Annotated in this window: 431 protein-coding genes, 2 tRNA genes, 2 pseudogenes and 1 riboswitch (2 of these 436 running past the window's edge); of the genes and pseudogenes, 196 read left to right on the top strand and 239 right to left on the bottom strand. The window is 68.4% G+C overall.

The window, feature by feature from the left end; all coding sequences use genetic code 11:
• Positions 1 to 2,978, bottom strand: the 5' portion of a protein-coding gene (locus tag Strain318_RS12675) for an Ig-like domain-containing protein (protein WP_367886062.1). It extends 2,368 nt beyond the left edge of the window; 2,978 of the gene's 5,346 nt are visible here — the first part of the coding sequence; the start codon lies at positions 2,976 to 2,978; its stop codon lies beyond the left edge, outside the window.
• Between the two features lie 149 nt (positions 2,979 to 3,127).
• On the opposite strand from Strain318_RS12675, the gene Strain318_RS12670 reads away from it, so the two are divergent.
• Both Strain318_RS12670 and Strain318_RS12665 read left to right on the top strand, forming a co-directional pair.
• Entirely contained in the window at positions 3,128 to 3,829 is a 702-nt protein-coding gene (locus Strain318_RS12670; protein ID WP_367886061.1) for an SURF1 family protein, read from the top strand.
• A gap of 63 nt (positions 3,830 to 3,892) precedes the next feature.
• Positions 3,893 to 5,824, top strand: coding sequence for an acyl-CoA dehydrogenase family protein (locus Strain318_RS12665; RefSeq protein WP_367886060.1), 1,932 nt, complete (start codon positions 3,893 to 3,895; stop codon positions 5,822 to 5,824).
• On the opposite strand, the gene Strain318_RS12660 is transcribed toward Strain318_RS12665, so the two are convergent.
• Genes Strain318_RS12660 through mgtE form a run of 6 tightly spaced genes read right to left on the bottom strand, consistent with a single transcriptional unit; the run spans position 5,788 to position 11,401 of the window.
• Positions 5,788 to 6,519, bottom strand: a complete 732-nt coding sequence (locus tag Strain318_RS12660) for a c-type cytochrome (RefSeq protein ID WP_367886059.1) — start codon at positions 6,517 to 6,519, stop codon at positions 5,788 to 5,790. The two genes, Strain318_RS12665 and Strain318_RS12660, sit on opposite strands and share 37 nt — an antisense overlap.
• A 20-nt stretch (positions 6,520 to 6,539) precedes the next feature.
• Entirely contained in the window at positions 6,540 to 7,559 is a 1,020-nt protein-coding gene (locus tag Strain318_RS12655) for a hypothetical protein (protein WP_367886058.1), read from the bottom strand.
• Positions 7,549 to 8,148 (bottom strand): RNA polymerase sigma factor, encoded by a 600-nt coding sequence (locus Strain318_RS12650; protein WP_367886057.1) that lies wholly within the window; start codon positions 8,146 to 8,148, stop codon positions 7,549 to 7,551. The genes Strain318_RS12655 and Strain318_RS12650 overlap by 11 nt, the downstream gene beginning before the upstream one ends.
• A gap of 55 nt (positions 8,149 to 8,203) precedes the next feature.
• Positions 8,204 to 9,115 (bottom strand): DMT family transporter, encoded by a 912-nt coding sequence (locus tag Strain318_RS12645; protein WP_367886056.1) that lies wholly within the window; start codon positions 9,113 to 9,115, stop codon positions 8,204 to 8,206.
• Positions 9,093 to 9,962 (bottom strand): DMT family transporter, encoded by an 870-nt coding sequence (locus tag Strain318_RS12640; protein ID WP_367887956.1) that lies wholly within the window; start codon positions 9,960 to 9,962, stop codon positions 9,093 to 9,095. The genes Strain318_RS12645 and Strain318_RS12640 overlap by 23 nt, the downstream gene beginning before the upstream one ends.
• A 23-nt stretch (positions 9,963 to 9,985) precedes the next feature.
• Complete coding sequence (gene mgtE / locus Strain318_RS12635; RefSeq protein ID WP_367886054.1) at positions 9,986 to 11,401, bottom strand: magnesium transporter; 1,416 nt, start codon at positions 11,399 to 11,401, stop codon at positions 9,986 to 9,988.
• Positions 11,402 to 11,654: 253 nt separating this feature from the next.
• Between mgtE and Strain318_RS12630 the strand changes: the two genes are divergently transcribed.
• On the top strand, positions 11,655 to 14,186 hold the full coding sequence (locus Strain318_RS12630) for a DUF5916 domain-containing protein (RefSeq protein ID WP_367886053.1): 2,532 nt from the start codon (positions 11,655 to 11,657) through the stop codon (positions 14,184 to 14,186).
• A gap of 212 nt (positions 14,187 to 14,398) precedes the next feature.
• Here Strain318_RS12630 and Strain318_RS12625 read toward each other — a convergent pair whose 3' ends face one another.
• Complete coding sequence (locus Strain318_RS12625; protein WP_367886052.1) at positions 14,399 to 14,644, bottom strand: heavy-metal-associated domain-containing protein; 246 nt, start codon at positions 14,642 to 14,644, stop codon at positions 14,399 to 14,401.
• Between the two features lie 23 nt (positions 14,645 to 14,667).
• Here Strain318_RS12625 and Strain318_RS12620 point away from each other — a divergent pair, with 23 nt between their 5' ends.
• From Strain318_RS12620 to Strain318_RS12610, 3 genes are all read left to right on the top strand, one after another.
• Complete coding sequence (locus Strain318_RS12620) at positions 14,668 to 15,540, top strand: NAD(P)-dependent oxidoreductase (protein ID WP_367886051.1); 873 nt, start codon at positions 14,668 to 14,670, stop codon at positions 15,538 to 15,540.
• 118 nt (positions 15,541 to 15,658) lie between these two features.
• On the top strand, positions 15,659 to 16,867 hold the full coding sequence (locus Strain318_RS12615; protein WP_367886050.1) for a cysteine desulfurase-like protein: 1,209 nt from the start codon (positions 15,659 to 15,661) through the stop codon (positions 16,865 to 16,867).
• Positions 16,868 to 17,713: 846 nt separating this feature from the next.
• The gene (locus tag Strain318_RS12610) at positions 17,714 to 18,442 is read left to right on the top strand and encodes a DUF2203 family protein (RefSeq protein ID WP_367887921.1); all 729 of its coding nucleotides are present in this window, start codon (positions 17,714 to 17,716) and stop codon (positions 18,440 to 18,442) included.
• 1 nt (position 18,443) lies between these two features.
• On the opposite strand, the gene Strain318_RS12605 is transcribed toward Strain318_RS12610, so the two are convergent.
• The 5 genes from Strain318_RS12605 to Strain318_RS12585 form a co-directional block, all read right to left on the bottom strand.
• Positions 18,444 to 19,976 (bottom strand): OmpA family protein, encoded by a 1,533-nt coding sequence (locus tag Strain318_RS12605; RefSeq protein WP_367886049.1) that lies wholly within the window; start codon positions 19,974 to 19,976, stop codon positions 18,444 to 18,446.
• 100 nt (positions 19,977 to 20,076) lie between these two features.
• Positions 20,077 to 21,003, bottom strand: a complete 927-nt coding sequence (gene rnz, locus Strain318_RS12600) for a ribonuclease Z (RefSeq protein ID WP_367886048.1) — start codon at positions 21,001 to 21,003, stop codon at positions 20,077 to 20,079.
• 45 nt (positions 21,004 to 21,048) lie between these two features.
• Positions 21,049 to 22,140: a serine hydrolase domain-containing protein gene (locus Strain318_RS12595; RefSeq protein ID WP_367886047.1), complete on the bottom strand. Its 1,092-nt coding sequence runs from the start codon at positions 22,138 to 22,140 to the stop codon at positions 21,049 to 21,051.
• Between the two features lie 7 nt (positions 22,141 to 22,147).
• Positions 22,148 to 23,113 (bottom strand): threonine ammonia-lyase, encoded by a 966-nt coding sequence (locus Strain318_RS12590; protein ID WP_367886046.1) that lies wholly within the window; start codon positions 23,111 to 23,113, stop codon positions 22,148 to 22,150.
• 166 nt (positions 23,114 to 23,279) lie between these two features.
• Positions 23,280 to 24,707, bottom strand: a complete 1,428-nt coding sequence (locus tag Strain318_RS12585) for a deoxyribodipyrimidine photo-lyase (protein WP_367886045.1) — start codon at positions 24,705 to 24,707, stop codon at positions 23,280 to 23,282.
• A gap of 165 nt (positions 24,708 to 24,872) precedes the next feature.
• On the opposite strand from Strain318_RS12585, the gene Strain318_RS12580 reads away from it, so the two are divergent.
• Together Strain318_RS12580 and Strain318_RS12575 are read left to right on the top strand one after the other, a co-directional pair.
• Positions 24,873 to 24,945 (top strand) — tRNA-Ala (locus tag Strain318_RS12580).
• Between the two features lie 232 nt (positions 24,946 to 25,177).
• Positions 25,178 to 25,936 carry a hypothetical protein gene (locus tag Strain318_RS12575; RefSeq protein ID WP_367886044.1) on the top strand — a complete coding sequence of 253 codons (759 nt, stop codon included), beginning with the start codon at positions 25,178 to 25,180 and terminating at the stop codon, positions 25,934 to 25,936.
• On the opposite strand, the gene Strain318_RS12570 is transcribed toward Strain318_RS12575, so the two are convergent.
• Positions 25,937 to 26,464 (bottom strand): YfiT family bacillithiol transferase, encoded by a 528-nt coding sequence (locus Strain318_RS12570; RefSeq protein ID WP_367886043.1) that lies wholly within the window; start codon positions 26,462 to 26,464, stop codon positions 25,937 to 25,939. It abuts the gene before it with no gap.
• 116 nt (positions 26,465 to 26,580) lie between these two features.
• Here Strain318_RS12570 and Strain318_RS12565 point away from each other — a divergent pair, with 116 nt between their 5' ends.
• Complete coding sequence (locus Strain318_RS12565) at positions 26,581 to 28,263, top strand: SMP-30/gluconolactonase/LRE family protein (RefSeq protein WP_367886042.1); 1,683 nt, start codon at positions 26,581 to 26,583, stop codon at positions 28,261 to 28,263.
• 6 nt (positions 28,264 to 28,269) lie between these two features.
• Here Strain318_RS12565 and Strain318_RS12560 read toward each other — a convergent pair whose 3' ends face one another.
• Complete coding sequence (locus Strain318_RS12560) at positions 28,270 to 29,343, bottom strand: sensor histidine kinase (protein WP_367886041.1); 1,074 nt, start codon at positions 29,341 to 29,343, stop codon at positions 28,270 to 28,272.
• A complete protein-coding gene (locus Strain318_RS12555; protein WP_367886040.1) occupies positions 29,340 to 30,158 on the bottom strand; it encodes a LytR/AlgR family response regulator transcription factor in 819 nt (272 codons plus the stop codon). Before Strain318_RS12555 ends, Strain318_RS12560 begins: the two co-directional genes overlap by 4 nt.
• 145 nt (positions 30,159 to 30,303) lie before the next feature.
• On the opposite strand from Strain318_RS12555, the gene Strain318_RS12550 reads away from it, so the two are divergent.
• On the top strand, positions 30,304 to 31,998 hold the full coding sequence (locus Strain318_RS12550) for a glutamine--tRNA ligase/YqeY domain fusion protein (protein ID WP_367886039.1): 1,695 nt from the start codon (positions 30,304 to 30,306) through the stop codon (positions 31,996 to 31,998).
• Positions 31,999 to 32,004: 6 nt separating this feature from the next.
• Here the strand turns inward: Strain318_RS12550 and Strain318_RS12545 are convergent, their stop codons facing one another.
• Complete coding sequence (locus tag Strain318_RS12545) at positions 32,005 to 32,265, bottom strand: hypothetical protein (RefSeq protein WP_367886038.1); 261 nt, start codon at positions 32,263 to 32,265, stop codon at positions 32,005 to 32,007.
• Between the two features lie 152 nt (positions 32,266 to 32,417).
• On the opposite strand from Strain318_RS12545, the gene Strain318_RS12540 reads away from it, so the two are divergent.
• Positions 32,418 to 32,490: transfer RNA gene (locus Strain318_RS12540), tRNA-Gln, on the top strand.
• A 72-nt stretch (positions 32,491 to 32,562) separates the two neighbouring features.
• Here the strand turns inward: Strain318_RS12540 and Strain318_RS12535 are convergent.
• Genes Strain318_RS12535 through Strain318_RS12520 form a run of 4 tightly spaced genes read right to left on the bottom strand, consistent with a single transcriptional unit; the run spans position 32,563 to position 35,458 of the window.
• Complete coding sequence (locus Strain318_RS12535) at positions 32,563 to 33,489, bottom strand: branched-chain amino acid transaminase (RefSeq protein ID WP_367886037.1); 927 nt, start codon at positions 33,487 to 33,489, stop codon at positions 32,563 to 32,565.
• Between the two features lie 22 nt (positions 33,490 to 33,511).
• Positions 33,512 to 34,300, bottom strand: coding sequence for an SDR family oxidoreductase (locus Strain318_RS12530; protein ID WP_367886036.1), 789 nt, complete (start codon positions 34,298 to 34,300; stop codon positions 33,512 to 33,514).
• A 2-nt stretch (positions 34,301 to 34,302) separates the two neighbouring features.
• Positions 34,303 to 34,695 (bottom strand): cupin domain-containing protein, encoded by a 393-nt coding sequence (locus Strain318_RS12525; RefSeq protein ID WP_367886035.1) that lies wholly within the window; start codon positions 34,693 to 34,695, stop codon positions 34,303 to 34,305.
• Between the two features lie 46 nt (positions 34,696 to 34,741).
• Positions 34,742 to 35,458: a hypothetical protein gene (locus tag Strain318_RS12520; protein WP_367886034.1), complete on the bottom strand. Its 717-nt coding sequence runs from the start codon at positions 35,456 to 35,458 to the stop codon at positions 34,742 to 34,744.
• Between the two features lie 111 nt (positions 35,459 to 35,569).
• On the opposite strand from Strain318_RS12520, the gene Strain318_RS12515 reads away from it, so the two are divergent.
• The 4 genes from Strain318_RS12515 (at position 35,570) to Strain318_RS12500 (ending at position 39,642) form a co-directional block, all read left to right on the top strand.
• Entirely contained in the window at positions 35,570 to 36,298 is a 729-nt protein-coding gene (locus Strain318_RS12515) for a 3-keto-disaccharide hydrolase (RefSeq protein ID WP_367886033.1), read from the top strand.
• Between the two features lie 82 nt (positions 36,299 to 36,380).
• Entirely contained in the window at positions 36,381 to 37,070 is a 690-nt protein-coding gene (locus Strain318_RS12510) for a 3-keto-disaccharide hydrolase (protein ID WP_367886032.1), read from the top strand.
• A complete protein-coding gene (locus tag Strain318_RS12505) occupies positions 37,067 to 38,278 on the top strand; it encodes a nucleoside permease (protein WP_367886031.1) in 1,212 nt (403 codons plus the stop codon). Before Strain318_RS12510 ends, Strain318_RS12505 begins: the two co-directional genes overlap by 4 nt.
• An 8-nt stretch (positions 38,279 to 38,286) precedes the next feature.
• Positions 38,287 to 39,642, top strand: a complete 1,356-nt coding sequence (locus Strain318_RS12500) for a Gfo/Idh/MocA family protein (RefSeq protein ID WP_367886030.1) — start codon at positions 38,287 to 38,289, stop codon at positions 39,640 to 39,642.
• A 142-nt stretch (positions 39,643 to 39,784) separates the two neighbouring features.
• On the opposite strand, the gene Strain318_RS12495 is transcribed toward Strain318_RS12500, so the two are convergent.
• Positions 39,785 to 40,354, bottom strand: coding sequence for a DUF4136 domain-containing protein (locus Strain318_RS12495; protein ID WP_367886029.1), 570 nt, complete (start codon positions 40,352 to 40,354; stop codon positions 39,785 to 39,787).
• Positions 40,355 to 40,399: 45 nt separating this feature from the next.
• On the opposite strand from Strain318_RS12495, the gene Strain318_RS12490 reads away from it, so the two are divergent.
• On the top strand, positions 40,400 to 41,068 hold the full coding sequence (locus Strain318_RS12490; RefSeq protein WP_367886028.1) for a copper homeostasis protein CutC: 669 nt from the start codon (positions 40,400 to 40,402) through the stop codon (positions 41,066 to 41,068).
• Between the two features lie 10 nt (positions 41,069 to 41,078).
• Here the strand turns inward: Strain318_RS12490 and Strain318_RS12485 are convergent, their stop codons facing one another.
• From Strain318_RS12485 to Strain318_RS12445, 9 genes are all read right to left on the bottom strand, one after another.
• Entirely contained in the window at positions 41,079 to 41,987 is a 909-nt protein-coding gene (locus Strain318_RS12485) for a DUF1259 domain-containing protein (protein WP_367886027.1), read from the bottom strand.
• 26 nt (positions 41,988 to 42,013) lie between these two features.
• Positions 42,014 to 42,658, bottom strand: a complete 645-nt coding sequence (locus tag Strain318_RS12480) for a transmembrane anchor protein (RefSeq protein ID WP_367887920.1) — start codon at positions 42,656 to 42,658, stop codon at positions 42,014 to 42,016.
• Positions 42,659 to 42,663: 5 nt separating this feature from the next.
• The gene (locus Strain318_RS12475; RefSeq protein ID WP_367886026.1) at positions 42,664 to 43,383 is read right to left on the bottom strand and encodes a HupE/UreJ family protein; all 720 of its coding nucleotides are present in this window, start codon (positions 43,381 to 43,383) and stop codon (positions 42,664 to 42,666) included.
• Entirely contained in the window at positions 43,383 to 46,496 is a 3,114-nt protein-coding gene (locus Strain318_RS12470) for an efflux RND transporter permease subunit (protein ID WP_367886025.1), read from the bottom strand. The genes Strain318_RS12475 and Strain318_RS12470 overlap by 1 nt, the downstream gene beginning before the upstream one ends.
• Positions 46,497 to 46,506: 10 nt before the next feature.
• Positions 46,507 to 47,991, bottom strand: a complete 1,485-nt coding sequence (locus tag Strain318_RS12465) for an efflux RND transporter periplasmic adaptor subunit (RefSeq protein ID WP_367886024.1) — start codon at positions 47,989 to 47,991, stop codon at positions 46,507 to 46,509.
• A gap of 26 nt (positions 47,992 to 48,017) precedes the next feature.
• Positions 48,018 to 49,283, bottom strand: coding sequence for a TolC family protein (locus Strain318_RS12460; RefSeq protein WP_367886023.1), 1,266 nt, complete (start codon positions 49,281 to 49,283; stop codon positions 48,018 to 48,020).
• A 93-nt stretch (positions 49,284 to 49,376) separates the two neighbouring features.
• A complete protein-coding gene (locus Strain318_RS12455) occupies positions 49,377 to 49,781 on the bottom strand; it encodes a hypothetical protein (protein WP_367886022.1) in 405 nt (134 codons plus the stop codon).
• Between the two features lie 48 nt (positions 49,782 to 49,829).
• Positions 49,830 to 51,080 carry an MFS transporter gene (locus tag Strain318_RS12450; RefSeq protein ID WP_437436327.1) on the bottom strand — a complete coding sequence of 417 codons (1,251 nt, stop codon included), beginning with the start codon at positions 51,078 to 51,080 and terminating at the stop codon, positions 49,830 to 49,832.
• Positions 51,068 to 52,306: a Gfo/Idh/MocA family protein gene (locus Strain318_RS12445; RefSeq protein ID WP_367886020.1), complete on the bottom strand. Its 1,239-nt coding sequence runs from the start codon at positions 52,304 to 52,306 to the stop codon at positions 51,068 to 51,070. The genes Strain318_RS12450 and Strain318_RS12445 overlap by 13 nt, the downstream gene beginning before the upstream one ends.
• A 75-nt stretch (positions 52,307 to 52,381) precedes the next feature.
• On the opposite strand from Strain318_RS12445, the gene Strain318_RS12440 reads away from it, so the two are divergent.
• Positions 52,382 to 53,425 carry a COX15/CtaA family protein gene (locus Strain318_RS12440; protein ID WP_367886019.1) on the top strand — a complete coding sequence of 348 codons (1,044 nt, stop codon included), beginning with the start codon at positions 52,382 to 52,384 and terminating at the stop codon, positions 53,423 to 53,425.
• Between the two features lie 36 nt (positions 53,426 to 53,461).
• Here Strain318_RS12440 and Strain318_RS12435 read toward each other — a convergent pair whose 3' ends face one another.
• Together Strain318_RS12435 and Strain318_RS12430 are read right to left on the bottom strand one after the other, a co-directional pair.
• Positions 53,462 to 53,692, bottom strand: a complete 231-nt coding sequence (locus Strain318_RS12435; RefSeq protein WP_367886018.1) for a DUF2249 domain-containing protein — start codon at positions 53,690 to 53,692, stop codon at positions 53,462 to 53,464.
• 54 nt (positions 53,693 to 53,746) lie between these two features.
• Positions 53,747 to 54,382 carry a helix-turn-helix transcriptional regulator gene (locus Strain318_RS12430; RefSeq protein ID WP_367886017.1) on the bottom strand — a complete coding sequence of 212 codons (636 nt, stop codon included), beginning with the start codon at positions 54,380 to 54,382 and terminating at the stop codon, positions 53,747 to 53,749.
• Between the two features lie 123 nt (positions 54,383 to 54,505).
• On the opposite strand from Strain318_RS12430, the gene Strain318_RS12425 reads away from it, so the two are divergent.
• Positions 54,506 to 54,715: a DUF542 domain-containing protein gene (locus Strain318_RS12425; protein WP_367886016.1), complete on the top strand. Its 210-nt coding sequence runs from the start codon at positions 54,506 to 54,508 to the stop codon at positions 54,713 to 54,715.
• Entirely contained in the window at positions 54,712 to 55,035 is a 324-nt protein-coding gene (locus Strain318_RS12420; RefSeq protein ID WP_367886015.1) for a cupin domain-containing protein, read from the top strand. The genes Strain318_RS12425 and Strain318_RS12420 overlap by 4 nt, the downstream gene beginning before the upstream one ends.
• Before the next feature lie 35 nt (positions 55,036 to 55,070).
• Here Strain318_RS12420 and Strain318_RS12415 read toward each other — a convergent pair whose 3' ends face one another.
• The 4 genes from Strain318_RS12415 to Strain318_RS12400 are packed head-to-tail and all read right to left on the bottom strand — an operon-like array spanning position 55,071 to position 58,516.
• Complete coding sequence (locus tag Strain318_RS12415; protein WP_367886014.1) at positions 55,071 to 55,982, bottom strand: SCO family protein; 912 nt, start codon at positions 55,980 to 55,982, stop codon at positions 55,071 to 55,073.
• On the bottom strand, positions 55,979 to 57,730 hold the full coding sequence (locus Strain318_RS12410) for a cbb3-type cytochrome c oxidase subunit I (protein WP_367886013.1): 1,752 nt from the start codon (positions 57,728 to 57,730) through the stop codon (positions 55,979 to 55,981). Before Strain318_RS12410 ends, Strain318_RS12415 begins: the two co-directional genes overlap by 4 nt.
• Positions 57,727 to 58,332 (bottom strand): cupredoxin domain-containing protein, encoded by a 606-nt coding sequence (locus Strain318_RS12405; protein WP_367886012.1) that lies wholly within the window; start codon positions 58,330 to 58,332, stop codon positions 57,727 to 57,729. The genes Strain318_RS12410 and Strain318_RS12405 overlap by 4 nt, the downstream gene beginning before the upstream one ends.
• Positions 58,333 to 58,348: 16 nt before the next feature.
• A complete protein-coding gene (locus tag Strain318_RS12400; RefSeq protein ID WP_367886011.1) occupies positions 58,349 to 58,516 on the bottom strand; it encodes a hypothetical protein in 168 nt (55 codons plus the stop codon).
• A gap of 128 nt (positions 58,517 to 58,644) precedes the next feature.
• On the opposite strand from Strain318_RS12400, the gene Strain318_RS12395 reads away from it, so the two are divergent.
• Genes Strain318_RS12395 through Strain318_RS12385 form a run of 3 tightly spaced genes read left to right on the top strand, consistent with a single transcriptional unit; the run spans position 58,645 to position 61,284 of the window.
• A complete protein-coding gene (locus Strain318_RS12395; protein WP_367886010.1) occupies positions 58,645 to 60,216 on the top strand; it encodes a hydrogenase iron-sulfur subunit in 1,572 nt (523 codons plus the stop codon).
• Positions 60,213 to 60,749, top strand: a complete 537-nt coding sequence (locus Strain318_RS12390; protein ID WP_367886009.1) for a hypothetical protein — start codon at positions 60,213 to 60,215, stop codon at positions 60,747 to 60,749. The genes Strain318_RS12395 and Strain318_RS12390 overlap by 4 nt, the downstream gene beginning before the upstream one ends.
• A gap of 49 nt (positions 60,750 to 60,798) precedes the next feature.
• On the top strand, positions 60,799 to 61,284 hold the full coding sequence (locus Strain318_RS12385) for an Rrf2 family transcriptional regulator (protein ID WP_367886008.1): 486 nt from the start codon (positions 60,799 to 60,801) through the stop codon (positions 61,282 to 61,284).
• Here Strain318_RS12385 and Strain318_RS12380 read toward each other — a convergent pair.
• From Strain318_RS12380 to Strain318_RS12370, 3 genes are read right to left on the bottom strand one after another with little or no spacing between them, the layout of a single operon-like run.
• Positions 61,227 to 62,636: a M20/M25/M40 family metallo-hydrolase gene (locus tag Strain318_RS12380; protein WP_367886007.1), complete on the bottom strand. Its 1,410-nt coding sequence runs from the start codon at positions 62,634 to 62,636 to the stop codon at positions 61,227 to 61,229. The two genes, Strain318_RS12385 and Strain318_RS12380, sit on opposite strands and share 58 nt — an antisense overlap.
• Entirely contained in the window at positions 62,633 to 63,256 is a 624-nt protein-coding gene (locus tag Strain318_RS12375; protein ID WP_367886006.1) for a gluconate 2-dehydrogenase subunit 3 family protein, read from the bottom strand. Before Strain318_RS12375 ends, Strain318_RS12380 begins: the two co-directional genes overlap by 4 nt.
• A 1-nt stretch (position 63,257) precedes the next feature.
• Positions 63,258 to 64,976: an FAD-dependent oxidoreductase gene (locus Strain318_RS12370; RefSeq protein WP_367886005.1), complete on the bottom strand. Its 1,719-nt coding sequence runs from the start codon at positions 64,974 to 64,976 to the stop codon at positions 63,258 to 63,260.
• 298 nt (positions 64,977 to 65,274) lie between these two features.
• Here Strain318_RS12370 and Strain318_RS12365 point away from each other — a divergent pair, with 298 nt between their 5' ends.
• The 3 genes from Strain318_RS12365 (at position 65,275) to Strain318_RS12355 (ending at position 66,355) form a co-directional block, all read left to right on the top strand.
• The gene (locus Strain318_RS12365) at positions 65,275 to 65,454 is read left to right on the top strand and encodes a hypothetical protein (protein WP_367886004.1); all 180 of its coding nucleotides are present in this window, start codon (positions 65,275 to 65,277) and stop codon (positions 65,452 to 65,454) included.
• The gene (locus Strain318_RS12360; protein ID WP_367886003.1) at positions 65,451 to 65,723 is read left to right on the top strand and encodes a TraR/DksA C4-type zinc finger protein; all 273 of its coding nucleotides are present in this window, start codon (positions 65,451 to 65,453) and stop codon (positions 65,721 to 65,723) included. The genes Strain318_RS12365 and Strain318_RS12360 overlap by 4 nt, the downstream gene beginning before the upstream one ends.
• 146 nt (positions 65,724 to 65,869) lie before the next feature.
• On the top strand, positions 65,870 to 66,355 hold the full coding sequence (locus Strain318_RS12355; protein ID WP_367886002.1) for an Hsp20/alpha crystallin family protein: 486 nt from the start codon (positions 65,870 to 65,872) through the stop codon (positions 66,353 to 66,355).
• Between the two features lie 81 nt (positions 66,356 to 66,436).
• Here the strand turns inward: Strain318_RS12355 and Strain318_RS12350 are convergent, their stop codons facing one another.
• On the bottom strand, positions 66,437 to 68,461 hold the full coding sequence (locus tag Strain318_RS12350) for an alpha/beta hydrolase family protein (RefSeq protein WP_367886001.1): 2,025 nt from the start codon (positions 68,459 to 68,461) through the stop codon (positions 66,437 to 66,439).
• Positions 68,462 to 68,625: 164 nt separating this feature from the next.
• On the opposite strand from Strain318_RS12350, the gene Strain318_RS12345 reads away from it, so the two are divergent.
• A complete protein-coding gene (locus tag Strain318_RS12345) occupies positions 68,626 to 69,189 on the top strand; it encodes a hypothetical protein (protein ID WP_367886000.1) in 564 nt (187 codons plus the stop codon).
• 12 nt (positions 69,190 to 69,201) lie between these two features.
• Here Strain318_RS12345 and Strain318_RS12340 read toward each other — a convergent pair whose 3' ends face one another.
• The 3 genes from Strain318_RS12340 to Strain318_RS12330 all read right to left on the bottom strand — a co-directional run bounded on the left by Strain318_RS12340 (position 69,202) and on the right by Strain318_RS12330 (position 75,061).
• The gene (locus Strain318_RS12340; protein WP_367885999.1) at positions 69,202 to 72,060 is read right to left on the bottom strand and encodes an Ig-like domain-containing protein; all 2,859 of its coding nucleotides are present in this window, start codon (positions 72,058 to 72,060) and stop codon (positions 69,202 to 69,204) included.
• A gap of 75 nt (positions 72,061 to 72,135) precedes the next feature.
• Complete coding sequence (locus tag Strain318_RS12335) at positions 72,136 to 74,418, bottom strand: PAS domain-containing hybrid sensor histidine kinase/response regulator (protein WP_367885998.1); 2,283 nt, start codon at positions 74,416 to 74,418, stop codon at positions 72,136 to 72,138.
• A 229-nt stretch (positions 74,419 to 74,647) separates the two neighbouring features.
• Positions 74,648 to 75,061: a hypothetical protein gene (locus Strain318_RS12330; protein ID WP_367885997.1), complete on the bottom strand. Its 414-nt coding sequence runs from the start codon at positions 75,059 to 75,061 to the stop codon at positions 74,648 to 74,650.
• 142 nt (positions 75,062 to 75,203) lie between these two features.
• On the opposite strand from Strain318_RS12330, the gene Strain318_RS12325 reads away from it, so the two are divergent.
• Positions 75,204 to 77,285: an ATP-binding protein gene (locus Strain318_RS12325; protein WP_367885996.1), complete on the top strand. Its 2,082-nt coding sequence runs from the start codon at positions 75,204 to 75,206 to the stop codon at positions 77,283 to 77,285.
• Between the two features lie 34 nt (positions 77,286 to 77,319).
• Here Strain318_RS12325 and Strain318_RS12320 read toward each other — a convergent pair whose 3' ends face one another.
• From Strain318_RS12320 to Strain318_RS12305, 4 genes are read right to left on the bottom strand one after another with little or no spacing between them, the layout of a single operon-like run.
• On the bottom strand, positions 77,320 to 78,162 hold the full coding sequence (locus Strain318_RS12320; RefSeq protein WP_367885995.1) for a sugar phosphate isomerase/epimerase family protein: 843 nt from the start codon (positions 78,160 to 78,162) through the stop codon (positions 77,320 to 77,322).
• Entirely contained in the window at positions 78,159 to 79,961 is a 1,803-nt protein-coding gene (locus Strain318_RS12315) for an MFS transporter (RefSeq protein ID WP_367885994.1), read from the bottom strand. Before Strain318_RS12315 ends, Strain318_RS12320 begins: the two co-directional genes overlap by 4 nt.
• 9 nt (positions 79,962 to 79,970) lie before the next feature.
• Positions 79,971 to 80,786 carry a type II secretion system F family protein gene (locus tag Strain318_RS12310; RefSeq protein ID WP_367885993.1) on the bottom strand — a complete coding sequence of 272 codons (816 nt, stop codon included), beginning with the start codon at positions 80,784 to 80,786 and terminating at the stop codon, positions 79,971 to 79,973.
• Positions 80,783 to 81,967 carry an MFS transporter gene (locus tag Strain318_RS12305; protein ID WP_367885992.1) on the bottom strand — a complete coding sequence of 395 codons (1,185 nt, stop codon included), beginning with the start codon at positions 81,965 to 81,967 and terminating at the stop codon, positions 80,783 to 80,785. Before Strain318_RS12305 ends, Strain318_RS12310 begins: the two co-directional genes overlap by 4 nt.
• 69 nt (positions 81,968 to 82,036) lie before the next feature.
• Between Strain318_RS12305 and Strain318_RS12300 the strand changes: the two genes are divergently transcribed.
• Both Strain318_RS12300 and Strain318_RS12295 read left to right on the top strand, forming a co-directional pair.
• Positions 82,037 to 83,524 (top strand): AAA family ATPase, encoded by a 1,488-nt coding sequence (locus Strain318_RS12300; RefSeq protein ID WP_367885991.1) that lies wholly within the window; start codon positions 82,037 to 82,039, stop codon positions 83,522 to 83,524.
• Between the two features lie 121 nt (positions 83,525 to 83,645).
• Positions 83,646 to 84,086 (top strand): hypothetical protein, encoded by a 441-nt coding sequence (locus tag Strain318_RS12295; protein ID WP_367885990.1) that lies wholly within the window; start codon positions 83,646 to 83,648, stop codon positions 84,084 to 84,086.
• 141 nt (positions 84,087 to 84,227) lie between these two features.
• Here Strain318_RS12295 and Strain318_RS12290 read toward each other — a convergent pair whose 3' ends face one another.
• From Strain318_RS12290 to Strain318_RS12235, 12 genes are all read right to left on the bottom strand, one after another.
• Positions 84,228 to 86,069 carry an ABC transporter ATP-binding protein gene (locus tag Strain318_RS12290; protein WP_367885989.1) on the bottom strand — a complete coding sequence of 614 codons (1,842 nt, stop codon included), beginning with the start codon at positions 86,067 to 86,069 and terminating at the stop codon, positions 84,228 to 84,230.
• Positions 86,066 to 86,842, bottom strand: a complete 777-nt coding sequence (locus Strain318_RS12285) for a glycerophosphodiester phosphodiesterase family protein (RefSeq protein WP_367885988.1) — start codon at positions 86,840 to 86,842, stop codon at positions 86,066 to 86,068. The genes Strain318_RS12290 and Strain318_RS12285 overlap by 4 nt, the downstream gene beginning before the upstream one ends.
• A 65-nt stretch (positions 86,843 to 86,907) precedes the next feature.
• Positions 86,908 to 89,736 carry a TonB-dependent receptor gene (locus Strain318_RS12280; protein ID WP_367885987.1) on the bottom strand — a complete coding sequence of 943 codons (2,829 nt, stop codon included), beginning with the start codon at positions 89,734 to 89,736 and terminating at the stop codon, positions 86,908 to 86,910.
• A gap of 236 nt (positions 89,737 to 89,972) precedes the next feature.
• Positions 89,973 to 90,605, bottom strand: coding sequence for a 7-carboxy-7-deazaguanine synthase (gene queE / locus Strain318_RS12275; protein WP_367887919.1), 633 nt, complete (start codon positions 90,603 to 90,605; stop codon positions 89,973 to 89,975).
• Complete coding sequence (queC, locus tag Strain318_RS12270) at positions 90,602 to 91,303, bottom strand: 7-cyano-7-deazaguanine synthase QueC (RefSeq protein ID WP_367885986.1); 702 nt, start codon at positions 91,301 to 91,303, stop codon at positions 90,602 to 90,604. Before queC ends, queE begins: the two co-directional genes overlap by 4 nt.
• A gap of 11 nt (positions 91,304 to 91,314) precedes the next feature.
• Positions 91,315 to 93,012 carry a methyl-accepting chemotaxis protein gene (locus Strain318_RS12265; protein ID WP_367885985.1) on the bottom strand — a complete coding sequence of 566 codons (1,698 nt, stop codon included), beginning with the start codon at positions 93,010 to 93,012 and terminating at the stop codon, positions 91,315 to 91,317.
• Complete coding sequence (locus tag Strain318_RS12260) at positions 93,009 to 94,100, bottom strand: ABC transporter substrate-binding protein (RefSeq protein ID WP_367885984.1); 1,092 nt, start codon at positions 94,098 to 94,100, stop codon at positions 93,009 to 93,011. The genes Strain318_RS12265 and Strain318_RS12260 overlap by 4 nt, the downstream gene beginning before the upstream one ends.
• A gap of 156 nt (positions 94,101 to 94,256) precedes the next feature.
• A complete protein-coding gene (locus tag Strain318_RS12255) occupies positions 94,257 to 97,442 on the bottom strand; it encodes a serine/threonine-protein kinase (RefSeq protein WP_367885983.1) in 3,186 nt (1,061 codons plus the stop codon).
• Positions 97,439 to 98,545: an agmatine deiminase family protein gene (locus Strain318_RS12250; RefSeq protein WP_367885982.1), complete on the bottom strand. Its 1,107-nt coding sequence runs from the start codon at positions 98,543 to 98,545 to the stop codon at positions 97,439 to 97,441. The genes Strain318_RS12255 and Strain318_RS12250 overlap by 4 nt, the downstream gene beginning before the upstream one ends.
• A complete protein-coding gene (locus Strain318_RS12245; RefSeq protein WP_367885981.1) occupies positions 98,545 to 99,483 on the bottom strand; it encodes a carbon-nitrogen hydrolase in 939 nt (312 codons plus the stop codon). The genes Strain318_RS12250 and Strain318_RS12245 overlap by 1 nt, the downstream gene beginning before the upstream one ends.
• Positions 99,484 to 99,499: 16 nt before the next feature.
• Positions 99,500 to 100,798, bottom strand: coding sequence for a glycerate kinase type-2 family protein (locus tag Strain318_RS12240; protein WP_367885980.1), 1,299 nt, complete (start codon positions 100,796 to 100,798; stop codon positions 99,500 to 99,502).
• Positions 100,799 to 100,860: 62 nt separating this feature from the next.
• The gene (locus tag Strain318_RS12235; protein ID WP_367885979.1) at positions 100,861 to 101,433 is read right to left on the bottom strand and encodes a peroxiredoxin family protein; all 573 of its coding nucleotides are present in this window, start codon (positions 101,431 to 101,433) and stop codon (positions 100,861 to 100,863) included.
• A gap of 123 nt (positions 101,434 to 101,556) precedes the next feature.
• On the opposite strand from Strain318_RS12235, the gene Strain318_RS12230 reads away from it, so the two are divergent.
• Positions 101,557 to 101,997 (top strand): response regulator transcription factor, encoded by a 441-nt coding sequence (locus tag Strain318_RS12230; RefSeq protein ID WP_367885978.1) that lies wholly within the window; start codon positions 101,557 to 101,559, stop codon positions 101,995 to 101,997.
• A gap of 55 nt (positions 101,998 to 102,052) precedes the next feature.
• Here the strand turns inward: Strain318_RS12230 and Strain318_RS12225 are convergent, their stop codons facing one another.
• The 3 genes from Strain318_RS12225 to Strain318_RS12215 form a co-directional block, all read right to left on the bottom strand.
• Complete coding sequence (locus Strain318_RS12225; RefSeq protein ID WP_367885977.1) at positions 102,053 to 102,946, bottom strand: diacylglycerol/lipid kinase family protein; 894 nt, start codon at positions 102,944 to 102,946, stop codon at positions 102,053 to 102,055.
• Positions 102,947 to 103,095: 149 nt separating this feature from the next.
• Entirely contained in the window at positions 103,096 to 105,855 is a 2,760-nt protein-coding gene (gene acnA, locus Strain318_RS12220) for an aconitate hydratase AcnA (RefSeq protein WP_367885976.1), read from the bottom strand.
• A 116-nt stretch (positions 105,856 to 105,971) separates the two neighbouring features.
• Complete coding sequence (locus Strain318_RS12215) at positions 105,972 to 107,093, bottom strand: patatin-like phospholipase family protein (protein ID WP_367885975.1); 1,122 nt, start codon at positions 107,091 to 107,093, stop codon at positions 105,972 to 105,974.
• A gap of 78 nt (positions 107,094 to 107,171) precedes the next feature.
• Here Strain318_RS12215 and Strain318_RS12210 point away from each other — a divergent pair, with 78 nt between their 5' ends.
• The 14 genes from Strain318_RS12210 to Strain318_RS12145 all read left to right on the top strand — a co-directional run bounded on the left by Strain318_RS12210 (position 107,172) and on the right by Strain318_RS12145 (position 123,703).
• Complete coding sequence (locus Strain318_RS12210) at positions 107,172 to 107,873, top strand: response regulator transcription factor (protein ID WP_367885974.1); 702 nt, start codon at positions 107,172 to 107,174, stop codon at positions 107,871 to 107,873.
• Positions 107,873 to 109,201: a sensor histidine kinase gene (locus Strain318_RS12205; RefSeq protein ID WP_367885973.1), complete on the top strand. Its 1,329-nt coding sequence runs from the start codon at positions 107,873 to 107,875 to the stop codon at positions 109,199 to 109,201. Before Strain318_RS12210 ends, Strain318_RS12205 begins: the two co-directional genes overlap by 1 nt.
• A 22-nt stretch (positions 109,202 to 109,223) precedes the next feature.
• The gene (locus tag Strain318_RS12200) at positions 109,224 to 109,721 is read left to right on the top strand and encodes an asparaginase domain-containing protein (RefSeq protein ID WP_367885972.1); all 498 of its coding nucleotides are present in this window, start codon (positions 109,224 to 109,226) and stop codon (positions 109,719 to 109,721) included.
• Positions 109,722 to 109,786: 65 nt separating this feature from the next.
• Positions 109,787 to 111,040: a TolC family protein gene (locus tag Strain318_RS12195; protein WP_367885971.1), complete on the top strand. Its 1,254-nt coding sequence runs from the start codon at positions 109,787 to 109,789 to the stop codon at positions 111,038 to 111,040.
• Positions 111,040 to 112,233: an efflux RND transporter periplasmic adaptor subunit gene (locus tag Strain318_RS12190; RefSeq protein ID WP_367885970.1), complete on the top strand. Its 1,194-nt coding sequence runs from the start codon at positions 111,040 to 111,042 to the stop codon at positions 112,231 to 112,233. Before Strain318_RS12195 ends, Strain318_RS12190 begins: the two co-directional genes overlap by 1 nt.
• Positions 112,230 to 115,298: an efflux RND transporter permease subunit gene (locus tag Strain318_RS12185; protein WP_367885969.1), complete on the top strand. Its 3,069-nt coding sequence runs from the start codon at positions 112,230 to 112,232 to the stop codon at positions 115,296 to 115,298. The genes Strain318_RS12190 and Strain318_RS12185 overlap by 4 nt, the downstream gene beginning before the upstream one ends.
• Positions 115,299 to 115,323: 25 nt before the next feature.
• The gene (locus Strain318_RS12180) at positions 115,324 to 116,514 is read left to right on the top strand and encodes an aminotransferase class V-fold PLP-dependent enzyme (protein WP_367885968.1); all 1,191 of its coding nucleotides are present in this window, start codon (positions 115,324 to 115,326) and stop codon (positions 116,512 to 116,514) included.
• A 75-nt stretch (positions 116,515 to 116,589) separates the two neighbouring features.
• A complete protein-coding gene (locus tag Strain318_RS12175; RefSeq protein WP_367885967.1) occupies positions 116,590 to 116,817 on the top strand; it encodes a hypothetical protein in 228 nt (75 codons plus the stop codon).
• 12 nt (positions 116,818 to 116,829) lie between these two features.
• Complete coding sequence (locus Strain318_RS12170) at positions 116,830 to 117,741, top strand: pseudouridine-5'-phosphate glycosidase (protein ID WP_367885966.1); 912 nt, start codon at positions 116,830 to 116,832, stop codon at positions 117,739 to 117,741.
• Positions 117,738 to 118,244, top strand: a complete 507-nt coding sequence (locus Strain318_RS12165) for a hypothetical protein (protein ID WP_367885965.1) — start codon at positions 117,738 to 117,740, stop codon at positions 118,242 to 118,244. The genes Strain318_RS12170 and Strain318_RS12165 overlap by 4 nt, the downstream gene beginning before the upstream one ends.
• A gap of 87 nt (positions 118,245 to 118,331) precedes the next feature.
• Positions 118,332 to 119,444, top strand: a complete 1,113-nt coding sequence (locus Strain318_RS12160; protein ID WP_367885964.1) for a tetratricopeptide repeat protein — start codon at positions 118,332 to 118,334, stop codon at positions 119,442 to 119,444.
• Complete coding sequence (locus Strain318_RS12155) at positions 119,441 to 120,343, top strand: ABC transporter ATP-binding protein (RefSeq protein WP_367885963.1); 903 nt, start codon at positions 119,441 to 119,443, stop codon at positions 120,341 to 120,343. The genes Strain318_RS12160 and Strain318_RS12155 overlap by 4 nt, the downstream gene beginning before the upstream one ends.
• Positions 120,340 to 121,083 carry a hypothetical protein gene (locus Strain318_RS12150; protein WP_367885962.1) on the top strand — a complete coding sequence of 248 codons (744 nt, stop codon included), beginning with the start codon at positions 120,340 to 120,342 and terminating at the stop codon, positions 121,081 to 121,083. The genes Strain318_RS12155 and Strain318_RS12150 overlap by 4 nt, the downstream gene beginning before the upstream one ends.
• A gap of 7 nt (positions 121,084 to 121,090) precedes the next feature.
• Positions 121,091 to 123,703, top strand: coding sequence for a M16 family metallopeptidase (locus tag Strain318_RS12145; RefSeq protein WP_367885961.1), 2,613 nt, complete (start codon positions 121,091 to 121,093; stop codon positions 123,701 to 123,703).
• 48 nt (positions 123,704 to 123,751) lie between these two features.
• Here the strand turns inward: Strain318_RS12145 and Strain318_RS12140 are convergent, their stop codons facing one another.
• The 4 genes from Strain318_RS12140 to Strain318_RS12125 all read right to left on the bottom strand — a co-directional run bounded on the left by Strain318_RS12140 (position 123,752) and on the right by Strain318_RS12125 (position 131,543).
• Entirely contained in the window at positions 123,752 to 128,791 is a 5,040-nt protein-coding gene (locus Strain318_RS12140; RefSeq protein WP_367887955.1) for a hypothetical protein, read from the bottom strand.
• Positions 128,792 to 128,863: 72 nt separating this feature from the next.
• Positions 128,864 to 129,598, bottom strand: coding sequence for a DUF2461 domain-containing protein (locus tag Strain318_RS12135; protein ID WP_367885959.1), 735 nt, complete (start codon positions 129,596 to 129,598; stop codon positions 128,864 to 128,866).
• A gap of 7 nt (positions 129,599 to 129,605) precedes the next feature.
• Positions 129,606 to 130,964 carry a M28 family peptidase gene (locus Strain318_RS12130; RefSeq protein ID WP_367885958.1) on the bottom strand — a complete coding sequence of 453 codons (1,359 nt, stop codon included), beginning with the start codon at positions 130,962 to 130,964 and terminating at the stop codon, positions 129,606 to 129,608.
• 114 nt (positions 130,965 to 131,078) lie between these two features.
• The gene (locus tag Strain318_RS12125) at positions 131,079 to 131,543 is read right to left on the bottom strand and encodes a cyclic nucleotide-binding domain-containing protein (protein ID WP_367885957.1); all 465 of its coding nucleotides are present in this window, start codon (positions 131,541 to 131,543) and stop codon (positions 131,079 to 131,081) included.
• A gap of 104 nt (positions 131,544 to 131,647) precedes the next feature.
• On the opposite strand from Strain318_RS12125, the gene Strain318_RS12120 reads away from it, so the two are divergent.
• A complete protein-coding gene (locus tag Strain318_RS12120; protein ID WP_367885956.1) occupies positions 131,648 to 132,148 on the top strand; it encodes a hypothetical protein in 501 nt (166 codons plus the stop codon).
• Between the two features lie 55 nt (positions 132,149 to 132,203).
• Here Strain318_RS12120 and Strain318_RS12115 read toward each other — a convergent pair whose 3' ends face one another.
• A complete protein-coding gene (locus Strain318_RS12115) occupies positions 132,204 to 132,482 on the bottom strand; it encodes a hypothetical protein (protein WP_367885955.1) in 279 nt (92 codons plus the stop codon).
• 141 nt (positions 132,483 to 132,623) lie between these two features.
• On the opposite strand from Strain318_RS12115, the gene Strain318_RS12110 reads away from it, so the two are divergent.
• Entirely contained in the window at positions 132,624 to 133,328 is a 705-nt protein-coding gene (locus Strain318_RS12110) for a DsbA family protein (RefSeq protein ID WP_367885954.1), read from the top strand.
• Between the two features lie 141 nt (positions 133,329 to 133,469).
• Here Strain318_RS12110 and acs read toward each other — a convergent pair whose 3' ends face one another.
• On the bottom strand, positions 133,470 to 135,434 hold the full coding sequence (gene acs, locus Strain318_RS12105; protein WP_367885953.1) for an acetate--CoA ligase: 1,965 nt from the start codon (positions 135,432 to 135,434) through the stop codon (positions 133,470 to 133,472).
• A gap of 368 nt (positions 135,435 to 135,802) precedes the next feature.
• A riboswitch (cyclic di-GMP riboswitch) is annotated at positions 135,803 to 135,882 on the top strand.
• Positions 135,883 to 135,970: 88 nt separating this feature from the next.
• Here acs and Strain318_RS12100 point away from each other — a divergent pair.
• The 6 genes from Strain318_RS12100 to Strain318_RS12075 all read left to right on the top strand — a co-directional run bounded on the left by Strain318_RS12100 (position 135,971) and on the right by Strain318_RS12075 (position 139,139).
• Positions 135,971 to 136,303, top strand: coding sequence for an STAS domain-containing protein (locus Strain318_RS12100; protein WP_367885952.1), 333 nt, complete (start codon positions 135,971 to 135,973; stop codon positions 136,301 to 136,303).
• A 75-nt stretch (positions 136,304 to 136,378) separates the two neighbouring features.
• The gene (ccmA, locus tag Strain318_RS12095; RefSeq protein ID WP_367885951.1) at positions 136,379 to 137,077 is read left to right on the top strand and encodes a heme ABC exporter ATP-binding protein CcmA; all 699 of its coding nucleotides are present in this window, start codon (positions 136,379 to 136,381) and stop codon (positions 137,075 to 137,077) included.
• Positions 137,074 to 137,763, top strand: a complete 690-nt coding sequence (locus Strain318_RS12090) for a heme exporter protein CcmB (RefSeq protein ID WP_367885950.1) — start codon at positions 137,074 to 137,076, stop codon at positions 137,761 to 137,763. The genes ccmA and Strain318_RS12090 overlap by 4 nt, the downstream gene beginning before the upstream one ends.
• A gap of 4 nt (positions 137,764 to 137,767) precedes the next feature.
• On the top strand, positions 137,768 to 138,466 hold the full coding sequence (gene ccsA, locus Strain318_RS12085) for a cytochrome c biogenesis protein CcsA (RefSeq protein ID WP_367885949.1): 699 nt from the start codon (positions 137,768 to 137,770) through the stop codon (positions 138,464 to 138,466).
• Complete coding sequence (locus tag Strain318_RS12080; RefSeq protein ID WP_367885948.1) at positions 138,466 to 138,600, top strand: hypothetical protein; 135 nt, start codon at positions 138,466 to 138,468, stop codon at positions 138,598 to 138,600. Before ccsA ends, Strain318_RS12080 begins: the two co-directional genes overlap by 1 nt.
• Positions 138,600 to 139,139: an inorganic diphosphatase gene (locus tag Strain318_RS12075; RefSeq protein ID WP_437436326.1), complete on the top strand. Its 540-nt coding sequence runs from the start codon at positions 138,600 to 138,602 to the stop codon at positions 139,137 to 139,139. Before Strain318_RS12080 ends, Strain318_RS12075 begins: the two co-directional genes overlap by 1 nt.
• 19 nt (positions 139,140 to 139,158) lie before the next feature.
• On the opposite strand, the gene Strain318_RS12070 is transcribed toward Strain318_RS12075, so the two are convergent.
• From Strain318_RS12070 to Strain318_RS12055, 4 genes are read right to left on the bottom strand one after another with little or no spacing between them, the layout of a single operon-like run.
• On the bottom strand, positions 139,159 to 139,848 hold the full coding sequence (locus Strain318_RS12070; RefSeq protein WP_367885946.1) for a DUF1707 SHOCT-like domain-containing protein: 690 nt from the start codon (positions 139,846 to 139,848) through the stop codon (positions 139,159 to 139,161).
• 49 nt (positions 139,849 to 139,897) lie between these two features.
• Positions 139,898 to 140,383 carry a flavin reductase family protein gene (locus Strain318_RS12065; RefSeq protein ID WP_367885945.1) on the bottom strand — a complete coding sequence of 162 codons (486 nt, stop codon included), beginning with the start codon at positions 140,381 to 140,383 and terminating at the stop codon, positions 139,898 to 139,900.
• A gap of 3 nt (positions 140,384 to 140,386) precedes the next feature.
• The gene (locus Strain318_RS12060; protein WP_367885944.1) at positions 140,387 to 141,133 is read right to left on the bottom strand and encodes a DUF92 domain-containing protein; all 747 of its coding nucleotides are present in this window, start codon (positions 141,131 to 141,133) and stop codon (positions 140,387 to 140,389) included.
• A gap of 38 nt (positions 141,134 to 141,171) precedes the next feature.
• Positions 141,172 to 141,453, bottom strand: a complete 282-nt coding sequence (locus tag Strain318_RS12055; protein ID WP_367885943.1) for a zf-HC2 domain-containing protein — start codon at positions 141,451 to 141,453, stop codon at positions 141,172 to 141,174.
• A gap of 85 nt (positions 141,454 to 141,538) precedes the next feature.
• On the opposite strand from Strain318_RS12055, the gene Strain318_RS12050 reads away from it, so the two are divergent.
• The 3 genes from Strain318_RS12050 to Strain318_RS12040 all read left to right on the top strand — a co-directional run bounded on the left by Strain318_RS12050 (position 141,539) and on the right by Strain318_RS12040 (position 144,619).
• Positions 141,539 to 142,159 (top strand): hypothetical protein, encoded by a 621-nt coding sequence (locus tag Strain318_RS12050; protein ID WP_367885942.1) that lies wholly within the window; start codon positions 141,539 to 141,541, stop codon positions 142,157 to 142,159.
• A gap of 1 nt (position 142,160) precedes the next feature.
• Positions 142,161 to 143,345, top strand: coding sequence for a M24 family metallopeptidase (locus tag Strain318_RS12045; RefSeq protein ID WP_367885941.1), 1,185 nt, complete (start codon positions 142,161 to 142,163; stop codon positions 143,343 to 143,345).
• A 326-nt stretch (positions 143,346 to 143,671) separates the two neighbouring features.
• Positions 143,672 to 144,619, top strand: coding sequence for an IS110 family RNA-guided transposase (locus tag Strain318_RS12040; RefSeq protein ID WP_367887918.1), 948 nt, complete (start codon positions 143,672 to 143,674; stop codon positions 144,617 to 144,619).
• A 41-nt stretch (positions 144,620 to 144,660) separates the two neighbouring features.
• Here the strand turns inward: Strain318_RS12040 and Strain318_RS12035 are convergent, their stop codons facing one another.
• Positions 144,661 to 145,539, bottom strand: a complete 879-nt coding sequence (locus Strain318_RS12035; RefSeq protein WP_367885940.1) for a heme o synthase — start codon at positions 145,537 to 145,539, stop codon at positions 144,661 to 144,663.
• 8 nt (positions 145,540 to 145,547) lie between these two features.
• Positions 145,548 to 145,802 (bottom strand): hypothetical protein, encoded by a 255-nt coding sequence (locus Strain318_RS12030; protein ID WP_367885939.1) that lies wholly within the window; start codon positions 145,800 to 145,802, stop codon positions 145,548 to 145,550.
• A gap of 64 nt (positions 145,803 to 145,866) precedes the next feature.
• Between Strain318_RS12030 and Strain318_RS12025 the strand changes: the two genes are divergently transcribed.
• Both Strain318_RS12025 and Strain318_RS12020 read left to right on the top strand, forming a co-directional pair.
• Positions 145,867 to 147,222 (top strand): APC family permease, encoded by a 1,356-nt coding sequence (locus tag Strain318_RS12025; RefSeq protein ID WP_367885938.1) that lies wholly within the window; start codon positions 145,867 to 145,869, stop codon positions 147,220 to 147,222.
• A gap of 154 nt (positions 147,223 to 147,376) precedes the next feature.
• Entirely contained in the window at positions 147,377 to 150,808 is a 3,432-nt protein-coding gene (locus Strain318_RS12020; RefSeq protein WP_367885937.1) for a TonB-dependent receptor, read from the top strand.
• 299 nt (positions 150,809 to 151,107) lie between these two features.
• Here Strain318_RS12020 and Strain318_RS12015 read toward each other — a convergent pair whose 3' ends face one another.
• Genes Strain318_RS12015 through Strain318_RS12000 form a run of 4 tightly spaced genes read right to left on the bottom strand, consistent with a single transcriptional unit; the run spans position 151,108 to position 155,439 of the window.
• Positions 151,108 to 151,989 carry an MlaD family protein gene (locus Strain318_RS12015; protein ID WP_367885936.1) on the bottom strand — a complete coding sequence of 294 codons (882 nt, stop codon included), beginning with the start codon at positions 151,987 to 151,989 and terminating at the stop codon, positions 151,108 to 151,110.
• Positions 151,986 to 152,816, bottom strand: coding sequence for an MlaE family ABC transporter permease (locus Strain318_RS12010; RefSeq protein WP_367885935.1), 831 nt, complete (start codon positions 152,814 to 152,816; stop codon positions 151,986 to 151,988). The genes Strain318_RS12015 and Strain318_RS12010 overlap by 4 nt, the downstream gene beginning before the upstream one ends.
• A gap of 26 nt (positions 152,817 to 152,842) precedes the next feature.
• On the bottom strand, positions 152,843 to 153,949 hold the full coding sequence (locus tag Strain318_RS12005; RefSeq protein WP_367885934.1) for an LptF/LptG family permease: 1,107 nt from the start codon (positions 153,947 to 153,949) through the stop codon (positions 152,843 to 152,845).
• Entirely contained in the window at positions 153,946 to 155,439 is a 1,494-nt protein-coding gene (locus Strain318_RS12000) for an LptF/LptG family permease (protein WP_367885933.1), read from the bottom strand. The genes Strain318_RS12005 and Strain318_RS12000 overlap by 4 nt, the downstream gene beginning before the upstream one ends.
• A 19-nt stretch (positions 155,440 to 155,458) precedes the next feature.
• Here Strain318_RS12000 and Strain318_RS11995 point away from each other — a divergent pair, with 19 nt between their 5' ends.
• The 9 genes from Strain318_RS11995 (at position 155,459) to Strain318_RS11955 (ending at position 165,518) form a co-directional block, all read left to right on the top strand.
• Entirely contained in the window at positions 155,459 to 156,412 is a 954-nt protein-coding gene (locus Strain318_RS11995) for a M28 family peptidase (protein ID WP_367885932.1), read from the top strand.
• A gap of 88 nt (positions 156,413 to 156,500) precedes the next feature.
• Positions 156,501 to 156,977, top strand: coding sequence for a ComEA family DNA-binding protein (locus Strain318_RS11990; protein ID WP_367885931.1), 477 nt, complete (start codon positions 156,501 to 156,503; stop codon positions 156,975 to 156,977).
• Between the two features lie 130 nt (positions 156,978 to 157,107).
• Positions 157,108 to 158,937: a GspE/PulE family protein gene (locus Strain318_RS11985; protein WP_367885930.1), complete on the top strand. Its 1,830-nt coding sequence runs from the start codon at positions 157,108 to 157,110 to the stop codon at positions 158,935 to 158,937.
• A gap of 99 nt (positions 158,938 to 159,036) precedes the next feature.
• Positions 159,037 to 160,191, top strand: a complete 1,155-nt coding sequence (locus Strain318_RS11980; RefSeq protein ID WP_367885929.1) for a type IV pilus twitching motility protein PilT — start codon at positions 159,037 to 159,039, stop codon at positions 160,189 to 160,191.
• Positions 160,192 to 160,217: 26 nt separating this feature from the next.
• Positions 160,218 to 161,414, top strand: a complete 1,197-nt coding sequence (locus tag Strain318_RS11975) for a type II secretion system F family protein (RefSeq protein WP_367885928.1) — start codon at positions 160,218 to 160,220, stop codon at positions 161,412 to 161,414.
• Positions 161,415 to 161,631: 217 nt separating this feature from the next.
• Positions 161,632 to 162,399, top strand: coding sequence for a DUF3108 domain-containing protein (locus Strain318_RS11970; protein WP_367885927.1), 768 nt, complete (start codon positions 161,632 to 161,634; stop codon positions 162,397 to 162,399).
• A 148-nt stretch (positions 162,400 to 162,547) separates the two neighbouring features.
• Positions 162,548 to 163,144 carry a YceI family protein gene (locus Strain318_RS11965; RefSeq protein ID WP_367885926.1) on the top strand — a complete coding sequence of 199 codons (597 nt, stop codon included), beginning with the start codon at positions 162,548 to 162,550 and terminating at the stop codon, positions 163,142 to 163,144.
• Between the two features lie 25 nt (positions 163,145 to 163,169).
• Entirely contained in the window at positions 163,170 to 164,486 is a 1,317-nt protein-coding gene (locus Strain318_RS11960) for a hypothetical protein (protein WP_367885925.1), read from the top strand.
• Between the two features lie 84 nt (positions 164,487 to 164,570).
• On the top strand, positions 164,571 to 165,518 hold the full coding sequence (locus Strain318_RS11955) for a M20/M25/M40 family metallo-hydrolase (protein ID WP_367885924.1): 948 nt from the start codon (positions 164,571 to 164,573) through the stop codon (positions 165,516 to 165,518).
• Here the strand turns inward: Strain318_RS11955 and Strain318_RS11950 are convergent.
• Positions 165,515 to 166,048: an AAA family ATPase gene (locus Strain318_RS11950; RefSeq protein ID WP_367885923.1), complete on the bottom strand. Its 534-nt coding sequence runs from the start codon at positions 166,046 to 166,048 to the stop codon at positions 165,515 to 165,517. The genes Strain318_RS11955 and Strain318_RS11950 overlap by 4 nt on opposite strands.
• Positions 166,048 to 166,623, bottom strand: coding sequence for a nicotinamide riboside transporter PnuC (gene pnuC, locus Strain318_RS11945; RefSeq protein WP_367885922.1), 576 nt, complete (start codon positions 166,621 to 166,623; stop codon positions 166,048 to 166,050). The genes Strain318_RS11950 and pnuC overlap by 1 nt, the downstream gene beginning before the upstream one ends.
• Before the next feature lie 88 nt (positions 166,624 to 166,711).
• Between pnuC and Strain318_RS11940 the strand changes: the two genes are divergently transcribed.
• Positions 166,712 to 167,383, top strand: a complete 672-nt coding sequence (locus tag Strain318_RS11940) for a thioredoxin family protein (protein ID WP_367885921.1) — start codon at positions 166,712 to 166,714, stop codon at positions 167,381 to 167,383.
• 71 nt (positions 167,384 to 167,454) lie between these two features.
• The gene (infA, locus tag Strain318_RS11935; protein WP_367885920.1) at positions 167,455 to 167,676 is read left to right on the top strand and encodes a translation initiation factor IF-1; all 222 of its coding nucleotides are present in this window, start codon (positions 167,455 to 167,457) and stop codon (positions 167,674 to 167,676) included.
• A 97-nt stretch (positions 167,677 to 167,773) separates the two neighbouring features.
• Here infA and Strain318_RS11930 read toward each other — a convergent pair whose 3' ends face one another.
• Both Strain318_RS11930 and Strain318_RS11925 read right to left on the bottom strand, forming a co-directional pair.
• The gene (locus Strain318_RS11930; RefSeq protein ID WP_367885919.1) at positions 167,774 to 167,935 is read right to left on the bottom strand and encodes a hypothetical protein; all 162 of its coding nucleotides are present in this window, start codon (positions 167,933 to 167,935) and stop codon (positions 167,774 to 167,776) included.
• 80 nt (positions 167,936 to 168,015) lie between these two features.
• Complete coding sequence (locus Strain318_RS11925; RefSeq protein ID WP_367885918.1) at positions 168,016 to 168,420, bottom strand: RNA-binding S4 domain-containing protein; 405 nt, start codon at positions 168,418 to 168,420, stop codon at positions 168,016 to 168,018.
• Positions 168,421 to 168,432: 12 nt separating this feature from the next.
• Here Strain318_RS11925 and Strain318_RS11920 point away from each other — a divergent pair, with 12 nt between their 5' ends.
• From Strain318_RS11920 to Strain318_RS11900, 5 genes are all read left to right on the top strand, one after another.
• A complete protein-coding gene (locus Strain318_RS11920) occupies positions 168,433 to 168,954 on the top strand; it encodes a hypothetical protein (RefSeq protein ID WP_367885917.1) in 522 nt (173 codons plus the stop codon).
• Positions 168,955 to 169,109: 155 nt separating this feature from the next.
• On the top strand, positions 169,110 to 171,302 hold the full coding sequence (locus Strain318_RS11915; RefSeq protein WP_367885916.1) for a peptidase domain-containing ABC transporter: 2,193 nt from the start codon (positions 169,110 to 169,112) through the stop codon (positions 171,300 to 171,302).
• Positions 171,302 to 172,654, top strand: coding sequence for an HlyD family secretion protein (locus tag Strain318_RS11910; RefSeq protein ID WP_367885915.1), 1,353 nt, complete (start codon positions 171,302 to 171,304; stop codon positions 172,652 to 172,654). Before Strain318_RS11915 ends, Strain318_RS11910 begins: the two co-directional genes overlap by 1 nt.
• A complete protein-coding gene (locus tag Strain318_RS11905; protein WP_367885914.1) occupies positions 172,651 to 174,111 on the top strand; it encodes a TolC family protein in 1,461 nt (486 codons plus the stop codon). The genes Strain318_RS11910 and Strain318_RS11905 overlap by 4 nt, the downstream gene beginning before the upstream one ends.
• Positions 174,112 to 174,141: 30 nt before the next feature.
• Positions 174,142 to 174,837, top strand: a complete 696-nt coding sequence (locus Strain318_RS11900) for a hypothetical protein (RefSeq protein ID WP_367885913.1) — start codon at positions 174,142 to 174,144, stop codon at positions 174,835 to 174,837.
• Positions 174,838 to 174,849: 12 nt separating this feature from the next.
• On the opposite strand, the gene arfB is transcribed toward Strain318_RS11900, so the two are convergent.
• Positions 174,850 to 175,302: an alternative ribosome rescue aminoacyl-tRNA hydrolase ArfB gene (gene arfB, locus Strain318_RS11895; RefSeq protein WP_367885912.1), complete on the bottom strand. Its 453-nt coding sequence runs from the start codon at positions 175,300 to 175,302 to the stop codon at positions 174,850 to 174,852.
• Between the two features lie 119 nt (positions 175,303 to 175,421).
• Between arfB and Strain318_RS11890 the strand changes: the two genes are divergently transcribed.
• The 29 genes from Strain318_RS11890 (at position 175,422) to Strain318_RS11750 (ending at position 204,996) form a co-directional block, all read left to right on the top strand.
• A complete protein-coding gene (locus tag Strain318_RS11890) occupies positions 175,422 to 177,059 on the top strand; it encodes a two-component system sensor histidine kinase NtrB (protein WP_367885911.1) in 1,638 nt (545 codons plus the stop codon).
• On the top strand, positions 177,056 to 178,432 hold the full coding sequence (locus Strain318_RS11885; protein ID WP_367885910.1) for a sigma-54-dependent transcriptional regulator: 1,377 nt from the start codon (positions 177,056 to 177,058) through the stop codon (positions 178,430 to 178,432). The genes Strain318_RS11890 and Strain318_RS11885 overlap by 4 nt, the downstream gene beginning before the upstream one ends.
• A complete protein-coding gene (locus Strain318_RS11880) occupies positions 178,429 to 180,024 on the top strand; it encodes a hypothetical protein (RefSeq protein ID WP_367885909.1) in 1,596 nt (531 codons plus the stop codon). The genes Strain318_RS11885 and Strain318_RS11880 overlap by 4 nt, the downstream gene beginning before the upstream one ends.
• The gene (locus tag Strain318_RS11875) at positions 180,021 to 180,773 is read left to right on the top strand and encodes a glycosyltransferase family 2 protein (protein ID WP_437436303.1); all 753 of its coding nucleotides are present in this window, start codon (positions 180,021 to 180,023) and stop codon (positions 180,771 to 180,773) included. Before Strain318_RS11880 ends, Strain318_RS11875 begins: the two co-directional genes overlap by 4 nt.
• Entirely contained in the window at positions 180,770 to 182,596 is a 1,827-nt protein-coding gene (locus Strain318_RS11870) for a tetratricopeptide repeat protein (RefSeq protein ID WP_367885908.1), read from the top strand. The genes Strain318_RS11875 and Strain318_RS11870 overlap by 4 nt, the downstream gene beginning before the upstream one ends.
• A gap of 128 nt (positions 182,597 to 182,724) precedes the next feature.
• A complete protein-coding gene (locus Strain318_RS11865) occupies positions 182,725 to 183,087 on the top strand; it encodes a type IV pilin protein (protein ID WP_367885907.1) in 363 nt (120 codons plus the stop codon).
• Between the two features lie 119 nt (positions 183,088 to 183,206).
• Positions 183,207 to 183,554: a type IV pilus modification PilV family protein gene (locus Strain318_RS11860; RefSeq protein ID WP_367885906.1), complete on the top strand. Its 348-nt coding sequence runs from the start codon at positions 183,207 to 183,209 to the stop codon at positions 183,552 to 183,554.
• Complete coding sequence (locus Strain318_RS11855; protein ID WP_367885905.1) at positions 183,545 to 184,333, top strand: hypothetical protein; 789 nt, start codon at positions 183,545 to 183,547, stop codon at positions 184,331 to 184,333. The genes Strain318_RS11860 and Strain318_RS11855 overlap by 10 nt, the downstream gene beginning before the upstream one ends.
• On the top strand, positions 184,330 to 184,800 hold the full coding sequence (locus tag Strain318_RS11850) for a hypothetical protein (protein ID WP_367885904.1): 471 nt from the start codon (positions 184,330 to 184,332) through the stop codon (positions 184,798 to 184,800). Before Strain318_RS11855 ends, Strain318_RS11850 begins: the two co-directional genes overlap by 4 nt.
• Before the next feature lie 166 nt (positions 184,801 to 184,966).
• Positions 184,967 to 186,010, top strand: coding sequence for a type IV pilus assembly protein PilM (pilM, locus tag Strain318_RS11845; protein ID WP_367885903.1), 1,044 nt, complete (start codon positions 184,967 to 184,969; stop codon positions 186,008 to 186,010).
• A 16-nt stretch (positions 186,011 to 186,026) separates the two neighbouring features.
• Positions 186,027 to 186,719 (top strand): PilN domain-containing protein, encoded by a 693-nt coding sequence (locus Strain318_RS11840; RefSeq protein ID WP_367885902.1) that lies wholly within the window; start codon positions 186,027 to 186,029, stop codon positions 186,717 to 186,719.
• Between the two features lie 3 nt (positions 186,720 to 186,722).
• On the top strand, positions 186,723 to 187,331 hold the full coding sequence (locus Strain318_RS11835) for a type IV pilus inner membrane component PilO (protein WP_367885901.1): 609 nt from the start codon (positions 186,723 to 186,725) through the stop codon (positions 187,329 to 187,331).
• Complete coding sequence (locus tag Strain318_RS11830) at positions 187,328 to 187,813, top strand: hypothetical protein (RefSeq protein ID WP_367885900.1); 486 nt, start codon at positions 187,328 to 187,330, stop codon at positions 187,811 to 187,813. Before Strain318_RS11835 ends, Strain318_RS11830 begins: the two co-directional genes overlap by 4 nt.
• Complete coding sequence (locus tag Strain318_RS11825) at positions 187,810 to 189,762, top strand: type IV pilus secretin family protein (protein WP_367885899.1); 1,953 nt, start codon at positions 187,810 to 187,812, stop codon at positions 189,760 to 189,762. Before Strain318_RS11830 ends, Strain318_RS11825 begins: the two co-directional genes overlap by 4 nt.
• Positions 189,763 to 189,831: 69 nt before the next feature.
• The gene (gene aroC, locus Strain318_RS11820) at positions 189,832 to 191,031 is read left to right on the top strand and encodes a chorismate synthase (RefSeq protein WP_367885898.1); all 1,200 of its coding nucleotides are present in this window, start codon (positions 189,832 to 189,834) and stop codon (positions 191,029 to 191,031) included.
• Positions 191,028 to 191,576: a shikimate kinase gene (locus Strain318_RS11815; protein WP_367885897.1), complete on the top strand. Its 549-nt coding sequence runs from the start codon at positions 191,028 to 191,030 to the stop codon at positions 191,574 to 191,576. Before aroC ends, Strain318_RS11815 begins: the two co-directional genes overlap by 4 nt.
• A gap of 35 nt (positions 191,577 to 191,611) precedes the next feature.
• Entirely contained in the window at positions 191,612 to 194,026 is a 2,415-nt protein-coding gene (gene topA / locus Strain318_RS11810; RefSeq protein ID WP_367885896.1) for a type I DNA topoisomerase, read from the top strand.
• Entirely contained in the window at positions 194,023 to 195,396 is a 1,374-nt protein-coding gene (gene trmFO / locus Strain318_RS11805) for a methylenetetrahydrofolate--tRNA-(uracil(54)-C(5))-methyltransferase (FADH(2)-oxidizing) TrmFO (RefSeq protein ID WP_367885895.1), read from the top strand. Before topA ends, trmFO begins: the two co-directional genes overlap by 4 nt.
• Complete coding sequence (locus Strain318_RS11800; protein ID WP_367885894.1) at positions 195,393 to 195,917, top strand: SRPBCC family protein; 525 nt, start codon at positions 195,393 to 195,395, stop codon at positions 195,915 to 195,917. Before trmFO ends, Strain318_RS11800 begins: the two co-directional genes overlap by 4 nt.
• Positions 195,910 to 196,830, top strand: a complete 921-nt coding sequence (locus Strain318_RS11795; RefSeq protein WP_367885893.1) for a tyrosine recombinase XerC — start codon at positions 195,910 to 195,912, stop codon at positions 196,828 to 196,830. The genes Strain318_RS11800 and Strain318_RS11795 overlap by 8 nt, the downstream gene beginning before the upstream one ends.
• 22 nt (positions 196,831 to 196,852) lie before the next feature.
• On the top strand, positions 196,853 to 197,398 hold the full coding sequence (hslV, locus tag Strain318_RS11790) for an ATP-dependent protease subunit HslV (protein ID WP_367885892.1): 546 nt from the start codon (positions 196,853 to 196,855) through the stop codon (positions 197,396 to 197,398).
• Complete coding sequence (gene hslU / locus Strain318_RS11785; protein WP_367885891.1) at positions 197,398 to 198,831, top strand: ATP-dependent protease ATPase subunit HslU; 1,434 nt, start codon at positions 197,398 to 197,400, stop codon at positions 198,829 to 198,831. The genes hslV and hslU overlap by 1 nt, the downstream gene beginning before the upstream one ends.
• Positions 198,828 to 199,487: a hypothetical protein gene (locus Strain318_RS11780; protein WP_367885890.1), complete on the top strand. Its 660-nt coding sequence runs from the start codon at positions 198,828 to 198,830 to the stop codon at positions 199,485 to 199,487. Before hslU ends, Strain318_RS11780 begins: the two co-directional genes overlap by 4 nt.
• Entirely contained in the window at positions 199,484 to 200,401 is a 918-nt protein-coding gene (gene argF, locus Strain318_RS11775) for an ornithine carbamoyltransferase (protein ID WP_367885889.1), read from the top strand. Before Strain318_RS11780 ends, argF begins: the two co-directional genes overlap by 4 nt.
• Positions 200,402 to 200,406: 5 nt before the next feature.
• Positions 200,407 to 201,699 carry a flavin-containing monooxygenase gene (locus Strain318_RS11770; RefSeq protein ID WP_367885888.1) on the top strand — a complete coding sequence of 431 codons (1,293 nt, stop codon included), beginning with the start codon at positions 200,407 to 200,409 and terminating at the stop codon, positions 201,697 to 201,699.
• Between the two features lie 6 nt (positions 201,700 to 201,705).
• The gene (locus Strain318_RS11765) at positions 201,706 to 202,602 is read left to right on the top strand and encodes a bile acid:sodium symporter family protein (protein WP_367885887.1); all 897 of its coding nucleotides are present in this window, start codon (positions 201,706 to 201,708) and stop codon (positions 202,600 to 202,602) included.
• Positions 202,595 to 203,551 (top strand): SDR family oxidoreductase, encoded by a 957-nt coding sequence (locus Strain318_RS11760; RefSeq protein WP_367885886.1) that lies wholly within the window; start codon positions 202,595 to 202,597, stop codon positions 203,549 to 203,551. The genes Strain318_RS11765 and Strain318_RS11760 overlap by 8 nt, the downstream gene beginning before the upstream one ends.
• Positions 203,551 to 204,090, top strand: a complete 540-nt coding sequence (gene bcp / locus Strain318_RS11755; RefSeq protein WP_367885885.1) for a thioredoxin-dependent thiol peroxidase — start codon at positions 203,551 to 203,553, stop codon at positions 204,088 to 204,090. Before Strain318_RS11760 ends, bcp begins: the two co-directional genes overlap by 1 nt.
• Before the next feature lie 15 nt (positions 204,091 to 204,105).
• Positions 204,106 to 204,996, top strand: a complete 891-nt coding sequence (locus Strain318_RS11750) for a serine/threonine-protein kinase (RefSeq protein ID WP_367885884.1) — start codon at positions 204,106 to 204,108, stop codon at positions 204,994 to 204,996.
• A 3-nt stretch (positions 204,997 to 204,999) separates the two neighbouring features.
• Here Strain318_RS11750 and Strain318_RS11745 read toward each other — a convergent pair whose 3' ends face one another.
• Positions 205,000 to 206,862 (bottom strand): putative bifunctional diguanylate cyclase/phosphodiesterase, encoded by a 1,863-nt coding sequence (locus Strain318_RS11745; RefSeq protein WP_367885883.1) that lies wholly within the window; start codon positions 206,860 to 206,862, stop codon positions 205,000 to 205,002.
• Positions 206,863 to 207,005: 143 nt separating this feature from the next.
• On the opposite strand from Strain318_RS11745, the gene Strain318_RS11740 reads away from it, so the two are divergent.
• Entirely contained in the window at positions 207,006 to 207,926 is a 921-nt protein-coding gene (locus Strain318_RS11740; RefSeq protein WP_367885752.1) for an IS481 family transposase, read from the top strand.
• A 125-nt stretch (positions 207,927 to 208,051) separates the two neighbouring features.
• Here Strain318_RS11740 and Strain318_RS11735 read toward each other — a convergent pair whose 3' ends face one another.
• Both Strain318_RS11735 and Strain318_RS11730 read right to left on the bottom strand, forming a co-directional pair.
• Positions 208,052 to 208,525 (bottom strand): QcrA and Rieske domain-containing protein, encoded by a 474-nt coding sequence (locus Strain318_RS11735; protein ID WP_367885882.1) that lies wholly within the window; start codon positions 208,523 to 208,525, stop codon positions 208,052 to 208,054.
• Complete coding sequence (locus Strain318_RS11730; protein WP_367885881.1) at positions 208,525 to 209,088, bottom strand: hypothetical protein; 564 nt, start codon at positions 209,086 to 209,088, stop codon at positions 208,525 to 208,527. Before Strain318_RS11730 ends, Strain318_RS11735 begins: the two co-directional genes overlap by 1 nt.
• Positions 209,089 to 209,211: 123 nt before the next feature.
• Here Strain318_RS11730 and gcvT point away from each other — a divergent pair, with 123 nt between their 5' ends.
• From gcvT to Strain318_RS11710, 4 genes are all read left to right on the top strand, one after another.
• The gene (gene gcvT, locus Strain318_RS11725) at positions 209,212 to 210,324 is read left to right on the top strand and encodes a glycine cleavage system aminomethyltransferase GcvT (RefSeq protein WP_367885880.1); all 1,113 of its coding nucleotides are present in this window, start codon (positions 209,212 to 209,214) and stop codon (positions 210,322 to 210,324) included.
• A 1-nt stretch (position 210,325) separates the two neighbouring features.
• Positions 210,326 to 211,888 (top strand): sigma-54 dependent transcriptional regulator, encoded by a 1,563-nt coding sequence (locus tag Strain318_RS11720; protein ID WP_367885879.1) that lies wholly within the window; start codon positions 210,326 to 210,328, stop codon positions 211,886 to 211,888.
• Between the two features lie 180 nt (positions 211,889 to 212,068).
• Positions 212,069 to 212,788, top strand: coding sequence for a hypothetical protein (locus Strain318_RS11715; RefSeq protein WP_367885878.1), 720 nt, complete (start codon positions 212,069 to 212,071; stop codon positions 212,786 to 212,788).
• Between the two features lie 326 nt (positions 212,789 to 213,114).
• Entirely contained in the window at positions 213,115 to 214,488 is a 1,374-nt protein-coding gene (locus Strain318_RS11710; protein WP_367885877.1) for an HD-GYP domain-containing protein, read from the top strand.
• On the opposite strand, the gene Strain318_RS11705 is transcribed toward Strain318_RS11710, so the two are convergent.
• The 3 genes from Strain318_RS11705 to Strain318_RS11695 form a co-directional block, all read right to left on the bottom strand.
• A complete protein-coding gene (locus tag Strain318_RS11705) occupies positions 214,463 to 215,404 on the bottom strand; it encodes an IS481 family transposase (RefSeq protein ID WP_367885876.1) in 942 nt (313 codons plus the stop codon). The genes Strain318_RS11710 and Strain318_RS11705 overlap by 26 nt on opposite strands.
• An 85-nt stretch (positions 215,405 to 215,489) precedes the next feature.
• A complete protein-coding gene (locus Strain318_RS11700) occupies positions 215,490 to 218,594 on the bottom strand; it encodes an AAA family ATPase (protein ID WP_367885875.1) in 3,105 nt (1,034 codons plus the stop codon).
• A 123-nt stretch (positions 218,595 to 218,717) separates the two neighbouring features.
• Positions 218,718 to 219,722: an AAA family ATPase gene (locus Strain318_RS11695; protein ID WP_437436302.1), complete on the bottom strand. Its 1,005-nt coding sequence runs from the start codon at positions 219,720 to 219,722 to the stop codon at positions 218,718 to 218,720.
• Between the two features lie 98 nt (positions 219,723 to 219,820).
• On the opposite strand from Strain318_RS11695, the gene hemH reads away from it, so the two are divergent.
• From hemH to Strain318_RS11675, 4 genes are read left to right on the top strand one after another with little or no spacing between them, the layout of a single operon-like run.
• Positions 219,821 to 220,780, top strand: coding sequence for a ferrochelatase (gene hemH / locus Strain318_RS11690; RefSeq protein ID WP_367885874.1), 960 nt, complete (start codon positions 219,821 to 219,823; stop codon positions 220,778 to 220,780).
• Between the two features lie 14 nt (positions 220,781 to 220,794).
• Positions 220,795 to 222,102 (top strand): glutamyl-tRNA reductase, encoded by a 1,308-nt coding sequence (locus Strain318_RS11685; RefSeq protein ID WP_367885873.1) that lies wholly within the window; start codon positions 220,795 to 220,797, stop codon positions 222,100 to 222,102.
• A complete protein-coding gene (locus Strain318_RS11680; RefSeq protein WP_367885872.1) occupies positions 222,099 to 223,100 on the top strand; it encodes a sensor histidine kinase in 1,002 nt (333 codons plus the stop codon). The genes Strain318_RS11685 and Strain318_RS11680 overlap by 4 nt, the downstream gene beginning before the upstream one ends.
• Complete coding sequence (locus tag Strain318_RS11675; RefSeq protein ID WP_367885871.1) at positions 223,097 to 223,822, top strand: response regulator transcription factor; 726 nt, start codon at positions 223,097 to 223,099, stop codon at positions 223,820 to 223,822. Before Strain318_RS11680 ends, Strain318_RS11675 begins: the two co-directional genes overlap by 4 nt.
• Positions 223,823 to 223,830: 8 nt before the next feature.
• Here Strain318_RS11675 and Strain318_RS11670 read toward each other — a convergent pair whose 3' ends face one another.
• Positions 223,831 to 224,196, bottom strand: coding sequence for a BsuPI-related putative proteinase inhibitor (locus tag Strain318_RS11670; protein ID WP_367885870.1), 366 nt, complete (start codon positions 224,194 to 224,196; stop codon positions 223,831 to 223,833).
• Positions 224,197 to 224,583: 387 nt separating this feature from the next.
• Here Strain318_RS11670 and Strain318_RS11665 point away from each other — a divergent pair, with 387 nt between their 5' ends.
• The 14 genes and pseudogenes from Strain318_RS11665 (at position 224,584) to Strain318_RS11600 (ending at position 236,479) form a co-directional block, all read left to right on the top strand.
• Entirely contained in the window at positions 224,584 to 224,937 is a 354-nt protein-coding gene (locus Strain318_RS11665; protein ID WP_367885869.1) for an AtpZ/AtpI family protein, read from the top strand.
• Entirely contained in the window at positions 224,934 to 225,281 is a 348-nt protein-coding gene (locus tag Strain318_RS11660) for a hypothetical protein (protein WP_367885868.1), read from the top strand. Before Strain318_RS11665 ends, Strain318_RS11660 begins: the two co-directional genes overlap by 4 nt.
• Positions 225,278 to 226,204, top strand: a complete 927-nt coding sequence (gene atpB / locus Strain318_RS11655; RefSeq protein ID WP_367885867.1) for a F0F1 ATP synthase subunit A — start codon at positions 225,278 to 225,280, stop codon at positions 226,202 to 226,204. Before Strain318_RS11660 ends, atpB begins: the two co-directional genes overlap by 4 nt.
• Before the next feature lie 218 nt (positions 226,205 to 226,422).
• Positions 226,423 to 226,683 (top strand): ATP synthase F0 subunit C, encoded by a 261-nt coding sequence (gene atpE / locus Strain318_RS11650; RefSeq protein WP_367887915.1) that lies wholly within the window; start codon positions 226,423 to 226,425, stop codon positions 226,681 to 226,683.
• A gap of 110 nt (positions 226,684 to 226,793) precedes the next feature.
• Complete coding sequence (gene atpF / locus Strain318_RS11645; RefSeq protein ID WP_367885866.1) at positions 226,794 to 227,363, top strand: F0F1 ATP synthase subunit B; 570 nt, start codon at positions 226,794 to 226,796, stop codon at positions 227,361 to 227,363.
• Positions 227,364 to 227,906 (top strand): F0F1 ATP synthase subunit delta, encoded by a 543-nt coding sequence (locus Strain318_RS11640; protein ID WP_367885865.1) that lies wholly within the window; start codon positions 227,364 to 227,366, stop codon positions 227,904 to 227,906. It begins immediately after the preceding gene.
• Between the two features lie 115 nt (positions 227,907 to 228,021).
• Positions 228,022 to 228,600: a 4Fe-4S dicluster domain-containing protein gene (locus Strain318_RS11635; protein ID WP_367885864.1), complete on the top strand. Its 579-nt coding sequence runs from the start codon at positions 228,022 to 228,024 to the stop codon at positions 228,598 to 228,600.
• Entirely contained in the window at positions 228,600 to 228,980 is a 381-nt protein-coding gene (locus tag Strain318_RS11630; RefSeq protein WP_367885863.1) for a cupin domain-containing protein, read from the top strand. The genes Strain318_RS11635 and Strain318_RS11630 overlap by 1 nt, the downstream gene beginning before the upstream one ends.
• A complete protein-coding gene (locus Strain318_RS11625) occupies positions 228,977 to 229,957 on the top strand; it encodes a sugar nucleotidyltransferase (protein ID WP_367885862.1) in 981 nt (326 codons plus the stop codon). Before Strain318_RS11630 ends, Strain318_RS11625 begins: the two co-directional genes overlap by 4 nt.
• Positions 229,958 to 230,087: 130 nt before the next feature.
• Entirely contained in the window at positions 230,088 to 231,452 is a 1,365-nt protein-coding gene (locus Strain318_RS11620) for a Gfo/Idh/MocA family protein (protein WP_367887914.1), read from the top strand.
• Positions 231,440 to 233,212: pseudogene (locus tag Strain318_RS11615) on the top strand (sodium:solute symporter family protein). The gene Strain318_RS11620 and the pseudogene Strain318_RS11615 overlap by 13 nt, the downstream one beginning before the upstream one ends.
• On the top strand, positions 233,212 to 234,057 hold the full coding sequence (locus tag Strain318_RS11610; protein ID WP_367885860.1) for a sugar phosphate nucleotidyltransferase: 846 nt from the start codon (positions 233,212 to 233,214) through the stop codon (positions 234,055 to 234,057). Before Strain318_RS11615 ends, Strain318_RS11610 begins: the two are co-directional and overlap by 1 nt.
• Positions 234,054 to 235,265, top strand: coding sequence for a GHMP family kinase ATP-binding protein (locus Strain318_RS11605; RefSeq protein ID WP_367885859.1), 1,212 nt, complete (start codon positions 234,054 to 234,056; stop codon positions 235,263 to 235,265). Before Strain318_RS11610 ends, Strain318_RS11605 begins: the two co-directional genes overlap by 4 nt.
• Positions 235,262 to 236,479: an MFS transporter gene (locus Strain318_RS11600; RefSeq protein ID WP_367885858.1), complete on the top strand. Its 1,218-nt coding sequence runs from the start codon at positions 235,262 to 235,264 to the stop codon at positions 236,477 to 236,479. The genes Strain318_RS11605 and Strain318_RS11600 overlap by 4 nt, the downstream gene beginning before the upstream one ends.
• Here the strand turns inward: Strain318_RS11600 and Strain318_RS11595 are convergent.
• From Strain318_RS11595 to Strain318_RS11575, 5 genes and pseudogenes are all read right to left on the bottom strand, one after another.
• Positions 236,476 to 236,649, bottom strand: coding sequence for a YbdD/YjiX family protein (locus tag Strain318_RS11595; protein WP_367885857.1), 174 nt, complete (start codon positions 236,647 to 236,649; stop codon positions 236,476 to 236,478). The genes Strain318_RS11600 and Strain318_RS11595 overlap by 4 nt on opposite strands.
• On the bottom strand, positions 236,646 to 237,431 hold the full coding sequence (locus Strain318_RS11590) for an alpha/beta hydrolase family protein (RefSeq protein WP_367887913.1): 786 nt from the start codon (positions 237,429 to 237,431) through the stop codon (positions 236,646 to 236,648). Before Strain318_RS11590 ends, Strain318_RS11595 begins: the two co-directional genes overlap by 4 nt.
• A gap of 111 nt (positions 237,432 to 237,542) precedes the next feature.
• A pseudogene (locus Strain318_RS11585) lies at positions 237,543 to 237,803 on the bottom strand (DPP IV N-terminal domain-containing protein); the annotation flags it as partial.
• A gap of 12 nt (positions 237,804 to 237,815) precedes the next feature.
• A complete protein-coding gene (locus Strain318_RS11580; RefSeq protein WP_367885856.1) occupies positions 237,816 to 238,982 on the bottom strand; it encodes a beta-propeller domain-containing protein in 1,167 nt (388 codons plus the stop codon).
• Positions 238,983 to 239,163: 181 nt separating this feature from the next.
• Positions 239,164 to 241,236 carry a carbon starvation CstA family protein gene (locus Strain318_RS11575; protein WP_367885855.1) on the bottom strand — a complete coding sequence of 691 codons (2,073 nt, stop codon included), beginning with the start codon at positions 241,234 to 241,236 and terminating at the stop codon, positions 239,164 to 239,166.
• 181 nt (positions 241,237 to 241,417) lie between these two features.
• Here Strain318_RS11575 and Strain318_RS11570 point away from each other — a divergent pair, with 181 nt between their 5' ends.
• From Strain318_RS11570 to Strain318_RS11555, 4 genes are read left to right on the top strand one after another with little or no spacing between them, the layout of a single operon-like run.
• The gene (locus Strain318_RS11570; protein ID WP_367885854.1) at positions 241,418 to 242,008 is read left to right on the top strand and encodes a hypothetical protein; all 591 of its coding nucleotides are present in this window, start codon (positions 241,418 to 241,420) and stop codon (positions 242,006 to 242,008) included.
• Positions 242,009 to 242,025: 17 nt separating this feature from the next.
• Entirely contained in the window at positions 242,026 to 243,054 is a 1,029-nt protein-coding gene (locus Strain318_RS11565) for an isocitrate/isopropylmalate dehydrogenase family protein (protein ID WP_367885853.1), read from the top strand.
• A gap of 7 nt (positions 243,055 to 243,061) precedes the next feature.
• Entirely contained in the window at positions 243,062 to 243,880 is an 819-nt protein-coding gene (locus Strain318_RS11560; RefSeq protein WP_367885852.1) for a metallophosphoesterase family protein, read from the top strand.
• Positions 243,877 to 244,665: a SprT-like domain-containing protein gene (locus Strain318_RS11555; RefSeq protein WP_367885851.1), complete on the top strand. Its 789-nt coding sequence runs from the start codon at positions 243,877 to 243,879 to the stop codon at positions 244,663 to 244,665. The genes Strain318_RS11560 and Strain318_RS11555 overlap by 4 nt, the downstream gene beginning before the upstream one ends.
• Positions 244,666 to 244,672: 7 nt before the next feature.
• Here the strand turns inward: Strain318_RS11555 and Strain318_RS11550 are convergent, their stop codons facing one another.
• Entirely contained in the window at positions 244,673 to 246,376 is a 1,704-nt protein-coding gene (locus Strain318_RS11550) for a cation:proton antiporter domain-containing protein (protein ID WP_367887912.1), read from the bottom strand.
• Between the two features lie 113 nt (positions 246,377 to 246,489).
• Between Strain318_RS11550 and Strain318_RS11545 the strand changes: the two genes are divergently transcribed.
• Positions 246,490 to 247,725, top strand: coding sequence for an acyl-CoA dehydrogenase family protein (locus Strain318_RS11545; protein WP_367885850.1), 1,236 nt, complete (start codon positions 246,490 to 246,492; stop codon positions 247,723 to 247,725).
• A 12-nt stretch (positions 247,726 to 247,737) separates the two neighbouring features.
• On the opposite strand, the gene Strain318_RS11540 is transcribed toward Strain318_RS11545, so the two are convergent.
• Entirely contained in the window at positions 247,738 to 249,435 is a 1,698-nt protein-coding gene (locus Strain318_RS11540) for a serine hydrolase domain-containing protein (protein ID WP_367885849.1), read from the bottom strand.
• Between the two features lie 35 nt (positions 249,436 to 249,470).
• A complete protein-coding gene (locus Strain318_RS11535) occupies positions 249,471 to 249,857 on the bottom strand; it encodes a hypothetical protein (RefSeq protein ID WP_367885848.1) in 387 nt (128 codons plus the stop codon).
• Positions 249,858 to 250,006: 149 nt separating this feature from the next.
• On the opposite strand from Strain318_RS11535, the gene Strain318_RS11530 reads away from it, so the two are divergent.
• Positions 250,007 to 251,083 (top strand): hypothetical protein, encoded by a 1,077-nt coding sequence (locus Strain318_RS11530; protein WP_367885847.1) that lies wholly within the window; start codon positions 250,007 to 250,009, stop codon positions 251,081 to 251,083.
• Between the two features lie 22 nt (positions 251,084 to 251,105).
• Here Strain318_RS11530 and Strain318_RS11525 read toward each other — a convergent pair whose 3' ends face one another.
• Positions 251,106 to 251,912: an SDR family NAD(P)-dependent oxidoreductase gene (locus Strain318_RS11525; RefSeq protein WP_367885846.1), complete on the bottom strand. Its 807-nt coding sequence runs from the start codon at positions 251,910 to 251,912 to the stop codon at positions 251,106 to 251,108.
• A gap of 25 nt (positions 251,913 to 251,937) precedes the next feature.
• On the opposite strand from Strain318_RS11525, the gene Strain318_RS11520 reads away from it, so the two are divergent.
• Genes Strain318_RS11520 through Strain318_RS11510 form a run of 3 tightly spaced genes read left to right on the top strand, consistent with a single transcriptional unit; the run spans position 251,938 to position 255,018 of the window.
• Complete coding sequence (locus Strain318_RS11520) at positions 251,938 to 253,248, top strand: sterol desaturase family protein (RefSeq protein ID WP_367885845.1); 1,311 nt, start codon at positions 251,938 to 251,940, stop codon at positions 253,246 to 253,248.
• Between the two features lie 40 nt (positions 253,249 to 253,288).
• The gene (locus tag Strain318_RS11515) at positions 253,289 to 254,041 is read left to right on the top strand and encodes an electron transfer flavoprotein subunit beta/FixA family protein (RefSeq protein ID WP_367885844.1); all 753 of its coding nucleotides are present in this window, start codon (positions 253,289 to 253,291) and stop codon (positions 254,039 to 254,041) included.
• Positions 254,041 to 255,018 carry an electron transfer flavoprotein subunit alpha/FixB family protein gene (locus tag Strain318_RS11510; protein ID WP_367885843.1) on the top strand — a complete coding sequence of 326 codons (978 nt, stop codon included), beginning with the start codon at positions 254,041 to 254,043 and terminating at the stop codon, positions 255,016 to 255,018. Before Strain318_RS11515 ends, Strain318_RS11510 begins: the two co-directional genes overlap by 1 nt.
• Here the strand turns inward: Strain318_RS11510 and Strain318_RS11505 are convergent, their stop codons facing one another.
• Entirely contained in the window at positions 255,019 to 256,902 is a 1,884-nt protein-coding gene (locus tag Strain318_RS11505; RefSeq protein ID WP_367885842.1) for a serine/threonine-protein kinase, read from the bottom strand. It lies immediately after the preceding gene.
• Positions 256,903 to 257,006: 104 nt separating this feature from the next.
• Between Strain318_RS11505 and Strain318_RS11500 the strand changes: the two genes are divergently transcribed.
• Both Strain318_RS11500 and Strain318_RS11495 read left to right on the top strand, forming a co-directional pair.
• A complete protein-coding gene (locus tag Strain318_RS11500) occupies positions 257,007 to 258,974 on the top strand; it encodes a (Fe-S)-binding protein (RefSeq protein ID WP_367885841.1) in 1,968 nt (655 codons plus the stop codon).
• Positions 258,974 to 259,465, top strand: a complete 492-nt coding sequence (locus Strain318_RS11495; protein ID WP_367885840.1) for a methyltransferase family protein — start codon at positions 258,974 to 258,976, stop codon at positions 259,463 to 259,465. Before Strain318_RS11500 ends, Strain318_RS11495 begins: the two co-directional genes overlap by 1 nt.
• Positions 259,466 to 259,499: 34 nt before the next feature.
• On the opposite strand, the gene Strain318_RS11490 is transcribed toward Strain318_RS11495, so the two are convergent.
• The 10 genes from Strain318_RS11490 to gpmI form a co-directional block, all read right to left on the bottom strand.
• Positions 259,500 to 259,985 (bottom strand): DUF6265 family protein, encoded by a 486-nt coding sequence (locus tag Strain318_RS11490; protein WP_367885839.1) that lies wholly within the window; start codon positions 259,983 to 259,985, stop codon positions 259,500 to 259,502.
• Positions 259,986 to 260,241: 256 nt separating this feature from the next.
• Positions 260,242 to 260,964, bottom strand: a complete 723-nt coding sequence (locus Strain318_RS11485; protein ID WP_367885838.1) for a class I SAM-dependent methyltransferase — start codon at positions 260,962 to 260,964, stop codon at positions 260,242 to 260,244.
• Positions 260,961 to 262,217: a molybdopterin molybdotransferase MoeA gene (locus Strain318_RS11480; RefSeq protein ID WP_367885837.1), complete on the bottom strand. Its 1,257-nt coding sequence runs from the start codon at positions 262,215 to 262,217 to the stop codon at positions 260,961 to 260,963. The genes Strain318_RS11485 and Strain318_RS11480 overlap by 4 nt, the downstream gene beginning before the upstream one ends.
• Entirely contained in the window at positions 262,217 to 263,704 is a 1,488-nt protein-coding gene (gene dacB, locus Strain318_RS11475) for a D-alanyl-D-alanine carboxypeptidase/D-alanyl-D-alanine endopeptidase (RefSeq protein ID WP_367885836.1), read from the bottom strand. Before dacB ends, Strain318_RS11480 begins: the two co-directional genes overlap by 1 nt.
• Positions 263,701 to 264,240 carry a molybdopterin-guanine dinucleotide biosynthesis protein B gene (gene mobB / locus Strain318_RS11470; RefSeq protein WP_367885835.1) on the bottom strand — a complete coding sequence of 180 codons (540 nt, stop codon included), beginning with the start codon at positions 264,238 to 264,240 and terminating at the stop codon, positions 263,701 to 263,703. Before mobB ends, dacB begins: the two co-directional genes overlap by 4 nt.
• On the bottom strand, positions 264,233 to 264,892 hold the full coding sequence (locus Strain318_RS11465; RefSeq protein WP_367885834.1) for a molybdenum cofactor guanylyltransferase: 660 nt from the start codon (positions 264,890 to 264,892) through the stop codon (positions 264,233 to 264,235). Before Strain318_RS11465 ends, mobB begins: the two co-directional genes overlap by 8 nt.
• Complete coding sequence (locus Strain318_RS11460; protein ID WP_367885833.1) at positions 264,889 to 265,629, bottom strand: formate dehydrogenase accessory sulfurtransferase FdhD; 741 nt, start codon at positions 265,627 to 265,629, stop codon at positions 264,889 to 264,891. The genes Strain318_RS11465 and Strain318_RS11460 overlap by 4 nt, the downstream gene beginning before the upstream one ends.
• Positions 265,626 to 266,045 (bottom strand): 6-pyruvoyl trahydropterin synthase family protein, encoded by a 420-nt coding sequence (locus tag Strain318_RS11455; RefSeq protein WP_367885832.1) that lies wholly within the window; start codon positions 266,043 to 266,045, stop codon positions 265,626 to 265,628. Before Strain318_RS11455 ends, Strain318_RS11460 begins: the two co-directional genes overlap by 4 nt.
• Before the next feature lie 4 nt (positions 266,046 to 266,049).
• The gene (locus tag Strain318_RS11450) at positions 266,050 to 266,751 is read right to left on the bottom strand and encodes a hypothetical protein (RefSeq protein WP_367885831.1); all 702 of its coding nucleotides are present in this window, start codon (positions 266,749 to 266,751) and stop codon (positions 266,050 to 266,052) included.
• Complete coding sequence (gene gpmI / locus Strain318_RS11445; protein WP_367885830.1) at positions 266,748 to 268,298, bottom strand: 2,3-bisphosphoglycerate-independent phosphoglycerate mutase; 1,551 nt, start codon at positions 268,296 to 268,298, stop codon at positions 266,748 to 266,750. The genes Strain318_RS11450 and gpmI overlap by 4 nt, the downstream gene beginning before the upstream one ends.
• A 148-nt stretch (positions 268,299 to 268,446) precedes the next feature.
• On the opposite strand from gpmI, the gene Strain318_RS11440 reads away from it, so the two are divergent.
• From Strain318_RS11440 to Strain318_RS11415, 6 genes are all read left to right on the top strand, one after another.
• The gene (locus tag Strain318_RS11440; protein WP_367885829.1) at positions 268,447 to 269,487 is read left to right on the top strand and encodes an SH3 domain-containing protein; all 1,041 of its coding nucleotides are present in this window, start codon (positions 268,447 to 268,449) and stop codon (positions 269,485 to 269,487) included.
• Between the two features lie 88 nt (positions 269,488 to 269,575).
• Positions 269,576 to 270,484, top strand: a complete 909-nt coding sequence (locus Strain318_RS11435; protein ID WP_367885828.1) for a hypothetical protein — start codon at positions 269,576 to 269,578, stop codon at positions 270,482 to 270,484.
• 32 nt (positions 270,485 to 270,516) lie between these two features.
• A complete protein-coding gene (locus tag Strain318_RS11430; RefSeq protein ID WP_367885827.1) occupies positions 270,517 to 270,876 on the top strand; it encodes a hypothetical protein in 360 nt (119 codons plus the stop codon).
• Positions 270,877 to 271,079: 203 nt separating this feature from the next.
• The gene (gene guaB, locus Strain318_RS11425; protein ID WP_367885826.1) at positions 271,080 to 272,543 is read left to right on the top strand and encodes an IMP dehydrogenase; all 1,464 of its coding nucleotides are present in this window, start codon (positions 271,080 to 271,082) and stop codon (positions 272,541 to 272,543) included.
• A gap of 2 nt (positions 272,544 to 272,545) precedes the next feature.
• Positions 272,546 to 274,018, top strand: coding sequence for an amino acid permease (locus tag Strain318_RS11420; RefSeq protein WP_367885825.1), 1,473 nt, complete (start codon positions 272,546 to 272,548; stop codon positions 274,016 to 274,018).
• A 32-nt stretch (positions 274,019 to 274,050) separates the two neighbouring features.
• Entirely contained in the window at positions 274,051 to 275,058 is a 1,008-nt protein-coding gene (locus Strain318_RS11415) for a DHH family phosphoesterase (RefSeq protein ID WP_367885824.1), read from the top strand.
• A 4-nt stretch (positions 275,059 to 275,062) separates the two neighbouring features.
• Here the strand turns inward: Strain318_RS11415 and Strain318_RS11410 are convergent, their stop codons facing one another.
• Genes Strain318_RS11410 through Strain318_RS11395 form a run of 4 tightly spaced genes read right to left on the bottom strand, consistent with a single transcriptional unit; the run spans position 275,063 to position 279,064 of the window.
• Complete coding sequence (locus tag Strain318_RS11410) at positions 275,063 to 276,952, bottom strand: hypothetical protein (RefSeq protein ID WP_367885823.1); 1,890 nt, start codon at positions 276,950 to 276,952, stop codon at positions 275,063 to 275,065.
• Positions 276,949 to 278,127, bottom strand: a complete 1,179-nt coding sequence (locus Strain318_RS11405; RefSeq protein ID WP_367885822.1) for a PilW family protein — start codon at positions 278,125 to 278,127, stop codon at positions 276,949 to 276,951. Before Strain318_RS11405 ends, Strain318_RS11410 begins: the two co-directional genes overlap by 4 nt.
• Positions 278,124 to 278,498, bottom strand: coding sequence for a type IV pilus modification PilV family protein (locus Strain318_RS11400; protein ID WP_367885821.1), 375 nt, complete (start codon positions 278,496 to 278,498; stop codon positions 278,124 to 278,126). The genes Strain318_RS11405 and Strain318_RS11400 overlap by 4 nt, the downstream gene beginning before the upstream one ends.
• Complete coding sequence (locus tag Strain318_RS11395) at positions 278,498 to 279,064, bottom strand: pilus assembly FimT family protein (RefSeq protein WP_367885820.1); 567 nt, start codon at positions 279,062 to 279,064, stop codon at positions 278,498 to 278,500. Before Strain318_RS11395 ends, Strain318_RS11400 begins: the two co-directional genes overlap by 1 nt.
• Before the next feature lie 235 nt (positions 279,065 to 279,299).
• Between Strain318_RS11395 and Strain318_RS11390 the strand changes: the two genes are divergently transcribed.
• The 3 genes from Strain318_RS11390 to Strain318_RS11380 are packed head-to-tail and all read left to right on the top strand — an operon-like array spanning position 279,300 to position 282,016.
• Positions 279,300 to 280,430, top strand: coding sequence for an Mrp/NBP35 family ATP-binding protein (locus Strain318_RS11390; protein ID WP_367885819.1), 1,131 nt, complete (start codon positions 279,300 to 279,302; stop codon positions 280,428 to 280,430).
• An 18-nt stretch (positions 280,431 to 280,448) separates the two neighbouring features.
• Positions 280,449 to 281,333, top strand: coding sequence for a carbon-nitrogen hydrolase family protein (locus tag Strain318_RS11385; protein WP_367885818.1), 885 nt, complete (start codon positions 280,449 to 280,451; stop codon positions 281,331 to 281,333).
• Positions 281,330 to 282,016, top strand: coding sequence for a GNAT family N-acetyltransferase (locus tag Strain318_RS11380; protein WP_367885817.1), 687 nt, complete (start codon positions 281,330 to 281,332; stop codon positions 282,014 to 282,016). The genes Strain318_RS11385 and Strain318_RS11380 overlap by 4 nt, the downstream gene beginning before the upstream one ends.
• A gap of 1 nt (position 282,017) precedes the next feature.
• Here the strand turns inward: Strain318_RS11380 and Strain318_RS11375 are convergent, their stop codons facing one another.
• From Strain318_RS11375 to Strain318_RS11365, 3 genes are all read right to left on the bottom strand, one after another.
• Positions 282,018 to 283,076 (bottom strand): bactofilin family protein, encoded by a 1,059-nt coding sequence (locus Strain318_RS11375; protein ID WP_367885816.1) that lies wholly within the window; start codon positions 283,074 to 283,076, stop codon positions 282,018 to 282,020.
• A gap of 4 nt (positions 283,077 to 283,080) precedes the next feature.
• A complete protein-coding gene (locus Strain318_RS11370; RefSeq protein WP_367885815.1) occupies positions 283,081 to 283,650 on the bottom strand; it encodes an anti-sigma factor in 570 nt (189 codons plus the stop codon).
• Positions 283,651 to 283,900: 250 nt separating this feature from the next.
• Positions 283,901 to 284,506, bottom strand: a complete 606-nt coding sequence (locus Strain318_RS11365; protein WP_367885814.1) for an RNA polymerase sigma factor — start codon at positions 284,504 to 284,506, stop codon at positions 283,901 to 283,903.
• 52 nt (positions 284,507 to 284,558) lie between these two features.
• Between Strain318_RS11365 and ubiE the strand changes: the two genes are divergently transcribed.
• Genes ubiE through Strain318_RS11340 form a run of 5 tightly spaced genes read left to right on the top strand, consistent with a single transcriptional unit; the run spans position 284,559 to position 288,864 of the window.
• On the top strand, positions 284,559 to 285,314 hold the full coding sequence (ubiE, locus tag Strain318_RS11360; protein WP_367885813.1) for a bifunctional demethylmenaquinone methyltransferase/2-methoxy-6-polyprenyl-1,4-benzoquinol methylase UbiE: 756 nt from the start codon (positions 284,559 to 284,561) through the stop codon (positions 285,312 to 285,314).
• Positions 285,315 to 285,332: 18 nt separating this feature from the next.
• Positions 285,333 to 286,820 carry a menaquinone biosynthesis decarboxylase gene (locus tag Strain318_RS11355; RefSeq protein ID WP_367885812.1) on the top strand — a complete coding sequence of 496 codons (1,488 nt, stop codon included), beginning with the start codon at positions 285,333 to 285,335 and terminating at the stop codon, positions 286,818 to 286,820.
• The gene (locus Strain318_RS11350) at positions 286,817 to 287,740 is read left to right on the top strand and encodes a UbiA-like polyprenyltransferase (protein WP_367885811.1); all 924 of its coding nucleotides are present in this window, start codon (positions 286,817 to 286,819) and stop codon (positions 287,738 to 287,740) included. The genes Strain318_RS11355 and Strain318_RS11350 overlap by 4 nt, the downstream gene beginning before the upstream one ends.
• Positions 287,737 to 288,354 carry a UbiX family flavin prenyltransferase gene (locus Strain318_RS11345; RefSeq protein WP_367885810.1) on the top strand — a complete coding sequence of 206 codons (618 nt, stop codon included), beginning with the start codon at positions 287,737 to 287,739 and terminating at the stop codon, positions 288,352 to 288,354. Before Strain318_RS11350 ends, Strain318_RS11345 begins: the two co-directional genes overlap by 4 nt.
• 27 nt (positions 288,355 to 288,381) lie before the next feature.
• Positions 288,382 to 288,864 (top strand): metallophosphoesterase family protein, encoded by a 483-nt coding sequence (locus Strain318_RS11340; RefSeq protein ID WP_367885809.1) that lies wholly within the window; start codon positions 288,382 to 288,384, stop codon positions 288,862 to 288,864.
• A 17-nt stretch (positions 288,865 to 288,881) separates the two neighbouring features.
• Here Strain318_RS11340 and Strain318_RS11335 read toward each other — a convergent pair whose 3' ends face one another.
• The 13 genes from Strain318_RS11335 to Strain318_RS11275 form a co-directional block, all read right to left on the bottom strand.
• Entirely contained in the window at positions 288,882 to 290,348 is a 1,467-nt protein-coding gene (locus Strain318_RS11335) for a PPC domain-containing protein (protein WP_367885808.1), read from the bottom strand.
• The gene (locus Strain318_RS11330) at positions 290,338 to 290,727 is read right to left on the bottom strand and encodes a response regulator (protein WP_367885807.1); all 390 of its coding nucleotides are present in this window, start codon (positions 290,725 to 290,727) and stop codon (positions 290,338 to 290,340) included. Before Strain318_RS11330 ends, Strain318_RS11335 begins: the two co-directional genes overlap by 11 nt.
• Positions 290,728 to 290,801: 74 nt before the next feature.
• Positions 290,802 to 291,341 carry a hypothetical protein gene (locus Strain318_RS11325; RefSeq protein ID WP_367885806.1) on the bottom strand — a complete coding sequence of 180 codons (540 nt, stop codon included), beginning with the start codon at positions 291,339 to 291,341 and terminating at the stop codon, positions 290,802 to 290,804.
• A 77-nt stretch (positions 291,342 to 291,418) separates the two neighbouring features.
• Positions 291,419 to 292,204 (bottom strand): AraC family transcriptional regulator, encoded by a 786-nt coding sequence (locus tag Strain318_RS11320; RefSeq protein ID WP_367885805.1) that lies wholly within the window; start codon positions 292,202 to 292,204, stop codon positions 291,419 to 291,421.
• Positions 292,204 to 293,346, bottom strand: a complete 1,143-nt coding sequence (locus Strain318_RS11315) for a UvrB/UvrC motif-containing protein (RefSeq protein ID WP_367885804.1) — start codon at positions 293,344 to 293,346, stop codon at positions 292,204 to 292,206. The genes Strain318_RS11320 and Strain318_RS11315 overlap by 1 nt, the downstream gene beginning before the upstream one ends.
• Positions 293,343 to 294,170 carry a bifunctional DNA-formamidopyrimidine glycosylase/DNA-(apurinic or apyrimidinic site) lyase gene (gene mutM / locus Strain318_RS11310; RefSeq protein ID WP_367885803.1) on the bottom strand — a complete coding sequence of 276 codons (828 nt, stop codon included), beginning with the start codon at positions 294,168 to 294,170 and terminating at the stop codon, positions 293,343 to 293,345. Before mutM ends, Strain318_RS11315 begins: the two co-directional genes overlap by 4 nt.
• 27 nt (positions 294,171 to 294,197) lie before the next feature.
• Entirely contained in the window at positions 294,198 to 295,475 is a 1,278-nt protein-coding gene (gene purD / locus Strain318_RS11305; protein ID WP_367885802.1) for a phosphoribosylamine--glycine ligase, read from the bottom strand.
• Entirely contained in the window at positions 295,472 to 296,449 is a 978-nt protein-coding gene (locus Strain318_RS11300; protein WP_367885801.1) for a M48 family metallopeptidase, read from the bottom strand. Before Strain318_RS11300 ends, purD begins: the two co-directional genes overlap by 4 nt.
• A gap of 17 nt (positions 296,450 to 296,466) precedes the next feature.
• Complete coding sequence (locus Strain318_RS11295) at positions 296,467 to 297,636, bottom strand: trans-sulfuration enzyme family protein (RefSeq protein ID WP_367885800.1); 1,170 nt, start codon at positions 297,634 to 297,636, stop codon at positions 296,467 to 296,469.
• 26 nt (positions 297,637 to 297,662) lie between these two features.
• The gene (locus tag Strain318_RS11290) at positions 297,663 to 297,788 is read right to left on the bottom strand and encodes a FeoB-associated Cys-rich membrane protein (protein ID WP_367885799.1); all 126 of its coding nucleotides are present in this window, start codon (positions 297,786 to 297,788) and stop codon (positions 297,663 to 297,665) included.
• Positions 297,785 to 299,926, bottom strand: coding sequence for a ferrous iron transport protein B (gene feoB / locus Strain318_RS11285; RefSeq protein WP_367885798.1), 2,142 nt, complete (start codon positions 299,924 to 299,926; stop codon positions 297,785 to 297,787). Before feoB ends, Strain318_RS11290 begins: the two co-directional genes overlap by 4 nt.
• A 1-nt stretch (position 299,927) precedes the next feature.
• Positions 299,928 to 300,194, bottom strand: a complete 267-nt coding sequence (locus Strain318_RS11280) for a FeoA family protein (RefSeq protein ID WP_367885797.1) — start codon at positions 300,192 to 300,194, stop codon at positions 299,928 to 299,930.
• A 106-nt stretch (positions 300,195 to 300,300) separates the two neighbouring features.
• Complete coding sequence (locus tag Strain318_RS11275) at positions 300,301 to 301,017, bottom strand: DUF429 domain-containing protein (protein ID WP_367885796.1); 717 nt, start codon at positions 301,015 to 301,017, stop codon at positions 300,301 to 300,303.
• A gap of 51 nt (positions 301,018 to 301,068) precedes the next feature.
• On the opposite strand from Strain318_RS11275, the gene Strain318_RS11270 reads away from it, so the two are divergent.
• Genes Strain318_RS11270 through Strain318_RS11260 form a run of 3 tightly spaced genes read left to right on the top strand, consistent with a single transcriptional unit; the run spans position 301,069 to position 304,740 of the window.
• The gene (locus Strain318_RS11270; protein WP_367885795.1) at positions 301,069 to 302,208 is read left to right on the top strand and encodes an alanine racemase; all 1,140 of its coding nucleotides are present in this window, start codon (positions 301,069 to 301,071) and stop codon (positions 302,206 to 302,208) included.
• Positions 302,209 to 302,244: 36 nt separating this feature from the next.
• Positions 302,245 to 303,129: a hypothetical protein gene (locus Strain318_RS11265; RefSeq protein ID WP_367885794.1), complete on the top strand. Its 885-nt coding sequence runs from the start codon at positions 302,245 to 302,247 to the stop codon at positions 303,127 to 303,129.
• A 54-nt stretch (positions 303,130 to 303,183) separates the two neighbouring features.
• On the top strand, positions 303,184 to 304,740 hold the full coding sequence (locus tag Strain318_RS11260) for a cryptochrome/photolyase family protein (RefSeq protein ID WP_367885793.1): 1,557 nt from the start codon (positions 303,184 to 303,186) through the stop codon (positions 304,738 to 304,740).
• On the opposite strand, the gene Strain318_RS11255 is transcribed toward Strain318_RS11260, so the two are convergent.
• Positions 304,724 to 307,891, bottom strand: coding sequence for an AarF/UbiB family protein (locus Strain318_RS11255; protein WP_367885792.1), 3,168 nt, complete (start codon positions 307,889 to 307,891; stop codon positions 304,724 to 304,726). The genes Strain318_RS11260 and Strain318_RS11255 overlap by 17 nt on opposite strands.
• Before the next feature lie 29 nt (positions 307,892 to 307,920).
• On the bottom strand, positions 307,921 to 310,362 hold the full coding sequence (locus Strain318_RS11250) for an ABC transporter permease (protein ID WP_367885791.1): 2,442 nt from the start codon (positions 310,360 to 310,362) through the stop codon (positions 307,921 to 307,923).
• Between the two features lie 126 nt (positions 310,363 to 310,488).
• On the opposite strand from Strain318_RS11250, the gene Strain318_RS11245 reads away from it, so the two are divergent.
• On the top strand, positions 310,489 to 311,268 hold the full coding sequence (locus Strain318_RS11245) for a ZIP family metal transporter (RefSeq protein WP_367885790.1): 780 nt from the start codon (positions 310,489 to 310,491) through the stop codon (positions 311,266 to 311,268).
• Between the two features lie 2 nt (positions 311,269 to 311,270).
• Positions 311,271 to 311,690, top strand: a complete 420-nt coding sequence (locus Strain318_RS11240; RefSeq protein WP_367885789.1) for a hypothetical protein — start codon at positions 311,271 to 311,273, stop codon at positions 311,688 to 311,690.
• Between the two features lie 16 nt (positions 311,691 to 311,706).
• On the opposite strand, the gene Strain318_RS11235 is transcribed toward Strain318_RS11240, so the two are convergent.
• From Strain318_RS11235 to Strain318_RS11220, 4 genes are all read right to left on the bottom strand, one after another.
• A complete protein-coding gene (locus Strain318_RS11235) occupies positions 311,707 to 312,558 on the bottom strand; it encodes a hypothetical protein (protein WP_367885788.1) in 852 nt (283 codons plus the stop codon).
• Between the two features lie 145 nt (positions 312,559 to 312,703).
• Positions 312,704 to 314,716, bottom strand: a complete 2,013-nt coding sequence (locus Strain318_RS11230; protein WP_367885787.1) for an LVIVD repeat-containing protein — start codon at positions 314,714 to 314,716, stop codon at positions 312,704 to 312,706.
• A gap of 44 nt (positions 314,717 to 314,760) precedes the next feature.
• Positions 314,761 to 315,444: a DUF305 domain-containing protein gene (locus tag Strain318_RS11225; RefSeq protein WP_367885786.1), complete on the bottom strand. Its 684-nt coding sequence runs from the start codon at positions 315,442 to 315,444 to the stop codon at positions 314,761 to 314,763.
• Positions 315,445 to 315,589: 145 nt separating this feature from the next.
• Positions 315,590 to 315,913: a heavy metal-binding domain-containing protein gene (locus Strain318_RS11220; protein ID WP_367885785.1), complete on the bottom strand. Its 324-nt coding sequence runs from the start codon at positions 315,911 to 315,913 to the stop codon at positions 315,590 to 315,592.
• A gap of 103 nt (positions 315,914 to 316,016) precedes the next feature.
• Between Strain318_RS11220 and Strain318_RS11215 the strand changes: the two genes are divergently transcribed.
• Positions 316,017 to 316,976 carry a DUF808 domain-containing protein gene (locus Strain318_RS11215; RefSeq protein ID WP_367885784.1) on the top strand — a complete coding sequence of 320 codons (960 nt, stop codon included), beginning with the start codon at positions 316,017 to 316,019 and terminating at the stop codon, positions 316,974 to 316,976.
• Here the strand turns inward: Strain318_RS11215 and Strain318_RS11210 are convergent.
• A complete protein-coding gene (locus tag Strain318_RS11210) occupies positions 316,952 to 318,265 on the bottom strand; it encodes an APC family permease (RefSeq protein ID WP_367885783.1) in 1,314 nt (437 codons plus the stop codon). The genes Strain318_RS11215 and Strain318_RS11210 overlap by 25 nt on opposite strands.
• A 24-nt stretch (positions 318,266 to 318,289) precedes the next feature.
• Positions 318,290 to 319,444, bottom strand: coding sequence for a selenium-binding protein SBP56-related protein (locus tag Strain318_RS11205; protein ID WP_367885782.1), 1,155 nt, complete (start codon positions 319,442 to 319,444; stop codon positions 318,290 to 318,292).
• A 120-nt stretch (positions 319,445 to 319,564) separates the two neighbouring features.
• Between Strain318_RS11205 and argG the strand changes: the two genes are divergently transcribed.
• Complete coding sequence (gene argG / locus Strain318_RS11200) at positions 319,565 to 320,899, top strand: argininosuccinate synthase (protein WP_367887954.1); 1,335 nt, start codon at positions 319,565 to 319,567, stop codon at positions 320,897 to 320,899.
• Between the two features lie 76 nt (positions 320,900 to 320,975).
• Positions 320,976 to 321,425: a hypothetical protein gene (locus Strain318_RS11195; protein ID WP_367885780.1), complete on the top strand. Its 450-nt coding sequence runs from the start codon at positions 320,976 to 320,978 to the stop codon at positions 321,423 to 321,425.
• A 2-nt stretch (positions 321,426 to 321,427) separates the two neighbouring features.
• On the opposite strand, the gene Strain318_RS11190 is transcribed toward Strain318_RS11195, so the two are convergent.
• Together Strain318_RS11190 and Strain318_RS11185 are read right to left on the bottom strand one after the other, a co-directional pair.
• Complete coding sequence (locus tag Strain318_RS11190; RefSeq protein ID WP_367885779.1) at positions 321,428 to 322,150, bottom strand: SIMPL domain-containing protein; 723 nt, start codon at positions 322,148 to 322,150, stop codon at positions 321,428 to 321,430.
• On the bottom strand, positions 322,147 to 323,109 hold the full coding sequence (locus Strain318_RS11185; protein WP_367885778.1) for a VOC family protein: 963 nt from the start codon (positions 323,107 to 323,109) through the stop codon (positions 322,147 to 322,149). The genes Strain318_RS11190 and Strain318_RS11185 overlap by 4 nt, the downstream gene beginning before the upstream one ends.
• 90 nt (positions 323,110 to 323,199) lie before the next feature.
• Here Strain318_RS11185 and Strain318_RS11180 point away from each other — a divergent pair, with 90 nt between their 5' ends.
• Positions 323,200 to 323,673 carry a RidA family protein gene (locus tag Strain318_RS11180; RefSeq protein WP_367885777.1) on the top strand — a complete coding sequence of 158 codons (474 nt, stop codon included), beginning with the start codon at positions 323,200 to 323,202 and terminating at the stop codon, positions 323,671 to 323,673.
• Here Strain318_RS11180 and Strain318_RS11175 read toward each other — a convergent pair whose 3' ends face one another.
• Genes Strain318_RS11175 through Strain318_RS11160 form a run of 4 tightly spaced genes read right to left on the bottom strand, consistent with a single transcriptional unit; the run spans position 323,674 to position 326,507 of the window.
• A complete protein-coding gene (locus Strain318_RS11175; RefSeq protein WP_367885776.1) occupies positions 323,674 to 324,210 on the bottom strand; it encodes a DinB family protein in 537 nt (178 codons plus the stop codon).
• Positions 324,207 to 325,388, bottom strand: a complete 1,182-nt coding sequence (locus Strain318_RS11170; protein ID WP_367885775.1) for an amidohydrolase family protein — start codon at positions 325,386 to 325,388, stop codon at positions 324,207 to 324,209. The genes Strain318_RS11175 and Strain318_RS11170 overlap by 4 nt, the downstream gene beginning before the upstream one ends.
• A 53-nt stretch (positions 325,389 to 325,441) precedes the next feature.
• Positions 325,442 to 325,657, bottom strand: coding sequence for a (4Fe-4S)-binding protein (locus Strain318_RS11165; protein ID WP_367885774.1), 216 nt, complete (start codon positions 325,655 to 325,657; stop codon positions 325,442 to 325,444).
• A 1-nt stretch (position 325,658) separates the two neighbouring features.
• Positions 325,659 to 326,507, bottom strand: coding sequence for a carboxypeptidase-like regulatory domain-containing protein (locus Strain318_RS11160; RefSeq protein ID WP_367885773.1), 849 nt, complete (start codon positions 326,505 to 326,507; stop codon positions 325,659 to 325,661).
• 180 nt (positions 326,508 to 326,687) lie between these two features.
• On the opposite strand from Strain318_RS11160, the gene Strain318_RS11155 reads away from it, so the two are divergent.
• Positions 326,688 to 327,257, top strand: coding sequence for an ATP-dependent Clp protease proteolytic subunit (locus tag Strain318_RS11155; RefSeq protein WP_367885772.1), 570 nt, complete (start codon positions 326,688 to 326,690; stop codon positions 327,255 to 327,257).
• 24 nt (positions 327,258 to 327,281) lie between these two features.
• Here the strand turns inward: Strain318_RS11155 and Strain318_RS11150 are convergent, their stop codons facing one another.
• From Strain318_RS11150 to Strain318_RS11140, 3 genes are all read right to left on the bottom strand, one after another.
• On the bottom strand, positions 327,282 to 328,190 hold the full coding sequence (locus tag Strain318_RS11150; RefSeq protein WP_367885771.1) for an ATP-grasp domain-containing protein: 909 nt from the start codon (positions 328,188 to 328,190) through the stop codon (positions 327,282 to 327,284).
• Positions 328,191 to 328,246: 56 nt separating this feature from the next.
• A complete protein-coding gene (locus tag Strain318_RS11145) occupies positions 328,247 to 329,203 on the bottom strand; it encodes an NAD(P)H-binding protein (protein WP_367885770.1) in 957 nt (318 codons plus the stop codon).
• A 92-nt stretch (positions 329,204 to 329,295) separates the two neighbouring features.
• Complete coding sequence (locus Strain318_RS11140; RefSeq protein WP_367885769.1) at positions 329,296 to 329,895, bottom strand: hypothetical protein; 600 nt, start codon at positions 329,893 to 329,895, stop codon at positions 329,296 to 329,298.
• A 167-nt stretch (positions 329,896 to 330,062) separates the two neighbouring features.
• On the opposite strand from Strain318_RS11140, the gene Strain318_RS11135 reads away from it, so the two are divergent.
• Positions 330,063 to 332,057 (top strand): alpha/beta hydrolase family protein, encoded by a 1,995-nt coding sequence (locus Strain318_RS11135; protein WP_367885768.1) that lies wholly within the window; start codon positions 330,063 to 330,065, stop codon positions 332,055 to 332,057.
• On the opposite strand, the gene Strain318_RS11130 is transcribed toward Strain318_RS11135, so the two are convergent.
• From Strain318_RS11130 to Strain318_RS11120, 3 genes are all read right to left on the bottom strand, one after another.
• Positions 332,054 to 332,566, bottom strand: a complete 513-nt coding sequence (locus tag Strain318_RS11130) for a cation transporter (protein ID WP_367887911.1) — start codon at positions 332,564 to 332,566, stop codon at positions 332,054 to 332,056. The two genes, Strain318_RS11135 and Strain318_RS11130, sit on opposite strands and share 4 nt — an antisense overlap.
• A gap of 156 nt (positions 332,567 to 332,722) precedes the next feature.
• Positions 332,723 to 332,929 (bottom strand): hypothetical protein, encoded by a 207-nt coding sequence (locus tag Strain318_RS11125; protein WP_367885767.1) that lies wholly within the window; start codon positions 332,927 to 332,929, stop codon positions 332,723 to 332,725.
• Between the two features lie 324 nt (positions 332,930 to 333,253).
• Positions 333,254 to 333,736 carry a DUF6985 domain-containing protein gene (locus Strain318_RS11120; protein ID WP_367885766.1) on the bottom strand — a complete coding sequence of 161 codons (483 nt, stop codon included), beginning with the start codon at positions 333,734 to 333,736 and terminating at the stop codon, positions 333,254 to 333,256.
• A gap of 563 nt (positions 333,737 to 334,299) precedes the next feature.
• Here Strain318_RS11120 and Strain318_RS11115 point away from each other — a divergent pair.
• Positions 334,300 to 334,569: a zinc ribbon domain-containing protein gene (locus Strain318_RS11115; RefSeq protein WP_367885765.1), complete on the top strand. Its 270-nt coding sequence runs from the start codon at positions 334,300 to 334,302 to the stop codon at positions 334,567 to 334,569.
• A 105-nt stretch (positions 334,570 to 334,674) separates the two neighbouring features.
• Here Strain318_RS11115 and Strain318_RS11110 read toward each other — a convergent pair whose 3' ends face one another.
• From Strain318_RS11110 to Strain318_RS11095, 4 genes are all read right to left on the bottom strand, one after another.
• Entirely contained in the window at positions 334,675 to 335,064 is a 390-nt protein-coding gene (locus tag Strain318_RS11110; RefSeq protein ID WP_367885764.1) for a hypothetical protein, read from the bottom strand.
• A gap of 118 nt (positions 335,065 to 335,182) precedes the next feature.
• On the bottom strand, positions 335,183 to 335,509 hold the full coding sequence (locus Strain318_RS11105) for a DMT family transporter (RefSeq protein WP_367885763.1): 327 nt from the start codon (positions 335,507 to 335,509) through the stop codon (positions 335,183 to 335,185).
• 886 nt (positions 335,510 to 336,395) lie between these two features.
• On the bottom strand, positions 336,396 to 336,710 hold the full coding sequence (locus tag Strain318_RS11100; protein WP_367885762.1) for a HigA family addiction module antitoxin: 315 nt from the start codon (positions 336,708 to 336,710) through the stop codon (positions 336,396 to 336,398).
• A 12-nt stretch (positions 336,711 to 336,722) separates the two neighbouring features.
• On the bottom strand, positions 336,723 to 337,004 hold the full coding sequence (locus tag Strain318_RS11095) for a type II toxin-antitoxin system RelE/ParE family toxin (RefSeq protein WP_367885761.1): 282 nt from the start codon (positions 337,002 to 337,004) through the stop codon (positions 336,723 to 336,725).
• Positions 337,005 to 337,207: 203 nt separating this feature from the next.
• Here Strain318_RS11095 and Strain318_RS11090 point away from each other — a divergent pair, with 203 nt between their 5' ends.
• Entirely contained in the window at positions 337,208 to 338,245 is a 1,038-nt protein-coding gene (locus Strain318_RS11090) for an IS110 family RNA-guided transposase (RefSeq protein ID WP_367885697.1), read from the top strand.
• A gap of 376 nt (positions 338,246 to 338,621) precedes the next feature.
• On the opposite strand, the gene Strain318_RS11085 is transcribed toward Strain318_RS11090, so the two are convergent.
• The 5 genes from Strain318_RS11085 to Strain318_RS11065 form a co-directional block, all read right to left on the bottom strand.
• Entirely contained in the window at positions 338,622 to 339,074 is a 453-nt protein-coding gene (locus tag Strain318_RS11085) for a hypothetical protein (protein ID WP_367885760.1), read from the bottom strand.
• Positions 339,075 to 339,226: 152 nt separating this feature from the next.
• Entirely contained in the window at positions 339,227 to 339,538 is a 312-nt protein-coding gene (locus Strain318_RS11080; RefSeq protein WP_367885759.1) for a BrnA antitoxin family protein, read from the bottom strand.
• A complete protein-coding gene (locus tag Strain318_RS11075) occupies positions 339,522 to 339,830 on the bottom strand; it encodes a BrnT family toxin (RefSeq protein ID WP_367885758.1) in 309 nt (102 codons plus the stop codon). The genes Strain318_RS11080 and Strain318_RS11075 overlap by 17 nt, the downstream gene beginning before the upstream one ends.
• 207 nt (positions 339,831 to 340,037) lie before the next feature.
• Positions 340,038 to 340,325 (bottom strand): hypothetical protein, encoded by a 288-nt coding sequence (locus tag Strain318_RS11070; protein ID WP_367885705.1) that lies wholly within the window; start codon positions 340,323 to 340,325, stop codon positions 340,038 to 340,040.
• A gap of 28 nt (positions 340,326 to 340,353) precedes the next feature.
• Positions 340,354 to 340,560: a hypothetical protein gene (locus Strain318_RS11065; protein WP_367885704.1), complete on the bottom strand. Its 207-nt coding sequence runs from the start codon at positions 340,558 to 340,560 to the stop codon at positions 340,354 to 340,356.
• Between the two features lie 194 nt (positions 340,561 to 340,754).
• On the opposite strand from Strain318_RS11065, the gene Strain318_RS11060 reads away from it, so the two are divergent.
• The 3 genes from Strain318_RS11060 to Strain318_RS11050 all read left to right on the top strand — a co-directional run bounded on the left by Strain318_RS11060 (position 340,755) and on the right by Strain318_RS11050 (position 342,585).
• On the top strand, positions 340,755 to 340,982 hold the full coding sequence (locus Strain318_RS11060; RefSeq protein ID WP_367885757.1) for an AbrB/MazE/SpoVT family DNA-binding domain-containing protein: 228 nt from the start codon (positions 340,755 to 340,757) through the stop codon (positions 340,980 to 340,982).
• Between the two features lie 3 nt (positions 340,983 to 340,985).
• Positions 340,986 to 341,381 carry a type II toxin-antitoxin system death-on-curing family toxin gene (locus tag Strain318_RS11055; protein WP_367885756.1) on the top strand — a complete coding sequence of 132 codons (396 nt, stop codon included), beginning with the start codon at positions 340,986 to 340,988 and terminating at the stop codon, positions 341,379 to 341,381.
• A 166-nt stretch (positions 341,382 to 341,547) separates the two neighbouring features.
• Complete coding sequence (locus Strain318_RS11050) at positions 341,548 to 342,585, top strand: IS110 family RNA-guided transposase (RefSeq protein ID WP_367885697.1); 1,038 nt, start codon at positions 341,548 to 341,550, stop codon at positions 342,583 to 342,585.
• A gap of 978 nt (positions 342,586 to 343,563) precedes the next feature.
• Here Strain318_RS11050 and Strain318_RS11045 read toward each other — a convergent pair.
• The 17 genes from Strain318_RS11045 to Strain318_RS10965 form a co-directional block, all read right to left on the bottom strand.
• Positions 343,564 to 344,724 carry an IS30 family transposase gene (locus Strain318_RS11045; protein WP_437436301.1) on the bottom strand — a complete coding sequence of 387 codons (1,161 nt, stop codon included), beginning with the start codon at positions 344,722 to 344,724 and terminating at the stop codon, positions 343,564 to 343,566.
• 193 nt (positions 344,725 to 344,917) lie between these two features.
• Complete coding sequence (locus Strain318_RS11040; protein WP_367885754.1) at positions 344,918 to 345,223, bottom strand: type II toxin-antitoxin system RelE/ParE family toxin; 306 nt, start codon at positions 345,221 to 345,223, stop codon at positions 344,918 to 344,920.
• The gene (locus tag Strain318_RS11035; protein WP_367885753.1) at positions 345,224 to 345,469 is read right to left on the bottom strand and encodes an addiction module protein; all 246 of its coding nucleotides are present in this window, start codon (positions 345,467 to 345,469) and stop codon (positions 345,224 to 345,226) included. It lies immediately after the preceding gene.
• 139 nt (positions 345,470 to 345,608) lie between these two features.
• Entirely contained in the window at positions 345,609 to 345,965 is a 357-nt protein-coding gene (locus Strain318_RS11030; protein WP_367887910.1) for an HNH endonuclease, read from the bottom strand.
• A 1,249-nt stretch (positions 345,966 to 347,214) separates the two neighbouring features.
• The gene (locus tag Strain318_RS11025) at positions 347,215 to 348,135 is read right to left on the bottom strand and encodes an IS481 family transposase (RefSeq protein WP_367885752.1); all 921 of its coding nucleotides are present in this window, start codon (positions 348,133 to 348,135) and stop codon (positions 347,215 to 347,217) included.
• A gap of 264 nt (positions 348,136 to 348,399) precedes the next feature.
• On the bottom strand, positions 348,400 to 348,861 hold the full coding sequence (locus Strain318_RS11020) for a hypothetical protein (protein ID WP_367885751.1): 462 nt from the start codon (positions 348,859 to 348,861) through the stop codon (positions 348,400 to 348,402).
• A 321-nt stretch (positions 348,862 to 349,182) separates the two neighbouring features.
• Positions 349,183 to 349,698, bottom strand: a complete 516-nt coding sequence (locus Strain318_RS11015; protein ID WP_367885750.1) for a hypothetical protein — start codon at positions 349,696 to 349,698, stop codon at positions 349,183 to 349,185.
• Between the two features lie 180 nt (positions 349,699 to 349,878).
• Entirely contained in the window at positions 349,879 to 350,424 is a 546-nt protein-coding gene (locus Strain318_RS11010) for a hypothetical protein (protein WP_367885749.1), read from the bottom strand.
• A gap of 226 nt (positions 350,425 to 350,650) precedes the next feature.
• Entirely contained in the window at positions 350,651 to 350,812 is a 162-nt protein-coding gene (locus tag Strain318_RS11005; protein WP_367885748.1) for a hypothetical protein, read from the bottom strand.
• Positions 350,813 to 350,978: 166 nt separating this feature from the next.
• On the bottom strand, positions 350,979 to 351,455 hold the full coding sequence (locus Strain318_RS11000; protein ID WP_367885747.1) for a hypothetical protein: 477 nt from the start codon (positions 351,453 to 351,455) through the stop codon (positions 350,979 to 350,981).
• 132 nt (positions 351,456 to 351,587) lie between these two features.
• Positions 351,588 to 352,001: a type II toxin-antitoxin system death-on-curing family toxin gene (locus Strain318_RS10995; RefSeq protein ID WP_367885746.1), complete on the bottom strand. Its 414-nt coding sequence runs from the start codon at positions 351,999 to 352,001 to the stop codon at positions 351,588 to 351,590.
• Positions 351,998 to 352,192 carry a DNA-binding protein gene (locus tag Strain318_RS10990; protein ID WP_367885745.1) on the bottom strand — a complete coding sequence of 65 codons (195 nt, stop codon included), beginning with the start codon at positions 352,190 to 352,192 and terminating at the stop codon, positions 351,998 to 352,000. Before Strain318_RS10990 ends, Strain318_RS10995 begins: the two co-directional genes overlap by 4 nt.
• A 147-nt stretch (positions 352,193 to 352,339) precedes the next feature.
• Positions 352,340 to 352,672 carry a type II toxin-antitoxin system PemK/MazF family toxin gene (locus Strain318_RS10985; RefSeq protein ID WP_367885744.1) on the bottom strand — a complete coding sequence of 111 codons (333 nt, stop codon included), beginning with the start codon at positions 352,670 to 352,672 and terminating at the stop codon, positions 352,340 to 352,342.
• Positions 352,666 to 352,905: an AbrB/MazE/SpoVT family DNA-binding domain-containing protein gene (locus Strain318_RS10980; RefSeq protein ID WP_367885743.1), complete on the bottom strand. Its 240-nt coding sequence runs from the start codon at positions 352,903 to 352,905 to the stop codon at positions 352,666 to 352,668. Before Strain318_RS10980 ends, Strain318_RS10985 begins: the two co-directional genes overlap by 7 nt.
• Before the next feature lie 530 nt (positions 352,906 to 353,435).
• Positions 353,436 to 356,657 (bottom strand): efflux RND transporter permease subunit, encoded by a 3,222-nt coding sequence (locus Strain318_RS10975; protein ID WP_367887953.1) that lies wholly within the window; start codon positions 356,655 to 356,657, stop codon positions 353,436 to 353,438.
• 8 nt (positions 356,658 to 356,665) lie between these two features.
• On the bottom strand, positions 356,666 to 357,895 hold the full coding sequence (locus Strain318_RS10970; protein WP_367885741.1) for an efflux RND transporter periplasmic adaptor subunit: 1,230 nt from the start codon (positions 357,893 to 357,895) through the stop codon (positions 356,666 to 356,668).
• A 13-nt stretch (positions 357,896 to 357,908) separates the two neighbouring features.
• Positions 357,909 to 359,360, bottom strand: a complete 1,452-nt coding sequence (locus tag Strain318_RS10965; protein ID WP_367885740.1) for a TolC family protein — start codon at positions 359,358 to 359,360, stop codon at positions 357,909 to 357,911.
• Between the two features lie 202 nt (positions 359,361 to 359,562).
• Here Strain318_RS10965 and Strain318_RS10960 point away from each other — a divergent pair, with 202 nt between their 5' ends.
• Positions 359,563 to 359,973 (top strand): ArsR/SmtB family transcription factor, encoded by a 411-nt coding sequence (locus tag Strain318_RS10960; protein WP_367885739.1) that lies wholly within the window; start codon positions 359,563 to 359,565, stop codon positions 359,971 to 359,973.
• A gap of 74 nt (positions 359,974 to 360,047) precedes the next feature.
• Positions 360,048 to 362,225, top strand: coding sequence for a heavy metal translocating P-type ATPase (locus Strain318_RS10955; protein ID WP_367887909.1), 2,178 nt, complete (start codon positions 360,048 to 360,050; stop codon positions 362,223 to 362,225).
• 21 nt (positions 362,226 to 362,246) lie between these two features.
• Here the strand turns inward: Strain318_RS10955 and Strain318_RS10950 are convergent, their stop codons facing one another.
• The 6 genes from Strain318_RS10950 to Strain318_RS10925 all read right to left on the bottom strand — a co-directional run bounded on the left by Strain318_RS10950 (position 362,247) and on the right by Strain318_RS10925 (position 369,987).
• Positions 362,247 to 363,167 carry an IS481 family transposase gene (locus Strain318_RS10950; protein WP_367885738.1) on the bottom strand — a complete coding sequence of 307 codons (921 nt, stop codon included), beginning with the start codon at positions 363,165 to 363,167 and terminating at the stop codon, positions 362,247 to 362,249.
• A gap of 785 nt (positions 363,168 to 363,952) precedes the next feature.
• The gene (locus tag Strain318_RS10945) at positions 363,953 to 365,056 is read right to left on the bottom strand and encodes an NHL repeat-containing protein (protein ID WP_367885737.1); all 1,104 of its coding nucleotides are present in this window, start codon (positions 365,054 to 365,056) and stop codon (positions 363,953 to 363,955) included.
• Positions 365,057 to 365,301: 245 nt separating this feature from the next.
• The gene (locus tag Strain318_RS10940) at positions 365,302 to 365,916 is read right to left on the bottom strand and encodes a plasmid pRiA4b ORF-3 family protein (RefSeq protein WP_367885736.1); all 615 of its coding nucleotides are present in this window, start codon (positions 365,914 to 365,916) and stop codon (positions 365,302 to 365,304) included.
• A gap of 527 nt (positions 365,917 to 366,443) precedes the next feature.
• Positions 366,444 to 366,959, bottom strand: a complete 516-nt coding sequence (locus Strain318_RS10935) for a hypothetical protein (protein WP_367885735.1) — start codon at positions 366,957 to 366,959, stop codon at positions 366,444 to 366,446.
• Between the two features lie 171 nt (positions 366,960 to 367,130).
• On the bottom strand, positions 367,131 to 369,023 hold the full coding sequence (locus tag Strain318_RS10930; RefSeq protein ID WP_367885734.1) for a hypothetical protein: 1,893 nt from the start codon (positions 369,021 to 369,023) through the stop codon (positions 367,131 to 367,133).
• A 649-nt stretch (positions 369,024 to 369,672) separates the two neighbouring features.
• Positions 369,673 to 369,987 carry a hypothetical protein gene (locus tag Strain318_RS10925; RefSeq protein WP_367885733.1) on the bottom strand — a complete coding sequence of 105 codons (315 nt, stop codon included), beginning with the start codon at positions 369,985 to 369,987 and terminating at the stop codon, positions 369,673 to 369,675.
• Here Strain318_RS10925 and Strain318_RS10920 point away from each other — a divergent pair.
• Positions 369,959 to 371,605: an ATP-binding protein gene (locus Strain318_RS10920; protein ID WP_367885732.1), complete on the top strand. Its 1,647-nt coding sequence runs from the start codon at positions 369,959 to 369,961 to the stop codon at positions 371,603 to 371,605. The genes Strain318_RS10925 and Strain318_RS10920 overlap by 29 nt on opposite strands.
• An 83-nt stretch (positions 371,606 to 371,688) precedes the next feature.
• Here the strand turns inward: Strain318_RS10920 and Strain318_RS10915 are convergent, their stop codons facing one another.
• The 13 genes from Strain318_RS10915 to merR form a co-directional block, all read right to left on the bottom strand.
• Positions 371,689 to 372,324, bottom strand: a complete 636-nt coding sequence (locus Strain318_RS10915; RefSeq protein WP_367887908.1) for a DUF2971 domain-containing protein — start codon at positions 372,322 to 372,324, stop codon at positions 371,689 to 371,691.
• A 247-nt stretch (positions 372,325 to 372,571) separates the two neighbouring features.
• Positions 372,572 to 373,692, bottom strand: a protein-coding gene (locus Strain318_RS10910) for an IS3 family transposase (protein WP_367885731.1) whose coding sequence is annotated in 2 segments (ribosomal slippage) — positions 372,572 to 373,431 and positions 373,431 to 373,692 — 1,122 coding nt in all. Because the reading frame shifts where the segments join, the coding sequence is not laid out codon by codon here.
• Between the two features lie 245 nt (positions 373,693 to 373,937).
• Entirely contained in the window at positions 373,938 to 374,384 is a 447-nt protein-coding gene (locus Strain318_RS10905; RefSeq protein WP_367885730.1) for an HNH endonuclease, read from the bottom strand.
• Between the two features lie 176 nt (positions 374,385 to 374,560).
• Positions 374,561 to 375,547 (bottom strand): DNA cytosine methyltransferase, encoded by a 987-nt coding sequence (locus Strain318_RS10900; RefSeq protein ID WP_367885729.1) that lies wholly within the window; start codon positions 375,545 to 375,547, stop codon positions 374,561 to 374,563.
• 178 nt (positions 375,548 to 375,725) lie between these two features.
• Complete coding sequence (locus Strain318_RS10895; RefSeq protein WP_367885719.1) at positions 375,726 to 376,046, bottom strand: type II toxin-antitoxin system RelE/ParE family toxin; 321 nt, start codon at positions 376,044 to 376,046, stop codon at positions 375,726 to 375,728.
• 8 nt (positions 376,047 to 376,054) lie between these two features.
• Positions 376,055 to 376,291 (bottom strand): addiction module protein, encoded by a 237-nt coding sequence (locus Strain318_RS10890; protein ID WP_367885718.1) that lies wholly within the window; start codon positions 376,289 to 376,291, stop codon positions 376,055 to 376,057.
• A 550-nt stretch (positions 376,292 to 376,841) separates the two neighbouring features.
• The gene (locus Strain318_RS10885; RefSeq protein ID WP_367885728.1) at positions 376,842 to 379,331 is read right to left on the bottom strand and encodes a heavy metal translocating P-type ATPase; all 2,490 of its coding nucleotides are present in this window, start codon (positions 379,329 to 379,331) and stop codon (positions 376,842 to 376,844) included.
• Between the two features lie 74 nt (positions 379,332 to 379,405).
• Entirely contained in the window at positions 379,406 to 379,741 is a 336-nt protein-coding gene (locus tag Strain318_RS10880) for a P-II family nitrogen regulator (protein ID WP_367885727.1), read from the bottom strand.
• Complete coding sequence (locus Strain318_RS10875; RefSeq protein WP_367885726.1) at positions 379,738 to 382,821, bottom strand: efflux RND transporter permease subunit; 3,084 nt, start codon at positions 382,819 to 382,821, stop codon at positions 379,738 to 379,740. Before Strain318_RS10875 ends, Strain318_RS10880 begins: the two co-directional genes overlap by 4 nt.
• 17 nt (positions 382,822 to 382,838) lie before the next feature.
• Positions 382,839 to 384,026, bottom strand: a complete 1,188-nt coding sequence (locus Strain318_RS10870; RefSeq protein WP_367885725.1) for an efflux RND transporter periplasmic adaptor subunit — start codon at positions 384,024 to 384,026, stop codon at positions 382,839 to 382,841.
• On the bottom strand, positions 384,023 to 385,405 hold the full coding sequence (locus Strain318_RS10865; protein ID WP_367885724.1) for a TolC family protein: 1,383 nt from the start codon (positions 385,403 to 385,405) through the stop codon (positions 384,023 to 384,025). The genes Strain318_RS10870 and Strain318_RS10865 overlap by 4 nt, the downstream gene beginning before the upstream one ends.
• Before the next feature lie 214 nt (positions 385,406 to 385,619).
• Entirely contained in the window at positions 385,620 to 386,036 is a 417-nt protein-coding gene (locus Strain318_RS10860) for a hypothetical protein (RefSeq protein WP_367885723.1), read from the bottom strand.
• Positions 386,037 to 386,309: 273 nt separating this feature from the next.
• Positions 386,310 to 386,768 carry an Hg(II)-responsive transcriptional regulator gene (merR, locus tag Strain318_RS10855; RefSeq protein WP_367885722.1) on the bottom strand — a complete coding sequence of 153 codons (459 nt, stop codon included), beginning with the start codon at positions 386,766 to 386,768 and terminating at the stop codon, positions 386,310 to 386,312.
• Positions 386,769 to 386,818: 50 nt separating this feature from the next.
• Between merR and merT the strand changes: the two genes are divergently transcribed.
• From merT to merA, 3 genes are all read left to right on the top strand, one after another.
• Positions 386,819 to 387,196: a mercuric ion transporter MerT gene (gene merT / locus Strain318_RS10850; RefSeq protein WP_367885721.1), complete on the top strand. Its 378-nt coding sequence runs from the start codon at positions 386,819 to 386,821 to the stop codon at positions 387,194 to 387,196.
• Between the two features lie 12 nt (positions 387,197 to 387,208).
• The gene (gene merP / locus Strain318_RS10845; protein WP_367885720.1) at positions 387,209 to 387,514 is read left to right on the top strand and encodes a mercury resistance system periplasmic binding protein MerP; all 306 of its coding nucleotides are present in this window, start codon (positions 387,209 to 387,211) and stop codon (positions 387,512 to 387,514) included.
• A 137-nt stretch (positions 387,515 to 387,651) separates the two neighbouring features.
• Positions 387,652 to 389,007 carry a mercury(II) reductase gene (merA, locus tag Strain318_RS10840; RefSeq protein ID WP_437436300.1) on the top strand — a complete coding sequence of 452 codons (1,356 nt, stop codon included), beginning with the start codon at positions 387,652 to 387,654 and terminating at the stop codon, positions 389,005 to 389,007.
• Positions 389,008 to 389,182: 175 nt separating this feature from the next.
• On the opposite strand, the gene Strain318_RS10835 is transcribed toward merA, so the two are convergent.
• From Strain318_RS10835 to Strain318_RS10810, 6 genes are all read right to left on the bottom strand, one after another.
• The gene (locus Strain318_RS10835; RefSeq protein ID WP_367885719.1) at positions 389,183 to 389,503 is read right to left on the bottom strand and encodes a type II toxin-antitoxin system RelE/ParE family toxin; all 321 of its coding nucleotides are present in this window, start codon (positions 389,501 to 389,503) and stop codon (positions 389,183 to 389,185) included.
• A gap of 8 nt (positions 389,504 to 389,511) precedes the next feature.
• Positions 389,512 to 389,748, bottom strand: coding sequence for an addiction module protein (locus Strain318_RS10830; protein WP_367885718.1), 237 nt, complete (start codon positions 389,746 to 389,748; stop codon positions 389,512 to 389,514).
• Between the two features lie 197 nt (positions 389,749 to 389,945).
• Positions 389,946 to 390,671 carry a hypothetical protein gene (locus tag Strain318_RS10825; protein WP_367885717.1) on the bottom strand — a complete coding sequence of 242 codons (726 nt, stop codon included), beginning with the start codon at positions 390,669 to 390,671 and terminating at the stop codon, positions 389,946 to 389,948.
• Positions 390,672 to 390,849: 178 nt separating this feature from the next.
• Entirely contained in the window at positions 390,850 to 392,079 is a 1,230-nt protein-coding gene (locus Strain318_RS10820) for a hypothetical protein (protein ID WP_367885716.1), read from the bottom strand.
• Positions 392,080 to 393,318: 1,239 nt separating this feature from the next.
• The gene (locus Strain318_RS10815) at positions 393,319 to 394,038 is read right to left on the bottom strand and encodes a hypothetical protein (RefSeq protein WP_367885715.1); all 720 of its coding nucleotides are present in this window, start codon (positions 394,036 to 394,038) and stop codon (positions 393,319 to 393,321) included.
• A 100-nt stretch (positions 394,039 to 394,138) separates the two neighbouring features.
• Positions 394,139 to 395,614 (bottom strand): hypothetical protein, encoded by a 1,476-nt coding sequence (locus Strain318_RS10810; protein ID WP_367885714.1) that lies wholly within the window; start codon positions 395,612 to 395,614, stop codon positions 394,139 to 394,141.
• A 182-nt stretch (positions 395,615 to 395,796) separates the two neighbouring features.
• Between Strain318_RS10810 and Strain318_RS10805 the strand changes: the two genes are divergently transcribed.
• Positions 395,797 to 396,129 (top strand): type II toxin-antitoxin system RelE/ParE family toxin, encoded by a 333-nt coding sequence (locus Strain318_RS10805; RefSeq protein WP_367885713.1) that lies wholly within the window; start codon positions 395,797 to 395,799, stop codon positions 396,127 to 396,129.
• Positions 396,130 to 396,146: 17 nt separating this feature from the next.
• Positions 396,147 to 396,491, top strand: coding sequence for a helix-turn-helix domain-containing protein (locus Strain318_RS10800; RefSeq protein WP_367885712.1), 345 nt, complete (start codon positions 396,147 to 396,149; stop codon positions 396,489 to 396,491).
• Between the two features lie 85 nt (positions 396,492 to 396,576).
• Here Strain318_RS10800 and Strain318_RS10795 read toward each other — a convergent pair whose 3' ends face one another.
• On the bottom strand, positions 396,577 to 396,882 hold the full coding sequence (locus Strain318_RS10795) for a type II toxin-antitoxin system RelE/ParE family toxin (RefSeq protein WP_367885711.1): 306 nt from the start codon (positions 396,880 to 396,882) through the stop codon (positions 396,577 to 396,579).
• Positions 396,883 to 396,908: 26 nt separating this feature from the next.
• Between Strain318_RS10795 and Strain318_RS10790 the strand changes: the two genes are divergently transcribed.
• Complete coding sequence (locus Strain318_RS10790) at positions 396,909 to 397,052, top strand: hypothetical protein (protein ID WP_367885710.1); 144 nt, start codon at positions 396,909 to 396,911, stop codon at positions 397,050 to 397,052.
• A 226-nt stretch (positions 397,053 to 397,278) separates the two neighbouring features.
• Here the strand turns inward: Strain318_RS10790 and Strain318_RS10785 are convergent, their stop codons facing one another.
• The 12 genes from Strain318_RS10785 to Strain318_RS10730 form a co-directional block, all read right to left on the bottom strand.
• Entirely contained in the window at positions 397,279 to 397,566 is a 288-nt protein-coding gene (locus tag Strain318_RS10785) for a hypothetical protein (RefSeq protein ID WP_367885709.1), read from the bottom strand.
• Between the two features lie 82 nt (positions 397,567 to 397,648).
• Positions 397,649 to 398,044: a hypothetical protein gene (locus tag Strain318_RS10780; protein WP_367885708.1), complete on the bottom strand. Its 396-nt coding sequence runs from the start codon at positions 398,042 to 398,044 to the stop codon at positions 397,649 to 397,651.
• A 168-nt stretch (positions 398,045 to 398,212) separates the two neighbouring features.
• Entirely contained in the window at positions 398,213 to 398,680 is a 468-nt protein-coding gene (locus tag Strain318_RS10775; protein ID WP_367885707.1) for a hypothetical protein, read from the bottom strand.
• Positions 398,681 to 398,846: 166 nt separating this feature from the next.
• Positions 398,847 to 399,341, bottom strand: a complete 495-nt coding sequence (locus Strain318_RS10770) for a hypothetical protein (protein WP_367885706.1) — start codon at positions 399,339 to 399,341, stop codon at positions 398,847 to 398,849.
• Positions 399,342 to 400,063: 722 nt separating this feature from the next.
• On the bottom strand, positions 400,064 to 400,351 hold the full coding sequence (locus Strain318_RS10765; RefSeq protein ID WP_367885705.1) for a hypothetical protein: 288 nt from the start codon (positions 400,349 to 400,351) through the stop codon (positions 400,064 to 400,066).
• A gap of 28 nt (positions 400,352 to 400,379) precedes the next feature.
• The gene (locus Strain318_RS10760; RefSeq protein WP_367885704.1) at positions 400,380 to 400,586 is read right to left on the bottom strand and encodes a hypothetical protein; all 207 of its coding nucleotides are present in this window, start codon (positions 400,584 to 400,586) and stop codon (positions 400,380 to 400,382) included.
• Between the two features lie 163 nt (positions 400,587 to 400,749).
• Positions 400,750 to 401,289, bottom strand: coding sequence for a hypothetical protein (locus tag Strain318_RS10755; RefSeq protein WP_367885703.1), 540 nt, complete (start codon positions 401,287 to 401,289; stop codon positions 400,750 to 400,752).
• Positions 401,290 to 401,416: 127 nt separating this feature from the next.
• Complete coding sequence (locus Strain318_RS10750; RefSeq protein WP_367885702.1) at positions 401,417 to 401,650, bottom strand: hypothetical protein; 234 nt, start codon at positions 401,648 to 401,650, stop codon at positions 401,417 to 401,419.
• A gap of 218 nt (positions 401,651 to 401,868) precedes the next feature.
• A complete protein-coding gene (locus tag Strain318_RS10745; RefSeq protein ID WP_367885701.1) occupies positions 401,869 to 402,537 on the bottom strand; it encodes a nuclease-related domain-containing protein in 669 nt (222 codons plus the stop codon).
• Between the two features lie 158 nt (positions 402,538 to 402,695).
• The gene (locus Strain318_RS10740; protein WP_367885700.1) at positions 402,696 to 403,085 is read right to left on the bottom strand and encodes a hypothetical protein; all 390 of its coding nucleotides are present in this window, start codon (positions 403,083 to 403,085) and stop codon (positions 402,696 to 402,698) included.
• Between the two features lie 99 nt (positions 403,086 to 403,184).
• Positions 403,185 to 403,538, bottom strand: a complete 354-nt coding sequence (locus tag Strain318_RS10735) for an HNH endonuclease (RefSeq protein WP_367885699.1) — start codon at positions 403,536 to 403,538, stop codon at positions 403,185 to 403,187.
• 547 nt (positions 403,539 to 404,085) lie between these two features.
• Entirely contained in the window at positions 404,086 to 404,727 is a 642-nt protein-coding gene (locus tag Strain318_RS10730) for a TonB family protein (protein ID WP_367885698.1), read from the bottom strand.
• Between the two features lie 164 nt (positions 404,728 to 404,891).
• Between Strain318_RS10730 and Strain318_RS10725 the strand changes: the two genes are divergently transcribed.
• Entirely contained in the window at positions 404,892 to 405,929 is a 1,038-nt protein-coding gene (locus Strain318_RS10725) for an IS110 family RNA-guided transposase (protein ID WP_367885697.1), read from the top strand.
• 460 nt (positions 405,930 to 406,389) lie between these two features.
• On the top strand, positions 406,390 to 406,920 hold the full coding sequence (locus tag Strain318_RS10720) for a hypothetical protein (protein ID WP_367885696.1): 531 nt from the start codon (positions 406,390 to 406,392) through the stop codon (positions 406,918 to 406,920).
• Between the two features lie 222 nt (positions 406,921 to 407,142).
• Here the strand turns inward: Strain318_RS10720 and Strain318_RS10715 are convergent, their stop codons facing one another.
• On the bottom strand, positions 407,143 to 407,418 hold the full coding sequence (locus Strain318_RS10715) for a hypothetical protein (RefSeq protein WP_367885695.1): 276 nt from the start codon (positions 407,416 to 407,418) through the stop codon (positions 407,143 to 407,145).
• A 287-nt stretch (positions 407,419 to 407,705) separates the two neighbouring features.
• Between Strain318_RS10715 and Strain318_RS10710 the strand changes: the two genes are divergently transcribed.
• Positions 407,706 to 408,713: an NHL repeat-containing protein gene (locus Strain318_RS10710; RefSeq protein WP_367885694.1), complete on the top strand. Its 1,008-nt coding sequence runs from the start codon at positions 407,706 to 407,708 to the stop codon at positions 408,711 to 408,713.
• 602 nt (positions 408,714 to 409,315) lie between these two features.
• Here the strand turns inward: Strain318_RS10710 and Strain318_RS10705 are convergent.
• From Strain318_RS10705 to Strain318_RS10675, 7 genes are all read right to left on the bottom strand, one after another.
• The gene (locus Strain318_RS10705) at positions 409,316 to 409,816 is read right to left on the bottom strand and encodes a hypothetical protein (protein WP_367885693.1); all 501 of its coding nucleotides are present in this window, start codon (positions 409,814 to 409,816) and stop codon (positions 409,316 to 409,318) included.
• Between the two features lie 252 nt (positions 409,817 to 410,068).
• A complete protein-coding gene (locus tag Strain318_RS10700) occupies positions 410,069 to 411,166 on the bottom strand; it encodes a DNA cytosine methyltransferase (RefSeq protein WP_367885692.1) in 1,098 nt (365 codons plus the stop codon).
• Between the two features lie 132 nt (positions 411,167 to 411,298).
• The gene (locus Strain318_RS10695; protein WP_367885691.1) at positions 411,299 to 412,258 is read right to left on the bottom strand and encodes a restriction endonuclease PLD domain-containing protein; all 960 of its coding nucleotides are present in this window, start codon (positions 412,256 to 412,258) and stop codon (positions 411,299 to 411,301) included.
• 200 nt (positions 412,259 to 412,458) lie between these two features.
• On the bottom strand, positions 412,459 to 412,797 hold the full coding sequence (locus tag Strain318_RS10690; protein ID WP_367885690.1) for a DUF4160 domain-containing protein: 339 nt from the start codon (positions 412,795 to 412,797) through the stop codon (positions 412,459 to 412,461).
• Between the two features lie 495 nt (positions 412,798 to 413,292).
• Positions 413,293 to 413,970, bottom strand: a complete 678-nt coding sequence (locus Strain318_RS10685) for a hypothetical protein (RefSeq protein ID WP_367885689.1) — start codon at positions 413,968 to 413,970, stop codon at positions 413,293 to 413,295.
• A gap of 173 nt (positions 413,971 to 414,143) precedes the next feature.
• Positions 414,144 to 414,833 carry a hypothetical protein gene (locus tag Strain318_RS10680; RefSeq protein ID WP_367885688.1) on the bottom strand — a complete coding sequence of 230 codons (690 nt, stop codon included), beginning with the start codon at positions 414,831 to 414,833 and terminating at the stop codon, positions 414,144 to 414,146.
• A gap of 146 nt (positions 414,834 to 414,979) precedes the next feature.
• Positions 414,980 to 416,023, bottom strand: a complete 1,044-nt coding sequence (locus tag Strain318_RS10675; RefSeq protein ID WP_367885687.1) for an integron integrase — start codon at positions 416,021 to 416,023, stop codon at positions 414,980 to 414,982.
• A gap of 180 nt (positions 416,024 to 416,203) precedes the next feature.
• Here Strain318_RS10675 and sqr point away from each other — a divergent pair, with 180 nt between their 5' ends.
• From sqr to Strain318_RS10655, 4 genes are read left to right on the top strand one after another with little or no spacing between them, the layout of a single operon-like run.
• The gene (gene sqr, locus Strain318_RS10670; protein WP_367885686.1) at positions 416,204 to 417,499 is read left to right on the top strand and encodes a type III sulfide quinone reductase, selenoprotein subtype; all 1,296 of its coding nucleotides are present in this window, start codon (positions 416,204 to 416,206) and stop codon (positions 417,497 to 417,499) included.
• A gap of 22 nt (positions 417,500 to 417,521) precedes the next feature.
• Positions 417,522 to 417,827 (top strand): TusE/DsrC/DsvC family sulfur relay protein, encoded by a 306-nt coding sequence (locus tag Strain318_RS10665; protein ID WP_367885685.1) that lies wholly within the window; start codon positions 417,522 to 417,524, stop codon positions 417,825 to 417,827.
• A 15-nt stretch (positions 417,828 to 417,842) separates the two neighbouring features.
• On the top strand, positions 417,843 to 418,355 hold the full coding sequence (locus Strain318_RS10660) for a DsrE/DsrF/DrsH-like family protein (RefSeq protein WP_437436299.1): 513 nt from the start codon (positions 417,843 to 417,845) through the stop codon (positions 418,353 to 418,355).
• A 25-nt stretch (positions 418,356 to 418,380) separates the two neighbouring features.
• The gene (locus tag Strain318_RS10655) at positions 418,381 to 418,992 is read left to right on the top strand and encodes an AAA family ATPase (protein WP_367885684.1); all 612 of its coding nucleotides are present in this window, start codon (positions 418,381 to 418,383) and stop codon (positions 418,990 to 418,992) included.
• Between the two features lie 22 nt (positions 418,993 to 419,014).
• Here Strain318_RS10655 and Strain318_RS10650 read toward each other — a convergent pair whose 3' ends face one another.
• A complete protein-coding gene (locus Strain318_RS10650) occupies positions 419,015 to 420,517 on the bottom strand; it encodes an AMP-binding protein (protein WP_367885683.1) in 1,503 nt (500 codons plus the stop codon).
• Positions 420,518 to 420,744: 227 nt separating this feature from the next.
• On the opposite strand from Strain318_RS10650, the gene glmM reads away from it, so the two are divergent.
• The 5 genes from glmM to Strain318_RS10625 all read left to right on the top strand — a co-directional run bounded on the left by glmM (position 420,745) and on the right by Strain318_RS10625 (position 427,854).
• Positions 420,745 to 422,124: a phosphoglucosamine mutase gene (glmM, locus tag Strain318_RS10645; protein ID WP_367885682.1), complete on the top strand. Its 1,380-nt coding sequence runs from the start codon at positions 420,745 to 420,747 to the stop codon at positions 422,122 to 422,124.
• Positions 422,125 to 422,269: 145 nt separating this feature from the next.
• Positions 422,270 to 424,096 carry a glutamine--fructose-6-phosphate transaminase (isomerizing) gene (gene glmS / locus Strain318_RS10640; RefSeq protein WP_367885681.1) on the top strand — a complete coding sequence of 609 codons (1,827 nt, stop codon included), beginning with the start codon at positions 422,270 to 422,272 and terminating at the stop codon, positions 424,094 to 424,096.
• Between the two features lie 205 nt (positions 424,097 to 424,301).
• On the top strand, positions 424,302 to 426,812 hold the full coding sequence (locus tag Strain318_RS10635) for a M20/M25/M40 family metallo-hydrolase (RefSeq protein WP_367885680.1): 2,511 nt from the start codon (positions 424,302 to 424,304) through the stop codon (positions 426,810 to 426,812).
• Positions 426,809 to 427,246 carry a D-aminoacyl-tRNA deacylase gene (dtd, locus tag Strain318_RS10630; RefSeq protein ID WP_367885679.1) on the top strand — a complete coding sequence of 146 codons (438 nt, stop codon included), beginning with the start codon at positions 426,809 to 426,811 and terminating at the stop codon, positions 427,244 to 427,246. The genes Strain318_RS10635 and dtd overlap by 4 nt, the downstream gene beginning before the upstream one ends.
• Positions 427,243 to 427,854 (top strand): Maf family protein, encoded by a 612-nt coding sequence (locus tag Strain318_RS10625; RefSeq protein WP_367885678.1) that lies wholly within the window; start codon positions 427,243 to 427,245, stop codon positions 427,852 to 427,854. Before dtd ends, Strain318_RS10625 begins: the two co-directional genes overlap by 4 nt.
• 130 nt (positions 427,855 to 427,984) lie before the next feature.
• Here Strain318_RS10625 and Strain318_RS10620 read toward each other — a convergent pair whose 3' ends face one another.
• Positions 427,985 to 428,446 (bottom strand): heme-copper oxidase family protein, encoded by a 462-nt coding sequence (locus Strain318_RS10620; protein WP_367885677.1) that lies wholly within the window; start codon positions 428,444 to 428,446, stop codon positions 427,985 to 427,987.
• Positions 428,447 to 428,471: 25 nt separating this feature from the next.
• Entirely contained in the window at positions 428,472 to 428,906 is a 435-nt protein-coding gene (locus tag Strain318_RS10615; protein ID WP_367885676.1) for an RrF2 family transcriptional regulator, read from the bottom strand.
• Between the two features lie 154 nt (positions 428,907 to 429,060).
• On the opposite strand from Strain318_RS10615, the gene nosZ reads away from it, so the two are divergent.
• The 6 genes from nosZ to Strain318_RS10585 are packed head-to-tail and all read left to right on the top strand — an operon-like array spanning position 429,061 to position 435,316.
• Positions 429,061 to 431,049, top strand: coding sequence for a Sec-dependent nitrous-oxide reductase (gene nosZ, locus Strain318_RS10610; RefSeq protein WP_367885675.1), 1,989 nt, complete (start codon positions 429,061 to 429,063; stop codon positions 431,047 to 431,049).
• Position 431,050: 1 nt separating this feature from the next.
• Complete coding sequence (locus tag Strain318_RS10605) at positions 431,051 to 432,058, top strand: nitrous oxide reductase accessory protein NosL (protein WP_367885674.1); 1,008 nt, start codon at positions 431,051 to 431,053, stop codon at positions 432,056 to 432,058.
• Between the two features lies 1 nt (position 432,059).
• Entirely contained in the window at positions 432,060 to 433,286 is a 1,227-nt protein-coding gene (locus tag Strain318_RS10600; protein ID WP_367885673.1) for a nitrous oxide reductase family maturation protein NosD, read from the top strand.
• Positions 433,283 to 434,008 carry an ABC transporter ATP-binding protein gene (locus tag Strain318_RS10595; RefSeq protein ID WP_367885672.1) on the top strand — a complete coding sequence of 242 codons (726 nt, stop codon included), beginning with the start codon at positions 433,283 to 433,285 and terminating at the stop codon, positions 434,006 to 434,008. Before Strain318_RS10600 ends, Strain318_RS10595 begins: the two co-directional genes overlap by 4 nt.
• On the top strand, positions 434,005 to 434,835 hold the full coding sequence (locus Strain318_RS10590; protein WP_367885671.1) for an ABC transporter permease subunit: 831 nt from the start codon (positions 434,005 to 434,007) through the stop codon (positions 434,833 to 434,835). The genes Strain318_RS10595 and Strain318_RS10590 overlap by 4 nt, the downstream gene beginning before the upstream one ends.
• A 31-nt stretch (positions 434,836 to 434,866) precedes the next feature.
• On the top strand, positions 434,867 to 435,316 hold the full coding sequence (locus tag Strain318_RS10585) for a c-type cytochrome (protein WP_367885670.1): 450 nt from the start codon (positions 434,867 to 434,869) through the stop codon (positions 435,314 to 435,316).
• An 82-nt stretch (positions 435,317 to 435,398) separates the two neighbouring features.
• On the opposite strand, the gene Strain318_RS10580 is transcribed toward Strain318_RS10585, so the two are convergent.
• Genes Strain318_RS10580 through Strain318_RS10560 form a run of 5 tightly spaced genes read right to left on the bottom strand, consistent with a single transcriptional unit; the run spans position 435,399 to position 441,323 of the window.
• Entirely contained in the window at positions 435,399 to 436,430 is a 1,032-nt protein-coding gene (locus Strain318_RS10580; protein ID WP_367885669.1) for a glycosyltransferase family 9 protein, read from the bottom strand.
• Positions 436,427 to 437,464: a glycosyltransferase family 9 protein gene (locus tag Strain318_RS10575; RefSeq protein WP_367885668.1), complete on the bottom strand. Its 1,038-nt coding sequence runs from the start codon at positions 437,462 to 437,464 to the stop codon at positions 436,427 to 436,429. Before Strain318_RS10575 ends, Strain318_RS10580 begins: the two co-directional genes overlap by 4 nt.
• Positions 437,461 to 438,246, bottom strand: coding sequence for a lipopolysaccharide kinase InaA family protein (locus Strain318_RS10570; RefSeq protein ID WP_367885667.1), 786 nt, complete (start codon positions 438,244 to 438,246; stop codon positions 437,461 to 437,463). Before Strain318_RS10570 ends, Strain318_RS10575 begins: the two co-directional genes overlap by 4 nt.
• Positions 438,243 to 439,829 (bottom strand): adenylate/guanylate cyclase domain-containing protein, encoded by a 1,587-nt coding sequence (locus Strain318_RS10565; RefSeq protein ID WP_367885666.1) that lies wholly within the window; start codon positions 439,827 to 439,829, stop codon positions 438,243 to 438,245. Before Strain318_RS10565 ends, Strain318_RS10570 begins: the two co-directional genes overlap by 4 nt.
• A gap of 3 nt (positions 439,830 to 439,832) precedes the next feature.
• Positions 439,833 to 441,323 carry an anthranilate synthase component I family protein gene (locus Strain318_RS10560; RefSeq protein WP_367885665.1) on the bottom strand — a complete coding sequence of 497 codons (1,491 nt, stop codon included), beginning with the start codon at positions 441,321 to 441,323 and terminating at the stop codon, positions 439,833 to 439,835.
• Between the two features lie 50 nt (positions 441,324 to 441,373).
• Between Strain318_RS10560 and Strain318_RS10555 the strand changes: the two genes are divergently transcribed.
• The 3 genes from Strain318_RS10555 (at position 441,374) to Strain318_RS10545 (ending at position 446,342) form a co-directional block, all read left to right on the top strand.
• Positions 441,374 to 443,461, top strand: a complete 2,088-nt coding sequence (locus tag Strain318_RS10555) for a hypothetical protein (RefSeq protein WP_367885664.1) — start codon at positions 441,374 to 441,376, stop codon at positions 443,459 to 443,461.
• 107 nt (positions 443,462 to 443,568) lie between these two features.
• The gene (locus tag Strain318_RS10550) at positions 443,569 to 445,887 is read left to right on the top strand and encodes an ATPase, T2SS/T4P/T4SS family (RefSeq protein ID WP_367885663.1); all 2,319 of its coding nucleotides are present in this window, start codon (positions 443,569 to 443,571) and stop codon (positions 445,885 to 445,887) included.
• The gene (locus Strain318_RS10545) at positions 445,884 to 446,342 is read left to right on the top strand and encodes an NUDIX domain-containing protein (protein WP_367885662.1); all 459 of its coding nucleotides are present in this window, start codon (positions 445,884 to 445,886) and stop codon (positions 446,340 to 446,342) included. Before Strain318_RS10550 ends, Strain318_RS10545 begins: the two co-directional genes overlap by 4 nt.
• A gap of 133 nt (positions 446,343 to 446,475) precedes the next feature.
• Here Strain318_RS10545 and Strain318_RS10540 read toward each other — a convergent pair whose 3' ends face one another.
• The 8 genes from Strain318_RS10540 to Strain318_RS10505 all read right to left on the bottom strand — a co-directional run.
• Positions 446,476 to 447,309: an acyltransferase gene (locus tag Strain318_RS10540; protein ID WP_367885661.1), complete on the bottom strand. Its 834-nt coding sequence runs from the start codon at positions 447,307 to 447,309 to the stop codon at positions 446,476 to 446,478.
• Between the two features lie 159 nt (positions 447,310 to 447,468).
• Positions 447,469 to 448,047, bottom strand: coding sequence for a ribosome biogenesis GTP-binding protein YihA/YsxC (gene yihA, locus Strain318_RS10535; RefSeq protein WP_367887906.1), 579 nt, complete (start codon positions 448,045 to 448,047; stop codon positions 447,469 to 447,471).
• 83 nt (positions 448,048 to 448,130) lie between these two features.
• Positions 448,131 to 449,375: an ATP-dependent Clp protease ATP-binding subunit ClpX gene (gene clpX / locus Strain318_RS10530; protein ID WP_367885660.1), complete on the bottom strand. Its 1,245-nt coding sequence runs from the start codon at positions 449,373 to 449,375 to the stop codon at positions 448,131 to 448,133.
• 187 nt (positions 449,376 to 449,562) lie between these two features.
• Complete coding sequence (gene clpP, locus Strain318_RS10525; protein WP_367885659.1) at positions 449,563 to 450,189, bottom strand: ATP-dependent Clp endopeptidase proteolytic subunit ClpP; 627 nt, start codon at positions 450,187 to 450,189, stop codon at positions 449,563 to 449,565.
• Between the two features lie 24 nt (positions 450,190 to 450,213).
• Complete coding sequence (gene tig, locus Strain318_RS10520; RefSeq protein ID WP_367885658.1) at positions 450,214 to 451,458, bottom strand: trigger factor; 1,245 nt, start codon at positions 451,456 to 451,458, stop codon at positions 450,214 to 450,216.
• 99 nt (positions 451,459 to 451,557) lie between these two features.
• Positions 451,558 to 452,481: a carotenoid biosynthesis protein gene (locus tag Strain318_RS10515; protein ID WP_367885657.1), complete on the bottom strand. Its 924-nt coding sequence runs from the start codon at positions 452,479 to 452,481 to the stop codon at positions 451,558 to 451,560.
• Positions 452,481 to 453,476 carry a phytoene/squalene synthase family protein gene (locus tag Strain318_RS10510; RefSeq protein ID WP_367885656.1) on the bottom strand — a complete coding sequence of 332 codons (996 nt, stop codon included), beginning with the start codon at positions 453,474 to 453,476 and terminating at the stop codon, positions 452,481 to 452,483. Before Strain318_RS10510 ends, Strain318_RS10515 begins: the two co-directional genes overlap by 1 nt.
• Positions 453,476 to 453,555, bottom strand: the 3' portion of a protein-coding gene (locus Strain318_RS10505) for a phytoene desaturase (protein ID WP_367885655.1). 1,519 nt of this gene lie beyond the right edge of the window; only the last 80 of its 1,599 coding nucleotides appear in the window; its start codon lies beyond the right edge, outside the window — the gene reads right to left on this strand; it ends in the stop codon at positions 453,476 to 453,478. The genes Strain318_RS10510 and Strain318_RS10505 overlap by 1 nt, the downstream gene beginning before the upstream one ends.

The following is a 453,555-nucleotide window of genomic DNA, read 5'->3' as shown; positions in this document are numbered from 1 at the left end:
GTCCACGGCAGCTGTGTGCCGACCGCGAGGGTGCCGCTCCCGGTGTTGACCGTGAAGCTCACGGCGGTGCTCGTCACGTCGAGCGTGTCCGGAATGAATCCCGGTGCCGACGCGACCACTTTGGTCGTGCCGACGCTCCCGTACCGCAACCGGAAAGTGGTTTCGAAGGTACCGCCCGGAATGGTCACGCTGCGCGTCTCGACTTTTGCTATCGCGGTGTCGAGACTCGTCACGGTGATGGGCACGTCGGCGAGCGGCGTGAGGTACGCCGTGTTGCCGGGCGCGTCGAGGTACACGTAGAGGTCGCGCGAGGCGGCGTCCGGCCCGGTCGTCGTCGCATTCAGGAGCGAGATCCGCGGCTGTACGACGCCCACGCTGATCGTGTCGTAGCCGATCTGGGCATTGCCCCACTCGAGCAGGCCCGCGCCGGCGGCAAGGCCGCGCACTTCAAAGATCGTCGAGTAGTACTCCAGACGCGGGATGGTCACGATCGAGTCGACCGTGAAGAGCGTTGGCGTCAGGCTGCGGAGACGGAACGTGCGGTCGCGCGCGCTGCTGATGTCGTTCCAGTAGAAGGAAGCCGCCGCGGCAAGACCGATGCCCACGGTGTCGATCTGGCCGCTGATGCTCGGCAGCGAACTCGTGGTATAGAACGCCGTGGCATCGCCGCGATGCTTGGCGGCCGACACGCTGAGCGGCACGGTCTGGCTGCCCGCGCCGGGTGGCGTCGTGATGATCACGGCGACGTGGGCGATGATCTCGCCCGTCGGGATGACGATGTCCACGGAGTCGTCCGGCGTGCCCTCGGCGACGATGACCGATGAGTAGTTGCAGTAGTCCGGGTTCAGGCAGCCCGCGGTCACCGGCCCGCCACCGGTGGCCTTGAGGACTTGCGCGGCGGTCGAGTCCAGCGCCTTCACGCGCACTGTGTAGCCGCCGGCCGGTGCAGGGTCGGAGAGGCGCAGGGCCAACGATACCGTGTCCCCACCGGTCACGCGGTCGTAGTAGAGGTCCGTGAACATCACGAACGCCGAGTCCACCGTGACCTCGATCGAATCGTTGCCGATCGCCGAGTTCACGTAGGCCCAGTAGGTGCCGGGCGCGAGCGCGTCGGCGGCGCTGAGCGTGACGTCGCTGCGCCGCGCCTGCGGCGCGAAGGTCGCCGTCGGCGCCGACCACGTCAGGCCCGCGTTGTTGGTGCTGAGGCTCGCCGTCACCGTCGTGTCGGCGCGGCTCGAGAGGTAGATCGGGACGCTGCGGCTGAAGCCGATGCGCACCAAGGTCGAGTCGTAGCCGGCGAACACCACCGGCGGCCCGTCGAGGTCATTGAGCTGCGCCGTGACGTCGAGCGCGGGGGCCGTGCCCGCCGTGATGCGGAGCAGCTGGCTGCCGGCGGCGCCGACCGTCCACTGCACGCTGGCCTGGCCGTTCGCATCGGTCGTCGCGCTGCTGGGCGTCACGCTGCCCTCGCCCGACTGTACCGCGAAGTTCACCGTGGCGCCGACCACCGGATACGAGAACACGTCGATCACGCGCACGACGATCGGCGCGGCCAACGCGGTCGACGGATCGGCGAACTGCCCGCCGCCACTGACGAGCTGGATCGCATGCGGCGGGGCCGGCGAGACTGGGAACGTCGAGGACAGCTGGTTCGGGACGCCCGCGAGGATGGCGACCAACCGATAGTCCGTGCCGGCCTTGGTCACCGTGAGGCCGCGGAAGGTCGCGACGCCAGCCACCGCGGCGACGGCGGTATCGCCGACGAGCAGGCCGGGCGCCGTGCCCACGCGGCTGATCGACACCACGCCCGTGAAGCTCGTGATCGTCTGCCCCAGCGCGTTGCGCACCGCAACGCGGATCGGCGGCAGCGTGTCACCGGCGAGGATCGCCGTCGGCTCCGTCTCGAACGCCAGCGACGTCGGGCCCGCGTTGACCTGCGTGCCCGTGAAGGTCGTCGTGATCGCCGGCGTCCCCACGCTCGCCGTGACGCTCGCGGCGCCAAGGGTGCTGCCGGCGGTCCAGATGACGCTGGCGTAGCCGTCAATGTCCGTCGTCGCCGTCGCCGCGGAGACGGCGCCGTCGCCGGACGCGACGGCGAAGCTCACCGTCGCACCGGCCACCGGCAGGTTGTCCGCTGCCAGTACGCGCACGCGCAACGGCTGGGCAAAGGCGACGTTCTGCAGCGCCGTCTGGGCGTCGCCGGAGATCTTGATCAGCTGGGTCGGCACGGGCAGCACGCGCACGTGCGCCGAGTCGCGCAGGCCGGTGAGCGACTGCGCGACGATCCACGTCTCGCCGCGCACCGCGACGAGGTTCACCGTGCCGGACCCGAGGTTCGGCACCGTCGCGATGGCCGGATTGCGCGAGACGAAGCCGATGATGGCGTTGCTCACGACGTTGTTCTGCGCGTCGTAGCCCGTCGCGGTGAAGCTCAGGCTCGTACCGGTGTTGCCGGCGGCGGAGTCCGGCGAGATGTCGATGCTCGCGAACACCGCGCCAGGGACCGTCGGCGCGATGGGGATCTGCACCGGCGGCGGAGGCTCCTCGTTGCGGCCTGCACGCGCGGTGACGGCCACCGGACCACCGGCAAAGACCGTGTCGCCTGCGGCATTGATGTAGCGCAGGAATGCCGTCAGCGGCTCCGCGCCGTCCCGGGCGGCGGCGCCCAGGCGCACGTCGATGCTGAGCGGCAGTTCCGTCGCGTCGGCAGGAAAGTCGATCACCGTCGATGCGGCGACCGAGTTGTCGACGCGCCGCAGTTCCACCCGCACCCGCGTGAACGGCACAAGCTCGGCGATGCTGTACGCGACGCCGTTCACGGTGTCGACCATCGAGGAGAAGTCCGGCGCGAGCTGCAGCGCCACCAACGACCCGCGGCCGCCGGGGCCGGTCAGGTCGCGACCGCAGCTCAGCAGGGACGCGAACAACGCGAGGGCGAGGACGGCCCCGCGGCGGATGGGATGAAGTCGGGTGGACATAGCCTGACGCAGGAGGGGCTTCGCTCTGGACAAGGATTAACTTACATAAGAAAACCGTCGCGTCGGGCCCGGCGCCGTGACCGACGACACAACCGCCGCGCTGGCGGCCCCCGCCGCCCGGCCAGCCCCCGTCCCAGCCGCCCGTACGCATGCGCGCCAAACGCCTCCTCGCCCTGCTCATCCCCCTCGCCTGCGCCGCGCTCTTCGTGCGCCTGGGCGTGTGGCAACTGGCGCGCCACCAGGAGCGGGTCGCCTTCAACGCGGGGCTCGCGGAACGCCTCGCCGCGGCGCCGGTTCCGCTCGAGGGGCAGGCCAGCGACACGGTCGGCGCCCGCTGGACGCAGGTCACCGTCAGCGGCTTCTTCCGCTACGACCTCGAGCAGATCCACGCCTCGCGGATCTCCAGTGGCTCGCCCGGCGTGCATCTCCTCACCCCGCTCGAGCGTCCGGGCCACGACACGCTTCTCGTCGTCACCCGCGGCTGGGTGTACTCGGCCGACGCGTCGAGCGCCGAGCTGCCGCGCTGGCGCGAGGGCGCGTTCGTCACGATCAGCGGGTACCTCGTCCCCATGCCGGACAGCGGACCGCCGCTGCCCGAGGATCGCCCGACGCTGATTCGCTCCCTGCATCGCAAGGCGCTCGAGACGCGGCTGGGGAAGCCGGTGTATCCCGTGCAGCTGGTCATGACCTCCGATTCCGCCGCGCGCGCCGACTCCGTGCCGCGGCGCCTGCCACTCCCAAGCATCGACATGGGGCCGCACCGCTCGTATGCGGCGCAGTGGTTCGCCTTCGCGATCATCGCCGTGGTCGGGGGCATCGTGCTGTTCCGCCGCACGCGGGGTAGTATTTAGGTACCCTCGCGGGAAGCCATGCGACCCGCATCGTTGGACCTACATCCCCTGGAGGTGGCCGACATGGCCAACCAGCCCCACGCCCTCGCCTCCGAGCAGGAGGCGCGCGACGTCGCCGAGGACGCGCGCGAGTCCGAGTGGCAGCATCCGAGCTTCGTGAAGGAGCTCTTTCTCGGCCGTTTCCGCCCCGAGCTCGTGCATCCATTTCCGGCGGACGATCCCGCCGCGATGCGCGACGCCGAGCCCTTCCTCAAGGCGCTCAAGCACTTCCTCGAGACCGAGTACGACGCCGATCTCGTCGACCGCACGGGCGAGATCCCCGAAGCCTACGTGCAGCGCCTCCGCGAACTCGGCGCCTTCGGCATCAAGATCCCCAAGGAGTACGGCGGCCTCGGCCTCTCGCAGATGGCCTATGTGAAGGCCATGGAACTCGTGACCAGCAAGTGCGGCTCGCTCTGCGCGCTGCTCTCGGCGTCGCAGTCCATCGGCGTGCCGCAGCCGCTCAAGCTGTTCGGGACGGAAGAGCAGAAGCGCGAGTTCTTCCCGCGCATCGCCAAGGGCGGCATCACGGCGTTTGCGCTCACGGAAGTGCACGCCGGCAGCGATCCCGCGAACATGACCACCACCGCGACGCCGTCGGAGGATGGCTCGCACTGGGTGATCAACGGCGAGAAGCTGTGGTGCACGAACGGCACCCGCGCGGATCTCTTCGTGGTGATGGCGCGCACGCCCGACCGCGAAGTGAACGGCAAGCTGCGCAAGAAGCAGATCACGGCGTTCATCGTCGACGCCAAGACGCCGGGCATCAGCATCAAGCACCGCAGCCGCTTCATGGGGCTCAACGCGATCGAGAACGGGTGGCTCTCCTTCCGCGACGTGAAGGTGCCCGCGAAGAACATCCTGTGGGGCGAGGGCAAGGGCCTCAAGCTGGCGCTGATCACGCTCAACACCGGGCGGTTGACGATTCCCGCGAGCGTGGCCGGCGCGACGAAGGGCCTCCTGCGCGGGGTGCGCCAATGGGCCAACGAGCGCGTGCAGTGGGGCCAGCCGGTGGGCAAGCACGAGGCCATCGCGCAGAAGCTCGCGCGCATGGGCGCCAGCGTGTTCGCCATGGAGTCCGTCGCGTATCTCTCGACGGCGTTGTACGAGCGCGGCGGCACGGACATCCGCCTCGAGGCGGCCATCGCCAAGATGTTCAACACTGAACTCGCTTGGCGCAGCGTCGACGACGCCCTGCAGATCCGCGGCGGTCGCGGCTACGAGACCGCGGACTCCCTGCGGGCGCGCGGGGAGACGCCGCTGCCCGTGGAGCGGGCGATGCGCGACTCGCGCATCAACCTGATCTTCGAAGGCTCCAGCGAGATCATGCGCCTGTTCATCGCCCGCGAGGCCGTGGACGCGCATTTCTCGCGGGCCTTCCCGATCGTCGACCCCAAGAGCACGCTCGGCACCCGCGTGAAGTACGCGACGGCCGCGGCGCCGTTCTATGCGAGCTGGTATCCCGCGCGCTGGCTGCCCGAGTTCCGCCGCTTCGGCGAGTTCGGCCGCAACGCGCATCACATGCGCTACGCGGCGCGCGCGACCAACCGACTCGGCCGCGCGCTGTTCCACGCGATGCTGCGCTTCGGGCCCAAGCTGGAGAAGCGCCAGATGGTGCTGTTCCGCGCCGTGGACATCGGGGCGGAGCTCTATGCGATGACCGCGACGCTCTCGCGCGCCCAGATGTTGGCGCGGCAGGGCAACCGCGAGGCCCTGCAACTCGCGGATGCGTTCTGCCGCGAGGCGCGTGAGCGCATCGAGGCGAGCTTCCGGGCGCTGTTCGGCAAGCACGATGTCGCGCTGTACAAGCTCGCGCAGGACGTGCTCAAGGGTGAGCATGCCTGGCTGGAGCAGGGCATCGTGGACGGCATGGGCGAGGCGGCGGCACCGAAGGTGGCCGCCTCACCCCAAGCCCCGACTCAGTCGCGCGACGCCACCGACCTCGCGTTGAGGTAACCGGCGATCGCGCGGGCCTCGTCCGCGCTAACTTCCAACTGCGGCATCACCGCGATCCGTGCCCCGAAGCGGGGCTGCTCCGGACGCAGTGATGCCGCATCGGTCATCTTCCGGACCAGGAAGTCGACCGGGAAGCTGCGACCCCCGAGTTCAGGACCGACCCGCATCTGCGGATAGTCCTCGAGCTGCGCGTCATCGCTCTTGGTGTGGCAGCCCACGCAGCCCTTCGCGATGAACAGCGCGCGGCCGCGTTCCTGAGCCGGAGCTTCGCTCGCATGCCCGCCGCTCGCGAGCGACACGTTGCTCGCGGCACTGCCGGCGCGCACCGCAATCGGCCAGAGATCGACGTTCCAGCCGTGGAAGTCCGTGTCCACCCGCACCATCAGCTTCTCCCCGTCCGGCACCGCGAAGGTCGCGCGGTACACGCCGGGCTGTCGTGTACGCTCCGCGGCGACACGCTGCCGACTGCCCAGCAGTGCACCGCTGCGGAGCTGCAGGGTCGGTTCGCGGCCGGCCAGCATCTCTTCGCCGTGCTGCCGCAGCGAGAACGTCAGGGTGACCCGCTCGCCCGCGACCACCGACTCCGGAAGCTCGTGTACCGTGAGCACTGCCCAGCCCCCGCGCATCGCCGGTGCCGCGGCCATCAACAGGACGGCTCCTGCACCACCGGCCAACATCGCCATCGCCTTCCGCATCGTCGCTCCCGCGCTCGAGGTCAGTCCATCACCCACAACCAGATGCGCTGTGCGGCCACCGCCCAGAGCGGGCCCGGCTCCTCGCCCCACATCGGATGCAGGGCGCGCCGCCAGCGATCGAGCATCTGACGGTTAAGCGCCAAGATTCCTTCCCTCGTCACCCCGGCCGGCCGCTCGGCGCGCTGCGCCAACGCCGCCGCGACGCGCGGGCGCTCCGCGGCATCCACGCGCTGCAGCAGGTGCCACAGGGTGATGCCGCTCGTCTGGTTCCGGATGTTCCACGGCGCGTGGACGTCGGCGCTATCGAGCGCGGCAATCACGAGGTCGAGGTCCACCCCGCGATCTGGCCGGCCCGACGCCAGCCGGCCGATTGCATCGCGTGCCTCGGCGGGCAGCGCCGCGTCATGCGGGATCCCGGGCGTCCCGTCCGCCGCAACGAGCGCCGTGAGTCCGGCGGGCACCACGCTGCGGACGCCGTCGTGCGCGAGCTCCACCCAGCCGACGCTCACCGACAACGCGGCGGCGCCGTCATCGCCGACCTCGAGTCGGTACGCGCAGCCGAGGTCCGTGGCCAAGACGGTCGGCGTCTCGACGAAGAAGAGCCGCGGCGGTGCGGCGATGACCGCTTCGATGGTGCCGCGCGCCAGCGCCAAGCGATGCTCGTTCCACGCGCCGCGCACGACACGCGCCTTCGCGCCGGGAGCAAGCGTGACGTGCCCGATGCGACCGACCGCCACGCGCATGGCCGCGCTGCCGGTCTCGACCCACGCGGTGTCCAGCGCCGCGGCGGGGGCCGGTCCCACGGCCATCCAGCGCTCCGGCGCGGCGAACTGACGGTAGACGCCAGCCACGATGCCCACCAACACGGCGGCGAGTGCCGCAGCCGCCGCAAACGGCAGCGGAACCCGCGCCGATCGAAGCGAGCCGCGATGCTGTCCGGCCCTCGCCTCGTCGAGCCGGGACCGAATGGCCGTCCACTGGCGCTCGGCGTCCGGCAGACGCGGTTCGCCCATGCCGCGACGGAACTCGTCAGGCCGCATCGTGCGACTCCTCTTCCCGAATGTCCCGACCCAAGCGCTGCGACAGCGCCGCGTGCGCGCGGCTCAGGCGCGAGGCCACGGTGCCCGCAGAGACGCCGAGCGCCGCAGCGATCTCGTCGTACGACAGGTCGTCGTAGTAGCGCATGAGCACGACCATGCGGAGCTTCGGCGAGAGCGCGTGCACGGCCTGCTGCAAGGCAGCGTCCTCACCGGCACTCCCCAGGGCCTCACGCTCCCATACGCCCACGTCAGTCTGCGGATGCAGCGGCTCCGGCATGTCGCCGACGAAGACGAAGCGGCGTCGCCGCCGCAGTTCGTCGATGCATGCGTTGGCCACGGATCGGTACAGATACGTCACGAGCCGCGCATCCTCGCGGAACCGCGTCGCCGACTGGAAGAACCGCACGAAGACCTCCTGGGTCGCATCCTGCGCGGCCGCCGCGTCCCCCCGCAGGTAGTGCAGGGCGACGCCGTACACCCGGTCCCGGTACCGATCGAAGACGACGCGTTGCGCCGAGGGCTCGCCACGGCGGCAGCCCTCGATCAGCGCCCGTTCATCCGGGGACGCAAGGGTGGGTGTTTCGGCCATCTGCGACACAGACGGAGCGACCGCAGGGATTCTTCCCTGCGCGGGACCGGACCCGCTACGCGACCCGGTCCCGCTTGACCTGCAGCAGCACCACCGCGGCGATGATCAGCGTGCCACCGAGCACGGTCGGCAGCGTCAACGCCTGCGAGAGCACCAGCACGCCGAGCAGCGCGGTGAGGAACGGCTCCACCGTCGAGACGATGGCCGTGCGCACCGGCCCCAACCGCACGAGCCCCATCAGGAAGAACACACCCGGCAGCACGGTGCTGAACAGCGTGAGCGCCGCGATCACCAGCCAGGTGCGCGGTTCCATCTGGTACGTGAACGACCGGTCGCTCACGGCGAGCACCAGGAAGCAGAGGGCAGAGCCGATCTTGCCGTAGGCGCTCACCGGCGCGACGGGATGGTCCTTCGCCAGTACGCGCATCATCGGGATGTAGGCACCGTAGATCGCCGCCGCGCCCAACGCCAAGGCCACGCCGCGCCAATCGAGTCCCGCCGACCCGGGGCTCGCGGCCGGAAGCCCGACCATCACGCCGATGCCCGCGAAGCTCAAGGCCAACGCCAGCGCGCGTCGTCCATCCAGACGCTCGGCGCCGCGCACGGCCTGCACCAGCGCCACCCACGCGGGATAGGTATAGAAGAGGAACGCGAGCGTCGCCGCCGGGATGTAGGCCAGCGCGCTCAGCGCCACGAACACCAACAGCGCCTGCCCGCCACCGCCGAGCGCGACGAGTCGAAGCATCTCGTTCGGCCGGATGCGCTTGTACTGCCGCGCGCCCACCCAGCCGACGAGCACCACGGCCGAAAGGGTATAGCGCCACGCGAGCACCGTCGCGAGCGAGAGACCCGTCGCCGTGGCCAGGGACGTGAGGATGCTCACCGCCGCAAAGCCAGCGGCCGCGAGCAGCGTGTAGAACGTGCCGGCGCCGAGGGCGCCGGCGTCAGGCCGCGTGGGGGAGTTCATCGGTCGGGGGCGAGGCGCGTTCGAGCACGAGGATGGCCGCGACGATGCAGGCGCCGCCGAGCAGCGTCGGCAGGCCGAGCGGCTGACGGAGGATCAGCAACGCGAGCACGGCAGTGAAGAGCGGTTCAGTGGTCGAGAGAATCGCGGCCCGCACGGCGCCCAACACCTCGAGCCCGCGCAGGAAGGTCAGGAAGGCAATCACCGTGCTGTACACCGCGAGCGTGCCGGCGGCGCTCCACGCGCCGATCGAGGTCATGGGCGCCAGCGCGCCACCCGTGCGCTCGGCGGCGACCAGGAAGATCGTCGCCGCACCGGCAATCAGGTACGCCGACGCGGCAGCGGGCGACAGCGGTCCGCGGAGGCGGTGCAGCAGCGGGATGTACAGCGCATAGATGATCGCCGAGAGCAGGGCGCGCCACACGCCTGGCCACGGGAGGGCGAGGTTCCACGGCGCCCCGACCATCAGCGTGATGCCGAACAGCGCGAAGCCCAGCGCCGCGATGCGGGTCGGCGTCAATCGCTCGGCGCCGGAGAGTGCCGCGAAGATCGCCACCCACGCCGGGTACGTATAGAACAGGAAGCCCAGCGACGCGGCCGGCATCCACGCGAGCGCGGAGAGCGAGAAGTACGTCACCAGCGACTGCCCGCCGCCGCCGATCACGAACAGCGCCACCGCGCGCCGCCAGGGCACGGCCGCCAGCTCCCGCCAACCGGCGATCGCCGCGAGGATCGGTGCCGCGAGCGCGTAGCGCCACGCCATCAACGGCAGCAGCCCGACGCCGATGCGCCCGCCCAGCGTCGTCACGATGCTCAACGAGACATACGCCGACGCCGCGATGATGACCAACAAGGCCGCCCGCCGGGGTGTTGTCAGAGCAGCGTCCCGCGCAGGAGGAGCAGCGCCATCGAGAAGTACAGCACCACGCCCGTCACGTCGACGAGCGTCGCGACCAGCGGCGCCGACGCGCTCGCGGGGTCGAAGCCCACCTTGCGCAGCACGAAGGGCAGCATCGCGCCGGTGAGCGTGCCGAAGAGCACGACGCCCAGCACTGTCGCGCCGATCGTCGTCGCGAGGACGCCATAGTGCTCGCCGAAGGGGTAGAACCCGGCCCATTGCCACACCACGATGCGCAGCGCGCCGACGATGCCCAGCAGCGCGCCGAGTACGAGGCCCATGCCGGCCTCGCGGAGCAGGACTCGCGTCCAGTCGCGCGCCCTGAGCTCCTGCAGGGCCATGGCCCGGATGATCAGCGACGTCGCCTGCGAGCCGGAGTTGCCGCCCGACGAGATGATCAGCGGCACGAACAGCGCGAGCACCGTGGCTGCGGAGATGGAATCCTCGAAGAAGCCCATCGCCGCCGCCGTGAACATCTGGCCCACGAAGAGCACGATGAGCCACGGCACGCGCTTCTTGAGCAGCTCGACGAAGCCCACCTGCAGGTATGGCTCTTCGAGCGCCTCGAGACCGCCGAACTTCTGCACGTCCTCCGTCTGCTCTTCCTGGATGACGTCGATGACGTCGTCCACGGTGATGACGCCGAGCAAGCGGCGGTCGGCATCCACCACCGGCACGGCGACGAGGTCGTAGTTGGACGTGAGCTGCACGACCGTCTCGCGGTGCGCGTCGGCGGGCACCGTGACGATCTCCGTCCACGCATTGTCGGCGACGCGCGTGCCTTCGGGCGCCGCCAGGAGTTCGCGGAGCGACATCACGCCCGTGAGCACGCCCTGTGCGTCCACCACGTAGATCGTCTGCATCGCCTCGCGTCGCCCCGCGCGGGCGATGGCCCGTACGGTGGCCAGCGCCTCGTCGACCGTCTGCGATTCCGGGACCGAAACGAACTCGGTGGTCATGAGACCGCCGGCCGTGTCGGCTTCGTACTGGAGCAGCCGCTCGGTCTCGGCGCGCTCGCGTTCGGGAATCGCCTCGAGGATCTCGTCGGCGACGTCCTCGTCCATTTCCTCGAGCGCGTCGGCGCGCTCGTCCGGCGTCATCGCGGCGATCAGCGCGGCCGCCTGCTCCGGCGCCATGGTCTCGAGCAGCTCGGTCCGCAGCTCCTCGCCGAGGTACTCGAGCACGGCAGCCGCGCGCGGGGCCGGGAGCGCGGCGAGCAGCTGCGGCACCAGCGCGCGATCGATCAGCTCGGCGACGTCGGCGAGGTCGGCAGCGTGCAGCTCCTCCGTCTCCGCGGCGATGCTGCGCGGATCCGTCTCGAGCAAGTCCAGGATATCGGGCGCCAGTAGCGCGGCCAGGGACCGCTCGGGCTCGTCGGGCGCTTGTTGCACGGAAGGACCTCGCCGGGGGCACGGCGGCTCGCGCGCGCTCGCGCGAACCTATTGAGGCGGAAGGGGATGCCCGAAGCTAAACCGCCCGCGCAGCGGGTGGAACCCGCGCCCTGACCAAGGCGCCAACGGAAGGACGCAACCCTTCTGCACGTCGGTTTGTCGAAACAGGCAACCGAAGCCGCGCGTAGGCTCGCCTACGTCGTCCCACGCAGGGCCCGACCCCCACCGGGTACCTCATACACCCGGATGCTCCATGTTCGTCGAACTCGCCCTGGCCTTCCAGACGGTGGTGGCCGCAGGCCCTGCCACCCCGCCGCGCGAAGGGATCTTCGTGCCGCCGGCACCGAAGACGGTTCCCGCTCCGACCGCGCGCGGCGCGACGGCGATGCGCGCGGCGACGCCCCCCGTCCTCGATGGCGTGGACTCCGATCCCATCTGGCGCGACGCGCCGGCGATCACGCAGTTCCGCCAGCACGATCCCGTGGAAGACGGCGATCCGCGCTATCGCACCGAGGCGCGCGTCGCCTATGACGACCGCTACCTGTACGTGTTCGTGCGCGCCTTCGATCCGTCGCCCGATTCGGTGATGGCCTTCCTCTCGCGGCGCGACGCGCGCACGCAGAGCGACTACCTGCACCTGATGGTCGACAGCTACCACGACAAGCGCACGGGCTTCCGGTTCACCGTGAACCCGCTGGGCGTGAAGCGCGACGTGTACATCTCCAACGACGGCAACGAGGATCTCTCGTGGGACGGCGTGTGGGACGCGGTCACGAAGGTCGACGAGCAGGGGTGGACGGCCGAGTATCGCATCCCGTTCAGCCAGCTCCGGTTCCCGGCGGCCGAGGCACACACCTTCGGCTTCGCCATCTGGCGCGACATCGCGCGGCACAACGAGCGCATCTCGTGGCCGCTCTACCGCCGCACGCAGATGGGCTTCGTCTCGCAGTGGGGCGAGGTGGATGGCTTCGAGGGCATCGCCAGCCCGCGCCGTCTCGAGGTGCTGCCGTACTCGGTGTCGACCGACGCGCCGCGTCCGACGGCGAACGGCTACGCGCGCCAGCAGACCATCACCTTCGGCGCGGACGTGAAGTACGGCATCACGTCGAATCTCACGCTGGACGCGACCGCGAATCCCGACTTCGGCCAAGTCGAGGCGGACCCCGCGGTGCTGAATCTCGGCGCGTTCGAGCAGTTCTTCGAGGAGCGTCGGCCGTTCTTCCTGGAAGGCGCGGGCATCTTCAACTTCGCCAACAACCTGTTCTACTCGCGCCGCGTGGGCCGCGCCCCGCAGCTGGGCGGCGTCTATGCCGCGCAGGACAATCCGCTGAACACGACGATCCTCGGCGCCGCCAAGATCACCGGCCGCACGGCGAGCGGGCTCAACGTGGGCTTCATTGACGCCGTGACGCAGCAGGAGCTCGGGGCCGACGCACGGACGATCGAGCCGCAGACCAACTACATGGTGCTACGGCTGCAGCAGGACCTGCGGCAGGGCAACTCGGGCTTCGGCGTGATGGCGACGGCCACCAACCGCTCGCTGGACGCCGACACGCGCCGCTTCCTGCGCGAGGGCGCCTATGCCTTCGGGCTCGACGCACGCCACCGCTTCGGCGAGAACAACAACTACCAGATCAGCGGCTCGGCCGTCGGTTCGCACGTGACCGGCAGCGAGGAAGCCATCTGGCGCACGCAGCGCAGCGCGGTGCAGCAGTTCCAACGGCCGGACTCGCCGCTGGAAGTGGACTCGACGCGCACGTCGCTGAGCGGTACGCGCTTCAACGCCAGCATCGGCAAGCAGGGCGGCGGCGTCACGCGCTTCAACACCGGCGTGACGCGCATCAGCGCCGGCTACGAGGTGAACGACGCCGGCTTCCAGCCCCGCGCCGACTTCACGGAGAACGGCAACTGGTTCGGGCTCAACTTCGTCGAGCCCACGAAGTTCTACCGCCGCCTGTTCGTGAATATCAACCAGTGGAACAACTGGACCACCGACGGCCTGCGCCTCAACAGCGGCGGAAACATCAACGTCAACGGTGAGCTGCCGAACCAGTGGTGGTTCTGGGCGGGCTACAACGTGAACGGCATCGGCGAGGTCTATGACGACCGCGTGACGCGCGGCGGCCCCGCGCTGCGCCGCAACTTGCGCCAGAACGCTTGGCTGGGCTTCGAGACCGACGGGCGCAAGCCGGTCACCGGCACGCTCCAGGGCTTCTTCGTCTTCAAGGACGCCTCTGGCTCGTCGGAGTGGGGCCTCGATCCCGAGGTGAATTTCCGCGCCGGTGGCAGCGTGCAGGGCAGTGTCGCGCTCAACTACTACGAAGGCGTGAACGACCAGCAGTGGTACAACAACTTCGCGACGCCGGGCGGCACGGCGTACACCTTCGCGCGGCTCGACCAGACGACCATGGGCGTGACGACGCGGTTGGACTACACGATGACCCCGACGCTGTCGCTGCAGCTGTATGCCCAGCCCTTCGTCACGGCCGGCGACTACTCGGAGCTCAAGCAGGTGGTCGACCCCGGCGCCGAACGCTACGAGGACCGGTTCGCGCCGTACACGGCGGCCACGCCGACCGACTTCAACTTCAAGCAGTTCCGCTCGAACACCGTGCTGCGCTGGGAGTACCGCCCGGGGTCCGTGCTGTTCTTCGTCTGGCAGCAGGGCCGCCAGGACGACCGGAACCCGGGGTCGTTCGAGTTCGGCCGCGACTACGGCGACCTGTTCCGCACCCGCTCGGATAACACCTTCCTGATCAAGGCGTCGTACTGGTTCAGCCTGTAGGCCCTGAAACCCGGTAAACCCTCCGCCCGTAGGCGGTGTCAGAAGAAGTGCAGGACCCGAGAGTGCGAGCGGCAGCGGGGTGGCGTCGGTGCTGGTGGGGGACCGGCCCACCCCCTGCCCGCTCAACTCGAAGGGGGTTCACTACGCAGGGTACATCCACGGGGCGTCACGCGATGTTGTGAAGGGCATCGCGCGGCGCCCCGTGGCGCGTCCTAGAGCGTTGGCAGCTGACGGGCCAGACGCCGCACGTCCGTCACCGCGAACCCCAGCGCCGCAATCGCCGCGCGGAGCTCCGCCACAACGGCGTCGATCTCAGCCTCCGAGCGCGACAACTCCAGCTCCGCACGCCCCAGCTCCACCTCCGCACGCGTCACGCCCTCCACGCCGGCCAACGCGGCGAACACCGCGTGCTTGGCGTGCACGGCCACCATGCCGGAGATCATGAGCTCGAGGCGCATCAGGGGAAGTTACATTCTTCCCCATGCAGACCGCCTTCCTCGGCCTCGGTGCCATCGGCACGCCCATGGCGCGCCACCTCGCCGCCAAGTTCGCCGGCACCCGCATCTGGAATCGCACGGCCGCGAAGGCCGCCGCCTTCGTCGCGCAGTACGGCGGCATGCACGCGGCCACGCCCGCCGCGGCGGCCCGCGACGCGGACGTCGTCATCACCTGCTTCCCCGTGTCGCGCGACGTAGAGTCGTTGCTCGACGGCCCGGACGGGCTGCTGGCCGGACTGAGGCCGGGCAGCACGCTCGTGGACTGCACCTCCGGGGACCCGGCGACGTCGAAGCGCATTGCCGCGCGACTGGCCGAGCGCGGCATCGGTTTCCTCGACGCACCGGTCTCCGGCGGTGTCGTGGGCGCCGAGGCGGCGGCCCTGACAGTGATGATCGGCGGCGACGCCGCGACGCTCGAGCGCGTGCGCCCCGCCCTCGAGGCCTTCGGCAAGCGCATCGTGCACTGCGGCCCTGTCGGTGCGGGCGATGCGGTGAAGGCCGTGAACAACGCGCTGCTCGCGCAGCACATCATCGGCACGGCCGAAGGCCTCATGGCGCTGGAGCGCGCCGGCGTGGATCCCGCGCTCGCGCTCGACGTCATCAACAACTCCAGTGGCCGCAGCAACGCGTCGATGAATCTCTTCCCGGAGCGCGTGCTGACGAAGGCGTATCCGCGCACCTTCCGCCTCGCGCTGCTCGACAAGGACGTGGGCATCGCGCTGCAAGTCGCGCGCGACGCGGGGGTGACGGCACCCATGCTTGAGCTCGCGAGCCAGCGCTACCGCGACGCGCATGCGGCGATGGGCGAAGAGGCCGATCACGTGGAGATCGTGAAGTGGCTGCGAGGGGAATCCTGACACACGTCGAGGTGAAGACCTCGACAGAGTTTGGACTAACGGGTCCGACGAGGCCCTGCGTACTATCTTCGGTCTAAGAGAGCAAAATCCCCCTCGTCGTCCCGGAATCTTCCCCCCGATGAATTCCGTCCGTCCGCATTTCCCCGCGCTCCAGCGCACGCATAACGGCCGCCCGGTCGCGTACTTCGATGGTCCCGGCGGCACGCAGGTCCCGCGGATGGTCGTGGATGCGATGACGCAGTACCTGCTGCACCACAATGCCAACACGCATTGGGTGTACCCAACCAGCCTCGAGACCGACGCCAAGCTGCTCGCGGCGCGCGAGACGATCGCCGACTTCCTCAACGCGTCGCCGCGCGAGGTGTCGTTCGCCAACAACATGACGACGGGGACCTTCCACCTCGCGCGCGCGCTGGGCCGCACCTGGGGCCCGGGCGACGAGATCGTCGTCACCGAACTCGACCACCACGCGAACATCGCGCCGTGGCGGGCGCTCGAGCGCGAGCGCGGGCTCACGATCCGCAAGGTGAAGGTGGATACGACGCGCGGTGAGCTCGATTGGTCGTCGCTCGAGGATACGCTGTCGCAGCGCACCAAGCTGCTGGCGATCGGTGCCGGCTCGAACGCGCTCGGCACGGTGACCGACGTCGCCGCCGCGGCGCGCCTCGCCCACGACGTCGGTGCGCTGGTCTACGTGGACGCCGTGCACTACGCGCCGCATCACCTCGTCGACGTGAAGGCCTTCGATTGCGACTTCCTCGGCTGCTCGGCCTACAAGTTCTACGGCCCGCACGTCGGCATCATCTTCGGTAAGGAAGCGCAGCTGGGGCGTCTGGATGTACCGAAGTTGGAGCCGGCGCCGGAGCAGGTGCCGGAGCGCATGGAGACGGGCACGCAGAACCACGAGGGCATCGTCGGCGCGGCCGCGGCCGTGGAGTTCCTCGCGTCGCTCGGGGAAGGCGCGACGCGCCGCGACCGCCTGGCCTCCGCCTTCCACACCCTGCACGAGGACGGGATGACGCTGGTGCGTCGCCTCTGGGACGGCCTCGGCACGATTCCCGGTGTCACGCGCTACGGGCCGGGTCCGGATCGTCCGCGCACGCCGACGGTGAGCTTTACGGTCGACGGCGTGAAGAGCGACGACGTGGCGAAGGCTCTCGTCAAGCACGCGGTCTTCGTCAGCAGCGGCGACTTCTATGCCACGACGCTCGTGCGCCTCCTCGGGCACGGCGACGACGGCCTCGTGCGCGTCGGCGCCGCCTGCTACACGACGATGGAGGAGATCGAGCGGCTGCTCGCTGCCGTATCCGAGGTCGCGAAGCGCTAGAGCGGACGGGCTATATTGCGGGCATGCCGTCCCGCGCCCTGCTGCTGACGATCGCCTGCCTCGGCGCGCTGGCCTGTGAGCGGGTCGACCCGCCGCCGCCGGCCCCGCCGGCCGAGTTTCTCGTGGCCGCCGGCGACTCCGTGTTCTGGATCCGCTCCGAGGCCGATGGCATTCGCGTGCGCGGCGCGCCCATGCTGCTCGCGATGGTCGGGGGGCGCCTCTCCGAGCTCTACGTCACGGACGAGGATCTCTCGTTCTACGACGCGATCTACGTCGGGCAACGCCTCTACAAGCGCGACCTCGTGAACGGCGACTCGGTGCAGCTCTTCGCCGACACGCTGATGCGCGCCCTCGCGCGGGGCTACGCCGCGGCGAATCCCGAGGAGCTCCCGCTCGGTGAAGAAGAAGCCGGCAGCGAAGATCCACGCATCGTCGCGAGCGCGGAGATCGTCGTGCTCGACATCATGGGTCCATGGGCCTCCTACGAGTACCGCACGGATGTGGACGTGATCGGGCGGCCATCGTCGTTCGGACTGCGGCGCGGCGTGCTCGACCTGCGCACGGGGGTGCCGAGCACGCTCGAGGCGCTGTTCGGTCGTCAGGAGGCGCGCCGACTGGCCGCGGAAGGCCAACGCCAATGGCGGGAGCTGCGCGACTCCACGCTCGCCGCCGCGGCGGGCGCGTCCGACGGCGAGTCGCTGCGCGCGGAGTACGAGCGTCTTGCCTTCGACGCACGAAGCTTCGGGTTGCAGGCGCAGGACCGGCGGCCGCTGGTGCAGTTCACGTTGGTGCAGCGTGGGGCGCTGCACGCGGCCGAGGCGACGCAACTGGGACCGATCGCCATCGATGAACCCGCGTGGTGGCCGACGCTGGCCGACGCGTATCCCGAGGTTGAGGGCGACGGCGAGCGGCGCTGGCCCCGCGGCGACTACACGGTGGTCGCGCGCCCGGCCCCCGGGCAGGTGCCGCGGGTGGCCTTCGCGCTGCGTGACGCCGGCGGGCAGGAGTGGCCCCTGGGCTTCGTGCCCGCGCCCGTGCAACGGCTCATGTGGCTCGAGGATTCCTTGGTCGTTCCCGGTACGCGCGAGGCGCTCGTGCGCGCCTTCGACGAGGCCGCCCTGTACGGCGACGAGACTCGCGTCGCGTCCGTCCCTTCCACGCGTAACTTCCGCAGCCATGAACGCCACCGCCCACGCCCTCTGGACCCCCGAACGCGCCAACAAGGCGTTGCCGCTCCTGCGGCGTATCACGGACGACCTGGTGCTGGGCTACCGCCGCTGGCAGGAGCTGGTGGAGCGCTACGAGCTGGCGTCGCTGCGCAGCACGCCGACCGCGCAGGATCCCGAGGCGGAGCGGCTCCAGCTCGAGGTGCAGCGCGCAGCCGCGGACGTGCAGGCCTGCCTCGCTGAGCTCGAGGCGCTGGGCGTCGAGTGCAAGAGCATGGAGCAGGGGCTCATCGACTTTCCCGGTGAGCGCGACGGCGAACCGGTGTACTGGTGCTGGATGCGCGGCGAAGCCCGCGTCGCGCACTGGCATGCGCGCGACGCGGGCTTCGCCGGCCGTCAGCCGCTGTAAGTCAGTTCGTCCGGCGTAGCTCCACGCGCCGGTTCTGCGCGCGGCCCTGCGGCGTGGTGTTCGAGGCCGCCGGTTGCGTCGGGCCGTAGCCACGCGCCGTCAGGCGGTTCGCCGCCACGCCCTTGCTGATGAGGTACTGCCGCACCGCATCGGCGCGGGCCTGCGAGATGCGCGTGTTGTTGGCCACCGAGCCGGTGTTGTCGGTGTGCCCTTGGACCTCGAGGTTCACCTCGGGTGCGGCGACGAGCGATTCGGCCACGCGATCGAGGATCGCCTGCGACTCCGCCGTCAGCACGGCGCGCCCCGTCTCGAAGTTCACGCCTTCGAGGACGATGTTGCGTTGGCCTTCCTCGAAGACGATCTGGCAGCCGCGGGCATCGACGCGCGTGCCGGGCGGCGTGTTCGGGCAGCGGTCATCGATGTCCCGGACGCCGTCGCCGTCCGCGTCGATCGGGACCGGACAGCCGTTGGCGTCCACGCGGACACCCGCGGGTGTCGCGGAGCAGCGGTCGGCGTTGTCGAGCACGCCATCGCCGTCTTCGTCGGCGGGGCACCCGTTGGCGTTCACCGGCGTACCGGCGGGCGTGTTGGGGCAGCGATCGAGGTTGTCCGGTACGTTGTCCCCGTCGGCGTCGCGCGGGCAGCCGTTGGCGTCGACGGGCGTGCCGGCGGGCGTGTTCGGGCAGCGGTCGGCGATGTCGATGACGGTGTCGCCGTCCGAATCGCGCGGGCAGCCGCTCGCATCGACCGGCTGTCCCGCCGGCGAGTTCGCGCAGCGGTCGGCGGTGTCGAGGACGCCGTCGCCGTCGCTGTCGAGCGGGCAGCCGCTGGCGTCGACCGGCGTGCCGGCCGGCGTGTTGGCGCAGCGATCCGCGACATCGGGCACGCGGTCGCCATCGGCGTCGGGCTGGCAGCCCTGTGCGTTGACCGTCGCGCCAACCGGGGTGTCTGCACAGAGGTCGACACGATCGAGCACGCCGTCGCGGTCCCGGTCCGGCGGCGGGAAGCGCAGCGAGAGGCCGGCCTGCAGGTGGAGATTTGCGGCCTCGGGGCCGGCGGCATCGTAGCGCGCGACCGGCAAGTGGTCGTACACGGCGTCCACGCGCAGCGCGAGGCGCCGCGTGAAGTTCATCTGCAGGCCGGCGATCGCGGACACGCCGTCGGCCTCGAGCGAGCCGTTGGGCTGGATGCCGTTGGTGCGATCGCGCACCCAGCCGGCACCGAGGATGAAGGCGACGCCGTCATTGAAGCGGAAGTGCCGCGCGAGATGCAGGTGCAGCGGCGACTGCCGCGCCTCCGGCGTGTCCGCAGTGGTCGTGAGCGCGTGGGTGACTTCGAGCGCCACGTTCGGGAACATGAAGATGCCGAGCCGTCCGCCGAACCCGACTCCCGGTTCCGCCGCAGCGCGTTCGTCGAGCTGCGAGTACCGGAAGAGACCGGCGAGGTCCACTGTCCCGGACGCTTGGGCGTCCAGCGATGTGCCAGCGGTCATCAGCGCCGCGAGAGCGGCGAGCATCCGAGTCGAGCGCGTCACGGGAATCTCCGGTCGTGGGGACGGACCATGGTATGCTGTCGTCGGGTACACGAGGGCGCAATACCGTTATATGACGGCGCGACCCGGCGCTCGCGTCACATCAGGGCGCTTGATCCGGAAACGGAACCTCGAGTTCCATGCCGTCCTTGGCGAGGATGACCTCACCCGTGAACACCTCGCGCGCCTCGCGGCCCAGGTCGCTCGGGTCGCGCGAATAGCGCGCCGAGAAGTGCGTGAGCGCCAGGCGCTTCACGCCGGCCATTTTGGCGACCGTCGCCGCCTCGCGCGCCGTCGAGTGCATCGTTTCCATGGCCCGCGCGGCCTCTTCGTCGCCGAAGGTGGCCTCGTGCACCAAGAGGTCCGCGCCCACCGCGTGCTCGATGGTCGCCGCGCAGGGCCGCGTGTCGCCGGTGATGACGACGCGGCGCCCCGGGCGCTCCGGCCCCACGAGCTCGCTGGGCGCGATGCGGCGGCCGTCGTCGAGCGTGATGGTCTCGCCCTTGTGGATGCGGCCCCAGAGCGGACCTTCGGGGATGCCCAACGCGCGGGCATGGTCGGGGTCGAAGCGCCCGCGGCGGATGTCTTCGACGAGCGCGAAGCCCAGCGCCGCGCCCTTGCGGTGCTCCACGTCGAAGGCGCGGATCTCGTAGTCCTTGCGGCGCACTACCGCGCCGTGCTCGAGATCGGTCACGGTCAGCGGAAACGTGAGCTTCTCGTTGCCCAAGCCTTCGGCGCGCTTGAACAGCGCCTGTGCGCCCTTCGGCCCCCAGATGCGCAGGGGCTGCTCGCGCAGCTGCAGCGCCAGCGTCTTCAGCAATCCCAGCGCCCCGAGAAAGTGATCGGTGTGGAAGTGCGTGAAGAAGATGTCCTCGAGCGTGAACCCGACGCCGTAGCGCATCATCTGCCGCTGCGTGCCTTCGCCGCAGTCGAACATGAGCGTCTCGCCGTCGCGTGCGAGCGCGATGGACGAGAGGCCGCGTTCGACCGTGGGGCGGGAGGCGGAGGTGCCGAGGAACGTCAGGTGCATCCCGGCAAATCTAAGGCCTGACGGTGACAACGCCCCGTGCAGAGCCTAGCGCAGCCCTGCGCCGGTACCAGGCCGCGCCAGCATCAGGCGCGTCCAGAACGCGTTGTCGAAGCTGGATACGGCCGCCGGGCTCACGGCGCCGGAGATGGGCGCTCGGTCTCCCAGCCGCACGACGACGAGGTCGAGCGAGGGGACGACGTAGAGTTTCTTGTCATCCAGCCCGAGCGCGGCGGCGAGATCCACGGGCGCGGCTGGGAACATCGGGCCGGCATTCGTGGGCAGGAGATACGAGCCCGGCGTCCGGTGTGACGCGCCGCCGTTCAGCCACCAGAGCCAGCCGTACGAGAGGTTGTCCGTACCGGATGGCTGCCGTGCGCGCGCGAGCAAGGCGCTGTCGGCCACGAGCTGCGCGCCGTTCCAGCGTCCGTGATTGAGCGTCAGGATGCCGAAGCGTGCGAAGTCGCGCGCCGAGCCCACGAAGACGAACCCCGGCTCACCCGTGTCCTCGTTGGCGATCAACAGCGTGCGCGACATGCCGATCGGCGTGAGGATGCGCTGCTGCACCAGCTGCGGGAACGTCGCGCTCCCCGCTGCCGCTGCGACGCCGAACATCTGATAGTACGCCGGATTGTTGTAGTAGAACCGGTTGGCCGACGGCGCGACGATGCGCCGCAAGGAGTCGTCGGTGCCCGAGGCCATCGCGAGGAGGTGTCGGACCGTGATGCTGTCCTCCGCGGTCCCGGCGCGCGACCAGCCGGCGCCGAGGTGCGTCGACACCGCGTCTGACAAAGCCAGCGCGCCGTCGCTGACGAGGTCCAGCGTCAGCGCGGCCGTGATGGTCTTTCCGGCCGAGAAGTAGGGGCCGCGGGTCTGGCTGGTCCAGCCGTTCCAGTAGCGCTCGGCGACGATGCGACCGCGCCAGGCCACGACGACCGCACTGCTGTTCTGCTCTCCCGCCCAGTCGAGCGCGGCGGCCAACGCGGTGGAGTCGAAGCCCGCCTCGACCGGGCGCACGGTGGCCCAACTGGCATCGCTGGATGGAAAATGCCACGCGGGACCAGGCGTCGCCGCGGTCGGCGTATCGTTCGAGCACGCCGCGGCTGCGGCCAGCGCCAGCAGACGGGACCACCGTCTCACGTGCACGTTAGCCCGCGAGCAGCGCTTCGAAGCGCCCACGTTCGATGTTCGCGCCGCTGACGGTCACCGCGACAGGGAATGCCGAGGGCTTCAGCGCGCCGCGGAGCAGCGCCGCGACGCCGACCGCACCCGACCCTTCGACCACGAGGCCGTGTTGCCGATGCAGGAATCGCATGGCCGCGGCCACGTCCGACTCCTCGACAGTGGCGATCTCGTCGATGGCCGCCTTGCCCTGCGCGTACATCTCGGCGTCCACGCGTCCGGCGAGTCCATCGCAGAGCGTCGGTTCGTCGGGAATGTCGACCGCATGGCCGGCGGCGAGCGCCAGTGCCATCGCGTTGGTCTTGATGGACTGCGCCGCCAGCACGCGCACCTGCGGCGCGGCGTCGCGCACGAAGCCACCCATGCCACCCACCAGTCCGCCGCCGCCCACGCACACGACGAGCGTGACGGTCTCCGGCCGCTCGTCAAAGATCTCCAGCGCGACGGTGCCGGCGCCGGCGAGCAGGTTGCGGCCGGTGCAGGGGCTCACGAAGGTCGCGCCGGTGCGAGCCGCAAACGCCTTCGCCGCATCCTCGGCGGCATCGTAGCTCGGCTGCGAGGCGTCGACGATCGCGCCGAGCGCCGCGATCTTGTCGCGCTTTACTGCTGGTGCGGTACTTGGCACGAACACGGTGGCCCGCACGCCGAGTCGCTGGGCGGCCATGGCGACGCCGATGCCGTGGTTGCCGGCGGATGATGCGACGATGCCATTGGCCCGCGCGGAGGGCTCGAGGCTCATCACCGCATTGAGCGCACCGCGCAGCTTGAACGAGCCGCCGTGCTGCAGGCATTCGAGCTTGAGCAGCACCGTGCCGCCGACGCGTGCCGAGAGCTCGGCGTCGTGCACCAGCGGCGTCCGCAGCACATGCGGCGCGATCCGCGCGTACGCGGCGCGGATCTCCTCGGCGCTCGGCAGGAGGTTTTCGTGCATTCGGAAAGCTAGTGACAACTGCTTTTCACCACGAAGGCACGAAGTCAAGAAGGAAATCGGCCGGCGCGCGTGTCGTGAGCACTGCCACAGCATGCGGCCGCGACTGACCCACGCCGAGACGCGCATTTGAGGCCTTCGTGTCTTCGTGCCTTCGTGGTGAATGCAGTTACCGCGGAAACATCCGGATATACGCCTCGGCGTCGAACTTCTCCCGCGCCCGGGCCAGGGACATCGGTCGGATCACGCCGAAGACGGGCTTGTCGAACCACGGCCGGTCGAACTTGCCGAAGCACCACTGGATGCCGCCGTAGCTCGAGGGGTCGCGTCCGTCGAGGCCGTACTTGTTGTTGAGCAGGATCAGATGCTCGAGCGCATGCTTGTAGCGCGCCGTCCAGAGCAGCACCGACTTGCCCCAAAGCATGCGCGTCACGTTGTGCATGTAGCCCGTGCTTACGATCTCGCGCTGGGCGGCGTTCCACAGCTCGTCGTGCGTTTCGGCCCGTTCCAGCTGCTCCAGGGAGTAGATGGCCTCGCGCGGATCGTCCTTGTGCTTCTCCATCGAGCGGTGCACCCAGTCGGGCAGGCCCTTGAGCTTGCCGTGATGGGGATTTCGGACGCAGAAATTGAACGCGAGCTCGCGCCAGGTGACCAACTCATCGGCGAACTTCTCGGCCGAGGCCTTGTGGCCCGCGGCGCGCACGGTGCGCAGTACCTCGGCGGCGGAGATCTGCCCGAAGTGCAGGTAGGGCGAGAGCCGCGAGCTGCCCTCGGTGTCGGAGGGCTCGTTGCGGCGCTCGGCGTAGTCGGCGAGTGCGCCGGCGCAGAAGGCCGCGAGCCGCGCGCGGGCACCGTCCAATCCGCTGGGGAAGGGCACGGGCGGAACCGCGTGGTCGATCTCACAGCTGGCCACAGCGGCGCGAACATCGAGCGCCTCGAGGTCGAGGCGCTCCACCTCGAGGGAATCCCACAGCGCCTGCGGAAACTTGGCGCGGGGCCCGCGGTCCTCGACGGGTTCGAGCGCGTGGTCGAGCACCTTGGCGATCTTCGGACGGATGGTACGCGCCGCGTACTCTTCCTTCACGAAGTTGCCGAACGGCACGATGCAGTGCGATTCGACCTCGACGACGCGCACCGGGCAGCGCTCCGCGAACCGCGCGGTACGCGCGGCGATCCCCGCCGTGGGAAAGAGATCCGTGACCACGAGGGTGGCCCGAGCGGCCAGGCGATCGACCACGCGACGGTCGTCGTCGCGGCGGCGGCGGAGCACGAACTGGTAGCGCAGTCCCAGCTTGGCCGCGCGACGATGCAGCGCCACGGCGTTCTCGAGGATGACCGTGTGGATGCGGTCGTTGGCGTGCTCGTAGGTCGGATCGAGGCCTTGGTGGATGAGCAGCGGTTTGCCCATCGCGTCGGCCTGCAGGACGGCGTAGCGCAGGGCCCAGTTGTCCTCGAAGCGATGCGTGGCCTGCATCCAGTACAGCACGTACTCGCCTGTCGGGCGGAGGTCGGCCTGGTTGGCGTCGCGGCGGCGCAGGGAGAGCTGGCCACGGACGTACTCGGACTCGAGGCGATGGAGCGGGATCTTGGCGGTCACGCTCAGAGGAAGGGCAGGGGGTGGCGCAGGGTTCCCGCTGCCGCTAGTTTACTGCGTTCGGCGGCCTCGCCCCAGCCACACCGGGCGGGGCCGTATGCGTGACGGGAACTTGCTCGGGTCGTCTAGGGTAGGTAGGACGACAGGGGCCTGACCCACACGCGCTTCGGGGCTGTAGCTCAGCTGGGAGAGCGCTGCAATCGCACTGCAGAGGTCAGGGGTTCGATCCCCCTCAGCTCCATAGGCAGGACCAAGGTTTCCCCCCTTGCAGGAAGTAAGCCCGCCGCCGATCGGTAGGACGTAGAGTTCCAATGACGGCGTGCGAGGCACCCTGCAGGGATTTCCTGAGACGGCGCGAACTTCGGTTCGCGCCGTTCGTGTTTCCGGGACCCGGCCCCCGCGGCCGCGCGCGCGGCCGGAAACCCTTTGCGGCCGGTGCCCGTCTCAACGGGTAACCCCGCCAGGAGACGCCCGTGCTTGCAGTCCTTGCCGCGCTCGCCGTTGTCGCGCCCCTGTCCGTTCCGCTGACGGCGCCGGACACCGTGTTCCTCACGATGGGCGCACCCCAGGTCGACGCGCGCATCTACGCGCCGCACCGCGCCAAGGTCACCGTACGCCTCGGCGCGCCGGACGGCCCGGTGGTGGCCGAATGGACCAACGAGCTCCTGCACGGCGACTCCGCGGGCCGCGCCGTGCACCGATGGGTGACGATCGGCACGCAGATGCCGGTGAACGGTCCGCGCAGCACCTGGGAGATCCGACAGACCTACGACGCGCGCACACTGCAGCCGTACGCGTATCACCGCTTCGGCAGCGACGGCATCGAGGTCCAGCTCCGGCTCGACGGCACACAGGTCACCGGGCGTCGGAAGGTGAACACGCCGGATTTCGTGCCTGTCGCGGTCGAGCTCGACCAGCCGGGCTACGTGGCCTCGGCCAGCGATCTGGTGCCGATGGCGATGCGCCTCCAGCCGGGCCTCGTGATCGTCGCGCCGATGTGGGGGCCGAACATGCAGCGCACCGAGCGGCGCGTCTTCACCGTGGTCGGGCGCGAACGCACGCCTGTAGAGGGCAAGGACTGGAACGCGTGGCGCATCGAGGAGCGGCGCTACGGCGACCCGACGCTGCTCGCCGTGTGGTTCATGGTCGATGAATCGCCGTACATGGTCGCCGGTGAGGTGCACCAACCGAACGGCGTGGTGCGCTACATGACGGAAGTGGCGCTGCCCTGACTACCAGCTCTGGCGCACTCGCAACGCCGTGATGTGCGCCACGTGGTGCCGCCCGTGCCAGCTGTAGTTCGACAGCGAGCTGTCGAGCGTCTGCGGCCCCGACTGCGGATGCTGGTACGGCGCGCTGAAGCGCTCGGGCCGTAGTGCCCGCAGCAGCGCGGCCCAACGCTCGTGGATCGCGTCGAGCATGCGCAGCGAGACATCGATCGGCAGCTGTGCATCCGGCAGCTCGGCCCACCGCTCCTCGTCGTACGGCTTCACGGTGGGGTTCGACTCCGTGAGCGCCAGCTTCTGGCGGATGAAGCCGTTGGCGTGCGAGTCGGCGACATGGTGCACCACTTGGCGCAGCGTCCAGCCGCCGGGCCGGTAGGGCGTGTCGAGCTGGCGGTCATCCAGGCCCGCGACGGCGGCCCGCATCTGCGCCGGCAGTTCGGCGATGTCGCGGATGTGGTTCGCACGCCACTCGGGCGTGACGGCGGACGTCGGCGGCCGCCACGGGCCGATGGGATAGCGCAGGTCGTCGGTCACGCGGACTCCGGTGGATGGCGTTCAGCGCCGCGGTGGCCGGTGCGGTCGGTCCCGCGGCGTGCGCGGTCCGTCCCTGCCGGAGCGCGCATCCGAAATCTGCGTCGCATGCTGTATGCATGCGACCCGCCCTCATGCTCCCGATCGCGCTCTGTGCGCCCCTGGCTGCCGGATGTCTCGAGCTGCTCGAGCCGCAGCGCGACCCGCCGCGCCTGCCGGGCACGCGCAACATCCTCTTCGTCGGCAACTCGCACACGTACACCAACGACCTGCCGCGCATGGTGCGCGACCTCGCCCGGAGCATGGGTGACACCGGCCTGCGCGTGGCCAGCGTCGCCGAGGCGAACTACGCGCTGTCCGATCACTACGCGACTGGCGTGGTGCACGAGGCGCTGGCGGGATCGGCGTGGCGCTGGGTCGTGCTGCAGCAGGGCACCTCGGCGCTGCCCGAATCGCAGGTTCACCTGCAGACCTGGGCGCGGGCCTGGGCGCCGCACATTCGCACGGCGGGCGCCGAGCCGGTGTTCTACCAGATCTGGCCGTCGAGCGGTCGCCGCTTCGACGCCGCGGCGGCGCTCCTGAGCTATGCCACGGCGGCGACCGTCACCGAGGGCATCCTCGCCCCCGCCGGTGACGCGTTCACGGCGGCGCTCGCCGCCACGCCGCCGCTCGATCCGTACAGCAGCGACGGCCTGCACGCGAATCGCGAGGGCACGTATCTCGCGGCCGTGGTGCTGATCGAACGTATGCTCGGCATCCCGCCGGAGTCGCTGCCGCCGCGTATCCCTGGCGGTGGGTCCGACAGCGTGCGGGTGCGTCGCTTGCAGGCGGCGGCCCGCGTGGCGCTCGACCGGACGCCGGCGCGGCCCGGCATCGACGCGGAGCTCCCGCTCGCGCAGTCCCCGGACGCGCGGGTCATCGATTCCGACACGTTGTTTTTCGCCGAGGGCCTCGCCGCGGATCCACGCGATGGCACGCTGCTCATCACGAGCCTGCGGCATCGCGATGTGCTCGTCGTATCGCCCACAGGGTCGCGGCGCTGGCTGCTCGGCGCAGACGCGAACGTGGGCGCCGTGATGGGCGCGGTGTTCGACTCGGCGCGCGCGGCCGTCTGGCTGACGACCGCGCGGCTGCCTCACATGGCGCCTCGGGCAGCCGATGAGGGCGTCGTCGCCGAGCTGCTCGAGGTCTCGTATCCCGATGGGGCGCTGCGCCGTCGGCTCCGCCTCGGCGCCGGCGACGGCATGCCCGGCGAGATCGCGCTCGCGCCGGACGGCAGCGTGCTCGTGAGTGACGGCTTGCGCGGCGTGCTGTATCGCCTGCGCCGTAATGCCGCGGAGCTTGAGACGGTGCGCAGCGCGCTGCTCCGCTCCCCGCAGGGCATCGCCGTGACGGCCACGGGTGATGTGGCGTACGTGGCCGACTGGTCGCGCGGTCTCTTTCGCTGGGATCTCGCGACGGACTCCCTCGCGCCGTTGACGGCGGCGGATGGCCGCACGTTGCGCGGGGTGGATGGCCTGCGGGTGCATGCCGGCGCGCTGATCGCGATCCACAACGGTTCGACGCCGAATCGCGTGATGCGGGTCCGGCTGGATGCGGCCGGGCGCGCGCTCACCGGCGCGGACGTCCTGGATGCGCCGAGCGATCTCGAGGGCGAGATGACGGTGGGCGTCGTGCTCGGGGACCGGTTCGTGTATGTGGCGTCGAGCGCGTGGCCGTTCTGGACCGAGACGGGAGAGCGCCGCGCGCACGAGCGCGCGCTGCCGCCCGTGGTCCTGCGCTCCGTGCCGTTGCCGCAGTAGCTCGCGTCAGCTCGAACGCGGCGGCAGCCGGAGAATCGCGTCCATGCCGCGGTCGGCGCGCGGCTGCAGCGCCAGCGAGGCGTCGGCGCCGTAGAGCCGCTCGCAGCGGGCGCGCAGGTTGCCGACCGCGATGCCCGCGCCGTCAGTCGCCGCCGCATCGACCGGCTCGTCGGGCCCGTCGTTGCCCACGCGGAGCTCGAGCACTGTGTCGTCACGCCGCGCGATGATCTGCACGGTCCCCGGCGCGCGCCGCCGGGCGAGGCCGTGGCGCAGGGCGTTCTCGACCAAGGGCTGCAGCGCGAAGGCGGGCACGCGCCAATGCCCGAGTCCGGGTTCGATGACCCACTCCACGCGGAGCCGATCGGCGAAGCGCAGTTGCTCGATCTCGAGATACCGGCGCGTGAGGTCGAGCTCCTGGTCGAGCGACGTCTCCTGCGCCTCGCCCGCCGTGAGCGTGGCCCGCAGCAGGTCGGCGAGCCGCACGACCATGTCGCGCGCAAGCGCGGGGTCACGGCCGATCAGCGTCACGACCGCATTCAACGCGTTGAACAGGAAGTGCGGATTGAGTTGCGCACGCAGCGCCTGCAGGCTCGCGCGGGCGACGTCCTCGCGAAGCTGCGCCGCCTGCAGCGCGGCGGCCTGCCATTGGCGCTGCCAGCGCAGGCCCGCGAAGGTCCCGACGACGGCGCAGTAGATGACGAGCAGCAAGTCGCCGTAGAGCCGGATGCCGATGACGAGGGTGGACTCGAGACTGCGCGGCTCGTTCATGCCGAAGGCCAGCGTGACGGCCCAGATGACCACGATCTGCGCGAGGACGACGAACACTCCCAGCACTGCATGCGCCGCCAGCGAGCGGAGCAGTCCGCCGCGTTCGAAGGGCAGGCGCTCGCCCAGCGCGGCGATCAATGACGACCAGACGCCCCACGGTAGCCAGATGAGCAGCTGCGACGCGAGGATCGGCAGTAGGCCGAGGTCGGGGTTGAGGCGTGAGGGAACGAGGCGCAGGCCGAGCGTCGCCACGAGGGCGGGGACGATCCAGACCGCGACGATGGCGATGCGCAGCCGGCGTGACGGGTTCACCCGCGGCCCTCGAGCCGCGACACGACCGCCTCGCGGCGTGTGCGCGAGACGCGCAGCTTGGTGCCGTCGCGGAGGATGAGCACTTGGTCGCCCGCGAACCACGGCTGCAGTTCCCTGATCTGGTCGATCGCGACGATGACGCGGCGGTGGATGCGCACGAAGCGGGCGGGGTCGAGCCGGCGCTCGAGTTCCTGCAGCGTTTCGCGCAGCGTGTGGCGGCCGGCGGGTGTGAAGAGATCGACGTAGTTGCCGTCGCTCTGGATCCAGCGGATGTCGCTGACCTGCACCGGATAGCTGCGGTCGCCGTCGCGAATGACCAAGCGCTCGGCGAAGCGCCCGGTGGCAGCGCTGGCGGGGTTCTCCGACTCTCCGCCGCCCGTCGTGGCGGCGGTACCCGCCACCGCCGCGAGCAGGGCACTGAAGCGACGCGCTTCGTCGACGAGGCTGCGCGCCGCGTGCACCTGTGCCAGCCGCGTCCAGGCGGCCTCGAAGCGCGCGTCGTCGAAGGGCTTGAGCACGTAGTCCACCGCGGCGACCTCGAAGGCCCGCAGCGCGTGGGCATCGTAGGCGGTGACGAAGCAGGTCGGCGGCATGGCTTGCGCACCGATCGCGCTGACGACGGCGAACCCGTCGCCGCCGGGCATCTGCACGTCGAGGAACACCGCGTCCGGCGCCCAATCGCGGATGGCCTCCACCGCGGCTCCGCCATCGCCGACCTCGCGCAGCGCTGCGCCGGGGGCGAGGCTGCGCAGCAGCTCGCGCAGCCGCTCGCGGGCCAGGGGCTCGTCGTCGGCGATGAGGACGCGGGTGATCACGTGGAGAACCTACGCGCGCGCGGCTCGGTTGGCTTCTCGTGGGGACGGACCGCTCCTGGGGCGGGACGAGCCGTGGCCTACGTCGAGCGACCATGGCCGCAGTCCGCATCGTTAGCTTTCAGGCCTGTCCTCAGTCCACCGCCCGATGTCCGATACCGCTCCCACCCGCTCCCTCGACTTCATCCGCGAAATGGTCGCGGAGGACGTCGCCACCGGCCGCTTCGGCCGCGCGCCCGCGACGCGTTTCCCGCCCGAGCCCAATGGCTTCCTGCACATGGGCCACGCGAAGTCGATCTGCCTGAACTTCGGCATCGCCAAGGAGTACGGCGGCACCTGCAACCTGCGCTTCGACGACACCAACCCGCTCACGGAAGACGTGCGCTACGTGGAGTCCATCAAGCGCGACGTGCAGTGGCTGGGCTTCCAGTGGACGAACGAGTACTACGCCTCGGACTACTTCGAGAAGCTCTACGAGATCGCCGAGCTCCTGGTGACCAAGGGCAAGGCGTATGTGGACGACCAGACCGAAGAGCAGATCCGCACGAACCGCGGGACGGTGACGTCGCCGGGTACGCCGTCGCCGTGGCGCGATCGCAGCGTGGAGGAGAACCTCGCGTTGCTGCGCGGCATGAAGGCCGGCGAGTTCCCCGATGGCTCGAAGGTGCTGCGCGCCAAGATCGACATGGCGCACCACAACATGATCATGCGCGATCCGCTGCTGCTGCGGATCCGTCGTGATGCGCATCATTACCGGCGCGGGACGGACTGGAAGATCTTCCCGTTCTACGATTTCGCGCACGGCCTCAGCGACGCCATCGAGGGCATCACGCGCTCGCTGTGCACGCTGGAGTTCAAGGACAATCGCGAGATCTACGATTGGCTGGTGCAGGAGGCGGGCTTCACGAATCCGCCGACGCAGATCGAGTTCGCGCGCCTGGAGCTGGACTACACGGTGCTCAGCAAGCGCAAGCTGCTGCGCCTGGTGAACGAAGGCCACGTGAAGGGCTGGGACGATCCGCGCATGCCGACCATCGCCGGCATGCGGCGCCGTGGCGTGCGGCCGGAGGCGATCCGCGACTTCGCCGAGACGATCGGCGTGGCGCGCAAGGACGCCCGCGTGGAGATCGCGATCTTTGAGCACGCCGTGCGCAACGACCTGAACATGGAAGTGCCGCGCGTGCTCGCCGTGCTCAAGCCGCTCAAGGTGGTCCTCACGAACTACCCCGAGGGCCAGACGGAGATGCTCGAGGCGCAGAACTATCCGCACGACGTGCCGAAGACGGGCTCGCGGCAGATTCCGTTCTCGCGCGAGCTGTTCATCGACGCGGACGACTTCATGGAAGATCCGCCGAAGAAGTTCTTCCGCCTCTCGCCGGGCAACGAAGTGCGTCTGCGCTTCGGCTACATCATCAAGTGCGAAGAGGTCGTGAAGGACGCGGCGGGCAACATCGTCGAGCTGCGCTGCACGTATGACCCCGAGACGAAGAGCGGCGGCGCGAACAGCGGCAAGAAGGTGAAGGGCACCATCCAGTGGGTGTCGGCGCCGCATGCGCTGTCCTGCGAGGTGCGCTTGTACGATCGCCTGTTCCGCTTGCCGGATCCCGATGACGTGCCCGAAGGCCAGGACTTCATCTCGGCGCTCAATCCTGATTCGCTGGTGATCATTCCGGACGCGAAGGTCGAGCCGACGGTCGCGAACGATCCGATCGGCAGCCGGTACCAGTTCGAGCGCGTGGGCTATTTCTATTCCGAGCCCGAGGATTCGGCGGCGGGGAAGCTGGTGTTCAACCGGATCGTCGGGCTGCGCGACAGTTGGGCGAAGGAAGTCGCGAAGGGCTGAGCGCGCTCAGCCCTGGGGTTTCGCCGGCTGTGGCGCAATCAGCGCGCGCACGCCGACCCAAAGGAAGATGAGGAGCCCCGCGGCCTCGACGCCGAGGGCGAGCGCCTCTGAGACCGGCTTGAGGAAGTCGGAGACGCCCATGAGGAGGAACCCAAGGCTGAGCAACCGCAGCTTCCCGCGAGATTCAGGCTCGATGCGGAAGGACTGCACGAACACGCCGGCCGCGCAGAGGATGATGACAATGTTGAGGCCGGTCGTGAACGACATAGCGGTGGTGGGTTGAGGTCGCGGACACGATGTCGGCCGTGCAGAGGGATCGCAAGTTGCTGTCTAACAGCGACTTGCGTGCATTTCTCAGGGGTTGCTCGGGGCGCCGATTCCGCTTAGGTTTCGTGTCTCTGCGGGAAACCGTAGAGTGATGCCCCTTAGCTCAACTGGCAGAGCGCCTGACTCTGGATCAGGAGGTTCCAGGTTCGAAACCTGGAGGGGCAACTCGGTAATAGCATATGAACGAACGAAGGGAGCTCCAACTGGGGCGCCCTTCGTTCGTTTATGCGTCCGCGGTCAGCGCACGAACGTGAGCCAGCCGTGCGTGTCCTCGGTGCGCCCATTCACGATGTCGAGGAACCGCGTCTGTAGCGCACGCGTCACGGGCCCGACCTTTCCATCGCCGACCGGGAGGCGGTCCACGCTCCTCACGGGCGTGATCTCGCTCGCCGTGCCGCAGACGAACAGTTCATCGCAGGTGTACAGCACTTCGCGCGCGAGCGGCTGGACCACGTGCTTGAGCCCCAGGTCCTCGGCGATCGCCAGGACCGAGCTGCGGGTGATGCCCGGCAACAACGTGCCGTCGATCGGCGGCGTGTAGAGCACGCCGCCATCCACCACGAACACATTCTGCCCCGAGCCCTCGCTCACCATGCCGTCCGGCCCGAGGGCGATGGCCTCGTCGAAGCCGTTCTGCAGCGCCTCCATCTTGATCAACTGGCCGCTGAGGTAGTTGCCGGCGATCTTCGCGATGGCGGGGATCGTGTTCGGGGCCACGCGATTCCAGCTGGCCACGCAGGCATCGACCCCTTTCTCGAGGGCATCGGCGCCGAGGTAGGCGCCCCAGGGCCAGCAGGGGAGATAGACCTCGACGGGGCTGTCGAACGGCACCATGCCGGCGGCGCCATAGCCGCGAATCACCATCGGGCGCAGGTAGCAGGCGTCAATCCCGTTCTTGCGGACGAGCGCGCGGTTGGCCTCGACCAGCTCGTCGAGGCTGTACGGCACCGGCATGCGGTAGATCTTGCACGAGTTGAGCATCCGCTTCAGATGCTCGCGCAGGCGGAAGATCGCCGGGCCCTTGGGCGTCGCGTAGCAGCGGATGCCCTCGAAGACCGCCGAGCCGAACTGGACGGAGTGCGCGAGCACATGGACGTTGGCGTCCTTCCAGTCGATGAAGGCGCCGTCCTTCCAGATGTATTGGGTCTCGCCGATCTTGGCCACGGTCGTTGTGTTGGATGTGCGACTAGAGCAGCGAGCGGATCCAGCCGCCATCGACGGCGATGTTCTGCGCGGTGATGTAACTGGCTCGCTCGCTCGCGAGGAAGGCGGCGAGGGCCGCGAACTCCCGCGGCTCGCCGACGCGGCCCATCGGGATCTGCTGCTCCCAGGTGGCGAACGCGGCTTCCTTGGCGACGCCCTTCGCCGCGGCGTTCGCCGCCGCCAGCTGGTCGAGCCGCTCGGTGCGCGTATAGCCGGGCAACAGGTTGTTCACGGTGATGTTGAACGCTGCGACTTCGTTGGCGAGCGTGCGCGCGAATCCGGTGACGGCGGCGCGCACGCTGTTCGAGAGGATGAGGTTGTCCACCGGCTGCTTGACCGCGATGGACGTCACGTTGAGGATGCGCCCCCAGCGGCGCGCCTTCATCCCCGGCAGCGCGGCGCGGACGAGATTCACCACGCTGTGCAAATTGAGCGCGACGGCCTTCTCCCAGGCGTCCGGCGTGTGACTCTCGAACGGGCCGGGCGGCGGGCCGCCGGCATTCGTGACGAGGACATCTACCTGACCGAACCTCGCGATTGCGGCGTCCACGGCGCGCGTGACGTCGGCGGGCTGCGACACATCGGCCTCGATGCCGATCGCGTCAACGCCGTAGCGAGAGGCCAGGGCCGCCGCCTTCGCGTGGATCTCCGCCGTGCGCGCGCAGCAGGCGATCCGTGCGCCTTCCGCCGCCAGCTCTTCCGCGATGGCTGCGCCGAGGCCGCGGCTCGAGGCCGCGACGAACGCGACCTTGCCCTTCAGTCCGAGATCCACCGCTACTTCGTGTTGTGGAAGTAGGCGTCCGTGCCGTCGAGCCAGTCCTGCCGCGGCGGATTGAACACATCCACGTCCAGCGTGTCCTCGAGCGCCTCGGCCTTGTGCCAGACGTTCGACGGAATGTGCAGCACCTCGCCCGCGCGGACGTCGATCACCTGCTCACCCGCGTCGCCGATCCAGAAGCGCAGCGCGCCCTCGAGGATGTAGGTGATCTGCTCGTTGTGGTGCTGGTGCTTGGGGACGATGGCGCCCTTGGCGAGATACACGTGGGCGAGCATCATGCCCTGGCCCGTGACGAGGCGGCGGGAGATCTGGTCCGTGACTGCTTCCTTGGGCATGTCGGACCAGCGGTGGAACGTCACGTCGGTCGCACTGGTGTTGATGGAGGGCATGAGGGGATTGCGAGGAGTGGGGACGCGGGGCCGGTCGTCGGGCGCCCTAGAACAGCGGCGTGATGTTCACGGTGCGGCTGAGCACGGTGCCATCCGGCTGCCGGTACCGTACGGTCACCGAGCCGGTATCGGGCACGTTGAGCAGGAGGTCCGTGGTCGGGGACGCTGCCCGCGTTATGGCGATGGCGCCGTACAGTCCGCGTCCTGCAAGGTCCTGCGGCGGCAGCGCCAGCGATGCAATCGAGTTGTAGCCTGCGCTCCGGATGCCCGCCATCGACGCGAGATTTGCGGTGGTCATCGGACGACGGTAGAAGTCATAGGCCACGGCGAACCGGTCGCTGCCGAGGCGGTTCAGCCCGTAGCCGGCGTCGGTGAGCCGTCGCTGCATCTCCGGAAACGCCACGACGGTGTCGAGCATCAACACGTACTCGTGGCATATCGAGAAATGGTTGGTGGCGACCTCGCAGTAGCGGCGGCCCAGTTCAAGCGCCACCGAATCACCGGTGGGTGAGACGACCACCATCTCGACGCGGTCGCCGGCCGCGAAGCGGAGCTCGGGGTCGCTGGGCTCGGCGTAGATGCCGAGGTAGCCTTCGGGGAACCCGGTCGAGCCGCCGATGGCGGCAATCTGCGGATTGCGGAGCGTGGGTTCACCGGGGCCGAAGAACTCCGTCGACTCGCTGCAGGCCGTGCCGACCACGAGCCAGGCCGCGAGCACCGCTGCGGCGACGGTCCGGTGAGGGAAGCCGAGTCTGGGTCGCATGCCGTAGCATACCACCGGGGACCGCCGTGTGTCACGCGGCTTCCCGTGCGGAGCCGGCACGGCCATCTTGCGACAGCAGCAGTCCTCGACTCTCCCCCTTGCTCCCCCGTGATGCGGCCGTTCACCTCTCATCCGCTCGCTGCCCTCCGGACGGCGATGCTGAGCGCGGTCGCCCTGGCGGCCTCCATGCTGCTCCCGGGCGTTCCCGCCGGCGCGCAGCAGGCTCCGATGGCGATGTCGCCCGATGGGTGGATCGATCTGCAGCGCCCGGAGGCGTGGCGTCGGTACCGTGCGGATTCCTTGCCGCGGAACTGGGTGTTCGACGCCGAGTCCGGCGTGTTGACGCGGGCAGGGCTCGCGGGCGACATCGTGACCCGCGTGGCGTTCTGCGACTTCGAACTGGCGCTCGAGTGGCGCCTGGAGCGCGGCGGCAACAGCGGCGTGTTCTACCGCGCGACGGAGAACCCGCGCATCATCTGGCACCATGCGCCTGAGATGCAGGTGCTCGACAACGCGGCACACAACGATGGCCGCAACACGCTGACGTCGGCGGGTGCGCTCTACGCGGTGTACGCGGCGGCACGCGACGCGACGCGACCGGTGGGGGAGTGGAACCGCGCCCGCATTATCGCACGCGGGGACTCGGTGGAGCACTGGCTCAACGATGTGCTTGTCGTCGCGTACCGCGTCGGAAGCGAGGACTACCGCGCGCGCGTGGCCGCCTCGAAGTTCCGTGAATGGCCGGAGTTCGGACTCGCGCCCTGCGGACTGCTCGGCCTGCAGGACCACGGCGATCGCGTACAGTATCGCGGACTCCGGGTCCGTCCGTTCGCGCGCTAGCCGGGACGGCGGCTTTCGCCGGTGAACGAACGCAGGCATCTTCTCGCTGGTACGCGCGGACCCCTCCCATTCCCCTCCTGCGATGAGCGCCCGACTTCTCCGCCATGCCGCCCTGGTGCCGGCTCTCCTGTCACTCTCGGCGTGTGTGTCCGTGGCACAGTCGCCGACCAACGCGGCGGCGGGACCGTGGATCGACTTGCAGCGCGCGGAGGCCTGGCGCGGCTACCGCATGGACAGCTTGCCGACGGGCTGGGACTTCGACGCCGCGTCCGGCGTACTGACGCGACGTGCGGGAGCCGACATCATCACGCGGCAGCAGTTCAATGACTTCGAGCTCGAGCTGGAATGGCGCGTCGCCGCGCGCGGGAACAGCGGCATCTTCTTCTGGGCCAACGAAGGGACGGATCGCATCTTCGAGAACGCGACGGAGATGCAGGTGCTCGACAATGCCGGACATCCCGACGGTCGCAGCGCACTGACCTCGGCGGGGGCCAACTTCGGGCTCTACGCCACGCAGCCGTCGGCGGCCAAGCCGGCAGGCGAATGGAACGCGGTGCGGTTGGTGGCCCGCGGAAACCGCGTTGAGCATTGGCTCAACGGCGTGAAGGTCGCCGAGTACGAGCTCGGTTCCAGCGAATGGCTCGGGCGCATCCGCGCCTCCAAGTTCGCCCAGTGGCCGTCGTATGGGCGCGCCCGTCGCGGCCATATCGGCCTGCAGGACCACGGCGACGTCGTGTCGTTCCGTGGCATGCGCATCCGGGAGCTGCCGTGATCAAGGCGCGACTCGGGGTGATGATGTTCCTCCAGTACTTCGTCTGGGGGAGCTGGTTCGTGACGATGGGTACATACCTCGGCCAGACGCTGCGCTTCGCCGACACGCAGATCGGCGCCGCCTACGGCGCGACGGCCATCGCCGCGCTGATCTCGCCGTTCTTCATGGGCATGGTCGCCGACCGCTTCGTGAACTCCGAGAAGCTGCTCGGCGTGCTGCACCTCGCCGGCGGCGGGCTCATGTGGTTCGTCGCCCAGCAGCGGGACTTCACCACGTTCTATCCGGTGCTGATCGTCTACGCGATCTGCTACATGCCGACGCTGTCGCTCACGAACGCCGTCGCCTTCCACCACATCAAGGATCCGGCCAAGGAGTTCCCGGCCATCCGCGTGCTGGGGACGATCGGGTGGATCGCGGCCGGCATCCTCATCGGCAAGGTCCTGCAGGCCGACGCGCTGAACCTGCCGATGCAGGTCGCCTCGGCGGCGAGCCTCGCGCTGGGCCTGTTCTCGTTCGCGCTGCCGGCCACGCCGCCGAAGGGCGCGGGGCGTCCGTTCAGCTTCGGCGACGCCATCGGCCTCGATGCCCTGAAGCTGCTGCGCCACCGTGACTTCCTGATCTTCACGCTGGGCAGCTTCCTGCTCTGCATCCCGCTGCAGTTCTACTACGCGTTCACGAATCCCTTCCTGAACGAGATCGGCGCGCCGAACCCGGCGTTCATCCAGACCTTCGGGCAGATGAGCGAGATCTTCTTCCTCATCGCGCTGCCGATCTTCCTGATGCGCTTCGGCATCAAGACGGTGCTGTTGGTCGGCATGCTCGCCTGGGGCGCGCGCTACTTCGCCTTCGCCGGCGGCGACGCCGGCCCGGGCATGTGGATGATCTACGTGGGCATCCTGCTGCACGGCGTCTGCTACGATTTCTTCTTCGTCGCGGGGCAGATCTACACGGACCAGCGGGCCGGCGAGAGCATCCGCGGGGCGGCGCAGGGCTTCGTGAACTTCGTGACCAACGGGCTCGGCTACTTCGTCGGTGCGTTCGTGTCGGGCTGGGTGGTCAACCGCTACGCCACCGTCGATGACGCGAGCGGCGTCACGCTGCACGATTGGTCGGCCATCTGGCCGATTCCCGCCTACATGGCCCTCGCGGTCTTTGTGCTCTTCCTCCTGCTGTTCCGCAGCGGTTCCAAGTCCCCTGCCAACCCCTGAGGTTCGCGATGTCCCGTGATCGTCAGCTGGACCGCCGTACCGTCGTCACCGGCCTCGCGGCCGCCGGCGCACTCGCCGCGATGCCGAAGCCGCTGCACGCCTTGGGCGAGTATGCCGCGCCGCAGGGACAGCCATCGCAGAAGCTGCGCATCGCCTGCATCGGCGTGGGTGGCATGGGGCACTCCGACGTCCGCGGCGTTTCCTCCGAGAACCTGGTCGCCTTCGCCGACGTGGATTGGCGCAGCGCCGAGCGCGCATTCCGCGAGTTCCCGAACGCGAAGCGTTACAGGGATTTCCGCGAGATGCTGGAGAAGGAGCGCAACAACATCGACGCCGTGACCGTCTCGACGCCCGACCACACGCACGCCGTGGCGGCGATGATGGCGCTCAAGATGGGCAAGCACGTGTACTGCCAGAAGCCGCTGGCGCGCACGATCGGCGAGGTGCGCGCGCTGCAGGCCGAGGCGGCACGCCGGCCGCGCCAGATCACGCAGATGGGCAACCAGGGGCACGCGCAGGAAGGCATCCGCCTCATCCGCGAGTGGGTGGAAGCCGGCGTGATCGGCGAGGTCTCGAAGATCGACTATTGGACCAACCGCCCGATCTGGCCGCAGGCGCGCAATCGCTCGAGCGAGATGCACAACGTGCCGCCGACCTTCGATTGGAATCTCTGGCTCGGGCCGGCGCAGGAGCGGCCGTGGCATCCGAGCTACGCGCCGTTCAACTGGCGCGGGTGGTGGGACTTCGGCACGGGTGCGATGGGCGACATGGCCTGCCACATCATGGACGCCGCGTATTGGGTGCTGGGACTCAAGTATCCGGCGCGCGTGATCCCAGAAAGCACGCAACTCTACGCCGAGATGGCGCCGGCGCAGGAGCGCATCACGTATGAGTTCCCGGCGATCGGCTCGCGCCGCGCGGTGGAACTGGTCTGGCGCGACGGCGGCTTGCTGCCGCCGAAGCCGACCGACTGGCCTGCCGACCTCGACTTCCCGCACTCGGCCACGGGCGGACAGATCTGGCACGGCACGAAGGGCATGATCCTCGCGGGCACGTATTCGGAGAACCCGCGCCTCGTGAACGACCAGCAGTGGAAGGACCTGCAGGCGAACCCGGTGCCGCAGAAGTACCCGCGCACGGGTGGCGTGTACCAGGAGTGGATCGAGGCCATCAAGGGCGGCACGCAGCCGGGCAGCAACTTCGCCAGCTACGCCGCGCCGATGACCGAGATGATCCTCCTCGGCTGCCTCGCGACGCGGATGGGGCAGACGCTCGAGCTCAACCCCGACACCGGCGCGATCACCAACGTGCAGGCGCCGAGCGAGTGGGTGATGCCGACGTATCGCGCCGGGTGGTCGCTGTAGCGATCAGCGGTAATCACCACGAAGGCACGAAGGGTCCCCTGCACACCCAAGGCCCCGCGACTCCAAGAGGCATTGCCTCCCGAGGGTTGCGGGGCCTCGAGTTCATCGCGACTCCCTTCGCGCCTTCGTGGTGAGAATCCGTTCAGGGAAACTCGGCCAGTAGCCGCTCGACGGCGCTGCGGATCGCGCTGGTGGGATCGCGCTCGGCCTGCGGCTTGATCTCTCCGTAGATGATGCCGCGCCAGGCCACCTTGCGGCCGTCGGCCGTGAGCGCGTCGACGACGAGCAAGCCTTCCTGCCAGGTCATCGTGCGCTCACGCATCTGCTCGGGGTCGCCGTAGCGTCCCCAGTCCTGCGGATCGCGGTCGCCGACGGCGCGGGGGGCGTCGGTCCGCGGGATGGTATCGACGACTTCGCGGCGCGCGAGATGGAAATGCACGAAGAACTCCGCCGCGTCCGGTGTGGTGAGGCGGAATCCGCGGGCCTCGAGGCCTTGGGCGATCGCGTCGCTGAGTCGGTCGTGGATGTCCGGCGGTGGCACGACTTCGCCCTGTGCGGCGCTCGGTCCGTCGCCGTCCGCCGTGCTCCACGACCAGCTGGCACCGGACGGGATGCGCACGGTCTCGTCGCGCTCGATGATGACGGTGGGCTCGCAGGCCGTGCTGGCGAGGGCGATGGCGGCGAGGATGGCGGGCCGGAGGCGTGAGCGCATACGTGAAGTGTCGCGTGTCGGGGCCTCCGACGCCAACTTTCTGCGATGCCCACGCTGCCGCGTCCATTCATCGAGGCCTACGTCGAGACCGTCGCGCAGGCTGCCGCCGCCGAGCGGGCGGGCGCGGATCGCCTCGAGCTCTGCGGGCCGGGGGAAGGCGGACTCACGCCCTCCGACGCCACGGTCGCCGCGGTGGTGCAGGGTACCGACGTGCCGGTGCACGCGATGCTCCGCCCCCGCGCGGGCGACTTCACCTACGATGCCGACGAGTTCGCGCAGATGCTGCGCGACATCCCGCGCCTGCGCGCCTGCGGCGCGACGGGCGTGGTCTTCGGCGTGCTGCAGTTGGATCGCCGTCTCGACGTTGAGCGGATGCGCGCGCTCGTGACGGCGGCGGAGGGCCTGCGCACGGTCTGTCACCGCGCGTTCGACCTGACGCCGGATCCCGATGAAGCGCTCGAGCAGCTGGTCACCCTCGGGATCCACGAGGTGCTCACCAGCGGCCAGGCAGCCGACGCGAGCGCCGGGGTTCCGGTGTTGCGTCGCTTGCACGCGCGTGCCGACGGGCGCATCGACGTGCTCATTGGCGGCGGTGTGCGGGCGCACAACGTCGCGCGCATCATCGCGCAGACCGGCGTGCCCCGCGTCCACGCCCGCGCGGTCGACGCGGGGGTAATCGCGGAGATGCGAGCGGCCGTGCAGCGCCTGCGCTGACGCCCCGCCTTCAGGGCGTCGCGGTCATCACATCGAGCGCGGCGCGCAACCCGCGGGCCAGCTTCACCGCATCGTCCTCGGCCCAGAAGTGCAGGAAGAACAGCCGCGGCTCGTCATCGAGGAGGTGGTTGTGCAGGCTGGTCGGGGTGATGCCCTGCGACTGCAGTGCGCGGATCACGGGGTTGACCTGCGCGCCGAGCAGCACGAAGTCGCCGGTGATCGCGGCTCGTCCAGGACCGGTGGGCTGGAAGTTCATCACGGTCGCGAGGCCCATCGAGGCGGGCACGGGGTGCCCGCCCGCGCGCAGTGTCTCCGGACGCGGCACGCTGAAGTTCATCACGCCGGCATTGATCGGCGCCGGGCGTCCGAGCGCGGCGGCGAGTGCGGCGCTGTCGAGCGTGGCCGGCAGCGGTACGGTCGCCGGTTCCCGCCCCGGCGCCGGCGTGCCGGTCTTCGCCACGGCGGCGCGCACGCCCTCGGCGATCTTGAGCGCATCGCCGTGCGCGTGGAGATGGACGTACAGCACACTCGGCGACTCACCGGCGAGATGGTGGTGAATCGCGGACTGCTCGATGCCGGCCCGCTGCAGCTCGAGCAGGACGTCGGCGAGCTCCGATTCGAGCACGACGAGGTCGCCCATCGCCATCGTCCCGTGGGGGGTCGGTAGGAACGCGACCCACGAGCCGAGCGCGAAGTTTGCGCGGATCGGCGTGCCGCCGACACGGACGCGGAGGTCGCTGCGCGGCATCCCGATGCGCACGACACCGCCGGGCAGCACCGCGCTCGGGCGGCCCAGTGCCCGTTCGATGCCTGCGCGGTCCACGGGCGCCGGACCTTGGCCTCGTGCGGCGGCGGGGGTGATGGTGGCCGTCGACAGGAGCGCGAGGGTCGCCACGGCGGTATGTCGGATGCTTCGCATTGTCAGCCTCCCTGAGGTGTCGTCGGCTAGAAGAATCGCTTCAGTTCGGAGTAATTGCCCGAGACGATCAATCGCACCACCACGTCGCGCCCGGAGCGGTTCCTCCAGAACCAGCCGTGGCCGCCGTCCATCGCGGCCGTGAGCACGCCGCTGTCGGCCTCGACGCGCGTGCCCTTGCCGTACGGGATGTAGCTGTTCGGCACGCCGGTCGAGTCGCCGTGCATATCGTAGTTCACGGCGCCGCCGGTGCTGGTCCAGGCATAGGTCGCGGACATACCCTTCGGCATCACGAGCTTCACTTCCTTCCCGGCATTCGGCGCGAGGGCGACGAGCACCGTATCCGTGCGGGACGCCGCCGTGGCGGTCGGCGCGGCTGGCGTTGCTTCAGCCGCGGGCGTCGCGTCGCTCGGCGCGGCCTCGCTCCCGCTGGCGGCGGCCGCACGCTCGGCGGCCTCCGCCGCGGCGGCCTCCCGTGCGAGCTGCTGCTTGATCTCGCCCATCTCGGTGAGGCCGAGCACGCGGCCGACGCCGGTCACGTCCACGCCGTACTCCGCCGGCATCACGACGGTGACGAGCAGCAACGCCGCCACGCCGAGGGCGGTGAGCGTCGCCCGCCGCAAGCGCTGCGGGCTGGGAAGGTCCTGCTGCGAAGGCTGCATCGAGGTGTTCATCGTGGTCACGAGGCGGGAGAGAGGAAGAAACCGGCGAGCTGGTAGCCCGCGAGCAGGAATCCGAGCGACATCATCGTGGCGTTCGCGGCGAAGCTGTGCCGTGCGAAGCTGGCGCTGCGGCGCCAGTAGCCCATCGCGATGAGGATGGCGGAGAGGCCCAGCAGCTGGCCCAGCTCGACGCCGAGGTTGAAGGCGATGAGGTTCGCGAGCAGGCCGTCGTGGCCCACGTCGTAGTCGAGCATCTTCGTGGCGAGGCCGAGGCCGTGGATGAGTCCGAACAGCAGCGTCGCGGCGCGGGCGTCCGGCTGCCAGCCGAACCACACGCGGTATGCGCCGAGGTTGTCGAGCGCCTTGTAGACGATCGACAGGCCGATCACCGCATCCACGAGATAGGCGTTGACCCGCACATCGAGCAGAACGCCGCCCATCAGCGTCACGGTGTGGCCGATGGCGAACAGGGTCACGTAGAGCGCGACGTCGCGCAGGCGATACACGAAGAAGATCACGCCGGCGAGGAACAGCAGGTGGTCGTAGCCGGTGACCATATGCTTGGCGCCGAGGTAGGCGAAGGGCGCGAGCAGCACGCCGGTCACCTGCTGCAAGTAGCCTTTGTCGCCGGCCGTCACGCCGTGCGCGAGCAGTTCGCTCGGCGCCAGCACGAGCGTGGCGATGGCGGTGAGTGCGAGTGCCGTCGCCAGGCGATTCGGCAAGGGGCGTGGACGCATCACGGGTGCTCCGGAGCGGGCGTGGAACGCTGTCCGTACGTCGCGTACAGCGCAGGGAGGACGATCATATTGAGTGCGGTCGCGGAGATGAGGCCTCCGAGAATGACGATGGCCATCGGGGTCTGGAGTTCGTTGCCGGGTTCGCCGCCGCCGAGCGCGAGCGGAATCAGCGCGAGACCGGCGGTGAGTGCGGTCATCAGGATGGGAGAGAGCCGCTCGAGCGAACCACGCAGCACGGCCTCGTGGTCGGACACCCCGTCGGACTCGAGCTGCCGGTAGTGCGTCACGAGGAGGATGCCGTTGCGCGTCGCGATGCCGAACAGCGTCACGAAGCCGACGAGCGAGGCCACGCTGACCACGCCGCCGCTCAACGCCACCGCCGCCACGCCACCGATCAGCGCCAGCGGCAGGTTGGCCATCACCAGGGTCGCGAGGCGCGCCGACTTGAATTCCCCGTAGAGAATCAGGAAGATCGCCGCGATGGCCAGCACCGACAGCGAGAGCAGCGTGCGCGTGGATTCCTCCTGCGCCTCGAACTGCCCGCCGTACTCCACGAAGTAGCCCGGCGGCATCGCGACGTCGCGGGTGATGCGCGCGCGGATCTCCTCCACGGCGGAGCCCAGGTCACGGCCCGCCACGTTGGCCTGCACGACGATCTTGCGCTGCACGTTCTCGCGCGAGATGGTGTTCGGCCCGCGCGTCATCGTGACGCGCGCGAGCCGGCCGATGGGCACGCGCTGGCCCGTGGGCGTGGCCACGGGCATCGCGGCGATGGCCTCCGTCGAGCGACGCTGCGACTCCTCGAGCCGCACCACGAGATCCACGCTGCGGCCCTCCTCCAGCAACTGCGAGACGACCTCACCGTTGAACGCCACGTCCACCGCCTCGGCGAAGTCGCCCGGCGTCAGGCCGTAGCGCGCCAGCGCGAGGCGGTCCACGTCCAGCCGCAGCTGCGGCACGTCCACCTGCTGTTCCAGCTGCAGGTCGGCGATGCCTTCGACGTCCTGGATGGCGTCGCGCACCGCGGTGCCGACGCCGCGCAGGCCCTGCAGGTCGGGCCCGAAGATCTTCACCGCGATGTTCGCGCGCGTGCCCGAGAGCATATGGTCGATGCGATGGCCGATCGGCTGGCCGATCGTGACGTTGGTGCCGGGGATCGAGGCGAACTGGGCGCGCAGTCGCGCGAAGAGCGCTTCCTTGTCCACGTCAGGCTTGAGCGTCACGTCCAGTTCGGCGGCGTTCACGCCCTGCGCGTGCTCGTCGAGCTCGGCGCGGCCCTGGCGGCGATCCGTGTTGAGCACGGCGGAGTCGGCCTTCAGGATGCGCTCGACGCGCAGGCCGATTGCGCTGGCCTCGGCCAACGAGGTGCCCGGCACCGTCACCACGCTCACCGTGAGCGCGCCTTCGTTGAACTCCGGCAGGAAGGCGGTGCCGAGCAGCGGTAGTGTGGCCATCGTGAGCGCGAAGGCGGCCAGCGCGCCGATCAGGGTACGTCGCGGGGCGTTGAGCACGCGCTCCAGCAAGGTGGCGTAGTGCCGCTTCAGCCACTGCACCACGCGGCTGTCGTGGGCACCCGCACCCTCGGCGCTTGCCGGCAGCAGCCAGGCGCAGAGCACCGGCGTGACCGTCACCGCCACGACCAGCGAAGCGAGGATGGACACCACGTAGGCGAAGCCCAGGGGCTGCAGCAGGCGCCCTTCCACGCCGCCGAGGAAGAACAGCGGCAGGAAGACCACGATGATGATGGCCGTCGCGTTGACGATCGAGCTGCGGATCTCGACGGAGGCATCGAAGACCACGTCGAATACGCTGCGGCGTGCTTCAGGGGCCAGCACCGCGTTCTCGCGCAAGCGGCGCAGCACGTTCTCGACGTCGATGATGGCGTCGTCCACCAACGCGCCGATGGCGATGGCCATCCCGCCGAGCGACATCGTGTTGATGCCGATGCCGAGCAGCTGCATCGCCAGCACGGCGACGGCCAGGGACAACGGGATGGCGAGCACCGAGATCGCCGTGGCCCGGCTGTTGGCCAGGAACAGGGCGAGGATGATCACGACGAGCAGGGCGCCGTCGCGCAGCGCGTGGACCACGTTGCGGATGGCGACGGTGATGAAGTCCGCCTGCCGGAACAGCTCGGTCTCGATGTGCATCCCCTCGGGCAGCGTCGGCTGGATGGCCGCCAGCTCCTCGGTGATCCGCTCCGTGAGGGCGAGGGTGTTGGCGCCGGGCTGCTTCTGCACGGCGAGCACGACGCCAGGCAGCGCGTTGACCGAAGCGTCGCCGTAACGCGGCGCTGGCCCCACGCGCACGGTCGCCACCTGGGCGAGGGTCACGGCGCCGCCGCCGCGTGCCGCGACGACGGTCGCGCCGATGTCTTCCACGCTGCGGGCGCGCCCGACGCTGCGGATGACAATCTCCTGCCCGCGATCCATATACACGCCGCCCGAGGCGTTCACGTTGGCACCCTCGGCGGCGCGCAGCAGGTCGCCGAGCGTGATGCCTGCCGCGCGCATCCGCTCGGCGTCAGGATGAATCTGGTACTGCTTCACCTCGCCGCCGATCGGGATGACCTGCGCGACGCCCGGCAGCGCGAGCAGGCGGCGGCGCAGTGTCCAGTCAGCGTGCGTGCGCAGCGCCATCGCGCGCTCGAGGGACGGTGTCGTATCGCCGCGCCACGAGAGCCCGATCATCATAATCTCGCCCATCACCGACGACACGGGGGCGAGCACCGGCGGTGGGAGGTCGTCCGGGAGGCTCGCGGCGGCCGCCTGCAGCTTCTCGGTGACGATCTGCCGGGCACGGAAGATCTCCATCTCCCAGTCGAACTCCACCCAGATCACGGCGATGCCCTGTGCGATCGACGAGCGCACGCGACGCACGCCGGTGGCGCCGTTCACGGCCGTCTCGATCGGGAAGGCGACGAGGGCCTCGACTTCCTCCGGCGCCATACCGTGCGCCTCGGCGAGGACGGTGACCGTCGGCGCCGTCAGGTCCGGAAACACGTCCACCGGCAACCGTGCGGCGGTCCACGCGCCGGTGGCGAGCAGCAAGGTCGCGGCCGCGAGGACCACGACGCGCCGCTGCAGCGCCCATTTGATCAATGCGTTCATCATCGGGCGGCGCTCAGTGTTCGTGGCCGTGCGCAGGCACGGCCGTGGAGAGCGAGGCGAGCTTCACGTGGTACGCCGCCCCGCTGACGACGCGCTCGCCGGCGTTGAGGCCGCTGCGGACGAGTACGGAGCGTCCGTCACCGCCATCCACCTGCACCACGCGGCGCTCATAGCGCTCGCCGGAGGTCTGCACGAACACGATCGCCGTGCCATCCTCGTCGAGCACCGCGCCGGCCGGCACGACGATGCCGGCCCCACGCGAGCGCGTGGGTACCGCCACGCGCGCCAATGCACCGACGGGCAGCGGCTCGCGCAGGCCCTCGAGCGCGTAGCTCACGCGCACGGCGCGGGTCAGCGAATCCACGGCGGCGCTCACACCGAGCGGGCGCGCGGCGAAGCGGTCGGAGAACCCTTCCGGCGTGACGACGGCCCGCGCGCCGCGGTCCACCCGGCCGACGACGTCCACCGGCACGAAGGCCGTGACCCACAGCCGCGACGGATCCACCAGCGAGTACAGCGGCGCGCCGGCTTCGACGCGCGCGCCCGCCGTCCCCCAGCGTTCGGTGACGATGCCGTCCATCGGGGCACGCAGTTCCACCAGACCGTCCGCCGTGATCGCACCACCGCCGATCGCCGCCAGCGCCTCACGCGCGGCGTCGAGCGCAACGGTCGCCTCGTGCATCCGGCGCTCGGGAATCGCCTCCGCGGCGAGCAGGCGCTCGGCGCGGGCGTGCTCCTCCTCGGCTTCGCGCAGCCGCGCGCGGGCGTCGGCGAAGCTCGCGCCGCCGTCACCGAGCGTAGGACGGACGCGGGCGAGCACGTCGCCGCGGCGCACGCGCATCCCGACGGCCGGCGCATCGGGCGAGAGCTCGAGCAGACCACTCGCCGGTGCCGGCGCGACCTGCGCAGCACCCGGCGCCGGCATCACCTCGCCCGGTACGTCCACGGCGATCGCCAGCGTGCCGGAAACCGCGAAGTCGGTGCGGAAGCCCGGCGTCTTCCATTGCTGCTCCTTCAGGAATGCGATACCGCCGTCCTCGCCGCCCTCGTCGAGGGGCGCGTCGTCCTCCGTGGCATACACGACGAGCCCCGGGACCTCGATGCGGTCGCGGGCCTGCGGGCTCTCGACGTCGATGACCAGGTCGTAGATGCCCGGCGCCGTGAACACGGGTGCCGGCCCATAGATGCCCGGCACGCGCGGCGCGTCCTGCGTGACGACGAGCGGCGCGCCACCGCTGCGCGGCGTGAATGTGAGCACGATGCGTCCTGAGCGCAGCGGCGCGAAGTCCGTGAGGTCGGTGAGATGGGCGGCGAACGTGCCGCCCACGCCGACGATCAGCGCCGGGTGCTCCATAAAGAGCTCGGTGGAGTCGGTGAAGAGCGTGATGACGCCGCCGGCACGCTCGGGTGCCGCGGACTCATCGCCGGGCGTATCGGCACAGGCCGCCATTGCGGAGAAGCCAAGGGCGAGCGCCAGCAGGGCGCGTCGCGAATGCACGAGAGTATGGAGAGAGGGCACGGGAGTCAGTCCAGGAAAGGTTGGCCGATGGCGCGCGCCAACTCGGCGCGGCGCACGAGGGCGTCCGCTCGCAGCGTCGCGAACGCTTCTTCGGCTTCGTCGTATGCGCGTAGGCCGTTCAGCCAGGCCTCGAGCGGGATGTCTCCCTCGGCGAAGGCCGCATTGACGGCGGCGAGGGCGCGTGCCGCATTCTCGCCGAGCGCCGGCTCGAGCAGGGCGAGCTGCGTGGCAGCGCTGCGCAGCGCGTCGCTGGCCGCGATGATCTCTTGCGTGGCTTGCCGCTGGAGCTCAACGAGCTCTTGCCGTACCTGCTCCGCATCGGCGGCGGCGGCATCACGGGCGCCGGTGCGGCGGTCGAACAGCGGCAGCGGGATGGTGACACCGGCGGCGATGCCGCGCAGTGCGCCCAGCCCAGCGGCGGTCTCGGTCTTGAGGCCGCCGACGAGCGTCGGGACGGGCAGGCGCTCCCATTGGGCGAGCCGCGCCGAGGCCACGCGGGCTTCGACGCGTGCGCGCGCGGCTTGGAGGTCGGGTCGCTGCGCCAGGCCCTGCGCGAGCAGGGAGTCGTCACTGAGTGTCGGTGCGCGCGTGGCGTCGAAGGTGAGCGCGAACGGGACGTCGTCGCCACGATGCGCGGGGTCGACGAGTGCGCGCAGGGCGCGCCGCGCACGACGGGCCTCGACGGCGCGTGCCTCGCGCACGGCCGTGTAGCGTGCAGCCTCGAGTTGCACGCGGCGTTGCTCGTAGCCCGACGCATCGCCGGCGGCGAGCCGGGCATCCACGATGCGCTGCGCCTCGGCGAAGGCCCGCGCCGACTGCGTCGCGATGCTGAGCCGTCGCTCGGCCTCGAGCACCGCCGCGTAGGCGGTCACCGTCATCACGGCGACGTCCAGCTCGGCGGCGCGGAGATCGGCGGCCGCGGCCTGCGCGTCGGCGGCCGCGGCGTCCCGGCGTGCCGCGCGCTGGCCCAAGGCCAGCGGCTGCGCCAGCGTCGTGATGTGCTGTGAGTTCTCGGCTCCGGCGCGTGAGGTGCGCTCGTACTGCCACGAGAGACTGGGATTGGCGAGCGCAGCGGCCTGCCGCGTCCGGGCGTCGGCGGCCAGGAGCGCGGCCCGGGCGGCGGCGACGCGCGGGTGCGCGCGCAGCGCCCGCTGCACGGCGGAATCGAGAGGAAGCGGGTCGGCGGCCTGCTGCGCGGCCGCTGGTGCCGCGAGGCAGGCCAGCAACACGAGCGCGCGCAGATGCGCGGTCCCGCGAGTGCGGAACGACATCGGGGTTCTATTGTAGGAGTCCCCGCTCGGCGCGGCGGTCGCCGGCGGGCGCGGGACTGTCAGGGCATCAGGCGCGTGCCGGGCACGCGAGGCTCAGCGCGCCGGCGGCGCGCGAGGGCTGACGCTGGAATGTCGTCGCGCGGCGGGCGGGTCCGACGCGAACGCCTCGCGAGGAGGCAAGACGTCACCGCGCGGCGGCAGGAGCCCGACCTCCGCCGCGACGGCGAGGTCGATGGGCGTCCAGTCCGTACGCGACTTCAGGCCCGCGCTGACGACCGCGTGAGGATGCTCGTGCTGATGGGCGTCCGGCGAGACGGCGAGCGCGTCGCTGACGTCGGCCGCTTCGTGATCGTGATCGTGTCCGTGCACTGCCACGGACTCGTGCGTCGCCTCGTGCGCGTGCGCCGTGCCGTGGGCGACCGCGCTCACCGACTGCCCCACTCCCATCAGGAGTGCGGCGCCGAAGAGCAGCGAGCGCGTCAGGCCGTGCGGGTGCATTCAGTGAACCTACACGGGCCGGTCATCCTCCGCCACAGACATCCTGGGTCAGGGACTCCGCGAGGCGCCCGAGCTTTCGCGCATCCGCAGCGCCGACACCGTCCCCGAGCCGAAGGTGATGGCCGCGGTCACCCAGATGGCGACGGCGATGCCGAAGCGATCGGCGAGCACGCCGGCGAGCACGGCCCCGAAGGCGTAGCCGAGGTCCCGCCACAGCCGGTACACCCCGACCGCCGAGGCGCGCCAGCGCGGATGCGCCACGTCGCCGATCGCGGCCAACAGCGTCGGATAGACCATCGCCGTGCCGACGCCGAGCAGGACGGCGCCGCCGGCGAATCCCGCAAAGCGATCCGACATCGCGATCACGGCAATGCCGATCGCCTGCGTCCACATCCCCCAGACGATGAGGCCTTTGCGCCCGATGCGGTCCGAGAGTCCGCCCGTCACCAGTTGGCCGAATCCCCACACCGCGGGATACAGCGCCGCCAGCGCCCCGATCTGCGCGAGCGACATTCCCGCCGCGGCGAAGGCGAGCGGGAAGAGGCCCCACGCGAGGCCGTCGTTGAGATTGTTGACGAGCCCCGCCTGCGAAATGCTCGAGAGCGTTGGCTCGCGGTACGTCGCGAGCCGGAAGATCTCCGCTTGGCTGGGAATCGGCGCGGCGTCGGCGTCGCCGCTGTGCGCCTGCGCTTCGAGATGCACGTGGTCGCGTGTGTCGCGCACGAGAAATGCCGACAGCAGCAGGCCGATGGCGACGAAGCCGATGCCCATCTGGAACGGCGCCGGGCGCAGGCCGTAGCGCGCGGCGACGTAGCCCGTGGCCAGCGTGCTCAATGCGAGCGCGACGTAGCCGGCGAACTCGTTGAACCCCATCGCGAGCCCGCGCTGCCGCGGCCCGACGAGGTCGATCTTCATAATCACGGTCGTGGACCACGTGAGGCCCTGACTCACGCCGAGCAACGCGTTCGCCGCGAGGATCCAGTTCCAGCTCGGTGCCCACATCAGCAGGAAGGGCACCGGTGCGGCGAGGATCCAGCCGGCGATGAGGACGTGCTTGCGGCCGAAGCGGTCCGACAGACGGCCGGCGAGATAGTTCGTGGCCGCCTTCGCGATGCCGAAGACGACGATGAACGAGAGGATCGCCGTGCGCGCGGCGAGCAGGAACTCCTGCTCGGCAATGGCCGGGAGGATGCTGCGCTCCAGCCCGACCATCGCCCCGACGAAGCCGTTGACCAGCACCAGCAGGGAGAACTGGGCCCAGTTCTCCCGCAGGCCGAGCCGCGGCGTCACGGCCGCCAGGTGCCCTTGGCCACCTTCGGCATATAGCGATCGATGCCGCGGTTGGGATACGCCAGCGTCTTGCCCTGCTCGGCCGAGCGGTACGCCGTCATCAGCATCTTCACCACCTCGACGCCGTCGGCGAAGTCGAGCATCGCCTTCTCCTTGCCCTGGAAGACGCGCACGAAGTGGCGGTCCTCGTTCGTGTAGCCGTAGGCCGCGTACTCCTCGGGAACGACCGGCATCACGCCCTGCTCGGCGTTCTGCTTCTCCACGAGATCTTCGCCGGCGCGGCCGGTGACTTCGCGCGAGAAGAACAGGTTGAGGCCGGAGTCCAGCGAGTTCCACTTCATCGAATACTCGGGGCCGAGCAACTCGGCCGAGAGGCGCAGGCCCGCGCCGACGAAGCTCCACGACGTGGAGGCCTCGCCGATGACCTTGTGGCCGTCGGCCGTCTTGAACTCGATGAGGATGCTGGCGTAGTCCTCGCTGGGCCGCTTGGTGTAGTCGATGGCGCGGCCGTAGGTCTTCTGGAGCTTCTTCGCGTAGCTCGGTCGCGACCACTTGAGCGAGGCGATGTGACCGGTGATGCGCACGGGCTTCACGGAGCTGAGCGGCTTGCCCGGTTCGGTGAGGAGGTGACGCACGACGAGCGCCGAGTGGCACATCATGTCGTTGAGCACGCCGCCACCCTGCAGTGCGCCGTTCCAGAACCACGGCGCGTGCGGGCCCGAGTGCTCCTCGGCGGCACGGGCGAGGTACGGCCGGCCGGTCGTGGCCGCACCGCGGGCCCAGATGAGCTTCTTGCCCGCCTCGACGTGCGGCGCGAAGAGCTGGTTCTCGAGGTAGCCCGTCTTGAGCCCCACGCTCTTCACGAGGCGCTGCACCTCCTCGGCCTCGGCCACGTTGCGGGCCAGCGGCTTCTCGCAGGCGATGCCCTTGAGCGTGCCCTTGCCGCTCTTGATGGCGTGGACGATCTCCTCGACGTTCTCGATGCGCGCCTGGTTGGGGCCGCAGAGCCAGAGGGCGTCGATGTTCGGATCGGCGACCATCGCCGTGATGGACTTGTAGGCCTTCGCCTGACCGACGTCGCAGTCGCGGGCGAGCCTGGCCGCGCTGGCGGCGTTCGCCGCGTTGGGTGACCAGACGCCGCGCACGTCCGCGTCGCGGACGCCGCGCCAGCCCTGGATGTGAAAGCGGGTGTTGAAGCCCGAACCGATGAAGCCGACGCCGAGGGGTGCGCTCATTACCGTGTCCAGATTCCGGGTGAAGGTGACGCTTTAGAGATAGCACTCGGGCGGCGTCCTGACTATCGTCCATGCATGCACGAGCACATCGCGGTCCGACGCTGGCTCATGGCCTGCATCGTGTCGGTGTTCTTCGCCGTCGTGATCGGCGGCATCACCCGCCTCACCGAGAGCGGGCTCTCCATCACCGAGTGGAAGCCGGTGGCCGGCGTGTTCCCGCCGATGAACGAGGCCGCCTGGGACGACGCGCTGCGGAAGTTCCAGCAGATCCCGCAGGCGCAGACCACGCACGCCGGCATCACGATGGCGCAGTTCAAGTGGATCTACTGGTGGGAATGGTTCCATCGCATCGCCGCGCGCGCCGTGGGATTGGTCTTCGCGATTCCCTTCCTGTACTTCGTCGCCAAGGGCACGATGCCGCAACGCTACGCGATGCGACTGGCGTGGCTGCCGCTCCTGACCTTGGCCCAAGGGGTGCTCGGTTGGTACATGGTGAGCAGTGGCCTCGAGGTGCGCACCGAGGTGAGCGCGTATCGGCTCGCCGCGCACCTCACGCTCGCGCTGACGATCCTCGTCATCGCCCTCTGGACCTGGGCGGACCTCGATCCCAGGCGTGAGGAAGTGCGCGCCGAGGCGCCGTGGCGCTGGGCGGTGCTCGGCGTCGTGAGCTTGCTGGCGATCACCGTGGTGTCCGGCGCGTTCGTCGCCGGCCTGCGCGGCGGCAAGGTGTTCAACGAGTTTCCGCTGATGGGCGGCCAGGTCGTGCCGCCGGGCTACCAGGCGCTGGTCGGCTGGTGGACGAACGCGTTCGAGAATCCCGTCGCGGCGCAGTTCCACCATCGCGTGTTGGCCACGCTCACGGGGATTCTCAGTCTCGTGCTCGCTTGGCGCGCGCGGCCGGAGATCCTCGGGGAGTACGGCGCGACCGCCGTGCGCTGGTTCGGCATGGCGATCGCCGTGCAGTTCGGGCTCGGCATCGTCACGCTGCTGATGGCGGTGCCCGTCGCGCTCGGCGTGCTGCACCAGTTCGTCGGCACGCTGGCCCTCACGCTGGGCGTGCTCGCGGTGCACGCGGTGTGGGTGCCGCTGCGGCACGAACCCGCCGCCGCGGCCGGCTGATACCCGCGCCGGGCGCCAGACGGGCGCCCCGTGCCTTCAGCGCCGCGAGATCTCCACGCGCCAGATGCTCGGACCGCGCTCGGTGTACTCCCAGCGGAACGCGCCCGTGCGCTGCGTCTGGAACTGATAGTGCAGCGGCACCGGGTCGTGGTCGTTCACCAGGGTGAAGTGCTCGCCCGGCGCGAGGGCGTCGAAGGTGCGGAAGATGGTCGCGTGCTTCTCACGCGGTGGGATCGTACGGACATCCAGCATGGTCGGCGTCGCCATCGGCGCTCGCTCCGGGGGTTGGGGGTGTAAACCGTCGCCTCGCGACGGGGGACTTCAGCCGCGGACGTCGAGCTGGTAGCTGCAGGACTCCGCGCCGTCGGGAATGAAGCTGACGCGCTTGGGATCCTCGCCGAGCAGGTCGCGCAGCAGCGAGATCTCGGCGCGGCAGGGCACGTGCGTCGCAGCGACCATATCGCGCACGGGGCAGTGACAGAGCCGCAGGCGCGGCGCGCCGTCGACTTCGTCCAGTTCCGGCATATAGCCCAACTCGGTGAAGATCTGCAGCACTTCCTGCAGGCGCTCCTCGCCCTCGAGTCCCTCCACGCGCGCCATCGCGGCACGGCGACGCTCGGCGAGCTGCCGGTCATAGAACTTGCGCAGCAGGGGCGTGTGGCCGGCCTCGACGAGAAACGCCGAGAGTCCGCGCAGCAGCTCGCCCTCGTTGCGCGGAAACAGCGCCTCGGCACTCTCCGTGAGCGCGTAGAGGATGCTCGGCCGTCCGGGTCCGCCCTTGGCGCTGCCGACGCGCGCGACGAGCTGGCGCGCCTCGAGCGTCTGGAGATGCTCGCGCAGCGTCTCGACGTTGAGCGAGAGTTCGCGGGCCAGCTCGGGGACGGTGCTGCGGCCGCGACGCTTGAGCGCGTCGAGGACGCCGCGATGGCTCGGGGTGAGCGGTGTCGGTTCGTACACGGCGGCCGGGAAGCGGAGGCGAGTGAGGCGGGCGGTCGGAGGGCAGCTGCGTTGGTGCAGTGAGAATGGCTTGCGCCGGGTCAATAGTCAAGGTATTTTCCTTGAAATCTTCCAGGAGCTCCCGTGACCGACCTGACGACGTCCGACCTGCGGTCTCGCACCGTGGATGACCTGATGGCTCAACATCCGGCCACGATGGCCGTGTTCAACGCATTCGGCGTGGACAGTTGCTGCGGGGCGCACCGCACGGTGCACGAGGCGGCGATCGCCGACCTCGTCGACGAGACGGCGCTGCTCGACGCGCTGGCACGGGCGATGGCGGAGGCGCGATGAACGTCCTCGATGTGCAGGCTGCGGCCGAGGCGGCGGTGCAAGCCCATCCCAGCCGGCCGGCGACGGCGGTGGTGCACGATGTGCCCGGCGTGCGGCTGGTGGTGTTTCGCATCGAGCCGGGGCAGCAAGTGGCGCCGCATACGTCCGAGGCGACGGTGCTGCTGACGGTGATCAGCGGGCGCGGGACGATCTCCGGCCCCGACGGCGAGACCTCGGCAGGCCCCGGCACGGTGGTGACCTACGCGCCCGGCGAGCTCCACGGGATGCGCGCCGACGCCGAGCGCTTCTGCATCCTCGCGTCAATCATCCGCAAGCACTGAGCGGTGGCGGGAGCGCCGCGCGATACGCGCGGCGCTCAGCGGGATTCGCTGGCCTTCGACTCCACGCGGGCGAGCGCGATGGCTTCGCGAATGCGCTGCGGCGAGCCTTCCACGCGCCAGGCCTCGCGACCCTGCGGGTCCACGAGCACGATGGTGCTGCCGTGGGCGATCATGCCGGTGTTCTCGTCGCGCTCGCGCGCGATGCGCCAGCGGTCCAGCGTGGCGTTGACGATCTCCACCGAGCCCGAGAGCACGCGGTCCTCGCCCTCGAGCTGCCAGGCGCCGGCGATGAACGCGAGGCGGTCCGGCGTGTCGCGCCAGGGATCCAGCGTGACGACGAAGATCGGGATGTCCGTGGCGCCTTCGTCCGCGCGCGCACGGCGTGCGTGTTCGACGATCACGGGGCAGATGTCCTCGCAGTGCCCGAAGGCGAAAGTGACTATCACCCAGCGTCCGGTGAACTGCGCGAGCGAGACCGCCTCGCCCGATTGGTCGATGAGCGAGAGCGCCGGGGCCAGCGCCGAACCGCGCGCCGGGAGGTCGGCGTTGAGCGCGAAGGGCTCGGCGTCGCCGCCCGAGGCCGCAGCGACGCGGCGCACCGAGGCGAAGAGCCCGGAGACGACGAGGATGGCCACCACGGCCATCGTGACGCCGCCGGCCGCGTGCGCACGGATGCGTCGCAGGTCGGCGCGGAGCTCCTCGCCCCAGACGATGGCGAGGAACCCGATGAGCCCGATGGGCTCGCCGATCAACAGCAGCCAGCCACCGGCGTGCGGCAGGCCGCTGTGCGTGGAGCCGAAGCAGACCTCACGCGTGCGAAGCAGCCACTCCGGCGCAGTGGGCTCCAAAGGCCAGAGGGCCAGGGCCCACCACGCCACGCTGATGGCGAGGATGGCCGCGAGGGCCACGGCCGCCAGCGGCGGCCGTGGCCTCGCGGGGGACGTCAACCGACCTTCCATAGGAACGACAGCAACTTCCAGTTGGTGAAGTAGTACGTCACGAACGCGATGAAGAACACCGCGACGAGGATGATCGTCCCCGGCGTCGGGCCCATCCAGCCGCGGGCCGGCGCGTGGAACTCCTCGTTCCTGGCGTCGGCATCGGCCGCGTGCACCGGGGGGTGCGTGAGGCCCTGCGGCACGCCGACCATCGCCGTGCCGCGGGTGATCGTCTCGATCTTCTCGCCGAAGAACACCGACTTCACCGCAATCGCGATGAAGATCAGCGCACCGGTCACGGCGAGGATGCCGCCGATGCCCATGATGGCGAGCATCAGGTCGACCGCCGGCGTGAACTCCACGCCGTAGGGCGCGTTGCTGAACGAGATGTCCCAGTGCCGACGGGGCACGCCGAAGCTGCCGGCGAAGGTCATGCCCATCGCGAGCAGCAGCACGCCGAGCGAGAAGAGGTACGGCTGGATCTTCGCCAGGCCCCAGAACGCCACCTTCCGCCGGAACACCAGCGGCAGCAGGTAGTAGGTGACGCCCATGAAGGCCATCGCCGTGCCGCTCACCACGGTGGAGTGGAAGTGGCCCGGCACGCGCAGCGTGTTGTGCACGACGATGTTGATCTGCTCCGTGCCGATCGTGACGCCGGTGATGCCACCGACGAAGCCGAAGATGATCACCGAGAGCACCAGCGCGCTGAATCCTGGGTCGCCCCAGGGTGCGCGGCGCAGCCATCCGAACAGGCCCTCGGTGTAGCCGCGCAAGCGCATCCCGAGTTCCATCCCAGCGGGGATCGTGAAGCCGTGGATCATCGAGGCCAGCACGGCCATATACATGAAGTACGAGGTGTTCGTGATCTTCCACGCCGGCCCGAAGCCCGGGTCCACCAGCAGGTGGTGCGCCGAGGCCATCGAGATGAACAGGATGTAGAGCACGAAGGCCGTGCGGCTCACCTTCTCGTTGAGCACGACGGCGCCGACGGTGAGCGCGCCGAGCATATACCAGATGGCCACCTGCGCGGCCATGTTGATCTGCTGCGACGAGTGGCCCAGCGCCCACCAGACCATCCGGTACACCTGCGGGTCGGGCATCTCCATCAGGTTCAGCGACCACAGGAAGGTCGGCACGTAGATCAGCGCGCCGTGCACCAGCGTGATCACCGCGATGATCGCCGCCGTCAGCGCGCCGTAGACGACCAGCGGCATCGAGCCTTCGTACGTGCGCTCCTTCTTGGCGATGCTCAGCGTCGCGAAGAACTGGAACGTGACCAGCAGCGCGCCCACGGCGAAGAGGATGATGCCGAGGTAGTAGACGGGATGCGCGCGCAGCGGCGTGTACGACGTGAACAGCACGTCGGCGCGGCCGGTCCACTGGGCCCACTCCACCATCAGCGTGCCGAGCAGCATCAGGCCGAAGTTGAACCAGCCGAAGCGCGGGGCCGCCGGCCGTGCGTTGAGCAGCACGGTGCCCGCGAACCACAGCACCGCCATCTCGAAATAGATGATGAAGAAGATCAGCATGTTCATGCCGTGCACGCCGAGCAGCCGGTAGTACCAGTCGGCGGGCAGCAGGTGCACGGCCTGCCAGCGCGTGAGCACGAGCAGGAGCGCGGCGATCGCGCCGATCAGAAGCGCGACCACGGCGACGACGGCGTTCGCCCGGACCAGCAGCTCGGCCTGCCGATGGATCTTGCGGCCGGTGACTTCGCAGGTGCGGAAGGACTCCGCGGTCATGGCGGGGGCGGTCATTTCCGGTCCTCCCCGTGCACGCTCGCCGACTCGTTGTCGGCGACGACGGCGCCCTGTTCGTCCACGACGATCATCCGGCCCACCATCGTGTGGTGCCCGATGCCGCAGAACTCGTTGCAGATGATGCGGAAGTCACCGCTCGCCGTCGGCGTCACGCGCAGGCCGTAATCGTAGCCCGGAATCACCTGGAAGTTCACGTTGAGCGGATACAGGCTGAAGCCGTGGTTCACGTCCAGCGCGGAGAGGTGCAGCGTGTACTCCTTGTCCTTCTCCAGCTGCAGGATCGGATACCACTGGTAGGCCATCGCCGTGAGGTAGATGTCGGAGCCCGGCGGCGGCGCGACGATCGGCACGCCGCGGTCATCGCCGATCTGGTGCTGCGCGGCGAAGGCGACGGTGCGCGCGTAGAACGCCTGCGGATCGACCTTGCGACGGATGCCCGACGGGTTCTGGCCGCCCTTCCAGTGCCAGAGCGGCATCATCGCGAAGAGGATCATGCACCACACGAAGGCGATGCCGACCCAGATCTTCTCGGACTTGTGGGCCGGCTTCCACCACACGCCGGGGACGGGATCGAGTCCCGTGTGCACTTTGGTGAGCATTGTGGGGGGGCTCGGCTCAGGGAAGGGTGGCTTCCGGCATCGTGAGGATCTCGAACATCCCCCAGCCGGTGTACACGACCAGCATCACGACCATACCGACGATCAGCAGCAACCACATGTTGTCGAAGAGCCGCTGCAGCCGCGGCACGGGCTCGTCGCCCTGTTCGTCCCGAGTGGGATCCATGCGCAGTCCTCCATTGGGGGGGGCATCCGGCTGGACGGGCGCCGGAATCGCAAATATCATACGCCTATGAGAGATTCGGCGCAAATGCGGTTTCGCGGGCTGTCGGGGAAGTCCCCGGGGCGCTGCCCGTGATTCTCCGACACCTCGAACGCGCCACGCGCCGAAGCCTGCGCGTTGCCGACGCCGCCATGCACCGCGTCGCCGTCTGGCGACTCAATCCGCTGCACCAGAGCGGCACGATCGCCGCATACCTGCTCGCGGTGCTCACGGTCACGGGACTCTATCTCATCCTGTTCTATCGCGTCGGTGCGCCCGCGGCCTCCGTGCAGCGCATCGCTGCCGACCCGTGGCTCGGCAGTTGGATGCGCAGCGTGCATCGCTACGCCACCGATCTCTTCCTCGTGGCCGCGGTCATTCACGGGCTGCGCGTGTTTGGCCAAGCGCGCAGCTGGGGCCCGCGGGCCCGCGCGTGGATCTCCGGCGTCGCGCTGGTCGGCATCGGGCTCGCCTGCGCGTGGACGGGCTTCGTGATGGCGTGGGATTCCTTCGGACAGCGCGTGGCGCTGGCGGGTGCGCGGCTCTTCGATGTGCTGCCGGTGCTCTCCGAGCCCGTGAGCCGCATCTTCGCCGGCGACCGTGCGATGCCGTCGGCGTTCTTCTTCCTCAATCTGTTCGTTCACATCGGCCTGCCGCTGGGCATGGGCATCGGTCTGTGGCTGCATGTCTCGAAGGTCGCGCGCCCGATGCTCGCACCGCCCCGCGCGCTGCGTTGGGGCCTCGCGCTCGGACTCATTGCGCTGGCAGTCGCCATGCCCGCGCCGCTTGGGCCCGCGGCCGATGCGCTGCGTGTGCCCGCCACCACGCCGCTCAACTTCAGCACGGCGTGGTGGATCCCACTCGCCGAGTCGCGACCCCCGTTGCTCGTCTGGGGCGCAACGGTACTGCTGCTCGCGGTCGCGGTATCCGTCCCGTGGCTCACGCGCCGCCCACGCGAGGGTTCGTTCGCGCCGAGCGTGGTGGATCCGCGCCTCTGCACGGGCTGTGACCAGTGCACACAGGATTGCCCGTGGGGCGCGATCACGATGGTGCCGCGCACGGACAACCGGCCGACCCTCGTCGCGCTGGTGGATCCCGCCCTCTGCGTCAGTTGTGGCATCTGCGCGGCGTCCTGCGCGCCCATGGGTGTGGGCCCCGAAGGACGCACGGGTCGGCACCAACTGGTGGACGTTCGCAGCGCGCTGCTACCACAGCTCCGTGCGCTCGGCAACGGTCCCCGGATCGTTGCGGTGTACTGCGGACAGACCGACATGGCGCTGCGCGCGCACCTGCGACACGCCGGTGCGACGCTGCACGAGGTGCCGTGCATCGGCACCCTGCACACCTCGGTGATCGAGCTGTTGCTCCGGCAGGGCGCGGCCGGGGTGTTCGTCGCCGGCTGCCCACCGCGTGATTGCGCGGCGCGCGAGGGTCCCAAGTGGACCGACTTGCGGATGTTCCACGACCGGGAAGCCGAGTTGCAGGCCCGTGTGGATCGTCGGCGCGTCTGCCTCACGACGGCACCCGCCGGCCTCTCGGATGCGACGCTCGCCGAGTATCGCGCGTTTGTGGCCGCCGTGACGGCGCTCGATGGCCCTGAGGTGGAGGAGGACGTGGATATTCGCTTGCTGTGCGAGCCATTGCCGGCCGAGGTCGAGGCATGACCTGGCGTCGTCGCATCGTGGCGCTCGTCGTGACCGTCGGCTTTGGCTGGCTCCTGGCGAAGAGCTCAGCCGCCGACGTGCGCTGGCATGGGGCCGACGCGGCCGTCGTGCGCCTCTCGTGGGTGGCGCGTCCGGAACGCATCGAGCAATGCCGCGACCTCACGCCCGAGGAACTCGCCACTCGGCCCGCCCACATGCGGCAAGCGCGCGAGTGCAGCGGCGCGTCGGCCACCTACCGGCTGTCGCTGGCGGTGGACGGTGCATCCCACGAAGACCGTGTGCTCCGGGGCGGTGGGCTGCGCAATGACCGTGCGATCTTCGTGCTCGATGAGTTCCCCGTCTCCCCCGGTCAGCGACGCGTCGTGATTCGGTTCGCCCGTGTGGAACCGGCGGAGGCCCCGATGGATTCAAGCAATGTCCGGCGCGGCGCCGTGCCGCGCGACCTGACGCTTGACACTACCGTGACGCTCTCCGCTTCCGCTGTCGCACTCGTCGCACTCGTCGACGGTCGGCTCCAGCTCCGCACCCCGTGACCGACGACGCATCGAGCCGCGCCTTCCTCGCGCAGCACGGGGGAGACCGATGCTGAACCAAAGCGCCGAGTACGCGGTGCGCGTCGCCGTGCGGCTCGCCAAGCTGGAGCCCGGCGTCTGGGCACAGGCCAACGACCTCGCAACCGACGTGGACGTGCCGGCCAACTACCTCTCGAAGCTCCTGCACCAGCTTGCGGCAGCCGGCGTGCTCGAGTCGCGTCGCGGGCGAGGCGGCGGGTTCCGGCTCGGCCGGGCCGCCGACGCACTCACGCTCGCGGAAGTCGTGAAGCCGTTCGATCCGCCTGCCCGGTACCGAGGCTGCTTGCTCGGCGGCGGGCGCTGCAACGCCGCGGCCGCCTGCGAAGCGCATGAGGCCTGGAAGCCCATCGCGGATCGCGTGCTCGCCTTCTTGCACGAGACGACCGTCGCGCGGATGGCGGGCCGTGAGGTGCCGCGGCCGCGCACGGGCTCGCGCGGTCAGCGCGTGCCGAGGGCCCGCACCAAACGCCGCATGAACTCTGCGGACCGCGCGTAAGCCTCAACGGGTACGCGTTCGTCATTGCCGTGCAGTGAGGCGAGAATGTCGTTGGGCGCGAAGAGCCCGATGATCCCGAATACCGGGATGCCCGCGTAGCGCAAATAGAGTCCGTCGGTAGCGCCCATCTCCATGTAGGTGATGACGGGCAGGCGGCCGTAGAGGTCGGTGATGGTGCTCTCGAGCACGGCGCGGAGTTCCGGACCCATGAGGCTCGGCTCGCTGGGCTTCATCGGTTCGCGCACGGCGATCTCGACGGTCGGATCGGCGATGGCTTGGCGGATGGCCTCGACGATGTGTTCCTGACGCTCTCCGGGAATGACGCGGCAGTTCACGTTCGCGGTTGCCGTCGCGGGGATGGCGTTCGGTGCGGTCCCGCCACTCATGAGCGTCGTGATGCAGGTCGTGCGGATCAGGGCGTTGGTCGTGGCCGTGGCGCTGAGCGTGCGCGCCGCCGTGAAGTCCTGCGGATTGCGTCCGAGGGCAGCCATTGCCCGCCCCAGCTCGCCGGGCGTCATCGGGGCGCGCTGCGCGAGGTAGCTGCGCACGACCGGCGTGATGTTCACCGGGAACTCGTGCCGCGCGAGGCGCGCGATGCCGTTGCTGAGGCGTTCGATCGGATTCGGGCCGTCGGGCATCGACGAGTGGCCGCCGGGCCCCTTCACCGTGAGCGTCAGGTCGAGGTAGACCTTTTCCGCCGCCTGCACGTTGAAGGCGATGCGGCGACCGTTCTCCATCTCGCCGCCCCCGCCGTCGGCGTTCACCACGTACTCGGCGCGCACGAGGTCCGGGCGATTCGCGACCAGCCATTGCACGCCGTTGTCGACGCCGCTCTCCTCGCCGGCGGTGAGGGCCATGACGAGGTCGCGCTGCGGTGTGAAGCCTGCGGCCTTCGCCTCGAGGAAGGCGGCGGCAATGGTCGCCGCCGGGCCCTTGTCGTCGAGGACGCCGCGGCCCCAGAGCATGCCGTCGCGCTCGGTGAGCGTCCACGGGTCGGTGCGCCAGCGCTGCGGCTCGGCGTCGACGACGTCGAGGTGCGCGAGGAAGAGGATGGGGGCGCGGGTGCTGTCGCGGCCGCGGAAGCGGACGACCAAGTTGCGGTTGCTGGGGCCGGCGCCGACGACCATGACGTCGGCCGTGGGGAAGCCGGCGCTGCGGAAGCGGCGGGCGAGGGACTCGGCGAGCGGCGTGGTGTTGCCGGTGTCAAGCGTACGTGCGGCGACCATCTCGGCGAGGAGTTCGCGGGCGAGCGCGGCCGACGGCGCCATCGGCGGCGATTGGCTCGGCAGGTGACTTGGGGCGACGAGCACCGCACCCAGGAGGACGGTGCCGCAGACGTGCCGCAAGCTCACGACGGCTTGCTCCGCTCGAGCCACGCGAGCACGTTCGGCGGTGTGCCCACCCATTCCATCACCGGTCGGTTGCCGATATACCCGAGGTCCGCAATGCCCATGCGGCTCGTCCAGAACCCGCTCGACGTGAGGTTGCGGAAGCGATTGAAGAACTCCACCACCGGCCGATCCTGCTCCCGCGCCCGTCGCGGATAGGCGATCGCGTCGAGCAGCTCTCGCCGCTGCGCATCGTTGCAGGAGATGAATCCCTGCCCGAAGCGCCGACGGCACTCGGCGTTCACCCACGCGATGCCGTCCTTCATCCACGTGCGGTTCCCGGGATACTCGCCCAGGATGAAATCCATGAACTGTGGCACGCCGGCCTGCGTGGCCGAGCCCGAGCGCGCGTCGCGGGGAATCACGTAGTCCACGAGCAGGCGCACGAGGCGGTACTCGTCCGCGGTGAACTGCTTCGGCACGTACGCCGCTGGCTGCTGCCCCTGCTGCTGCGCCTGCTCCTCGGCGGCCACGGCCTCGTGCGCGTGCGCGGCGGCGGCTTCGAGGCCTTCGCGGGGGATCGACAGCGCAGCCGCTCCGGCCGCGATGGACGCGAGCATGTCGCGACGGTTCATCTCGCTCATCTCAGAGTCTCCCCGCACGGCGCTGCTGCGTGATGTAGGCGCTGGTCCGCATCGACAGCGCCATGATGGTCCACGTGGGATTCTTGTCCGCCTGGCTCACGAATGGCGCGCCATCGGCGACGAACAGGTTCTCGCAGTCCCAGGCCTGGCAGTTGCTGTTGAGCGCCGAGTCGCGCTCGGAGGCGCCCATGCGCGCGCCGCCGAGTTCGTGGATGATCGCGCCGCCGTTGGCGATGCCGTAGCCCTGTTCGCGCGTCGGCATGTTGCTCCACACTTCGCCGCCCATCTCGGCGATGATTGCGCGGAACGTCTCCTGCATGTGCTTCACCTGGAGGTACTCGGTGTCGCGCCACTCCCAGTGGAAACGCAGCACCGGGATGCCCCACTTGTCGGTGACCGTGGGATCCAGCTCGCAGAACGACTTGTCGTTGGGGATCATCTCGCCGCGGCCGGAGAAGCCGACCGTCGCGCCCCAGTACTTGCGGTACTGCTGCTTGAGGTCGGTGCCGTAGCCGCCGCCCTCCGGATAGCGCTCGATGCCACCCATGAAGCCGTAGGTCGGCATGCCCAGCCCGCCCCAGACTTCGATGTGATAGCCGCGGGGGAAATCCAACTTCTTGTTGTCGAGCCACCACGGCATCATGATGTGATTGCCGCCCACGCCGTCGGCGTTGTGGCGCGGCACATCCACCAGCGAGGGGATGAAGCCGGCGACGTCCGTGCCCGTGGTGTCGGTGATGTACTTGCCGAGCACGCCGCTGGCGTTGGCCAAGCCCTGCGGATGCCGCGAGGACTTGGAGTTCATCAGGATGCGCGAGGTCTCGAGCGCGCTGGCCGCGAGCACGACGATCTTGCCTCGGATGTGCTTGTCTTCGCCCGTAGTCTTGTCGATGTAGTGCACGCCCGTCGCGCGGCCGTCCTCGCCGGTGCTGACCTCGCGGGCCATCGCGTTGGTGACCAGCGTGAGCCGCCCGGTACGCAGGGCGGGGAAGATCAGCACGTTGGGCGAACTGAAGTTCGAGTTCGTCATGCAGCCGCGGTTGCACTGGCCGCAGTAGTGGCAGGGCGCGCGTCCGTTGTGCGGCTTGGTGATGATCGAGAGTCGCGCGGGGATGCAAGTGATCTGCATCCGGTCGCAGGCTTCCTTGACGCGGCGCTCGTAGTAACGCGGGGCCGGCGGCGCGTGGAAGATGCCGTCGGGTTCGTTCGGCAGGCCCTCGACCGAACCGAAGATGCCGATCAGGCGATCCACCTCGTCGTACCAGGGCTTGAGGTCATCGTACGTGATGGGCCAGTCGTCGCCCATGCCGTCGAGCGACTTGCGGCGGAAGTCATCGGGCCCGAAGCGCAGCGAGATGCGGCCCCAGTGATTCGTGCGGCCGCCGAGCATGCGGGCACGCCACCAGTCGAACTTGGTGCCTTCGGCTTTGGTGTACGGCTCGCCGGGGATCTGCCAGCCACCGATGTTCGCGTCCCACTCACCGAAGGGGCGGTCCGGGGTGGAGGCCCCGCGGCGGGGCGAATCATAGGGCATCTTGAGCATGGCCGAGTACTGGCTGCTCGTGTTGTCCCAGTGGCCGCCGGCTTCGAGGAGCGCGACGCGCGCGCCGGCCTTGGTGAGTTCGTAGGCGGCCATGCCGCCGCCGGCGCCGGAGCCGACGATGACGACGTCGTAGGGCTCGCGCGACTGCTGGGGAGGGCGTGTCGGAGTCTGGACCATTCCGGAAAATGCAACTCCCTGGGTCATCGCGTCAGGGTGCGCGATGCGTTGACTTCCCCCACAAAAGGTCTAGGTTCCCGGTATGCAGCTTCTCGCCGCCCCGCTCACGCACAAGACCCGAGTGTCTGACTTGCGCATCCCTGCGCGGTCTCGTTCGGGCTGGGCGCGCATGTCTGTGACGCCTCACGGCGGATAGTCTGCCGCTGCTGCCCCGCTGACGCATCGCGTCGGCGCGAGACCGCCCCACCTGCCATCGCGCATGTGGGGCGGTCGCCGTTTTCCCCCAACACACCCTCCCATGCCCAGGCACCTGCGATTCGATCGGCAGGACCCGACGGGTTGGATCCTGGCCGAAGGTCCGTTGACTCTCGGCGAAATCCAGCCCGACCGGATGACATTCGTTGGATTCCCCGATGCGCCCGTCGTCGCCGTACTTGGCGACCCCTCGCTGCGCCACCTCGAACCGGAGCCGGTATGATGCCGACGAAACTCGCACGCCCGAAGCCTGCGGCACGACAGCCGATGGACATTGCCGAAGCGGCGCTGGAACTGCGCCGCGAGATTGCGCGCGTCGAACGCACGGTCGCCGCCGGAGAGACCAGCGACGAGCTCGAAGGGCTACGGCTTGCGCTGCAGCGCCTTGATGACGGTACGTACGGCATCTGCGAGGCCTGCGCCCGGCGCATTCCCGTCGAGCGGTTGCAGATCATGCCGGCGACACGCTGGTGTGTGCAGTGCGCGCGCTAGGGACGCGCGCGCGCCGCTGCGTCGCTGCAGGGAGAACCCGCACGGGATTCCCTTCAGCGGCGCGCGGACACGGGTTCCGCCAATCGCCCGACTGCGCGCGCGCTGCATAAATGCCAACGTGAGGGCACTCCAACGGAGGGAGTGCGATGTCACCACTCATGAAGGACGCGCCCGTGTCGCCGCCCCGGGAGTTTGCGACGATGCGGAACCGCCTCCGCCGGTTCTTCGAGGAGCCCTTCGGGCTCGAGTTCCCGGTCGGCCCGGCGTTCGAACGCCGGTTCAACGCGATGGCCTGGTCACCGGCCGTCGAGGCTTCGGAGACTCCGACGGAGTACGTGATCACCGCCGAGTTGCCCGGCATTTCGATGGAGAACATCGAGATCAACATGGCGGATGGCGTGCTCGCGCTGAAGGGCAAGAAGGAGGAGGAGCGCCGCTCCGAGGACAAGGAGCGCACCTACCACCTCTGGGAGCGTGAGTACGGGATGTTCGAGCGGACGTTCCGGTTCCCGCTCGAGGTCGCGGAGGAGAAGGTCTCCGCGGAGTTCGCGAATGGCGTGCTGACGGTTCGCGTGCCGAAACTGCAACAGCAGAAGGCCCCGCCACGCACGGTGCCGATCGCGAAGAAGTGAACCGGAAGGCTGGAGCAGCAAACCGCCGCCCGCGCACTGAGGTGCGGGCGGCGGCTTGCTGTTCGTGCGAGGCAGTCTGCGCTACATCCGCGGCGACTCCGGCCAGCGTTCGAACCAGCTGCGCAGGTACGCCTGCGTGCGCAGGAAGTTCGACGGCGTCGAGCTGGTGCCGTGCCACTCGTTGTTGAAGCGAATCATCGCCGTCGGCACGCGCAGCACCTTGAGCGCCTCGTAGTACTCCTCGGTCTGGCCCATCGGCGTGCGCAGGTCGTTCACGCCAGTCATCAGCATGGTCGGCGTCTTCACGTTGCCGACGTACATGATCGGCGAACGGCGCAGGTGCTCGCTGGGGTCTTCCCAGGGGAACTTCTCGAAGTTGCGGTACCAGCTCGCACCGTCGGTGGTGCCGACGAAGCTGAACCAGTTGGTCACGGGGCAGTTGGCGCTCGCCGCCGCGAAACGATCGGTGTGGCCGACGATCCAGCTCGTGAGCACGCCGCCGCCCGAGCAGCCGAACACGTACATGCGCCGCGTGTCGATGTAGCCGCGGCCGATCACCGAGTCCACGCCGGCCATCAGGTCATCGTAGTCCTTGCCGGGATACGCGTTCTTGATGGCGTTGCCGAACGCCGAGCCGTAGCCGGTGGAGCCGCGCGGGTTGGTGTAGAGCATCACGTAGCCGTGGGCCGCGTGATCCTGCCGCGCGAAGCTGAAGCCGACGTTGTACATCGCGTGCGGGCCGCCGTGGATCTCGAGCATCAGCGGGTACTTCTTGGTCGGGTCGAAGTCGGGCGGCTTCACGATCCAGCCCTGGATGCGCAGGCCGTCCGTGGAGGTGTACCAGATCTCCTCCGTGGTCGCGAGCTTCTTGCCGGCCAGCAACTGCGCGTTCACCTGCGTGAGCGTGGCCACCGTCTGCGGCGTGGTCACGTTGAGCTTCACGATGTTGTTCGGCTCGGCGGACGTCGTGCGCGTGCCGACCATGACGCCACCGCGGAAGTCCGTGATGTTCAGCATGTGCGCGCCCTGCGTCAGCTGCCGGCGCGCGCCCGTGAGCGGCACATAGTGCAGCTGCCGCGTGCCGCGGTCGTCGGCCTGGAAGTAGATGCCGCGCGACTGCGCGTCCCACATCAGTTCCGCAGGCGAGCGGTCGAGGTCCGCGGTGAGGGCGCGCGCGCCGCTGCCATCGGCGTTCATCACGTAGAGCGCGGCGTCCTGCCAGGTCGCATCGGTGGAGTCGTAGCCGGTGTATGCGATGTAGCGACCGTCCGGCGAGGGCACCGGATTACCGTCCGGGCCGTTACGCCGCGTCAGCTGCGTGATCGTACCGCTCGCCACGTCTACCTTATAGATGTCCGACTGCCGCCAGCTGTACTCGGCGTCCGGCACCCGGTTGCCGCTGAAGAGCAGCGACTTGCCGTCCGGCGTCCAGACGCCGTTCGTGTGGTTCCAGTCGCCGCTGGTGACCTGCCGCGGCGCGCCGCCGTTGGCCGAGACCACGAAGAGCTGCGTGCTGCCCTCGGGGATGAAACCCTGGCGGTCGCGGCGGTACTGCACCGACGTGACCACGCGCGGCGGTTCGGTCCAGCGCGCGCCGCGCGGCGCCGGCGGCAGGTCCAGCGCCCACTGCTCGCGCTTCGGGACCAGCGCGTGGAAGCTCAGCGACTGGCCGTCAGGCGACCACTGCACGCCGCTCGGGCTCTCCGTCAGGCGCGTCACCTGCGACGTCGCGCCCTCGGCGTCCATCCAGCGCACGTAGATCTGGCTGCCGCTCGGCTCGCCATCCGCGAGATAAGCGATGCGCGTGCCGTCGGGCGACCACACGGCACCGGAGCCCTCGACCAGGAAGCGCTGCCGCGCGCCGTCGGCGTCCATGATCCACAGCGCCGACTTGCGACGGTCGTTCACGCCGTCGATCCAGCTGCGCGTGTAGATGATCTGCCGACCGTCGGGGGAGAGCTGCGGGTTGCTGACGTCCTCCCATGCGAGATAGTCGGCGATGGTGAGGCGATCGGCGGGCGGGGCCTGGCGACGCTGCTGTGCCGCGAGGAGCGTCGGCACGAAGGCGATCGCGAGGGCGAGGCGGGACCAGCGGAGGCGTGGCATGACGTCCGAGGGTTGGGGTGGGGGTCTGCGACAGATGCTACGGGTCGACGGGCGGCTCCGCAATCGCGGCGGAACTTGTCAGGCGGAGTCGCGTATTCTACGGCAAGCGCCGGGGGACCGTTCGCCGGCGACATAACCGCAACGCGAAGCGCCACCACTCATCCATGCGCCTAGGTCCTTTCTTCCCGGTTTTCTCCCTGATGCTCGCGGGCTGCGCATCGCTCACGGAGCCGCGCGCCGAGCTGCCCGAGGTCACCCGCGTCCGCGTCAGTTTCACGCCGCAGGGCGGCGGCGACACGATCAGCGCGTACCTTGACGACCCCGATGGCGCGGGTCCGATGCCGGTGTCCGCGCAGGTCGGCAACCTCGTATTCCGCACCGGCACAACGTACGTCGGCAGCATCACCCTCGAACACCGCCTGTTGCCAACCGCCGTCGACCTGACGGACATCGTCGAAGACCGCGCGAGCGAGTACCGCGTCTACCATGCGGTGGCCGGCGGTCTCACCGGGGCGGGCTTCATCGTGACGCCGACCGACGTCGATGCGCGCAATCGTCCGCTCGGGCTCTCGTTCACGGCGGCGGTGCATCCGACCGTCGGGGGCGAGTCGGGGACGCTGATCGTGACGCTCTGCGAGTACCTGACCGTCTCGAAGAGCTCGACCGCGACGGAGTGCGTGGGCGAGGCGAAGGTGACGGCGCGGTTTGCGATGTCGGCGATCGACTGACGGACGGAGCCGTCAGGGGCTCATCAGCGAGGCGGGCGTTGTGGAGATCGTCAGCGTGTAGAGACCGGTGACGCCGCCGTTGCTCATTGCGTCCAGCGCGTACGAGCCGCCGCCTGCCGGCGCGGTGAAGGTGAGCCGCGCGTTGAGCGTACCCGCGGCTGCATTGTCGTTGGTGGCGACCGTCGTTGGAACGCCGAAGTCGGTACGGAGCCGCAGAAAAGAATCGAACCCACCGCCGGCCGTAGACGTCATATCGACGGTCACCGTCTGACCCTCGTTCAGCCAAATCCAATAGCGGTCGTATCGCTGGCCTGACGTCGCCTCAAGGCAAGAGCCCGCGCCGACAGTGCGCGAGAACGTTGCACCGCCGCCAATGGCCAAGATGTGTGGGGTGCCGCATGCGGAGCCCAGCGATCCAACAGACGTGACTACAGTGTAGCTCGCGCCAATGGACGTGGAGTCCACCATCTTCCACCAGTGCGTACCCGCGCCGTAGATGACGGTGTAGTCGAGCGCAGAGGCGGAGAATCCGTTCGCTGGACCGACTGCGGTGCTCTGGAGCATTTGGATCCACAGCCGCGCGCTTGCACTCGGTGTGGAGGTCTGATAGCGCACGATGCGAGTGTCGGTGCCGATGAACTGATACCGATCCTCCGCGAAGCTGCCAACGACGCAATCGCTGGCCAGCAGTCGACTGCTGACCGTGGTCCCGATGTTCAGATTCACCGCCGAGCATGCCGGAGAGACCACCTGTACGGGAATGCTGACCGACACGCCTTCCACCGTGGCGCGAACGGTCGTTGAGCCCGACGCGAGGCCCGTCACGGTACCCGACGCATCTACCGTTGCGGCCTGCGGAACGGTTGAGGTCCAGGTGACCGTCCGGCCGGTGAGCGCCGTACCCGAGGCGTTCCGTGGCGTCGCGACGAGAGTGTGGGTCCCGCCGACGCCGATGCCGATCACGCCTGCGGGTGCATACGTGACGCTTGCGACGTCGGTCGTCACGCTCAGCGCGAGGGTGCCGCTCACGCCCTCGCTCGTGGCGGTGATCACCGTGCTCCCCGGACCCACACCTGAGACGAGTCCCGACGCACTGACGGTCGCAGCGGCGGGATTCGACGACGACCACGTCACCGTGCGACCGGTGAGCGCCACGTTCGCCGCGTTTCGCGGAGTCGCCGTCAGTTGCAGCGTTCCGCTCGCGAGGAGCGACGTGCTTGGTGCCGTGACCGTGACGGATGCAACGGGAGTGGTTCCGATGGCCATGCTGAGCGTGTAGCTGCCGGTCATGCCGGCGGCCGCGGACGTCGACCGGAGCTCGACCCACCGCGCCGTCGAGTTCGAATACGTCAGCCGTGCGTCTTGGCCTCCGTTGGAGTTGTTGTCGGACATGAGCAGCGCGCCCGTCGTGCTGCCGTCTGTGCCCAAGGCGTAGAGCTCGAGGAATGCATCGAAGGCCGACGACGTATGCGCGGCGGTGAGGCTCTCTCCGGCGCCGAGGAAGATCGCCCACCGATGGTAGTAGCGGGTCGCGACGTCGCAGCCAGCGGCCAGCGTGCGCGTGGCGACGACGCCGCCGGCGACGATGACCGGAACGATCGTGCAGCCAGACGGATACCCGATGCCGCCGCTCGCGGCGGCGCTCGTCGTCGAGAAGGTGTAGCCCACCGGTAGAGCCGTGGATCCCGCAAGCGCGTTGGAAAGGTAGAACAGGTGCGTGCCGCTCCCGACGAGCGTGTGGCCCTGGGCACCCGCGACGACAAGGTCGCCGCGATCGCCGCTGCTGCTGACGCGCCTGAACAGCCCAAGGACGGCACCCGCCGGCGTCAATGGCTGGAAGGACCACCAGACCATGGTGGAGGTGTTGACGCTGAAACGGTACAGGTCGTAGCGCGTGTCCGACGCGCCGATGCAGTCGGTCGATGCGAGCGACTGGGCCCCACTCGACGTTCCGATGACATACGGCACCGACGTGCAATTGCTCACCGTGACGGATGCATTGCCCGTCACGCCCTCGACCGTGGCTTCGATGCCGACAGACCCGGGCCGCACCGCCGTCACGAGGCCACTCGCGTCAACGACCGCGATGGTGGTGTCGAGCGAACGCCACGTCGTGACGCGCCCGGACAGCGCCGTGCCTGCTGCACTCCGCGGTGTGGCCGTCAGCTGCTGAGTGCCGCCGGTCAACACCGCACCCACGGGGGCGATCGTCGGGCTCGAAGGGGTGACCGTGACCGTCGCGACGTCCGTGGAGACCGTCACCTGCAATGTCCCGCTGGCGCCCTCCGCAGTCGCGGTGATGGTGGCACTGCCCGTCCCGGTACCGGTCACCAGCCCGCTGGCAGAAACCGACGCAAATGCCGCATTGGAACTTGTCCACGTCACCGAGCGGCCGGTCAGGATCGCCCCGCCCGCGTCCCGTAGCGTGGCAGTCAGCTGCAGCGTGTTCCCGCGCTGTACCGTGCTCACGCCGCCCGCCCCGCTCACCTGCACCGAGGCGACGGGGGCGAGCACCGTCACGTCCACTGAACCCGTGCGCCCCATGACCGTACCGCGGATCGTCGCCGTACCCGGCGCGACGCCTGTCACCAGTCCGCTCCCGGACACCGAGGCGATGAGGGGCGCCGACGAGGTCCAAGTGCGCAGCTCGGACGAGAGCGAGAGCCCGCGAGTATCCATCGCGCTTGCCGTCGCCTGCGTGGTGGCTCCGACCATGATGGTCGTTGTCGCGAGTGAGACGGAGACGCTCGCGACCTGCGGCGGCTCGACGATGACTTCAGGGACACACGCAGCAAGCGCCGCGGACGCCGCGATTCCGGCGGCCCGGCGCAGGAGGGTCAATGACGCGGTGTAGGCCGTCACGGCGGTCACTCTCGGTGTGTAGGAAGCGGAAGCGGGTCGAAAGAGTATACGACGCCTGCGACCCGCCCGCGAGTCGCGACGTGGTCAGGTCGCGAGGCGCGGCAACACCCGATCCATCGCCGCCTGCAGCATCGCGATGGTGAACGGCTTGTTCAGCAAGTGGAAATCCGCGCGCGTGGACTCCGCATCCAGGATGTCGGCGTGGTAGCCTGACATATAGATGACGGGAATGTCCGGACGGCCGGAGCGGATGGCCGACACGAGGTCCGGGCCGGACATTCCGCCGGGCATGATGACATCGGTGAGCACGAGGTCGATGCGCGGCAGCGTGCTCGCCAGACGCAGCGCCGACGGACCGTCCTCGGCGTCGTGCACGGTGAAGCCCATGCGCTGCAACGCGCGGATGCAGGTGCGCCGCACGCTGTGGTCGTCCTCCACCAGCAGGACGGTCTCTTCTCGCGTGCGCGGCGGCGCGGGCTCGTCACGCGGTGGCGCCGCGGCGGACGTCGCGGACTTCGGCGCGACGGGGAGCAGCAAGGTCACCGTCGTGCCCGCGCCCGGCGACGACGCAATGGACATCTCGCCGCCGCTCTGCCGGGCGAAGCCATACACCATCGCGAGGCCGAGTCCCGTGCCCTGGCCGACGGGCTTCGTGGTGTAGAACGGCTCGGTCGCGTGCGCGAGCACTTCCTCGGGCATGCCCACGCCCGTGTCCCGCACGTTGATCTGCACGTAGGAACCGGTGAGCCCGCCGCTGTCGGTGCCCGGATCGTCGGACGTGGCCCGGAGCTCGACGGCGCGCGCGCTCAGCGTCAGCTGGCCTCCGTCAGGCATGGCATCGCGCGCATTGATGGCGAGGTTGAGCAACGCGTTTTCGAGCAGGCCGGGATCCACCAGCACCTGCGGCATCTCACTCGGGCAGTCCACATCCACCTTGATGGTGGCGCTGATCACGCGGCGCAGGATGGACGCCACGCCATGCAGCGTATCGACCACCGTGACGGCGGTTGGCTCCAAGCGCTCCTGCCGTGAGAACGCCAACAGCCGGCGCGTCAGCTTGGCTCCGCGGTCGGCGGCGGCCAATGCGTCGCGCACCAGCTCGGCGGCTTCCTCCGGACCGCCCACGCCCTGGCGCAGCAGCTCGAGGTTCCCGTTGATGACCGCGAGGAGGTTATTGAAGTCGTGTGCCACGCCGCCGGCCAGTTGCCCGATGGCTTCCATCTTCTGCGACTGCCGTAACCGCAGCTCCAGCGCACGGCGTTCCGTGATGTCGCTGTTGGTTCCGGCCACGCGTCGGGCGCGGCCCTCGGCGTCGCGCAGGATCACGGCGCGCGACAGGGCGTAGACGGCACGCCCCGTCTTGTGGACGAAGCGGAACTCGATCTCATACGCATCGACTGTGGGATCATCCAAGTAGCGCTGCAGCTCGGCGAGTACGCGCGGGCGGTCTTCCGGATGGATGACGTGACTCCAGGCGTCGGGATCGTCCTGCAACTCGCCGGGCACATACCCCAGCATCTCATACCAGCGCGGCGAGTAGTAGGCCTCGCCATGCTCGAAGTCGTTGTCCCACGGCGCATCCGACGAGCCGCGCAGGATGAGCTGCAGCCGCTCCTCCGAGCGCTGGAGCGCCTGCTCGGCCTGCTTGAGCTTGGTGACATCGTTGAAGCTGACCACCACCTCCGTGACTTCGCCGCTGGCATCGGTCACCGGGTAGGCGTTGCAGAGGATCCAGATCTCCTTGCCGTCGCTGTCGCGGCGCAGGCCGAGGAGTTGGTGGCGCACCACCTCGCGTGTACGCACCGCGCGGCCCACCGGATATTCGTCGATTGGCAGGGTCTGGCCGTGCTCGTCGACGAAGTTCCACCGGGGATCGGTGTTGACGGCGCCGAGCACGGTGTGATGCGTGACGCCAAGCAGCTCGGTGGCCTTGGCGTTGGCGTAGAGGATCTCCGTACTCGCTTTGTGGATGACGATCCCGGCCTGCACGCGCTCCATGAGGAGGCGGTCGTGCGAGGGAATCTTGCCGAGGGCCGTGTCGGCCGCGCGACGGGCCGTGACGTCGCGGATGATGACCAACCGTTCGTCGGCACCGCGCGGCGTCGCGGTGACATCGGCCCAGAAGCGCGTCTCGCCGGGCCCCTGGCAGAGGAACTCGGCGGCGTCGACGTGGCCGGACTGAAGCGCCGCGACGAAGGACTTGACCAGCAGCGGATCGTTATCGTCGGCGAAGAGCGATTGCAGCGTGCGGTTGGCCTGCTGCGCGCGCGAGAGGCCGGTCAGGCTGCCGAAGAGCGAGTTCGCGCTTCGAATGCTGCCGTCAGGCCCGGTCGACACCAAGGCCAAGCCCAAGCCGGCCAATGGCATCGGCGAGGGGACAGAATCTTGGTCCTGCGGACCGAGTGCCACGAAGGCTCCAGCAGCGGTGCGGGCGGCGGACGAATGCGGAAGGGGCCCGCAAACGTCGCCACGATGCCGTCGCGTGACTCAATGGTGGGGCGGCAGGGGCGGTCCGGCAAGTGGAGGAAAACCGGACTGCGGCCGACGGGGGACGTTCACCAATCGTCAGCGAGAACGCCTGCAGCAGCAGGCATGATCAGGGCGTGCCTGTGAGTGCCGGCGGTGTGCGAATCGTCCGGACGCTGTCGGCGCCCGTCGGCTGCTTGAACACGATGGTGAATGGCTGGGAGCGCTCGGGCGGCGTCAGGGTAACGGTGCGGTGGGCATAGGCCAAGAGGGCCGGGCACACTAGGCCGCCAGATGGGAACACGGCAAACACGGCGACCACCATGCTGTCGGCTCTGAGGCGAAGCGTGACTTCCCGTGCGCCACAGCTGGCCTCGTACCGGAAACCGACCACGACGGTGTCCGATGGTGCCGCGGTGTTCGGCACACTGATCGCGTCGATCGGAACGGCGAACCGCTCGGCGGGCGACGTGGTCTCTTTGCAGCCAGCGACGCAGAGCAGTGCTGCGACCACGAGTGCGTTGCGGCGGGAAGACGTCGTCATATGCGTACTACCTCGCGGGTGCAACTGGCGTCACGCCGGTGTGCTGCGAGGAGCCTCTGCCCTCGAGAAGCTCTGCGCGCCGATGGCCGATGCCCGTACTCGCTGCCATATTGCCGTGGAACGGTCCTTCCCCCCCCCCGCGATGAACGTTCTCGAGCAACTCCGGCGCCGCATCGCGCCGACCGCCGACGAAGAGGAGGCGGATCCGCTCAGTTGGCGCGAACGAGTCCTCTTCGCGCTGCTGGCGATGTCGCTGATTCTCGGGACGCTCAGCGGCGTGCCGAGCATGATGCTCGCGTATCGGGACGGGATGTGGCTGACCATCGGCGTCGATCTCACCGCGCTCATCGCGTGCTGGATCCTCACGCTGCATCCGCGCATTTCGTTTGCCTGGCGCGCCGGACTGTTCCTCGGCATCGCGTACGCCGTCGGTGTGTACTTCCTGCTGGCGGTCGGCCTAGTCAGCCAGATCTACCTGATGGCGGTGCCGATTCTCACCGCGTTGCTCATGGGATTGCGGCCGTCGATCCTGGCACTGCTGCTCGTGTCGGCGACACTCGGGTTCGTCGGCTACTTCTTCGCCGCGGACCTTCCCATGGGACGCTTGGCGGACGCGCCGCGCCTCAAGTTCACGCTTATCGCGCTCAACTTCCTCTTCGTCGACGCAACCCTCACGATCTCCGTGGCGGTGCTGATGCGGTGGCTGGAGCGCTCGCTCGAGCGCGAACGCAAGTCCGCGACGAGCCGCGACCGACTCGCCGGCGCGGTGGCGCAGGCACTCGAAGGCATCATTCTCTGCGATCGCGATGGTCGGGTGGACTACGCGAATGCGGCCGCCGCACGCTTGCTGGCTGGCGCCACGCAACTGCACTTCGAGGAGATTGAGTCGGAGAGCGGCGTCTCGTTGGCCGAGGCGATGCGGGTGGCTGGCGCCTGGCGCGGGACGGTGCGCATCCCGAACGACAGTGAGACGCCGCTCGAATGCGAGCTCACGGTCTCGCCGCTCGTGCTCCGCGACCCGTCCGCCGGCGAGTTCGTCGCCATCCTCCGCGACGTGACGCACGAACGCCGCCTCGAGGAACGGCTGCGCCGCGGCGAGAAGCTCGAGGCGCTCGGTACGCTCTCCGGGGGCATTGCGCACGACTTCAACAACATCATCGGCTCGATCCTTGCGGTCGCCGAGGTCGAGCGCCTCTCCGCGAGTGGTCCGCAGGCGGAGGCGCTGGAGCGCATCGCGATGGCCTGCCGACGCGCGCGCGACATCGTGCGTCAGATGATGGCGTTCAGCCGCCAGGAGGTCCGGAGCCGGCGTCCCCAGCGGCTCGCGGCCGTCGTCAGCGAGACATTGCCGTTGCTCCGGGCGTCGATTCCCGCGACGATCAGCTTCCAGACGGAGCTCGGCGCCAGGCACAAAGTCGCGGTCGACGCTGCCGAAGTGCATCAGGTGCTGCTTAACCTCGGCACCAACGCCGCACAGGCCATGGCCTCGCGCGAGTCCGGCACGCTGTTCGTCAGCGTGCGCGACGTCGTCGCTGACGACGCCACGCGGCGCATATGGCCCTCTGCGCATCCCGGCGAGACCTACGTCGAGCTGAGCGTGCGCGATACCGGCGTCGGCATCCCCCGGCGCCATCTCGACCGCATCTTCGATCCATTCTTCACCACCAAGCAGCCCAGCGAAGGTACCGGCCTTGGCCTCGCCAGTGTCCACGGCATCGTCCGGTCCCTCGGTGGCGAGATTCAGGTCGAGTCGGTGGAAGGGCAGGGGACCGAGTTCCGGATCCTGTTGCCGACCGTCGAGGAGGAGTCGGCGAGCGGCCCGCGGCCGGTCCGCGGCGAGTCGCCGACCCGGCAGCGCTGGCAGGGCGTGCGAGCGCTCGTCGTGGACGATGAGCCCGTGCTCCGGCATACGTTGCAACTCGTGCTGCAGCGGGCGGGATTCGACGTGCGCTCTGCCGAGGACGCGGGGACCGCGCTCGATCTCCTGCGGGCGGAGGGGCCGCCGATCCAGCTCTTGCTCACGGACCTCTCGTTGCCCGGCGGCAGTGGGCTGGCGATCATCCGCGCGGCTCGCGAGCGCTCGCCGGAGACGCGGAGCATCCTCATCTCAGGCTACAGCCACGAGGCGAGCGAGGCGGATGCGACGGTGAAGCCCGATGCGTTCCTGCAGAAGCCGTTCGAAATCAATGCGTTGCTGGCGACGGTGGAGCAGGTCATGGCGTAGCCGCTGCCGCGGCATCGATCTCGTCGAGGCGGGACTAGTACCCGAGACTCTGCAGGTGCCGCCGCCCCGCGGCCACCGTCGCCCACGCATCCGCGGGCTCATCGTGCTCGACGAACACGTGCCGCACGCGCCCTGCCGTGCCGACCTCAAGCACGCGCTTCCAGTCGATCACGCCCGCGCCCACATCCACCTGCCGATGTTCCGGCGCGCCGGCGGAATCCTTGATGTGCAGATGCGTGATGCGGTCGCGGTAGCGCTGCAGCATCGTGACGGGGTCATGCCCAGCCTTGAACGCCCAGTAGCAATCGAGCTCGAGATCCACGACGGACGCATCGGTGTTGGCCACGAGCACATCCCAGATGGTCTGGTCGCCGACGCGCGCGAACTCAAAGTCGTGGTTGTGATATCCGGTGCGGATCCCCTCGCTGGCCAAGCGACGTCCCGCGGTGCTCAACACCTCGCCGATGCGCTTGAAGCCATCCGACGTCCGCTGGGCGGGCGGCAACCAGGCGACGATGAGATGCTTGTGGCCCATCGTCGCGGCGGTACGCAGCGTCGCGTCGAGCCGCTCGGCGGCGAGCAGCTCAGGCGCGAGATGCCATGCGGGCGCTCTCAGGCTATGCCGGTCGAGCAGGGCCCGCAGTTGCGCAGGAGTCCGGCCATACTCGCCCCACCACTCGATCTCGCTGAACCCCAGTTCGGCGATGCGCGCCAGCGTACCCTCGGGATCGCGCCGCATCTCGTTGCGCAGCGTGTAGAGCTGCACGCCCACACCCTCGAGGCGATCTGCGGCATCCGCGCCGCGCAACGCGCGGGGCAGCGACATCGCGAGTCCGGCCGCACCCAACGCACGGAGAACCTCTCGGCGAGTGCTCATGCGACGTACTTCCTCGGGTCGAAGGCCATCTCCGGCGTAAACCGCGTCCGCAACTCGACGATGTCGCGGTCCGGATCGCCCGTCGTCTCGAACGGCGGGTAGATGCGAATCTCCCGCTTGGAGAAGTCGAACGCCACCGGCACGATCGGCACCTGGGCCTTGTGGGCGATCCACCAGAAGCCGCTGCGCCAGCGCTCCGTGCGCTTGCGGGTGCCCTCGGGACTCAGCGCAATGATCACGCGCTCGCGCGCGACGACGAGGTCGGCGGTCTGCGTGACGACGTCCTGCTTGCTGAACCGGTCCACCGGGATCCCGCCGAGCCAGCGCATGAGGATGCCGAGCGGGAAGCGGAACAGCGTGTCCTTTCCCAAGAAGGTGCCGCGGATGCCGATGGCGTACATGGCCATCACGCCGACGCAGAAGTCCCAGTTGCTCGTGTGCGGCGCGACGATGATCACGAACTTCTTGATGTCGGGCAGGCGCTCGCCGCTGAACTTCCAGCCGAAGATCCGCATCGCCCCGACGGCGAGGGCGCGCGTGAACGCGTTGCCGCGCGAGTCCACATCCGGCGAGATCAGCGGGGCGTTGACGGTACCGCCGTGACGGCCCGGTGGATCGGGCAGGCGATCGCTCTTGGCGACGGGGCCGAGCACGCGATAGCTGATGATCCCGCCCAGCGAGAGCAGGATGCCGACACCGGCGAAAATGGCCGCCCACGCGGGAGCGCCACTCGGCGCACGCAGCGTCTCGACGAGGATGCCGCCCACCAACGGCCCGGTCAGGAAGCCGAACGAGCCCGCGACCTGGAAGCTGCCGAACAATCCCTCGCCCGCGCCGCGCTTCGCGAAATCGCTCACCAGCACCAGGCTCGGTGCGAACATGCCCGCGCTGAGCACGCCGCTGGCAATCATCGCGACGGGCAACAGCGAGAGCGGGAGGACGCCGTATGTCGCGTAGACCAAGCCGAAGGCCACGTTCGCGACGACCAGCGGGCCGAACCACCCGACGCGATCGGCCAGCTTGCCGGCCGGCCAGCAGAGCACGGCGAACGGCAGCAGGAACAGCGACATCAACATGCCGCGCGTCGCGGCCCCCACGCCGTGCACCTCGGTGAGGAACAGCGTGAACGTCGAGACGAACACACCGATGAGGAAGCGATCGGCGAAGCCGTAGGCCAAGGGCATCCAGCTCACCAAGCGGCGGCGGTCCCAGCGATACCGCGCATTCGGATCGCGCGACGGCGAGGCGCTCGCCGTGACGAAGGCACCGGCCGCTGCCGCGGTCACGAGCAGCGTCGCGCCGACGGTGTACACGAGATCGCGATTCGCGTCGACAAGCACGCCGCCCAGCGGCGCGCCCACCGCCACACCGATCATCAGGGCGCCGGCTACGACGCCGAGCGAGGCGCCACGCCGCTCGCCACCGGAGCGATTCGCCGCGATCATGAGGAACGTCACCGCCGGCAGATGCGCAATGCCATCGAGCGCGCGCCAGGCGAAGAGCTGGCCCAGCGTGTTCGCCGCGCCCATGCCGAGGAAGGCCACGGCGTCGAGCAGCAGCAACCCGACCACCCAGCGCCGCGTGTGCGGCCAGCGCCGGTGCAGGGCCATCGCCACCGGCACGGCGATGATGCCGGCGAACTGGTTCAGGGACACGAACAGATGCGCCTGGAACCGCGTCCCGCCATGCGCGTCGACCACGAGCTCGGTGAGCCCGGGGACGAGCAGGGTAATGGGGACGAGCGTCAGGAAGGTCGCGAGCGCGATGGCGCCCAGCGCCGGGGATGCCGGACGGTACACGCCGGAAATCTACTTGAAGCCGTCCTCGTACAGGTCCGCCAGACGCCCCACGGGGCCGGCAAAATCTCCGGTCTTCTCGGCGACCAGCAAGGCCGCCTCGAGCTCGGGCGTCATAACGGGGGCGCCGCGCAGGGAGTCCAGCGCGGGCTGCGCCCCCAAGCGCCGCTCGCCGATGCGCCGCAGGTGCGCGGCCAGGGCCGGACTCCCCGAGGCATCGCCAGCGAGCAGCAAGGCGCGGGGCAGCGACAATCCGGCGCCAATGCAGAGCGCCAGGGTGCGTGCGAAGCGCGCCCGTACGAACTGCGGCCGCTGCTGGTACCGCTGCGCCAGTCGCGCGAACACGAGGCCGCCGGCCGCGAACCAGAGCACGAGCCCGGAGATCGTCGCCGTCCAGTACGCGCCGACGCGATTCTGGAACACCAGTGGCAGCGGCAGCGCCACCACGGCGAACAGCGAGACGAACATCGGATACGACATCCATTTACGCAGTGCCAGGATGACCTTGTACTGCCGCGTGTGGAAGTCGGCGAGATGCGTGAGCATCTGGTCGAGCTGGCCGCTCTCCTCGCCCATCGCCAGCAGCGCCGACTCGAAGGGCTCGAAGAGATGGGGCGCGCGCTTCACGAGCGTCGCGATGCCTTCGCCGCGCTCGGTGCCGGCGAGCAGATACTCGCGGATGCGGCCCGCGAGCCCGCCACGTGCCAGCGACTTCGACAAGATCATCGGGTGCGACAGCCCCGCCGTGAGCCCCATGCGCCAGCCGCGGTAGAACTCCGCGCGGTCGCGCCCGTCGTCGAAGGCGCGCATCACGGCGAGGACGCTCATGCGGGGGCCCTCGCGACGCGCTCCTCGCGTACCAAGCCGCGCAGCGCATATACGCCGAGCATGGGGCCGATGCCCAGCACGACGAACGCGCCTTGCCAGCCGACCCAGTCCACCAGCGGCGGAATCACCTGGATCGTGAGCGTCGTGAGCAGGAACCCGAGCGATGTCTGCAACGTGAGCGCAGTACCGACGGCGTGTGGCTCCACCGCTTCGGTGACCAGCGTGGAGAACTGCGCCGAGTCGGCGATGACGAAAAATCCCCACGCGAGAGCGAGCGCCCCCACCAACCAGGCACTGCGTCCGAAGGCGAGCCCGATCGTGAAGGCGATCGCTCCGCTGGCCAGCATCACGCGCGAGGCGATGCGCGCCCTGCCGATGCGGTCGCCCATCACGCCGCCCCAGAGGCAGCCGAGCGCACCGACGGCAATGGTCGCGAAGGCCAGCACACCGATCCATGGCGACTGCGCGGCGCTTGCGTCACCGCGCTGCGCGACGGCGCTCGCCGCCAGGAACGCGGGAATCCACGTCCAGTACGAGTACAGCTCGGCCATGTGTCCAAGATACCCGCCGGTGGCCTGGCGCCAGCGGCGCGTGCGCACGACGTCGCCGATGAGTCCCCATGAGAACGGGCGCGACGGAAAGGCGTGCGGGCCGTCCTGCCACCACAGTAGGACGAGTAACGCGGCCATCACCGCCGACGCCGAGGCCGCGAGGATCGGCGTTGCGAGCGAGAGCTCGGGCAGCGACTGCCAGAGGTACGGCGAGGCCTTGCCCACCGTCAGTGCGGCGACGATCGTCGCGATGGCGATGCCGCGTCGTGCGCGGAACCAGGTCGCCGCCATCTTCATCGCGGGCGGATACACGCCGGCCAAGCAGGCGCCGGTGATCACGCGGCTCAACAGGGCGCCACTGTAGGTCGGCAGGGCGAGCAGGAGCAAGTTCGCGCCCGCGCCGAGCACCGCGGACGCCGCAAACAGGCGCCGCGCCGGAACGAGGTCCGCGAGGTTCAACACGGCGCTCAGGGCGGTGCCGAGCACGAAGCCCAACTGCACAGCGGTGGCGAGGCCGCCGACTTGGGCCGGACTTAAGTCCCAGCGCGCCGTCAGCTGTGGCGCGGCCGCCGACGCCGCGAACCACAGCGCCATGCCGAGCATCTCGGCCAGTGCGAGCAAGCCCAGCATCCGCCACGCTCGCGGGCTGTCACCTCTCGGCGTATCTTCGCGCATGTCTCCGCCCATGGCCTGCATCGCGTGAAAGATACGGTCGCTGAACTCGAGCTGCTGATCCGCAGCAAGTACGCCCTGCTGGTGCTCGACACGGTCGAGTCCGAGCGGGCCGACGACCTGCTCGCGCTCATTGCCAGCCAACTCTCGCTGGGCTTCTTCTCGTGGAGCCGATCGCGCGGCATCCGCCGCGGCAACCAGCCCACCGACCCGTTCATCGAGAAGACCGCGGAGCCGCAGGCCGCCCTCGCCCGCGTCCTTCAGGAAGCCGTCGGCGTGTTCCACTTCAAGGGGCTCGGCGACTTTCTCCAAGACCCCGTCGTCGCCAGCCACGTGCTCGATTGCGTCAACCAGTTCGGCACGCGGCGCGGCGCCGTCGTGATCAGCGGCCATTGCGTGTCGCTGCCGGACTCACTGCGCCCGCACGCCGTGCACCTCGAGCTGCCGGTGCCGGGATTCGCCGAGCAGCGCCAGCTGCTCGAGCGCATCATCCGCGACCAATCGGCGCGCATGCCGGTGAAGGTGGACCTCACCAACGAGGACCGCACACGCCTCGTGAACAACCTCGTCGGCCTCACGCAGACGGAAGCCGAGAAGGTGATTACCAAGCTCATCATGGAGGACGGCGCGCTGCGCGCCGGCGACGTGAAGCGCGCGGCCGAAGCGAAGCGGCAGATCGTGGAACAGGACGGCCTGCTCGATTACTGGCCGTCCACCGAGACCCTGGGCGAAGTCGCGGGCCTCGCCGGCCTCAAGGCCTGGCTCACCAAGCGCCGCGCCGTCGTGCACGATCCGCAGCGCGCCGCGCAGTTCGGCCTGGGATTCCCCCGCGGCGTGCTGCTGCTCGGCGTGCCCGGCTGCGGCAAGTCGCTGTTCGCCAAGGCGGTCGCCAGCGAGTGGGGACTGCCGCTGCTCAAGCTCGACCCCGCGAACCTCTACGACAAGTACATCGGCGACAGCGAGAAGAACTTCAAGCGCGCGATGCGCACGGCCGAGCGCATGGCGCCGATCGTGCTGTGGATCGACGAGCTCGAGAAGGCCTTCGCCAGCGGCGGCGATGCCGACGGCGGCGTATCGAAGCGCGTGTTCGGCACCTTCCTGAGCTGGCTGCAGGACCGCCAAGGCGACGTGTTCGTGATCGCGACGTCGAACGACATCGCGCAGCTGCCGCCGGAGTTCATCCGTAAGGGTCGCTTCGACGAGGTGTTCTTCGTGGACCTGCCCAAGCCGGCGGCGCGCGAGGAGATCTTCCGCATCCACCTCCGCAAGCGGAACCAGGACCCGACGAAGTTCGACCTCAAACTGCTAGCCGAGGCCACGGACGGATTCAGCGGCGCCGAGATCGAGCAGGTGGTGGTGGGGGCGCTCTACGGCGCGTTCTCCAACGGCGCCGGCCCGACGACCACCCTGCTGCTCGGGGAGGCGGAATCGACGCGGCCGCTCTCGGGGACGATGTGGGAGAAGATCAGCCAGCTCCGGGAGTGGGCGGCCACGCGCACGGTGGCCGCCGACTGACCGGCGTCCCAACCCTTGGGCTGCCGTTCCTGTCGAATCCCCGGTTCTCGCGGTATCGTAGACCCAACACGGCGTCCATCGGGACGCCTCGACATCCCCCTCATCCCCACTGAGACCACCCATGCGCCTTCCTGCTGCACTCGCCCTGACGGGCATCCTCGTGCTGTCGGCCGCCTGCGCCTCGGCCCCGGCGAGCACCACGCCGCAACCGGCCGCTGCCCCCGCGACCCCGGCCGCGATGGCCGCACCCGCTCCCGCTGCCGTGAACCCGGTGGGTCGCTGGACCGTCGCGCTGACGGCCCAGGGGCAGGCCTTCGACTTCGTGATGGATCTCCGCCACGTCTCCGGCGACGACTACACGGGGTCGATCAACAGCCAGGCCTTCCCGCCGATGCCGATCAACTCGGCCAAGCGCTCGGGGAACGCGATGGTCATCAAGATCACCGCGCCGACGGGCGACGAGGCGACGATCAACATCGTGTTCGAGGGCGACGTGCTGTCCGGCGAGTGGTCGATGCCGGGGGACGGCTCGCGCGTGAGCGGGCGGCGCATCGTGCAGTAACTGCTTTCACCACGAAGGCACGAAGGGAGCCGCAACAGTCTTTCGGCCCCGCAACCCTGAAGAAGCAATGCTTCTTGGGATTGCGGGGCCGAAAGTTTATCGCGGAGCCCTTCGTGCCTTCGTGGTGAACGCCGTGGCCGTTCAGCCGTTGGCATCCAACGGCACGACTTCCTCACCGGGATTCACAAACAGGTCCTGCTCGACCGCATGCTGCGTGTCGTGCAGGACCTTGTAGCGCCCACCCAGCGCCATGAGCTCGCGGTGCGAGCCGCGCTCGACGATCTCTCCCTGCTCGAGCACGAGGATTTGGTCCGCCGAGCGGATGGTGGAGAGCCGGTGCGCGATCACAAAGGTCGTGCGGCCCGCGCGCAGCTTCTTCAAAGCCTCGCGGATCGTGCGCTCGCTCTCCGAGTCCAGCGAGCTCGTCGCCTCGTCGAGGATCAACACCTGCGGGTCGGCGAGGATCGCGCGGGCGATCGCCACGCGCTGCCGCTGGCCGCCGGAGAGCTTCACGCCACGCTCGCCGACGATCGTCTCGTAGCCGTCCGGGAACTGGCTGACGAACTCGTCGCAGTTGGCGACGCGTGCCGCCGCGATGATCTCCTCGCGTGTCGCGCCCGGCCGCGAGAACGCGATGTTCTCGGCCACCGTGCCGTCGAACAGGAAGTTGTCCTGCAGCACCACGCCCAGCGTACCGCGGTAGTCGCGGAGCCGCAGCGTGGTGAGGTCCTGTCCACCGATCGTGATGCGGCCCGTGAGCGGCCGGTTGAACGCGAGGATCAACGAGATCAGCGTGCTCTTGCCCGAGCCGCTCGAGCCGACGAGTGCCGTGGTCGTCCCGGCCTTCGCCGTGAAGGTGATGTCCTTCAGCACCGGGATGCCCGGGCGATACTCGAACCACACCTTGTCGAAGACCACGTCGCCGTTGGCGTGGGCCAGTACGTCGCGCTGGCGGTCGTCCTCGTCCTCGGTGGGCGTCTCGAAGATCTCGCGGATGCGGTCGAGACCGGCGAAGGCCTCGGTGATCTGCGTGCCGATGTTGGCCATCTGTACGACGGGAAAGCTCACCAGGCCGACGAAGAACACGTAGCTGATCAAGTCGCCGAGCGTCATCTCGCCGGCGGCGACGCTGCGGCCGCCGACGACGAGGATGAGCACGCCGACCGCCCCGATGATGACCGTGGCCAGCGCGCCGACAGCCGAGGTGCCGGTGATGGTGCTCGCGATGTTGCGGAAGAGGCGATGCGCGCCCTTGGTGAAGACTACCTCCTCGCGCTTCTCGGCCGTGTACACCTTCACGACGCGTGCGCCGCCCATGGCCTGGCCGAGTCGGCCGCTGACTTCGGCCTGGATCTTGGAGCGTTCGCGGAAGATCGGCCGCAGCTTCACGAAGGCGTAGGCCATGATGCCGCCGAACACGGCGAGGAACACCAGTGTGGCGACGGTGAGGAACCAGTTGAGATAGAACAGGTAGCCCAGTGCCAGCGCCGCCGTGAGCATGCCACCCACCAGCTGGATGATGCCCGTGCCGATGAGGTTGCGGATGCCCTCGGCGTCGTTCATCACGCGGTTGATGAGGATGCCGCTCTGCGTGGAATCGAAGAAGCTCACCGGCAGGCGCAGCACCCGGGCCTGCACGCGGCGGCGCAGCTCCGTGATGGCGCGCTGCGCCGCCACGGAGATCACCTGCGAGAGCGCGAAGGAGCTCGAGGCCTGCAGCAGCGTCGCCGCACCCGCGGCGATGGCGATCGGCGTGAGGAGCTCGAGGCGGCCCTTGGTGAGCACTTCGTCGACGATCCACTTCACGCTGCCCGGCAGGACGAGACCGGAGAGCCGGTTGACCAGCATGAGCACGAGGCCGATCGCCAGCGAGCCGCGATGCTGCCACATCAATCGGCGCGTCTCGGCCCAGGCGGCCTTGTAGTTCGTCGGCTTCTTCGCGGGCTTGTCGCCCGGGGTGGAACCAGTGGCGGGTGCGGTCACTGCAGGGTCTCGCGGGTGCGGAGCATCAGGGCGGGGTCGTCCGAGATGATGCCGTTGATGCCGTCACGCCACAACTGCGTGGCGCGGGCCGGGTCGTTGATGGTCCAGACGTGCGTCGGTCCGCCGGCGCTGCGCATCATGCGGGCGAAGCCGGTCACGGGGAGCGGGATCACGTAATGGAAGCGGGGAATGCAGAGGGCCTGAAAAGGGAGTGACGCGGGCCGGGCGCCCAACACGGCGGCGGCGTAGCGCGCCTTGAGGGTATCGGCGCCCGGGCTGACCGGCACGCCGGCCTCCCGAAAAGGAATCAGCGCCGCGTCCAGGAAGCTCCCGATGAGCACGCGGTGCAGGTTGCCGGTCTCCTGGAGCACGCGCAGCGCGGGCGCGGCGACCTCGACGGACTTCATCTCGAGGATCAGCGGGATGTCGCGGATGGCCTCGAGCACTTCCCAGAGCGTGGGCACCGCGAATCGCTGCTCGCGGAAGGGGAAGCTGCGGCCGCCGTCCAGCGTGAACCGATGGCTGGCGCTGACGCGGCCCAACTCGAGCGACGTCCGATCGCGCACCGGGCCGGTGGCGTCGGTGCAGCGGTCCAGCGTCGCGTCGTGGTGCACGACGGGCACGCCATCCTTGGCGAGGTGCAGGTCGAACTCCAGGGCGTCGACCCCGAGCGCGACGGCGTGCTGCAGCGACTGCAGGGTGTTCTCCGGCATCACGGCGCGCGCGCCGCGGTGTCCGATCACCAGCCGCCGGGAGGGGTCGAGGAGAATCACCCTGAAAAATACACGACGGGGGTGGGCCGGCTGGCCCACCCCCGTCGCGGTCCTGCAAGTCTGACTTAGAAGCTGTACGAGACGCGGGTCGTGGCGAACCGGCCCACCGGGGCGACGCCGATGAACGACGGCACCTGGTTGTCGAGCAGGTTCTGGATGTTGAGCGACCAGCGCACATTCTGCGCCACCGGGAGCTTCCACGAGAAGCCGGCGTCGACGAAGGCGTTGACCGGGACGCGCGTGTACGGCACCGGGGTGCCGACGTTGAAGCTGTTGAACACGCCCGAGTTCACGTCGAAGGCGTCGGCGTAGCGGCCGCGCAGTTCCATGTTCAGGCCCCGGACGTCATCCACGCGGCGGAACGTCAGCGACGCGCGGTGGCGCGGCGTGTTGGCGACGAGCGGGTTGGTCGGGGTCGCGCCGCGGGCGTCACGGAAGACGTTGCGGCTGATCGTCGAGTACGTGGCTTCGACGCTGTACATGTCGTTGAACAGGTAGTCCACCGCGGCGTCGATGCCGCGGACGTCCACGTGGCCTTCGGCGTTCTGGTAGGTGAAGACCAGGTAGCTGCGGTCGTAGAGGTCGTTGTCGAAGGCAAGCGTGCCCGTGGGCAGGCCGGCCAGCGAGGTTGTCCAGTTCGTGATGACCGTGCCGATGGCCGCCGCCGGCACGCCGTTGGCCGCGAGCGCGGCGGTCACGCCGGTCGCCGGGGCGCCGAGGTAGGCGCCGAGCGTCGCCGGGTTGAAGAACACGATGTCATCGGCATTGATGACCTGCGTCGTCGGCTCCGCCGGGCGGATCTGGTACCAGTAGTCCACCGAGAGGCGGAGGCGGTCGCCGATGATGCCCTTGTAGCCGAGCTCCCAGGTGTTGGAGAAGTTCGCGCCGAGCGGCGAGTAGTCCGACACCGAGCTGAACGGCGTGACGGCGTTGCCGGCCAGCACGTTGCGCAGGATGAGCGGCACCTGCGCGTTGGTCGGCGCGAGGCCGTTGAGGGCGTTGCGGATGTTCGTCTGCTGCGTCGGCGTGAGGCCGAACGTCGTCGCGATGCCGGCGACGAGCTGGGTCGAGAGGCCGGCGTTCATCGTGGCCGGGAGCAGCGTCGAGCCGGCGACCGCATTCGGCGTGGCGCCGTAGAAGTTCGAGCGCATGCAGAGGCCGGCCGCGTCAGTCTGCGACGCCGCGCAGCCGCGGTTGTAGCGCCAGCCGTCCTTCGCCGGGTTGCCGAAGATGCGGATCTCGGTGTTGCCCGTCGTCGGGTTGTTGATCGCGGGCCCGAGGTTCGCCGTCTGGCCCGACCACTGGTCGAGGAAGAACGAGAACGAGGCCGGCGAGTTGAACGCGCGGTTGAACGTGAAGCGGAAGTTCTGCGTCGGCGTCGCCTTATAGAGGAACGCGGCGCGCGGCGAGAACTGCGTGCCCTCGATGCGCGAGTTCATGTCGCCGCGGACGGCGCCCATGAGGTCGAGCTTGTCGGTGAGCGGCGTGGTGAACTGCAGGTAGCCGCCGGTCTCGAGGATGTTGTCGTCGCCCTCGTTGCGACCCATGATCGTGCCCTTGGTCTCGGGCGTGGTCGCGATGTAGTCGAGGCCGGCCGTCAGCTTCGTGTTGCCCAGCGTGTAGCCCTGCTGCAGCTGCGCGACGAGCACCGAGGACTGGTCCACCACCGGGATGCCGGAGCGGAGGTAGAACGTGCCCTTGTCATCGCCGGCGTCGGCGTTGCCCGAGTTCGACTGGTTGTAGAACACCTGGGCGAAGAACTGCTTGTGGCGGAAGCGCTGCTGGAAGTTCGTGTAGCTCCAGTTCTGCACCTGCGCCGCGCCGAAGGTCGTCGTGATCTCGAGGGCGGAACCGGCCATCGTGTAGCCGAAGGTCGTGATTGCTTCCGTGTCTTCGTTCGGCTTGTAGTCGAGGCGGGCTTCGCCCGAGTAGCGCTCGAGGCCGAAGTCACGCTGCACCGGCTGGCCCTGGCGCGACGCCGGGACGCGGGCATCCGTGCCCGACCAATTGGCCGGTTCGTTCGGGTCGTTGTACTCCCAGTCGTTGGCGCGGAAATACTCGCCGGAGAACTTGAACGCGAACTGGTCGTTGAGGCGCTGCGCGTGACGGCCCGCAAGGCGGAACATCGAACGCTCACCGCCATCGAGCGTCAGCGTCGTGCCCTGCGACTGGAACGGCGACTTCGTGATCACGTGCAGCACGCCGGAGCCGGAGTTCGGGCCGTAGAGCGCCGAGGCCGGACCCTGCAGGACTTCGATGCGGTCGATGTCCTCACCGGTGCCGGTGAAGAGGAAGGGCACGTTGACGCGGAGCGACGGGACGCCGGCGAAGCGGTAGTCCTGCAGCATCAGCATCGACGTCGAGAAGGCGTTGTTGAAGCCGCGCGAGACGATGTTCGCCTGCACGATGCCGCCGTTCGAGATCGACAGGCCGGGCTGGCCCTTGAGGTGGTCCGTGATCGTCGCCGCCGGACGCTCGGCGATCCGCTCGGAGCTGATCAGCGAGATGGAGTTCGGCGAGTCGAGGATCTTCTCGGGCTCGGCGCCGCGGGTCGTCGTCGTGACGACGGCGTCGAGGCGCGAGACCACCGCGTCCATCGCGATGTTGACCGTGGCCGTGCCACCGGCCGCCACGTTCACGTTCTCGACGCGCTTCATCACGTAGCCGCCCGCGCGGGCGACGACGGTGTACGTGCCGGCGGGAATGTTGCCGATCCGGTAGCTGCCATCCGCACCGGTGCGGATGCTGCCGATGGCGGTCGCGCCGGTGAGGACCTGGACCTGTGCGTCGGCGAGGGCGGCGCCGCCATCGGACTGCGTCACCCTACCGGCGACGGTTCCTGACTGAGCGTCGGCGGCGCCTGCGGCCGCCACAAAGCCGAGAACCGCAAGCATCCTGCTGACGAAACGGATTCGCATACGAGACACACCTCGAAGCGGTGGATTGATGGGACCCGACGGGCCCCGCCTTCTCGACGTGACGGAGGTCACGCCGACAGAGGACCCCCAAACTTCCGTCCTCAGGTCGCTGCCGTCAACTATGGAAGGGCGTATTCCGCCCGTGACCTGCTGGCGGCCGAGTCGTCCGGCGGCACGGGGCCGGGAGGCCGCGCGCCCTCCGGTGGGACCGCTCAGCGGATGCCGAGCGCCTTGTGGGTCTGCACCGAGAGGCGCCACTGCGGGTGCGCCATGCAGTAGGCGACGGCGGCCGCCGTCGTGGCCGCACGGTCGGGTCCGTCCATGGGCTGCAGGTAGAAGTGCGAGAAGGCGAGTCCGGCGAAACGCTCCGGCGGCGCCTTCTCCTGCGGATACACGAGCTTGAGCTCGTGCCCCGCGGTCAGCGCCAGCGCGGCATCCGCCTTCGGGCTCACGCAGATCCAGTCGAGGCCCGATGGTGCCGGCTGCGTCCCGTTGGTCTCCACCGCGACCTCGAAGCCGCGGGCATGCAGCGCGTCGATCGCCGCCTCGTCCAACTGCAGCAGGGGCTCGCCGCCGGTGCACACCACGAACGGCTGTCCGCCCGCGCCCGCGGGCCAGCGCGCCGCCACCGCGTCCGCCAGCGCCTCGGCCGTCGCGAACTTGCCGCCGTCCGGCCCCACCCCGACGAAATCCGTGTCGCAGAACGTGCACACGGCGGTCGCACGATCCTGCTCCCGACCCGTCCACAGGTTGCAGCCCGCGAAACGGCAGAACACCGCCGGACGCCCGGCATGGAAGCCCTCGCCCTGCAACGTGTAGAATATCTCCTTGACGGTGTACATCAGCGCGCGTCCGCCTCTGCGAAGCCCTTGGCGCGCAGCAAGCAGGCATCGCAGCGGGCGCAGGCCGTGCCGTCCGCGGCGGGATCGTAGCAGCTCACCGTCATCGCGTAGTCGACGCCCAGCGCCCGGCCGGCGCGGATGATGTCAGCCTTCGTCATCTGCATGAGCGGCGTGCGGATGCGCAGCTGCGTGCGCCCCTCGACGCCGGCCTTGGTCGCGAGATTGGCCATGCGCTCGAACGCGGCGATGTACTCGGGCCGGCAATCCGGATAGCCCGAGTAGTCCAGCGCGTTCACGCCGATGCAGATGTCCTGCGCGTCGAGGGTCTCCGCCCAGGCGAGCGCGAAGCTGAGGAAGATGGTATTCCGCGCCGGCACATACGTGACGGGGATGCCGGCGCCGATCGCCGACACGTCGTCGTGTTTCGGCACGGCGATGTCCGCCGTGAGCGCGCTCCCGCCGAACAGGCGCAGGTCGATGTCCGCCACCACGTGCCGCGCGACCTTCCAGTGCGCGGCGAGTGCCGTCGCGCGCGCGATCTCCACGCCGTGGCGCTGGCCGTAGCGGAAGGTCAGGGCGTTCACCGCGTAGCCGGCCTGCGTCGCCATCGCGAGCACGGTGGCGGAATCGAGACCGCCGCTGAGCAGGACCACGGCTGGTGTGCCACGCGGCACCGGTGCGAGCGGATTCATCGTCGACATCGGGCCCGGCGCTACGATGCGCGGAGGTTCGCGACGATCTCGCGCAGCCGCACGGAGCCGGCGAGCAAGGCGTTGGCCGCGCCGGACATCTCCTCGCAGGCGGCGCTCTGCTCCTCGGTGGACGCCGAGACCTGCTGTGCCGCCGCGGCATGTCCCTCGGCCGCGCGCGCCGCCGCCGAGATGTTCTCGGCAGCGGCGTTCACCGCCTCCACGTTGTGGTCCGCCGCCTGCCCGAGGCCCTCGGCGGCGCTGCGCGTGCGTTCGGCCGACGCCGAGATGTCCCCGAGCGCGGTATCGATGCCCGCCGACGCCTGCTCGATGTCCGCCACGCGCGCCGCGCCCGTCGCCATCGCCTGCGTCGTCGTGCCGACGCGGCGCGTCACGACCGCCGTCAGCTGGATGACGTCTTCGGCGGCCTGCTGTGCCTGGTCCGCCAGCTTGCGGACCTCATCGGCGACGACGGCGAAGCCACGGCCCGCCGCACCGGCGCGCGCCGCCTCGATGGCCGCATTCAGCGAGAGCAGGTTCGTCTGCTCGGCGATGCGGCTGACGATGCCGACGAACTGGTTGATGCTCTCCGCCGTCGCATTGAGCTCCTTCACCTCGAGCGCGGCGTGATCCACCGACTGGCGGATCTCCGCCAGCATGGTGCGCGCGCGCGCGATTTCCGTTCGCTTCTCCCGAGACAGCCGCTCGATCTCGCTCGCGAGGTCCACGACTTCTTCGGCGCCGGCGCGCACCTCGTGCGCGCGCACGCGCACGCCCTCGAGCGAGCCATCGGCATCCTTGAGTGCCGTCACCTGCACCTCGGCGCCTTCCGTGACCTCGGACATCGCCGTGGCCGTCTGTGTCGCGGCCAGCGAAACCTGCTCGGCCGCCGAGGTCAGCTGGTGCGCGGACGTGGCGACTTCCTCGGACGTCGAGGTCGCGACGCTGGCGATGCGCGCGAGGTTCGCCGCCGAGGAGTTCATGGCCTCGGCCAGTTCGCGGAACTCGCCCGGGAGCGAGGCGTCCGTCCGCACGTCGAGCTCGCCGCGGCTCAGCGCCCGCGCCTGCGCCACGAGCAGTTGCAGCGGGTCGCCGATGGCCCGCGCGACGATCGCGACGATCAACAGGCCGAGGACGATGGCGCCGACGATGGCGACGAGCAGGAAGCGCTGCCGCCGCGCCGCCTCCGCCTGTAGCGATTCGGTCGCGCGCTGCAGTTGCGCCGTGCGCAGTTCGCCGAGGCGCTCGATGTCTGTGGTGAGGGCGGTCTCGAGCTCGCGGGCGAGGGCGACGCGCGCATCGGCATCGGCGGCGCGCCCGAGGTCGCGCATGCGGTGCGCCGCGGTGAAGGCCGTCTCGAGGGCCGAGAGCCGCTCGTCGATCGTCGCGACCATCGCGACCTCGCGAGCGGTCAGTCCCGCACTCGCGTTGAGGGCGCGTTGCGCCTCGTGGGCGCGCCACCCGGAGGTGCGGAACGCTTCGAGATCCTCGGGTGCTCCGCGTTCGAGGTAGCGCCGCCCCGCGGCAATCTCCATCGCGATGTTCGTGGTCAGCGTCGCGCTGAGCGCGGTCTCGCGGCGCACGGTCTCGAGCGCCGCGCCCATCTCGGCGCTCAGGCTGACGATCGCCGCGCGTCCGACGGCGCCCGCGAGCACCGCCAAGGCGATGACCAGCGCGAGGCCCGCGGTGAGGCGGCTGCGGATGGTGTCGAGGCGAATCATCGCGACTCCTGCGTCGGGATGAGCTGTCCGCCGCGGACGCGCGTCATGACCAGCGACTTGCCCACCGGATCGCCACTCAGCTCGAACGCGATGTTGCCGGTGACGCCGGGCACGGGCGAGCGCATGGTCCGGCTGGCGAGCCAATCGCGGAGCTTGCCCCGGTCGGCGCCCGCGCTGCGCAGCGCGGCCGCCATCACCCACGTCGCGTCGTACGCCAGCGCCGCGTTACCGTCGGGTTCGACGCCGAACTTCGCTTCGAAGGCCTGCACGAAGCGCTGGGCGTCCGCGCGCGGGTCGCGAGCCGTGAACGGGGCGCCGACGAGTGCCCCCTCGGACACCGCCGGCTCAGCGGCGACGCCGGTCCACCCATCGCCACCGAGGAAGTCGGCACTCAGTCCCTGCGCGCGCGCCGCCCGGAGCAGCGCCAGGCCCGAGCGCTCCGTCCCCGCGACGAAGATGAGATCGGCGCGCTCCTTCGCCGCCCAAGCGACGAACACCTCGGCGTCCCGCCCCTCGGCGTCGATGGGATCGAAGCCGAGCACCGCGCCGCCGAAGGTGCGGCGGAACGCGTCCGCGAGGCCACGGCCGTACGCGTCGTTCTCATACAGCACATAGGCGCGGCGCTTGCCGAGGCGCTCGGCGAAGCGGGCGAGGTCCACGCCGTTGGCCGAGTCGCTGGAGATGACGCGGAACACCCAGCGCGAGATGCTCGTGAGCTCGGCAGACGACGCCGTGGTGGCGAGCGCGGCGAGTTGGCCGTCGTAGACCTTCGCCGCGGCGACCATCGCGCCGGAGGTCACGTGGCCGACCACGCCGCTGATGCGCACGTCGTCCACGAACTCCTGCGCGATGCTCGCCGCGCGCGAGCCGTCGCCGCCGTCATCGCGGAAGTCGATGCTGAGCGGCGTACCGTTGATGCCGCCGGCCGCGTTGATCTCGGCGAGCGCGAGCTCGGCGCCGCGACGGTTGGCGAGGCCGAATCCCTCCGTGAAGGGACCCGCCATCCCGAGGCGATACTCGGTCGCGTCGCGACCGCAGGCGGCGAACGCGAGGCTGGAGAACAACAAGAGCGCGACGGATCGAATCACGGGGGGAGACGTGAGGGGGCCTAGGCCGAGCCTGCGGGCGACACAAATGGTATCGGACTCCAACCAGACTGTCAGCAATCTAGACAGTCTGACGGGTTTGTGGACTGCCTCGAGCGCGTAGCCGGCACCACGGGAGGCCGTGCCGCGGCGCGGCGATCAGCGACGGCTGTCGCGCAGGCGGGTGAGCGACGCGCGAGCCTCGCGGCGCAGCGGCTCGACGATCGCGTCACCATCCGCGGTACGGCGCAGGTATTCCTCGTACGCGCCGATGGCCTTGTCCGGCTGGTTCGCGCGCTCGTACAGCGTGCCGCGCGTCAGGAAGGAGCGCGTGTAGACGGCGAAGCCCGGTTCCGCGAGGCCCATCGCGTTGAAGCGTGGCGGCGCGATGTTCTCGAGGTAGCGGATGGCCCAGTCGGTGTTGCCGACCGCGGCGAGGACTTCGGCGCGCGCGTAGGCGCGCAGGCCGGCGAAACCGAACCGGGCCGTCTTGAGGCTGTCGGGCGGCGTGTAGCGCGACGCGAGGTCGCGGGCGGTGGCCGTGTCACCGCGCGTCAGCGCCTCGAGGGCGTCGAGGTCGGTGTGCTGGATGTTTGCGCCGCCCGGCATGCGCCGGATGGTATTGGAGAACAGCGTATCCCGTGTGGCGAGATACGCCATGAAGGTCACGCCGCCGGAGGTCGCCGCGAGTTGCGCCATCAGTCCTTCGCTGCCGCTCGCGACACGCCGCGCGCCGGCGGCGAGCAAGCGGCGATCCGCACCGGTCACGCTCCCGGTCATGCCCACCCGCAGTCCCGCCGTGTACCACGTGAAGATCTCGCGCGTCGGCGACTGCGTGAAGGGGAAGACCGGGTCCACGCTCTCGACGAACGCGACGATACGCTCGATGGCCGCCGCGTTGCCCACCGCGGCCGAGGTGTTGAGGGCCATGGCCGCGGCGGTGATGCGCTCGTTGGCGGGAATGCGTCGGAACGTCGCTGGCGTGGTGCTCGCCAGGATCTCCTGCAACTCGGCGTAGGCTTCGACCGGCTGGTCGGCGAGCAAGCGGAAGGAGACGCGCTGCATGCGCATCCCCGGCGCGTCGAGCCCGGGTCGGCGCAGCGCGCGGTCGATCACCGCCAAGGCGGAGTCCACGAGCCCCGCGCCGAAGTATCCGTTGGCCAGCGCGAAATGCGACGTCGGCGCGTCGGGATCCGCGCGCACCCAGCCGCGCGCCATCTCGAGCCCGATGTCGCGGGCGCGCATGCGGCGGCGCTCGAACTCGGCGAGGCCGCCCATCGCCTCCAACTGCTCGCGGCTCTGCAGGATGATCACGCTGTCGCCGTCGAGAATCCCCTGCGTCTGTGGACTCGACAGCCCCTGGTACTGTTGCACCAAGTGGCTGTAGGCCAGGTGGAACGTGGAGTCGATCTCGATCGCGCGGCGGAAGCCGTAGATGGACCGGTTGAGCCGTCGCGAGTACTCCGGCAACGAGTCGCCCGGGGCGAGTTGGTCGTGGAAGTAGGCGTCGGCCAGTCCGTACCAGCCTTCGGCCACCAGCGAGTCGCGCGCGACGAGCTCCTCATAGATGCGCTGCGCCTCCCGCAGGCGGGCGCGCAAATCGGCGGCGCCGCTCGCCCCGAGCTGTCCCGATAAGCCTTCCGCCAGCGCGAGGTGTCCGCGTACCAGCGCCTGCTGGCGTGGTGGCAGGCGATCGGAGAGCTCGACGGCACGGCGGGCCGCGTCGAGATACGCCGGACCGCTGCCGTCGCCCCAGCCCAGGGCCAACGCCCGCTTGTGATGGGCGAGCGCGAAGGTCGAGTCGGCGGCGATGGCCACCTGCAGCGCCGAGTCGGCCTGTGCCAGCCGCCACGAGTTGAGATAGCGCACGCCGTCGAGATACGCGCGATACGCCGTCAGCGACGTCGTCGTCTGCCGCGCGACGTCGACGCTCGCGCTGGCGCTGCCGCCCGCGACGTCGAGCAGGTACCGCGCGAGGTCGTCGAACAAGCTGCGGGGGTCCGCCGCCAACGCCGCCGCCCGCGTCGCGGTGTTGATCGCCTTTCCGCTCTTCACGTCGTAGAGCCGCGCGGTGACGAGCAGCGAGTCGCTGGTCGTCGATACCGAGCCCATCACCAGCGTGCCGGCGCCGCCGCGCCGCGCGATCTCCTGCGCGCGCTCCAGGTCCACCCGCCGGTCTTCCACACCCGCGTCGGCCACGTACTTGAGCGTGCGCTCGTAGTCCATCACCTGCAGGTCCGTCCACTGCGACAGCGCGAGGGTAAGCATGTTCACGGCGCCGTCCCGCAGCCACTGCACGTCGGCATTGCCGCTCTGGATGTCGAAGGGCACCACCGCGTAGCTCTTGCGCGGATCGCCGCCGTCGTCGCGCGAGGTGATGAACACCGTGAGCAACGACATGAAGATCGCGACGAACGCGCCGCCGAGGGCCGCCTTGGGCGGCGCCTTCTTGGCCTTCATCGCCCCGATGGCGCGCGTCGCCCCCGAACCCGGCGTCGGCGTCCAGCTCGCGGCGATCACCTCGGCCATCTCGCGGCCGGTGGCCCAACGCTGGTCGCGGTCCTTGGCCAGCGCGCGGTCGATCGCCACCGCGGTGCCCTCCGGCACCTTCGGCACCGCCTCGCCCAAGGGCTTCGGCGTCTCGGTGAGATGCTTCACGAGCATGCCGGCCACGTTGCCGCTGTCCACCACCGGCTTGCCGGTGAACATCTCGTAGCCCACCAGCGCCAGCGCGTAGAGGTCGCTGCGGCCGTCGATCGTGCTCTCGCCCGTGGCCTGCTCGGGACTCATGTAGCGCGGGCTGCCGAGGATCATGCCCGTGCCCGTCATGTTGCCGCTGTTCTCGAGCGCGCGCGCCACGCCGAAGTCGGTGAGCATCGCACGGCCCGTGTCGCGGTCGAGCAGGATGTTCTCCGGCTTCACGTCGCGGTGCACGATGCCGTTGGCATGGGCGTAGTCGAGCGCCATCGCCAGCTCGTGCAGGATGCGCTCACCGCGCTCCGGCGCCACCGTGCCCTCGCGCGTGAGGAGGTCGCGCAGCGATTCACCCGGCACCAGCTCCATCACGAAGTACAGCAGGCCGTCGGCTTCGCCGGCGCTGTACACCGCCACGATGTTGGGATGCCGCAGCTTCGCGACCGTCCGGGCCTCGAGGAGGAAGCGCTCCTTGAGCTGCGGATTCAGCGCGACGTCGCCGCTGATGACCTTGATCGCCACCGGACGATGCAGCGTCCGGTCCATCGCCCGGAACACGCTCCCCATGCCGCCCTGGCCCAGCAGCGACTCGATCTCGTACTGCTCGCCGAGCCGGGCGTCGAGGGCGGAACGGAGCGCGTCGTGGGTCATCGCGTGGGTTTGGCGCGCGCGTGGCGCGCGGCGGGCTGCTGTTGCGTGAGGCAGTGCAAGGTGCCGAGGCCCCAGACAAGGTCGACGGCGTGGATGCCGACAATCTGGCGCGTGGGCATCAACTCGGCGAGGGTGTTCAGCGCGATGCGGTCGTTCGGGTCGTTGAACGTCGGAACGATGACTACCCCGTTCGCGATGTAGAAGTTCGCGTAGCTCGCGGGGAGCCGCGCGCCGTCCATGATCACCGGCCGCGGGTAGGGCAGTGTGACGACGCGAATCGGATTGCCCTCGGCATCCGTCGCGCCCTCAAGGCGCCGGACGTTGTCCAGTGACCGCGCGTGATTCTCGTCGTTCGGGTCTTCCTCGTGGGCCAACACCATCACGCCGGGGGCGACGAAGCGCGCGATGTCGTCCACGTGACCGTGCGTGTCGTCGCCGACGCAGCCTTCCCCGAGCCAGATGGTCTTGGTGATGCCCAGCGTCTCGGCGAACAGGCGCTCGTAGTCGGCGCGCGTGAATCCCGGATTGCGGACCTGCACGTCCGTGAGCAGCCACTCTTCGGTCACGAGCATCGTGCCGCGGCCGTCCGTCTCGATGCCGCCGCCCTCCAGCACGACGCGACCCTTGCCGTCGTGGCGCTGCGGTTGCGTGAGCGGCAGGCCCGTGTGGTCGGCGATGAATGCGCCGATCTTCTGGTCGCGCGCGAAGTTCTCGTACTTGGCCCAGGCGTTGAAGTCCCAGTTCACGGCCTGCACGTCGCCGTTGGCATCGTGCACGAAGGTCGGCGCGGAGTCGCGCAGCCACACGCGGTCGGTGGGGCACTGCATCAGGTGAATGCGGCCTTGCTTGACCTCGTGCATGCGCAGGCAGTGCCAGGCTTCCTCTTCGGTCTTCTCGTCGTGCACGAGGATATTCACGCGCTCGTGTTCGGCGAGCGCGCGGGCGATCTCCGCGTACACCCAGGGAATCGGCCCGAACTTGCCAGGCCAATCGGGCTCATGGTGCGGCCAGGAGATCCACGTCGCGTCGTGGCGCTCCCATTCGGCGGGCCACCGCAGGCCGCCGGGCGCCGCGTGCGGCGCGGCCTTCTTCGCTGCCGCCATCAGTGCCCGATCCAGCGCGCGAGGATCGGCTCGTAGGCATCCACGCGACGGTCGCGCAGGAAGGGCCAGTTGCGCCGCGTGTATTCGATGAGCGCCGGATCGCAGGTGGCGATCAGCGTGTCCTCGTCCGTGCCGGCCTGCGCGAGGTAGCGGCCGTAGGGATCCACGATGAAGCTGTGCCCGAAGAACTCGATGCCATCCGTGCCCGCCTCGGGTTCGAAGCCCACGCGATTCGGCGCCGCGACGAATACCCCGTTGGCGATCGCGTGCGCGCGCTGCGCCGTGCGCCAGGCATCGGCCTGCGCCGTGCCCCACTCGGCCTTCTCCGCCGGGTGCCAGCCGATCGCCGTCGGATAGAACAGGATGTCCGCGCCGAGCAGCGACGTGATGCGCGCACCTTCCGGATACCACTGGTCCCAGCAGATGAGCACGCCGATCGTCGCGTAGCGCGTCTTCCAGACCATGAAACCGCCGGCTTCGGCCGTCGGGCCGCGCAGGCCGGCGGGCTGCACCGGGTTGTCGCTCTCACCCGGCGCGAAGTAGTACTTCTCCTCGAACAGCGGGTCGTGCGGGATGTGCATCTTGCGATACACGCCCAGCGGCGTGCCGTCGGCGTCGATGACGACGGCGCTGTTGCGATACACGCCCGGACCCTGCTTCTCGTAGATCGGCACGACCAATACCACCTGCAGCTCCTTCGCGAGCTTGCTCAGCGTGGTGACCGTCTGGCCGTCCACCGGCTCCGCGAGATCGAAGCGCGAGCTGTCGAGCTTTTTGCAGAAGTACGGGGCGTTGAAGAGTTCCTTGAGGCAGATGACCTGCGCGCCCTTCTTGGCCGCATCGCGGATGCGGACGACGGTCGCGTCGAGGGTCTGCTGCGGGGTCGCGAGAACGCCGTCCTGGATGACGGCGACGGTAAACGGGGCGCGGGTGCTCATGGGGCGGAATTTCGCCCTATCGCTCCCGCACCGCTACCACGATATCCATGACGTTCGTGCCCGTGTCGCGCGCCGGAAGAATGGCGTCGGCGGCGAGCAGGGCGCCGTAGGCATCGCAGCGGCGTAGCGCGCGCCCGGGGTCTGCCCCTGCCGCACGACTCTTCCGCCACGACGCAGCATCGACCAGCGCTCCCATCGACGGCGCCGGTCCATCGTGCCCGTCGGTGCCAGCGGCGATCACCGAGGCGCGGACGCCCACGTCAGCGATCGTCTCCGCGGCGGACAGCGCCAACTGTTGGCAACGGCCTCCCAACCCGTGCTGCTCCGGCAGACGCACCGTCGTCTCGCCACCCCAGATCAGGCAGCTGCCCGGCCGCGCCCTCGCGATGGCGTGCGCGATGACGCGCCCCGCCGCGGTGGCGTCGCCGGTGAGGATCGTGTGCGAGAGCAACACAGGCGCGTAGCCCGCCCGCGACGCCTCGCCGGCGGCCGCGTCGAGGGCCGCGCTGTTGCCCACGATGAATGGCGGCTCGACCCGCGCGAAGACTTCGCTGCCCGGCTTGGGCGTCTCGGCCACCGCCTCGGCGCGCATCGCGCCGAGCGTCGAGGCAACCGAGAGCGGCACCTGGATCGCGAGGCCCGCGTCGCGCAGGATGCGCTCCACGTGCCAGGCCTCGAGCGGGTCCGGTGAGAACGGTCCGGAGCCGATCATGGAGGGGTCCTCGTTCGGCACGTCGGCGAGGAGGATCGGGATGACGCGCGCGCAGTCCAAAGCCGCCGCGAGGCGCCCGGCGCCCCAGCGAGAGAACCGCTTTCGCACCGCGTTGATGCGGCCGATCGGCACCCCGGCACCCAGGAGCAGGGCGTGCAGGCTGCTCAGGTCCTCGGCGCGCACGCCGGCGATCGGCGCGCCGATGAGGCTTGACGTGCCGCCCGAGATGCAGGCGAGGACGACGTCGTCCCGGCCGACCCGATCGGCAAACGCGGCCACGCGGTCCGCCGCGTCGCGGGAGCGCACGCCCGGGACCGGGTGATCGCCGGGGTGCTGGTCGAGCAGGGAAAGGACCGGCGCCTGCGACGTCCCCACCACCAGTCCTCCGGCGACGTGAAGCCCGCGCTGTGCACACGCTTCGAGGGCGGCGGCAGCCATGGCCGGGGCGGCCTTGCCCACGGCGAGGATCCAGTGCGGCCGGTCCCGGCCCAACTCCAGCGTGACCTCGCGCTCCTGAAAGGCGCGGCGCACGGCCTCCGTCGGTGATGCGGCGGCGAGCCCGGCCTCGAAGATGCGGAGCAGCGTCGGATGCGAAGGGGCCACGCCGAAGGATACTCGGCGTGGCCCCTAGGCCGCAGCGCGCGGCGGGTCGCTTGCGGTGCCGACTACCGCCCGCCCGCAGCCTTTACCGCGTTTCCGAGCTCTGTGTAGGAGTCCGCCGCCAGCTCGGCGAACGGACGCATCACGTGCGTGATCCGACCGTCCGGTCCGACCACGAACAGCACGCGGCGGAGGAGGTTCATGGCCGGGTACTTCACGTCATACAGCTGTCCGACGGTCGCCTCCCGGTCGGATAGGAAGGTCATGGGGAATTTCTCGTCCCGGGCCCAGGCCGCGATGGTGTCAACGGGGTCGGTGCTGACCGCGAGGACGGTCACGCCGCGGCCATTGTTGAACAGAGTCTGGAACTGATCGCGATAGGTCTGCATCTGGACCGTACAACCCCTGGTTCGCGCCCTAGGATAGAACGCGATGACGACCGTCTGACCCCTCAGATCGGACAGTTTGACGGGCGTTTGACTCACCCCATTCAACGTTGCGGCGGGCAGGGTGAAGTCCGGAGCGAGGTCCCCAACCTTGGGACCACCGGCCGGAGCAGCCTGCTGAGCTTCGACGGTGGCGGCTCCGATCAGGAACGCGACAGCCGCGACGGGAAGGCGAAAGGCAAGAGAGCGCATAGCAAGTCCGGGAGTGGGTTCGGCGCGAGGATGTCAGGAAGTGGCGGCAGCTTCGCGAGGCAAGGCCTTCTATAGGTACTTCGGCCTATGGAAGAAAACACTTTTCCAGGCGAATGGTGCACCATGCACACAGCGACTCTGTCCCACAATGCCGCGGCCTCGGGCATCGCGCACGAGGTGACCGTCCTGTTCTCGCGTCTCGGACTCGATGCCGTGATCCGCGACCCCGACAGCGCTCAGGTGATCGCCGCGACCCCCAATGCCGAATCCCGCATGCTAGCGGCCCAGCCAGGGGCCGTGAAGGTGGTGGCCACGCGGCTTGCCGGCAGCTCGCTCCGCGTGGAGCTCCTGCCGGACCAATCGCCCGACGACCTCACGGCCCGGCAGCAGCAGGTCGCCGAGTGTCTCGCGCAGGGCATGCGGAACCAGCAGATCGCCGAGACGCTGGGCATCAGCCTGCATACGGTACGCCGGCACTTGGAGCAGATCTTCCGCCGCCTCGGCGTGAACAACCGTCGCGACGCCGTGCGCGTGATGCGCACGGCCGCAGCCATCGCGCGGTAGCGGAGCGGGAGCAGTCCGCGGGCCTCGGCTCGCTGGCGTGTTTACTGAAGGGGTTTCACGTCGGCGAGTCGAGGACCCGCAACACCCCGGGCAGCGATGCCACGGTGACGACTCTGGACGGGGCCAAATGCAGGTCCCCGTCCAGTTCGTACGCTGGGGGGCTATCGAACTCGAGTTCGAACTCCGCCCCGGCCTTGTGAAAGACCTTGGGATGCCCGATGTGCGTCCCGCCGAGTGCGCGCGCGAGCAGCGCCACGCGCCCCAGCTTGATACCATCCTCGAAGACCACGGCGTCGAGCTTGCCATCGTCCACGCGGGCCATGGGCGCGATCTTGAACGCCCCGCCGAACTCTTTGCCGTTGGCGAAGACCAGCATGAGCCGATTGCGGCGTGGTGCGAAGAGTGACGCCACGCCGCCGATGCGCACGGGGATGCCGCCGAAACTGAACAGCTGGCCCAGCGCCGCCGCCACATAGACCGCCGGGCCGCGCAACAGGCGCGAGCCCTTGGTGGCCATGAGCACTTCGACGTCGAAGCCGAAGCCGGCGACGTTGGCGAACCAGTTGCCGTCCACGCGGCCCAGGTCCACGCGCCGCTCCACGCCGCCGCTGGCGATGAGGGCGGCCATCGCCTCCACGTCCGTCGCCGGCGCGCGGAGGTTCTTCGCGAAGTCGTTGCCCGTGCCTGCCGCGACGAAGGCCATGCGGGCGGGGGCGCCCGCCTGGGCCAAGGCGACCGCGCTCTTGCCCCAGGTCCCGTCGCCACCCGCGACGACCAGCGTCTGCACGCCGTCGGCGATGGCCTCGCGCACGAGCCGCGCCTCGTCGCCCTCGCGCTGGGACTGCACGAAGTCGCGGAGGCCGTGCGCTTCGAAGGCGGCGCGAAGACGAGGGAAGAGGAGGGCGCCGCGGCCACGGCCGGAGGCGGGGTTCCAGAGGACTCGGATCACTCTTTGGGGGAGAGGGGAGAAGGAGGAGATGTAAGCTGTAAGATGTAAGCTGTAAGAAACTGCAACTGCAGGGAGACGAAAAAGCGAAGGGGCTCCGATCCATCCGGAGCCCCCACTTACATCTCACATCTTACATCTCACATCTGCAGTTAGGCCAACTGCCGCAGCACGTAATGCAGAATTCCCCCATGCCGGTAGTAGTTCATCTCCTCCGGCGTATCGATCCTGCTCCGCACCTGGAAGGTCTTGTCTCCCGCCTTCACGGTCAGCGTCGCGCGGGGCGCCATCGTGTCGCTCATGCCTTCGATGGTGATCTCCTCGAAGCCGGTGAGCCCCAGCGACTGCCGCGTCTCGCCGTTCACGAACTCCAGCGGGATCACGCCCATGCCCACAAGGTTCGAGCGATGGATGCGCTCGAAGCTCTCGGCGATGACGGCGCGGACGCCGAGCAGCGCGGTGCCCTTTGCCGCCCAGTCGCGGCTTGACCCCGTGCCGTACTCCTTGCCGGCGATGATCACCAGCGGCGTGCCGGCCGCCTGGTAGGCCATCGACGCCTCATAGAAGCTGGTCGGCTCGTCGCCCGGCGCCGTGCGGGTCCACCAGCCTTCCATGCCCGGCGTGAGGTCGTTCTTGAGGCGGATGTTCGCGAAGGTGCCGCGCATCATCACCTCGTGGTTCCCGCGGCGCGCGCCGTACGAGTTGAAGTCCTTCTTCTCCACGCCCAGCGACTTGAGCCACACGCCCGCCGGCGACTTCTCGGCGATCGAGCCCGCGGGCGAGATGTGGTCCGTGGTGATGGAGTCGCCGAACATGCCGAGCACGCGGGCCTTGGCGATCGGCTTCACGCCCGGCGCGGTCTTCGACATGCCCTCGAAGTACGGCGGGTGCTTCACGTACGTGGACTTGTCGTCCCAGGCGTAGCGGTTGCCCGTCGGCGCGGCGATCGCCTTCCATTCGGCGTCGCCGCCGAACACGTCGCCGTACTCCTTCTCGAACTGCTCGCGCTTCACGCTCGCGAGCACCACGTCCTCGACCTCCTTCGGCGACGGCCAGATGTCGCGGAGGAACACCGGGCCGTTGCTGCCGATGCCCAACGGCTCGGTGTCGAGGTCGATGTCCACGCGGCCGGCCAGCGCATACGCCACCACGAGCGGCGGCGAGGCGAGGTAGTTGAAGCGCGTCTGCGGATTGACGCGGCCCTCGAAGTTGCGGTTGCCCGAGAGCACCGCCGCCACCGTGAGCTTGCCGTCGTCGATCGCCTTGGAGATGGTCTCCGGCAGCGGGCCCGAGTTGCCGATGCAGGTCGTGCAGCCGTAGCCGACGATCTGGAAGCCCAGCGTGTTGAGCGCCGGCTGCACGCCGGCCTTCTCGAAGTACTCGCGCACGACCTTCGAGCCCGGCGCCAGCGAGGTCTTCACCCAAGGCTTGGTCTTGAGGCCCTTGGCGACGGCCTTCTGCGCGAGCAGGCCGGCGGCGAGCATCACGCTGGGGTTGCTGGTGTTCGTGCAGCTCGTGATCGCCGCGATGACCACCGCGCCATCCTTGAGCTGGAAGTTCTCGCCGCGATGCGCGCAGTCGACGCTCGACGGCGTGAGGTCCACCGGTGCGCCTTCCGAGACCATCGCGGCCGCCGGCGAGCCGGGGAGCTTCGTCGCGCCGGCAGCGGCGCCGGCCTTCGAGGCCGCCTGCGCGAGACGCTCCCGCTCCGCCTTGTACGACTCGGCGTAGTTGGCCTTCATCTGCGTGAGCGCGATGCGGTCCTGCGGACGCTTCGGGCCGGCCAGCGACGGCACCACCGTCGAGAGATCGAGCTCGAGCGTGTCCGTGAACACCGGGTCCGGCGTCGCATCCGTGCGGAAGAGGCCCTGCGCCTTCGTGTACTCCTCCACCAGCTTCACCTGATGCTCGCTGCGGCCCGAGAGGCGCAGGTACTTGAGCGTCTCGGCGTCCACCGGGAAGAAGCCCATCGTCGCGCCGTACTCCGGCGCCATGTTGGCGATCGTCGCGCGGTCGGCGAGCGAGAGCGAGCTCAGGCCCGGGCCGTAGTACTCCACGAACTTGCCGACGACCTTCTTCTTGCGGAGCATCTCGGTGCAGGTGAGCACGAGGTCCGTGGCCGTCGCGCCCAGCGGCAGCTTGCCCGTGAGCTTGAAGCCGATCACTTCGGGAATGAGCATCGACACCGGCTGGCCGAGCATCGCGGCCTCGGCTTCGATGCCACCCACGCCCCAGCCGAGCACGCCAAGGCCGTTGATCATCGTCGTGTGCGAGTCCGTGCCGACCAGCGAGTCGCAGTACACGGCCTTCTGGCCGTTCTCTTCGCCCACGAACGCCACCTGCCCGAGGTACTCGAGGTTCACCTGGTGGCAGATGCCCGTGCCCGGCGGCACCACGCGGAAGTTGCGCAGCGCGTTCTGGCCCCAGCGCAGGAACTGATAGCGCTCGCCGTTGCGCTCGTACTCGAGCTTGGTGTTGATCAACTCGGCGGCATCCACGCCGTACTCGTCCACCTGCACCGAGTGGTCGATGACGAGGTCCACCGGCTGCAGCGGATTGATCTTCGCCGGATCGCCGCCGAGCTTCGCGATGGCGTCGCGCATCGCCGCGAGGTCCACCACGCAGGGCACGCCGGTGAAGTCCTGCAGCAGCACGCGCGCCGTGCGGAAGGCGATCTCCTTGTCGAGCGTGGCCTTCACGTTCCACGTCGCCATCGCCTCGACGTCGGCCTTCTTCACGAAGCCGCCGTCTTCGTTGCGCAGCAGGTTCTCGAGCAGCACGCGCAGCGAGAACGGCAGCGTGCTCACGGTGGCGCCCTTGAGGCCAGCCACGGCATCGAGCTTGTAATAGATGTACGACTGACCGTCGACGGTCAGCGTAGAGCGGCTGTTGAAGCTGTTCTGGGAGGACATTGCGAGTCCTAGGGGGAGTTCGACCGGAGCCACTGGGTGGGAGCGTCGCTCACCAGCCAGGCTACCGGGAAATCTAAGGCTGCGCGCGCGCCTGTGCAGGTCGCGCGGCGCGTGGTTCAGCCCTCGTCGGCCGCGTCGTCGAGGATCGGCATTTCCATCGTCGACCGGTGCTCGCCGTCTTCGATGGCGTGGACCTTGATGGCGTTCGTCGGGCAGTGGTGCACGAAGTCGCCCTCGGCGCGGCTCCATTCCACCGGACTCTGCAGCACCTGCGCCTTTCCGTCCTGGTCCATCGCCATGTAGCGGGGCGCCAGGGTCGCGCAGAGCGTGCAGCCCGTGCAGGCCCCGCGGTCGACGCGCACGTCCACCATGCGGCGTGGCCAGACGCCGCCCAGGAGCAGCGACGTGCCGACCCGGTCGAGGGCGTCGATCGCCGATTCGTAGCCCAGTTCGATGATCCGCTCCACGTGGCCGAAGCTGAACCAGTTGAAGTGCCACACGGCGGGCCGGACCAGCAGCAGCGGCGGGCCGCTCCAGTTCGCCAGCTGCTGGGACTGCAGCGACTTCATCATGATCTGTGCGCTGCGCACGTAGATGGCGGCGAATCCCTTCTGCCCGATGCGCCGCGCCCGCGCGATGTTCGAGCTGCCCACATCCACTGCGATGACCGCGTCCATGCCGTGCGATGAGGCGAGCGCCGGCACGTTGTCGGCGATGCCGCCGTCCGCGCAGGTCCGGCCGGCGATCATGCCGGGCGGGAAGAACCCCGGCAGCGCGCAGGAGGCATATACCGCCTCGCGGACGGACACGTCTTCGAGGCCGGGGAGCCCGAACAGCACCTGTGCCGCACTCTCGAGGTCCACCGTATTCACCAGCAATCGGCGCGGGAGCTCCCGGAAGGTCCCGGCGGGGACGATTTCCTCGATGAGCTTCTCCAGCGGCCGCGCGAGATACAGCGACGGCGAGAGCATCCGCTTCGTCACCATGCCCACGTGATTGATGCGGAACAGGTCCTGCTTGGTGAGCGCCTTGGCGCGCCGCACCATCTCGCGGATGGGCATGCCGCCCACGTAGGCCGCGGCGATCAGCGAGCCGATGCTCGTGCCCGCGACCACCGTCGGCTGGATGCCGCGCTCCTCGAAGGCCTTGAGCACGCCGATGTGCGCAAAGCCCTTGAGCCCGCCGCCGCCGAGGACGAGGGCGAGCTTGGGGGGGAGGCTGGCGGCGGGCGAGGACATGGTCACCGATGCTGAACTTGCGCGTTGCGCGCGCCCGCGCCAATCCCCGCGCGCGGTTCGGCGTAGATTCCGGGGACGATGCGCCTCCTCCTCGTCGAAGACGATGCCCGGATGGCCGCCACGGCCGGCCAGTTCCTGCGCAACCACGGCTTCGCCGTGGACCACGCCGCCAGCGGTCGCGCGGCGCTCGAGCTTGCGGCACTGAATCCCTACGATGCCCTGGTGCTCGACCTCGGACTCCCCGACCTCGACGGCCTCGAGGTCTGCCGGCGCCTGCGTCGCGCCCATCCCTCGCTGCGCATCCTGATGGCCACGGCGCGCGACGCGGTCGAGGCGCGCATCGCCGGGCTCGATATCGGGGCCGACGACTATCTCGTGAAGCCCTACGCGCTGGGCGAACTCGTGGCGCGGCTGCGGGCCCTGCTGCGCCGTCCCGCAGACGCTTTGCCGCCGGTGCTGCACGTCGGCGCCCTGGCGCTCGATACCGGCAATCGCAGTGCCCGCCGCGGCCCGCGTGCGATCGCCCTCACCGCCAAGGAGTACGCGGTGCTCGAGGTGCTCATGCGCCACCCGGGGCAGGTGCTCACCCGCGAGCACATCAGCCAGCATGCCTGGGACGACAACTACGATCCGTTCAGCAACGTCATCGACGTGTACATCGGCCGGCTGCGCAAGAAGATCGACATGCCGGGCGAACCCGCGATGCTCGAGACGATGCGCGGCGCCGGATACCGATTGGCGTCCCCCGCGCCTGCGCCGGAACGCGAGGCGTCGCGCTGATGCCGCAGTCCATCCGCGCCCGCCTCACGCTGTGGTACGCCGGGTCCGTGCTCCTCATCCTGCTTGCCGGCACGTGGACGGCGCGCAGCTACCTGCGGCAGTCGATCGAGGGCGAGTACGCCCGCTCGCAGGAGGCGGCCGCCGTACTCGTCCGCGGATTCTTCCGCGCCGAGGTGCTGGAGTACCGCGTCGTCGAGGGGACCATCGGGCACATCGTCGGCGAGCTGGCGATTCCCGATCGTCACATCCATTTCGTGCGACCCGACGGCAGCGACTACGCACCGCCGCCGGAGATCCACGTCATGCCGCTGCCGGTGCTCGAGCCGCCGCTGCGCGAGATCGTGCGTCCGCTGGACCCCGAGCTCGCGCCCGGCTGGGAGGTGCGCCTCACGTCGTCTGCCGCGCCGCTCACGCGCCAGCTCGCCGCCGTGGACCGCGGCGCGCTGCTTGCCATTCCACTGGCCGTGCTCTTCGCCGTCGTACTCGGCTGGGTGCTCACCGGCCGCACCCTGCGCCCCGTGGCGGCAATGGCCGAGGCGGCCGACCGCATCACGGCCGATACCTCGGGCCGCCTGCCGATCGCCGCGGCGGACGACGAGCTCGGCCGCCTCGGCCTGCGGTTCAATGCCCTGTTGGACCGCCTCGATCAGGCGATGGCGACGCAGCGCCGTTTCCTCGCCGACGCCGCGCACGAGCTGCGCACACCCATCGCGCGCGCGCGCGGCGCTGGCGATCTCGCGCTGTCGCTGCCCGAAGGCGCCGATGACCGCAGCGCGCTGCAGCGGACACAGCAGGAGCTGGAAGTGATGTCGCGCTTGGTTGACGAGCTGCTCGAACTCGCGCGCAGCGATGCGGGCCGCGAGGCGGCGGGCCTGCAGCCCGGCTTCCTCGATGATGTCGTCGCGGACGTCGCGGGCCGCTTCGACGCCGTGGCCAAGCGCCACGACCTGCGCTTGGAGATCGATGTAGCCGATGAGGCGCCGGTGCGCATGGACGCGGCGGCCCTCGCGCGCATGGTCGGCATCTTCGTCGACAACGCCATCCGCTACACGCCGGCCGGCGGCACGGTGCGCGTGGCGGTGCGGGCCGAACGCGCGGGCGCCCTCCTCGTCGTCGAAGACAGCGGCATCGGAATCCCAGACCACGAGCGGGCGCGGCTCTTCGAGCGGTTCTTCCGCGGTGCTGCCGCACGGCAGCGCGCACCCGACGGATCGGGGCTCGGCCTCCCCATTGCCCGCGCCATCGCCGACCGGCACGGCGCGCAAATCGCGTTCGACGCGAACATCCCGACCGGTACGCGAATCACCGTGCGCTTCCCGCGCGCATGACCGCACAGCCTACCTTTCAGCCATGACGCCCCCCACCATCCGCCTCCTCGTTACCGGCGGCACTTTCGACAAGCAGTACGACGAGATCCACGGCACCCTGTCGTTCGGGAGCTCGCACGTCGAGGACGTGCTGCGGCGCGGTCGCTGCCTCGTCCCGTTGGTGAGCGAGGTCCTGATGCTGAAGGATTCGCTCGATCTCACCGACGACGACCGGGCGCGCATCGTGGCGGCGGCGCGCGCCAGCGCCGAGCCGCGGCTCGTGGTCACGCACGGCACGGACACCATGGTCGACTCGGCCCGCGCGCTGGCCGCGGCCGACCTCGACAAGACGATCGTGCTCACCGGCGCGATGATTCCCTATGCCTTCGGCTCGTCGGACGGCCTCTTCAACCTCGGCTCCGCGCTGAGCTTCGCACAGGTGCTGCCGCCTGGCGTGTACGTGGCGATGAACGGGCGCGTGTTCCCGTGGGACAACGTGCGCAAGAACCGTGAGCGCGGGGTGTTCGAACCCGCGCGCTAGGGCGGTCGGGCGCTCCACCGCGGCGTTCATCGTGCGTTCATCCGGGCGCCCTAGCTTGTCCGGTGATGCCACGACTCTCCTTCGGCGCCGTGTGCGCCCTCATGCTCTTGGCCTCGGCCATGCCGGCCCAAGAGGCCGTGACGGCAGGAGCGCAGCCATCGCTCACGCTCGAGCAAGCGGTGGAACGTGCCATGCGGTCCGGGCCCGGCGCACAGGCCGCGTCGGCGGCGCGCCAGATCGTCGTCGGCCGCGCACGCGCCGACGCGCAATGGGCCAATCCCACGTTCGAACTGCGGCGCGAGAACGAAGGCGCGCCGCTGCCGTACGACGACTTTGCGACCTTCACGCTACCGGTCTCGGTCACGGGGCGTCGCTTCGCGCTGCGCAGCGCGCTCGGTGCGGCGCGGGAGCGGGGCATCGCCGATTCGCTCTTCGTGCAGCGCGAGGCCGGCTTCGACGCCGCGCGCGAGTGGTGGGCGCTGTGGACCGCCGCGTCCACCGCGACGTTCGCCACCGCGCAGGCTGCGCGCTTCGCCGAGCTCGCCCGTTTCGATTCGCTGCGAGCGGCCGAGGGCGTGATCGCCGAGGCCAGCGCCATGCGCACGCGCCTGGAGGCCGAGCGCGCCGGCTATCACGCGGTGCAAGCCATCGCCGCGGCGGGACGCGCGCGCGCCGCACTCGCGGCGCGACTCGGCGTCGAAGACCCGCGCCAACTCGCGCTGGCCGCGCCGCCCGCGCTCGAGGTCGCCGCGCTGACCTTCGACGCGGACGAAGCGATCGCGCAGGCACTCGCGCAGCGGCCCGATGTGCGGGCCGCGCAGGCCGCCGCCCGCGAAGCCGAGCGCCGCCGCGCGGCCGAGGCCCGCGGCAGCGTCGCTGACGTCGGGGTCACGGCGGGCTACAAAGGAACCGGTGGCTACGCCGCGGGCGTCGTCGGGCTCTTCGTCACGCCGCCGATTCTCAACGCCAACGGCGGCAACCGCGAGCGCGCGACCGGCGAATGGCTCCTCGCGGACGCCGAGCGCCGGGCCCTCGAGATTCGCGTGCGCGGCGAGGTGCAAGCGGCCTTCGACGCCGTGCGGGCCATGGACGCGATGGCTATCCGTGCCGATGCCACGAGCGCGCAGCGTGCCGACGAACTTGCGGCGGCCGCCGAGGCGGCGTACCGCGAAGGCCACGCCACACTCACCGAAACGCTGGAAGCGTTGCGCGCCGTCACCGATGTGCGGGCCGCCGCGCTGCAGGCCACGGCTGACCGCCACTTGATCCGACTCGAACTGCGGCGCGCGATGGGCGCGCCGGTCCTGGAGATGCCCTGATGCGCGCACTGTTCGCCCTCGCCCTCGTCTCGCTTGCGGCCTGCGGCACCGACCAGCCCGAGGCTGCGGCTGAGGCCGGCGCCGTCGCCGATACGGCGCTCATCGATGCCGCGGCGTTGCGCATCGGCGGCTTCACCCTCGCGGCGGCGAGCAACGAGGCCTGGCGCGAGGCCTGGCGGCTGCCGGCGCATGTGTCGTACGACCCCAACGACGCGCAGCCGCTCGGTTCACTCGTCGAGGGCCGCGTGCTCGAGGTGCGGGCCTACCCCGGCGACCGCGTGCGCGAGGGTGACGTGCTCGTCGTCGTGCATTCGCACGAGATGATGGATGCCCGCCAGCGCCTCGTCGCGGCCCGCGCGGCCAGCACCAGTGCCGATTCCAACCTCGCCGTGGCCCAGCAAGCGGTGGGACGGGGCGAGCGCCTGCTCGCCGCAAAGGCCATCGCGACGGCGGAGGTCGAACGGCTGCGCGCCGCACGCACCGCGGCCGTCGCCACGCGCGACGCCGCGCATGCGGAACTCGAACGCGCCGAGGGCTACGTGAAGCATCTCATCGGCGATGGCCCCACGGGGAACGCCGACGAACACGCGGCGCTGGTGCGAGCGCCCTTCGACGGTGTCGTCACCGGCCGCGCCGCCCTCCCCGGGCAGGTGGTCCTCGTCGGGCAGGAGTTGATCACCGTGGCCCGCGGCGCCGGCCTCGGCGTCGTGATGCGCCTACCCGAGGAGGCCATCGCCGGCGTGCGCACGGGCGAGGCCGTGCGCTTCCGCGTGCCGGCGTACCCCGGACGCACGTTCGATGCCCGCATCACGCGCATCGCACCGGTGGTGGACTCCACCAGTCGCGCCATCGAGGTCTGGGCCCGCGCCGCCGCCGACGCGCAGTCGCTGCTGCGCGCCGAGATGACTGCCGACGCCGAGCTGCTCGGCGCCGATGGCGCGCCGACGCTCTCGGTGCCGGCCGAGGCCGTGCAACTCTTCGAGGGCGATACCGTGGTCGTGCGCGGCACGCGACTCGGCGAGGGCATGTTGATCGAGGCCGTGCCCGTGCGCGTGGGGCGCCGCACCTCGCAGCGCGCTGAGATCCTCGCGGGCCTCGCCGTCGGCGATTCCGTGGTGACGCGCGGAGCCGCGCTCGCCAAGGCGGAGATCCTCAAGCGGCAGGGCGCGGGCGAAGGAGGCCACGACCATTGATCAAGCGCCTCGTCGACTTCGCGCTGCACCAGCGCTTCTTCGTCATCGGCGGCGTCCTCACGATCGTCGCCTTCGGTTTCTATGCGCTGACGCACATCCCCTTCGATGCCTACCCGGACCTCACCGGCACGCGCGTCGAGGTGATCACCAGCGCGCCCGGCATGCCGCCCGAGGACGTCGAGCGCTTGGTGACCTACCCGCTCGAATCCACGCTCATGGGCATCCAGGGCGCGGAGAACGTGCGCTCGGTGAGCAAGCAGGGGCTCTCGCTGATCACGGTGAGCTTCCCTGACAAGGTGGACGTGTACTTCGCGCGCACCTTGGTGCAGCAGCGCGTGGCCGACGCCGTGGGCGCGCTTCCGCCCGGCATAGAGCCGGGCCTCGGGCCCGTGAGCACGCCCATGGGCGAGCTCTTCCAGTACACGGTGACCAGCGACTCGATGTCGTTGGCCGAGCTGAAGACGCTGCATGACTACACGATCCGACCGCGCCTGCGCACGGTGCCCGGCGTCAGCGAGGTGAACTCCTGGGGCGGGTTCATCGAGCAGGTGCACGTCGTCGCGGATCCGGCACGCCTCGCGTCGCGTGACCTCACCCTGCAGGATCTCCACGACGCGCTGGACGCCAACAACCGGACCTTCGGCGGCGCATACGTGGAGACGGCGGGCGAGCGCTTCACGATCCGCGGCGTGGGTCGAGCCGAGTCGCTCGACGAGATCGGCCGCATGGTGGTGGCGACGCGCGGCGGGGCCCCGGTGCTCGTGCGCGACGTGGCCCGCGTGGAGATGGGCGCATTGCCGCGCCAAGGCGCGGTCACGAAGGACGGCGAGGGCGAGGTCGTCACCGGCATGGTGATGAAGCTCAAGGGCGCCGACTCCCGCCGCGTCATCCGCGACGTGCGCGCGCGCCTCGACGAGATCCGCGGCGGCCTGCCGACGCACGTCGCGGTCACGCCCTTCTACGACCAGACGCAGCTCATCGCGCGCACCACCAAGACGATCACGAAGAACCTCATCGAGGGCGGCCTGCTCGTCATTGCCGTCCTGTTCCTGTTCCTGCGGAACTGGCGCGCCTCGCTGATCGTCGCGTCGGTCATTCCGCTCTCGATGCTCTTCGCCTTCGGCGGCATGCACCTGTTCGGCTACGGCGCGAACCTCATGTCGCTCGGCGCCATGGACTTCGGCCTCATCGTCGACGCTTCCGTGGTGATGATCGAGAACTTCGTGCGCAAGCTCGAGGAAGGCACCAGCGAGGACCGACGGTCGATCTTCCTTGGGGCAGCCGTCGAGGTCGGTCGGCCCATCCTGTTCGGCATCGCGATCATCGTCGCCGTGTACATCCCGATCTTCACGCTGGACGGGATGGAGGGCCGCATGTTCAAGCCGATGGCCTTTACCGTCGTGACGGCGGTGCTCGGCTCGCTGCTGCTGGCGCTCACGTACGTGCCGAGCGTCGCGTCGATGGTGCTCAAGCACGACCATGAGGAGCGGCATCGCCTGCTCGACGAGCTGCGGGCGCGCTACGCCCGCGGCCTGACACGCGCGATGGCGCACGGAAAGCGCATCGTCGCCGTCTCGGCCGTGGCGGTGCTCGCGGCCGTGGTGTCGATCGCGTTCATCGGGACCGAGTTCATGCCCAAGCTCGACGAGGGCAACATCCTCATCACGTCGCGGCGCCTGCCGAGCATCTCACTGGGCGAGGGCACGCGGCTGTCGATGGAGGCCGAGCGCATCATCAAGCAGTTCCCCGAAGTCGTGACCGTCGTGACCAAGGAAGGCCGTCCGGACCTCGCGACGGAGGCGATGGGCCTCTACGAGGGCGACACGTACGTCATCCTGAAGCCGCACGACGAGTGGACCTCGGCGAAGACGAACGAGGGGTTGATCGCCCTGCTCGACTCGGCGCTCGCGGCGATTCCCGGGCTGGAGATCGCGTTCACGCAGCCCCTGGCGATGCGCCTCGATGAGGCGGAGAGCGGCATCCGCACGGACCTCGGCATCAAGATCGTCGGGCCCGACCGCATGGTGAACGAGGCGCTTGGCGCGCGCATCGAGCGGATCGTCGCGAGCGTCGAGGGCGCAGCAGACGTCTCGGTGGAGATCGCCGATGGCAGCGGCCAGTACCGCGTGCAGGTGGATCGCGCCGCGCTTGCCCGCTACGGCGTGCAGGTGGCCGACGTGCAGGCGGCGCTGGACCTCGGCACGGGCGTCGCGGTGGCGACCGAGCTGGTCGACGGCCCGCGCCGCATCGGCGTCGCCGTGCGGCTGCCCGACGACGCGCGACGCGACCTCGAGTCGCTCAAGCGCATCACGGTGCGCACGGGGACCGGCGCGCGCGTGTCACTGGGCTCGCTCGCGCGCATCGAGACCGTCATGGGCCCCGAGCTCATCGCGCACGAGGACGCGCAGCGCCGCACGCTGGTGATGAGCAACGTGCGCGGCCGCGACCTCGGCAGCTTCGTGCAGGAAGTGCGGGGCCGCGTGGCCGCCGAGGTCGAGCTGCCGTCGGGCGTGTTCCTGGAGTGGGGCGGGCAGTACGAGAACCAGACGCGCGCCCTCGGGCGGCTGGCGCTGGTCGTGCCGGCGGTGATCCTGATCATCTACCTGCTGCTGTTCCTCTCCTTCGGGTCAGTGGCGCAGGCGGGGCTCGTGCTCATGAACGTGCCCTTCGCGCTCGTCGGCGGCGTGGCGATGCTCTGGCTCCGCGGCATCAACCTCTCGCTCTCGGCGAGCATCGGCTTCATCGCGCTCTTCGGCATCGCCGTGCTCAACGGCGTGGTGATGGTGGAGCACATCAATCACCTGCGCGAGAAGGGCCGCAGCCTCGATGACGCGGTGCTGCATGGCGCGGTGGACCGCCTGCGGCCGGTGCTGATGACGGCGTTGGTCGCGAGCCTGGGCTTCGTGCCGATGGCCGTGACGACGAGCGCCGGCGCCGAGGTGCAGCGACCCCTGGCGAGCGTGGTGATCGGCGGGCTCGTGACGTCGACGTTCCTCACGCTGTTCGTGCTGCCGATCCTGTACCGCGCGGTGGCGATGTGGCAGGCGACGCATCCCGACGACTGACGGCCGATGCGGTAGATTGCAGCGCATGACTGATGCGTTGCTCGCGTTCCGGGAGGAGTTTCCCATCCTCTCGACCTGCACCTACCTCGTCTCCAATTCGCTCGGCGCGATGCCCCGGGGTGTGCCGGGGCGCCTGCAGGAGTACGCCGATGCCTGGCGCACGCACGGTGTCCGCGCCTGGGCCAAGGGCTGGTGGGAGATGCCCGTGACGGTGGGCGACGTGGTGGCGCCGCTCATCGGTGCCGCGCCGCATGAAGTGGGCATCGTCCCGACGGTGACCATCGCGCAGGCCACGGTGCTCTCGGCCGTGCCGATCACCGCGCAGCGCAACGAGATCGTGATGACGGCGCTGGACTTCCCGAGCGTTCGCTACGCCATCGAGCAGTTGGCGCCGAAGTTCGGCGCGCGGGTCATCGTGGTGCCCAGCGAGGACGGCATCTCGATCGACCAGCAGGCGTTGCATGCGGCGATCACCGAACGCACGGCGTTGGTCTGCGTGAGCCACGTGCTGTTCCGCTCGGCGTACATCATCGACGCCGACGCGCTGGTCGCGCACGCCCATGCGCAGGGCGCGCTGGTCTCGCTGGATGCCTACCACTCGGTCGGCGTGATTCCTGTAGATGTGAAGCGCAGCAAGGTCGACTTCCTCGCCGGCGGCGTGCTTAAGTGGCTCTGCGGCGGCCCCGGCGGCTGCTTCCTTTATGCGAGCCCGGCAATGAGCGAGCGCTTGGCGCCGGCGCTGACCGGCTGGCAAGCGCACAAGCGGCCGTTCGCGTTCGATACGACGATGGAGCCCGCCGACGGCATCTGGCGCTGGCTGGGCGGCACGCCGACCGTGCCGTCGCTCTATGCGGCCACGGAAGGCCCCCGCATCGTCCGTGCGGCGGGTATGGCGCAGGTCCGCGCCAAGAGCCTGCGGCAGACGGCCCTGCTCGTCGAGTTGGCCGACGCGCGCGGTTATCGCCTGACCGCGCCGCGTGATCCCTCGCGTCGCGGCGGCACCATCGCCTTCGACGTGCCGCATGCCGCCGCGGTGGCGCAGGCGCTCCTCGCGCGCGATGTCGTCATCGACTTCCGGCCCGGCGCGGGCATCCGCGTGGCGCCGCATTTCTACACGACCGACGACGAAGTGCGTCGCGTGGTCGGGGAAATCGATGATATCCTCGCGACCGACGCGTGGAAGGCTTTCGCTGACACGCGTCCCACCGTCACGTGACCCTTCCCCCCGCCGCGACGCGGGGGTAGCTTCGCTTAGGTTCGCGGTCCCCACCAGAACGCCAAGCCCACGACGATGCCGACGCCGCCGAAGAAGCTCCGCAAGCAGTACGTCAACAACGAGTTCCCCACGGCCATCCTGCGCTTCGAGGACGGACACGAGATCTCGATCAAGCGCGGCACGGGCAAGGCCTTCGACTGCTATGCGGGCGAGAACATCAAGATCCTCGCCGTCTTCGATCCCGACGCCCGCGAGCGCGACCTGATGGACACGCGCCGCGCCGACGACTTCGACGACGCCTGAGTCGCACGCCCGGTGAGCGCATCACGCGCGGTCCGGGTCAGTGAGGAGGTCGCTGCGTCGCGAACGGCGCGGCGAGGCATCGTGGCCCTGGAGAGCTCCGTGCTCGCCCAGGGCCTTCCCATTCCCCAGAACGCCGAAGCGGCGCGTCGCATGGACGCCGCCGTGCGCGCGGCCGGCGCGACGCCGGCGGTCACGGCCGTCGTGCGCGGCGAACTGACGCTCGGGCTCGCCGACAACGATCTCGCGCGGTTCTTGGCGCGCGAGGGCATCGAGAAGGTCTCGGCCCGCGACCTCGGCGTCGCCTGCGCCTTGGGGGCCGATGGCGCGACGACCGTGGCGGCATCGCTGGCCATCTGTCGCCTGACGGGCGTGCAGGTGTTCGCGACCGGCGGCATCGGCGGCGTCCACCGTGAACCTGCCTTCGACGAATCGGCCGATCTGCTCGAGCTCTCGCGCACGCCGGCGATCGTGGTCTGCGCCGGTGCGAAGTCCATCCTCGACCTGCCCGCGACGTTGGAGCGGCTCGAGTCCTACGGCGTGCCGGTGATTGGGTATCGCGGCCATGAGTTTCCAGGCTTCTTCACGGCGGAGACGGGCCTGCGCGTGCCGGCGGCGGCGCACACGCCGGAAGCCATCGCGAAGATGGCACAGGCCCATTGGCACACGGCCGGTCAGTCCTCGGCGCTCCTCGTGGTGCAGCCGCCGCCAGCCGAGTTCGCGCTCGCCAGCGCGGAGGTGGACGCGCTCGTCCTCGCCGCGGTGGAGGAGGCGCGCCAACGTGGCATCCGCGGCGCGGCACTGACCCCGCACCTGCTCGCCGCCATCGCCACCGCAACCGGAGGTCGCTCGATGACGGCAAACCTCGCACTGCTGGAAGCCAACGCCGCGCTCGCCGGTGCGATCGCGCAGGCGCTCGCCGCATGATGCGTTCCCTCGGGATGGCCCTCATCGTCGGGGCGGGCCTCGCCTTGCCGGATCGCCTCGAGGCCCAGGACCAGCGCAGCGCGGTCATGGCGGTCGTCGACTCGGCGATGCACTTCATCAACACGGGCGAGGTCGCCCGCCTCAGCGACCTGATGACGCCCGAGGCACAGGTGTATGCCGCCAGCACGCGCAGCGGCCAGCCGGGGTATCGCATGCGCACGGCCGAGTCGCAGCGGGCGGCGGGGCGCCGGGACCCCATCATCGAGCGCGGGTTCGCGCCGGACATCCGCATTGCCGGCACCATTGCCGTCGTCTGGCTGCCGTACGACCTGTACGTCGATCGCGCGTGGTCGCACTGCGGTGTGGATGTCTTCACGCTCGTGCTGGTCGGCGAGCATTGGCGCATCGCCAATCTCACCTACAGCATCGAGCAGCCGCCTGCCTGTCGCGTCCATCCCGATGGGCCCGCGCCCGGGACGCGCGGCACGCCACCGGAGCCCTAGCACACCACCCGTTTCGGTAGCTGTTGACTTCGCGTTCCCCGCTATAGGTTAGGTACAACCCCTTGCGAGCCGGAGGCCAGTGCCCCGATGCCCTCTCCGTTCCTGAGTTCCGAGGAGTACGACGAGCGCGCGCACCAGCTCTACAACGAAGGCAACTACGACGAGGCGCTCACGCTGCTGCGCGAGGGCCTCGGGCTTTATCCCAATGCCGTCGAGTTGCACGTCGGCGTCGGCTACGCCCGCCTGGCCCGTGATGAGTTCGCCTGGGCCCGGCGCTCCTTCGAAGAAGCGCTGATCCTCGATCCCGAGCACGAGGACGCCCTCGCCGGACTCGGCGAAGTGCTGCTCAAGCTCGGTCAGGCGGAGGCCGGCCTCAAGAGCTTCCGTCGCATCCTCGAACTCGGCTACAGCGACGACATCGAGCTCATGCTGCAGGTCGGGCGCGCGCTCTTCCGCGAAGGCTACATGGAAGACGCCAAGGACTTCTTCGAGATCGCCGTCCAGCAGACGCCCGAGAACGCCGAGGCCGTCGCGATGGTCGGCTACGCCCAGCATCGCCTCGCCGACGAAGCGGGGGCGGCGGAGACGCTGCGCAAGGCGCTGCAGCTCGATCCCGAGCACAGTGAGGCGCGCATCTACCTCGGCAACCTGCTCTACGACCAGGGCGAGTACGAGGCAGCGTTGTACCACCTCGACCGCACCAAGCCCGAAGACCACTGGGACGAGCTCGGCATCTGGCGCCTGCTCGAACTCAAGAAGTCGCACCTGCGCCTGCGGGACGACGATCCGTCGCTGAAGATCTGGGAGGAGCGGCTCGCCGAGCTGCAGCCGGCCCCCGATGCGCTCGACGAGATGCTCTCGGAGATCGAACAGCGCGCCGCCGAACAGGAGCAGGAAGCCGCGCGCTCGCAGCTGGAGCTGTTCGGCGCGCTGCTGAACGAGATGAGCGAGCAGAAGGGTGCCCCGGTGCGGCACCGCGTGGTCGGCCGCGATGGCCGGCCCTACGAAGGCAGCTGGGAGGAGATCGTCCGCGGCATGCGCGACGCGACGCCCGGGCAGGCGCAGCGCACGCTCGAGGACTTCATGCAGGCCGAGGCGCGGCGGGGATTCGCGCTGACGGGCATCCTCATCCCCACGCGCGATGCGGAGAGCTTCCTCCGCGCCAGCGCGGACGCCGGACTGCTGCGTATCGAACGGTGATTGTCCTCGACAACGTGAGCAAGACGTACCGGACCTGGCGCGGTCCGGGGGTTCGCGCCGTCTCCAACGTCACGCTGGAGATCGCGCGCGGCGAAGTCGTCGGCATCGCCGGCCCGAACGGGGCGGGGAAGAGCACGCTCATCGCGATGCTGCTCGGGATGCTCTCGCCCGACGAGGGCCGCCTGACCATCGACGGCGTCGCGCCCCGCGCGTACGTCGAGCGGAACGGCGTCGCGTACCTGCCGGAACTCATGACGTGGCCGCTCACCTGGCGCACGGACGAAGCCCTCCGCCGCATGGCCATCCTCGCGGGAATCCCCGCCGACCGGCGCCGTGCCGAGGTCGACCGCGTCATCGACGCCGTCGGCATCGGCGAGCACCGACGCAAGCGCCTGAAGGCGCTGAGCAAGGGCAATCTCCAGCGCGTCGGGCTTGCCCACGCGCTGCTGACGGACCGCGCGATGGTGATCTTCGACGAGCCCACGCACGGCCTCGATCCCGTGTGGACTGCACGGTTCCGCGACATCGTCGCGGGGATTCGCCGCGCCGACCGCGCGGTGCTGATCGCCTCGCACAACCTCGACGAACTCGAACGCCTCTGCGACCGCGTCGCGATCGTGGACCGCGGCGCCATCCAGCGCGTCGTCGAGGTGCGCGGCGGTGCGGGCATCACGGCCCCGCGACGCTGGCGCATCCGTGTCACGCAGGCGCCCGATGCCGTCGCGGCGGCCTTCCCCGGCGCCGTGATCAACGGGCCGGACATCGAGTGCACCGCGGACGTCGCCGGCCTGAACGCCGGCCTCGCCGCCGCCATCACCGCGGGGGCGCTGGTCACCGCCGTGGGGCCGTCCGAATCCTCGCTCGAAGAAGCCTTCCGCTCGGCGGTGACGGCGCGATGACGCTTCCTGCACTTCGTGACTACGTGCCCTGGCAGCTGCGCGACCTCGTCCCGCGCGCATTCGTGTCGTTGGCCATGTTCATCGTGTTCGGGGGCATCCCGGTCTTCGCCACCCTGCACTCCGCCCGGAACAACCCTGACTTCAATCCCGACGCCGTCGCCAACATCCTCAGAATGGTGTATGTCGGCGTCACGCCGCTCTGCCTCACGCTCGGGGCGTTCCTCTTCATGACGCGCAGCATCGCCGAAGACCGCGAACGGCAATACGTGCGCTTCCTGTTCTCGCATCCCGTGGCGCCGGCACCGTTCTACCTCAGCCGCTTCATCGCGGGCTTGGCGCTCTTCACGGTCTGCTTCCTGCCCGCGCCGCTGGCCGCCCGCTACTTGGGCGCTGACGTGCCGGTGCTCGGCACCATCGTCGCGATGCTGGCGACGCTGGTCCTGATCGGGGGCCTGACGACGCTCTGCGCGGCGTTCACCGAGAAGGACGGGCTCCTGGTCATCCTCGTGTACATGGGCACGCAGCTGCTCCAGCAACTGGGCGCACGGGAGGTCCTGTATGAATGGCTGCGGCCGCTCGTCCGGGGGCTGCCGCCCATCGAGACGCTGAAGCTCGTGCACAAGTCGCTCATCGAGGGCACCCCTTGGCCCGTCACCGATCTCGTGCTCGTGTTCGGCTACGGGATCGGCATGCTCGTCGCCGGACTCCTCGTCATCCGTCGCGCCCCGCTCGTCCGCTGACGCACTGATGCCGCCGCAGATCCTCACTCCGGACAGCGTGCATCGGGTCCGGCTCGCCAATGGGCTGACCATCCTCGCCCGCCGCGATCGCACCGCGCCGGTCGTCGCCATCGTCACCTGGGTGAAGGCCGGCTACTTCGACGAACCCGACGAGACCGTCGGCATCGCGCACGTCCTCGAGCACATGTACTTCAAGGGCACGCCGACGCGTGGCGTCGGCGAGATCGCCCGCGCGACCAAGCTCGCCGGCGGCTACCTGAACGCCGGTACCATCTACGATCACACGCACTACTACACGGTGCTGCCGGCCGACGGGCTCCGCGCCGGGCTCGATGTGCAGTTCGACGCCTACGCCAACTCGGTCATCGACGCCGACGAACTGCGCCGCGAACTCGAAGTCATCATCGAGGAGACCAAGCGCAAGGCCGACTCCGCGGGCCCGCTCGCGCTGGAGACGATGTTCGAGGTGCTGCACGACCGGCATCGCATCCGGCGCTGGCGCATGGGACGCGAGGACGAGCTCCGCGCGCTCACGCGCGACCAGCTCGTGGCATTCTACCGACGCTTCTACCGCCCCTCGAACACGGTGCTGGCCATTGTCGGGGACGTGGATCCCGCCGAGGCGATCCGTGAGGCCACGCAGCGCTACGCGGCGCTCGAGGACGCGCCGCTCACCCGCGATCGTGGACCGCTCGATATTCGGCCTGCGGGCTTCCGCCTGCGCGAGTGGGAGGGCGACATCGCGCAGACCGAGCTCGTCTTCGGCTGGCGCACGCCGAGCGCCGATCATCCCGACGCGCCGGCGCTCGATTGCCTGGCGACGGTGCTTGCCTCGGGCCGTGCCGCGCGGCTCGTGCGTGCGACGCGGGACCGACGCCTCGTCTCCAGCATCTCGGCCTACGACTACACGCCCACCGAGCTCGGCGTCTTCGTCGTGCATGCCACGGCGCCGCAGGAGCGCGCGCGCGAGGCCGCGCGCGCGATCGTCGACCAAGTCCGTCGCGTGCGCGAGGGCGACCTCACCGACGACGAACTCGCCCGGGCGCGGCAGCTCCTCGATGCCCAGTGGCTGCGGCGCCTCGAGAGCGCCGAGGGCCAGGCCAACTTCCTCGGCAGTTGGGAACTCGCCGGTGGCTGGGAACAGGGACTGGCCTATCAGGACGCGTTGCGGAACACGAGTGTCGCGCGCCTCACGGACGTCGCGCAGCGCTACCTGTCGCTCGACGGGGCCAGCCTCGTCGCGTATCGCCCGCGCGGCACCGAGGCGCTTGGCGCGAGCGCCACGGAGGTGCGCGCGCTTCTCGAAGCGCCGGGCGTCGCCCCGTTGGAGGTCACCGCGCCCGCGCCTGCGGTAAGCGCAGTCGCGCCGCGCCGGGCGCAGCTCGAACGCGTCGTCGATGGCGTGCACGTCTTCCGCACGGACGAGGATGTCCGCATCCTCGTCCGCCCGCGTCCAGGGGCCGCCCTCGCACACCTCGGCGCCTTCATCGCCGGCGGTGTCATTGACGAATCGCCGGACGTCTCGGGACTCTCGACGCTCATGGCGCGCACCATGCTGCGCGGCACCCAACGCCGTCACGCCACGCAGTTCGCCGAAGCCGCCGAACGGCTCGGCGGTTCGTTCAGCACGAGTGTCGGCTCGGAGGCGATGCAGTGGACGATCGGCGTCCCGACCGACCGCTATGCGGACGCCATGGCGCTGCTGGCCGAGCTGCTGACGGAGCCCGCGTTTCCCGAGGATGGACTCGAAGCCGAGCGGGCGATCGCCTTGGCGTCACTCGGGGCCCTGCGCGACGACATGTACCGCCAGCCGCTGCGGCTCGCCGCGGAACTCGCCTGGCCCAATCATCCCTACGGCCGCTCGACCCTCGGCACCGAGGACGCCGTGCGCCGCGTGACCGTCGCGCAGCTGCGCGACTGGCATGCACGCTCCGTGCTGCGCGCGCGCAGCGCCGTGGCCATCGTCGGGGACGTCGATCCGCAGCGCGCGGCCGATGAGATCGCCACGCGGCTTGTCGGGCTGCGTGGCGCCGACGCGCCGCGCATCGCGCGTCCGGCCTGGCCCAGCGCGTCCGCGGTCAACGTCGAGCCGCGCGACAAACGGCAGACGGCGCTGTCGATTCTGTTCGAAGGCCCGGCGCGCGACGAGGCGTCGCGCTTCGAGGCCGAGCTGTTAAGTGGCGTCGCCAGCGGGCTGGGCGGGCGATTCTTCGAGGAGCTCCGCGACCGGCAGTCACTGGCGTATACCGTGCTCGTGCGCCCGTACGTGCGCGCCGTCAGCGGCACCTTCGCCGCGTACATCGCGACCTCGCCGGACAAGGAAGAGATCGCGCGCGCCGGCCTGCTCAACGAGTTCGCCAAGCTGCGTGAAGACCTCGTCCATCCGCATGAGCTGGAGCGGGCGTTGCGCTACGCCATTGGTTCATGGAAGATCCGCCAGGCGAGCGGCGCGGCGGTGCTCGCCGACCTCGCGGACGCGTATCTGTGGGGCGAGCTGGAGGAGTTGGCGCGGTATCCCGCCGATCTCTCGCGCGTGACGCCTGAGAGCATGCGCACGTTGGCGCGGCGATGGTTCGATCCCGATCGACGCGTGGAAGGGGTGGTGCGCGGGCGGGCGTAGCCGCGCGTGACCACGCCCGGCGTCGGACCTCCCGCCGAGCACCGGCGCCTACGGCGCCGTTGTCCGGAAGGTGATGCCGCCTTGAGCGGCGGTGGGGCTATACACCACCGCGGGTTGTGCCCGCCCGCGCTGTCCAAAGACGTCACGACCCCAGCAATACGTCTGTCCGCCGGCCGTGAGTCCGCAGCCTATCCCGAAGCCCGTCGTGATGTCCACGAAGACCTGGCCTCCGGCGACCGGGGCGGGCGTGAGCTGGCGCGTCGTGTTGCCGTTACCTAGCTCGGCGTAGTAGTTCTCGCCCCAGCAGTAGGCAGCGCCCGATGTTGCTAGCCCACAGGTTTGGTTTGCACCGCTCCGCAGCTTGCTAAACGAAAGTCCGCCCGCAACGGGCGTCGGGGTCAGGGCATTGGTCGTTGAACCATATCCGACGAGCGTGCCATTGCCCCAGCAGTAGGCCTGGCCGGTCGATGCAAGCCCGCAGCTTGCTCCAATCACGGTTGAGACGTCAACGAAGGTAATCCCCGTGCTCGCCACGCGTGTTGGTATCGTCTGCGAGGTCGTTCCCCCGTATCCAAGTTGGCCACCTGCGCCGGCGCCCCAGCAGTAGATGTCACCATTCGCGACGACGCCGCAACTCTGCGACTGGTTCGTAGAGATGCGGGTGAACCGATGGCCGCCGTAAACTGGTCCGGGGGTCGCACGGGCGACCGTGCTGCTGTCACCGAGGACGCCAGTCGTGTTCTGCCCCCAGCAGTACGCCGTGCTGTCCGCGACAATGCCGCAGGCGTGGGAGAGACTCGCCGCAATGGCGATCCACTTATGCCCGCCCGGTATGATGGTGGGCGTTCCGGTGGTGTCTCCCCAGTGGGTCAGGCCCCAGCAGTAACCGGTACTGTCCGCGGTGATGCCGCAGGTGACTTGTCCCGTGCTGCGCTCGAGGCGCGCGAAGGTGACGCCCCCGACGACAGTGGTTGGAGCATTAAAAGACCCTTGGCCTGGAGACACGGTTCCGTTGCCAACCTGGCCGCTGCCATTGAGCCCCCAGCAGTACGCCGTCCCGCCGCCCGTCAGACCGCAGTGGTGGTTCCGGCCACCGCTGATGCTCGCAAAGTTGATTGCCCCCGACACGAGCGACGGCGTCAGCCCGTTCACACCGTCGGCCAGTCGACCATCGACGGAGAATCCCCAGCAGTGCACCGCACCACTCACGTCGACCGCGCAACGCGTCGCGTTTGCCACGCGCGCGAGCGCGGCGAATGAGTGCCCGCCTGCCACCAACTGCGGTGTGGTCGCTGCGACGTTAGAGCCACCGCCGGACAACGCACCGTTCCCCCAGCACCACACGGTGGCGTCGGCCTTTCGGCCGCAGCTTGCGTTGATGTTCGCCGAGATCTCGACGAAACGATATCCGAATGCCGCCGACACCGGCGTGCTGGAGCTCGCGGGTAGTCCCGAGGCGATACCGCGCGGGTACTGCCCCCAACACCACACATCTCCGCGCGCACTCAGACCGCACGCGGTGCCGTCGCCGAGGTCGAGATCGATGAAGCTCAGCCCGCCAACCACCGCTGTCGGGGTCAAGGACGGATTGACGCTGCCGTTGCCCAGTTGGCCTTCGGCTCCGGTACCCCAACAATATGCTGCGCCCTGGAGCGTGAGACCGCACGCGAAGCCTCGGTCTGCGCGAATGGTCGCGAACTTGAGGCCTCCAGATACAAGAGTCGGCACCGTCGCGATCGTTGTCGTGCCGTTGCCAAGCTGGCCGTTCTCGTTCGAACCCCAGCAGTAGCCGTCGTCCTGTAATGTCACACCGCAGGCGAACCCGCGCTGCGTGAAGCCAGTGCCGGTCCCCACAGAGATTGTCCGAAACACGAGTCCGCCCTGCACCGGGGCAGGAACGCTGCCGTCGCTCACGCCGCCGTCGCCCAGTTGACCGTTGGTCGTGGCGCCCCAGCAGTACGCGGCACCACCGGTGGTCAGGCCACACGATGTAGCAGTCGAAGTGGAAATCTCCTTCAACGAGAGGCCTCCCGAGACCGGCAATGGTAGGCCTTGGAACTCGGGTGTAGTGCCGTTCCCGAGGGTGGACGCGGTTCCAGCACTCAGGTAACCCCGACCCCAACAGTACGGCGCATCGGACGCCGCGATGCCGCAGACGGCATTTCCTACGCTCAGGATCGTCCGGCGCGGTGTTGGTGTCGGCGGGACGACATCGAATGGCAGGCTCTGGGCAGACGTCAATCCAGCGAGGGAGGCCTGGAGCACAAACCCGGTACCCGGCCGTCCCACGATCGTGCCTCCGCCGAACGTCGCAATTCCCGCGGAAGCAACGTTACCGATGAAGCCGTGGAGGCTTGCCCCCGATGGATTCGAGGACAGTGAGAGGACGATCACATCTGTACTGATCGGAACGACGTTCCCATACGCATCGTGTACCGCAACCGAGAAGCTGCCGAGCGTGTCCCCCGCCACGGCTCCGCTCGCTGGCTGCGTCACCCAAGCCAGAGTGGTCGCCGCCGCTGCCGTCACCGCAAACACTTGCGACGTATCCGCAGTCGTCACGCCACTCGACGCGACCAGCCGATACGCACTCCCGGCCCGCGTCAGCCGCAACCCACTGAAGGTCGCCCGCGCCGAGTCTCCGCTCAACGATGTTGTACCGAGTAGCGTCGCGCCCGCGTCACCGCCAATCAACGTGAGCGCAATCGGTGCGCCCGTAGACGCTCGATTTCCCAGCGCATCACGCGTCTCCACCGTCACGGAGACTATCGTGTCCCCCGCCACGATGGACGCCTGCGGCTCCGTCACGAACACCGTCGCCACCGCTGCCGTCGCGTACACACGGAACGCATCCGACGTGTCCGGCACCAGCCCCGGTGCCGACCCGATGAGCCGGAAGGCCGTGCCCGCCGCCGCGATCGATAGCCCCGTGAACGTCACCTTGCCCGTATCCGCCTTCACCTTCGTGGTCCCGCCCAGCGTCGCCACCAGCGGGCTCACGTTCAACGACGCCGTCACGGTATCGGCGAAGCCGCGCGCAACGTTGTCGTACGCGTCGTACGCCGTCAGCGAGAACGGTGCGAGGGTCGCACCGGCGGCCGTCGAATCGGTCGGCGCGGCCGTCACCGCAAGGCGCGCCGCCGCGGCCGGCGTCACCGCGAACGCCGCCGAGGTATCCGGCGTGAGGCCGTCCGCTGCAACGCGCAGGCGATACCCGGCCGCCGCCACGCGCACGCTCAGCCCCGTGAACGACGCGATGCCCGCACTCGCGGCCCGTGCCGTGTCGCCGAACAACGCGGCGGTACCGCCCAGCAGCGAGACCGTGACCGCGTTCGTCGCCGTCGGCACGAAGTTGTTGTAGGCGTCCTCGACGCCGACCCCCACACGCAGCGTCGTGTCGCCTGCGACGACGCTCGTGAGCGGGTCGCTGACGACCACTACGCGTGCCGGCGCCGCCGGCTTCACGCGAATCGCCGCCGTCGTATCCGGCGCCAACGCCGCGGCGGTGAGCGCCAGCCGCACGCCCGACTCAGCTTTCGTCAGCGCGAGACTGTCGAAGCGCGCGACGCCGGCCGTCGCCACCCGCGCGCGCCGGCCCAGCAGCGGGCCGGCACCGATCGGTGCGATGCGCACCGAGTCCGCGAACTGCGGTGCGCGGTTGCCGAAGGCGTCCACCGCCTCGACCTCGAGCGTCGGCAGCAGCGTGCCGGCCACGCTGCTGTCCGGCGTGGCGCCGATCGCACGCAGCGCCACCGGGCTCGCCGCAAGCACGGCGAAAGTGTCGCTCCGCACCGGTGGCAGTGCGCCCGCCCGTAGCTCGACGAGCGCGCGTGGCGCGGCCGTCAGCGGACGCAAGCCCACGAAGCTCGCGACGCCGCCCGCGGGCACGCGCGCGACGGCGCTGCCCAGCGGCTGGCCCGCGGTGTCGACCAGCGTCGCGCGCACTGTATCCGCGAACGTCGGCACCGCGTTGCCGAAGCGATCGACCGCGCCGACCGAGAGTTGGGGCAGGGAGTCGCCGGCCCGCACCGACGGAGGCGTCACGCCCGTCACACGCGCCGCGACGGCGCTGTCCGGCACCGCAATGACCGTCAGCGCCGCGCTGCCGCTCCCGCGCGCGGGCGCGGCCGTCACGCCGTAGGTCCCCACCAGGTTCGGTAGCCGGAACCGGACACTCGCCTCGCCCTGCGCATCCGAGCGCGCCGAGGTGCTGTCGAGGGTCACCCCTACCGCCGTGAAGCGGACCTCTGCATCGCGCAGCGGCAGGCCATCGCCGCCGAGCACGCGCACGCGGAACGAGGCGCCCGTCGTCGCCACCGTGTCAGTGAGCGTGGCGCTGCCGACCACCTGCAGCTGCGCGGGCAACGGCTGCACGGCGATCGTCACCGTGTCGCGCGCGCCGGTATACGTCGAACCCACGAGCCGCGCCGTTCCACGCTGCGGGCCGAGGACGAATCGTCCGTCGAGGGCCGACGACACCTGCGCGACGGTCGTATCCAATGACGCCCAGACCAACGGTACGCCCGCCACCACCGCCGACGTCTGGTCGCGCACCGTCGCGCTCAATCCAAGCGTATCGCCCGCGAAGCCGACCGCTGGCGCTTGGTCCACCTCGATCTGCAACGTGCGCCCGGAGCCGGGGCCCACGTACGTGAGCGGGACGCTCACCGGCGACGGAGGTGGTCCATCGCCCTGGTTCGCGAACAGGATGCGCACGGCCACGGGCTCCGAGCGGAACAGCGTGTTGCCCGCCCCGTCCCGGAACTCGGCGACCGTCCGTACCTCGCTGGTGCCCTCGCCGACCTGCACCGGCACCGACAGCGTGATGTCGCTGCCGTCCCCCGGGAACGTGAGCACCGTGTCCGCGAGTCGTGCGCCGACGATCGTCGTGATGAGCACGCGCACCGAGCCGACCGGCAGTGGGGCAGGCGCACCATCGAGCAGGAAGACCGGTCGCACCCCTTCCATGATGCGTACGTTGCCCGGTCCAGTGACGCGCTCGGCGCAGGCAAGCGAGACGACGAGTAGCGCGATGGCACTCGTGATGACAGCGCGCGACCAGCGCGCCAACGGGCGAGATTCGATCATCGGGGTCGGCATGCCGCCGCGGGCGGGGTCGTGCTGCTACGCTACCGCCCGCGACGAGTCGCTGCAACCACGCTAGCGCCGCTGCGCCGCAGAATGACCTAGGGCAGCGTTCAGCCAGCGCACCATCGGCAACAGCACCGCGTAGTCCTTCATCACCGTCGCCACCAGCTTCGGCGACAGCGCCTCCGCGTCCGTCAGCGCGCGCGATGCCGTGAACGAATTGAAGCGCAGCAACTCCGCGGCCGGATGCAGCGGGTCCACGCCCCGCGGCACGCGCGTCAGCTTCACCCCGGGTTCGTCGTCCGTCAGCCCGCCGAAGCGCTTCACGAACGCCGGCGCCTTGAGCAGCTTGGCGAACGGCCGGTGATCCTCCAGCAGGCGATCGCGGATGATGTTCAGCGCGGGCCGCGGCGGCATCCAATAGCCGGCCGCGATGATCGACGCGCTGGGCTCCAAGTGGAAATAGAACCCCGCGCCGCCGTGCGCCTCGCCCACACTCTTGCCCACGCCGCGGCCGGCGTCGCGATGGAAGACCCACAGCGCCGCATGCGTCTTGTACGGCGACTTGTCCTTCGAGAAGCGCACGTCGCGGTGGATGCGGAACAGCGCGCGCTTCGGCGGGGCCACGAACTCCGGCGCCAGCGTCGCGAACTGGATGTCGAGCTCCTCGGCCAAGCGCTGCAGCGGCTGCTTCACCGCGCGCTCGTAGACGGGGCGGTTCGCCTCGAACCACCCCTTCTCATTGTGCCGCTTGAGTCCCTTGAGGAACTTGAGCGACTCCACCGGGAAGCCCGCGAACGCGCTCACGACGCACTCACGGCTGCGGCGTGCGGGGCGGATTCGGGAGCCGCGGGCCGTTCGGCGCGCCGACGACCGTCGTCAGCGAGCGATGCCCGTTGGGGCCGACGGCTCGCACGCCCACCCACACGTCGTCGAGCTGCTCGTCCAGCAGGAACGTCGTCACGTTGCCCGTGGGCACGATACGCGTGTAGGTCGGGGCCGTCGTCCGGCGCACGAGCAGTTCGTACGCGATCACGCCGGGCACGGTATCCCAGCGGATGTTGAAGCTCTGGCCGCCCGATTCCCGGTCACGCCCGTAGGCCGTGCGCACCGGGCGCGACGGCGCCGCCGCCAACGACACCACGGTCGCGAGATTCAGCCGCGCCACCTTCGCGATGTAGCCGAAGTTCACATGCTCGAACGTGTCCGTCACCAGGTGCTGCCGCTTGTAGTTCTCCAGCCGCTCGGAGAAGCGCAGCGCGGGAATGCCGAAGCGATGGAAGGGCGCATGATCGCCGCCGCGACCGAGCCGGTCGAGGCGCAGCACCGGCAGCACCTCGAAGTCCGGTTGGTACACGGCCCCCACCGCCCACACGTAGCGCGCCAGCTCCCCGCCGCCCACGGCCAGCGAGTCCACCGCGAACACGCGCACCGACGTCGAGTCCACGCGGCCATCGTCGGCGACCACGTTGCCGATGATGTCGTCCGTGAACGCCGCCGTCACCGTCTTGCCCTCGCGCTGCAGCCGCTCGGCGAACTGCGTGGAGCCGAGCAGGCCCTGCTCCTCGCCGGTGTAGAGCACGAAGGCGATGGTCGCATCGAGCCCCTGCGGGAAATGCTTGCCGACTACCCGCGCCAGCTCCATCACCGCGACCGTGCCCGAGCCGTCGTCATCCGCGCCCGGCGCATCGCCGGTAGCGTCCATCGGGTTCGGCGACGAACACACGCAGGAATCGAAGTGCCCACCCATCACGATCACGCGGTTCGGATCCTTGCCCGGCAACCACGCCACGACGTTCACGATCGGCCAGCGCGGCCGTTCGATGTGCCGCGTGATCACCGCCGTGCCCGTGTCGTACTCGACCTTCAGGCAGCCGCCGCAGTCGCGCGAGTACTGCTGCAGCTGGCTGTAGATCCAGCGCCGTGCCGCACCCACGCCGCGCGTGCTGGAGACCGTGTCGCTCATCGTGTGCCGCGTCCCGAACGAGACCAGCACGGAATCCAGTGCCCGCAGCCGCGCCGGCGACACGTCGGCCAGCGCCGCCGCGATCCGCGGGTCGCGCTGCAGGCCCATGGTGGACGGCGCCTGCGCCGCCATCGGCAGCGCAACCAACGACAGGAGCCCGACAAACGAAAGGGAGCGCAGCCGCGCTCCCAGGGTGGAAATCGACATGAGCGTCAATGGTTCAGGGAAGACGAGAACTGCAGTTACGAGTTGGAAGTTGTGAGTTGGGAGAGCAGTTGCGCTTCACTTTCAACTCGCAACTCCCAACTCACTACTGCAGTATCAAAACATCGACATGGCAAGGAACGACCGCAGCGAGTCATTCGTCGCGCGCAGCCGCCCGGAGAGCAGCCGCACGCAGCTCCACAGCACCTTGTACGCCAACTCGCGGTTGAAATCGAGCAGCAGCTCGAAGTCGCTGCGCGAAATCGTCAGCACCTTGGTCCCGCCATTGGAGATCGCGTCCGTGGAGCGCTCGGACCGGTCGAACACCGACATCTCGCCGAACAGGGCGCCCGGCTTCAATACGGCCAGGGCCTCCTCACCGCTGCCGGGCACGACGCGCGAGATGCGCACCTCACCCTCGAAGATGAGGTAGAGCCGGTTTCCGGCCTCGCCTTCCTTGAAGATGTACTCGCCGCTCACGAATTCCTTCGTGCGGCAGACCTCGGCGACGCGCGCAAGTTCGCCGTCGTCGAGGTCCTGGAAGATGGCGACGCCGCGCAACAGCGCGACCGTATCCGGCATCGTGGCCTCTGGTGGTGCGGGGAGGGGACCCTGCGAAGCTACCCCGTGGAAACTAGGGGGGGCAAGCGGTGGTGTCATGTCGGCGCGCCGCGGTAGCTTGCAGAATGCGACGGCTGTTGCTGATTTTCACCTGCGCTGCGCCCCTCGGCGCGCAATCTGCGTCGTCCGACGACCCGCGGCGCGTCCCGCTGCGACCGCAGGGGGAACTGCGCGTCGAGGGCATCGCGGCGGAGGCGCCGGGGGCGGTGGTGGGGCTCGGCGTCAACGTGCGGGCCGGCTGGTATGTGCGCATCGGCGGGGCCATTGCCGGCGGCGCGCGCTGGAGCGATGCCTCCGCCCCGATCGGCCAGGTTCGCGCCGACGCCACCGTGCGCTTCCTGCTCGATCCCTTCGCCGAGCGCCGCCGTGGATTGTACGGGGGCGTCGGGCTGAGCACGACGCAGTTGGGCGGCGGCGTCGGCGCGCAGGCGCCCCAGCTGCTCGTGCTCGCCGGGGTCGAATCCCAGCCGCGCAACGGTCGCGCCTGGGCGCTCGAAGTGGGACTCGGCGGCGGTCTGCGCGTCGGCCTCGTGCGGCGCAGCGCACGCCGCGACGGCTATCGCTAGCCCGCGAAAGTCCCCAAACGCATGAAGCCCCGGCGCTCGGCCGGGGCTTCAGACATCACGCGGCGCTGACCGCGTCTGCCGTCGCGGACTTCCGCACCGGCGGAGCGGCGAAGCGCTCACCCAGGACGCGGAGGTCGGCAATCTGCTGCTTGCTGAGTTCGTGATACCGCTCCGAGAAGTACTGCATCGTCTCGTTGAACCACTCGGTCTGGTGCTCCGGAAGGGCACCGATCACGCCACAGCTCATGATGTGCTGGAACAACTCATTGCGCGCGTCGTCGAAGGGCGACGTCGCAGCGGTCCGTACCGGACCGCGATTCTTCTGTCGGCTCATCTCGTCCCGTGTAAGGTGAGAATGGACGGTTCGTTCCGCCCATCGTCGAAAGCTAATCGGTGCTCTGCCATTCTCCTACCCCACCAAACCGGATAGTTTGCGGGGGTTCCTGTCACAATGTGTCCCTCCCGGAGAGATCCAGTGGCCCGTAAGTCGTCCGGTTCCAAGAACTCATTTGGCGCGATCGTCGCCGTCGTCGCCGTGGTCGGTGTCGCCGCCATCGGGTACGTCGTGTCGCGCCCGCGCGCCGTCCAGCAGATCGACCCCGCCAGCCTGCCGCGGGTCGCGGCCGCCGGCATCCTCAAGGGCAATCCGAACGCGCCCGTGCAGGTGATCGAGTTCGCCGACTTCGAGTGCCCGGCCTGCGGCAACTTCGCCATGGTGACGGCGCCGGACGTCATGAAGCGCCTCGTCGAGACCGGGCAGGTCGCGTTCCGCTTCTATGACCTGCCGCTCGAGATGCACCGCAACGCCGTGCCCGCGCACAACGCGGCGCACTGCGCCAACGAGCAGGGTCGCTTCTGGGAGATGGCCGACCTGATCTTCGCCGGCCAGTTCGACTGGAACACACAGGCCTCGCGCAACCCGAAGCGCATCTTCCAGGGCTACGCCGACCGCCTCGGCCTCGATGTCGACAAGTGGAGCGAGTGCGTGGACTCCGGCCGCATGTTGCCGCAGATCTTCGCGAACCGCGAGGAAGCCGGCCGCTATCGCGTGCGCTCGACGCCGACCTTCGTGATCGGCGGGCAGGTCGTCGAGGGCTCGATTCCGTACGACGAGTTCAAGCGCTACGTGGACGCCGCGCTCGCGCAGGCGACCACCATGGCCCAGCCGCCGCGGAACTAACGGCAACAGCGGTCACCACGAAGTCACGAAGGGCCTCGCGACGATCGTTCGGGCCCGCGACCCCAAGAAGCATTGCTTCTTGGGCGTCGCGGGCCCGAAAGTCTATTGCGGCTCCCTTCGTACCTTCGTGGTGAACGCCGTTCAGCCTTCGTCCTTCTCGTACTGTTCCTTCAACGCCGCGACTACGTTCGGATCCGCGAGCGTCGTCGTGTCCCCCAGCGCCCGCCCCTCGGCGATGTCGCGCAGCAGGCGCCGCATGATCTTCCCCGAGCGGGTCTTGGGCAGGTCCGCCGAGAAGAGCACGTCATCCGGCCGCGCCAACGCGCCGATCTTCTTCGCCACGAACTCGCGGAGATCGTCGCGCAGCTCGGAGCTCTTGTGGAAGCCGTCGCGCAGCGTGACGAACGCGCAGACCGCCTGGCCCTTGAGCTCGTGGGCCTTGCCCACCACCGCCGCCTCGGCCACTGCGGGATGCTCGACCAGCGCCGATTCGACTTCCATGGTACCGATCCGGTGCCCCGCGACGTTCAGGACGTCGTCCACGCGGCCGAGCAGCCAGAAGAAACCATCGGCATCGAGCTTCGCGCCGTCGCCGGCAAAGTAGAGGTCGGGCCGCCCCGCCCACTTCGAGAAGTAGGTCTCCACGTAGCGCGCGTCATCGCCCCAGATCGTGCGCAGCATCGACGGCCAGGGCTTGGTCAATACGAGCAAGCCGCCGCCGCTGGTGAGCTCGTTCGCCTGCGCGTCCATCAGCTTTGCCGAATACCCGGGCAGCGGCTGCGTCGCCGAACCCGGCTTGGTGGCCGTGAGCCCGGGCAGCGGCGAGATGACGATCGAACCGGTCTCGGTCTGCCACCAGGTGTCCACCACCGGGCAACGGTTGCCGCCGATGTGCTCCTGGTACCACATCCAGGCTTCAGGGTTGATGGGCTCGCCGACGGAGCCGAGGAGGCGCAGCGTCGAGAGGTCGTGCCGCCGCGGATGCTCCACGCCCCACTTCATGAACGCTCGGATCGCGGTCGGCGCCGTGTAGAAGACCGTAACGCCGTGCCGTGCGATGATGCTCCAGAAGCGATCGCGCTCGGGCCAGTCGGGCGCGCCTTCGTACATCACGCAGGTCGCGCCGTTGGCGAGCGGGCCGTAGACGAGGTACGTGTGCCCCGTGATCCAGCCCACGTCGGCGGTGCACCAGAAGACGTCTTCTTCCTTGAGGTCGAAGACCATCTTGGTCGAGCTCGCCGCACCGGTGAGGTACCCCCCCGTCGTGTGCACGATGCCCTTCGGCTTCCCGGTCGTGCCCGACGTATAGAGGATGAAGAGCACGTCCTCGGCGTCCATCGGCTCCGGCGCGCACTGGTCGTTGGCATGCTGCATCAGCCGGTGATACCAGTGGTCGCGGCCTTCCTTCATGTCCACGTGCGCTTCCGTGATCGGCCCCGACGTGCGCCGCTGCACGACCACCACGTGCTTGACGGTCGGGCATTCCTCCAGCGCCTTGTCCGTGTTGCGCTTCAACGGCACGATCTGCCCGCGGCGGTAGCCGCCGTCGGCGGTGATGACGACCTTGGCCTGCGCGTCGTTCATGCGGTCGCGCAGCGACTCGGGCGAGAAGCCGCCGAAGACGACGGAATGGATGGCCCCGATGCGCGCACAGGCGAGCATCGCGATGGCTGCCTCGGGCACCAGCGGAAGATAGATCCCCACGCGGTCGCCCTTCTGCACGCCGAGTCCCTTGAGGACGTTGGCGAAGGTTCGCACCTCGCGCGCGAGCTCCCAGTACGTGAGCGTGCGGCGGTCGCCGGGTTCGCCTTCCCACACGATGGCGGCCTTGTTGCGGCGCGCCCCGTCGAGATGCCGGTCGAGGCAGTTCGCACTGACGTTGAGCTGCCCGCCGAGGAACCACTGCGCGTGCGGCGGCTGCCAGTCGAGCACGCGGTCCCAAGGCTTCGTCCATCGCAGCGTCGCCGCCTGCTCGGCCCAGTACTGGATGAAATCGGCGTCGGCGGCGTCGTGGAGGCGGCGGTCGTTGATGTGAGCCTGCGCAGCGAAGGCCGGCGGCGGCGGGAACGAGCGGGTCTCAACGAGGAGGTCGCGGATCTCGGTCATGGGTCAATCCTAACGCGACACGTCCGCCGGTACACCGGTTTCGTCGCGTTCCGTCTGTGCCCCGGAAGGGCGACAGCCACGAAGACACGGAGCCACGAAGGAAGTGGTCGGGTGCGCGGGTGCGGTCCCAGTCAAAGCCTGGTCGTGAGGATCTGCCAGCCTTCGTGTCTTCGTGCCTTCGTGGTGAAGGCAGTTCTGTCGTAAATATCGACACCGACGCGTATTTTGCCAGAAGTGCCGCGCCCTGCACGAAAAACCGAAGAAATCACGATGTGATACCACGATAAGTCGAGTAAGGACAGCAACTTACGAATCGCACAATCTGGCACGCATCTCGCCATTCCATGTCTGTGGCGTGCAGTTCGCCACACCGACAAGAGCAAACCCGTCGCGAGGCGGGGACGCAAAGCCAGGAGTCTCGGATTCTCGAGATCGTCCGGTTGCCGAAGTGACCGCATCGCAGGACCCAGACGCGGGGACAACGGGAGCAACGAAGGTCGGGTGGTGGGCACGCCTCTCACTTGGAGGACGCTGCAATGACCGCATCACCCACCTTGGCCACGGACGTGGACCGCATGGCTCCCCTCGCTTGTCCGCCCCATCTCACCACCGAGACTCGCGTTGAGTTCCGCACCGAAGCGCTGCAGGCGCTCGACGCGGCGTTCGCCGCCGGGGCCGCGAGCGTAGAGCTCGACTTCTCGGCCGTCGTCGACATCGACGCCAGCGGGCTGGGTGTCCTCGTGCTCCTTCAGAAGCGCGCGCGCGAGCGCGGCATGCGTGTGCGGCTCCATGCCGTGCCGAGCGCCGTCGAGCGCCTCTTCGATGAGACACGGATGGGACCGCTGTTCGACATCGAGCGCACGGGCTGATTGGGCGGCGCCGTCCCGTCGGGACGGCGCCGCGGGTAACTTTCCGAGGATGCCGCTCGCCTCGGACCGCAAGTCGTGACCCCGCTGCTCGAAGCCCGCCGCCTCGTGCGCGCCTTCGGGACGCGCCAGGCCGTCAACGACGTCTCCTTCGGCATCGCGGCCGGTGAGGCCCTCGCGCTCTTCGGTCCGAACGGGGCCGGCAAGACGACGCTCCTGCGGCTGCTCGCCGGCCTGCTCAAGCCCAACAGCGGGTCGGCGGCCATCGCCGGCGCCGCGCTCCCGGCCCCCCATGCCCGGGCCCGCGTCGGACTGATCTCGCACCGCACCATGCTCTACGACACGCTGACCGCGCGCGAGAACGTGCGCTTCGCGGCACAGCTGCACGGCGTGCCGGATGCCGAGTCGGTGACGCAGCACGCCCTCGAGCAGCTGCGCGTCGCGGACCGCGCCGACGTGCCCGTCCGGGCGCTCTCGCGCGGCCTGCAGCAGCGCGTCGCCATCGCCCGCGCCATCGTGCATGGGCCGGACGTGCTGCTCGCCGACGAGCCCTACACCGGCCTCGATGAACAGGGCGCGAGCGCCCTCACCGGATTGCTGCTCGAGCGCCGCAGCGCCGGTGCCGCGCTGGTCGTCGTCACCCATGCGCTCAGCGAGGGCCTTGCCGTCGCGTCGCACGCCGCCGTCATGCGGGCCGGCAGCTTTGTCCGCCACGAGCCCACGCAGGGGCTCGACGTCGCACGCTACGCCGCCGAATACCGGGAGCTCTTCGCATGAACCGACCCCCCGGCCTGCTCGGCGCCGCCTGGCTGATCGCCCGCAAGGACCTCGCCATCGAGTTCCGCTCGCGCTCGGCGTTCCTCTCGGCGTTGGTGCTCTCGCTGCTCTCGCTGGTGATCTTCTACTTCGCCTGGGATCCCACCGCCGTGGCCGCCGTGGACGTCGCGCCTGGCATCCTCTGGGTGACGTTTACGTTTTCCGGCCTCCTCGGCCTGCACCGCAGCTTCGGGGTCGAGGCGCAGGAACGCGCGATGGACGCGCTGCTCGTCGCGCCGGTCGCGCGCGAGTCCATCTTCCTCGGCAAGGCGCTGGCGAACTTCGCGTTCGTGCTGGGAGTTCAAGTGGTGGCGCTGCCTGCGCTGGCGCTGTTCTACAACCTGCCGCTCTCGGTGGTCGTCGGTCCGCTGGCGCTGGCGATGCTCCTCGCGGCCATCGGACTCACCTGCGTCGGGACGCTGTTCGCCGGCATTACGTCCAACACGCGCATGGCCGAGCTGCTGCTGCCGGTGCTCGCGCTGCCGTTCTTCGTCCCGATCGTGCTCCCGGCGGCGCAGGTCACCGCCAAGCTGCTCGCGGGACGCCCCGTGGACGAGTCGCTGGGCTGGTTCCGTATCCTGCTCGCCTTCGACCTCGTCTTCCTGTACGCCTGCATGCTGACGTTCCCGTTCACGCTCGAAGACTGACCTGATGACTGCTCCCGCTTCCGTACGCCCCCGCCGCGGCATCGACTGGCTGATGGTCGCCGCCGTCGCGCTCATGACCGCGGCCTTCGTGCGCGCCATCTACTTCACGCCGCCTGACCGCCTGCAGGGCATGGCGCAGAAGATCTTCTACGTGCACCTGCCGTCGGCGTGGGTGGCGTTCCTCGCCTTCGGCCTGACGGCGATCGCCGGCGGGGTGTGGCTCTTCATCAAGGACCCGCGCCTAGATCGCTTCGCGGAGTCCTCGGCCGAAGTCGGCGTGATCTTCACCACCGGCGTCCTCGTCTCCGGGCCGCTCTGGGGCAAGCCGATCTGGGGCGCCTGGTGGGTCTGGGACGCCCGCCTCACGCTGACGCTGTTTCTCTGGTTCCTCTACCTCGGCTACCTCGTGCTGCGCGGCGCCGTCGATGATCGCCAGGCCCGGGCGCGGTACAGCGCCGTCGTGGGCATCCTCGGCGCGCTGCTGATCCCGTTCATCCATCTCAGCGTCTACCTCTTCCGCACGCAGCACCCGACGCCGATCGTGGCCAATCCGACCGGCATCCAGATGCCGGCGGTGATGATCACGACGCTCTTCCTGGCGCTCGGGGCGTTCACGGTGCTCTACATGGCACTGGTGCGCCAGCGCATGGCGCTCGCCGCGGAACGCGACGCGCTGCTCGACGCTACCACCGCGGAGTCCTGATGCCAGAGAACGCGATCTATTACCAAGTGGCGTACGGCGCGCTCATCGCCATGTTCGTCGGCTACGCCCTCTCGATCCGCCTCCGTCGCGCCGCCGTCGCCCGCAAGCGCGAGGCGATGGAGCGCGCACGGTGATCCATCCCTGGAAGGACCTGCCGCCGGGCCGTCAGGCGCCGGAAGTCGTCACCGCGGTGATCGAGATCCCGCAGGGCGCGCGCAACAAGTACGAGCTCGACAAGGAGTCGGGACTCTTCCGGCTCGACCGCGTGCTCTACTCGGCGGTGCACTATCCTGGCGACTACGGGCTCATCCCGCGCACGCTGCACGAGGACAACGACCCGCTCGACGTGCTCGTGATGATCAAGGAGCCGACCTTCACGGGCTGCCTGATCGACGTGCGGCCGGTCGGCGTGCTCAAGATGCTCGACAAGGGCGAGCCGGACGACAAGATTCTCGCCGTGCCCGTCGACGACCCGATGCACGGTGAGTACTTCGACATCGCCGACCTCCCCGGGCACTATCTCCGCGAGATCGAGCACTTCTTCGCGATCTACAAGGACCTCGAGGGCAAGCGCGTCGAGGTCGTCGGCTGGGGCAAGAGCGATGAGGCCATGCGCATCATCGACGAGAGCATCGTCCGCTACGCCGACGCGTACCTCTCGCAGGGACCGTAGGACCGGCCCCCGCAGCGGCTCACTCGCCGCTGCCGAGCCACTGCCGCATCTGCGCGCGGAATGAACTCTCGCCCTCGCGGCGCGGTACCTTCGTCACCACGGTGATGCCCCCCATCATCGTGCTCCCCGTCACGCGGATGGTCGGCGCACCCGGCACGCCGGCCTTCGATTTGTCGGACACGGAGCCCATGAACGTCGAGCAGTCGACGTCCGCCGGGAGTCCGGGGGGCAGGATCACCTTCAGCTCGCCCATGATGACGTCGACGTAGATGTCGACGCCCTCGGCGGGGATCGGGGCTTCGCGGAAGTCGAGCACGAGGCTGCCCATGATCGTGTTCGCCACGATGACCGGCGTCGGCGACCACGCGCCCTCCTTGCGGATCTCGCTCATGAACGCCGCGTAGCGCTTCTCGCCGGGTCCGAGCCCGCCCTGATGGCGCCGGCCGCTGCGCAGCTGGCCGTCGCTCGGCGACATGGGCGCCGGACGCGGAGCCGGCGGCGCGACGTTCGGCACGGGCACCGGCACTTCGCCGAGTCGCGCGACCTGGATCGCCGGCAGGCCGTCGAGCACCGTGAGGAGTTGCGTACGATCGGCCGACTTGTACACGCGCTCGAGCCGCGCTTCCAGCTCGCCCGTCGTGAGTTGGTCGCGCGCGTACGCGGCGCAGAGCTTCTGGACGACGTCTTCGCGTTCGAGCTCGAGGGTCATGGCCGAAAACTACGCGGCGCGGCGGCCCTGCGTTACAGGCCGGCGGCGCTCAGGGCTCGAGCCGTCGATACGCCCCGCGATAGTAGAGCAGGGGATTCCCCTCGCGCAGCTCGGCCGCGCGCACTTCGGCGACGAGGATCGTGTGATCGCCGGCCGGATGCCGCGCCGTCACCGCGCACTCGAGCGAGGCCAGGGTGCCGCCGAGCAGCGCGACGCCGGTCTCGCCTCGCGTGAGGTCCACGCCCTCGAAGCGGTCGATCTCGCGCTCGGCGAAGCGCCGCGAGAGCGCCTCCTGCCCCTCGGCGAGGATGTTCACGGCAAACGTCTCGCAGTGCTCGAGCACCGGCGCGACCGACGCGCCGTTGTCGATGCAGACGAGGATCATCGGCGGGGTGAGCGAGAGCGACGAGAAGGCGCTCACGGTCATGCCGAAATCATGGCCGTCGCGGTCGCGCGCGGTCACGATGGTGACGCCGGAAGCAAAGCGCGCCAGCGAGGCGCGGAAGGTCGTGGGATCGAGGGTCACGTGCTGCATAGCTTAAGGAATCAAGAAGAAGATTGCCGCCGTTGCCCCGATGAACGTCGCGCAGAGGTTGACGGTGTCATTGGTCATCCAGCGCCAGCCGCGGCCGTGTTCGGTGGCGACGCCGCAGTCATGCGTGGCGCGTTCCGTCCATCGGGCACAGCGGGCGCAGCGGCGTTTCGCCTGGACGGTGGCGCCGAGCAGGCTATCGCCGAGGCCGCCGACGATGCCGGCCCCGGTGATGGCCATGAGCACCGCCGGCGTGGCGAGCTGCAAGGCGACCGCCGCACCCGCGACGGCCAACGCGCCCGCCGCGCCGCCGATGGTTCCCGGCCACGTCACGCCGCCGGACAGGCCCGGTTCCATCGGGCCGCCGCCGATGATGCTGCGCGGTGCTCGGCCCACGAGCAGGCCGATCTCCGTAGCCCACGTATCCGCGGCCGCTGCGGCGAGTGCCCCGAGCGCGGCGACGCTGCACCACGCGGTGCCACTCAGCGTCGCGGCGAGAGCGGCAATCGCGTACACGCCGCCGTTGGCTACGACCTGCGTCGCCGTGCGCGCGCTGGTCGCGGGTAACGTCGCCGCCGTGCGCGCGTGCTTGGCCGCCGCCCCGACTCGCGTGAGCGCGCTGGACGCCACGAACCAGCCGATGAGCAGCACGGCCCACGCCCAGCCGGCCGCAGCGCTTGTCGCGCCGACGAGCACGGCCGCGATCGCACCGCTCTTCGAGAGTGCGTGGGCGCGGCAGGCGAGGCTCGCCACCACCGCGGCGGCCAGGAGCCCGACCAGCCCGCGAAGGATCAGGGTCGCGGTCCGCGCGGGTCGCGCGTCTCGTGCATCAACGTGATGGCGCGCTCGCGCAGCGTGGCCGGCGCGCGTTCGGAGGCACCGACGCGGCGCATCGCGCGGCGGTACGCCCGCGCCGCCGCCATCACGTGCCGGCACGCCGCGCAGCGTGCCGCGTGCGCTTCCACCCGAGCCACCGTCACGGCGTCGGCCTCCTGCGCGACCACGTCATCGACATGGGCGCGGATCGCAGTGCAGTCTGCAGTAGGGTCGGTCGGGGGGAGCGTGTCTTGCATCGATCGTCGTGCTGGGAGTGCCACGGACACTCACTCAACCATTAAGTTCCGCCACGGTTCCCAGTAAGACTCCTACCCCCAGGCCGTGTCCGCAACCGTCGATCCCCTCGTTCCGCTGGCGCTCCTGGAAGCGGTCCGCACCGTCGACCTCCCCGATGAGGAACTCGAGACGGAGTTCGTCGAGGAGCTGCGCATCAAGCGCTTCGGCCTGAGCGATACCGTGCATGCGCAGATCCGGCGGTACCACGAGGCCGTGAAGCGCGGCCAGCGGCCAACCGAGGACGAGGCGGCGGGCATCGCGCGCCTCATTGGGCGCCGACCGGACGCCGAGGCGGTCTTCCGCGAGGCCGGTCGCAACGTCGCGCGCCGGACGTACCAGCGCGTGCCCGCCCTCACCAAGAAGCTCACGCACCTGCTGCCGTCATTGCTCGCGCGGCCGCTGGCGCTGGCGCAGATCCGCAAGATCGGCCAGCGCTACCTCGGCGGCGACGTGCGGCGCGTCGGGGCGTCCATCCACCTCGACGTGAAGTCCTCGGTCACCCTCGACGCGGCCGCAAAGCAGGTCGGCTGCACCTTCTACGAAGCGGCGCTGCGCGAACTCATGCAGCAGCTCGTCGATGGCGTCGGGGCCGTGGAGCATGTGCGCTGCGCCTCCCGCGGCGAGGGCACCTGCGAATGGCGCGCCCAATGGCGCGCGGTGCGCTGACATGCTGAGCACCTCGACGCTGCCCCAGCTGCAGGCTGCGCTGCGCGACGCCAAGCTCGACGGCTGGCTCGTCTACGACTTCCGCGGGCTGAATCCCGTCGCCGCCGGCGTGCTCGGCATCCGCGGCATGGTGACGCGCCGCATCTTCGCGTGGATTCCCGCCGAAGGCACGCCACAGGCCATCCAGCATGCCATCGAGCCCGGCCCGTGGGCGCAGTGGCCCGCCGCCTGGCCCGCGCACGTGTACTCGGCGTGGCGCGACCTCGAGGCGCTGCTGCCCACGCTGGTGAAGGGCAAGCGCATTGCGATGGAGTACGCCGCGGGCGATGCCGTGCCGGTGGTGGACCGCGTGCCGGCCGGCGTCATTGAACTCGTGCGCGCCGCCGGCGCGGAGATCGTCTCGAGCGGCGAGCTCGTCACGCAGTTCTTCGCTGTGTGGACCGAGGCCGAGACGCAGTCGCATCGGGAGCACGCGGAGTTGCTGCGGGGGTTCGCGCACGCGGCCTTTGCCCGCGTCGGCGCCGCGATCGCCGCCGGCACGCCCATCCACGAGCACGAGGTGATGGCCTGGCTGCAGCAGCAGTTCGCCGCGCATGGCCTGTTCACCGACCATGGTCCGAACGTCTCGGCCAGCGAGAACGCGGCGAACCCGCACTATGAGCCCAGCGCGCAGCACGCGCGGCGCATCGTGAAGGGTGATGTACTGCTGATCGACCTCTGGGCCACCAAGCAGCAGCCTGGCGGCATGTGGGCGGACCAGACCTACATGGCCGTGGTGGGCGAGCCGACGCCGAAGCAGCGCGAGGTGTGGGCGGCCATCCGCGATGCCCGCGATGCGGCGATTGCGCTGCTCTCCACGAAGCTCGCGGCCGGCGAGTCGGTGCAGGGTCGCGAGGCCGATGCGGCCGCGCGGGCGGTGATCGTCGAACGCGGCTATGGCCAGTACTTCACGCACCGCACCGGCCATTCCATAGATGCGCGCGGCTTGCACGGGATGGGGCCGAACCTCGACGACCTCGAGACCAGGGACGAGCGGCGGTTGATTCAGGGCGTCGGGTTTTCGATCGAGCCGGGCATCTACATCCCGGGCGAGTTCGGCATGCGCACCGAGGTCAACGCCTACGTGAGCCCCACGGGGCTCGTCGTGACGCCGGTCGAGTATCAGCGTGAGCTCGTCATCATCTAAGGACGTTCACCACGAAGGCACGAAGGGAGCCGCCGCGATCGTACGGCCCCGCAACCCCGAAGAAGCGTTGCTTCTTGGAGTCGCGGGGCCGTGAGTTTATCGCGGGACCCTTCGTGCCTTCTATGTCGATTCGACGGTATGTTCGTGGGACAAGGGTGCGGGGCGAGCCCGGTCGTGCCTCGGTTCGTGAAGACCGCCACGGAGCAGGGGCCGCGCCCACCCATCACGATTGCCGAGAGCCCGGACGGTTGGGTGGTGCCCACGCCCGACGTGGAGCCCGCATGCGGAAGGCCGGTGCCGGCGGCGATCCCCACGCGGAGGTCCGGATGTTTGTCGGCATCGATGTGGCGAAGGCGACCGTCGTGGTCGCGCTCCATCCGAGCGGCGAGACGTGGACGACGGGCACGAGCGCCAAGGAGTTGCGCGCGCTCGCGCGGCGCCTCGCGGCGCTGCGGCCTGCGCACGTCGTGCTCGAGCCCACCGGCGGCTACGAGCTCCCCGTGCTGATGGCCCTCGGCGCGCAGGCCCTGCCGGTGAGCCTCGTCGCGCCGGCGCGCGTGCGCGAGTACGCGCGCTCGCACGGGCAGTTCGCGAAGACCGACGTGCTCGACGCGCGGATGCTCGCGCGCTTCGCGGCCGAGCGGCCCGTGCAGGCCGTCACGCTCCCCGACGCCGCGCACCGCACCCTGATGCAGCTCGTCGCCCGCCGGCGCCAGCTCGACGAGATGCTCGTCGCCGAGCGGCTGCGCCTCGACCAGCAGCGGCTCTTCCCCGACTCGCCCGTCGTCGCCGACATCGAGGAGACGATCGCGTTCCTCGAGGCGAAGGGGCGCGACCTCGACCGGCAGCTCCAGGCCCACATCGCCGCGCACCCGCAGTGGCGCGAGACGGCCGCGCTGCTGCGCAGCGTCCCCGGGATCGGCCCCGTGACGGTCGCGACGCTGCTCGCGTTCCTGCCCGAGCTCGGGACGCTCTCGCGCCGCGAGATCGCCGCCCTGGTCGGCGTCGCGCCGCTCGCGCAGGACAGTGGCGCCTGGCACGGCCGGCGGCACATCCGCGGCGGTCGCGCCGACGTCCGCCGCGTGCTCTACATGGCCGCGCTCACGGCGGCGCACCACAATCCCGCGCTCAAGGCCTTCTACGCGCGGCTGCGCGCGCGCGGCAAGACGACGAAGCAGGCGCTCACCGCCTGCAGCCGCAAGCTCATCGTCGTCTGCAACACGATCCTCAAAACGAAGCAGCCGTGGCAGGCCCCGAGGCCCGCCACGGCATAACTCCTCACCTTCGAGACACGGTTGCTTCGTGGTGAACGCAGTTACGCGAACACCCGCCGATCGATCGCCATCGCGAGGAACAGCAACGCGAGATAGAGCAGGGAATAACCGTACACCCACCACGACGGCTTCACGCGGGCCTCGGGCGTCGCGGCGGCGCGCACCTTCCACACACCCCACAGCAGCAGCCCGCCGAGGACGAGGGCGCTCACGAGGTAGATGGGCCCGAAGGCACCGAACGCCACCGGCAGCACCGTGAGACCGACCAGCAGCACCGAGTACCACCACATCTGCGCGATGGTCTCCTCCTCGCCCCACACCAGCGGCGCCATCGGCACGCCGGCGTTGCCATAGTCGCGCTGCTTGTTGAGCGCCAAGGCCCAGAAGTGCGGGGGCGTCCAATAGAACACGATCAGGAACAGCAGCCAGGCCGTGAGGTCGAGCTGGCCCGCCACGGCCGCCCAGCCCACCAGTGGCGGGAAGGCGCCGGCCGCACCGCCGATCACGATGTTCTGCGGCGAGCTGCGCTTGAGCCAGCGCGTGTAGATGAAGACGTAGAAATAGAAGCCCGCCAAGGCCAGCGCCGCCGTGAGCACGTTCACGTACACGGCCAGCATCCACGTCGCGGCGGTCGCAATGCCCACGCCGAAGGCCAGCACCGCCGTGGCATGCATGCGCCCGCTCGGGATCGGCCGCAACTTCGTGCGGGCCATCACGTCATCGATGTCGCGGTCGATGTACATGTTGACCGCATTCGCGCCGCCGGCCATCAGGTAGCCGCCCAGCATCACCAACAGCACCGTCAGCACACTCGGGACGCCCGCGACGTACATCGGGGCCACCGTGGTCACGAGCAGCAGCGAGATGATGCGCGGCTTCGTGAGGGCGATCAGGTCCTTGGCGAGCGGCGCGTCGGCCATCACCGCGCTCACAGCCGGATCTCGCGCGACGTCGGATCGATCTGGATCTCGATCCTCGGCGGCCGCGTGGCCTCGGCCCACGCGAGGTACAGCACCGCGACCAGCGCCAGTGCGGGGGCCCAGGCGAACACCCGCTCCACGAGCGGGACGCCGGCGGCCGAGCGCCGCCAGGCCCGCTGCGTCGAGCGCAGGATGCCGACCTGCCCCGCCACGACGGCGAGGACGGCGGACCAGAAGAGGGCGGTGGCGAGGGCGCTGGGCATATTCCGACAAGAATTATCGCCTGTTCCACTCCCCGTTGGCAGTGGCCGCGCGTAGCTTCGCGGGATGGCAAACAGCACTGCGCCGCAGCAGACACCGTCGCCGACGCTGGCTCGCAGCATCGGGCTCTGGAGTGCGATGGCCGTCGTCATCGGGTCGACCATCGGCTCCGGCATCTTCCGCTCCCCGGCCGGCATCGCCGACAAACTGCCCGGTCCCCTGCCCATGCTCATGGCGTGGGTGGCCGGCGGTATCTTCGCCATCTGCGGCGCGCTCACCATCGCCGAGCTCGCCAGCGCGATCCCGAAAACCGGTGGCATCTACGTCTTCCTCAAGGAAGGCTGGAGCGACCGCACGGCGTTCACGTTCGGCTGGTCGCAGTTCGCGATGATCCGCGCCTCGTCGCTGGGCGGCATCTCGATTACCTGCGCCGAGTACTTCTTCCGCGTCATGGGCTGGGACTTGGGCGACCCGATGCCGGTGCGCTACACCGCGGCGGGGGCGATCCTGCTCACCGCCTTCTTCAATATCCGCGGTGCGAAGATCGGTGCGGCGTTCACCAACTTCACGGTGCTGGCCAAGTACGGCGGCCTGCTGTTCATCGTGATCGTGGCGTTCGCCTGGGGGGTGCCGAACAACGGCGTGGCGCACTACACGCCCATGCTGCCGCCCGGCAGCCTGAGCATCAGCGCCTTCGGGCTGGCGTTGGTGAGCACGCTGTGGGCCTTCGACGGCTGGGCCGACGTGTCGAACAACGCCGGCGAGATCCGGGACCCGCAGAAGAACCTGCCCAAGGCGCTGATCGGCGGCACCCTGCTCGTGATGGCCATCTACCTCGCGGCGAATCTCGCGTACCTGAGCGTCCTGACGATCGACGAGATGCGGGTCAGCCGGCTGGTCGCCGCCGACGTGGCGCAGCGGGTCATCGGTCCCGCCGGCGTGGTGTTCGTGTCCGTGACGGTCATGATCTCGACCTTCGGCACCCTGAACGCCGTGCTGTTCACCAGTCCGCGGATCTTCTTCGCCATGGCGGCGGACGGGCTGTTCTTCAAGCCCGTGGCCGCGGTGCACCCCACCTGGGGCACGCCGTGGGTGGCGATCGCGATGACCGCCACGCTGGGCGCGATCTTCGTCCTCACGCGCAGCTTCGAACAGCTCGCGGATGCGTTCGTGACGGCCTTCCTCCCGTTCTACTTCCTGGCCGTCGCCTCGATCTTCCGGCTCCGCAAGCGCGCGGATTACCAGCCGACCTTCCGGGTGCCGCTCTACCCCGTGGTGCCGCTGCTCTTCATGGCGGCGGTCCTCTACTTGCTGGCGAATGCGCTGATTGCCGAGTCCAGCCGCTGGCAGACCGCGGGCGTCCTGGGCGTCTGCCTCGTGGGCATTCCGATGTATCACCTGACAGTCGGGCGCAAGAGATAACGGTTCCGTAACCGTCCCGGACCGCCGTTGACCCAGGTGCGGCGGCCCGGCGAGGTTTTCGTTACATTTTCCCAGGTTGTACCGCCGCCCCCCACGGCTTGTCTCGGCCCGGCAAGGGCGCGTTGAAGGTTCCCACCCCACAGAGGAAATCCCGATGAAGCGTTGGATCCTCCGGTTGACGACTGCGCTGGCGGCAATCGCCGTCGCGGCGTCCGCCACGATCGCGTCGGCACAGGTGACCACGGGTTCGATCCGCGGTCTCGTGACCGACAGCGACAACCGGCCGCTCGAGGGCGCCCGGGTCACGGCCATCCACCTGCCGTCCGGCACCCAGTACATCGGTGCGACGCGCGCGGATGGCCGTTTCACGATCCCCGGCGTCCGCGTCGGCGGCCCCTACCAGGTGTCGGCCACGATGATCGGCTTCGCCCGCCAGAGCCGCGACGACATCCAGGTCGCGCTCGGTGCCGCCGCCGACCTCGTCTTCAAGATGGACGCGGTGGCGACGCAGCTCTCGGCCGTCACGGTGACTTCGGAAGGCGGCGAGCTCAGCTCGACCCGCACCGGCGCCGCGACGCAGGTCCGCCGCGAGGCGCTCGAGCAGCTGCCGACGATCTCGCGCCGCATCTCGGACTTCACGCGCCTCACGCCGCAGGCCTCCGGCAACAACTTCGCCGGCCAGGACAACCGTCTCAACAACATCACGATCGACGGTGCGGCCTTCAACAACTCGTTCGGCCTCGGCGGCCAGCCCGGTGACCGCACCGGCGTCGCCCCGATCTCGCTCGACGCCATCGAGGCGGTGCAGGTGAACATCGCGCCGTTCGACGTCCGCCAGGGCGGCTTCGTCGGCGCGGCGATCAACACCGTCACGCGCTCGGGCACCAACGAGTTCCAGGGCTCGCTCTACTACAATGTCCGCGACCAGGACTACGTCGGCCGCAACGCCGGCCGCCGCACGTTCAACCCCGGCACGTTCTCCTTCGACCAGATCGGCTTCCGCCTCGGCGGCCCGATCCTCAAGGACAAGCTGTTCTTCTTCGTGTCGTACGAGCAGGACGAGAACGAGCAGCCGGGTAACACCTTCCTGCCGCGCGACGCGACGCAGGCCGCCGGCGGCAACATCACGCCGGTGCTGCGCTCGGATCTCGTCGCCGTGCGCGACACGCTGCAGGCGCTGTTCGGCTACAACCCCGGCGAGTTCGAGGGGTACCCGGGCCTGACGCCGTCGAGCCGCCTCACGGCGCGCGTCGACTACGCGCTCAGCAACCGCAACAAGTTCTCGTTCCGCTACACCAACCTCGCGTCCGAGACGGACGTGCTGGTGTCGACCTCCAGCTCGCTGGGCTTCGGTCGCAACCGTGCGCAGTCGATGAGCTATACGGGGTCGAACTACACCATCCTCGAGAACATCGATTCGTACGCGGCGGAGTGGAACTCGCTGATCACCGACCGCATGTCGAATCAGCTGCTGTTCACGTACACCGCGCAGGACGAGTCGCGCGGCGCGATCAGCAACCTGTTCCCCTTCGTCGACATCCTGAACGGCGCCGGCCAGACCTACATCTCGTTCGGCTCCGAGCCGTTCACGCCGAACAACGAGCTGCGCTACAGCAACTGGCAGCTGCAGAACAACTTCACGATCTACGGCAACCGCCACGACCTCACCTTCGGCGTGAACATCGAGGGGTATGAGTCCGAGAACGTGTTCTTCCCGGGCAAGCAGTCGGCGTACGTGTACAACACGCTGGGTGACTTCTACGCCGACGCCCGCGGCTATGTGAACGCCTGCGGCACCGGCGTGCCGACGACGCCCTGCACCGCGTATGCGGCCTCGCCGGCCGGCATCGGCCCGCGCCGCTTCCAGGTCCGCTACACGAACATCCCGGGCCAGGTGAAGCCGGTGCAGCCGCTCGAAGTGAACTTCATGGGCGCCTACGTGCAGGATGAGTGGCGCGTCGGCCGTGGCCTCACGGTCACCGGCGGCGTGCGCGTCGATGTCGTGAGCTTCGGCAACACGGCAGCAGAGAATACCCAGGTCAACGGCCTGAACTTCCGCGACGAGGACGGCCGGACGGTGCAGTACAACACCGCGAAGCTGCCAGACGCCACACCGCTCATCTCGCCCCGCCTCGGCTTCAACTACGACGTGCGCGGCAACGGCCAGACCATCGTCCGCGGCGGTACCGGCATCTTCACTGGTCGCCCGGCCTACGTCTGGATCTCCAACCAGATCGGTAACAACGGCATCCTGACGGGCTTCACCTCGGAGGACGGTCCGGGCGGTACGGAGATGACCAATTTCCCGTTCAACCCGAACACCGAGCGGTACAAGCCGGCGACAGTCAATGGATCTCCCGCGCTGTCTTATGAACTCGCGCTCACGGACAAGAACTTCAAGTTTCCGCAGGTCTGGCGCTCCAACCTCGCCGTCGACCACCGCTTCGAGAGCGGCTGGCTCGTGACGACCGAGTTCCTCTGGGGCCGTGACGTGAACGGCGTGTACTACATCAACGCCAACCTGCCGGAGGCCGACGCGGCCTTTACCGGCCCGGGCGCCCGCCCGCGCTGGGTCAGCGACAAGTGCCCGACCGTCGATCCGGACGGGGCCGGTCCGATTCCCCCGCAGTTCACCGGCACGCAGACCAACCGCCTCAACTGCAACATCACGAGCGCCATCGTCCTCAAGAACCAGAACGTCGGCGAGACATACAACGCCTCGGTCTCGATCGAGCGCTCGTTCCGCAACGGCTTCTACACCAAGGGCGCCCTCGCCTACGGCACCGCCTCGAACACGGTGGACGCCGGCTCGATCGCCTTTGGCTCGTGGAACAACAACCAGCACCCGGGCGACCCGAACAACCCGGGCATCGGCAACGCGGCGGGCTACCAGGGCCGCCGTGCCTTCCTCGTCTCGAGCTACACGCGGGACTGGTTCGGCTGGGGCAACACGACGGTCTCGGCCTTCCTCGAGAACTTCACGACGGGCCAGACCAGCTACGTGTTCGGCGGCGACCTCAACGGCGACGGCGGCACCTCGAACGACCTCATCTACGTGCCGCGCGATGCGTCCGAAATGAACTTCGCGCCCATCACCGGCACGACGCCGTTCACCGTCGCGCAGCAGCAGGCCGCCTTCGAGGCCTACATCAACCAGGACCCGCATCTCCGCACGCGCCGCGGCCAGTTCGCGCTGCGTGGCGGCCTGATCCTGCCGCAGGTGACGCGCATGGACCTCAGCATCGCCCAGGACTTGAGCGCGATGTTCGCCGGGAAGAAGAACTCCCTGCAGGTCCGTCTCGACATCCTGAACTTCACCAACATGATCAACAGCGACTGGGGCCTTTCCCAGAGCGTGATCAACACGTCTCCGCTGATTCCGCGTCCGTTCCAGACCACGGGTACGGTCGGTGGCGTGCCGTGCTCGACGGCGGCGCCTTGCAACGGTCCGGCAGACGCCAGCGGCCGCGCGATCTACACCATGCGCGTCGTCAACGGCCAGCTCCTCAACCGCACGTTCCAGAAGAACGCCGGCACGGGTGACGTCTGGCGCATGCAGCTCGGCCTCCGCTACACGTTCAACTAAGGCCGATTGCAGGACCGTAACACAGACCGCCCCGGTAGCCGACGCTGGCTACCGGGGCGGTCTGTTTTGCTCCCCGACTGCAACGGCAATCACCACGAAGGCACGAAGCACACGAAGGACCGGCACGGATTTGCCGCAGAGGCACGGCGTTACGGAGGTCGCAGGGCGCACAGCAGCTGCCGCGTACACGACCACCACAAAGACTAGGGGGTCCGCACCGATACGTCGGTGCGGACCCCCAGTACATGCGGTTGCAGCTCTTCGTGTCGTTCGTGCCTTCGTGGTGAAAGCAGTTGCCGTTAGAAAATCGACAGCTTCACGTACTTCTTCGGATTCCGCTGGAAGTCCGCCGTCAGCGAGTCCAGCCGCGTGAGCAGCGCCCGCGTGTCGCGGTAAAGCCCCGGGTCGTTGAGCAGCAGGCCCGCCGAGCCCTCCGTACCCTCGAGCTTGGCCAGCACGCCGTTCAACTGCTGCGTCGTCGCCTGCAGGTCCGTCGCCAGCGCGCCCATGGCCGTGGCGGCGCCGGAAAGCGCCTTCACAGTGCTGTCCACGACCGCCGAGTCCACGGCGCTCACCACCTTGCGCACCGCCGCCTGCGTACGCGACAGCTCGGCGCTCTGCGCCTGCGCGATCCGCGTGAGTTCCGTGAGGAAGACATTCGCGTTGCGCACCGTCGCGCGCAGCTCGGCGAGGCCGCCGTTCTGCACGAGCTCCTGGTTCAGCCCGGTGGTCAGCGACTGCACGTCGCGGCCGATCGAGTCCACCCGGGCCAGCACGTCGCCGATGCCGAGGGCCGGCGGGCCTGCGGGGAGCGTGTCGCCGACGGCGAAATCGTCCTCCGTCATCCCGCCCACGGTCAGCGCCACCATCATGTCGCCGAACACCCCGTTGGGCACGATGCGGGCCGTCGTGGTCGTCGGCAGCTGGTACTCCTTGTCGATGCGCATCTCCACGACGAGGAAGCCGTCCCGGCGCATGCTGACGTCGCCGACGTAGCCCACCGTCACCCCGGAGAACAGCACGGGCTGGCCCGGCCGCAGGCCGCTGCCCCAGGCGAACACCGAATAGACCGGATACCCGGAGGTCAGCCCACCCCGGGCCAGCAGCAGGGACCCGATGACCCCGAGCACCAACGCCACGGTGGCCACGATTCCCACGAGGACTTCGTCGCGACGCTTCATGCCTGAAGATAGGGGGCGAGGAGGATCGCCGTGATGGCGTCCAGGATGAGGATGGCGATGGACGACACCACCACGGCCTTCGCCGTGCTCTGGCCGACGCCCTCGGCGCCGCCACGCGTGGTGTAGCCCTCGTAGGTGCACAGGTACGCGATCGCGCCGCCGAACAGCGTCGCCTTGATCAGCGAATAGGTCACCTGGAACTGCTCATAGCCGAGGCGCACGCCTTCCATGAACTGCGCGTACTTCACGTCCGTGATCGTCACCGCCGCCATGAGACCGCTCAGCACGCCGAAGACGTCGGCAAACACCGTGAGGATCGGCAGCATGATGATCGCCGCGATGAGCCGCGGGATGATCAGGTAGGCCACGGGGTCGAAGGCCAGCGTCTCCAGCGCGTCGATCTGCTCCGTGACGCGCATCGTGGCGATCTCGGCGGTCATTTTCGCACCGACGCGCCCGGCCAGCACCAAGCCGGTGAGCAGCGGACCCGTCTCGAGGATGACGATCTGCCGCGAGCTCAGGCCGACGATGCTCAGCTGGATGCCCGGGAACAGCTGGTAGCGGATCTGGATGGTGATGACGCCGCCGATGAACGCCGCGACCATGATGGCCAGCGGCAGCGAGTCCACGCCGATGGCGCGCATCTGGTGGATGACCTCGCGACTCCACGTGCGCCACTCCTTGAGCGCCCGCCACAGCTCGCGCGCGAACAGCACGCGCGCCCCGATGCCACCGAACAACGCCAGCGTCCCGCGGCCGACGCCACGGAACGCCCGCAGCCCGGAGCGCTGCACGATCGGAAACTGCTCGGTGGGACGACCAGCCACGCTATGGGACCACGCGAGAATGCACCTTAGGTGCGGACCTTGACCAGGAGAAAGGTGCCGATGGCCGTGAATAGCGCCCCCGGCATCCACGCGGCCAGCTCCGGCATCACCAAGCCTCCGGCGCCGATGGCCTGCGTCAACTGCAGCAACACCAGAAAGATAACCGTCGTCGCCAGCGAGATGGCCACGCCGTAGGCGGTCCCGCCGCGCTGCGTGCTCGTCGCCAGCGGTGCGCCGATGAGCATGATGATCACGCAGGTCACCGGGATGGCGATCTTCAGCATGCGCTCCACGCGCAGCTTCTTCACGTCGGCCCCGGAACGCTCCATCGCCACGATGAACTTGCCGAGGTCACGGAAGCCCATCTCGGCGGGGGCCTTCGGGTTCGCCATCAGCAGTTGCGGACGCTCGGTGAAATAGCGGTCCCGGAGCGAGTCGAACTGGATGCTCAGGTTCGAGAGCGAATCCGGGAGGATGTGCACGTAGCCGTTGGTGAGCGTCCAGCCCTCGCCCTCCCGGTACGTGCCGGCCTCGGCCTTGATGAGCACGGTCGGGAAGTCCGGCCCCGTGCCGCGACGCTCGACCTCCACGCCCTGCATGGACGCCGAGTTCACGTCGGCATAGGCAATCTTGTACACGCGCGCCTCTTCCGCCGCGTATGCGAAGTTCGAGCGCTGGTTCGCGGCGCGCACCGACTTCTCCTGCAAGAGCTCGAGGCGTCGCGCGTTGAACGGCGGGATGACCTCGGCGAGCCCGAGTCCGAGGATCGTCGAGACGACCGCGCCGCCGAAGATCGGCGCGATGAAGCGGTGGAAGGACACGCCGGAGGCCTTCGCCGCCGTGATCTCGCTGTGCCGCGTGAAGCCGCCGACCGTGAACACGGTCGCGAACAGCACCGCGGCCGGGAGGACGAGGAACATCGTCTCGGGGATGCCCAGCACGTAGGCGAAGGCGATGTCCCCGGCGGAGATCTCGCGCGCGAGGTAGTTGTCGAGCTTCTCCGAGAGGTCGACGATGATGACCAGCAGGGGGAAGCCCAGCGCCGTGGCGAACAGCACCTTCCAGAACTCGCTGAGGACGTAGCGGTCGAGCGGCCGCAGCCAGTGCCGCCGCCGGGTGTGGCCCGTGCTCATGCCGCCTTCCGCGCGAACTTCGTCTTCACGCCTTCGACCAGCCGTCCCCACCATTCACTCGACTCGCTGCCGCGATGCGTACTGCCTTCGCTGCCGAGCCGCGCGGTCAGGGTGATGCCGACCACGCCCAGCAGCGCGTTGGCGGCCCACATCGCGATGGCGGGGTCCACCAAGCCGCGGTCGGAGAGCGATTCGCCCACGAGCAGGCCGACGTAGTAGATGGCGAACACGCCGAGGCTGACGCCGATCGTGAGGCCCACGCCGCCCCGCGGGAACCGCAGCGCGATCGGCGCCCCGAGCAGGGCGAACACGACGCAGGACGCGGCGATCGAGAACTTCTTCTCGATCTCCACGCGATAGCGGTCGATCTGCGACTGCGCCGAGCTGTACTCGAAGCGCAGGCCCTCGAGGACCACGGAGTCGTAGTCGGGCGGCGGGGCATCGTTGCGGCTGGGCGGGTCCTGCACCGCGCGGAGGATGCCAAGCGAGGCCGCTGCGGCGGGGCCGGCGAGCGTCGCGGCCTGCGCCTCCTTCACCTCGCCGATCCCGCTCAGCCGCGTCTGCAGGGCGCAGTACCAATCCGCCAGCGGCCAGCGCTCACGCGGCGGCGTGGCGAGCGAGTCGCCGGGATTCCGCGCGAGGTGCAGCCGGCGCCACGCGATGTCGCGCGGCTCGCGCGCGGCGCGCACGCGGTCGTTGAGCTCGCAGATGGTGTACTCGCGGTCCGACTTGTAGCCGATGTTCGAGCTGCCGCGGTCCAGGCCGGCCGCGATGCCGCGCACGGCGATCCGGTCTTCCTCGAAGAAGCTCCGCTGCAGCCGTTGGGGCGAGTTGGCCTGGCTTTCCATCGAGTGGCCGTCGTACAGCGTGAGGATGAGGTCCGTGCCGCTGCGCGAGAACGCCAGCTGGCCGCTGTCGGCGAGGATGCTCCGCCGCGTGGTTGGGTCGCTGAGGTCGTAGATGGTCACGTCGTGCATGCGGTTCGAGCCGCTCTCGATGCGGGCCGCACGCAGGTACAACGAGCCGCGCACCACCTCGTTGATCACCTGCTCGTTGAGCGCCAGCGTCGGCTTCACGCGCGCGATGTCCTGCTGCAGCTGCGCGAGGCGATGGTTGGCCCGCGGCATGACTTGGTCGTTGAACCACACCATGCCCAGCGCCAGCACCACCGCCGAGAGGATCACCGGACGCACCAGCACCTGCATGCTCACGCCACTGGCCTTGAACGCCGTGATCTCGTTCTCCGACGCGAAGCGCGAGAACGCGTGCAGCGTGGCCACGAGCACGGCCATCGGCAGGGTCATCGCCAGCGTGAAGGGCAACGAGAGCATCAGGAACTCGCCGATGACCGTCCACGGCAGTCCCTTGCCGACGAGGTCGGGGAACTTCTTGGCGATGAAGTTGAGCATCATGAGCGAGGTCAACGCCGAGACGGCGAAGAGCAACGGTCCGAGATGCTCCTTCAGGACGTAACGATGCACGATCTTCACGAGGCGTATATTACCCCAGATGACGCCTGTTTCGCTCCCGTTCCGTCGCCTGGCCGCGATCGTGGCCGGTACCCTGACCATCGCCTGCGGCGGCACTGAGGCCGCAGACACGGCCGAGGCCACACCCCTGCCGCTCTCCGCGCGCGAGTTCGATGGGGCGGCGGCCATGGGCTACGTGCGGCGGCAGATGGCCTTCGGACCGCGGGTGCCGGGCACGGCGGCCCATCGCGCCACGGGCGACTGGCTCGTCGCCGAGCTCCGGAGCCGCGCCGATACGGTCATCGTCCAAGCGTGGACGCACACCACGGCGGACGGCCAGCGGCTGCCGATGCGGAACATCTTGGCCCGGATCAATCCGACGGCCACCAGGCGCGTGCTGTATCTCGCCCACTGGGACTCGCGCCCGATCGCCGAGAAGGCGGTGGACGCCGTGGCCCAGACGCAGCCGACGCCGGGCGCGAACGACGGCGCCTCGGGAGTCGCCATCCTCCTCGGCGTCGCCGATGCGCTGAAGCGGCAGCCGGCAACCGTGGGCGTCGACCTGCTCTTCGTGGATGGCGAAGACTGGGGCGACTTCGACACCCTCACGGACGTGCTGATCGGGTCGCGCTACTTCGTCGCGAACCTCCCGGCTGGCTTCGCGCCCGAGTTCGGCGTGCTCTTCGACATGGTCGGCAAGGCGGACGCGCAGTTCCTGTACGAGACGTACTCGATGCGCGCCGCCCCGGACGTGATCCAGCGCGTGTGGAGCACCGCGCAGCGGCTCGGCTACGGGGCGTACTTTCCGACGCGCGAGTACCAGCCCATCACGGACGATCACCTGCCGTTCATCGAGAAGGGCTTCAAGGTGATCGACGTCATCGACCTCAACTACGCCTATCACCACACGCCGCAGGACACGGAGGACAAGGTCTCGCAAGAGACGCTGCAGGCGGTGGGCGACGTTGCCGTCGCGGTGCTCCGCGGGCTCTGACGCCGCGGCGTGATGCCGCGGCGTGATGCCGCTGCGGGTCGCGATGCGGTGATGCGGGCCGGCGTGCCGCGCATCGAGAGTGTCAGGGGTGCCCACCCCTTCCGAGCGTCGCGCGCTGCTGTTCGTCGCGGCGGTCGCCGCCCTCGGGCTCGGCGTCCGCGGCCTGCGCGTTGTCGCGGCGGGGCAGGGACCCGCGACGCCCGCGGCGGCGCTCGCCGCGCAGATCGCGGCGGTGGACTCCGCCGTGTCGACTGGCGGACGGCCGCGGCGCGCGAAAGCCGCGCCACCGCGCACCGGCCCGCAGGCCCTCAAGGCCCCCCAGGCCCCGCTCTCGCGGGACAGCGCCGTCTTAGACGTCGACCAGGCCGACGTCGATGCCCTGGACCGCTTGCCCGGCATCGGGCCCGCGCTCGCGCGCCGGATTGTCGAGGATCGCGAGGCCAACGGCCCCTTTGGCTCCGTCGATGGCCTCCAGCGGGTGCGCGGCATCGGGCCTGCGTTGGCCGCGCGTTTGGCACCGCTCGTGACCTTCTCCGGCGTGCCGCGTCAGGCGCCGACGCGATGAGTCGGCAACGCGACGTCCCACATCCTTGACACTTGTACCTCCCGCCGTCCACCTTCACCCAGTCACGCGCCGTCGGGACCGCCTGGGGAGACGCCGGGGGGCCGGACGCGCCCCGTCCCGTGCCCAACGCATGACCGCAGCGGCGAATCCTGGTGGTGAACGGATCGGCGACCTCCTGGTCAAGGAGGGGCTGATCACGCGGGAGCAGCTCCAACAGGCGCTCGCCGAGCAACGCCAGAACGGCACACGCGTCGGCTACAACCTCGTGAAGCTCGGCTTCATCCAGGAGAACGAACTCACACGCACGCTGGCGCGGCAGTTCAAGATGCCGGCCGTGGACCTGTCGAAGTTCGAGGTCGACACCAAGATCATCAAGCTGGTCCCGACGGACCTCGCGACGAAGAACCTCGTGCTGCCGCTGAAGCGCGACGGCCGTACGCTCACCGTCGCGATGGCCGACCCGACCAACCTCGGCGTCATCGAGGACCTCAAGTTCATCACGCGCTACGACATCTTCCCGGTGATCGCCGGCGAGTTCACGCTGCGCAACGTCATCGAGAAGCACTACGAGTCGAACGAGCAGCAGATGTCGGCGCTGCTCAGCGAGATCGAGAGCCTCGAGGACGGCGAGGTCGAGATCGTCGAGGAGAAGGAAGAGGAGATGTCCGCCACGGCGCTGGCCGCCGCGGTGGACGATGCGCCCGTCGTGAAGCTCATCAACGCGATCCTCACGAACGCCGTGAAGATGGGCGCCTCGGACATCCACTTCGAGTGCTTCGAGAAGGAGCTCCGCGTGCGGTATCGCATCGACGGGCACCTCGAGGAAGTGATGAAGCCGCCCAAGAAGATGCAGCCGGCGCTGATCTCGCGCTTCAAGATCATGTCGGCGCTCAACATCGCCGAGCGCCGCGTCCCGCAGGACGGCCGCATCAAGCTCAAGCTCAGCGCCAGCAAGGTCGTGGACTTCCGCGTGTCCACGCTGCCCACGCTGTTCGGCGAGAAGGTGGTGCTCCGCATCCTGAGCCAGAGCAACCTGATGGACCTCGACAAGCTCGGCATCGAGCCGGCGGCCGAGCGCGACCTGATGGCGGCGGTGCGCAGCCCCTACGGCATGGTGCTCGTCACCGGGCCCACGGGCTCGGGCAAGACGACCACGTTGTACTCGAGCATCAAGCTCATCAACAAGGTCGAGACGAACATCATGACGGCCGAGGACCCCGTCGAGTACAACCTCTTCGGCGTCAACCAGGTGCTGGTGCGCAACGAGATCGGCATGACGTTCGCGGCCGCGCTGAAGGCCTTCCTCCGGCAGGACCCGAACATCATCATGGTCGGCGAGATCCGCGACCTCGAGACGGGCGGCATCGCCATCAAGGCCGCGCTCACCGGCCACCTCGTGCTCTCGACGCTGCACACGAACTCGACCGCCGAGACGGTGACGCGCCTGCTGGACATGGGCCTCGAGCCCTTCAACGTCAGCTCGGCGCTCAACCTCGTGCTCGCCCAGCGCCTGCTGCGCCGCGTCTGCGGCAACTGCAAGGAGCAGTACAAGCTGACGCCCGACGAAGTCGCCGGCGCCAAGTGGACGGAGACGACCACGCTGCGCGAACTGCGCTTCAAGCAGGATGCCATCGACGGCCTCAAGGCGCGTGCACCGGACGACGTGAAGCCCCTGCTCGCCAACATCACGCTCGACACCCGCTGCGTGGACATGCCGTTCTTCCGCGGCAAGGGCTGCGACCAGTGCAAGGGCTCCGGCTCGCGCGGCCGCCAGGGCGCCTATGAAGTCATGAACATGACGCCCGGCCTGCGCCGGCTCATCCTCAGCAACGTCGGCGCCGCCGAGATCAAGGACTTCGCGATCGAGGAAGGCATGCTCACGCTGCGCATGGACGGGTTGGTGAAGGTGTGGAAGGGCATCACGTCGCTGGAGCAGGTGATCACCGAGACCTCAGCCTGACAACTGCAGTTGGCAGTTGGTAGTTGGCAGTTGGTAGTTGGTAGTTGGTAGTTGGCAGTGACTCGTAACTCATAACTCACAACTCGCAACTGCCGTTAGATGACCTCCCCCACCCCCGCCGCCGCCCAGCAGGTCAACCTCCGCACCCTGCTCGAAGAAATGATCGAGCGCGGCGCCTCCGACCTGCACATCACTGCCGGCGCCCGGCCGATGATGCGCGTGGACGGCGACATCGTGCCCTCCAAGCAGGAGGTCGTCCTCCAGCCCAAGGACACCCTCCAACTGGCCTACTCGGTGCTCACCGAGAACCAGAAGAAGCGCTTCGAGATGGAGGACGAGCTCGACTTCTCGTTCGGCATCCAGAACCTCGCGCGCTTCCGCGGCAACTGCTTCAAGCAGCGCGGCTGCGTGTCGATCGTGCTCCGACAGATCCCGTTCTCCATCAAGACCTTCGCCGACCTGAACCTGCCGCCGGTGATCGCCAAGCTGGCCGAGAAGCCGCGCGGCCTGGTGCTCGTCACCGGCCCCACCGGCTCGGGTAAGTCCACGACGCTCGCCGCGATGATCGACAAGATCAACCGCGAACGCCGCGGCCACATCCTGACGGTGGAAGACCCGATCGAGTTCATCCACAAGCACCAGGGCTGCATCGTCAACCAGCGCGAGGTCGGCGCCGACACGAAGAGCTTCGGCTCGGCGCTCAAGTACGCGCTGCGTGAGGACCCGGACGTCGTGCTCGTCGGCGAAATGCGCGACCACGAGACCATCCACGCCGGGCTCACCATCGCCGAGACGGGTCACCTGGCCTTCGCCACGCTGCACACCAACTCGGCGGCCGAGGCGATCAACCGCATCATCGACGTCTTCCCCAGCCACCAGCAGGCGCAGGTCCGCGCCCAGCTGGCCTTCGTGCTGGAAGGCATCATCACGCAGACCCTGCTGCCCAAGCGGACGGGCAAGGGCCGCGTGATGGCCGCCGAGATCCTCGTCGTGACGCCGGCCATCCGCGCGCTGATCCGCGACGACAAGATCCACCAGGTGTACTCGATGATGCAGTCGGGCAAGAAGCACGGCATGCAGACGCTGAACGACGCCCTCTACTCGCTGTACCAGTCGCGCGAGGTGTCGGAGGAGGAGTGCCTGCGCGTCTCCGGCGACCCCAACGAGTTCCTGCGCATGATCGGCAAGTCGGTGGTCGAGGAAGGCCCCACGGGTGCGGCCAAGGCCGCGCCCGTGGCGGGAACGCGGCGTTGATCGTCAGGACCTGAGGAGGATACCAGATGCCAGCATTCGTCTACACCGCGCGCACCGCCACCGGCGAGCTCAAGTCCGCGACCATCGAGGCCGCGAACAAGGAAGACGTCGTCAACCAGCTCAAGCGGCTGCGCATGAACGTCGTCAAGGTCGAGGAACAGTCCAAGACGGCGCCCAAGACCAAGGGGTCGATCGCGATGCGCGACATCGTGATCTTCACCCGCCAGTTCTCGACCATGATCAACTCGGGCCTGCCGCTCGTGCAGGCCCTCGACATCCTGTCGAAGCAGTCGGAGAACCCCGTGCTGCAGGCGGTCACGCGACAGGTGGTGTTCGACGTCGAGTCGGGTCACACGGTGGCCGACGCGCTGGCCAAGCATCCCAACGCCTTCACCGAGCTCTACGTGAACATGGTGGCGGCGGGAGAGGCGGGCGGTATCCTCGACACCATCCTGCTGCGCCTCGCGACCTTCATGGAAAAGAACGACGCCCTCGTCCGCAAGGTGAAGGGCGCCATGATCTACCCGGGCGTCATCATGGGCGTGGCCGGCACGGCCATCACGGTGCTGTTGCTCTTCGTGATCCCGACCTTCCAACGCATGTTCGCGTCGGTGGGCCTCGCGCTCCCGCTGCCGACCCGCATCGTCATCAACCTCTCGGAGTTCCTGCAGTCGTACTGGTGGGCGCTCATCGCCGGCGGTGTCATCGCGTTCCGCTCGTTCAAGAGCTACTACGCCACCAGCAACGGCCAGCTCAACATCGACGCCCTGCTGCTCAAGGCCCCCGTGCTCGGCGACGTCATCAAGAAGTCGGCGGTGTCGCGGTTCACGCGGACGCTCGGCACGCTCATCAGCTCGGGCGTGAGCATCCTCGACGGCCTCGAGATCACGGCGAAGACGGCCGGCAACCGCGTGATTTCCGACGCCATCATGGCCTCGCGCGCCTCGATCGCCGGCGGTGACACGATCTCCGCCCCGCTGGCCAAGTCGGGCGTGTTCCCGCCCATGGTGATCTCGATGATCGCCGTCGGTGAGCAGACCGGCGGCCTCGACGAGATGCTCGGCAAGATCGCCGACTTCTATGACGAAGAAGTGGATGCCGCCGTCGGCGGCCTCCTCGCCCTCATGGAGCCGATGATGATCGTGTTCCTCGGCGTCGTCGTCGGCGGCATGGTCGTCGCCATGTACCTGCCGATCTTCGACATGATCAACGCCGTGCAGTAGCACGGAGAACAGCGAAGAGCGAAAGGGAAGAGCGAAGTCCGAAGCGCGAAGGGTGAAGGTCCGAAGGCAGGAGGGAGACCCCCTCAGACCTTCCGACCTTCACCCTTCGCTTTTCTTCCCTCGCGCGTCTCCTTCGCTCCTCGCTCCTCCATTTCCCTACGCGCCGTCAGGCGCCTGCCCGCTGGCAGAACCGTTGCCCGAACTCCAACCTTCGGCTGTGAGAGTCCTTTCCTGCGCGTTGTTGCTGCTCGCGCCGCTCGGTGCGGCGGCCCAGGTCGCGTCGACCCGTCCGCCGTTTCCCGTCGGCGAGGCGCTCGACTATAGCGTCCACGTGTCCGTGGGCGGCACGGTCGGCAGCGGGCAGATGCGCGTCGAGGGCCCCGTGGTCGAACGCGATGTCGTGACGTGGAAGCTCGTCTTCGACATGCAGGCCGGGCGCGGGCCGATCCGCGCGGTGGACCGCACCGTCTCGTGGCTGGAGCCGCAGCGCTTCCGCATCACGCGCTTCGAGAAGACCGAGCGGCACCCGCTGAGCCGCAGCGAGGAGCGGGTCTCGATCGAACAGGCCACCGGCACCTGGCGCGACGAGGTCGAGAACCAGCAGCATGAGCTCGGCTCCCGCGCGCCGCTCGACGAACTCTCGTTCATCTACTTCCTGCGCACGCTGCCGCTCGACCGCGATACGACCTTCGAGGTCTCGCGACACTTCGACGCGGCCCGGAATCCGACCGTCATCCGCGTCCGCGGTGAGGAGTTGGTCGAGACGCCCGTGGGGGTCTTCCGGACCCGAATCGTAGAAATGGATGTGCGGGACCCCAAGCGATTCCGCGGGGTAGGGACGATCCGGATGAACTTCGATACTGCGGACTGCCGGGTGCCGGTGCGCATCGTCAGCCGCATGCCCGTGCTCGGCACGACCACGCTACTGCTGAAGGGATGGGTGAGTCCGCCCCGGTACCCTGGCGCGATGCCATGCGACACATAGGGGATTGCCCTACTGTAAGGCAATCTCTGACCTCACCAAGGTTCCGGTAGCGCCTTACTGCCGGGGGTCGGTCCCGAGCGGATACTCCATCCACGAATCACGCAGCATCGGTGATTCGCCACGCAGTCCCCCGACTGGAGTCTTCCCAATGCGCGTCCCGACCCCTCGCTGGCCCCTCGCGATCGCCGCCCTCGTCCTCGTGGCGGCGGCGACGCCCATGCTCGATAGCCTCCGCCTCAAGCCCGAAAGCCGCCTGTGGTTCGACGGGACGTCAACCGTTCGCGACTGGAGCTGCAAGGCGACGCAGATGCAGGCGACCATCGATGGCGAGGCTGCGGCTCCCGCCGCCGTCCTCGACGGGCGCAAGGCGGTGCGCACGGTGGAGATGGTCTTCCCGGTGGCGTCGCTCGATTGCCAGGACGGCAACCGGACGATGAACAACCACATGCGGAACGCGCTGAACGCCACGCAGCACCAGACGATCCGCTTCCAGCTGACGGACTACACCCTCGCCCGCGCGGCGAACACGACGGGTGCACTCCAGGGCCAGTTGACGATCAACGGCCAGACGCGCGCCATCACCGTGCCGGTGCAGTTCGCCAACGCCGCCGGGGCGCTGCGCGTGACCGGCCGCTATCCGCTCGCGATGACGCAGTGGGGCGTGCAACCCCCGCGCCTCATGATGGGCACGCTGAAAGTCGGTGACACCATCACCGTGAACTTCGACCTCTTGCTCCAACCCTGATCGGCGGTCTGCCGATTTACATCCAGTGAGGACTCTCACAATGCTCTCGCGTCGCAACTTCCTCCCCGCCCTCGCCGCCCTCGCGTTTGCCGCGCCGCTCGCCGCGCAGCAGGCCCCGGCCACCGACGAAGCGCGGTTCCAGCCGCCGACCGTCGTCCAGTACCTGCGCCCCTACGACAAGCGCGGCATCAACATGTTCGAGACCCCGAAGGTCGAGAACGTGCCCTACACGGGCTTCGCGCTGCAGTGGGGCGCGGCCTTCACGCAGCAGTTCCAGGGCCTCAGCCACGAGACGGCCAGCTCGACGGCGCTCAAGCCGATTGGTAACGGCTTCAACAACGCCACGGCCAACCTGTACATGAACGCCCAGGTGGCCCCGGGCATCCGCGTGCAGCTGACGACCTACCTCTCGTCGCGCCGCCACCCGGAGACGTACGTCAAGGACGGCTTCCTGCAGGTGGACGCCTCGCCGCTCGACGTGCCGCTGTTCCATGAGATCATGAAGGTGACCACGCTCAAGATCGGTCACTTCCAGGTGAACTACGGCGACTTCCAGTTCCGCCGTACGGACAACGGCAACGCGATGTACAACCCGCTGGTCGGCAACGCCCTGATGGATGCCTTCACGACGGAAGTCGGCGTCGAGGCGATCGTGCAGAAGAACGGCCTCTTCGGCGTCGTCGCCGCGACGGGCGGTGAGATCAAGGGCCGCGTGGACCTGCCGGACAACCGTGCCCCCGCCTACATGGTGAAGGGTGGCTTCGATCGCCAGCTCAACGACGACCTGCGCGTCCGCCTCAGCGGCTCGTATCGCACGACCGCCTCGTCGATCAACAACTCGATCTACTCGGGCGACCGCGCCGGCTCGCGCTACTACTACGTCCTCGAGAACACCGCGGCCACCGAATCGGCCCAGGCCACGTCGGGCCGCGTCGACCCGGGGTTCACGGACAAGCAGAGCGGCTTCATGATCAACCCCTTCGTGAAGTTCCGCGGCGCCGAGTTCTTCGGCATGTACGAGCAGGCGCAGGGCCGCTCGGCGGCCGAGACCACGGAGCGTGAGGTGACGCAGCTGATGGCGGAAGGTGTGTACCGCTTCGGCCGCACCGAAAGCACGTACCTCGCCGCACGCTGGAACAACGTCTCGGGCGACCTCGGCGCGGCCGCGCCGGACGCCGACGTCACCCGCATCAACTTCGGCGGCGGCTGGTACGTCACCCCGAGCCTCCTCATGAAGGCCGAGTGGGTCAACCAGGAGTACAAGGGCTTCGTCGGCGCCGCGGACACCCGCAACGGCGGCAAGTTCAAGGGCTTCATGATCGAAGCGGTCCTCGCGTTCTGAGTGAAGACGGACGACGGAAGGCGGGGGGGAGCTTGGCTCCTCCCCGCCTTCCGCCTTTCGTCATCCGTCACTTAGCTTCCTCCAATGCGCCTCCCCTCGGTCCTCCTCGCCCTCGTCGTCGCCGGCTGCGCCGGTGCCCAGGCCTCGTCCACGCCGGCTGCCGCGCGCGATGCGATTCCCGCGCTCGATTCGGCCAAGCTGCTCGGCGACCTCTTCCGGCTTTCGCACGACTCGATGGCCGGGCGTGCGGCGATGACGCCGGAGAACGCGAAGGCGCGGGCCTACCTCGTCTCCGAGATGCGTCGGCTCGGGCTCGCGCCGGTGGGCGCGTCGTTCGAGCAGCCCTTCGCGATGCCGCGGCGCAACCGGCCCGATAGCGTGCGGGGCGTGAACGTCGTCGCGCAGGTGCGCGGCACGCGCTTCCCCGAGCGCGCCATCGTCGTGAGCGCGCACTTCGACCACGTCGCGCCGCGCAACGGCAACATCTACAACGGGGCGGACGACAACGCCTCCGGCACCGCCGCGCTGCTGCAACTCGCCGCGCACTTCCAGCGCCACAAGCCGGAGCACACGCTGATCTTCGCGTTCTTCGACGCCGAGGAGATGGGCCTGCTCGGGGCCCGCGCCTTCGTGGCGAACCCGCCCGTGCCGCTCGCGCAGATCGCCGCGAACGTCAACATGGACATGGTCGCCCGCGGCGATAACGGCACGCTCTGGGCGGTCGGGACCAATCCGCATCCGGTGATGAAGCCGATCGTCGAGGCCCTCGTCCCGGCGAGCGGCGTCACGGTGAAGATGGGCTACGACACCGGGACCGGCCGCGACAACTGGACCTCCCTCTCCGACCAGGGTGCGTTCCACGCGCAGGGCATTCCCTTCGTGTACTTCGGCGTCGAAGACCACGCCGACTATCACGAGCCGACGGACGATCCCGAGAAGGTCAATGCCGGCTGGTACTACAACGCCGCCCGCACGATCGCGGCGTTCGTGACGCGTCTCGACGTCGCGGTCGCCGGCTGGCCGCCGCGCTAGGCCGTCACCAGCCGACGCCGGACGGCGGCGGCCGCCGCCGCTTCACGCGCCGGTCCGCTGCCGCCGATCACCGTATACGCGGCCTCCATCGCGTCCAGTTGTTCGCGGAATGTCGCGAACAACTCCGCGCGGGCATGCGGCTGGTCGCGCACGCCGTCCGCCTCCCACGGGAGGTCCGGCAGGCAGAGCAGGTACAGCTGCGCACGCCGCCGCTGTGCTTCCGCGACGATCCACGGCGGACAACTCCCGTAGTAATGCCGCGCGTAGACGACCGTGCTCACCAGGTCGGTGTCATGGAAGAGCAGCGGCGGATCCGCCGCTCGCGCCGCGTCGTCGAGCGCCATCGCGAGGCGCGCGATCGGCTCGACCGTCGCGGCGGAGAGCGGCGTGGGGTCGGTCTCGACGAATCGGCGGGCCGCCTCGGGTACCCACGGCGCCCCGAACTGCGCGGCGAGCGCCGCGGCAAGCGTCGTCTTGCCACTGCTCTCCGGGCCGATGATCGTGACATGTTGCGTGCCGCCGTGTGCCATCAGGCCAGCGCCCCCTCGCGTGCCGCCAACGTCGCGCCCCAGCGCCGCCAGCCCTGCAGCGCGAGCCCGAAGAACGCGATGTACAGCAGCACGGTCGGCCACAAGCCTTGCGACGCGTACAAGCCGATGTACACGACGTTCACCACCGCCCACACGGCCCAGTTCTCGCGCAGCTTCCGCGTGAGCATCCACTGCGCCACGAGACTCACGGCCGTCGTGCCCGCGTCGAGCCACGGCGAGGCCGCATCCGTGAAGCGTGCGAGTCCCGCGCCCAGCGCCAGCGTCGCGATCACGGCGATGCCCACCAGCAACGCGCCGAGGCGCGCCGGGGTGCGCGTCACCTGCACGCCGGTGTGCGTGGCGCCGCCGAACTTCCACGCGTACCAGCCGTAGAGCGAGAGCGCGAAGTAGAACACCTGCAGTCCGGCGTTGGCGTAGAGCTGGGCCCGCCCCAGGACCACGAAGTACAGCGCCGTGTTGACCAGGGCCGTCGGCCAGCTCGCGATGTGCTCGCGGGTGCTGAGCCAGACGCTCACGACGCCGAAGCCGGCGGCGACCCACTCGAGGGGATCCATGCGCGGAGGCTAATCCCCGTCGGGCCCCGTTTACAAGGCGTCGCGGGAGGCGGCATCTTCCGCGCGTCCATTCCCGCCGAGGTCCTGCGTGCTGTCGCTGGCGTTGCTGCTCTCCCTCTCGATGGCGTCCCCCACCGTCGCGGTCCGCTGCGAGCCTGCGCCCGCGCCGTCGGCCGACGAGACCCGGGACTCCACGCTCGTCGCGCTCTACGACGCGGGTCAGCCGTGGACGGAGTTCCTCGGCGCGGCGCGAGCCCGGCGGGCGCAGTGGCTCGAGAATGCCGCGCGTCCGCTGGCGCCGGCCGATGCCGTGGCGCGGGCGCGCGCGCTGCCGGGCCGCTGGCGTCTGCTCGTGGTCGCCGTGGACTCCTGCAGCGACTCCGTCAACACGATCCCGTTCCTCGCGCAGTTGGTGGCGGCCGTCCCGCAACTCGACATGCGCGTGATCTCGCCTCGCGCCGGCCGCGCGCTGATGGAGGCACGGCGCACGCCCGATGGACGAGCCGCGACGCCCACGGTCATCGTCCTCGACGAGTCGGGGGCCGAGGCGGGATGCTGGATCGAACGGCCTGCGGCGTTGCAGGCCATCGCCATGGCCGCTGGCGCCGGGGGCGGCACCGCCGCCTTCGCCGCCCAGAAGGCGAGTTGGTACGCGTCGGATGCCGGTGCGAGCACGGTCGCGGAGGTCGTCGGCCTGCTCGAGCGGGCCGCCGCGGGCACCCGCGGATGTGACCTCGGGGCAGGGCAGACCCGTCAGTAAATCAAGCCGTGGCGTTGAATCCCCCCCGCGCCTCCGACTAGATTGAGGGGTTCCCACTCCAACCGGACCGTATGGCGAAAGAAGAAGCGATCGAACTCGAAGGGACCGTCAGCGAAGTGTTGCCCAGCGCGACCTTTCGCGTCCTGCTGTCGAACGGGCACGACGTGCTCGCGACGATGGCCGGCAAGATGCGGCGGTTCCGCATCCGGGTCCTCCAGGGCGATCGCGTCACGGTCGAGGTCTCACCGTACGATCTGAGCCGCGGCCGCATCACGTTCCGCCACAAGAACTGATCGACGCCACCGGGAACGCGAAAGGGGCGCGCATCCGCATGGATGCGCGCCCCTCATCGCTTACCGGCTATGACGACCGAACGCGCGGTCCAGCGGCTTAGTGCGCCGCGGCCTCGGCCTTCGGCTTGTCGGGCTTCTGGTAGGTGGCCTTGTGAATCGAGAACGCAGCCACGTTGGCGACGATCGCGAGCACGATGATGGCGGCGGCGAAGCCCCACCCGAGCTTGTTGGGATCGTGCGCAGTCCCGCTGTTCGACATTCGCAGCTCCACGTGAGGAGGTTCAGGAGCCGAATGCTAACGACTGACGGGGCGTTCCCGCCACTGGGGACGGCGGCATCTCAGCGGCCGCGGAAACGCTCGAGCGCGCGGCGGTCCTGCTTGGTCGGCCGGCCAGGCGCCGCTTCCATCGCGGGGGCCGCCTTCGTGAGCTGCCAATGCAGCTTCTCCCGGGCCTCGCGCGATGCGGCGGTCTCCTCATAGAGCCGCTGCGCCTCCGGCGCCGGCCCGCGGCGCTCCGACGTGCCCCGCACGACGACGATGTGTTCGTACGGCCCGAGGCGCAGCCGGAGCTCGTCGCCCGGCTTCACGGACTTCGCGGGCTTGGCACGGTCGCCGTTCACGTACACCTTGCCACCGTCCACCGCGTCGGCCGCCAGCGAGCGCGTCTTGAAGAAGCGCGCCGCCCACAGCCACTTGTCGAGCCGGACCGGGTCGGTCCGCAGGGGGGCGTTCTCGTCGTGCATGAATGCAAGCTAATGCTGACGGCCGCGGGCGTTCGCCGTGCCGTGCTCGTATCGGGTCTGTTCGGGTTGGGTGCCTGCGGCGATCCCGCCGCGGAACAGGCCGCGGCCGAGCGCGCCGTGCGCCAGGAGATGGCCGCCGCGGAGACCACGGCGCGGCAAGCGGCGGCGCTGCCGAGCGACGGGCTGTGGACGGAGGCGCACGTGATGGATCGCCTCCTGCGCGCCGGCGTCGCGCCACGCGCGAACCCCGACCCCGCGCCGGACGCCGCCTGGATGGGACAGCCGCCGATTCGGCTGCTGGCCGGGGGCGGGACGGTCTATGCGTGGATCTACCCGGACTCCGTGGCCCGCCGACGCATCACCGACCGGCTGGATTCGCTCACGGCCGCGCCTCCGGGGCAGACCACGCCGTTCGCGCCTCCGATGCTCATGGTGACGAACAACAACCTGGTCGTCGTCATTACGGGCGGCCGCCTCACGAATCACGAGCGCATCGCGCTCGCGATCCAGGCCGGCCTCCCCGTCATCCCGTAGCGCTGGGGGCGGTCCCGGGGGAACCCGGGCGGCCTCTGGGCGGTACAAGCGCAGATTTCTCCCCGACGGAACGGATTTTCCCCTCTTGGGAAAGCCGTGCCATGGGAACAAATTGCAAGACCGACATTTTTAGTCCCTGAAATGCCGACGACGTCATGAGGACCCTTCCGCGCGCTGTGCGCCTGACACAGCACATCGCCCAGCGTCTTGGGCTCGACGATCCCGGTGCCGCCTGGCGCGAGGATCTCCGTCGCCTGCACCTCCCGGAAGAGAGCGCCGCAGACCTCGCCGAGGCCATCGTGGAGAGTGGCCGGCGCTGCGGCGTCGCGTTCCTCCGCCAATCGTACGCGGCGGCGGAGTTCCGCTCCGCGATGCGTGACGTCACCGCGCCGCTGGCCATCGTGGCGCAGCAGCCGACGAGCGGCGTCTGCGGTGCCGTGGTCGATGCCGTCGACGGTGACGTCGCGATTGCCCGGATCCTCACGACCGATGGGATCGGTGAGCAGGAGCGCTTCGGCTGGGATGCCCTGTTCGAGCGGCTTGCCGGCAGCAGCGGCGTTGTCGGCGTGCTGTTCCCCGCCAAGGTGTTGCCGGAAGCGGTGCTGGGCCCCAGCGCCGATGCCGCGGACCGCACGCCGATGGAGCGCCTCTGGGAGCTGCTGGTCCTCGAGAAGGGGAACATCGGCCTGGTCTACGCCTACGCCACGCTGGTCGGCCTGTTCTCGCTCACGCTGCCGCTCGGCGTGCAGGCGATCATCGGGCTCGTGTCGGGCGGCCTGTTCCTGCAGCCGATCGTCATCCTCATCGCCTTCGTCATCCTCGGCACCGCGGCGACCGGCGTGCTGCAAGTGCTGCAGCTGAGCGCGGTCGAGCGCATCCAGCAGCGCATCTTCGCCCGCATCGCGCTGGAGTTCTCGCTGCGCGTGCCGCGCGTGAGTGTGGAGCAGTGGCTCAAGGACGACTTGCCGGAGCGCATGAACCGCTTCTTCGAAGTGGTGACCATCCAGAAGTCGTTGGGCAAGCTGCTCACCGGCGCGACGACGGCGCTGCTGCAGGTGCTCTTCGGCCTGCTGTTGCTCACGTTCTACCACTACTACTTCACGTTCTTCTGGATCGGCATGGTGGTGCTGCTCTGGGGCGTGCTGAAACTGACGTATCCCAAGGGGCTCGAGACGAGCCTCATGGAGAGCAAGTTCAAGTACCGCGCCGTGCACTGGCTCGAGGAGTTGGCGCGCACGGTGGCCTCGTTCAAGGCGGCCGGCCGCGCGACGCCGGCGCTGGCCCGCATGGACGAGCACGTGAGCGGCTACCTCAAGTACCGCCAGAAGCATTTCAAGGTGCTGGTGTGGCAGGCACTCTCGGCCGTGGGCCTCAAGGCGCTCATCACCGGCTCGCTGCTGATCATCGGCAGCGTGCTGGTGATCCAGGGCCAGATCACGCTGGGCCAGTTCGTGGCGGCCGAGTTGGTGGTGGTGACGGTGCTGGCGGGCGTCGAGAAGCTCGTCGACTCGCTCGACGAGGTCTACGACCTGCTCACCGCGGTCTACAAGCTCGGCGGCGTGACGGATCTGCCGCTGGAGCCGGTGGGCGGACTTACCCTGCCGGACGACGGCACGGGCATCGCCGTGAAGCTGCAGGATGTCTCGTACAGCTATCCCGCGGCCAACCGGCCGGCGCTGTCGGGCATCTCGCTCGACGTGCGCCCGGGTGGCAAGGTGGCGATCACCGGCTCGGACGGTGCGGGATCGTCCACGGTCCTCGGCATCGTGGCCGGCTTGCTGCCGCACTACGGCGGCGTCGTGCAGGTCGGTGGCATCACGCTCCGCGATGTCGATCCGGCGACGCTACGCGACCGCATCGGGCTCGTGCTCGGCCCGGGCGAGGTGTTCGAAGGTTCGGTCGAGGAGAACGTGTCGCTGGGGCGTGCGGGCATCAGCACGGCCGATGTGATGCGCGCGCTCGAAGCGGTCGGCGCGGCCGATGACGTCCAGGCCTTGGCGCTGGGGCTGCGCACGCCGTTGGCGAGCGGCGGGCGCGGGCTGCCGTCCACCCTGCGCGTGCGCCTGCTCATTGCGCGCGCCATCGTGGCGCGCCCGCGGCTCATCGTCCTCGACGAGGTGCTCGCGACGGTTGAGCCGGCGGCGCGCCACGAACTCATCCAGGTGCTGACGGGACCGAACGCCCCGTGGACGCTGTTCATCGTGTCGCACGATCCCGAGGTCTTCGCCTCGGTGGAAACGGTGTTGGTGCTTCGCGATGGCGTGACGCATGCGGCCAAGCCCTGGAAGGACCTCGCGAGCGACATCTTCGTGCGCGAGCTCGTGCCCAGCAGCCGGAGCGTCGCCTGATGGCCACCACCTCTGACCTCCTCGACCGCCGCGACGCCTCGCTCGAGAGCGTGCGCTTGCTCGCGCGCCAGCCCTCGCTGCGCACGCTGCTGATGTGGATCGGCGGCGTGCTCGGCATCATGCTCATCGTCGCGTTCCTGCCGTGGCAGCAGAACGTCGCGGGCGCGGGCGAGGTGACGGCACTGCAGCCGGCCGACCGTCCGCAGGAGGCCGTCGCGGCCATCGGTGGGCGCATCAGCGAGTGGTACGTGCAGGAAGGCGACTCGGTGAAGGTGGGCGATCCGATCGTCGCCCTCGCCGAGGTGAAGCAGGAGTATCTCGATCCGCTCACGCTCGACCGGCTCGGCGAGCAGGTGGCGGCCAAGCGGCGCTCCGTCGAGGAGAAGCGGGCCAAGGCCGCCGCCCTCGCCGACCAGGCCATCGCGCTGGACTCGTTGCGCACGCTGGCCCGCATCCGCGCGGACAACCGCATCCAGCAGATCACGGCGTCGCTGGCGGCGGCGCAGCTCGAGGACTCGATCGCGACCGTGCAGGCCGAGCGCATCCAGCAGCTGGAGCGCGAGGGCTTGCGGTCGCGCGCGGAGCTGGAGATGGCCCGTCAGCGGCAGCAGCGTGCGGCGGCGCTGGCCATCGAGCAGCGCGCCGCGTTGCTCACGGTGCGCGCCGAACGGTCGGCGGTCGATGCCGACTATGCCGAGAAGATCGCCAAGGTGGAGAGCGATCGCCGCGCGACGTTGGCCGAGGTGGCGGACGGCATCGCCGAGATCGCCAAGCTCGCGACGGGTGAGGCGAACATGTCCGAGCGCCAGGACCTCCTGATGGTGCGCGCCCCGCGCGACGGCATCGTCGTGCGGGCGTTGCGGGCGGGCATCGGCGAAGTCGTGAAGGACGGCGAAGCGGTCGCGACCGTGCAGGCCGCGAACCCCGAACTCGCGGTGGCGCTGCAGGTGAACGCGCGCGACGTGCCGCTGATTCGCGTCGGTGACGAGGTGCGGCTGGAGTTTGCGGGCTGGCCGGCGCTGCAGTTCAGCGGCTGGCCCAACGCCTCGCTCGGCACCTTTGGCGGCCGCGTCGCCGTCGTGGATCAGGTGGCGTTGCCCAACGGCTACTACCGCGTGCTCGTTGCGCCCGATTCCGCGCAGCCCGCGTGGCCGCGGGAGCTGCTCATGGGGTCGGGCGTGCGCGGCTGGGCGATGCTCCGCGAGGTGCGCGTGTGGTTCGAGGTCTGGCGCACGATCAACGGCTTTCCGCCGGCGGTGCCGCAGTCGGGGCTCACGCCGACCAGCGGCGGCAGCGGGTACTCGGGCACGCGCAACGCGGCGAGCCCGGCGCCAGCCAAGTCCGCCCCGTGAGACGCGCGGCGTTGGCCGCGGTGGTGGGCCTGCTGCTCGCGTCGGCGACGGCGCGGGCGCAGGCTGCGGCCTCCGCTGGTCCGGAGATCACGCTCGAAGCCTTCCTGGCCCGCGTCATCGCGCAGCATCCGCAGGTGCGGCAGGCCGAGGCCGCGCGCCGGCAGGCGGACGCGGATGCGCTCACCGCGCGCGGAGGGTTCGACCCCTACCTGAGCGCGATGTGGGACACCAAGCGTTTCAAGGGCATCGGCTATTACGATGAATTGGACGCGCGTCTGGTGCTGCCTACGCCCTGGGGCGTCGATTTCAAGCTCGGGTGGGAGCGCGCGGCGGGCCAGATCATCAACCCCGAGCGCGCCACGCCGACTGAAGGCTTGTTGTCGTTCGGCGTCTCGCTGCCGATCGGTCCGCGGATCCTGACCGACGAGCGTCGCACCGCCCTGCGTCAGGCGGAGATCGCCCAAGAGGCTGCGGACGCGGACCGCGACGCGGCGGTGGCGCGCGTGCTGCAGTCGGCCGCACGGGACTGGGGGCTGTGGTCCGAGATGGAACGCCGGGCCCGCATCACGGCCGAGGGCGTGTCGTTGGCGCGCTTCCGGCTGGAGGCGCTGCGGCGGCGCGTGGAGACCGGCGATGCCGCTGCCATCGACACGATCGAAGCGTTGGCCGAAGTGCGTTCGCGCGAAGTCCTGCGGCTCGATGCACAGGCCGCCGCGGCCGCGGCGCGGCTCGTCGCCGAGGGATGGCTGTGGCGGCCGGACGGTACGCCAGATCGGTTGCCGGACGGCGCGGTCGCGGCGCCGCGGGCGATGCTCGCGCAGGAAACGATGCTGCAGGACCGCGTCTCGGGCGATGGCCTGCGCTTCTTGGTCGCGCGGCATCCGTTCGTGCAACAGGCGACCGCGCGGTGGCGGCAGGCCGAGGCGGCGCGTCGTCTCGCGGCGGTGAGCATCCTGCCGAGCGCCAGCGTCGAGCTGAGCGGCCTGTCGGCCGGCGGCACGCTCGGGGACATCAATCCCCCGTCGCTGAGCGGCGAGGAGAGCAAGTTCAGCGGCAACGTGCGGCTTCCGCTGTTCCCGCGGCGCGAGGTCGGTCGCCTGCGGGCAGCGGAGGAGCGGACCCGCGTGCTGCAGCTCGAACGCGATCGCGTGCGACGCGACGTGGAGATCGAGGCGGGCCGCGCCCTGCTCGAGCTCACCACGGTGGATTCGCAGTTGGTGCGGCAGGAGAGCTTGGTCACGCTGCAGGAGCGGCTGCTCGCGGCGGAGCAGCAGCGCTTCGCCGCCGGCGAGAGCACGCTGCTCGTCGTGAACCTGCGCGAGCGCGCGCTGCTCGACGAGCGGTTGCGGCTTGCGGCGTTGGTGGCGCGGCGCGCCCGGGCGCTCGGCACGCTCGCGGTGGCGACGGGAACCCCGCAACTTTCGCTGGGTGAAACACCGGGTCGGACTCCACGGTAGGACGGATTCGACCGCCCCTCAACTCCGCCCATGCGCGCCCTGCGTCCCCTCGCGGCCCTCGCCGCCCTCGTCTGCTCGTCAGTTCCTGCCGCGGCCCAAGGCGGACTCCCGGTCAATCTCCAGGTCGGTCTCCCACAAGGGGAGTTTGCGAACAACGTCAGCATCGCCGGTGGCTTCGGCGTGGCCGGTCTCTTTCCGCTCGCGTCGGAGTTCGGCGTCCGGGCGGGCTTCGACCTCCAGATTTACGGCAGCGAGTCACGGCGCGTGCCGTTGGGCGGCGGTGTGCTCGGCTTGATCCTGGTGGACGTGACCACCACGAACGCGATCGTCGGCGGCAGCGTCGGCGCGCAAGTCGGCATGCCCAGCGGCCGCGCGAAGCCCTATCTGGCCGGGATGCTCGGGTTCTCGAACTTCAATACGGTGACGCGCGCCGAGGGCTCGAACTCGGAGGATGAGCCGTTCGCGTCGACGACGAACTCCTCGGACAACGCGTTCTCGAAGCATGTGCTCGCGGGCCTGTACCTGCCGCTGAAGGGCGGTGAAGTGCTCTTCGACATCGGCGGTCGCTACACGTGGAATGGCGAGTCGGTGCGTTACCTGACACCCGGCGGCATCTCCGAGGATGCGGGCGGCAACATCCTCATCAAGCCGAAGAACACGCGTGCCGACCTGCTCACGATCACGATCGGCGTCACCTTCCGCTTCGACGGGCAGCGACGTCGCTGAGGCTGTCCCGGATCAGTCGTCCGTTCGCCAGCGGCGCTCGCGCTTCACGCCCGAGCGCCGCTTCTTTTCGTCGAGCCGCTGCTCGCGCTGACCGCGGCTGGGTTTGGTGGCCCGCCGCGCCTTGGGCACCGTCAGGCCGTTGCGGACCAGGGCCGCCAGCCGACCGAGGGCGAGGGCCCGGTTCTGGGTCTGGCTCCGCGTATCGGACGCGACGACGCGCAGACCGCCCCGGGCATCGAGCTTGGTCGCGAGGCGGGCCTCGAGCCGCTGGCGCTGGTCGTCGTCGAGCGCCGTGGACTGGCGCAGGTTCCACTGGACTTCGACGCGCGTGGAGCTGGTGTTGACGTGCTGGCCTCCCGGCCCGCCGGACTTGGTGGCACGGACCACCAGTTCCTGTGCGGGTATCCGGACACGGGCGTTGACGAAGAGGCGTCCCTCCTCGTCCCAGAGATCAGGCGTCGCCACGAGGCCACCTGGTGTTGCAGAATGCGAGAGTAATCGTCACCTTAGAACTCTTGTGAAATGCAATACCGGAGCCCGACCTGACGCCTAACCGAGTCCGCACCCCGGAGCGCATACTCGCCGTGCTGGATCCGCGGCGTCTGCTGAACGGGATATACGTCGGTCGACTGCTCGTCGCGAGTGCCAACTTCGCGTGGGCGGTGATGTTCGCGCTGTTCGCGAACCCGATGAACACCGTCATCGCCGCTACGGCATTCGTCGCGGCGATGGCGCTCACGGCGACGTCCTATATCCGCACGGAAATCAACCGTCGGCACGCCGGGCCCGGCTTCCTGTACGCGCAGTTCGTCCACGACCTCCTGCTGGTGACCGTGGTCGTGCACCTCACCGGCGGCGGTGACTCGCAGTTCGCCGCGCTCTACATCCTGGTGAACGCCACCGCCGCGCTGCTGCTGCCGATCGGCAGCTCGTTGCTGCTCGCGCTGCTCGGCAGCGTGCTGTACGCGGGCGATGCCTTCTTGGTGAGCGGCGGGGAGATCTCGATCGCCCTGTTGCTGCAATTGGTGGTGTTCGTGCTCGTCGTGGTCGGGACGAGCTACATCGCCGGGCAGCTGCAGGAAGCGGGGCAGGGGCGCGAGCAACTCGAGGCGGAACTGGCCAGCGCGCAGGTGCGCGCCGCGGACATCCTCGCGAACATCCGCGCGGCCATCATCACGGTCGACGACCTCGGGCGCTTGCTCTACGCCAATCCGGCGGCGTCGCGGTTGCTCGGCGTGCCCTTCGAGGCGTTGGGGGGGCAGCCCGTGCTGCGGCAGCTGCAGACGGTCTCGCCCGCCGTCGCCGACGCGGTCGAGGCCACGATTGCCGGCCGGCACGGGGCCGCCCGCATCGAAGGGGCGCTCGCCCGTGAGGGCCGGACCATCCCCCTCGGCATCACCACGACGGCCGTCTCGGGCGACCTGCGTCCCGTCGGGGGTGCGACGACCGTGATCGTGCAGGACATCTCGGACGAGAAGCGCCTCGAGGCGCTGCGCCTGCGCGCCCAGCGCCTCGAAGCCGTCGCCGAACTCAGCGCCTCGCTGGCGCACGAGATCAAGAATCCGCTCGCGAGCATCCGCTCCTCGGTGGAGCAGCTCGCCCGCCGCGCCACGGCTACCGACGATGAGCGCACCCTCGGGGCCTTGATCACACGCGAGTCCGACCGCCTGTCGCGCCTGCTCTCGGAGTTCCTCGATTTCTCGCGCGTGCAGGCGGAACGGCGCGAAGAGCTGGACCTCCGCGACGTCGTGCGGTCGGCCGTCGCGCTGGCCGGAACGCATCCCGATCGCAGCGCGACCGTCGCCGTGGACGTGGACCTGCCGTCCGAGCCGACGCCGCTGGCTGGGGATGAAGACCTGTTGCATCGCGCGGTCTTCAACCTCGTGCTGAACGCGTGCCAAGCCGTGGGCGACCACGGCCATGTCGCGGTTTCATTGCGCGCCGTGCGCGAGGCCGATCGCTTGGCGGGGCTGCCCTTCGCCGGCGCCTCGTACGCCCTCGAGGTCCACGACGACGGACCGGGCATCCCGCCGGACATCCAGGACCGCCTCTTCGAACCGTTCGCGACGACCAAGTCCGGCGGCAGCGGCCTCGGCCTCGCCGTCGTGCATCGCGCCATCGAAGCGCATCGCGGTGTGATCCTCGTCGACAGCGATCGCGCCGGGACCCGCTTCACCGTGTATCTGCCCACCGACGACGACCCCTCGGGAGCGTCCCTATGACCGATCCATCCCGCCGCCCCACCGTGCTCGTCGTCGATGACGAGACAGGCATCCTGCAGACGCTCGAGATCCTGCTGCGCGCCGAGGGCTTCGACGTGCACACCGCCCACGGCGGCAAGGCCGCGCTCGAGCGCATCCCGCAGCTCACGCCGGACATCATCATCTCGGACGTGCGCATGCCCGGAGTCGGCGGCGTCGAGGTGCTGAACGCCGCGCGCGAGCACGACGCCGAGGTGCCCGTCATCCTCATGACCGCGCAGGCCACGCTGCAGACGGCGATGCAGGCGGTGAATGCCGGCGCGTTCTACTACATCCAGAAGCCGTTCCGCAACGACGAGCTGCTGGCCATCCTGCGGCGGGCGGCGGAGCATCGCGCGCTGCGCCTCGAGAACAAGTCGCTGAAGCGCGAGATGAAGCGGCGCGAGCGGAAGAACGCACCGGCCCCGGTCGGCGCGCACCCGGCGTGGATCGAGGCGCTGTCGCTCGCCGAGGCGGTGGCGCACACGGAGTCGACGGTACTGATCACCGGCGAGTCCGGCACGGGCAAGGAGGTCGTGGCGCGCTACATCCACGAGCTCTCGATGCGCGCCGAGGCGACGTTCGCGTCCATCAATTGCGGCGCGTTGCCCGAGGGCCTGCTCGAGAGCGAACTGTTCGGGCACGTGAAGGGCTCGTTCACCGGCGCCGTGAAGGACAAGGAGGGCCTGTTCACCGCGGCGGCCGGCGGCACGTTCTTCCTCGACGAGATCGGCGAGACCACGCCAGCCACCCAAGTGAAGCTGCTGCGCGTGCTGCAGCACCGCGAAGTGATTCCCGTCGGCGCCACCGAAGCGGTGCCCATCGACACGCGCATCATCGCCGCGACGAACCGCGACCTTGAGGAGGAGATCCGGCGCGGGGCGTTCCGCCGCGACCTGTTCTATCGCCTCAACGTCATCGCCATCCACCTGCCGCCGCTGCGCGAGCGCCGGGAGGACATCCCGCTGCTCGCCGAGGCCTTCCTCCGCCGCGGCGCCGCGCTGCGCGGGGGCGAGACGAAGCAGCTGAGCCAAGAGGCGGGTGACGCGCTGCGCGAGTACAACTGGCCGGGTAACGTGCGCGAGCTCGAGAACGCGCTGGAGCGCGCGCTCATCCTCACGCATGGGCCGACCATCCAACTCAGCGCCCTGCCGGAACGCATCACCGAACGCCGCAGCGAGCCGCTGATCGCCGACCGCATCGCGGCCAACCCGACGCTGGAGTTGATCGAGCGGGCGTACATCCAATGGGTGCTGCAGAGCGAGGGGGGCAACAAGACCCGCGCGGCCGAGGTGTTGGGCATCGATCCGTCCACGCTGCACCGCAAGCTGTCGCGGTACGGAGGCGAGGCGTGAGGATCGCCATGATGGCGGGGAGCATCCGCGCGCGTCTCGACCAGGTGACCCCGACGCGCGCCGCGCTGCTCACGGCGGTGATCACCCTGCTCGCGGGACTGCTGACCCTGACCACGGACCTGATCGGCGTCTTTCACGACGATGCCGTCTACGTGCTGATCGGCAAGGCCGTGGCCGAAGGGCAGGGTTTCGTGAACCCGCACCTCCCGGGCACGCCGGCGGCGATCCACTTCCCCCCGCTCTTCCCGTTGCTGCTCGCCGGCGTGCTCAAGCTCGCGCCGTCGTTCGCGGCGGGACTGGCCTGGATCAAGTTCGTGAATCCGGTGCTGCTCGCCATCGCGGCGTACGGCATGACGCTCGGGATCATCCGCTGGTTCGGTCTCGCGCCGTGGGTTGCCGCGGTGGTGATGCTCGCCTCGACCGTGAGCCTGCCGATGCTGGTGCTCACGAACGTCGTGATCTCCGAGCCGATGTTCGTGGCCCTCTTCGCGCCGACGGTCTTCGCCGCCGAGCGCCTGCGCCGCCGGGACGACCTGCCCGCCATCCTCCTCGCGGCCGCGCTCGCCGCCGCGTTGATCCTGACGCGCACCATCGGTGCGTCGGTGGTGATGGCGGCGTCGATGGTCTTCGTGCTCGAGCGCCGGTGGCGCGCGCTGTTCGGCTATGGGCTGCTCGTCGGCATCCTGCTCCTGCCGTGGCAGCTGTTCGTGGCGAAGCATGCGGGTGCGTACCCGCCCGAACTCGTCGGCGCCTACGGCAACTACCTGTCATGGGTCGGTGCCGGGTACCGCGAGAACGGGCTGCCGTTCGTCGCGGCCGTCTTCGAAAAGAACGTCGGCGACCTCTGGTGGTACGCCAAGGTGGTCCTGACCTCGACACTCGAGGCGAGCGCGCTCGGGACGGGTGCCGGCATCATCGCGTTCGCGCTGGCGCTCGGGGGGCTGGCGCTCGGACTTCGCCGTTCGCCGTCGCGCGTGGTCACGCTCGCGTTCGCCGGTTACATGGCCATCGTCCTCGTGTGGCCGTTCACCGTGCATCGCTTCGTCTGGACGTTGTGGCCGATCGTCGTCGCGCTGGCCTTCGTCGGGTTCCGCGAAGCCCTGCGGGAGTTGCGGGGCGCCGGGCGGCCGCGCGCCGCCGTCGGGCTCGTCGGCGTCGGCGCGCTCCTGTTGGTGGGATACGGCACCTACAACGGACGGGGGCTCGCGCTCGGCTGGGCGAGCAATGCGTCCCATGAAGTGTCGGCCTACGCCGAGATCCTCGTGCGCTACGTCAATGCCGACACGCGGCTGCAAGGCAGGCGCCTGGCGACGGAGTATGCCCCGATGGTCGCGCTCTACACCGGCCAGCAAGTGCTGCCGATCGACCGCCTCGACGTGCGCGATCACCTCCGGCAGAAGTCCGTCGAGGACCACGGCGCGATGCTGCAAGCCATCGATCGCCTCTACGCCCCCGATGCCTACGTGGTGATGGCCACGAGTCCGCAGATGCAGGCCTACGCCCAGACGTCGTTCGGCCCGTCCCGTAGGTTTCTCGAACTCACGCCCCGGGGCTTCCGGGTGCGTGCCTTCCTCCTGGTCAACGAACCATGATGATGTCACTCCCGCCCGTCCCGTCCCACATCCGGGGACGCACGCCGTTGCCGCTCGATGAGATCGTGCTGTCGGTGCTGATCCCCGTCTACAACGAGCGCTCCACGATCGAGACGATCCTCGACGCCGTGCGTGCGGTGCCGATCCGCACGCAGGTGATCTGCGTCGACGACTGCTCGACGGACGGCACGCGCGAGGAGCTCCAGCGCCTGTCTGCCGCCGGGAAGATCGATGTCCTGCGCCTGCACGAGGTGAATCGCGGCAAGGGCGCGGCCATACGCACCGCGCTCGCGGCGAGCACCGGCAACGTCGTCATCGTGCAGGACGCCGACCTCGAGTATGACCCGGCCGACTGGTCGGTGCTGCTGGCGCCCATCGTCGATGGCCGCGCCGACGCGGTGTTCGGCTCCCGGTTCCTCGGCGGGCAGCATCGCGTGCTGCACTTCTGGCACTCGGTGGGGAACCGCGTCCTCACGACGTTCAGCAACATGATGACGGACCTGAACCTCACGGACATGGAGACCTGCTACAAGGCCATCCGCGGGGACTTGGCTCGGAGCCTGACGCTCACGTCGGACCGCTTCGGATTCGAACCGGAGGTCACGGCACGCCTCGCGCAGGCGAAGGCGCGCATCTACGAAGTGCCGATCTCGTACGCGGGCCGTACCTACGCGGAAGGCAAGAAGATCGGGTGGCGCGACGGCGTGGCCGCCTTCTGGCACATCCTGCGAGCGTCCTTCACCCGATGAAGGCCTTCGTGGACGCCGCGGAGCACCGGCGCGTCGACAGCTGGCTCACGGCCGCCTGTCTCGCGCTCGGCGCGGGTCTCTACGCGACGAGCCTGCGGAACGGCTTCGCGTTCGACGACATCCCCATCATCGCGAACAACCCGATCGTGCGGGAGCTCGAGGGGCTGCTGCGCTACTTCAGCTCGAGCTACTGGGGGCCGAGCACCAGCGTCGAGTCGGCGTATCGCCCGATGACGCTGCGGGTCTTCGCGGTGCAATGGATGATCGGCTCGGGTTCTCCCTGGCCATTCCATTTCGTCGCGACCGTCCTGTACGGCATCTGCTGCGCGTTGGCCTACGGGATGGCGCGCAGCATGCTCGCCCCGGTGGGCGCGGCGGTCGCGGCACTCGCGTTCACCGTGACGCCGCTGCACGTCGAGGCGGTCGCGAACGTGGTCGGACAGGCCGAACTCTGGGTGTTCGCATGGACGGCGATTGCGTTCCTGCTCTACGTCGAGGCGCGCCGGGAACCGACGCTGCGGCCGATGCGCCTCGCGGCGATCGTCGGCGCGTACGCGGTGTCGCTCACGTTCAAGGAACACGCCATTGTCCTGCCCGCGCTGCTACTCGCGTACGAGTGCGGCTACGGCGTCGGCTGGCGGAGACTCCTGCGCCCGGAGGCGACGTCGGCGCGCGTCATCGTGCTGGCGTCGGGTATCGCGGCCGCCGTGTTCGTCGCCGTCCGCGCGGAGATCTCCACCGGCGACAGCTCGCAGTGGGACATCCGCGACTTCGGGGTCGTCGAGCGCAGCATCGTGATGCTGCGGCTCTTGCCGACGATCATGCGGCTGCTGCTCTGGCCGGCCCATCTCGCCGCGGACTATTCCCCGCAGTTCATCAGCGCCACGACGGACCTCGACGGGGCGTTCGCGGCCGGCGCGGCGATCCTCCTTGGGTTGGTCGTCGGCGCGTGGTATGCGGCCCGACGGGCGCCGGCGATCACGGTCGGCATCCTGTGGGCGGCGATTGCCTGGCTGCCCGTCTCCAACATCTTCTTCCGCAGCGGTGTGCTGATCGCGGAGCGCACGCTGTTCCTGCCGAGCTTCGGCATCGCGCTCGCGCTCGGGGCGCTCACGCCTGCGGTGTTGCGCCTCCTCGCCCCGCTCCGCGTGCTCCGCATGACGGTCGTCGCCGTCGCCGGCTGCGTCCTCGTGCTCGGCGGCGCCCGGACGTTGGAGCGCATTCCGGCGTGGGAGGACAACGCCGCCGTGTTCGCCCAGATGACCGTCGACACGCCGACCAATGCCCGCGCCTGGGCGGCACTTGCCGAGTACTACAACATGGTGGCTCGGGCCGAGCCTGCCGACTCGATGTATCGCAAGGCGATGGAACTCGACCCCGGGCATCGGCTCATCGAGCTGAACTACGGCCTGTTCCTCCAAGGGGTGGGCCGCTTCGACGAGGCGGCACCGATCTTCCGGCGCTTCCTGGAGGTGATGCCCGATGCGACGTCCGCGCACCTGGGCTTGGTCTCCTGTCTGTTGGCGACCCGGCAGTACAGCAGTGCGCGGCTGGCGATCCTCGACGCGCAGGCCCAGGACATCAATTACGGGCTCTTTCGGCGTCTCCGCCGGAGTACCGACTCGCTGCTCGTGGCGACCGACACGATCGATGCGCGCAACCGCTGGGCGCGCGAGGGCCGGCCCTTCGACCGCAGCGAGCGGCGGTTTCTCCTGACGATGGCCCGGGGTCGCGTCTGGTCAGCTTCCCTACGCCGCAGACTGCAAGAGATGCAGGCAACTGCGGTACCGGACAACCAGGCCAGCACAGGACGTGCTCCGTAAGTCGTTACTTTTGAACGGGTTGTGCGTTTTCTTTCTGTGGCCTGATATTTGCCTGTAGTAAGCTCGTCCCACACCGCGATGGCGGTTTGGTCGTCGTCCCTCACCTTCCCGTACCTGGAGTTCTCCACATGATGAAGTCTCGCAAGGGCTTTACCCTGATTGAGCTGTTGATCGTGGTCGTGATCATCGGCATTCTCGCCGCGATCGCGATCCCGAAGTTCTCGAACACGAAGGAGAAGGCCTACGTCGCCGCCATGAAGGCCGACCTGCGTAACCTCGTGACCGCTGAAGAGGCGTACTTCTCCGACAACGCCGTCTACACGACGACGCTGACGGCCGATCAGTACCGCACCTCGACGGGCGTGACCAACCTCACGATCGCCGTGGGCACGGGCTACTTCATCGCCACGGTCGACCACACGGCGACCGGCGTGTCCTGCACGATCGAAGTCGGCACGGGCACCCGTGACGGCGAGCCGGTCTGCAACTGATCTGACGATCCCGTCAGTTGGGCGGTGGGCCGGGGATTCCTCCCCGGCCCACCGTTTTTTCACGCCTAGCTGAACGGAAATGATGGCGGTGCTTCGCGGCGCAGGCCCGAGCTTGGGGCATGCAACGCCGCGGAGTCTCCCTGGTTGAAGTGCTCGTGGCCGCCACGCTCTTGGCGGTCGGCGTGGCGGGCACGCTGCACGCGCTCCTGGCGAGTGCGCGCCTCCGACTGGACGCGGACCGTCGCGAAGCCTTGGTGGGCATGTTGCTCGATCGGTTGGCCTGGTTCGAAGCTGCGGCCTGCGCCGGTGGCGACACCGCGGGTGTGACGCGCCTCGCCGACGGGCCCGAGGCCCGCTGGGGCGTGCAGGCGGTCGGCAACCTGCGCGTCCTGACGCTCGACGGCTCGCGCGGGAGCAGGGCGCGCACCGCGCGGACCCATATCGTGACGAGCCGCCCATGCGATTGAAGCACGGGCACACGCTCGTTGAGGCGCTCTGCGCCCTCACGCTCGGCGGCCTGCTTGCGGTGTCGTCCGCCCTCACGCTGGGGGCCACGCGATCGGCGCTGGAGCGTGCCGAAGCGCGTGACATCGGGGGCCGCGCCGAGCGCGAGGCGGTGGCCGTCGTGCGCCGCGCCCTCGCCACCGGGGCGGCGGTGCTCGCGCGCGGTGACACCGCCGTCGAGCTGGACTTGCTCCTTGGTGCCGGCGTCGCCTGCGCTGTCGGGGCGCGCGAGCTCCTGCTGCCGTGGCCAGCAGCGGCCGGCCTTACGACGCTGCCGACGATGCCCACCGCCGACGATCTCGTGGCCGTGCGGAACAGGCCTGTGGCGGCCGAGGACTGGCACTACGCCGTCGTGGACTCCAGCGGGCCGCGCGTGGTGAGCGGAAGCTGTCGCGCGGCCGACGGCTGGCGATCGCCGTTGGCAGAGGCGCAGCCCCTACTGCGCGTCGTGCTTGTCGATTCGGTGCCCGTGGATATCGAACCCGGCGCCGAGGTGCGCTTCTACCGCCGCGGTCGCTTCGCGCTGTACCACGCGGGCCGCGGCGAATGGATGCTCGGCTGGCGGCGCTGCCACCCGTGGTCCGGAGCCTGCGGGCCCATCCAGCCCGTGGCGGGTCCCCTCCGCTCGGCGGGTGCGGGCGGCTTCCGCGTCTCCGCAGCGCACGCACTCACTAATAATGGATGGGAGCTCCGGGCCATGGGTGTGGGCGGACGGGGTGCCGGCGCGCTGGTGTGGCCGTGAGTGTCCTGCGCCTGCGGCGGGGCATCGCGCTCCCGATGGCGCTGCTGGTGCTCGTGGCGCTCGCCCTGCTCAGCGCGCTCGCGCTGACCGACGCCCTGCAGGTCTCGCGCGCCGCGACGCTCGCCGAAGACGAAGCTCGCGCGCGCGCCGCCGTACTCCAGGGCATCGACGGGCTCGGCAATCCCCCAGATCTCGCTTGGCTGTGCCTGCAACCGCCGATGCACCCTGTGGAGGCGGTGGAGCGATTCGCCGACGGACGGCGGGTCGAGCGCCGCTGGTGGGCGGTTGCCCCTGGCGTCGTCCGGGTGGAACTCGTGGGCGTGGGAATGCACGGGGCCCGGCACCGTCGCCTCGGCTGGATGCGGCCAGATACCATAGATGCGGCCGAGCCGTGGGTGGGCTGCCCGCGCGCGACGCGCCTGCTGCCGGCCGGCACCGACTGGCTGGGCGGACATCCCGAAGGCTGACCGTCGGCCATCCCCCGACCACGAAGTCGCGGTCGGCCGTTACCTTGCGGCACGGCCACTCGTGTTATTCCGCAAGACGTATGGCCGTGTCGCATTGACCCTGACCGGGGACGTCCGCAACTTAGGCGACCCAAGTCTCTCTGCCCCTGTCGGTGACGGGAACACCATGGCGCTTTTCGGTCGCAAGAAGACAACCGTCGGTCTCGACATCGGTTCCGGCCTGATCAAGGTCGCGGTGATCGACCACTCCAAGGCGCAGCCGGAGCTCGTGCGGCTGGCCGTGGCGCCGCTGCTTGCCGACGCGATCGTCGAAGGCGAGATCATGGATCCCGGGATCGTGGCCGACGCCATCACGGCGGCCCTGGCCGAGGCCGGCGTGACCACCAAGGACGTGGTCACGGCCGTGGGTGGCCGCGACGTCATCATCAAGAAGATCCAGATTGAGCGCGTGAAGGAGTCCCAGGCGCGTGAGTTGATGCGCTGGGAGGCCGAGCAGCACGTGCCCTTCGACATGGAATCCGTGGAACTCGACTTCCAGATCCTCGATCCCGACGGGACGGATCCGGAAATGAGCGTGCTCCTCGTGGCCGCGAAGCGAGAACTGGTGGAAGGCAAGGTGCGCGTGCTGACGGACGCGGGGCTCACCCCCGTGGCCGTGGACGTGGATGCCTTCGCGCTGCACAACGCCTTCGAGATGAACCATCCCGATGCGATGACCGGGACGGTCGCACTCGTGAACATCGGGCACGAAGTCACCAACGTGAACATCGTCGAGGACGGCATCCCGATCCTCACGCGCGACATCTCCACCGGCACGCGGCGCATGCGCGAGGACCTGCAGCGCGACCGCGGCCTGGGGTCGGATGAAGCCGAGGCGCTGCTGCGCGGCTTCGACCGGTCGGAGCATCTGGATGCGGTGCTCGAGGCGCGCGGCGAAGAGATCGCCGTGGGCATCGAGCGCGCCGTCGCGTTCCTCGCGTCGTCGTCGCGGTCGGGTGGCCAGCTGGCGAGCGTTTTCGTCTGCGGTGGCGGCTCGCGCGCGCCGGGACTCGTGGATGCACTCGGCGACCGGCTGCGGCTGCCGGTGCAGCCGGCGAACCCTTTGGCCAACCTCGTGGTGCGTGACGGCGCTTTCGGATCGCTCGTCACGGACGAGGTAGCCCCCCTGCTGATGCTGCCGTTGGGCCTGGCCCTGCGGACGCCCGCATGATGGACTGGACGAGCCGATGATCGAGATCAATCTCCTCCCAGGCGCGCGCCGGAAGAAGGGCGCGTCGAAGGGTGCCTCCATCAACGTCGGGGCGCTCCTCGAGCAGCTGCGTGGACGCTTCAAGGATCCGTGGCTGATGGTCGCGGTCGGTGGGCTGCTTCTCGGTGTCGCCATCACCGGCTTCATGTGGTATTCACAGAACACCAAGACGGCCGATCTCGCCGAGCGCGAACGCATCGCCGTCCAGGACTCGACGCGCTACGCGGCGGTGCTGGCCCAGCGCAGTGCCGCAGAGGCGCAGCGCGACTCGCTGCTGCGTCAGATCGCCATCATCTCCGCGATCGATGGTGACCGCTTCGTCTGGCCGCACGTGCTGGACGAGGTGGCGCGCGCGCTTCCGACGTACACGTGGTTGCGTCAGCTGCAGCAGTCCAACCAGACGGCTGCCGCCTCGCCGGAAGACGTCGCGGCCAATGGGGGCGGGCGGGTCGCCATCCGCATCCTCGCGTACACCGTGGACCTGCAGGCCGTCACCATCTTCATGAAGAACCTCGAGGCCTCGCCGTTCCTCGAGAACGTGGTGATCTCGAGTTCGGAGTCGGCGACGGTGGATGGAAAGGATGTCCACCAGTTCCAGCTCGACCTGATGTACCAGAAGCCGGATTCGACCGCGATCCGCACGGTTCCCCTTTCGATCGCGGTGAGGTAAGCCATGGCCGGAATGCCGACCAATCAGCGCGACCAGGTGATGCTCGTCGTGGGCATCGTCGGGATCCTCGGCGCTGCCGCGTATTGGAACTTCGTCTACACGCCCAAGGCCGAGACCTTGGCGACCCAGGAAGCGCGCCTCGAGAAGCTCGACCAGACCAACAACCGTGCCAAGGCGATGCTGGCCCGCGGCACGGTGGAACAGATGCGCGAGGAGGCGAAGGTACTCAGCGACAACCTCGCGCTCATTCGCACACTGATCCCCGCGGGCAACGAAGTGCCGGCGTTGCTGGACCAGATCCTCGCGGCGGCTCGTCGCGTCGGGCTCGAGCAGGATAGCTTCGTGCCAGGCGCCGTCGTCCGCGGTGAGACCTTCGATACCTACCGCTACCGGTTCTCGTTCAACGGGACCTATCACCAGATCGCCGAGATGCTCACGGCGGTCGGGTCGCTGCGCCGCATCATGGCCCCGGTGGGCGTGAGTCTGACGCCGGCCCCGCAGGGCAGCTCGCGCCTGCGCGTCGCCAGCGGGCAGCAGGTCTTGAGTGCGAACTTCGACATCCAGACCTACGTCCTCCGTGCCGCAGACGCCGAAGACGGGGGGACCCCATGAACCGTCGCATTCTGGCGATCGCCGCCGTGCTCGTCGCCGTGGCCGTCCCCATGCTCGGCGGCGCCCAGGGTGGCCGTCGTCCGGCGGCTGCGGCGAGCGCGCGCGTGGAAGTGCCGACCGACGGCCTGAAGCGCGATTCGGCGGGCAACGTGATCTTCAACCGCGAAGTCTACAGCTACCCGCTGTCCGGACGCCGCGACCCGTTCTCGTCGCTGATCGAGAGCGGGGACATCCGCCCGATGCTGCAGGACCTCGAAGTCGTCGCCATCACGCTCGCGCCGACGGATCGCCAGTCGATCGCGACGCTCCGCGATGTGTCGAGCAGCGAGATCTACCGTGTGCGCGTCGGTTCGGTGTTCGGGCGCATGCGCGTGGTGGCGATCCGCCAGCGCGAGGTCGTGCTGGCGATCGATGAGTTTGGCAACACGCGGCAGGAGACCCTGTCGATCAACGTTTCCGCTGGGGGAGGTAGGACGCCATGAGGCGCAATCATTCGCTGTCCGCGCTTGCGGCCGGTGCACTCCTGTTCGGCGCGACCGCGCTGTCCGCGGCCCCGCCGGCGCGTTCGGACGCCGCCGCGCGGGTGACGGCCGTGACGGTCGTGCCCGGTGCCGGCAGCGCCGACGTGGTGCTGTCCTTCGCCGGCGAGCTCGACGTCGCCCACTTCACGCTCGAGGGCCCGCACCGCATCGTCGTCGATCTCCGCGGCGCCACGCTGCAGACGCGGGCGCCGGCCTACGACCGCGTCGATCGCGCGGGCATCCGCAACGTGCGCCTCGGCCAGTTCGATGCGAACGTCGTCCGCCTCGTGCTCGATGTCGACGGCCCGCGCGCCTACGAGGTGACACGGACCGACTCCGAAGTGCGTGTGAGCGTGCGGGGAGGCGACAGCTTCTCGCCGTGGTCCAGCGGCATCGAGGCCGCCCGTGCGGTCCCGCAGGTGCCGGTGGCGCCGTCGCCGGTGGCACCCGCGCCGGTGCGCGAGGTGGCCAGTGCACCGATGATCGAGCCGCTGCGCGCCGCCACCCCGGTGCAGCAGGCCACCGAGCAGCCGCGCATCACGGTGACGTTCAGCAACATGAGCATCTTCGACGTCCTCGCCCACTTCTCCGCGTTCTCGGGCCGGACGTTCATCACGGGGTCGGGCGTCACCGGCACCGTGCGCTTCACTGAGATCGTCAACCAGCCGTGGGACGTCGCGCTCAGCAAGGTCCTGCAGGCCAATGGGCTGCAGGCCGTGCAGGACTCGACGGGCATCATCACGGTCGATAGCTACCGCAACCTCGCACAGCGCGTCGCAGCCGAGCCGCTGGTCACCCAGATGGTGCCGGTGAACTACGCGCGCGCATCGGCCCTCGCCGCGACCATCCGTCAGCTCATCGCGGCCTGCTCGTCGGGTTCCGTCGGCGCCGAAAGCACGGTCGTCGACGTCGCGGCGACGCCCGATCCGGCAGCTGCTGCCGCCGGGGCGGCGCCCGCCGCGGCCGGCTCTGCCAACCCCGCCCAGCCGCAGACCTGCGGCCGCGGCGTCGTGACCTTCGACGAGAAGACCAACGTCCTCCTGATCACCGAGACGGTCTCGCGCCTCCCGGAGATCGTCAGCTACGTGCGTGACCTCGACTTCCGCACGCCGCAGGTCGCCATCAAGGCGAAGATCATCGCCGTGGACCGCACGGCGACGCAGGAACTCGGCATCAGCTACGATTTCGGCTCGCCGACGAACTTCAGCAACCAGGTGTTCACGCGGCCGGGGTCGACGGGCGAGTTCACTATCGGCCTGGGCGGCGATGCCTTCATCGGCGTGGCGAACGCCAACCGGTCGTTCTCCGGAACCAGCTCGCTGAACCTCATCTACAACGTCGTGATGGGCGGTAACAGCCTGACGACGTTCCTCGACGCCCTCAGTTCGCAGAATCTGTCGGACGTGCAGGCCGAGCCGAGCACGACGACCATCGATAACCGCAAGGCGACGCTGTTTGCCGGTACGGAAATCGCGTACCTGCTCACGCCGCCGGTGATTCCCGGCCAGATCGCGCCGGTAACGCCGACGATCAATCGCCAGAAGGTCGGCATCACGCTCGAAGTCACGCCGCGCGTGACGGCCAACCGTCAGATTACGATGGAGATCAAGGCCATCCAGCAGTCGGTGCTCGGCATCACCGTGGCCGGTCCGGAAATCTCGGAGCGCCAGTCGACGAACGAAGTGCTCGTCGGCGACGGTGAGACCGCGGTCATCGCCGGCCTTACGCAGACGCAGGTGTCGCGCTTCGAGAGCGGCATCCCGTACCTCATGAAGCTGCCGTGGATCGGTCGCCTCTTCCGCGAGGACCGCACCATCGAGCGCAAGCAGGACCTGTTGATCCTCGTCACGCCGCACATCGTCGACGAAGGCGAAGCGGTCCGCAACAATGCGATGACGCCGCGTCCCTGACGCAGTCCCGATGGCAGGACCGGGGGCCGCTCCGCGATATTGCGGGGCGGCCCCTTCCTCCTTTCTTCCATGCCCCACCTCCGTTTCTCCACCGCCGGCGAATCGCACGGCCCCGCCCTGGTCGCGCTGGTCGAAGGCGTGCCGGCCGGGCTGCCGCTGCTCGCCGCGCACATCGACCAAGAGCTCGCGCGGCGCCAGCAGGGCTACGGCCGCGGGCGGCGCATGGTGATCGAGACGGACCACGTCGAGTTCCTCGCGGGCGTCCGCGCCGGCGAGACGCTGGGCTCGCCCATCGCACTGCTGGTGCGCAACAAGGATTGGGCCAACTGGGAAGCCATCATGGATCCCGCGCCGCGGCCAGAGGACGACACGCCGGAGGGCCGGAAGCGCCAGGTGACGCGCGTGCGGCCCGGGCACGCGGACCTCACGGGCCTGCTCAAGTTCGACCGTGACGACGCCCGCGACATCCTCGAACGCGCCTCGGCTCGCGAGACCACCGCTCGGGTCGCCGCGGGCGCCGTTGCGCGACAGTTGCTGGCCGCGCTCGGCGTGCGCATCGGCAGCCATCTGGTGCACCTCGGCGGCGTAGACGCCGCCGTGCCCGCCGAACTCCCGGTGGACTTGAATGCCGCCGCGGACGCCTCGCCGCTGCGCTGCCTCGATACCATCGCCGAGCAGGAGATGATCGCGCGCATCGATGCGGCCAAGAAGGACGGCAATACGCTGGGCGGCATCTGCGAAGTCGTCGTCACTGGGTTGCCTGTCGGACTCGGCGCGCACGTGAGCTGGGACCGCAAGCTGGACGGTCGCCTCGCCGCCGCCATCTGCTCGATTCCGGCCGTGAAGGGCGTGGAGATGGGCATGGGCTTCGAGGCGGCGCGGCGCACGGGTGCGGAGGTGCACGACGAGATCGTTCCCGCACCGGGGAATCCCCGCACGGGCAACGTGCGGCGCGTGACGAATCGCGCCGGCGGGCTCGAAGGCGGCATGACCACTGGCGAGCCCTTGGTGCTGCGCGTGGCGATGAAGCCGATCTCGACTCTCATGCGTCCGCTGCAGACGGTGGACGTGAAGTCCGGCGAGACGGCGGCCGCTGCGGCGGAGCACAGTGACGTGACGGCGGTGCCGGCAATGGGCGTGATCGCCGAGGCGATGGCCGCGCTGGTGCTCGCCGACGCGGTGCTGGAGAAGTTCGGCGGTGACTCCCTCGGTGAGTTGCAGCGCAACCACGCGAGCTACTTGCAGCGCGTCGCCGAGCGGCTGGGATGATTCCTGCGCCGGAGCGCATCGTGCTCGTCGGGCTCTCGGGCGCGGGGAAGAGCACGGTGGGGCCGCTGGTCTGCGCACAGCTGGACGCGGCGGGCGAGCATGACTGGGGCTTCGTGGATCTCGACGCGGAGATCGAGGCGAAGGCTGGCCGAACGATCCCGGAGATCTTCGCGCGGCAGGGCGAGGCGGCGTTCCGGAAGCTGGAGCGGGCGGTGTCGCGGGAGGTCGCGGCGAGCGGCCGGATCGTGGTGGCGACTGGGGGCGGCTGGATCGAGTTGAAGGACGCGGTGGCGGAGATGCTTCACCGGTCAATCGCTGTGTATTTGCAGGTCTCGCCGGAGGTCGCAGCGGCGCGGATTTCGGCCCAGGGTGGGGGGCGGCCGCTGGTCGGGGGCCCGAATCCCCTCGAAAAGCTGCGCGAACTTCTGGCGCGGCGAGAGCGGCTGTATCTGCAATCGCAGCATACAGTTAGCGTAGATTCGATGTCGCCGGACGAGGTCGCCTCTTATATAGTTGCGCTTGCGACGGGGAGAACTCGGAACTAGGATGACCTCCCTGTTCCGTTCGACCCTCCGAGTTAATGGCAACGACCAAGAAAACCACCGCCAAGAAGGCGACCAAGACGAAGGCCGTCGCGAAGCGCGCCCCCACAAAGGCGCGGCGCCGCAGCGCGGAGCCCGAGCTTCCCCATGACGAGGAGGCCGCCCGCGCGGCGGCCGGCAAGTCGCTCGTCATCGTTGAGTCGCCGGCCAAGGCCAAGACGATCGGCAAGTACCTGGGCTCCGCCTACGCGGTGAAGGCCACGGTCGGCCACATCCGCGACCTGCCGGTGAAGAGCATCGGCATCGACCCCGAGAATGGGTTCGAGCCGGAATACGTGACGATCCCGGGCAAGGAGAAGACGGTCGCCGAGCTCAAGAGCGCGGCCAAGACGGCCAAGGCCGTGTTCATCGCGACCGACCCTGACCGCGAGGGTGAGGCGATTGCCTGGCACGTGGAGTCGCAGATCAAGAAGACCGGCGCGCCGATCAAGCGCGCGCTGTTCTATGAGATCACCAAGGACGCGGTGAGCAAGGCGCTGACCGAGGCCCGCGCGATCGACAGCAAGAAGGTGGACGCACAGCAGGCGCGGCGCGTGCTCGATCGCTTGGTGGGCTACAAGGCCTCGCCCGTGCTGTGGAAGACCGTGAAGAAGGGCCTCTCCGCCGGTCGCGTGCAGACCGTGGCGCTGCGCCTGCTCGTGGAGCGTGAGCGCGAGATCCGCGCGTTCAAGCCGAAGGAGTACTGGACGATCGCCGCGCGCCTCGAGCATGAGGGGCAGGAATTCGTCGCGAAGCTGCACCATCTCGACGGCGAGAAGCCCGAGATCCCGAACGAAGCCGCGGCCAACGCCATCCTCAAGGACCTCGCAGGTCGCAAGCACTTCGACGTCACGGACATCAAGCGGCGCGAGCGTCGCAAGAACCCCGAGGCGCCGTTCAAGACGTCCACGCTTCAGCAGGAAGCCGCCAAGAAGCTGGGCTTCGGCTCCAAGCGCACGATGCGTCTCGCGCAGAACCTCTACGAAGGCGTCGAACTCGGGAAGAGCGAAGGTGCGGTCGGTCTCATCACCTACATGCGCACGGACCACGTGCGCGTGGCGGAGACCGCCGCTGCGGCCGCGCGTGACTACCTTGGCAAGCATTATCCCAAGGAGTTCCTCGCCGACGCCCCGCGGCTCTTCCCCGCCGGCAAGGATGACGCCGCCCAGGGCGCGCACGAAGGCATCCGCCCCACGGATCCGGCCCGCACGCCGGAGAGCGTGGCCAAGTACCTCTCGCCCGAACAGCTCAAGCTCTACACGCTGATCTGGCAGCGCTTCATGGCTTCGCAGATGGCGCCGGCCGTGTTCGACACCACCACGGTGGACTTCGACCTCGGGCGCTACTTGTTCCGCGCCACGGGCTCGGTCATCAAGTTCCAGGGCTTCCTTGCGCTCTACAAGGAAGCGCGTGAAGAAGGCGACTCGAAGGCGCTCGAAGACGAGCAGGCGCTGCCGGCCATCGAACCGGGCGAGCACGCGCCGGTGCGCGGCATCGATCCCTCGCAGCACTTCACCGAGCCGCCGCCGCGCTACTCCGAAGCCTCGCTCGTGAAGGAGCTGGAAAAGCGCGGCATCGGGCGTCCGTCCACCTACGCGAGCATCATCTCGACGCTCACCGAGCGGCACTACGCCGAGCTGCAGCAGCGGCGCTTCTTCCCCACCGAACTCGGCGAGAGCGTCGAGAAGGTGATGGTGAAGCAGTTCCCGCGTGAGTTCGACGTGGGCTTCACCGCGCAGATGGAAGGCGAACTCGACAAGGTCGAGGAAGGCGAGATGGGCTGGAAGGACGTCCTCGAGGAGTTCTGGGGGCCCTTCGAGCACTCGCTGGAGAGCGTGGACGCCGAGGCGTTGATTCGCGAGGCGCACGATCTCTCGGCGCTCGACAACGAGAAGTGCCCGGAGTGCGGCGGACGCCTGCTGCCGAAGGGTGGCTTCTTCGGGCCGTTCGTGGCCTGCGAGAACCATCCCAAGACCTGCAAGTTCACGCGCCCGCTGAAGGGCAAGAAGGAACCGCCGGTGATGACCAAGTACGCCTGCCCGATCTGCGGCAAGCCGATGGTCATCCGTCGTTCGCGCTCGGGCGAGTTCCTCGGCTGCTCGACCTTCCCGAAGTGCAAGGGCACGAAGTCCATGCCGACGGGTGTCATGTGCCCGAAGGACGGCGGCGACATCGCGGCGCGGCGCTCGAAGAAGCGCGGCAAGGCCTTCTACGGCTGCGAGAACTATCCGAACTGCGATTTCGTCTGCTGGGACAAGCCGGTGGCCGAGAAGTGCGCGGAGTGCGGCAACGTGGGCGCGGAAGCGAAGAGCAACAAGACCCGCGGTCACTACCGAAAGTGCCTGAAGTGCGCGAACGAGTGGGATGTGGAAGCGCCGGAAGGCACTGAGGCCACGGAGGCGGCGACGGCGTGACGACGCGGACGGAGATCCACGTCATTGGAGGCGGCCTCGCAGGCAGCGAGGCCGCCTTTCAGTTGGCGGAGCGTGGGCACCGCGTGGTGCTGCACGAGATGCGCGGTGCGCCGGGCAACCAAGGCACGCCGGCGCATCGCACGGAGAGTTTGGCCGAGCTCGTGTGCTCGAACACCTTCAAGAGCACGGACGCGACGAACGCGCACGGCTTGCTCAAGGCGGAGATGCGCGCGCTGGGCTCGGTGATCCTCGAGTGCGCGGATGCGGCGCGCATTCCGGCCGGCACGGCGCTCGCAGTGGACCGCGACATCTTCTCGGCGGCCGTGCAGGCGCGGATCCTGGCGCATCCCAACATCACCGTCGTGCGCGACGAGATCACGGCGCTGCCGGAGGTTGGCATCATCGCGACGGGCCCGCTGACGAGCGATGGGTTGGCCGCAAGCATCGCGTCGCGCTTGGGTGCCAAGTCGCTGGCCTTCTACGATGCGATTGCGCCGGTGATATCGTCCGAGTCGATCGATACGAGCATCGCCTTCCGCGCCGCGCGCTGGGGCAAGGAGACGATGGCCGAGGCCGGTCCGGAGGGCGCGTATCTCAATTGCCCGATGACGAAGGAGGAGTACGACGCCTTCATCGCGGCGATGGTCGAGGCGGACCTGTATCACTCGCACGAGTTCGAGGACATCCCGTACTTCGAGGGCTGCATGCCCGTCGAGGAGATGGCGCGCCGCGGGGCCGAGACGCTGCGCCACGGCCCGATGCGGCCCGTGGGGCTGCGCGACCCGCGCAGCGGCAAGCGGCCGTGGGCGGTGCTGCAGCTGCGCCAGGAGGATCGGGCGGGGCGCATGTGGAACCTCGTGGGCTGCCAGACGCGCATGCGGTATCCGGAGCAGACGAAGGTGTTCCGCCTCGTGCCCGGCTTGGGCAACGCGGAGTTCCTGCGCTTCGGCAGCATCCATCGGAACTCGTACCTGAATGCGCCGCAGGCGCTCTCACCACATCTCTCGCTCAAGGACTCGGAGACGACGCTCTTCGCCGGGCAGATCACGGGTGTGGAGGGGTACACGGAGAGCACGGCCACCGGCATCATGGCGGGCATCAACCTCGACCGCCTGCTGCGGGGTGAGCGGCCCGTGCTGCCCCCGCCGACCACGATGCTGGGGGCGCTGTACCGACACCTGCGCGAGGCCGACCCGGCGCACTTCCAGCCGATGAACGCCAACTTCGGGCTGCTCGAGGAGCTCGCCGACCCGCCGCGCGACAAGGCCCTGAAGCGGGAGCGGTACGCCGAGCGGGCGTTACAGGAACTGGCCTCGTGGCGTCAGGAGTATGGCGTGGTCTCGCTCTCTCCCTCCGGAGCCTCGGTATGAAGTTCCTCATCAAGCTGGTGCTGGTCGTCGCCCTGGTGGTCGTCGGGGGCGCGTACCTCTACGGACGCCGCTTGCCGCGCGAACATGTGGTGACGAGCACCCTGGTGCTCGTCACGCCGGCGGATACGGTGTTCAAGGTGATCCGCAACATCGAGGCGTCGCCGACGTGGTGGAACGACGTCGTGTCGGTGGAGCGCATCAAGGGCGCGCCGCGGGAATCGTGGCGTGAGGACATGGGCGCCATGGGCAGCATCGAGATCGAGATCACCAGCGTGAATCCGCCGCGCGAGATGGTCGTGAACATCCTCAACGCCGAGGCGCAGGGGTGGGGCGGCACCTGGTACTACGAGGTGCGCGACACGCCCTCCGGCACGGAAGTGACGATCACCGAGGAAGGCTGGGTAGACTCGCCGATCTTCCGCACGGTGATGCAGCTGCGCGGCAAGCATCGCACGATCGACTCGTTCCTCTCGTCGCTCGGGGCGCACTTCGGCGAGTCGGCGACGCCGCGGCATGGCTGACGCACTCGTCGCCGAGTTCCTGACGCATCTCGAGAAGGAGCGCGACGTCTCGCCGCACACGGTGACGGCGTACGCGCGCGACCTCGACGAGCTGGCGTCCGTGCTGGCGCGGCACCTCGGCGTGGAGCGCGTGGACTGGGCGACGGTGGACCGGCTCGCCCTTCGCGCATGGCTGGCGCATCTCTCGCGCCGCGGACTCTCGAAGAGGTCCAGTGCGCGGGCGCTCTCGGCGGCGCGCTCGTTCTTCCGCTGGCTGCATCGCAACGATCTCGTCGAGGCGAACCCCGCGCGCGCGGTGAGTTCCCCCAAGCTCGAGAAGCATCTCCCGGGGCACCTGGACCGTGCGCAGGTCGAGACGCTACTCCAGGCGGCCGCGACGCGGGCGCAGGAGGGGCGCTTCAACGACGTGCGGGACCTGGCGATCCTCGAGCTGTTCTACTCCACGGGTCTCCGCCTCTCGGAGCTGCGCGGCATCGATCGGCGCGACCTCGACTTGCTTGCCGGCTCCGTGAAGGTGCGCGGCAAGGGACGCAAGGAGCGCATCGTGCCCGTGGGCGGACCGGCGCAGCGCGCGCTACGCGAGTACGAGCGCCTGCGTGACCAGCTCATCGCGCAGGTGGGCCCCAAGGCGGATCGCGTGGCGTTCTTCTTGAGCAGCCGCGGCAAGCGCATGAGCCAGAAGACGCTGCACAACGCCGTCACCGCCGCGCTCGGCGAGGTGGACGAGGGCGCGGGGCTCTCGGCCCACGCGCTGCGGCATACCTTCGCCACGCACCTTCTGGACGGCGGGGCGGACCTGCGGGCGGTCCAGGAGCTGCTCGGGCATGCCAGCGTGAGCACGACGCAGATCTACACGCATACCAGCGTGGAGCGGCTCAAGCAGGTGTACCGCGGGGCGCATCCGCGGGCGTAGGCGGGAGTATATTTCCCCTCTTATGCCGCTCCCCACGTTCCACGCCACGACCATCCTCGCCGTTCGCCGCGACGGCAAGGTCGCCATCGGCGGCGACGGCCAGGTCTCCGTCGGCGACACGGTCATGAAGGCCGGCGCCGTGAAGGTGCGCGCCCTGAAGGGCGGGCGCGTGCTGGCGGGCTTCGCCGGCGCCGCCGCCGATGCCTTTACTCTTTTCGAGAAGTTCGAGGAGAAGCTCGAGCGCCATCCGGGCAACCTGCCCAAGGCTGCCGTGGAGCTGGCCAAGGAATGGCGCTCCGACCGCGTGCTGCGCCGCCTCGAGGCCCTGCTCGTGGTGGTGGACGTGAACCACGGCTTCGTGATCTCCGGCAACGGCGAACTCATCGAGCCGGACGACGGCATCCTCGCCATCGGTTCCGGCGGCTCGTACGCGCTGGCCGCGGCCCGCGCGCTGGTGCGCGAGACGAATCTCCCGCCCACGGAGATCGTGAAGCGCGCGCTCACCATCGCCGGCGAGATCTGCGTCTACACCAACACGCACATCACCGTCGTGGAGCCCAGCGCCTGATGGCGGGTCCGCGGACGGAGCAGGCGCTGGCCCGCCTTGCCGATCTCACGCCGCGGCGCATCGTCGCCGAGCTGGACCGGTACATCGTGGGGCAGGCGGAGGCCAAGAAGGCCGTGGCGATCGCCCTGCGCAATCGCTGGCGCCGGCAGCGCGCGCCCGAGGGCATCCGCCAGGAGATCTCGCCCAACAACATCATCCTCATCGGCCCGACCGGCGTGGGCAAGACGGAGATCGCGCGGCGCTTGGCCAAGCTCTCCGGCGCGCCGTTCGTGAAGGTCGAGGCCTCGAAGTTCACGGAAGTGGGCTACGTGGGCCGCGACGTGGAAGGCATGGTGCGCGACCTCGTCGACAGCGCCATCGAGATGGTGCGCACGGAGCGCGAGCTGGAGGTCGAGGACCTCGCCAACGACCGCGTGGACGAGCGCCTGTTGGACCTGCTCCTCCCGCCGCCGCCCAAGTCGTCGGCGACCCCGTCCAGCGGCACGGACCGTGTGTTCGTCGCCGGCCCCGAAGGCAACGTGCAGCAGGAGCAGGCGCTGGCTGAGGAGCGGCATAAGCGCACGCGCGAGAAGCTCAAGCAGTTGCTGCGCGACGGCCAGCTCGAGCAGCGGGAAGTCGAGGTCGAAGTCGCCCAGCAGCCGCCGATGATGGATCAGCTCTCGCAGCCCGGCGCGCCGGAAGGCATGCAGAACTTCACCGACATGCTCGCCGACCTGCTACCGAAGCGCACGAAGAAGCGCACGGTGAAGGTCGCCGAGGCGCGGCGGATCCTGCTCGACCAGGAGTTCGACAAGCTCATCGACCTCGACGACGTGATCGGTGACGCCATCGAGCGCGTCGAGACGATGGGCATCATCTTCCTCGACGAGATCGACAAGATCGCCGGGCAGAAGGGCGACTTCGGCGGGCCGGACGTCTCGCGCGAGGGCGTGCAGCGCGACCTGCTGCCCATCGTCGAAGGCAGCAACGTGCAGACGCGGCACGGCATGGTGAAGACGGACCACGTGCTGTTCATCGCGGCCGGCGCGTTCCACGTGAGCAAGCCGAGCGACCTCATCCCCGAGCTGCAGGGCCGCTTCCCGATCCGCGTGGAGCTCAAGCCGCTCACCGAGGCGGACTTCGTGCGCATCATGACCGAGCCGGAGAACGCCCTCACCAAGCAGTACGCGGCGCTCGTCAAGGCGGACGGCTGCGACCTCACCTTCTCGGCCGATGGGATCGCCGAGATCGCGCGCATCGCCGCGCAGGTGAACGCGAAGATGGAGAACATCGGCGCGCGGCGCCTGCACACGGTGATGACCACGCTGCTCGAAGACCTGCTCTACGAGCTGCCTGACCGCGGCACGGCACCCGAAGTGGTGGATGCCAAGGTGGTGAAGCAGCGACTCGGTGCGATTGCCGAGGACGAAGACCTGCGGAAGTACATCCTGTGAGGACGACGATGCAGCGGCGAGCACTGGCCGGCCTGGCGCTGGCACTGGCGGCGGGCGCGGCGACGGGCTGCGGCGAGCGCCGCGACATCGCGGACCTGGCGGCGAACCTGGCCCCCTACGACCAGCTGCGCGGCATGAACATCGCCGAGCTGCGGGCCGGGCAGGTGCGGGCGATGCGGCGGGCCGTCGAGCGGTCGCCGCTCGAGGGATACCGCGAGCGTATCGGGGAGTGGGACGTGGTGTACTCGGTGCAGGGCTACGACGGCACCGGCGACGAGTCGTGGCCGCGTGAGGATGTGCAGGTGCTGGAGGTCGAAGCCACGCAGCAGTTGGCGTCCGACAGCGCCGCGATGGCCGCGTGGTTCGAGACCGCGACGAAGATGCGCAACGAGACGGGCGCGACGCCGCACTGCCTCTCCGTCCAAGGCTCCGGATTCGCACTGACCGTCGTGGAGTTCGACCGCGGCGGAAACTGGCGACTCGCCGTCACCTACGCGCCGTCGGTGCGCCTGCGCAATCGCCAGGTGCTCTCGGCGCGCACGGCCGTCGCGGTGCGCCGTTTCTCGTTGCGGGAGCGCTTCCCGCAGCAAGGCCAGCCCAACCCCGATTCGCTACCGACGTGGAAAGACGAACCCGAGGAGTGCAGGTTCCCGTGAAGCCGCATCGTGACTTCCTCGCGCTGACCGACTTCTCGGCGGCCGAGCTGCGCGCCCTGTTCCGGCTGTCCGACGCGATGCGCCGCGGCGAGTACCGCAAGCGTCCGCTCGAGGGCATGGCCTTCGCGATGCTGTTCATGAAGTCCAGCACGCGCACGCGCGTCTCGTTCGAAGTCGGCGCCTGGCAGCTCGGCGCCCACGCGCTGTTCCTCTCGCCGCGCGACGTGCAGCTCGGTCGCGGCGAGGCCGTGGCAGACACGGCCCGCGTGCTCGACCGCATGGTGCAGGGCATGATGATCCGCACCTTTGCGCACGCCGACGTGGAAGAGTACGCGCGCCACTCGCAGGTGCCGGTCATCAACGGGCTCACGGACCTGCAGCATCCCTGCCAGATCCTCGCGGACCTGCTGACGGTGCAGCAGCACCTCGGCAGCTTCGAAGGCAAGACCATCACGTGGATCGGCGACGGCAACAACATGGCCAACAGCTGGTGCGATGCCGCGTCCCTGCTGGGCTTCACCCTGCGCCTCGCCTGCCCGGAAGGGTATGACCCCGACCCCACGATTCTCGCCCGTGCGACGACAGGAGGCAACGTGCAGCTCCTGCGCGATCCGCATGCGGCCTGCGATGGTGCGCACGTCGTCACCACGGACGTGTGGGCGTCGATGGGCCAGGAGAAGGAGCAGGCGATCCGCGAGCGGGCCTTCGCGCCGTTCCAGGTGAACGGCCCGATGATGGCGCGCGCCCGGAAGGATGCGATCTTCCTGCATTGCTTGCCGGCGCATCGCGGCGAGGAAGTGAGCGCGGAGGTGATCGACGGTCCCCAGAGCCGCGTGTGGGACGAAGCCGAGAACCGCCTCCACGTGCAGAAGGCCGTGATGGCGGTGTTGATGGGCGGCGAGCCGCTGGGCTGACCGCCATGTACGCCGTGATCGGCGCGGGACCGATGGGGCTCGCGACGGCGCGCGTGCTGCAGAAGCACGGCCTGCCCTTCACGGGCTTCGAGCTGCACAGCGGCGTCGGCGGCCTCTGGGACATCGCGAATCCGCAGAGCACGGTGTACGAGAGTGCGCACCTGATCTCGTCGAAGCGGATGACGGAGTTCGCCGAGTTTCCGATGCGGCCCGAGGTGGCGCCGTACCCGCGGCACGATGAGCTCAAGCGTTACTTCGTCGAGTTCGCCGCGCACTTCGGCCTCACGCGGCACTACGAGTTCTCGACGCAGGTCCTGCGCGTCGCCCGGGCGGCCGAGGGCGGCTGGAACGTGACGACCGCGTGCGGTGGTACGGAGCGCACACGGCACTTCGCGGGCGTGCTCATCGCCACGGGTACGCTGCATCATCCGTTCCAGCCGGCGCTGCCCGGCGCATTCGCCGGCACCGTGATGCACTCGGCGCAGTACAAGTCGCCCGAGCAGCTGCGCGGCCAGCGCGTGTTGGTCGTCGGCTGCGGCAACTCCGGGGCCGACATCGCCGTGGACGCCGTGCGTGCCGCCGCGTCGGTGGACCTGAGCGTACGCCGCGGATACTGGTTCCTGCCCAAGTTCCTCAAGGGAAAGCCGATCGACACTTTCGGCGGCCTCATCCGGTTGCCACGTCCGCTGAAGCAGCGGCTCGACGGCCTGATGGTGCGGATGGTCGTCGGCAAGCCGTCGGATTACGGACTGCCGGATCCGGAGTATCGGCTGTACGAGTCGCATCCCGTGATGAACTCGCTGCTGCTGCATCATCTGGCGCACGGCGACATCACGCCGCGCGCAGACGTCGCGAGCGTCGAGGGCCATGGCGTCACCTTTGCCGACGGCAGGAGCGCGGACTACGACACGATCCTCCAAGCCACGGGCTATGCGTTGCACTATCCGTTCATCGCGCGCGAGGCATTGAACTGGCCAGCCGCGGCCGCCGCGCCATCGCTGTACCTGAACGTCATGCACCCGACGGACGACACGCTCTTCCTCATGGGCATGGTCGAAGCCAGTGGCTTGGGCTGGCAGGGGCGCTACGAGCAGGCGGAGCTGGTGGCGCTGTACCTTGCACGACTGGCCGAGCGGCATCCGGCGGCGCTGGCGCTGCAGGCGGAGAAGCGCGCGAAGTTCGGCGAGCGAGTGGACGGGGGCTTCAACTACCTGAAGCTCGACCGCATGGCGTACTACGTGCACAAGGACAGCTACCTGAAGCTGCTGCGGCGACACACGCGCGCGCTGCGCGGCTAGGCAAGCATGGACGACGCGCTGCCGCTGAAGTTCGACCCGTCGGGCCTGGTCGCATTGAACGCGATCGTTGCGCTCATGGTGTTCGGCGCATCGCTGGACTTACGGCTCGACGACCTGCGGCGCGTCGTGCGCCGGCCGGCGGGAATCTTCGCGGGGCTCTCGGCGCAGGCGGTACTCACGCCCGCTGCGACCTGCCTGCTGACCTGGGTGTTCAAGGTGGACCCCGCGCTCTCGCTGGGCATGATGCTTGTCGCGGCCTGCCCGAGCGGGGCGCTGAGCAACGTGCTGACCTGGCGGTCGCGCGGCAACGTGGCGCTCTCGGTGGGCATGACGACGGTGTCGAGTCTCGCGGCGACGGCGCTGACGCCGCTCAACTTCGCGTTGTACGGCTGGCTCAACCCGCGCACGCGCGAGCTGCTGCGCGATGTCGAGCTTCCGGTGGGCGGCATCCTGGCGCAGGTCGCGCTGGTGCTCGCGCTGCCCGTCATCGCGGGTGTCCTCGTGGGCACGCGGGCGCCGCGCGTGGCCCAGCGCCTCGAGCGGCCCCTGCGCCAACTCAGCTTCCTCATCCTCATCGCGTTCATCGCCGGCGCCTTCTGGGAGAACCGCGCGTTGTTCGTCGAGCGCTTCGGGAGCTTCTTCTGGCTCGTCGTGCTGCAGAACGCCATGGCGCTGGGCATCGGCCTTGGCGTCGCGCGCCTCGCCCGGCTCGACGACGCCGACACGCGCGCCGTGACCATCGAGGTCGGGATCCACAACTCCGGCCTCGGCTTGGCGATCCTCTTCACGTTCTTCCCGACCGCCGGCTCGATGATGCTCATCACCGCGTTCTGGGGCGTGTGGCACCTCGTGAGTGGGCTGCTGCTCAGTGCCTACTGGGGGGCGAGGCCGCCGCGTGCCTGAGAAGCGTATCCTCATCACCGGTGCCGGCGGCTACGTCGGGCGTATCGTCGGCGAACGCCTGGCGGCCGAGCACTTCGTCGTCGGTGCGGACCTCCGGGCGCGCAGTGACCTCGGATTCGAGATCGTCGCGCTCGACGTCCGCGACCCGCGCCTGCGCGACCTCATGGCGGACCTGCGCATCTCGCACGTCATCCATTTGGCGGCCGTGCTCGAAGGCGGTCGGGATCGCAAGACGGACTACGACATCGACGTCGGCGGCACGAACAACGTCGTCGCGTGCGCCGTCGATGCAGGGGTGCGGCATCTCACGGTGTCCAGTTCCGGCGCCGCGTACGGCTACCATGCCGACAACCCGGCGTGGATCACCGAGGATCATCCGCTGCGCGCCAGCGAGCGCTTCGCGTACGCCTATCACAAGCGCGTCGTCGAGCAGCTGCTTGCGCGGTATCGCCAGCTCGCGCCGCAGCTTGGCCAGCTCGTGCTGCGCATCTGCACCGTGCTCGGCGCGACGACCAAGAACCAGATCACCGCGCTGTTCCAGCAGCGCCGCATCCTCGGCGTGCGGGGCAGCGATTCGCGCTTCGTGTTCATCTGGGATGAGGACGTGGCGGGTGCGATCCTGCACGGGGTGCGGGGAGACCGCACCGGCGTCTACAACCTGGCCGGGGATGGGGCCATGACCATCCACGAGATCGCCGAGGCGCTTGGGAAACCGACGCGCATGCTGCCGGCGTTTGTCATCCGTCAGGCGCTGGGGATCGGGCGGTTCTTCCGACTCAGCCGATACGGGCCGGAGCAGCTGGACTTCCTGCGCTACCGGCCCGTGCTAGACAATCGCCGCCTCAAGGAGGTCTTCGGCTACACGCCGCAGAAGACGTCCGCCGAGGCCTTCCAGACCTTTGCCGAGGCCCAGCGGGGACGCGAACGCGCCCCTGCCGGCGCACCGTGATGCCGCTGCGCTATTCGAATGTCGGTCCGGGCGATCTCGCGCCGGACTTCACCTTGCCCACGCCCGACGGCTCGCCCGTCACGTTGTCGTCGTTTCGAGGCAAGCGCGTGGTCCTCTACTTCTATCCGAAGGACTCCACGCCCGGCTGTACCACGGAGGCCTGCGAGTTCCAGGAGCACCTGCCGCGCCTCAAGCGCCGGCGCACCGTGGTGCTCGGCGTCGCGCCCGGCACGCTGCGGTCAAAGGCGAAGTTCGCGGCGGCGCAGGGACTCACGTTTCCGTTGCTCAATGACGAGGATGCGGCGGTCTGCCAAGCCTACGGGGTCTGGCAGGAGAAGCAGCTCTACGGCACGAAGTACATGGGCGTGATGCGCACGACCTTCGCGATTGACGCCGAGGGCCGCGTCGAACGCGTCTGGGAAAAGGTGCAGGAGAAGGGCCACGCCGCGGCGGTGAATGCCTTTCTGCTGGGGAAGCCGGAACCTCCGCCGGCCCAGGCCGTGGTCCGCGCGGCGCCTCGTGCGGCTCGAAAGAAATAGTCGTAGAATCAAGGCATGACGGACGCGTTCCTCGCCACGCTGCAGGCAGCGCTGCACGGGAAGTACATCGTGGAGCGCGAGCTCACGGCGGGGGGGCAGAGTCGGTTGTTCCTCGCGTCCGACGCCGAACTGCCGCGGCAAGTCGTTATCAAGCTGCTGCCGCCGGAGCTCGCCGGCGACGTGGCGCTGACGCGCTTCAAGCGCGAGATCGCGGTGCTGGTGAAGCTGCAGCATCCGCACATCGTGCCGATCATCGGCATGGGCGCGACGGACCAGATGATGTGGTACGTGATGCCGTACATCGCGGGGGCCTCGCTCGAGGAGCGCTTGCGGGCGGGCGCGCTGCCGATCGAGCAAGGCCTCGAAGTGATCGACGAGCTCAGCGACGCGCTGGCGCACGCGCACGGCATCGGCGTCGTGCACCGCGACCTCAAGCCCGCCAACGTGTTGTTCCAGGGTCGGCACGCCGTGCTTGGCGACTTCGGCGTGGCGCATGCGCGTCTCGAGATGATGCGCTCGTCGAGTGGCGCGTCACTGAGCGAGATGCGGAAGAGTCTCGCGAGCGCGGCCGGTCGCCTCACCGACAAGGGCTTCGCCGTCGGCACGCCGGGCTACATGGCGCCGGAGCAGTTCCACGCGGACGATCCCGCCGATGCCCGCGCCGATGTCTACGCCTTAGCCATGGTGGGCTATGAGACCCTGACGGGCCGAGCGCCGTTCTCCGAGTACAAGGGCGCTCGGCTCATGGTCGCGCACTTCACGGAGATGCCGGCGCCGGCGCACGAGGTGCGGCCGGAGATTCCCGAAGCCGTCTCCCGCGTGCTCGAGAAAGGCATGGCGAAGGAACCGGCGGACCGCTATCCCGACGCCGGCGCCTTCCGCGACGCCCTCGTGCACAGCTGGTAGCGCTTAGCTCGCCGCGACCCGCAACGCCGGGGCCAGCATCGCCCGCGTTTCCTCCGGTCGCAGCGGGTGCGAAAGCAGGAACCCCTGCACGTGCTCGCAGCCCAAGGCCTTCAGCTGCGTGAGCTGCGCCTCCTGCTCGACGCCCTCGGCGACCACGTCCATCGACAGCGACTTCGCGAGGGTGATCACGGAGCGCACGATCTCCAGGCATTCCGCGCTCACGTCCATGCGGCCGACGAAGTAGCGGTCGATCTTGATGCTCCCGATCGGCAGGCGGTGCAGGTAGCTCAGCGAGGCGTGGCCGGTCCCGAAGTCATCCATGAGGATGCCGATGCCGCGCGCGCGCAGCGTCTCAAGCGCGCGCCGCGCGCCGTCTTCGTCGGACAGGATCACGTTCTCGGTGACTTCGAGGCGCAGGCGTCGCGGTTCGAGCCCTGAGACGTCCAGCGCGCGGTCCACGATCTCGATGAGGGCCGGATCCGCCAGCTGCTTGGCGGCGAGGTTCACGCTCACCCAGGGCGCATGCGGGCCGTTTGGCGCGAGCGCCATCAGGTGCCGGCAGGCCTCGCCCAGCGCCCAGGTCCCGAGCGGCACGATCATCCCGGTCTCCTCGGCGACCGGCACGAACTCGCCCGGCCCGAGCAATCCGCGGGACGGATGCGCCCATCGCAGCAGCGCCTCGAAGCCGGCGAGCGTCGTCGTCGCGCCATCGCGCGCGGAGAACACGGGTTGGTACCACACCATCATCTCGCCGCGCGCGATGGCCGTCCGCAGGTCGTGCTCGAGCGACGCCCGATGCCGCACGCCTTCGCGCATCTCGGCACGGTACACCACGTGCCGCGCACCGCCGAGCGCCTTGGCCTCGAGCATCGCGAGTTCACCGTTGCGGACGTAGTCGGCCGCGGTCTCCGTCGACGGGTCGTGCAGCGCGATGCCGATGCTAGCGGTGATGACGAGGTCATGCGAGAGCACGCGCAACGGCTCCTTCAGCAGCAGATGCACGCGGTCCGCCACGCGTTCGGCTTCGTCGGGCTCGTGCACGGCATCGAGCACGAGCACGAACACGTCGGCGCCGAGCCGCGCCACGACGTCGCCCGGACGGACGGCGGTGCCGAGTCGGCGGGCGAAAGCCTGGAGCAGGGCATCGCCCGCGCCGTGGCCGAGCGCATCGTTCTGGGCCTTGAAGCGATCGATGTCCACGACCAAGGCGGCGAAGCGCCGTTCACCCTGCCGCCGCGTGCGCGTGATGGCGCGACGCAGCAGGTCGAGTCCGAGCGCACGGTTCGGCAGGCCGGTAATGGTGTCGTAGAACGCATCCCGCCGCGCCTGTTCCTCCACGCTGCGCTGCGCCGTCGCGTCGCGCACCGAGCCGGCGACGCGGATCGCCTTGCCATCGTGATCGCGCACGATGAGGCCGGACCACTGCAGCGTGAGCCAGCGCCCGCTCTGGTGGCGCACGCGATGTTCGGAGCTGAAGCGGTCCCCGGTGCCCGCCGTCTGCGCGGCGATGTCGACCAGCACCTGGGCGCGATCGGCGGGGTGGACGCGGCTGCGCCACTCATCGGCCACGGTGAGGACTTCTTCGGGAGGGAGCCCAAGCATCTCGCGCCAACGCGCGGAGAAGCGGATGCGATCGTCGGCGAGGTCCCAGTCCCACAGGGCTTCCTGCGCGCTGCGCGCCGGCAGCAGCAACCACTCGCCGCTGGAGCGCTGCGCGATGCGGCGTCCCTCGGCTTGCACGAGGGCCGCGGCGGCACCGGCGGTCTGCGCGTCCAACTCGGATTGGAGGCGACGCAGGCGACGATAGAGCCACGCGCTGCACGCGGCGGCCGCGGCAAGCGCGAGTGAGAGGATCAGGACTGACATTGCCTCAGGCGATACTGGGTGGGAACAGCCCCGCCTCCCTACAACGGAAGCCTAGGTGTAGTGACTCAGGAGGTTGTTCACAGGGCGTAGCCTCACCAAGCTGGGGTTGTCGAGTCCACTCAACCGGCAACGCCAGAGGCCCCATGAACACCCACAAGAATGCACGCCTGACGCCCTATCTGCGACGGGAGGCCTGCCGCCGCGTCGCCGCCGGCGCGAAGGTGGCGCAGGTCGCCCGCGACCTCGCGGTCTCCCGCCAGACGATCTACGCGTGGCTCGAGCGCCCCCACGACGTCGAGACCCGGTCGTCGCGCCCGCACCGGTCGCCGACGCGGATCCCGCGCCGCTGGCGGCGGCAGATCCGCAAGCGCCGCGGCCAGCGCTGGTCCAGCCGCCGCATCGCCCAGCACTACGGCATCCCGCTCTCGACCGTCGGCCGCGAGCTGCGCCGCCTCGGCCTGGGCCGCCTGCCGCGCGTCGACGGGCCGCGGCGCATCGTCCGCTACGAGCGGGACCGGCCCGGCGAGCTCGTGCACCTCGACATCAAGAAGCTTGCCCGCATCTCGCGCGTGGGGCACCGCATCCACGGTGACTACACCCGGCGGACGCACGGCCGCGGCTGGGAGTTCGTGCACGTCGCGATCGACGACCACACGCGCCTCGCGTACGTCGAGGTGCTGCCGGAGGAGACCGCGGAAGCCGCGGCCGGCTTCCTCGCGCGGGCGGTCGCGTGGTACGCGGCGCTCGGCATCACGGTCGAGCGCGTGCTCACCGACAACGGCAGCTGCTACCGCGCGCTGCCCTTCGGCGAGCAGGCCCTGGCCCTCGGCATCGGCCAGCGCTTCACGCGGCCCTACCGGCCGCAGACGAACGGGAAGGCGGAGCGCTTCATCCGCACGCTGATCACTGAATGGGCCTACAACCGGGCGTATGCGCGCTCAGGCTGGCGGACCCGGGCGCTCGCGCACTATCTCTCCTTCTACAACACCGAGCGGCGGCACAGCGCCCTCGGCAACACGACCCCGGCGATGCGGCTCGCCCAGCACCTGTCAACAACGTGCTGAGCCACTACACCTAGGGCAGACTGTTCATAGACGCAGTATCGGCCGTCACGTTTCGGACCGTGTCCGCTGCTCCGATGTTAGACGCTGATGAAGAATCGCACAGCGACGCGCGTCGCCTGCGCGCGTCACCCGATCGTCACCGTCCCCGCCGTCGCGTCGTACGCGACGGGATACTGGAACAGGTCGCCCGTGGGTTGGCCTCCGACCCACGCGCCTTCGCGATCGAACTGTGCGCCGTGGTTCGGGCAACGAAAGCCGGTCGGCCGGATCTCGATCGGTTGGAATCCGGCGTGCGTGCAGACCATCGACACGGCGAGAAAGGTCTCGCTGGCGATGCGCACGGCGGCGATGGGCGCGGTGCCGCCGGCGTCGACGCGCGCGATGCCGCCGACGGTGGCCAGCGCCGGAAAGCTGGCGAGGCTGACGACGAGTCTGCCGCCGGCGATGGGCGGTGCGAAGTCCGGAGCGCCGGGGCCACCGATGTCGCCGTCGCCGCAGCCCTGCAGCACCCACGCACCGACCGCCGCAAGCAGCGTCTTGGTCACGAACGCGCGCCGACCCTCGGCGACCGCGCAGGTCTCACAGGCCTGCGTCACCATCAATCCCGGCGGAAGATGTCGAGCATCGACAGGTAGCCGACCGTCGCCACGCCCATGGAACCGATGGCGACATTGCGGTGCAGGCGGCGCCCCGAGGGTCCATCCTCCGCTTCATCCGCAATGATGCCCGTGGCGGTGAAGCCTGCAGCGGCAACGAGCATGGCCGATGCATGGAAGAGCCGGCGCTTGCGGTCGCGCGGCTCGTTCCAGATCTCGATGAGGTTCGGCACGCCCGTCACCACGTTGATGGCGAACACGCCGGCGATGGTCGCGGCGCCGACGCCGTGCCAATCCTCCGCCCAGTCGGCGGCGTCTTCTCCCTTGTCATAGAGTTGCGCGCCGGCGGCGTACTGCAGGGCGAACAGCGGCAGCATGGCGTAGCTCGACACGCGGTGCACCTTGAGCCGGCGATAGTACCAGTCCGACGGTTCGTCGTCTTGGGCCTTCGCGGTCCGCGCGAGTTCCAGTGGCGTCGGGATGCGCGGCTGCGCGGGTTCTACCGGCACGCCGGCGCCGGTGGTGTCGAGGAGCGCCGCGAACAGAAGGACGGCATAAGTCGGCATCTCGGAATGTACCCCCGCTTCCAGAGTGCCCGTCAATCGGGGAAGGCGCCGCTGGTTCGGGCCCTGCCGATTCGGCATATTGAGAGTCTGACGCAGTCCACTCATTCCCCTCAGGAACCTGCGATGTCTGATAGCTCTGCCACGCTCAAGCGCACGCCCTTCCACGCCATCCACGTCGCCGCTGGCGCCAAGATGGTGTCGTTTGCCGGCTTCGAGATGCCCATCCAGTATCCCACGGGCATCACGGCGGAGCACAACGCGGTGCGAAAGGCCTGCGGCGTCTTCGACGTGTCGCACATGGGCGAGTTCATCATCAAGGGCAAGCAGGCCATCGATTTCGTCACCTACGTCACGTCGAACGACGTCGCCGCGCTGCAGGACGGCCAGGTCCACTACTCGGGCATCCTGACCGAGCAGGGCACCTTCGTGGATGACTGCCTCGTGTACCGCTACGCCGCCGATCACCTGATGATGGTCGTGAACGGTTCGAACAAGGACAAGGACCTCGCGCACATCCAGCGGTACAAGGGCAAGTTCGATTGCACCCTCGAGGATGTGAGCGACGACATCGGCCTGCTCGCCGTGCAGGGCCCGCAGGCGCAGGAGATCCTCCAGGCGCTGACGCCGAAGGCCCTCGACGAGATCAAGTACTACTGGTTCACCGAGACCACGGTCGCGGGCATCCCGATGACGCTCTCGCGCACGGGCTACACCGGCGAGGACGGCTTCGAGCTGTACCACGACGCCAAGGACTCGGCGAAGCTCTGGGCCGCGCTGATGGCGACCGGTCGCATCGCGCCCGCCGGACTCGGCTGCCGCGACTCGCTGCGCCTGGAGATGGGCATGGCGCTCTACGGCAACGACATCGACGACACCATCACGCCGCTCGAGGCGGGCCTCGGCTGGTTGGTGAAGATGAAGAAGGGCGACTTCGTCGGCCGTGCAGCGCTCGAAGCGCAGAAGGCGGCGGGCGTCGCACGGAAGCTGGTCGGCTTCACGTTCGAGGAGAAGGCGATCCCGCGGCACGGCTATCCCGTGTTCGTGAACGGCCAGCCCAGCGGCGTGGTGATGAGCGGCATCATGAGCCCCAGCGTCGGATGCGGGCTCGGGACCGCCTACGTGCCGACCGCCCATGCGAAGGACGGCAACACCATCGAGGTGGAGATCCGCGGCAAGCGCGTGGTCGGCACGATCACCGCGTTCCCGTTCTGGAAGCACGGCACGGTCAAGCGCTGACATGAGCGTCCTGATCACCCTCGCCGACGTCGAGCCCGCCGTCCGCCTCAACGCACTGCTCGAGGCGGATGACGTCAAGACCTGGCTGGTCTCACCGCTGGATGACCTCCCCAGCGAGGTGCGGAAGGCGCGGCCCGAGGTGATCGTGTTCACCGGCAGCCTGCTCGACCCGCAGACGCTCGCGATCGCGCGCGAGCAGATGTGGGGTGGGGCGGCGGTGCTCGGGCTCGCGGACATCGGTGACCCGCAGCTCGACCAGAAACTCAAGACGGTCGGCTTCGCCGATGTCCTCACCAAGCCGGTGACGCCGGAGGCGCTGCGGCAGAGCGTCGAGGAGCTGCTCGAGCGCGCCCGCATCACGCGCGAGACGGGCCTCTGGGGCGAGAGCGATGCCGTGCGGCAGGTGCTCGAGGCGATCCGCCAGATGGCGCCCGTGTCGAGCACGGTGCTCATCGAAGGCGAGAGCGGCACGGGCAAGGAGTTGGTCGCGCGGGCCATCCATAAGATGTCGCCGCGGCGCAGCAAGCCGTTCATCGCGGTGAACGTCGGCGCGCTGCCCGAAACGCTGCTGGAGAGCGAGCTGTTCGGCCACGAGAAAGGCTCGTTCACGGGCGCGGCGGAGCGTCGCATCGGGCGCTTCGAGCTCGCCGACGGCGGCACGCTGTTCCTCGACGAGATCGGCGAGGTGCCGCAGAGCGTGCAGGTGAAGTTGCTGCGCGTCCTGGAGGAGCGAGAGGTCACGCGCGTCGGCGGCACGCAGGTGATCCCGGTGGATGTACGCGTCGTCGCGGCGACGAACCGTCCGCTGCGCGAGTCGGTGGCGATGGGCGGGTTCCGCTCCGACTTGTTCTATCGGCTCAACGTGCTGCGGATCTACCTGCCCCCGCTGCGGGAGCGGCGCGAGGACATTCCCTTGCTCGTGCGGCGCTTCGTGCAGGAGTTTGCGCAGCAGCACGGGCGAGAGTTCCACGGCATCTCCGCGGAGGCGATGCGGGCGCTGGCCAACTATGCGTGGCCCGGCAACGTCCGTGAGCTGCGGAACCTGATCGAATCGATGGTCGTGCTGGCCACGGGCCGCGAGATCGGCATCGCCGACATTCCGGCGGCGATCCGGGAGGGCGGAGCCGAGCGGCTGCTGCCCGTACCGGTCGGTGCCATCCTCCGCGAGGAGAGCCGGGCGGAGGGCCGGGAACTGGAGTTCATCGTCCGGAGCTTGGTTGAGGTGAAGCTGCAGCTCGAGGAGCTGCGGCGCCGGGTGGACGAGGTGCGGGCGGAGCGTGATGCCTGGGCGGCGCAGGCTGGTGCGGGTGGGGCGGTGGCTGGGCCGCCGACCGCAGTGGGTGCACTTGGCGCGGGTATCGAGCCACCGGGCGCCATGCCCACGGCGACCGTGACCATCACGCCCGGCATGACGATGGCAGAGATCGAAAAGGCGGCGATCCTCGCCGCGTTGCGTGAGACGAAGGGGAATCGTCGTAAGGCTGCTGAAATCCTCGAGATCGGTGAGCGCACGCTCTACCGAAAGCTCAAGGAGTATCAAGTTCCTGAACAGTTCGGGGAGTAATTCCGGGAATTCTGTCCCGGACCCCTTCCCAACTCACCAGATATTGCACAGAATGAGGCGTGCTAGGCGGACTTGTCCGCTTAGGTGCCTAGGCCGACTCCCACCGTCTCGCCCCAGGACATCGTGACTCCGTCGCATCAGCCCGCCTCGAGCGAGGCCAGTTCGTTGATAGCTGGGAGCGTGCTTCCGCTGCAGCGTGCCGAGGAGTTGATCGCGACGTTGAAGGACGTGGTGTCGGCCCGGATCACGGCGACTGAGAACGGGTCGGTGGATACGATCCACGTGCTGGTCACCGGCGACACGCCGGCGAAGGCGGTGGTGCGGAACATCGAGAGTGCGCTGATGGCGCAGCTCGGGCTCAAGGTGGATCATCGGAAGATTTCGGTCGCCGCGACCACGCGTCGGCCGGTGACGGGTGAGCAGCCGGTCGTCGAGCAGCCGTCGGCGCCGAAGCCTGGCAGCAGCGGTCGTCCCGTGTATTTCGAGGACGTGGAGGTGCGCGGCTCTCGGGTGCGTGGCGTCACCTGCAAGGTGACGCTCCGGATCGGCGGGGAGCAGTTCGCCGCCGAGGCGGAGGAGACGGTACAGAGCGACCGTAGCCGCGTGGATGTGAGTGCGCGGGCGGCGCTGATGGCGCTGAGCTTGGCCGGGCCGACCGGCGGCATCTTCTCGCTGGAGGGCGCGAAGGTCATCACCGCGTTCGAGCGCGAGTTCGTGTTTGCCGCCGTGATGGCGCGGAGCGGGCGCGAGCAGGTGTTGCTGACGGGAAGCGCCGAGATCCGGGACAGCGCCGAGACGGCGGCCGTGCTCGCCGTGTTGGATGCCACGAACCGTTGGATGGCGACGATTGCATCGGGCGAGGGACTGCCTGTGATGGAAGATCGGCGGAGTTCGCGCTGAGCCGCGGGTTCTGCAGGAGCAGGGCAGGACGGTAGGACGACAACTGAAGGACCAACGAGGTACCCCTCGTTCTCTCAGAGCGGAGAGGACACCAGTGGTGGCGTCGTAAGGACGTCGAGAGCGGAGCCGACCTGTAGATGATGGACACCCCAAAAGGGTGATCTCATTGAAGGGAGGTGAGTCTCGATGACGTATATCACCAGCCTGATTGCTGCTATGGCGGCGTTTGTGATGGGTGATTCTTCGAGCTGGGTCTAGTCGTCTAGGCCGGCTCGTTGGCGAGGGCGAGGGGTCCTCCGGTTCTTGCAGGTATCTCCAGAGAAAGCATGAGCCAGCAGCGCGTACTTCGAATCGTCGAAACTGTAGCCGCCGGTGCCCTCGTGGTGCTTGCGGCTTTCGCCGCTCTTGGCGAACCGCCTACCACCAGTGAGTGGCGAGCGGCTGCATTCTTCACGGTGTTCGGAGTCCTGGCTGCGGCGTTGACTTACAACACGTCGAAGTCGACTGCTGGAACTATCAGTTTTCTGCCGTTCTTGAGTGTCGCACTGGTTTCGCCGAATCTGGCAGCGTTGCTCGCAGTGTTGATGAGCACGCTCCTTGCCGAGATCGTACACAGACGACCGCCGCTCAAGCTTGTGTTCAACACAGCCCAGCACACGTTCTCCGTCGCGGTGGGCATTGCGCTATACCTCGCGGTCGGTGGCGAATCGGTGTTGACTGGGGCTCCACAGATTCTGCCGTTTGTGCTCCTCGTCGCGACGTACTTCATCGTTAACAAGCTTGCGGTGAGTACGGTTGTGGCGGCGTCCTCCGGATCCGGCACTCTGCAACTGTGGATCAAGAGCATCGGAGGTTCGGCGCTGTACGACGCGCTCTCGATGCCTCTGATCATCTTCTTCGCCATTGCTTATGCCCGGCTCGGCCCCGGCTGGACGGCGATTCTCGCATTGCCAATGCTTGGCATTCGGCAGCTATACCGGACTGTCTACGCTCTCGAGAAGGTGAACGAGGAGCTGCTTCAGCTCATGGTCGCGTCAATTGAAGCGCGTGACCCCTATACGTCGGGTCACTCTCAGCGAGTCGCGCGATACGCCCGTGTCATCGCAAAGGAGGTTGGCCTCCCGCCCCGCCAGATCGAGCGCGTGGAGATTGCTGCGCTATTGCACGATGTGGGCAAGATCCATGAGGAGTTTGCGCATATTCTTCGCAAGCCAGGAAGGCTGTCTGACGAAGAGTTCGCCATGATGAAGCTCCATCCAATTCGGAGTGCAGAGCTTGTCGCGAAGGTGTCCCACTTCGCTGACCTTGTGGCACCTGTGCGCGCCCATCATGAAGCATGGAACGGAGCGGGCTACCCGGATCAGCTTGCGGGCCAGAGTATTCCGCTGGCAGCGCGAGTCATAGCAATCGCCGACACGATTGACGCGATGACGACGTCACGCCCATATCGAGAAGGACTATCGCTCGAAAAGGTCCGAGCTGAGATTGCGGCAGAGAGTGGCCGCCAGTTCGATCCCGCGCTTGCTGATGCCATCACCACTCAGCGGGCATGGAGCGCAATCAGCGAGACCATTCTGCGCGCGCAGCTTGACTTGCCCGCTACTGAACTGCGCTTGACCTATGGCGGGTTGGTGCCGGGCAACACCGGTGAGTTTGTGGCGCTAGGTGTCGGTTCTAAGGACGTTGTTCACGCTGCATGAGGAAGTGGAGCAGCGGGGGGACGCGGCCGAGCGACCGGTGCGGCCGTTCGACGTTGTAGCAATCTAGGAAGTCGGGTAGCGCCGCGTTGCGGTGGCGGGAGCTGCGGTAGGGCTTCTTGTAGGCCCAGCGGCGGAGCGCGGTCTGGATGAAGCGCTCCGCCTTGCCGTTCGTCTGCGGGCGGTAGGGCTTGGTGCGCAGGTGCCGGATCCCGTGCGCGGCGAGCATCGCCTGCACAGCGTGGCTGGTGTAGGCCTTCGCGTTGTCGGTCATCACGCCGTGGACCGGTATGCCCAACTGTGCAAACCAGCGGTGCGCCGCGTCGAGGAAGCGCGCGCACGCCGCCGCGTCCTGCGTCGGCAGCAGCGCCGCGTACGCGAGGCGCGTCGCGTCGTCGACCGCGACGTGCAGGTGGTCCTGGCCGAGCCCCCGACGGCGGCCGACCTTCGAGCGGTTGCCGTGCGCGCGGTGGCCCGCCGCGACGAAGCGGTCGAGCGCCTTCGTGTCGACGTGCAGGAGCTCGCCCGGCGTCTCGCGCTCGTAGCGCGGCCCGCCGGTTGCGCCGGGCCCCTTCAGCCGGCCTTGGCCCGCGCGCGTCAGGATCCGGCCGACCGTCGAGACCGCGAGCCCGAGTCGCTCCGCGATCTCGGGACCCGTCAGGCGCTTCGCCCGGAGCCGGAGGATTCGCTCGATCTGCGCGGGCTGCGTCGCGCGCGGCGAGCGCCGCGGCCGCGACGAGCGATCGGCCAGCGCAGCCCAGCCGCCGGCCGCGAAGCGCCGCAGCCACTTGTACGCCGTGCTCGTGCTGATGTGGAGGGCGGCGGCGACGGCGCGCACCGGTTCGCCGTCGAGGACCACCCGGCGAACGAGCTCGGCTCGCCCCCAGGCGGTCAATCGCGCATTGTTGTGGATGTTCACTGAGGCCTCTGGCTGAAGGTTGGGTGGCTCGCACCTCCAGCTTCCTCAGTTATGCCTCAGTGAACAACCTCCTTAGAACCGACAGCTAGGCACGCGTTGAGGGATCTGCTAGGCTCCTTAGGTTCCTGAATGCCGGAGCGATTGGAATCTCGCCGCGTGAGGACCTGGCGGAGAGATGCTCTGCCGCGACCTCGTCCGCACGACTTTCCCGTCCGATGAGGCGCCCAGTCTCGAGACAAGTGTCGAGAATGAAGTCGGCGACCGGTCGACCGAGGAACGACACAGCACCGTCCAGCGCTTCCTTCATGAGTGCCGCGGCAGCCTCATTGTCTCCGCGGCCGGCTGCCGCAGCAGCAGCTAGTGCCAGTTCGCCGGCTCGGCCATGAGTCTTCCCGAATGTCTTGACGAGATCAAGGCGGCCCAGAGAGTCGCTGGTCGCTGCGCTCGTGAGTCCGCGCGAGAAATTCAGACGGTCACGAACATGCTCGAACGAGGTCTGCGTGTTGCCGTGCCCTCCGCTGGCTGTGAGTTCAGCGAGCAGTTCGAGCCACCGAGACGCCTCAACTGTGTTGGCGAAGTCTAGGTGCATGTTACAGAGAAGTTCGAGCGAAAGGCGCGCAGCGTGCTTCATGCCATGCTCTTGTGCGAGCCGGAATGACGCCTCTCCGGTGGCAGATGCTTCGTCGATGAACCCTCCGACTCGCAGCGCGTGAGCTGAGCACCTCAACAGGAGGCATTGGTCGCTTACGGAGAGGCCGGCCTTATCCATCGAGCGCACCTGGTCGTAGGCCGTCGCGATGTCGACCGCTGATCCCAGTTCAGCTGCAAAGATTAGCTCGCTCAAGGCAGATGCAGGAGACGGCCCTGCACTACGCGTCGTGTTCCTCACGACCTCGATGAACTTTCGTAACGCTGCGCTGTCAGCTGCGTTGCTCGCCAGGCGGAGGCCCCAAAGGCACGCCCTGGTCGTGTCCCCCGGAGAGAGCTTGCCGCTGTTGGCTAGTGCCAAGAGCTCGTCGAATGGCGCCTTGTCTGCGGCGTCGAGCTTGATGTGGCAATCAGCTGAGACACCGACAGCGAGCACATGCTCTGAGATCAATGCGCCAGCCTGAAGCACTCGCGATCGCCAAACGTCGTTCGCGAGCTCAAGGCTTCGAACCGGGTTCCCGGTTGCGAGTAGTACCACGGCCTCGCGAACCCGAAAGCGTGCTCGGACTGCAGGAGAGAAGCCGGCTGAAGATGACCCCTGAAGGCTGTTCAGGGCTGACTCGTAGAGCCCCGCGGAGATCAGTGAGTCAATGCTTCGGAGTCTGAAGTGGGTCGCGCGGTTGATGTCCCCAGCCACGCGATAGAGGTCCGCAAGGCATCCGTGAGTAGTAACTGCATCCGCGTCCTCCTCCGCCTCGAGGACGCCAGCACACTCCAAGGCCAGTGTGGCGGATACCGTCTCGGGGGTGCCGGATAGAATTGAGTCGCGCCAACTGTCGTGAAGCCGTAGTACGCGAGACGGGTCTAGGTGCAGAATTCCCTCTTGGGAAAGCGAATCAACTAGTGAAAGGAAGACGCGGCGATCCTGCCTGGACGCAGACTGCACGCGCCCGACGGTGGCGGCGCTCGATAGGAGGGCGACTACGCGGAGCACTCGAACTGCATCGGGAGACTGGGTGGACAGGTTTCTTGCCACTACATCCGCCAAAGTCGCCGGAAGCGAATCAAGAGGCTCACCACGTGCGAATGACAGCGCTAGTTCTCTTGCAAACAGTGGGTGTCCGCCAGATCTGCGAGCAAGGTGATCTAGGACCTTGTCGGATAGCGCATTGCCGTGCGCATTCGCGGTTGAAGCAGCGAGCTGCCGGGATGCCTGAGCCTTGAGTGGCGTCAATCGCACAATTTGGGAGCCGCGTCGGCCGTCAGATCGCTCCGTCAGATGGTGCGCGGCTGGATGCGTGGCTGCCAAGCAGCTGCACCGACCCGACTGAACATCAATGAGCAGCGAGTACATAGTGGCGACTGACCGCGGATCTGCGTTCTGTAGGTCATCGAGAGTGACCAGCAAGGGTGTCTCATGACTTATTGCGTTCGTCAGGGCCACTAGCGATGCTCGAATGTCCTCTGCGGTAGTCGCAGGCCCGAAGCTCATGTCACCTTCTTGGACTGCGTCTTCCCTGAGCATGGACCTCACAACGGACATCGCTCTAGGGTCAATCGCAGCGGCCCCTGGTAGTTCGACGAGAAGTCGGCAGAGATCTCGAACAGCCGCCCACGGATGCGAAGCCAAAGTCGCCTCCGCCCGCACCGCCACACACCGTACCCCCCGCAGCGCCGCATACTCCCGCGCCTCCGCCAGCAACCGCGACTTCCCGTACCCAGACGGCCCCACCAGCAGCACCGACCGACTCCGCCCCAGCAACGCGGACTCCACCGCCTGCGTCAGCGCCGACATCTCCTCCTCGCGGCCCACCAACGGCACCTCGCGCGGCCCGGTCGGAACCCAGCTCGCCCGTCGCTCGGCAATCCGCTTCCGCAGCTGGAGCGCGGGCTTCCCGACCGATCCGTCCCCGGTCCCGACCTCGGCGAGATAGCCGTCGAGGATCTCGAGCGCGAGCGTCTTCGCGCCTGACATCGACGCGGCCTCGGCGCGCGCGAGCGTGGCTTCCTCGTGCAGCGGATCGGTCTGCAACACGGCCTTGGCCCAACGGTCGAGATCCGCCCAGCGGCCCTGCGACCGGGCGCTCGCAATCAGCTGCATGGCGGCCTTGCGCGCCTGGTGGCTGACCTCGCTGCGGATGCCGTCGCACCAGTCGAGGAATGCGCGCGGCAGGCGCGAACTGAACGTCGGGCCGAATGTCAGCGCGCCCTCGACCTCCTGCGCGGTGGCGCTCTCGGGCCACCCGGCCGCGAGACAGTGGCGCAAGTCGCTGTCGACCTTGGCGGGATCGAGGGTGAGGATGTCGCCGTCCTCGAGGAAGGCCATCCCCTTCTGCCGCAGCCGATACAGCATCTGCCGCATGGCATGGCGCCGCGCATCCTCGTCGCCACCGGGCCAGAAGGTGTCGAGGACGTCCTCCCGGGACACACGGTCGCCGGCGCGGGTCGTGAGGTAGAGACCGAGCGCGAAGAGCGCCTCGGTGCCCATGCCGATCCGGCGCGTGCCCACGGTGAACTCGGTCGCCCCGAGGACGCGGACCACGACATGGTCGGACGGGACTGCAGCGCGCGCCATGGCTCCGAATGCAGGGGGCGGCCGTCACCAGGCCGTCACCGGACGGCCGGGCTCCTACAATGCCGCCCCCCGGCGGCGCTCGCTAGAGGCCTACTTCTTCAGGCCGAGGATCTGCTCGATCCCCACGCCTTCGGCTTCGGCCTGGAAGTTCAGCACCACGCGGTGCCGCAGCACGCTGAACGCCACGGCATCCACGTCCTCGAGGTCGGGCACCGCACGGCCATCCATCGCCGCACGCGCCTTCGCGCCGAGCACGAGGTTCTGGCCGGCGCGCGGGCCGGCGCCGACGCTCACGTACTTCCGCACCGCAGGCGACGCCCCGTCCTCACCCGGACGCGTCGAGCGCGCGAGGCCCACGGCGTAGCTCACCAGCGACGGCGGTGCCGGCAGGCGGCGCACCAGCCGCTGCATCTCCAGCACCTCGGCGGCGTTCAGCGAAGGCTTCACCACGCCCTTCTGCACGCCCGTCGTGCTGGACACGATCGCCTCTTCCTCGGCCACGCTGGGGTAGCCGATCCGCAACTCGTACATGAAGCGGTCGAGCTGCGCCTCGGGCAGGTGGTAGGTGCCCTCTTGCTCGATCGGGTTCTGCGTCGCGAGCACGAAGAATGGCTCGGGCAGCGCATACGTCTTGCCCGCCACCGTGACCGTGTGCTCCTGCATGGCCTGCAGCAGCGCCGCCTGCGTCTTTGGCGGCGCGCGGTTGATCTCGTCCGCGAGGACGATGTTGCCGAACACCGGACCGCGCGCGAAGGTGAAGGCGCGCTTGCCGGTGCCGTGGTCTTCCTCGAGCAGCTCGGTGCCCGTGATGTCGCTGGGCATGAGGTCCGGCGTGAACTGAATGCGGCTGAACTCGAGGTCCAGCGCCTGGCTCAGCGTCTGGATGAGCAGCGTCTTCGCGAGCCCCGGGACACCGACGAGCAGCACATGGCCGCCGGCGAGCACGGCCGACGTCAGCATGTCCACGATGTCCGTCTGGCCCACGATGCGCTGGGCGATCTGCCGCCCCATCTCGCGCCGCGCCTCGGCGAGGCGCGCCAACAGCTCCAGGTCTCGCGCGTCCGCCGCAGCGTCGCGCCCTCCAGTCTGGCTCACAGGCTCTCTCGGAATGGGGTCCGGCGGGGGTTCGGCAATCTAACGCGCGGTGACAGTTCTATGACACTCACCGCCGATGCCCTGCCGATCATATACGCATGGCCCTGCCCCATTTGTTGCTTGTGAACCTCGGAACCCCCGACGCCCCGACCCCGGAGTCGGTGCGCCGCTTCCTCGATGAGTTCCTGTCCGACCCGGATGTCATCGACTTTCCGAAGTGGTTCTGGCAGCCCATCCTGCAGGGCATCATCCTCCGCACCCGGCCCAAGAAGGTCGCGCACGCCTACGAGTCCATCTGGACGCCCGAGGGCTCGCCGCTGCGCGCCAGCACGGAGCGGATCGTCGCGCAGCTGCGCGCCGAATCCAATGGGCGCTTCACCGTGAGCGCGGCGTATCGCTACGGCGAGCCGAGCATCGGGTCGGAGAAGGCGCGGCTCAAGGCGGCGGGTGTCGAGCGCATTGTCGTGGTGCCGCTCTTCCCGCAGCGCACCTCGAGCACCACGGGCACGGCGTTCCGCCGCGCCTTCGAGTCAGCGGTCTCGCTCGAGCTCGGCGTCCCCGTGATCGACCGCGTGATTCCCGCGACCGACCCCGGCTACATCCAGGCACAGGCCGATCGCTTCTTCGAGGCCATTGCCGACGAACCCGCCCCGCCGGATCACATCGTCATTTCGTACCACGGGATTCCCGAGCGATACGACCGCAACGAACGCCGTGCGTATTCCTCGGACTGCTGCCACACGACGACGGCGCTGCTTGAAGCCATCAAGTGGCCGGTCGAACGATCCACGCTGACGTTCCAGAGCAAGTTCGGCCCCGAGAAGTGGCTCACGCCGGCCACCGACGCCGTGCTGGAGAACCTGCCGCGCCGCGGCATCAAGAGCGTCGCGGTGATCACGCCGGGCTTCGTGACGGATGGACTCGAGACCATCGAGGAGATCGGCGACCGCGGCCGCGAGAGCTTCATGGAGGCCGGCGGCGAGCGCTTCATCCGCGTGCCGGCCGTCGATACGCACCCGGCGTTCATTCGCTCGCTGGCGCAACTCGCCGTCGCCTGACCGGGTTGCACGGCATGGCTGCACCTGAGTCCGAACGGCTTTCGCTCGGTCTAGTCGGCATCTCCTGGCGCCACGCCAGCGCGGACCGGCTCGCCCAGTTCACGCTCGGCCGCGAGGATCGCGGCACGCGCCTGCGGGCCCTCGCCGCGGCGCTTGAGGTGGACGAGTTGTTCTACGTCGCGACCTGCAACCGCGTGGAGATCGCGTTCGCCGGCGGTGCGGCGCTCGGGGTCCCGGAGCGCCGGACGCGCTTGCTCGAGCATTTCGGCGCCGATGTCGAGCCGCGGGTGCTGCGCGCCTGGGCGGGTGAAGGGGCGATCGAACACCTGTATCTCGTGGCCAGCGGCCTCGACTCCGCACGCGCCGGCGAGAGCGAGATCATGGGGCAGCTCAAGGCCGCGGCCATCGAGTGCGATGCCGCGGGGCTGCTCGGACCGATGTTGCGCGCGCTCGTGGATGACGCGCTCCGCGTCGCGCGCCGCGTGCGTCCGGTGACGGACGGACACGTCGGGCGTGCCTCGCTGGCCGACATCGCGCTCTCCCATGTGCTCGCGCGCCTGGAGACGCAGCCGGGTGCCGTCGCCCTGGTGGGTGTCTCGCCGATGACGCTGCACTGCGCCAACGCGCTCGTCGAGCGGGGCATCCCCACGCTGCTGGTGAATCGCAGCGTGGAGCGGGCGATGGCCGTGGCGCCGGAAGGCGTGAAGGTGCGCTCCCTGGAGGCGTTCCGACTCTCACCCGACCTCGTGAGTGCGGTGTTGTTGGCCACGGGCGCGAGCGAGCCGCTGTTCTCCGACGCGGACTGCCAGCGGCTCGCCAAGCGCGGTACGCGCGGCTTGCCGCCGCTGGTCGTCGACCTCGGGGTGCCGCCGTCTTTGCGGCCCGAGGAGGCGGAACGGGCCGGAATGGCCCACATTGGTATGGACAACATCACCCGCGCCGCGGAGGCCGACCGCGAGGAGGCCTTGGCGGCGCTGGGGGAGGCCCGTGCACTCGTGGATGCCGCGCTCGACGAGCGGCGGTCGCGCGCGTGGACGGCGCTGGTGGACCCAACCATCGTGGAGCTGCGCCGACGTTATGCGGACCGCGCGCAGATCGAAGTGGAGCGCATCCTGACGCAGGAACTCAAGACGCTGGACGACACGGAGCGCCAGGCGCTGCGCCGCTGGGCGGCCAGCCTCTCGCACCAGTTGGCGCACATTCCGTCGCGAGGGCTGCGTGACTTGGCCGCCAGCGCCGGTCCCGAGGCCGCGGCGGAGTTCCTCGCCGTGGCCGAACCCGAGCTCGCGCAGGACCTGCGCCGCCGCTTGGTGCATCCGTGAGCCGCGCACGACCACACTCGCCCTCGACGCGCAGCGTGCAGGTCGGATTCTTCCTGCTCCTGCTCGTCTGTGCCGCGCAGCTCGCCTTCTGGATGTGGGACGAGTGGCGCTACACGGCGTTGATGACCGAACGCCTCTCGGCGGCGTTGACGGCGACCGGTGCGGGGAGCGAGCAGCTCGCGCAGCTGGCGCGGGAGCGGGCGCAGCGTCTCAATCGCTATGCCTGGGAGGGCGCGTTCTTCCTCTCCGTGCTGATCGCGGCGATGGCCGTCGTGCTGAAGGCGCTGCGGGAAGAAGCCGAGCTGCGCCGGCGGCAGGAGCAGTTCCTCGCGGCGGTGTCGCACGAGTTCAAGAGTCCGCTCGCGTCGCTGCGACTGTCCGTGGAGACCCTGTCGCTGCGCGATCCGGCACCGGCGGAACGCGCCGAGCTCGTGCGCCGCATCGTCGTCGAGCTCGGCCGCCTGGAGCGCATGGTCGCCAACACGCTCGACACGTCGCGACTCGCGAGCGGTGGCGAATCGTTCCCCGAGCGTGTCGCCCTCGATGAGATCGTGGCCGAGATGACAGAGGAACTGCGGGAGTTTGCCGCCGAGTGCGGCGTGCGCGTCGAGGCGCAGATGTCGCATGCGCTCACCGTGCACGCCGATCGCGAGGGCGTGCGCACCGTGGTGCGCAATCTCCTGCACAACGCCATCAAGGCCAGCCCGCGGGACGGCGTCGTGCAGGTGCGCGGCGAGGCCGACCTGCACGATGTGCTGCTCGAGGTCAGCGACGACGGCGTCGGCTTCGCGCCGAAGGAGGCGCCGCGGCTCTTCGAACAGTTCTACCGCGTGGAGGGCGACGGGCGCGGGCGCATGCAGGGCACTGGCCTCGGGCTCTACCTTGTGGAGCGACTCGTCACGCATGCGGGCGGTCGCGTACGCGCCCAGAGCGCCGGCCACGGGCTCGGCGCCGTCTTCACCGTACGCTGGCCGCGGCCGGCGGAGGATCGTTCGTGAGTGCATCGCCAGCCAAGGTCCTGCTCGTCGAGGACGAACCGAATCTCGCGCGGGGCATCCGCGAGAACCTCGTGCACGAGGGCTATGACGTCGAGCTGGTCAGCGACGGCGTCACGGCGCTCGCGCGCATGCGCGCCAACGATTACGCCGTCGTCGTGCTCGACGTGATGCTGCCGGGCATGGACGGATTCACCGTCTGCGAGACGGTGCGCCGCGAGGGCAACGACACCCCGGTGCTCTTCCTGACCGCCAAGGGCGGGCCGCACGACCGCATCCGCGGGCTGGAGGCGGGCGGCGACGATTATCTGCCGAAGCCCTTCCACCTGCGCGAGCTGCTGTTGCGCGTGGCGGCCATCGTGCGGCGGCGCACGCGCTTCGACACGCTGCTCGGCAGCCGCGAGACGCTGCAGTTCGGCGGCAACGAGTTCGACTTCACGAGCTTCCGCGGCCGGAGCTGGGACGGCCAGGACCAACAGCTCACGCCGAAGGAGGCCTTGATCCTCGCCGAGCTGGCCAAGCGCGACGGGCGCGTGGTGTGGCGCGAGGACCTGCTGGAGCGCGTGTGGGGCGGGGAAGTGCTGCCGAGCTCACGCACGATCGACAACTTCATCGTGAAGCTCCGCAAGCGCTTCGAGCGCGAGCCGGATCGGCCGCGGCACTTCCACACGGTGCGCGGCGTGGGCTATCGCTTCACCGCGGCGGGCGAGGATCCCACCGAATAGCGTCGCGCTCAGCGCACGACGAAGGCGACGCGGTGCTCGACGGGGTAGTTGCGCGACGGCAGCGTCGCGACCGCGACGTAGCTGCCCGGCTGCGGATCCGTCCACGACTCGGCGAACGTGAGCGACTCGCTGGCGCGCAGCACCTTGCTCTGCACGACCTGCGTGAACATGCGGTTCTCGCTCCAGCGCCAGACTTCGCGGCCGAGCGTGTCGAGCACGATGATGTCGTGCGTGCGTCCGTCATTGAACAGCACTTCGAGCTTGCGCGCGCTTGCGTTGACGACGTCGAAGCTGAAGTGCACGCCGTTGTTGACGTCGATGTCGAGCGTCGGGGCCAACGGTGCGCGCGCATCGACCGGCGCGCTGCGATTCACGGTGCTGCGTTCCGTTGCCGCTTCGCTTCGTGGACGCGGTCCGCACGCAAACGCGAGCACCGCGAAACACACGAGAGTGAAGGGCACCTTTTCACGCATCTGGACAGCACCGGTGGGGGTGGTGACTAACTTATCAACAGCTGGACGATTCGTCAAATGCTAGGTCACGGCTAACTGCCTGTCGGACGGATACTTGCCGTGGCATCACGAATGTTCGGTCCAGTTGGACAGGGCGTGGAAAACCCGAAGTACGGGGTTGGACAGCTGTCAGGACCGTAGGGTCTTGCCGCCAAGACGCGCCGCCGAGCGAGAGGTAACGGCGGCGCGATTCTGCCCCGGGTTTTTGCTTGCGAAAAATTTCACAAGCTCCTATTTTTCAAGGCTGAAATGGAGTCCGAACCGCCCTCTGGGGTACCGCGGGACCCCCGCCCATCGGGCGAGGATCCCCTGAGGAAGCTGGCGCAGCATTCGGGGGGCATCGGCTCCCTAGGCGCGGCAGGGAAGTACGCGGGGTTGGGTCTCCAGTTCGCGCTCTCGATCCTCCTCTTCCTGTATCTCGGGCAATGGGTGGATCGGCGCATCGGGACCAACGGCATCTTCGCGCTGGTCGGTGCGTTCCTGGGCTTTGGGGCGGCGTTCTACTCGATCTATCGGAGTCTGATGGCCGACCAGAAGCGGGCGGAGGAGGCGGAGGCGCGGGAGCGCGCCGAGGCCAAGCGGACGGGCGGGGCGGGGCAGTGAAGAAGGCGCTGGCCTTCTTCGCCATCGCGGCGCTGCTGACGCTCGGGGGTGCCTGGGGCATCACCGCGCTGCGGCCGGAGCCCGAGATCGCCCGGGCGGTCTGGACGTCGGCGGTGATTGCGTTGGGGGTGCAGCTGCTCTCGTTCGTGATCGCGAAGCCGTTCGTGGCGACCAACCCGATCGCCGGGTGGGGGTTGGGGTCGCTGCTGCGGATGCTGGTGCTGGTGCTCTACGCGGTGGTCGGCACGAAGGCCTTGGGCCTCGCCGCCGGTCCCGCATTGATGAGTCTGGTGGGATTTCTGTTCGTCACGATGCTGGTTGAGCCTCTCTTCCTGAAGCAATGAAGATCGCACGCATACTGACGGTGATGGCCGCTCTCGTCCTCTTCGCTGCGCCGCTGCGCGCCGAGGAGCCGCAGGCCGCGGAGAAGGTGGACATCATCACGCCGCACATCACCGACGGCGACCACATGGAGATCCCGTGGATCCTGCCGCCCTTCTTCAAGGAGATCCATCTCCCGAAGTATGAGGCGCTGCAGTTCCACGTCGGCGGCGTGATGATCGACCTCTCGCCGACCAAGCACGTGTACTTCCTGCTGATCGGCGCCACGCTGCTCGTGACCGTGATGACGCTGGTCGCGCGCTCGCACGCGAAGACGGCGGCGCAGGGCACCGCGCCGAAGGGCGCGGCGAACGGCTTCGAGGCGATGATCCTCTACATCCGCAACGAGGTCATCCTGCCGAACGTGGGCCATCACGGCGAGGGCTTCGTGCCCTACCTGCTGACGGTCTTCTTCTTCATCCTCACGCTGAACCTGCTCGGCCTCGTGCCCTACGGGTCCACGGCCACGGGCAACATCTCCGTGACGGCGACGCTGGCCTTCCTGACCTTCCTCACGGTCGAGATCGCCGGCATCCGGGCCAACGGCTGGGGCTACCTCAATACGATCTTCTATTGGAACAACGACCTGCCGATGGTCATGCGGCCGTTGATGTTCGCGATCCTCACGCCCGTCGAGCTGATCGGCAAGATCACGAAGCCGTTCGCGCTGGCCATCCGTCTCTTCGCCAACATGACGGCCGGCCACATCGTGCTGCTCGCGATGATGGGTCTGTTCTTCAGCTTCGGTCTCCCCATCGGCGTGGCGCCGCTGGGCATGGCCGTGGCGATCATGTTCCTCGAGTTGTTCGTGGCGTTCCTCCAGGCCTTCGTGTTCACGCTGCTGTCGAGCGTGTTCATCGGGCTGATCCGGGAGGCGCACCACTAGACGGCAGTCGGGAGTTGGCAGTTGGGAGTTGGGAGGGACTGCAACGACACCTCTCACTACTTCCAACTCACAACTTCCAACTGCCGTTACGTAGCCCGGCGAGCGCCGGGTGAATCTCGCTGAGTCGCAAGACTCGCCGGCGAGTAGCGTCGCAAGACGCGCAGGACCACGCTGGACCAATCACCTACAGGGTTCCTCCAATGATCACGCTCGTCCCGATGCTCCAGGAAGCCGCCACGGCGGTCGCCAACAACAACCAGGGCCTCGCCCTCATCGGTGCCGGCATCGGCGCCGGCCTCGCCGTCATCGGCGCGGGCATGGGCATCGGCCGCATCGGCGGCTCGGCCGTCGAAGGCATGGCCCGTCAGCCGGAAGCGGCTGGCAAGATCCAGACGGCCGCGCTGATTCTCGCCGCCTTCATCGAAGGCGCCGCGCTGTTCGGCATCGTCGTCGCCTTCTCGATCCAGGGCAAGTTCTAAGCTGGTCCGGTGGAGCGGGGCGCCGACCGGCGCTCCGCTTCGCCACCCCTTCCGACGCTGTACTCCGCGACTTCCCTCGGCCTCTCGCCGATTTCCACTCGGATACTCCGATGCGCACGCTTCTCACTGCCGTTGCCCTGCTCCTCCTCACTGCCTCGCCGGCGTTCGCCGCGGCCGAGGGCGGCAAGGTCAGCCTCCTCGACCCGCACTACGGCCTCATCACCTGGACGATCGTCGTCTTCTTTGCGACGTTCTTCCTCCTCCGCAAGTTCGCGTGGGGTCCGATCCTCGCGGCCGTGCAGGGTCGCGAGCAGGCGCTGCTCGACGCGATCGCGTCGGCCGAGCGTGACCGCAACGAGGCCGCCAAGCTCGTCGCCGAGCAGAAGGCCGCCATCGAAGCGGCGCGCAACGAGGCGCAGCGCTACATCGCCGACGGCCGCGCGACGGCCGAGTCGATGCGCTCGGAGATGCTCGAACAGACGCGACAGCAGCAGGCCGAACTGCTCGAGCGCGCGCGCAAGGAGATCGAGTCGGAGAAGGCCAAGGCCATCGACGAGCTCCGCCGCGAAGCCGTGGACCTCGCGCTGGCCGGCGCCGGCAAGCTCATCGGGCAGAAGCTCGACGGCGCGACGGACCGCCAGATGGTCGAGCAGTACCTCGCCTCGCTCGGGAAGAAGTAAATGCGCGAGACCTCGATCGCCCGCAACTACGCCGAGGCCCTGCTGGCGCTGGCCGGCAAGGCCAAGGAAACCGCGGGCTTTGGCGCCCTCATCAGCGCGCTGGGCGACGCGGTGAGCGGCGACGCGAACCTCCAGCACTTCCTCGAGGCGCCGCAGATCAGCGCGGCGCAGAAGAGCGCCGTGCTGGGCAAGGCGCTGGCCGACAAGGCGCCGCGTGCGTTCGTGCTGTTCGTGCAGAAGCTGGTGCACAACCGTCGCCAGATGCTGATTCCGGCGATTGCCACCGAGTACCACGACCTGCTCGACGCCGCGGAAGGCCGCGTGCATGCGCGCGTGACCGTGGCGCGGGCCTACGATGCCGCGGCGACGGAGTCGCTGACCAAGGCGCTCAGCGCGGCGATCGGCAAGACGGTGGTGCCGCACCTGACGGTGGACGAGCGCATCATCGGCGGCGTCGTCGTGCGGGTCGGGGACACCGTGATGGATGGCTCGGTGCGTCGCAAGCTCGGCAAGCTGCGTACGGCGTTGGTGGGCGCGCGCTGAGTCGCGTCGGCTCACGCGTCGCTGGGCCGCCTCAGGCGGCACGGGCAGGTTCAGAGGGCCGTTCCCGAGGAGCGGCCCTCTATTGCTTCCGGGGCATGATGGGCAGATTTCAGCCGTGACGGACTCTTCGGGACCGCTGGACCGCCGCTCGTTCTTCTCGCAGGGCCTGACACGCGCCTTGCGGGAGATCGTGGGTGCGGTGGAGCAGAAGGTGGTGCAGGCGCAGTACGTGCGGCCGCCGGGCGCGTTGCCGGAGGCGGCGTTCCTTGCGGCGTGTACGCGCTGCGGGGCCTGCGCCGATGTATGCCCGGTGCATGCCATCACGAAGCTGCCGCCGTCGGCGGGCTTGGCGGCCGGTACGCCGACGCTCGACGTGGCGGTGACGGCGTGCATCATGTGCGAGACGATGCCCTGCGCGGCGGCCTGCCCGACGCCGGCGCTGGACGTGCCGGCTTGGGGCTGGCGCGATGCGAAGATGGCGCAGGTCGAGATCGAGGTGTCGCGGTGCATCACGTATCGCGACGTGGAGTGCGGGATCTGCGCGCGGGTCTGCCCAGTGGGGGAGGACGCGCTGAAGATGGATGACCGTGGTCGCCCGGTGATCGGCGCGGCCTGTACTGGCTGTGGCCAATGCCTGAACGCGTGCGTGACGACGCCGACGAGCTTGGTGGCGCGGCCTCTGGAGATGCTCTGATGAAGCCCGGATCCGGACCACACCACGTGCGCATCGTGCCCAAGCCCTGGGGCCACGAAGTGATTTGGGCGCATACCGAGCAATACGTCGGCAAGCTGCTGCACGTGAAGGCGGGGCATGCGCTGTCCGTGCAGTACCACAACCTGAAGGACGAGACCCTGCACCTGCTGCGCGGCGAGATGATCTATCGGATCGACCGCGGCAACGGGCTGGAGGAGTTTCCGCTGAAGGCCGGCGAGAGCTTCCGCAACACGCCGGGGCAGATCCACCAGATGGAGGCCGTCACGGACTGTGACGTGCTCGAGGCTTCCACGCCGCACCTCGACGACGTGGTGCGGCTCACTGACCGCTACGGACGCGAGGGGACCAGCACGCCATGAAGGTGATCATTCCGTTGGCCGGCAAGGGCACGCGCCTCAGGCCGCACACGCACACCGTGCCGAAGCCGATGCTCAAGGTGGCCGGCAAGCCCGTCATGGACTACGTGATGGACGACGTCGCCAAGCTCAAGGGCGTCGAGCAGGTCGTCTACATCACGGGGCACCTCAAGGAGAAGGTCGAGGCGCACGCGAAATCGGCGTACGCCATTCCCGGCGTGTACGTCGAGCAGAAGGTGCAGGACGGCACGGCGGGCGCCGTCGACCTCGCGCGGCCGTACGTGGACCAGCCGGTGCTGATCATCTTCGTCGACACGATCTTCGACGCCGACCTCTCGGTGGTGGAGTCGAGTGACGACGACGGCATCATCTGGACGAAGGAAGTCGAGGACTACCAGCGCTTCGGCGTAGTGGTCACCGATGCCAACGGCCACATGACGAAGATCGTCGAGAAGCCGAGCACGCCGATCAGCAAGCGGGCGAACATCGGGCTCTACTATGTCAAGAACTGGAAGCTGCTCTACGAGGGCATCGCCCACGTGCTCAAGCAGCCGGCGAACAAGGGCGAGTACTATCTCACCGATGCGTTCCAGTACATGATCGACAAGGGCGCGAAGATCCGCGTGATCGACGTCGCCGGCTGGTACGACGCGGGCAAGCTCGACACGCTGCTGGAGACCAACCGCACGATGCTCGAGAAGGGCCGTGCGGCGCAGATGGGCACCGTGACGGACTCGAAGATCATCGAGCCGGTGCGCATCGAGGCAGGCGCGGTGGTGGAGGGGTCGACCGTGGGGCCGAACGTAGTGATCGGGGCGGGGACGTCGGTGAAGGGCTGCACCCTGCGGGATACCATTGTCGGTGACAAGGGCACGCTGGACGGCTGCTCGTTGCATGACTCCATGCTCGGCGATCGCGTCATGCTTGAGGGGGTGGCCGGCGCTGTGACGCTGGGCGACGACGCCGAGGTGCGGCGCTAGCGGCGGACTGTCGCGGCTCCGCTCGTGGCTTCGTGGTGAGTGCGGTTGGGTTCCGTTGCGACGCCGGGCGACGCAGATTCACGGGGTCAGCAATCCACAGTAAGCCCCCGGAGCGCACGTGACCGACGCGATGGATCGCCGCGACCTGCTCAAGCAGGCGCTGGCGGCAGGCGCAGGACTGGCCGCTGCTTCCGCCCTCACCCCGCTCCCGGGCATCGCCGAGTCGATCGACGCGATCCGCGCCCCGCAGGCGGCGCCCCCGCGGCCCGCCGGCGCCTCGACGATGAAGGGCGTACCGTTCGAGCGCCGCGATACGGTGCGCTTCGCGATCGTCGGCACGGGATTGCGCGGACGGTCGATTCTCTCGGAGTTGCTCGCCATCGACGGCGTGCAGATCGTCGCGGTCGCGGACATCGCGCCGGAGAAGGCCGCCCGCGCCGTGAAGATGTGTACCGATGCCGGGCGCGCCGAGCCGGCGGTGTACACCAACGGCCCGCGCGACTACGAACGCCTGGTGCAGCGCGACGACATCGACTTCGTCTATACCGCGACGCCGTGGGAATGGCACACGCCGGTGATGCTCGCGGCCATGCGCGCGGGCAAGCACGGTGGCACCGAGTGCAACACGGGCATCACGCTGCAGGATCTGTGGTCGCTGGTGGACGAGAGCGAACGCTCGCGCCGGCACTGCCTGCAGCTCGAGAACTGCAACTACGGCTACAACGAGATGCTGGTGAACCGCCTCGTGCACGATGGCGTGCTCGGCGAGATCCAGCACGGGGCCGCGGCCTACATCCACGACCTGCGCACGATCCTCTTCGAGAATCGCGACGAGGGCCTGTGGCGCCGCGATTGGCACACGAAGATCGACGGCAATCTCTACCCCACGCACGGGTTGGGGCCGGTGGCCTGGTACATGGACATCCATAAAGGTGATGCCTTCGACTACATGGTCTCGATGAGTACGGAGGAGCGCGGGCTGACGCTGCATCGCGAGGCGACGGTCAGCGACCGCAGCGATCCGAAGTGGCGCGAGCGCTACGTCACCGGTGACCTCAACACCTCGCTGATCCGGACCAAGCGCGGGCGCACCATCCTGCTGCAGCACGATGTCTCGAGCCCGCGGCCGTACTCGCGGCTCAATCACGTGAGCGGCACCAAGGGAACCTTCGAGGACTACCCGGCGCGCATCTATGTCGAGGGGCGCGGGGCGGGGCATCGCTGGGCGGCGATCGACGAGTACAAGGCCACGCACGAGCACCCGCTGTGGACCCGCATCGGTGAGCTGGCGCGCAACAAGGGCGGCCACGGCGGCATGGACTTCGTGATGATGTGGCGCCTGGTGCAGTGCATCCGCGAAGGGCTGCCGCCGGACTTCGACGTCTATGACGCCGCTGCGTGGAGCGCGCCGCTCGCCCTCTCGCAGATGAGCGTGGCGCAGGGCTCGCAGCCGATGAAGTTCCCGGACTTCACGCGCGGGGAATGGGCCAAGTGAGACTCACCGCACTGGATTGGACGATCGTCGTCCTGTCACTCACCGTCGCCTTCGTGCCCGCGTTGCTGCTCGCACGCCGCGCCGGCAGCAACACCACGGAGTTCTTCACGAGCGGTCGCGCCGCACCATGGTGGCTGATCGGCGTGTCGATGGTCGCGACCACGTTCTCCACCGACACGCCGAACCTCGTCACCGACCTCGTGCGCGGCGGCGGCGTGGCCGGCAACTGGGTGTGGTGGGCCTTCCTGCTCACCGGCATGGCGACGGTGTTCTTCTACGCGCGGATGTGGCGGCGCTCGGGCGTGCTGACCGATCTCGAGTTCTATGAGATCCGGTATTCGGGCCGTGCCGCGAGTCTCGTGCGCGGCTTCCGCGCCGTGTACCTCGGCCTCGTGTTCAACGTCGTCATCATGGCGACGGTGAACCTCGCCGCGGCGAAGATCGCGAGCATCCTGCTGGGCTGGCCGATGTGGCAGACGCTGGCCGTGTGCGCGGTGCTCAACGTGCTGTTCGCCGTGGTGAGCGGGCTCTGGGGCGTGCTCGTCGCGGACTTCATCCAGTTCGGCATCGCGATGGCCGGGTCGTTCGCCGCGGCGTACTTCGCGCTGCAGCGGCCGGAAGTCGGCGGGCTCATGGGCCTGTTCAGCCAGCTGCCGGCGCAGGCCTACACTTTCCTGCCGGACTTTTCCGACTGGACGGTGGCGCTCACGGTGTTCGTGCTGCCGTTGACGGTGCAGTGGTGGTCGGTGTGGTATCCGGGTGCGTAGCCCGGCGGCGGCAGCTACATCGCGCAGCGCATGCTCGCCTCGAAGAGCGAACAGGACGCGCTGTTCGGCACGCTGTTCTTCAACGTCGCGCACTACGGCCTGCGCACCTGGCCGTGGATCATCGTCGCGCTGAGTTCGATGCTCGTGTTCCCGTCGCTGGACGACATCGCGCGCGCCTTCCCCGACGTGCCGCGCACCCTGATCGGCAACGACATCGCGTACCCGGCCATGCTCACGTTCCTGCCGGTCGGCTGGCTGGGGCTCATGGTGGCGGGCCTGCTCTCGGCGTACGTGAGCACCATCGTCACGCATCTCAACTGGGGCACGAGCTACCTCGTGCACGATCTCTACCGGCGCTTCGTGAAGCCCGAGGCCAGCGAGGCGCACTACGTGCTCGTCGGCCGGCTCGTCACCGCCGGCCTGATGGTGGTCGCGGCGGCGCTGACGTTCTACCTGGAGACCGCGCGCGCCGGATTCACGTTGCTGCTCTCGATCGGCGCTGGCACCGGGTTGCTCTACTTGCTCCGCTGGTATTGGTGGCGCGTGAACGCCGCCGCAGAGATCGCGGCCATGCTCGGGTCGTTCGCGATCGCGCTGGGCTTCGAACTGGCGCGCCGCGCGGGCGTCGAGGTCGCGGCGCATCACGCGCTGCTCGTGACGGTGGGCGCGACGACCGTCATCTGGCTGTTGGCCGCGTTCCTCGGGCCGCGCACGGACGCGGCGGTGCTGCAGCGCTTCTATCAGCTGGTGCGCCCTGCGGGTCCTGGCTGGACGCAGGTGCGCGCGGCCGCGGGACTCACCGCCTCGCCCGACTCGTTCGCGCAGGCGCTCTTGGGCTGGGTGTGCGGCGTGCTCTTCGTGTACGCGGCGTTGTTTGGCGTGGGTGCATGGCTGATGGCGAACTCCGCGTTGGCGATGGTCTGGGCAGTGGTGTTCGTGGTGAGCGGCGCAGGCGCGTGGCGCATCGTGCAGGGATTCCGAGCGACCGCCTGATGCGTGCCACACTCGCCGTCATCCTGGCCCGTGGGCTCGGCACGCGCCTGCGTGCCGATGACGGCACCGCGCTCGATGCCGGGCAGGCCGCCGCGGCCTCGGCTGGCACCAAGGGGCTCGTGCCATTGGCCGGTCGCCCGCTCCTCGACTTCGTGCTGCACGAGCTGGCAGAGGGCGGCGTGCGCGATGTCGTGCTCGTGGTCCCGCCGGGAGACTCCCCGCTGCGCACGCGGTACGATGTCGAACACCCGCCAGCGCGCCTCCGGGTGCGCTTCGCGGTGCAAGAGGAGCCGCGCGGCACCGCACAGGCCCTGCTCTCGGCGCGTGAGGCCGTCTGCGCCGCGCTTGGTGCGCCCTCGGATACCGGCGGCCGTCGGCACTTCCTCATGTGCAACGCGGACAACCTGTATGCAGCGCCAGCGATCGAGGCGTTGGTGGACGCGCGCGGCCCCGGAGTGATCGCGTACGACGCGGACGCTCTCGTGCGTGACAGCGGCATCGAGGCGGAGCGCGTGTCGCGATTCGCGCTCCTCGACATCGGCGACGACGACATGCTACGTGACATCGTCGAGAAGCCCGAGCAGGGTCACCCGCTGCTCAAGGCCACGCCACGCTGGGTCTCGATGAACCTCTGGCGTTTCCGCGACACGATCTTCGACGCCTGCACGGCGATATCACCGTCGCCGCGCGGTGAGCTGGAGCTGGCCGACGCCGTGCGCGAGGCGATGCGGCGCGGCGAGCGCTTCGCCGTGCATCGCCGCGCCGAGGCGGTGTTCGACCTCACGCATCGTCGGGACATCGCGACGCTTGAGGCGCGGTTGGCCGGCCGCGTGCCGAAGCCGTGAATCGGCAGCTCTTCGTGCCGGGCCGCATCGAGCTCTTCGGCAAGCACGTGGACTACGGCGGCGGGATCTCGATGACCTGTGCCATCGAGGAAGGCATCACCGCCGACGTCGAGCGGATCGACGTGGCGGTGATCGACCTCGAGGACCGGCGTACGGGCCGTCGCGCGCGCGTGCCGCTGCGCCGCGACGCCCGCCCCGGCGGCGCGCACGGCGGCACGTACATCGCCGCCGTCGCCCGACGGCTGGCGCGGGACTTCGGGCCGCTGCGGCACGGCGTGCGCGTGGTCTCCGAGAGCACGCTACCGCGCTCGGCGGGGCTTTCGAGCTCGTCCGCCTTCGTGACGATGCTGACGCTCGCCGTGGCCGAGGCGAACGAGCTCACCTCGCGACCGGACTGGACGCGGTATCTCGGCGAGCCGCTGGCGCTGGCGGAGTATTGCGGTGCGGTGGAGACCGGCGGGGCGTTCGGTCCGTGGAGCGGTGAACGCGGCGTCGGCACGCGAGGCGGCGCGCAGGACCACGTGGCGATCCTCTGCAACGCGGACGGCCGCGTCGGCGTGTACGGCTACCTGCCGGCGCGGGCCGTGGGCGACGCGGCGTTCCCCAGGCACTGGGCGTTGCTCGTCGCGACCAGCGGGGTGCGCGCGACCAAGACGGGTGCGGCGCAGGCGGACTACAACCGCGCGGCGGATCTCGTGCATGGCCTCCTGACACGCTGGAATGCCGTAGAGCGCCGCCACGACCGGTCGCTGGCCGCCGCGCTGTCGTCAGCCCCCGATGCGCGGGCGCGGCTGGATCGCCTCGTGCAGGCCTCGAGCGATGCGCCGCTGCTTTCGGTGAGACTCACGCAGTTCCAGCGCGAGGTGGACGTCGTCGTGCCCGGAGCGCTCGCGGCCATGCGGAACGGCGATGCGAGCGCGTTGCGGCGCTGGGCCGTGGAGTCACAGCAGGGGGCGGAGCTGGCGCTCCGCAATCAGATTTCCGAGACCATGTTCCTCGCGCGGGCCGCGCTCAGCGCCGGCGCGCATGCGGCGTCCGCCTTCGGCGCAGGATTCGGCGGGGCAGTGTGGGCCATCTGCGACGCCGCCGACGCCGATGCGGTGCGGGACCGCTGGCGCGCGCTGTACGCGAGCAGCCATCCGGCGCGCGCGGCGAAGAGCGAATGGTTGCGGCTGCAGCCGTCGGCGGGCGTCCGATGGCTGACGTGAAGCTCCCCCGCAACGTCAAGATCCTGGCTGCGGTGAGCTTCCTCACCGATGTAGCCAGCGAGTTAGTGTATCCGCTGCTGCCGGTGTTCCTCACGACGACGCTGGGCGTCAGCGCCGCAGGACTTGGCGTGATCGAAGGGTTCGCCGAGAGCGTGTCGTCGTTGCTGCGGCTCCCGGCGGGATGGTGGAGTGACCGGACGCGGCGGCGGAAGCCGCTGGTGGTCATCGGCTACACGATCGCGGCACTCTCCCGTCCGCTCATCGGCTTCGCCCAAGGCGCGGGCCAAGTCTTGGCGATTCGCATGAGCGATCGGTTCGGCAAGGGCATCCGCACGGCGCCGCGGGATGCGCTGATCGCGGACTCGGTGGCGGTCGGGCAGCGCGGATACGCCTACGGGGTGCACCGCGGGTCGGACAACCTCGGCGCGGTGTTCGGCCCGTTGATCGCGTGGGCGGCGCTAACGTACCAGTGGGCGGACTTGCGCACGCTCTTCTTCTGGACGGCGGTGCCCGGATTGCTGTCGGTGCTATTCCTCGTGCTCTTCGTGCGAGAGGCGCCGCGAAGCCTGACGACGCCGCGCGTGGTGGCGGCCGCGAGCGTGAAACAAGGGACGGACGTGAATGGCCCGCCGGTGCCGGCCTTGCACCGCGAAAGCGACGAACCGCTGGGCGCCGCGTTCTGGAAGATGCTGGCCGTGATCTTCCTGTTCACGCTGAGCCTCTCCACGGATGCTTTCTTGCTGCTTCGTGCCTCGCAGCTCGGCGTGCCGCAGGCGATGATCCCCATTCTCTGGGCGGCGCTGCACGTGGTGAAGTCCTCGAGCTCGTTCGTCGGCGGCGCCCTGTCCGACCGATTCGGCCGACGTCCGCTCATCCTGAGCGGCTGGGGCATCTACGCGTTCGTGTACCTCGGCTTCGCGGTCGCCTCGGTGCAGTGGCACGCCTGGGCGCTGTTCGTGGTGTACGGTCTGTACTTCGGCTTGAGCGAAGGCACGGAGAAGGCGCTGGTGGCGGATCTCGCGCCCCCTGCGCGGCGCGGTGCGGCATTCGGATGGTTCAATGCAGCCGTGGGCATCGCCGCGCTGCCGGCCAGCATCATCTTCGGCATCGTCTGGGATGCGTACGGTGCCGAGTCGGCGTTCGTGATGGCCGCCGGCATCGCTGCGCTCTCGAGCCTGCTCTTCGCCGTCGTGGTGCCCCGGCAACGCGCCTAGCAGCAGCGCGCGCCGGGCTTCTCGTAGCGGGCGTTCAGCCGCTCGGCGAGGAACTCGCGCTCGCCGAGCGGTTCGCGCTCCGGATGGTGCGCGCGGACATGCGCGACGTAGGCCGCGTAGTCCGGCGCCCCGATGATGCGCCGCAGGATGGCCGCGAGGCGTGCGATCACGGCCGCGCCTTGCTCCCGTTGGGGCCGATCGTGCGGTCGAAGAGTTCGAGGATGCGGCGGTACTCGTCCGTCCACGAGCTGGGCCGGACGAATCCGTGGTCTTCGACCGGATACACGGCCATCTCCCAGCCTTCCTTGCCGAGCTCGATAAGCCGCTGGGCGAGTTGCACGACGTCCTGGAACTGCACGTTCGTGTCGATCATGCCGTGGGCGATGAGCAGCGGATCGTTCAGGCCCTCGGCGAAGAAGATCGGCGACGACCGACGGTACGAGAGCGTATCGTCCTGCGGCAGGTTCAGGATGCGTCCGGTGTAGCCGTGGTTGTAGTGCGCCCAGTCGGTGACGGAGCGCAGCGCGGCGCCGGCGCCGAAGTACTCGGCCTTGTTGAACAGAGCCATCAGCGTGATGAAGCCGCCGTAGGAGCCGCCGTAGATGCCGATGCGCTCGGGGTTGATGCCGAAGTTGGCGCTGAGGTACATCGAGCCGCTCACGTGGTCGTTGAGGTCCCAGCCGCCCATGTGCCGGTAGATCGCCGTACGCCAGTCGCGACCGTAGCCCGCCGAGCCCCGGTAGTCGATGTCGAGCACCGTGTAACCCTTCGCGGCGAGCAGGTGGTGGAACATGTACTCGCGCGAGTACGTGCTCCACCAATTGTGGACGTTGTGCAGGTAGCCCGCGCCGTGCACGAAGATGACGCCGGCGCCGTTCGGCTGCGCGCCGACATCCTGCGGGCGGTAGATGCGCGCCGGGACGGGCGTGCCATCCTCACCGGGGATCATCACGATGGCCGGCTTGATCCACGCATGGCGGCGGAACTCTTCGGTGGTCGACGTCGTGAGGCGTGTCGTCGCCGCTTGGCCGACGCGACCCAGGTAGAGCTCGGGCGGCGTGTTGGCCTCGGAGTACACGGACACATAGCGCTGTCCGTCGGGCGCGAACGTCACGCTGTGGCCGCCATCGCCCGCGGTGATGCGGCTGCGCGGTCCGCCGGTGAGCGGGACACGATAGGCCTGGCGCGTGAACGGCGAGGGTTCCGATGTGCTCAGCTCGAAGCTGCGCCCGTCCTCGCTGATGGCCACCTCGAGCACTTCCCAGCGGCCGCTGGTGATGGCGAGCTTGTCGGACCCGTCGGGGCGCACGGTGTAGAGGTGCGAGAACCCCGTGCGCTAAGAGACGAACCAGATGCGGCCATCGGGCGTGAAGCCGGTGCAGTTGAAGCACGGACCGTTCACCCACGCCTCGTCGCGGAGCGCGTCCACGAGCACGGTGGCCCCGGCCGCGGAGGCGACGCTCCAGATCCAGCGATGCTTGAAGTCCGCGCTCGTCACGGAGACGATGGCGAAGCGACCGTCGGCGCTCCAGTCCCCAACTTGCGCGCCTCCCGCGGCGCTCGTGGAGTCCGGCGAGAGCTTGAGCCAGGTCACCTTGCCCGACGCGAAGTCGAGATGGCCCACCTTCGCCGTGCCCTGCGCATCGCCGACCTTGGTGCGGCCGGGGATCATGCGCGGATAGCCATCCGTGGTGATGTAGTCCGGGACGTCGGAGCCCTTGGTGCCCTGTGCCGGCAGGAACGTCGAGATGAGCGCGCTCTGGCCGTCCGGCGAGACCGACAGCCCGGTCACGCGCTCAGCCTGCGGAATCCAGACCACGGGCAGCGCACGGGCTTCCGCCTCACGACGCTCGGCGCGCCGGATGGAATCGGCGCGGAGCTGTTCGCGCACGTACTCGAGCAGCAGCTTCTGTTGCTCGGCGACCGCGGCCCGCTGCCCCTTCGGGGCTTCGGGGTCACGCGGTGCGGTGCCAGAGCGGATGTCCGTGAGCTGGCGCGTGAGGCCCGATGCGAGGTCGAACGCGAAGGCGTTGTTGTCGCGCACGAAGTACAGCGTTCGACCATCCGGCGCGATGCGTGGGGCGTTCTCGCTGGCGGCCGTCTGCGTCACGCGACGCAGAGTGATGCGCTGCTGGGCATCGCGCTGCTGCAGCCAGATGTCGCCGTTGGCGGCGACGACGCGCAGGCGGCCGTCGCGCGAGCGCGGGCCGCTCGCGAGCCAGGGCGCGACGGAGTCCATGTGCGCGTCGCTGACCAGTTCCGGCTGCGCACCGGCACGCGGCGCGATGCGGTACGGCTTGAGTTGCGCGTCCCAGGCGCTGCCCGGCGGCAGCCAGCGGAAGTAGACCCACTGGCCATCGGCGGTCCAGCGCACCTGTGCAGGCTCGCGGCCATAGAGCTCCGGCCCGCGCATGATGTTGCGCACCGAGAGGTCGAACGTGGATTGCTGCTGCGCAGCCAACGGCGCGGCGGCAATCAGGGCGAGGGCGAGGAGACGACGCATGTCAGGCATCGGGTTCTGGGATGGGAACGACTTTGCCACAGAGACACAGAGGCACGGAGGGCTGCGTGCCGCGCACTGCGTTCAGCGAGACCGGACTCGTGGAACGCTTCCGCGTCGAACTCCGAGGCGCGTTGCGCAAGGCTCCGTGTCTCTGCGTCTCTGTGGCAAGTTCTTGAAAGCCTTACGCACGCGCCACAGCCCGCGCTGAGCGCTCGTACGGCGTTTCCGTCGACACGGCCGCCTGACGCCCGCTGAGCACGCCGTACCACGTGCGCGCCGAGTCGACGAGGATGATGAACGTCGCGATCAGGAAGAACGCGGCGACCGCCGTGTTCACTTGGTCGTTGAGGATGAGGCGCGCGGCGCCCGCGGCATCGCTCACGCCGGGAATCGGCTCGCCGGCCGCGAGCTTGTCACGCACCCACTGCGCGTGGCTCAGGAAGCCGATGCGCGGATTCGGGTCGAAGATCTTCGCAAGGCTGGCCGTCGACGTCACGATCACCAGCCACACCATCGGGATCACCGTGACGAAGGCGTACTTCGCCTTACCCATCTTGATGATGATGGTCGTGCCGACGCACAGCGCCACCGTGGCGAGCAACTGGTTGGAGATGCCGAACAGCGGCCACAGCGAGTTGATGCCGCCCAGCGGGTCAGTCACGCCCTGATAGAGGAACCACCCCCACATCGCGCAGACGATGAACGATGCGGCGACCACCGCCGGATACCAGCTCACCCTGCCGAAGGGCGCCCACACATGCTTGCCGAGGTCCTGCAGCATGAAGCGTCCGACGCGGGTGCCGGCGTCGACCGTAGTGAGGATGAACAGCGCCTCGAACATGAGGGCGAAGTGGTACCACAGGCCCATCGCGCCCTCGCCGCCGAGCACCGAGGCGAAGATGTTGGCCATGCCGACGGCCAGCGACGGCGCGCCGCCGGTGCGCGAGAGCAGCGAGCTCTCCTCGACCTGTGCGGCCAGTGCCGTGAGATCCGCCGGGTTGAGCGTGAAGCCCCAGGTGCGGATCACCTCCGCCGCGCTCTCTGCCGTGGTCCCGAGGATGCCCGCCGGTGCGTTGATGGCGAAGTAGATGCCCGGCGTCAGCACGCAGGCGGCGATGAGGGCCATCACCGCGACCAGGGACTCGGTAAGCATGGCGCCGTAGCCGACCATGCGCGCGTCGGCCTCGTTATCGAGCAGCTTCGGCGTCGTGCCGCTCGCGATCAGGGCGTGGAATCCCGAGATGGAGCCGCAGGCGATCGTGATGAACACGAACGGGAACAGCTTGCCCGCGAACACCGGACCCGTGCCATCCACGAACTGCGTCACGGCGGGCATCTGCAGCGGCGGCAGCACCAGCAGGATGCCGATCGCGAGGGCCAGCACGACACCGATCTTCACGAAGGCACTCAGGTAGTCGCGCGGGGCGAGCAGCAGCCACACAGGCATCACGGACGCCGCGAAGCCGTAGATCATCACCGCCCACGCCAGCGTCGGGCCGCTCAGGGTGAACATCGGCCCGAGCACCGCGTGCTCCGCGGCCCAGCGACCCACATACAGCGAGACGGCGAGCAGCACGAGGCCGATGAGCGACGTCTCGAGCACCGCGCCCGGCCGCAGGTAGCGCATGTACACGCCCATCAGCATCGCGATGGGGATCGTGAGTCCGACGGTCACGGTCGCCCACGCGGAGTCGCGCAGCGCGTTCACGACCACGAGCGCGAGCACCGAGATCAGGATGATCATGATGCCCATCACCGCGACCAGTGCGGTGTAGCCGGCGATGGGGCCGATCTCTTCCTTGGCCATCTGACCGAGCGACTTGCCGTCGCGACGCACCGAGGCGCAGAGGATGACGAAGTCCTGCACCGCGCCGCCGATCGCCACGCCGACGATGATCCACAGCGCGCCGGGCAGGAAGCCGAACTGCGCGGCCAGCGTCGGTCCGACGAGCGGGCCGGGGCCCGCGATGGCCGCGAAGTGGTGGCCGAACACCACCCACTTGTTCGTCGGCACGTAGTCGCGGCCGTCGGCCAGGCGCTCGGCGGGCGTCGCGCGCGTGGCATCGAGCGCGAAGATCTTGGCGGCAATGATCTTCGAGTAGAAGCGATATCCGACGGCGTACGTGCAGACGGCGGCCGTGATTAGCCAGGCGGCGGAGATGGTCTCGCCGCGGCGAAGGCCGAGGTAGGCGAACGCGGAAGCGCCGACGATCGAGACGGCGGCCCAGACGAGGGCGGAGAGCCAGCGGGGCATCGGGGAGGGGAAGAGGGGGAGGTCCCGAATGGCGGCCGCGTGGGGCACGGCGCCTGTCTGTCGCTGGCCAATCCTACGCGATTCCCTCGGTCTGGCGGAAGGGCGTCGCGCGATCGCGCCGCGACGGCCTCGTGCGGCCCAGCGGGTGGGAGCATCCGGGGTACGCGATTAGATTGCATGGATGCGTTTCCTCGCCTCTCTCGCGCTGCTCGCGACGCCGGTTCTGCTGGCTGCGCAGGGGGTCGCGCCCGGCGCCCGTCCCTTGGCGGCGTTCGCGTCGGAGCGGATGGCGGTCACGCCGGTGCAGTTCTGGCGATCCGACAGCACGGGATGGAGCCTGAGCGCTGACGGCGGGCAGCTGCGGGCGCAGCTCGACAGCGCCATCGCCCGCGAGTTCCGTTCGCGCGGAATGGCCACGCGCTGGGCCTTCGCCGGCGACGTCGTGCGCAGTGCCCGTCGCAATCCGACGCTCCGCGCCGATCCCACCGCGCTCGGCGCCGGGGCCTGGCGCCGTACGTTGCCGGAAGTCGGTGATGCGGTGCCAGCTCTCGTGGCGGACAACCTCCGCACGGTGACGGCGCTGGGCGACACGCGATTTGCGCTCATTCCCGTCGAGCTGCGTGGGCACGGCGACGAGGCCGTGCTGCGGCTCGTCATCACCGATACCCGTGCGCGCACGGTCGTTTGGGCTGCCGACCTCATCGCGGCGGGCCGCGAGGAAGCCGCCGCCGGGCTCGCCGCGCGGCTCGCCGATCTCGTTGTAGACCCGTAACACTCCCCCCGAGAACCATGTCCAAGAAGCTCGACGTCACGCTCATCCCCGGGGACGGCATCGGCCCCGCCATCACCGACGCCACCGTGCGGGTCCTCGAGGCCGCGGGCGCGTCGTTCACCTGGGACCGCCAGCTCGCCGGCATGGCCGCCGTGAAGGAACACGGCGACCCGATTCCCGAGGCCACGCTCGAGTCCATCAAGCGCACGAAGCTCGCCCTCAAGGGCCCGCTCGAGACGCCGGTCGGCAAGGGCTTCCGGTCGATCAACGTCGCGCTGCGCAAGGAGTTCGACCTCTACGCCAACCTGCGGCCGGCCAAGACCATCCTGCCGAAGAGCCGCTTCGAGAACGTCGACGTCGTGCTCGTGCGCGAGAACACGGAAGGCCTCTACGTGGGCGTCGAGAACTACGTGAAGATCGGCAGCGATCCGCACGCGGTGGCACAGTCGGTGGCGATCATCTCGCGCGTGGGCGCCGAGCGCATCGTGCGCTACGCCTTCGAGTACGCGCTCAAGCACGGGCGCAAGAAGGTCACCATCGTCCACAAGGCGAACATCCTCAAGTACTCGCAGGGCCTGTTCCTCGAGGTCGGGCGCCAGGTGGCCAAGGAGTACGAGGGCCGCGTGGCCAGCGACGACAAGATCGTCGACGCCTGCGCCATGGAGCTGGTGATGCGCCCGGACAAGTACGACGTGATCGTCACGACGAACCTCTTCGGGGACATCCTCTCGGATCTCACGAGCGGGCTCGTCGGCGGCCTCGGCCTCACCCCGGGCGCGAACATCGGCTACGACTGCGGCATCTTCGAGGCCGTGCATGGCACCGCGCCGGACATCGCGGGGCAGGGCATCGCGAATCCGACGGCGGTCATGCTCGCCGGTTGCCAGCTGCTCGATCACGTCGGTGACGATGCACGCGCGAATCGCATCCGCGCGGCCATCGAATCCGTGCTGCGCGAGGGCAAGACGGTCACGCGCGACGTCGGTGGCTCGGCGACCACCGAGCAGTACACCGATGCCGTGATTGCCCGCCTCGCGCGGGGCTGACGCTCGCATGCGGCTGCTGCAGGTCTCCGATGTGCACTTCGGCCGCCATGCGGTCGCCGAGTACACGGACGCGGTGGTCCGACGCGTCGCGGCGGGGCGCTATGCGGCCGTCGTCGTGGCCGGAGACCTGACGCAGCGCAATTTCCGCGAGCAGTTCCGCGCGGCGAAGCAGTGGCTGGATGCCATGCGTGCACACGCCCCTGTCCTCACCGTGCCGGGCAACCACGACGTGGCGTGGTGGTGGAAGCCGGTCGGTGTCGGCGTCGAGGCCCCGCTGCTTGCGGGATACCGCAAGTGGATCGACGCCGAGCTGGAGCCGACGCTGCAGCTGCCGGGCGTGACGATCGTCGGGCTCAACTCCTGCCACGGCGTGCGCACGTACACCATCACGACGCGGGCACGCGACCTCTCCGTGGTCGGCGCGATCCGCCCAGAGCAGTGGGCCAAGGCCAAGCGCGCGTTCGACGCGGCGCCCGCCGGTGACCTCAAGGTGTTGGTGTTCCACCACAACCTGCTGCGCGGGGACCTCTCGCGGCGCTGGGGGCTCGTGAACAAGGCCGACGGCATCGGCGAGGCGCTGCAGACCGGCGCCGACCTGGTGCTGAACGGGCACGATCACCAGACGCGCATCGAGGCCATCGAACTGACGGGGCGGCGCATGGTCGTGTCGCACAGCACGAGCTTCTGCGAGCGCACGCGCGGCGGGCTGCCGGCGGCGTTCCAGGAGATCGAGGTCGAACCGACGCGATTCGTCGTGCGGGCCTGCGTGTGGGACGCCGACGCGAAGGACTTTGCGCCGCGCAACGACCGGGTGTTCCCGCGATGACGCGCCGCGCGCAGGAGGATCAGCTCGGCCTGTTCTTCGCGCCGGAGCCCGCCATCGAGGGCAGTCGCGAGAGCGTGCTGGCGGTACAGCCGGCGCCGATCGACGAAGACCTCGATGCGGCGGCGATCGCCGAGCAGGAGGAAGAGGACGCGGAGGACGCCGCGCGCGCGGCGGACGTGCTGCTGGGCATCCTGCGCGGCATGGGACTGCAGCACATCCGCTCGCTGGTGTTGACGCGCAATCGCAGCGTGGTGGTGTCGCTGAAGGGCTATGAGCTGCGCGTGCACGAGGGTTTCTGCACGGCGCCGCGCGAGCTGCACGCGCAGATCGTGCGCTTCGTCATGGCCAAGAAGCCCTGGGAGCGGAATACGGCGCGACAGGCCATCCTCGCGTACCCGTTGCCCAAGCACACGAAGCCGCCCCGCGCGCCGGAGCGCACGCATCCCGAGGACGAGCCGCTGGCCGAGCGCTTGGCCGAGTGGCATACGCGCCTGAACGGCGAGCGCTTCGGGGCACAGCTCAAGCAGATCCCGATCCGCGTGTCGCGGCGGATGCTGCGGCGGCTCGGGCACTACGCGCCGGGCCTTGAGGGCGGCGGCGCCGAGATCGCGATCAGCGCCCGGCACATCCGGCGCGACGGCTTCGCGAGCGCCGTCGAGACGCTGCTGCACGAGATGGTGCACCAGTGGCAGCACGAGAACGGGCTGCCGATCGACCACGGCCTCGACTTCCGCCGGAAGTGCCGCGAGGTCGGGGCGGTGCCGCGGGCGAAGCGGCCAGCCTAAGCTGGCGCTACGACGCCTGCGCCGAGGGCCGCACCTCGCGCAGCAGCGCGGCGATCATGGCCTTGGCGAGCTCCTCTTCGCCCATGAACACCTCGACGCGCGGCTCGTGCCGCAGCTCCTCGGCTTCCTTGTCGCCGTGCGTGCGCACGATGACCGGTAGCTCGGGACGCAGGCGGTGCGCGATGTCCATGATGGCCTTCACGCCGACGGTGTCGGGCGTGGCGATCACGAGGGCGCGCGCGCGGGCGACGTGCGCCTGGATGAGGACCTCGGGCTCCGTCGCATCGCCCGCGACGGCGGCGATACCCTCCGAGCGCAGGCGCGCGACGATCTCGCGGTTCTGCTCGGCGACGACGAAGGTGAGGCCCTGCGCCGTGAGCGCCTCGCCGATGCGGCGGCCGACGCGGCCGTAGCCGACGATCAGCAGGTGGTTCGTCAGTTTGGCCGGCGTGTAGGAGTGCGGCAACTCGGCCAGCCGGTCGTTGGGACGCGCAAAATGCCGCGCCAGGCGGGATCGCTTCAGGATCCACTGCCGGGCCGGTTCGATCGCCGAGAAGATCACGGGGTTGAGCGCGATCGACACGACCGCCCCCGCGAGGATCAGGTTCTGCCCCTCGAGCGAGAGGAGGCCGAGCGACACGCCCATGCCCGCGAGGATGAACGAGAACTCGCCGATCTGCGCCAGCGCCGCCGAGACGGTGAGGGCCGTGTTGAGCGGGTAGCGGAACATCAGCACGAGCCCGAACGCCGCGATCGACTTGCCGATGATGATGATGAACAGCACCGTCAGGATCTTCAGCGGCTCCTGCCAGAGCAGGGCCGGATTGAAGAGCATGCCGACCGAGACGAAGAAGAGCACCGCGAAGGCATCGCGGAAGGGCAGCGACTCGTCGGCGGCGCGATGCGAGAACTCGGACTCGCGCATCACCATGCCGGCGAAGAAGGCGCCGAGCGCGTAACTCACGCCGAAGATCACGCCGGCCGCGTAGGCGATGCCGACGCCGGCGGCCATGACGGCGAGCGTGAAGAGTTCGCGCGAGCCCGTGCCGGCGATGCGCAGCAGGATCCATGGGAAGAGCCGGCGGCCGACCACGAACATGAGGACGACGAACAGCACCACGCTGCCCAGCGTCAGCGCGAGTTGCTTGCCCAGCGATTCGCCGGGCAGCGTGCCGTCGCCGGTGAGCGCGGCGGCGAGCGGCGGCAGCAGCACGAGGGCCACGACCATCGCGATGTCCTCGACCACCAGCCAGCCCACGGCGATGCGTCCCGTGAGCGTCTCGAGCGAGCCGCGGGCCTCGAGGGCACGGAGCAGCACGACGGTGGACGCGACGGACAGCGAGAGGCCGAACACCAGACCCGCGCCGACGTCCCAGCCCCACCAGTAGTGCGCCACCGCGTACCCCATCCCGGTCGCGACGGCGATCTGCAGGACCGCGCCGGGCACCGCGATGCGGCGTACCGAGAGCAGGTCCTCGAGCGAGAGGTGCATCCCCACGCCGAACATGAGGAGCATGACGCCGATCTCGGCGAGCTGCTGGATCAGCTCCAGGTCGCCCGTGAATCCGGGGGTGAACGGGCCCATCACGACACCCGCGACCAGATACCCGACGAGGGCCGGCATGCGCAGGCGCACGGCGATGTAGCCGAGGATCAGGGCCAGCACGAAGGCGCCGGCGATGGTCGAGATCAGGGAGACACTATGGGGCATCGGCACGCGGGCGTGAGGCGAGGTGTCGGACGCTGTACAGGCAAGCTACCGCGCCGCTGGGACGCGCGGCACCCGCTTTCGCTAGATTACAGGGTCTCTTTCCCCACGACCCGATGGCCTCCGATCTCGATACCCAGTCGTTTCTCGCCTCGCCGCAGCTCAAGCCGCGCGAGGGCGACCTCTTCAACATCGACGCCGCGCTGACCGAAGAGGAGCGCGCCGTCCGCGACTCCGTCCGCGCCTTCGTCGACGAGAAGGTCCTGCCGATCATCGGGCAGTGCTACGTGGACGGTCGCTTCCCGAAGGAGCTGATCGCCGAGATGGGCGCGAACGGCTACCTCGGCGCGAACCTGCCGGAGGAGTACGGCTGCGCGGGGCTGAGCAACGTCATGTACGGGCTCATCAACCAGGAGCTGGAGCGCGGCGACTCGGGCATCCGCTCGTTCGCCTCGGTGCAGGGCTCGCTGGTGATGTACCCGATCTATGCCTTCGGCAGCGAGGAGCAGAAGAAGCACTACCTGCCGAAGATGGCGAAGGGCGAGATCATCGGCTGCTTCGGCCTCACCGAGCCCGACTACGGCTCGAACCCCGCCGGCATGATCACGCGCGCCAAGGAGCAGAAGGACGGCTCGTGGATCCTGAACGGCGCGAAGATGTGGATCACGAACGGCTCGACCGCGCAGGTCGCGATCGTCTGGGCGAAGACCGAAGACAACGATGACTCGGGCAAGAGCATCCGCGGCTTCATCGTTCCGACCAGCACCAAGGGCTTCAAGGCCAACGGGCAGAAGGGCAAGCTCTCGCTGCGCGCGTCCGACACCAGCGAGCTCGTGTTCGACAACGTGCATCTGCCGGCCGATGCGATCCTGCCGAAGAGCGGCGGCCTCAAGAGCCCGCTGATGTGCCTCACCCAGGCGCGCTACGGCATCTCCTGGGGGGCGCTGGGTGCCGCCATCGCCTGCTACGAGGAGGCGCTGGCCTACTCGAAGGAGCGCGTGATGTTCGGGCGCCCGATCGGCGGCTTCCAGATCCAGCAGGTGCGTCTGGCGGACATGCTCACGGAAATCGTGAAGGGCCAGCTGGTGTCACTGCACCTCGGTCGCATGAAGGACGCGGGCACCTTCACGCCGCAGCAGGTGTCGTTCGCCAAGCGCAACAACGTGAACATCGCCACCGACATCGCGCGCGAAGCGCGGCGTCTGTTGGGCGGGAACGGCATCGTCGCCGAGTATGCGTCGATGCGGCACATGGCCAACCTCGAGAGCGTGTATACCTACGAGGGCACCCACGACATCCATTCGCTCATCCTCGGGCAGGCCGTGACGGGGATGAACGCGTTCGGGGGCTGAGCGGCCGCGGCGCTACGGGCTGCTGACGCGCCGGAGTCCGATGTTCTTCGCGCGACCCTGATCGAGGGCGGCACCGATGACGGTGCCGCCCTCGTTGCGTTGGAAGCGGATGGTGAGTCCGCCGCCCGAGAACTCGTCCTTGGTAAGGGCACGCATCCGCATCGCGGCGGCCCCGGGATGTTGGACGCGCAGCCCAGCGCTATCCGCCCATACCTGCCAGCGACCATCGAGTTCGTCGCTCTCGAAGGTGCCCGTGTAGGCCGCGAGTTCTGCCGCGCTTGGCGTGACGATGCTGATCCGCTGGATCGTCTGTTCGGGACTGTTTGGTTCCCGGAGCGTTGCGGCGTTGATGGGCCCCGAGCCGGGTGCCGCGTGGAATTCAAAGCTCACCTCGAACGGCAATCCCTCGACGCGAAACCGCGTGGTGCTCAGCGCCGTGAGGCCATAGCGACCCGGCGAGGTCAGTCGCAGGCCCGTGCTGTCCTGCACGAAGGTGAAGAGCATCGTGGCGCCCGGCGCGCGGAAGGTCCCGACGTAACGCTGTAGCGTGGCGCTCGGCACGCGCAGGCCGGGTGTGCTCGCGCGGCGCGCGGATGGGGCTGCCGCCGCCGCAGGTTCGGCGCGCAGCGCACTGCCCAGGTGCACGCCGGCGACGGCATCGGCCAGTGCGCTCGGATTGCTCCCGCCGTGATTGCAGAGGACGGCCACGGCGTAGTGCAGGCTCGGCAGGCGCAGCAACTCCGCACGGTATCCACCCCAGGAGCCACCGTGGCGTACGGTCGCCACGCCACGCAGTTCACCGTGCATCAGCCCCAACGCGTAGTTGATCCGCTCGCCGTTGGTGAGCACGCCGCGCGTCTGCAACGTGTCGAGCAGCGCCCGGCCGCCGACGGTGGGCGTGTAGAAGTTGCGGTCCCAGAGCAACAGGTCCTCGACCGTGGTGAACACGGCGCCGTCGCCGAGCTGCAGCCAGCGCGAGACGTCGAGCCGATAGCCATCGCCTCGCGGCTCGTAGGCCAGCGCCCGCTGCGCGATCACGTCGTCGTAGCTGCCAAGGTATTCGGTGTTGCGCATCCCGAGCGGCTCGAAGATGCGCGCCTGCGCCTCCTCGCGCAGCGACTTGCCGGTCACGCGCTGCACGATGATGGACAGGAGGAAGTAGCCGGAGTTGCTGTAGAGATGCTCGTCGCCCGGCAGGAAGTTCAGCGCGCGCTGGCGGCTGAGGATCCGCAGCGCGTCTTCGGGCGTGGTGACGTCGTCGATCTGATGACCGGAGAGGACCAGCAGGCCGATGTAGTCCCGGAGGCCGCTGGTGTGGTGCAGCATCTGGCGGATCGTGATCGGCCGCTCGTAGACCGGGAGCTCGGGGATGAAGCGACGCACGTCATCGTCGAGCGACAGCTTGCCCTCCTGCGCAAGCAGGACGATCGCCGTGGCGGCGAACTGCTTGCTGGTCGAGCCGATGTCGAACACGCTGCGACTCGTGATCGGCACGCTGCGCTCGAGGTCGGCGAGGCCGTAGCCCTGCGCGTAGATGAGGCGGTCGTCGCGATACGCCCCGACCGCGCATCCGGGGCTGCCCGGGGAGGTGAACTCCGCGAAGATCGAATCCACACGCGGGTCCGCCGCGAAGGTCGCCGGGGCGGCTGCCTGCGCCGCCAAGAGGGTGGGGGCGGCCGCAAGGACCAGCAGTGACGCGAGGCGGATCACGGAACAGTCTCCCGAAAAAGTCCCGAGAGTATCGCTCAGGACCGGCCCGGCCGCCAGAGAAAGGGCGTGAGCGCGAGCGCCGCGAGGACCAGCGGCCAGAGCCTACCCTTCCAGAGGGCGTAGTTCTCGAGCATCTCCGGCCACGACCGCCCACCGGCGATGCCGATGCCGAACTCGTACGCGACCGTGAGGGCGACGAGTATGACCGAGTAGAGCGCGAGCTGGCGCGTCGGCGTCGCCGCGGGAATGCGGAACATCAGGCGTGTGACGAGCAGGATGACGGCGATGCCCGACACGACGCTGAGCGTCTCCGCCGTCGCCTGCGACACGATACGCTTGAAGCCGAACTCGCGCAGCGCGCCGTTCAGCGGCATCGCGACGGCAAGGACCGCCCACGTGGCGATGAGGCGACGGTAGGTCACGGGCTCCTCCGAAGGGGACAGCCTCACGATGGCCTGCGCGGCCCGCTGCCGCCGTCAGGCGGATCGCCCGCGCTTCGTGCGGAGAGCCCTGAGTCTTGCGGGCTCGCCTGGTCAGGCATAGTGTATTGGATAACCCATACACTACGCCCATGCGCCAGCCCTCATCCGTTCGCTGCCTCCGGCTCGTCGGAACGCTTTTCCTCACACTGGCCTGCGCCTGCAGTCGCAGCGATCGGTCGGCGGCTGGTCCGGCGGATTGGCAGCTCGACCTCACGCCTGTGCTCGCCGTGGGAGACACCGAGGACAGCGACAGCGCGATGTTCGGCAGGGTCTCGGACGTACGCCTGCTGCCGAATGGGACGTTGGCCGTCGCCGACGCGGGCGCGTCGGCGGTGCTCCTGTTCGATTCGACCGGGGCGCCGCTCGGCAGGCGCGGGCGTAAGGGGCGCGGGCCCGGCGAGTTCGCCGGGCAGATCTCGCTCGCGCGGCTGGCCGACGACGCTGTGGCGGTCTGGGATCCGTCACAGTCCCGGTGGTCCCAGGTCCACGTCGCTCGCGCCGAGATCACGGTGCTGCCGGACTCGCTCGGCGACGCCGCGTGGGCGCACGCGGGCGTCATCGTGCTCGGCGAGGGGTTGGTCCCCGAGTGGGCCCCGTCCCTGCTGCGCGCGCTGGCGGACTCCATGCCGGCGATGAAGCTCGGATTCCTCGACGAGACGGCCCTGCTCTGGGTGAACCGCGATGCCGCGCTGCGTGAGTGGATGGCCTACGCGGGACGCGAGGCGCAGGGGCGCATCACGCTGCCAGCGAACTACCGGCCGATGCAATTCCGCGCCGATCGCGTGGTCGGGCTGTTGGCCGATTCGATCGGGCTCGAGCGCGTGGTGGTGTATCGTTTCGCGCGGCCGGCCGACGTCGTGCCCTCGCGCGCTCGCGCCGGCGCGGCGCCGATCGACTCGTCGGAGCGCGGCACGCTCATGTCTTCGATGCGTAACGCCGTGGTCGCGCAGGAGATGCACTACGCGACCGCCGGGCGCTACACCGCGCGTGCAGACTCGCTGTCGCTGGAGATGCCGCCGGGGATGCGACTGCAGATCATCGATGCGGACGGCCGCGCCTGGCGTGGCGCTGGTGTGGTGTCGGCGACTGGCTTCACCTGCGGGATGTACGTCGGGCTTGCGCCGCCGCGCGGCTGGCGGGAAGGGGCGCCCCGCTGCGCGTGGTAGGCCGGCGTCGGGTGCGGCACACCTACACCCGCGCCCGCCCGTACCGCTCCTGCATCATCCCGCGCAGCCACATCGGCATGTGCCGCAGCGCGAACACCACTGCCTTGTAGCGCTTGCCGGGGATCACCACCGTCGGCCCGCCGCCGAACGCGTTCTCCAGTGACTCCCGCACCACGCGGTCCGCATTGAGCCAGGCCCAACTCGGGATGCCCTTGGTCTTGTCGATCTTCATGCGGTCGTGGAACTCCGTGTGCGTGAACCCCGGGCAGAGCGCCTGCACCTTCACGCCCGTGCCGTAGAGTTCCATCGCCAGGCCTTCCATGAACACACGCTGGTAGGCCTTCGTGGCGCAGTAGTTCACGTTGCCCATGCTGGCCGTAAAGCTCGCCACCGACGCGACGGTGATCACGAAGCCCTCGCGGCGCTCGATCATCTTGGGGACGACCGCCCGCGTGAGCAGCATCGGCGCCATCACGTGCAACTCGAGCATCGTCGCCTGCTCGCCGACCGGGCGCGTGGCCAGCTTGCCCTTGGTGCCGAAGCCGGCGTTGTTCACGAGGACCATCAGGCGCTCTTCCTTGCTCAGGCGCTCGGCCAGCGCGCGCATGGGTTCGTCGCGCGAAAGGTCGCACTGGTACGGTTCGGCGGAGATGCCGTGCTGGAGCGAGAGCTCGTCAGCGAGCGCCGTGAGGCGATCGAGATCGCGCGCGACGAGCAGGAGGTCGAAGCCGCGCTGCGCGAGCTGCGCCGCGAACTCGCGGCCGAGTCCGGCGGAAGCGCCGGTGACGCAGGCCAGCGGCCGGGAGAATGCCTGATTGGTATTGGTCACGGGCCTAATCTATCATTCTCGGGCGATGGGCATCATCAAGGCGTCGATCCCCCTGTTCTTCCTGCTGATTGCGGCCGAGCTCCTGTGGAGCAAGGCCACGGGCCGGCGCGTGATGCGGATGAACGACTCCCTCAGTGACTTGAGCTGCGGCATCCTGAGTCAACTGGCGGGGATCTTCACCAAGCTGTTCACGATCGGGATCTTCATCTGGGTGGCGGACCGCTGGGCGGTGCAGCATTGGCTGCCGGCGATGCCTGCGTGGCCGGAGCGCGCGCCGTTTCTCGCCGTGGCGGGGTTTCCGTGGTTGGGCGTGGACGTTGCCGCCCTACTCAGCTGGAGCGCCGTGTTCGTCCTGGTGGACTTCTGCTACTACTGGAGCCACCGCTACGCGCACGAGATCAACATCCTCTGGGCGGGGCACGTGGTGCACCACTCCAGCGAGGAATACAACCTGCCTGTCGCGCTGCGGCAGAGCGCGCTGCATGGCCTGATGAGCTGGGTGTTCTACATGCCGCTGGCGTTCATGGGTGTGCCGTGGCGGATGTTCGTGGCCTGTAACGCGCTCAACCTGATCTACCAGTTCTGGATCCACACGCGGGCCGTGGGCAGGCTCTCGCCGCTCGGCGAGTACGTCCTCAACACGCCGTCGCACCACCGCGTGCACCATGGCGTGAATCCCAAGTATCAGGACAAGAACTACGCCGGCGTGTTCATCGTCTTCGATCGCTGGTTCGGCACGTTCCAGGTCGAGGAAGAGGAACCCGTCTACGGCATCACGAAGCCGCTCAAGAGCTGGAATCCGCTGTGGGCCAACGTCCACGTCTTCGTGCAGATCGCCAAGGACGCATGGCGGGCCGAGCGCTGGCGCGACAAGCTGCGCATCGTGTTCGGGCGGCCGGGCTGGCGACCGCCGGAGCTCGGAGCGATAGAGCGCCCGCAGGAAGTGAGCGCCGACACGTTCGTGAAGTACGATCCGCCGGTGCCGGCGCCGCTGGCGTGGTATGCGTTTACGCAGTTCACGATTGCCCTGCTCGCGGCCTTCGTGCTGCTCGGCAAGGCCGAGGCGCTGCCGCTGTGGGTGAGCGGCATCGCGGCGTTCTTCATTGCCGTGGCGCTGGCTGGGGTGGGCGGGATCTTCGAGAGCGCCCGCTGGGCCGGGACGCTGGAGACGGCGCGACAGATCACGGTCGCGTTGGGGAGCGGGTATCTGCTCTGGACCGGTCTTGGACTGGGCGCTCTCGCCTGGGCGGGACTCGGTGTGGCGCTGCTTTCGCTCGCCGTGCTGGCCCGGTACCGCGGTCACCTGACGGCCACCGAACTAGCACCGTTGATGTAGGTGGGCGATTAACTTTCGGGGTCCCTCACGAGGATTCCAAGTGAAGATCGCAGTCTGCCTCAAGCGCGTCCCCGACATGGACGTGAAATTCAAGATCGCCCCCTCCGGCAAGTCCGTGGACGAAACGGGGCTCAAGTTCGACATGTCCGACTTCGACGGCTACGCCGTGGAAGCCGCCATCCAGATCACCGAGAAGCTCAACGCCGGCGAGGTGACCGTCATCTCCCTCGGCGGTGACGTCGTGCAGGAAACCCTGCGCAAGGCGATGTCCATGGGCGCCCACCGCGCGGTACAGCTCAAGTACGACGGCACGTCAGTGGATTCCTACGCCGTCGCGACGGCGCTGGCCGCCGAGCTGAAGGACGGCGGCTACGACCTCGTCATGTTCGGCCGCATGAGCATCGACACCGCACACGGCGCCACTGGCGCCATCGTGGCCGAGCTGCTCGGCCTGCCCTGCGTGACGGCCATCTCCAAGCTGGAGTTCGACGGCCGCACGGCGAAGATGCGCCGTGAGCTCGAAGGCGCCTACGAGCTGGTCGAATGCGCCCTGCCGGCCGTCGTGACCATCGACGAAGGCATCGCCCGCCCGCGGTACCCGTCGCTCAAGGGCATCATGGCCGCCAAGAAGAAGCCGCTGGACGTGAAGCCCGCGCAGCTGCCCGCCGAGCGCCTGTCGCTCGACGCGATGGCGCTGCCGCCGGAGCGTGCGGCGGGCAAGATCATCGGCGAGGGCCCGGATGCGGTGCCCGAGCTCGTCCGTCTCCTCAAGGAAGAGGCGAAGGTTCTCTAATGTCGAACATTCTTGCATTCGCCGAGACGCGCGGTGGTGAGCTGCGCCGCGCCGGTCTCGAAGCCGTGGCCGCGGCCCGCGTGATTGCCGACGCCAAGGGTGGCCAGGTGCACGCCGTGCTCTTCGGCACTGCCGGCATCTCCAAGCACGCGGCCGCGCTCGGTGCGCATGGCGCCGACGTCGTGTTCGTCGTCGAGCACGCCGGCTTCACGCACAACAATCCCGAAGCGGTGAGCGCCACGCTGGCCGACAAGGTGAAGGGTGGCTATGCGGGCGTCGTGCTCGCGGCCTCCGCCACGGGCAAGGACGTCGCTCCGCGCGTCGCCGCCAAGCTTGGCGTGCCGATGGCCTCCGACGTCACCTCGCTCACCGTGAGCGGCAATGGCATCACCTGCACGCACCCCGGCTACACGGGCAAGGTCATCCAGACCGTGACGCTCACGGCGAATCCCGCCGTGGTCAGCGTGCGGCCAGGTGCCTTCCTGCCGAAGGAGAACGCGAAGGCCGGCGCGGTCGAGACGCTGGCGCCCAGCGGCGATCCGTCGGCCTCGCGCGTGAAAGTCACCGAGACGGCGGCGGGCAACACGGCGAAGCTCGACCTCGGCGAAGCCCCGGTCATCATCTCCGGCGGTCGCGGGCTCAAGGAGGCGGCGAACTTCAAGCTCGTCGAGGACCTTGCCGCCGCCTTCGGCAACGCAGCCGTCGGTGCCACGCGCGCCGTGACCGACGACGGCTGGCGTCCGCACTCGGACCAGATCGGCCAGACGGGCCGCTTGGTGTCGCCGGACCTCTACGTGGCCTGCGGCATCTCGGGCGCGATCCAGCACCTCGCCGGCATGCGCACCTCGAAGACGATCGTCGCGATCAACAAGGACAAGGACGCGCCGATCTTCAAGATTGCCGACTATGGCATCGTCGGGGACGTGCTGACGATCCTGCCGGTGCTCACTGAAGCGGTGAAGAAGGCGAAGGCGTAGTCAGCCGAGCAGCTTCTTCACTTCGGCTTGTCCGTGGAGCTCAGCGTCGATGGCGGCGCTGAGCTCGCGTGCTTTCGAGACTGCGTCCGTCAGGCCATCGGGCGCAGCCAAGCCTGCGCTGATCCGCAGGAGATCCACCCGCACGACATCGAGCGCCGCCACACACTCGGCCTGGCGTTGCTCGAGTCGGGCCTTGGCCGCCGCGAACTCGCTGCGCGCCGGTGACGGCGCCGGCAGCTCCGCCATCGCTTGATTCAGCACGCCTAGTCTCCGCTGAATGTCGGCGTTGCACCGCTCCAGTTCGTTCGCCACCGGCAAGAGGCCGCCCAACCGATCACGCGTCTCTGGCGGCAAGTGCTGGACGAGGTCCGCGACCCGCCGAGCGAGCAGGGTGGCGGTCGGCACGCTCGTCGCGGGTGGTTCCTCTGGCGTGCGATTGAACCTGCGGGCGACCCACGGGCGGCTCAACAGCCACCGCACGCCAATGAGGACCCAATCCTGCGTGCCGCGTCCGGGACGCACGAGGGCGCGAACCCAGCGCGGCAGTCGCCGCGCTGCCCGAACGAGCCCAATGCCGACGCCAAGATACAGCGCGCCGACCACGCCGAACACGGAGCCGAGCACCGGATGCACGGCCAGCGTCGTCACGGTCAGCGTCACGATGAACACCCCGAGGACAACGAACATCCCGCCGACCACGCGCGCCGTGCGCTGCAGGGCGAGATCGGTGCTCTGCCGGTCCACCCGCTCGTTGAACTCGAGGATCTCTGCCGTGATGCCGCGGACAATCTCGTCCGCGCGGAGCCCCTCGCGCCACAGCACGGCCGTGCTTCCCCACACGCCGACGCCGAAGAGGGTCAGAAGCACAGCGCCCACCACAACCACCGGAAGCGCGAAGTCACGCTCTAGGATGCCAGCCTCCGAGGCCACAACTCCCAGCGCGCCCGTCGCAAGGCCGGCGACCAAGAACACCTTCGCCTGCGCGAGGTCCCGCAGATATCCGCGAACTTCTGGACGCACGGCGGGTGCTCGCTGCTCCAGCGCGCGAAGCGTGTTGGCGACCTGGGTGGCGCCAGCGGGCCGATGCGCCCGGTCGCGCTGCAAGCATGCCGATACGACGTCGGCCAGCGCACCCGGCACCCCGGGTCGTACGAGGGAGATGCTGGGAACGTCCTCGCTCAACAGCTTCGTCAGCACGGCGGGCAGCGATGGCGCTGCGACCGGCGACCTCCCCGAGAGCGCAAAGTAGGCGGTCGCGCCGAGTGACCAGAGGTCGCCGCGCGCATCGACAGCTTCTCCGCCTGCCTGCTCTGGGCTCATGTAGTACAGCGTGCCGACGAGTGCTCCGTCGTCCGTGAGCGCGGCGGATGTCGCCTGGCGCGCGATGCCGAAGTCCGTGACCAGTGCCCGCCCGCTGGCATGCTCGAGCAAGATATTCTCCGGCTTGATGTCGCGATGGACGACGCCGCGCTCGTGCGCGTATGCGAGCGCCCACGCCACGTCACGCATCATGCGCACGGCATCCTGGGGCGCAAGCGGGCCGAGGCGAGTGACGCGTTCGGCGAGTGTCTCTCCTTCGATGAACCCCATCGCGAAGAACACGAGGTCGTCATGCGCCTCGACGGCATGGATGGGCACGATGTTCGGGTGCGACAGACCAGCCGCCGTCCGCGCCTCGCGGAGGAATCGCTCGCGCATTGTTGGGTCGCTGGCCAGATGCGGCGGCAACAACTTCACGGCCACCACCCGCTCCAGCGCCACATCCCGCGCCAGGAACACCACGCCCATCCCCCCGCGCCCGATCTCGCGGTCAAGCACATAGCGGCCGGTCACCGCCGCCTGCAACGCCAGGAACTCAGGACTTGGACGCTGTCCGACCGTCACGCGCGCTCGGGGGAAGGGGACGCGCTAAGAAAACGTCCGGAGGGTCAACTCGCAATCTGCCTAGGGCGTGGTGCGCCCCGTCGGCACGGGCTAGCTTTTCGACCATGCCCCCCGTCAACGGCTTCTTCCTCGGCATCATCGTCCTCTCGCTGGGCTTCTTCAGCTACAACGTCCAGCGCCTGATCGGCTACCTCCGCCTCGGTCGCCTCGACGACGTCCGATGGACGCAGATCCCGACCCGCGTCGGCAACTTCCTGCGCATCGGCATCTTCCAGGAGAAGATCTTCCGCGACTCCATCGCGGGACCGATGCACGCCCTGATCTTCTGGGGCTTCCTGGTCCTCGGCGCCTCGACCACCGAGTTCCTCATCGAGGGCGTGTTCCCGGGCTTCGGCTACGATCGCTTCCTGCCGGAGCCGGCCTACCGCCTGTACCGCCTGAGCCAGGAAGGCTTCGCGGCGATCGTCCTGCTGATGGTCTCCATGGCCCTCTGGCGCCGGCTGACGCGCCGTGTGCCGCGCCTCGAAGGCGCCGAGACGCATCCCAACGACCCGCTCCTCATCCTGAGCTGGATCGGCGCGCTGATGATCACGATGTTCGGCGCAGACTTCGCGCCGAGCCCGTCGCTGGCCCACTCGGTGTTCTGGTGGTCGCACGCGCTGCTCGTGCTCGGCTTCCTGAACTACCTGCCGTACTCCAAGCACCTGCACGTCGTCGTCTCGCTGCCGAATACGTTCCTGTCGAACACCAGCGGCCCAGGCACCGTCGGCACGATGCGCGCCCTGGACTTCGAGGGCCGCGATGCCGAGCAGTTCGGGGCGTCCGACGTCGAGCACCTGAGCTGGAAGTCGCTGCTCGATGGCTTCGCGTGCACGGAGTGCGGTCGCTGCACGAGCGTGTGCCCCGCCAACACCACGGGCAAGCTGCTCAGCCCGCGCAAGATCATGATCAACGTGCGCGAGCGGCTCGAAGCCAAGATGCCGTGGATGGAGCCCGGTGCCGACGGTGGTTTCGCGACGCTCCGCGCCGATGCCCCCGCCGCGCTGCTCGAGAAGCCGCTGCTCGGCGGCTACATCACCGACGAAGAACTCTGGGCCTGCACCTCCTGCCGCGCCTGCGTCTACGAATGCCCGGTTTCCATCGACCAGCTCAGCGTCATCAACGAGTTGCGCCGCAACCTCGTGCTCGCCGAGTCGCGCTTCCCCGAGGAGATGATGCCGGCCTTCGAGTCGTTGGAGACCAGCGGCTCCCCCTGGGCCTTCGATCCGGGCGATCGCGGCAAGTGGGCGGAGGGCATGGAGATCCCGACGATGGCCGAGATGGCCGAGCGTGGGGAATCGCCGGAAGTGCTGTACTGGGTCGGCTGCATGGGCAGCTTCGACGATCGCGCGAAGAAGACCACCGTCGCCTTCGCGCAGATCCTCAAGGCGTCGGGCGTCAAGTTTGCGATCCTCGGGCAAGAGGAGAAGTGCAACGGCGATCCGGCCCGCCGCATGGGCAACGAGTATCTCTACCAGATGCTTGCCAAGGACAACGTCGAAACGCTGGGCAAGTACGGCGTGAAGACGGTCGTCACGGCCTGTCCGCACTGCTTCCACCAGCTCGGCAATGAGTATCCGCAGTTCGGTGGCGAGTACGAGGTGATCCATCACTCCACGTACATCGAGCATCTCATGGCCGAAGGCCGCGTGCCGATCCGCGAGGAGCTGCACGGTCCCGTGCGCACCTTCACCTACCACGATTCCTGCTACCTCGGCCGTTACAACGACGTGTACGACGCCCCGCGCGAGACCTTGAGGCGCGCGCTGCCGGTCGTGAACCTCGTCGAGATGCCGCGGAGCAAGGACAAGGGCCTCTGCTGCGGCGCCGGTGGCGGGCGCATGTGGATGGAAGAGAAGGTCGGCAAGCGCATCAACGTGGAGCGCGCGGAAGAGGCACTGGCGACGAAGGCCGATGCGGTGGCCGTGGCCTGCCCCTTCTGCATGACGATGATGGCGGACGGCGTGAAGGCGCAGGGCGCCGAGGTGCCGGTGTACGACATCGCCGAGGTCGTGGCGCAGCAGCTGGTCTGATGTCTGAGCCCGCGACGCCCTCGCTGATCGAGTTGCCGCCGGATCATCCGGATCTGCCGATCAAGCCGCCGTTCATTTTCGTGTGGGCGATGCTCATCGGCCTGGTCGTGGATTGGATCAAGCCGATGCCAGCCCGCCCCGACCGCTGGGGCGGGCTCGGGATGATCTTCGTGGGTCTCGCACTCGCGCTCATTGCCTGGGCCTGGTTCGCGCTGAAGCGCCATCGCACCGATGTGCGCCCGTGGAAGCCGACCACCGCCATCGTGAGCGATGGTCCGTATGCGCTCACGCGCAATCCGATCTACCTCGGCTTCGCGCTGTTCCAGGTGGGGATCGGGCTGTGGAGCGACAAGCTCGCCGTGCTGCTCATGACGGTGCCGGCGATTGCCGCGACCAACAGCTGGGTCATCGCGCGCGAGGAGAGCTACCTCTTCCGCAAGTTCGGCGCCGAGTACGAACGCTACCTGACGCAAGCGCGGCGCTGGCTGTAGCCGCCAGCGCCGCGGCCAGCGCCATCGGGAGAGCTCAGCGCCCGCCGCCGCAGGCGACGCGTGCGTACGGGAAGTCGATGCCTCGCATCTGCCCGCCGCGCGGCCCCTCGATGCGCGCAATCAGCGAGTCGCTGCCACGACGGCGATAGACGATCCGCTGCGGGAAGTCATGCGCAGGGTTTTCAAAGACCAGCATCGAATCGCTGAGCTGCACCGCGGGGAATGCGGTTTCCGCCTGGCCAGATGGTTTCGCGACGTAGGCGACGCGCCCGCCGGTGGGGCCCAGGTACAGGTGCTCCCACTCGCGCACGGTGTCGCGCACGGTTGTCCGGCTCATCCCGAGCATCACTCCGCCGGACGGCGCCATCCACTGCTCCTGCGTCACGCGGGCACCCGCGCGCAGCTCCCAGCAGCCGCTGACCCATCCGGCGCGGGACACGTCGTGAGAAGGCGCAGCGGTCTGCGCGGCGAGCGGCGTCGACGCCACGAGGAGGAGCAGCGCAATCGCACGGATGGACATCGGAAGCACCGGAAGCGGGAAGGGATGACGCGCGGAGATGCTCGAATCTGCAGCGCTTGGGCACGGACGTCGTCCGCAATGCGGTCCAGTCGCACCGTCCGGGGGACGAGCCGATCGGGCGGCGGGACGCCGCGCGCCGGCCGCTACTTGCGACCGCCCTTGATCTGGTCGCGCAGCGCATTCCCTGCGCGCCGCATCACGTACGCGGCCACGGCGACGATGACGATCGCGGCGATGGTTGCCACCACCTTCTCGGTCACGCGGACCTCCAGCGCAGTTCGTAGATCGTGATGCTCGGCTTGGCCACGCCCGGCGGAGGCTCCTGACGCAGCGCGGCGTGCCACTCGAGGCCGCGCGCCGTGGCCTCCTCGAGGAACGACGATAGCGCGATGCGCCCCTGGTCCGCCAGCAGGAACACGCCATCCGGTGCGAGGACCTTCACCACCGCGTCGGCGAGAATGGGCGCATAGCGCATCTCGTACAGCACGTCCGCCGCCAGCACCAACGCGAACGTGCCGAGGTCGTGCGGCATCGCCGTCCAGTCCACCATCAGGGTCTCCGGCCGCCGCCCGACGTTGTGCTCCGCGTTGTAGATGGCGAACGGCAGCGCATCCTCGTAGTAGTCGGTCGCGAGGACGTCAAAGCCCCGCTGCAGCGCGGCGACGGTTGGAAGGCCGAGCCCGCAGCCGAGCTCGATGGCCGCCGGTCGCGCGCCCTCCACCGACTCCCGGGCCGCGTGGGGCACGCCTCGGAGCCAGAGCTCCGGCGAGAGCAGATAGGTCGCCAATACCTCCGACGACGGCCAGAGATCCGCCCAATAAGGCAGCCGCTCGTCGCGCACGTAGTCGGCCTCGGAGATCAGGTCATCGGCGTTGCGCGGCTTGAGCAGCGTCACCGTGAAGTCCGGCAGCGCCACCGCCTGAGTGGTCAGCACGTAGCGCCGCGCGAGCTCGGCCGGGACGTCCGCCGGAAGCGTCACAGCGCGAAACGCTCGCTCAGCGCTGCGTCCTCACCGAGCAGCAAGGCATGCAGCGTCTCGCCAGCCGGTACCGTGCTCGCGTCCTCCGGCACGATCAACAACGCATTCGCCAACGACATCGACGTGAGGATGCCCGACCCCTGCGGCCCGGTGAGGCGCGCGTGGAGGCGTCCGTCGTCGCCGGGCGCGACCACGGCGCGGTAGAAGTGCGTGAGCTTCGCGCCGATGCTCACCGCTTCGTCGAGCACCACGGGCACCGGTCGCCGATGCACCTGCGTGTGGCCGAGCATCCGCCGAATCGTCGGCCGCACGAAAAGCTCGAACGTAACCATGGCGCTCACCGGATTTCCGGGCAGCCCGATCCACGGCACGCCCGCGACGCGCCCGAAGCCGATCGGTGCGCCCGGACGCATGCGCACGCGCCAGAAGTCCAGCGCCGTGCCCATCGACTCGATCGCCGTGCGCGTGTGGTCGTGCTCGCCCACCGACACGCCGGCGCTCGTCACGATCAAATCGGGCTGCGCGTCCACCGCGCGCTGCAGTAACGCGCGCACCGCGTCGAGCGAATCCGGCGCGTGCCCCAGTGCCATCGGCACACCGCCATTCAGCCGCACCAAGGCCTCGAGCGTGTAACGGTTGCTGCTGACGATCCGCCGCCCGGCGAGCACCTCGGCGAACCCCTCGAGCTCCACGAGCTCGTCGCCGGAGCCGAGGATGGCCACGCGCGGACGGCGGTGCACGGGCACGGTGGCGAAGCCGATGCTGGCGAGCACGCCGATCTGCGCGGCGCCGATGCCCGTGCCGGCGGGGATCGCGACCTGCCCTTCGCGCACATCCTCCCCCGCGCGGCGGATGTTCTTGCCGATGTCGCGGTCCTTGTGGATCGCGACCTGCGCCGTGCCGCCGTCCGTGTCCTCGACGCGGATCACCGTATCGGCGCCCGGCGGCATGAACGCTCCGGTCATGATCTGCATCGCCGCGCCGCGCGGCAACGCCGCCGGCACGGGCGCGCCTGCCGCCACGCTGCCGATGACGGGCAAGTGTCGCGGGTCCGACGCCGTGGCGCCTACGACATCCGCGCCGTGCAGGGCGTAGCCGTCCATCGCCGAGTTGTCCCAGCGCGGCAGCGTGATGGGCGATACGACGTCGGCGGCAAGTACACAGCCGACAGCCTCCTCAAGCCGCGCCGGCGCAACGGGCAGGGGAGCAACGGCGGCGACGATGCGCGCGGCGGCATCCGGAACGGACAGCATCAGCGGAGTCGGAACGACATGCCGGCGAGCCAGGCAAGGAGGGCATCCTGCACCCGCTCCACCTCACGCGTCGGGACGGTGTGGTTGTTGGCGATCATCGAGAACAGCAGGACTTGGCCGTCCGCCGTCGTCACGTAGCCCGAGAGCGCGCGTGCCTTGTCGAGCGTGCCGGTCTTGGCGCGCGCGTTCGCGGCCGCCAAGGTGCCTCGCGTCCGCTCGCGAATCGTGCCATCCACGCCCGCGACGGGCAACGCTTGATAGTAGACGTCGAAGTCCGGCCGCTGCCGCATCAGGTCGAGCAGCCGCACGATCGCCTCAGGCGCGAGGAAGTTGTGCCGTGAGAGGCCCGATCCGTCGCGGAGCACGGCGAGTGACGAGTCGATGCCCCATGCCGCGAGCTGCCGGCGCACGACGGCAAGGCCGCTGTCGGCGGTCCCGACGCCGGTCTTCTCGCGTCCCAAGGTCCGCAACAGGATCTCGCCGATCTGGTTCTGCGAGGGTTTCTGGAACGCCGTGATGACACTCGGCAACGGTGGCGACACGCGCGTTGCCAGCGTCACGAGTCCCGTCGTGTCAGCCAGGCTGTCGGCACGCACGCCGCCCACGACCTCGATGCCGCGCCCGCGCAACGCTTCGTGGAAGGCTTCGAGGAATGCCGTGTTCGGCGCACGCAGCGCCACGGCCACCGTCACGGAGTCGCCCGCCCGTACTGTGCCCGCGAGCGTCAGGAGCGGACGCGGGCCTCGCAGGTCGTAGGCTGCCGTCACGCGCGAGCGCAGCATGCAGCAATTGCGTTCCGTGACGACGTCGATGCGGCCCAGTTGCGGCAGCGTCGCCGCCGGTGCGGTACGCACGCTGACCGGGGCGCCCGGTCGCGCGCCGCCGACCACGGTCACGCGGGCGAATCCCTCGTTGAACAGCAGTTCATCCACGGGCGCGGCATAGCCGTCGTCGAGGTCGTCCCAGGCCCAGCCGAGCCCGAGGGTGTCGCCGGGAAACGCGTTCGCTCCTGACGCCAACGCGCCCGTGATGCGCCGTACGCCGCGCGCGTGCAGCGAGTCCGCAAGGGCCAGCAACGGCAGCATCGCGTTGCCGCTGATGGAATCCGACACCGTGGGGTCGCCGCTGCCGACCACCACGAGATCGCCCGCAATGGTGCCCGCACGCGGCGGGCGCCCCAGCACGCGTGTCGTGTAGCGGTAGTCGGAGCCCAGTTGGGCGAGCGTCACCGCGGCGGTCACGAGCTTCGTGTTCGACGCGGGGACGAACAGCTTGCCGGCGTTGCGTGAGTACAGCGTGTCGCCGCGGGTGGGGTCGACGATCAACACGCCCCACTGCGCGCTGCGGAACATCGGCGCGTCGAGCAGCGAGTCCGCGAAGGCCGCGAGCCCGACGCGCGTGGGGTTCACGACCGGCGCCGGAGTCGCCTGTGCCCGCAGCGATCCCGTGCACGCGAGGAGAAGCGCGAGCGTTGCGAGTCGCCTCATCGCATCACCTCGCGTTCCACCCAATCGGCAAGCCGCGCGAGCCACTCGGCGTCCTGCAGCGCGAACACGGCGCCGGCGAAGCCCGTCGGAACATCGTCCGTCACGAACGCGCGCCATGCCCCGGGATGCGCCGCCTCGCTGGGCCAGAGCGCCGTTGCATGCGCCGCGCGCCGGTGAATCTCCACCTTCGGCATCGGATGCCGCTTGAATCCCTCGCAGAGCACCACGTCCGCGTCCGCCAGGTGCGCCGCGACGATGTCCTCGGGGCTGCGCTCCTCCGCCCAGCGCTCGATCAACGCGAACTTGTCCGGCGACACCATCGCCACGCGCTCGGCGCCGCCCTCGTGGTAGTGCCGGTAGGTATCTGTGGTGCTCGGATCGATGTTGAACGTGTGCGTGCCGTGCTTGAGCGTCATCACGCGATGTCCACGACGCGTCAGCTCCGCGCTGAGGCGCACCACGAGCGTCGTCTTGCCGGCATGCTTGCGGCCGACGATGCCGAGCATCGGAGGGAGCCGGCGCGCCGCGTCAGCCATGCGTGCGCCCAAGCGCTGCTGCGGCATCTTCCAGTGCCGCGAGCTCGTCGCGCGTATTCACGTTCGAGAACAGCCGTGCCGGGTCGCCGAAGTCCCGCACGCGTACCACCGGAAGCCGTTGCACGCGCACCTGCTCGTGGAACCCGATGACCCGCAGGTCGCCGGCATCGAGCGTGCGCCCCACCGCACCGAGGCAGCGCTGCGAGTACCAGGCGCACAGCGGCTCCACGCCGCGCCGCGAGCCATCGCTCTCGGGAATCACCACATCTGGCGTGTCCACCAACTGGAGCTCGTGGCGGCTCTCATCCGGACCGCCGTCTCCGATGCGCCGGAGCTCGCCGAGCAGCGCCGCCGAGACAAAGGGCATGTCCCACGCCACGAGCAGCACGTCGGTCCCGGCCTGCGCGAGCGCGGCATGCAAGCCACCGAGCGCACCGAGGCCCGGACGCACATCGGCTGCCGTGCGCACGCCCGGAAGCCAGGTCGATGCCTCGGCCGCGTTCGCAATCAGGAGCAGGTCGTCGGACACCTCACGCAACGCCGCGGCGACACGGTCAATGATCCGCCGCCCATCCACGCGCTCCAGTCCCTTCGGCAAGCCACCGAAGCGCGAGGCCGCCCCGCCCGCGAGGATCACGCCGGTGCAGCTCACGCTGCCGGCCCCTGCCACACCTGCGGCTGGCCCGAGACGGCGCGGCCAATGAGCACCATGCCCGCCGCTTGGGCAATCTCCACCGCGATCGTGCTCGGTACACTCGGTGTCGCCACCACGGCGATTCGCGCGCGCGCTGCCTTGAACGCGAGCTCGCCAGAGATGCGGCCCGTGACGAGCAGGATCAGGTCGTCCGGCCGGTCGCCCCCGAGGATTCGAGCCCCGAGCACCTTGTCGACGGCGTTGTGCCGGCCGATGTCCTCGGCGTGCGCGAGCAGCGTGTGCCCATCCGTCAGCGCCGCGGCGTGGATGCCGCCCGTCTCCTGGTAGCGTTCGCCGCGCGCGAAGAGCTCCTTGAAGAGGGCGCGCGTCTGCGCGAGGTCTGGCAGCGCGGGACGCGTCGTGCGGCGCGGCACGCTGGAGAGCGATCCGAGGATCGTCGTCACCGCGCCGCAGCCTGAGGCCAGCACGCGGCGGCGCTCCTGGCCTTCCACGGTTTGGTATCGCTCCTCGGGCACCGTCACCCAGAAGCCTGGCTCCTTCGCGCAGGGCCGCATCGAGAGCAGGTCCGCCTTGCTGTCGATGTAGCCTTCGCCGAAGCACCAGCCGACGACGAGCTCCGGCAACTGCTCGGGTGTGCACATCCACGTGACAGCCGGCTCGCCATTCACCTCGAGCCAGACGGGAACCTCGTCCACCGCGTCCAAGCGGGGCGCGCCGTCCGGCAATCGCGTCATCCCGGCTCGACCTCGGCCCAGAGTCCGGGCGCCTCTGAGACTCGCACGCGCATCACCTTCGAGCCGCTGCCCAACGCTGCCTGCATCTTCTCGGCCACCCACACCGCGAGGTTCTCGCTCGACGGAATCGCCTTGCCCTCGGCGAATTCCGGCACGTCGAGCACGAGGTTGCGATGGTCGAGCTTGTCGAAGACTTCGCGCTTGAGCGCGGTGTCGAGTGCGAAGAGGTCGGCGCAGAAGCCCGTCTGCGGATCGATCTCCCCGCCGATCGTCACGTCCACGTTGTAGGTGTGGCCGTGCCAGTTCGGATGGGCGCAGGGCCCGAAGGCCGCCGCGTTCTGCGCGTCCGTCCACTCGGGGCGGCGGTAGCGGTGCGCGGCCGAGAAAGTGACGCGGCGGGTGAGGGTGGCGCGCATCGGTTCAGTAGCCCCAGACGCGCGCGATGCCGATCGCGACGAAGGTCTGTCCCGTCCACGGGTTGCTCGGTCCGCCCGAGATGATCGGGTCGCCCGTCGTCGCGCGGCCGCCGCGGTAGAGCGCCGGATAGCTCATGCGGAAGAAGCTGCGTGTGAGGTCCGCGCGCCACTCCCAGCGCTTGCCGGTCACGCCACGGATGTTGAGGCCCGTGGACAGCGTGAACTTGGAGCCGAAGCGGTACTGGCCGATGTCGTAGTCCGGATTCGTCGCGCCGATGTAGCCCACGCTGCCGACGACGCGCGGTGAGATGCCGCGCCAAGCCTTCTCGCCGGTGAGCGAGGCACCCAGGCCGATGTCCATCACGATCAGCGGCTCACGACGGGTGCCGGCGTTGCGCTGCGGCCCGTCGAACAGCGGGTCGAGCACCGCGCGCTCGGCGGACGGCGCGACGCCGATGCGCGTCGTCAGGTAGAACGCGCTCGGGAAGTCATAGTCGTAGGTGACGGCCGCGAGCACGCTGCCCTTCGGCCCGACGCCCGCGGGATCGTCGACGCTCGTGAGGTAGCCGACGTAGCCGGACCAGATGTGCCGGCCGAACGCGTCGGTGAACGGGCTCTCCGTCGGAAGGTGTCCGACGACCTGGGCGCGCAGGGGCAGGGCAGCGGCGACGAGCAGCGTCGCAAGCAGACGGCAAGACAGGGTCACGCGGGGACTCCGATGAGTCGCAGGTCGCGGCCGGTCATTTCCGACGGCCGCTCGACGCCGAGCATGGACAGCACGGTGGGCCCCACGTCGCACAGCGCTCCACCGCTGCGCAAGGGCACCGCGTCGCCATTCTCGACGATGAGGAAGGGAACGGGGTTGGTCGTGTGGGCGGTGTGCGGCCCACCCGTTTCGGGATCGATCATCATCTCGCAGTTGCCGTGATCGGCCGTGATGAGCAGCCGTGCGCCCGCCTTCTGCGCCGAGGCCACGATGCGCGCCAGCTGCTCGTCGACGACCTCGCAGGCGCGCACCGTCGCCGCGAAGTTGCCGCTGTGGCCCACCATGTCGCCGTTGGCGTAGTTGCACAGCGTGAACTCATGCGACTTTGTCTCGATGGCCTTGCACAGCACGTCGGTGATACCCGGCGCGCTCATTTCCGGCATCAGGTCGTAGGTCGCGACCTTCTGGCTGGGGACCAGGATGCGCTCCTCGCCGGCGTACGGGACTTCGTTGCCGCCGTTGAAGAAGTAGGTCACGTGCGGATACTTCTCGGTTTCCGCCGTGCGCAGGGTGCCCATGCCCACGTCCTCGAGCACCTCGGCGACGATCTTCGCCATCGAGAACGGCTCGAAGGCCACCGGCAGGCCGAAGGTCTGGTCGTATTGCGTCATCGTCGCGACGTGCAGGCGCGGGCGGTCGTCGACGTCGAAGCCGTCGAACTCCTTGAGCGCCATGGCGCGCACGATCTGCCGCATGCGGTCGGAGCGGAAGTTCCACGTGATCACCGCATCGCCGTCGCGCATAGCCGCCACGGGCCGGCCGTTGTCATGGACAACGGCCGGTTCCATAAACTCATCGGTGACCCCGCGCTCGTAGTTGCCGGTGATGAACGCGATGGGGTCCTGCGTGCTGGGGCCCACGCCGCGGACGGCCGCATCGTAGCACTTCTGCGTGCGCGGCCAGCGCTGGTCGCGGTCCATGCCGAAGTATCGCCCGCCGATGCTGGCGACCACGGCGCGCCCGGCCGTCTTCGCCAACAGGCTGCGCACGTAGCCCAGCGCGCTCTGCGGGAGGGTGTCGCGGCCGTCGAGCAGGAGGTGCAGCGCGACGCGCGGCACGCGCTCGCGCGTCGCGAGCTCGACGAGTGCGAGCAGATGGTCGTCGTGTCCGTGCACGCCGCCATCGCCGACCAGGCCGAGCAGGTGCAGCGTCCCGCCGGAGGCGCGCACCTGCGCGCAGGCGTGGCGGAAGGCGTCGATCTGGTAGAACGCACCGCTCCGGATGGACTCGCCGATGCGCACGAGGTCCTGCATCACCACGCGGCCGGCGCCGAGGTTGAGATGCCCGACTTCAGAGTTGCCCATCTGGCCCTCGGGCAATCCCACGGCGAGCCCGCTGGCGTCCAGCAGCGTCCGCGGCGCGCGCGCCCACAGGCGGTCCCAGGTGGGGGTGCGCGCCTGCGCGACTGCGTTGCCGACGGTTGACTCGCGGTAGCCCCAGCCGTCGAGTACGACGAGCACAACGGGGCGGTCTACCCGAGATGCCATGAGGGTTGGCCCGTGCCAGTAAGTGGTGATAGCTTCGGTTCTGCGACGCGCGAGAACGACGGCACGACCGCTCGCGCAATCTATTCTCGCTCTCGCCCCCCTACCAGCGATGGGCCCACTGCGCCGCCTCTCCCGTTTCGCTCTGTTCTTGCTGATCGCCGCGCCGCTCGGCGCCCAGCAAGGCCGCATCTCGGCCGACACCGACGTGCGGTCTGCACCCAACGGCACCGTGGTCGGGCAGCTGCGCGCCGGGACCACGTGGGCCACCGGGGCGACGCGCGGGGGCTTTACCGCTGTCACGATCGAAGCTTGGGTGGACGCGTCGCGCTTCGGCGCCGGGCGCGACTCGTTTCCGGTGACGATCGGCGGGTCGGCCAACCTGCGCATCCGCGAGCAGCCGTCACTCGATGGCCGGATTCTGGGTTCTTTCCGCGCCGGGGCTGGCATGACCATCCTCCAGCGCCGAGACACCTGGGCACGGATCAAGCGTGAGGTGTGGGTTCCGAGCGCCGCGATTTCCGTCCAGACGGCGACCCGCCCGGCTACGCCGACCCCGGCTCCGCGTCCGCCGGCCGCTCGAGCGGCGGCGGCATCGGAGCCACAAGCGACGGCGACCACCCAGCAGCCCGCGGCCGCTGGGCAGCCGACCACAGCGCAGGTCGAGACCGCGCCAGCCTCCGGTGCCGCCGGGTCCCTCCGGACTGACCGAGAGGTCCCATTGCGAGTTGGACCGAACGGTCAGGTACTGGCGATGCTGGACAGCGGCGTCGTCGTGTCTCCCCAGGCTCGGGACCGAGGGTGGGTACGAGTCCGGATAGACGGCTGGGTCCCTGAGTCGTACTTCGTTCCGGCTGACACCTCGTTTGGCGCTACCCTGAGCGCGGCGGACCTGCGCGCCGATCCCGAGGGCCACCGTGGTAAACTGGTGCGCTGGCGCGTGCAGGTTGTTGGTATGCAGACAGCCGACCCATTGCGTCGCGACATGCGCCCGAACGAGCCCTTCCTGCTCGCGATCGGTCCAGCGGGAGAGGACGCCACGATCTATGTGACGGTGCCACCGTCACTTATGAACGAGGCGCGAGCCATACCTACACTCGCGAATGTCATCCTGACCGCTCGGGTAAGAACGGGTCGCTCGAATCCGACTGGGGCTCCGATTCTCGAGCTAGTATCCATCGCACAACCCTGAATTGACCTATCGGTTAGTGCGTGATTTTCTGCTCGCTGTCTAGTTTCTGCACTCCCGCCGTGCGAGCAGACAAGTTTACCTTGAGCCGGTGCGTTTCTTTCCCCGGCCTATCCTCCTCGCCGTCCTGATTGCTGTCTCGACGGCATCGGGCGCGATGGCCTCGCGGCCAGCCAAGCGCGTGGCCCCGTCAGAACCCAGCGTGCCGGATTCGCTGCGGGGCCGCAGCGGCCAGTTGCGCGCGGCCGTCCTGCTTCCCGCGGCCTCGGATTCCGAGGCAACAGACCTCGGATCCGACGCCGACCCTCGCCAGCCGCGCATGCCAGCCCTGTGGTCCATGGCCGACAGCGGCACCGGGGGACTGTTCCATTTCATTGAACTGATCCCCTTCGCCGAGAAGCAGGACGGTCGCGTCGGCGCGTACGCGGTGGGCCGGTTCCCTGGAGAGCGCCGCAACAGCCGGCACCGCGAGTGGGGCGTGCCGCAGGGGTTCATTGCGCTGACTCCCGAGATGCTGTCCCTGCCGGTGTCCTCACACTTGACGCTCGGCGACTTCGCCTCGCTGCGCGACCAGCGGGATGTCTGGCCCCGGGCCCTCGTGCTCGACCTGCGCCTCGTCGACAAGCTCGAGCTCATTCTCGCGGCCCTCCGGGACTCCGGGCACGTCGCGCCGCGCTTGAAGGTGCTGTCCGGCTTCCGCACGCCGTCTGTCACCCTGCGGAACGCGCGCACCGCCAGCGCCCCCGACTCGCGGCATCAATACGGGGACGCCGCTGACGTCATCGTCGACGCCAACGGCGACGGCCGCATGGACGACCTGAATCGGGACGGCCGCGTGGACCTCAACGATGCGCGGTATCTCGTCCGCATCGTGCTGGCCGTCGAGGCCGCGTATCCGGACCTGATCGGCGGCATCGGCGTGTACCGCGCGACCGGCGCGGCGGGCCCCTTCGTGCATGTCGACGCCCGTGGGGAGCGCGCCCGCTGGGGCGTCCAGTAACCGACGGGCCCACCGCGCCCGTAGTATTCAGCATGCACGATATCCTGCGCGACCGGATTCTCCGCCGTCTCGAGGCGCTGCCCGAGCAGCGACTCTACCAAGTCCTCGACTACATCGAGTTCGTCGAGTCGAAGTACGCCGAGCGCCAAGCCCCGCCGCCCAACGTGCTCCAGCGCTTCGCCGAGGGCGTCGAAGACACCCTGCGCGCGGGCAACCTCTCGGCCAGCACGGTCGCCGAGGCGATGGGCTTCATGAGCAAGGCGATGAACGTGCTGTCCGGCGTCGCGGCGGCGGGAGCCAGCGTCGCCAGCGATATCGTCGGCTCGGGGAAGACGACGGCGGCGAAGCCGCCGACTGAGTCCGTCGTGCCCCCGACGGAGAACAAACCGTAGCCCAACAACCGGGGGCACGGCGCGAAAGACGGGGACACGGGCGGAGAGGGTGATACGCTAATGTGAGAGACGGGGGGCAGATGTGAGGGGTCGTGAGACGTCGGTCCCAACCTCTCCCCCATCCCCTCTCCCACCCCCGCCCGTACCCCCGTCTCCCCTCTCCCAGGGTGGAGCCAAGCCATAGCCTTCGATTACCTTTCGCTATGGCTCCCACGCGTGTCCGCACCGACGCCGCGCTGACCTTCGACGACGTACTGCTCGTCCCGCGGCACTCCCTCGTCCACCCCAAGGACGTCACGACCGCCACGCGCTTCACGCGCGGCATCACGCTCCAGGTGCCGCTGGTGTCGGCGGCGATGGACACGGTCACCGAGTCCGAGATGGCCATCGCCATGGCCCGCGCCGGCGGCATCGGCGTGCTGCACAAGAACATGGCGATCGACCGCCAGGCGGCCGAAGTGGACCGCGTGAAGCGGTCCGAGAGCGGCATGATCCGCAACCCGATCACGCTGCAGCCCAGCGCCACGCTCCGCGAAGCCGTCGGCCTCATGGCGCGCTTCCGCATCAGTGGCGTGCCCGTGGTGGACGGCGCGGGCAAGCTCGTCGGCATCATCACCAACCGCGACCTGCAGTTCGAGCGCCAGCTCGACCGCCCGCTCAGCGAGGCGATGACCAAGGACGGCCTGATCACGGCGCCCGTCGGCACTTCGCTCGACGAAGCCGAGCAGATCATGGGCAAGCATCGCATCGAGAAGCTGCCCGTCGTCGAGAAGGACGGGAAGCTCGTCGGCCTCATCACGGTGAAGGACATCCACAAGCGCCGCCAGTATCCGAACGCGGCCAAGGACGGCGAGGGCCGTCTGCTGGTCGCGGCGGCGATCGGTGCCGGCGGCGACTACCTGCAGCGCGCCAAGGCGCTCATCGACGCGGGCGTCGACGCGCTCATCGTCGACACCGCGCACGGCCACTCGCAGGGCGTGCTCGACGCCACGGCCAAGGTCCGCGAGACCTTTCCCCAGATCCAACTCGTCGCGGGCAACATCGCCACCGAAGCCGCGGCCAAGGCGCTGATCGAGCGCGGCGTGGACGGCATCAAGGTCGGCGTGGGCCCCGGGTCCATCTGCACGACGCGCGTCGTCACCGGCATCGGCGTGCCGCAGCTCACGGCGATCTTCGACGCCTGCGCCGGCGCCGGCGACATCCCCGTCATCGCCGACGGCGGCATCAAGTACTCGGGCGACATCGTGAAGGCCATCGCCGCGGGTGCGCACACCGTGATGATGGGCTCCATGCTCGCCGGCACCGAGGAGTCCCCGGGCGAGAGCATTCTCGCCGAAGGCCGCCGCTTCAAGATGATCCGCGGCATGGGCTCGCTCTCCGCCATGCAGGACGGCAGCGCCGATCGCTACTTCCAGGACGGCGAGATGTCCGCCAAGAAGTTCGTGCCCGAGGGCATCGAGGGCCGCGTGCCCTACAAGGGCCCTGTCGGCGAAGTGCTGTACCAGATGGTCGGTGGGCTGCGCAGCGGGATGGGCTACTCCGGCTGCCGCACGATCGACGAGCTCCGCACCCAGGCGGAGTTCGTGCGCATCACTCCGGCGGGGCTGCGCGAGTCGCACCCGCATGACGTCACCATCACGCGCGAAGCGCCTAACTACTCGGTGTAACCATGGGACTGTGGACCACCAAGCCCCTGTCCGTCCTGATGCAGGAGGCGGGCGGGGACGGGGAGCACACGCTCAAGCGTTCCCTCACCGCGATGAACCTCACGCTGCTCGGCATCGGTGCCATCATCGGCGCGGGCATCTTCGTGCTCACGGGCACCGCCGCGGCGCAGCATGCCGGACCGGCCATCGTGATCTCGTTCCTCATCGCCGGGCTGGGCTGCGCCTTCGCGGGCCTCTGCTACGCCGAGTTCGCCTCGATGATCCCGATCGCCGGCTCGGCGTACACCTACGGGTACGCCACGCTCGGTGAACTCCTCGCCTGGATCATCGGCTGGGACCTGATCCTCGAGTATCTCTTCGCGGCGAGCACCGTCGCGGTAGGGTGGTCCGGATACTTCACGCAGATGCTGCGCGACATCGGCATCGACCTGCCGACCGCGCTGACCTCTGCGCCGTTCACGCTCGAGGGCACGCATACCATCGTGCGGACGGGCGCGATCATCAACCTGCCCGCCGTGCTGCTCGTGCTCCTCATGACCACGCTGCTCGTGCTCGGCATCAAGGAATCCGCCAAGCTGAACAACGCGATCGTCTACGTGAAGGTCGGCATCGTCCTGCTCGTGATCGGCTTCGGCTTCTTCTACGTGGATGCGGCCAACTGGAGCCCCTTCATCCCGGCGCAGCTCACGGACGAAGCGGGCAACCTGATCAACGGCAAGTTCGGCTGGAGCGGCATCTTCGCCGGCGCCGGCGTGATCTTCTTCGCCTACATCGGCTTCGACGCCGTCTCGACCGCGGCGCAGGAAGCCAAGAACCCGCAGCGCGACCTCCCGATCGGCATCCTCGCGTCCCTGGCCGTCTGCACCGTCCTCTACATCCTCATGGCGCTGGTCATGACGGGCATGGTGCCGTATCCGCAGCTGGACGTGGCGGAGCCGGTGTACGTGGCGCTCGACGCGGCTGGCCCGTCGCTGGCCTGGCTCAAGTACCTCACGAACATCGGTGCCATCGCCGGCCTCGCGTCGGTGGTGCTCGTCATGCTCATGGGCCAGCCGCGCATCTTCTACGCGATGTCGCGCGATGGCCTGCTGCCGCCGATCTTCGGCAAGGTGCACCCGAAGTACCAGACGCCGTGGCTCGCGACGATCATCACGGGTCTCTTCGCCTCGTTCTTCGCGGGGCTCTTCCCCATCGGCATCCTCGGCCACCTCGTGTCGATCGGCACGCTGTTCGCGTTCATGATCGTCTGCGCGGGCATCCTGCTGCTGCGCTACAAGCGGCCGGAACTCGAGCGGCCCTTCCGCACGCCGCTGGTCCCCTTCGTACCGCTGGGCGGCATCATCGTCTGCGGCTATCTCATGTACTCGCTGCCGCCGGACACCTGGCTGCGACTCGCCGTGTGGATGGCCCTCGGCCTGGCGATCTACTTCCTGTACGGACGCCGCCATTCCAAGCTGGCGCAGTCCGGGAGCTGACCCTGAGTCCCGAAGTCCATGACCTGTTGACGGTGCCAGCCGCGCGTCGCGAAGCGATCGCGCGGCTGGCTGCCGAGTTGCGGCCGGGCATGCAGGTCGCCCTCTGCACCCACATCAACGCCGACGGCGACGGGTGCGGATCGGAGTCCGCGCTCGCCCGCTTGCTCGGGCAGATGGGGATCCGCGCCATCATCGTGAACCCGACGCCGTGGCCGGAGCTGTTCCGCTGGCTGCTCGGTGACGACGTCGAGGAGCGGTCGGCCGAGGGTGCCAAGGCCCTCGCCGGTGTCGATCGCGTCATCGTGCTGGACATCTCCGACCTCGGCCGCCTCGGCGCGCTCGCCGACGCCGTGCGGCAGATGCCCCGGGACGCGCTGGTGATCGATCACCACCTGCCCGGGCAGGAGCCGCCGGGCAAGACGATGCTCAGCGACACGGCGGCCTGCGCCACCGCCGAACTCGTGTATGACTTCGCGCGCGAGCGGGGCCTGACGATCAGCTCGGCGATCGCCAAGTCGCTGTACACGGCGCTCGTCACGGACACGGGCGGTTTCCGCTTCGGGAACACATCACCGCGCTGTCTCGCGGTGGCGGCGGACCTGCTCACGGTCGGGGTGGATCCCGAGGAGATGTACCATCGCATTTACGGCAGCGTACCGCTGGGACGACTGCACTTGCTGCGCGAGGCGCTGGAGAGCCTTGAGGTGGACAGTGCCCACGGCATCGCCTGGGTGCGGGTGGCGGCCGGCGCGCTCGAGCGCTTCGGTGTGTCGTCAGAGGATCTCGACGGCATCTCTGAGTACCCGCGGAGCGTGCGAGGCGTCCGCCTCGCGATGTTGTTCCGGGACCTCGGGCACGGCAAGGTCAAGGTGTCGTTCCGCAGCCGCGCGGGCGTGGACGTGAACGCGCTGGCGCGGGAGTTCGGCGGTGGCGGGCACACGCGCGCCTCCGGCGCGCTGGTCGCGGGGACCCTCGACGCGGTGACGGCGCGCGTCCTCGAGGCCGCGCGCCGTCACGTGGAGCTTTCGCCAACCCTCTAGGCGCTCAGGGCGCCGGGACGAGACTCGCCCAGTAGGTGTCGATGTCGAAGTTCGTCGGCTCGACTTCGTAGTAGTGCGAGCGGATGAAGTGGCCCGTGGTCGGGAAGTAGGGTGGCGGGTTGTTGCCCGAGCAGGCGTCGTACTGGTAGCGCTTGATGTACCCGCGCCCGTCGGTGATGCCCACCGGGCCGCGCGTGTTCTGGATGATGCCGCCGGTGAGGAAGAGGCAGCCGCGCTCGTTGTTCGCGCCTTGGCAGTCTTCGGCGTCGTCGGGCCCTTGGTCATGTGAGGCGGCACGGAACTGGTCGAGCGCCAGCACCACCGCATGCACGACTTCGTCGCCACCGCGGTTGTTCCACGTGCGGTACGAGCCGGTCGTGCCCGGGCCCGGGCGCGACGGCGAATTGAGCAGGTTGTGCGCCATCAGCACGTCCTCGCCGCTGAACAGGCCGAGGATGTCTCGCTCCGGCGAGTTGCAGGGAGTCGTGCCTCCGGGATTCGTCACATAGCGAAGGTTGTCGGCGATGATGATGTTGCGCGTCGCCGCCAGTGTGACCTTGCCGCGGACGCGCCCCGAGATGGCAATCTTGCCCGTGACGTGGATGACGCCCTTGAAGTTCGGGTTCAACGCGCGCGACAGCGGCCACAGGAAGGCCGCGTCACGCGGCCGGACCGCCGTCACGCGCGGATCGATCGTACCCGTCCATTGCAGCCAGCCCCCGTAGCCCCAGTCGTCCGTACCGGCGACGGTGGCGCCCTCGGCGACGCGGAAGGTGTTCCGCGGATTGGCCACCGTGTTGATGTTGTCGTTCAGCCGGTCGTCGCCGCCGAGGTAGCAGAGCCGATTCTGCCCGTTGTTCGGGGCCCAGGGGCGTTGGTCGGACGAGTTCGTGGTGCCCGTGTGTCGGTCGAATGTGAGGAAGTGCGAGTGAGCTCCAGTGCCGCTCGACAGCGTGTGTCCGCAGTTGCGGGAGTCACGCAGGCCGTTGGTGCCCCAGTTGCCCGTGGTGTCTGCCGTCACGAACCACGCGTTGGCCGTGTTCGTGACGCGATAGACCTTGAAGAACCCCTCGTCCGCATCCGTGGAGTCGCCGTCGGCGTTGAGGTCGAGCGCAACGAACTCGATGCGCATCGAGGCTTGGTCATCACCGCCCGCCGTCGAGCTGGTGAAGTTCGTGCCGCCGGCAGTCGCCTGCGCGAGCAGGCGCGTGAGCTCGGCCGTCTCCGGAAAGTCGATCAGCGTCGCGTTCTCTTCGTACCCGGCCATGTAGTTGCCACGGTTCCGGTTCGTGATCGTGCCGCCCGTCTTGACCTTACCCCAGAATGTCGCGCCCGGTGCGGCGTTCTGGATGATGATGTCGTCGTTGGAGTGGACGGGTCCGTAGAGCACGTCGTTGGCGCCGAACACGATCGTGCCCTCGATGTCCGTGAAGTAGGAGTACTTCGCGAAGCTCTCCTGCACGATCTCCATGCGCCGCACGATGCGGTTGCCAAACTGGTCGGCGACGACGGTGACGATGCTGCCGAACACGCCGTACTGGCCGGTGCTGATGCCGGTGGGGCCGAAGTAGATGCTGCGGGTGACACCCGGGATCGTCGCGCCGGCGGCATCGAGCACGGCGGCCGAGTTCTCGTAGACGGTGTAACCCGAGTCGGGATAGATCGCGCGGTTGCCGTTCAGGGCGGAGCGGGCCTGCTCGAGGCCGGCATCCGCGACGCTCTCGAGCAGCGAGAGGCGGTTGTGATAGCTCGAGATGAGCGAGGTGTTCAGCCCGAGGAATGACGCGCCGGCGGCGATCGCGGCCACCGCCATGAACACCATCAACACGATGACAAGCGCGATGCCAGGGCGGGCCTTGAGCCGATGCGGCTGCGAGCGACGGGTGGAGGTCATGGGATGGTCACCGTGGAAGTCTGGCGCAGCGAGGACAGCGAGGGGGTGCAGTCCTGCGCCGCGACGGCGAAGCGATACGTGCTGTCCTTGATGACGGTGCGGTCGTTGTAGATGTAGAGCGTGTCGCCGCCTGGGATGGTCACGAATGGGTCTCCCCAGTCCGTCGCGCTGCCGAAGCGCCGGAAGATGACGTAGCGCTCCACGTCCCGCTCGCCGGCGTTCTCGTCGACGGACGGCAGGAACGACAAACGGACGTAGCGGACGCTGTCGGCCGGATCGACGTCGGCGAGGATGTTGATCGTGGCGCTGAAGATCGGCGCGTCGCCGCAGGTCTTGGTGTTCGCGATGCCGACGTTCGGGAGCCGGATGAGGCGGGAGATGGAGCGCAGCTGCTCGTCGCTGCCCGAGCGGCCGTTGGTCACGGTGAAGCTCACGCGGACAGCGCGGATGCTGTCGATGCGGGCGGCCGTCCCGGTGTCGTTGGCGGCCAGGTGGATCGGTCGCGTATGGCGCCACGGCAGCGAGGCGCGCGGCACCGTATCCAGCGACTGCGCCGTCGCGGTCGCCCTGAGGCGGAAGTAGCGGAAGAAGGGCTCCCCCGACGTCCGCAAGAGATTCGTCGACACCACCTCCGGCGGCAGGTTGTTGATGCGCCGCCAGAGGATGAAATCGTCCGTCCGCGTCGTCGACGAGTCCCGCCGGAACCAGAACGAGATGGTCTCCGCCGAGGAGTTGACGCCGCCGACCAGGTAGTTCGTGTCCGGATACTGGATGGCGGTGTAGGGAATCGTGATCTTGCCCGTCGTCCGCATCGCCGCCACGGCGCTGTCGGGCGCCGTCGCGACGTAGTACACCGCCTCGACGTCGCCGGGCGTATTCGTCCAGTAGTTGGCGTTGAACACGATCGCGCTGTCGGAGATGTACACCATCTGCGGCTGGATGTCCGGCGCCCCGGCCCCCGACGTGCGCAGGTCCTTCTCCATCTCGTTCATCGCGAAGCGGCCGTTCTGGTACATCGCGGCGCGCTCGCCGCCGAGCTGGAAGCGCTTGCTCTCGCTGCGCAGCATCGAGAGCGCGCCTGCCATGATGAACGAGAAGATCGTCAGCGCGACGATCATCTCGATCAACGTCATGCCGCGCCGGGTGGCGAGGCGTCGGCGCGCCTGCGCCGTCACGGGGCCGCCACCGCGATCGTGCGCGAGATCGGCGCGTTGAGGCCGATCCCCGACACCGACACCGTGATCCGCTTGTAGTCCTGGATCGTGTCGACGACGTGCAGCACCGTCGTGGTGCGTTGGAGGCCCGCCAACGTCGCGAAGCTGCTGTCCGTGCCGCCGTAGAGCGAGTCCAGCGCATCGTAGCGGGGGTCGGTCAGGATCTCGTCGGTCCGGTCCGTCACCAGCTGCAAGGCCGCTTGCTCACGGTCCGCGATGACCGCGATGTGCATCGTACGCCCCGTGAGCGTGATGAGCGCGAGCATCACCACCATCAGGATGGTGAGTGCCACGACAATCTCCACGATCGTGAAGCCCGCTCGCTTCGCCATCAGTACACCTTCCTCCATTCGCCACCCAGGTATCGATACGACGCCGACCGGCCCGTCGCGCGCTCGACCACGACCAGTCGGCTGTGTTCCGGCTTGTCGCCCCCCGCGATCGCGCGGGTCGTCGTCATGTAGAACCCCCCGGCCTCGCTCGCCGAGCCGTCGCGGTGGAAGGTCACCGCGGGATCCCCGTTCGACGTGAGCGTGAACGTGATCGCGGTCGTCAGCGAGCCGCGCGCCGGCGCGCTGCCGAGCCCGAACACGATCGATTCGCCAAGCGGGACCGCCCGCAACTGCTCACCCGGGTCGACGGCCCCGTCATTGTCGCGGTCCTGGTGCACGCGCAGGCGGCGATTCGCCGTGTCGAAGCGCACGATCACGTTGTGCTGCTGCGTCAGCGCCTGGCGCTGCGCGGCCAAGACCGTCGTGCCGACGACCTGGATCGCCGTATTCGCCCGGTAGCCCATGATGTCGATGCGCGGCGCGGAAATCGCCACCATCAGACCGATCATGACCATGACCATCACGAGCTCGATCAGCGTGAACGCAGGGCGTGCACCTCTCGGCATGCGGCAACCTCGGAAAGACGGGCAAGACGGACCCCGACAGCAGGACGACCGGGCCATGGCCCCGTCACGCGCTCGGACTGCGTCTGGATGGTCAAGGTACGTATGCGCCACTAGGTGGGCAACGCCGCACTGTCACATCGTGGCACGGCGCCGGGCCGGCGGGTCGTGATTCGTGCGGTAGGTCACTAGACTTCTCGGGGGCACGCTCGTGCCTCGCCGCCACCATCCGCGTACCATGACCGACACTCTCCAGGCCCGCCTCGCCGAGGCCCTGGCCCCGATCGCCAATCCCCGCACGGGCGCCTCGCTCTACCAGACGCAGCAGCTGCGCGACATCGCCGCGACCCGAGAGGGCAAGGTCCGCGTGACCCTGCTGCTCGCGGCCCAGGATGACCCGACGCTGGCGCGGCAGGTGCGACAGGCCCTCGAGAAGGTCGAGGGCGTCACCGAGGTGCGGGTGGACGTGAAGGACGCCGCGGAACCCGCGGCAGATGCCAACTACGCCCCGCCGAAGGGCGGCGAGGCCAAGTCTCGCGCGCTGCCCGTCATGGGTGCCGACACCGCGCCGAAGGCCCCGGCCGCACCACAGCCCGTGAGCTATCCGCAGCTCGGCCGCATCATCGCCGTGTCATCCGGCAAGGGCGGCGTCGGCAAGAGCACCGTGACCACCAACTTGGCGATCTCTTTGGCCAAACTGGGGTATCACGTGGGACTGATGGACGCCGACATCTACGGCCCCAACATCCCCCGGATGATGGGCGTGGACGAGGCGCCGCCCGTGCAGGACGACAAGATCCAGCCCCTGCTCGCGCACGGCGTGAAGGTGATCTCGCTCGGATTCCTCATCGAGCGTGACCAGCCCGCCATCTGGCGCGGGCCGATCGTCATGAAGATCATCACCCAGTTCCTGCGCGACGTGAACTGGGGTCGGCTCGACTTCCTGCTCGTCGACATGCCTCCGGGCACCGGCGACGCGCAGCTCTCGCTGGTGCAGGCCACGCAGGTGGCCGGCGCCGTCATCGTCACCACGCCGCAGGAAGTCGCCGTCGGCGACGCCCTCCGCGGCGCCAAGATGTTCGAGCGCGTCGGCGTGCCCGTGCTGGGCGTCGTCGAGAACATGAGCTACTTCGAGTCCCCGGAGACGGGGAAGCCGATGGCCATCTTCGGCACGGGCGGCGGCAAGCGCCTCGCCGATGAGCTGCAGGTGCCCCTGCTCGGGGAAGTGCCGCTGTATCCGCCTGTGCTCGAAGGCGCGGACCGCGGTGCGCCGATCGTCGTGAGTGGCCCGACCTCCACGGCAGCGAAGAAGCTGAACGACGTTGCCGGGAAGATCATCTCCGCACTGGGGGTGGGCGCTCCGGCCTGACCTCAACCCGGAGCTGGGATGGACGAACGGATCCGCGTCGCCACGCTGCAGTACCACATCCGCCAGGTCGAGACCTTCGACCAGTTCGCCGCGCAGGTGCGCGGCCTCGTCGAGACGGCGGCCGACTACAAGTGCAGGCTGGTGCTCTTTCCCGAGTACTTCACGCTGCAGTTGCTCACCTTGGGCGACGTGCGCGCCGACATCCGGCAGCAGGTGCGTCGCCTCGCGGGATTCGTGGACCGTTACGTCGAGCTCTTCCGTGAGCTGAGCGCCAAGCACCGGCTCTACATCTGCGCCGGCACGATTCCCGTCGCTGACGGCGCGGAGATCTACAACGAGAGCTTCTTCTTCGGCCCCGACGGCTCGCACCAGGTGCAGCCCAAGCTGCACATGACGCGCTTCGAGGCCGAGGAGTGGATCGTGAAGCCGCGCAATCGGCTCAAGCTCTTCGATACGCAGCTCGGCAAGATCGCCATCGCCATCTGCTACGACGTGCAGTTCCCGGAGATCGCCCGCGCCGCGGCGCGCCGCGGCGCCAAGATCCTGCTCGTGCCGAGCTGCACCGACGACCGCCAGGGCATGTTGCGCGTGCGCTACTGCGCGCAGGCGCGGGCCATCGAGAACCAGATGTACGTGCTCACGTCGCACACGGTGGGCTCGCTGCCGATGGTGCCCGCCGTGTCGCTCAACTACGGCCAGGCGGCCATCCTCACGCCCAGCGACTTCCCCTTCGCGCGCGACGGTATCCTGGCCGAGGGCATCCCGAACCAGGAGACGATGGTCATCGCCGAGCTCGAGATGGGCGCGATCCAGCGCGCGCGCTCGAGCGGCACGGTGCTGCCGCTGCTCGACTCCGAACGCACGGCCAGCGTCGTCGCCGAGGTGGACGAGGTGAGTCTGTGAGCATCAGCCCCGACGTCCCGTCGCGGCGCAGGTACGTGAAGGTGCGCCCCGTGCGTCCGGACGACTTCCCGGGAATCATCGCGCTCTGCGAACGCACGTATCCGGGCGCGCCGCCATGGTCCGCGGCGCAGCTCGCTCGGCATCTGGAGATCTTCCCCGAGGGGCAGCTCGTTGCCGTCGACCGCGGGCACGAGGTCGTCGGATACGCCGCGAGCCTGATCGTCTTCTGGGACGATTACCGAATGGAGTCGCGGTGGAAGGAGTTCACCGACGGCGGGATGTTCACGAACCACGATCCGGGGCGCGGGCGCACGCTCTACGGCGCCGAGGTGATGGTGCATCCCGAGGTGCGCGGGAGCGGGGTGGGCGGTCGCCTGTACGAGGCGCGACGTGAGCTCGCGGAGCGCCTCGGGCTCCTGCGCATCCGCGCCGGCGCGCGGCTGCGGAACTACCACAAGTACGCCGCCCAGATGGGCGCCGAGGAGTACGTGCGCCGCGTCGTGCGTCGCTCGTTGCGCGATCCGACGCTTTCGTTCCAGATCAACCGCGGCTTCCACGTGCTCGCGGTGGTGCCGGGGTACCTGAAGTTCGACCCCGAGTCGCTGGGGTGGGCCGCCGTCATCGAGTGGCTCAACCCGGCGGTGGCGACCGCGGCGGACTACGCCGCGGTGCCGCCCTGGTAGCTCACCGGGGCGTCGTCTCCGGACGTGCCGGAACGGGACGACGTGCGGTCGCGACGCCACCGATCGGCGTCGGCGTCTGCCACCCCGCGGCGGCTGCGGCGGGACGCGGCGCCTTGCGGCGGCTCGCACGGGCGAGCACGACTGCGCCCAACCCGGCCGTCGCGGCCACCCAGGCAATCGCGAACGCGGCCGCGCGCGCGATGACCGCGGCGTTGCCCGACGCCTGCAAGCCGGCGGCGATGAACCACGGAGCGAAGAGCAGCACCGCGCCAGGCAGCAGGGCACGGAGCAGCGCCCCGCGATCGTTCTCTGCCGCGCTTCGGAACACCGCGCGACCGATCATCAGCGCCGTGGCCAGCCAGCCCAGCGTGATGAGGCCAACGAGGGCAACAGGCGCGGCGACGAGCACGAACGGAATGAGCAGGATGCCGACGAGCGTCACCGCCAAAGCCGTAATGGTCAGGAGCAGCAGTGGCAGGAAGCCCAGTTCCGCGGCGACGCCGATGGCGAAGGCCTTGGAGAAGTCGCGTTCCAGCGTGCGCACGGTGTCGTCGAGCTGACGCCCCGAAAGCACCAGCGCGAGCAGGCCGACCACGAGGAGCATTGCCGCCCACCCCGCGGCGAGCGCGAGGGCCTCGCCGGTGGTGCGCGGCGGCTTAGCCACCGTGGTCGCTGCCACGGGCCGCGCGCCGAGGGCACCACGTACGCGTCCGCCCTCGACGATCACGCGCCCACGCCACGCAGTGGCCGAGCCATGCACGTCGGCGCCCTCCCGCACGATGACATCGCCGAAGAGTGCCGTGACGTTGCCGAACACCGTGCCGCGGATGTCGGCATCCCCGCGGATCACCACCAGCGGACCGCGCAGGGTATCCCCAGCGGCGACGCGCGCGGTGTCGTCGTAGGTCAAATCGCCGCGGATCTGCAGCCCATCCGTGGTGAGGCCGAGGACTCGGAGGGCGTGGCGGGTGGAGTCATCGAGGGCGGCGCTGGACACCTGCGCCGACAGCGCGACCGGGCCCAGGGCCAAGGTCGCGACGAGCAGTCTGAGGATGCGCATCGGGTCAGCCCCGATTGGCGCGGGCCGCCGCAGCCAACCGGCGGAAGGCGAGGATCGCGAAGATCGCCGATCCGGCGAGGGCCGCTGCTCCAGCCGCGATGGTCGTGCCATCGCCGAGCGCCCCTGCCATCGTGCGGACTGCGGCAGCGACGCTGCCCCAAGCCCCACGTCCGCCCTGCTCGAGCGCCGCGCCGGCGCTCCAGCCCAGGAGATCGGCCTTGAAGGCCAGCCACAGCGCGCCACCCGAAATCGTCGTGGCCGCGAGCCCCGCACCCGTCGCCGCGAGCACGCGCATTCCCGTGCTCTCGGGGACGAGCCGCTTCGCCGACTCCACCAGCGCCACGTGCCAAGGTTCGATCACCTGGACGTTGGTCATCACGCGGTCGGCGAAGCCGTGTCGCGGGGCGAAGTGAGGCAGGGCATCGAGCTGCCCGACGACGGCCTGGAGCGCCGAGAGACGCTCGGCGCACTCGGGGCAGGTCTCGACATGCGCCTTGAGGGGCGCCAGGCCGAAGCCGGCGTCCCCGTCGACGAGTAGGTCGAGCTCGTTGGGCAGTAGGTGGCGGTGGTGCATTGGGATCTCCTGGTGGTGCGTACGTCTCTCGTCTTGCTTCGGTTTCAGCGCGATTTGGCGGGCTGGGAGAGGGGAGAGGGCGGTAGGGGCGGGGGGAGGGAGACGTCTCTCTGGGAGAGGTTGGGACCGACGGGAGGGGTTCGGTCTAAGTTCGGCTTCCAGCCCTCTCCCAAACCCCGCCCGTCTCCCCCCCATCTCCCCCATTCCCGTCTCTCCATCTCCGCCCCTACATCCCTCTCCCATCTCCCACTCATTCACGCAGGTGCTCCAGCGCTTCCCGCAATTGGTGCCTGGCCCGATGGATGTAGGTCTTCACGGTTCCCAGCGGCAGGTCCAAGGTTGCCGCGATCTCCTCGTAGCTCCGTCCCTCGACGTGCCGGAGCATGATGCAGTTTCGGTATTCCGGCCGGAGCTGCGCGATGGCCTGCTCGATGATGGCCCCGAGCTCGCGCGAGGCGAGTTCGTCGAGCGGGCTTTCGGCGCTGTCGGAGAGCTCGATCGACGTGGCCTCCACCTCGGCGGCGGTGCTGGCGTGGGGCGAGCCGTCGATGGAGATGGTGTCGAGCTGGCGTTTGCGGAGGAAATCGATCGCGACGTTGTTGGCGATCTTGAACAGCCAGCTCGAGAACTTGAACTCGGGCCGGTACTTGTCGAGGTGATTCAGGACCTTGATGAACGAGTCCTGCGCGAGGTCCTCGGCGGCGGCGCTGTCGCGCACCATGCGATAGATGAGCGAGAAGACCGGCCGCTCATAGCGACGGATCAGCTCGCGGAAGGCGCTCTCGTTGCCACGCTGCGCGAGGCTGACGACGTCCGCGTCGGGGAGATTGGGCAGGTCGAGAGTTTGGCGCGCCATTCGCTGGACAGAAACTTGCCCGTACGTCACGCGCCGGGCAACTTTCACCTCTATGACGACAGCGCTCGACCAAGAGGCGCGCGAGGCAGATGCCGCCGCCCAGGGCGCGTCGGTGCAGGGGAAGCGCACGTACGTGCAGCGCATCTTCTCCGAGATCGCGCCGCGCTATGACCTGCTGAACCGACTGCTCTCGCTGGGCATCGACCGCCGCTGGCGGAAGGTCGCGCTCAAGCGGCTGTCTTGGACGCAGTCCCCACGCGGCGTGTATCTCGATCTCTGTGCGGGAACGCTCGACGTGGGCACCGAGTTGTCCAAGCGCGAGGGCTTCGAGGGCAAGATCGTCGGGGCGGACTTCGCGCAGCCGATGTTGCAGGCCGGGGTGGGCAAGGCGCCGCGGGAGGTGTTGGTGCCCGTCGTGGCCGACGCGATGGCACTGCCGTTCCGGAAGGATGCGTTCGACGGCGCGATCGTCGCCTTCGGCATCCGCAACGTCGCCGACCTTGGCGCCGGGCTGCGTGAAGTGCATCGGGTGCTGAAGCCCGGTGCGCGCTTCGTGATCCTCGAGTTCTCGACGCCGCGGGTTCCGCTGGTGCGGGCGGCGTACCTGTTCTACTTCCACCGCATCCTGCCGTTGATCGGCCGCGCCATCAGCGGGCACAAGACGGCGTACACGTACCTGCCGAAGTCGGTGGCCAACTTCCCGGAGACGGAGAAGCTCGCCGCAGCGATGACGGCTGCCGGATTCCGCGACGTGACCTGGGAGACGCTCACCTTCGGCATCTCCGCCGTGCACGTCGGCACCAAGTAAGCCCCACTCCCCCCTGCCGTGACCCAGACGCTCGACACCCTGCAGGAGTTCATCGCCGCCATCGACGCGGCCGGCGAACTCGTGCGCATCACGCGCCCCGTGTCGGTGCATCTCGAGATGTGCGAGATCGCCGACCGCACGATGAAGCTGCCCGGCGGCGGCCCCGCGTTGCTGTTCGAGAAGCCGATCCTGCGCGACGGCTCCGTCTCGCAGTTCCCGGTGGCGATCAACCTGTTCGGCTCGATGTCGCGCATGGCGCTCGCGCTCGGCGTGAAGCAACTCGACGAGCACGGTGACCGCATCACGAAGCTGATGGACCTCAAGGTCCCCGAGGGCTTCCTTGGCAAGCTGCAGCTGTTGCCGCGCCTGCTGGAGATCTCGAAGTTCCCGCCGCGCATGGCCTCGGGCACGCCGAGCTGCCAGGAAATCGTGTGGAAGGGCGACGAGATCGACCTCGACAAGATCCCCGTGCTCACGACCTGGCCGGAGGATGGCGGGCCCTTCCTCACGATGACGGCGGTGGTGAGCAAGGATCCGAAGCGCGGCATCCGCAACGTCGGCATGTACCGCGTGCAGCAGATGGGCAAGAAGCACGTGGCGATGCACTGGCAGCGCCACAAGACGGGCGCCGAGCATTGGCGACAGATGGCGGAGAAGGGCGAGAAGATGCCGGTGTGCATCATCATCGGCTCTGATCCCGCATCGATGTACTCGGCGAGTGCGCCCCTGCCTCCGAACGTGGACGAGTTCATCTTCGCGGGCTTCCTGCGCAAGGCGCCGGTGAAGCTCACGAAGGCCGTGACCTGCGATCTGGAAGTGCCGGCGGACGCGGAGATCGTGATCGAGGGCTACATCGATCCGGCGGAGGAGCTGGTGGTCGAGGGGCCGTTCGGCGACCACACGGGCTACTACTCCGAGGCGGACCTGTACCCGCGCGTGCACGTCACCGCGGTGACGATGCGCAAGAATGCCGTCTACTCGGCGACGATCGTCGGGCGGCCGCCGATGGAGGACTTCTATCTCGGGCACGCTACGGAGCGGATCTTCCTCCCGCTGCTCAAGCTGACGACGCCGGAGATCGTCGACTATCACATGCCGGCCGAGGGCGTGTTCCACAACCTCGTGCTGGTGAGCATCAAGAAGCAGTATCCGGGCCACGCGTACAAGACGATGAACGCGCTCTGGGGCGCGGGCCTGATGTCGCTGGCCAAGGTGATCGTCGTGGTGGACGAGTGGGTGAACGTGCGCAATCCGCAGGAGGCCTGGTGGGTGGCGCTCAACAACATCGATCCCGAGCGCGACACGCGCTTCACGATGGGGCCGGTGGACGTGCTCGATCACGCGAGCCGGGCGTTCACCTATGGCTCGAAGATGGGCATCGACGGCACGAAGAAGTGGCCGGAGGAGGGCTTCACGCGGAACTGGCCGACGGTGATCGAGATGGATGCTGCGACCAAGGCCAAGGTGGACGCGTACTGGGCCTCGCTGGGGATCGAGAAGAAGTGAGCGCGACGGCGACGCATACGGGTGGCGGACGCGAAGGGCAGACCTTCGCGGGCGAAGGGCGCATCGCGCGTTGGATGAGCTTCGTGAAGCTGCCGCACACGGTGTTCGCGTTGCCGTTCGCGATGGTGGGCGTGACGATCGCCTCGCTGGAGTGGGAGATCACTTGGGCGATGCTGGGCTGGGTGGTGCTGGCGTTCACGGCGGCGCGCTGGGTGGCGATGGCGGTGAATCGCATCGTGGACCGCGAGTTCGACCGCAAGAATCCGCGTACGGCGCAGCGGGAGATCCCGCGCGGGGCGATCCACGTGCGTGACGCGTGGATCACGGTAGTGATTGCCGCGGCGCTGTTCGTGTGGGCGGCGGCACAGCTGAATCCGCTCTGTCTCTACCTCTCGCCGGTGGCGCTGGCGTGGGTCTGCTTCTATTCGTTCACGAAGCGCTTCACGCGGTACGCGCACCTGGTGCTGGGGTTGGGGCTCGCCATCGCGCCGGTGGGCGGGTATCTGGCCGTGACCGGCGCGTGGAGCCAGCCGTGGTGGCTGCTGATCGCCATCACCCTCGGCGTGATGACGTGGAGCGGAGGATTCGACGTGCTTTATGCGCTGCCGGACATCGAGTTCGATCGCTCGCAGGGGCTGCACTCGATTCCGGCGAGCGTCGGTGTCCCGCGCGCCATCGTGATCGCGCGCGTGCTGCACGTGGTGACCGTGCTCGCCCTCGGGGCGACGGTCTGGGCCTCGGGGCTGGGCTGGCTCGCGTGGGCCGGGGTGTCGGCGGTCGGCATCCTGCTGGCCTACGAGCACTCCTTGGTGCACAGCGATGACCTCAGCAAGCTCGATGCAGCCTTCTTCACGATGAACGGCGTGATCTCGATGACCTTCTTGGCGTTCGTGCTGGCGGACCGGATGCTGCTCGCATGATGCGCCCCGCTTCGGCCGACGCGCCGTTGGTGATGGCGATTACCGGTGCGTCCGGTGCGCCGTATGGTATCCGCCTGCTCGAGCAGCTGCTGGTGGCCGAGCGTCGCGTGTCGCTGATCGTGAGCTCGCATGGCTTTCGGCTGCTCCGGACGGAGAGCGAGGTCGGCGATCTCGCGGGACTGCGTGCGGCGGTCGGAGCGGAGCGTTTCGATCGGCTCGTGACGGTGTTCGACGATGGCGATCGCGGCGCGGCGCCGGCGTCGGGTTCGTCGCTGGCGGGCGGCATGGTCATCTGCCCCTGCTCGATGGGGACGCTGGCGAGCATCGCCGCGGGGACCTCGCGCTCGCTCGTCGAGCGCGCTGCCGACGTCGCGCTCAAGGAACGGCGGCCGCTGCTGCTGGTGACGCGGGAGACGCCGCTCTCGCTGATCCACCTGGAGAACATGCGGCGCGTGACGATGGCCGGGGCAACGGTCATGCCGGCCGCGCCCGGGTTCTACAATCGGCCGACGACGATCGATGAGATGGTGGATTTCATCGTCGCGCGGGCGTTGGATCACCTCGGCGTGCCGAATACGCTCGCACCGCGCTGGGGCGAGTCCGCGAACGACTGACGTGCCCGTGCCGACCACGCCGAGCGCATGGTGACCGCCCCGATCCGCGTCGGCTTGATCAGCGACACGCACGGCCTGCTCCGCCCGCAGGTGCATGAGGTCTTCGCCGGGGTGGACCGCATCCTGCACGCCGGCGACGTCTGCAGCGACACGATCCTGGTGGAGCTCGGGCTGATCGCGCCGACGCAGGCCGTGTACGGCAACTGCGATGACCCCTGGGATCCCTCGCTGCGCGAGGCGCTCGACGTCGAGATCGGCGGCCTGCGCATTCACGTGCAGCACGGGCACGAGTTGGGCCGGCCGCGGCCAGCCCAAGTCGCCGCGGCCTATGAAGCCGACGTGTGCGTGTACGGCCACACGCACAAGCAGGTGATCGAGCGCGTCGACGGGCGGTTGGTCATCAACCCCGGCGCGGCCGGGCCGCGGCGCTTCGACCTCAAGCCCTGCGTGGCGATCCTGACGATCGCCGATGGGGCGGCCAGCGCGGAGCTCGTCGAGCTCGCATACTAGCCGCCCGCGGCGCTACATCACGGCGACCGCACCTCGAGCGTGTACGCACCCGTGCCGCCCGCCGACAGCGCGTTCGCGATGATCACATAGGTGCCGGTGCGCGGCAGCGTCACGCTCACGCGGGCGTCGGTGCCGCTGCCGCCGTCGTCGTCGGTAGCGATCGCCGCACTGCCGCCCAGCTCGCCGAAGTGCAGGTAGGCATCGAACGCGCGGGAGCGCAGCGTGATCGAGACCTTGTCGCCCTGGAAGCCGTTGAAGTAGTAGACGTCCAGGTACGTGTTATCGGTGAGCTTGAGATCGCTCGCGGAGAGCGCGCCCTGCACGGTGGCGCCCATGCGCACGATGCGTGACTCATCGAGCGGAAGTGCAAAGATCTGCGCGGCCGTCATCGGCGCCGCGCTCGTCGCGGCGGCAGCGCCGCGCTCGCTGCCCGCGGATGCGCCGCCGCGCGCGGTGTTGGCCGCGGCCGCGCCAAGCAGGCCGCCGAGTGCCGCGCCGCGGCGGGCGTCGGCGTTCGAGCCCGCGCCCTGGGTGACCGCCGCCGGTACGCGATCCGATTCGACCTGCAACGTGTAGTTGCCCGACGCGTCGCTGCCGATGGTGTTCGCGATGATGACGTACATGTCATCGGCGGGGAGCGTCTGGCGGATGCGGGAGTTCAACCCGCCGCCGCCGTCGTCGTCGGAGGCGAGCACGCGCGACGCGCCCTGGCGGCCGAGGAGCAGGAACGAGTCGAAGCCCCCGGCGGTCTGCGTGACCGTGATGCGCTCGCCACGCGAGCCCTGGTAGTACCACACGCCGACGCGCGTGCCGTCGTCGAGCAGGAGGCTCTGGCTGCCCAGCGTGCCGCTGACGGGCTCGTTCGGGGCAATCACGCGCGACAAGTCGGGTTCGAGCGCGAGGATCTGCGCGCGCGAAAGCCGCGTCCCGGCCGTCGGCCGCGGCGGAGCCGCGCCGCCTCGCGTCACGGGCGGTGTCGACGGGTTCGCGGCTGGCCGCGAGGGCGTCGAGGGTGTAGTCGGCGCCTGCGTGGCGACCGTCGCGCCGGGGAATCCGGTCGGGAACCCGAACGGCTGCGCAACAGGAGCGCCGCGCTGGCCGTCGTAGAGTGGCGTGACGACGATGTCGATGCTTCCCGTGCGTTCGGTCGCGACCACCGGCACGAACACCTGCTCGCTCACGCGTCCACCAAAGTCGCCGAGGACGACTTCGCGCATGCGGGCGCCGGCATCGTCCACGAAGGCCACGCCCGGCGCGCGCAGTTCGATGCGCAAGCGCGCATTGCGGGCCGTGCCCTCGCCCCTGTTGTTGGCGATGAGGACGAGGTTGATCGTGCGGCTCGGCGCCAACGTCGGCGCGCCACCGGCGTCCTCGACGTACGCGCTGAGGACGATGAAATCCGGCTCTTGGGCCTGCAGGCGAGCAGCGCCGGAGGAAAGGGCGACGAGGGCGGTGAGGAGGACCGCGGCCCGCTTAGCGAGCACGGGGGCCAGGCTTCGCGGGCGGGGCAAACGCTTCAAGAGCATCGATGAACGTGTCGGGGTCGATGGGCTTCGAGAGAAAGCCCGCAGCACCCAGCGTCCGTACCCGGTCGTGCATCGCAGGGTCCGTCGTGGCGCTTACCACGAGCACGGGGATGAGTGCGGTCCTGGCAGACTGCTTGAGCTTGGCCAGCGTGGTCGTGCCGTCGCCGGCGGGCATCTGCAGGTCGAGCACGATCATGTCCGGCGCGGGGCTGCGCATCGCCGCCATCAGCGCGCTGGCGCCGTCGTATGCCGGGATGGCCTGATGGCCGGAGGCCACCAGCATCTGGCAGGCGAGCTGGGAGAACTGCCGATCGTCGTCGGCGACGAGAATGCGCATACTGGGAAGTTCCCCAGTCCCCCCCGAGGCCGCAAGTCATGGTGGGGAGTGGATTTACTCCCCATGCGCGGTGCTCAGCGCGGCGGCGCGGTCCGTCGCAGGTGCATCTCGATGGTCTGGATCGGGCGAGCGCCAGATCGCTCGTAGTGACCGACTTCGTGCCAGGTGCTGTCGGTGAGGGCGATCACGTAGCGCACGCGGCCGCCCGGCACCGGGAATCCCCAGACGATCGTGTCGGGGCGGATCTCGATCTCCGGCTCGACCGAGTTGCCGTCGCGGTGGGTGCGCATGCGGACGCGGTTGGCCTGGGGATCGAACCAGATGGTGGCTGCCGCCTCGAACACGATCGCACGGCTCTGCGGATTCCGACCCGTGCCGCGGATCTGGATGACGGTCCCGGCGGCACCGAAGACGACGTCTTCGTGCTGCCGCACGGCGATCGGCTCGCCCGGTCCTTCCCAAGCCCGGGCATCGCCCTCCCACTGGCCCACGATGCGCTGGATCGGCGCGAGGGCCTCGCGTGAGCGGCGCATCAGTGCGGCGGGGTCCGGCGCCTGCGCGCTGAGCGCGGTGGCCGAGACGGCAAGGAGAGTGATGGCGGTGCGTAGCGGCACGACGAGGCTCCGGATGGAAGATGCCGAGAATCTGCGGACCGTCGCAGCACAGCGCTTGAACGAACGCGACATCTCGCTCAGGGGCGTACGTTACGGTGCTCGATGGCGTCGAGTCGCTCCGCCACGTGTGAGGGGGCGAGGCCGACCAAGGCGCGAAACTCGCGCGTGAGGTGCGCGTGGTCGGCGAATCCCGTCTCGGCGGCGATCGCCGACCAGCCGCCCTCATGCTGCAGGCGGAGGGCGATGGATTCGCGCAAGCGCCGGATGCGCGCCCAGTCGCGCAGCGTCACGCCTGTGAGTTGGGCGAAGCGTCGCTGGAGTTGGCGCAAGCCGAGGCCCGCCTCCGACGCGACCGTGGCCATCGCAACGTCCCCGCGCTGCGCCGTGATGAACCGCAGGGCGCGTCGCACGGCGGCATCGGGCTGCGACCAGGCTGGCTGCCGGGGACGCAGCAGCGCATCGAAGGCGGACACCACGGGCGCAGCCTCGCGGGCATCGCAGGCTTCGAGCAGGGGCGCGGCCCACGTCGCGATGGACGGATCGGCGGGGCCCGTGCGGTCACGGAGCTGTCCGGCAGCGAGTCCCAGGACGGCGGCGCTGCAATCGGGCCAGAGGCGCAGGCCCCACATCACGCTGTGCGGCCGCAACGGTGGTTGCATCGCGGTGACGCGCGGCCCGGTGCAGAAGATGCGCGGGCCGGGCGAGGGCGTCGCCAGCAGTGCGATGGACGTGCAGCCATCGGGCCAGACCGTGTGCGGCGCTGCGTCCGGTCCATGCGCGCCGACGGAGAACCGCCAGTAGTTGAGCAGCCAGGGCCGCAGCGCGGCGTCGACGGCGAACTCCTCGTAGCGCAGCGTCGGCATCAGGCGCTGCGGGCGGCCAGTGCAGTGCCGAGCGGCGTCGTGCGCTCGAGCTCCTTGGCGTGCTTGCGAAACCACCCGGCGACGAGAAGGACCTCGTCCACTTCATGGCCAGGCACGGTCTGGGCCTGCGCACGCGTGCGTCCACCGGGAGCTTCCAAGGCCTTTGCCTCGAGGGCCGCGTGCTCGGCGGCCGACCGTGGTGCCGGCCCCTCGGCGCGGACGACGCCGCGGCGGATCACGTAGGCACGGTCTTCGCCCTTCACGCCGGGAACCACGTACGTGAACGAGAGGGATTCGAGCGCGAAGCGCAGCCGTGCGAACTGCTCGCGCAGCGACTCCAGCCGCTGGAGCTTGTCGCGCCAGAACGCGGCACGCTCGAAGTCCAAGGTCTCGCTGGCCTGCTCCATGCGGCTGCGCAGCAAGCGCACCGGCGCGTCCTCGGCGCCCTCGAGGAAGCCACGCGCCGCGGCGAACGCGGCGTCGTACTCGGCTTCGCGCACGGCGCCCACGCACGGGCCGAGGCAGCGGCCGATCTCGTGGCGGATGCAGCCCGGCGTCCGCGAAGGCAGGTCGAGGAGTTCGGGTTGGTCGGCGAAGAACATCGGCGTGTCGAGCGCGCAGTCGCGGAGGCCGAGCGCATCGTTGAGCTCGCGAATGGCCTCGCCGAGCTGGAAGGCACCGCGGAAGGGCCCGAAGTAGGTGCCGTGCTCGTCGTTGCCGGCACCGCGCACGACGTGGAGGCGCGGCGCCGGGCCGCGCGAGATGCGCACGAAGGCGTGATACCGCGCGTCGCGCTTCATCGCGACGTTGTAACGCGGGCGCAGCTGCTTGATGAGGCGCAACTCGCGGAGCAGCGCGGCAAACTCGCTGGGCAATGGCTCCCACTCGAGCGTGGCGGCTTCGCGGAGGATGCGCGCGCCTTTGTCGGCGGGGAACTTCGCGCGGAAGTAGCTGAGCAGACGCGTGCGCAGGGCCTTCGACTTGCCGACATAGATCACTTCGCCCTCGGCGGAGGTCATGCGATACACGCCGGGCACGTCGCGCGCCGTGTCCTTGACGAGCGCGAGCATGTTGTCGATGCGCATCTCGACGTCCTTGGGGGGCGCGAGCGGGCCGCGGCGGCGACGGCGGCGGGGGCTCATCGCTGGCAGCTCCGGCACCACACCGTCGAGCGCCCTTCGAGCCTGTGCGTCTCCTGCAGCGTCTCGCCGCAGCGGAGGCAGGCAGCGCCACCACGGCCGTAGACCTTGAGCTCCCGCGCGTAGCCGCCGCGGCCGCCGTAGGCGTCCTGGAAGTCGCGAAACGTCGTGCCGCGCAGCGCGATGCTCGCGGTGAGGATCTCGCGCAGGGCGTCGAGCAACCGTGCGGCTTCGGCGCGCGTCACCGCGCTCGCACGGCGCGCCGGGCGGATGCCCGAATGCCAGAGCGCTTCGTTGGCGTAGATGTTGCCGACGCCGGCCAGTCGCTTCTGGTCCATCAAGACGGATTTCACGGCGCGGCTCGACCCCCGAAGGATTCCCGAAAATCGCTCGGCGGTAAGGGCTGGGTCAAGCGGCTCGGGTCCGAGGCTGGCGTCCCACGTTCGGTACTCGTCCGGCATGAGCAGGGAGACGGTGCCGAGCCGGCGGACGTCCACATACTGCAGCGATTGCCCGTCAGTGAGCAGGAACTGCACGCAGCAGTAGGGATGCCTGTCTGCGTGCGGATCGCGCGAGAGCAGCAGCGCGCCCGTGAAGCGCGGCACCACGACGAGGCGATCGCCGGTCGCGAACTCGAGCACGATGGCCTTCGCGCGGCGGAAGACGCGCGTCAGCGGGCTCCCGATGAAGTGCGGCGTCTCGGGCCGGTCGATTGGCGTGCCGCGCACGACGTCCGCGCGCGCGACATTCACCGTGCGGATGACCGCCCCTCGCAGTGCCGCGTCGAGGTCGCGGGCGATGGTCTCGGTTTCGGGGAGTTCAGGCATCGCGCGGGTGGGCGCGTAGCGCGCCGCTCAGCGCGCGCGTGCGAGTTCGCGCCAGCCGATATCGCGGCGGAGTTGGCGTCCCGTGAACTGCACGCGCTCCGCGAAGCCGCGGCTCTTGGCCTGCGCCTCGGCGAGCGTCGGCGCGACGGCCGTCACTGCGAGGACGCGACCACCGGCGGTGACGAGCTCGCCCTTCGCATTGGTCGCGGTGCCGGCGTGAAAGACCGTCACGCCGGGATCGGCGCTCGGCAACGTGATGACATCGCCGCTGCGCGCAGTGCCGGGATATCCCTCGGCGGCCACGACAGTCGTGATCGCCGCGCCGGTCTTCCATGCGAGCGCGGGCAACGCCGCGATGGACCGTCCCTCGGCAATCGCCTGCATCGGCTCGAGCAACGACGAGGCCATCATCGGCAGCACGGCCTGCGTCTCGGGATCGCCGAAGCGGCAATTGAACTCCACCACCTTCGGGCCGTCCTTCGTGAGCATCAGGCCGGCATAGAGCAAGCCCGTGAACGCGCAGCCTTCGGCGCGCATCGCGGCAAGCATCGGCAGGATGATGGTTTCGCGTACGCGTGCCACGAGCTCCGGCGTGCACGTCGAGACGGGCAAGTACGCACCCATGCCGCCGGTGTTCGGGCCCGTGTCGCCCTCGCCAATGCGCTTGTGGTCCTGCGCGCCGAGCATCGTGAGCGCGTGCGTGCCGTCGGTCAGGGCGAAGAGCGACAACTCTTCGCCTTCCATAAACTCTTCGATCAGCACCTCGGCGCCCGCGTCGCCGAAGACCTTGGCGTCGAGCATGTCGTCAACGGCGGCCTCGGCTTCGGCAACGCTCATCGCGACGATCACGCCCTTGCCGGCGGCGATGCCGCTGGCCTTCACGACGACCGGTGCGCCGAGGCGACGGATCTCGGCCTTCGCGTCGGGAATGGTGGTGAACGTGCGCGCACTGGCCGTCGGGATGCCGTGCTTCAGCATCAAGTCCTTGGCGAAGCGCTTCGATGTTTCCACGCGCGCAGCGGCAGCCGTGGGCCCGAAGATCGGGCGGCCAGCGGTGCGAAATCGGTCGACGATGCCCAGCGACAGCGGCGCCTCGGGGCCGACGACCGTGAACGTGACCTGCTCGCGCTCGGCGAGCGCGAGCAGGCCGTCCACGTCCGTGGCTTTCACATTGAGGCAGCGGCCGATCCCGGCGATGCCGGGGTTGCCGGGGGCCGCGAGGATCTCGGCGGCGGGGTTGTCGTGCTTGAGCTTCCAAGCGAGCGCGTGTTCGCGCCCGCCCCCGCCGACGATCAGGATCCTCACCGCGCTCCGCCCTTCATGGCATCCGTGAAGGCGTCCTTCGCGCGCTTCGCGGTGTCGGAGAGCTTGTCGACGGCGGCCTTCGCCTGGTCACCGTAGTACGACGCACCCTTCTTGATGTCGTCGCCGAGGTGCTCGCCGGGCTTCACGTCCGCACGCCGAACGTACTCGCCGGCGAGGATCTTGGCGTAGTCGCCGCTGGCCATCCAGCGCTGTAGCTCGCCGGCGCGGACCGTGAAGAAGGGATGCGAGCGGAACGCCGTGTTGATGGCCTTGAGGACGGTGTCCCACGCGGAGTCGTCCACTTCGTACTCGCGCGACTGTTCCTTGAACGCCTCGACGTCGAGCGTGTCCCCGAACTCGCGGCCGCCGGCCATCTTCATGAAGCTGGTGAGCACGACGTCCGGATCCTGCGTGCCGAGCAGCGCGGCGCGGTCGCAGGAGAGTTCGCTCTTGCGGTACCACTCCAGCAGGGCGAGCTGGAAGGGAAGGATGGCGACGCCGGCGAGGAAGGGCAGGTTGCCCATGCCGAGCATGAGGATGATCTGCGCGATGGTGCGGTAGGTGACGTGCCCGCTCATCACGTGGCCGAGCTCGTGCGCGAGGATCACGCGCAGCTCCTCGCGCGTGAGATGCTCGATGGCGGCGGAGTTGATCACCACGAAGGGCTCGCCGAAGCCGACGGCGCCCGCGTTGATGGTCGGCGTCTGCGTGACGTAGAGCTGCGGACGCGTCGGCCAGTCCATCGTCTGCAGGACTTCGGTCCACAGCGCGTCGAGCTGCGGGCGCTGCGTGGGCCCGACGCGCACCGCCGAGGCGAGGAACAGATGGCGCACGCCGCGCTCGCCGAAGGCCTTGGCGAAGGCGTTGATCGCGGTGTCGAAGCCCGGCAACGCGCGCATCGCGGCCAGCGCGGCGCGGTCGGCGGGATGCTCCCAGGTCTGGGACGCGATGTCAGTGAGAACGGTGCGCGCCATCGTGCACTCCTCGGGGCTCAGAGCCCCTTGAACGCCTGGTCGAGGTCCTCGAGCAGGTCTTCGACGTCTTCCACGCCGACCGAGAAACGGAGCAGGCCATCAGTGATACCGATCTCCGCGCGGCGCGCCGGTTCCACCGAGGCATGCGTCATCCCCGCCGGCTGACATACCAACGATTCCACGCCGCCAAGGGATTCAGCCAGCGTGAAGAGCTTGAGGCGCGTGACGACGGTGTTGGCGTTGGCCTTGGAGCCCGTTTCCACGGAGACCATGCCGCCGAAGCCGCTCATCTGGCGCTTGGCCAGCTCGTGCTGCGGGTGGCTTTCGAGGCCCGGATAGAACACGCGCTCGGCGCCCAAGCGCTTGGCGAACCATGCGGCGACGGCGCGGCCGTTGGCGTCGTGGGCCTTCACGCGCAGCGCGAGCGTCTTGGTGCCGCGCAGCGTGAGCCAGGCGTCCATGGGGCCGGGGACTGCGCCCGCAGAGTTGGCATTGAACTGCAGCTTGGCCGCGAGTTCGTCGGAATTGGTGACCGCAACGCCGCCGAGGAGATCCGAGTGGCCGTTGAGGTACTTCGTGCTGGAGTGCCAGACGATATCGGCGCCGAGCGCGAGTGGCGCTTGGAGGATAGGCGAGGCGAAGGTGTTGTCGACGATCGAGATCGCGCCGGCCTTGTGCGCGATGTCCGAGATGGCCTTGATGTCCGCGAGCTGCATGAGCGGATTCGTCGGCGTCTCGATGAAGATCGCGCGCGTGTTCTTCTTCACGGCGTCCTGCACCTTCTGCACGTCGCGCATGTCGATCCACGAGATCTCGACGCCGAAGTTCGTGAACAGCTTGTCCATCTGGCGGTAGGTGCCGCCGTAGACGTTGCTGCCGACGATGATGTGGTCCCCGGCCCGGAGCATGAGCATGATGCTCGTGAGGCAGCCCATGCCGGACGAGAAGGCGAAGCCGTGTTGCGCGTTCTCGAGGGCCGCGACGTTGCGCTCGAGCGCCTCGCGCGTGGGATTCTTGCCGCGGGCGTATTCGTAGCCCTTGTTGACCCCCAGCGCTTCCTGCGCGTAGGTGGAGGTCTGGTAGATGGGCGGCATGATCGCGCCGCTGGTCGGGTCGGGGCGCTGGCCGGCGTGGATGGCGCGGGTGCCGACGCGCTGGGCGAGGTCTTCGGCGAAGATCTTGGTCATCTTCGCAATCTACTCGAAGCGGTCCGTCAGTGCCCGCAGTTGTCGCAGCCGGCGCCGCCATGGCCCGACTTGCGCGTGCGCAGCACACGGCGCAGGAGGAAGGCCACCGCGCCGAGCACGATGAGGGCGACGACCAGCGTATCCGCGCTCATCCGGCATACCCCAGCGCGCGGCCCACGATGATGACCAGATACGCCATCGCGTACGCGAGCACGAGCATGTAGCCGAACTGGATCGACGCCCAGCGCCAGCCGATCGCCCCACCGCCGGACTCGCGGACCGTCACGGCCACGGTGCTGATGCACATGAGGGCGAACACATAGAACACCATGAGCCCGACGGCGATGAGCGGCGTGTACCGCGCCGTGCCGTCCGGGCGGCGCTCGGCGAGCAGGCGATCGGACAATGCGGCCTCGTCCTCACCGCCGACGCCGTAGATCGTGCCCATCGTGGAGACGAAGACCTCGCGTGCCGCGAAGCTCGCGACGATGCTGACGCCGATCTTCCAGTCGTAACCGAGGGGCGCAACGACCGGCTCCACGGCGTGGCCGAAGCGGCCGAGCACGGAATGCGCCAGTTGCTGCTCCTGCTGTACGGTCTCAGGCTGGGTCGTATCCACCTGCGCCTTGGGGTACGTCGCCAGCGCCCAGAGCACGATGCTCAGGGAGAGGATGACGGTGCCCGCGCGCTGGAGGAAGACTTGGCAGCGCTGCCACACCGTCACGGCGAGCGAGCCCAACGACGGCATCCGATAGCTCGGCAGCTCGAGCAGCATGGGGCGCACGGGGCCCTTGAGCAGGGTCCGGCGGAACAGGAACGCGATGGCCAGGGCGGCGACGGTGCCCAGCAGGTACATCACGAGCATCGTGAAGCCCTGCAGGTTCAGGCCGGGCAGCAGCGGAAGCGCGGGCACGAAGGTGCCGATGAGCAGCGTGTACACCGGCAGGCGCGCCGAGCAGGACATGAGCGGCACGACCATGATGGTCGCGAGGCGGTCCTTGGGGTCGTCGATGGTGCGCGTGGCCATGATGCCCGGCACGGCGCAGGCGTAACCGGAGAGCATGGGGATGAAGCTCTTGCCGTGCAGGCCGACGCGCCGCATCACGCGGTCCATGAGGTACGCGGCGCGGGCCATGTAGCCGGTCTGCTCGAGCAGGCCGATGAACGCGAAGAGGATCGCGATCTGCGGCACGAAGACGATGACGCTGCCGACGCCGGCGAAGACGCCGTCCACGACGAGCGAGCGCAGGTCGCCCTCGGGCAGGAAGCCGCCCACCCAGCTGCCCATGGCCACCGCGGCGGACTCGAAGAGATCCTGCACCGGGGCCGCCCAGGTGAAGACGGACTGGAACACCAGCGCCATAATCGCCAGGAAGATCAGCGGGCCGCCAAGGCGGTGCAGCAGCACGGCGTCGATGCGGTCGCTGAGGGAATCGCCGGAGCGCGTGACGCGCTCGACGCAGCGCGAGAGCACGCCGCCGATCCAGGTGTAGCGCAGCTCCGACTCGAGCCGCTCAGGCACGTAGCCCGCTGCCGCGACCGCCGCGCGAGTCGCCTCGAGGCGCGCGGCGAGGCCGTCGACGTGCACGAGGTGCGGCTCGTCGCGCCGGACGCCGAGCAGGCGTAGCGCCTCCATGCCGGCGGCGGCGTAGTTGATGCCGCCGCGTTCGAGCAGCCCTTGAAGCGGCGCGAGCACACCCTCCACGTCCGCGGGCACCGTGAAGCGGCGCATGGGCGCCGGCAACGCCGCCGCCGTGACCAGTGCGCGCCGTAGTGGCTCGAGGCCTTCGCCGCGGTGCGCCACGGTCGGGATGACGGGGACGCCGAGCTCGTGGATCAGCGCGGGGACATCGATGCGGATGCCCTGCGCTTCGGCGACGTCGAACTGATTGAGGGCGATCACCACCGGCAGGCCAAGCTCGAGCACCTGCGAGGCGAGATACAGGTTGCGCTCGAGGTGCGAGGCATCGGCGACGACGCAGACCACATGCGGGCGATAGTGCGCGTCATCGCGCCCGAGCAGGACTTCGAGGGCGATCTGCTCGTCGGGCGAGCCCGCGGAGAGCGAATAGGAGCCCGGCAGGTCGAGCACGGTGGCGCGGCGGCCGTCGGGGAGGGGCGAGACGCCCTCGACGCGTTCGACGGTGACGCCGGCGAAGTTGCCCACCCGCTGGCGGAGTCCCGTCAGCGCGTTGAAGAGGGTCGTCTTGCCGGTGTTCGGATTGCCGATGAGGGCGACGCGCAGCGTGTCGGTGGACTCGCGCGGCGCCGCGGGCGCGCTCGCGGCCACGTCAGGAGGCCGCGCGTTCTTGCGGCTGGACGGTGATGTCCTGCGCGAGGTCGGTGCCGACGGCGAGACGCGTACCGCGCACGTCGACGAGGAGCACGTGGCGCTTGTTGATCACCGAGACCGTCGCCCCCTCATAGACACCCATCGCGCGGAGGCGGCAGGCGTCCTGCTCTCCGCAGGCGATGGCGACGACCGTGGCCGGACGCCCTGCCTCACTCTCGAGGAGGGGGCAGCTGCAGCCGGGAAGTTCGCGCGCGGAGGCGGTCATTGGGGCTGAACGGAGGGTCGACTATTGGATGAGAAAGCTTCTCATCCGGCATACTTTGAGTCTAACCGTTCCGTTCCAGGGCACGCAAGAGAGGGGAGCAGAATGGTCAGGATTCCCTGACACCCGAAATCGGGCACACGATCCAGCCCTCGCGCCAGTGCCCGTGCTCGAGAAGCGGATCGCTGCCACGCGCGTCGACGCCCGACGAGCCAAACTGGAGCAGTTGGATGCCCGCGAGTCCCGCGACCACCGCCTGAACTTCATCGTGCGACGGCGATGATGGGAGGGCACGCACGCCGAGGGCCGCGAGCTGGCGAAGCCAGGGCGCAGTCGACTCCGTGTTGGCGCGGCCAGGCATGGCAGCAAGGCCAAGCGAACGCCACGCCTGCGTCGGGAAACTCTCGATCGCTGCGGGAGCACCGCCCCACGCCGATGTGAATCGCGGCCATCCACGGGCGTGAAGGGCATCGAACAGCGCCACCGAGAACAGGGCCATGCGGGTCCAGCTCGCTGGCTTGACGATGCCCGGCAACCCAGTCTTGCCGGGCGCATGCGAGGCACGCTCGCACTGCCGCTGGTGCACGAGCTCGCTTCGCTCGGCGCGCCAGCCCTGGGGGCCATCGAGCAGGATGAGCCGTGCGCCCGCCGTCGCCGCGAGCGAGAGCAGCGCATCGGCGTAGCGCTCGGGGTCCGGTGTGTCGCGGAGGCCGAGTGACTCCGGGGCGATGATCTCGCAGCGGGCGTCGCCCCATTCGCCGTGGAGCACGGCGATTCCATTGTCGCGGTAGCGCCGCGAGGCGAGGTCGACGGAGAGGATGGTCACCAAGGGTCAACGCCCGGCGCGTCCGCTTTCGTGCCGTGCTAGTTTCCCCGCGTGACCGACCTCGACGCCCTCCCCACGCCGAGCCTATTGCTGGACCGCGATCGATTCGTGGAGAACCACGCGCGGCTCGCGTCGCACCTGCGTCAGCTCGGCGTGCCGCTGCGTCCACACGTGAAGACGGCCAAGAGCCTTCCGGTGATCCGCTACGCGCTGCGCGACCAACCCGGCGGCGTGACGGTCTCCACGCTGCGCGAGGCGGCGGCGTGCTTGGACGGCGGCATTCGCGACATCCTCTACGCCGTGGGCATCGCGCCGCAGAAGCTCGCGGACGTGGCGGCGCTGCAGGCGCGCGGTGCGGAGATCACGGTGATCCTCGATTCGGTCGAGGCGGCGCAGGCATTGCGCGCGCATCACGCGGCGACGGGCCGCGGCATTCCGGTGCTCGTTGAGATCGACAGCGACGGACATCGGGCCGGCGTCGCGCCGGAGTCCGCGCTGCTGCTGGAGATCGCGGCGATCCTCGGCGCGGATCTGCGCGGCGTCATGACCCACGCCGGCGAGTCATACCAGTGCGTTACGGCCGAGGCCAAGCGTGCGATGGCGGCGCAGGAGCGCGACGCCGCGTTGAGCGCCGCGATGCGACTGCGACTGGCAGGCCATGCGGCCCCCGTGGTGAGCGTCGGCTCGACACCCACGGCGCACTTCGCCGACGACCTCGGCGGCGTCACCGAGGTGCGGGCCGGCGTCTACATGTTCCAGGACCTCGTGATGGCGGGCCTCGGCGTCTGCGCGGTGGACGACATCGCGATCAGCGTGCTCGTCACGGTCATCGGGCATCAGCCGGCGAAAGGCTGGCTGATCACCGACGGGGGATGGATGGCGCTCTCGCGCGACCGCGGCACCGCCGCTCAGGCCTTGGACCAGGGCTACGGGCTCGTGTGCGACGTCGAGGGACAGGTGCTCGACGGCCTGCTGATGTCGGGCGCGAACCAGGAGCACGGCATCATTTCGCGTCGCGACGGGCAGCCTTGGGACCTGTCGGCGTTTCCCGTAGGCACGCGCCTTAGGGTGATTCCCAATCATGCCTGCGCGACTGCCGCACAGTACGGCGGGTATTTCCTTCTGTCGAACCATCGCCCGACCGGTGAGTATTGGGAGCGGTTCAACGGATTCGGCGTGCACGAATCCTGACTGGCGCGCCAATCCCCAGCTCCGTGGGAGCGGGCGATGCGTCGCGCGTTGTGGTTCCTCGGATTGGCGTGCCTCTTGGTCCTGCCGGCCCGCAGCGCGGCGCAGGAGGCCACTCCCCGCGTCCAGGCCGATAGCGTCACCGAGGTGCGGCTGCGCGACGGCTCAGTGCTGGTGGGGCGCATCGAGCGCGAGACCGACGCGACCATCGTACTCATGACCGTGGGCGGCGTGCGCACCGAGATTCCGCGCGCGCAGGTCATTTCGATGCGCCGCGTGACGCTGCGCCCCGGCGGACAGGTCTGGCCGGACGATGAGAACGTGTCGCGGCTCTTCTTCACCTCCACGGGCCGGTCGCTGCCGCGAGGGCAAGGCTACGTCTCGGCCTATTGGGTGCTGTTCCCGTTCATCGGCTACGGTGTGACGGATCGGTTCACGATCGCCGGCGGCACGCCGATCGTGCCGGGTGGCATCGGCGAGATCGTCTACCTCGCTCCGAAGTTCAAGATCTTCGACGCCGAGCGCGTGGACGTGTCGGTGGGCACGCTGTCATTCTGGTACACCCCGGAGGCCGACCGGGGCAATCTCGGCATCCTCTACGGCGTGGGCACGTATGGGACCAGCGACGCCGCCGTGACGTTCGGCGCGGGGTGGTTCTACGCGAACGTCGAAGACGATCTCGAGACCAGCAACGAGCCGGTCTTCATGCTCGGCGGGGAGCGGCGGGTCTCGCGGCGCGTGAAGCTGATCACCGAGAACTGGTTCGCCGTGAACCCGGGCGTCTCGGGCCTGCTGAGCGGCGGCTTCCGCTTCGTCGGCGACCGCCTGTCGGCGGACTTCGCCTTCGCCGGCGCGACCGGCGTGGAAGCGGCCTGCTGCCTGCCGATGGTGAACTTCGTCTGGACCTTCGGCAGCCGGCGCTGACGTCGGCGGCCGGGCCCCCGCGCACTTCCGCGGGGGCTCGTGCGTTCAGGCGGGATGCGCAACCTCCTCCTCGTCCTCGGGGACCAGCTGTCGCCGGACTCGCCGCTGTTCGACGGCGCCGATCCGGACCAGGACGCCCTCTGGATGGCCGAGGTGGTGGAGGAGAGCAGCCGGACGTGGAGCAGCAAGCCGCGGACGGCGCTGTTCCTCAGTGCGATGCGGCACTATCGCGACGCGGCACGCGCGCGGGGCTGGGCGGTGCATTACCGCGCAATCGACGATCGCGAGAATCGCGGCTCGCTGGCGGCTGAGCTCGCGGCGGCGCTTGCGGCACTCGCCCCGGAACGGGTCATTGTCGTGGAGCCGGGGGAGTTCGGCGTTCGGGAGTCACTGCAGCGCGTGGCGGACACGGCCGGCCTGCCGCTGGAGATCCGCACGGACACGCACTTCCTCAGCACGGTCGATGATTTCCGGGCGCACGCAGCGGGTCGCAAACAGCTGCGCATGGAGTACTTCTACCGCGAGATGCGCAAGCGGCATGGCGTGCTGCTCGAAGCCGACGGATCGCCGACGGGTGGCGACTGGAACTACGACGCGGAGAATCGGGCGAGCTTCGGCAAGCAGGGCCCGGGGCTCGTCCCGCCTCCGGTGCGATTCCCGCCTGACGCGCTCACTCGCGAGGTGATCGATCTCGTCGAGGAGGTGTTCCCGACGCATCCGGGCGCGCTCGCGGATTTCGATTGGCCAGTGACGCCCGGCGAAGCGCGGGCGGCGCTGGATGACTTCATCGCACACCGCCTCTCGGATTTCGGGCGTTGGCAGGATGCGATGTGGACGGGCGAGGCCTGGCTGTACCACTCGCGCCTCGCCGCCGCGATGAACCTGCACCTCCTCGACCCGCGCGACGCGATTGCGGAGGCGGAGCGCGCGTATCGCGACGGTCGCGCACCGCTGGAGGCCGTCGAGGGATTCATCCGGCAGATCCTTGGCTGGCGCGAGTATGTGCGCGGCATCTACTGGCTGTACATGCCGGAATACCTCGAGCGGAACGCGATGGGCGCCGAGGAACCGCTGCCGGACTTCTATTGGAATGGGCAGGTCGAGATGACCTGCTTGCAGGACGCGATCGGGCAGACGCTGCGCTACGGCTACGCGCACCACATCCAGCGGTTGATGGTCACGGGTCTCTACGCGCTGCTGCTTGGCGTGCGGCCGCAGCGTGTGCACGACTGGTATCTGGCCGTGTACGTGGATGCCGTGGAGTGGGTGGAGTTGCCGAACACGCTCGGCATGTCGCAGTACGGCGACGGCGGCGTGATGGCGTCGAAGCCGTATGTGGCGACGGGCAAGTACATCCAGCGGATGAGCAACTACTGCTCCGAGTGTCGCTACGATCCGGCCGAAGCCGTGGGCGACGATGCCTGTCCGTTCACGACGTTGTACTGGGATTACCTGTTGCGGCACGAGTCCGCCCTGCGCGGCAACAATCGCATGACGATGCAGCTCAAGAATCTCACGCGGCTCTCGCCGGAGCGGCGAGCGGCGATTCAGGCGCGCGCCGATGCGATCAGGGCCGCCGGCGGGCGCCCGCCGGCTAGCGCCACAGCATGAGCGGCAGGAAGCCGTTCGCGGCCAGCACGGTGCACCATTGTGTGGCGAGTACTAGCAGTACGAGGTCCACGCGCCGACCTGCCGTGCCGCGACCGATGATGGCGGCGAGACTCGCGAGCAGGCTGATGGGCAGCAGCAGCGTGGCCGCGGCTACGCCTAGGTTGGCGAAGGTCGGGTCGCCAATGGCCATCGCATCTGTGAAGAGATAGGCGACCGGCGCGAGCAAGAGCAGCGCGATGCCGATGGTTGCGTATCGCAGCGGGTCGGCGCCCGCTGCGCGATGCCGGATCGCGCGCAGTCCGCGCCACGTTCCGCGCGCGAGAATGGTCAGCAGCGCAAAGATGCCAAGTCCGGCAGACGTCCAGCGAAGGTACAGGCGCCCCGCGGAGACACGGGCGAAGGTCTGGGTGCCATCCGAGATCACGGTGTTGCCTTCAGCATTGCGGATGACGACGTGCGACGCCTCGCTGCGGCCCGTGGCGCGGAAGCGGTCGGATCCCGCGGCGGTAAGGTGGCGCGCGGTCCCGCCAAGCGGCGCGAAGGTCAACGCGCTGTCACCGATAGCGGTAACCCGCACCGCGGACGCCAGCGCGTCGAGGTACGCGAACTGCTGAAAGCGCGCCGGCGTGACCTCATACCAGCCGTCGAGCGCGCGCAGCGTCGCGTTCGTGACTGCCGCTGCGGGGGAGCCTGATGCCGAGACGTCCAGCGCGTCGACGAGCAGGGAGTCAACGGCGGCGAAGTTCCCGCTCTCCGGGTCGCTGTTGTACGACGCAAACATCGCGCGCTGCTGCTGCGGGTACACGCAGAGGACCGCGCGGAAGTTTCCCTGGTTCCCCAGGTGGCAATGGCCGACGGCTCCGTAACGATCACGGCGCAGGAGTCCAAGCGCATAGCCCACGCCGAGCCCGGCACGAGCAGCATCCGTGGTGCTGGCGCGTGCCATCGCCTGCAGCAGCGCAGCATCCACGAAGACGGAGTCGCCGATGCGGCCATCCGAGACCAGGAATCGTGCGAGGCGCGCCATGTCCTCGGCGGTGGTCGTCAGTTGGATCGCCGGGCGTACGGGAAACGCGACGGTCGGCGCGACGGTGCTGAGGTCGAAGTGGCCCATCGCCAACGTCGAGTCGTCGGCCTGCGTGACGAACCGCGTGGTGCTGCGTGTCATCCCGAGCGGGGCGAGCACCGCGCTGTCGAGCCAGGCCTCGTACGGCGAGCCGGTCACGCGCTCGATGACCATGCCGGCGAGCAGGTAGCCCGTGTTCGAGTACGACATCTGCCGCCCCGGCGGCGTGCGCAGCGTCAGGCGAGCGGGCAGACCCTCGCCCAATGGTCTCGATGCATCTCCGCGCATCGTGAATACCTGCCAGAGCCGCGCATCGTCCAAGCCAGCGCTGTGATCGAGCAGGTGGCGGACACGCAGCGGACTCGACGCCGCGAACGGATTCTCGATTCGCGGTGCGTCAAGCAACGTCGAAACCTCGGCGTCGAGGTCGAGGCGTCCTTGCGAGACGAGTCGGAGCACACCGAGTGCGGTGACGGTCTTGGCGACCGATCCCACTTGCATGCGCGACTCTGGACTCAGCACCGCGCCACTGCGCACGTCGCGGGTGCCGGCCGCACCGAGGCGAACGCTGTCGTCGCGGAGGAGGCTCCACGACACGCCGATGAGGCCTTCCCGCTGCACCGCAGCGGCGATGCGCGCCTCGAGGGAGTCACTCGTCTGTGCCTGCAGTGCAGTAGCCGCGCCCAGCCCAAGGCACAACGCGAGCCCAGACAGCAGGGGCCGGACCACCTCGCGCACGCGACGCCACGCGCGCCCCACCGCCCAGCCCGCCATCGCCGCATACTCCTCGACGCTCGGCTCCGCCTCCTGCCCCAGCGACTTCAAGATGCGGCTGCGCATGCGCATCACCAGCGGCGTGCCGACCTGGATGGCATTGAAGTACGGGTCGTAGCGTGTGCCGATGCCTTCGATGAGCGCCGCCGTGCGCGCGAAGTACACGAGGTCGCGCGGCAGGATGACGGGGAAGTCGTAGAGCGAGGCCATGACGCGGTCGGCGAGCATGGTCTCGAGCCGCTGCTGCGTCGTGGTGCGCTGCACGCTGAGCTCGACGAGGATGCCGGCGAGGCGGCGGATCTCGGCCGGGTCGGCACCTGGTGCGACGAGGCCGAGCGCAGTGAAGCCGTCGGCGACGGCGACGGGATCCCGGCGGATCGACGCGAACACCGTGCGAATGAGCGCGAGCCGCGTCTCCTGCGGGACGCGTACCATCATGCCGAAGTCGAGCAGCACGAGGCGGCCGTCGGCCGTGAAGAGCAGGTTGCCCGCGTGCGGGTCCGCGTGGAACAGCCCGTCCACGAGCATCATCTGCACGTAGACCTCCATCACGAGCGCGGCGAGGCGCTGCGCGTCCACGGAACCCGCGGGCAGGCGATCGACGCGGCGCCCGTCGATGAACGCGAGCACGAGCACGCGGCGGCGGGTGAGCTCGTGCATGACCTCGGGGATCACCACGCGGGGGTTGCCACGGAAGTTGCCGCGCACTTCGGTGGCGTACTCGGCCTCGAGGCGGAAGTCCATCTCTTCCGCGATGCGCGTGGCGAACTCCTCGACCAGCGACTGGAAGCCAAGCACGTGCGGCACGGGCCAGCGGCGGGCGGCCCAGGCGGTGATGGCGCGCGCCGAGCGCAGGTCGCGTTCGACGGTGTGCTCGACCCCGGGGCGCAGCACCTTGACCGCAACATCGCGGCCGCGCCACGTGGCGCGATGCACCTGTCCGAGCGAGGCGGCGGCGATCGGGCTGCGATCGATGCTCGTGAACGTGCGCTCGGGGGCCTCGCCATAGGCGGAGCGCAGTTCCCGCTCGATGGCATCCCACGGCACGGGCGGCACGCGGTCGGTGAGCGTACCGAGTTGTGAGAGGTAGGGCTCGGGAATGAGGTCCGCGCGGGCCGCGAAGACCTGTGCCAGCTTCACGAAGGTCGGGCCGAGCTTCGCGATGCGGGCGACCAACGCGCGGGCGCGCCGCGCGTGGAACTCCGGGCTGCGCAGGAGCGGCGCGCCGAACCAGAGCCAACGGCGCTGGTCGCGGAGGATGGAAATGACGAAGGGCCCGAGGGCCAGCAGGACGCGGAGGGTGTGCAGCACGGGTGTGGAGGGACTTCGGATGAACTCCCTCAGCCCGCCCGAAGTGCCTCGTTCGGCTGGATGCGGCTCGCGCGCAGGGCCGGCAGCCAGCAGGCGGCGAGTCCGATTCCCGCGACGCCCGCCGCGACCAGTGCCAAGGTGAGCGGATCATGCGGCGGCACGCCGTACAGCAGGCCCTGCATCAGGCGCGAGAGCGCCAGTGAACCGACGACGCCGAGCAAGAGGCCGATGCCGAGCAGCGTGCCGCCCTCGCCGAGGATCATGCGCTGCACGCGGCCGGGCGCGGCTCCGAGCGACATGCGGATGCCGATCTCGTTGGTGCGCGCGGTGACGGAGAAGGCGAGCACGGCCGCGATGCCGATGGTGGCGATGACGAGTGCGAGGAAGCCGAAGCTGCCGACGAGCAGCACATTCAGGCGCCGCGGGCCGATGCTCTCGTCGCGGATGGCGTCGAGCGGCAGCACGTTCTCGATCGGCTGCGCCGGCGCGATGGAGCGCACGATCTCACGCGCGGTGGGTGCGAGCGTGGTCGGATCGACGTTGGCGCGCAGCACGATGGTGCCGGGCGGGAAGATGGACTGCTCGGTGGGCAGGAACACCGCGCCGATGGGTGCGGCATCGAGTCCGCCGTCCTTGGTATCCGCGACGACACCCACCACCGTGCGGAACTCGTTCTCCGCCATGCCGATGAAGCGCAGGACGTCGCCGGTCCAGGCCAGGCGACGCCCGACGGCGCTTTGGTCGGGCCAGAGACGCGTGGCGAGCGTCTGGTTGATGACGACCACGTTCTCCGCACCGGCGCGATCCGTGGACTGCAGGCCACGCCCCTCGATGATGCGGATACCTGACGCGCGGAAGTACGTCGGGTCGGCGGTGCGGTACTCCGCCGTCGGGATCGGCTCACCGGGATTCTGCGGGCGGCCCTCCACCTTCAGTTCGAGCTGGAAGCCGGCGCGGCGCAGCGGGGTGGTGCTGCCCATGCCGACGACTTCCACCTGCGGCAGCGCGTCGAGTTCGGTCACCATCTGGGCGTGCCGCTGCCGGGTGATCACGGGGTCGTCGGCGGTGAAGTCGAACGGCACTTCCATGGTCAGCACGTTGTGCGTGTCGAGACCTGGGTCCACGGCGGCGAGCCGCTGCATGGAGCGCACGAGCAGGCCCGTGCCGGTGAGGAGGATGACGGTGACGGCGACCTGCGTGACGACCAGCGCCTGTTGCAGGCGCCGCCGGCGGACGCCGCCCGTGGACTTGGTCGTCCCGGCCTGCAACCCCGCGGCCAACGCGTTGTCGTCGCCGATGCGCGGCACGAACGAGAGGATCAGGGCGACTACCAGCGAAAGGCCCAGCGTGAAGGCGAGGACCACGCCGTCGACGGCGATTTCGTCGGCGCGCGGGCTCACCCGCGCCGTGATGGCGGACAGCATGCCGACGCCGGCGTAGGCGATACCGATGCCGAGCAGCGCGCCGCTGAGCGCGAGGACGACGTTCTCGGCGATCAGCAGGCGGCGGATGCGGTCCGTGCCGGCGCCGAGCGCGGCGCGCAGCGTGAGTTCGTGCTCGCGACGCACGCCACGCATCAGTGCGAGGTTGGCGACGTTGGCGCAGGCGATGATCAGTACGAACGCCGCGACGCCGACGAGCAGGAACAGCGTCAGGCGGGCGTCGGCGCCAAGCACTTCCTTGAAGGGCGTGACGGTCACGCCGTAGCCGGAGGCCTTGTCGTACATCTCCGGGAACTGCTCGTGCTGGCGGGCGGTGATCGTCGCGACGTCCTGTCGCGCCTGCTCGAGGGTGGCGTCGGGGCTCATCCGCGCGATGACCTGCGTCATGCGATGCGTGCGGCCATCCTGCATGAGCGCGCTCACGTGGTGCTCGCTGATGCTCATGTTCATCAGGGCGTCGAAGCGCCCCGGGAAGAACGGCGCCGGCTGCAGCACGCCGATGACTTCCACGTTGCGCCCGCCGATGCGCAGCGTACGGCCGACGACATTCGGGTCACCCGCGAAGTACGTCTGCCAGTAGCCGTGCGTGAGCATGATGACGGGCGCGGCGCCGGCGCCGTCGTCGCCATCCGTGAAGGAGCGGCCCATGATGGGCGCCAGGCCCATCACGCTGAGGTAGTTGCCAGTGACGAGGCCAACGTCGATCTGGCTGGCCGCGTTCTCGTCCACGAAGTTGAGCGTGAGCGGCGAGTACTCGGCGATCTGCGCCAGCGTGCGGGACTCGCGGCGGAAGTCGTTGATCTCCGGTACCGAGAACGCGATGTCGTCACCGCTGGCCGCCACGGTGTGGCGAAGGTAGAGCAGCTTGTCGCCGTCACGGTGGGGCAGGGGTTTGAGCAGCACGCCGCGGACGACCGAGAAGATGGCCGTGTTGGCGCCGATGCCGAGCCCGAGGGTGAGGATCACGGCGAGCGCGAAGCCGGGGGCACGCAGGAGGCTGCGGAGGACGTAGCGGAGGTCGAGGCGCATCGGGGGGCTCGGGGCGAGGCGGGTTCGTCAGAAACTACTCCTTCCCGAGCCGGATTGTTGCGAGGGTCTGCCGGCGATGCGGTCGCGGCGGGCGCAGCCCCTTTACGCCTTCGGTAAGTTCCCCTCGTGACTCCCTGGATTCCGACCTTCGCCAGCCTGCTCGCCGTCACCGGCGTGCCGCTGCTCGTGCTCGCCGTCTTGGCGAGCACGGGGCGCACGCTCGGCCGCCTGTTGCCCACGCTGGTGAGCTTCGGCGCGGGGGCATTGCTCGGGGCCGCGGTGTTCCACCTGTTGCCCGAGGCCTACGAGCGGCATCCCTCGGTGGGCTTCGTCGCGCTCTCGGTGGCGGCGGGCGTGATCGGGTCGTACGTGGTGGAGCGCTGGCTGCACAAGGTGCAGCACACGGCGCACGAGGCCGCGCCGCGGGAGCCCGCGTTGAGCGCCTTCGATGATCCGGCCATGGTGGCCGTGAGCTTCGGTGCGGATGCGGTGCACAACTTCGTCGATGGCGCGCTCATTGCCGCCGCATTCCTCGCCGGCACCGGTCCGGGAATCGCGACGGCGATCGCCATGCTCGCGCATGAGTTGCCGCGGGAGATCGGCACCTTCGGTGTCTTCGTGCACTACGGGACGCGTCCGCGCCGCGCGGTGGGCTATGCGTTCATCAGCGGGCTGCTGGCGTTCGCCGGCGCGGCCCTCACGCTGTGGTTCGGCGAGGAGACGGCGCACGCGGCGGAGGTCGTGGTGCCGGTCGCCGCTGGCTCGTTCCTCTTTGTCGGTGGGGCCGTCATGCTGTCGCAGTTGAAGGCGCAGCGGACCTGGGATTTGCCGCGCTCGCAACTGGCGGCCTGCGCGTTGGGCTTCGCGCTCTCCGCCGCCGCGGCCTTGCTCTCGGGCGGTCACTGACGGTGTGGCGCCCGCGCGGCGAGCTGCAGGAAGCATTGACGGTCGCGGGGCTCACGACGCTTGTGGCGTTGGCCGTGACGGCATGGGTCTCGCCGCAAGCGCTCCGGGACGTCTGGCCCAGCAGTCGCCGGGACTTTGCGGAGCGGGCGATCCGCATGGAGCTGGTGAGCCTGGCACAGGCGCAGGAGCGCTACTTCGCCCGCACCGGCCGCTACGCGTACGACCTCACCTCCATCCCGTGGCAGAGCGGATACAACCTGTTTGTCCGCGTGCGTGAGGCGGACAGCGCGGGATTCCGGGCGACGGCAAGCTCGGGCGGGACGGCCAAGGTTGACTGCGAGATCCTGGTCTCGCGCGCCCGCCACGCGACCGCGGCGCTCGACAGTGCCGCGGTCGCGTGTGGGTCGGGACGTCGGCGGTGAGCCGGCTCGTCGCCCGTCAGCGCGGCGCCGACGCCTTGCTGAGCTCGAGGATGTAGCTGCCCGTCGCCGTCCCGCGGGTGCTGCGGACGATGACGGAGTACATGCCGCTCTCCTGCGCGATGAACCGCACGGCGGCGCGCGCGGCGTCAGAGGCTTCGGCGTAGATGCTGCCGCTGCCCTGACGGCCGACATGGATAGCCGGGGGGAACTCGTCGCTCTGCACCGCGAAGTGCAGGGTGTCGCCTGCGGCGACCGTGACGAACCACAGCTCGAAGGGCGTGCCGTCGTCCATGGTCGGATCGCGCGGATCGATCTGCGAGCCGAAGCGCTGGCCGAGTGCGAGGCGCTGCGCCGGCTCCGCTTCGCGCAAGGTCACCGTGGCGGGCGTGGCGGGGCCGGACATTCCCGGTGCGGGGTCGCGGATCTCGAGCGCGATGGTGTACGCGCCGCGCCCGTCGCCGTCGAAGGCATTCGCGATGATCACATAGACGCCATCGCTCGGCAGCGTGAGCTCGGCGGCGGAGTTCACGCCGTCGTCGTCGGCGTCGTCATTCTGGACGTCGGGCTCGTCGCCGCCTTGCCGCCCCACATGGACGAAGGTGTCGAAGTCCTCCGAGCGCTGCCGCACGGTCACGCGTTGGCCCGCCGTGCCGCGGAAGTACCAGAGCTCCACGCGGCTGCTGTCGTCGAGCCGCAGGCTGGCGTCGGCGAGCGCGCCGGTCTTGGTCTCTCCGCTGCCGATCATGCGCGCCGGGTCGGCGGGGCGCTTGAGCAGGTCGGCGATCGACTGCGCCGATTGCTGCGCGCTGAGCGGAAGGGCTGCGAGGGTCGAGATGGCGAGGAAGGGCAGGAGTCTGGTCAGGGGCATGCGAGTCTCTCGAGCGAACGCGTGTGGAAGGGGACAGTCGCCGTATTGTACGCCGATGCACGGGCGTCGGTTGCATCGGCCGGACGCACGACGCCCCCGCGACCATCCGGTCGCGGGGGCGTCGGGTCGAACGGAACTGACGGACTTACGAGATCGTCACGCCCGCGAGCTGCTGGAGCGCGCGCTGGAGCTGCTGGTTCTTGTTGTTGTCGCAGCTGTTGCTGGCATCGCGGTTGAGCGTGCCGGCCAGTGCCTGCAGCGCCTGCTGACGCGCCGTGCCCGTCGTGCGCTCGGCGGCCGCGATGGCCGTGCGGACTTCCCCCACGCGCGAGGCCGAGAGGCAGTTGTTGCGCTCAGCCTGGTCGAGGAAGGCCTTGGCGAGCGCGAAGCTCGGCGGCCAGTTGAGCTGCGGCTGACCCTGCGCGTTGAACTCGTTGAAGCGGACCGTCTTGGCCGCATCGATCTCGTTCTGCGTCAGGTACTGCGTCGGCGTGAGCTCGGCGACGTCGAGGCCACGGGCGATCTCGGACGAGTAGATCGCGCCGTTGTACCAGTACGTGGACCAGGCACCGCCCATCGACGGACGGTTGGCATCGACCGGACCGCGGTCGAAGAAGGCGATCTCCTGCGGGTTCTTCGGGTCGGTCCAGTCGAACACCGAGACGCCGCCCTGGTACCAGGACTGCACCATGATGTCGCGGCCCGGCACCGGCACCAGCGAACCGTTGTGGGCGACGCAGTTCTCCTGCGCCGTCTGCACGGTCGGGATCTTGTAGTAGCTCTCGAAGATCATCTTGCGGTTCTCGATGCGGAAAATCGCGTTCGAGCCCCACTCGTAGTTGTCGGTGTCGCGGCACTTCGGCGCGCCGCCGCCGCCCCACTCGTCGGAGAAGAGGATCTTCGAGCCGTCGTTGGAGAAGGTGGCCGAGTGCCAGTAGGCGAAGTTCGAGTCGGCGACCGCATCGATGCGGACCGGGCGCTCGGGGTTGGAGATGTCGAGCAGGATGCCGTGGCCTTCGCAGGCGCCGCCGGCGAGTCCGAGGGCCGGATAGACCGTGATGTCATGGCACTGCTGACCGCGGCCGATCGGGCCACCGGGCTGCGCGCCCTGCCCGAAGAGGCGGTTCACGATGCTCTGCAGGTCGGTGCGCAGCGCGGTGCTGTCGGCACCGGTCGGCGCGCCGGAGCCGCCACGCGCACGCACGAGCGAGTCGAGCTGCGCGCGGACGAAGTTCGGATTCAGGATGATCGGCAGGTTCGTCTGCGGATTCTGGGCGACGAAGCCACCGGCGCGGCGCGCCGAGTCGGCGCGGGTGATGGCGACGCGGCGCTCGGCTTCCGTCGGGCCGTGCGAGGCCGACTCGGTGAGGCCGGTGAAGATGTCGGCGCGGTTCACGATCGCGGCGGCCGCCGGGTTGTTGAGCGGCACCTTGATGATCTCGATCTTGAGCAGCGACGAGTTCGGGTTCTGCGCGGGATCGTCGGTGGTGCAGCCTTCGAGCTCGCTGCCCGGGCGGATCGGCGCCGAGCCGGAGACGTAGATGTAGATGTTCTCGCGGTCACGCGGATTCTCGACCACGGTGTGCGTGTGCGAGCCGCGGCAGGTCTGCACGCCGGCGACGAGCTTCGGGTTGCGGATGTCGGAGATGTCGAAGACGCGGACGCCGCGGAAGCGGGCCGGGTTCGACTGGCCGGTCGGGGCCTGCGTGCCGCAGTCGGTGCGGCCGTTGAAGGCCTCGGCCGAGAGGAACAGCAGCTTGCCGTAGACCGAGACGTCGTTCTGCGAGGCCGGGCAGGTCACCGCGGCGACGAGCGTCGGGTTGGCCGGGTTCGAAATGTCCCAGATCACCGGGCCGTTGTAGTTGCCCTGGATGACGTAGTTGCCGCTGAAGGCCAGGTCGGAGTTCGTGATGCCGAGGAAGCCCTCGGGCGAGCGCGCGGACGCGACGACGCGCATGCCGCTGGTGGCGACACCGGCGTCGAAGAGGCCGGCGGAGAGTCCGACGCGGGCGTCGTTCTGGAATCGCGTACCCGTCGGGCCGCGCAGCTGGCTGTTCGACTGGGTCGTGGCGGGTGAGGTCTGGACCGGCTGCTGGGTGCACGCGGCGACAACGATCGCAGCGGCGGCCAGCGCGGCCCGATGGAACATCTGCTTCATCGGAACCCTCTGCTGTTGGTGATCCTGCTGGGGGAACTGCAAAGTCATGCGGGCGGGAGCCCGTCGCGCTCGAGGAGCATGGTGAGCATGCGCCGGATCTCGGTGGACTGGTCCACCTCGACGTCGGCGGCGAAGCGGAACACGGTCTCGTCGATCGCGCCGCCGTCGCGGATGAGCGTCTGCACCATCGTGACCGCGCCCCGGTGGTGGTTGATCATCCGCTGGAGGAACAGGATGTTGAACTGGTCGCCGCGTGCGGCGTCGAGCTCGGTGAGCTGCGCCGGCGTGAGCATGCCGGCCATCATCGAATGGTCGTGCCCGCCCATGTCGTGCCCCGCGTGTTCGTCGTTCGGGTCGGCGGGAGGCGGCACGAGCACGCCGTCGGGTGTCACGCTGGGCACCGGCTTGCCGCGCTCGGCCAGCCAGCGGCGCATGAGGGCGATGTCGTCGGTCTGGGCATTGATGATGCGGGCGGCGAGCGTCCGCATCTCCGCATCGTCCGTGTGACTGGGGACCCACCGCGAGATGAGGATCGCCTGGGCGTGGTGCCCGATCATCTCGGTCATGAATGTGACGTCGGCATCCGTGTACGGCAGCCGGATGGAGTCGGCACGGACACGATCGGCCTCAGTCATCGGCGTCGGGCCGGTCGCCACGCCGCCCTGTGGGGCGCAGGCAGCCACCGCGACGAGGGCGAGCAGCGGGAGGAGAGAGAGAGACGTGCGCATCGAGTCCTAGCAATTAGGATAGACACCCCGCGGGCTGCCGGGGTTGGCCGTTCGTAATCTACAGCGACCGAGGGGGCAGGGTTTCATGCGGGCCGAGCCGCGTTGCGGCGGGGCCGAGCTGCCCCCTGCTGGGGGCCGATTCCGCCTACACGACGACTGCCGTCCCGCTCGCGCTCACCATGAGCATCCCGCCTGTCTGTCCTACGGTGATGTTCTCGTAGTCCAGGTCCACGCCGACGACGGCGTTGGCGCCCATTTCCGCCGCCTGCTGGCGCATTTCGGCGATGGCAATGTCCTTCGCCTTGCGCAGCTCCTCCTCGTAGGCCGCCGATCGTCCGCCGACGATGTCGCGGATACCGGCGAAGAAGTCGCGAAAGATGTTCGCGCCGAGGATGGCCTCGCCGGAGACGAGTCCGAGGGTCTTCTTGACGGGGCGGCCTTCGATGGTATCGGTGGTGACGACGAGCATGGCGCTGCGCTTCCTCCCGGTGGCGACGCCGCGGCGTGCGGCGTACCGGAAAACTACGGCGACGGCACTTGCCCTGTGTCAGGCAAAAGCTTGCTTTCTAGCCATGGCTTCCAGTCTCCTCGCCCTCCTCGACGACATCACGACGCTGCTCGACGACGTCGCCGTGCTCAGCAAGGTCGCCGTCAAGAAGACCTCCGGTGTCGTCGGTGACGACCTCGCATTGAACGCGGAGCAGGTGACGGGCTTCACGCCCGACCGCGAGATTCCCGTGGTCTGGGCCGTGGCGAAGGGCTCCTTCGTAAACAAGCTCATCCTCGTCCCGGCGGCGTTGCTGATCAGCGCCTTCGCGCCGCGGCTGATCGTGCCGCTGCTCATGGTCGGCGGCATCTTCCTGTGTTACGAGGGATTCGAGAAGGTCTGGCACAAGGTCGCGCATCGCGCTCCGACGCCCGAGGACAAGGCGGCGCGCGCGACGATGGCGGCGGCCTTGGTGAATCCCGCGGTGGACGTCGTCGCGCTTGAGCGCGGCCGTATCCGTGGGGCCATCCGCACCGACTTCATCCTCTCGGCGGAGATCGTCGTCATCGCGCTGGGCACGATGGCTGATGCGCCGATTGGCCAGCAGATCGCTGCGCTGAGCGCCATCGCCATCGGCATCACGGTGTTGGTCTACGGCTTGGTCGCGGGCATCGTCAAGCTCGACGACCTCGGCCTGCAGCTGCTGCGCGCCGCGGGCGACAACCCAGCGGCGGCGTCGAGCCGCGCCTTCGGCGCCGCGATCCTGCGGATGGCGCCGTGGCTCATGCGCACGCTATCGGTGGTCGGCACGGCGGCGATGTTCCTCGTCGGCGGCAGCATCGTGGCGCACGGCGTTCCCGCCATCGAGCAGCTCGTCGCGAGCGTGGAGCACGCGGCGGGACCTGCGGGCGGCGTCGTGAAACTGCTTGCCGACGCGCTGGTCGGCATCGTGGCCGGCGGTCTCGTCGTGGGCCTGCTGGGCGTCGTTGGCCTCGTGCGACGCCGGCTCCAGCCCGCCGCTCAGCGACGCGACACGAAGGAATAGAGCGCCGAGCCCGCGACGAGCGTGCCGAGCGCGGCGAGGATCACGCTGGGCCGCTGCCAGATGACGAAGGCGATCATCCAGGTCGACAGCGCGGCGAAGGTGAGCGGCACGAGGGGATAGAGCGGCGTGCGGAATGGACGGGCCAGCGCCGGCGCCGCGCGCCGCAGCTTCATGAGGCCGGCCACCGCGAGCAGGTTCATCAGGTTGAGCACGATGCCCGCGTAGGCCAGCACGGTCTCGAAGCTCGCGGTGGCGATGAGCAGTGCGATCAGCGCGAGTTGCAGCGCCAGCGCGCGCCGCGGGACGCCATCGCCGCCGCGCGCACCCAGCCAGGCCAGACGCGCCGTGCCCTCGCCCACCGCCTGCGTCACGCGCGAGCCGGCGAGTAGGAATCCGCTGATCGTCGCCACGAGCACCAGTGCGATGAGCGCGCTCATCACGCGGCCGCCGGCGACGCCGAGGATGCGCGTGGCCGAGAGGGAGGCCACCTCCACCGTGCCGCGCAGCGCGTCGAGCGGCACGGTGCGCAGGAACACGAAGTGCAGCGTGAGGTAGAGCAGCGCGACCAGCAGCACGGCGCCCACGACGGCGCGCGGAATCGTGCGCTGGGGCTCCGCGACCTCGCCGGCCACGTAGCCGATCGCATTCCACCCCGTGTACGCGTACACGACGTAGATGAGCGAGATCGCGAACGGCGCCGTGGCGATCTGCCGGAACGCCTCCGCGTCCGGCGCGAACGACAGCGGCTCCACCGGCCCGATCACGAGCCCGGTGACGATGAATGCGGCAATGATCAGCAGTGTGCTGCCGGTGGTCGCCACCTGGAACTGACGCGCCAACGAGACGCCGCTCCATTGCACCACGGCGACGAGCGCGAGCACGGCCGCCGTGGCCAGCATCGGCGCCACGGGCAGCACCTGCGCCGCGTAGCGGCCGAACGCCATCGCGGCGATGGCGATTGGCGCGGCGAAGCCGGCCGTCATCGAGACGAATCCGCCGATGAACCCCAGCCGCGGCGACCAGGCCTCGGTGAGGTACACGTACTCGCCGCCCGAGCGCGGGTACATCGCGCCCAACTCCGCGTAGCACAGCGCCCCGCTCAGGGCGAGCAAGCCGCCGACCGCCCAGAGCGCGAGCAGCGCGAAACCGCTCGAGAGGTCCACCACCTGGAAGCCCAGCGAGGTGAACACGCCGGTGCCGACCATATTGGAGATCAACACGGCAGTGGCGGAGGCCAAGCCGAAGCTTCGCAGCGTGGGCTGCGGATCCGATTGTGGAGCGCGCGTCATCGACGGGACAGTGCGGAACGTCGCTCAGGGACGGCTGAAGACCGCGCCGTGCGGGATGCCGCCGACGTCGGCGATCGTGCGCTGCTTGCCAAGCGCGCCCGTGGCCGGGTCGAACGACAGCAGCTCCACCCGCGTTTGCATCGTCGCGTATCCGGTCACCACCACGCGCCGCCGGTCGGGCGAGACCGACAGCCAATGCGGGACATCCGTGCTATCAAACACGGCGCGTGAGACCTCGCGCGGCGCGCCGGGGTTCGAGATGTCGAGGGCGACCACGGCGGAGTACGCCGGCACCGTCACGAGGTAGTAGTCGCCGACGACTGCGGGAATCGCACAGTTCGTCCGGTCCTTCTCCGGAAACGACGCCACGAGCTCGGCGCTCGGGCGCTCGCTCTCAAGGCCCTGCATCAGGTAAAGCCCGCAAGCGAAGGTGGAGACCAAGACCGTCCTGCCGTCGCCGAGCAGGCGTGGCTCCGCCGTGTACATCCCCTCGCCGCCACGCGGCCCGTCTGCCAGCGTGATGGTGTGCAGCAATGTCAGGTCCGACAGTCGCCACACTTGGACCTGGCGGGACGCGGGATCGTCGCCGTCCATGTCGGTGGTGGTCGTCACGATGCGGTCGAGCGCTTCCACGACTGCGCCCGAGTACACACGGGTCGCGGCGGTCACGGACGACGGCTGCGGTGCCGAGGCGCGCACGACGGCCCCGTCGGGGGTGAGTTCGACGAGTCCGCCGGGGCGCATGCCCTTGTTCAGATGCTGCATCTGGAACGTGCCGAGCACGTTGCCGTTCGGCAGTCTGATGAAGGAATGTGGGTGCGAGTAACCCGCCATATCACCGAACTGCGTGACGATGCGCGGTTGCGTACGATCGCTTACGTCGAAGACCCAGCTCTGGCCGCTCGCGAAGCCGTTTACGAAGAGCCGGCCGTCGCCCGCGAGCTCGTGCTCGCTGTGGTGCGGGCGGTTGCCGCGCCCCGGGACCTCGACGCGCTGTAGCACCTCACCATACGTCGGGCTGCCGCTGTCGACGTCCACGACCGCCAGAAAGTCGGCCGCGCTGCTGTCTGCACCTGCGGTCCACGCGTACACTACCTGCGTCGGCCCTGAGGGGCCGCTACAGCCGACTGCAAGAGACGCCGCGAGCACGAGTAGCGAATCACGAAGGGGGCGGGGCATCGGCTGGCTCGCGAGTGAGGGGTCAGGGAAGCCTGTCGCTGGATGCGACCCCCGGCAAGTCCGCCGAGGGGATTATCTTTCTCGGGTTCGCCTACGTTCGTTTCTCCAGCAGAACCCGCAATGGCCACGATCCTCCAGGCGCTCCCCAAGGGTGAGCGCGTCGGCATCGCCTTCTCCGGCGGCCTCGATACCTCCGCCGCCCTCCACTGGATGCGCGCCAAGGGTGCCATCCCGTTCGCGTACACCGCCAACCTCGGCCAGCCGGATGAATCCGACTACGAGGAGATCCCGCGCAAGGCCATGGCCTACGGGGCGGAGAAGGCGCGCTTGGTCGAGTGCCGGCATGAGCTCGTCGCCGAGGGCATCGCCGCGATCCAGAGCGGCGCATTCCACGTGAGCACTGGTGGGCAGACGTACTTCAACACGACGCCGCTCGGTCGCGCCGTCACCGGCACGATGCTCGTCGCCGCGATGCGCGAAGACGACGTGAACATCTGGGGCGACGGTTCGACCTTCAAGGGCAATGACATCGAGCGCTTCTACCGCTACGGCCTGCTCACCAACCCGTCGCTCAAGGTCTACAAGCCCTGGCTCGACCAGGCGTTCATCGACCAGCTCGGTGGCCGCAAGGAGATGAGCGAGTACCTCGTCGCCAACGGCTTCGAGTACAAGATGAGCACGGAGAAGGCCTACTCGACGGACTCGAACATCCTCGGCGCCACGCACGAAGCCAAGGACCTCGAGTTCCTCGACAAGGGCATGCACATCGTGCAGCCGATCATGGGCGTGCCGTTTTGGAAGGACGACTGCGTGGTGAAGAAGGAGACCGTGAGCGTGCGCTTCGAGGAAGGCACGCCCGTGGCGTTGAACGGCAAGTCCTTCGCGTCACTGCTCGACCTGTTCTACGAGGCGAACGCCATCGGCGGACGGCACGGGCTCGGCATGACGGACCAGATCGAGAATCGCATCATCGAGGCCAAGAGCCGCGGCATCTACGAGGCGCCGGGCATGGCGCTCCTGTTCATCGCCTACGAGCGCCTCGTGACGGGCATCCACAACGAAGACACCATTGAGCAATACCGCATCCACGGCAAGAAGCTTGGCCGCCTGCTGTACCAGGGGCGCTGGCTCGACCCGCAGTCGCTGATGCTGCGCGAGAGTGCCCAGCGCTGGGTGGCGCGCGCCATCACGGGCGAGGTCACGCTGGAGCTGCGCCGCGGCAACGACTATTCGATCATGGATACGTCGAGCCCGAACCTCACCTACAAGCCGGAGCGCCTCACGATGGAGAAGGGCGAGGCGTTCTTCACGCCGGCGGACCGCATCGGGCAGCTGACGATGCGCAACCTGGACATCGTGGACACGCGCGAGAAGCTCGAGGTCTATACCAAGAGCGGCTTGCTGCGCAGCGGGGCGGGGCAGCAGCTCCCGCACCTGCCGGGCAAGCACGAGTAGGCGCCGCACGAAACCGGAGAGGGGGAGGGCTGCGTAGGCGATGCCACGCAGCCCTTCGCATTTCCCGGAGTGTGCCATGTCTGGACGTCCGTACCGCATCGCGCTGGTCGCCGCCGCGCTCTTGGCAGGAGCCGCGCCGCTGCAGGCGCAGCAAGCCTTGCCGCAGGACTCGCTCGACATCGCCCGCCGCGCGGCGCGCTACTTCTACGCGATTCAGGCCGATAGCCTGATGCGCATGATGACGCCCGAGGTCATCGCGGATCTCGGCGGCCGTGACGGCATCGTGCAGGGCCTCACGCAGCTGAGCCTTCGCGCAGGCGGCGAGACGCAGGTCGTGGAGGAGCGCTGGAACCTGCGCAACGGCGCGCGGCAGTACTGGCGCACATCCAAGATGACGGAGTTTCCCGACGACTTCCTGTTCCGGGTCGTGCTGGACAGCGAGGGCAAGATCGTCGGGCTGGGAATGGGCCCCGCGGCCGCCGCGCCACCGATCGACGCCCAGGGCCCGGTGCTCCCGAAGCCCTAGCGCTACTTCAGCAGGTACTCCACCGTCGCGACCACGCGGATCGTCTTCTTCACCTGGCTCGCCTCGCCGATGCCCATCGCCTGGTCGCGCGGCAGGATCTCGAAGTACCCCTGATTGGCCTGGCGAATCCCGCCCAGCGACGAGCCGGCATCCTCGGCGAATTGCTGGGCGGCTTCGCGTGCGCGTGCCGTGGCCTGCGCGATCATCTCGGGCTTGAGCGCGTTCAGGCCCGTGAACACGAACGTCGGTCCGCCGTTGCCGTACTGCTCGCCGCTCGAGAGCACCACGCCCTCGTTCACGAGCTCGGCGACGCGCTGGCTCGCCGCCGCCACCACTTCCGGCTGCGTCGAGCGTACGAGCACCGTCTGCGTGATGAGATAGCGCGGCCCGCCGATCTGCCCGCCGTACTCCTGCGCCTGCTTGTCGCGGACGGCGAAGTCCTGCAGCGTGATCTGCGTGGTGTCCACGCCGTGCCGCGCGAGGAAGCGCTTGATGCGCGTCACGCTGGATTGCAGGTCGCTGTTGGCGCGCCCGAGGTCATCTTCCGCGGCGACGATGCGCAGGGGCCAGATCGCGAGATCCGCCACCGCCTCGCGCTCCGCCACGCCCTTCACCGTCACGTAGCGCTCGGCGGCCTTGGCGCGCACCACGCCATGGCCGGCCAGCAGCCCGCCAAGCGCGATGCCCACGGCGAGGATGATCGAATTGTTGCGGTCGAGCGTCATTGGGGTTGCTTCCGTTGTTCGGCGTAGTAGGCGAGGACTTCGAGGAGCGACTGGCCGCCCGCGTAGCGGATGTCGGCAATGATCCAACGGTTGCCGCGACGCTGCAACACGTAGATCACGTCCGGAACCAGCGGGTGTCCCCAGTCGCAGCGGTCATACACCGCAACGTCCATCGTGGTGTCAGTCGCGACGGCCGCACGCGATTCCATCCCGTCGCAGACGTCCTGGGCATTGATGAACGGATCGAAGTCGAGCCCAACAATCTCCTCGTCGTTGGCCACGGCCGCATCGCGGTCCTCCTGGAGCGCACGCATCAGCGTCGGCGAGAGGTCGTCACGCAGCACCGTGAGCGGGTTCCAGCCTTCGGGATGCTCCCGCGAGGCGTCGAACTGGCCGAGGTAGCGCTTGAGGAAGTCTTCCACGTAGAGCGTCGCGTCGCGCTGCAGGCCACCGCCGGGGGACAGCGCCAGCTGCGGCCGGATGGTCGCGTTCTGCGGGTCGTCGCGGAAGGTCTCGAACTCGAGATAGTAGCCCTCGGGATCCTTGGCCACGAAGCCACGCGTGGGCTGCCGGCGGCCGTCGGCGAGCTCGTGCACCATCTCCACGCCGCGGCCGCGCAGGTACGCGTACCACTGGTCCACCTCGGCCGTCACGAAGCTCAGCGTCACGGGCTTCTGCGGTGCGGCGCGGTGTAAGCCCTGCGACTCGTCCACGAGGCCGACGTACGACGTCGGGGAGACGCGGTAGATCTTGGAGTAGCCCTGATCCACCGTGAGCGTGAGTCCAAGCACGTCCTCATAGAAGCGCTGCGCGCGCGGGATGTCGCGGTAGTAGAGGAAGGTGATGTTGGCCTGGAGACCGAGGGTGGCCGGGCGCGCCGGTCCCGGCGCCTGCGCGGCAACGGTGCGGGCAAGTCCGGTGACCGAACAGAGAAGCAGCAGGCTCAGCAGGCGGCGCATGCGAAGGCAGTGAAAGGTGGGCGACATCGACCCCAAAACATTGCCGCACGGGCGTCCGTACGGCTAGCGGACCCTACGATCCCGACGACCATGCACACGCGACTTCTCCTGGCGGCGGCCCTCGCCGCGCTGGCCCTCCCCGCTGCCGCGACCGCCCAAGCCGTGCAGGCCCGCGACTCCTCCTACACGCGCGGCGACCGCACGATCTACCACCAGCATGCCCCCAGCGAAACCGAATGGGGCTACGCGCAGGCGATCGTGGTCGGCAACACCATCTACGTCTCCGGCACCGTGAGCGGCGGCCGCACGATGGAAGAGGAGATCACCAACATCTATCGGCGCATCGAGCGCACGCTGCGCGTGAATGGCTTCACGATGCAGGATGTGGTGAAGGAGACGGCCTACGCGAAGGACATCGAGGCGCTCGCGGCGGCGAACCCGGCGCGCCTGCGGGCGTACGCGGGACACACGCCGGCGGCGACCTGGGTGCAGATCACGCGGCTGCTCGCCGAGGGCGCCACCGTGGAGATCGAGGTGACCGCCGTGCGCGCCCCGCGGCCGTAGTCAGTCCTTCCAGTCCATCAGCGAGAGGTAGGCTCGCCACGGCCCCACCTCCTCGCGGTACCGCTTCGCCATTGCCCGCGCGACCTGCGCGAGGTGGCCGAGGTCGTGCGCGGTCCACGTCGCCAGCAGTTGCCGCAGCGTCACCTCGCCGAAGGCGGGGTGCACGCCGCGGCGTGCGAGATCCGCGTCGCCGAGCGTCCAGCCGTCCAGCGTGCGCACACTCTCGGCGCGCAGCGTCGCAAAGCGCTCGAGCAGCACGTCCGCCGACTTGCCGCGGCTCGCCTCGAACATCGCGGTGCGATCGAACGGCGGGAACGTCTTGTCCGCGGCATCACCGAGGATGATCCGGGCGCGGGGGATCCAGTCGGTCTCCTCCCCGTGGATCAGATGCCCGAGCACGTCAAAGGGGCTCCACGTGGAAGCCCCTTCGGTGACATGCAGCCATGCATCGGGCAAGCCGCCCAGCCACGCCTCGAGGACCCGCGGCGTGCGCAGTAGCAGCGCACGCGCTTCGTCGAGGCGGAAGCCGTCGCTCACTGCATCCCGGCCGCGCGCGGCACGGTCGGCATGATCCGCAGCGCGTTCTGGTAGTACACCTTCCGCAGCACCGCGTCCGGGAGGTCGATGCCGTAGAGCTTCCAGAACGCGTGGTAGTCGCGGTAGTAGTCGAAGTAGTCATCGCGCGTCTCGAACACGCGCCAGTAGTACGGATACTCCTCGGGCTGGTACGAGTCCTTGCCGAACAGGATGCGGTCTTGGTACTTCACGAAGAAGTCCCGCATGGCCCGCAGCTGGCGGCCGATGTCGTAGAGCACCGCGCCGACCTCGACGAGCATGTTCGGCATCTCGTCCATCATGCGCGTGAGGCGCGGCAGGTCGTTCGCGTACCAGGCCATGTGCGCCACCACGAACGTCGTGTTCGGGTTGCGCTTGATCATGCGGTCGCGCTCCTGCGCCAGCTGCTCGAAGCTCGGAAACTCCTCGCCGTAGCGCCGGTTGGGGAACAGCGCGAGCTCGAGCCAGCGCTCGTTCTTGTAGTCGATCGGCTGCCAGAACTCCGCCGGGTCGGCGGTGTGGATGAAGACGGGAATCTTGAGACGCGCCGCCGCCTGCCACACGGGATCCAGCGCCGGGTCGTCGATCGCGAGGCGCGTGCCGTCGGCCTTGCGCGTGCTGAGCCCCAAGCCCTTGCCGATCTCGCCGACGCCCACGGCGCCCGCCGCGACATCCGCTTCGAGCTGTGCTACGGCGCGCTCGGCCCAGCCGGGGCCCACGTTCGCGAAGCTGATGCCCGTGAGGAACCGAATGCGATTGCGCATCGTCGGATGCGCCTGCACGACGGCCACCTGTGCCTTGAGCGCATCGCCACTCACGTTGTTGGCGGCGATCATGACGCCCAGGCCCATCGCGTCGAACTCGCGCTGCAGCGCGTCGAGCTGCTCGGCGCTGCGGATCGGCGCCGGATGGCCGTGGAAGTCCACGGCCGGGAACTTGGCGCGCGGCACCGGTTGGTCCGCGCTCACCACCGTGTTGCGGGGCCGGTAGTCGAGGATGCTCGGTGCCGGCATCGTGGGGGCGCGGCAATTGCGCGGCCGCACTTCGGTCATGCCCGGCGGGCACTCTTCGCCGGCTTGGATGGTCACGCCGCCTTGCTGGCCGCCCGGCTGGGCGACGAGGAGGGCGGGGAAGATCAGGAGGGCAAGAAGAAGGCGCATGACAGAACAATAGCCAGAAGCGGGGCTCCAGGTTCCCACGCGACCTCGCTCTCCTAGAGCTTCCGCGCCTGCAGCGCTCCCGACGGACACTTGGCCACTTGTGCGATGATCTCGTCGGCGCTCGCGGCGTCGACGTCCACCCAGCGCTGGCGACGGGTGTCGAACACTGCGGGCAGTCCGCGCACGCACTTCGCAGAGTGGGTGCAGATGTTGGGGTCGAAGGTGACTTCGACACCGTTGCCTTGGTAGGTCTGCAGGCGCTTGGTCATGCTAGTGCTCCGGCCGAAGGGTGTGAGGTGTCCCGCGTGGCCCGTCCGTGCGCACGGGCTCGAGCGTGGCTGACAGACGTCCGAGCTGCAGGGCGCGCACGAACGTCGTGCCGGGCGTGGTGAAGACTTCGGCCGTGGCGGGCGTCTGTCCAAAGCTGCGTGCGACGACGCGCAGCACGCCCGATGGCAGGCTATCGAGCGCGAAACGCCCAAACTCGTCCGTGGTATCCGCGGCGAGTCTCACGCCATGGCGCGCGACGAACACCGGCACGCCTGGCATCGCAGTCCCCGCGGTGTCCCGCACCACGCCGCGGAGCCGCACCGTTCCGGCTCGGGCGAACACCGGCGCGGGACGGCCGACGCTGTCCTGCACCAGCACGGTGACGGTCGCCGCCGGCACCGCGCTGAATAGGCTTGGCTGCCGCGACCGCGACAGTGTCGCGGTGAACGTTCCGGCGACGAAGTACTGCGCCCGCACCGCCCCGCTTGGCGTGATCGAAAGCCCGTTCCGAAGCGAGAACCCGTAGCGTCTGAGCTCGCCGAGAACGCTGCCCTCGCTGTCGACGGCGAGTACGCGCACACGCTGGCCAAGGAACACCGAGTCCGTCAGTCCCATCCGGAACGTATCCGGATCGGCGACTAATCGTGCGATGCGTGGCCGCAACTCCGCGAGTCGCTCGTCGCTCAGCTGCCCCGGGCGCTCCGGCACGTCCCACCGTACGCGCACGCTGTCGCGGATGACGGCACCGACGATCGGGCTGACGACGACCGGCAGGCGCGGCTCCGGTTCCGACGCCGGCGCGCCGATTCCGCAGGCGCAGAGCGCTGCGCCGCCGGTCACGGCAGCCATCCACCGGGGTGGGATCGGGCGCATCGGCATCCTCGAATCATGGCCACCGGCGCAGGCGAGGGCCAGCCGCGACGAAGGCCGGGGCCTCCCCTTCGACGACGACGGTCCGCGGGCTAGATTCCCTTCCGTGGCGCCAGTGCGCCCGCTGACACATTCGGCCCCCGCGGCCGTGGAGACTTCATGAGCAGCAACGCGACCCAGATCCTGCACGATCCCTACGCCGAACGCCTCTTCAAGGCCCGCGCCATCATCATCAGCGGCGGCATCGACCAAGAGCTCGCCGAGCGCGTGACCACGCAGTTGCTGGCCATGAGCACCGAGTCCAAGGCGCCGATCACGATCTACCTCAACTCGCAGGGTGGGCATGTCGAGGCCGGCGACACCATCCACGACATGATCAAGTTCGTGGACGCGCCGGTGCGCATCGTCGGCACGGGCTGGGTGGCCAGCGCCGGCGCGCTCATCTATGTGTCAGTGCCGCGCGAGCGTCGCTTCTGCCTGCCGAACACGCGCTTCCTCCTGCACCAGCCGGCCGGCGGCATGGGCGGCACGGCGGCGGACATCGCCATCGAAGCGCGCGAGATCCTCAAGATGCGCGAGCGGCTCAACAAGATCTTCTCCGTCGCGACGGGTCAGCCGATCGATCGCATCGAGGACGATACCAACCGCAACTTCTGGCTCGACGCCGAGACGGCCATTGAATACGGCGTCGCCGGCAAGATCATCAGCTCGGTGACCGAGCTCAGCTGACCTGAGCGCGACGGCGGCGGTGGCTTACGGCACCGCCGCCGCGATCGCCGCCGCGAATCGCGCCGCGGCCTCCGGCTTGGACCGCAGCCACAGCTCGGGCTCAATCAGCTCCAGCTCCATGAGCTGGATCGCCCCGTCGTTCCCGCGCACGATGTCCACGCGCCCGTACTGCGGGTGCGGGTCTACCGCCGCGATCGCCCGCTGCGCAAAGGCGATCTCCGCGGCCGTCGGCTCGTACGGCGACCACGTGCCGCCATGGTCGTCCTGCACGCGGAAGTCACCGGCCTTCGGCACTTTCTGCACGGCATGCGTCGCGACGCCGTCGAGCACCATCACCGACCGCTCGCCGCCGACTTGGATGTCGCGCACGAAGGGCTGGTACATGAACGCCTCCTGCGCGAGCACCGGCGCCAACGTTTCCTGCAAGGCGGCCGCGTTCGCGGCGTCCACGCGGTAGGTGTGCCGTGCCGCCCCGCTCACGCAGGGCTTGAGCACGCCTTCGTCCCAGCCACAGCGCGCGACGAGCTCAGGCAAGGTCTCGGGACTGGCGGCCTCGTGGTAGACGGACGGCACGATCGCCACACCGCGGCGCTCGAGGTCGCCGAGGTAGTGCTTGTCGAGGTTCCACCACACCGTGCGCGCGTCGTTGATGAAGGGGACGAGGCGCTCGGCACGCTTGAGCCAGGCGGTGAACTCGGGGAAGCGGTCGAAGTAGTCCCAGGTCGTGCGGAACACGGCGAGCCGGTACGACGCCCAGTCCACGGACGCATCCGACCAATCCACCCGCTCCGTTGAGAGCCCCCGCGCGGCCAACGCCTCCGTGAGCAGGCGGTCGTCGTGCAGGATGTTGCGGAGATACCAGTCGTCGGCGGCGGGCTCGCGGCCCACGTAGCGGCGCTCGGAGACGAGGGCGATGTCGGCGGTGCGGGGCATCCGTGAAAGGTAGGGCCGCCGAGAAGTGCCCGACGGCAGCGGCCGTGCGCCCGCGATCAGAAGACCGCGTGCGCCCCGCGGTCGTCCCCAATCTCGCCGCGCAGCAACTGCGCATAGTGCTCGCGCAGCGTGTCACGGCCGTAGCGCGGCGTCGCGTCGGCGTCGTAGCGGCCGCGCGCCTCGTCCCAGAGCAGCATGCTCTCCGTCGCGTAGTAGTGCCCGATGCGCGCGAACTCCGCCTTGTCGAGCAGCGGGGGAATCAGCGCGCCCACTGCGTCCAGCAGCGAGGCCACCACCAGGAGCAGCTTCGGCGACACCGAGCGGAACTTCGGAGGCTGCCCGGTCAGTTCGAAGAGCAGCATGCCCTGCTCGCGCAGCGTCAGCACCGGGCCCGGTCCGCCGATCGGCAGCACGCGGTTCCAGCGCGACTCGTCCGCGATGCATTCCACGAGGTACCGCGCCGCGTCCGCGTCGCTGATCGGCAGGCAGGCCGTGAGCGCCCCATCGCCGAAGAGCAGGAACGGCTTGCCGCGCTTCACGCGCTCGACCTGCCCGGACAGCGACTTGAAGAACGCCGTCGGCCGCACGATTGAGTAGCGGATTCCGCTCTCGGCCAACGTCTCCTCGAACGCGAGCTTGGCGTGCTGGAAGGCCAGCCGCGGCTTCTGCACGCAGATCGCCGAGAGCAGCACGAAGTGCGGCACGCCGCAGCGCTGGGCCTCGGTCAGCACCGCACGATTGGCGCCGTCGTCGATCGCCCACGCGTCCTTCGGAGCGCCGGTGCGGGAGGCGAGGCAGGAGATGACGGCGTCGAAGCGTTCGCCGCGGAACGCGTCGCCGGCGAGTGAGGCGGCGTCGCGCACGTTGGCTTGGCGAACTTCGACACCGGCAGGCATCTGCACCTCGCGCCCCGGACGCACGATGGCGACCGGGGCACAGCCGGCATCGACCAGCGCCTGCGCCGTCGCGCGTCCGATGCTGCCTGTCGCGCCGACCAGCAGCACTCTACGCATCACGGAAATCGTGCTGGGCGGTCATCAAGCGCATGGGGCGTGCGTCGGAGGGAATCACGCCCCAATTCTAACGCCGTTGCGCGCGTTGCCGCCTACGGATTCCCCTTCACGACCGTCGCCAGCGCGGCCAAGCTGCGCTCGGCGTCCACCGGCGGTTGCGCGGGCGTCGCGATCAGCTGCGCCGCCGTGCCCCGCGCTGCATCCAGGGCCGCACGGGTGCCGGCATCCGGCGTACGCTGCGTCCAGCGCACGCTGCGCTCCGCGTACCGCACCGCGAGGTCGAGATCGCGTCCCACGGCGTCGAGACGGCCGTTGCGACGCTGGCTCCAGCCCAGCTCGGCGAGCTGCAGGTGATTCTCCGCGAGGGCGCGATCGAAGAGCACGAACTCCTGCGTCAGCTCCTGCGCGTTCGAGACGCGACCATTGCCAAGGCGCGAAACCAATGCGTCGGTGCGCGGCTCGAGGTCCAGCAGCTTGGCGCCGATCTCCGGGTCTTTGCAGCGGCCAATCTCCTGCCGGAACGCGGCGGAGACGCCGGCCAGCGCCATCGCCGCCTCGCGAGACCGCCCGCTCACGTAGAGTTCGTGCACGCGATCGAGTGCAACCAGGTCGTTCTGTGCCAGGGACGGCGTCGGCAAGACGAACGTCGTGAGCGCGACGAGCGCCGCGCGACCAAGCAGCGAGTGACGCATGGGGAACCTCCGGAGCGGGGAGAGCGGGGATGCTGCCTGCACCTTGCGGCGCCGGAGGGCACGCCGACATCCGGAGAATCACCGAAGCTGTGGAAGGGAATCGCTCACCCGTCGCGGAACCACCGCCAGCCGTGGCGGCAAGGGCGCGGACTGCGCATACTCTCCGCATGGAATTCCGTCCGATTGCCGCCGCTGCGGCCCTCGCCGTCCTGAGCGCCGCGCCGCTCACCGCCCAATCCGCCCGGGCCATCGTCCCCGCCGACCTGCTGCGTCTCCGCGCCGTCGGGGAACCGCGCGTCTCACCCGACGGCGAGTGGGTCGTCTTCACGGTCTCGCGCGTGGATTCCACGAAGGACAAGCGCGACTCCGACATCTACATGGTACGGTGGGACGGCACGCGCAGGCTGCGGCTGACCTCCAGCAGCGAGAGCGAATCCGATCCGCGCTGGAGTCCTGACGGCCGCTACTTGAGCTTTGTCTCTTCGCGCCAAGGCAGCGATGCCTCGCAGCTCTGGCTGCTCGAGCGCGCCGGCGGTGAGGCGCAGCGTGTCACCGAGCTCGACGAAGGCGTGGATGATTACGCCTGGTCGCCCGACGGCAGCCGTATCGTGATCGTCTCCAAGGACGTCGACTCGCTCGCCAAGGCCGATACCACGCGCCCGCGCCCGATCGTCATCGACCGCTACCTGGCCAAGCGCGACGGCGACGGCTGGCTCGACCGTCGGCGTACGCACCTGTACCTGTTCGAGGTCGCGAGCAAGACACTCGCGCAGCTCACGCGCGGCGATGCGGACGACCGCGAGCCCGCGTGGTCGCCCGACGGCCGGCGCATCGTCTTCACCAGCGCGCGGCACACGGACGAGGACCGCAGCGACGAGTCAGATCTGTATGTGGTTGACGCGCGCGCCGGCGCGGAGCCGCAGCGCCTGACGTCGAGTCCCGCCTACGAACGCTCGGCGACGTTTAGCCCCGACGGTCAGTGGATCGCGTTCATCCAGGGCACCTTCACCCCGGTCCCCATGTACGGGACGCCGCGCATCGCCGTGATGCCGGCGGCCGGCGGAACGCCGCGCGTCCTCGCGCCCGCGCTCGACCGCCCGCAGTCCGATCCCGTGTGGACCGCGGACGGCGCCGCCGTACTCACCATCCTCGATGACGACCGCCGTGCCCCACTCGTGCGCATCGCCGTCGCCGATGGCGCCATCACGCGCCTCATCGATGGCCGACGCGCCGTCGACGCGGTGCATCAGGCCCACGACCGCATCGCGCTGCGCGTGTCCGACGTGGCGACGCCGGCGGAGCTCTTCGCGCTCGACGGCGATTCGCTGCGCCGCCTGACGCGCGAGAACGATGCCTGGCGCGCCGAGGTGCGCACGGCCGAGGCGGAAGAGTTCGCCGCCCGCAGCCGCGACGGCACCATGGTGCACGGCATCCTCACGCGCGCGCTCGGCGCCGATGCCTCACGCCCGCAGCGCACGGTGCTTTGGATCCACGGCGGCCCCGTGGCGCAGAACGATTGGTCGTTCTGGCTCGAGAAGGAGGCGTTGGCCGCGGCGGGGTGGAACGTGCTGCAGATGAACTATCGCGGGTCCAGCGGACGCGGCGAGGCGTTCCAGCGCGCCATCTACGCCGACTGGTGTGGCAAGGAAGTCGAGGATCTCATGGCCGCGGTCGATGAAGCCGTGCGCCGCGGCATCGCCGATTCCGCGCGCCTCGGTGTGGGGGGCTGGAGCTACGGAGGAATTCTCACCGACTGCCTCATCGCCACCACGACGCGCTTCAAGGCGGCGATCAGTGGGGCGGGCAGCTCACTGTTCACGTCGATGTACGGCAGCGACCAGTATCCGTCGCAGTACGACGCCGAGCTCGGGCCGCCGTGGAAGAACCCGCGGCTCTGGGAGAAGGTCTCGTACGCCTTCTGGCGCGCCGAACGCATCAAGACGCCGACGCTGTTCATGGGCGGCGCCGACGACTTCAACGTGCCGATCGCCGGCAGCGAGCAGATGTACCTCGCGCTGCGCACGCAGAACGTGCCGACGCAGCTCGTCGTGTATCCCGGCGAGAACCACGGGATCCGGCGGCCCAGCTTTGCGGTCGATCGCGTCACGCGATGGATCGACTGGCTCGAAAAGCACACGCCGGCGGCGCGCCCGCGGCCTTAGGACTTGATGGGACCGAGCGCGACGCGGCGAGCCACTAGGGCCCGGGCCCCGTAGCCGGCGAAGCACGCGGCGGCCAAGCCCAGCGGGAACCAGCCCGGCGGTCGCGCCCAGACGGCGGCGCAGCCGATGGGCACATCGCCGACGAGGTCAAGGACCAGGCGATCCGGCGGCGTTCGGCGCGCACCGCAAATCAGGACCGACTTGCGGCACGAACCCGCCGGTTGATGCGGATGGCGCCGCGGAACACCAGACCGCAGACGACCGCTCCGATGACGAGGTCGGGAATCGCGGAGTCGAGCAGCGCCACGAGCGCAGCGGCCAGCAGGACGCTGAGGTTCGCCTGCACGTCGGTGGCCGAAAGGATCCACGCGGCTTGGAGATGGACCTCCCCGTGCCATGGCGAGCAGGGCAAGGAGATAGACGGCGGCATCGGCGCCCATATCGAGGCCGTCCGCGACGAGGCCCATGGACTCCGCATGCCAGCCACTGGCGAGTTCCACGACGAACATCGCGCCGTTCAGTGCCAACAGCGTGGTCAGTGCGCGGCGCCCGAGATGCTCGTCACTCACCGCTGCCTCTCACGCCGGATGGCCTCCGCGGCGAGCGCCCGCAGCGCCGGGCCGGAGAGGCCGGCGGGAAACGCGGAGGCGTTGGGGTGGGTGGCGTCAGGCTTCATCTCGAAGCGCGCGCCACAGGCCGATGATGGCGGCGGTGCCTCCGAGCGCGCCCAGGATGGGGAACTCCCGCTCACCGCGCAGCGCCAAGACTGCCCGCCAAACGGCAAGCCCGGTGAACGCAACGCTGAGCGCAGCGATGAACCCGATGGCGAAGCGCCGCCGGGCAGACGATACGGGGGTCGCAGAGGGCTTCATGGTGACGTGTCGATGGGAAAGTTGTCAGGAGTCTGTGTTTCTGCCGTGGACGCCTCGCCCACCCTACGCATCAACAGATAGTCCTCTTCGACAGCTCCGCCTGTCCGAGCGTCTCGGCGCGTGAGGTGCGGGAAGGCGCGGTGAGCCGCTGGACGTGGCTCCGCATTGCGGCGCCGGCGAAGCAGAGGATGAAGACGCCGACGAGCCAGAGTGCCCAGCCCATGGCGGATCCAGCACGTTAGCAGCGGGAACGGGTTGCACGAGAGCAACTCGAAAATCAGTTCAGGTCTGCGTAACGCGTGCTTCTGCCCGTAGCGAGCGTCGTCAGGCGGACGGCGGCAAAACGCTGCCACAGAGTTCGACCAGCCGCCCGTCGCGGATGCGCAGGCCAAGTGTATGCTCCTCGTCCCAAGCCACCTGCACCTGGACCTCGATCGGGAACGACTGGCGCGCGGTGTCCACGTGTACGGCCAGCACCTCAACGTGCGACCATACGTCGTCAGGGCCACGCAATGCCGCGGGATTGAATGCATCGGCCTCGAGTTCGCCCTCGCGTACGGCGTCCGCATAGGGCTCAAGGTGTTCAAAGAGCAAGCGGCCGATCTCCTCCCGGAGCGCGCGGTACTGCAACGCCGCCTCATGCGCGAGGGCGAGGCTTGGCTGATTCGGGGCCTTGCGATCGCCAGCGACACAGAGCTCAACCGTCCCGAGCCCGGGCAATGCGGTGCGGGCAATCCACACTCCCCTGCGACGGGTAAACACTCCGAAGTGCGCATCGGTGTATGGATCCGGTCCGAACAAGCCCATCGAAAAGCCTCAGGAGAGGCGGTCAGAAGAACGTGTGCTTCTACTCTGAACATCTCAATAGAAAGCAGTGGTGCGGCGGCCGCTAGGTCGTCACTCGCACGTGTACTCGCGGCAAGCGGCGACATCCGTGCGCGGGCACCGCGAGCGAGTGAACGCCAGGACCGGCGTGTCGAGTGCGACCGCGGCGATGATCACGGTGGCGGCGACGAGCCGGTGCCGGGCGGCTGCGATGAGGATGCCGAAGCCGCACGCGGCGAAGCATGCCTACACGAGCGTGTACAGCACCTCACCGGTCGGAGTCGTGCAGCGTTGTCCCCCACGGCTGCGAGTCTTGCCTCGGTCGAGCGCCTGCAACTGGAGCGGACGCTTCGAGAGAAAGTGCGGCGCGGTGAACAGCGCGGCGTTCGACTGGGTGTGTCCACGTAACGTATGCGTCTGCTCGGGCCCTCCAATGGACCGTGCGGGCGCAGCCCGCGCTACCGTGGGCTGGCCGTCGGCAGCACGCGACGCTTCCGCCCTCAACCCGGTTTGCTACGGCGGTTGGTGGGGCGTAAACTGCTGTCATGGACAGGACCATCTACCAACGCTGCCAGAGCTGCGGAATGCCGATGGGCAAGGGTCCCGAGAAGCGGGGGACCGAGGCTGACGGCTCGCCGTCGCCGATGTACTGCGGGCTCTGCTACGCCAACGGTAGGTTCTTCCGGCCGGATGACACGGCTGAACAGATGAAGGACTTCGTCGTGAACATCCTGACCACCAAGCAGCACTGGCCGCGCTTTCTGGCGCGCTGGGCGGCCCGTGAGATCCCAAAGCTCAAGCGCTGGCAGCCGTAGCGCCTGCGGAGCGTGAAGACCCGCCGAGGCGATGCTTCGGCGGCTGGCGTGAGATCCGACAGGTTTCCCGGATCCTACACGGATGCCGTTCGTGTGAGGCGCTTCTCATGGAACGTCGCGCGTCGGCGCGCGCCGACGCGCGACGTGGAGACTCGCGCCGAACATCAGGGTGACGACCGGGAGCCAGAGGGCGCGCTCGGGGGCGCTCGGCGTGGCGGCGTTGGCGACGATGCCGAGGGCGCAGTAGGCCACGACGACCCAGGCCATGCGGCGGAATCGATCGGTGCGGGCACGGGCGCGCACGGCGACGATGAACGCGACCAGGAGGAGGGCCGATGCCAAGGCGACGAGACGACCGGCGAGTGGCAGGGCACCACCGACGCGTCCGCCCTGCGTGAGCTGTCCCCACGGCGCGCCGGCGACGAGCGCGAGCTGGAAGAGCGTCACGGTGCCCGCGCAGAGGGTGAAGAGGTTCGCGCTGAATGCGTGCGACATGGTGGGAGCGTGGCCTTCTACCACTGCGGGTCCGAGCAACGAGTGCATCTGTTGCGGTTGCTCCAATAAGATGCAGTTGTGTGGCGGCCGCTAGGCCGTGCAATGCTCCATCGGGCCGTCACCCCGGTACGGGCGTGGCGAGCTTGAGACCGATGATGCCAACGATGATGAGCAGGACGCTGACGACGCGCAGCACCGTGAGTGACTCGCCGAAGAGCCAGCTCCCGGCGACCACCGATCCCACCGCGCCGATGCCGACCCAGACCGGATAGGCAGTGCCGAGCGGAAGCGAGCGCATCGCGATGCTCAAGAGCCAGAAGCTCAGCGCCATCGCGCCGAGGGTGGCGAGTGAGGGTCCGAGGTGAGCGAAGCCTTCGGACTTCTTCAAGCCGATGGCCCAGCCGACCTCGAGAAGGCCCGCCAGGGTGAGGAGGAACCAGTTCATGTTCAGAATGCTCGCGACAGTCCGGGTCGTCCCGGGGCGGCATGGACTCCGCGGGGTCGTCCTCGCGGGCGGCGGGCGCGAGGAGCGCGCCGTGCTCTGGAAAGCTAGTCGATCGCGTGCATCAACATGACGTGTGCTTCTGCTGTGGACGCTCCAATGAGGAGGGTTTGGCGGGGCGTGCGCAACCAACCCAGGCCATCACGGACGCCCCGCCAAACCCATCCCTAGCGGTGGCCATCGGCGGCAAGCGTCGGTGGTGCGGCGCGCTCCGAACTTACGGTGCTTCGAGCGCCGCGCGGAGTCGCCTTTCGAGCTCTTTCGCTTGCTCGTCGTAAATGCGCCAGCCCATTCTCAGGATCCAGACGCCGAAGGCAGCCATTCCCCCGAGTATGAGTAAGGACTGCCCGTCACCTCGACGGAACGCGGCGATGCCCCACGACACCACAGTCGACAACCATACAACGAAGATCACGGGCGCAAACGCGAACCCAGTCGGACGAATCGTGAGACGTGTGCCGCCGGCGATGGGTGCGAGTGATCCCGTGAGCGTTGCGCGAAACGAGTTGCGACCTGAATGAGGTAGCCGCACCTCCAATTGACGAGCGTCAACGCGTCCCCAGAACTGCGTGCTGTCGGCCGGAGGCCTCACGGCCGCGAGAAGCGGGACAGGCTTCAATGCCGCCGCTATTCGCGCGCGGACCTGGGCAGGAGGTAGCGAGACTTCGATTACAAAAGGCGTCGGCATTCACGATCTCGTCTTTGCTCGCACTAACGTGTGCTTCTGCTTCGAGTGCTCCCATAGGATGCGGTTGGGGGGCCACGGGAAAAAGTGAAGCCGTGGCCCCCCAACCGCTACCGCCCCCGCGCTCGTCGGCAGCAAGCTGCGTTATGCGACTTGCAGGGGGTGAATGTGCGCGATTTCGCGCTTGAGCCCCTTCGCCGCGTCCCAGAGGTCGATGTTCCGCTGGAGATTCAGCCAGAACTCCGGCGACGTCCCGAAGAGCTTGCCGAGCCGCAGCGCCATCTCGGGGCTGACCGCACGCCGCTCGCGCAGCAACTCGTTGACGGACTGCCGCGAGACGCCGAGGGCCTCGGCGAGCGCCGTGACCGAGAGCTCATACTCCGGGAGGAAGTCCTCGCGGAGAATCTCCCCCGGATGAATGGGGCGCCGCTCAAGCGGCTTGGTGTTGGCAATGCTCATGAGACACTCCAGCTAGTGGTAATCGCAGAACTCCACGTCGAACGCATCCCCGTCCGCGAACCGGAAGCAGATGCGCCATTGGTCGTTCACGGATATGGCGTGCTGTCCGGCGCGATCACCCTTGAGGGCGTGCAAGCGATTGCCGGGCGGCACCTTGAGATCGGAGACCTGGGTGGCGGCGTCTACGGCGGCGAGCTTGCGCAGGGCGCGGCGGGCGACGTCGGCGGGCACGCGTTTCGCCTTGCCGGTGCGGAACAGCTCCTCGGTTTGCCGGTCCGCGAAGGTCTTGATCACGCTGAAATGTAACGCGTCACGTGACACGCGTCAAGGTCGGCGGTGTTCGCATAACGTATGCTTCTGCTGCAAGCGCTCCCATAGTTGGTATGAAGCGGCGGCTGGACCTCCGCCCATCGCGGGGTGCAAGGTTCTGCCCCATACCATCTACCGTGCTCACCGTCTCGCGACGGGGCACACTGCGGAGGCCAGCCGCCATGGATATGATAGGGATTGATCTCCACAAGCGCGAGAGCCAACTCTGCATCCTCGACGCGGAGGGGCACGCGACGGAGCGGCGCATCGTCACGAGCCGTGACCGCTTCACGGCGGTGCTGGGGTCGCGTCCGCCCGCGCGGATCCTCGTCGAGGCGTCGACCGAGAGCGAATGGGTCGCGTGTCACCTGGAGGCGCTCGGCCACGCGGTGATTGTCGCCGACCCGAACTTCGCGCCGATGTACGCCACGCGGAGTCGGCGCGTGAAGACGGACAGGCGCGATGCGCGCACCCTCGCCGACGCGCTCCGGCTCGGCGCCTATCGGCCAGCGCACCGCGTGTCGGCCGCGCGCCGCCACGTGCGCGCCGAGCTGGCGGTGCGCGAGGCGCTGGTCCGCACGCGCACGCGGTGCATCGCGCTCGCCAAGGCGCTCGTGCGCCGCGACGGCCTGCGCGTGCCGAGCAGCACGGCCGCGAACTTCGTCGAGCGACTCACGGCGCTCCCCCTCGGGTCGACGCTGGCGGCCGAGCTCGCGCCGTTGATCGCGGTCCTCGGCCCGCTGAACGTCCAGATCGAGGCCGCGGACGCGCGCATCGCGGCACTGGGGCGCACGGACCCGATCGTGGCGCTGCTGCAGACGGCCCCCTCCATCGGGCCGGTGACCTCGAGCGGCCTCGTCGCGATTGCGGATGACGTCGGCCGGTTCCCGTCGGCGCACCAGTTCGAGGCCTTCCTCGGGCTGGTGCCCGGGGAGCGGAGCTCAGGCGAGAAGCGCCGGGTCGGGCACATCACGAAGGCGGGCAACCGCCGCGCGCGCTATCTCCTGGTCGAGGCGGCGTGGCGCATCCTCCGCTCGAAGGCGGCCGACACCGCGGTGCTGCGCGCGTGGGCGCAGCGCATCCTGCATCGGCGGGGCAAGAAGATCGCGGCGGTCGCGCTGGCGCGGCGGCTCGCGGGCATCCTGTATGCGATGTGGCGGGATCAGCGGGCGTATGACGCGGGCCAGCTGCGGATGCCGCCGAGCGAGCCGGTGCACGCCGCGTAAGCACCGCGGGCATGCAGGACCTGCGTAGGATCGAGATGACTGAATCGGGCGTGGTGAGCGCGACGCATTTTATGGCCGCTGGTGAGAGCCGACCCATAGTTGGCGCCACCACTCCTTCGCAGACCCCAATGCGCCGAGGCCGCGGGCCTCACGAGTGAGCGCGAACAGAAGGATGAGCAGCACCTCGAGCCGCGCGGGCACAATCGAGAGTTGCAACAGCGTCAGCACATCTGGGGCTTGACGCGGGCCGCCGCTTCACAGAAAAATGCGGTTGGGGGGCCGCGGCAATCGTTCACGTAAAGTGAAGCCGTGGCCCCCCAACCGCTACCGCCCCTGCGCTTGTCGGCAGCAAGCGTCGTTATCTGGCCGGTGCGCGCTAAACCAGGCTAAGGGACCGCGGAGTCAGCGCGTCGAAGCCCAAGTGCGTGGTATATCCAGCCAACAAGCCGGCAATGATGCCCGATAGCAAGCGGCACAGGAACTCAGCAAAGGCATACACGGCTCTCAGGAGTGAATCCTGAGGAAGCAACTCGCGTTCGTGCCGAAGCTGATCAGCCTTGCTGCGAAGCCACTCCTGCCACGAAATGAGGACGGATCCGGAGACGGAGTAGACTGCGGCTGCGGCAGCAACGGAGTGAGCGCTGCCACGATGATTCGGCGACGTCGGAGGGTCGAGCAAGTCAGGCGCACGACCACCAAACGCACCGCCCGCGATTCCACCAAGTGCTTCGATGAGCCGATGGGCGTCCGGCTGCGACTCGGCGCGCTTGAGCGCAAACAAGGCGCCTGCGACCCCGCTCGAGACTACGTGGAAATCACGATTTGGCATACAGCCAATCTAATCGAGGTCCAGATAACGTGTGCTTCTGCTGCGAGCGCTCCCGTAAGATGCGGTTGGGGGGCCGCGGCGGTCCTTCACATAAAGTGAAGCCGTGGCCCCCCAACCGCTATCGCCCCTGCCTTCGTCGGCAGCAAGCTGCGTTATACGCTCGCGCGCCGACGTTGACGAGCTGGCTTCCGCTCCTGCGCAATGCGTTCCGCAAGATAGACCTTGAGCAAGCTCTGGTAGGGCACGTCCTTCTCGTTCGCGAGCACGCGCAGCTCCTCGAGCATGGCCTGCGGGAGCCGGAGCGAGATCGTCGCGGTCGACGGGCGGAGCTTGGCGAAACGCACGGGCTGCGCCTTGCTCAGGTCGAGGTACTCCGCGGCGTCATGGGACATCCAGAACGCGCCCGCTTCCTCGTCGGAGCGGAACTTGGGGACGGCCTTGAGCTTCTTAGCGGGCTTGGACATAGCGGCGACGCTCCAGGCGACTCATGTCGCGGACGGAGATGATGCGGATGAGCTTGCGGCGGACAGTGAAGGCGGCGGTGAGGAGGCGCCCCGAGCCGGTGGGGCCGAAGATGAGAAAGCGCCGTTCACTGGCGGAGTGCATCTCGTCCTCCAGCAGGACCAGCGGGGCGACGAAGAACATCTCTTCGGCCTCGCCCTGGGAGACACCGTGGCCGAGGACGTTCTTCTCGGTGTTCCCGGCGTCCCACTCGAAGCCGTCGACGTTGGCCAGGAGCGCGGCGAGATCCAGCATAGTCTAAGTATATGGCGAACATATACAGACCGCAAGCACACGCGCGACCGTCCCGGATGCGTATAACGTCTGCTTCTGCTGCAGCTGCTCCAATAAGACGCAGTTGTGGGGCGGCCGCTAGGCCGTCCCATGCCCTACAGGGCGGCCGCCCCACAACTGCTTCCGCACCCGCAGCTGTCGGCAGCAAGCGGCGTTATCGCGCCGGCGTTATCGCGCCGCGCGTCGATTGCGTCGGGGCCAGAACCGGAAGCCGAGGATCGCACCGGCGGCGCCCATGGCAATAAAGTGTCCGAGCGTCATCTCGTCGCCGCGCCACCAGAAGTAGACGGCGGCCAGGCCGGCGACGAGGAACGGCCCGAGGATGAACTGGTGCAGGACGCTCGCGACCATCTGATCCTCAGCGGCGATGCTGTCACCCGTCATCTCCGTCAGGCTCGCGCGCATCCGGCGCGCTTGCTGCGCGCGCTCACTGCGCTGTGCGAGGCGACTCTTCATCGGCGAAATCCTCTGGGACCGAAAGCGGCTAGCGTGCGTCGGGCGAGGTGAGGGCATCGCGCCGCCGATGGGCGTAGCGCAGGGACTCGAGCCCGGCGGCGGCCGCGAGCAGGACGACCATGTAGCGCGGCCCCTCGATGAGCGCCACGACCAAGCTGATCAGGGACAGCGCGAGCGCACGGAACAGCGGCGGACGCGCCGCGTATCCATCCCGAGCGAGCATTTCCTCAGACATAGCTCTCATCCGGTCCGATGTGTATGAGTCGCGATAACGCGTGCTTCTGCTGCAGCCACTCCATAAGATGCGGCCGCGTAGCGGCCGCTTCAATAGCGTGGCTGTCGGCAGCAAGCGTCGTGATAGCGCGCGCACCCTTGCGCGGTAGTACCAATGTGCTACCTTTGTAGCATACCCGTGCTACGGAGACCGGGATGGTTCGCGAACTCACGCTGCGCCAGGTCGGCGGCTCGATCGGCGCCACGATTCCGAAGGACATGGCCGAGCGCCTGCACCTCGAGGCCGGCGACCGTGTGCTGGCCGTGGAGACGGACCGGGGGATTCTGCTCACGCCCTACGATCCCGACGTCGAGGCGGGACTCGCGGTCGCGGCGCACGCGGCCAAAAAATTCCGGAACGCGCTACGCGAACTGGCGAAGTAGCCGATGGCGACGCCTCGCTGGGTGCCGCGGCTGGTGCTGGACGCCGCGCACCTAGACCAGCTGCGCGAGCACGGGGGGCTTCCGGGCATTCGGGACGAGAATGCGCTGGAGGCCGCCTTGGCGCGCCCGCAGCAGAAGCACAACTACGAGCCGGATTCGGACCTCGCGACGTTGGCGGCGGCGTATGCGTTTGGACTCGCCAAAGCGCATCCGTTCAACGACGGGAACAAGCGGGCTGCGTTCCTTGCGGCGATGATCTTCCTCGGCTTGAACGGCAAGGACCTCGACGCGACGGAGGCGGAGGTGGTGCAGGTGATGACGGCGCTGGCGGCCGGCTCACTCACCGAGGCTGCGCTGGCCACGTGGATGCGCGAGCGCCTCGTTCGACTAAAGCTGTAGCGTCCCGGTCGCTATAACGTATGCTTCTGCTGCGAGCGCTCCCATAGTTGGTATGAAGCGGCGGCTGGACCTCCGCCCATCGCGGGGTGCAAGGTTCTGCCCCATACCATCTACCGTGCTCACCGTCTCGCGACGGGGCACACTGCGGAGGCCAGCCGCCATGGATATGATAGGGATTGATCTCCACAAGCGCGAGAGCCAACTCTGCATCCTCGACGCGGAGGGGCACGCGACGGAGCGGCGCATCGTCACGAGCCGTGACCGCTTCACGGCGGTGCTGGGGTCGCGTCCGCCCGCGCGGATCCTCGTCGAGGCGTCGACCGAGAGCGAATGGGTCGCGTGTCACCTGGAGGCGCTCGGCCACGCGGTGATTGTCGCCGACCCGAACTTCGCGCCGATGTACGCCACGCGGAGTCGGCGCGTGAAGACGGACAGGCGCGATGCGCGCACCCTCGCCGACGCGCTCCGGCTCGGCGCCTATCGGCCAGCGCACCGCGTGTCGGCCGCGCGCCGCCACGTGCGCGCCGAGCTGGCGGTGCGCGAGGCGCTGGTCCGCACGCGCACGCGGTGCATCGCGCTCGCCAAGGCGCTCGTGCGCCGCGACGGCCTGCGCGTGCCGAGCAGCACGGCCGCGAACTTCGTCGAGCGACTCACGGCGCTCCCCCTCGGGTCGACGCTGGCGGCCGAGCTCGCGCCGTTGATCGCGGTCCTCGGCCCGCTGAACGTCCAGATCGAGGCCGCGGACGCGCGCATCGCGGCACTGGGGCGCACGGACCCGATCGTGGCGCTGCTGCAGACGGCCCCCTCCATCGGGCCGGTGACCTCGAGCGGCCTCGTCGCGATTGCGGATGACGTCGGCCGGTTCCCGTCGGCGCACCAGTTCGAGGCCTTCCTCGGGCTGGTGCCCGGGGAGCGGAGCTCAGGCGAGAAGCGCCGGGTCGGGCACATCACGAAGGCGGGCAACCGCCGCGCGCGCTATCTCCTGGTCGAGGCGGCGTGGCGCATCCTCCGCTCGAAGGCGGCCGACACCGCGGTGCTGCGCGCGTGGGCGCAGCGCATCCTGCATCGGCGGGGCAAGAAGATCGCGGCGGTCGCGCTGGCGCGGCGGCTCGCGGGCATCCTGTATGCGATGTGGCGGGATCAGCGGGCGTATGACGCGGGCCAGCTGCGGATGCCGCCGAGCGAGCCGGTGCACGCCGCGTAAGCACCGCGGGCATGCAGGACCTGCGTAGGATCGAGATGACTGAATCGGGCGTGGTGAGCGCGACGCATTTTATGGCCGCTGGTGAGAGCCGACCCATAGTTGGCGCCACCACTCCTTCGCAGACCCCAATGCGCCGAGGCCGCGGGCCTCACGAGTGAGCGCGAACAGAAGGATGAGCAGCACCTCGAGCCGCGCGGGCACAATCGAGAGTTGCAACAGCGTCAGCACATCTGGGGCTTGACGCGGGCCGCCGCTTCACAGAAAAATGCGGTTGTGGGGCCCCAGCAGACCTTGTCCTAAGATGAGGCTGGGGCCCCACAACCGCTACGCTAGCTGCGCTCGTCGGCAGCAAGCTGCGTTATGGCGCAGGCGCGCCAATCTCCGCTCACGGAGCGAGGGAGACCGAGAAGCGATTGCTCACGAGCCGACGGTTCTCACTCGCGAGGCGTAGCACCATGGTGCCCTCGGCGATGCCAACGGGCTCCCCGGTAGCTCCGTTGAAGACAGTGGGCCCGTGAATGATCAAGGTGTCGACTCTCGCAGCGCCCGGCCGGATCTCGATGGGCTCCACGCCGCCAACGCATCCCCAGGCGGGGTTGAAGGCGGAGCGTGTGCCTGCTGTCTCTGCGTGCAGCTCAACCCCGAAGATCGGGCCTGCACTTTCCGGGTTGCAGCGGCCGAGGCGGACCGGCTCTTGGGAGCCGTTTGTCGTGCGCACAATGACCCGAAATGCATACTGCGTCCGTGGAGGGGTACCGGGCAGAGCCTCTGCAACGTAACTCGTCGCGTCTGTCTCAACTACCACGCCGGGGAGCGCTTCGGTGGGAGAGACGCATGCGGATGCTAGTAGCGCGAGGCTCGCGACGACCAGTAACGGAGAGCGGAGAATGCGCATGAGTTGAATCGAGCTTGGATGACGGATACTCCACCTACCCCGCGAGCACGCGTGCGGTCACTGAGTGTGGCTGTCGGATGAATTCAAGCAATCAATGCAACAGCTTCGTCGAAGACTTCTGCCGGGGTGCGGAAGTCGAGCGTCTTGCGGGGCCGTCCATTGAGCTGAGCCGCGACGGCATCGAGCTGCCGCTGCGTAACGTTGGCGAGGCTCGTGCCCGTGGGGAAGTACTGCCGCAGGAGGCCGTTCGTGTTCTCGTTGGTGCCGCGCTGCCACGGACTGTACGGATCGCAGAAGTAGACCTGCACGCCGGTGGCGACGGTGAAGCGCTGGTGGTGCGCGAGTTCCTTGCCGCGGTCCCAGGTGAGCGAGCGCGCGACGTGCGCCGGCAGCCGCCGGATCTGGCGGATGAGCGCGGGCACGACGCGGCCCGGCTCCTTGCTCTCGACCTTCACGAGGATCGTGAAGCGCGACGTGCGCTCCACGAGCGTGGCGATGTGCGTGTTGCCGCCGCCGGCGAGGAGGTCGCCCTCCCAGTGGCCGGGCACGGCGCGGTCCTCGACCTCGGCCGGGCGCGCGCTGATGGGAATGGCATCGACGATCTGCCCGCGCCCCTGGCCCTTGCGCGTCGAGGCGCGGGCGCGCCGCACCACGCGTCCCGTGCGCAGGTGCCTCAGCAGTTCCTTCTTGAGCACGCCGCGCGCCTGGACGTACAGCGAGCGGTAGATCGTCTCGTGCGACACGTGCAACTCCGGCTCGTGCGGGTAGGTGCGGCGGAGCCACGCGCTGATCTGCTCCGGTGACCAGCGCAGCTTCAGCTTCGCTGCAATGAGATAGCGCAGGCGCGGCCGGGACGCGAGGCGGCAGGCCTTCGGCCGACGCGCGGACTTCCACGCGACCGCGTCGGCGCGGACGGCCCGATACTTCGTCGGGCCCCCATGACGTGCGACCTCACGACTGATGGTCGATGCGGCACGGCCCAGGGCGCGGCCGATCGCTCGGTAGGATTCGCCGGCGGCGAGCCCGCGCGAGATGCGCTCCCGTTCGTCGAGCGACAGCGCCAACGCCGATCGTGCACGCAGGCGCGGCGAGATGCCCCCTTGCTTGCGAATCACGCCGTGAAGTGCGCCGGGATCCTTGGCGAGGTCGCGGGCGATCTCGCGGACCGAGTCACCGGCGCGATAGCGCGCCCAGAGTTCAGCGCGCTGCTGCCACGTGTAGCCGTGCGGGCTGGGGATGAACATCGCGACAACCTCCATATAGAAGGAACTATGGAAGGTGTTGCATCGACCCTCTGAATCCAGTCCCCATAACGTGTGCTTCTGCTGCGAGCGCTTCCATGAAATGCGGTTGTGGGGCCCCAGCAGACCTTGTGAAAAGATGAGGCTGGGGCCCCACAACCGCTACACTAGCTGCGCTCGTCGGCAGCAAGCGTCGTTATCGGGCGAACGGCCAAACGTCGGGAGACTGTCGCACGTGCACGACGCCGATCACGACAATGCGGTCCTCGAACGCCTGGAAGAAAACCATGTACGGGAAGCGTCGGAGCAATGCGCGGTGCACGCCAGGTCGGACGAGGCGGTACGCTTGCGGCAGGCGCGCGACGGTTGTGAACGTGGCCTCGCAGGCACGCAGGAACTCCGTGCCGAGGCCGGGTTGCCGGTTCTCGTACCAAGCAAACGCCGCGTCCATTTCGAACGCGGCGGAGAACAGCACGTCAATGCGGCGGGCGACGAAATCCACTCAGGGGCCGTGGAGCTTGTCCTTCAGGATGCTCTCGCGGACTTCTTCCCACGGAATGGCGCGCTCCCGGCCGCTCTTGAGATCCTCGACGCGCCGGTCGAGCTCGGCAATGAGCTCCGGGGTCATCGGGATGTCGGCAGCCGGCGTATCCGTGGCGATCGAGTCCCACAGGTCTTCGACGAGGAGCAGCCGCTCAGCCACCGGGAGGCGGCGGAGCGCTTCGAGGTCGACGGCGGGCGGGTTCATGGTTCCAATCTGCTGGAAAGGCGTGCTCTCGGCAAGAACGCGGCGGTCCCGATAACGTGTGCTTCTGCTGCGGACACTCCAATAGAACGCGCGGGCGCAGCCCGCGCTACCGAAGCGTGGCCGTCGGCAGCAAGCGTCGTTATGCCAAGGCGCGCTGACGCAGATAGTTCCGGGCCTCCGCAATAGAGAGCCAGCGCTGTTCCATCTGCATCGCCCTGTGAATGAGCCGGTGACAGTTGGCACAGAGGAGCGCGAGGTCTGCCAGTGTGGTTTCGCGGCGTTCCCCCGAACCTAGCGGAACGATATGGTGAACCTCGAAACGCCCCTCGCTCAGTGCAGCATGCTGAGGGATCGCAGCGAGCGAGCAGATCTCGCACGCAAGGGGACCTTCGGCTCTACGCGCGGTGATGAAGTTGCTTCGAAGCTCAGGGCTGCGCTCCCGGCGGTAGTGCGCTTCTAGGACAGGACTTCCTTCAGCAAACCCCGTCGATCGCATCTGCGCACGATTCTCGACGGTGCCGGGGATGCCTTCAAGAATGCGTTGGGCCTCTGCTCTCGCTGCCGCTGGGCTAGCGCCTAGCTCCCTCCAGACCTGAAGGTCCACTCGCGAACCGTTGGCCATTCCGCCGCCGGTCGCCACGGCATGTAGGTTGCGCAGCTTTAGCGATACCCCGTTGGGGTTGCGGAATCGGGGATCATTGGACGCCGCCTGATTTCCGGGCATGGCTCGGAGTACACGCGAAAGCCGCAGGATTCTCTCGTCAGAGGTGGGAGGGGTCCGGCCGCCATTCGCTAGGTAGAGGTCGAGCGCTAGGACAACCTCGTCTCGCGTCCACGGGTGCATGATCTACCTTAGCAGGACAGAGTGACGGGGAAGCTGCCACGACACGACCTCGCGCTCCACCTCTCCCGCGAGGCGCCGCCGAGCACCACCGGCATGGAGAAACACACGCCCGCCTGATGCACCAGCGCGTCTCAACTCGTCCGGATTCCTCAGGGCGCTACAAACGGCATCCAGAATGGGATTCTTTGGAACATACCACCGGGGGGCGTCGCCGATGTGGTGACCAATGCCATTGTTCAAGAATGGCTCCCACCGCGCATCGAAGGACACTACAATCGCACCAGAGGCATCCCGGAAGCGGTCGGGGAGCGATAGCGAAGTTCCTTCGGCAATCGGTGGGGGAGCGCCTCGGAACGGGCTTGGGCTCTTGTGGGCACAAGCAATCGCGATTGCAAGCTCGAAGGCAGCCAGGTCATTCTCTGATATCATTGCTGAGTCTGTCTTGGCATAACGTGTGCTTCTGCTGCAGCTGCTTCAATAAGACGCAGTTGTGGGGCGGCCGCTAGGCCGTCCCACGCCCCACAGGGCGGCCGCCCCACAACTGCTTCCCTAGCCGCAGCTGTCGGCAGCAAGCGTCGTTATCGCGCGCGTCGTCGGCGCGCGCGGCGGAGCGCACTAACCGCGCGGGATGCGTAGGCGATGCCCGTCGAGCGGCCTGGGCCGTCCGCCAGGATCCGACCGTAGGTCGCGGAGTCTCGCGGGACACTCACACGCAGAACCGTTCGGCGCGGACCCCCAAAGCACTGGCGACGAACTTGCGGATCACGACGCACTTCCCGCGACGCGAATGCCGCAGATCGCCTGTCCCCCGGCACAAGTCGCGATAACGTGTGCTTCTGCTGTGGACGCTCCAATAAGAGGGTTGGGCGGGGCGTCCGCAACCAAGCCTAGGTGTAGTGGCTCAGCACGTTGTTGACAGGTGCTGGGCGAGCCGCATCGCCGGGGTCGTGTTGCCGAGGGCGCTGTGCCGCCGCTCGGTGTTGTAGAAGGAGAGATAGTGCGCGAGCGCCCGGGTCCGCCAGCCTGAGCGCGCATACGCCCGGTTGTAGGCCCATTCAGTGATCAGCGTGCGGATGAAGCGCTCCGCCTTCCCGTTCGTCTGCGGCCGGTAGGGCCGCGTGAAGCGCTGGCCGATGCCGAGGGCCAGGGCCTGCTCGCCGAAGGGCAGCGCGCGGTAGCAGCTGCCGTTGTCGGTGAGCACGCGCTCGACCGTGATGCCGAGCGCCGCGTACCACGCGACCGCCCGCGCGAGGAAGCCGGCCGCGGCTTCCGCGGTCTCCTCCGGCAGCACCTCGACGTACGCGAGGCGCGTGTGGTCGTCGATCGCGACGTGCACGAACTCCCAGCCGCGGCCGTGCGTCCGCCGGGTGTAGTCACCGTGGATGCGGTGCCCCACGCGCGAGATGCGGGCAAGCTTCTTGATGTCGAGGTGCACGAGCTCGCCGGGCCGGTCCCGCTCGTAGCGGACGATGCGCCGCGGCCCGTCGACGCGCGGCAGGCGGCCCAGGCCGAGGCGGCGCAGCTCGCGGCCGACGGTCGAGAGCGGGATGCCGTAGTGCTGGGCGATGCGGCGGCTGGACCAGCGCTGGCCGCGGCGCTTGCGGATCTGCCGCCGCCAGCGGCGCGGGATCCGCGTCGGCGACCGGTGCGGGCGCGACGACCGGGTCTCGACGTCGTGGGGGCGCTCGAGCCACGCGTAGATCGTCTGGCGGGAGACCGCGAGGTCGCGGGCGACCTGCGCCACCTTCGCGCCGGCGGCGACGCGGCGGCAGGCCTCCCGTCGCAGATAGGGCGTCAGGCGTGCATTCTTGTGGGTGTTCATGGGGCCTCTGGCGTTGCCGGTTGAGTGGACTCGACAACCCCAGCTTGGTGAGGCTACGCCCTGTGAACAACCTCCTGAGTCACTACACCTAGGTCATCACGGACGCCCCGCCCAACCCAACCGCACCCGCGGCCATCGGCAGCAAGCTGCGTTAGCCGGCAGCCTTCTTGCGCGGATAGTCAATGTTCAGAGCGCAATGAAACGCTACTCGCGCACGCCGGCGAGCGGCCGTGGTCGCTATGTCGCGGCTGGTAACGCCTAGCCTTACGGACGCTGCAAGCGAGCAAGTAGCTCCTGTGTAAACTCTGGCATCCGGGCGTTGACTCGGTCGCTCAGGAGTTGCCCGACCTCGAGATTCACACGTCCGAGTAGCAGGGCGAGCCCCTCATTCTCCGGTCGCTCGTAGAACGCGATGAGCGACTCCGCCTGCCGTTCACTCAAGCGGAGCCGATATGTGTGGACTAGGGACGGAAGTATCGAATCGTACGGTGCGACGCGATCCAAGAAGTCCTGAAGCAAATCCACGTGCTGTCCCAGCAGTGGATTCGCGGCGACGGTCCGAAGCATCTGCGCTTTCGTCTCCGCGAACTGCTCGCGAGAGCTGAGGAGCTCTAGGAGGCGTTCGGTGCGCTCGACGCTCGCTCGCCTCTCGACGTGCTGCACGCTCTGGGCGCGAGCGTCTAGGCTGGCAAGAGCCAGCAGGGAAACCAGCACGAACATCTTCATCGAAACCTCGAGTAGCTGTTGCAGTCGCTGTCGGACGCTGGGCGAATGGTGCGTGCCGGAGCCCCGGCGTAGTAGCATCCTAGGCACGGAGTAAGCATGAAGAACGCGGTGAAGCCGACACAGCTCGGGCGCGACGTAGATTCGAGAGCGAGGCAGAGATGTGCACTCCGGAGGTTCGCACCTTGTCCGGCTAACGTGTGCTTCTGCTGCAGCTGCTCCAATAAGATGCAGTTGTGGGGCGGCCGCTAGGCCGTCCCATGCTCCGCAAGGCGGCCGCCCCACAACTGCTTCCTTCGCCGCAGCTGTCGGCAGCAAGCGTCGTTATGGCGCAGGAGCCGTCTGCGCGCACCCATCGAGGACGGCAATGACCGTGTCGAGCACGGCGACGACGTCCCACAGCTCATCATCATCGAGCGTGGGATCGTCGTCCTCCTCGGGGTCTTCGGCGTCCCTGCCGATGACCGCCTCGAAGACGGCCGCCATCAGATGTGGCTGCGGCGAGCCGTTGAACATCTGCTCGGCTGGGTAGCCGGCGTCGACGAGAGCCGCCGCGTCCGCGATGCGCCTATCGGAGCGCTCGAACTGCTCGGTGATCTGGTCTTCGGTCGCGGCGCGGACGGCTGCAAAGTGTTCGCGATAGAGCTCGTAGCAAGCCACCATGCAGTCGCGGGCGATCTCCTGCGCGTCGTCGCTCAAGTGGTGCGTGAAGCCGAGGACGAAGCCCGTCAGCTCATCCTGGAAGGGCCCGCAGCGCGCCTCAAGCGTCGCCCACTCCTTCGGCGAGCTTCGCATCACGCGATTCCATGTCGTGGCCACCTGTGCAGGCGTGAACTTCATCTATTCATTGGGTAGTCGCCATAACGTGTGCTTCTGCTGTGAACGCTCCAATAGAAAGCAGTTGCAGGGCGGCCGCTATCCCTTCGCGTTCTCCATAGGCGGCCGCCCTGCAACTGCCACCGCACCCGCGTTCATCGGCAGCAAGCGTCGTTATGTGGCACCCGTCCGACGCGCGCGGGTTCAGCGGATGGATGCGGGCGTCCCGAGCGGCGCGCTGAGCCGAATGGCAAACACGCCGTCCGTGAACGCCACGGGCTCGGGGTGCGGCGTTCGGCCGTCCGCCGGAGACAGCAGGAACTGCACGGTGCCTACGACAAGCTCGCCCGTCGTGCCGAGTGCCGAGAGGGTGAGGGTGCCGGGCGCGAGGGAACTCGCCTCGCGTTCGCTGTAAACCATGTCGCCGCCGGAGACCTCCGTCAGGATGACCTGCGACTCGGCAAGGCTGTACGTGCCGAGCCCGGCGACCGCGATGCGAATGCTGAGATACTCAACGGTGTTGCGCGCGCGGATCCGTCGCTGCGCGAAGAGATGAAGAGAGTCGGGCGCGCCCGGTGTGTGCTTGATGCGCGCCTCGGCCAGGGCGAGAAACGGTTCGCTGCCGAGGAGCCCGGCCAGACGTGCGTCGCTGGGCGGGCCGGAAGGCTCGGTCGGTGAGCCAGCGCAGCCAACGGAGAGCAAGAGCGCGCACGTCAAACGGAACCAAGGCGCACGGGGCGCGGGACGCACACTCGAAAGTCTCATACCACTGTTACCCTTGCATCTCAGAGAATGTCACGTGTCCACATAACGTGTGCTTCTGCTGCAGCCGCTTCCATAAAAAGCAGTTGTGGGGCAGCCGCAGGCTGTCCCATAGAATAGTGCGGGTGCCCCACAACTGCATCCTTAGCCGCGGCTGTCAGTCAGCAAGCGTCGTTATGCGGTGCCCGTCCTCACATCGCGAGCTAGGGCAACGCTAACCGTCGAGCCGACGCGCGAGCTGCGCGCCGTAATACATGCCGACGCCGAACCCGATCATGCTGGCGATGAAGCTGCCCATGAGACCGCTCGCAGAGCCGAGCCACCAGCCCAGGCTGCTGCCGAGCGTTGTTCCCACGAGCACGAAGACTTTCTTCACGAGGGGAGCTGTGACCGTGAGCGCGGGAGCATCCGCATAACGTATGCTTCTGCTGCAGCCGCTTCCATAAAAAGCAGTTGTGGGGCAGCCGCAAGCTGTCCCATAAACAATAGCGCGGCGGCCCCACAACTGCATCATTGGCTGCGGCTGTCGGCAGCAAGCGTCGTTATCCGGCCGCGTACGACACAGCGTCTTGGAGGAGGCAAGCCTGCGGCGTGTTGAGCTGCAGAATGGCGTGGATGCTGTCAATCGCGCGTGCGGCGGGCACCATGACGCGGAGATTGAGCATCGCGATCGAGCGCACGGTGAAGGCGCGCACGCTGTCGGCCGGCACAGGCATCCACGCCAGTCCGTCTTCGCCGCTCGAGCGACCATGCGTGCGCAGCGCTCCAGGCACCGAGTCCCACGTGAGCATGGCAACGGTCGGCAGCTTGAGGCCGCGATGGCCGCCGAAGACGCGCACGAGAATGGAGTCGCGCGGCGCGCCGCTTCCAGCAAAGATGATGGCGACGCTCGTGTCACGCGGTGTGAGTCGCGCAGGACAGCGGATAAGATCGCTGAGCCGGGGCGGGTCATTGAAGGCCAGCGGCCGCGCGGATCCCGCGAGGAGCGCGAGAAAAGAGAGCAGTAGCACTCTACGCACGACGCGCACTCTCCTGTCCGGATAACGTTTGCTTCTGCTGCGGACACCCCAATAGAATGCGCGGGCGTAGCCCGCGCTACCATACCGTGGCCGTCGGCAGCAAGCATCGTTATCGCGCGGCTGTCGGCGCGCTCAGCCGAGCCGGTAGGTCACCAGGTGCTGGCGGATCCACTCCGCGAATGCGTCGCGGTCGATGGTTCCCGCCGCGACCCCAAGGATGACACGCTCCGCGTCGTCGACGCTGGCCTCAAGCTGGTGCCCGTTGAGCACCAGAAAGACTTCGAGCGCCGCGTGGCCGATGCGCTTGTTGCCGTCGACGAAGGGATGGTTCCGGATGAGCGAGAACCCGAGGGCTGCCGCCTTCTCAACGAGCGTCGGGTAGAGCTCGGCGTCGTCGAACGTCGCTCGCGGCTGTGCGAGCGCCGACTCCAGCGCGCCAAGGTCGCGGATGGCGGACGAGCCACCACCCGCGACAAGGACGCGACCGTAGAGGTCGAGAACTTCAGCGAGGGAGAGGAACCGCGCCGCCACGGGCGACCCGGTCACGCGAGCCGGCGATACAACTCGGCGTTCTTCTCGACCACGTGCGCGGCGGCAGCCTCATAGGCGGCTTCGCGGCGATCGAGGAGGTCGCGCAAGGCCGCGGCCGCCAGCGCATCCGCGGGCACGTTCAGCCGCTGGGCGATGGCGTTGAGCCGGCCCTGCTGGGCCTCAGAGAGCTCGAAGGACAGGCGCATGATTGAAGATACCCCGGAGCCTGCAATTCTGCCACGCGCCCCGTCGCGATAACGTGTGCTTCTGCTGCGGACACTCCAATAGAATGCGCGGGCGCAGCCCGCGCTACCGAAGCGTGACCGTCAGCAGCAAGCGGCGTTAGCGTGCCGTCACGCGCGGAACATCTCGCCGAGCACACCGAGGGCCTTCGCGAGGGTCGGGGTAGTGAGGGCGCCGAGGCGCTTGACCAGGCGCTCACGGTCGACGGTGCGGAGCTGGTCGAGGACGACGTGGCCGTCCTTGCCGCTGAAGCGCACGGGAATGCGGAACGGGTACGGGTGGCTACCGGTGGTCAGCGGCGCGACGATGAAGGTGCCCATGTGCGCGTTGAGCTCGTCGGGCGAGACCACGACGCAGGGCCGCGTCTTCCGGATCTCGCGGCCGCGGGTGGGGTTGAGCTGGACGAGCCAGACGTCGCCGCGGCGGACGGGGACGTCTACCACGCCCACTCCTCGTCGTCGAAGCGCGTGGCCGATGGGGCGTCCACGAGGCCAGTCGGCCCGAACTTGGCAGCCGCTTCCGCCCACCCGGCGCGCGCGGTAGCCGCGGGCGCGATGACGAGGGCACCGGCCTCGACCCGAATCTCGACCTCATCCTCGAGGCCGGCCTGCTCGAGCAGGGGCTTGGGTAGGCGGAGGCCGCGGGAGTTGCCGATGCGTACGAGGCGGGTCTTCATTGGGGCTCCAAGAGGCAGTACCCACAATGTAATCACGCTAGCGGCCGCGCGGAAGTCGGTTAGGTCACGCTAACGTTTGCTTCTGCTGCGGACACTCCATAAAATGCGCCCGCGTAGCGGGCGCTACAATACCGTGGCCGTCGGCAGCAAGCTTCGTTAGCTGGCGGCGGGATGATGCCAATTGCCCTTTGGCCCTAGGCAGAGCGTGTGACGCGGTATCACAATCGGTGTTGCCGCCGCAATTCAGCCTATGACCTCCGGTGCTGACGATTACCGGACTGCCCAGCTGGGCTGCCACATATAGCTGCAGACTCATCGTCATCGGCGCGCTTCTATTCAAGATACGGGTCCGCCGGATCTCCCTTAACAGGCCGCAATGACCGAGCCTGTAAACGGATGCCGTGTCTTGCACGAGTCGCTTCAGCCTGAGTGTCGCAACATTCGAAGGTCGTTCGCGATCAGGATGAACTCGCTCACCCCGAAGGGCGCGTGGTGGTGCACACAACACGTCGAGCACGAGAGCACGTAGCTTAAACCACTGGTGATTCCGCTTCGACAGACACTTGCGCCGCTCTCGCCTGCCGTCCGCGCCGTCGTTCGATCGCCGCGTAGAGCGTGGGTATGACCAGCAGTGTCAACAGCGTCGAAGTGATGAGCCCGCCGATCACTACTGTTGCGAGAGGACGCTGGACCTCCGCTCCCGTTCCGTGAGATGTTGCGACAGGTATGAAGCCGATCGACGCGACGAGCGCGGTCATCAGCACAGGCCGGAGCCGGGCCCGAGCGCCATCGACGGCGGCTTCGTCTCCTTCGGAGCCGTCGGATCGCAGCCGTTGGACGGTCGATAGCAGTACGAGTCCGTTGAGCACAGCGACGCCGAAGAGCGCGATGAAGCCGATTGATGCCGAGATGCTGAGGTGTAGACCACGCAGCCAGAGGGCGAACACGCCGCCCACCGCAGCGAACGGGAGATTCACCAGCACCAGACCCGCGAGCGTCCAGCTCTGGAGGGACGCGTAGAGGAGCAGTGCGATAAGCGCGATCGATACCGGAACGACGAAGCGTAGGCGTCCCATGGCGCGCTGCTGATTCTCAAACTGCCCACCGTAGGTCAGAAACACCCCCGGCGGGACGTTCACGTCATTTGCGATCTGGGCCTGTACGTCACCGACGTAGCCACCCAGATCACGCCCTCGGACGTTCGCTTGAACGATGACCAGGCGCTGCGCGCTCTCACGACTGATCTGCACCGGGCCCGACTCCATGCTGATATCGGCCAACTCCGCCAGCGCCACTCGCGCGCCTGACGACGACGGCACGGTGATACTGCCGATTCCTTCAGGAGTATTGCGGTAGCCCGGGGGCACGAGCACGACCGCATCGAGCGTATACGTGCCCGCAGGGCCATCCGTGATCGGTGCAACCGGTTGCGCGCCGACCGCAACCGCGAGCGCCTGACGCACCTCCTCGACCGGAATCCCGTAGCGCGCCATCGCGACGCGGTCCATGCGCACCGCTAGGTACCCTTGACCCGTTGTAGTCTCGACGGAGACCTCGGCAGTTCCCGATACTTTTCGGATTGCCGCCGCGACACGTTCCGCTGTCTCCCGGTTCACCTCGGGATCGTCACCGAAGACCTTCACGGCGAGGTCGCTGCGCACGCCCGAAATCAGCTCATCGAGACGCATCTTCACCGGCTGCGTGAACCCGAAGCCGACACCCGGAACTTGCTCATTGAGGTTCTGCTCCAGCTCCTCGATGAGGTCCTGCTTCTCGACGTCTTCCCGCCACTCGTGGCGCGGCTTGAGCATCACGAATACATCGCTCTGGTTCGTTCCCATTGGATCGCTACCGACCTCGGCGCGTCCCATACGGCTCACGACCGTCGTGACCTCGGGCGTCTGCCGCACGACGCGTTCAATCGCGCGGTGCACTTCACCCGCATGCGACAGCGAGATGCTGGGGTCTTTGGTCGCCTGCAACAGAATCGACCCCTCATCCAGCTCGGGCAGGAACTCGGTGCCGAGGCGCGGCACGAGCATCATGCTCGCGCCGAAGAGCGCCACCGCCGCACCGATGACGAGTGCCGGCCGACGCATCGTCGCTCGCAGCAACTGCGCGTAGCGGCGGTCCATCCAGTGCTCCAGTACCACGGCATATTGCGCCTCTCGGGCGCCACGCCGGAACAGCCATGTCGCCACTGCCGGCACTGCGATCAACGCAAGCAGGAGACTGCCGAAGAGGGCGATCGCTACCGTGATCGCCATCGGCTGGAACATGCGCCCCTCGAGCCCCTGCAGAGTCATGATCGGCACATACACGAGCATGATGATGAGTACGCCGAACACGATCGGTCGGCCGACGTCTTTCGCTGCGGCGACGATTCGCGCGTTTGTCTCTTCGCGAGACATCTCCCGGTCAATGCGAGGCGCAGCTGGGTACGGGCCCGCCTCCTCGTGCGGGTGCGTGTTGCGCACCGGATCTGCCTGCATCCGCCGGACGAAGTTTTCCGCCATCACGACAGCGCCGTCCACGATCATGCCGAAGTCGATCGCGCCGAGGCTCATCAGGTTGGCGGAGAGCCCCAGCCACCGCATCCCGATAAACGCAAAGAACAAGGAGAGTGGGATGGTCGCGGCGACGAGCAACGCCGCGCGCACGTTCCCAAGAAAGAGCAGCAGCACGGCGATCACGAGAAAGCCGCCCTCGAGCAGGTTGCGCTCGACCGTCGTCAGCGTGCCCTCCACGAGGTCCGTCTGATCGTAATAGGGCACAACCACGAGACCCGGCGGGAGCGACTGGTTGATCGCGGCAACGCGCTCCCGGACTCGCTGGACGACCTCCCGGCTATTGGCGCCGCGGAGCATCATCACGATTCCACTCATCACCTCACCTTCACCGTCGCGCGACACGGCGCCTTGACGCACCTCGGGCCCGTAGCGCACGTCAGCCACGTCGCCGACCAGGACCGGGACACCGCCCTGGGATCGGATCACGGACTGACGGATGTCGTCGAGGCTCGCGGCCTGTCCAAGACCGCGCAGGATGTATTGCTCGGTCTGATGCTCGACATACGCGCCGGCGGGCACTTGGCTGTTCGCCTCGACGGCTTCCACGACGTCACCGATCGAGAGACCGTAACCCGCGAGCTTGTCGGGCGAGACGACGACCTGCGCCTGGCGCACCAATCCGCCAAACGTATTGACCTCGACGACACCAGGCACGCTGCGGAGTTGCGGCCGCACGACGCGGTCGTGCAGCGTCCGGAGCGCCATCAGCGCACTGTCGGATCGTGCTGCGTTCGGATGCAGCGTGTCCTCGAGCGTGTAGAGATAGATCTCACTCGTCGCGCCAGCCATTGGCCCGAGCGTCGCCTCTGTCCCCTCAGGAAGTTGATCGCGCATCGACTGCAGGCGCTCATTCACGAGCGAGCGAGCGAAGAAGACGTCGGTGCCGTCCTCGAACACGACGGTGACCTGAGCGAATCCGTACTTCGAGATCGAGCGCACCTGCTCCACTCGCGCCACGCCATTCACCGCGACTTCGATGGGAAACGTGAGGAGCCGCTCCACTTCGATCGGCGAGAGACCGGGTGCCTCCGCAAGGACGGCGACCTGAACGTTGGTCAGGTCAGGAAATGCATCGACGCGCAGCGTCCGAAAGGCCCACGTTCCGGCACCGACGAGCGCGACGAGGGCAATGACGATCAGAACGCGGGCGCGGACTGCCCACTCGATGAGTTTATCAATCATTCGGGGCTCTACTCATCTTCCACAAGCGACGCCTTCGCGAGCTCGGACTTGAGCGTGAAGGCTCCCCGAACGACCACGCGATCGTCGGCATTGAGGCCGCTGATGACGTTGACGCGTCCGCTCGCCGGCCCGGTGCCCGACAGGCCGGACGCGATCTCGATCGTCCGGCGCTCGTACGTCCGCGGCTCTAACTCGACGAAGACGTATCGCGTCGCGCCGTCGGTGACGACAGCGCTCGAAGGAACGGTCAGGACGCGAGCGGCTGGCGCGCCTCCTCCTCGGAGGCTCACGCTGGCGAACATTCCAGGCTTGAGCCTTTGCTCGGCGTTCGTCACGGCAATAAGAGCCTTTGCGGTGCGCCGTTCAGGATCAAGCACATCGCTGACGCGCGTCACGCGCCCGGCGAACGCGGTCTGTGACGCGCCCACCGCGATGATCATGGCGGCCTGACCCACACGAACGGCGGGGAGCAGGCGTTCGGGAACGTCTGCCGCGATGTTCACGACCGAGAGGTCAGCAATCTTGTAGAGTGGCGTCCCCGACTCGACGGCCTGCCCGGCGAGCGCGCCAGACTCCACAATGCTTCCGGTGAATGGTGCCGATATCGCAAGCATCGCTTCGGGCGCACCACCGGACTCGAGCCGCTGCATGGCCACATCGCTCGCGCCAAGGAGCGCGAGCCGGCGTTTCGCCGCGTCGAGAAGAGCCTGCGCACCCTCGGCGTCGGCGGTTCCGCGGAGCGCTTCGATGCGACGCAATGCCTGGAGGAGGTCGTTTTGGGCGATCGTGAAGGCGGGGCTCTGAATGAACGCCACCTGCTCGCCCTGCTCGACCCGGTCTCCTGGCACGGCTAGCAGCCGCTCGATCCGTCCACCGGTACGCGGCGAAATATAGGCCACGCGCGCCGGATCGAACTCGACCTGCCCGGGCACTTGGAGGCCACCGGCAGCGGCGCTCATTTGGTCGAGGCCCGGAACTTCGACGAGAATCCGCGCGGTGCGGAAGGCCGCCTCGGTGAGCGTCACGCGGTTCGAATTCTTGCCCTCTCCGGCGCCTTCGTTCGAAGCCTCCTGATTCCCCGATGCACCGTCGGTTTCGGCACGGGCCGCGTCCTCCGGCCTTTCGGCTGCCATTTCCGGTCTTGGGCTCTCTCCGGAACAGGCGGCGACGGTGAGTCCAAGGACTACTGCGATGGTGACGGCGCGGCGTTTCTGCTTCGTTCTGATGAAGTCGAGCATCGGGGTATCCGTGTTAGCGGTCATCGCGGCCCCGGTCAGCGCCAGACCCAGCGGTCGAGGGAGACATCATCGCTGAGGACGGCGCGCCGGAGAGCAGCTCGGCGAGCGACGCCAGCGCGTCAATCGACGCGCGAGCACGTTCGATCTCGACCCGCGTCAGGGCGCGCTCGAAATCGAGAAGATCGAGAAGGGAGATGTCGGTGATTCGGTACGCCGCGAGGGCGCTCTCACGCTCCTCGCGGGCGGCGCGAAGCAGCGCTGCGTCGTAAGAGGTGGCGCGTCGTCGTGCGGCCTCATACCGTGCGCGAGCGACACCGAGCGCGGCGCGGACGGCGACGGAAGCCGCGCTGCGCTCCGCCAACGCGACTGCAGTTTGCCGATCGGCCGCCTCGAGGGACGCGCGGTTGGCGCGGCCAGCGGTAAACGGCAGCGTCATACCGACTGAAAGCACGGGCCCAAGCCCCGGAGGGGAATTACTGTCCTGGCCGATGCGCTGGAGGCCCAGCGAACCCGCGAACGAAGGCCGTTGCTCGGCGAGCAGGAGTTGCCGCTGTGCTGCGGTCAGGGCTATTCGAGCATCCGCCAGCCGCACATCGGCGGCCGTAGCGACGAGCGACTCGACTGATGGCGCCTCGGGCAATCGCGCCGCCACGGTGAGGAGAGCCCCAAGCCCCTCACCACGGTCGAGGCTGTCGAAGGATGCCGCAGCGATTCCGGCAGCGGCAGAGTCGCCCCCGATGAGTCCCACGAGCGTGACCGCCGCGACCTCGATCTCGCTTTCGGCGGCGACCCGATCTCCATTTACGCGAAGGCGTTCTGTTCGCAGACGCAGCACATCGACGTAGCGCGCTTCGCCGACGCTCAAGCGGGCCCGCACCGACGCCTCGGCGGACGCGAGAAGAGAGTCTTGAGCCGCGAGGCGCCGCACGATGGCGCGCCAGCCGACGGCGGTGTAAAGCGCCCGTGTGGCCTCAGCCAGGACTCGTCGTTCGGTGGCGCCTAGCGCGACGCGCGCCGCCTGCACTTCCATATCACCGACGGCACGTTCACCTTGCGTACGAGCTGAGGATAGGAACGCACGGGAGATCTCCACGCGAACGCTCCCCCGATCGAGACGTCCGTTTCTCGCGTCATCCACCTCGGAAACCAGCAACCCCGGTGAGGCGAAACCGCTCGCGTCTCGCCTGGCTTCCGCAGCCGTGATCTCGGCGCGACGCAACGATAGCTCGCGCGATGCCGCGAGCACCGCTGTTCGAAGCCGTGGCGGGAGCAGCGACGCGAGCAGTGAGTCCACTGCGTGGACGGGGGTTGCCGGAGAGTGCGTTTGCGCGAGAAGCTCTGGCGTCCCGACGCATAAGAACGAGATCGCCCCGATCACCACAATTGTCTTGGACCACCGGCCGACACGTCGTGCGCGGTGCCAGCCGCGTTGGGGGATGGGTAGGTTCAAGGTGTGACGTATCATGTGGTGGTGTGCGACCGGACGCCCGCGACTAAGGAGCGTCGATGACGAGCCGGGCGGCGAGTCCAGAGATGAGAATGCGCCCACGAGATGTTGCGTCGCTTACTTGGCGCTGGTATATTGTATGAACATCTGCTCAGGTATTCACTAACGTATGACGTCCCCTTCTGGTCCGCAATCCCCCAGCCGAGGCACCGGCAATCGCGTGCGTCGGACCGCGCACGCGGTGAAGCGCGCAGCAGCACCTGGCGATCGCGCTGACCTCTGTGAGGTGCAGTGGGTCGACAAGGAGAAAGTCGCACTGGCAGGCGCCTCCCTGCCCGAGTTGCGAACCCTAGCGGCGTTGGCTGAAACCCTTCGAGCCCTCGGCGACCGGACGCGGCTGCAGATCGTCTGCGCGCTCGCGACCGAAGGTGTCGACGAGCTTTGCGTCTGCGATCTGGCGACGCTCATAGGCGTCTCCGAATCCGGAGTATCACATTCGCTACGCACGCTCCGGCAGCTCGCCCTGGTGCGATACCGCAAGGTTGGGAAGATCGCGTACTACTCGCTGGACGATGCCCACGTCGGCGAGCTGGTGCGAGAGGGCATTCGCCATCTGGAGCGAAACGGGTAGGGGTGGTTCCGTGAGTGGCGTCGGCAGAACGAAGGGTTGATCCGCTTCACACCGTACATGAGAGGAAATGATTGGTGCGCGACGTGAGGAACACATCCGACGAGCAATTCGTGGCTGTCTCGGGCGACGCGGAGGCGACGCTCGATGTCCGGGTCGCGAACCTCGACTGTGAGAACGACGCCGCAAAGATCCAGCGGGCGCTCGGTGGCGCGCCCGGAGTCTCAAAGATCACCGTATACCCGAAGGCGGCACGCGTCTCGGTCCGCTTCGCGGCCGGCACCACGTCCGCGGACTCCCTCAAGAATCAACTCCGCGATCTCGGCTTCCCGGCACAGGGACCGACGACCATGGTTGCGCGGCCCCGTCCATGGAGGAATCCAAGGGTCGTCACGTCGGCGCTGTCGGGAGTTCTCCTCCTTACTGGTTGGCTTCTCTCGCGTGGCGGCGCGCCTGAAGTCGCTGCGACGGCCGTCTTCATCGCTTCGCTCATCATCGGCGGCTATTACTTCGGCCGCGAAGCGATCGAGGAACTGCTCCTCGAACGCGAGGTCGGCATCGAGTTGCTCATGGCCACGGCGGCTGTGGTCGCGACGCTGATGGGCGAGCCATTCGAAGGGGCGATGCTCGCTTTCCTCTACTCAATGTCCGAGGCGGCGGAGGGGTACACCGGCGAGAAGACTCGCGCTGCCGTCAAGGCGCTGATGAACCTCGCGCCGAGGACCGCGCGCGTACGTCGGGACGGGGGCGAGGTCGACATTCCCGCCGAGGAGGTCAAGGCCGGCGACGTCTTCGTCGTGCTGCCAGGGCAGTCCATGCCGACGGATGGCGAAGTAGTGATCGGCCAATCCAGCGTCGACCAGGCACCGGTCACGGGCGAAAGCGTGCCAGTGGAGAAGAACGTCGGCGATACCGTCTTTGCCGGCACGATCAACGGCGAAGGCGCGCTGGAGGTGCGCGCGACGAAGGCGTTCGCAGACAACACCATCGCGCGCATCATTCACATGGTCGAGGAGGCGCAGGAGCGGAAGGGTAACAGTGAGCGTTTCATCGAGCGCTTTGGCAAACGCTACAGCCCGGCCGTTCTGGCCATCGGAATCCTCATCGCCATCCTCCCGCCGCTGCTGACCGATGCCGCGTGGCGAGAGTGGATCGCCCGAGCAACGGTGTTCATCGTCGCGGCCGCGCCATGCGCGCTCGTGATCTCGATTCCTATCGCGCTCGTGGCGACGCTAGGCACTGCGGCACGACGCGGCGTGCTGATCAAAGGAGGAGTGTTCGTAGAGGATCTGGCGAAAGTGCGGGTTGTCGCGCTCGACAAGACGGGCACGATCACGCACGGCGCGCCTGAGGTCACCGACATGATATTGCTCGCTGGCTCACCGCTCGCCGCCGAACGTGTGCTCGCCGCGGCCGCAGGTATCGAGTCGCGAAGTCAACATCCGCTGGCGCGAGCCATCCTTCGATACGCGAAGTCGCGTGGTGTGACACCGGCGTCGATCACGGACTTTCGCTCGCTCACGGGGGCCGGTGCCGCGGCGCGTCTGGATTCAGCAAACGGAGGACAGGAGGTGCTTGTCGGGAGTCCCGCGCTATTCGAGCGCGAGCTCCGCGTGTCGCTCGGTGAAGTGGCCGCGGACGTCTCTCGATTTCAAATGGAAGGCAAGACCGTGATCGTGGTTGGCGACGCGGGTTCGGCCTGGTCCATTCTCGCCATTCGTGACAACGTGCGTCCCAACGCGGCGTCGGCCATTCGTGCGCTCCACGCGTCCGGCGTCCGCACCGTCGCGATGTTGACTGGCGATAACGAGCGAACGGCCAGGGCGATCGCTCGCGAAGTCGGCATCGACGAGGTATACGCCGACCTGACACCCGAGGACAAGGCGGGCATTGTCCGCAATCTCACGGCACGCGACGGGCACGTAGCAATGGTCGGTGACGGGGTGAACGACGCGCCCGCTTTGGCAGAAGCGACTGTTGGCGTGGCGATGGGCGCCGCGGGAACGGACGTCGCACTCGAGACTGCCGACGTGGCGCTGATGGCGGACGATCTCGACAAGCTCGTATACGCGCTTCGCCTCGCCCGACGCCACGAGCGCGTCGTGCGGCAGAACCTCGCACTCTCCGTCATCGTGATCACGGTGCTGGTGGTGGGCGCGGTGCTCGGCCAGCTTACGCTGCCCTTGGCAGTGATCGGCCACGAGATGAGTGAGTTCGTGGTGATTGCGAGCGGACTCCGCATGCTGCGCGGATAGGCGGAGCCTAGGTGTAATGACCTAGCACGTTGTTGACAGGTAGAGGGCGAGTCGCTGGGCCGGGGTGCGATCGCCGAGCGCGCTGTGGCGGCGCTCGGTGTTGTAGAAGGAGAGATAGTGCGGGAGCGCGCGGGTCCGCCAGCCGGAGCGGCCGTACGGGCGTTCATAGGCCCACTCCGCGAGCAGCGTGCGGATGAAGCGCTCCGCCTTGCCGTTCGTCTGCGGCCGATACGGGCGCGTGAAGCGCTGGCCGACGCCGAGCGTGAGCGCCTGCTCCGCGAAGGGGAGCGCGCGGTAGCAGCTGCCGTTGTCGGTGAGGATGCGCTCGACGACGATGCCGAGCGCCGCGTACCAGGCGACCGCGCGCGCGAGGAAGGCCGCCGCGGTCGGTGCCGTCTCGTCAGGCAAGACCTCGACGTACGCGATGCGCGTGTGGTCGTCGATGGCGACGTGCACGAACTCCCAGCCGCGTCCGCGCGTGCGGCGGGTGCGGTCCCCGTGGATGCGGTGCCCGACGACGCCGATGCGCCCGAGCTTCTTGACGTCGAGGTGCACGAGCTCGCCGGGCCGCGCCCGTTCGTAGCGCACGAGGCGCCGCGGGGGCTCGACACGCGGCAGGCGCCCGAGCCCCAGGCGGCGCAGCTCGCGGCCGACGCTCGAGAGTGGCAGGCCCGTGTGCTGCGCGATGCGGCGGCTCGACCACCGCTGCCGCCGCCGCTTGAGGATCTGCCGGCGGTAGCGGCGCTTCAGGCGCGTCGGCGAGTGATGCGGCCGCGACGAGCGCGTCTCGACCTCCGCGCGGCGGCGCAGCCACTTGTAGATGGTCTGCCGCGACACACCGAAGGCGCGGGCGACCTGGGCGACGGGCGTACCGGCCCACACGCGGCGGCAGGCCTCCCGTCGCGCGTACGGGGTGAGTCGTGCATTCTTGTGGGTGTTCACAGGGCCTCTGGCGTTGCCGGTTGCGTGTCTCGACAACCCCAGCTTGGTGAGGCTACGCCCTGTGAACAACCTCCTGAGCAATAAGACCTAGGGCAGATGATTTCGTGCTGCGCACCAGACTCGTGCACCAAAGAAGCGCGCGCGCCTCGCCAAGTCATCTGCGCCATCATCAACCGGCGCATTTGAAGGAGGTGCGTAACGAGCCGTCCACGCCAGAAAGAGTTCCCTCGACCGGCTCGTCGAGTTCATCGAGATGTGGGCCCAGAATCAAGCGCCCGCCCACCTGCTTCCCGGACGAAGTCCGTCTGCGCCAACCGCAGTCAGCCTGCGGCCCCTCGAACGCACGGACTACTTGCCCTGCTGAGGAGCTGGGTCGTACCGCTGCGACGGCCGCCGTGCCCGGTGCCCAACCTCCAATGAAGATGAGGCGCGTTCTCGGTGGCCTCGCGAACAACGGCAGTGGCATCAGGTCAAACGCGTAGAGCCAAAGGCCATTGCTCCTGCGAAACGTCAAATCTCACATCAGGAAGGCGGGCTCACGGTTCGAGGCGCAACGATGTGCGCGCTGTGCGAGCGACTTCACGGCATACTCCAAGAGTGAAGAACTTTACCTCACTGAGAGCGCCGTTTCGTCCAGCTAACGTGTGCTTCTGCTGCGAGCGCTCCCATAAAATGCGGTTGTGGGGCCTCGGCCAACCTTCCGGAAAATGGAGCCGAGGCCCCACAACCGCTACCGCACCTGCGCTCGTCGGCAGCAAGCGTCGTTATACCGCGCGCGCCGACATTCACTGCGGCAGACTATACCGCCGCACGAAGGAGAGGTCATCCTCGTCGATGCGCACCGTGTAGACCGTGCCATTCCCGAACCCGATCAGGCGTTCTCCACGCGGCAGACGCACCGCGCCGACGCGAACGCCGTTCCGATCGAGCAGATCGTACCGCAATCCCGAACTCTCGTCCGCATCGTAGACCGAGATCCATGCGCGCTGCTTGGCGTCTATGAGGATGACGGCGTCTCGGAGCGGTGGCTTGAACTGCGGCCAGCGCTCTGGCTCCGCGACGCGAAGGGCGTTGGCGTGCTGAACGGCGGCCGCAGACCGGGCATTCCGCCGCGTTTCCGCGAGTGCGCGCTGCGCTTCGGCCATGTGATCCTGCCGGTCGCGCGCGGTGACGGGAAGCGGCCTGAAGGAGATGGCGGCAGCGGCTCGACGCGAGCCATCGGGCAGCACGAGCTCGGGAAGATACGTGGCTCCTCGCACGACGATGAGCCGGCCATCGGGGAAGACGCCCCATGCGTCCTGCGTGGCGAAGCCAGAGGCACGCAGCGTGAAGCGGTCGCGCGCGGTGCGATGCGGGCGCATCAGCGGCTGGATAAGCGCGAGGGTGTCGCGCCGACGCCCGGAGATTCTGATGACAGCCGCGGACTCCGCCTGCACCAGCCCCCGATCGGCGCGCACCCAGTCTCGGAACTCTCCATAGAGGCGGCCCGACGCATCGGCTGCACGCGGAAGGATGGCGAATGCGCCTTGGCTGTCGGCCGCGCGTGTGCGCTGCGGTACTCCAAGCGGGCTCAGCACGAGTACGCGATCCTGCGCAACATCCCAGACCAGGACTTCGCCATTCGCACCACGAATGATTGGGGAGGCACCCTGGAACTCACGAGGGCCGCTACCGGTGCGTGCGGCATCGACCAGCGTGTGCCGTCGAAGATCGCCGATCAATAGTCGGCGCTCACGGAAATCACTGATGAGCACCCTACCGTCTGCGAGCTCTAGGAACTCACCAACGTTGCTCACCGGCTCGCCGAGCTCGATGGCAGGACCGGGTAGCGCCACGACGCGCGGAGGAGCAGTCTGCGCTGGAAGCGCCTCGACGATGAGCGAGCACATGGCGACGGCTACGCCGAATGTCGGACCGAGGGCTGGTCGGGCGCGCTGAAATGCTGGGCTCCGCGTCAAGCTTTCTCGTGCGAGAGGTGTCGGCACCACCAGTGAGCGGTGGTCGGTATAACGTGTGCTTCTGCTGCAGCCGCTTCCATAAAAAGCAGTTGTGGGGCGGCCGCAGGACGTCCCATAGAATAGCGCGGGCGCCCCACAACTGCATCCTTACCCGCGGCTGTCGGCAGCAAGCGTCGTTATATCGCACCCCAAGCGCAAGCCAGCACGACTGCATGGTCTGCAGCGGGCCGGTCGAAGACGGCGGGATCGAAGCCGCGCGGAACCCAGTAGTGCGCCTGGTCGTGATCAGGATTCCGCGAATCCGCGAGCGCCTCGAGGAGTCTCGCGTACCCGAGCGGCCCACCGCAATCCTCGGGCGGCGCGGCGCGTTGTCCGTCGAGCACTCGAGGCATCGGAATTGCGCGCGGGTTCATCGGCTCACGCGCGACGTGCACGACTTCGAGGTCGTGCTCCCAATCGTCGCCGTAATCGTACGTATAGATGAGTCGCGCGCCACGCTTCAGTTTAAGCGAAGCCAGGGTCGTGACCGCCGTGTCGATGCCCGGCATCTTGTTGACGACCGGCACGAAGCGCTTGCGGCCGATGCGAAAGTCGTAGAGGTGATAGTCCAACCACGCGAACACGCACTGCAGCACGCGATGCAACTGCGCGAGCGTGTAGGTCTCTGGCACTGAAATCTCCCGCCAGATGGGCGGTTCGATGCCGCGAATGCTGACGCGCAAGACGATGACGCCGAGCGTCGACGCGGGGCGCGAGTGGAGCGTCAGCGTGCGCTTCTTGGGCGTTGGCATCGAAAGGTTGCGGTGTCGATATAACGTGTGCTTCTGCTGCAGCTGCTTCAATAAGACGCAGTTGTGGGGCGGCCGCTAGGCCGTCCCACGCCCCACAGGGCGGCCGCCCCACAACTGCTTCCCTAGCCGCAGCTGTCGGCAGCAAGCGTCGTTATCGCGCGCGTCGTCGGCGCGCGCGGCGGAGCGCACTAACCGCGCGGGATGCGTAGGCGATGCCCGTCGAGCGGCCTGGGCCGTCCGCCAGGATCCGACCGTAGGTCGCGGAGTCTCGCGGGACACTCACACGCAGAACCGTTCGGCGCGGACCCCCAAAGCACTGGCGACGAACTTGCGGATCACGACGCACTTCCCGCGACGCGAATGCCGCAGATCGCCTGTCCCCCGGCACAAGTCGCGATAACGTGTGCTTCTGCTGCAGCTGCTCCAATAAGACGCAGTTGTGGGGCGGCCGCTAGGCCGTCCCATGCCCTACAGGGCGGCCGCCCCACAACTGCTTCCGCACCCGCAGCTGTCGGCAGCAAGCGTCGTTATGGCGCAGGAGCCGTCTGGGCGCACTCATCGAGGACGGCAATGACGGTGTCGAGCACGGCGAGCACGTCCCAGAACTCCTCATCGTCGAGCGCGTACGCCTCCTCCGCGTCCAATTCATCGGGATCGGGCGGGAGGAGGCCATCGATTACCGCCTCGAACAGGAGGGGCTGGGGCGAGCCGCCGTACATTTGCTGCAGCGGCGCCCCCGCATCGGTCAGCGCCTCCGCGTCCGCGATGCGTGCGCGACACCGTTGCCAGTGCGCCATGATCTGCTCATCCGTCGCCTTGCGGATGACGGGGAAGTGCTCGCGGTAGATCTCGTAGCACGCGACCATGCAGTCTCGCGCCAGCTCCTGTGCGTCATCGCTGAGCTGATACGTGAACCCCAACACGAAGCCCGTCAGCTCATCCTGGAACGGGCCGGAGCGCGCCTCAAGCTTCGCCCACTCCTTCGGCGAACTCTCCATGACGCGATTCCATGTCTTGGCTACCTGCGCTGGAGTGAACTTCATCTATTCGTCAGGTAGTCGCCATAACGTGTGCTTCTGCTGCAGACACTCCATAAAATGCGACCGCGCAGCGGGCGCTTCAATAGCGTGGCTGACAGCAGCAAGCTTCGTTAGGTGGCGCGCGCGCCGCGGCGTCGATTGCGATCGAGCTGGACCGTGGTCTCAGCTGGATGGTCAGTCTTCCTCGGGACTAAGCGTGTCCAGATCGTCATTGCCGATTACAGAAAGAATGGCAGTCGAAGCTCCTAGATCGAATCTCATCAACAGCAAGTCTCCTTCATCTGCCCCCGCGCGCCGAAGGAACGGAACAAACCCAGTCGCGGCGCCATAGTCGTAGACGCGGATTCGGCCAGACGGATTGCCGTCCATGTCAGAAGCGTCGAAGTCACGGCCGGCCAAGTATCGGCTGACTGGACTGGGGACGCCAAAGACAAAGGCTTCTATCGAGTCTGGAATGCGCGCGGCGACCCACAGGCGACCGTCGTTAGACCAGCCGTAATCGAGGACGCGTCGCTCGCGGACTCTGAGAGCCTTGGAGCGGCGCACCGACTCCACGACGACGGGATCCACGATCGCACCGCGAACTGTCCACAGGTCTGTACCGAGATGCTCGATGGTAGAACTGTAAGTGAGCGCGATTGACGCCGAGTTTGCATTCACACCAAGTGCGCCGGTCCGCTGAAGTACTGAGGATCGGTCGAGAACGCTGCTCGGAGAAGACCGAATCACTTCTACGACTGTCCGCTCGATCGGGCCAAGCTCTGAACGGTAGTCGAGCGGTCGTACCGACCGCACTGTAGAATCCGGCTGCAGTACAAATTCTGGATGCGCGGCTAGGTACGCTGCGAGAACGGCGCGCGGCGGGACGAGTAACGGCCGCCCCATTCTCCGTGCAAGGCTCTCGCGAAAACGAAACTGGCGGCGGATGCCCTCTCTCAGCCTTTCCACGTCGATCTCCGACACGAGAGAGAGAACGCGTCGAGCAATCAAGCGGAGCGGATCCGACGGTCGACTGGGATCCCAAAACCAGTCACCATGAAGGAACTCGAATGATGCGTAAGTTTGAAGCACTTCGCGGACGAGTACTTCGTCGTGATCTTGTTCGTGATTCATGCGAACGGCTGCAGCGACCTCAAGCACGTTCGAGACTCCGGAGCCGGAGAGCTGCCTTTGAGCCTCGCGGACGATGAAGCGTACGTGCGGGCCAGACTGCGATCCGACTACAGTTGGAATGTCCCGGATGCTTTCAATGCTTACTCCAGTCGCGTGCCCGAGGAGCCTCGCTGCGGCCAGAATGCTTGCAGGATGGAACGGTCTCTCGCTGATGTTGTGCTCGGCTAGCGCCTGAGCTGCTTCGGTTGCTGCGATTGGAGCGTTCTCGCTTAACCACCCGAGGGCGCGGTCGAGGGCGGGAATAAAGACTTGGTGCTTTGGTTGCCGATCGGAGAAGCGTACTTGAATCTGGCGCATACGCTCTCGAGTTACACCTGCGCGGGTCCCTGCTTCCTCGAGCGTGATTTGCGTTGGCTGTCCAGCGAGATGAAGGCGCGCAAGGAGGGCTGCGAGGCGCTTGTCCCGAACTCCGGCGGTCACTGCGACATACTCCGCCAACCCGACTTCGAGTCGTAGAGACGTGACCCGCTCAAGCTCGGGGCGGAGTGCCTTGAGCGTTTCCGCAAGTGCTGAGAAGTCGCTCTCCCGAGATTCTGGTGACGCGGTGAGGATGTCAATTTGCTCCGCCACCGGAGGTGAGCCGGCTGGAAGCCAATTCTGGAAGCGTCTGTCCGAGCCGCTGACCATTGCTGCCCAAGGTTGGGATAGTGCGTCCAGGAGCAACTCGCTCATCGCGGCTGAATCGTCCGGCCGCGTGTTGGGCGCGTCGGCGTCCGCTGCCTTTTGCATCGCGGCCTCGATGGTGCAGGTCAGATCTAGGACTGAATGCGCGCCCATTCCAGGAATACCCAGCAACTGCCCGAATGTCAGATACGGCAACTCGGATGGTCGACGGAAAACCGGGTGCTTTGAGATTGCAAATCTGGTCCGCGATTTCAACGGCAGCTCCGCCACTTCTATTGAAGGTGGCAAGGGCAACCCTATGGACTCGATTCCATCGATCTCGGAGCGCCGACCGTCGATGAGCTGCGCAAGGTACGCTTGCACCCTGGCTGCACGATTTAGCTCTGCGGGAAGCGGTCCCGAGTCAAGCGAGGAAATCGTACTGCCGCTCAGCAGTCCAAGGTCATCGCAAACCCATGCCGGCAACTTCTCATTTGACCATCGAAGTCGCAGCGACCGCGGAACCAGCGGAGCTCCGGCTTCACCCCATGCAAGAAAGGGCATAGCCCGTTGAAGGCTTGCGGAAACAGGACTCGTCATCCTACAATACTACGCAAGACATTTCAAATCAACAAATCTCTTGACAAAACTCTCAAACGCTCAGTTAGTCTCCCTTGCCGCCTACCTCGTTGGTGCGGCAGAGCGTCCGGTTGATACCGAGGATGTGGCGATCAAGGCTCACGAGCTGGCTCCGACGCGATTCGCGTGGCGGAAGTACCCGAACCAGATAAACCTCGAGCTAGTTCGCGTGTATCTGTCCGACGCGAAGAATCCGAAGAAGGGCGGGTACACGGACGGGTCGGGGAAGTCTGGCTGGACGCTAACTCCACACGGCGTGAGATGGGCGCGAGAGCAACAGCGAGTTATGAGTGTCGCGCAGCTAGATCGCCCGCGGGAACAAGCGCGTGGAGGTCCGTTGAATGAGCAGAGGTGGCGACGCGAGCGAGAACGAATTCTCGGTACAGAAGCTTGGCAGAGTTGGGTCGCTGGCGAGCGGCGAATTGGCCTTCGCGATGCCGAAGCGGTGTTCAGAATCGACAGCTATGCTGTCGGCAGAATGCGACAGCTGAAGATCGAGCGGCTGCGAAAGCTTTTTGAGGCAGATCAAGAAGTGCTTTCCTTTCTCGAGTACGCGACCACTGGGCTCGTAGCCCAAGAGAGTTGAAATGGCCAAGGACGCGAGCTTGAAAGTCACATCAGACGTACGGCGCGACCTCCTAGCTTCGGCGGCTGCGTTCAAGACAGAGGCCGCGGTGGTCTGGGAGTACGTGGTCAACGGCCTACAATATGTGGATCGTGGGATTTCACCGCGCATTCAGGTGACCGTAAGGCCGCGAGCCAAAGAGATCGAGATCAGCGATAACGGGCGTGGAATGGACGCTGATGATCTCTCACACTTCTTTCGAATGCACGGTGAGAACCTCGAACGCAAAGCAGGTCGTCCCGGTCGAGGAAAGTTCGGCACAGGTAAGTCCGCCGCCTTTGGCATAGCGGCCCGCCTTCGTGTAGAGTCTCGGCGTGATGGTCTGTTGAACGCCGTCGAGCTCACACGTCAGATGATCTCTCAATCATCTGGTGACGCGATTCCGCTGAATTGGGTTACGCGCAACGCGGCGACTACTCTTGCGAACGGCACCACAATCACCATCAGCGACGTTGCCCTTGCTCGTATCGCGGTTCCGACGATCATTGAGTATGTCGAGCGACACCTCCAAGCGTTTCGGAATGTCAATCCGCAAGTGGCAATCAATGACCACCTCTGCGAGTACCGTGAGCCGGCCATTGCAGAAACGTTCGAGTTCACCCCGAGTGCAGAACAGTCCAAGACCGTGGGATCGATAAAGCTGGTTGTGAAGGTGGCTCAGGCTCCCTTGCCAGAAGCTGAGCAGGGGGTCGCGATAACCGCGGGACCGGGCAACCTAGTAGCCGTCGAGCGAGCTGGAATCGAACGAAAGGAGTTCGGCAACTACTTGTTCGGAACTGTTGATGCGCCGTTGCTCGAAAGTCACTCGTCACTGATTGAGCCTTACGACTCCTCACGATCCCTGAGCCTCAACACTGCTCACCCCGTGGCGGCGGTGCTTATTTCGTTTATTGGCGCCAAGCTCGACGAGGTCAGGGCGCGGCTGGTTCAGCGGGAGCGAGAGGCGAGAAAGTCCGTGCAGTCACTTCGCCTCGCCAAGGAAGCTGATAGGATAGCCGAGATCCTGAACGCGGACTTCGAACACGTGCGGCAGCGACTAGACGATATCCGATCGGCAGCCTCCAAGAGCGGAAGCGCACGATCTGCGTTCGGAAATGGTCAGGCAGCCGGCTCGGAAACTGATGAGTGGGTCGAGGGAATAGCCGTGCCAGGTGATGTTGAAGAGAGCACGGCACGGAAACCTGGGAACGGCACGCGTGGCAGGAAGGCACCGACGGTTGCGGCTTCAGGCACGCCGAATCCAGACGGCAGTTCTGCGCTGGATCCGAGTGGCGGCAATGGTGGGTCACGCTCTCGGCCCCGCGGAGGCTTCAAGGTCGCTTACCGAAATCTTGGGCCGGATGAAATGCGGTCCGTGTACGACCCGAACGCGCTCGCTATTCTGATCAACTTGGACAATCCAGTGCTCGCGGCTGCACTGGGAGAAGGGGGCGTCGAAGAGCAGACCTTCAGGCGGCTGTCGTATGAGGTCGCATTTTCTGAGTACTCGCTCGCGTTGGGCTACGAGATGGCAAAAAAGGATCCGGATATGCCGGCCGACGACTTGCTCTATGAAGTTCGTCATTCCCTCAACCGAATCTCAAACGCAGCCGCAGCGCTGTACCGCTAAGTTCGCACAAACTCCACCGCACCCGCGCTCCTAGCAATCAAGCGTCGGATATCGGCATCTGCGAACATTGTTGTCCGTCGGCATTACCATGCCCGAAATGGTATTCTGGACGAGTAGACACGAGTGTTGCGCAGAGCAGTCGATTCGCAAAGAGCCGCCACTGCTTCGACGGCTAAGCTTGGGTGCGGTGTTGGACCGACAACGATTTCGTCAACTGCGATAGCCACATCGTTCTCGCCAAGAACAAAACGCTTGAACGGAACTAGGGTCGACATCCCAGGGCGAACGCGAACGGACTGCTCGTCAAAAAATGTAGCGGGCGCGATTAGGCGCCACTCGCGCTCCTCTGAGAATGAAGAGTGCTTGATGACTGCTGCAACCATTGGCAGCCAAATCGCGAAAAGCTTGAATGCCTCTCGATACACGCGATCTGGATCGTCGCTCTGCGCGACCTTGTGTTCGTCTATGTAGTCCTCAGCGAGCCCAATGAGCCGCTCTAGCGCAGCAATGTGCTCCGAAGGCTGATACAGGCAACGAAGAAGATGAAGTCGATCAGAGTTACCGTGTGCTTGACGGAGTGTACGCGGAGCAAGTCCGATTGCGTATCCCGAGCCAGTCGGACTGTACGCTCTCCACTGACTGAGTTGATCTCCGACCTCGGAAAATAAAGTCACGAATACATCTGCTTCGGATGCATTTCGGAGACTTTCCAGAAGCATCCCGAATAGTGCCCGCTCGAACTTGTTTCTGGTGCTCTCAGACTTAGTCTGCAGCAACTCAGCCAACAACGAGAGTGCAAGAGCAAACTCAGTCGAGTCGTTTAGGAAGCGAATGTTCGTCGCCCAGAACGACCGCGATTCAAGGATGCCGACCAGTCCTAGCTGCGAGGTATAGTGGAATAGCACTCCTGGCGGCCTTCTCGCGGCCAGTCCAGCGAAGAGCGTCGTGAGGACGTCAGCTTCCCCGTCAGGCAGACCGTTCGTAACTAGACTGGAGCGGCGCGGGTGACCTCGGCAGGAAGGTGAGCGGCGGGACCCGGCCGAGGCTGTCGTGCGGCCGCCGCGTGTTGTAGATCGTGAGCCAGCGTTCGGTCTCGGCGCGGACGTCGTCAAGGGAGCCGAAAAGGTACGCGTCGAGGACTTCCTTGCGGTAGCTCCCGTTGAAGCGTTCGATGTAGGCGTTCTGGTTGGGCTTGCCCGGTTGGATGTGCAGCAGCCGCACGCCATGGCGCCGGCACCACGTGGTGAGTTCGACCGAGACGAACTCGGGCCCATTGTCACAGCGGAGCGCGCTCGGCGCCCCGTGCAGCGCGACGAGCTGGTCGAGCACCTGCGTCACCCGCGCGGCCGGCAGCGACAGCGCCACCTCGACCGCGAGGGCCTCCCGATTGCCTTCGTCGAGCACGTTCAGCGTGCGGAAACGCGTCCCGCTGTAGAGCATGTCGCTCATGAAGTCGACGGCCCACATCCCGTTGAGGACCGCGGGCGCGTCGAGCGGCTGCCGCTCGCGCGGCGGGATCCGGCGTTTCGTCCGTCGCTTGAGGTTGAGCTTCAGCGCGCAGTACACGCGATACACGCGCTTCCAGTTCCAGCGATGCCCGGCGAGGCGCAGCGCATCGAAGCACATCCAGAAGCCCCACTGCGGCGTCTCGGTCACGAGCGCGGTGAGCGCCGCGATCACGTCGGCGTCGCGGTCCAGCCGGTCCGGCGGCGGTCGGTAGTACGCCGCCCGCGAGAGGGACACGACCTGGCAGGCATGCCGCACGGACAGCCCGTGCTCCTCCACCAAGATCGCGATCACCTGCCGCTTCGCGGGCGGCGCTACAGCTTGCGACTGAGGACGTCCTTGATGGCCGCATTCTCGAGCGCGAGCTCCGCGTACATCCGCTTGAGCTTCACGTTCTCGGCCTCGAGTTCCCGCAGCCGCTTGAGCTCGGCGACGGTCGCCCCGCCGTACTTCGACTTCCAAGTGAAGAAGGTCGCCCGGCTGATCCCGTGCTTCCGGATCACCTCGGCGATGGGCACCCCGCCTTCGACTTCCTGCAGGGCGGCCACGATCTGGGACTCGGTGAACTTCGAACGGCGCATGGCTCCTCCATAGGCACCGTCCCAAGTCTAACTCCGACTGTCTACCTCAGGGGGAAGCTGACGAGGATTGTTGAACGTGGGTCGGGCATGCGCCTCTTCTAAATGGTCCACCTAACGTTTGCTTCTGCTGCGGACACTCCATAAAATGCGGGCGCGAAGCGCCCGCTTCCATACCGTGGCCGTCAGCAGCAAGCATCGTTATCCGGTGCCCGCGTCGAGTGTCGCCGACGCGACCAGCGACTGCGTCAGTCCGCAGAATTCTCGGTGAGCGACTGAGCTTGCTTTGGATACTTCCGAACGAGCCACTTTAAGACTTCGACTTGTTCGTCTCCCGCTGCGCGTCGAATCTGCGTCAGAAGCTGAGTCGCCTTCGGACGCGGCAGCGTGATGTTCTGGGCGCCCTCGTTGCACACGGAGCAGAGAGCTCGGAGATTCTGCGCGTCGTCCGTTCCGCCGTGACTTAGGTCGATGATGTGACCGAGGTGAAGGCGAGTCTTGCGCGAAGGGTCTGATGGATGCGGCTCACCAGCGACTGCGCCGCACATTTGACAGGTGAATCCGTTGCGATCCAGCACGAACGCGCGCGTCTCCTTGGAGATTCCGGACGAGAACACCGGAAGCGGCTTCGTGTTGACGAGACGGTACTGCCCTGGCTTCAGCGCGCTGTTGTCCTTGTCCGTCTCGATGTTCATCCCTTCAAGCTGTCGCAGCTCGCGCACGCGTCGGGCCCACTCCGTGATGCCACCCGCGACCTTCCGAAGCGTTCTCCACTCGACCACCTCGCCGACATGAGCAAGGAAATACTCACGGAGCTTTGCTCGTGCGCCGCCGCGCGGCGCGGGCTTCTTACGCTTCTTTGATGGCATATCTATCCGACGTGGAGCGCGATTTGCTCAGGAAGGTGCTTCGAGGCGCGGCCCGCGAGCGCGTCTCTGATGGCAGCTCCAACGGCTGCGGCCACTGGAGGAGGAAATGCGTTGCCCACCTGACGATACGAAGCAGTCTTCCGACCTTCAAACTTCCAAGAGTCAGGGAATCCCTGGATGCGCGCGGTCATGCGCACGGTCAGCTTCGGCATTCCATCGATGGGGAAGTCCGCGTCGGGAGCTTCATTCGCAAGTCCGCGCCCGTCCACATTCAACAACTTCCAGGCCTCGCGTGCACGAGTCGGTCCGAGATCGGGTCCACCGTGCAACTTAGATCCTCCGACAAGCGTGGGGCCAATTCCGTTTGCCGCTTGCGCCCACGCAAATGCGCCTGGCCACCCGCGCGATGCCATGAGGTCACGAAGCGTCCCGCCGACAGTGGGCGGCGAGGACACAGGACTCGGCCACGCGAAGTTACGAAACGCCTTTGGCTTCAGTGCAACTAGAATGAAGCGTGGCCGGAGCTGAGGTACTCCAAAGTTGCACGCATTCAACACCTGCCAGTCGACGCGGTATCCCAACTTCTCAAGCTGCAACGCGATTGAGGCGCGGTAACTCTTGAACTTCGCTGTTGCGAGTCCCTGAACGTTCTCTAGCATCACCGCTGCTGGCTTAGACTCAGCAACTAGCCTCAGAGCGGTGGGGAACAGATCGCGTTGGTCATCCGGACCGAGCTGTTTGCCAGCGACGGAAAACGGCGGACAAGGGACGCCACCAGCAAAGAGGTCAATGCCGCGGAACTCGCGGCCCTCGAGATTGCGCACATCCTCGTTCATAACGCGCCACTCGGGCCGATTGGCACGAAGCGTATTCGCCGCGTGCGCATCCAGCTCGACGGCGGCGGCGTGACTAAACCCCGCGCGCTCTAAGCCCAGCGCTTGGCCACCGGCCCCAGCGCAGATTTCGAGTGAAGTGAGTCTCTCAGTCATACGGCCCAATCTACAGGGTCCGAAGGAAAGCCGAAAGAGCGAGAAAATGCGCGGGAAAACTCTCCCGCGCACGTGGGCGTCCGCATCCGGATAACGTGTGCTTCTGCTGCGGACACTCCAATAGAACGCGCGGGCGCAGCCCGCGCTACCGAAAAGTGGCCGTCGGCAGCAAGCGTCGTTATACCGGCCCCGTCGGTGCCGAGAGCCGTTTGTGCCAGTAGTCGGGCTCGCGCCGGCCGTGCGCGACGGCCACGATGAACAAGGTGTCGTCCACTACGAGATAGGCGAGGGCGTACGGGAACGTGCGGGGGAAGAGCCGACGAACCCCTGGCACGGAGTAGGGCGATCCCATCTGGGGGAACGCGCGCGCGAGCTCGACCAGCTCGCGCACCTCTCGGGCCATCGCGCGCCCCAGCCCGTCGCGCTCTGCCTCGTACTCAGCGACCGCGGCGCGGAACTCGATTCGGGCTTCGGGATGGAAAACGACCGACCGCAGCACGGCCGGGCTTATCGGTCGAGTACTTCCGCGAATACTTGCTCCGCGGGGATGCCGGCCACGGTCCCGCTGCGCAACTCGTCCACGCGGCGCGCGATCTCTGCTTCCCAAGCGGCCTCGACCTCGGCAGGCGAGGCCGCGGCCTCTTCCGCGTGGAGGCTCGCGAGCAGCACCTGTGCCAGCCGCGCACGGTCGGCCTTTGGCAGGTGCAGGAGTTCGCGTTCTAGGGTATCGGGGGAGCGCACCATAGGTCTCGTCCGGTGTCGAGGCGTCGAATCAAGATAGCCCAATAGCTGTCCGCTTGCACGGCTCGGTATAACGTGTGCTTCTGCTGCGGACACTCCATAAGATGCGCCCGCGAAGCGGGCGCTACAATAGCGTGGCCGTCAGCAGCAAGCTTCGTTATGCCGCGGCGCGACCGAGTAGCCATCAACCTTTCGCCAACCTGCTTCGTCGGTCGCACGGCGACAGAACTCCATTCACCCGCATCAAGATCTGGTCGGTGCACTCGAAGCGACGCGACGGAGCGCACGATGTCATGGCAGGCGCCCCCAGTGCCAGCGGAAGCATTGAGATATTCGTGTCTGTTGCGAGCGACAAAGCGGATTGTGTCCGGACCGTGCGGAAGCACTCACCGGACCGGCGGACGAGGGGCGTTCGGGGCGAGATCGCGCGCGCTTTGAGCCAACGCATCATCATCGCCCTGCGCTATGCGCGCTGCACCGCGCACGGGTCGGCACCTCTGCGCCAGAGACTCGCCCGAGAGTGTAGCAGGCTCGCGCGCCATAACAACGGAACTCAGCCCGTACTGGCGTGCCGATACACCAGAAGCCGCAGCGCGTTTCCAACCACCACTAGAGTGCTCCCCTCATGCACCACGACCGCCGGACCGATCCCGATCACTCCGGTCGTCGTGGCCACGATCAACAACGCGATCACGGCGAGCGACACGATCAGGTTCTGCCGGATGATCGCACGCGCCTGTCGACTGAGTCCGATCGCGAACGGCAAACGGCCGAGATCGTCGCCCATGAGCGCCACGTCCGCCGTCTCGAGCGCCGCCGCGGTCCCCGCGCCGCCCATTGCGATTCCGACTGTCGCATGCGCGAGCGCCGGGGCATCATTGACGCCGTCGCCGACCATCGCCACGCGCCCCTCGCGTTCGAGTTCCTTGATCGCCGCGACCTTGTCCTCGGGGAGGAGCCCCGCGCGCACATCGTCCACGCCCACCTCCATCCCCACCGCGTTGCCCACGCCGGCGTTGTCGCCCGTGAGCATCACGATCCGACGGATCCCCGTCGCACGCAACCGGTCGAGCGTCTGCCGTACATCGGCACGCGGCTCGTCGGCGATGCCGATCACGCCGAGCCACTCGTCACCGCGAAGCACCGCCACGGTGCTGCGCCCCGCCCTCTCCAACTCCTCGACCTCGGTGCGCACCGCCGCCGGCACCGCCGCGCCACGCTCCTCGAACATCAGCAGTCGCCCCACTTCCACGCGCACGCCGGCGATCGTCGAACGGATCCCGCGCCCCGTCACCGACTCGAGATCACGAGCTGCCGGCACCGCGACGCCGGCGCTCGTGGCCGCACCGATGATCGCGTGCGCGAGTGGATGCTGCGAGCGCTGCTCGACTGCAGCCGCCGTCGCGAGCAAGGCGTCGGTGCTCACACCGGTCGTCGGCCGCAGGTCCGTGACCGACGGCTCCCCGACCGTGATCGTCCCGGTCTTGTCCAGTGCCAGCACCGTGATCGCGCCGAGCGACTCCAGGTGCGCTCCACCCTTGATCAGCACACCCTTTCGCGCCGCCTGCGCGATGCCCGAGAGCACGGCGGCCGGTGTGCCGAGCGCGAGCGCGCAGGGCGAGGCCGCGACGAGCAGCGCCATGGCGCGGTAGAACGACTCCTCGAGCGTCCAGACGCCGAGCAGTGGTGGGATGGCGATCAGCAACACATCGGCGACGAGTACGATCGGCACGAAGATCCGCGCGAAGCGGTCCGTGAACCGCTGCGTCGGCGCCTTCTGTGTCTGCGCCTCCGAGACCAGCTTGATGACGCGGTCGAGTGTCCGGTCACCGATCGCGGCGGTGACCTCGACGACGAGCGCCCCTTCGCCGTTCACCGTTCCGGCGAACACCGGCTTGCCCGGTGCCTTGTCGACCGGCACGCTCTCGCCGGTGATCGGCGCCTGATTCACCGCCGAGTTTCCCTCACGCACCGCCCCGTCCACCGGGATGCGCTCGGCGGGCTTGATGACCACGCGGTCGCCGCGGACCACCTCGCTGATGGGCACCGACAATTCCTTCCCATCGCGGATCACCGTCGCCGACTGTGGGGCGAGCTCGGCCAACGCGGCGATGGCGCGGCGTGCTCGGCCGAGCGCGTACTTCTCGAGCGAGTGACCGAGACTAAAGAGGAAGAGCAGCAACGCCCCTTCGAGCCAGGCGTCGAGCACAGCCGCTCCGGCCGCCGCGACCACCATGAGCAGGTCGATGTTGAAGCGGAACTTCCCCCGACGCAGGTCGGCGATGAAGTGGCCCACGAGGTCGCGCGCGCCGAAGAAGTACGCCGCGGCGAAGGACGCGAGCGCGAGCGCCGAAGGCGCCTCGGTGAATCGTCCCAAGGCCCAGCCGACGACGAGCAGCGCGCCCGAGCTGATGCTCCACGCGAGCGTGCGGTTGCGGGCAGACCAACTCTTCGACATCGGAGCAGCAGGACTCGTCACCCCCGCGCTCGCCCCCGCCTCTACGGCCGCCGCGGACGCCGGAGCGCCTTCCTGTCCCACGGTCTCCGCGACCGGCACTGCGCCGACCTCGCGCAGTCGCGCCTCGATCAGCGCCCGATCGACGCGTCGGCGGTCGAACTCCACGCGCACGACCTGGCCAGCGAAGTTGACGACGGCCGCGCTCACGCCGCGAAGTTCACGGAGCGCGTCCTCGATGCGTCGCCCCTCATCCTCCGCGCCGACCGCACGGAACGGGATGACCATATGCGCGAATCGATCGGTCACCCCCGCACCGGCCGCGTGGGCAAACGCTTCAACTTGGGTCAGCGTGAGTCGGTCGGGATCGTAGTGCAGGCAGAGCTGCGGCCCTGACGGCGCCGTCCGGGTCGCGCCGTCCGCGTGCGGCGGCTCACCGTCCGGCTCCGCACTCGCCTCGACCACGTGCACGCTCTCGACGCCCTCTTGGCGTTCAAGCAATCGCATGAGTCGCGCCACGCACGCGTCGCGGAGGTCCTTCACTTCGGGGAGCAGCAGGGGCAGGTCGAGCCGCGCAGCACGTCGCATCGTGACTCCGGAGTATCCAACAGGTTGACCCGGCGCGAGGGTGCTCGAGCGTGTCGCCGGGTGGTTCAGCTCCTTCAGACCGCGGTCTCGCCCTCATCGCCCGTCGCGATCCGCAGCGCGCGCGACACCGCGACCACGACGACCTTCCCATCGCCGCGATTGCCCGTGCGCGCGGCGTGCTCGATCGCGCGCACCACCTCGTCCTCGAGCGCAGCGGGCACGACCACCTCCACGCGCACCTTGGGCACCGTACCGAGCACGCCCTCGGACGCCGGCGCGTCGGCGTGACCGCCGCGTCCGAAGCCGCGGACGTCCGTGAACGTGGCGCCCGAGAGCTCGCCGATGCGATGCAGCGCTGCCTCCACCGCATCGGACATAAACGGTTGGATGTATGCGATCACCATCTTCATGGGGCAGTCTCCGGTCGACGTTCGAAAAGGAGATACAAGAGGGGCAGCACGAGCAGCGTGAGCAGCGTGGCGGTGATGAGTCCGCCGATGACCACCGTCGCGAGCGGCCGCTGCACCTCCGCGCCAGCGCTGCTCGAGAGCGCCATGGGCAGGAAGCCGAGACTCGCGACCAGCGCGGTCATGAGCACGGGACGCAGCCTGGTCATCCCGCCCTCGCGCACGGCCTCGTCGAGCGGACGGCCGTGCTGGCGCAGTTCATTGATGTAGGAGACCATCACCACCCCGTTCAGCACTGCGATGCCGAACAGCGCGATGAACCCGACGCCCGCCGAGATGCTGAATGGCATCCCGCGCGCGAAGAGCGCGAGCACGCCGCCGACGGTCGCCAACGGGATGCCGGTGAACACGAGTGCCGCCTGTCGCAAGGAGTTGAAGGTCGCGAAGAGCAGCAGGAAGATCAGCAGAAGCGAGATCGGCACCACGAGCAAGAGGCGCTTGCTCGCGCGCTCCAGATTCTCGAACTGACCGCCGAACTCGGGCCGGTAGCCGGGAGGGAGGGTGATCGTGCCATTGTCGAACAGCGCACGCACATCGGCCACGAAACTGCCGATGTCGCGCCCACGGACGTTCCCCTCCACGATCACCAATCGCGACCCGTTCTCGTGACTCACCTCGGCGGGCCCGCCGACCTCCTCCACCTTGGCCAGCGTCCCGAGGGGCACGCGTTCCCCGTTCGGGGCACTCACCAGGATGCGACTGATCGACGCAGCGTTCGCGCGCACCGACGCAGGGAAGCGCACGGTCAGCGCGAACCGTCGCTGCCCCTCGAGCACCTGCGACACCTGCACACCCCCGAGCGCCTCGACCACCTGCATCACATCGGCGGAGTTGATGCCGTAGCGCGCGAGCTGCTCCGGAAGGACCGCGATCTGCAGTTGCGGCAGCCCCTCGAGTTGCTGCGCCTTGAACCCGGTGGCGCCGGGCAGCCCGGCCACCGCCGCGACGATCTGCTCCGCGGTCGTGCTGAGCTGGCCGAGATCATCGCCGTAGATCTTGATCGCGAGGTCGCTCCGCACCCCGGCGATGAGTTCGTTCACGCGCAGCTCGATCGGCTGGCTGAAGCTCACCACCAAGCCAGGGATCCGCGCGAGCGCCTCGGTCATCACGGCTTCGAGTTCGCCCTTGTCGGTCGCCTTCGTCCACTGTTCCGGCGGCGCGAGCCGCACGAGGATGTCGCTGATGTTCACGCCCATCGGGTCGGTCGCGATCTCCGCGCGGCCCGTCTTGGCGACCACGTCGATCACCTCGTCGGGGAACTCCTCGAGCAGGATCGCCTCCAACTGCGTCGTCTGCCGGACCGACTCCTCGAGCGATATGCTTGGCAGGCGCAGCACTTGCAGGGCGAACGACCCTTCGTCCAGTCGCGGGATGAACTCGGAACCGAGGAACGGCACCGCGGCGAGCGCGAGCACGACCGCCGCGCCCGACCCGATGAGCACCCGCCGCGTGTTGGCGAGTGTCCATTCGAGCGCCGGTCGATAGATGGCCTTCGCGCGCTTGACCAGCCAGACGTCCTCCTCGGTCACCTTGCCCTTGAGGAAGATCGAGATCAGCACCGGCGTGAGCAGGAACGTGAGCAATAGCGATCCGACCAACGCGAACACCACCGTCAGCGCCATCGGGCGGAACATCTTCCCTTCGACGCCTTGCAGTGTGAGGATCGGCAGGTAGACCACGATGATGATCCCGATACCGAAGAGGATCGGGCGGCCCACCTCGGCGCACGATTCGAGCACCGTGTGCAGGAAGTTGTCGCCCGGCTTGCGATGGCCGAGTCGACGCATCGCGTTCTCGACCATCACGACCGATCCGTCGACGACGAGCCCGAAGTCGATTGCGCCGAGGCTCATCAGGCTCCCGGCGATCCCGACCTTGACCATCATGCTGAGGGCGAAGAACATCGAGAGCGGGATGGCCGCCGCGACGATCAGGGCCGCGCGGAAGTTCCCGAGCAGGACGAAGAGCACGACGATGACGAGGATGGCACCCTCGACGAGGTTCTTCTCGACCGTCTTGATCGTGCGACCGATCAAGTCGGTTCGATCGTAGAAGGGTTGAAGGCGAACGCCGGGCGGCAACGTGCGCGCCGCGACCTCGAACTTCTCCTTGACCGCGTTGACGACCGTGCGCGAGTTCTGTCCCATCCGCATCATCACGATGCCGGTGACGACCTCTCCGGTCCCGTCCTTGGTGACCGCGCCCTGCCGGATGGTCGACCCGATCACGACCTCCGCGAGGTCGCCCACCCGTACCGGTGTCCCGCCGCGGCTCGCGACCACGATGTTGCGGATCTGGTCGAGGTCCTGCACCTGACCCACGCCGCGGATGACGAGCTGCTCGGCACCGCGCGTGATGTAGCCGCCGCCCGCGTTCTGGTTGTTCGCGGCGATCGCTTCAAGCACTTGCGGCAGCGTGAGGTCGTACTGCACGAGCGCCTCCGGCCGCACCAACACCTGATATTGCTTCTCGAACCCACCGAACGCGTTCACCTCCGCCACGCCGGACACGGCGCGCAACTGCGGCGCGACGACCCAGTCCTGCAGCGTGCGCAGCTCAGTGGCGTCGATGCCGGTGCCCGAGTCCGCCGAGACGGTGTACTGGAAGATCTCGCCGAGCCCGGTCGAGATGGGCCCCATCTCGGGCGTGCCGTATCCCGGTGGGATCTCCTCGCGCGCCAGTTGCAGTCGCTCCTGCACCTGCTGTCGCGCGAAGTAGATGTCGGTGCCCTCGGCGAACACGACCGTGACCTGCGAGAGCCCGAACTTGGAGATCGATCGAATCTCCTCGAGGTCGGGGAGACCGAACATCGCGAGCTCGACCGGGAGCGTCACCTGACGCTCCACCTCCGACGGCGGCAGTGCGGCCGCGTTGGTATTGATCTGGACTTGGACGTTGGTCACGTCCGGTACCGCGTCGATCGGGAGCGCCAACGCGCTCCAGATACCCACGCCGACCAGCAGCAAGGTCATCGCGAGCACGAGGAGGCGTTGATTCAGGACGAAGCCGATGAGGGAGCGCATGAGGGATCCTCTGGCGGTCAGTGGCCGTGCTCGCCGATCTCGCCCTTGGCGAGTTCGGACCGAAGCGCGAACGCGCCAGCGATGACCACGCGACTTCCCGGTCGCAGACCACTGAGGATGATCACGCGATCCCCGTCCACCGTCTCGCCCACGACGACCGGTACGGGCCGGAACTCACCCGGCGCGTCGCCGGGCACGAACACCACTTGGCGTCCCTCCACTTCCTGGACCGCGGCTTGCGGCACCACGGGCATCGCGGGACCACCCCCGCCCACCTGGATGCTCGCGGTCGCGAACATCCCCGGCTTGAGCGCGGCGTTCCCGTTCGGGATCTCCACACGCGCACGCACCGTGCGCTTGGTCTCGTCCAACACCTCGCCCACATACGCGAGGCGCCCGATGAAGCGCCGCCCGGGGTATGCGCTCACGGTCACGACGACCGACTGCCCCGCGCGCACACGCGCGAAGTCCCGCTCGAAAATGTCGAGTTCGATCCAGACCACGGACAGATCGGCCACCGTGAACAACACGTCGGTCGGCCCGACGACCTCACCGAGACTGACGTTGCGCGCGACGACGGTGCCCGCGAAGGGCGCGACCAGACTGTAGGCGGCTCCCGCCCCGTGATCGTGCGCAGCGCCGAGCACGGCCAGCCGTTCCTCCGTGCTGCGAAGCGCCGCCTCGCTGCGACGCAGCTCGGCTTCAGCGAGCAGCAACTCCTTCCGGCTCGAGATGCCTTGGGACTCGAGACGCTGTTCGCGCGCGAAGTTCTCCTTTGCGATCGCGACCAACTCCTCGCCCTGGCGCTCCTCGGCGCGCAACTGTCCGACGTCCGCGCTCTCGAGCATCGCGAGCACCGCGTCGCCACCGACGCGCGCGCCGAGGTCGGCGCGCACCGCCAGCACGCGCGCTTCGGTACGCGAGCCGACGTGGCTCACGCGGTTGGCATCATACGTGATGGCGCCAGTGACCTGGAGGCCGCTCGTGGTGATCGAATCCACGACGGCGACGCGAATGCCGCCTAGTCGGATGGACGTCGTGTCGAGTACGACCACGTCGGACTCGGCCGTCGAGTCCGCCGCGAGTGGTGCCGCGCTGTCCGCGGTGGCCTCGCCACCGCCGCACGCAAGGGAGACAACGCCGACGACGAGGGCGAAGAGCAGCACGACCGGCCGCGGTCGCTGGAGGTTGAGACGCTGGGTCACGGGGTGTTCCTGACGATGGGTGTGGTCGAGTCCTGCCGGCGGATCGCCGCGGGATCGATGGGCTGGAGTGAGGCGGCGGACGGGGTGAGCCGGCCGGTCGCGGCATCGAGTTGCACGAGCGCCTCGCGCTGGGCGAGCCAAGCGTCCCAGAAGCCGAACTCGGCATCGAGCAGCTGGTTGCGGAGGAGGAGGAGGGTCGAGAGGTCGATCTTGCCCGCGCCATACGCGGTCTCGAGGAGCGCGGCGTTCTCATGCGCCCGCGCGAGGACCTCGAACTCATAGACCCGCGCCTCTTCCGCCGCGGCGCGATACGCCCGCTCGGCGACGGTCACATCGGTCTCGACACGCAGCAGCGCTGAGCGACGCGCGAACTGCGCTTGGTCCACGAGTGCGCGGCGCTGGTCGCCGAGTCCTTGGTTCCGATTGAAGAACGGAAGGGTCAGTCCGAAGGCAGGACCGAACTGCACCGAGCCGTCGTTCGGCGACCGGATCCCTCCCACGCCGATGCGCAAGTTCGGGAACGCCTCCCGCCGGCCGAGTGCGCGCAGCGTCTCCGCCTCCCGCACCGCCTCTCCGGTCGCGGCGAGATCGGGACGACCGACGAGCGCGAGCGCGAGGAGGGAGTCGCCGGACAGCGCGTCGATGTCCGTGAGCAACGCGGCGGTCGAGTCCGCCACCAAGCGGAGCGGTGTGTCGGCATCGAGCCCGACGAGCAGACGGAGCTCGAGTTCGGCGCTCACCGCGGCGCGGCGCGCGCTCAGCACGCGGCCGCGTGCGCGTCCGGCCTCGATCTCGGCGAGATTCGCCTCGAGTCGGCTGATCTCGCCTTCACGTACCTGGATCCGCACCGCGGCGAGCAATCGCTCCACGAGCGCGAGTGCCTCCGCTGCTACCTCGAGCCGACGATCGGCGGCGACCGCGCGATAGAAACCGGCGCTCGCCTCGGCGATCGTGAGGCGGGCCGCATCCTGCACGTCGAACGCGGTGCGCCCGAGCCCGATCCGCGCGGCATCGATACGCAAGCCGCGCTGCCCTGCGAACTCGATCTCCTGCAGCACCGTCAACTCCAGTTGGTCGGCGGCGCTCCCGAGCGCTCCTCCGGCGGACTGTACCGCCAGCTCGGGATTCGATCGCAGCACGCGCGTCTGGCGCAGCGCGCCGCGCGCGATCGCCGTCTCCTGGCGAACGCCGAGGAGTGTGGGACTTCGTCCGATAGCGAGCCGTTGGATATCGTCGAGGGCGAGGACGAGTGTGTCGGCGCGCGCCGACGCCGCGGGGGACTGTGCGTTCGCCGACCGCGTGACGATCGTTCCGCCAAGCAGGGAGAGCAGCGTCAGAGACGCTGAGAAGAACGGGATCGAGGGGATTCCACGGGACACGTGCGTGAGTCTCCGAAGGATCTCATCGCACGCCACGCTCGAGTGCGTCGGACGCAACGGCGCGCGTTCCGCGATGCGGAGCGGCACCATCGCGCCTGAGCGCGGTGTCGAACGGGTCGGCCGACGAGATCTGTTGGGGCCCGCCGATGGCGGGCACGCAGCGCGAGTTCGAACGCCTCAGCCGTCGTGGCTGGGGGTCAGCGCCGCGGGAGACTCAGCCGATGGGCGGTCGGAGCTGCGGTTGGGCGTCCCAACTCGCGGGAATACGCTTTCGCAACGCAATCGGCGATTCGTGCTCTGCGGAGGCACAGCCGTTCAACGCTTCGTCCTTATGGAACCAACCGCTGTGCACGTGCGCGTGATGGCACGTGTGCCGGTCGTGTCCCGCGTCATCAGGCGCACGCTCGCCCGGATGATCGTCCGCGTGGTTCATCGAGCCGCCCTCGCGATCTCCGTGCGCAACGTGCGTCGCGTTGTGTCGCGCAGCACCCTCGATTCGCGTCAGCTCCTCGTGCGTCGCGTCGCCGTCGTGGACGTCCGCAAGCATAGATTCGGTCGTGAGGAGACCGAAGGAAAGGGTGATCACGAGCGCAGAAAGGCCGCGCAAACTACGGAGACGAAAATGATGCATCGAACCGTAAGCTACGTTACCCGAGGCCGTGGCGCTAGCCCTGCCCAGTGAGCCGTCGATGGCAGAACGCGCGACGGTCGAGCAAGAGTGGCAATCGTGTGATGGTCCGTGAGTCGCCCGCCACGGACTTTGCGTAGTCGCGTATGATTCGTTCGAAACGCGAACTGCGAGCGGTGCTCGGTCGGCATAACGTCGAGTTGTGCTGTGGACGCTCCAATAATGCGGCCGCGGAGCGGCCGCCATCAATAGCGCGGCCATCTGCACCAACTTTCGTTAGCCAGCGGCGCGTCGCAGCCGACGAGTCGACGTCGGGGTCTGTGTTTCATCTCCGCGCTCATGCTGCAGCGCGTCGATAAGCGGACATCGCACGTTGCCCGTGGCCTCGCAGCATTCTTCCACGAGCTCGCCCAACACCGCCTCGATGCGCTGAAGGTCGACCAGCTTCGTCCGCACTCCGGCGAGCTTCTCTTCCGCGACGGTGCGTGCTTCGTTGCAGTGCGTTCCATCCTCCAAGCGGAGCAGGCCCGCGATCTCGTCCAGACTGAAGCCCAGGCCTTGCGCCGACCTCACGAAGCGCACTCGAGAGACGTCCTCCGCGTGGTAGCGGCGTATCCGCCCGAACAATCGCGATGGCTCGCGAATGAGTCCGCGGCGTTGGTAGAACCGGATCGTTTCCACGCTTACGCCGGCAGATGCCGCGAAGGCGCCGATGGTGAACTCCTGCACGGGCATACGGCCTCCTCTTGACTCCGTACTTCGGTACGGTTGTAAGGTTAACAGGTATGGATACCCTCGGAAAGCCAGAATCGACCGGGACTGCATCGTCTGGACGCGGCGCTCTCCTCGCGGGCGGAGTCGCCGCCCTGCTCGCATCCGCCTGCTGCCTCGGTCCGCTGGTGCTACTCATGCTCGGTGTCAGCGGCGCCTGGATCGGGAATCTCACGGCGCTCGAACCGTTTCGGCCAGTCTTCATCGGGGTCGCGCTTCTGGCCGTGTATTTTGCGCACCGTAGAATCTTCCCCCCCGCCGGCGAGTGCTTGCCCGGAGAGATCTGCGCGGTCCCGGCGGTCAGCCGGACGTACAAGGTCCTCTTCTGGGCCGTGGTGGCCTTGCTCGGTGTTGCGCTCGTCTTTCCGTATGTCGCCCCCTTCTTCTACTGAGTGGAGAACCCCATGCGATTCCTTCGTTCCGCCGCAATTGCCCTGCTGGTCCTGGTGACCGCCGCTTGGATCACGCCGAAGACGATTACGCTCTCGATCCCTGGCATGACGTGCGCAACGTGTCCGATCACGATCAAGGCGGCGCTGAAGAAGGTCCCCGGCGTGACGGACGTGACGGTGAGCTATGAGAAGCTCGAAGCGGTCGTCACGTTCGATGACGCGCTGACCAACACCGACGCGTTGATCAAGGCGACGACCGATGCGGGTTATCCGTCGACGGTCAAGCCCGCCACGCCCGCCAGAAACGGGTCTCGATGAAGGCCGAGGGCCAGTCGGCGCTCTCGTCCTGCTGTGCCGAGAGCACCTCGCCGGGTTCCCCCACGAACGGGGACTTGCCTGCCACGCGTCCCGGATCTCCGGTGCGAGTGGCGGTCATCGGCAGCGGCGGAGGCGCGATGGCCGCGGCACTCAAGGCGGCGGAACTCGGCGCGCAAGTCACTCTCGTAGAGCACGGGGTCATCGGCGGCACCTGTGTCAACATCGGGTGTGTCCCTTCTAAGATTCTCGTCCGCGCGGCGCACGTCGCGCATCTTCGCCGGAGCAGTCCGTTCGATCTCGGCCTTAGCGCCACGGCGCCGATCGTCCGACGCCCACTACTGCTCCGCCAGCAGCGGGCACGCGTCAACGAGCTACGGCATGCCAAGTATGAGAACATCCTCGCCGAAAACGCGTCGATCACGGTTGTGCATGGTACGGCAGTCTTTCGGGACGCAGCGTCGCTGTCGGTCGCACTTGCGGACGGCGGAGAACAGCTCGTCCATTTCGATCGCTGCGTGATCGCAACTGGCGCCAGTCCCGCGGTCCCCCCGATTTCAGGCCTCAGAGAAACGCCGTACTGGAACTCAACCGACGCGCTGGCCAGTGACGACATCCCACCTCGGCTCGCCGTGATCGGCTCGTCGGCGGTCGCGGTCGAACTGGCACAGGCGTTCGCGCGGCTCGGCAGTCAGGTGGCGATTCTGGCCCGGAGCACACTTCTCTTCCGCGAGGATCCCATCCTCGGTGAGGAGTTGACGGCGGCCTTCCGCGCAGAGGGGATCGACGTCCGCACCCAGACAGAGGTCCACCAAGCATCGTTTCACGATGGGCTTTTCCGGCTCGAGACGGACGCGGGATTCGTTGAGGCGGAGCAGCTCCTGGTCGCGACTGGTCGCACACCGAATACCACGGGCCTTGGCCTCGAACGGCTCGGCCTCGTCCCCGACACACGCGGGGCAATCGTGGTTGACGACCAGATGCGCACGAGCACCCCGAACGTCTACGCGGTCGGAGATTGTACGACGCAGCCGCAGTTCGTCTACGTCGCCGCGGCTGCCGGCACGCGCGCGGCAGTGAACCTGATGGGCGGACAGCGCACGCTGGATCTGTCGAGCATGCCGGCCGTGATCTTCACGGACCCGCAGGTCGCCACTGTGGGCATCTCGGAGGAAGAGGCGCGACTGCGCGGCGTCGAGACAGATAGCAGGACGCTCTCGCTCGAACATGTACCACGTGCACTGGTCAACTTCGAAACACGTGGAGCAATCAAGCTCGTGGCGGAGGCCGGTACCGGTCGGCTGCTCGGAGTGCAGGCGATCTCGTCTGAAGCGGGGGAGATCATTCAGACAGCCGCGCTCGCTATCCGTGCCCGTATGACTGTGAACGATCTCGCCGACCAGCTCTTTCCGTATCTCACAATGGTCGAGGGGCTCAAGCTGGCGGCACAGACGTTCACCAAGGACGTCTCTCAGCTGTCCTGCTGCGCGGGCTAGCGTAGGCGCACGAGACGAATCGCGCGGTGCGCGGCCTGCCCGAGATCGGATGGATCGCTTTCAGGGTCGGTGCCGGTCATTGTCTGGCTAACGTGAGCTTCTGCTGCGGACACTCCAATAGAACGCGCGGGCGCAGCCCGCGCTACCGAAAAGTGGCCGTCGGCAGCAAGCGTCGTTATACCGGCCCCGTCGGTGCCGAGAGCCGTTTGTGCCAGTAGTCGGGCTCGCGCCGGCCGTGCGCGACGGCCACGATGAACAAGGTGTCGTCCACTACGAGATAGGCGAGGGCGTACGGGAACGTGCGGGGGAAGAGCCGACGAACCCCTGGCACGGAGTAGGGCGATCCCATCTGGGGGAACGCGCGCGCGAGCTCGACCAGCTCGCGCACCTCTCGGGCCATCGCGCGCCCCAGCCCGTCGCGCTCTGCCTCGTACTCAGCGACCGCGGCGCGGAACTCGATTCGGGCTTCGGGATGGAAAACGACCGACCGCAGCACGGCCGGGCTTATCGGTCGAGTACTTCCGCGAATACTTGCTCCGCGGGGATGCCGGCCACGGTCCCGCTGCGCAACTCGTCCACGCGGCGCGCGATCTCTGCTTCCCAAGCGGCCTCGACCTCGGCAGGCGAGGCCGCGGCCTCTTCCGCGTGGAGGCTCGCGAGCAGCACCTGTGCCAGCCGCGCACGGTCGGCCTTCGGCAGGTGCAGGAGTTCGCGTTCTAGGGTATCGGGGGAGCGCACCATAGGTCTCGTCCGGTGTCGAGGCGTCGAATCAAGATAGCCCAATAGCTGTCCGCTTGCACGGCTCGGTATAACGTGTGCTTCTGCTGCAGCCGCTTCCATAAAAAGCAGTTGTGGGGCAGCCGCAGGCTGTCCCATGCATCATAACGCGGCTGCCCCACAACTGCCTCACTAGCCGCGGCTGTCGGCAGCAAGCGTCGTTATGTTGCCCCTCGGCGTGGCGCGCGAGGGGCACGGCGAGTGTAGAGCAGGGAGAGGCCCACTCGCGGGCGCATTTCCTGCCGACAAAGCCTTCGGGTCTCGCGCTCAACCCAGAAGGTGACCGGCATTCCCATGTACTCAGCGTCTACGCGCCAGCACTCCCACTCGTCGATCCGCTCTTCGCGCACAACGCGGGCGGTCATCGGAACGACCACGCGGCTCGAGGCGACGAAGGCGGGAACGGTTGCGCTCCAACCATCGTCGAGCTCGGAGGCGCGAATCACGACGTCGAAGCTCGAAGCGGCGTACACCTGCGGAGGGACCGCAACGTCGATGCGCAACGAGTCGCCGTTCGGCTGCCGGATCCACCCTGACGCGCGATCCGGTCCATACTCGACCTTCTCGATGGCGCGCGTCGAGTAGCTCGCGGTACGCACCGGTCGGAGCGTTGCCGCGTCGTCGATGATGGTATCGCGGGTGCCGCCGCTCAAGCGGCTGTCGCTCGAGTAGATCCGTCGGATCACCGCGCGCCCATTCAGGGAGACGCGTTCGATGACATCCACGACGGTACCGATGAAGGTGGTGTCGGCGCCCTGCACCAAGTACTGGTACAGGGTGTCGGTGCCAGCCTGCAGCAAGTCAGGGTACGGGCGGGCTGCCTGCTGTGCGTGCGCGGCGCCGTTGACGAGTCCGAGCACGAAGAGCGCGGCCAGAGCATGTCGCATTCAGGAATCTCCGATGCGTATGAACGCGCGGGTCAACATAACGTGTGCTTCTGCTGTGAACGCTCCAATAAGAAGGGTTTGGCGGGGCCGCCGCAACCAGCCCAGGGCATCACGGCGGCCCCGCCAAACCCACTCCGCACCGCGTTCATCGGCAGCAAGCGTCGTTATACTGCGCGCGCTAGTCACGGCGTCTCATCTGCTCGGCTTCAATCAGCCGGAGCGGGGTTGATGATGTGAAGTTTAGCGAGCCGGTGTACCCTCGCGGCATAACGCGCACCCACTCGTCAGCAAGCTCATCCGCGCTGAACTGCCACGGCAGCTCTGGCTGAGCATTCGGAGGATCGTCACTGAGCTCGCTAACGGATGCCGTCCACACTAAGTAGTCGTTCGCAAAGATGTCAATCCGACCAACGCGTTCCCAAAGCTTGCGATTCATAAAGAAAGCAAATGAAGCTTCGTCCAAATCAGCAAGTCGAGAGAGCTGACTGTCGTCGAGCCACGCACTTACTCCGCCGTGCGATGCGATGATTCGGAACGGGTCTGGCCACGTTGAGGCGAAGGTGCCAAGCGGCGTGGCGGCGTCCTCATGCCAGAACGCACCGCCAACGCACGGACCTTGACCGCAGCTGGGCAGCGAGCGATCTGGTGAATTGTTGCACACCGCGAGGTTCCACCGATTGCGGCGCAGGTCGCCAGTGAAGCGCGAGATGTGCAGCATGGCCCGAACATGTGGCAGGTCGGATATGGGCGTGGCGGAAGCAAGGACGATGTGGAACGCCAACTGCGTCAGTGGGCGCTGTGACTCCTGCAAGAACTCAATACGACGCAGGCGCTCATCAACCTTCGTGAACGACCTCGTGACCATTGCCTCAAGGTCTGATCCCCAGCGTGAGAAGAATGCAGCCTGCTCGGGTGCGCTCAGCGGAATCTGCAGGAACTGGTATCTCGCGGCTAAACCTTCGACGCCATCGAGAAGCACCCGCATACGCTCGCGGTCATATAACTCAAGCTGTGCGGTGGTCTTCGTCCTGGCGAGTTCCTCGAGCTTCTGTCTCTGACCGACCGTCAGCCGTACGTTCGTGAAGAACGCAAAGGCGACTAAGCGCGGTTCATTCGTCAGTGCGCTGGAGAGGTCGTCAGCAAGCTTCGACTTCACCCAACGAAAATCTGTCGAAGAATCGCTCGGCGAGTTGCGAAACCCGATCCCACCGCGAGCGGGGCCGATATTGTCGAAACGCGCTTCGAGGTCGCGCCCACCATCAGGGCCGCCCTTTGGCTGAACGGGCTTGATCTGTGTGAACCGACGATCGAGCGAAAGCAAGTGGAGGCAAAGACGCTCGCGGGCCGGCTGATTGCCATCCAGCCAACTACGGAGGCGCTCCTCGGTGTCGCGTGCATCATGGGACATTAGCCGGGCGGGTCACCAAGTAATCGTGGTCAGTATAACGTGAGCTTCTGCTGCAGCTGCTTCAATAAGATGCAGTTGTGGGGCGGCCGCTAGGCCGTCCCATGCCCTACAGGGTGGCCGCCCCACAACTGCTTCCCTAGCCGCAGCTGTCGGCAGCAAGCGTCGTTATCGCGCGCGGCGTCGGCGCGCGCGGCGGAGCGCACAAACCGCGCGGGATGCGTAGGCGATGCCCGTCGAGCGGCCTGGGCCGTCCGCCAGGATCCGACCGTAGGTCGCGAAGTCTGGCGGGACACCCACGCGCAGCACCGTTCGGAGCGGACCCCAAACGCACCATCGCTGAACCCGCGGATCACCACGCACTGCTCGCGACGCGAATGCTGCGAATCGCCTGTCCCCCGGCACAAGTCGCGATAACGTGTGCTTCTGCTGCAAGCGCTCCAATAGAATGCGGTTGTGGGGCCGCTGCAGACCTTACATATAGTGGAGCAGCGGCCCCACAACCGCTACCGCACCCGCGCTTGTCGGCAGCAAGCGTCGTTAGGCTGCCGCGCGCCGCAGGTCAACGGGCAGTCATATGGGCGGACTATCAGACCAGAGCCAGGCGCCGCGCGACGCGACTCCACGTCTCATACATGGAATCGCTCGCCCACGCTTCAGCTACCAGTTGTGCACCAGCGACAGTGTACCGCACACCATCTTCGCTCGCATCCAGGAAGCCGTGTTCGCATAGCCACGCAATGCTGTCGTGCAGCTCACGCTCCGAGGGCGACGACTTGTTCAGCATCTCCGCTCGCGCTCGGACCGTCTGGATCGGCGCGCCCGCCGTCGGGACTGCGAGCAGGATCCACGCGTAAGTGGTGTGAGGGTCCATTCGTGGTGGTCAGCCTAACGTTGGCTTCTGCTGCGGCCACTCCATAAGATGCGGCCGCGCAGCGGCCGCTTCAATAACGTGGCCGTCAGCAGCAAGCTTCGTTATGCGGAGGCCTAGGCCGCGTCGCGAGTCGGGACCATCAGGCTGGCCGATAGAGTTCGCAGCGGACGCGCGCCGATCCGCTCACACGGACCACCCAAGAGAGCGGTTGGGGACCCGCGCCTGCCGGGTCTGCCGCATTGCGAAGCATCGGGAGCTCCGTGAGCTCGGATCCTTCCGCATAACGTATGCTTCTGCTGCGGACACTCCAATAGACTGCGCGGGCGCAGCCCGCGCTACCATAGCGTGGCCGTCGGCAGCAAGCGTCGTTATCTGGCCGCGGGAAGGTCCCAAGCAGTTGGCGCGAGACCGGGCAGGAGCACGTCCACCGCGACGTGGCTGATATCGCCGAGGCCTAGGTCGATCTTGGCCTGCGTCAACGCGCTTTTCCACGTCGCTGCGTCCGTCGGATTCTTCGTGGGGTCGTCCACGAAGCAGAGGTTCACGAGCCAAGCCTCCACACCACGCTCGCGAAGGAAGCGGACGTGCGCCAAGCGATTGGCGTACTGGTAGAGTTCGCCCTTCCAGTCGGCTTCCCTCGGAACGCCGAGCCATGCCTTCGTCCCGTCCAAGGCCGCGTCGATCAGCTCGATGGAACGAGGGTCCTTCGCCTGGCATCCACTCCCGCGCATCTCCGCAGGGTAGCTCTTTCCCTCGACGAGTAGGACCGCGCCACTTTGCCGCAAGCGCGCGAGACCATCCCAGCGCGGACCGCTCCCCGGCCAGAAGCTTCGGAGCGCAGCGGCATGTGCGCCAAGGCCTAGGGCGTTGATGAACGCCTCATCCAGCAGCTCCTCGAACTTCTTGTTCTCGGCCGGGGCAATCCAATCGAGTTGCTCGCCGGCCCGATTGATCGCGCCAGCGAGTGCGGCCTCGAGCGTCGGAAGCAGGCGGGACGAGTAGAGCTGAACCTGCAGCTGGCTTCCAGCGAATGCACGGCCGCGGTCATCAACACGCGGCTTCGATCTCTTCGATTCTGAGGAAGTCATGACTGGTCCAGATAACGTGTGCTTCTGCTGCGGACACTCCAATAGAACGCGCGGGCGCAGCCCGCGCCATCCTCATCGTGGCCGTCAGCAGCAAGCGTCGTTAGGCTGCGGGCACGAGTGTGAGATCTAGCCGTGCCGCCGAGCGCGGTGCTCCGACGCGGAGCGTGATGGCGGCTGGCTCATATCCGGCCGCGCGGACCTCGACGATGACCAGCGCATCCTGGGGAAGCGCGCACGAGTGGTAGACCCCCGAGGGCCCCGCGACGGCTGACGCCTGCTGCCACGCATCAGGGGACCCGCCGGGCTCCCTCCAAAAGAAGCGAAGGTCTGCCAAGGGAACCGCCGACCCGTCGACGCCGCGAACCGCGCCGGAGAGGGATACGGTGCCTGGTGCTCGCGTGCATCCGGTCGCCGCGGAGTCGGCGAGGGCGGGGAGCGGCAGCAGCGCTCCATTTTCGAGCGCGTCGGGGACACCGGCCGTGAACAAGGCGCGTGCGTCCACCGCCAACTCCAGCACGGAGCCGTGCACGCGGATTACGGGCACGTGCCGAATGGTGATCTGATAATTCGAGCGCCCCCGTCGCTCCGACCAGGTGCCGAGCGCCGGCGCGCGGAGCATCCAGCGGCTGACGAACCACAGGCCGCGCTCGAGACGCGAGAACTCCAGCCAGCCTCCCGGGCTGAGGCGCACTTCGGACGCATTGAGCCCGGCGTACCCAAACTCCATCCGTCGCAGCTCCGACGTGCGGCGATCAATCCAGAGCGTGCCCTCGAGCTGGGTGATCGGCCGCCAGCGTGCCGGGCGGAAGCCGACGCCGATCCAGTCGCGGCGCTCGGTCGGCGACTCGACGAGACGAAGGCAGTACTCGTCAAGGAATCGGTCGTCGAGGAACAGGTCGACGCTCGGCACGCGATACTCCACGGCCACGGCGTTCTTCGCGTAGTGATTGAATGGATCGAGGATTCGCGTGACAAATCCAAACTCGAGCAACGAGTCGACGGGTGCGGTGCGGTATGGGCGGAGGGCGTCGGTGACGTACTCGCGGTGCTCAACCTCCATGACCTCGTCATCCCAAGGCGACAGGACCTCCTCGCTCAGACGAACGCGTGTCCGCACGGGACCATCGGGCGCGATGAGCTGCGAAGCGGCCAGGGCGGTCCGCGCCTCGTGGAAGACCGAGGCGACCAGCGAGGCGGACTCCGGCCGGACGCGACAGCGCGTGTCGGCGGCGGTGCGGACGGCCGGTAGCGCGACGGGCGTCACGGGCAGCACGGCGTTGAGCTCCCGGCGCTCTCCCGCGGCTAGGCGAACGGTGCCGAGCACGTGCGGGGCAAATCCAATGCGGAGGGCCCGTATGACGACCGAATCGGCGGTGACGCGCAGCTGCCACGAGCCTCGCGCGCCGGTCACCGCTCGGGCCACCACCTGTCCATCGGCGACACGCTCCGCGATGACCAGCGTCCCCTGAGACGGCGCATCGATATCGGCGCGGCGCAAGACGCCGAACACTTCCTGCGCTCTGAGGACGGATCCGCTCAGCAGGACCAACAGCGCAACGGACAAGACTCTCGGCATCGACTTCACCGCGGAATGGGCAGGACTGTCTTGGTCAGCCTAACGTCTGCTTCTGCTGCGGACACTTCAATAGAACGCGCGGGCGCAGCCCGCGCCATCCTCATCGTGGCCGTCAGCAGCAAGCGTCGTTATGCGGCTATGTCGGTATTGACATATGTCAGTCGTGACATTAGCTTCCTCCAATGTCCCCTCACGACAAGCCGCTGGTCTGGCTGCACGGCGAGGTCAAGACGCCACCCTTCTCGGCTGCGGCGCGCCTCGAAGCGGGCGTTCTGCTGCGCATGCTCCAGCGGGGCGACCGGCTGGGGATGCCGGTCTCGCGCCCGATGCCGAGCGTCGGCCCGCGGTGCCACGAGCTGCGCATCGTGGATGAGAACGTGACGTGGCGCATCATGTATCGGTTGGACGAGGATGCCGTCGTGATCCTCGAAGTGTTCGCGAAGAAGACGGGGCAGACCCCGAAGCACGTGATTGACACCTGCAAGGCTCGGCTGAAGCGCTACGACAGCGTGTGAGGCCACGGGAGGAGCCGATGCGTAAGGAGAAGCGCCAGCGCCTGGAGGCGGCTGGCTGGAAGGTCGGAACCGCTCAGGATTTCCTGGGCCTGACGGACGAAGAGGCGACGCTCGTCGCGGTGCGAGCCGAACTGGCGCGCGTGCTCAAGGAGGCGCGCGTCGAGCGGCATTGGACGCAGGCGCAGCTCGCAAGCGCGCTGGGCTCGAGCCAGTCGCGGGTGGCGAAGATGGAGGCTGCGGACAAGTCGGTTTCGATTGACTTGCTCGTGCGGTCGCTGATCGTGTCCGGGGCGTCCGGCACGAAGATCGGCGAAGCGTTCGCGACGGTCGGCCGTAAGCGTCCCGCGCGCAAGTCCGCATAACGTGTGCTTCTGCTGCGGACACTCCAATTGAATGCGCGGGCGCAGCCCGCGCCATCAATAGCGTGACCGTCAGCAGCAAGCGTCGCTATCGCGCTTCGCCCGGGAGCCGCCTGGGGAAGCGCATCGTCCCGTGAAACACGGTCAGAATCTCGACGACGGCTTCGTGCCGCCGGTAGACGAGGCGATACGGGGGCAGCACGAGTTCCCGCAGGTCGGGAGCGCGACGCTCGGGTACCATTCGTCCGGAGTCAGGGAAGTGCCGTAACTGGCCGACGGACTCCCAGAGGCGGGCCGCCACCTCGCGCGCGACGGCAGGCGAGCTGAGGGCAATCTGCGCGTGGATGCCGCGGAGGTTCTCGAAGGCGTGCTCGGTCCAGCGGATTTCGATCACAGGCCGAGGCGCCGCTTGACCTCTTCATGGCTGATCGTCCGACCGGCGTCAGCGTCTGCGATGCCGCGTTCGATCTCGGCAAGGACGACGAGGCGCTCGATAGCATCCTCGACGGTGGCGTCATCAGGCAGCTGCTCAACGGCTTGACGCAGCAAGACTTTGGCGGTTGACTCGACCACGGCGCGCTCCTGGAGAGATACTGGAAATCTAGCCCCAGGAAGCCTGAGAACGCCACAGACCGTCGGTGGTCGCGATAACGTGTGCTTCTGCTGTGGACGCTCATATAAAAAGGGTTTGGCGGGGCCTCCGCAACAAGCCCGGGCCATAGCGGAGGCCCCGCCAAACCCATCCATAACTGCGGCCATCAGCAGCAAGCTGCGTTAGGCTGCGCCCGCACTACTTCTTCTTGGCGGCGCGCTTCTTCGGTCGTCCAGGGATACGATGAGGAACCGCAGATTCAGCCTGCTCTAGGCCCGCTCTCATCTTCTCGAACGCGTCCCGAGCTCCATCCTTTTTGCCCTGTGAGTATACGGCTTCAAGCACCTGCGAAAGCTTGACTCCCTTGTACAAGGTCATGTCTGCCATCACTTCCTCGAGAGCCGTGCTGACCTTTGCTCCCGAGTAAACCGTGATCCCGTTGCCATTCTCAAGGGGCACGATGGTCTTGCGCTGCTTGGCGCTCATCTTTTCTCCGAAAGGGACGTGACAAGGGTGCTGGACTCAAGGACGTGCATCAATGTGGCGCGGTCAGTTCCGCGGCAGGGAGCTACAGTGCTGCTGATTCGGCGCGTTCTGGAACGCCTTCTGGATTCTGCAGCAGAGACGCCGGCGATTGCCGTGCGTAGGTGACGGCCATGACAAGCATGCCAATACCCTGAAGCGCGCGCAGGACGTCGCCGTCAAAAATCGGTCGAATTGTGGCTACCGCACCCACGAGTCCGACAAAGCCCACGGTGACCCACTTTACCAGCGAATTGGCCGTGGGAGCGACCCGAAACGCCACGTAGCAGCACACGCCCCCGGTGACTGCACCGCTGACGAGCCAAGTGTACCAGTTTGGGCCTCCCGCGAACAACTCGCTTACAAAGGCAGTCAGCCCACCCGCTGCAAGACTCAGGGCAAGTGCGAGCGGAGCAAAGGCAATCCAGCGAAGTACGGTCAATATGTCCTCTCCGAGAATCTTGTTGAGTCGGCCTAACGTGTGCTTCTGCTGCGAGCGCTCCCATAAAATGCGGTTGTGGGGCCCCAGCAGACCTTGTTCTAAGATGAGGCTGGGGCCCCACAACCGCTACACCAGCTGCGCTCGTCGGCAGCAAGCGTCGTTATGTGGTCACGAGCTGAGGCAAACCACGTCGTAGCGCAGATGAATGATGACCGTGTCGCGATAGCCCGCGCGGAGCGGAATAGGCTCACCGCGAGGCACGTAGCCGAACCAGCGTGCGTGGACGTAGGCAACGAGCGGAGCAGGCGTGTCGAGCGTAAACCACCCCGTGCTGTCGACGGTGCCGGTCGCGATGAGAGTGGTCGGCAAGTCCTGATTGCCTCGGAAGACGCGCAACTGCGCGTCTACGAGCACCGAGTCGGTGGTGTCGGCCTTGACGCGCGCCTGGATGGCGAGACCGGCCTGCTGAGCGGTGGCGAGCGCCGGCTCCGGGCGCTCCGCCCGCCGGACGGCGACCTGCGCGAGCCAGTTCTCGCGCCGCGGACACTCACCGTGGAGCGAGCCGAGTACGGCGGGGGGTCGGGAGGCGCACCCAGTGACAAGCAGCGCGACGAGCGGCAGGAAATGCGTTCGCATGCTCCGGAGGTGGCCAGATCCACATAACGTGTGCTTCTGCTGCAGCCGCTCCAATAAGAAGGGTTGGGCGGGGCGTCCGCAACCGACCTAGGCCATCACGGACGCCCCGCCCAACCCACTCCGCACCCGCGGCTGTCGGCAGCAAGCGGCGTTATACCGGCCCATCCTAGCGTCGCGACCCGCGCGCGAAGCTGTCGGCGACGATGACGAGGTCGATGTTCGTGCGGACACCGAACAGGGTGCGGATGCGGCCCGTCGAGTCGGTGAGGATGTAGCCGACGTTGACGCTGTCCGCCGGCCGGATCCAAGTCCAAGTGCGGCCGCTCGACCGGAAGTGCAGCGTGTCCGCGATGCGGGTGTCCACCACCCAGCCGGAGTCCCGGAGGGCGGTCATGGCCCCGCTCAGGTGATAGCCAAAGTCATCGAGGATGGTCGCGAGGGCCTCGTCGCGCTCCAGCATCGAATCGGTGGCGAACGGATGAAAGCCGATGAGGGTGAGCTGGGCAACGTCGATCTGCAGCGAGTCGGGAACGGCCGAGGGGGCGGACGTGGATGGCGAGGAGCCGGCATCGGGCGTCGACGCTTCGGGCGCGGCACCACGATCACAGCCGACGAGCACCGCGACAAGTAGCGCGGCGACAATCCGTGAAAAGCCAGTCATATGCACAGCTCGGTATAACGTGTGCTTCTGCTGCAGCCGCTTCAATAAGAAGGGTTTGGCGGGGCGTCCGCAACCGAGCCTAGGTCATCACGGACGCCCCGCCAAACCCAATCCGCACCTGCGGCTGTCGGCAGCAAGCGTCGTTATCGCGCAGCGGGGGAGTCTCGTCGAGTGTGGTTAGACCGGCATCGGTCAGATCTTCTCGTCGCGCACTACGCCACGCCTGATAAGGGCTGCGAGGCCACCGAAGAGCAGAGTGGTGAAAATGCTCTCCGCGACAACGGTGCCCGTTTCGTAATCGGAGGCTGGAGCAGCCTGTACTAGTTGAATCGCCGCTATGAGGATGCCGGCGACTCCTGCGCCAAGAAAGGTCCGCGCGGAGCTAGAACGAGGCCAGCTGCCTACTGCGGCATATGCGAGTCCGGTTGCGCACGCGACGGCGAGATGGACGGCTGTGGCGACGCGCTCCGCAGCGGGCGTGCCGCCCAAGTACGCGAGCAGAAATAGCGCCGCGAGTACCGCGACGGCGCGACGTGTTCCACTGATCTCGGCAGGAGAAGCCATCTGTGAGCGGATGCTGGGGGAGTCGCGATAACGTCTGCTTCTGCTGCAGCTGCTCCAATAAGACGCAGTTGTGGGGCGGCCGCTAGGCCGTCCCATGCCCTACAGGGCGGCCGCCCCACAACTGCTTCCGCACCCGCAGCTGTCGGCAGCAAGCGGCGTTATCGCGCCGCGCGTCGATTGCGTCGGGGCCAGAACCGGAAGCCGAGGATCGCACCGGCGGCGCCCATGGCAATAAAGTGTCCGAGCGTCATCTCGTCGCCGCGCCACCAGAAGTAGACGGCGGCCAGGCCGGCGACGAGGAACGGCCCGAGGATGAACTGGTGCAGGACGCTCGCGACCATCTGATCCTCAGCGGCGATGCTGTCACCCGTCATCTCCGTCAGGCTCGCGCGCATCCGGCGCGCTTGCTGCGCGCGCTCACTGCGCTGTGCGAGGCGACTCTTCATCGGCGAAATCCTCTGGGACCGAAAGCGGCTAGCGTGCGTCGGGCGAGGTGAGGGCATCGCGCCGCCGATGGGCGTAGCGCAGGGACTCGAGCCCGGCGGCGGCCGCGAGCAGGACGACCATGTAGCGCGGCCCCTCGATGAGCGCCACGACCAAGCTGATCAGGGACAGCGCGAGCGCACGGAACAGCGGCGGACGCGCCGCGTATCCATCCCGAGCGAGCATTTCCTCAGACATAGCTCTCATCCGGTCCGATGTGTATGAGTCGCGATAACGTCAGCTTCTGCTGTGAACGCTTCAATAAGAAGCAGTTGTGGGGCGGCCGCTAGGCCGTCCCATGCCCTACAGGGCGGCCGTCCCACAACTGCATCCACATCGCGTTCATCAGCAGCAAGCTTCGTTATACGCCCGCGCGCTCAGCGGAGTCGAACCAATGCGGGTATTCAGCACCGCTGGTGATGCGCGCCACGTTCACGTGCCAGTCGTTGCCCGTCCACCGGACATGCGCGGAGTACGCCTCGTTGCCGGTGGCCTTGACGAATGCGCGCAGGAAGCGGAGGTCGTGGTCGCGTTTGAGTGACTCACGCCGAGCCGCCTTCGCGCGCCCGCCTTTCCACTCGATAACGGCAATCGGGTCATTCGCGAGACGGCCGGTCGCATCCCAGGCTGTCATCCCAGCCTCCTTCCAAATCAGGAGGTCCTTACGTACGTCCCGCTTGGCACGCCCGGACTTCGCCGCGTTCACGCGCTGGGGAACGGCGCACTCAATGGCGATCTGGCGTTGGCTGAAAAGCGGCGCACCGTCGGCCACCACGTCAGCGAGCGGCCCAAACGCGAACAGACTGACCAGCTCGTTCTCCCTCGCCCAAGGTGCTTCGCGAGCAAGGTCTTGGGAGAAGCGCGCGAATGCGTCCTGCAGTTGGTGCTCGAGAGTAGGCAAGGCCGTCCTAGGTGCGTATAACGTGTGCTTCTGCTGTGGACGCTCCAATAAGAGGCCTGGGCCCTGCGGCCGCTAGGCCGCTTCGGCCCAGGCCATCCCTAGCTGCGGCCATCGGCAGCAAGCGTCGTTATGCCTCCGTGCGGTCGATCTCGCGGTGCTCACGCTCTCGCGCGTCGCGGCGCCAGTCGGAGGCCATCAAGTATCCGACCACGCCACTGCTCGCCGCACCGACGTATCGCCAACTGGGGCCGCTGTTGACCACGACTCCGAGGTCCGTCAGGAGCGCGTCGACGCCGAGGTAGCCGAATGCGATCGCGACGCCGAAGGCGAATGGTACACGTCGCCAGAGACGGACGGCCATTGCGGAGGGGGACTCGCGCTCGTTCATATCGGTATCCTGCGCGAAAAGTGGAAAGGCAGGCATAACGTATGCTTCTGCTGTGGACGCTCCAATAAGAGGGTTGGGCGGGGCGTCCGCAACCAAGCCCAGGCCACCACGGACGCCCCGCCCAACCCAATCCGCACCCGCGGCCATCGGCAGCAAGCGTCGTTATCTGGCGGCGCGCCGATCCTCGCCCGCTACCCGAGGGGCTTCGTGAACTTGCACTTGGGATAGTTGGAACAGCCGAGGAACTGCGAGCCAGCTCCGGATCCGCGCCGCGCGGTCCGGACGCGCAGCTCCCCACCGCACTTGGGACACTCGGTGTCGCTTGCATAGCGCTCACGCACCGATCGTGCATGCTGCCGACCGGCAAGCCAGCCACGCTCGCCGCGAGATTCGAGTGTCGTGACCATGCGAACGACTGCCGCATCGTCGAGCAGGACATCCTGGTGCGATGCAACCCAGCTGCGGTACCGATGCAGCAGCACGCCTGGCGGAACCGCCGTCTTGAAGCGGAATGAGCCGCGGAAGACCACGATACCGTGCAGCGCGTGCTGGCTGACGTGCAGAAGCTCCTCGACGGCCTTGAGATGCCCGAAGTTCTGGTGCAAGGGATTCTGGAACCGGTACTGCTGCCTGAAGTGCACGGCCGTCCAGAACGAATCGTTCGCGTTGCCGAGAATCCAACCGGAGTAGTCCTTCAGCTCCACGACAAACACGCCGAAGCGCGACACGATGAGGTGGTCAACCTCTGTCGTGCCGCGCGTGGTCGGAATGACGATGTTGTGGAAGTGGTGGTACTCGCGCCGAGGCAGCTGGAACGGCCCGTCGCTTACGTACGACCAGAAGCGAGTGAGAATCCCCATGTGAGATTAGGCTGATCTCTCCCTCGTCCAGATAACGTGTGCTTCTGCTGTGGACGCTCATATAAAAAGGGTTTGGCGGGGCCTCCGCTACTAGCCTAGGTCATCACGGAGGCCCCGCCAAACCCATCCTTAGCCGCGGCCATCGGCAGCAAGCGTCGTTATGCCGCACCCATCCGACGCGCCCACTCGATCGCCGCTTCGTGCGAATCGTCGTCTGGCGCGACAAACTCGTGCCACTCGCCAAGGGCGTCACCAAACTCAAATCGAGCTTGATGTTCGGCGTCACCTCTCGACTGGTGCCACGTGTCGCCTGCGAACGTGCCGTCGAGTGTGTAGCGATAGAGTTGGCAATAGCCCAAGTCTTCTACCTCGAGCAGCACGAGCTGGGCAGGAGGCATCAACTGCTCGACCCCTGCGTCGCCGACACGGAGCGTATGGCGCGTGTTCGGGGGTAGCGTAAGCGGCCCAATCAGCGCGACGAACGAGCTTGGCATACTCCTAGTGCGCAGCGTGTCGGCATAACGTGTGCTTCTGCTGTGGACGCTCATATAAATAGGGTTGGGCGGGGTCGCCGCAACCAAGCCTAGGCCATCACGGCGACCCCGCCCAACCCAATCCGCACCCGCGGCCATCGGCAGCAAGCGTCGTTATGTTGCGCCCGTGCTGGCGCGCGCTCCTCGCCGCGCCTGTGCGGTGGCTCGCAACCCGTCTATGCAGCCGACCAAGCCGTCCCACGCATCTGCGAGCGGTGGCCGATCGCGCGGATCGTCGAGGCCGAGCTCTGTGAGCGTGAACGCGCGCTTGCCATAGTTGCACGACCAGCAGCAGGCGACCAGGTTCTGCTCGTCATTCGGACCGCCAAGTGCGAGCGGCACGACGTGGTCGAAGTTCGCGCGAAACGCGATGACGGCACCGTGCTTGGCGGCGTTCCCGCTTCCCTCGGCCCGGAAGACGTCGGGTCCGAGTGCGCGACTCAGCCACCGAAATACAGCGATGGGCACGACGGGAAGGGCACAGTAGCGGCAGCGGAATCTGTCACGCTCGAGGATGGCGCGCAGTCTCGGGGAGGCAGGCATCCGCACGCGAATCCCGCGCGCCGTTCGAGGCGCGAGTGTCGCGTTACGAACCCGAAAGAAGCCAGAGCGCTGCCCGTGCTCGACGTACCACTCCGCTAACGCTTCGCCGCGAAGCTTTGTGAGGAGCTGAGCGCTCTGCGAAACGTCGCCGCGGGACGCCGCGTGGACCACGCGATGGAGTGTTTCGATTTCGCGGCGAAACCAGTCGGGCGGGGGCAGGGGCGCCTGCCGACTCCATCGGCTGCTATCTGCGCCGAGTTCGGTGCATTCAGGTCCACGGCACATGATGGGCGGGCTGTCGTGACTGAAAGAACACGCGCGTCAACATAACGTGTGCTTCTGCTGCAGCCGCTCCAATAAGAAGGGTTGGGCGGGGCGGCCGCAACCGAGCCTAGGGCATCCCGGACGCCCCGCCCAACCCGTTCCGCACCTGCGGCTGTCGGCAGCAAGCGGCGTTAGCAGGCGCGCGCGCCTAGCGCTGGAGCCGGAAGAGGAACGGTTGGACGACGCGGGTGCAGGTGGCCATGCCGGTCGGGGACCACGGGCGGAAGCGGATGCGCGGGAGCGCCTCCTGGACAGCCCGCAGAAAGAGCCGGTGCGTTGCGCGGAGCGGGAAGGCCGAGGCGGTGTCGATCTGGCCGAGGGTGTCGATGGCGAAGGTATAGTGCACGGCCCCCTCGACGCCCTCGCGCTGGAGCGCGCGGGGATACCGTGGACCGGGCGAGCCCGGTGCCAGGCCGATGGGTGTGATGGAATCGCCCGGCAGGGTGTCGGTGAAGATCCGCGGGTCGGGCGTGAGGGTGATGCGATACTCCCGGCTGAAGAACGTCGCCGCGCCCGTGCGCTCCGGGGCGGTCTGCACATCCACGACGGGCGGGCTGGAGATGCGGAGCCGAAAGTCCGCGTGCTCCGGCACGGCGAACTCGAAGAGTCCGCCGAACCCCGAGTACGTGGAGTCGCGCGCGACACCGGCGCTATCGAGCAGTGTGACGTGGAGGCAGAACATGGGCCGACCGCTCGACACCTCGACGAGGCGCCCGCTGAGCGTCGCCTGCGCGGCAAGCGTCGTCGGCAGTGCGAGCAGCAGGAGAACCGTGAAAATGAGTCGAGGCATGTCCTGTCCTGCTAACGTTTGCTTCTGCTGCGAGCGCTCCCATAGTTGGTATGAAGCGGCGGCTGGACCTCCGCCCATCGCGGGGTGCAAGGTTCTGCCCCATACCATCTACCGTGCTCACCGTCTCGCGACGGGGCACACTGCGGAGGCCAGCCGCCATGGATATGATAGGGATTGATCTCCACAAGCGCGAGAGCCAACTCTGCATCCTCGACGCGGAGGGGCACGCGACGGAGCGGCGCATCGTCACGAGCCGTGACCGCTTCACGGCGGTGCTGGGGTCGCGTCCGCCCGCGCGGATCCTCGTCGAGGCGTCGACCGAGAGCGAATGGGTCGCGTGTCACCTGGAGGCGCTCGGCCACGCGGTGATTGTCGCCGACCCGAACTTCGCGCCGATGTACGCCACGCGGAGTCGGCGCGTGAAGACGGACAGGCGCGATGCGCGCACCCTCGCCGACGCGCTCCGGCTCGGCGCCTATCGGCCAGCGCACCGCGTGTCGGCCGCGCGCCGCCACGTGCGCGCCGAGCTGGCGGTGCGCGAGGCGCTGGTCCGCACGCGCACGCGGTGCATCGCGCTCGCCAAGGCGCTCGTGCGCCGCGACGGCCTGCGCGTGCCGAGCAGCACGGCCGCGAACTTCGTCGAGCGACTCACGGCGCTCCCCCTCGGGTCGACGCTGGCGGCCGAGCTCGCGCCGTTGATCGCGGTCCTCGGCCCGCTGAACGTCCAGATCGAGGCCGCGGACGCGCGCATCGCGGCACTGGGGCGCACGGACCCGATCGTGGCGCTGCTGCAGACGGCCCCCTCCATCGGGCCGGTGACCTCGAGCGGCCTCGTCGCGATTGCGGATGACGTCGGCCGGTTCCCGTCGGCGCACCAGTTCGAGGCCTTCCTCGGGCTGGTGCCCGGGGAGCGGAGCTCAGGCGAGAAGCGCCGGGTCGGGCACATCACGAAGGCGGGCAACCGCCGCGCGCGCTATCTCCTGGTCGAGGCGGCGTGGCGCATCCTCCGCTCGAAGGCGGCCGACACCGCGGTGCTGCGCGCGTGGGCGCAGCGCATCCTGCATCGGCGGGGCAAGAAGATCGCGGCGGTCGCGCTGGCGCGGCGGCTCGCGGGCATCCTGTATGCGATGTGGCGGGATCAGCGGGCGTATGACGCGGGCCAGCTGCGGATGCCGCCGAGCGAGCCGGTGCACGCCGCGTAAGCACCGCGGGCATGCAGGACCTGCGTAGGATCGAGATGACTGAATCGGGCGTGGTGAGCGCGACGCATTTTATGGCCGCTGGTGAGAGCCGACCCATAGTTGGCGCCACCACTCCTTCGCAGACCCCAATGCGCCGAGGCCGCGGGCCTCACGAGTGAGCGCGAACAGAAGGATGAGCAGCACCTCGAGCCGCGCGGGCACAATCGAGAGTTGCAACAGCGTCAGCACATCTGGGGCTTGACGCGGGCCGCCGCTTCACAGAAAAATGCGGTTGTGGGGCCTCGCCAAACCTTACAGAAGATGAAGGCGAGGCCCCACAACCGCTACCGCCCCCGCGCTCGTCGGCAGCAAGCGTCGTTATACCGTTACGCGCGATACCGTAGCCCCCGTGCGGTTTGTGCGACGATTATTGGAAGACGCCTCGAAACGAGTGACCCAAGGAGGAACTGTGCGCTCATCGATGACTTCATCCGCCAGTCTCGCACTCGTGAGTGTGCTCAGCCTCGCAAGCGGTTCACTGGCAGCGCAGCCGAGCGCGCCGGATCCTGCGCGCGTCGCGACGACGATATACGTGGGGATGGGGGAGTTCGCGACGCCGCTCGATCCTTTTGACGGCAGCACGTCGGTGCGCGTGCCGCTGCTCGGTGCCTCGCTTCAGTTCGGCGGCGGACGGCGACTCCGGCTCGGCGTCTCGGCTGGGGCCGGAGCATTGCCAGGCGGAACCGCGGGTGGCAGCACGTCGTCGGGCATCTATGGTGAAGCGGCGGCTTTATGGTTGCTCACGCCGGAGACGCGCAGCTGGGGCGTATTTGTGGGCCCGAGCGTGGCGTATACCCGCTTCGGTGTGGGGCGTACGGGTTTTGGCGGCGCAATCTCTGCGGGGGCACGTCGTGGCATCGGTCCACGCCTGACCGTGCGAACGCACGCGATGTCGGGAGATGATAGCCACGTCACGACGCGTGTGGAGCTCGGGCTCCTTCTGTCGCGGTAAGGACGTTCGCCGAACGCAGGGCAGGCGAACATTGCACACGCGCTGCACTTCGTCAAATCGGTATAACGTATGCTTCTGCTGCAAGCGCTCCCATAAGATGCGGTTGTGGGGCCTCAGCAGACCTTCATCAAGATGAAGCTGAGGCCCCACAACCGCTACACTAGCCGCGCTTGTCGGCAGCAAGCGTCGTTATATGGCGACGCCGGTGCCGCGCTCGCCGGTCTACCAGGAGAGCTGGACGACGCCGAGGAGGATCGCGGCGGTGACCAGTCCATAGAAGAGCCGCTTCCGCGACGGCGGGAGGGTGAGCCAAGCCTCGATCGGGGCGACCCAGGCGGATGCGGCTAAGAGCGAAACGCCCGTGGCGAACATCAGCCGCTGCCAGCGGGGCTCGGCTACCGGTGAGAAGAGGCCGCCGGTGAGCGCGCTGGCGAACGCGAAGAGCGCGAAGGACGTGACGAGCCAGCGAGAGCTGCGAGCGAGACGCGGGGAGACCATGCTCTCTCCATTCGGGCGGTCCATATAACGTGTGCTTCTGCTGTGAACGCTCATATAAAAAGGGTTTGGCGGGGCCGCCGCAACCATCCTAGGGCATCACGGCGGCCCCGCCAAACCCAATCCGCACCGCGTTCATCAGCAGCAAGCGTCGTTATGCTGCTCGTCGCGATCCCACGTTGCCTCGGCGCACACAGGCCATGAGACTTTACGTGAACCATCCCGCACATATGTTGACTGTGGACGAAGCGAGCTGGCGGCGGCGAGCCATGACGATGGGAGGAGCCAACGTGAGACTGACTGTCAGCATTTCGCTCATTGCCGCGCTTTCCGCTGCGGCGATCAACTGCGAAGCGCAGTCCGCTCCGAATTGGGTTGTCGGAGGAGAGGAAGGTGAGGGGACCGAACTCGGCGCCCGTGCACGTGTCTTTCGGTTACCGAATCACTTGCTCGTAGTGGAGCGTGATGCGCCGTTTCTCAAGCTCGTCACTCCTGAGGGTCGGGTACGGCAGCAGATTGGCCGGCTGGGAGGAGGACCGGGCGAGTTCCGGCAACCGAGCGCGGTGTACTTCGACTTGACGCGACGCGAAGTGCTCGTCGTCGACGGGGCGGCGGTCCGGGTGTCGGTCTACTCGCTGGGGGACTCGCTACGATTCGTCCGTTCGCTCACCGCCCCTGAGCCATCGCTGGAGGGCGTGTGCCTGCTGCGTGGACGACTCTTCGGTCTAGTGCGAAACTCGGCGACCATGCTTAGGGAGTTCGCCGTCGAGGGAGATCGGCTCGTAGTCAAGCGCGCATTCGCGGAGCCAAGATCTCTCCATCCCCTCTCCGCGATCCCAGCTCTGCGAAATGAGGCGTCGGGGTCGTTGCACTGCGACACCCGCCACGGAGAACTCGTGGTCGTCTCGCGGACCCTCGGTGAAGTCCATCGCATCGACCCCGAGGGGCGACGGCATGACGTCTATGCATTGCCGGGGTTCGCTGTCATGACAATGGTTGCGAACGGCGGGGGATTCGCCGCTGAGATACGCCAAGGGGACACCTATGACATCGTGTCCAACCTCGTGTCGCTCGCGGACAACCTCGGCATTGTCGTCGCGCGTGGACGGATGACTCCCCAGGGCCGACGAACCGTCGGGTATCTCACCTATACGCTCGCCGCGCGCACTTCCGTCGCTGCGCCGCCATTGGAAGCGTGGGGCCAAGTGGGAGCGTTCGGCGCGCAGGTAGTCTGCCTCCAAGAGGAGCCGATTCCGACGCTGGCGATGTTCTCTGGTCGACGCTGTCCGTCTCGATAGGGCGTCGTGGCGCGCTGATGTGGAAGGGTTCAGTGGAGCCGAAAACCCATTCGTACACGTGAACGCCTCGGTGTCAGCATAACGTGAGCTTCTGCTGCAGCTGCTCCAATAAGATGCAGTTGTGGGGCGGCCGCTAGGCCGTCCCACGCCCCACAGGGCGGCCGCCCCACAACTGCTTCCGCAGCCGCAGCTGTCGGCAGCAAGCGTCGTTATCGCGCGCGGCGTCGGCGCGCGCGGCGGAGCGCGCAAACTGCGCGGGATGCGTAGGCGATGCCCGTCGAGCGGCCTGGGCCGTCCGCCAGGATCCGACCGTAAGTCGCGAAGTCTGGCGGGACACCCGCGCGCAGCACCGTTCGGAGCGGACCCCAAAAGCACCATCGCTGAACCCGCGGATCACAACGCACTGCTCGCGACGCGAATGCTGCGAATCGCCTGTCCCCCGGCACAAGTCGCGATAACGTCTGCTTCTGCTGTGAACGCTCCAATAAGAAGGGTTTGGCGGGGCGTCCGCAACCGAGCCTAGGCCATCGCGGACGCCCCGCCAAACCCAATCCGCACCCGCGTTCATCGGCAGCAAGCGTCGTTATCTGGCGCGGGCAGAATCAGAGTAACGTCGGTTGCCCAACAAATGCCGGCGGCTGACCGGCCAGTGGTGACGGGGACTCCACGACGCCCCACACGTCTTGGTGGAAGTCCATCACGCACAACATGCGCGCGCCCGAAGCAGGGTGACGCACAAAGATGTATTCGAAGGCGCCCGCTTGTACCGACTTCCAGCGCTTCGCGCGGAATCGAGCATCGAAGGTGCTGACGAAGATTGCCGCAGGGCGCTGCTCCTCGATGCTGTACGGAAACATCCCGATTACACGAAATGCCTCCCTGCCGGGATTGCGACGATAGTCAAGGACGAAAAGTCCGTGAGCAATCTTGTGGAGAACTCTCGCAATCGGAACGTTCTCAGGAAATAGTGCTACGCGCTCACCTGACGGATCGATCACCGCAGTGTCGTCGATCCGCGCCGCGAGACGTCGATCTCGTGCCATGGCGCGGTCAACAGTACCACCCGACGAAACGAGATTTGTCGCGTGCTGAGAGGTGCCCACCTGTGCTAGTAGGTTGCGGACATAGTTCTCGTCCTCTGAGCGACCGCCGTTGCATGGCTCGCAGCTTGGAACGGACCGAAGTGTCGAAGGCAGCGGCGGCCGAAGGAACGCCTGCGGGGGTACATGATCCTTGGTATCTGCAGGTCGCCCGCAGTAGGTACAGGCTCTCAGTTTGCGCGACATTTGCGCTCGTCGGCAGCAAGCTTCCTTGTCTGGCAGCGATACAAAAGAATGCGTCGTATCTGCAATGAACTAGGAGGCAACCTTGGTGCGCTGAGCTGGAACCGACTGCTCTCCTCGTAGTTCAGCCACGAGTCCAGCGTACTTTCCGCCCAAGCTTGCTGGCACCCGAGGATATCGTTGGCCTGCAAGAGTGAGGAACAGTGCACGAAAGACCTCTGCGGCTCCCGCAGGCGGAACTGCCATCCCAATCTGACGTCGGACCGCTTCCTTGCCTCCCTCGAACACGTAGTCGTCCGGAAATGATTGGAGGCGCGCGCGCTCACGATTGGTGAGAGCTCTTGGCTCACTCCAGTGATACACATGCGTGCCACCACCACCACTTCCGGTAACCGTGTAGGAGGGCTGGTCCGGGTTAAGGCGGCGATAAATCTGACTGATGCGCGCACCCTTCACGTTGAGCCTGTGCTCCTCGGGAAGGTTATTCGAAAAGGCATTCTCCCCAGGAGCCAGCGCGTTCAAGCGCTCAATGACCCGCTGTGACTGCTTGGTGTACTCGTGGTTTGGCGCACTGGCTGGAATGGGCGGCTCCTCGATTGCCTGCTTCGCGGTTCGCGGAGCTTTCCGAGGTGCAGGCACTTCAAAGCGCAACCCGAGATCGTCGCGCAAGCCAACGATCAGGACTCGATGACGCCGTTGCCCGACTCCATAATCTTCAAATCGAAACAGATGCGGCGTCAGCGAGTAGCCGAGGTCGGAGAAGTCGCGCAGAATTGTCTCGAGAGCCTCGCCAGAGTTCGCGCTTCGAATTCCTCCGACATTCTCCGCAACGAACCACTTGGGCATCGAGTGCTCAACTGCAGCAACGCAGTACTTATACAGAGGCCCGAAGTTTCCGTTGACGCCCTTGTGTTCACCCACGAGGCTGAAGTCGTTGCACGGAAAACCAAAGGCCATGCCGTCGACTTGCGGAAGCGACTTTAGAGGAAACTTTCGAATGTCTGCGGTATGAACTTCCGCGGTCGGGAAGTTTCGCTTGTACGTAGCCGTCGCGTCGGCGTCATAGTCGAGCGCCCAAAGATGCTTCAACTTCAACCCAACCTCGCGAGCAGCGAGGTGCGCGCCTAGGCTCAGCCCGCCCGGGCCAGAAAAGAGTTCTCCGAAACGCATAGGTTGGTCTCCTAGAGTGGGCTGAACCGCTGTCGTGTCCGACATAATAGCCCGAAGACAAGCCGTAAATCAAGCGGGGTTCGGTGAACCGAGAGATTGTGATTCGAGCGTGGCAACCGGGCTTCCAATAGTCTAGCCGAACAAGCCAAACTCGATTGCGAAAGTCTCGTCATCGACCGCGTAAAGGCGAAATCCGGTAACCTTCGCTCGCTTGAGGTCGGACGCTTCGATTAGAGCGCCCGACGGTAAGCCAAGTTCGGAGCGAATGAATCGGCCCATTATCGCATTGCTGTCCGGCGTCTCGATCGCCTTGTCGCCATCCTGCGCTACGACGGCGCTCAACGCAGTGCCACTAGCTGACAAGAGCGTGAACCGCAGTCCTCGCCGTGGCAGAAACCCACTCCTCGCAACAACGGCAGGTACTGGCAAATAGGACTGGTCTCGATCTCGTCCTGGCCTGTGTCCCCAGTTCAGTCCGTAGGCGACACCCGTAGCCGTGCGGGAGTTCAGGAGTGAGATATCAGCAAACTTCTCGCCTTCTCCCTGCCAAGGACGGTACTGCGGAATCACTCCGGTGACTCGGGCGCGAGCGCGCGGATTGAGAACAACCAGTTCACCAGGCATCTTCGGGTCGTCGCACGAAATCGACGTCGCCGCCACGCTGTTCACGAGCGCAAGACCTGCCGCTGGGTCAGCCGGAACGAGTACCTCTCGATACCCTCCCAGTAGACCGTTTGAAGTAAAGTTCGCCGATCCTGCAAATGCGAATCGCGGCACGCGACCTTGGCACCACACATACAGCTTCGTGTGCACTGGCTTTCCTCGCACCACGTATCCAACGCGTACGCGGCCGGGATAGTCAATGTTCTGTAGCGAAACGAAGCCTCTGTGCGCTCCCAGCGAAATTCCATCTGCGACGACCATACCGACCGTGACGTTTACCTTCACGGAAGTCGCGCCTTCTCGCGCGAGAAGCGAATACACAATCTGAGGCGAGGCATAGCCGCTCAGAACGTGAAGCGAGTTGCACCCCGCGCGAAGAGGCTCGGCAAAAATGGCGCGCTCAATCTCGGTGTCTTTCCAGATGGTCATATTCGCAGGTGGCACGAGGTCTGGTACGGCAAAACTGGAAACGTGGGGCTACTCTAAGAGCACCGCTGTGCGCGAGATAGCGCGTCAGTGCAGTAGGAGGACCGCTTCGGCCAAGCGAAGGCTTCAGGTCCAGATAACGTATGCTTGTGCTGCATCCTTACTCGCGGCTGTCAGCAACAAGCGTCGTAATCTGGCCGCGCTCAATCCTTGAAGTCGCCGACCGGGCAGTCCGTTGGTCGATTCAGGTTCCACTGCTCGATAATGTGAGCACGGTTCTTCTTGTACCACTTGCGAATATTGCGTTCAAAACGGTCAAGCTTGCCCTGCATCTTCGCTCCATCGGAAATGCGGAAGTTCGCTGACTCGTCTCCGTACTTAACACAGAAGTGCGGCGGAGGGTGCTCGTCGGCAAAAACAAAAACGAGCAGCCCACCAATTTCTCCGACTTTGACCTCATTGAGTGAGCGGCGTCCCGCATCATCATAGATTGGCCCCGCTTCGAGGTCCTGCAGAAGCTCGGCGACGATCGGGCCGGTCACTGCGACCCTCCACTTGCTCACCAGTTTTGAGCTTGGGTCAAGTCTTTAGGCACCGAATGAAGCCCCGCGTTCCCGGGCAGGGACAGAATCTCCGCAACCGCTGCTGAAAACGCTGCGCGAGCTCCGCCCGATTCTCGGATGAGGGCGGCCATCGGTGGCGCTGGAGCGTCCGCGCTCAGCGGAACCATGCTTGCCACGCCGGAATCCGGCAACTGCCATGGGCTAGCAAGCACGAGATACGAATGAATCACCTCAGGTCCGGTAGCTCCCGTTGGCGAGGGACGGTAGAGATTGAAGTGAAGCCGCAGGCGATCTGTCATATTCCCGGGAATGGTGAGTCCAGATAACGTTTGCTTCTGCTGCAGCCGCTCCAATAAGAAGGGTTGGGCGGGGCGTCCGCAACCAGCCTAGGCCATCCCGGACGCCCCGCCCAACCCACTCCGCACCTGCGGCTGTCGGCAGCAAGCGTCGTTATCGCGCGTTCGGAGAAGAAACCTAGTCCTGGTGGAATCCTCGGCGAATCCATAGGACGCCTTCGCGCAAAACGATAACCGAGAACGATGCGCCACTTGCTGCGGCGAGTATTACCAAGAACAGAGAGTCCCGCGATGAATCTGAAAGCGCGAGTGATGCTGCAACGGCCGCCCCTGCAACTCCAGTAACGATAGCTACCCGTCTCCAGCCGCGAGAGGAGTACGTTGCCACAATGGCCAGCGGCACTAGAAGTACCAACCCAATCAGACATCCATTGAGGAACGCGAGCGACACGGCAAGAGTATCTGCGCGAAAGTCCTGAGAAGGGAGAGGCGCGAAGTCACACGGTGTCTCTGCGGCAAGCAAAAGAGAGTCCGCAACGGTGATCGTGCGCGCGGGGGGTGGGAGCGTCGCACGTTGCGCAGGACTCATCAAGGAGACGAGACTTCTCTCCTTCTGGTAGATGCCAAGGCTATCGATTAATGCGCGGCAACGCCGATTCAGGCTGTCCGCGTTCTTGTTGCCACGGAAGGGGTTGGGCGTGCCTTCCACGAAGGTGCGTACGCGAGCAGAAATCGACGTGCTAGCTACGTAGCTCTGCCAGCCGGCCTTCTGTGTGTCACGCTCGCGATAGGCCACTTCGGCGCCGAAGAGCAGGGTGCCGATAAGCACAGCGATGATCGCGGTCTGGCGCTTCACTCGGGGTATCTAGTTTGGTGTGAGGGCGGACCGGCGCGAGTCGCGATAACGTATGCTTCTGCTGCAAGCGCTCCCATAAGATGCGGTTGTGGGGCCGCTGCAGTCCTTCACTGAATGTGAAGCAGCGGCCCCACAACCGCTACCGCACCCGCGCTTGTCGGCAGCAAGCGTCGTTAGGTGGCGGCTGTCGGAAGCGAGAGGTCGTAGGTCTGTATACACCACGCCAGCTGCTTCGCAATCGACGCGTTCCGTGCGTGCTCCGGGACACGCGCCCGGGATTCTCGCTCGGCGGCGAGCAGTTCCTTCACCCTAGGGCGAACCTGAAGAAGCTCGACGAGGTAGCGCTGCGCGAGCTCTGGGCGCTCGCAGGCGAATGCAAACTCTATCGCATTGACCGGAGCCACGGACCCGTTCTCTGGGTCCAGTAGCGCTTGGAGCGCTCCATGAGCCGAAGTAAACCGAGCGAACAGAGGAAGCGCCACGCGCGAGATCTGCTCCCAGCTCTCCGCAAGGGCGACTGGCCGGCTCTTTGCGTCAGCCAGGTTCCATTGGCGCCAGCCCCAAGGGGTATCGAGGTTGCCAAGGTGTGAGGCGAGAAGCGTTCCAGATGCATCGGGCAGCTGGCGTAGCGTCCTCCACGCGCACAGGGTGTCGGAGTGAATAGCCACGCTGATAGCGAGCACGACACTGTGACCCGCGTGGTTGTAACGGCTGGAGTGGAACGTCACGTGGTGACTGAAGTCGGATGCGTGCCGTGTGGCGCGCGCCTTGCTCCGCGCATAACGGAAGCCGGCTTCTTCGAGGCGCGATGCGAGAGCGTCGCAAGCCGCGCGAAATACGTCCCGAGGCGCCTCCTTCGTCATCGCAGCGGCTCCAGCGTCCGGTATTCTCTAGTCTCGCGCACGTCCACCTAACGTGGATTAGCTCAGATTTCCGCCCGCCATTCCAAGCCAATATCCAGACTATGCCGCCCCGCACGATTCCCCGCAACTCCCCACAGCACCTAGCCTTAGCCGCGCGACCCACGCCCGCCGCCGCCCGTGTATTCTTGCGAGTCTGCAGCAATATCCAGCGGACTCCGAACGCCCAGCGCGCCCTTGTTCAGCACGTGCGTGTAGATCATCGTCGTGCTCACATCCTTGTGGCCTAGGAGTTCCTGCACGGTCCGGATGTCATAGCCCGCTTCGAGCAGATGGGTCGCGAAGCTGTGCCGAAACGTGTGGCAGGTGACACGCCGGCCGAGCTGTGCACGCCGCGCGGCGTCGCCGACCTCACGCTGCACTAGCGACGCGTCGGCGTGATGCCGGCGCACGAGGCGGGTCTCGCGCTCGACGTACACGCGCCGGGCGGGGAACACCCACTGCCATGCGAGGCTCCAGGGGGCGCTGGGGGACTTCCGCTGGAAGGCGTCGGGCAGGACGACGCCGGCGTGACCGGCAGCGCGATCGCGCGCGAGGAGGCGCTCGACGGCGTCGATCTGCTTCCGCAGGGGGCCGACGAGCTGCTCGGGCAACATGGTCCGCCGGTCCTTCGCTCCCTTGCCGGCCCGTACGGTGATCTCCCGCCGTTGGAGATTGACGTCCTTCACACGCAGTGCAACGACTTCGCCGACGCGCAGGCCGGCGCCGTACAGCAGCGACGCCATGAGCCAAGGGGCGCCGCTGAGGTAGCTCAGTACTTGCTGAATCTCTATGCGCGAGAGGACGGTGGGGACGTGCTCGCTCCGCTTGGCTGGGGCGAGGCCCTCGGGCGCGCCCATGGGCTGCGACAGCACTTCTCGGTACAGGAAGAGCAGCGCGGACAGCGCCTGGTTCTGCGTGCTCGCGCTGACCTTCCGGTCCTCGGCGAGATGCACGAGGAAGCGCTTGATGTGCACGGCATGCAGCTCACTGGGATGCCGGAGCCCATGGAACCGGATGTACTGTCCGACCCACCGACAATACGACTCGACACTGCGTGCACTATACCGCTTGAGTCGCATGGCGGTGGCGAGCTCTTCGAGAATGGTCGGCGGCTGGGTGGGGGCATCGGGACGGCCATCAAGGGGAAGCATGGGCATGACCTCTACGAAGGGGAGGAGCGGCAGCAGACGCGCATCACGAGAATGCCACTTGGTGCACCACGCGGCGCCAGCCATTCCCCTACGGCATCCCCGCACAGCGCCCGCGGAACTCTTCCTATAGATGTAGACCGCGCCGGCCGCCCATCGTGCAGCACACCAACGGGAGCGCGCATGCGGCACATCCTCATCCTCGGTGCTGGCACGGCCGGCACGGTCATTGCCAATCGCCTCAGCCGGCGGCTCCGCAGCCAACTGCGCGCGGGCCGCGTGAACATCACGATCGTCGACCCAGACCCGGTGCACCTGTATCAGCCGGGCCTGCTGTTCATTCCCTTCGGCGAATCGTTCCGCGAACGCATCACCAAGGACCGCCGTCCGACGCTGGACCGCGACGTGCGGTACGTGGCATCGGCAATCACGGCGATGGATCCGGACTCGGATACGGTGACGCTCGCCGACGGTACGCGGCTGTCGTACGACCTCTGCATCGTGGCAACAGGCGCCCGCCTCGTGCCGGAAGAGACGGAGGGCATGACGGGCCCGGGCTGGCGCGAGTCGGTGCACGAGTTCTACTCACTCGAAGGGGCCGAACGCCTGGGGTATGCGCTGGACTGCTTCGTCGGCGGACGCGTGGTGGTGAACGTGGTCGAGATGCCGATCAAGTGCCCGGTGGCGCCGCTGGAGTTCGCCTTCCTCGCCGACGCGTACTTCACGAACTGCGGTATTCGCGACAAGGTGGAGATCGTCTACGCGACGCCGCTGGACGGCGCGTTCACGAAGCCGGTCGCCGCGAAGTCGCTCGGGCACCTGCTGGAAGAGAAGGGCATCCTGCTCGAGACGGAGTTCAACACCGGGCGCATCGAGACGCGGGCGGCCGGTGCGCCCGCAGACGAGCTCGACGGCCGCGCGGGCGCGCTGGTGAGCTGGGACGAGCGCCGCATCCCCTTCGACCTGCTGGTGACGGTGCCGGTGCACAAGGGCGCCGCGTTCATCGCGACGGCGGCGGGACTCGGTGACGCCATGGACTTCGTGATGGTCAACCCGCGGACCCTGCAGAGCCAGCGGAAACCGAACATCTTCGCCCTCGGTGACGCCGCGAACTGCCCGACGTCCAAGGCCGGCAGCGTGGCGCACTTCCAGGCGGAAGTGCTGGAGGAGAATGTCGTCCGCATGCTCGAGGGCCGCGCGCTCGACGCGGGCTTCGATGGCCACGCCAACTGCTTCATCGAGACGGGCCATCGCAAGGCGCTGCTGATCGACTTCAACTACGACACCGAGCCGCTGCCGGGCATGTTCCCGTACGCCTGGGGTCCGGTGCCGCTGCTCAAGGAGAGCCGGCTCAACCACCTCGGCAAGCTGGCGTTCCGCCACGCGTACTGGAACCGCCTGCTGCCGGGCCGCGACTTCCCGGGCATCGACGCCAAGATGAAGCGCTCGGGCAAACGGATGCTGCAGACACAGGACTGAGACTTCGACTGGGAGATCCCTCATGACCACACTCGCCGCAGTGCCCCGCAACGCCGAAGGCTTCCTCGAACGCGTGGAGGATTGGGATCGCGACATCGCCCGCGAGATCGCCCGCGAGGCCGGCATCCCCGAGCTCAGCGACCGGCACTGGCTCGTCGTGAACTACATGCGCGACACGTACATCGCGACAGGCAGCGCGCCGACGATCCGCACGCTGGGCAAGGAGTCGGGCGTGCAGGTGAAGGAACTGTACGCGCTGTTCCCGAAGGGCCCCGCCAAACTCGCCGCGAAGATCGGCGGCATCCCGAAACCCAAAGGCTGCATCTGACGGCCGGAGGAACCCATGTCACCCGAGTTCACGCAGGGCCAAGGCGCGGCCGCGACGATGGAGCCGCAGCCGATCACGAAGGTGTCAATCATCGTGTCGAAGGGTTGGCTCGACGGCGTGTATCCGGCGCTGATCATGGCGAACGGCGCGCGCATGGAAGGCATCGAGGCGAACGTGTTCTTCACGTTCTTCGGCATGGACGCCATCAACAAGGCGCGGCATGACGCCATCAAGGTCGCGACGGTGGGGAATCCCGGCCTGCACCTGATGACCTGGCTGGGCGGCGTGCCGGGCATGTCGGCGCTGGTGACGCGGCAGATGATGAAGCAGATGGAGAAGCTCGACATCCCGCCGATCCCGGAGTTCCTGGAGCTGATCGCCGACTCGGGCGGCAAGCTCTACGCGTGCAAGGCGAGTGTGGAGATGTTCGGGCTCACCAAGGATGACTTCATCCCACAGGTGGAGGACATCATCACGGTCGGTGAGTTCTATGCGATGGCGGCGGGAGGGCAGATCATCTTCACCTGAAGGGAGCGGTTAGATTTCGCGCACGATGTCTGCGCCTCGCCTCCTGCTCCCCCTCGACGCCAGTGGGTGCCGTCGCCTGAAGATCGCGTTCGTCGGCACGCATGGCGTCGGCAAGACGACGCTGTGCTTCGACCTCGCCGCGCACCTCAAGCGCTTGGACCTCGCCGTGGACCTCGTGAAGGAGGTCGCACGGCGCTGCCCGCTGCCGATCAACGAGGAGACGACGCTCGACGCGCAGCTGTGGATCCTGCACTCGCAGGTGGCCGAGGAGATCGCCGCCCAGGCGATGTATGAGGTCGTGGTCTGCGACCGCTCGGTGCTGGACAACTACGCCTATCTCGTGGCGCGGATCGGGCGGCGTCCGGAGCTGGATCACCTCGTCCGCGAGTGGATCACGGGCTACGACGCGCTGTTCAAGGTGCCGGTGATCCACGCGCCGACCTTCGATGGCAAGCGCGCAGTCAGCCGACAGTTCCAATTGGACATCGACGCCACGATCGACGAGCTCGTGCGCGCCTTCGACGTGCCGGTGGTGCACCTAGACCCCGCGAATCGCGATGGCTGGGTGCCCGCCGTGCTGGAGTCCCTCGCGCTGCCGCTCGAGCCACCGCAGATCGACTTGTTCGCCGAGCCCTGAGCCGGTCCGTCGCGCGTGCCGCTCACGCGCCTGCGATGACGATCTGCGATGGCTGCTTGTACTGCGCGAGCCGCTGCTCGCACCACGCCTTCACCTCGGCGTCGCTCACCCCACGACTGCCATCGAGCCACAGCTCGAGGCGAATGTCGTTCTCCCGCGCCGGCTCGGGCAGCGGCGTCACCGCCGCACGCGCGACGCCCGGCATCAGCGACAGCACCCGCTCGATCTCGCGCGGATAGATGTTGAAGCCGTTGCGCGTGAACATCGGCTTGATGAGACCGCGGAACTCCACGCGGCCGTCGCTGCGGAGCACGCCCGCATCACCCGTGTAGAGCCAGCCGTCGCGGGTGCGCAATCCCGCCGATTGTGCGCGGCGCGCCAGCGAGTCGGCGCTCGCGGCAGCCGGCGCGAGGAAGTCCGGAGTCGCTGGCAACTCGCTCACGTAGCCGCGGAACACCGTGTCGCCCGCCACGCAGATCTCGCCGACGCTGCCCGCCGGCAGCTCCGCGCCGGTCACGGAATCGCGAATCGAGATCGAGACGCCGGGAAAGGGCAGCCCAAGCGTGCCCCGCACGTTCTCGGCGTTCACGCGATTGAACAGCGCCACCGGCGACGCTTCGGTGAGGCCGTAGCCCTGACGCAGCGGCACGCCCGTCGCCGCCTCCCACTGCTCCTGCAGCGCGACACTCAGCGGGGCGCCGCCGCAGATGCAGAGGCGCAGGGCAGGGGCCGCAAGCTTGCCGCCACGCCGTGCGATCGCGCCGAGCATCGCGGCGAACACGGCCGGCACGCCGACGATTTCCGTGATGCCTTCCCGCTCGATCAGGTCCACCGCGGCAATCGGATTGAAGCGCGGCATCGTCGTGACCCGCGCCCCGGCCATCATCGGCGCAATCAGCGAAACGGTGAGCCCGAACAGGTGCGAGAACGGCAGTACCGCGAGCAGGTGATCCTGCGGCGTATTCTCCGCGGCCTGCACCGTCTGCCGCGCGTTCGTGATGAGATTGCGATGCGTGAGCACCGCGCCGAGCGGCGTGCCGGCCATCGCGCTGGTGTAGACGATGGCGCACTCCTCGTCGCGCCCGGTCGCGTCCGCGTCGCCTTCGAGATCGAGGCCGAAGTGGCTGCCGAGGTCGATCTCGAGGTCATCGCCGCCGAGTACGGAAAAGGTCGCGCGGCGCGGGGCCTCGTCGAGCAACACGCAGGGCAGATGCTCCGGGACCTTCGCGGCCAACGCCCGCACCGTGAACACCGCCCCCACGTTCGATTCCCGCAGCTGATGCTCCACCTCGGCGCTCGACGCGAGCGGGTTCACCAGCACCGCACCGCGCCCATCTGAGGCGGCGAGCGCGAGCAGGAACTGTGGCGACGAGGGCAGCAGGATCGCCGAGCGCCGCCCCGCCAGCGCGCGCACCAGCGGCACGCAGCGCTGCAGCAGCGTGAACCCAGCCGACACCAGCGCCGCCGCGGGAATCCCATCAATGCTGCCGCGTCCAGCCGCGGCCCTGAGGGGCAGGAGGTCCATGACCTAGGCCAAATCGAGGTGAAGAGCCATCGCGGGAAAGCTAAGGACCCTCGGCTATTAGGGGGCCGCCGGCGCGGGCGGACTGGCAGGACGGAAAGGAGCCGCTAAAGCGAGTCGAAGCGCACCCAATCGAACCCACCCCTCCCCTCTCCCCCCCGTCTCCCCCATTCCCCTCTCCCACCCCCCGCCCGTGCCCCCCTCTCCCGTCTCCCACCTAGATTTCAGGAATGACCGACCCCCGTCTCATGATTAGTGTCTCCGGCATCCGCGGCCGCGTCGGCCACGGCCTCACGCCGGAAGTCGTCGCCCGCTACGCCGCCGCCTTCGGCGCCTGGGCCGTGGCCCGCGCCAAGGACCGCGGCTCCCGTACCGCCATCGTGCTCGGCCGCGACTCCCGCGTGACGGGTCCGCTCTTCCATAGTGTCACGCGCGCCGCGCTCGAAAGCGTCGGCGCGGATGTCATCGACATCGGTCTCACCACCACGCCCACGCTGCAGCTGGCGGTCGAGCATCACCACGCGGCGGGCGGACTCGGCATCACGGCGAGCCACAATCCGATCGAGTGGAACGCGCTCAAGTTCATCGGGCCCGATGGCCTGTTCCTGAGCGCCGCGCAAGGCGCCGAGATGCGCGCGCTCGTGGATGCCGGCGTTCCCTACGCCGAGTGGGATGCGCTTGGCGAAGTGTATTTCGACGGGGATGCGGTGGCGCGGCATCTCGATGCCGTGTTGGCGCTGCCGTTCATCGACGTGGACGGCATTCGCAGCCGCAACTTCCGCGTGGCGTACGACGCCTGCCGCGGCGCCGGTGGTGCAGTGATCCCGAAGCTGCTCGAACTCCTCGGCTGCGAAGTGCACGCGATCGAGCTCGAGGCCGACGGTCGTTTTCCGCGTCCGCCGGAGCCGGTGGCTGAGAATCTCGTGGCGCTCCAGACCTTGGTGCAGAAGACGGGCGCGCAGATTGGCTTCGCGACCGACCCCGACGTGGACCGCCTGGCGCTGGTCGACGACACCGGGCGCGCGATCGGTGAAGACTACACGTTGGCACTGGCGACACGTGTCGTCCTGCGACACCGCAAGGGCGCGGTGGTGACGAATCTCTCGACCAGCCGCATCGTGGACGACATGGCGGCCGAGCACGGCGTGAGCGTCGTGCGCGCGCCGGTGGGTGAGGTCAACGTCGCTCTCAAGATGCGGGCCGTGAACGCCGTCATCGGCGGCGAGGGCAACGGCGGCGTGATCCTCCCCGAACTGCATCTGGGCCGCGACGCGCCGTTGGGCGTGGCACTGCTCTTGCAGATGATGCACGAGGACGCGGAGCCATTGTCTCGCACGGTGGAGCGGTTCCCGCGCTACACCATCATCAAGGACAAGCTGGATCGGCCGGCCAAGCCGCTGGACGCCGTCTACGCCGCGCTGCGGGACGCGTTTGCGGACGCCGAGGCGGATACGCAGGATGGCCTGCGCCTTGGCTGGAGCGATCGCTGGGTGCACATTCGGCCGAGCGGGACGGAGCCGATCGTGCGGGTGATTGCGGAAGGGCCGGATGAGCGGGCGGCCAGAGGGTTGGTGGAGAAGGGAAGGGAGCTGCTGGCGAAGCTCGCGTAAGGGATGGGAGAGACGGGCTGACAACTGCAGTAGGTAGTTGGCAGTTGTGAGTCATGAGAGGCGCCTCACCGTCTTGCCTTGCTCCCCCTCTCGCCGTTGCAGTTCTCTTGTAACTCGTAACTCACAACTCACTACTGCCTTTTCTATGTGCGGCATCGTCGGCTACATCGGCCCCAAGCAAGCCACTCCTTTCCTCATTGAAGGCCTCAAGCGCCTCGAGTATCGCGGCTACGACTCCGCCGGCATCGCCGTGTTCGACGGCGAGTCGATCGAGACCCGCCGTGCGGCGGGCAAGATCGCCAAGCTCGAGGGTACGCTGACGGCTGACCCGGTGACGGGGAAGGTCGGCATCGCGCACACGCGCTGGGCCACGCATGGGCCGCCGACGGAGCGCAATGCGCACCCGCATCTCTCCACCGACAACACGGTGGCCGTGGTGCACAACGGCATCATCGAGAATGCCAACGTGCTTCGCAAGCAGCTGACGGAGCTGGGGCACACCTTCCGCTCCGATACGGACACGGAGACCATCGCCCATCTGGTGCAGGAGCTGTGGGAAGGCTCGCTCGAGGAGGCCGTGATCGGTGCCCTGCGCAAGGTCGAGGGCACCTTCGGCATCGCGGTGGTGAGCAGCAAGGATCCGTCGAAGATCGTCGCCGCCCGCAAGGGCTCGCCCCTGCTCATCGGCGTCGGCGATGGCGAGTACTTCCTGGCCTCCGACGCGTCGGCCATCCTCGCGCATACGCGCCAGGTGGTCTACCTCAATGACGGCGACCTCGCCGTGCTGACGCCCGATGGCTACAAGGTGATGGACATCAACGCCGTGCCGATCCGGCGCAGCGTCGAGCGCATCGAGTGGGACCTCGCCGCCATCGAGCGCGGCGGCTACGACCACTTCATGCTCAAGGAGATCTTCGAGCAGCCGACGACGGTCGAGAACACCATGCGCGGCCGCCTCATCCTCGAGGACGGCACCAGCAAGCTCGGTGGCCTCAACATGAGCCATGAGCAGTTGATGGCGATCGACAACATCGTCATCACCGCCTGCGGCACGTCCTGGCACTCGGCGCTGATCGGCGAGATGATGATCGAAGACCTCTGCCGCATTCCGGTGGAGGTCGAGTACGCGTCGGAGTTCCGCTACCGGAACCCGATCGTCACGCCGACGACGCTGTGCATCGTGATCTCGCAGTCCGGCGAGACGGCGGACACGCTGGCCGCCATGCGCGAAGCCAAGCGTCGCGGTGCCCACACGCTGGGCCTCGTGAACGTGGTCGGCTCGACGATCGCCCGCGAGGACGACGGCGGCGTGTACCTGCACGCGGGACCGGAGATCGGCGTCGCGTCCACCAAGGCCTTCACGAGCCAGGTCGTGGCGCTGGCGCTCTTCGCGCTCAAGCTGGCGCGCAAGCGCACGCTGTCGGTGATCCGCGGGCGTGAGATCGCGCAGGCCATGCACGACCTGCCGGCGCAGATCCAGAAGATCCTCGACCGCGCGGCGGAGATCGAGAAGATCGCCGAGGAGTACAAGGACGCGCACAACTTCCTGTACCTGGGCCGCGGCTTCAACTTCCCGGCGGCGCTCGAGGGCGCGCTCAAGCTCAAGGAGATCAGCTACATCCACGCCGAGGGCTATCCGGCGGCGGAGATGAAGCACGGGCCGATCGCGCTGATCGACGAGAAGATGCCGGTGGTGTTCATCGCGCCGCACGACGGCGTGTTCGACAAGATCGTGTCGAACATCCAGGAGGTGAAGGCGCGCGGCGGCAAGACGATCATCATCACGTCCCGCGACGAACCGGCGCTGGAGGGCCTCGTCGACCACGAGTTCCGCATCCCCGAGACGGTGGACATGCTCACCCCGGTGCTGGCCTCGGTGCCGCTGCAGCTGCTGGCGTACTACATCGCCGTGAAGCGCGGGGCGAACGTGGACCAGCCGCGGAATTTGGCTAAGTCGGTGACGGTCGAGTAGCTGCCACGGCCTTCACCACGAAGCCACGAAGAGAGTCGCGACAACATCTCGGGCCCGCAACGCCAAGGAAGCAATGCTTCTTGGGGTCGCGGGCCCGAGTCTCCGTTGCGGAGCCCTTCGTGCCTTCGTGGTGACCAGCAGTTGGTGAGGCCCGCGGCCGCGGCTAGCTTGCACAGCAGCAGATCCACCCACGGGAGCCCGCCTGATGCGCCGTTCGACGCTTGCCTTCGCCCTCGTTGCCGCGGCCGCCGGCCCGGTCCTCGCCCAGCAGCCCGCCGCAGCGCCGCGCCCAGCCGCCCCGGCGGCCGCCGCCCAACGGCCCGCGATGACCACCGCGCAGCGCTACGAGAACGCCTACTATCTCTGGGACGCCGGCAAGTTCGACACCGCGCTCGTCGAGCTCAAGCGCGTGCTCGCTGCTCCGGATGCCGATCAGTTCCACGATCGCGTGGCCGAGCTCACGGGCGAGATCTACACCACGTCGCTGGTCGCCGAGAACGCGTCGGCGCCGCTGTGGTCGCCGGACGGTCGCTTGCTCGCGTATACCGCCGGTGTCGGCGCGCAGCGATTCTTCCGCGTGAGCAACCCCGCAGCTCTCAATGAACCGGCGCTGCTTGAGGGCACCGGCTTCGGCCCGACCTTCGGGGCCGACAACCGCACCGTCGCGTGGGTGCCGCTCGGCGCCGGCAGCGCGTCGGCCTTCAACTACGCCGTGGTCGGCGGACGCGGGCTCGAGCGCGTCAACGTCGATGCGCCGGCCATCACGTCCGTCACCGCCTTCGGCAGCAACCCGGTGCGCGTGGCCGTCATCGCCGGCACGCCCGGCGATTCCACCGCGCGACTCTTGGTGTACTCGGTCGGCGAGGGGAGCTGGACCACGGTGAGCACCGGTGCCCTGCAGCCGGTGTCGCTGCTGCGGTCACCCGACGGCCGTCGTCTCCTCGTCCTGCTCGGTGAGCGCGGTGCGTTTGCGCGCCAGGTGCCCGGCTTCCAACAGCAATCGCGCAACACGGCCTTCGCCGAGCTGCGGGGCAACGCGCTCGGTGCAGTTGAGGGCGGCATCATGCCGACCTGGAGCGCCAACGGCCGCGCGCTGGCGTGGATCGAGCCGGGTGGTGAAGTCGCCCGCCTGCGGCTCCGCCGCGACGATGGACCCGTGCGCGATCTCGTGACGATCACGGGGCGCTTCCAGGCGCCGGCCGTGTCGCCGACCGGCGCCTACGTCGCGTATCCGACGATGCTACGCGAGGACTGGGAGCTCTTCGCCGTGTCGGGGAACGGGGGTGAGCCCATGCGCGTCACCCGCGAGATCCAGCACGACCATTCGCCGCGCTTCATCAGCGACTCGCTGCTGCTGGGCGCGATGGGCGAGGGCCGTCACCAGCGCTCGTACCTCTACGACCTGCGCAGCGGCACGCGCACGCGCCTGCACCACAACAACTCGGTGCGCACGGTGGCGCCGGAGTACGAGTGGGCGGTGAGCCCCGATGGCTCGCGCGTGGCGATCGTGACCGAGCGCGACGGCGATACGGTCACACCGCATCGCCATCTCTGGATGACGGACCTGACGCGGAAGGTGTCGCGTCAGGCCCTGGTGGCCCGCGTGGACTCGAATCTCGCCGCGGAGCGGGCGCTGCGCGCCAACGGCCGCCGCATCTTCGCGCCCATCGCCGCGCAGGTGCGGGCTGCCACCGAGGAAGTGAGCACGGGCCGCATCTACGAGTACCAGAAGCAGCTGTTCAGCTTCGACTCAAAGCACATCACGCAGCCGGGCAACTGGAAGGCGACCAACTGGCTGGAGGAGACGTACCGCGGCTTCGGCCTGCAGACGCGCCTCCAGCGGTTCAAGACGGTCGCCGGCAGCGAGATCGAAGTCGCGAACGTGCTCGCGACGATTCCCGGCACCGAGAATCCCGAGCTGGTGTACGTGGTTGGGGCGCACTTCGACTCGCGGGCCGAAGGCCCCGGCGCGGACGACAATACCTCGGGAACGGCGATGATCCTCGAGGCGGCGCGCGTGTTGGCCAAGCGCCCGCAGCCGGCCACCGTGATGTTCGTCGCGTTCACCGGCGAGGAGGCCGGCCTGCGCGGTGCCCGTGAGTTCGGCCGCGTCATGAAGGACTCCATGACGGTCGTCGGCGCGCTCAACAATGACATGATGGGCTGGTCCAACGACCATCGCATCGACAACACCATCCGCTACTCGAACCCCGGCCTGCGTGACGTGCAGCACGCGGCGGCGATCCAGTTCTCCGAGCTGATCACCTACGACGCGTTCTACTACAAGAGCACGGACGCGCAGGCGCTGTACGACGCCTGGGGCGACATCATCGCCGGCATCGGCTCGTATCCGATCCTCGGCAACCCGCACTACCACCAGGTGCACGACGTCCTCGAGACGATCAACCACCGGCAGCTGACGGAGACGAGCAAGACCACCGTCGCGACGATCATGTACATGGCGTCGAGCCCGTCGCGGCTCACCGGGCTGGTGGCGCAGGGCAGCACCGTGAGCTGGACGCCGGCGCGCGAGCGCGGTGTCACGCGCTATCTGATCCGCTACGGCCCGCCGGCGAACCCGATGCAGTACAGCGCCACGGCGACGAGCCCGCGCGCGGTGCTCAACTCGCTGCGCGAGGGCTGGCACGTGGCGGTGAAGGCCGTGAACGCCCGCGGCATGGAAGGCTGGGACTGGGCGCGGACCGTCGTGAAGTGAGAGTCCTGCTGCAGCGGGTCTCGTCAGCCTCGGTCACCATCGACGGCCGCGTCGTCGGGCAGATTGGCCGCGGCTACCTGCTGCTCGTCGGCTTCACGCACGGCGACAGCGACGCCGGGCTCGACTGGATGGCCGACAAGGTCCACGGCCTGCGCCTCTTCCCCGATGCCGATGGCAAGATGAACCTCGGCATCGAGGATGTGGGCGGTGCGATGCTCGTCGTCTCGCAGTTCACGCTCTACGGCGACGCGCAGAAGGGCCGCCGCCCGAGCTTCATCGACGCGGCGCGGCCGGAGCAGGCCATTCCGCTCTACGAGGCCTTCATCGGCAAGCTGAGGGAGCGCGGCGTGACGGTCGAGACCGGCGAGTTCGGCGCGATGATGGACGTCGCGCTGGTCAACGATGGCCCTGTCACCCTCTGGCTCGAGAAATGACCCTGCGCGTGATCCTCGCTTCGCAGTCGCCGCGGCGGCGCGAACTGCTCGCCCTCGTCGGCATCGACCATGAGGTCCTGCCTGCCGACATCAACGAGGATGTGCGCGCGGGGGAGCAGGCCGTGCCGTACACCGAACGCCTGGCGCGGGAGAAGGCCGCGGCGATCGCCGCGAGGCATCCGGAGGCGTATGTCATCGCCGCCGACACGACCGTAGTCGTGGATGGGGACATCCTCGGCAAGCCAGTGGACCAAGCCGACGCGCGGGCGATGGTGAAGCGACTCAGCGGCCGCAGCCATACGGTGTGCACGGGCATCGCCGTCGCGCACGGCGGGCGCATCGAGAGCGCGGTGGAGCAGGTGGACGTCACGTTCCGCGCGCTCAGCGACGCGGAGATCGCTGCATACGTCGAGACCGGTGAGCCGATGGACAAGGCGGGCGCGTACGGCATCCAAGGCTGGGGCGCGACCATCGTCGAGCGCGTCGACGGCGACTACTTCAGCGTCATGGGGCTGGGGCTGCGGAGGCTCGTGGAGCTCTTCGAGAGGCACGGGGTGCGATACGGGTTTGCAGCCGGTCTCATCGTGGGAGACGGGAGACGAGGGTAGGGGCGGGGATGGAGAGAGGGGAATGAGGGAGACGGGGGGGAGATGGGAGGGGTGGGCGGACATTTGCTTACGCGGTTAGTGCACTCCCCACTCACAACTCCCAACTCGCAACTGCAGTTGAAAGAGGTTGTCAGTGCGCATCAGCTTGCGGCAGCGTCGGCAGCCCTTTCCCCGCCTTCTGATGCACCGCCGCCATCGGGCTGGCGTCGATCGTCCTCCACACATTCACCACGAAGCAGCCGGCGCCGACGGCGCTGAGTGTGCCGCCCGTCGCGATCAGCGCGGTCGCGACGGGCAGGCCGTGGACGCGCGTGATGAATCCGGTCGCGAGGGCCGTGAGGCCGATCTGCGCGGCCCAGAACTGCACCTCGGCGGCGCGACGGTATACCAGCGGCTGGCCGAAGAAGCGTGGGATCACGTGCAGCGCCACGCCGTAGATCATCTGCCCGACGAAGCCCAGGAGCGCCATGTGCAGGTGCGCCGTGCGATAGACGGTCAGCGTGGGCACGAAGGCCATCGTGAGCGCCAGGAGGACGGCGAGCGAGAGCCAGACGAGGCTGGCCTTGAGGAAGCTGCGGACGAACCAGTCCATGGGATGCGTGGCGAAGGGAAAGACGTCAGGCGATGAGTAGCTTGGTGAGGCCGCGCGGCTTGGCGACCAGGTCGGCGAGTGTGTAGCGGTCGAGCACCGCGAGGAACGCCGTCAGCGCTTCATCGAGTGCTGGCGCCAGCGCACAGGCCGGGGCGATCGGGCACTGGTTGGTGGCGGGGTCGAAGCATTCGACCAAGTTGAGATTGTCCTCCGTGGCGCGCACCACGGCGCCCACGACGATCTCCGAGGCCGGCCGCGCGAGCCGCGCCCCGCCGTCGCGCCCGCGGATGGTCTCCACGTAGCCGAGCTGGGAGAGCCGCGCGATCACCTTCGCGAGGTGGTCCTCGCTCATGCCCATGCGGCGGGCGATGTCGGTGATGCGGGCCGGCGCCTCCTCGGTGTGGATGCCGAGGTAGATGAGTGCGCGCAGGGCGCTGTCGGTGTGTCGAGTCAGTCGCATGGGTCGAACCTAGCCCCTAGGGGAAACCCTTATGCCAAATCCGGCGTTCTCGGACTGGATTAAAGGTGCAAGTAAAATGCACCTTTTAGTCGTCCAGCGCAAGCCACCTCCACAGCACCCGCTGGATCCACCCCCTTCCTTCTGGAGTCGTCCTATGCCGTCCCTCTCCCGCAACCGCCTGATCCTCGGCGCCGCGCTCCTCGGAGCCGTCGGGATCGGGTATGCCTGTGCGGGCAACCGCACATCCTCCCTCGCCGGCGGAGCCGGCAATGCCCAGCGCACCTACGTCGCGCCGGGTGAGTACGACGAACTGTATGCGTTCCTCTCCGGCGGCTTCTCGGGCCAAGTCGGCGTCTACGGCATCCCGTCGGGCCGCCTCCTGAAGGTGATCCCCGTCTTCTCGCAGAACGCCGAGAACGGCTGGGGCTACTCGGAGGAGACGAAGCCGATGCTCGAGACGTCCTATGGCTTCATCCCCTGGGACGACCTCCATCACACCGCGCTCTCGCAGACCAACGGCGAGGACGACGGTCGCTGGCTCTTCGTGAACGGCAACAACACGCCGCGCGTCGCGCGCGTGGACCTCACGACCTTTGAGACCTCGGAAATCCTCGAGATCCCGAACGCCGCCGGCAACCACGCCTCGCCCTTCGTCACCGAGAACACCGAGTACATCGTCTCCTCGACGCGCTTCTCGATCCCGGTGCCCAACCGCGACGTGCCGATCGCCGAGTACAAGGCGCAGTTCCGCGGCCAGATCTCGTTCATCACGGCCGACCAGCCGGGCAAGATGGACATCGCCTTCCAGCTCATCGTGCCGGGGTTCAACTACGACCTCGCCCGCGCGGGCAAGGGCCCGTCGGCCGGCTGGATGTTCTTCTCGTCGTACAACACCGAGCAGGCCAACACGCTGCTCGAGGTCAACGCCTCGCAGAACGACAAGGACTACATCGCCGCGGTGAACTACCGCGCCGCCGAAGCCTGCGTCCGCCAGGGCAAGGGCCGCCGCGCGCAGGTGGACTATCGCCACAACCACATGGACGAGTTCACGCGCACCGCGGTCAGCGAGCGCAAGACGTCCGTGCTGCAGATCACGCCCGCGGACTGCCAGGGGGTGATGTACTTCCTGCCGACGCCGAAGTCGCCGCATGGCGCCGATGTCGATCCGTCGGGCGAATACATCGTCGCCGGTGGCAAGCTCGCGTCGGTGATCCCGGTGCACTCGGCCACCAAGATGCTGGCCGCCATCGAGGCCAAGGAGTTCGAGGGTGAGCTCGAGGGCATTCCGGTGCTCAAGTACAACGCGACGCTGGCCGGCGAGGTGAAGGAGCCGGGCCTCGGCCCCCTCCACACCGAGTTCGACGGCCAAGGCTATGCGTACACCTCGATGTTCCTCTCGTCGGAAATCGTGAAGTGGAAGCTCGGCACCTGGGAAGTCGTCGACCGCCAGCCGACCTACTACTCGGTGGGCCACCTCATGATCCCCGGCGGCGGCACGCGGAAGCCCTACGGCCGCTACGTGCTGGCCATGAACAAGATCACGAAGGACCGCTACCTGCCCACCGGTCCGGAGCTCGCCCACTCGGCCCAGCTTTATGACATCACGGGCGAACGCATGGAGCTGCTGCTCGACTTCCCGACACATGGCGAGCCGCACTACGCCAACGCCATCGATGCCGCGAAGGTCCGCGAGAACCAGAAGCGCTTCTACGCCTTGGCCGAGAACCGCCATCAGCGCGTGATCCGCGCCGAGCGCGAAAGCGGCATCGAACGCCGCGGCAACGTGGTGCACGTGCGCATGGCCAGCATCCGCTCGCACTTCACGCCGGACAACATCGAAGGCGTGCAGGTCGGCGACACGGTGCTCTTCCACGTGACGAACCTCGAGCAGGACTGGGACGTGCCCCACGGCTTCGCCATCCTCGGCGCGCAGAACGCCGAGCTGCTGATCATGCCGGGCGAGACGCGCACGCTGCGCTGGGTGCCGCTGAAGGTCGGGGTCTATCCCTTCTACTGCACGGACTTCTGCTCGGCGCTGCACCAGGAGATGCAAGGCTACGTGCGCGTGTCGGCACGCGGCTCGAACGTCGCCCTGCGCGCGACCACGAACAACCGGGCGCCGCAGCGCGCCGGAGGGAACTGAGATGACATCCCGGGCCCGCTGGATGGTCTTGATCGCCTCGTTCGTGATGGCGACGGCCTACGTACTCCCGCTGTGGCGCGTCGATCTGATCGCGCCGCAGTATCCGGAGGGCCTTGGGATGTACATCAAGATCAATGGGGTTGAGGGCTTGAAGCCGCAGGACCTCAACTCCATCAACAACCTGAACCACTACATCGGCATGAAGAGGATCGAGCCTGACGCGATTCCCGAGCTGCGGTACATGCCGTGGATCCTCGCGGGGCTCATCGCCGGCGGCCTCGCGGTCGCCGCCTCGGGGAAGCGTCTCGCCCTGCACGTCTGGGGCGGGGCGCTGGCCCTGACCCTCGTCGCCGGCCTCGCCGACTTCTATCGCTGGGGCTACGACTACGGGCACGACCTCGACGAAGAGGTCGCCATCATCAAGGTGCCGGGGATGACCTATCAACCCCCGCTCATCGGCTCCAAGAAGCTGCTCAACTTCCGGGCCACGTCCTGGCCATCGGGCGGCGGCATCGCGCTGACGCTCGCGGCAGGCCTGGTATTCCTCGCCGTGCTCGACACGCGGCGGCGTGCCCTGCTCGGGGCGGTGCTGCTCACCGCCGCGGGCTGCGCGAACGTCCCGCCGCGCGACCTCGTCGTGAACCAGGACGCCTGCGAGCACTGCAAGATGCAGATCAGTGATCCGCGCTTCGGGTCACAGGTCGTGACGACCACGGGGCGCCAACTCGTGTTCGATTCACCGGAATGCCTCGCCGAGTTCCTCGAGCGCACGCCGGCCGACAAGGTGGCGAGCATCTGGGTGCTCGACGTCGAGAACCCGGGCACCTGGGTGAGCGCGGAGGCCGCGGGCTACCTCGCCGACGCCAACCTGCGCAGCCCGATGGGTCGCATCACGGCGTTCGCGTCGCCGGCAGCCGCCGAGGCGGCGCGCGCGCGACTCGGCGGGAGGCTCATCGACTGGGCTGTGGTGCGCGGCGGGGCAGCCGAGTCGGTCCACGGCGGGCCCTGAGATGCGCGCCGCCCTTCTCCTCACGATGCTCTTCGCCGCCGCACTGCCGGCGCAGGAACTCGTCGTGGGCGATGGCGCGCCGTTCAAGACCGTTTCCGCCGCGGTCGCTGCGGCGCGTCCCGGCAGCACCATTCGCGTGCGCCCCGGCACCTACCGCGAACCGACGATCGAGATCCGCACGCCACGTCTCCGGATCGTCGGGGAGGGGTGGCCGGTGCTCGACGGCGAGGGCCAGCGCGAGATCGTCAACATCCGTGCCGACGACGTGACCCTGCAGGGCCTCGTGTTCTTCAACACGGGCATCGCCCACATGCAGGATCGCGCCGCGCTGCGCGTGATCGAGGCCGCCCGCTGCACGGTCGCCGACAACCGCTTCCGGCAGACGCTCTTCGCCGTGTACCTCCAGCGCGCCGTGGACTGCACTATCCGCAACAACGACATCGTCGGCGCTGGCGGCGGTGAGTCCAGCAACGGCAACGGCGTGCACCTCTGGCACTCCACGGGCATCCGCGTGATCGGCAATCGCATCACCGGCCAGCGCGACGGCATCTACTTCGAGTTCTCGCGCGGAGCCGTGGCGGAGAACAACCGCAGCGAGGCCAACGCCCGGTACGGCCTGCACTTCATGTTCTCCGATTCCTGCCGCTATACCGACAACGCCTTCGTCGCGAACGGCGCCGGCGTGGCCGTCATGTACAGTAAGGGCATCACGATGGAGCGGAACGAGTTCCGCGATGCCGTGGGTTCGGCGGCGTACGCGCTGCTGCTCAAGGAGATCACCGATGGGGTGCTGGTCGAGAACAAGTTCATCGGCAGCTCCACCGGCCTGTATCTCGAGGGCGCCTCGCGCTTCGAGATCCGCGGCAACGAATTCCGCGCCAACGGCTGGGCGGTGCGCCTCATGGCCGATGCGTTGGACAACCGCTTCGTCGGCAACACCTTCGAAGGCAATGCCTTCGACGTCGCCACGAACAGCCGCACGCTCCGTTCCACCTTCGACGGCAATTGGTGGGATGCCTATCGCGGCTACGACCTCGACCGGGACGGGCGCGGCGACGTGCCCTTCCGGCCCGTGCGCTTCTTCGCGCTCGTCGTCGAGCGGCATCCCGAGGCGCTGCTCATGCTGCGCTCGCCGGTGACGACCGTCCTCGACGCCGCCGAGCGCGTGTTCCCCGTGCTCACTCCCCCGCTGGCGGATGAACGTCCGCTCATGAGGCCGCCCCGATGATCACGCTCGACTCCATGCGGAAGGCCTTCGGCACCCGCACCGTGCTCGATGGCGTCTCGCTGTCCCTCGAACCGGGCCGCATCGCAGCGCTCGTCGGGCCGAACGGCTCGGGCAAGACGACACTCATCAAGTGCATCCTCGGTCTCGCGCGCGCCGACGCTGGCCGCCTCTTGCTCGACGGCACGCCTGCCGATGCAGACGGTGCCTACCGTGCGCGTATCGGCTACGCCCCGCAAGCGCCGCACTTTCCGGCCAACCTCGCGGTCGGCGAGGTCTTTGCGATGCTGCAGGCGCTGCGTCCGACGGCCAGCGTCGACGAGACGCTGCTCGACGAGTTCTCGCTGCGCGCGGAGTGGGCCACGCCGGTCGGCACGCTGAGCGGCGGCTGGCGGCAAAAGGTCTCGCTCGCCGCCGCCTGGCTGTTCCGCCCCGACGTGCTGATCCTCGACGAGCCCACGGCGGGCCTCGATCCCATCGCCGCGGGGCTGCTCAAGCACGCCATCCGTGCGGCACGCGCCGAGGGACGCACGGTGCTCATCACGTCCCACATTCTCAGCGAGCTCGAGGAGCTGGCCGATGACGTCGCCTTCCTTACGGACGGTCGGCTGCGCTTCGCCGGATCGGTGCAGGCGTTGCTGGCCGAAACAGGCACGCGGCGGCTCGAGCCAGCCATCGCCGCGTTGCTGCGCGGTCTCAAGGTGGCCAACGGAGGTGCCCGATGACGACCGTGACCCTGGCTGCCGCGGCGCCCCGCGCAGCGAGTCCCCTCGGACTCGTGCTCCGCGCCGGCGTGCGCGACCTCGCACGGAACCGCTGGTTGCTCGCGTATGGCATCGCCCTCGCGGGCATGTCGGAGCTGCTCTTCGTGTTCGGCGGGGCGGGGCAGCAGGTGCTGCTCTCGCTGCTCAATGCCACGTTGCTGCTCGTGCCGCTCGTCGCGCTGGTGTTCGGCACCATGCACGTGTACGCCTCGCGCGAGTTCATCGAACTGCTGCTCGCGCAGCCGCTGCCGCGACGCGCGATCTTCACGGGGCTGTACCTCGGCCTGACCTTGCCGCTGGCCGGCGCGTTCGTGCTCGGCGTCGGCATCCCGCTGCTGCTGCACGGCACCCTCTCCGCCGCTTCGCCGTCGGCGTTGCTGGCGCTCGCCGCCGTCGGCGTGCTGCTCACGGCGACGTTCGCCGCCATGGCGATGGCCATCGCGCTCGGCAGCGATGACCGCCTGAAAGGGATGTCGCTGTCGCTCGGCGCCTGGTTCCTGTTCACCATCGGCTACGATGGGGCGGTGCTCGCGGTGGTCTCGATGTTTGGCGACTGGCCGCTCGAGAAGCCGCTGCTGCTGCTCATGCTCGGCAATCCGGTCGATCTCGCTCGCGTGCTCGTCCTCACCGGCCTCGATACCGCGGCCTTGTTGGGCTACACCGGCGCGCTGTTCCGCCGGCTCTTCGGCGGCGCGCTCGGCCCTAGCGTCGCGCTCACGGCGTTGGCACTTTGGACGGTGCTGCCCGTGTCCCTCGCGCGCCGCCGCTTCCTGCGGCGCGACTTCTGAGTCCCCCCTCTCTCATTCACGGAGCATCCTGATGTCGACCGTCCGCACCCGTTCGCTCTCCCTCGCCGCCGTCGTGGCGCTCGCGGCCTGTGGTGGTGGCGGTGATGCCGCCCCTGCGGCCTCGGGGTCCTCGGCCTCCGCGGCCAGCACGCCCGTCGCGCAGGCCTCGTTCGATCCCGCGAGCATCACGCCCGCGATGATCGCCCTCGGCGATTCGATCTTCCATGGCAAGATCGGCGCGAGCTCCTGCCAGGCCTGTCATGGTGCGGGCGGAAAGGCCGGTGCCGCGGCGCCCGACCTCACCGATGGCGAGTGGTTGCACAGCGACGGCTCGTACGAAGGCATCGCCAACACGATCAAGGCCGGCGTGATGTCGCCCAAGCAGTTCTCGAGCGTGATGCCGCCCTACGGAGGAGTAATGCTACCGGATGATCGGTGGCGGGCGGTCGCCGCTTACGTGTATAGCGTGAGCCACAAGTAGGGCGCAGAACGGCAGTTATAAGTAGGGAGTTGGGAGTTGTGAGCACTCCCAACTCCCTACTCCCAACTCGTAACTGCAGTTATCAGTCTCTCGTCGCCCATCTCTGCACCCGCTCCAGCACCTCCGTCACCGTGATCCGCGCCATCCGCCCCGGCCGATTCTCCATGCTCACGGGGTAATCCTCCCCCGGATCACCGTAGGCGTCGATCATCAGCTCACTGAACCGGCGGTACGGCCCCACCCGCTTGGGATTCGTGTAACCCAGCAGTGAGACCACCGGCGTCCCCAGCGCGACGCTCAGGTGCAGGGGCCCGGTGTCCGGCGAGAGCACCAGCGCGCTCTTCTCGATGATCGCCGCTAGCCCGCGGAGCCCGCCGTCCCCGAGCGCCGAGGCAGGCTTCACGCGCGCACGCTCGAAGATGATGCGCTCCGCCTCCACCTCGCGTGGGGACCGCCCGCCGACCAGCAACGGCTGCAGGCCGAAATCATGCCAGAGCGCGTCGCTCACCTCCGCCCAGCGCTCGGCGGGCCAATCCTTCTCCGCCTTGCTCGTCGCCACGACGATCGGCGCCACGGGGCGTTCGTAGCGCGAGAAGAACGTCGACTGCCAGGCGCGCTCCGTGTCGTTCCACGGCCCGATCTTCCATTCCAGCGGCTGCGCCGGCACACCGAGATATGCGAGGAACTCGAGGTACTGGTCCTGCATGTGCTGCAGCGGATGCGCGGGGATGCGATGGGTGCTGAACAGCCACGAGGCATCGCGGGCACGCGCGCGGTCGAAGCCAAGTCGCATCGGCGAGGGTGCGAAGCTCGCGACGATGCCGCTCTTCAGGTAGGGCTGCAGTACCAGCACCGCGTCAAAGCGCTGCGATTGCAGGCGGCGCCGCACGTCGAGGAACCCGCGCCAGCCGTCCTTGCGCGCGAACGGAATGACCTCGTCGATCGCCGGATGCCCCGTCAGCAACTGCGTCAACGCGCCCGTCTGCATGACCCAGGAAATGCGTGCGCGCGGATGGGCGCGCTTGATCGCGTTGATCACCGGCAGGGCGTGCACGGCATCGCCCACGGCCGCGAGCATCACGATGAGCACGCGGTCCAGCGCCGCGCCGCTCACCGCGCGCCCGCCTTCCAGCGCGCCACGCGCTCGAGCACGTCGTCCACCGTGATGCGCCCCATGCGGCCGCGCCGCCGCATCCACAGCACTTCGTCCGGCGGGTCTCCGGGCTCGGCGAAGGCGTTCACGACGAGGTCCATCGAGCGCCCGTACGGTCCGGTGCGCTTCGGGTCGGCCTGCGACATGAGCGCGATCACGGGCTTGCCGAGCGCGACGGAGATGTGCAGCGGTGCCGTGTCGAGCGAGAGCACCAGCTCCGAGGCATCGAGAATCCCCACGAGCCCTCGCAATCCGCCTTCGCCGAGCGCGACCAGCGGCGTCGCGACCTTCGCCGCCGCAACGATCGCCGCGGCGGTCGCACGCTCGCGATCACTCGGCCCGCCGACCAGCACCGGCTGGAGGTCATGCTGCGTGTGCAGCGCATCGCAGACGGCGGCCCACCGCTCGGGCATCCAATCGCGGTCCGCGTCGCTTGTGCCGCAGACGATGGCTGCGTAGGGGCGCCCGACCTTCTGCACGAAGGCGCGCTGCGCCTCACGCTCCTGCGGCCACGGTCCGAGGTTCCACGTGACGGGCCCGTGCGGGATGCCGAGGTGCGCGAGGAACTCGAAGTACTGGTCCTGGACGTGGCGCCGCGGGCCCGGTGGGATCTTGTGCGTCGTAAACAGCCAGTTCAGGTCGCGGGCTCGCGACCGGTCGAACCCCAGCTTCACTGGCGCCTTCGCGAAGCGCGTCACGAGCCCCGCCTTGAGCGACACCTGCAGCGCCAGCACGAGGTCGAACTCCCGCGCCGCGAGTGCGCGGCGGATCGCCGTGTACGCCCCGAGGCCAGTGCCATAGTGGAAGGGGAGGATCTCGTCGACGTCGGGATGCCCGCGCACCAACGAGGCTGGCCCCGGCTGCAGTACCCAGGTCACGCGCATCGTGGGCCGCGCGCGCTTGAGCGCCGTGAGCACGGGGAGCACATGTACGCTGTCGCCCACCGCCGACATCATCACGATCGCCGTGCGATCCATCGGCACCCGCAGGGTCACGGCTGCGCCTCGTCGGCGGCGCGCCCGAGCGCACGGCGTTCGAGCTGGGCGAACTCCGCGTCGCCGATCGCCAAGCCGTGGCGCTCGCGATGCTTGCGCAGGGAACGCAGCAGGCGCGAGAGGTTGAGCGCGGTGGCGCGGCCGTCGCCAGCGCTCAGGAAGCGTACGCGATCGACATCGAGCGCAAAGGCGCGATAGCCACGGCCCTCGCGCGCGAGGTACACGTTCTTGGCGTTCAGGTCCTCGTGCTGTGCGTTGACGAGGCCCAACGCGCGCACGAGCGCGGCGGTCGCCGTGAGCATGGATTCGCGCTCGGTGGGTGCGGCGTCGCGCCAGGCCTGTGGGAAGTCCGCACCGTCGGGCAACCGTGCCGTCGCCACATCGCAGCGGCAGAAGCCCGGACCCGCCGGGTACAGCACGTACGCGACCATCGCCGGCGTCGGGACGCCGGCGGCGCGCAGGCGCTCGCTGGCCTCCAGTTCCCACGGCGCGCGTCCGGGCCAGAGGAAGCGATCGCCCGTGAACGCCGCGAAGAATCCACCGTGCCGCGCGTGCCGCACCACCACCGCCGGCCCGCCCCGCGGAAGCGTCGTGCCCCATGCCGTCGCGCGGCCTTGGAAGGCTTTCGCCCCCGGGACCGTCGCCGCCCAGCAGTGCAACGTGCGCGTCTCCTGCAGCGCCTCCTGGATGCCCAGCACCGCGTCATGCCGCGCGATCACCGTCGCGTCCCGCACCTGCAGACGCGTGTAGCCCGGCGGTGCGCTGGGCCCCGCTTCGCTCACCGACGGACGCGGAAGACGGGAAGCGCCTGGCTCTTCCCCTTGAGTTCCATCGGCGGCAATGCTTCCAGCGGCGGCGGCGTGCCCAGCGCGGAGCGGAAGTCATCGCTGATGAGGATCTCGCCCGCCGCGGCGGCGCCGCAGAGCCGGCTCGAGATGTTCACCGGGTCACCGATCACCGTGTACTCGAGACGGCGGTCCGAGCCGATGTTGCCCGCGAACACCTCGCCGACGTTGAGCCCAATCCCGATTCTCAGCGTCGGCCGGCCTTCGTTCTGCCAGCGCGCGTTCAGGCGGTCGAGCTCGTCCATCATGTCCATCGCCGCCATCATCGCGCGGTCGCAGTCATCCGGCTCGCCGATCGGTGCGCCCCACTGCGCCATCACCGCGTCGCCGATGAACTTGTCGAGCGTGCCGCCGTGACGGAACACGCACTCCACCATCTCGGTGAAGTACTCCGTCAGCAGCTTGGCCATCGAGTCGGCGCTCATCGTCTCCGAGAGCGCCGTGAACCCGCGGATGTCGGAGAACAGCACGGCCACGCGTCGCTTGTCGCCACCCAGCTTCACGGCATCGGGGCTGCTCGCGATGCGCGCCGCGAGGTGCGGCGTGAAGAAGCGCTCGAAGTTGCTGCGCGCCAGCATCTCCGCCTTGATGCGCTCGGCGAACTGCCCGTTCTCCAGCGCCACGGCCGCGATGCCCGAGAACGCGATCAGGAAGTCGAGGTCCGTCTCGCCGAAGCGCTTGAGCGAGAAGTTGTCGACGTAGAGCACGCCCAGCGCCCGGTTCTCGCTGCCGATCAGCGGCACGCACATCGCCGAGCGCACCTTCTGCAGCACGATCGACTGGCCCGTGAAGCGCTGGTCGCCGCCGGCGTCGTCGGTGAGGATGGCGACCTTGTCCACCACAGCCTGCGTGACGATCGACTGCGGCACGTCGCCGCTCGCCGCCTCGCCGCGCCGGTCGCGCGAGATCTGCGGATGCAGGTGCCCGTCGCGGTCCGTGAGCAGGATCGCGCAGCGGTCCGCCTCCAGCGTCTGGAACGCGTACTCGGCGATCTTCACGAGCAGGCCGTGCACGTCGGTGGCCTTCGTGAGGCCCTTCGCCACCTCGAGCAGGATGGCGAGCTTGCGCCGGTCCTTCTCGGCGGGGTCCACTTCGCCCGCGAGCTGCTTGTTGATGGACCCCGAGTCGCCCTTGAGCGCGCCGAACTCGCCGGTCTGCGGAATCTGCCGGACGATGGTCGCGGCGGCCGGCTTGGACTGCGCCGTGGGGGGAACGGCCGCCGCCGGCTTGGGCACCACGACCTGTTCGAGTCGGAACACCACCTTCCCGAACGTGATCTCCGCACCCGGCGCGGCGTGGCCGTTCGTGATCTGTACGCCATTCACGAAGGTGCCGTTGCTCGACCCCGCGTCGGCGATCTCGATGCCGGTCTCGGTCAGCCGCAGTTCGGCGTGCTTGCGTGAGACCGTGGGGTCCACGACGGCGCACTCGTTCGTGACGGCGCGCCCCACGTTGTGGGGGCCCGCACCGATGAGCTCGAACTTGAATTCGTTGCCGACGCCGATCAGGCGATAGTGCATGCCCTAAATATGGCGCACACGGCCTATGGCCGTCAGCATCGCGCGGGCTTTCGCCTCGGTCTCCGCCCACTCGGCGGCGGGGTCCGAATCGGCCACGATGCCCGCGCCCGCCTGCACGTTGGCCTCAGCCCCCGCCAACACGCAGGTGCGGATGGTGATGCAGAGGTCCATCCGCGTGTCGCCCCAGCCGATGTGCCCCACCGCCCCGGCATACGGGCCGCGGCGCTCCGGCTCCAGCGTGTCGATGATCTCCATCGCCCGAACCTTCGGCGCGCCGGTCATCGTGCCCGCCGGAAACACCGCCTTGAACACCGCCAGCGATGAGCGCGCATCGCGCAGCAGGCCCTCGACGGAGCTCACCAAATGCAATACGTGCGAGTAGCGCTCCACGACCATGAGGTCCGGCACCGTGACCGTGCCGTACTGGGCGACGCGGCCAACGTCGTTGCGGCCGAGGTCCACGAGCATGATGTGCTCGGCGCGCTCCTTGGGGTCGGCCAGCAGTTCGGCGGCGCGCGCGGCGTCTTCCTCGGGCGTCGTTCCACGCGGCCGCGTGCCGGCGATCGGCCGCACGACGACCTTGCCATCGGAGACGCGCACCAGCAGCTCGGGCGAGCTGCCCACCAGCTCGAGGTCCTCGAGCACGAGGTGGAACATGTACGGTGACGGATTCAGCACGCGGATGGCGCGGTAGAGCGACGTGCCGTCGAAGTCCCGCGGCACGCGGATGCGGCGCGCCAGGAGGCACTGGAAGACGTCACCGGCGAGGATGTGCTCCTTGATGCGCGCCACGCCCTCGAGGAATCGCTCACGCGTGGTGTTCGACGTGCCGGCCGCCGCGGGACGCGCGGCGTCCAGCACCAGCGGCGGCAGTGCCGGTCCGGTGTGCAGGCGGTGGATGGTCGCGGCGATCTCCGCCTGTGCCTCATCGTACAGCCGCCGCAGCGTGGCGTCGTCGGCCTTCGCCGGCACCGTGGCGGTCGCGACCACGCGTGCCTGCGCCCGCAGGTTGTCGACGATGACCACGTTGCGCGTGAAGACGAAGAGCGCATCGGGGCAGGGAATGCCGCGCGGCGGCGCGTTTGGCAGGCGCTCGATGTGCCGCACCACATCGTAGCCGAAGAAGCCCACCGCGCCGCCCCAGAAGGGGCCGAGCTCGGGCACTTCGACGACGGGGTGCTGCGTCAGGGCCTCGCGCAGGTCCTCGAACGGATCCGCAGGTCGGCGCGCCCCCGTCCAGCCCGCGCTTGGCGACCAGTCCTCGACCACGCCGTCCGCGAGCCGCCAAGCCCCGCGCGGCGCCGTGCCGAAGAACGAGTACCGCGCCCAGGTCTCGCTGCCGGCCGGTGCGGATTCCAGCAGGAACGCGAACGGCCCCTCGCGCAGCTTGTGGAAGGCGCCCACGGCCGTGTCGCCATCGAGCAGCGTGTCGCGCCAGACGGGCACGAGCCCGCCCGTACGGGCGCGCGAGGCGAATGCCGCGAAATCGCTCACGCCATCCGTCCGCGGTTGTTCACATCCTGCGCTGCGGCAATCTTTGACATATGCGAATCCTGTGCGCGGCGGCTGCCGCGTCGGCTCTGCTTGTGACCTGCACCGCGACCCTCGCCGCGCAGGAGCGCTGGAACGACGACCGCAGCATGGCCTTGGTCCAGGCCGCGACCGCGCGCCGCAGCCTCCAGCTCGCCGACACCGCCCTCCGCGATTACACCGCGCAGGCCCTTGGCACCGTCACCTTCCTCGCCCAGTTCGGCGACGGCGCCTTCTCGCGCCCCATCGTCGTCAAGTCGGACCAGCTGGCGCTCGAAGTCTATTGGGGCGCGCCCGACCGCAGCAAGCAACGCATCGTGGGTCGGCGCGACACGCTGCTGCTGCCGTCCGACATGCAGTACCATCGCGATCACCTCGGCATCATCCAGAACAACTTCCCCGACATCATCCGCCTCGGCGAGGGCGACGAGGTGCTGGACGTCGTCCACCCGCTGAGCCCGGCGGGGCCGGGCACGTACGACTACGCGCTGCGCGATTCGCTGGCCATCCGCGGCGGCGGCGTCAGCGTCGACGTGATGATGCTCAGCGTGCGGCCCAAGGATCCACGTCGCCCCGCCGCCGTCGGCGCCGTGTATCTCGACCGCGCCACCGGCAGCGTCGTGCGCATGACGTTCTCCTTCACCCGCGCCGCGCTGCGCGACCGCCAGCTCGAAGACGTCTCGGTGATCCTCGAGAACGGGCTCGTCGACGGCCGCTTCTGGCTGCCGCGGCGGCAGGAGATCGAGATCCGCCGCTCGGCCAGCTGGATGGACTTCCCCGCGAAGGGCATCATCCGCGGACGCTGGGAAGTCTGCTGCATCACGACGAACCAATCGCTGGCCTCGCCGGTGTTCCGCGGCCCCGAGATCGTCGAGGCGGGGCCACCGGAGCAGCTGCGGCAGCATCCGGCGTTCACCGGCGAGGTGCTCGACGCGCTGCCCGAGGACGTGCGCGCCCTCGACGCCGACGAGGTGCGCGCCGTGCAGGACGAGGCGCGGCGCTTGGTGCAGGAGTCGGCATTGCGCCGCGTGCGCTCGAGCAATCTCATGGCGCGGCGCGTCTCGGACTTCGTGCGCAGCGATCGAGTCGAGGGACTCGCGCTCGGGGCCGGACTTTCGCAGCGCCTCGGATTGGGGGTGAGCGCCGCAGCCCTGGGGCGCTATGGCTTCGCCGATCACCGCTGGAAGGGGCAGGGCAGCCTCGAGTGGCGGCGCGCGTCGGGCCTCGCGCTCCGCGCCACCGGATACGACGACTGGCGGCAGCTCGGCGAGGTCCCCGAGGGCAGCGGCATCCGGAATGCCATCGGCGCGCAAGAGTTCGGCAGCGACTGGACGCAGCCCATCGGCGCCGTCGGCGGCGCGCTGCGCCTCCATTGGGCGCCGCCCGACCGCACGCACTGGTTTGTCGAGACCTCGCGGCGCGATGAGCGGGCGCTCGTTCCGCGGGCCTCGCCGGCGCGCGGGCGCTTCGAGCCGACGGTCCCGGCACTCGCGCTGACCCGTGAGACGGTGGGTCTCGGCGTGGCGCGTGCCGGTGCGTTGGCGCAGGGGCCGCAGGCGATCGCCAGCGGCGATGCCGACTGGCGCGTCGAGGCGCTGCTCGAGGCCTCCCGATGGGAGACGGCCGACGCCACCAGCGCCGGGGAGAACCTCCGCTGGCGCTTGGATGCCGAGGCGGGGTGGCGCGTCGGCAGCGCACGGCTGCGCATGCGGACCATCGCGGCCGGATTGTCTGGCGGCGTGGTCCCCGCGCAGGACTTGGTTCGCTTGGGCGGTCCGGTCTCCGGCCCCGGGTACGCGTTCCACCGCTTCGCGGCGCGCCGCGGACTCAGTCAGCGCGTGGAGTGGCACATGCGTATTCCCTTCATCCCGCTCAACCTCGGGCGGTTTGGTCGCGTGCCGGCGACCCTCGTGCTGGCGCCGTACGCGCACGGCGTGTGGGTGGACGGCGAGGCCTCCGGGGCGCAGGGCTGGTACCCGGCCGTCGGGCTCGGCGGCATCGGCCTGTTCGATACCGTCCGGCTGGACGTGGCCCGTGGACTGCGGGCCGGCACCTGGACGTTCTCGCTGGACGTGACCCGGGCGCTGTGGCCCGTCCTCTGACCCGGGTGTGACGGCGCTGTCCAGCGCCGCGTCGGGGTGGTAGCCGCACGCAGGTCCTGCGGTATCTTTGTGACAGGTGCGCAGGTCCGGACATCCAGAGGAGCGTGATGGGCAGCAGCAGCGCCAAGTCGATGCGTGACGAGTGGTTGTGGGCCACCCTTGAGGGGCTCCTCGAACCGGAACAGGTCGAGGCCCTGCGGGCGGCGCCACCGGAGAGCCTCTGGGAAGACGTCGTCCGCCGTGGCTGGCTGACGGACGACGCCATCGTGCAGGCGGTCGCCGCGCGTTTCCGCATGCGCATCGCCGATCTTGGCAGCGTGTCGCAGCAGGCCCGCGAGCTCGTGCCGGAAGCGTTGGCCCGCAAGTTCCGCGTGCTGCCGCTCGCCATTTCGGATTCCATCCTCGACATCGCGACCGCCGATCCGCTCGACCTCGACTGCGAGCGCACGCTCGCCTTCGCGCTCGGCCGCACGGTGCGCATGAGCATCGCGACGCCGCGCAAGATCGTCGATCGCATCGAAGAGGTGTATCGGCCCGAGAACGTCATCGAGAAGATCCTCGAGAAGGTCGAGGGCACCTATGACGTCGAGACGGTGGACGAGTCGGTGGATGAGGCCGACCTCGACATCTCGGCGGCGCGCGCCGGCGAGCGGCCCGTCATCCGGCTCGTGGACCGCATCATCGCCGAGGGCATCCAGAGCCGCGCCTCGGACATCCACCTCGAGCCGGAGGAAGCGGGCGTCGCCGTGCGCTACCGCATTGACGGCGTGCTGCGGCAGGCCATGGTGCTGCCGAAGGCGGCGGGCATCCCGCTCGTGAGCCGCGTGAAGATCATGGCGCAGCTCGACATCGCCGACCGCCTGCGCCCGCAGGACGGTCGCGCGCGCGTCGCGATCTCCGGCAACCGCGTGGACCTCCGTGTCTCCACGCTGCCGGCCTCGCAGGGCGAGAAGGTCGTCATCCGCGTGCTCGACCAGCGGAGCACCATCCTCTCGCTGGATTCGCTGGGCCTGCTGCCCGACGAACTCACGCGCATCCACGAGCTGCTGCAGGCCCGCGAGGGCATCGTGCTCGTCACCGGGCCCACGGGCTCGGGCAAGACGACCACGCTGTACTCGATGCTGCGCACCGTGCAGGGCCGCGGCGTCAACATCGTCACGGTCGAGGACCCGGTCGAGTACCGGCTGCAGGGCATCGTGCAGGTGCAGGTGAACGAGAAGGCCGGGCTCACGTTCCCCGCCGCGTTGCGCTCGATCCTGCGCCAAGACCCCGACGTCATCCTCGTCGGCGAGATCCGCGACAAGGAGACGGCGAACATCGCGGTGCAGGCTTCGCTCACCGGCCACTTGGTGCTCTCGACGTTGCACACCAACGATGCCGCGAGCTCGGTCACGCGTCTCGTCGACATCGGCATCGAGAGCTACAAGATCGCCGCCGCGCTCAAGGGCGTCGTCGCACAGCGCCTCATGCGCCGCATCTGCAGCAGCTGCCGCGAACTCGCGGTGGGCCAGGTGCCGGAGCGCATGCAGAAGTACTTCCCCGAGCAGGGCACGCTCTACCGAGCGGTCGGCTGCCCCGACTGCTCGATGACCGGCTACCGCGGGCGCCTCGCCATCGAGGAAGTGCTGCAGGTGACCGAGGAAGTCGAACGCCGCATCGCCGGCAACGAGAGCGTGGACCGCATCAACGATGCGGCCCGCGAGGGCGGCATGCGCTCGCTCTGGGAGTCCGCCGTCGCCCACGTGCGCAAGGGCGAGACGACCATCGAGGAGCTGCTGCGCGTGCTCGAGGCGCCGCAGGAGGGCAGCAGCAAGAGCGGGGCGGCCGCGCGCGTCACCACCGACGAAGTCACGCCGGTCAAGCCGCCGCTGGGCAACCCGATCCGGCTCTCGTCGGCGTCGTCGGCTCCGGTGCTCGACGACGACGAGGGTCCGTCGTCGCCCAGCGCCAAGGCCCGCCGCAGCGGGACGCGGCACGCCGCGCCCAACACCTTCAGCGCCGACGCCTTCGAACTCGTCGGCGACGAGATCGCCAAGCGGCCCGCCGCCAAGCGCGTGCTGCTGGTCGAAGACGAAGAGGCGCTGCGCCGCGTGATGAAGGACCTGCTCGAACGCGAGGGCTTCGTGATCTACGAAGCCAACGACGGCGTCGTCGCACTGGACGAGATCGATCGCCTCGCGCCCGATCTCGTGGTGCTCGATCTCAACCTGCCGCGGCTCGACGGCTACGGCGTGCTGAGCCACCTGCGCGCGCGGCCGGCCACGGCCAAGCTGCCCGTCATCGTGCTCACCGCCAAGGGCGACGAGGACAGCGAGGTGCGGGTGTTCGAGTATGGCGCCAGCGACTACCTGACGAAGCCGTTCCGCGCCCGCGCCCTCTCGGCGCGCATCCACTCGCTCATCGACCGCAAGGCGAAGAAAGAGTGAACATCGAAGTGCGCGTCATCGACGTCGTGGCCTTCCGCCCCGTCGAGCGCGGCTGGCAGGCCCTCGCGCTGCGTCGCCGCGCCGGCACCCGCTGCGCCGGCTCCTGGGAGATGGTCCATGGCAAGGTCATGGAGGGCGAGACCCTGCCCGACGCAGCCGTACGCGAACTCTTCGAGGAGACGGGCCTCAAGCCCGAGCGCCTGCTCAGCGTGACCATGCACCCGTTCTACTTGGTGCCGCAGGGTAGCGTGCAGTTGGCCGCCGTCTTCGCCGCCATCGTCCCGCCCGACGCGCCCATCGTCCGCGGGGAAGAACACGACAAGCATGCCTGGCTCACGATCTCACAGGCGCGCCGTCGCTACTCCTGGCCGCACGAGCGCCGTCACCTGGACGACGCCTACGCGCTGCTGCGCACGCCCGAGGTGCACGACGTGCTTACCGTGGCGCTTTCCTAAGGGCGTTCACCACGAAGCCACGAAGGGAGCCACGAGAATCTCAAGGCCCCGCAACCCAAGGACAGGAAAGCTTCTCGGAGTTGCGGGGCCTTTCGTGTGCAGCTAGCCCTTCGTGCCTTCGTGGTGAATCCGTTCACTCGGTCGTGCGCTCTGGCGCCAGCGACGTTCGCTCCGCCGGCGCATTCGGCTTCACGCGCACCGACTTGGCCGGGATCCCCACGTTCACGTGGTACGGCCGCACGTCCTTCGTCGCCACGGCCACCGCGCCCACCATGCCGTTCTCGCGCACGTGCACGCCGGCCAGCACCGTCGCGTGGTACGTGATGCGCACGTCGTCGTCGAGGATCGTCAGCGCGTTCGTCACGTCCACCTGCTCCACGATGCTGTGCGTGTGCGAGTAGATGTTCGCGTAGTCCGAGATCGACACGCGATTCCCCATCCGGATCCCGCCGCGGTCGTCCAGCAGCACGTGGCGGTGCACCACCACGTCGTCGCCCACTTCCATGTTGTAGCCGAACGAGAACTCCACGTGCTGGAAGCACTTGAAGTTCTTGCCCACGCGCTTGAAGATGTGCGGCGCCAGCGCGCGGCGGAGCTTCACGCCCTGCTGCACCGCCTGCCCGCCGATCGGCAGCCGATCGAACGAATACCACAGCCAGAGCAGCGGTTTGACACGCTGGAACTTCGCCTGGTCGCAGTCGCCGTAGTACTCCGGCTCCAGCGTCACGTTGCGCGGGTCCAGCGCCGCCAGCGCCAGCTGCGTGCCCAGCGGCGTCTTCAGGTCCGCCATCGTCGCTTCGTAGCGGCCGACGTACTGCGGGTAGGCCAGCTCGAGCAGCGTGTCGCGGCAGAGCAGGGCACGGTCCGTGCTCGCATCGGACAGCTTCTCGCTCAGGTTCGCGATCCAGGCGTCCTCGATCGACTCCGTCGCGCGCGCGGGCAGCTTCTGCAGGGGGATTCTTGGCATTTGGCTGTTACCTCAGCAATGAACGGCAATCACCACGAAGGCACGAAGGATCTCGCAACGATTTGTCGGCCCCGCGACCCGAACGAAGCCTCGCTCAACTCGCGTTTGCCAATCTCCGGAAGCGTCGCGGCTCCCTTCGTGCCTTCGTGGTGAAAGTAGCTACTCCTCGTCGGCCGCAGCGGGCTCAGCGGTCACCAGCGACATCACCGCCTCCGCCAGCTCATCCCGCCCCGCGCCGCTGACCGCCGAGAACGAGATCACCTGCGCCGGATCCAACCCCAAGCGCAGCGCCAGCGACTGCACCTGCTTCGCCGCCGCGCCCTTCGAGAGCTTGTCTACTTTCGTCACGCAGACCAACGTCGGCAAGCCGATGTCCGCCAGCAGGTCGAACATCTGCAGGTCGTCATCCGTCGGGTCGCGGCGCACGTCGAGCAGCTGCACCACGCCGCGCAGCGCCGGCGCGCCGCGCAGGTAGCCCTCGATCAGCGGCCGCCACTCCGCCTGCCGCTCCTTCGAGATCTTCGCGTAGCCGTAGCCCGGCAGGTCCACCAGCGTGAACGCGTCGTTGATGCCGAAGAAATGGATCTCGCGCGTGCGCCCCGGCGTCTTCGAGACGCGCGCCAAGGCCTTCCGCCGCACCAAGGCATTGATCAGCGAGCTCTTGCCCACGTTCGAGCGCCCGCTGAACGCCACCTCCGGCAAAGACGTCTCGGGCCGCCAACCGCCGGCGGCGGCCATCGGCCCGAGATAATCGATCTTGCGAATCGGCAGCGGGTCGCGCGCCTTCACCGGCGCGCTCGGCACCTGCTCGTCGGGAGGCGTCACGCCTCTTTCTTCTTCGGCTGCGCGCTGATCTCCAGCAACGGCCGCTGCTTCTGCGTCACCGTCGCCTCGGTCACCCGCACCTCGAGCACGTCATCGCGCCCGGGCAGGTCGAACATCGTGTCGAGCAGCAGCTCCTCGAGGATCGCGCGCAGGCCGCGCGCCCCCGTGCCGCGCTGGATCGCCTTCCGTGCCACGGCTCGCAGCGCCGCGTCGTCAAAGGTCAGCTCCACGCCCTCGAGCTCGAAGAGCTTCCGGTACTGCTTGGTCAGCGCGTTCTTCGGCTCCTTGAGGATCTGCACCAGCGCGTCCTCGTCCAGGCCCTCGAGCGGCACGGCCACCGGCAGGCGGCCCACCAACTCGGGGATCAAGCCGAAGCGCAGCAAGTCCTCGGGCTCGATCGCGCCGAAGATGTTCGTCTTGCTCTGCTCGTCCTTGGCGGCCGAGTCGTTGTTGAAGCCGATCGCGCGCTTGCCCAGGCGCGCCTCGATGATCTTCTCGAGGCCGTCGAAGGCGCCACCGCAGATGAACAGGATGTCCTTCGTGTTGATCTGGATGTATTCCTGCTGCGGGTGCTTGCGGCCGCCCTGCGGCGGCACGCTGGCCACCGTGCCCTCGAGGATCTTGAGCAGGGCCTGCTGTACGCCCTCGCCGCTCACGTCGCGCGTGATCGACGGGTTCTCGCTCTTGCGCGCGATCTTGTCGATCTCGTCGATGTACACGATGCCGCGCTCGCACTCGGCCACGTTGAAGTCACCGGCCTGCAGCAGGCGCACGAGGATGTTCTCCACGTCCTCGCCCACATAGCCCGCTTCGGTCAGCGTCGTCGCATCGGCGATCGTGAACGGCACGTCGAGGATGCGCGCCAGCGTCTGCGCGAGCAGCGTCTTGCCGACGCCGGTGGGGCCCAGCAGCAGGATGTTCGACTTGTCGAGCTCGACATCGCCTTCGCGCTTGGCGCCGGAGTTGATGCGCTTGTAGTGGTTGTACACGGCCACGGCGAGCGCCTTCTTCGCGCCTTCCTGGCCGATCACGTACTGGTCCAGCGTCCCCTTGATCTCCTGCGGCAGCGGGACGCTGGTATGCGTCTCCGCGACCTCGCGCTCCTCGTCCTCCGCCAGGATCTCATTGCAGAGGGCGATGCACTCATTGCAGATGTACACGGACGGACCGGAAATGAACTTCCGGACGGCGTCCTTGGACTTTCCGCAGAAGGAGCAGCGCAGGTGACGGTCTTGGGACATTTCGACGAGGACGGAGGGCTGAAGGGGACAGTGCGAGTATCGTCGGCGGACCAAGCCTACCTGCGACCTAGGTCACATTCGACTGCTCGCGGCGTCCTGACGTAACGCTAGGTCAGTGACGCCGCGAAGAAAACCACCTTGGGGCTCGTGAAAAAAATCACAAGCACCCGGGCCGTTACAATCCGGCCTACTTCGTCGCCGTCAGCACCGTCGCGGCCTCGGCTTCCGCACGGCTCGCGACCACCTGGTCGATCAACCCGTACTGCACCGCCTCCGCTGCGCTCATGAACCGGTCACGGTCCACGTCGCGCTCGATCTGCTCCAGCGGACGGCCCGTGTGCTTGGCCATCAGCTCGTTCATCCGGCTGCGGAGATAGATGATCTCCTTCGCCTGGATCTCGATGTCCGCCGCCGTGCCCGACGCGCCGCCCGACGGCTGGTGGATCATGATGCGCGAGTTCGGCAGAGCCGACCGCTTGCCCTTCGCGCCGGCCGTCAGCAGGAAGGCACCCATCGAGGCCGCCAAGCCCATGCAGATCGTGTTCACCGGCGACTTCAGGAACTGCATCGTATCGTAGATCGCCAACCCCGAGCTCACGCTGCCGCCCGGCGAGTTGATGTACAGGTGGATGTCGCGGCCCGGGTTGTCCGCCTCGAGGAACAGCAGCTGCGCGATGATCATGTTGGCCACGTCATCGTTCACCGGCGTGCCGAGGAAGATGATGCGGTCCATCAGCAGGCGGCTGTACACGTCGTAGCTGCGCTCGCCGCGGCTGCTGCGTTCGATCACATACGGATTCGGGATGATCGCCATGGTGCGGTTCCTCAGTGGTGGAGCTTAGGCCTGCTCGATCGTGTTGCGCTCGAGGAGCCACGCGAACACGCGCTCCTCGGTGATGCTCCGCTCAAGCTCGCGGAGGCGCCCCGCCTTCTGCAAGGCGGCGTAGGTCTTGCCGACGTCCTCGCCGCGCTTGCCGGCCACCTCGGCGACCTTCGCATCGACGTCAGCCTCGGTCGCCACGAGCGCGTGCTTCTCGGCCAGCGTGTCGATGATCAGGTCGCGGCGCACCTGACGCTCCGCCATGCCCTTGATCTCGTCGCCGAACTTGAGGATCTCCTCCTGCGGGATCCGGTACGCTTCCGCGTACGCCTGGATCATCTGCTTCACCCAGCTCGGCGGCAGGTCGAAGGGGTTCGCCGTGACGATCTCGTCGAGCAGCTGCGTGCGTGCGGCCGCATCGGCCTCGCGCACGAGGTTCTCGGCGAGGTCCTTCTCGATCGTCTCCTTCAGCGCCGCCAGCGAGGCGAAGTCGCCCATCTCGGCGGCAAAGGCGTCGTCCAGCGCCGGCACCGACTTCTTCTTGATCTCGGTCAGCGTCGCGCGCACCGGCTTGGTCTTGCCGCGCTGCGACTCGTCCGGGAAGTCCTCCGGCCACTTCACCGGCTGCTCCTTCGTCTCGCCGATCGACATCGAGAGCACGAGCTCCTCGATGCCCGTGATCGCCTGGCCCGCGCCCATCACGAGGCGGTACTCACGCCCCTCGGGGATCGTGCCATCCTCCTCGGCGGTCGCCAGCGTCACCGTCACGAGGTCGCCTTCGGCGGGCTTGCCCTCGACCGGCGTCCACGTCGCGCGCTGCTCGAGCAGGCGGTCGAGCTGCTCCTGCACCATCGCGTCCGTCACGTCCGACTTCGGACGCATCACGCGGAAGCCCTCGAGCTTCGCGAGCTCGATCGTCGGGCGCACTTCGCAGTGCAGCTCGAACGAGAGCGATTCGTCCTCACCGAACTTCACGTCATGCGCGTGCGGCTGCGTGGCGAGGTCGAGCTTCTCCTGGGCGAGGACGGCCTCGAAGGCTTCGCGCAGGAGCTGGTCCACGGCTTCCTGGTCGATCGCCTGGGCATACTGCTTCTTGACCATCGCGGCCGGCGCCTTGCCGGGGCGGAAGCCGGGGATGCGGACCTGCTTGGACACGCGCGCGGCGGCCTTGTTGCGGGCTTCGGCAACGCGGGCGGCCGGGACAGCCACCTGGAGGCGGCGCTCAGCGCCCTCGGCCTTGGTGGCAGTGATCTGGATTTCCATGACGGGAGTTCGGCTGCGGGAAGGGACGAATCAGAGCAATCCGCCCCGCCCGGGCGAGGTTCGCCGAGGCGGGGCGGGGGGCTGCCTGAGCCTTGAAAACTAAGCGGTGGCGGGATTGGCTCCAAGGGCGGCGCCAGCCCGCTTCCGGGCCCGCAGCACCAGCCACAGCGGGGCCCCCATCGCCAGCACGCCAAACACCACCGCCCACCAGTAGCCGTGACGGGCCACCGTCGCGATCGGCATGATGCCGTTCGTCGCGTACAGGATCAGCGGGAAGGCGGTCAGGGCCGTGGTCTCCTTCCACTTGGTCGGCGGCACCAGCATGAGCATCAGGCGGCTCACCACCACGCCGGTGATGTACCAGCCCACCCAGTTCGACAGCGGCATGCCGTAGAAGATCGGCGCCTTCAGGAAGGTCGGCACCCAGGCTGCGAAGTTCTCCAGCTCCCAGACCCAATGCGGCGGCTGCACGTTCGTCATCTGCACTTCCATCGGCACGTCCCAGGCCGTCAAGAAGGCACCCGCGACCAGCGCCCAGCGCCACTTCGTCGCCGACGAATCATCCGTGGTCATCAGCCGCGCGCAGAACACCAGGCAGCAGTACAGCATGTAGTACCACGAGATCGGGATCGGGTACGGCACATCCCCGGCGATGCGATACCCCAGCATCTCGGTGTAGTGATACGGCCCGAACGGGAATCCGATGTTCGTGCCACCCAATTCACTCAGCAGCGCGACGCCGCTGGCGACCACGAACAGCGCCAGAGCCTTGCCCCAGCCGAAACGCGGCGCCGAATGCAGCAGCACGGCCGCCGTACCGAGCAGGATGTAGACCTGGCCGGAGTACTTCCAGCCGAGCGCGTACACCTTGGCGGTGTAGGGGCCCTGCATCCACACCGGGAACTCACCGGCCAGGATGGTCACCATCGCTGCCGTGGCGAAGGCGATCAAGGCCAGGTGACCCCAGAGGAATCCCTGGGCCACGCGGTCGAGCGGATAATCGTCGAGTCGGGTCTGCGACATCAGCCGAGCACCATCTCCTCGGGGCGCGAGAGCTGTCGCGCGCCCCATTCAATCACCGGTCCTTCCGCCTCGGCGGGCGGTACTTCCGCGCCCGAGCGCCAGATAGTCCAAAGCAGCCCGGCACGCGCCCAGTTCCCCACACGCGCCCGCGTCGTGATGGAGTCGTAGCCGTTCGCCTCGATGGCCCCGAGGATCGCCTCGTAGCCATCGGCGCAGGCCCGCGCGCAGCGCTGCGCATCGGGTTCGAGCAGCGCGATGCCCGGCGATGCCGCACGGTACAAGGCGCGCGCGCGCGCGACCTCGTGGCGCATCATCGCCACCCACTTCGGATCGTCCTTGATCGTCGGGTCGTGCAGCACGCGCTCCGCGCTCAGGCCGAAGGCGGCGAGCACGTCGTCCGGCAGGTAGCAGCGGTCGATGCGCGCGTCCTCGCCGACGTCGCGCAGGATGTTCGTCACCTGCATGGCCACGCCGAGGGTGCGCGCGTACTTGATGGCGCGCTCGCGCACGGATTCGTCGCCGCTGACGCCGAAGATGTAGGTGCACATCGCGCCGACGGAGGCCGCGACGCCTTCGCAGTACAGCGAGAGTTCCGCCCAGGTCGCGTAGCGCTGCGGCTGCACGTCGCGCGCGACGCCGTTGAGCAGCTCCTCGAGCACGTCCGCCGGCACGCCGTATTCGCTGACGCAGCGCCAGAGCTCGCGGAACACCGGGCCGTCGGGATTGCCGTTGATGGCCTCCGCCACGCCCGCGCGATACGCATCGAGCTCGGCCTGCAGGTGCTGCGGATCCTTGCCGCGATTGCGGTCGACGATGTCGTCGGCCAGGCGGCAGAACGCGTACACCGCGAAGGCCCCGCGCCGCTTCCGCGGCGGCAGGAAGCCGCTCGCCAGCGCGAAGGTGCGGGCATGCGCGCGCGTGATCGACTCGCAGTGCTGGGCGTCGCTCTTCGCCAGCGCGGCGTCGTCCTCCCGGAGGAAGCCGGGGAGCACCATCAGCGCGCGCCCTCGGCTGCGATCGTGCCTGCGCCGCCGGCTTGCTCATTCGCCACCGCGGCGGCACGCGCCTCACGCT

Source organism: Pseudogemmatithrix spongiicola (assembly GCF_030623445.1).
GTDB classification, from domain to species: Bacteria; Gemmatimonadota; Gemmatimonadetes; order Gemmatimonadales; family Gemmatimonadaceae; genus Pseudogemmatithrix; species Pseudogemmatithrix spongiicola.
The sequence above is the reverse complement of the archived record's forward strand: the minus strand, read 5'-3'. Positions and strand labels throughout refer to the sequence as shown.

Excerpts from the sequence above, each read along its gene's own strand:
- Strain318_RS12670 (WP_367886061.1), top strand. The coding sequence starts at position 3,128 with ATGCGCGCCAAACGCCTCCTCGCCCTGCTCATCCCCCTCGCCTGCGCC.
- Strain318_RS12665 (WP_367886060.1), top strand. The coding sequence starts at position 3,893 with ATGGCCAACCAGCCCCACGCCCTCGCCTCCGAGCAGGAGGCGCGCGAC.
- Strain318_RS12660 (WP_367886059.1), bottom strand. The coding sequence starts at position 6,519 with ATGCGGAAGGCGATGGCGATGTTGGCCGGTGGTGCAGGAGCCGTCCTG.
- Strain318_RS12655 (WP_367886058.1), bottom strand. The coding sequence starts at position 7,559 with ATGCGGCCTGACGAGTTCCGTCGCGGCATGGGCGAACCGCGTCTGCCG.
- Strain318_RS12650 (WP_367886057.1), bottom strand. The coding sequence starts at position 8,148 with ATGGCCGAAACACCCACCCTTGCGTCCCCGGATGAACGGGCGCTGATC.
- Strain318_RS12645 (WP_367886056.1), bottom strand. The coding sequence starts at position 9,115 with ATGAACTCCCCCACGCGGCCTGACGCCGGCGCCCTCGGCGCCGGCACG.
- Strain318_RS12630 (WP_367886053.1), top strand. The coding sequence starts at position 11,655 with ATGTTCGTCGAACTCGCCCTGGCCTTCCAGACGGTGGTGGCCGCAGGC.
- Strain318_RS12625 (WP_367886052.1), bottom strand. The coding sequence starts at position 14,644 with ATGCGCCTCGAGCTCATGATCTCCGGCATGGTGGCCGTGCACGCCAAG.
- Strain318_RS12620 (WP_367886051.1), top strand. The coding sequence starts at position 14,668 with ATGCAGACCGCCTTCCTCGGCCTCGGTGCCATCGGCACGCCCATGGCG.
- Strain318_RS12615 (WP_367886050.1), top strand. The coding sequence starts at position 15,659 with ATGAATTCCGTCCGTCCGCATTTCCCCGCGCTCCAGCGCACGCATAAC.
- Strain318_RS12610 (WP_367887921.1), top strand. The coding sequence starts at position 17,714 with ATGAACCCGCGTGGTGGCCGACGCTGGCCGACGCGTATCCCGAGGTTG.
- rnz (WP_367886048.1), bottom strand. The coding sequence starts at position 21,003 with ATGCACCTGACGTTCCTCGGCACCTCCGCCTCCCGCCCCACGGTCGAA.
- Strain318_RS12590 (WP_367886046.1), bottom strand. The coding sequence starts at position 23,113 with ATGCACGAAAACCTCCTGCCGAGCGCCGAGGAGATCCGCGCCGCGTAC.
- Strain318_RS12565 (WP_367886042.1), top strand. The coding sequence starts at position 26,581 with ATGCGACCCGCCCTCATGCTCCCGATCGCGCTCTGTGCGCCCCTGGCT.
- Strain318_RS12550 (WP_367886039.1), top strand. The coding sequence starts at position 30,304 with ATGTCCGATACCGCTCCCACCCGCTCCCTCGACTTCATCCGCGAAATG.
- Strain318_RS12545 (WP_367886038.1), bottom strand. The coding sequence starts at position 32,265 with ATGTCGTTCACGACCGGCCTCAACATTGTCATCATCCTCTGCGCGGCC.
- Strain318_RS12525 (WP_367886035.1), bottom strand. The coding sequence starts at position 34,695 with ATGCCCTCCATCAACACCAGTGCGACCGACGTGACGTTCCACCGCTGG.
- Strain318_RS12520 (WP_367886034.1), bottom strand. The coding sequence starts at position 35,458 with ATGCGACCCAGACTCGGCTTCCCTCACCGGACCGTCGCCGCAGCGGTG.
- Strain318_RS12515 (WP_367886033.1), top strand. The coding sequence starts at position 35,570 with ATGCGGCCGTTCACCTCTCATCCGCTCGCTGCCCTCCGGACGGCGATG.
- Strain318_RS12510 (WP_367886032.1), top strand. The coding sequence starts at position 36,381 with ATGAGCGCCCGACTTCTCCGCCATGCCGCCCTGGTGCCGGCTCTCCTG.
- Strain318_RS12500 (WP_367886030.1), top strand. The coding sequence starts at position 38,287 with ATGTCCCGTGATCGTCAGCTGGACCGCCGTACCGTCGTCACCGGCCTC.
- Strain318_RS12495 (WP_367886029.1), bottom strand. The coding sequence starts at position 40,354 with ATGCGCTCACGCCTCCGGCCCGCCATCCTCGCCGCCATCGCCCTCGCC.
- Strain318_RS12490 (WP_367886028.1), top strand. The coding sequence starts at position 40,400 with ATGCCCACGCTGCCGCGTCCATTCATCGAGGCCTACGTCGAGACCGTC.
- Strain318_RS12485 (WP_367886027.1), bottom strand. The coding sequence starts at position 41,987 with ATGCGAAGCATCCGACATACCGCCGTGGCGACCCTCGCGCTCCTGTCG.
- Strain318_RS12480 (WP_367887920.1), bottom strand. The coding sequence starts at position 42,658 with ATGAACACCTCGATGCAGCCTTCGCAGCAGGACCTTCCCAGCCCGCAG.
- Strain318_RS12475 (WP_367886026.1), bottom strand. The coding sequence starts at position 43,383 with ATGCGTCCACGCCCCTTGCCGAATCGCCTGGCGACGGCACTCGCACTC.
- Strain318_RS12470 (WP_367886025.1), bottom strand. The coding sequence starts at position 46,496 with ATGATGAACGCATTGATCAAATGGGCGCTGCAGCGGCGCGTCGTGGTC.
- Strain318_RS12460 (WP_367886023.1), bottom strand. The coding sequence starts at position 49,283 with ATGTCGTTCCGCACTCGCGGGACCGCGCATCTGCGCGCGCTCGTGTTG.
- Strain318_RS12455 (WP_367886022.1), bottom strand. The coding sequence starts at position 49,781 with ATGCACCCGCACGGCCTGACGCGCTCGCTGCTCTTCGGCGCCGCACTC.
- Strain318_RS12445 (WP_367886020.1), bottom strand. The coding sequence starts at position 52,306 with ATGAGCGCACCCCTCGGCGTCGGCTTCATCGGTTCGGGCTTCAACACC.
- Strain318_RS12440 (WP_367886019.1), top strand. The coding sequence starts at position 52,382 with ATGCACGAGCACATCGCGGTCCGACGCTGGCTCATGGCCTGCATCGTG.
- Strain318_RS12435 (WP_367886018.1), bottom strand. The coding sequence starts at position 53,692 with ATGGCGACGCCGACCATGCTGGATGTCCGTACGATCCCACCGCGTGAG.
- Strain318_RS12420 (WP_367886015.1), top strand. The coding sequence starts at position 54,712 with ATGAACGTCCTCGATGTGCAGGCTGCGGCCGAGGCGGCGGTGCAAGCC.
- Strain318_RS12410 (WP_367886013.1), bottom strand. The coding sequence starts at position 57,730 with ATGACCGCCCCCGCCATGACCGCGGAGTCCTTCCGCACCTGCGAAGTC.
- Strain318_RS12405 (WP_367886012.1), bottom strand. The coding sequence starts at position 58,332 with ATGCTCACCAAAGTGCACACGGGACTCGATCCCGTCCCCGGCGTGTGG.
- Strain318_RS12400 (WP_367886011.1), bottom strand. The coding sequence starts at position 58,516 with ATGGATCCCACTCGGGACGAACAGGGCGACGAGCCCGTGCCGCGGCTG.
- Strain318_RS12390 (WP_367886009.1), top strand. The coding sequence starts at position 60,213 with ATGACCTGGCGTCGTCGCATCGTGGCGCTCGTCGTGACCGTCGGCTTT.
- Strain318_RS12385 (WP_367886008.1), top strand. The coding sequence starts at position 60,799 with ATGCTGAACCAAAGCGCCGAGTACGCGGTGCGCGTCGCCGTGCGGCTC.
- Strain318_RS12375 (WP_367886006.1), bottom strand. The coding sequence starts at position 63,256 with ATGAGCGAGATGAACCGTCGCGACATGCTCGCGTCCATCGCGGCCGGA.
- Strain318_RS12370 (WP_367886005.1), bottom strand. The coding sequence starts at position 64,976 with ATGGTCCAGACTCCGACACGCCCTCCCCAGCAGTCGCGCGAGCCCTAC.
- Strain318_RS12365 (WP_367886004.1), top strand. The coding sequence starts at position 65,275 with ATGCCCAGGCACCTGCGATTCGATCGGCAGGACCCGACGGGTTGGATC.
- Strain318_RS12360 (WP_367886003.1), top strand. The coding sequence starts at position 65,451 with ATGATGCCGACGAAACTCGCACGCCCGAAGCCTGCGGCACGACAGCCG.
- Strain318_RS12355 (WP_367886002.1), top strand. The coding sequence starts at position 65,870 with ATGTCACCACTCATGAAGGACGCGCCCGTGTCGCCGCCCCGGGAGTTT.
- Strain318_RS12350 (WP_367886001.1), bottom strand. The coding sequence starts at position 68,461 with ATGCCACGCCTCCGCTGGTCCCGCCTCGCCCTCGCGATCGCCTTCGTG.
- Strain318_RS12345 (WP_367886000.1), top strand. The coding sequence starts at position 68,626 with ATGCGCCTAGGTCCTTTCTTCCCGGTTTTCTCCCTGATGCTCGCGGGC.
- Strain318_RS12335 (WP_367885998.1), bottom strand. The coding sequence starts at position 74,418 with ATGCCATTGGCCGGCTTGGGCTTGGCCTTGGTGTCGACCGGGCCTGAC.
- Strain318_RS12330 (WP_367885997.1), bottom strand. The coding sequence starts at position 75,061 with ATGACGACGTCTTCCCGCCGCAACGCACTCGTGGTCGCAGCACTGCTC.
- Strain318_RS12325 (WP_367885996.1), top strand. The coding sequence starts at position 75,204 with ATGAACGTTCTCGAGCAACTCCGGCGCCGCATCGCGCCGACCGCCGAC.
- Strain318_RS12320 (WP_367885995.1), bottom strand. The coding sequence starts at position 78,162 with ATGAGCACTCGCCGAGAGGTTCTCCGTGCGTTGGGTGCGGCCGGACTC.
- Strain318_RS12310 (WP_367885993.1), bottom strand. The coding sequence starts at position 80,786 with ATGAGCGTCCTCGCCGTGATGCGCGCCTTCGACGACGGGCGCGACCGC.
- Strain318_RS12305 (WP_367885992.1), bottom strand. The coding sequence starts at position 81,967 with ATGCTGGGCTTGCTCGCACTGGCCGAGATGCTCGGCATGGCGCTGTGG.
- Strain318_RS12295 (WP_367885990.1), top strand. The coding sequence starts at position 83,646 with ATGCGCCTTCCTGCTGCACTCGCCCTGACGGGCATCCTCGTGCTGTCG.
- Strain318_RS12280 (WP_367885987.1), bottom strand. The coding sequence starts at position 89,736 with ATGCTTGCGGTTCTCGGCTTTGTGGCGGCCGCAGGCGCCGCCGACGCT.
- queC (WP_367885986.1), bottom strand. The coding sequence starts at position 91,303 with ATGTCGACGATGAATCCGCTCGCACCGGTGCCGCGTGGCACACCAGCC.
- Strain318_RS12265 (WP_367885985.1), bottom strand. The coding sequence starts at position 93,012 with ATGATTCGCCTCGACACCATCCGCAGCCGCCTCACCGCGGGCCTCGCG.
- Strain318_RS12255 (WP_367885983.1), bottom strand. The coding sequence starts at position 97,442 with ATGACCCACGACGCGCTCCGTTCCGCCCTCGACGCCCGGCTCGGCGAG.
- Strain318_RS12250 (WP_367885982.1), bottom strand. The coding sequence starts at position 98,545 with ATGGCGGCAGCGAAGAAGGCCGCGCCGCACGCGGCGCCCGGCGGCCTG.
- Strain318_RS12245 (WP_367885981.1), bottom strand. The coding sequence starts at position 99,483 with ATGAGCACCCGCGCCCCGTTTACCGTCGCCGTCATCCAGGACGGCGTT.
- Strain318_RS12235 (WP_367885979.1), bottom strand. The coding sequence starts at position 101,433 with ATGCGCTCTCTTGCCTTTCGCCTTCCCGTCGCGGCTGTCGCGTTCCTG.
- Strain318_RS12230 (WP_367885978.1), top strand. The coding sequence starts at position 101,557 with ATGCACACAGCGACTCTGTCCCACAATGCCGCGGCCTCGGGCATCGCG.
- acnA (WP_367885976.1), bottom strand. The coding sequence starts at position 105,855 with ATGTCCTCCCAGAACAGCTTCAACAGCCGCTCTACGCTGACCGTCGAC.
- Strain318_RS12215 (WP_367885975.1), bottom strand. The coding sequence starts at position 107,093 with ATGTCCTCGCCCGCCGCCAGCCTCCCCCCCAAGCTCGCCCTCGTCCTC.
- Strain318_RS12210 (WP_367885974.1), top strand. The coding sequence starts at position 107,172 with ATGCGCCTCCTCCTCGTCGAAGACGATGCCCGGATGGCCGCCACGGCC.
- Strain318_RS12205 (WP_367885973.1), top strand. The coding sequence starts at position 107,873 with ATGCCGCAGTCCATCCGCGCCCGCCTCACGCTGTGGTACGCCGGGTCC.
- Strain318_RS12200 (WP_367885972.1), top strand. The coding sequence starts at position 109,224 with ATGACGCCCCCCACCATCCGCCTCCTCGTTACCGGCGGCACTTTCGAC.
- Strain318_RS12195 (WP_367885971.1), top strand. The coding sequence starts at position 109,787 with ATGCCACGACTCTCCTTCGGCGCCGTGTGCGCCCTCATGCTCTTGGCC.
- Strain318_RS12190 (WP_367885970.1), top strand. The coding sequence starts at position 111,040 with ATGCGCGCACTGTTCGCCCTCGCCCTCGTCTCGCTTGCGGCCTGCGGC.
- Strain318_RS12180 (WP_367885968.1), top strand. The coding sequence starts at position 115,324 with ATGACTGATGCGTTGCTCGCGTTCCGGGAGGAGTTTCCCATCCTCTCG.
- Strain318_RS12175 (WP_367885967.1), top strand. The coding sequence starts at position 116,590 with ATGCCGACGCCGCCGAAGAAGCTCCGCAAGCAGTACGTCAACAACGAG.
- Strain318_RS12165 (WP_367885965.1), top strand. The coding sequence starts at position 117,738 with ATGATGCGTTCCCTCGGGATGGCCCTCATCGTCGGGGCGGGCCTCGCC.
- Strain318_RS12160 (WP_367885964.1), top strand. The coding sequence starts at position 118,332 with ATGCCCTCTCCGTTCCTGAGTTCCGAGGAGTACGACGAGCGCGCGCAC.
- Strain318_RS12150 (WP_367885962.1), top strand. The coding sequence starts at position 120,340 with ATGACGCTTCCTGCACTTCGTGACTACGTGCCCTGGCAGCTGCGCGAC.
- Strain318_RS12145 (WP_367885961.1), top strand. The coding sequence starts at position 121,091 with ATGCCGCCGCAGATCCTCACTCCGGACAGCGTGCATCGGGTCCGGCTC.
- Strain318_RS12140 (WP_367887955.1), bottom strand. The coding sequence starts at position 128,791 with ATGATCGAATCTCGCCCGTTGGCGCGCTGGTCGCGCGCTGTCATCACG.
- Strain318_RS12130 (WP_367885958.1), bottom strand. The coding sequence starts at position 130,964 with ATGTCGATTTCCACCCTGGGAGCGCGGCTGCGCTCCCTTTCGTTTGTC.
- Strain318_RS12125 (WP_367885957.1), bottom strand. The coding sequence starts at position 131,543 with ATGCCGGATACGGTCGCGCTGTTGCGCGGCGTCGCCATCTTCCAGGAC.
- Strain318_RS12120 (WP_367885956.1), top strand. The coding sequence starts at position 131,648 with ATGCGACGGCTGTTGCTGATTTTCACCTGCGCTGCGCCCCTCGGCGCG.
- Strain318_RS12115 (WP_367885955.1), bottom strand. The coding sequence starts at position 132,482 with ATGAGCCGACAGAAGAATCGCGGTCCGGTACGGACCGCTGCGACGTCG.
- acs (WP_367885953.1), bottom strand. The coding sequence starts at position 135,434 with ATGACCGAGATCCGCGACCTCCTCGTTGAGACCCGCTCGTTCCCGCCG.
- Strain318_RS12100 (WP_367885952.1), top strand. The coding sequence starts at position 135,971 with ATGACCGCATCACCCACCTTGGCCACGGACGTGGACCGCATGGCTCCC.
- Strain318_RS12090 (WP_367885950.1), top strand. The coding sequence starts at position 137,074 with ATGAACCGACCCCCCGGCCTGCTCGGCGCCGCCTGGCTGATCGCCCGC.
- ccsA (WP_367885949.1), top strand. The coding sequence starts at position 137,768 with ATGACTGCTCCCGCTTCCGTACGCCCCCGCCGCGGCATCGACTGGCTG.
- Strain318_RS12080 (WP_367885948.1), top strand. The coding sequence starts at position 138,466 with ATGCCAGAGAACGCGATCTATTACCAAGTGGCGTACGGCGCGCTCATC.
- Strain318_RS12070 (WP_367885946.1), bottom strand. The coding sequence starts at position 139,848 with ATGACCCTCGAGCTCGAACGCGAAGACGTCGTCCAGAAGCTCTGCGCC.
- Strain318_RS12065 (WP_367885945.1), bottom strand. The coding sequence starts at position 140,383 with ATGCAGCACGTGACCCTCGATCCCACGACCTTCCGCGCCTCGCTGGCG.
- Strain318_RS12055 (WP_367885943.1), bottom strand. The coding sequence starts at position 141,453 with ATGCAAGACACGCTCCCCCCGACCGACCCTACTGCAGACTGCACTGCG.
- Strain318_RS12045 (WP_367885941.1), top strand. The coding sequence starts at position 142,161 with ATGCTGAGCACCTCGACGCTGCCCCAGCTGCAGGCTGCGCTGCGCGAC.
- Strain318_RS12040 (WP_367887918.1), top strand. The coding sequence starts at position 143,672 with ATGTTTGTCGGCATCGATGTGGCGAAGGCGACCGTCGTGGTCGCGCTC.
- Strain318_RS12035 (WP_367885940.1), bottom strand. The coding sequence starts at position 145,539 with ATGGCCGACGCGCCGCTCGCCAAGGACCTGATCGCCCTCACGAAGCCG.
- Strain318_RS12030 (WP_367885939.1), bottom strand. The coding sequence starts at position 145,802 with ATGCCCAGCGCCCTCGCCACCGCCCTCTTCTGGTCCGCCGTCCTCGCC.
- Strain318_RS12025 (WP_367885938.1), top strand. The coding sequence starts at position 145,867 with ATGGCAAACAGCACTGCGCCGCAGCAGACACCGTCGCCGACGCTGGCT.
- Strain318_RS12020 (WP_367885937.1), top strand. The coding sequence starts at position 147,377 with ATGAAGCGTTGGATCCTCCGGTTGACGACTGCGCTGGCGGCAATCGCC.
- Strain318_RS12015 (WP_367885936.1), bottom strand. The coding sequence starts at position 151,989 with ATGAAGCGTCGCGACGAAGTCCTCGTGGGAATCGTGGCCACCGTGGCG.
- Strain318_RS12005 (WP_367885934.1), bottom strand. The coding sequence starts at position 153,949 with ATGAGCACGGGCCACACCCGGCGGCGGCACTGGCTGCGGCCGCTCGAC.
- Strain318_RS11995 (WP_367885932.1), top strand. The coding sequence starts at position 155,459 with ATGACGCCTGTTTCGCTCCCGTTCCGTCGCCTGGCCGCGATCGTGGCC.
- Strain318_RS11985 (WP_367885930.1), top strand. The coding sequence starts at position 157,108 with ATGACCGCAGCGGCGAATCCTGGTGGTGAACGGATCGGCGACCTCCTG.
- Strain318_RS11980 (WP_367885929.1), top strand. The coding sequence starts at position 159,037 with ATGACCTCCCCCACCCCCGCCGCCGCCCAGCAGGTCAACCTCCGCACC.
- Strain318_RS11975 (WP_367885928.1), top strand. The coding sequence starts at position 160,218 with ATGCCAGCATTCGTCTACACCGCGCGCACCGCCACCGGCGAGCTCAAG.
- Strain318_RS11965 (WP_367885926.1), top strand. The coding sequence starts at position 162,548 with ATGCGCGTCCCGACCCCTCGCTGGCCCCTCGCGATCGCCGCCCTCGTC.
- Strain318_RS11955 (WP_367885924.1), top strand. The coding sequence starts at position 164,571 with ATGCGCCTCCCCTCGGTCCTCCTCGCCCTCGTCGTCGCCGGCTGCGCC.
- Strain318_RS11950 (WP_367885923.1), bottom strand. The coding sequence starts at position 166,048 with ATGGCACACGGCGGCACGCAACATGTCACGATCATCGGCCCGGAGAGC.
- pnuC (WP_367885922.1), bottom strand. The coding sequence starts at position 166,623 with ATGGATCCCCTCGAGTGGGTCGCCGCCGGCTTCGGCGTCGTGAGCGTC.
- infA (WP_367885920.1), top strand. The coding sequence starts at position 167,455 with ATGGCGAAAGAAGAAGCGATCGAACTCGAAGGGACCGTCAGCGAAGTG.
- Strain318_RS11930 (WP_367885919.1), bottom strand. The coding sequence starts at position 167,935 with ATGTCGAACAGCGGGACTGCGCACGATCCCAACAAGCTCGGGTGGGGC.
- Strain318_RS11925 (WP_367885918.1), bottom strand. The coding sequence starts at position 168,420 with ATGCACGACGAGAACGCCCCCCTGCGGACCGACCCGGTCCGGCTCGAC.
- Strain318_RS11920 (WP_367885917.1), top strand. The coding sequence starts at position 168,433 with ATGCTGACGGCCGCGGGCGTTCGCCGTGCCGTGCTCGTATCGGGTCTG.
- Strain318_RS11915 (WP_367885916.1), top strand. The coding sequence starts at position 169,110 with ATGAGGACCCTTCCGCGCGCTGTGCGCCTGACACAGCACATCGCCCAG.
- Strain318_RS11910 (WP_367885915.1), top strand. The coding sequence starts at position 171,302 with ATGGCCACCACCTCTGACCTCCTCGACCGCCGCGACGCCTCGCTCGAG.
- Strain318_RS11900 (WP_367885913.1), top strand. The coding sequence starts at position 174,142 with ATGCGCGCCCTGCGTCCCCTCGCGGCCCTCGCCGCCCTCGTCTGCTCG.
- Strain318_RS11885 (WP_367885910.1), top strand. The coding sequence starts at position 177,056 with ATGACCGATCCATCCCGCCGCCCCACCGTGCTCGTCGTCGATGACGAG.
- Strain318_RS11875 (WP_437436303.1), top strand. The coding sequence starts at position 180,021 with ATGATGATGTCACTCCCGCCCGTCCCGTCCCACATCCGGGGACGCACG.
- Strain318_RS11870 (WP_367885908.1), top strand. The coding sequence starts at position 180,770 with ATGAAGGCCTTCGTGGACGCCGCGGAGCACCGGCGCGTCGACAGCTGG.
- Strain318_RS11865 (WP_367885907.1), top strand. The coding sequence starts at position 182,725 with ATGATGAAGTCTCGCAAGGGCTTTACCCTGATTGAGCTGTTGATCGTG.
- Strain318_RS11860 (WP_367885906.1), top strand. The coding sequence starts at position 183,207 with ATGCAACGCCGCGGAGTCTCCCTGGTTGAAGTGCTCGTGGCCGCCACG.
- Strain318_RS11855 (WP_367885905.1), top strand. The coding sequence starts at position 183,545 with ATGCGATTGAAGCACGGGCACACGCTCGTTGAGGCGCTCTGCGCCCTC.
- pilM (WP_367885903.1), top strand. The coding sequence starts at position 184,967 with ATGGCGCTTTTCGGTCGCAAGAAGACAACCGTCGGTCTCGACATCGGT.
- Strain318_RS11840 (WP_367885902.1), top strand. The coding sequence starts at position 186,027 with ATGATCGAGATCAATCTCCTCCCAGGCGCGCGCCGGAAGAAGGGCGCG.
- Strain318_RS11835 (WP_367885901.1), top strand. The coding sequence starts at position 186,723 with ATGGCCGGAATGCCGACCAATCAGCGCGACCAGGTGATGCTCGTCGTG.
- Strain318_RS11830 (WP_367885900.1), top strand. The coding sequence starts at position 187,328 with ATGAACCGTCGCATTCTGGCGATCGCCGCCGTGCTCGTCGCCGTGGCC.
- Strain318_RS11825 (WP_367885899.1), top strand. The coding sequence starts at position 187,810 with ATGAGGCGCAATCATTCGCTGTCCGCGCTTGCGGCCGGTGCACTCCTG.
- aroC (WP_367885898.1), top strand. The coding sequence starts at position 189,832 with ATGCCCCACCTCCGTTTCTCCACCGCCGGCGAATCGCACGGCCCCGCC.
- Strain318_RS11815 (WP_367885897.1), top strand. The coding sequence starts at position 191,028 with ATGATTCCTGCGCCGGAGCGCATCGTGCTCGTCGGGCTCTCGGGCGCG.
- topA (WP_367885896.1), top strand. The coding sequence starts at position 191,612 with ATGGCAACGACCAAGAAAACCACCGCCAAGAAGGCGACCAAGACGAAG.
- Strain318_RS11800 (WP_367885894.1), top strand. The coding sequence starts at position 195,393 with ATGAAGTTCCTCATCAAGCTGGTGCTGGTCGTCGCCCTGGTGGTCGTC.
- Strain318_RS11795 (WP_367885893.1), top strand. The coding sequence starts at position 195,910 with ATGGCTGACGCACTCGTCGCCGAGTTCCTGACGCATCTCGAGAAGGAG.
- hslV (WP_367885892.1), top strand. The coding sequence starts at position 196,853 with ATGCCGCTCCCCACGTTCCACGCCACGACCATCCTCGCCGTTCGCCGC.
- hslU (WP_367885891.1), top strand. The coding sequence starts at position 197,398 with ATGGCGGGTCCGCGGACGGAGCAGGCGCTGGCCCGCCTTGCCGATCTC.
- Strain318_RS11770 (WP_367885888.1), top strand. The coding sequence starts at position 200,407 with ATGTACGCCGTGATCGGCGCGGGACCGATGGGGCTCGCGACGGCGCGC.
- Strain318_RS11765 (WP_367885887.1), top strand. The coding sequence starts at position 201,706 with ATGGACGACGCGCTGCCGCTGAAGTTCGACCCGTCGGGCCTGGTCGCA.
- bcp (WP_367885885.1), top strand. The coding sequence starts at position 203,551 with ATGCCGCTGCGCTATTCGAATGTCGGTCCGGGCGATCTCGCGCCGGAC.
- Strain318_RS11750 (WP_367885884.1), top strand. The coding sequence starts at position 204,106 with ATGACGGACGCGTTCCTCGCCACGCTGCAGGCAGCGCTGCACGGGAAG.
- Strain318_RS11745 (WP_367885883.1), bottom strand. The coding sequence starts at position 206,862 with ATGTCAGTCCTGATCCTCTCACTCGCGCTTGCCGCGGCCGCCGCGTGC.
- Strain318_RS11740 (WP_367885752.1), top strand. The coding sequence starts at position 207,006 with ATGAACACCCACAAGAATGCACGCCTGACGCCCTATCTGCGACGGGAG.
- Strain318_RS11735 (WP_367885882.1), bottom strand. The coding sequence starts at position 208,525 with ATGGTGACGCAGGCCTGTGAGACCTGCGCGGTCGCCGAGGGTCGGCGC.
- Strain318_RS11730 (WP_367885881.1), bottom strand. The coding sequence starts at position 209,088 with ATGCCGACTTATGCCGTCCTTCTGTTCGCGGCGCTCCTCGACACCACC.
- gcvT (WP_367885880.1), top strand. The coding sequence starts at position 209,212 with ATGTCTGATAGCTCTGCCACGCTCAAGCGCACGCCCTTCCACGCCATC.
- Strain318_RS11720 (WP_367885879.1), top strand. The coding sequence starts at position 210,326 with ATGAGCGTCCTGATCACCCTCGCCGACGTCGAGCCCGCCGTCCGCCTC.
- Strain318_RS11710 (WP_367885877.1), top strand. The coding sequence starts at position 213,115 with ATGAGCCAGCAGCGCGTACTTCGAATCGTCGAAACTGTAGCCGCCGGT.
- hemH (WP_367885874.1), top strand. The coding sequence starts at position 219,821 with ATGGCCCTGCCCCATTTGTTGCTTGTGAACCTCGGAACCCCCGACGCC.
- Strain318_RS11685 (WP_367885873.1), top strand. The coding sequence starts at position 220,795 with ATGGCTGCACCTGAGTCCGAACGGCTTTCGCTCGGTCTAGTCGGCATC.
- Strain318_RS11665 (WP_367885869.1), top strand. The coding sequence starts at position 224,584 with ATGGAGTCCGAACCGCCCTCTGGGGTACCGCGGGACCCCCGCCCATCG.
- atpB (WP_367885867.1), top strand. The coding sequence starts at position 225,278 with ATGAAGATCGCACGCATACTGACGGTGATGGCCGCTCTCGTCCTCTTC.
- atpE (WP_367887915.1), top strand. The coding sequence starts at position 226,423 with ATGCTCCAGGAAGCCGCCACGGCGGTCGCCAACAACAACCAGGGCCTC.
- atpF (WP_367885866.1), top strand. The coding sequence starts at position 226,794 with ATGCGCACGCTTCTCACTGCCGTTGCCCTGCTCCTCCTCACTGCCTCG.
- Strain318_RS11640 (WP_367885865.1), top strand. The coding sequence starts at position 227,364 with ATGCGCGAGACCTCGATCGCCCGCAACTACGCCGAGGCCCTGCTGGCG.
- Strain318_RS11630 (WP_367885863.1), top strand. The coding sequence starts at position 228,600 with ATGAAGCCCGGATCCGGACCACACCACGTGCGCATCGTGCCCAAGCCC.
- Strain318_RS11625 (WP_367885862.1), top strand. The coding sequence starts at position 228,977 with ATGAAGGTGATCATTCCGTTGGCCGGCAAGGGCACGCGCCTCAGGCCG.
- Strain318_RS11620 (WP_367887914.1), top strand. The coding sequence starts at position 230,088 with ATGGATCGCCGCGACCTGCTCAAGCAGGCGCTGGCGGCAGGCGCAGGA.
- Strain318_RS11610 (WP_367885860.1), top strand. The coding sequence starts at position 233,212 with ATGCGTGCCACACTCGCCGTCATCCTGGCCCGTGGGCTCGGCACGCGC.
- Strain318_RS11580 (WP_367885856.1), bottom strand. The coding sequence starts at position 238,982 with ATGCGTCGTCTCCTCGCCCTCGCCCTGATTGCCGCCGCGCCGTTGGCT.
- Strain318_RS11575 (WP_367885855.1), bottom strand. The coding sequence starts at position 241,236 with ATGCCCCGCTGGCTCTCCGCCCTCGTCTGGGCCGCCGTCTCGATCGTC.
- Strain318_RS11570 (WP_367885854.1), top strand. The coding sequence starts at position 241,418 with ATGCGTTTCCTCGCCTCTCTCGCGCTGCTCGCGACGCCGGTTCTGCTG.
- Strain318_RS11565 (WP_367885853.1), top strand. The coding sequence starts at position 242,026 with ATGTCCAAGAAGCTCGACGTCACGCTCATCCCCGGGGACGGCATCGGC.
- Strain318_RS11560 (WP_367885852.1), top strand. The coding sequence starts at position 243,062 with ATGCGGCTGCTGCAGGTCTCCGATGTGCACTTCGGCCGCCATGCGGTC.
- Strain318_RS11555 (WP_367885851.1), top strand. The coding sequence starts at position 243,877 with ATGACGCGCCGCGCGCAGGAGGATCAGCTCGGCCTGTTCTTCGCGCCG.
- Strain318_RS11550 (WP_367887912.1), bottom strand. The coding sequence starts at position 246,376 with ATGCCCCATAGTGTCTCCCTGATCTCGACCATCGCCGGCGCCTTCGTG.
- Strain318_RS11545 (WP_367885850.1), top strand. The coding sequence starts at position 246,490 with ATGGCCTCCGATCTCGATACCCAGTCGTTTCTCGCCTCGCCGCAGCTC.
- Strain318_RS11530 (WP_367885847.1), top strand. The coding sequence starts at position 250,007 with ATGCGCCAGCCCTCATCCGTTCGCTGCCTCCGGCTCGTCGGAACGCTT.
- Strain318_RS11520 (WP_367885845.1), top strand. The coding sequence starts at position 251,938 with ATGGGCATCATCAAGGCGTCGATCCCCCTGTTCTTCCTGCTGATTGCG.
- Strain318_RS11510 (WP_367885843.1), top strand. The coding sequence starts at position 254,041 with ATGTCGAACATTCTTGCATTCGCCGAGACGCGCGGTGGTGAGCTGCGC.
- Strain318_RS11500 (WP_367885841.1), top strand. The coding sequence starts at position 257,007 with ATGCCCCCCGTCAACGGCTTCTTCCTCGGCATCATCGTCCTCTCGCTG.
- Strain318_RS11495 (WP_367885840.1), top strand. The coding sequence starts at position 258,974 with ATGTCTGAGCCCGCGACGCCCTCGCTGATCGAGTTGCCGCCGGATCAT.
- Strain318_RS11490 (WP_367885839.1), bottom strand. The coding sequence starts at position 259,985 with ATGTCCATCCGTGCGATTGCGCTGCTCCTCCTCGTGGCGTCGACGCCG.
- Strain318_RS11480 (WP_367885837.1), bottom strand. The coding sequence starts at position 262,217 with ATGCTGTCCGTTCCGGATGCCGCCGCGCGCATCGTCGCCGCCGTTGCT.
- dacB (WP_367885836.1), bottom strand. The coding sequence starts at position 263,704 with ATGAGGCGACTCGCAACGCTCGCGCTTCTCCTCGCGTGCACGGGATCG.
- mobB (WP_367885835.1), bottom strand. The coding sequence starts at position 264,240 with ATGGCTGACGCGGCGCGCCGGCTCCCTCCGATGCTCGGCATCGTCGGC.
- Strain318_RS11460 (WP_367885833.1), bottom strand. The coding sequence starts at position 265,629 with ATGACGCGATTGCCGGACGGCGCGCCCCGCTTGGACGCGGTGGACGAG.
- Strain318_RS11455 (WP_367885832.1), bottom strand. The coding sequence starts at position 266,045 with ATGCGCGCCACCCTCACCCGCCGCGTCACTTTCTCGGCCGCGCACCGC.
- gpmI (WP_367885830.1), bottom strand. The coding sequence starts at position 268,298 with ATGGCATCTCGGGTAGACCGCCCCGTTGTGCTCGTCGTACTCGACGGC.
- Strain318_RS11430 (WP_367885827.1), top strand. The coding sequence starts at position 270,517 with ATGCACGATATCCTGCGCGACCGGATTCTCCGCCGTCTCGAGGCGCTG.
- guaB (WP_367885826.1), top strand. The coding sequence starts at position 271,080 with ATGGCTCCCACGCGTGTCCGCACCGACGCCGCGCTGACCTTCGACGAC.
- Strain318_RS11420 (WP_367885825.1), top strand. The coding sequence starts at position 272,546 with ATGGGACTGTGGACCACCAAGCCCCTGTCCGTCCTGATGCAGGAGGCG.
- Strain318_RS11410 (WP_367885823.1), bottom strand. The coding sequence starts at position 276,952 with ATGACCTCCACCCGTCGCTCGCAGCCGCATCGGCTCAAGGCCCGCCCT.
- Strain318_RS11400 (WP_367885821.1), bottom strand. The coding sequence starts at position 278,498 with ATGGCGAAGCGAGCGGGCTTCACGATCGTGGAGATTGTCGTGGCACTC.
- Strain318_RS11395 (WP_367885820.1), bottom strand. The coding sequence starts at position 279,064 with ATGCCGAGAGGTGCACGCCCTGCGTTCACGCTGATCGAGCTCGTGATG.
- Strain318_RS11390 (WP_367885819.1), top strand. The coding sequence starts at position 279,300 with ATGACCGACACTCTCCAGGCCCGCCTCGCCGAGGCCCTGGCCCCGATC.
- Strain318_RS11385 (WP_367885818.1), top strand. The coding sequence starts at position 280,449 with ATGGACGAACGGATCCGCGTCGCCACGCTGCAGTACCACATCCGCCAG.
- Strain318_RS11375 (WP_367885816.1), bottom strand. The coding sequence starts at position 283,076 with ATGCGCATCCTCAGACTGCTCGTCGCGACCTTGGCCCTGGGCCCGGTC.
- Strain318_RS11370 (WP_367885815.1), bottom strand. The coding sequence starts at position 283,650 with ATGCACCACCGCCACCTACTGCCCAACGAGCTCGACCTACTCGTCGAC.
- Strain318_RS11365 (WP_367885814.1), bottom strand. The coding sequence starts at position 284,506 with ATGGCGCGCCAAACTCTCGACCTGCCCAATCTCCCCGACGCGGACGTC.
- ubiE (WP_367885813.1), top strand. The coding sequence starts at position 284,559 with ATGACGACAGCGCTCGACCAAGAGGCGCGCGAGGCAGATGCCGCCGCC.
- Strain318_RS11345 (WP_367885810.1), top strand. The coding sequence starts at position 287,737 with ATGATGCGCCCCGCTTCGGCCGACGCGCCGTTGGTGATGGCGATTACC.
- Strain318_RS11340 (WP_367885809.1), top strand. The coding sequence starts at position 288,382 with ATGGTGACCGCCCCGATCCGCGTCGGCTTGATCAGCGACACGCACGGC.
- Strain318_RS11330 (WP_367885807.1), bottom strand. The coding sequence starts at position 290,727 with ATGCGCATTCTCGTCGCCGACGACGATCGGCAGTTCTCCCAGCTCGCC.
- Strain318_RS11320 (WP_367885805.1), bottom strand. The coding sequence starts at position 292,204 with ATGCCGACGCTGCGCTACGAGGAGTTCGCCGTCGACGCCGCGCTGCGG.
- Strain318_RS11315 (WP_367885804.1), bottom strand. The coding sequence starts at position 293,346 with ATGAGCCCCCGCCGCCGTCGCCGCCGCGGCCCGCTCGCGCCCCCCAAG.
- mutM (WP_367885803.1), bottom strand. The coding sequence starts at position 294,170 with ATGCCTGAACTCCCCGAAACCGAGACCATCGCCCGCGACCTCGACGCG.
- Strain318_RS11300 (WP_367885801.1), bottom strand. The coding sequence starts at position 296,449 with ATGGCGCGCACCGTTCTCACTGACATCGCGTCCCAGACCTGGGAGCAT.
- Strain318_RS11295 (WP_367885800.1), bottom strand. The coding sequence starts at position 297,636 with ATGACCAAGATCTTCGCCGAAGACCTCGCCCAGCGCGTCGGCACCCGC.
- Strain318_RS11290 (WP_367885799.1), bottom strand. The coding sequence starts at position 297,788 with ATGAGCGCGGATACGCTGGTCGTCGCCCTCATCGTGCTCGGCGCGGTG.
- Strain318_RS11280 (WP_367885797.1), bottom strand. The coding sequence starts at position 300,194 with ATGACCGCCTCCGCGCGCGAACTTCCCGGCTGCAGCTGCCCCCTCCTC.
- Strain318_RS11265 (WP_367885794.1), top strand. The coding sequence starts at position 302,245 with ATGCGTCGCGCGTTGTGGTTCCTCGGATTGGCGTGCCTCTTGGTCCTG.
- Strain318_RS11260 (WP_367885793.1), top strand. The coding sequence starts at position 303,184 with ATGCGCAACCTCCTCCTCGTCCTCGGGGACCAGCTGTCGCCGGACTCG.
- Strain318_RS11250 (WP_367885791.1), bottom strand. The coding sequence starts at position 310,362 with ATGCGCCTCGACCTCCGCTACGTCCTCCGCAGCCTCCTGCGTGCCCCC.
- Strain318_RS11235 (WP_367885788.1), bottom strand. The coding sequence starts at position 312,558 with ATGCCCCTGACCAGACTCCTGCCCTTCCTCGCCATCTCGACCCTCGCA.
- Strain318_RS11230 (WP_367885787.1), bottom strand. The coding sequence starts at position 314,716 with ATGAAGCAGATGTTCCATCGGGCCGCGCTGGCCGCCGCTGCGATCGTT.
- Strain318_RS11225 (WP_367885786.1), bottom strand. The coding sequence starts at position 315,444 with ATGCGCACGTCTCTCTCTCTCCTCCCGCTGCTCGCCCTCGTCGCGGTG.
- Strain318_RS11220 (WP_367885785.1), bottom strand. The coding sequence starts at position 315,913 with ATGCTCGTCGTCACCACCGATACCATCGAAGGCCGCCCCGTCAAGAAG.
- Strain318_RS11215 (WP_367885784.1), top strand. The coding sequence starts at position 316,017 with ATGGCTTCCAGTCTCCTCGCCCTCCTCGACGACATCACGACGCTGCTC.
- Strain318_RS11210 (WP_367885783.1), bottom strand. The coding sequence starts at position 318,265 with ATGACGCGCGCTCCACAATCGGATCCGCAGCCCACGCTGCGAAGCTTC.
- Strain318_RS11205 (WP_367885782.1), bottom strand. The coding sequence starts at position 319,444 with ATGCCCCGCCCCCTTCGTGATTCGCTACTCGTGCTCGCGGCGTCTCTT.
- argG (WP_367887954.1), top strand. The coding sequence starts at position 319,565 with ATGGCCACGATCCTCCAGGCGCTCCCCAAGGGTGAGCGCGTCGGCATC.
- Strain318_RS11195 (WP_367885780.1), top strand. The coding sequence starts at position 320,976 with ATGTCTGGACGTCCGTACCGCATCGCGCTGGTCGCCGCCGCGCTCTTG.
- Strain318_RS11190 (WP_367885779.1), bottom strand. The coding sequence starts at position 322,150 with ATGACGCTCGACCGCAACAATTCGATCATCCTCGCCGTGGGCATCGCG.
- Strain318_RS11185 (WP_367885778.1), bottom strand. The coding sequence starts at position 323,109 with ATGCGCCGCCTGCTGAGCCTGCTGCTTCTCTGTTCGGTCACCGGACTT.
- Strain318_RS11180 (WP_367885777.1), top strand. The coding sequence starts at position 323,200 with ATGCACACGCGACTTCTCCTGGCGGCGGCCCTCGCCGCGCTGGCCCTC.
- Strain318_RS11170 (WP_367885775.1), bottom strand. The coding sequence starts at position 325,388 with ATGCGCCTTCTTCTTGCCCTCCTGATCTTCCCCGCCCTCCTCGTCGCC.
- Strain318_RS11165 (WP_367885774.1), bottom strand. The coding sequence starts at position 325,657 with ATGACCAAGCGCCTGCAGACCTACCAAGGCAACGGTGTCGAAGTCACC.
- Strain318_RS11160 (WP_367885773.1), bottom strand. The coding sequence starts at position 326,507 with ATGGCTGCCGTGACCGGCGGCGCAGCGCTCTGCGCCTGCGGAATCGGC.
- Strain318_RS11155 (WP_367885772.1), top strand. The coding sequence starts at position 326,688 with ATGAGCAGCAACGCGACCCAGATCCTGCACGATCCCTACGCCGAACGC.
- Strain318_RS11150 (WP_367885771.1), bottom strand. The coding sequence starts at position 328,190 with ATGCCCCGCACCGCCGACATCGCCCTCGTCTCCGAGCGCCGCTACGTG.
- Strain318_RS11145 (WP_367885770.1), bottom strand. The coding sequence starts at position 329,203 with ATGCGTAGAGTGCTGCTGGTCGGCGCGACAGGCAGCATCGGACGCGCG.
- Strain318_RS11140 (WP_367885769.1), bottom strand. The coding sequence starts at position 329,895 with ATGCGTCACTCGCTGCTTGGTCGCGCGGCGCTCGTCGCGCTCACGACG.
- Strain318_RS11135 (WP_367885768.1), top strand. The coding sequence starts at position 330,063 with ATGGAATTCCGTCCGATTGCCGCCGCTGCGGCCCTCGCCGTCCTGAGC.
- Strain318_RS11130 (WP_367887911.1), bottom strand. The coding sequence starts at position 332,566 with ATGTTCGTCGTGGAACTCGCCAGTGGCTGGCATGCGGAGTCCATGGGC.
- Strain318_RS11125 (WP_367885767.1), bottom strand. The coding sequence starts at position 332,929 with ATGAAGCCCTCTGCGACCCCCGTATCGTCTGCCCGGCGGCGCTTCGCC.
- Strain318_RS11120 (WP_367885766.1), bottom strand. The coding sequence starts at position 333,736 with ATGGGCTTGTTCGGACCGGATCCATACACCGATGCGCACTTCGGAGTG.
- Strain318_RS11115 (WP_367885765.1), top strand. The coding sequence starts at position 334,300 with ATGGACAGGACCATCTACCAACGCTGCCAGAGCTGCGGAATGCCGATG.
- Strain318_RS11110 (WP_367885764.1), bottom strand. The coding sequence starts at position 335,064 with ATGTCGCACGCATTCAGCGCGAACCTCTTCACCCTCTGCGCGGGCACC.
- Strain318_RS11105 (WP_367885763.1), bottom strand. The coding sequence starts at position 335,509 with ATGAACTGGTTCCTCCTCACCCTGGCGGGCCTTCTCGAGGTCGGCTGG.
- Strain318_RS11100 (WP_367885762.1), bottom strand. The coding sequence starts at position 336,710 with ATGAGCATTGCCAACACCAAGCCGCTTGAGCGGCGCCCCATTCATCCG.
- Strain318_RS11090 (WP_367885697.1), top strand. The coding sequence starts at position 337,208 with ATGATAGGGATTGATCTCCACAAGCGCGAGAGCCAACTCTGCATCCTC.
- Strain318_RS11085 (WP_367885760.1), bottom strand. The coding sequence starts at position 339,074 with ATGCCAAATCGTGATTTCCACGTAGTCTCGAGCGGGGTCGCAGGCGCC.
- Strain318_RS11080 (WP_367885759.1), bottom strand. The coding sequence starts at position 339,538 with ATGTCCAAGCCCGCTAAGAAGCTCAAGGCCGTCCCCAAGTTCCGCTCC.
- Strain318_RS11075 (WP_367885758.1), bottom strand. The coding sequence starts at position 339,830 with ATGCTGGATCTCGCCGCGCTCCTGGCCAACGTCGACGGCTTCGAGTGG.
- Strain318_RS11070 (WP_367885705.1), bottom strand. The coding sequence starts at position 340,325 with ATGAAGAGTCGCCTCGCACAGCGCAGTGAGCGCGCGCAGCAAGCGCGC.
- Strain318_RS11065 (WP_367885704.1), bottom strand. The coding sequence starts at position 340,560 with ATGTCTGAGGAAATGCTCGCTCGGGATGGATACGCGGCGCGTCCGCCG.
- Strain318_RS11060 (WP_367885757.1), top strand. The coding sequence starts at position 340,755 with ATGGTTCGCGAACTCACGCTGCGCCAGGTCGGCGGCTCGATCGGCGCC.
- Strain318_RS11055 (WP_367885756.1), top strand. The coding sequence starts at position 340,986 with ATGGCGACGCCTCGCTGGGTGCCGCGGCTGGTGCTGGACGCCGCGCAC.
- Strain318_RS11050 (WP_367885697.1), top strand. The coding sequence starts at position 341,548 with ATGATAGGGATTGATCTCCACAAGCGCGAGAGCCAACTCTGCATCCTC.
- Strain318_RS11045 (WP_437436301.1), bottom strand. The coding sequence starts at position 344,724 with ATGTTCATCCCCAGCCCGCACGGCTACACGTGGCAGCAGCGCGCTGAA.
- Strain318_RS11035 (WP_367885753.1), bottom strand. The coding sequence starts at position 345,469 with ATGAACCCGCCCGCCGTCGACCTCGAAGCGCTCCGCCGCCTCCCGGTG.
- Strain318_RS11030 (WP_367887910.1), bottom strand. The coding sequence starts at position 345,965 with ATGCGATCGACGGGGTTTGCTGAAGGAAGTCCTGTCCTAGAAGCGCAC.
- Strain318_RS11025 (WP_367885752.1), bottom strand. The coding sequence starts at position 348,135 with ATGAACACCCACAAGAATGCACGCCTGACGCCCTATCTGCGACGGGAG.
- Strain318_RS11020 (WP_367885751.1), bottom strand. The coding sequence starts at position 348,861 with ATGAAGATGTTCGTGCTGGTTTCCCTGCTGGCTCTTGCCAGCCTAGAC.
- Strain318_RS11015 (WP_367885750.1), bottom strand. The coding sequence starts at position 349,698 with ATGAAGTTCACGCCTGCACAGGTGGCCACGACATGGAATCGCGTGATG.
- Strain318_RS10990 (WP_367885745.1), bottom strand. The coding sequence starts at position 352,192 with ATGCGCCTGTCCTTCGAGCTCTCTGAGGCCCAGCAGGGCCGGCTCAAC.
- Strain318_RS10980 (WP_367885743.1), bottom strand. The coding sequence starts at position 352,905 with ATGAAGACCCGCCTCGTACGCATCGGCAACTCCCGCGGCCTCCGCCTA.
- Strain318_RS10975 (WP_367887953.1), bottom strand. The coding sequence starts at position 356,657 with ATGATTGATAAACTCATCGAGTGGGCAGTCCGCGCCCGCGTTCTGATC.
- Strain318_RS10970 (WP_367885741.1), bottom strand. The coding sequence starts at position 357,895 with ATGCTCGACTTCATCAGAACGAAGCAGAAACGCCGCGCCGTCACCATC.
- Strain318_RS10965 (WP_367885740.1), bottom strand. The coding sequence starts at position 359,360 with ATGATACGTCACACCTTGAACCTACCCATCCCCCAACGCGGCTGGCAC.
- Strain318_RS10945 (WP_367885737.1), bottom strand. The coding sequence starts at position 365,056 with ATGTGCTCGCTCATCGTCGAGGCGCTTCCAGCGCAGACTGCTCCTCCG.
- Strain318_RS10940 (WP_367885736.1), bottom strand. The coding sequence starts at position 365,916 with ATGCCAACGCCCAAGAAGCGCACGCTGACGCTCCACTCGCGCCCCGCG.
- Strain318_RS10935 (WP_367885735.1), bottom strand. The coding sequence starts at position 366,959 with ATGAAGTTCACTCCAGCGCAGGTAGCCAAGACATGGAATCGCGTCATG.
- Strain318_RS10920 (WP_367885732.1), top strand. The coding sequence starts at position 369,959 with ATGGCCAAGGACGCGAGCTTGAAAGTCACATCAGACGTACGGCGCGAC.
- Strain318_RS10915 (WP_367887908.1), bottom strand. The coding sequence starts at position 372,324 with ATGCTTCTGGAAAGTCTCCGAAATGCATCCGAAGCAGATGTATTCGTG.
- Strain318_RS10905 (WP_367885730.1), bottom strand. The coding sequence starts at position 374,384 with ATGAACATCGAGACGGACAAGGACAACAGCGCGCTGAAGCCAGGGCAG.
- Strain318_RS10900 (WP_367885729.1), bottom strand. The coding sequence starts at position 375,547 with ATGACTGAGAGACTCACTTCACTCGAAATCTGCGCTGGGGCCGGTGGC.
- Strain318_RS10890 (WP_367885718.1), bottom strand. The coding sequence starts at position 376,291 with ATGGTGCGCTCCCCCGATACCCTAGAACGCGAACTCCTGCACCTGCCA.
- Strain318_RS10885 (WP_367885728.1), bottom strand. The coding sequence starts at position 379,331 with ATGCGACGTGCTGCGCGGCTCGACCTGCCCCTGCTGCTCCCCGAAGTG.
- Strain318_RS10880 (WP_367885727.1), bottom strand. The coding sequence starts at position 379,741 with ATGAAGATGGTGATCGCATACATCCAACCGTTTATGTCCGATGCGGTG.
- Strain318_RS10875 (WP_367885726.1), bottom strand. The coding sequence starts at position 382,821 with ATGCGCTCCCTCATCGGCTTCGTCCTGAATCAACGCCTCCTCGTGCTC.
- Strain318_RS10860 (WP_367885723.1), bottom strand. The coding sequence starts at position 386,036 with ATGCATCATTTTCGTCTCCGTAGTTTGCGCGGCCTTTCTGCGCTCGTG.
- merR (WP_367885722.1), bottom strand. The coding sequence starts at position 386,768 with ATGCCCGTGCAGGAGTTCACCATCGGCGCCTTCGCGGCATCTGCCGGC.
- merT (WP_367885721.1), top strand. The coding sequence starts at position 386,819 with ATGGATACCCTCGGAAAGCCAGAATCGACCGGGACTGCATCGTCTGGA.
- merP (WP_367885720.1), top strand. The coding sequence starts at position 387,209 with ATGCGATTCCTTCGTTCCGCCGCAATTGCCCTGCTGGTCCTGGTGACC.
- merA (WP_437436300.1), top strand. The coding sequence starts at position 387,652 with ATGGCCGCGGCACTCAAGGCGGCGGAACTCGGCGCGCAAGTCACTCTC.
- Strain318_RS10830 (WP_367885718.1), bottom strand. The coding sequence starts at position 389,748 with ATGGTGCGCTCCCCCGATACCCTAGAACGCGAACTCCTGCACCTGCCG.
- Strain318_RS10825 (WP_367885717.1), bottom strand. The coding sequence starts at position 390,671 with ATGCGACATGCTCTGGCCGCGCTCTTCGTGCTCGGACTCGTCAACGGC.
- Strain318_RS10820 (WP_367885716.1), bottom strand. The coding sequence starts at position 392,079 with ATGTCCCATGATGCACGCGACACCGAGGAGCGCCTCCGTAGTTGGCTG.
- Strain318_RS10815 (WP_367885715.1), bottom strand. The coding sequence starts at position 394,038 with ATGACTTCCTCAGAATCGAAGAGATCGAAGCCGCGTGTTGATGACCGC.
- Strain318_RS10810 (WP_367885714.1), bottom strand. The coding sequence starts at position 395,614 with ATGCCGAGAGTCTTGTCCGTTGCGCTGTTGGTCCTGCTGAGCGGATCC.
- Strain318_RS10805 (WP_367885713.1), top strand. The coding sequence starts at position 395,797 with ATGTCCCCTCACGACAAGCCGCTGGTCTGGCTGCACGGCGAGGTCAAG.
- Strain318_RS10800 (WP_367885712.1), top strand. The coding sequence starts at position 396,147 with ATGCGTAAGGAGAAGCGCCAGCGCCTGGAGGCGGCTGGCTGGAAGGTC.
- Strain318_RS10790 (WP_367885710.1), top strand. The coding sequence starts at position 396,909 with ATGGCTGATCGTCCGACCGGCGTCAGCGTCTGCGATGCCGCGTTCGAT.
- Strain318_RS10785 (WP_367885709.1), bottom strand. The coding sequence starts at position 397,566 with ATGAGCGCCAAGCAGCGCAAGACCATCGTGCCCCTTGAGAATGGCAAC.
- Strain318_RS10775 (WP_367885707.1), bottom strand. The coding sequence starts at position 398,680 with ATGCGAACGCATTTCCTGCCGCTCGTCGCGCTGCTTGTCACTGGGTGC.
- Strain318_RS10770 (WP_367885706.1), bottom strand. The coding sequence starts at position 399,341 with ATGACTGGCTTTTCACGGATTGTCGCCGCGCTACTTGTCGCGGTGCTC.
- Strain318_RS10765 (WP_367885705.1), bottom strand. The coding sequence starts at position 400,351 with ATGAAGAGTCGCCTCGCACAGCGCAGTGAGCGCGCGCAGCAAGCGCGC.
- Strain318_RS10760 (WP_367885704.1), bottom strand. The coding sequence starts at position 400,586 with ATGTCTGAGGAAATGCTCGCTCGGGATGGATACGCGGCGCGTCCGCCG.
- Strain318_RS10750 (WP_367885702.1), bottom strand. The coding sequence starts at position 401,650 with ATGGCCGTCCGTCTCTGGCGACGTGTACCATTCGCCTTCGGCGTCGCG.
- Strain318_RS10745 (WP_367885701.1), bottom strand. The coding sequence starts at position 402,537 with ATGGGGATTCTCACTCGCTTCTGGTCGTACGTAAGCGACGGGCCGTTC.
- Strain318_RS10740 (WP_367885700.1), bottom strand. The coding sequence starts at position 403,085 with ATGAGCGTCCACAGCAGAAGCACACGTTATGCCGACACGCTGCGCACT.
- Strain318_RS10730 (WP_367885698.1), bottom strand. The coding sequence starts at position 404,727 with ATGCCTCGACTCATTTTCACGGTTCTCCTGCTGCTCGCACTGCCGACG.
- Strain318_RS10725 (WP_367885697.1), top strand. The coding sequence starts at position 404,892 with ATGATAGGGATTGATCTCCACAAGCGCGAGAGCCAACTCTGCATCCTC.
- Strain318_RS10720 (WP_367885696.1), top strand. The coding sequence starts at position 406,390 with ATGACTTCATCCGCCAGTCTCGCACTCGTGAGTGTGCTCAGCCTCGCA.
- Strain318_RS10715 (WP_367885695.1), bottom strand. The coding sequence starts at position 407,418 with ATGGTCTCCCCGCGTCTCGCTCGCAGCTCTCGCTGGCTCGTCACGTCC.
- Strain318_RS10700 (WP_367885692.1), bottom strand. The coding sequence starts at position 411,166 with ATGCGTTTCGGAGAACTCTTTTCTGGCCCGGGCGGGCTGAGCCTAGGC.
- Strain318_RS10695 (WP_367885691.1), bottom strand. The coding sequence starts at position 412,258 with ATGACCATCTGGAAAGACACCGAGATTGAGCGCGCCATTTTTGCCGAG.
- Strain318_RS10680 (WP_367885688.1), bottom strand. The coding sequence starts at position 414,833 with ATGACGAAGGAGGCGCCTCGGGACGTATTTCGCGCGGCTTGCGACGCT.
- Strain318_RS10675 (WP_367885687.1), bottom strand. The coding sequence starts at position 416,023 with ATGCTTCCCCTTGATGGCCGTCCCGATGCCCCCACCCAGCCGCCGACC.
- sqr (WP_367885686.1), top strand. The coding sequence starts at position 416,204 with ATGCGGCACATCCTCATCCTCGGTGCTGGCACGGCCGGCACGGTCATT.
- Strain318_RS10665 (WP_367885685.1), top strand. The coding sequence starts at position 417,522 with ATGACCACACTCGCCGCAGTGCCCCGCAACGCCGAAGGCTTCCTCGAA.
- Strain318_RS10660 (WP_437436299.1), top strand. The coding sequence starts at position 417,843 with ATGTCACCCGAGTTCACGCAGGGCCAAGGCGCGGCCGCGACGATGGAG.
- Strain318_RS10655 (WP_367885684.1), top strand. The coding sequence starts at position 418,381 with ATGTCTGCGCCTCGCCTCCTGCTCCCCCTCGACGCCAGTGGGTGCCGT.
- Strain318_RS10650 (WP_367885683.1), bottom strand. The coding sequence starts at position 420,517 with ATGGACCTCCTGCCCCTCAGGGCCGCGGCTGGACGCGGCAGCATTGAT.
- glmM (WP_367885682.1), top strand. The coding sequence starts at position 420,745 with ATGACCGACCCCCGTCTCATGATTAGTGTCTCCGGCATCCGCGGCCGC.
- glmS (WP_367885681.1), top strand. The coding sequence starts at position 422,270 with ATGTGCGGCATCGTCGGCTACATCGGCCCCAAGCAAGCCACTCCTTTC.
- Strain318_RS10635 (WP_367885680.1), top strand. The coding sequence starts at position 424,302 with ATGCGCCGTTCGACGCTTGCCTTCGCCCTCGTTGCCGCGGCCGCCGGC.
- Strain318_RS10625 (WP_367885678.1), top strand. The coding sequence starts at position 427,243 with ATGACCCTGCGCGTGATCCTCGCTTCGCAGTCGCCGCGGCGGCGCGAA.
- Strain318_RS10620 (WP_367885677.1), bottom strand. The coding sequence starts at position 428,446 with ATGGACTGGTTCGTCCGCAGCTTCCTCAAGGCCAGCCTCGTCTGGCTC.
- Strain318_RS10615 (WP_367885676.1), bottom strand. The coding sequence starts at position 428,906 with ATGCGACTGACTCGACACACCGACAGCGCCCTGCGCGCACTCATCTAC.
- nosZ (WP_367885675.1), top strand. The coding sequence starts at position 429,061 with ATGCCGTCCCTCTCCCGCAACCGCCTGATCCTCGGCGCCGCGCTCCTC.
- Strain318_RS10605 (WP_367885674.1), top strand. The coding sequence starts at position 431,051 with ATGACATCCCGGGCCCGCTGGATGGTCTTGATCGCCTCGTTCGTGATG.
- Strain318_RS10600 (WP_367885673.1), top strand. The coding sequence starts at position 432,060 with ATGCGCGCCGCCCTTCTCCTCACGATGCTCTTCGCCGCCGCACTGCCG.
- Strain318_RS10595 (WP_367885672.1), top strand. The coding sequence starts at position 433,283 with ATGATCACGCTCGACTCCATGCGGAAGGCCTTCGGCACCCGCACCGTG.
- Strain318_RS10590 (WP_367885671.1), top strand. The coding sequence starts at position 434,005 with ATGACGACCGTGACCCTGGCTGCCGCGGCGCCCCGCGCAGCGAGTCCC.
- Strain318_RS10585 (WP_367885670.1), top strand. The coding sequence starts at position 434,867 with ATGTCGACCGTCCGCACCCGTTCGCTCTCCCTCGCCGCCGTCGTGGCG.
- Strain318_RS10565 (WP_367885666.1), bottom strand. The coding sequence starts at position 439,829 with ATGCACTATCGCCTGATCGGCGTCGGCAACGAATTCAAGTTCGAGCTC.
- Strain318_RS10555 (WP_367885664.1), top strand. The coding sequence starts at position 441,374 with ATGCGAATCCTGTGCGCGGCGGCTGCCGCGTCGGCTCTGCTTGTGACC.
- Strain318_RS10550 (WP_367885663.1), top strand. The coding sequence starts at position 443,569 with ATGGGCAGCAGCAGCGCCAAGTCGATGCGTGACGAGTGGTTGTGGGCC.
- Strain318_RS10540 (WP_367885661.1), bottom strand. The coding sequence starts at position 447,309 with ATGCCAAGAATCCCCCTGCAGAAGCTGCCCGCGCGCGCGACGGAGTCG.
- yihA (WP_367887906.1), bottom strand. The coding sequence starts at position 448,047 with ATGGCCGCCGCCGGCGGTTGGCGGCCCGAGACGTCTTTGCCGGAGGTG.
- clpX (WP_367885660.1), bottom strand. The coding sequence starts at position 449,375 with ATGTCCCAAGACCGTCACCTGCGCTGCTCCTTCTGCGGAAAGTCCAAG.
- clpP (WP_367885659.1), bottom strand. The coding sequence starts at position 450,189 with ATGGCGATCATCCCGAATCCGTATGTGATCGAACGCAGCAGCCGCGGC.
- tig (WP_367885658.1), bottom strand. The coding sequence starts at position 451,458 with ATGGAAATCCAGATCACTGCCACCAAGGCCGAGGGCGCTGAGCGCCGC.
- Strain318_RS10515 (WP_367885657.1), bottom strand. The coding sequence starts at position 452,481 with ATGTCGCAGACCCGACTCGACGATTATCCGCTCGACCGCGTGGCCCAG.
- Strain318_RS10510 (WP_367885656.1), bottom strand. The coding sequence starts at position 453,476 with ATGGTGCTCCCCGGCTTCCTCCGGGAGGACGACGCCGCGCTGGCGAAG.